Origin of the sequence: Sphingomonas sp. S2M10 (genome assembly GCF_012650175.1) — a bacterium.
GTDB lineage: Bacteria > Pseudomonadota > Alphaproteobacteria > Sphingomonadales > Sphingomonadaceae > Sphingomonas.
In genome coordinates, this window is record NZ_JAAILI010000008.1 from 54,883 (window position 1) to 509,348 (window position 454,466).

Annotated in this window: 401 protein-coding genes, 5 tRNA genes, 5 pseudogenes and 2 riboswitches (2 of these 413 only partly in view); of the genes and pseudogenes, 209 read left to right on the plus strand and 202 right to left on the minus strand. The window is 66.9% G+C overall.

The window, feature by feature from the left end; genetic code table 11:
- Nucleotides 1-254 carry the start of an AAA family ATPase gene (locus S2M10_RS01780; protein ID WP_168844583.1) on the minus strand. 460 nt of this gene lie to the left of the window's left edge, so 254 of the gene's 714 nt are visible here — the first part of the coding sequence; it begins with the start codon at nt 252-254; its stop codon lies beyond the left edge, outside the window.
- Nucleotides 255-392: 138 nt separating this feature from the next.
- Between S2M10_RS01780 and S2M10_RS01785 the strand changes: the two genes are divergently transcribed.
- Both S2M10_RS01785 and S2M10_RS01790 read left to right on the plus strand, forming a co-directional pair.
- A complete protein-coding gene (locus S2M10_RS01785) occupies nt 393-1,292 on the plus strand; it encodes an SPOR domain-containing protein (protein WP_168844584.1) in 900 nt (299 codons plus the stop codon).
- A gap of 12 nt (nt 1,293-1,304) precedes the next feature.
- Nucleotides 1,305-2,099 (plus strand): MipA/OmpV family protein, encoded by a 795-nt coding sequence (locus S2M10_RS01790; protein WP_168844585.1) that lies wholly within the window; start codon nt 1,305-1,307, stop codon nt 2,097-2,099.
- Between the two features lie 4 nt (nt 2,100-2,103).
- Here the strand turns inward: S2M10_RS01790 and serB are convergent, their stop codons facing one another.
- Nucleotides 2,104-2,982 carry a phosphoserine phosphatase SerB gene (gene serB, locus S2M10_RS01795; RefSeq protein ID WP_168844586.1) on the minus strand — a complete coding sequence of 293 codons (879 nt, stop codon included), beginning with the start codon at nt 2,980-2,982 and terminating at the stop codon, nt 2,104-2,106.
- On the opposite strand from serB, the gene miaA reads away from it, so the two are divergent.
- From miaA to S2M10_RS01825, 6 genes are all read left to right on the plus strand, one after another.
- Nucleotides 2,975-3,907, plus strand: coding sequence for a tRNA (adenosine(37)-N6)-dimethylallyltransferase MiaA (gene miaA, locus S2M10_RS01800; RefSeq protein WP_168844587.1), 933 nt, complete (start codon nt 2,975-2,977; stop codon nt 3,905-3,907). The two genes, serB and miaA, sit on opposite strands and share 8 nt — an antisense overlap.
- A 92-nt stretch (nt 3,908-3,999) precedes the next feature.
- The gene (locus S2M10_RS01805; RefSeq protein WP_168844588.1) at nt 4,000-5,745 is read left to right on the plus strand and encodes an acetolactate synthase 3 large subunit; all 1,746 of its coding nucleotides are present in this window, start codon (nt 4,000-4,002) and stop codon (nt 5,743-5,745) included.
- Nucleotides 5,746-5,965: 220 nt separating this feature from the next.
- The gene (gene ilvN, locus S2M10_RS01810; RefSeq protein ID WP_168844589.1) at nt 5,966-6,481 is read left to right on the plus strand and encodes an acetolactate synthase small subunit; all 516 of its coding nucleotides are present in this window, start codon (nt 5,966-5,968) and stop codon (nt 6,479-6,481) included.
- A gap of 176 nt (nt 6,482-6,657) precedes the next feature.
- A complete protein-coding gene (gene ilvC / locus S2M10_RS01815) occupies nt 6,658-7,677 on the plus strand; it encodes a ketol-acid reductoisomerase (RefSeq protein WP_168844590.1) in 1,020 nt (339 codons plus the stop codon).
- A 96-nt stretch (nt 7,678-7,773) separates the two neighbouring features.
- A complete protein-coding gene (locus tag S2M10_RS01820; RefSeq protein ID WP_168844591.1) occupies nt 7,774-8,373 on the plus strand; it encodes a YceI family protein in 600 nt (199 codons plus the stop codon).
- A gap of 64 nt (nt 8,374-8,437) precedes the next feature.
- Entirely contained in the window at nt 8,438-9,037 is a 600-nt protein-coding gene (locus tag S2M10_RS01825; RefSeq protein ID WP_168844592.1) for a TMEM175 family protein, read from the plus strand.
- A gap of 1 nt (nt 9,038) precedes the next feature.
- Here the strand turns inward: S2M10_RS01825 and S2M10_RS01830 are convergent, their stop codons facing one another.
- Nucleotides 9,039-11,684, minus strand: a complete 2,646-nt coding sequence (locus S2M10_RS01830) for a TonB-dependent receptor (protein WP_168844593.1) — start codon at nt 11,682-11,684, stop codon at nt 9,039-9,041.
- 220 nt (nt 11,685-11,904) lie between these two features.
- Here S2M10_RS01830 and folE point away from each other — a divergent pair, with 220 nt between their 5' ends.
- From folE to S2M10_RS22895, 4 genes are all read left to right on the plus strand, one after another.
- Nucleotides 11,905-12,525 (plus strand): GTP cyclohydrolase I FolE, encoded by a 621-nt coding sequence (folE, locus tag S2M10_RS01835; RefSeq protein WP_168845075.1) that lies wholly within the window; start codon nt 11,905-11,907, stop codon nt 12,523-12,525.
- Nucleotides 12,525-13,298, plus strand: a complete 774-nt coding sequence (locus tag S2M10_RS01840; protein WP_168844594.1) for an SDR family oxidoreductase — start codon at nt 12,525-12,527, stop codon at nt 13,296-13,298. Before folE ends, S2M10_RS01840 begins: the two co-directional genes overlap by 1 nt.
- A complete protein-coding gene (locus S2M10_RS01845; RefSeq protein ID WP_168844595.1) occupies nt 13,291-13,656 on the plus strand; it encodes a dihydroneopterin aldolase in 366 nt (121 codons plus the stop codon). Before S2M10_RS01840 ends, S2M10_RS01845 begins: the two co-directional genes overlap by 8 nt.
- 153 nt (nt 13,657-13,809) lie before the next feature.
- Entirely contained in the window at nt 13,810-15,534 is a 1,725-nt protein-coding gene (locus S2M10_RS22895; protein WP_282098007.1) for a methyl-accepting chemotaxis protein, read from the plus strand.
- 51 nt (nt 15,535-15,585) lie between these two features.
- Here S2M10_RS22895 and leuA read toward each other — a convergent pair whose 3' ends face one another.
- On the minus strand, nt 15,586-17,244 hold the full coding sequence (leuA, locus tag S2M10_RS01855) for a 2-isopropylmalate synthase (RefSeq protein ID WP_168844597.1): 1,659 nt from the start codon (nt 17,242-17,244) through the stop codon (nt 15,586-15,588).
- A gap of 282 nt (nt 17,245-17,526) precedes the next feature.
- Here leuA and S2M10_RS01860 point away from each other — a divergent pair, with 282 nt between their 5' ends.
- Both S2M10_RS01860 and S2M10_RS01865 read left to right on the plus strand, forming a co-directional pair.
- Nucleotides 17,527-17,922: a BLUF domain-containing protein gene (locus tag S2M10_RS01860; protein WP_168844598.1), complete on the plus strand. Its 396-nt coding sequence runs from the start codon at nt 17,527-17,529 to the stop codon at nt 17,920-17,922.
- A 261-nt stretch (nt 17,923-18,183) separates the two neighbouring features.
- The gene (locus S2M10_RS01865; RefSeq protein WP_066717263.1) at nt 18,184-18,441 is read left to right on the plus strand and encodes an SWIB/MDM2 domain-containing protein; all 258 of its coding nucleotides are present in this window, start codon (nt 18,184-18,186) and stop codon (nt 18,439-18,441) included.
- Nucleotides 18,442-18,553: 112 nt separating this feature from the next.
- Here S2M10_RS01865 and S2M10_RS01870 read toward each other — a convergent pair whose 3' ends face one another.
- Together S2M10_RS01870 and S2M10_RS01875 are read right to left on the minus strand one after the other, a co-directional pair.
- The gene (locus tag S2M10_RS01870; RefSeq protein ID WP_168844599.1) at nt 18,554-19,354 is read right to left on the minus strand and encodes a universal stress protein; all 801 of its coding nucleotides are present in this window, start codon (nt 19,352-19,354) and stop codon (nt 18,554-18,556) included.
- An 80-nt stretch (nt 19,355-19,434) separates the two neighbouring features.
- Nucleotides 19,435-20,163 (minus strand): Crp/Fnr family transcriptional regulator, encoded by a 729-nt coding sequence (locus tag S2M10_RS01875; RefSeq protein WP_168844600.1) that lies wholly within the window; start codon nt 20,161-20,163, stop codon nt 19,435-19,437.
- 176 nt (nt 20,164-20,339) lie between these two features.
- Here S2M10_RS01875 and S2M10_RS01880 point away from each other — a divergent pair, with 176 nt between their 5' ends.
- Nucleotides 20,340-21,014, plus strand: a complete 675-nt coding sequence (locus tag S2M10_RS01880) for an OmpW family outer membrane protein (protein WP_168844601.1) — start codon at nt 20,340-20,342, stop codon at nt 21,012-21,014.
- Nucleotides 21,015-21,125: 111 nt separating this feature from the next.
- Here S2M10_RS01880 and S2M10_RS01885 read toward each other — a convergent pair.
- From S2M10_RS01885 to S2M10_RS01905, 5 genes are all read right to left on the minus strand, one after another.
- Nucleotides 21,126-21,202, minus strand: a tRNA-Arg gene (locus S2M10_RS01885).
- Between the two features lie 34 nt (nt 21,203-21,236).
- Nucleotides 21,237-21,674 carry a DUF1178 family protein gene (locus tag S2M10_RS01890; RefSeq protein WP_168844602.1) on the minus strand — a complete coding sequence of 146 codons (438 nt, stop codon included), beginning with the start codon at nt 21,672-21,674 and terminating at the stop codon, nt 21,237-21,239.
- On the minus strand, nt 21,671-22,495 hold the full coding sequence (locus S2M10_RS01895) for a carbon-nitrogen hydrolase family protein (RefSeq protein ID WP_168844603.1): 825 nt from the start codon (nt 22,493-22,495) through the stop codon (nt 21,671-21,673). The genes S2M10_RS01890 and S2M10_RS01895 overlap by 4 nt, the downstream gene beginning before the upstream one ends.
- The gene (gene grxC / locus S2M10_RS01900) at nt 22,492-22,749 is read right to left on the minus strand and encodes a glutaredoxin 3 (RefSeq protein ID WP_168844604.1); all 258 of its coding nucleotides are present in this window, start codon (nt 22,747-22,749) and stop codon (nt 22,492-22,494) included. Before grxC ends, S2M10_RS01895 begins: the two co-directional genes overlap by 4 nt.
- Nucleotides 22,750-22,784: 35 nt before the next feature.
- A complete protein-coding gene (locus tag S2M10_RS01905) occupies nt 22,785-23,516 on the minus strand; it encodes a ComF family protein (protein ID WP_168844605.1) in 732 nt (243 codons plus the stop codon).
- 43 nt (nt 23,517-23,559) lie between these two features.
- Here S2M10_RS01905 and S2M10_RS01910 point away from each other — a divergent pair, with 43 nt between their 5' ends.
- Together S2M10_RS01910 and S2M10_RS01915 are read left to right on the plus strand one after the other, a co-directional pair.
- Nucleotides 23,560-24,387 carry a methyltransferase domain-containing protein gene (locus S2M10_RS01910; protein ID WP_348770512.1) on the plus strand — a complete coding sequence of 276 codons (828 nt, stop codon included), beginning with the start codon at nt 23,560-23,562 and terminating at the stop codon, nt 24,385-24,387.
- Nucleotides 24,388-24,391: 4 nt separating this feature from the next.
- Nucleotides 24,392-25,000, plus strand: a complete 609-nt coding sequence (locus S2M10_RS01915) for a class I SAM-dependent methyltransferase (RefSeq protein ID WP_348770513.1) — start codon at nt 24,392-24,394, stop codon at nt 24,998-25,000.
- Here S2M10_RS01915 and S2M10_RS01920 read toward each other — a convergent pair.
- Nucleotides 24,961-25,395 (minus strand): (deoxy)nucleoside triphosphate pyrophosphohydrolase, encoded by a 435-nt coding sequence (locus S2M10_RS01920; RefSeq protein ID WP_168845077.1) that lies wholly within the window; start codon nt 25,393-25,395, stop codon nt 24,961-24,963. The genes S2M10_RS01915 and S2M10_RS01920 overlap by 40 nt on opposite strands.
- A 76-nt stretch (nt 25,396-25,471) precedes the next feature.
- On the opposite strand from S2M10_RS01920, the gene S2M10_RS01925 reads away from it, so the two are divergent.
- Nucleotides 25,472-25,666, plus strand: coding sequence for a Flp family type IVb pilin (locus S2M10_RS01925; protein WP_168845078.1), 195 nt, complete (start codon nt 25,472-25,474; stop codon nt 25,664-25,666).
- Nucleotides 25,667-25,783: 117 nt separating this feature from the next.
- Nucleotides 25,784-25,951: a Flp family type IVb pilin gene (locus S2M10_RS01930; RefSeq protein ID WP_168844607.1), complete on the plus strand. Its 168-nt coding sequence runs from the start codon at nt 25,784-25,786 to the stop codon at nt 25,949-25,951.
- Between the two features lie 116 nt (nt 25,952-26,067).
- Here the strand turns inward: S2M10_RS01930 and S2M10_RS01935 are convergent, their stop codons facing one another.
- Genes S2M10_RS01935 through S2M10_RS01950 form a run of 4 tightly spaced genes read right to left on the minus strand, consistent with a single transcriptional unit; the run spans nt 26,068 to nt 29,860 of the window.
- Nucleotides 26,068-27,015 carry an acetyl-CoA carboxylase carboxyltransferase subunit alpha gene (locus S2M10_RS01935; protein ID WP_168844608.1) on the minus strand — a complete coding sequence of 316 codons (948 nt, stop codon included), beginning with the start codon at nt 27,013-27,015 and terminating at the stop codon, nt 26,068-26,070.
- Nucleotides 27,016-27,025: 10 nt separating this feature from the next.
- Nucleotides 27,026-27,937: a tyrosine-type recombinase/integrase gene (locus S2M10_RS01940; RefSeq protein ID WP_168844609.1), complete on the minus strand. Its 912-nt coding sequence runs from the start codon at nt 27,935-27,937 to the stop codon at nt 27,026-27,028.
- The gene (locus S2M10_RS01945) at nt 27,934-29,694 is read right to left on the minus strand and encodes a hypothetical protein (protein ID WP_247650558.1); all 1,761 of its coding nucleotides are present in this window, start codon (nt 29,692-29,694) and stop codon (nt 27,934-27,936) included. The genes S2M10_RS01940 and S2M10_RS01945 overlap by 4 nt, the downstream gene beginning before the upstream one ends.
- Before the next feature lie 28 nt (nt 29,695-29,722).
- Nucleotides 29,723-29,860: a hypothetical protein gene (locus S2M10_RS01950; protein ID WP_168844610.1), complete on the minus strand. Its 138-nt coding sequence runs from the start codon at nt 29,858-29,860 to the stop codon at nt 29,723-29,725.
- A gap of 74 nt (nt 29,861-29,934) precedes the next feature.
- Between S2M10_RS01950 and S2M10_RS01955 the strand changes: the two genes are divergently transcribed.
- A complete protein-coding gene (locus tag S2M10_RS01955; protein ID WP_168844611.1) occupies nt 29,935-30,474 on the plus strand; it encodes a shikimate kinase in 540 nt (179 codons plus the stop codon).
- The gene (aroB, locus tag S2M10_RS01960; protein WP_168844612.1) at nt 30,471-31,568 is read left to right on the plus strand and encodes a 3-dehydroquinate synthase; all 1,098 of its coding nucleotides are present in this window, start codon (nt 30,471-30,473) and stop codon (nt 31,566-31,568) included. The genes S2M10_RS01955 and aroB overlap by 4 nt, the downstream gene beginning before the upstream one ends.
- Nucleotides 31,569-31,685: 117 nt before the next feature.
- Here aroB and S2M10_RS01965 read toward each other — a convergent pair whose 3' ends face one another.
- A complete protein-coding gene (locus tag S2M10_RS01965) occupies nt 31,686-32,663 on the minus strand; it encodes a methyltransferase (protein ID WP_168844613.1) in 978 nt (325 codons plus the stop codon).
- A gap of 119 nt (nt 32,664-32,782) precedes the next feature.
- Between S2M10_RS01965 and S2M10_RS01970 the strand changes: the two genes are divergently transcribed.
- A complete protein-coding gene (locus S2M10_RS01970; RefSeq protein WP_168844614.1) occupies nt 32,783-34,660 on the plus strand; it encodes a M1 family metallopeptidase in 1,878 nt (625 codons plus the stop codon).
- Nucleotides 34,661-34,664: 4 nt separating this feature from the next.
- Nucleotides 34,665-34,808 carry a DUF2256 domain-containing protein gene (locus S2M10_RS01975; protein ID WP_168844615.1) on the plus strand — a complete coding sequence of 48 codons (144 nt, stop codon included), beginning with the start codon at nt 34,665-34,667 and terminating at the stop codon, nt 34,806-34,808.
- A gap of 49 nt (nt 34,809-34,857) precedes the next feature.
- Here S2M10_RS01975 and S2M10_RS01980 read toward each other — a convergent pair whose 3' ends face one another.
- The 5 genes from S2M10_RS01980 to S2M10_RS02000 form a co-directional block, all read right to left on the minus strand.
- Nucleotides 34,858-35,217 (minus strand): hypothetical protein, encoded by a 360-nt coding sequence (locus S2M10_RS01980; RefSeq protein WP_168844616.1) that lies wholly within the window; start codon nt 35,215-35,217, stop codon nt 34,858-34,860.
- Entirely contained in the window at nt 35,214-35,555 is a 342-nt protein-coding gene (locus S2M10_RS01985; RefSeq protein ID WP_168844617.1) for a DUF423 domain-containing protein, read from the minus strand. The genes S2M10_RS01980 and S2M10_RS01985 overlap by 4 nt, the downstream gene beginning before the upstream one ends.
- A 15-nt stretch (nt 35,556-35,570) precedes the next feature.
- Nucleotides 35,571-37,352, minus strand: a complete 1,782-nt coding sequence (locus S2M10_RS01990) for a cation:proton antiporter (protein WP_168844618.1) — start codon at nt 37,350-37,352, stop codon at nt 35,571-35,573.
- Nucleotides 37,352-37,786, minus strand: coding sequence for an iron-sulfur cluster assembly scaffold protein (locus tag S2M10_RS01995; RefSeq protein ID WP_168844619.1), 435 nt, complete (start codon nt 37,784-37,786; stop codon nt 37,352-37,354). Before S2M10_RS01995 ends, S2M10_RS01990 begins: the two co-directional genes overlap by 1 nt.
- A 95-nt stretch (nt 37,787-37,881) precedes the next feature.
- Complete coding sequence (locus tag S2M10_RS02000; RefSeq protein WP_168844620.1) at nt 37,882-38,460, minus strand: CvpA family protein; 579 nt, start codon at nt 38,458-38,460, stop codon at nt 37,882-37,884.
- A 103-nt stretch (nt 38,461-38,563) separates the two neighbouring features.
- On the opposite strand from S2M10_RS02000, the gene radA reads away from it, so the two are divergent.
- The 3 genes from radA to S2M10_RS02015 all read left to right on the plus strand — a co-directional run bounded on the left by radA (nt 38,564) and on the right by S2M10_RS02015 (nt 41,547).
- Complete coding sequence (radA, locus tag S2M10_RS02005; protein WP_168844621.1) at nt 38,564-39,943, plus strand: DNA repair protein RadA; 1,380 nt, start codon at nt 38,564-38,566, stop codon at nt 39,941-39,943.
- 288 nt (nt 39,944-40,231) lie between these two features.
- The gene (locus S2M10_RS22360; protein ID WP_211090814.1) at nt 40,232-40,924 is read left to right on the plus strand and encodes a PEP-CTERM sorting domain-containing protein; all 693 of its coding nucleotides are present in this window, start codon (nt 40,232-40,234) and stop codon (nt 40,922-40,924) included.
- Between the two features lie 53 nt (nt 40,925-40,977).
- Complete coding sequence (locus S2M10_RS02015; protein WP_247650559.1) at nt 40,978-41,547, plus strand: L,D-transpeptidase; 570 nt, start codon at nt 40,978-40,980, stop codon at nt 41,545-41,547.
- 76 nt (nt 41,548-41,623) lie between these two features.
- Here the strand turns inward: S2M10_RS02015 and S2M10_RS02020 are convergent, their stop codons facing one another.
- Nucleotides 41,624-42,307, minus strand: coding sequence for a CAP domain-containing protein (locus tag S2M10_RS02020; RefSeq protein WP_348770514.1), 684 nt, complete (start codon nt 42,305-42,307; stop codon nt 41,624-41,626).
- Nucleotides 42,308-42,541: 234 nt separating this feature from the next.
- On the opposite strand from S2M10_RS02020, the gene S2M10_RS02025 reads away from it, so the two are divergent.
- Together S2M10_RS02025 and S2M10_RS02030 are read left to right on the plus strand one after the other, a co-directional pair.
- Nucleotides 42,542-43,042, plus strand: coding sequence for a GNAT family N-acetyltransferase (locus S2M10_RS02025; protein WP_168844623.1), 501 nt, complete (start codon nt 42,542-42,544; stop codon nt 43,040-43,042).
- 27 nt (nt 43,043-43,069) lie between these two features.
- Nucleotides 43,070-44,608, plus strand: coding sequence for a peptidase S10 (locus S2M10_RS02030; protein ID WP_168844624.1), 1,539 nt, complete (start codon nt 43,070-43,072; stop codon nt 44,606-44,608).
- Nucleotides 44,609-44,662: 54 nt separating this feature from the next.
- On the opposite strand, the gene S2M10_RS02035 is transcribed toward S2M10_RS02030, so the two are convergent.
- Nucleotides 44,663-44,881, minus strand: coding sequence for a DUF2945 domain-containing protein (locus S2M10_RS02035; protein ID WP_168844625.1), 219 nt, complete (start codon nt 44,879-44,881; stop codon nt 44,663-44,665).
- Between the two features lie 97 nt (nt 44,882-44,978).
- On the opposite strand from S2M10_RS02035, the gene S2M10_RS02040 reads away from it, so the two are divergent.
- Together S2M10_RS02040 and S2M10_RS02045 are read left to right on the plus strand one after the other, a co-directional pair.
- A complete protein-coding gene (locus S2M10_RS02040) occupies nt 44,979-46,130 on the plus strand; it encodes a glycosyltransferase family 1 protein (protein ID WP_168844626.1) in 1,152 nt (383 codons plus the stop codon).
- Between the two features lie 149 nt (nt 46,131-46,279).
- Nucleotides 46,280-48,796, plus strand: a complete 2,517-nt coding sequence (locus tag S2M10_RS02045; RefSeq protein WP_168844627.1) for a TonB-dependent receptor — start codon at nt 46,280-46,282, stop codon at nt 48,794-48,796.
- A 57-nt stretch (nt 48,797-48,853) separates the two neighbouring features.
- Here the strand turns inward: S2M10_RS02045 and S2M10_RS02050 are convergent, their stop codons facing one another.
- The 3 genes from S2M10_RS02050 to ubiM form a co-directional block, all read right to left on the minus strand.
- The gene (locus S2M10_RS02050) at nt 48,854-49,177 is read right to left on the minus strand and encodes a DUF2218 domain-containing protein (RefSeq protein WP_168844628.1); all 324 of its coding nucleotides are present in this window, start codon (nt 49,175-49,177) and stop codon (nt 48,854-48,856) included.
- Between the two features lie 72 nt (nt 49,178-49,249).
- The gene (locus S2M10_RS02055) at nt 49,250-49,858 is read right to left on the minus strand and encodes a PadR family transcriptional regulator (RefSeq protein WP_168844629.1); all 609 of its coding nucleotides are present in this window, start codon (nt 49,856-49,858) and stop codon (nt 49,250-49,252) included.
- A 260-nt stretch (nt 49,859-50,118) separates the two neighbouring features.
- Nucleotides 50,119-51,291 carry a 5-demethoxyubiquinol-8 5-hydroxylase UbiM gene (gene ubiM / locus S2M10_RS02060; RefSeq protein ID WP_168844630.1) on the minus strand — a complete coding sequence of 391 codons (1,173 nt, stop codon included), beginning with the start codon at nt 51,289-51,291 and terminating at the stop codon, nt 50,119-50,121.
- A 126-nt stretch (nt 51,292-51,417) separates the two neighbouring features.
- On the opposite strand from ubiM, the gene S2M10_RS02065 reads away from it, so the two are divergent.
- The 8 genes from S2M10_RS02065 (at nt 51,418) to nagE (ending at nt 61,242) form a co-directional block, all read left to right on the plus strand.
- Nucleotides 51,418-52,737, plus strand: coding sequence for a replication-associated recombination protein A (locus S2M10_RS02065; RefSeq protein ID WP_168844631.1), 1,320 nt, complete (start codon nt 51,418-51,420; stop codon nt 52,735-52,737).
- The gene (locus S2M10_RS02070; protein WP_168844632.1) at nt 52,730-53,077 is read left to right on the plus strand and encodes a hypothetical protein; all 348 of its coding nucleotides are present in this window, start codon (nt 52,730-52,732) and stop codon (nt 53,075-53,077) included. Before S2M10_RS02065 ends, S2M10_RS02070 begins: the two co-directional genes overlap by 8 nt.
- Nucleotides 53,020-53,934: a hypothetical protein gene (locus S2M10_RS02075; RefSeq protein ID WP_348770515.1), complete on the plus strand. Its 915-nt coding sequence runs from the start codon at nt 53,020-53,022 to the stop codon at nt 53,932-53,934. Before S2M10_RS02070 ends, S2M10_RS02075 begins: the two co-directional genes overlap by 58 nt.
- 54 nt (nt 53,935-53,988) lie before the next feature.
- Complete coding sequence (locus S2M10_RS02080) at nt 53,989-54,720, plus strand: copper homeostasis protein CutC (RefSeq protein WP_247650560.1); 732 nt, start codon at nt 53,989-53,991, stop codon at nt 54,718-54,720.
- A gap of 60 nt (nt 54,721-54,780) precedes the next feature.
- The gene (locus S2M10_RS02085; RefSeq protein WP_168844634.1) at nt 54,781-55,830 is read left to right on the plus strand and encodes an SIS domain-containing protein; all 1,050 of its coding nucleotides are present in this window, start codon (nt 54,781-54,783) and stop codon (nt 55,828-55,830) included.
- Nucleotides 55,827-56,960 (plus strand): N-acetylglucosamine-6-phosphate deacetylase, encoded by a 1,134-nt coding sequence (nagA, locus tag S2M10_RS02090; RefSeq protein WP_168844635.1) that lies wholly within the window; start codon nt 55,827-55,829, stop codon nt 56,958-56,960. The genes S2M10_RS02085 and nagA overlap by 4 nt, the downstream gene beginning before the upstream one ends.
- 86 nt (nt 56,961-57,046) lie before the next feature.
- Complete coding sequence (gene ptsP, locus S2M10_RS02095; RefSeq protein ID WP_168845082.1) at nt 57,047-59,527, plus strand: phosphoenolpyruvate--protein phosphotransferase; 2,481 nt, start codon at nt 57,047-57,049, stop codon at nt 59,525-59,527.
- Entirely contained in the window at nt 59,524-61,242 is a 1,719-nt protein-coding gene (gene nagE, locus S2M10_RS02100) for an N-acetylglucosamine-specific PTS transporter subunit IIBC (RefSeq protein ID WP_168844636.1), read from the plus strand. The genes ptsP and nagE overlap by 4 nt, the downstream gene beginning before the upstream one ends.
- 27 nt (nt 61,243-61,269) lie before the next feature.
- Here nagE and S2M10_RS02105 read toward each other — a convergent pair whose 3' ends face one another.
- A complete protein-coding gene (locus S2M10_RS02105) occupies nt 61,270-61,779 on the minus strand; it encodes a VOC family protein (RefSeq protein WP_247650562.1) in 510 nt (169 codons plus the stop codon).
- On the opposite strand from S2M10_RS02105, the gene S2M10_RS02110 reads away from it, so the two are divergent.
- Nucleotides 61,778-62,755: a LysR family transcriptional regulator gene (locus S2M10_RS02110; protein ID WP_168844637.1), complete on the plus strand. Its 978-nt coding sequence runs from the start codon at nt 61,778-61,780 to the stop codon at nt 62,753-62,755. The genes S2M10_RS02105 and S2M10_RS02110 overlap by 2 nt on opposite strands.
- Before the next feature lie 51 nt (nt 62,756-62,806).
- Here S2M10_RS02110 and galA read toward each other — a convergent pair whose 3' ends face one another.
- Together galA and S2M10_RS02120 are read right to left on the minus strand one after the other, a co-directional pair.
- Complete coding sequence (gene galA, locus S2M10_RS02115) at nt 62,807-65,692, minus strand: beta-galactosidase GalA (protein WP_168844638.1); 2,886 nt, start codon at nt 65,690-65,692, stop codon at nt 62,807-62,809.
- A 38-nt stretch (nt 65,693-65,730) separates the two neighbouring features.
- On the minus strand, nt 65,731-66,468 hold the full coding sequence (locus S2M10_RS02120; RefSeq protein ID WP_168844639.1) for a GntR family transcriptional regulator: 738 nt from the start codon (nt 66,466-66,468) through the stop codon (nt 65,731-65,733).
- A gap of 253 nt (nt 66,469-66,721) precedes the next feature.
- Here S2M10_RS02120 and S2M10_RS02125 point away from each other — a divergent pair, with 253 nt between their 5' ends.
- From S2M10_RS02125 to S2M10_RS02185, 14 genes and pseudogenes are all read left to right on the plus strand, one after another.
- A complete protein-coding gene (locus S2M10_RS02125; protein ID WP_168844640.1) occupies nt 66,722-69,043 on the plus strand; it encodes a family 20 glycosylhydrolase in 2,322 nt (773 codons plus the stop codon).
- 113 nt (nt 69,044-69,156) lie between these two features.
- The gene (locus S2M10_RS02130; protein ID WP_168845084.1) at nt 69,157-71,751 is read left to right on the plus strand and encodes a glycoside hydrolase family 2 protein; all 2,595 of its coding nucleotides are present in this window, start codon (nt 69,157-69,159) and stop codon (nt 71,749-71,751) included.
- Entirely contained in the window at nt 71,751-74,312 is a 2,562-nt protein-coding gene (locus S2M10_RS02135; protein WP_168844641.1) for a glycoside hydrolase family 3 C-terminal domain-containing protein, read from the plus strand. Before S2M10_RS02130 ends, S2M10_RS02135 begins: the two co-directional genes overlap by 1 nt.
- Nucleotides 74,309-75,736, plus strand: coding sequence for a glycoside hydrolase family 125 protein (locus S2M10_RS02140; protein WP_168844642.1), 1,428 nt, complete (start codon nt 74,309-74,311; stop codon nt 75,734-75,736). Before S2M10_RS02135 ends, S2M10_RS02140 begins: the two co-directional genes overlap by 4 nt.
- Nucleotides 75,736-78,057, plus strand: coding sequence for a GH92 family glycosyl hydrolase (locus S2M10_RS02145; protein ID WP_168845085.1), 2,322 nt, complete (start codon nt 75,736-75,738; stop codon nt 78,055-78,057). Before S2M10_RS02140 ends, S2M10_RS02145 begins: the two co-directional genes overlap by 1 nt.
- Nucleotides 78,057-80,258 carry a hypothetical protein gene (locus tag S2M10_RS02150; protein WP_168844643.1) on the plus strand — a complete coding sequence of 734 codons (2,202 nt, stop codon included), beginning with the start codon at nt 78,057-78,059 and terminating at the stop codon, nt 80,256-80,258. Before S2M10_RS02145 ends, S2M10_RS02150 begins: the two co-directional genes overlap by 1 nt.
- On the plus strand, nt 80,255-82,174 hold the full coding sequence (locus tag S2M10_RS02155) for an alpha-L-fucosidase (RefSeq protein WP_168844644.1): 1,920 nt from the start codon (nt 80,255-80,257) through the stop codon (nt 82,172-82,174). Before S2M10_RS02150 ends, S2M10_RS02155 begins: the two co-directional genes overlap by 4 nt.
- 257 nt (nt 82,175-82,431) lie before the next feature.
- On the plus strand, nt 82,432-83,430 hold the full coding sequence (locus S2M10_RS02160) for a N(4)-(beta-N-acetylglucosaminyl)-L-asparaginase (protein WP_168844645.1): 999 nt from the start codon (nt 82,432-82,434) through the stop codon (nt 83,428-83,430).
- Nucleotides 83,431-83,448: 18 nt separating this feature from the next.
- Nucleotides 83,449-86,187, plus strand: coding sequence for a TonB-dependent receptor (locus S2M10_RS02165; protein ID WP_168844646.1), 2,739 nt, complete (start codon nt 83,449-83,451; stop codon nt 86,185-86,187).
- A gap of 93 nt (nt 86,188-86,280) precedes the next feature.
- The gene (locus S2M10_RS02170; RefSeq protein ID WP_247650564.1) at nt 86,281-89,295 is read left to right on the plus strand and encodes a TonB-dependent receptor; all 3,015 of its coding nucleotides are present in this window, start codon (nt 86,281-86,283) and stop codon (nt 89,293-89,295) included.
- A gap of 141 nt (nt 89,296-89,436) precedes the next feature.
- Nucleotides 89,437-89,512 (plus strand) — tRNA-Thr (locus tag S2M10_RS02175).
- Between the two features lie 161 nt (nt 89,513-89,673).
- Nucleotides 89,674-90,768: pseudogene (locus tag S2M10_RS02180) on the plus strand (integrase arm-type DNA-binding domain-containing protein); the annotation flags it as partial.
- Nucleotides 90,769-90,822: 54 nt separating this feature from the next.
- Nucleotides 90,823-91,284, plus strand: a pseudogene (locus S2M10_RS22365) (DDE-type integrase/transposase/recombinase); the annotation flags it as partial.
- A gap of 930 nt (nt 91,285-92,214) precedes the next feature.
- Nucleotides 92,215-95,457 carry an HD domain-containing protein gene (locus S2M10_RS02185; RefSeq protein ID WP_168844648.1) on the plus strand — a complete coding sequence of 1,081 codons (3,243 nt, stop codon included), beginning with the start codon at nt 92,215-92,217 and terminating at the stop codon, nt 95,455-95,457.
- Between the two features lie 251 nt (nt 95,458-95,708).
- Here S2M10_RS02185 and S2M10_RS02190 read toward each other — a convergent pair whose 3' ends face one another.
- Genes S2M10_RS02190 through S2M10_RS23050 form a run of 3 tightly spaced genes read right to left on the minus strand, consistent with a single transcriptional unit; the run spans nt 95,709 to nt 99,483 of the window.
- The gene (locus S2M10_RS02190; RefSeq protein WP_168844649.1) at nt 95,709-97,274 is read right to left on the minus strand and encodes a HAMP domain-containing sensor histidine kinase; all 1,566 of its coding nucleotides are present in this window, start codon (nt 97,272-97,274) and stop codon (nt 95,709-95,711) included.
- Nucleotides 97,271-97,972 carry a response regulator transcription factor gene (locus S2M10_RS02195; RefSeq protein WP_168844650.1) on the minus strand — a complete coding sequence of 234 codons (702 nt, stop codon included), beginning with the start codon at nt 97,970-97,972 and terminating at the stop codon, nt 97,271-97,273. Before S2M10_RS02195 ends, S2M10_RS02190 begins: the two co-directional genes overlap by 4 nt.
- Nucleotides 97,973-98,004: 32 nt before the next feature.
- The gene (locus tag S2M10_RS23050) at nt 98,005-99,483 is read right to left on the minus strand and encodes a DUF4173 domain-containing protein (RefSeq protein ID WP_168844651.1); all 1,479 of its coding nucleotides are present in this window, start codon (nt 99,481-99,483) and stop codon (nt 98,005-98,007) included.
- 832 nt (nt 99,484-100,315) lie between these two features.
- On the opposite strand from S2M10_RS23050, the gene S2M10_RS02205 reads away from it, so the two are divergent.
- The 3 genes from S2M10_RS02205 (at nt 100,316) to S2M10_RS02215 (ending at nt 103,450) form a co-directional block, all read left to right on the plus strand.
- Nucleotides 100,316-102,007 (plus strand): LysM domain-containing protein, encoded by a 1,692-nt coding sequence (locus tag S2M10_RS02205; RefSeq protein WP_168844652.1) that lies wholly within the window; start codon nt 100,316-100,318, stop codon nt 102,005-102,007.
- A 9-nt stretch (nt 102,008-102,016) separates the two neighbouring features.
- Nucleotides 102,017-102,631 (plus strand): hypothetical protein, encoded by a 615-nt coding sequence (locus S2M10_RS02210; RefSeq protein WP_168844653.1) that lies wholly within the window; start codon nt 102,017-102,019, stop codon nt 102,629-102,631.
- A gap of 156 nt (nt 102,632-102,787) precedes the next feature.
- Nucleotides 102,788-103,450 (plus strand): sigma-70 family RNA polymerase sigma factor, encoded by a 663-nt coding sequence (locus S2M10_RS02215; RefSeq protein WP_168844654.1) that lies wholly within the window; start codon nt 102,788-102,790, stop codon nt 103,448-103,450.
- A 21-nt stretch (nt 103,451-103,471) separates the two neighbouring features.
- On the opposite strand, the gene S2M10_RS02220 is transcribed toward S2M10_RS02215, so the two are convergent.
- Nucleotides 103,472-105,289, minus strand: a complete 1,818-nt coding sequence (locus tag S2M10_RS02220) for an FAD/NAD(P)-binding protein (protein ID WP_168844655.1) — start codon at nt 105,287-105,289, stop codon at nt 103,472-103,474.
- Between the two features lie 92 nt (nt 105,290-105,381).
- On the opposite strand from S2M10_RS02220, the gene S2M10_RS02225 reads away from it, so the two are divergent.
- The gene (locus S2M10_RS02225) at nt 105,382-105,894 is read left to right on the plus strand and encodes a hypothetical protein (RefSeq protein ID WP_168844656.1); all 513 of its coding nucleotides are present in this window, start codon (nt 105,382-105,384) and stop codon (nt 105,892-105,894) included.
- A 36-nt stretch (nt 105,895-105,930) separates the two neighbouring features.
- Here the strand turns inward: S2M10_RS02225 and S2M10_RS02230 are convergent, their stop codons facing one another.
- The 3 genes from S2M10_RS02230 to S2M10_RS02240 form a co-directional block, all read right to left on the minus strand.
- The gene (locus S2M10_RS02230) at nt 105,931-106,188 is read right to left on the minus strand and encodes a hypothetical protein (RefSeq protein WP_247650566.1); all 258 of its coding nucleotides are present in this window, start codon (nt 106,186-106,188) and stop codon (nt 105,931-105,933) included.
- Between the two features lie 210 nt (nt 106,189-106,398).
- Nucleotides 106,399-107,889, minus strand: coding sequence for an MFS transporter (locus tag S2M10_RS02235; protein ID WP_168844657.1), 1,491 nt, complete (start codon nt 107,887-107,889; stop codon nt 106,399-106,401).
- 2 nt (nt 107,890-107,891) lie between these two features.
- Entirely contained in the window at nt 107,892-108,920 is a 1,029-nt protein-coding gene (locus tag S2M10_RS02240) for a LacI family DNA-binding transcriptional regulator (protein ID WP_168844658.1), read from the minus strand.
- A 265-nt stretch (nt 108,921-109,185) separates the two neighbouring features.
- Here S2M10_RS02240 and S2M10_RS02245 point away from each other — a divergent pair, with 265 nt between their 5' ends.
- The 4 genes from S2M10_RS02245 to S2M10_RS02260 all read left to right on the plus strand — a co-directional run bounded on the left by S2M10_RS02245 (nt 109,186) and on the right by S2M10_RS02260 (nt 116,985).
- Nucleotides 109,186-112,005 carry a TonB-dependent receptor gene (locus S2M10_RS02245; protein ID WP_168844659.1) on the plus strand — a complete coding sequence of 940 codons (2,820 nt, stop codon included), beginning with the start codon at nt 109,186-109,188 and terminating at the stop codon, nt 112,003-112,005.
- A gap of 65 nt (nt 112,006-112,070) precedes the next feature.
- Nucleotides 112,071-113,582 (plus strand): tryptophan halogenase family protein, encoded by a 1,512-nt coding sequence (locus S2M10_RS02250; RefSeq protein ID WP_168844660.1) that lies wholly within the window; start codon nt 112,071-112,073, stop codon nt 113,580-113,582.
- The gene (locus S2M10_RS02255) at nt 113,579-115,372 is read left to right on the plus strand and encodes an alpha-amylase family glycosyl hydrolase (protein WP_168844661.1); all 1,794 of its coding nucleotides are present in this window, start codon (nt 113,579-113,581) and stop codon (nt 115,370-115,372) included. Before S2M10_RS02250 ends, S2M10_RS02255 begins: the two co-directional genes overlap by 4 nt.
- A 5-nt stretch (nt 115,373-115,377) precedes the next feature.
- Nucleotides 115,378-116,985: an alpha-glucosidase family protein gene (locus tag S2M10_RS02260; RefSeq protein WP_168845087.1), complete on the plus strand. Its 1,608-nt coding sequence runs from the start codon at nt 115,378-115,380 to the stop codon at nt 116,983-116,985.
- A gap of 57 nt (nt 116,986-117,042) precedes the next feature.
- On the opposite strand, the gene S2M10_RS02265 is transcribed toward S2M10_RS02260, so the two are convergent.
- From S2M10_RS02265 to S2M10_RS02325, 13 genes are all read right to left on the minus strand, one after another.
- Nucleotides 117,043-119,082, minus strand: a complete 2,040-nt coding sequence (locus S2M10_RS02265) for an amidohydrolase family protein (RefSeq protein WP_168844662.1) — start codon at nt 119,080-119,082, stop codon at nt 117,043-117,045.
- Between the two features lie 92 nt (nt 119,083-119,174).
- Complete coding sequence (locus S2M10_RS02270; RefSeq protein ID WP_168844663.1) at nt 119,175-120,101, minus strand: transferrin-binding protein-like solute binding protein; 927 nt, start codon at nt 120,099-120,101, stop codon at nt 119,175-119,177.
- A gap of 134 nt (nt 120,102-120,235) precedes the next feature.
- Nucleotides 120,236-121,570 (minus strand): pectate lyase, encoded by a 1,335-nt coding sequence (locus S2M10_RS02275; RefSeq protein WP_168844664.1) that lies wholly within the window; start codon nt 121,568-121,570, stop codon nt 120,236-120,238.
- Complete coding sequence (locus S2M10_RS02280) at nt 121,570-124,881, minus strand: TonB-dependent receptor (protein ID WP_168844665.1); 3,312 nt, start codon at nt 124,879-124,881, stop codon at nt 121,570-121,572. Before S2M10_RS02280 ends, S2M10_RS02275 begins: the two co-directional genes overlap by 1 nt.
- Nucleotides 124,882-125,177: 296 nt before the next feature.
- Nucleotides 125,178-126,209 carry a LacI family DNA-binding transcriptional regulator gene (locus S2M10_RS02285; RefSeq protein ID WP_168844666.1) on the minus strand — a complete coding sequence of 344 codons (1,032 nt, stop codon included), beginning with the start codon at nt 126,207-126,209 and terminating at the stop codon, nt 125,178-125,180.
- A gap of 64 nt (nt 126,210-126,273) precedes the next feature.
- Nucleotides 126,274-127,809 (minus strand): carboxylesterase family protein, encoded by a 1,536-nt coding sequence (locus S2M10_RS02290; protein ID WP_168844667.1) that lies wholly within the window; start codon nt 127,807-127,809, stop codon nt 126,274-126,276.
- Nucleotides 127,806-128,810 (minus strand): sugar kinase, encoded by a 1,005-nt coding sequence (locus S2M10_RS02295; RefSeq protein WP_168844668.1) that lies wholly within the window; start codon nt 128,808-128,810, stop codon nt 127,806-127,808. The genes S2M10_RS02290 and S2M10_RS02295 overlap by 4 nt, the downstream gene beginning before the upstream one ends.
- Nucleotides 128,807-129,577, minus strand: a complete 771-nt coding sequence (gene kduD / locus S2M10_RS02300) for a 2-dehydro-3-deoxy-D-gluconate 5-dehydrogenase KduD (protein WP_168844669.1) — start codon at nt 129,575-129,577, stop codon at nt 128,807-128,809. The genes S2M10_RS02295 and kduD overlap by 4 nt, the downstream gene beginning before the upstream one ends.
- A gap of 143 nt (nt 129,578-129,720) precedes the next feature.
- Entirely contained in the window at nt 129,721-130,356 is a 636-nt protein-coding gene (locus S2M10_RS02305; RefSeq protein WP_168844670.1) for an RpiB/LacA/LacB family sugar-phosphate isomerase, read from the minus strand.
- A gap of 114 nt (nt 130,357-130,470) precedes the next feature.
- Complete coding sequence (uxaC, locus tag S2M10_RS02310; RefSeq protein ID WP_168844671.1) at nt 130,471-131,895, minus strand: glucuronate isomerase; 1,425 nt, start codon at nt 131,893-131,895, stop codon at nt 130,471-130,473.
- 28 nt (nt 131,896-131,923) lie between these two features.
- On the minus strand, nt 131,924-133,213 hold the full coding sequence (locus S2M10_RS02315) for an MFS transporter (RefSeq protein ID WP_168844672.1): 1,290 nt from the start codon (nt 133,211-133,213) through the stop codon (nt 131,924-131,926).
- A 32-nt stretch (nt 133,214-133,245) separates the two neighbouring features.
- A complete protein-coding gene (locus S2M10_RS02320; protein ID WP_168844673.1) occupies nt 133,246-134,034 on the minus strand; it encodes a 2-keto-4-pentenoate hydratase in 789 nt (262 codons plus the stop codon).
- A gap of 184 nt (nt 134,035-134,218) precedes the next feature.
- Nucleotides 134,219-135,271, minus strand: coding sequence for a glycosyltransferase family 2 protein (locus S2M10_RS02325; RefSeq protein ID WP_348770516.1), 1,053 nt, complete (start codon nt 135,269-135,271; stop codon nt 134,219-134,221).
- A 245-nt stretch (nt 135,272-135,516) separates the two neighbouring features.
- Here S2M10_RS02325 and S2M10_RS02330 point away from each other — a divergent pair, with 245 nt between their 5' ends.
- A complete protein-coding gene (locus S2M10_RS02330) occupies nt 135,517-137,385 on the plus strand; it encodes a methyl-accepting chemotaxis protein (protein ID WP_168844675.1) in 1,869 nt (622 codons plus the stop codon).
- A 77-nt stretch (nt 137,386-137,462) separates the two neighbouring features.
- Here S2M10_RS02330 and S2M10_RS22540 read toward each other — a convergent pair whose 3' ends face one another.
- The 11 genes from S2M10_RS22540 to S2M10_RS02385 all read right to left on the minus strand — a co-directional run bounded on the left by S2M10_RS22540 (nt 137,463) and on the right by S2M10_RS02385 (nt 149,466).
- Nucleotides 137,463-138,098, minus strand: a complete 636-nt coding sequence (locus S2M10_RS22540; RefSeq protein WP_168844676.1) for a PEPxxWA-CTERM sorting domain-containing protein — start codon at nt 138,096-138,098, stop codon at nt 137,463-137,465.
- Between the two features lie 198 nt (nt 138,099-138,296).
- The gene (locus S2M10_RS02340) at nt 138,297-139,331 is read right to left on the minus strand and encodes a cupin-like domain-containing protein (protein ID WP_168844677.1); all 1,035 of its coding nucleotides are present in this window, start codon (nt 139,329-139,331) and stop codon (nt 138,297-138,299) included.
- The gene (locus S2M10_RS02345; RefSeq protein WP_168844678.1) at nt 139,328-140,047 is read right to left on the minus strand and encodes a SapC family protein; all 720 of its coding nucleotides are present in this window, start codon (nt 140,045-140,047) and stop codon (nt 139,328-139,330) included. Before S2M10_RS02345 ends, S2M10_RS02340 begins: the two co-directional genes overlap by 4 nt.
- Nucleotides 140,048-140,207: 160 nt before the next feature.
- Nucleotides 140,208-143,348, minus strand: coding sequence for a TonB-dependent receptor (locus tag S2M10_RS02350; protein WP_168844679.1), 3,141 nt, complete (start codon nt 143,346-143,348; stop codon nt 140,208-140,210).
- Nucleotides 143,349-143,620: 272 nt separating this feature from the next.
- Nucleotides 143,621-144,463 (minus strand): CoA ester lyase, encoded by an 843-nt coding sequence (locus S2M10_RS02355; protein WP_168844680.1) that lies wholly within the window; start codon nt 144,461-144,463, stop codon nt 143,621-143,623.
- 75 nt (nt 144,464-144,538) lie between these two features.
- A complete protein-coding gene (locus tag S2M10_RS02360; RefSeq protein ID WP_168844681.1) occupies nt 144,539-145,318 on the minus strand; it encodes an SDR family NAD(P)-dependent oxidoreductase in 780 nt (259 codons plus the stop codon).
- A gap of 12 nt (nt 145,319-145,330) precedes the next feature.
- Nucleotides 145,331-146,521 carry a zinc-dependent alcohol dehydrogenase gene (locus S2M10_RS02365; RefSeq protein ID WP_168844682.1) on the minus strand — a complete coding sequence of 397 codons (1,191 nt, stop codon included), beginning with the start codon at nt 146,519-146,521 and terminating at the stop codon, nt 145,331-145,333.
- Nucleotides 146,521-147,114 carry an SRPBCC family protein gene (locus S2M10_RS02370; RefSeq protein WP_247650568.1) on the minus strand — a complete coding sequence of 198 codons (594 nt, stop codon included), beginning with the start codon at nt 147,112-147,114 and terminating at the stop codon, nt 146,521-146,523. Before S2M10_RS02370 ends, S2M10_RS02365 begins: the two co-directional genes overlap by 1 nt.
- Nucleotides 147,115-147,132: 18 nt before the next feature.
- Nucleotides 147,133-147,282 (minus strand): hypothetical protein, encoded by a 150-nt coding sequence (locus tag S2M10_RS02375; protein WP_168844683.1) that lies wholly within the window; start codon nt 147,280-147,282, stop codon nt 147,133-147,135.
- A gap of 253 nt (nt 147,283-147,535) precedes the next feature.
- Nucleotides 147,536-148,498, minus strand: a complete 963-nt coding sequence (locus S2M10_RS02380) for a Gfo/Idh/MocA family oxidoreductase (RefSeq protein WP_348770517.1) — start codon at nt 148,496-148,498, stop codon at nt 147,536-147,538.
- Between the two features lie 8 nt (nt 148,499-148,506).
- Nucleotides 148,507-149,466 (minus strand): zinc-binding dehydrogenase, encoded by a 960-nt coding sequence (locus S2M10_RS02385; protein WP_168844685.1) that lies wholly within the window; start codon nt 149,464-149,466, stop codon nt 148,507-148,509.
- Between the two features lie 47 nt (nt 149,467-149,513).
- Between S2M10_RS02385 and S2M10_RS02390 the strand changes: the two genes are divergently transcribed.
- Nucleotides 149,514-150,038 (plus strand): DUF1003 domain-containing protein, encoded by a 525-nt coding sequence (locus S2M10_RS02390; RefSeq protein ID WP_168844686.1) that lies wholly within the window; start codon nt 149,514-149,516, stop codon nt 150,036-150,038.
- A gap of 41 nt (nt 150,039-150,079) precedes the next feature.
- Here the strand turns inward: S2M10_RS02390 and S2M10_RS02395 are convergent, their stop codons facing one another.
- The 4 genes from S2M10_RS02395 to S2M10_RS02410 are packed head-to-tail and all read right to left on the minus strand — an operon-like array spanning nt 150,080 to nt 153,589.
- Nucleotides 150,080-151,186, minus strand: coding sequence for an inositol-3-phosphate synthase (locus tag S2M10_RS02395; RefSeq protein ID WP_168844687.1), 1,107 nt, complete (start codon nt 151,184-151,186; stop codon nt 150,080-150,082).
- Nucleotides 151,186-152,187: a glycosyl hydrolase gene (locus tag S2M10_RS02400; protein ID WP_168844688.1), complete on the minus strand. Its 1,002-nt coding sequence runs from the start codon at nt 152,185-152,187 to the stop codon at nt 151,186-151,188. The genes S2M10_RS02395 and S2M10_RS02400 overlap by 1 nt, the downstream gene beginning before the upstream one ends.
- Entirely contained in the window at nt 152,184-152,993 is an 810-nt protein-coding gene (locus S2M10_RS02405) for a TIGR04290 family methyltransferase (protein WP_168844689.1), read from the minus strand. The genes S2M10_RS02400 and S2M10_RS02405 overlap by 4 nt, the downstream gene beginning before the upstream one ends.
- Nucleotides 152,990-153,589 carry a histidine phosphatase family protein gene (locus S2M10_RS02410; protein ID WP_168844690.1) on the minus strand — a complete coding sequence of 200 codons (600 nt, stop codon included), beginning with the start codon at nt 153,587-153,589 and terminating at the stop codon, nt 152,990-152,992. Before S2M10_RS02410 ends, S2M10_RS02405 begins: the two co-directional genes overlap by 4 nt.
- A 245-nt stretch (nt 153,590-153,834) precedes the next feature.
- Here S2M10_RS02410 and S2M10_RS02415 point away from each other — a divergent pair, with 245 nt between their 5' ends.
- The 9 genes from S2M10_RS02415 (at nt 153,835) to S2M10_RS02460 (ending at nt 166,170) form a co-directional block, all read left to right on the plus strand.
- Nucleotides 153,835-154,950, plus strand: a complete 1,116-nt coding sequence (locus S2M10_RS02415; protein ID WP_168844691.1) for an NAD-dependent epimerase/dehydratase family protein — start codon at nt 153,835-153,837, stop codon at nt 154,948-154,950.
- Entirely contained in the window at nt 154,947-156,029 is a 1,083-nt protein-coding gene (locus tag S2M10_RS02420; protein WP_168844692.1) for an SDR family NAD(P)-dependent oxidoreductase, read from the plus strand. The genes S2M10_RS02415 and S2M10_RS02420 overlap by 4 nt, the downstream gene beginning before the upstream one ends.
- 2 nt (nt 156,030-156,031) lie before the next feature.
- Nucleotides 156,032-157,147 (plus strand): glycosyltransferase family 4 protein, encoded by a 1,116-nt coding sequence (locus S2M10_RS02425; protein ID WP_168844693.1) that lies wholly within the window; start codon nt 156,032-156,034, stop codon nt 157,145-157,147.
- Entirely contained in the window at nt 157,144-158,394 is a 1,251-nt protein-coding gene (locus S2M10_RS02430) for a glycosyltransferase (protein ID WP_247650570.1), read from the plus strand. The genes S2M10_RS02425 and S2M10_RS02430 overlap by 4 nt, the downstream gene beginning before the upstream one ends.
- Nucleotides 158,391-159,479 (plus strand): glycosyltransferase, encoded by a 1,089-nt coding sequence (locus S2M10_RS02435; RefSeq protein WP_168844694.1) that lies wholly within the window; start codon nt 158,391-158,393, stop codon nt 159,477-159,479. Before S2M10_RS02430 ends, S2M10_RS02435 begins: the two co-directional genes overlap by 4 nt.
- Entirely contained in the window at nt 159,476-161,575 is a 2,100-nt protein-coding gene (locus S2M10_RS23055) for an NAD-dependent epimerase/dehydratase family protein (protein ID WP_348770518.1), read from the plus strand. Before S2M10_RS02435 ends, S2M10_RS23055 begins: the two co-directional genes overlap by 4 nt.
- Nucleotides 161,576-161,888: 313 nt before the next feature.
- Nucleotides 161,889-162,977 carry a PLP-dependent cysteine synthase family protein gene (locus S2M10_RS02450; protein WP_168844695.1) on the plus strand — a complete coding sequence of 363 codons (1,089 nt, stop codon included), beginning with the start codon at nt 161,889-161,891 and terminating at the stop codon, nt 162,975-162,977.
- A 77-nt stretch (nt 162,978-163,054) separates the two neighbouring features.
- On the plus strand, nt 163,055-165,121 hold the full coding sequence (locus S2M10_RS02455) for a phospholipase C, phosphocholine-specific (protein ID WP_168844696.1): 2,067 nt from the start codon (nt 163,055-163,057) through the stop codon (nt 165,119-165,121).
- Nucleotides 165,122-165,183: 62 nt separating this feature from the next.
- A complete protein-coding gene (locus tag S2M10_RS02460) occupies nt 165,184-166,170 on the plus strand; it encodes a substrate-binding domain-containing protein (protein ID WP_168845090.1) in 987 nt (328 codons plus the stop codon).
- Between the two features lie 6 nt (nt 166,171-166,176).
- Here S2M10_RS02460 and S2M10_RS02465 read toward each other — a convergent pair whose 3' ends face one another.
- From S2M10_RS02465 to S2M10_RS02495, 7 genes are all read right to left on the minus strand, one after another.
- Nucleotides 166,177-167,982 carry a response regulator gene (locus S2M10_RS02465; RefSeq protein ID WP_168844697.1) on the minus strand — a complete coding sequence of 602 codons (1,806 nt, stop codon included), beginning with the start codon at nt 167,980-167,982 and terminating at the stop codon, nt 166,177-166,179.
- The gene (locus tag S2M10_RS02470; protein WP_168844698.1) at nt 167,975-168,847 is read right to left on the minus strand and encodes a CheR family methyltransferase; all 873 of its coding nucleotides are present in this window, start codon (nt 168,845-168,847) and stop codon (nt 167,975-167,977) included. Before S2M10_RS02470 ends, S2M10_RS02465 begins: the two co-directional genes overlap by 8 nt.
- Nucleotides 168,832-171,945 carry a response regulator gene (locus S2M10_RS02475; RefSeq protein WP_168844699.1) on the minus strand — a complete coding sequence of 1,038 codons (3,114 nt, stop codon included), beginning with the start codon at nt 171,943-171,945 and terminating at the stop codon, nt 168,832-168,834. Before S2M10_RS02475 ends, S2M10_RS02470 begins: the two co-directional genes overlap by 16 nt.
- Nucleotides 171,946-172,048: 103 nt before the next feature.
- Nucleotides 172,049-173,434, minus strand: coding sequence for a TolC family protein (locus S2M10_RS02480; protein ID WP_168844700.1), 1,386 nt, complete (start codon nt 173,432-173,434; stop codon nt 172,049-172,051).
- Entirely contained in the window at nt 173,431-174,492 is a 1,062-nt protein-coding gene (locus S2M10_RS02485) for an HlyD family efflux transporter periplasmic adaptor subunit (protein ID WP_168844701.1), read from the minus strand. The genes S2M10_RS02480 and S2M10_RS02485 overlap by 4 nt, the downstream gene beginning before the upstream one ends.
- Nucleotides 174,476-176,167 carry an ABC transporter ATP-binding protein gene (locus S2M10_RS02490; RefSeq protein WP_168844702.1) on the minus strand — a complete coding sequence of 564 codons (1,692 nt, stop codon included), beginning with the start codon at nt 176,165-176,167 and terminating at the stop codon, nt 174,476-174,478. The genes S2M10_RS02485 and S2M10_RS02490 overlap by 17 nt, the downstream gene beginning before the upstream one ends.
- A gap of 73 nt (nt 176,168-176,240) precedes the next feature.
- Nucleotides 176,241-177,185 carry a hydrogen peroxide-inducible genes activator gene (locus S2M10_RS02495; protein ID WP_168844703.1) on the minus strand — a complete coding sequence of 315 codons (945 nt, stop codon included), beginning with the start codon at nt 177,183-177,185 and terminating at the stop codon, nt 176,241-176,243.
- Between the two features lie 164 nt (nt 177,186-177,349).
- On the opposite strand from S2M10_RS02495, the gene S2M10_RS02500 reads away from it, so the two are divergent.
- From S2M10_RS02500 to S2M10_RS02510, 3 genes are all read left to right on the plus strand, one after another.
- Nucleotides 177,350-178,099, plus strand: coding sequence for an EAL domain-containing protein (locus S2M10_RS02500; protein WP_211090848.1), 750 nt, complete (start codon nt 177,350-177,352; stop codon nt 178,097-178,099).
- A 74-nt stretch (nt 178,100-178,173) separates the two neighbouring features.
- Entirely contained in the window at nt 178,174-179,697 is a 1,524-nt protein-coding gene (locus tag S2M10_RS02505; RefSeq protein WP_168844704.1) for a fumarate hydratase, read from the plus strand.
- Between the two features lie 4 nt (nt 179,698-179,701).
- Entirely contained in the window at nt 179,702-180,091 is a 390-nt protein-coding gene (locus tag S2M10_RS02510; protein WP_168844705.1) for a DoxX family protein, read from the plus strand.
- 27 nt (nt 180,092-180,118) lie between these two features.
- Here S2M10_RS02510 and S2M10_RS02515 read toward each other — a convergent pair whose 3' ends face one another.
- Nucleotides 180,119-180,793, minus strand: coding sequence for an acyloxyacyl hydrolase (locus S2M10_RS02515; RefSeq protein ID WP_168844706.1), 675 nt, complete (start codon nt 180,791-180,793; stop codon nt 180,119-180,121).
- An 88-nt stretch (nt 180,794-180,881) separates the two neighbouring features.
- Here S2M10_RS02515 and S2M10_RS02520 point away from each other — a divergent pair, with 88 nt between their 5' ends.
- Nucleotides 180,882-181,508 (plus strand): hypothetical protein, encoded by a 627-nt coding sequence (locus S2M10_RS02520; RefSeq protein ID WP_247650572.1) that lies wholly within the window; start codon nt 180,882-180,884, stop codon nt 181,506-181,508.
- The gene (locus S2M10_RS02525) at nt 181,508-181,744 is read left to right on the plus strand and encodes a helix-turn-helix transcriptional regulator (RefSeq protein WP_168844708.1); all 237 of its coding nucleotides are present in this window, start codon (nt 181,508-181,510) and stop codon (nt 181,742-181,744) included. Before S2M10_RS02520 ends, S2M10_RS02525 begins: the two co-directional genes overlap by 1 nt.
- Nucleotides 181,745-181,751: 7 nt before the next feature.
- Here S2M10_RS02525 and S2M10_RS02530 read toward each other — a convergent pair whose 3' ends face one another.
- Nucleotides 181,752-182,252 carry a hypothetical protein gene (locus tag S2M10_RS02530; RefSeq protein ID WP_211090817.1) on the minus strand — a complete coding sequence of 167 codons (501 nt, stop codon included), beginning with the start codon at nt 182,250-182,252 and terminating at the stop codon, nt 181,752-181,754.
- A gap of 27 nt (nt 182,253-182,279) precedes the next feature.
- Complete coding sequence (locus S2M10_RS02535; protein WP_168844709.1) at nt 182,280-182,921, minus strand: TetR/AcrR family transcriptional regulator; 642 nt, start codon at nt 182,919-182,921, stop codon at nt 182,280-182,282.
- A gap of 117 nt (nt 182,922-183,038) precedes the next feature.
- On the opposite strand from S2M10_RS02535, the gene S2M10_RS02540 reads away from it, so the two are divergent.
- The 6 genes from S2M10_RS02540 to S2M10_RS02565 all read left to right on the plus strand — a co-directional run bounded on the left by S2M10_RS02540 (nt 183,039) and on the right by S2M10_RS02565 (nt 192,631).
- Nucleotides 183,039-184,481, plus strand: coding sequence for an efflux transporter outer membrane subunit (locus S2M10_RS02540; RefSeq protein WP_247650574.1), 1,443 nt, complete (start codon nt 183,039-183,041; stop codon nt 184,479-184,481).
- Complete coding sequence (locus tag S2M10_RS02545; protein WP_168844710.1) at nt 184,474-185,667, plus strand: HlyD family efflux transporter periplasmic adaptor subunit; 1,194 nt, start codon at nt 184,474-184,476, stop codon at nt 185,665-185,667. Before S2M10_RS02540 ends, S2M10_RS02545 begins: the two co-directional genes overlap by 8 nt.
- Nucleotides 185,668-185,679: 12 nt before the next feature.
- Nucleotides 185,680-187,209: a DHA2 family efflux MFS transporter permease subunit gene (locus tag S2M10_RS02550; protein ID WP_211090819.1), complete on the plus strand. Its 1,530-nt coding sequence runs from the start codon at nt 185,680-185,682 to the stop codon at nt 187,207-187,209.
- Nucleotides 187,210-187,956: 747 nt separating this feature from the next.
- Nucleotides 187,957-190,521, plus strand: a complete 2,565-nt coding sequence (locus S2M10_RS02555; RefSeq protein ID WP_247650576.1) for a TonB-dependent receptor — start codon at nt 187,957-187,959, stop codon at nt 190,519-190,521.
- A gap of 75 nt (nt 190,522-190,596) precedes the next feature.
- Nucleotides 190,597-191,427, plus strand: a complete 831-nt coding sequence (locus S2M10_RS02560) for a sulfite exporter TauE/SafE family protein (protein WP_168844712.1) — start codon at nt 190,597-190,599, stop codon at nt 191,425-191,427.
- A 34-nt stretch (nt 191,428-191,461) separates the two neighbouring features.
- Nucleotides 191,462-192,631 (plus strand): pyridoxal phosphate-dependent aminotransferase, encoded by a 1,170-nt coding sequence (locus S2M10_RS02565; protein WP_168844713.1) that lies wholly within the window; start codon nt 191,462-191,464, stop codon nt 192,629-192,631.
- A gap of 51 nt (nt 192,632-192,682) precedes the next feature.
- Here S2M10_RS02565 and S2M10_RS02570 read toward each other — a convergent pair whose 3' ends face one another.
- Together S2M10_RS02570 and S2M10_RS02575 are read right to left on the minus strand one after the other, a co-directional pair.
- A complete protein-coding gene (locus tag S2M10_RS02570) occupies nt 192,683-193,861 on the minus strand; it encodes a PAS domain-containing sensor histidine kinase (RefSeq protein ID WP_168844714.1) in 1,179 nt (392 codons plus the stop codon).
- Entirely contained in the window at nt 193,851-195,095 is a 1,245-nt protein-coding gene (locus tag S2M10_RS02575) for a response regulator (protein WP_168844715.1), read from the minus strand. The genes S2M10_RS02570 and S2M10_RS02575 overlap by 11 nt, the downstream gene beginning before the upstream one ends.
- A 175-nt stretch (nt 195,096-195,270) precedes the next feature.
- Between S2M10_RS02575 and S2M10_RS02580 the strand changes: the two genes are divergently transcribed.
- The 5 genes from S2M10_RS02580 (at nt 195,271) to S2M10_RS02600 (ending at nt 204,569) form a co-directional block, all read left to right on the plus strand.
- Nucleotides 195,271-196,518, plus strand: a complete 1,248-nt coding sequence (locus S2M10_RS02580) for an HlyD family efflux transporter periplasmic adaptor subunit (RefSeq protein ID WP_168844716.1) — start codon at nt 195,271-195,273, stop codon at nt 196,516-196,518.
- 9 nt (nt 196,519-196,527) lie between these two features.
- A complete protein-coding gene (locus S2M10_RS02585) occupies nt 196,528-197,208 on the plus strand; it encodes an ABC transporter ATP-binding protein (RefSeq protein ID WP_168844717.1) in 681 nt (226 codons plus the stop codon).
- A 94-nt stretch (nt 197,209-197,302) separates the two neighbouring features.
- Nucleotides 197,303-199,714: an ABC transporter permease gene (locus S2M10_RS02590; protein ID WP_168844718.1), complete on the plus strand. Its 2,412-nt coding sequence runs from the start codon at nt 197,303-197,305 to the stop codon at nt 199,712-199,714.
- 11 nt (nt 199,715-199,725) lie between these two features.
- Nucleotides 199,726-202,116 (plus strand): FtsX-like permease family protein, encoded by a 2,391-nt coding sequence (locus S2M10_RS02595; protein ID WP_168844719.1) that lies wholly within the window; start codon nt 199,726-199,728, stop codon nt 202,114-202,116.
- An 8-nt stretch (nt 202,117-202,124) separates the two neighbouring features.
- The gene (locus S2M10_RS02600) at nt 202,125-204,569 is read left to right on the plus strand and encodes an ABC transporter permease (RefSeq protein WP_168844720.1); all 2,445 of its coding nucleotides are present in this window, start codon (nt 202,125-202,127) and stop codon (nt 204,567-204,569) included.
- Nucleotides 204,570-204,573: 4 nt separating this feature from the next.
- Here the strand turns inward: S2M10_RS02600 and S2M10_RS02605 are convergent, their stop codons facing one another.
- The 4 genes from S2M10_RS02605 to S2M10_RS02620 form a co-directional block, all read right to left on the minus strand.
- Entirely contained in the window at nt 204,574-206,250 is a 1,677-nt protein-coding gene (locus S2M10_RS02605; protein WP_168844721.1) for an MFS transporter, read from the minus strand.
- Nucleotides 206,251-206,376: 126 nt separating this feature from the next.
- Nucleotides 206,377-207,735 (minus strand): HlyD family type I secretion periplasmic adaptor subunit, encoded by a 1,359-nt coding sequence (locus S2M10_RS02610; protein ID WP_168844722.1) that lies wholly within the window; start codon nt 207,733-207,735, stop codon nt 206,377-206,379.
- Nucleotides 207,732-209,477, minus strand: coding sequence for a type I secretion system permease/ATPase (locus tag S2M10_RS02615; RefSeq protein ID WP_247650624.1), 1,746 nt, complete (start codon nt 209,475-209,477; stop codon nt 207,732-207,734). The genes S2M10_RS02610 and S2M10_RS02615 overlap by 4 nt, the downstream gene beginning before the upstream one ends.
- A 69-nt stretch (nt 209,478-209,546) precedes the next feature.
- Entirely contained in the window at nt 209,547-212,354 is a 2,808-nt protein-coding gene (locus S2M10_RS02620) for an endonuclease/exonuclease/phosphatase family protein (protein ID WP_348770519.1), read from the minus strand.
- A 347-nt stretch (nt 212,355-212,701) separates the two neighbouring features.
- On the opposite strand from S2M10_RS02620, the gene S2M10_RS02625 reads away from it, so the two are divergent.
- Nucleotides 212,702-213,370, plus strand: a complete 669-nt coding sequence (locus S2M10_RS02625) for a PEPxxWA-CTERM sorting domain-containing protein (protein ID WP_168844723.1) — start codon at nt 212,702-212,704, stop codon at nt 213,368-213,370.
- A gap of 176 nt (nt 213,371-213,546) precedes the next feature.
- Here S2M10_RS02625 and S2M10_RS02630 read toward each other — a convergent pair whose 3' ends face one another.
- Complete coding sequence (locus tag S2M10_RS02630) at nt 213,547-214,161, minus strand: DUF4198 domain-containing protein (protein WP_247650578.1); 615 nt, start codon at nt 214,159-214,161, stop codon at nt 213,547-213,549.
- Nucleotides 214,162-214,582: 421 nt separating this feature from the next.
- Here S2M10_RS02630 and S2M10_RS02635 point away from each other — a divergent pair, with 421 nt between their 5' ends.
- Together S2M10_RS02635 and S2M10_RS02640 are read left to right on the plus strand one after the other, a co-directional pair.
- Nucleotides 214,583-217,075, plus strand: coding sequence for a PAS domain S-box protein (locus tag S2M10_RS02635; protein ID WP_168844724.1), 2,493 nt, complete (start codon nt 214,583-214,585; stop codon nt 217,073-217,075).
- A 194-nt stretch (nt 217,076-217,269) separates the two neighbouring features.
- Nucleotides 217,270-219,177: a BCCT family transporter gene (locus S2M10_RS02640; RefSeq protein ID WP_168844725.1), complete on the plus strand. Its 1,908-nt coding sequence runs from the start codon at nt 217,270-217,272 to the stop codon at nt 219,175-219,177.
- A gap of 144 nt (nt 219,178-219,321) precedes the next feature.
- Here the strand turns inward: S2M10_RS02640 and S2M10_RS02645 are convergent, their stop codons facing one another.
- Together S2M10_RS02645 and S2M10_RS02650 are read right to left on the minus strand one after the other, a co-directional pair.
- On the minus strand, nt 219,322-220,521 hold the full coding sequence (locus tag S2M10_RS02645) for a cation:proton antiporter (protein ID WP_168844726.1): 1,200 nt from the start codon (nt 220,519-220,521) through the stop codon (nt 219,322-219,324).
- Nucleotides 220,522-220,688: 167 nt separating this feature from the next.
- Complete coding sequence (locus S2M10_RS02650; RefSeq protein WP_247650579.1) at nt 220,689-221,795, minus strand: serine hydrolase; 1,107 nt, start codon at nt 221,793-221,795, stop codon at nt 220,689-220,691.
- 313 nt (nt 221,796-222,108) lie between these two features.
- Between S2M10_RS02650 and S2M10_RS02655 the strand changes: the two genes are divergently transcribed.
- On the plus strand, nt 222,109-223,053 hold the full coding sequence (locus S2M10_RS02655; protein ID WP_247650580.1) for a potassium channel family protein: 945 nt from the start codon (nt 222,109-222,111) through the stop codon (nt 223,051-223,053).
- Here S2M10_RS02655 and S2M10_RS02660 read toward each other — a convergent pair.
- Nucleotides 223,050-223,934 carry an MBL fold metallo-hydrolase gene (locus S2M10_RS02660; RefSeq protein WP_168844728.1) on the minus strand — a complete coding sequence of 295 codons (885 nt, stop codon included), beginning with the start codon at nt 223,932-223,934 and terminating at the stop codon, nt 223,050-223,052. The genes S2M10_RS02655 and S2M10_RS02660 overlap by 4 nt on opposite strands.
- A gap of 71 nt (nt 223,935-224,005) precedes the next feature.
- On the opposite strand from S2M10_RS02660, the gene S2M10_RS02665 reads away from it, so the two are divergent.
- From S2M10_RS02665 to S2M10_RS02675, 3 genes are read left to right on the plus strand one after another with little or no spacing between them, the layout of a single operon-like run.
- Entirely contained in the window at nt 224,006-224,320 is a 315-nt protein-coding gene (locus S2M10_RS02665; protein ID WP_168844729.1) for a metalloregulator ArsR/SmtB family transcription factor, read from the plus strand.
- 4 nt (nt 224,321-224,324) lie between these two features.
- Nucleotides 224,325-224,843, plus strand: coding sequence for a rhodanese-like domain-containing protein (locus S2M10_RS02670; RefSeq protein WP_168844730.1), 519 nt, complete (start codon nt 224,325-224,327; stop codon nt 224,841-224,843).
- A 7-nt stretch (nt 224,844-224,850) separates the two neighbouring features.
- Nucleotides 224,851-225,630, plus strand: coding sequence for a sulfite exporter TauE/SafE family protein (locus S2M10_RS02675; protein ID WP_168844731.1), 780 nt, complete (start codon nt 224,851-224,853; stop codon nt 225,628-225,630).
- Between the two features lie 264 nt (nt 225,631-225,894).
- Here S2M10_RS02675 and S2M10_RS02680 read toward each other — a convergent pair.
- A pseudogene (locus tag S2M10_RS02680) lies at nt 225,895-228,759 on the minus strand (TonB-dependent receptor).
- Between the two features lie 595 nt (nt 228,760-229,354).
- On the opposite strand from S2M10_RS02680, the gene S2M10_RS02685 reads away from it, so the two are divergent.
- Nucleotides 229,355-232,093: a TonB-dependent receptor gene (locus S2M10_RS02685; RefSeq protein ID WP_168844732.1), complete on the plus strand. Its 2,739-nt coding sequence runs from the start codon at nt 229,355-229,357 to the stop codon at nt 232,091-232,093.
- Nucleotides 232,093-233,190 (plus strand): arabinogalactan endo-1,4-beta-galactosidase, encoded by a 1,098-nt coding sequence (locus S2M10_RS02690; RefSeq protein WP_168844733.1) that lies wholly within the window; start codon nt 232,093-232,095, stop codon nt 233,188-233,190. Before S2M10_RS02685 ends, S2M10_RS02690 begins: the two co-directional genes overlap by 1 nt.
- Nucleotides 233,191-233,220: 30 nt before the next feature.
- Here the strand turns inward: S2M10_RS02690 and S2M10_RS02695 are convergent, their stop codons facing one another.
- Both S2M10_RS02695 and S2M10_RS02700 read right to left on the minus strand, forming a co-directional pair.
- Nucleotides 233,221-234,369, minus strand: coding sequence for an epoxide hydrolase family protein (locus S2M10_RS02695; protein WP_168844734.1), 1,149 nt, complete (start codon nt 234,367-234,369; stop codon nt 233,221-233,223).
- A gap of 29 nt (nt 234,370-234,398) precedes the next feature.
- On the minus strand, nt 234,399-235,295 hold the full coding sequence (locus S2M10_RS02700) for an NmrA family NAD(P)-binding protein (protein ID WP_168844735.1): 897 nt from the start codon (nt 235,293-235,295) through the stop codon (nt 234,399-234,401).
- A 103-nt stretch (nt 235,296-235,398) separates the two neighbouring features.
- Between S2M10_RS02700 and S2M10_RS02705 the strand changes: the two genes are divergently transcribed.
- Complete coding sequence (locus S2M10_RS02705; protein WP_282098008.1) at nt 235,399-236,316, plus strand: LysR family transcriptional regulator; 918 nt, start codon at nt 235,399-235,401, stop codon at nt 236,314-236,316.
- Between the two features lie 36 nt (nt 236,317-236,352).
- Here S2M10_RS02705 and S2M10_RS02710 read toward each other — a convergent pair.
- From S2M10_RS02710 to S2M10_RS02725, 4 genes are all read right to left on the minus strand, one after another.
- A tRNA-Leu gene (locus S2M10_RS02710) sits at nt 236,353-236,437 on the minus strand.
- A 50-nt stretch (nt 236,438-236,487) separates the two neighbouring features.
- Nucleotides 236,488-237,327 (minus strand): formate/nitrite transporter family protein, encoded by an 840-nt coding sequence (locus tag S2M10_RS02715; protein WP_348770520.1) that lies wholly within the window; start codon nt 237,325-237,327, stop codon nt 236,488-236,490.
- Between the two features lie 46 nt (nt 237,328-237,373).
- On the minus strand, nt 237,374-237,715 hold the full coding sequence (locus S2M10_RS02720) for an outer membrane protein assembly factor BamE (RefSeq protein ID WP_168844736.1): 342 nt from the start codon (nt 237,713-237,715) through the stop codon (nt 237,374-237,376).
- A 1-nt stretch (nt 237,716) separates the two neighbouring features.
- On the minus strand, nt 237,717-239,225 hold the full coding sequence (locus S2M10_RS02725; RefSeq protein ID WP_168844737.1) for a YifB family Mg chelatase-like AAA ATPase: 1,509 nt from the start codon (nt 239,223-239,225) through the stop codon (nt 237,717-237,719).
- 240 nt (nt 239,226-239,465) lie between these two features.
- On the opposite strand from S2M10_RS02725, the gene rpmH reads away from it, so the two are divergent.
- From rpmH to S2M10_RS02755, 6 genes are all read left to right on the plus strand, one after another.
- Nucleotides 239,466-239,600, plus strand: a complete 135-nt coding sequence (gene rpmH / locus S2M10_RS02730; RefSeq protein WP_010545931.1) for a 50S ribosomal protein L34 — start codon at nt 239,466-239,468, stop codon at nt 239,598-239,600.
- Between the two features lie 14 nt (nt 239,601-239,614).
- Nucleotides 239,615-239,962: a ribonuclease P protein component gene (gene rnpA / locus S2M10_RS02735; protein WP_168844738.1), complete on the plus strand. Its 348-nt coding sequence runs from the start codon at nt 239,615-239,617 to the stop codon at nt 239,960-239,962.
- Nucleotides 239,959-240,171 (plus strand): membrane protein insertion efficiency factor YidD, encoded by a 213-nt coding sequence (gene yidD, locus S2M10_RS02740; protein ID WP_066722546.1) that lies wholly within the window; start codon nt 239,959-239,961, stop codon nt 240,169-240,171. The genes rnpA and yidD overlap by 4 nt, the downstream gene beginning before the upstream one ends.
- Nucleotides 240,172-240,192: 21 nt before the next feature.
- Complete coding sequence (gene yidC, locus S2M10_RS02745) at nt 240,193-241,911, plus strand: membrane protein insertase YidC (RefSeq protein WP_168844739.1); 1,719 nt, start codon at nt 240,193-240,195, stop codon at nt 241,909-241,911.
- 190 nt (nt 241,912-242,101) lie between these two features.
- Nucleotides 242,102-242,737 (plus strand): ribosome biogenesis GTP-binding protein YihA/YsxC, encoded by a 636-nt coding sequence (gene yihA / locus S2M10_RS02750; RefSeq protein ID WP_168844740.1) that lies wholly within the window; start codon nt 242,102-242,104, stop codon nt 242,735-242,737.
- Between the two features lie 7 nt (nt 242,738-242,744).
- Nucleotides 242,745-243,071 (plus strand): gamma-glutamylcyclotransferase family protein, encoded by a 327-nt coding sequence (locus tag S2M10_RS02755; RefSeq protein ID WP_168844741.1) that lies wholly within the window; start codon nt 242,745-242,747, stop codon nt 243,069-243,071.
- Here S2M10_RS02755 and S2M10_RS02760 read toward each other — a convergent pair.
- Nucleotides 243,068-245,020, minus strand: coding sequence for a S9 family peptidase (locus S2M10_RS02760; RefSeq protein ID WP_168844742.1), 1,953 nt, complete (start codon nt 245,018-245,020; stop codon nt 243,068-243,070). The genes S2M10_RS02755 and S2M10_RS02760 overlap by 4 nt on opposite strands.
- A 134-nt stretch (nt 245,021-245,154) precedes the next feature.
- On the opposite strand from S2M10_RS02760, the gene S2M10_RS02765 reads away from it, so the two are divergent.
- Entirely contained in the window at nt 245,155-245,817 is a 663-nt protein-coding gene (locus tag S2M10_RS02765; RefSeq protein ID WP_168844743.1) for a glutathione S-transferase family protein, read from the plus strand.
- 122 nt (nt 245,818-245,939) lie between these two features.
- On the opposite strand, the gene S2M10_RS02770 is transcribed toward S2M10_RS02765, so the two are convergent.
- Nucleotides 245,940-246,401 (minus strand): cupin domain-containing protein, encoded by a 462-nt coding sequence (locus S2M10_RS02770; RefSeq protein ID WP_168844744.1) that lies wholly within the window; start codon nt 246,399-246,401, stop codon nt 245,940-245,942.
- Between S2M10_RS02770 and dapE the strand changes: the two genes are divergently transcribed.
- Entirely contained in the window at nt 246,401-247,543 is a 1,143-nt protein-coding gene (gene dapE, locus S2M10_RS02775) for a succinyl-diaminopimelate desuccinylase (RefSeq protein WP_168844745.1), read from the plus strand. The two genes, S2M10_RS02770 and dapE, sit on opposite strands and share 1 nt — an antisense overlap.
- Nucleotides 247,544-247,547: 4 nt before the next feature.
- Here dapE and S2M10_RS02780 read toward each other — a convergent pair whose 3' ends face one another.
- From S2M10_RS02780 to S2M10_RS02795, 4 genes are all read right to left on the minus strand, one after another.
- Nucleotides 247,548-249,185, minus strand: a complete 1,638-nt coding sequence (locus S2M10_RS02780) for an EAL domain-containing protein (protein WP_348770521.1) — start codon at nt 249,183-249,185, stop codon at nt 247,548-247,550.
- Nucleotides 249,186-249,312: 127 nt separating this feature from the next.
- A complete protein-coding gene (locus S2M10_RS02785; protein WP_168844747.1) occupies nt 249,313-249,924 on the minus strand; it encodes a Smr/MutS family protein in 612 nt (203 codons plus the stop codon).
- A complete protein-coding gene (locus S2M10_RS02790) occupies nt 249,921-251,258 on the minus strand; it encodes a murein transglycosylase A (RefSeq protein WP_168844748.1) in 1,338 nt (445 codons plus the stop codon). The genes S2M10_RS02785 and S2M10_RS02790 overlap by 4 nt, the downstream gene beginning before the upstream one ends.
- An 8-nt stretch (nt 251,259-251,266) precedes the next feature.
- The gene (locus S2M10_RS02795) at nt 251,267-251,911 is read right to left on the minus strand and encodes a Tim44/TimA family putative adaptor protein (protein WP_168844749.1); all 645 of its coding nucleotides are present in this window, start codon (nt 251,909-251,911) and stop codon (nt 251,267-251,269) included.
- Between the two features lie 161 nt (nt 251,912-252,072).
- Here S2M10_RS02795 and secB point away from each other — a divergent pair, with 161 nt between their 5' ends.
- The 3 genes from secB (at nt 252,073) to trpS (ending at nt 255,484) form a co-directional block, all read left to right on the plus strand.
- Nucleotides 252,073-252,576: a protein-export chaperone SecB gene (secB, locus tag S2M10_RS02800; RefSeq protein WP_168844750.1), complete on the plus strand. Its 504-nt coding sequence runs from the start codon at nt 252,073-252,075 to the stop codon at nt 252,574-252,576.
- A 211-nt stretch (nt 252,577-252,787) separates the two neighbouring features.
- Nucleotides 252,788-254,356 (plus strand): murein biosynthesis integral membrane protein MurJ, encoded by a 1,569-nt coding sequence (murJ, locus tag S2M10_RS02805; protein WP_168844751.1) that lies wholly within the window; start codon nt 252,788-252,790, stop codon nt 254,354-254,356.
- A gap of 138 nt (nt 254,357-254,494) precedes the next feature.
- The gene (gene trpS / locus S2M10_RS02810) at nt 254,495-255,484 is read left to right on the plus strand and encodes a tryptophan--tRNA ligase (RefSeq protein ID WP_168844752.1); all 990 of its coding nucleotides are present in this window, start codon (nt 254,495-254,497) and stop codon (nt 255,482-255,484) included.
- 40 nt (nt 255,485-255,524) lie between these two features.
- Here trpS and fliP read toward each other — a convergent pair whose 3' ends face one another.
- From fliP to S2M10_RS02825, 3 genes are read right to left on the minus strand one after another with little or no spacing between them, the layout of a single operon-like run.
- The gene (gene fliP / locus S2M10_RS02815; RefSeq protein ID WP_168844753.1) at nt 255,525-256,280 is read right to left on the minus strand and encodes a flagellar type III secretion system pore protein FliP; all 756 of its coding nucleotides are present in this window, start codon (nt 256,278-256,280) and stop codon (nt 255,525-255,527) included.
- Nucleotides 256,273-256,950: a flagellar biosynthetic protein FliO gene (locus S2M10_RS02820; RefSeq protein WP_168844754.1), complete on the minus strand. Its 678-nt coding sequence runs from the start codon at nt 256,948-256,950 to the stop codon at nt 256,273-256,275. The genes fliP and S2M10_RS02820 overlap by 8 nt, the downstream gene beginning before the upstream one ends.
- Nucleotides 256,950-257,186: a FliM/FliN family flagellar motor switch protein gene (locus S2M10_RS02825; RefSeq protein WP_066722509.1), complete on the minus strand. Its 237-nt coding sequence runs from the start codon at nt 257,184-257,186 to the stop codon at nt 256,950-256,952. Before S2M10_RS02825 ends, S2M10_RS02820 begins: the two co-directional genes overlap by 1 nt.
- Nucleotides 257,187-257,303: 117 nt before the next feature.
- Between S2M10_RS02825 and flgC the strand changes: the two genes are divergently transcribed.
- The 9 genes from flgC (at nt 257,304) to S2M10_RS02870 (ending at nt 264,460) form a co-directional block, all read left to right on the plus strand.
- Entirely contained in the window at nt 257,304-257,711 is a 408-nt protein-coding gene (gene flgC / locus S2M10_RS02830) for a flagellar basal body rod protein FlgC (RefSeq protein ID WP_066722507.1), read from the plus strand.
- A gap of 12 nt (nt 257,712-257,723) precedes the next feature.
- Nucleotides 257,724-258,047, plus strand: a complete 324-nt coding sequence (locus tag S2M10_RS02835; RefSeq protein ID WP_168844755.1) for a flagellar hook-basal body complex protein FliE — start codon at nt 257,724-257,726, stop codon at nt 258,045-258,047.
- Nucleotides 258,048-258,064: 17 nt separating this feature from the next.
- The gene (locus S2M10_RS02840; RefSeq protein ID WP_168844756.1) at nt 258,065-258,328 is read left to right on the plus strand and encodes a flagellar biosynthetic protein FliQ; all 264 of its coding nucleotides are present in this window, start codon (nt 258,065-258,067) and stop codon (nt 258,326-258,328) included.
- Nucleotides 258,325-259,083: a flagellar biosynthetic protein FliR gene (gene fliR, locus S2M10_RS02845; protein ID WP_168844757.1), complete on the plus strand. Its 759-nt coding sequence runs from the start codon at nt 258,325-258,327 to the stop codon at nt 259,081-259,083. The genes S2M10_RS02840 and fliR overlap by 4 nt, the downstream gene beginning before the upstream one ends.
- Nucleotides 259,083-260,156: a flagellar biosynthesis protein FlhB gene (gene flhB / locus S2M10_RS02850; protein ID WP_168844758.1), complete on the plus strand. Its 1,074-nt coding sequence runs from the start codon at nt 259,083-259,085 to the stop codon at nt 260,154-260,156. Before fliR ends, flhB begins: the two co-directional genes overlap by 1 nt.
- Before the next feature lie 101 nt (nt 260,157-260,257).
- A complete protein-coding gene (locus tag S2M10_RS02855; RefSeq protein WP_168844759.1) occupies nt 260,258-262,348 on the plus strand; it encodes a TonB-dependent siderophore receptor in 2,091 nt (696 codons plus the stop codon).
- Between the two features lie 8 nt (nt 262,349-262,356).
- Nucleotides 262,357-262,656, plus strand: coding sequence for a ketohydroxyglutarate aldolase (locus S2M10_RS02860; protein ID WP_168844760.1), 300 nt, complete (start codon nt 262,357-262,359; stop codon nt 262,654-262,656).
- Complete coding sequence (locus tag S2M10_RS02865; protein ID WP_348770522.1) at nt 262,653-264,146, plus strand: PepSY-associated TM helix domain-containing protein; 1,494 nt, start codon at nt 262,653-262,655, stop codon at nt 264,144-264,146. The genes S2M10_RS02860 and S2M10_RS02865 overlap by 4 nt, the downstream gene beginning before the upstream one ends.
- Nucleotides 264,143-264,460 carry a DUF3325 family protein gene (locus tag S2M10_RS02870; protein WP_168844761.1) on the plus strand — a complete coding sequence of 106 codons (318 nt, stop codon included), beginning with the start codon at nt 264,143-264,145 and terminating at the stop codon, nt 264,458-264,460. Before S2M10_RS02865 ends, S2M10_RS02870 begins: the two co-directional genes overlap by 4 nt.
- A gap of 6 nt (nt 264,461-264,466) precedes the next feature.
- On the opposite strand, the pseudogene S2M10_RS02875 reads toward S2M10_RS02870, so the two are convergent.
- A pseudogene (locus tag S2M10_RS02875) lies at nt 264,467-264,960 on the minus strand (nucleoside deaminase).
- A 188-nt stretch (nt 264,961-265,148) separates the two neighbouring features.
- On the opposite strand from S2M10_RS02875, the gene S2M10_RS02880 reads away from it, so the two are divergent.
- Nucleotides 265,149-266,018, plus strand: a complete 870-nt coding sequence (locus S2M10_RS02880) for a hypothetical protein (protein WP_168844762.1) — start codon at nt 265,149-265,151, stop codon at nt 266,016-266,018.
- Here S2M10_RS02880 and S2M10_RS02885 read toward each other — a convergent pair.
- From S2M10_RS02885 to mutM, 4 genes are all read right to left on the minus strand, one after another.
- A complete protein-coding gene (locus tag S2M10_RS02885; RefSeq protein WP_168844763.1) occupies nt 265,967-266,452 on the minus strand; it encodes an N-acetyltransferase in 486 nt (161 codons plus the stop codon). The genes S2M10_RS02880 and S2M10_RS02885 overlap by 52 nt on opposite strands.
- Complete coding sequence (gene dnaA, locus S2M10_RS02890; RefSeq protein WP_168844764.1) at nt 266,452-267,837, minus strand: chromosomal replication initiator protein DnaA; 1,386 nt, start codon at nt 267,835-267,837, stop codon at nt 266,452-266,454. The genes S2M10_RS02885 and dnaA overlap by 1 nt, the downstream gene beginning before the upstream one ends.
- 436 nt (nt 267,838-268,273) lie before the next feature.
- Nucleotides 268,274-268,537, minus strand: a complete 264-nt coding sequence (gene rpsT, locus S2M10_RS02895; protein ID WP_019368621.1) for a 30S ribosomal protein S20 — start codon at nt 268,535-268,537, stop codon at nt 268,274-268,276.
- 96 nt (nt 268,538-268,633) lie between these two features.
- Nucleotides 268,634-269,443 carry a bifunctional DNA-formamidopyrimidine glycosylase/DNA-(apurinic or apyrimidinic site) lyase gene (mutM, locus tag S2M10_RS02900; RefSeq protein WP_168844765.1) on the minus strand — a complete coding sequence of 270 codons (810 nt, stop codon included), beginning with the start codon at nt 269,441-269,443 and terminating at the stop codon, nt 268,634-268,636.
- Between the two features lie 89 nt (nt 269,444-269,532).
- Between mutM and S2M10_RS02905 the strand changes: the two genes are divergently transcribed.
- The 10 genes from S2M10_RS02905 (at nt 269,533) to S2M10_RS02950 (ending at nt 279,228) form a co-directional block, all read left to right on the plus strand.
- Nucleotides 269,533-270,264 (plus strand): class I SAM-dependent methyltransferase, encoded by a 732-nt coding sequence (locus S2M10_RS02905; protein WP_064310145.1) that lies wholly within the window; start codon nt 269,533-269,535, stop codon nt 270,262-270,264.
- Nucleotides 270,265-270,394: 130 nt separating this feature from the next.
- Nucleotides 270,395-271,924, plus strand: coding sequence for a 2-polyprenylphenol 6-hydroxylase (gene ubiB / locus S2M10_RS02910; protein WP_168844766.1), 1,530 nt, complete (start codon nt 270,395-270,397; stop codon nt 271,922-271,924).
- On the plus strand, nt 271,921-273,039 hold the full coding sequence (locus S2M10_RS02915) for a hypothetical protein (RefSeq protein ID WP_168844767.1): 1,119 nt from the start codon (nt 271,921-271,923) through the stop codon (nt 273,037-273,039). Before ubiB ends, S2M10_RS02915 begins: the two co-directional genes overlap by 4 nt.
- Nucleotides 273,036-274,208 carry a bifunctional phosphopantothenoylcysteine decarboxylase/phosphopantothenate--cysteine ligase CoaBC gene (gene coaBC, locus S2M10_RS02920; RefSeq protein WP_168844768.1) on the plus strand — a complete coding sequence of 391 codons (1,173 nt, stop codon included), beginning with the start codon at nt 273,036-273,038 and terminating at the stop codon, nt 274,206-274,208. The genes S2M10_RS02915 and coaBC overlap by 4 nt, the downstream gene beginning before the upstream one ends.
- A gap of 64 nt (nt 274,209-274,272) precedes the next feature.
- On the plus strand, nt 274,273-275,181 hold the full coding sequence (locus S2M10_RS02925) for a lysophospholipase (protein WP_247650582.1): 909 nt from the start codon (nt 274,273-274,275) through the stop codon (nt 275,179-275,181).
- Nucleotides 275,182-275,183: 2 nt separating this feature from the next.
- Nucleotides 275,184-275,630 carry a dUTP diphosphatase gene (gene dut / locus S2M10_RS02930; RefSeq protein WP_168844769.1) on the plus strand — a complete coding sequence of 149 codons (447 nt, stop codon included), beginning with the start codon at nt 275,184-275,186 and terminating at the stop codon, nt 275,628-275,630.
- On the plus strand, nt 275,627-276,004 hold the full coding sequence (locus S2M10_RS02935; protein ID WP_168844770.1) for a hypothetical protein: 378 nt from the start codon (nt 275,627-275,629) through the stop codon (nt 276,002-276,004). The genes dut and S2M10_RS02935 overlap by 4 nt, the downstream gene beginning before the upstream one ends.
- Entirely contained in the window at nt 276,001-276,765 is a 765-nt protein-coding gene (moeB, locus tag S2M10_RS02940) for a molybdopterin-synthase adenylyltransferase MoeB (protein ID WP_168844771.1), read from the plus strand. Before S2M10_RS02935 ends, moeB begins: the two co-directional genes overlap by 4 nt.
- Nucleotides 276,766-276,813: 48 nt before the next feature.
- Nucleotides 276,814-277,833, plus strand: a complete 1,020-nt coding sequence (locus S2M10_RS02945; protein ID WP_168844772.1) for an NAD-dependent epimerase/dehydratase family protein — start codon at nt 276,814-276,816, stop codon at nt 277,831-277,833.
- 48 nt (nt 277,834-277,881) lie between these two features.
- A complete protein-coding gene (locus tag S2M10_RS02950; RefSeq protein ID WP_168844773.1) occupies nt 277,882-279,228 on the plus strand; it encodes a nucleotide sugar dehydrogenase in 1,347 nt (448 codons plus the stop codon).
- Between the two features lie 39 nt (nt 279,229-279,267).
- Here the strand turns inward: S2M10_RS02950 and galU are convergent, their stop codons facing one another.
- Nucleotides 279,268-280,137 (minus strand): UTP--glucose-1-phosphate uridylyltransferase GalU, encoded by an 870-nt coding sequence (galU, locus tag S2M10_RS02955; RefSeq protein WP_168844774.1) that lies wholly within the window; start codon nt 280,135-280,137, stop codon nt 279,268-279,270.
- A gap of 111 nt (nt 280,138-280,248) precedes the next feature.
- Between galU and wecB the strand changes: the two genes are divergently transcribed.
- The 3 genes from wecB (at nt 280,249) to S2M10_RS02970 (ending at nt 283,509) form a co-directional block, all read left to right on the plus strand.
- Nucleotides 280,249-281,388 carry a UDP-N-acetylglucosamine 2-epimerase (non-hydrolyzing) gene (gene wecB, locus S2M10_RS02960; protein WP_168844775.1) on the plus strand — a complete coding sequence of 380 codons (1,140 nt, stop codon included), beginning with the start codon at nt 280,249-280,251 and terminating at the stop codon, nt 281,386-281,388.
- 67 nt (nt 281,389-281,455) lie between these two features.
- Nucleotides 281,456-282,754: a UDP-N-acetyl-D-mannosamine dehydrogenase gene (gene wecC / locus S2M10_RS02965; protein ID WP_168844776.1), complete on the plus strand. Its 1,299-nt coding sequence runs from the start codon at nt 281,456-281,458 to the stop codon at nt 282,752-282,754.
- 2 nt (nt 282,755-282,756) lie between these two features.
- Complete coding sequence (locus tag S2M10_RS02970; RefSeq protein WP_168844777.1) at nt 282,757-283,509, plus strand: metallophosphoesterase family protein; 753 nt, start codon at nt 282,757-282,759, stop codon at nt 283,507-283,509.
- A gap of 66 nt (nt 283,510-283,575) precedes the next feature.
- Here S2M10_RS02970 and S2M10_RS02975 read toward each other — a convergent pair whose 3' ends face one another.
- Complete coding sequence (locus S2M10_RS02975; RefSeq protein ID WP_168844778.1) at nt 283,576-284,163, minus strand: FKBP-type peptidyl-prolyl cis-trans isomerase; 588 nt, start codon at nt 284,161-284,163, stop codon at nt 283,576-283,578.
- An 86-nt stretch (nt 284,164-284,249) separates the two neighbouring features.
- Complete coding sequence (rpsU, locus tag S2M10_RS02980) at nt 284,250-284,456, minus strand: 30S ribosomal protein S21 (RefSeq protein WP_010545388.1); 207 nt, start codon at nt 284,454-284,456, stop codon at nt 284,250-284,252.
- A gap of 222 nt (nt 284,457-284,678) precedes the next feature.
- Between rpsU and S2M10_RS02985 the strand changes: the two genes are divergently transcribed.
- The 4 genes from S2M10_RS02985 to S2M10_RS03000 all read left to right on the plus strand — a co-directional run bounded on the left by S2M10_RS02985 (nt 284,679) and on the right by S2M10_RS03000 (nt 289,045).
- Nucleotides 284,679-285,416, plus strand: coding sequence for a response regulator transcription factor (locus tag S2M10_RS02985; RefSeq protein WP_168844779.1), 738 nt, complete (start codon nt 284,679-284,681; stop codon nt 285,414-285,416).
- Nucleotides 285,417-285,445: 29 nt separating this feature from the next.
- The gene (locus tag S2M10_RS02990) at nt 285,446-286,693 is read left to right on the plus strand and encodes an ATP-binding protein (RefSeq protein ID WP_168844780.1); all 1,248 of its coding nucleotides are present in this window, start codon (nt 285,446-285,448) and stop codon (nt 286,691-286,693) included.
- A 76-nt stretch (nt 286,694-286,769) separates the two neighbouring features.
- Complete coding sequence (locus S2M10_RS02995) at nt 286,770-287,669, plus strand: intradiol ring-cleavage dioxygenase (RefSeq protein WP_247650583.1); 900 nt, start codon at nt 286,770-286,772, stop codon at nt 287,667-287,669.
- Between the two features lie 89 nt (nt 287,670-287,758).
- Nucleotides 287,759-289,045, plus strand: a complete 1,287-nt coding sequence (locus S2M10_RS03000) for an MFS transporter (protein WP_168844782.1) — start codon at nt 287,759-287,761, stop codon at nt 289,043-289,045.
- Nucleotides 289,046-289,048: 3 nt separating this feature from the next.
- Here S2M10_RS03000 and S2M10_RS03005 read toward each other — a convergent pair whose 3' ends face one another.
- The 3 genes from S2M10_RS03005 to S2M10_RS03015 form a co-directional block, all read right to left on the minus strand.
- The gene (locus tag S2M10_RS03005; RefSeq protein ID WP_168844783.1) at nt 289,049-289,435 is read right to left on the minus strand and encodes a response regulator; all 387 of its coding nucleotides are present in this window, start codon (nt 289,433-289,435) and stop codon (nt 289,049-289,051) included.
- Nucleotides 289,436-289,504: 69 nt separating this feature from the next.
- Nucleotides 289,505-291,970: an ATP-binding protein gene (locus S2M10_RS23060; protein ID WP_168844784.1), complete on the minus strand. Its 2,466-nt coding sequence runs from the start codon at nt 291,968-291,970 to the stop codon at nt 289,505-289,507.
- Nucleotides 291,967-293,178: an EAL domain-containing protein gene (locus S2M10_RS03015; protein ID WP_348770531.1), complete on the minus strand. Its 1,212-nt coding sequence runs from the start codon at nt 293,176-293,178 to the stop codon at nt 291,967-291,969. The genes S2M10_RS23060 and S2M10_RS03015 overlap by 4 nt, the downstream gene beginning before the upstream one ends.
- A gap of 617 nt (nt 293,179-293,795) precedes the next feature.
- Here S2M10_RS03015 and S2M10_RS03025 point away from each other — a divergent pair.
- The 4 genes from S2M10_RS03025 (at nt 293,796) to S2M10_RS03040 (ending at nt 298,780) form a co-directional block, all read left to right on the plus strand.
- A complete protein-coding gene (locus S2M10_RS03025) occupies nt 293,796-295,112 on the plus strand; it encodes a UDP-glucose/GDP-mannose dehydrogenase family protein (RefSeq protein ID WP_168844786.1) in 1,317 nt (438 codons plus the stop codon).
- 100 nt (nt 295,113-295,212) lie between these two features.
- Entirely contained in the window at nt 295,213-296,151 is a 939-nt protein-coding gene (gene cysD, locus S2M10_RS03030) for a sulfate adenylyltransferase subunit CysD (protein WP_247650586.1), read from the plus strand.
- Entirely contained in the window at nt 296,151-298,064 is a 1,914-nt protein-coding gene (gene cysN / locus S2M10_RS03035; RefSeq protein ID WP_168844787.1) for a sulfate adenylyltransferase subunit CysN, read from the plus strand. Before cysD ends, cysN begins: the two co-directional genes overlap by 1 nt.
- The gene (locus S2M10_RS03040; RefSeq protein WP_168844788.1) at nt 298,046-298,780 is read left to right on the plus strand and encodes a 3'(2'),5'-bisphosphate nucleotidase CysQ; all 735 of its coding nucleotides are present in this window, start codon (nt 298,046-298,048) and stop codon (nt 298,778-298,780) included. Before cysN ends, S2M10_RS03040 begins: the two co-directional genes overlap by 19 nt.
- A 298-nt stretch (nt 298,781-299,078) precedes the next feature.
- Here S2M10_RS03040 and S2M10_RS03045 read toward each other — a convergent pair whose 3' ends face one another.
- Nucleotides 299,079-301,856, minus strand: coding sequence for a TonB-dependent receptor (locus tag S2M10_RS03045; protein ID WP_168844789.1), 2,778 nt, complete (start codon nt 301,854-301,856; stop codon nt 299,079-299,081).
- A gap of 231 nt (nt 301,857-302,087) precedes the next feature.
- Here S2M10_RS03045 and S2M10_RS03050 point away from each other — a divergent pair, with 231 nt between their 5' ends.
- Together S2M10_RS03050 and S2M10_RS03055 are read left to right on the plus strand one after the other, a co-directional pair.
- A complete protein-coding gene (locus S2M10_RS03050) occupies nt 302,088-303,302 on the plus strand; it encodes a histidine-type phosphatase (RefSeq protein WP_168844790.1) in 1,215 nt (404 codons plus the stop codon).
- A gap of 78 nt (nt 303,303-303,380) precedes the next feature.
- The gene (locus S2M10_RS03055; protein WP_168844791.1) at nt 303,381-304,010 is read left to right on the plus strand and encodes a twin-arginine translocation pathway signal protein; all 630 of its coding nucleotides are present in this window, start codon (nt 303,381-303,383) and stop codon (nt 304,008-304,010) included.
- Nucleotides 304,011-304,044: 34 nt separating this feature from the next.
- On the opposite strand, the gene S2M10_RS03060 is transcribed toward S2M10_RS03055, so the two are convergent.
- The 3 genes from S2M10_RS03060 to glmS form a co-directional block, all read right to left on the minus strand.
- Entirely contained in the window at nt 304,045-305,214 is a 1,170-nt protein-coding gene (locus tag S2M10_RS03060) for a glycosyltransferase (RefSeq protein WP_168844792.1), read from the minus strand.
- The gene (locus tag S2M10_RS03065; protein ID WP_168844793.1) at nt 305,214-305,990 is read right to left on the minus strand and encodes a DUF2334 domain-containing protein; all 777 of its coding nucleotides are present in this window, start codon (nt 305,988-305,990) and stop codon (nt 305,214-305,216) included. The genes S2M10_RS03060 and S2M10_RS03065 overlap by 1 nt, the downstream gene beginning before the upstream one ends.
- Before the next feature lie 207 nt (nt 305,991-306,197).
- On the minus strand, nt 306,198-308,021 hold the full coding sequence (glmS, locus tag S2M10_RS03070; protein WP_168844794.1) for a glutamine--fructose-6-phosphate transaminase (isomerizing): 1,824 nt from the start codon (nt 308,019-308,021) through the stop codon (nt 306,198-306,200).
- Nucleotides 308,022-308,182: 161 nt separating this feature from the next.
- Between glmS and S2M10_RS03075 the strand changes: the two genes are divergently transcribed.
- A complete protein-coding gene (locus S2M10_RS03075) occupies nt 308,183-308,938 on the plus strand; it encodes a hypothetical protein (protein WP_168844795.1) in 756 nt (251 codons plus the stop codon).
- A 20-nt stretch (nt 308,939-308,958) separates the two neighbouring features.
- Here S2M10_RS03075 and S2M10_RS03080 read toward each other — a convergent pair whose 3' ends face one another.
- Nucleotides 308,959-309,270 (minus strand): hypothetical protein, encoded by a 312-nt coding sequence (locus S2M10_RS03080; RefSeq protein WP_168844796.1) that lies wholly within the window; start codon nt 309,268-309,270, stop codon nt 308,959-308,961.
- The gene (gene glmU / locus S2M10_RS03085) at nt 309,267-310,619 is read right to left on the minus strand and encodes a bifunctional UDP-N-acetylglucosamine diphosphorylase/glucosamine-1-phosphate N-acetyltransferase GlmU (RefSeq protein ID WP_168844797.1); all 1,353 of its coding nucleotides are present in this window, start codon (nt 310,617-310,619) and stop codon (nt 309,267-309,269) included. The genes S2M10_RS03080 and glmU overlap by 4 nt, the downstream gene beginning before the upstream one ends.
- Before the next feature lie 85 nt (nt 310,620-310,704).
- Between glmU and S2M10_RS03090 the strand changes: the two genes are divergently transcribed.
- On the plus strand, nt 310,705-311,373 hold the full coding sequence (locus S2M10_RS03090; protein ID WP_168844798.1) for an HAD-IA family hydrolase: 669 nt from the start codon (nt 310,705-310,707) through the stop codon (nt 311,371-311,373).
- A gap of 28 nt (nt 311,374-311,401) precedes the next feature.
- A riboswitch (glycine riboswitch) is annotated at nt 311,402-311,491 on the plus strand.
- Between the two features lie 97 nt (nt 311,492-311,588).
- Nucleotides 311,589-312,974, plus strand: a complete 1,386-nt coding sequence (locus S2M10_RS03095) for an L-serine ammonia-lyase (RefSeq protein ID WP_168844799.1) — start codon at nt 311,589-311,591, stop codon at nt 312,972-312,974.
- A gap of 178 nt (nt 312,975-313,152) precedes the next feature.
- Here the strand turns inward: S2M10_RS03095 and S2M10_RS03100 are convergent, their stop codons facing one another.
- The 6 genes from S2M10_RS03100 to S2M10_RS03125 all read right to left on the minus strand — a co-directional run bounded on the left by S2M10_RS03100 (nt 313,153) and on the right by S2M10_RS03125 (nt 323,140).
- Nucleotides 313,153-314,466, minus strand: a complete 1,314-nt coding sequence (locus S2M10_RS03100; protein WP_168844800.1) for a dienelactone hydrolase — start codon at nt 314,464-314,466, stop codon at nt 313,153-313,155.
- Between the two features lie 236 nt (nt 314,467-314,702).
- Nucleotides 314,703-316,991: a TonB-dependent receptor gene (locus tag S2M10_RS03105; RefSeq protein WP_168844801.1), complete on the minus strand. Its 2,289-nt coding sequence runs from the start codon at nt 316,989-316,991 to the stop codon at nt 314,703-314,705.
- Nucleotides 316,992-317,110: 119 nt separating this feature from the next.
- Nucleotides 317,111-319,492 carry a glycoside hydrolase family 31 protein gene (locus tag S2M10_RS03110; protein ID WP_168844802.1) on the minus strand — a complete coding sequence of 794 codons (2,382 nt, stop codon included), beginning with the start codon at nt 319,490-319,492 and terminating at the stop codon, nt 317,111-317,113.
- The gene (locus S2M10_RS03115) at nt 319,489-320,745 is read right to left on the minus strand and encodes an MFS transporter (RefSeq protein ID WP_168844803.1); all 1,257 of its coding nucleotides are present in this window, start codon (nt 320,743-320,745) and stop codon (nt 319,489-319,491) included. Before S2M10_RS03115 ends, S2M10_RS03110 begins: the two co-directional genes overlap by 4 nt.
- Nucleotides 320,746-320,831: 86 nt before the next feature.
- Nucleotides 320,832-321,614 carry a DeoR/GlpR family DNA-binding transcription regulator gene (locus S2M10_RS03120; RefSeq protein ID WP_168844804.1) on the minus strand — a complete coding sequence of 261 codons (783 nt, stop codon included), beginning with the start codon at nt 321,612-321,614 and terminating at the stop codon, nt 320,832-320,834.
- Nucleotides 321,614-323,140 carry a glycerol-3-phosphate dehydrogenase gene (locus S2M10_RS03125; protein ID WP_211090823.1) on the minus strand — a complete coding sequence of 509 codons (1,527 nt, stop codon included), beginning with the start codon at nt 323,138-323,140 and terminating at the stop codon, nt 321,614-321,616. Before S2M10_RS03125 ends, S2M10_RS03120 begins: the two co-directional genes overlap by 1 nt.
- Before the next feature lie 112 nt (nt 323,141-323,252).
- Between S2M10_RS03125 and glpK the strand changes: the two genes are divergently transcribed.
- The 3 genes from glpK to S2M10_RS03140 all read left to right on the plus strand — a co-directional run bounded on the left by glpK (nt 323,253) and on the right by S2M10_RS03140 (nt 325,733).
- The gene (gene glpK / locus S2M10_RS03130; RefSeq protein ID WP_168844805.1) at nt 323,253-324,737 is read left to right on the plus strand and encodes a glycerol kinase GlpK; all 1,485 of its coding nucleotides are present in this window, start codon (nt 323,253-323,255) and stop codon (nt 324,735-324,737) included.
- Nucleotides 324,738-324,904: 167 nt separating this feature from the next.
- Nucleotides 324,905-325,267: a metalloregulator ArsR/SmtB family transcription factor gene (locus S2M10_RS03135; RefSeq protein WP_168844806.1), complete on the plus strand. Its 363-nt coding sequence runs from the start codon at nt 324,905-324,907 to the stop codon at nt 325,265-325,267.
- Complete coding sequence (locus S2M10_RS03140; RefSeq protein ID WP_211090825.1) at nt 325,248-325,733, plus strand: SRPBCC domain-containing protein; 486 nt, start codon at nt 325,248-325,250, stop codon at nt 325,731-325,733. The genes S2M10_RS03135 and S2M10_RS03140 overlap by 20 nt, the downstream gene beginning before the upstream one ends.
- Nucleotides 325,734-325,866: 133 nt before the next feature.
- Here the strand turns inward: S2M10_RS03140 and S2M10_RS03145 are convergent, their stop codons facing one another.
- The 5 genes from S2M10_RS03145 to S2M10_RS03165 all read right to left on the minus strand — a co-directional run bounded on the left by S2M10_RS03145 (nt 325,867) and on the right by S2M10_RS03165 (nt 332,207).
- Complete coding sequence (locus tag S2M10_RS03145; RefSeq protein ID WP_348770524.1) at nt 325,867-327,303, minus strand: carbohydrate porin; 1,437 nt, start codon at nt 327,301-327,303, stop codon at nt 325,867-325,869.
- Nucleotides 327,304-327,507: 204 nt separating this feature from the next.
- Nucleotides 327,508-327,855 carry an STAS domain-containing protein gene (locus tag S2M10_RS03150; protein WP_168844808.1) on the minus strand — a complete coding sequence of 116 codons (348 nt, stop codon included), beginning with the start codon at nt 327,853-327,855 and terminating at the stop codon, nt 327,508-327,510.
- Between the two features lie 20 nt (nt 327,856-327,875).
- On the minus strand, nt 327,876-330,347 hold the full coding sequence (locus tag S2M10_RS03155) for a SpoIIE family protein phosphatase (protein WP_168844809.1): 2,472 nt from the start codon (nt 330,345-330,347) through the stop codon (nt 327,876-327,878).
- Nucleotides 330,348-330,353: 6 nt separating this feature from the next.
- Nucleotides 330,354-330,782 (minus strand): substrate-binding domain-containing protein, encoded by a 429-nt coding sequence (locus tag S2M10_RS03160; protein WP_168844810.1) that lies wholly within the window; start codon nt 330,780-330,782, stop codon nt 330,354-330,356.
- 12 nt (nt 330,783-330,794) lie between these two features.
- The gene (locus S2M10_RS03165) at nt 330,795-332,207 is read right to left on the minus strand and encodes a hypothetical protein (RefSeq protein ID WP_168844811.1); all 1,413 of its coding nucleotides are present in this window, start codon (nt 332,205-332,207) and stop codon (nt 330,795-330,797) included.
- 375 nt (nt 332,208-332,582) lie between these two features.
- On the opposite strand from S2M10_RS03165, the gene S2M10_RS03170 reads away from it, so the two are divergent.
- On the plus strand, nt 332,583-334,238 hold the full coding sequence (locus tag S2M10_RS03170; RefSeq protein WP_168844812.1) for a Na/Pi symporter: 1,656 nt from the start codon (nt 332,583-332,585) through the stop codon (nt 334,236-334,238).
- Between the two features lie 6 nt (nt 334,239-334,244).
- Here S2M10_RS03170 and S2M10_RS03175 read toward each other — a convergent pair whose 3' ends face one another.
- From S2M10_RS03175 to S2M10_RS03185, 3 genes are all read right to left on the minus strand, one after another.
- Complete coding sequence (locus tag S2M10_RS03175; protein WP_168844813.1) at nt 334,245-335,315, minus strand: helix-turn-helix domain-containing protein; 1,071 nt, start codon at nt 335,313-335,315, stop codon at nt 334,245-334,247.
- Between the two features lie 90 nt (nt 335,316-335,405).
- Nucleotides 335,406-336,347 (minus strand): VOC family protein, encoded by a 942-nt coding sequence (locus S2M10_RS03180; RefSeq protein ID WP_168844814.1) that lies wholly within the window; start codon nt 336,345-336,347, stop codon nt 335,406-335,408.
- Nucleotides 336,348-336,414: 67 nt separating this feature from the next.
- The gene (locus S2M10_RS03185) at nt 336,415-337,422 is read right to left on the minus strand and encodes a LacI family DNA-binding transcriptional regulator (protein WP_168844815.1); all 1,008 of its coding nucleotides are present in this window, start codon (nt 337,420-337,422) and stop codon (nt 336,415-336,417) included.
- Between the two features lie 126 nt (nt 337,423-337,548).
- On the opposite strand from S2M10_RS03185, the gene S2M10_RS03190 reads away from it, so the two are divergent.
- The 9 genes from S2M10_RS03190 (at nt 337,549) to S2M10_RS03230 (ending at nt 346,394) form a co-directional block, all read left to right on the plus strand.
- Nucleotides 337,549-338,796, plus strand: coding sequence for an MFS transporter (locus S2M10_RS03190; protein ID WP_211090826.1), 1,248 nt, complete (start codon nt 337,549-337,551; stop codon nt 338,794-338,796).
- Entirely contained in the window at nt 338,793-339,857 is a 1,065-nt protein-coding gene (locus S2M10_RS03195; protein WP_168844816.1) for a sugar phosphate isomerase/epimerase, read from the plus strand. The genes S2M10_RS03190 and S2M10_RS03195 overlap by 4 nt, the downstream gene beginning before the upstream one ends.
- Complete coding sequence (locus S2M10_RS03200; protein WP_168844817.1) at nt 339,854-340,999, plus strand: Gfo/Idh/MocA family oxidoreductase; 1,146 nt, start codon at nt 339,854-339,856, stop codon at nt 340,997-340,999. The genes S2M10_RS03195 and S2M10_RS03200 overlap by 4 nt, the downstream gene beginning before the upstream one ends.
- A complete protein-coding gene (locus tag S2M10_RS03205; protein WP_168844818.1) occupies nt 340,996-341,361 on the plus strand; it encodes a c-type cytochrome in 366 nt (121 codons plus the stop codon). The genes S2M10_RS03200 and S2M10_RS03205 overlap by 4 nt, the downstream gene beginning before the upstream one ends.
- Nucleotides 341,358-342,263, plus strand: coding sequence for a TIM barrel protein (locus S2M10_RS03210; protein ID WP_168844819.1), 906 nt, complete (start codon nt 341,358-341,360; stop codon nt 342,261-342,263). The genes S2M10_RS03205 and S2M10_RS03210 overlap by 4 nt, the downstream gene beginning before the upstream one ends.
- Before the next feature lie 193 nt (nt 342,264-342,456).
- The gene (locus S2M10_RS03215; protein ID WP_168844820.1) at nt 342,457-343,287 is read left to right on the plus strand and encodes a DUF1080 domain-containing protein; all 831 of its coding nucleotides are present in this window, start codon (nt 342,457-342,459) and stop codon (nt 343,285-343,287) included.
- Nucleotides 343,284-343,847 carry a gluconate 2-dehydrogenase subunit 3 family protein gene (locus S2M10_RS03220; protein ID WP_211090827.1) on the plus strand — a complete coding sequence of 188 codons (564 nt, stop codon included), beginning with the start codon at nt 343,284-343,286 and terminating at the stop codon, nt 343,845-343,847. The genes S2M10_RS03215 and S2M10_RS03220 overlap by 4 nt, the downstream gene beginning before the upstream one ends.
- Entirely contained in the window at nt 343,844-344,689 is an 846-nt protein-coding gene (locus S2M10_RS03225; protein WP_168844821.1) for a sugar phosphate isomerase/epimerase, read from the plus strand. The genes S2M10_RS03220 and S2M10_RS03225 overlap by 4 nt, the downstream gene beginning before the upstream one ends.
- Nucleotides 344,690-344,720: 31 nt before the next feature.
- The gene (locus S2M10_RS03230) at nt 344,721-346,394 is read left to right on the plus strand and encodes a GMC family oxidoreductase (RefSeq protein WP_168844822.1); all 1,674 of its coding nucleotides are present in this window, start codon (nt 344,721-344,723) and stop codon (nt 346,392-346,394) included.
- A 56-nt stretch (nt 346,395-346,450) separates the two neighbouring features.
- Here the strand turns inward: S2M10_RS03230 and S2M10_RS03235 are convergent.
- Both S2M10_RS03235 and S2M10_RS03240 read right to left on the minus strand, forming a co-directional pair.
- A tRNA-Gln gene (locus S2M10_RS03235) sits at nt 346,451-346,525 on the minus strand.
- Between the two features lie 23 nt (nt 346,526-346,548).
- On the minus strand, nt 346,549-347,646 hold the full coding sequence (locus S2M10_RS03240) for a branched-chain amino acid aminotransferase (protein WP_168844823.1): 1,098 nt from the start codon (nt 347,644-347,646) through the stop codon (nt 346,549-346,551).
- 69 nt (nt 347,647-347,715) lie between these two features.
- On the opposite strand from S2M10_RS03240, the gene S2M10_RS03245 reads away from it, so the two are divergent.
- Nucleotides 347,716-348,201, plus strand: coding sequence for a helix-turn-helix domain-containing protein (locus S2M10_RS03245; RefSeq protein ID WP_168844824.1), 486 nt, complete (start codon nt 347,716-347,718; stop codon nt 348,199-348,201).
- 23 nt (nt 348,202-348,224) lie between these two features.
- Here the strand turns inward: S2M10_RS03245 and S2M10_RS03250 are convergent, their stop codons facing one another.
- From S2M10_RS03250 to S2M10_RS03270, 5 genes are all read right to left on the minus strand, one after another.
- Entirely contained in the window at nt 348,225-348,839 is a 615-nt protein-coding gene (locus S2M10_RS03250) for a hemerythrin domain-containing protein (protein WP_168844825.1), read from the minus strand.
- A gap of 72 nt (nt 348,840-348,911) precedes the next feature.
- Nucleotides 348,912-349,718 carry a pyrroline-5-carboxylate reductase gene (proC, locus tag S2M10_RS03255; RefSeq protein WP_168844826.1) on the minus strand — a complete coding sequence of 269 codons (807 nt, stop codon included), beginning with the start codon at nt 349,716-349,718 and terminating at the stop codon, nt 348,912-348,914.
- 1 nt (nt 349,719) lies between these two features.
- Nucleotides 349,720-350,229 (minus strand): YbjN domain-containing protein, encoded by a 510-nt coding sequence (locus tag S2M10_RS03260; RefSeq protein WP_010544228.1) that lies wholly within the window; start codon nt 350,227-350,229, stop codon nt 349,720-349,722.
- Nucleotides 350,230-350,341: 112 nt separating this feature from the next.
- Complete coding sequence (locus S2M10_RS03265) at nt 350,342-350,602, minus strand: accessory factor UbiK family protein (protein ID WP_168844827.1); 261 nt, start codon at nt 350,600-350,602, stop codon at nt 350,342-350,344.
- A gap of 15 nt (nt 350,603-350,617) precedes the next feature.
- Entirely contained in the window at nt 350,618-351,181 is a 564-nt protein-coding gene (locus tag S2M10_RS03270) for a TspO/MBR family protein (RefSeq protein WP_168844828.1), read from the minus strand.
- Between the two features lie 223 nt (nt 351,182-351,404).
- Here S2M10_RS03270 and S2M10_RS03275 point away from each other — a divergent pair, with 223 nt between their 5' ends.
- Nucleotides 351,405-352,550, plus strand: coding sequence for a TonB family protein (locus tag S2M10_RS03275; protein WP_168844829.1), 1,146 nt, complete (start codon nt 351,405-351,407; stop codon nt 352,548-352,550).
- Nucleotides 352,551-352,596: 46 nt separating this feature from the next.
- Here S2M10_RS03275 and S2M10_RS03280 read toward each other — a convergent pair whose 3' ends face one another.
- Nucleotides 352,597-353,340: a TlyA family RNA methyltransferase gene (locus S2M10_RS03280; RefSeq protein ID WP_168844830.1), complete on the minus strand. Its 744-nt coding sequence runs from the start codon at nt 353,338-353,340 to the stop codon at nt 352,597-352,599.
- 128 nt (nt 353,341-353,468) lie between these two features.
- On the opposite strand from S2M10_RS03280, the gene S2M10_RS03285 reads away from it, so the two are divergent.
- The 12 genes from S2M10_RS03285 to S2M10_RS03340 all read left to right on the plus strand — a co-directional run bounded on the left by S2M10_RS03285 (nt 353,469) and on the right by S2M10_RS03340 (nt 364,211).
- Nucleotides 353,469-354,191: an alpha/beta hydrolase gene (locus tag S2M10_RS03285; protein WP_168844831.1), complete on the plus strand. Its 723-nt coding sequence runs from the start codon at nt 353,469-353,471 to the stop codon at nt 354,189-354,191.
- A 323-nt stretch (nt 354,192-354,514) separates the two neighbouring features.
- Entirely contained in the window at nt 354,515-354,901 is a 387-nt protein-coding gene (locus S2M10_RS03290) for a MerC domain-containing protein (RefSeq protein ID WP_247650588.1), read from the plus strand.
- Nucleotides 354,902-354,954: 53 nt separating this feature from the next.
- Nucleotides 354,955-355,413: a Fur family transcriptional regulator gene (locus S2M10_RS03295; RefSeq protein ID WP_168845108.1), complete on the plus strand. Its 459-nt coding sequence runs from the start codon at nt 354,955-354,957 to the stop codon at nt 355,411-355,413.
- 51 nt (nt 355,414-355,464) lie between these two features.
- The gene (gene dxs / locus S2M10_RS03300; RefSeq protein ID WP_168844833.1) at nt 355,465-357,390 is read left to right on the plus strand and encodes a 1-deoxy-D-xylulose-5-phosphate synthase; all 1,926 of its coding nucleotides are present in this window, start codon (nt 355,465-355,467) and stop codon (nt 357,388-357,390) included.
- 195 nt (nt 357,391-357,585) lie between these two features.
- Nucleotides 357,586-357,957: a hypothetical protein gene (locus S2M10_RS03305; RefSeq protein WP_168844834.1), complete on the plus strand. Its 372-nt coding sequence runs from the start codon at nt 357,586-357,588 to the stop codon at nt 357,955-357,957.
- Nucleotides 357,954-358,178 (plus strand): hypothetical protein, encoded by a 225-nt coding sequence (locus S2M10_RS03310; protein WP_168844835.1) that lies wholly within the window; start codon nt 357,954-357,956, stop codon nt 358,176-358,178. The genes S2M10_RS03305 and S2M10_RS03310 overlap by 4 nt, the downstream gene beginning before the upstream one ends.
- A gap of 42 nt (nt 358,179-358,220) precedes the next feature.
- Complete coding sequence (locus S2M10_RS03315) at nt 358,221-359,249, plus strand: COX15/CtaA family protein (RefSeq protein ID WP_168844836.1); 1,029 nt, start codon at nt 358,221-358,223, stop codon at nt 359,247-359,249.
- Nucleotides 359,246-359,560 carry a divalent-cation tolerance protein CutA gene (gene cutA, locus S2M10_RS03320; RefSeq protein WP_168844837.1) on the plus strand — a complete coding sequence of 105 codons (315 nt, stop codon included), beginning with the start codon at nt 359,246-359,248 and terminating at the stop codon, nt 359,558-359,560. The genes S2M10_RS03315 and cutA overlap by 4 nt, the downstream gene beginning before the upstream one ends.
- A 136-nt stretch (nt 359,561-359,696) precedes the next feature.
- On the plus strand, nt 359,697-360,176 hold the full coding sequence (rplM, locus tag S2M10_RS03325; protein ID WP_019369452.1) for a 50S ribosomal protein L13: 480 nt from the start codon (nt 359,697-359,699) through the stop codon (nt 360,174-360,176).
- Nucleotides 360,176-360,742: a 30S ribosomal protein S9 gene (gene rpsI, locus S2M10_RS03330; RefSeq protein WP_168844838.1), complete on the plus strand. Its 567-nt coding sequence runs from the start codon at nt 360,176-360,178 to the stop codon at nt 360,740-360,742. Before rplM ends, rpsI begins: the two co-directional genes overlap by 1 nt.
- Before the next feature lie 406 nt (nt 360,743-361,148).
- Nucleotides 361,149-362,837, plus strand: a complete 1,689-nt coding sequence (locus tag S2M10_RS03335) for a DUF1800 domain-containing protein (protein WP_168844839.1) — start codon at nt 361,149-361,151, stop codon at nt 362,835-362,837.
- Nucleotides 362,838-362,849: 12 nt separating this feature from the next.
- Nucleotides 362,850-364,211 carry a DUF1501 domain-containing protein gene (locus S2M10_RS03340; protein WP_168844840.1) on the plus strand — a complete coding sequence of 454 codons (1,362 nt, stop codon included), beginning with the start codon at nt 362,850-362,852 and terminating at the stop codon, nt 364,209-364,211.
- On the opposite strand, the gene S2M10_RS03345 is transcribed toward S2M10_RS03340, so the two are convergent.
- From S2M10_RS03345 to S2M10_RS03360, 4 genes are all read right to left on the minus strand, one after another.
- The gene (locus S2M10_RS03345) at nt 364,208-364,954 is read right to left on the minus strand and encodes a metallophosphoesterase (RefSeq protein WP_168844841.1); all 747 of its coding nucleotides are present in this window, start codon (nt 364,952-364,954) and stop codon (nt 364,208-364,210) included. The two genes, S2M10_RS03340 and S2M10_RS03345, sit on opposite strands and share 4 nt — an antisense overlap.
- Nucleotides 364,951-365,793: a diacylglycerol kinase family protein gene (locus S2M10_RS03350; RefSeq protein ID WP_168844842.1), complete on the minus strand. Its 843-nt coding sequence runs from the start codon at nt 365,791-365,793 to the stop codon at nt 364,951-364,953. Before S2M10_RS03350 ends, S2M10_RS03345 begins: the two co-directional genes overlap by 4 nt.
- A gap of 104 nt (nt 365,794-365,897) precedes the next feature.
- On the minus strand, nt 365,898-366,671 hold the full coding sequence (locus S2M10_RS03355; protein WP_168844843.1) for an enoyl-CoA hydratase-related protein: 774 nt from the start codon (nt 366,669-366,671) through the stop codon (nt 365,898-365,900).
- 57 nt (nt 366,672-366,728) lie between these two features.
- Nucleotides 366,729-367,949, minus strand: a complete 1,221-nt coding sequence (locus S2M10_RS03360; protein WP_168844844.1) for an FAD-dependent oxidoreductase — start codon at nt 367,947-367,949, stop codon at nt 366,729-366,731.
- Nucleotides 367,950-368,321: 372 nt separating this feature from the next.
- Here S2M10_RS03360 and S2M10_RS03365 point away from each other — a divergent pair, with 372 nt between their 5' ends.
- Together S2M10_RS03365 and S2M10_RS03370 are read left to right on the plus strand one after the other, a co-directional pair.
- Nucleotides 368,322-371,078: a TonB-dependent receptor gene (locus tag S2M10_RS03365; RefSeq protein WP_168844845.1), complete on the plus strand. Its 2,757-nt coding sequence runs from the start codon at nt 368,322-368,324 to the stop codon at nt 371,076-371,078.
- Between the two features lie 492 nt (nt 371,079-371,570).
- Nucleotides 371,571-372,269, plus strand: a complete 699-nt coding sequence (locus S2M10_RS03370; RefSeq protein WP_211090829.1) for a DUF4145 domain-containing protein — start codon at nt 371,571-371,573, stop codon at nt 372,267-372,269.
- A 235-nt stretch (nt 372,270-372,504) separates the two neighbouring features.
- On the opposite strand, the gene S2M10_RS03375 is transcribed toward S2M10_RS03370, so the two are convergent.
- The 3 genes from S2M10_RS03375 to S2M10_RS03385 are packed head-to-tail and all read right to left on the minus strand — an operon-like array spanning nt 372,505 to nt 373,449.
- Entirely contained in the window at nt 372,505-372,831 is a 327-nt protein-coding gene (locus tag S2M10_RS03375; protein WP_168844846.1) for a hypothetical protein, read from the minus strand.
- A 37-nt stretch (nt 372,832-372,868) separates the two neighbouring features.
- The gene (locus S2M10_RS03380; protein ID WP_168844847.1) at nt 372,869-373,261 is read right to left on the minus strand and encodes a hypothetical protein; all 393 of its coding nucleotides are present in this window, start codon (nt 373,259-373,261) and stop codon (nt 372,869-372,871) included.
- A complete protein-coding gene (locus tag S2M10_RS03385) occupies nt 373,222-373,449 on the minus strand; it encodes a hypothetical protein (protein ID WP_168844848.1) in 228 nt (75 codons plus the stop codon). Before S2M10_RS03385 ends, S2M10_RS03380 begins: the two co-directional genes overlap by 40 nt.
- Nucleotides 373,450-373,748: 299 nt before the next feature.
- On the opposite strand from S2M10_RS03385, the gene S2M10_RS03390 reads away from it, so the two are divergent.
- Entirely contained in the window at nt 373,749-374,018 is a 270-nt protein-coding gene (locus tag S2M10_RS03390; protein WP_168844849.1) for a hypothetical protein, read from the plus strand.
- 41 nt (nt 374,019-374,059) lie between these two features.
- Here S2M10_RS03390 and S2M10_RS03395 read toward each other — a convergent pair whose 3' ends face one another.
- From S2M10_RS03395 to S2M10_RS03440, 10 genes are read right to left on the minus strand one after another with little or no spacing between them, the layout of a single operon-like run.
- Nucleotides 374,060-375,505: an SGNH/GDSL hydrolase family protein gene (locus tag S2M10_RS03395; RefSeq protein ID WP_168844850.1), complete on the minus strand. Its 1,446-nt coding sequence runs from the start codon at nt 375,503-375,505 to the stop codon at nt 374,060-374,062.
- A 33-nt stretch (nt 375,506-375,538) separates the two neighbouring features.
- Nucleotides 375,539-376,153, minus strand: coding sequence for a hypothetical protein (locus tag S2M10_RS03400; protein WP_168844851.1), 615 nt, complete (start codon nt 376,151-376,153; stop codon nt 375,539-375,541).
- A gap of 14 nt (nt 376,154-376,167) precedes the next feature.
- A complete protein-coding gene (locus S2M10_RS03405) occupies nt 376,168-376,863 on the minus strand; it encodes an N-acetylmuramidase family protein (protein ID WP_168844852.1) in 696 nt (231 codons plus the stop codon).
- 25 nt (nt 376,864-376,888) lie between these two features.
- The gene (locus S2M10_RS03410) at nt 376,889-377,341 is read right to left on the minus strand and encodes a hypothetical protein (protein ID WP_168844853.1); all 453 of its coding nucleotides are present in this window, start codon (nt 377,339-377,341) and stop codon (nt 376,889-376,891) included.
- Nucleotides 377,342-377,367: 26 nt separating this feature from the next.
- The gene (locus S2M10_RS03415; protein ID WP_168844854.1) at nt 377,368-377,901 is read right to left on the minus strand and encodes a hypothetical protein; all 534 of its coding nucleotides are present in this window, start codon (nt 377,899-377,901) and stop codon (nt 377,368-377,370) included.
- Nucleotides 377,901-381,143: a hypothetical protein gene (locus S2M10_RS03420; protein WP_168844855.1), complete on the minus strand. Its 3,243-nt coding sequence runs from the start codon at nt 381,141-381,143 to the stop codon at nt 377,901-377,903. Before S2M10_RS03420 ends, S2M10_RS03415 begins: the two co-directional genes overlap by 1 nt.
- On the minus strand, nt 381,143-381,946 hold the full coding sequence (locus tag S2M10_RS03425) for a hypothetical protein (RefSeq protein WP_168844856.1): 804 nt from the start codon (nt 381,944-381,946) through the stop codon (nt 381,143-381,145). The genes S2M10_RS03420 and S2M10_RS03425 overlap by 1 nt, the downstream gene beginning before the upstream one ends.
- On the minus strand, nt 381,946-382,308 hold the full coding sequence (locus S2M10_RS03430) for a hypothetical protein (protein WP_168844857.1): 363 nt from the start codon (nt 382,306-382,308) through the stop codon (nt 381,946-381,948). Before S2M10_RS03430 ends, S2M10_RS03425 begins: the two co-directional genes overlap by 1 nt.
- A 3-nt stretch (nt 382,309-382,311) precedes the next feature.
- On the minus strand, nt 382,312-386,151 hold the full coding sequence (locus S2M10_RS03435) for a hypothetical protein (protein ID WP_168844858.1): 3,840 nt from the start codon (nt 386,149-386,151) through the stop codon (nt 382,312-382,314).
- A 27-nt stretch (nt 386,152-386,178) separates the two neighbouring features.
- The gene (locus tag S2M10_RS03440) at nt 386,179-386,871 is read right to left on the minus strand and encodes a DUF6441 family protein (protein WP_168844859.1); all 693 of its coding nucleotides are present in this window, start codon (nt 386,869-386,871) and stop codon (nt 386,179-386,181) included.
- 37 nt (nt 386,872-386,908) lie between these two features.
- On the opposite strand from S2M10_RS03440, the gene S2M10_RS03445 reads away from it, so the two are divergent.
- The gene (locus S2M10_RS03445; RefSeq protein WP_168844860.1) at nt 386,909-387,400 is read left to right on the plus strand and encodes a hypothetical protein; all 492 of its coding nucleotides are present in this window, start codon (nt 386,909-386,911) and stop codon (nt 387,398-387,400) included.
- 177 nt (nt 387,401-387,577) lie between these two features.
- Here S2M10_RS03445 and S2M10_RS03450 read toward each other — a convergent pair whose 3' ends face one another.
- The 25 genes and pseudogenes from S2M10_RS03450 to S2M10_RS03570 form a co-directional block, all read right to left on the minus strand.
- Nucleotides 387,578-388,267 carry a hypothetical protein gene (locus tag S2M10_RS03450; protein WP_168844861.1) on the minus strand — a complete coding sequence of 230 codons (690 nt, stop codon included), beginning with the start codon at nt 388,265-388,267 and terminating at the stop codon, nt 387,578-387,580.
- An 11-nt stretch (nt 388,268-388,278) separates the two neighbouring features.
- The gene (locus S2M10_RS03455; protein ID WP_168844862.1) at nt 388,279-389,511 is read right to left on the minus strand and encodes a hypothetical protein; all 1,233 of its coding nucleotides are present in this window, start codon (nt 389,509-389,511) and stop codon (nt 388,279-388,281) included.
- Nucleotides 389,512-389,525: 14 nt separating this feature from the next.
- Nucleotides 389,526-389,960, minus strand: a complete 435-nt coding sequence (locus tag S2M10_RS03460) for a hypothetical protein (RefSeq protein ID WP_168844863.1) — start codon at nt 389,958-389,960, stop codon at nt 389,526-389,528.
- Nucleotides 389,957-390,268, minus strand: a complete 312-nt coding sequence (locus tag S2M10_RS03465) for a hypothetical protein (RefSeq protein ID WP_168844864.1) — start codon at nt 390,266-390,268, stop codon at nt 389,957-389,959. Before S2M10_RS03465 ends, S2M10_RS03460 begins: the two co-directional genes overlap by 4 nt.
- Nucleotides 390,261-390,446 carry a hypothetical protein gene (locus S2M10_RS03470; protein WP_168844865.1) on the minus strand — a complete coding sequence of 62 codons (186 nt, stop codon included), beginning with the start codon at nt 390,444-390,446 and terminating at the stop codon, nt 390,261-390,263. The genes S2M10_RS03465 and S2M10_RS03470 overlap by 8 nt, the downstream gene beginning before the upstream one ends.
- A gap of 71 nt (nt 390,447-390,517) precedes the next feature.
- The gene (locus S2M10_RS03475; RefSeq protein WP_168844866.1) at nt 390,518-390,844 is read right to left on the minus strand and encodes a DUF2190 family protein; all 327 of its coding nucleotides are present in this window, start codon (nt 390,842-390,844) and stop codon (nt 390,518-390,520) included.
- Between the two features lie 6 nt (nt 390,845-390,850).
- Nucleotides 390,851-391,153, minus strand: coding sequence for a hypothetical protein (locus S2M10_RS03480; protein ID WP_168844867.1), 303 nt, complete (start codon nt 391,151-391,153; stop codon nt 390,851-390,853).
- A gap of 26 nt (nt 391,154-391,179) precedes the next feature.
- Entirely contained in the window at nt 391,180-393,303 is a 2,124-nt protein-coding gene (locus S2M10_RS03485) for a prohead protease/major capsid protein fusion protein (protein WP_168844868.1), read from the minus strand.
- Between the two features lie 13 nt (nt 393,304-393,316).
- On the minus strand, nt 393,317-394,756 hold the full coding sequence (locus tag S2M10_RS03490) for a phage portal protein (RefSeq protein ID WP_168844869.1): 1,440 nt from the start codon (nt 394,754-394,756) through the stop codon (nt 393,317-393,319).
- Entirely contained in the window at nt 394,753-394,965 is a 213-nt protein-coding gene (locus S2M10_RS03495) for a hypothetical protein (protein WP_168844870.1), read from the minus strand. Before S2M10_RS03495 ends, S2M10_RS03490 begins: the two co-directional genes overlap by 4 nt.
- Nucleotides 394,965-397,100, minus strand: coding sequence for a terminase gpA endonuclease subunit (locus S2M10_RS03500; RefSeq protein WP_168844871.1), 2,136 nt, complete (start codon nt 397,098-397,100; stop codon nt 394,965-394,967). Before S2M10_RS03500 ends, S2M10_RS03495 begins: the two co-directional genes overlap by 1 nt.
- Nucleotides 397,057-397,650, minus strand: coding sequence for a hypothetical protein (locus S2M10_RS03505; protein ID WP_168844872.1), 594 nt, complete (start codon nt 397,648-397,650; stop codon nt 397,057-397,059). Before S2M10_RS03505 ends, S2M10_RS03500 begins: the two co-directional genes overlap by 44 nt.
- A gap of 387 nt (nt 397,651-398,037) precedes the next feature.
- Complete coding sequence (locus S2M10_RS03510; protein ID WP_168844873.1) at nt 398,038-398,523, minus strand: DUF6362 family protein; 486 nt, start codon at nt 398,521-398,523, stop codon at nt 398,038-398,040.
- A 293-nt stretch (nt 398,524-398,816) separates the two neighbouring features.
- Nucleotides 398,817-400,367 carry a phage/plasmid primase, P4 family gene (locus S2M10_RS03515; RefSeq protein ID WP_168844874.1) on the minus strand — a complete coding sequence of 517 codons (1,551 nt, stop codon included), beginning with the start codon at nt 400,365-400,367 and terminating at the stop codon, nt 398,817-398,819.
- Between the two features lie 496 nt (nt 400,368-400,863).
- Nucleotides 400,864-401,088, minus strand: a pseudogene (locus S2M10_RS22555) (DUF2312 domain-containing protein); the annotation flags it as partial.
- The gene (locus S2M10_RS03525) at nt 401,085-401,948 is read right to left on the minus strand and encodes a site-specific DNA-methyltransferase (protein ID WP_168844876.1); all 864 of its coding nucleotides are present in this window, start codon (nt 401,946-401,948) and stop codon (nt 401,085-401,087) included. The gene S2M10_RS03525 and the pseudogene S2M10_RS22555, both read right to left, overlap by 4 nt.
- Nucleotides 401,945-403,081, minus strand: a complete 1,137-nt coding sequence (locus S2M10_RS03530; protein WP_168844877.1) for a CHC2 zinc finger domain-containing protein — start codon at nt 403,079-403,081, stop codon at nt 401,945-401,947. Before S2M10_RS03530 ends, S2M10_RS03525 begins: the two co-directional genes overlap by 4 nt.
- Before the next feature lie 105 nt (nt 403,082-403,186).
- On the minus strand, nt 403,187-403,888 hold the full coding sequence (locus tag S2M10_RS03535; RefSeq protein WP_168844878.1) for a hypothetical protein: 702 nt from the start codon (nt 403,886-403,888) through the stop codon (nt 403,187-403,189).
- Nucleotides 403,888-405,099: a hypothetical protein gene (locus S2M10_RS03540; RefSeq protein ID WP_168844879.1), complete on the minus strand. Its 1,212-nt coding sequence runs from the start codon at nt 405,097-405,099 to the stop codon at nt 403,888-403,890. The genes S2M10_RS03535 and S2M10_RS03540 overlap by 1 nt, the downstream gene beginning before the upstream one ends.
- Complete coding sequence (locus tag S2M10_RS03545) at nt 405,096-405,299, minus strand: hypothetical protein (protein WP_211090830.1); 204 nt, start codon at nt 405,297-405,299, stop codon at nt 405,096-405,098. Before S2M10_RS03545 ends, S2M10_RS03540 begins: the two co-directional genes overlap by 4 nt.
- Nucleotides 405,296-405,727 (minus strand): hypothetical protein, encoded by a 432-nt coding sequence (locus S2M10_RS03550; RefSeq protein WP_168844881.1) that lies wholly within the window; start codon nt 405,725-405,727, stop codon nt 405,296-405,298. Before S2M10_RS03550 ends, S2M10_RS03545 begins: the two co-directional genes overlap by 4 nt.
- A 13-nt stretch (nt 405,728-405,740) precedes the next feature.
- A complete protein-coding gene (locus S2M10_RS03555; protein ID WP_168844882.1) occupies nt 405,741-405,938 on the minus strand; it encodes a conjugal transfer protein TraR in 198 nt (65 codons plus the stop codon).
- Complete coding sequence (locus tag S2M10_RS03560) at nt 405,938-406,414, minus strand: hypothetical protein (protein WP_168844883.1); 477 nt, start codon at nt 406,412-406,414, stop codon at nt 405,938-405,940. Before S2M10_RS03560 ends, S2M10_RS03555 begins: the two co-directional genes overlap by 1 nt.
- A gap of 141 nt (nt 406,415-406,555) precedes the next feature.
- Nucleotides 406,556-406,858, minus strand: coding sequence for a hypothetical protein (locus tag S2M10_RS03565; protein WP_168844884.1), 303 nt, complete (start codon nt 406,856-406,858; stop codon nt 406,556-406,558).
- Nucleotides 406,855-407,328, minus strand: coding sequence for a phage regulatory CII family protein (locus S2M10_RS03570; protein ID WP_168844885.1), 474 nt, complete (start codon nt 407,326-407,328; stop codon nt 406,855-406,857). Before S2M10_RS03570 ends, S2M10_RS03565 begins: the two co-directional genes overlap by 4 nt.
- Before the next feature lie 86 nt (nt 407,329-407,414).
- Here S2M10_RS03570 and S2M10_RS03575 point away from each other — a divergent pair, with 86 nt between their 5' ends.
- Nucleotides 407,415-407,621, plus strand: a complete 207-nt coding sequence (locus S2M10_RS03575; RefSeq protein WP_168844886.1) for a hypothetical protein — start codon at nt 407,415-407,417, stop codon at nt 407,619-407,621.
- A gap of 203 nt (nt 407,622-407,824) precedes the next feature.
- Here the strand turns inward: S2M10_RS03575 and S2M10_RS03580 are convergent, their stop codons facing one another.
- Nucleotides 407,825-408,130, minus strand: a complete 306-nt coding sequence (locus S2M10_RS03580) for a hypothetical protein (protein WP_168844537.1) — start codon at nt 408,128-408,130, stop codon at nt 407,825-407,827.
- On the opposite strand from S2M10_RS03580, the gene S2M10_RS03585 reads away from it, so the two are divergent.
- From S2M10_RS03585 to S2M10_RS03645, 13 genes are all read left to right on the plus strand, one after another.
- Nucleotides 408,129-408,956 carry a helix-turn-helix transcriptional regulator gene (locus S2M10_RS03585; protein WP_168844887.1) on the plus strand — a complete coding sequence of 276 codons (828 nt, stop codon included), beginning with the start codon at nt 408,129-408,131 and terminating at the stop codon, nt 408,954-408,956. The two genes, S2M10_RS03580 and S2M10_RS03585, sit on opposite strands and share 2 nt — an antisense overlap.
- 83 nt (nt 408,957-409,039) lie before the next feature.
- A complete protein-coding gene (locus S2M10_RS03590; protein WP_168844888.1) occupies nt 409,040-409,222 on the plus strand; it encodes a hypothetical protein in 183 nt (60 codons plus the stop codon).
- Entirely contained in the window at nt 409,222-409,359 is a 138-nt protein-coding gene (locus tag S2M10_RS03595) for a hypothetical protein (protein ID WP_168844889.1), read from the plus strand. The genes S2M10_RS03590 and S2M10_RS03595 overlap by 1 nt, the downstream gene beginning before the upstream one ends.
- Nucleotides 409,356-409,652: a hypothetical protein gene (locus tag S2M10_RS03600; protein WP_168844890.1), complete on the plus strand. Its 297-nt coding sequence runs from the start codon at nt 409,356-409,358 to the stop codon at nt 409,650-409,652. Before S2M10_RS03595 ends, S2M10_RS03600 begins: the two co-directional genes overlap by 4 nt.
- A complete protein-coding gene (locus S2M10_RS03605; RefSeq protein WP_168844891.1) occupies nt 409,649-409,915 on the plus strand; it encodes a hypothetical protein in 267 nt (88 codons plus the stop codon). Before S2M10_RS03600 ends, S2M10_RS03605 begins: the two co-directional genes overlap by 4 nt.
- Nucleotides 409,912-410,268: a hypothetical protein gene (locus S2M10_RS03610; protein WP_168844892.1), complete on the plus strand. Its 357-nt coding sequence runs from the start codon at nt 409,912-409,914 to the stop codon at nt 410,266-410,268. Before S2M10_RS03605 ends, S2M10_RS03610 begins: the two co-directional genes overlap by 4 nt.
- Nucleotides 410,268-410,729: a hypothetical protein gene (locus S2M10_RS03615; RefSeq protein WP_168844893.1), complete on the plus strand. Its 462-nt coding sequence runs from the start codon at nt 410,268-410,270 to the stop codon at nt 410,727-410,729. The genes S2M10_RS03610 and S2M10_RS03615 overlap by 1 nt, the downstream gene beginning before the upstream one ends.
- A complete protein-coding gene (locus tag S2M10_RS03620; protein ID WP_168844894.1) occupies nt 410,719-411,627 on the plus strand; it encodes a hypothetical protein in 909 nt (302 codons plus the stop codon). The genes S2M10_RS03615 and S2M10_RS03620 overlap by 11 nt, the downstream gene beginning before the upstream one ends.
- 56 nt (nt 411,628-411,683) lie before the next feature.
- A complete protein-coding gene (locus tag S2M10_RS03625) occupies nt 411,684-412,031 on the plus strand; it encodes a hypothetical protein (protein ID WP_168844895.1) in 348 nt (115 codons plus the stop codon).
- Complete coding sequence (locus tag S2M10_RS03630; RefSeq protein WP_168844896.1) at nt 412,028-412,240, plus strand: hypothetical protein; 213 nt, start codon at nt 412,028-412,030, stop codon at nt 412,238-412,240. The genes S2M10_RS03625 and S2M10_RS03630 overlap by 4 nt, the downstream gene beginning before the upstream one ends.
- Nucleotides 412,237-413,370, plus strand: coding sequence for a tyrosine-type recombinase/integrase (locus S2M10_RS03635; protein ID WP_168844897.1), 1,134 nt, complete (start codon nt 412,237-412,239; stop codon nt 413,368-413,370). Before S2M10_RS03630 ends, S2M10_RS03635 begins: the two co-directional genes overlap by 4 nt.
- Before the next feature lie 11 nt (nt 413,371-413,381).
- Nucleotides 413,382-413,696 carry an HNH endonuclease gene (locus S2M10_RS03640; protein WP_168844898.1) on the plus strand — a complete coding sequence of 105 codons (315 nt, stop codon included), beginning with the start codon at nt 413,382-413,384 and terminating at the stop codon, nt 413,694-413,696.
- 71 nt (nt 413,697-413,767) lie between these two features.
- Nucleotides 413,768-413,841, plus strand: a tRNA-Gly gene (locus S2M10_RS03645).
- Between the two features lie 317 nt (nt 413,842-414,158).
- Here the strand turns inward: S2M10_RS03645 and treF are convergent.
- From treF to S2M10_RS03695, 10 genes are all read right to left on the minus strand, one after another.
- On the minus strand, nt 414,159-415,730 hold the full coding sequence (treF, locus tag S2M10_RS03650; protein ID WP_168844899.1) for an alpha,alpha-trehalase TreF: 1,572 nt from the start codon (nt 415,728-415,730) through the stop codon (nt 414,159-414,161).
- Between the two features lie 73 nt (nt 415,731-415,803).
- Complete coding sequence (locus S2M10_RS03655) at nt 415,804-418,488, minus strand: TonB-dependent receptor (RefSeq protein WP_168844900.1); 2,685 nt, start codon at nt 418,486-418,488, stop codon at nt 415,804-415,806.
- A gap of 105 nt (nt 418,489-418,593) precedes the next feature.
- On the minus strand, nt 418,594-419,586 hold the full coding sequence (locus S2M10_RS23065) for a FecR domain-containing protein (protein WP_168844901.1): 993 nt from the start codon (nt 419,584-419,586) through the stop codon (nt 418,594-418,596).
- On the minus strand, nt 419,576-420,094 hold the full coding sequence (locus S2M10_RS03665; RefSeq protein WP_247650590.1) for an RNA polymerase sigma factor: 519 nt from the start codon (nt 420,092-420,094) through the stop codon (nt 419,576-419,578). The genes S2M10_RS23065 and S2M10_RS03665 overlap by 11 nt, the downstream gene beginning before the upstream one ends.
- A 262-nt stretch (nt 420,095-420,356) precedes the next feature.
- Nucleotides 420,357-420,869: a DUF4402 domain-containing protein gene (locus S2M10_RS03670; protein WP_168844903.1), complete on the minus strand. Its 513-nt coding sequence runs from the start codon at nt 420,867-420,869 to the stop codon at nt 420,357-420,359.
- A gap of 139 nt (nt 420,870-421,008) precedes the next feature.
- A complete protein-coding gene (locus S2M10_RS03675; protein WP_168844904.1) occupies nt 421,009-421,491 on the minus strand; it encodes a hypothetical protein in 483 nt (160 codons plus the stop codon).
- A gap of 50 nt (nt 421,492-421,541) precedes the next feature.
- Nucleotides 421,542-424,211: a hypothetical protein gene (locus tag S2M10_RS03680; RefSeq protein ID WP_168844905.1), complete on the minus strand. Its 2,670-nt coding sequence runs from the start codon at nt 424,209-424,211 to the stop codon at nt 421,542-421,544.
- Nucleotides 424,208-425,050, minus strand: coding sequence for a hypothetical protein (locus S2M10_RS03685; RefSeq protein WP_168844906.1), 843 nt, complete (start codon nt 425,048-425,050; stop codon nt 424,208-424,210). Before S2M10_RS03685 ends, S2M10_RS03680 begins: the two co-directional genes overlap by 4 nt.
- Before the next feature lies 1 nt (nt 425,051).
- On the minus strand, nt 425,052-425,459 hold the full coding sequence (locus tag S2M10_RS03690; RefSeq protein ID WP_168844907.1) for a DUF4402 domain-containing protein: 408 nt from the start codon (nt 425,457-425,459) through the stop codon (nt 425,052-425,054).
- A gap of 420 nt (nt 425,460-425,879) precedes the next feature.
- Nucleotides 425,880-426,272 (minus strand): JAB domain-containing protein, encoded by a 393-nt coding sequence (locus S2M10_RS03695; protein WP_168844908.1) that lies wholly within the window; start codon nt 426,270-426,272, stop codon nt 425,880-425,882.
- 117 nt (nt 426,273-426,389) lie between these two features.
- Here S2M10_RS03695 and S2M10_RS03700 point away from each other — a divergent pair, with 117 nt between their 5' ends.
- From S2M10_RS03700 to S2M10_RS03720, 5 genes are all read left to right on the plus strand, one after another.
- Entirely contained in the window at nt 426,390-427,184 is a 795-nt protein-coding gene (locus tag S2M10_RS03700; RefSeq protein WP_168844909.1) for a thymidylate synthase, read from the plus strand.
- The gene (locus tag S2M10_RS03705; RefSeq protein ID WP_168844910.1) at nt 427,181-427,657 is read left to right on the plus strand and encodes a dihydrofolate reductase; all 477 of its coding nucleotides are present in this window, start codon (nt 427,181-427,183) and stop codon (nt 427,655-427,657) included. Before S2M10_RS03700 ends, S2M10_RS03705 begins: the two co-directional genes overlap by 4 nt.
- Complete coding sequence (locus S2M10_RS03710) at nt 427,654-428,829, plus strand: dipeptidase (protein WP_168844911.1); 1,176 nt, start codon at nt 427,654-427,656, stop codon at nt 428,827-428,829. Before S2M10_RS03705 ends, S2M10_RS03710 begins: the two co-directional genes overlap by 4 nt.
- Before the next feature lie 180 nt (nt 428,830-429,009).
- A complete protein-coding gene (locus S2M10_RS03715) occupies nt 429,010-429,939 on the plus strand; it encodes a bifunctional riboflavin kinase/FAD synthetase (RefSeq protein ID WP_168844912.1) in 930 nt (309 codons plus the stop codon).
- 366 nt (nt 429,940-430,305) lie between these two features.
- On the plus strand, nt 430,306-433,221 hold the full coding sequence (locus S2M10_RS03720; RefSeq protein ID WP_247650592.1) for a TonB-dependent receptor: 2,916 nt from the start codon (nt 430,306-430,308) through the stop codon (nt 433,219-433,221).
- Nucleotides 433,222-433,329: 108 nt separating this feature from the next.
- On the opposite strand, the gene S2M10_RS03725 is transcribed toward S2M10_RS03720, so the two are convergent.
- Nucleotides 433,330-434,085 carry a molybdopterin-binding protein gene (locus S2M10_RS03725; protein ID WP_168844913.1) on the minus strand — a complete coding sequence of 252 codons (756 nt, stop codon included), beginning with the start codon at nt 434,083-434,085 and terminating at the stop codon, nt 433,330-433,332.
- Between the two features lie 53 nt (nt 434,086-434,138).
- Between S2M10_RS03725 and map the strand changes: the two genes are divergently transcribed.
- Nucleotides 434,139-434,963: a type I methionyl aminopeptidase gene (map, locus tag S2M10_RS03730; protein WP_168844914.1), complete on the plus strand. Its 825-nt coding sequence runs from the start codon at nt 434,139-434,141 to the stop codon at nt 434,961-434,963.
- 204 nt (nt 434,964-435,167) lie between these two features.
- Nucleotides 435,168-435,279, plus strand: a riboswitch (SAM-I-IV-variant riboswitch).
- 54 nt (nt 435,280-435,333) lie between these two features.
- A complete protein-coding gene (locus S2M10_RS03735) occupies nt 435,334-436,386 on the plus strand; it encodes a low specificity L-threonine aldolase (protein ID WP_168844915.1) in 1,053 nt (350 codons plus the stop codon).
- Nucleotides 436,387-436,565: 179 nt separating this feature from the next.
- Here the strand turns inward: S2M10_RS03735 and S2M10_RS03740 are convergent, their stop codons facing one another.
- Nucleotides 436,566-437,381, minus strand: coding sequence for a ferredoxin--NADP reductase (locus S2M10_RS03740; RefSeq protein WP_168844916.1), 816 nt, complete (start codon nt 437,379-437,381; stop codon nt 436,566-436,568).
- 125 nt (nt 437,382-437,506) lie between these two features.
- A complete protein-coding gene (locus S2M10_RS03745; RefSeq protein WP_168844917.1) occupies nt 437,507-437,761 on the minus strand; it encodes a hypothetical protein in 255 nt (84 codons plus the stop codon).
- A gap of 149 nt (nt 437,762-437,910) precedes the next feature.
- On the opposite strand from S2M10_RS03745, the gene S2M10_RS03750 reads away from it, so the two are divergent.
- From S2M10_RS03750 to S2M10_RS03770, 5 genes are all read left to right on the plus strand, one after another.
- Nucleotides 437,911-439,218 carry a methyl-accepting chemotaxis protein gene (locus S2M10_RS03750; RefSeq protein ID WP_168844918.1) on the plus strand — a complete coding sequence of 436 codons (1,308 nt, stop codon included), beginning with the start codon at nt 437,911-437,913 and terminating at the stop codon, nt 439,216-439,218.
- A gap of 166 nt (nt 439,219-439,384) precedes the next feature.
- Complete coding sequence (locus S2M10_RS03755) at nt 439,385-439,723, plus strand: P-II family nitrogen regulator (protein WP_010544265.1); 339 nt, start codon at nt 439,385-439,387, stop codon at nt 439,721-439,723.
- A gap of 92 nt (nt 439,724-439,815) precedes the next feature.
- Nucleotides 439,816-441,228, plus strand: coding sequence for a type I glutamate--ammonia ligase (gene glnA, locus S2M10_RS03760; protein ID WP_168844919.1), 1,413 nt, complete (start codon nt 439,816-439,818; stop codon nt 441,226-441,228).
- 309 nt (nt 441,229-441,537) lie between these two features.
- Nucleotides 441,538-442,743 carry an NF038132 family protein gene (locus S2M10_RS22560; protein ID WP_168844920.1) on the plus strand — a complete coding sequence of 402 codons (1,206 nt, stop codon included), beginning with the start codon at nt 441,538-441,540 and terminating at the stop codon, nt 442,741-442,743.
- A gap of 125 nt (nt 442,744-442,868) precedes the next feature.
- The gene (locus S2M10_RS03770) at nt 442,869-444,896 is read left to right on the plus strand and encodes a M13 family metallopeptidase (protein ID WP_168844921.1); all 2,028 of its coding nucleotides are present in this window, start codon (nt 442,869-442,871) and stop codon (nt 444,894-444,896) included.
- Between the two features lie 32 nt (nt 444,897-444,928).
- On the opposite strand, the gene S2M10_RS03775 is transcribed toward S2M10_RS03770, so the two are convergent.
- Nucleotides 444,929-445,549, minus strand: coding sequence for a 50S ribosomal protein L11 methyltransferase (locus S2M10_RS03775; protein ID WP_348770525.1), 621 nt, complete (start codon nt 445,547-445,549; stop codon nt 444,929-444,931).
- On the minus strand, nt 445,546-446,163 hold the full coding sequence (locus S2M10_RS03780; protein WP_168844922.1) for a S24 family peptidase: 618 nt from the start codon (nt 446,161-446,163) through the stop codon (nt 445,546-445,548). Before S2M10_RS03780 ends, S2M10_RS03775 begins: the two co-directional genes overlap by 4 nt.
- An 88-nt stretch (nt 446,164-446,251) precedes the next feature.
- On the opposite strand from S2M10_RS03780, the gene S2M10_RS03785 reads away from it, so the two are divergent.
- Both S2M10_RS03785 and S2M10_RS03790 read left to right on the plus strand, forming a co-directional pair.
- On the plus strand, nt 446,252-446,482 hold the full coding sequence (locus tag S2M10_RS03785; RefSeq protein ID WP_348770526.1) for a hypothetical protein: 231 nt from the start codon (nt 446,252-446,254) through the stop codon (nt 446,480-446,482).
- Nucleotides 446,425-446,751, plus strand: a complete 327-nt coding sequence (locus tag S2M10_RS03790; RefSeq protein ID WP_247650594.1) for a hypothetical protein — start codon at nt 446,425-446,427, stop codon at nt 446,749-446,751. The genes S2M10_RS03785 and S2M10_RS03790 overlap by 58 nt, the downstream gene beginning before the upstream one ends.
- A 7-nt stretch (nt 446,752-446,758) precedes the next feature.
- Here the strand turns inward: S2M10_RS03790 and S2M10_RS03795 are convergent, their stop codons facing one another.
- Together S2M10_RS03795 and S2M10_RS03800 are read right to left on the minus strand one after the other, a co-directional pair.
- The gene (locus S2M10_RS03795) at nt 446,759-447,481 is read right to left on the minus strand and encodes a hypothetical protein (RefSeq protein WP_168844924.1); all 723 of its coding nucleotides are present in this window, start codon (nt 447,479-447,481) and stop codon (nt 446,759-446,761) included.
- Nucleotides 447,482-447,515: 34 nt separating this feature from the next.
- Nucleotides 447,516-448,718: a TIGR04063 family PEP-CTERM/XrtA system glycosyltransferase gene (locus tag S2M10_RS03800; protein WP_168844925.1), complete on the minus strand. Its 1,203-nt coding sequence runs from the start codon at nt 448,716-448,718 to the stop codon at nt 447,516-447,518.
- Here S2M10_RS03800 and S2M10_RS03805 point away from each other — a divergent pair.
- From S2M10_RS03805 to S2M10_RS03815, 3 genes are read left to right on the plus strand one after another with little or no spacing between them, the layout of a single operon-like run.
- Nucleotides 448,692-448,949, plus strand: a complete 258-nt coding sequence (locus S2M10_RS03805) for a hypothetical protein (protein ID WP_168844538.1) — start codon at nt 448,692-448,694, stop codon at nt 448,947-448,949. The genes S2M10_RS03800 and S2M10_RS03805 overlap by 27 nt on opposite strands.
- The gene (locus S2M10_RS03810) at nt 448,942-450,300 is read left to right on the plus strand and encodes a putative O-glycosylation ligase, exosortase A system-associated (RefSeq protein ID WP_168844926.1); all 1,359 of its coding nucleotides are present in this window, start codon (nt 448,942-448,944) and stop codon (nt 450,298-450,300) included. Before S2M10_RS03805 ends, S2M10_RS03810 begins: the two co-directional genes overlap by 8 nt.
- Nucleotides 450,297-451,382: an acyltransferase gene (locus S2M10_RS03815; protein WP_168844927.1), complete on the plus strand. Its 1,086-nt coding sequence runs from the start codon at nt 450,297-450,299 to the stop codon at nt 451,380-451,382. The genes S2M10_RS03810 and S2M10_RS03815 overlap by 4 nt, the downstream gene beginning before the upstream one ends.
- On the opposite strand, the gene S2M10_RS03820 is transcribed toward S2M10_RS03815, so the two are convergent.
- A complete protein-coding gene (locus S2M10_RS03820; protein ID WP_168844928.1) occupies nt 451,333-451,884 on the minus strand; it encodes a type 1 glutamine amidotransferase domain-containing protein in 552 nt (183 codons plus the stop codon). The genes S2M10_RS03815 and S2M10_RS03820 overlap by 50 nt on opposite strands.
- A gap of 118 nt (nt 451,885-452,002) precedes the next feature.
- On the opposite strand from S2M10_RS03820, the gene S2M10_RS03825 reads away from it, so the two are divergent.
- Nucleotides 452,003-453,016 (plus strand): DNA topoisomerase IB, encoded by a 1,014-nt coding sequence (locus S2M10_RS03825; protein ID WP_168844929.1) that lies wholly within the window; start codon nt 452,003-452,005, stop codon nt 453,014-453,016.
- A gap of 13 nt (nt 453,017-453,029) precedes the next feature.
- On the plus strand, nt 453,030-454,217 hold the full coding sequence (locus S2M10_RS03830) for a mechanosensitive ion channel family protein (protein WP_168844930.1): 1,188 nt from the start codon (nt 453,030-453,032) through the stop codon (nt 454,215-454,217).
- A 142-nt stretch (nt 454,218-454,359) separates the two neighbouring features.
- Here S2M10_RS03830 and S2M10_RS03835 read toward each other — a convergent pair whose 3' ends face one another.
- A protein-coding gene (locus tag S2M10_RS03835; protein WP_168844931.1) for a YkvA family protein crosses the window boundary here: on the minus strand, nt 454,360-454,466 show its end. Its footprint extends 262 nt past the window's final position; only the last 107 of its 369 coding nucleotides appear in the window; its start codon lies beyond the right edge, outside the window; it ends in the stop codon at nt 454,360-454,362.

Below are 454,466 nucleotides of genomic sequence, written 5' to 3' on the forward strand. Positions count from 1 at the left end.
TCGATCACCACCAGCTTGAAGCCCTGCTGGCGCAGCAGCTCGATATCGGCGGTGAGCCGGGCGACGCTGGTCTGGGCGAGTGCCGGCAGTTCCGCCTCGCGCTCGTTCCACCAGTCGGTGAGCGAGCCCTGCGGATCGAGGTCGATCATCGCGACCGGGCCGGCACCGCTGCGCTGCGCCTGCACCGCCAGATGGCCGGACAAGGTCGTCTTGCCCGATCCACCTTTTTGCGAAGCCAGCGCCAGGACGCGCATCTACCCTCTCGAAATCGACCAAATATGCCGCGATGCTTGGCACGCGCGCGGATAAGATCGAGTTAACGGACACGGCCTAAGTCGCTAAGCCACGGGCGCCGCGCACCAAATCGCGGCCGAACAGGGGATTTTCACGCCATGCGCCTGCCTGCCGCACTGCTTCTTCTCGCCGCGTTGGGCTTCCCCGCCGCCGCCCCCGCGCAGGATGCTGCGGTGAAGGCGGGCGTGGAGGCCTATGAACGCGGGGACTATGCCGGCGCGATGCGGGCCTGGCGCCCCGCGGCGGAGAAGGGCGATGCAGACGCCCAATACAATATCGGCCAGATCTACAAGCTCGGTCGGGGGGTGCCCGTCGACATGGTGGAGGCGGAGAAATGGTACCGGCTCGCCGCACTGCAGGGCCATGACCTGGGCGAGGCGAACTACGGGATGATGTTGTTCGAGAACGGCAAGCGCGAAGACGCCGTGCCTTGGCTGGAGCGCGCGGTGTCGCAGGGCGAGCCGCGCGCGCAATATCTGCTGGGCGTGATGCTGTTCAACGGCGATGGCATCGCCAAGAACTGGGTGCGTGCCTATGCCCTGATGCTGCGCGCCTCCAGCGGCGGGCTGGATGCCGCCACCCGCACCCTTGGCCAGATGGACCAGTATATCCCCCTTGCCGATCGTCAGGCCGGCCGCACGCTCGCGCAACGCTACGCGAACGAGGTCCGCACGGCGGCGACGCCGGGTGCCGTCAGCACGCCTGCGCGCCATGGTCCCGCCGCTGCCACCCCCGCCGCGTCCAGGCCGTCCCCGCCCAAGGCGGTGCATGCGGCCCCGCGCGCGACCGGCAGCTGGCGCGTGCAACTCGGCGGCTTCGCCGTTCCGGGCAATGCCGAGCGTCTCTGGGCCCAGATGCGCAGCCGCTTTCCCGGTCGCCAGCCCTTCTTCCCCAAGTCCGGACAGATCACCCGCCTGCTGGTGGGGCCCTTCGCTTCGCAGGCCGAAGCGCAAAAAGCCTGTGGCGCGATCAAGCCCTGCATGGCAGTCCGACCCTGAGGGAGACAGATGATGCAGCGATCCATGGCATTGGCGGGCGTTCTGATGGCGATGGCGGCGCCGGCTCATGCGCAGCAGGCGGGCGGCGAAGAAGCGCCGCGGCGCTACCGTGTGGCCATCGGCGCGCAGGCGGTGCCGAGCTATCCCGGTGCCGACCACAACGCCGTGCGCCCGCTGTTCGATTTCGCCACCGCACGCGGCGATGCACTGTTTGAATATGAGGCGGCCGACGAAAGCCCGAACATCTCGCTCTATGATCGCAACGGGTTCGAGGCCGGCATCGCTGTCGGGCTGCAGAGCACGCGCACGCAGCGGCGGGTCGGTGCCGATCTCTCCAGGGTCGGTTTCTCGGTCGAGCCGGGGGTGTTCGCCCGCTATTATCTCGCGCCCCAGCTCCGCGCCTATGGCGAGCTCCGCAAGGGCGTGAGCGGGCACAAGGGCGGAGTCGCCATGCTGGCGCTCGATTATGTGCAGCGCGACGGGGATCGCTGGCTGCTCGCCATCGGCCCGCGCGTGAACCTGTCGGATGCGAAATATCGCCGCGCCTATTTCGGCGTCACGCCGCGCGATGCCGCCGCGGCGGGCATCCCTACCTATCAGGTCGGCAACAATGTGGTGCACAGCGTGGGCCTGGCCGCCAACGGCGTCCGGCAGCTGACGACCCGCTGGGGGCTTTACGGCTATCTCGGCTATGACCGGCTGACCGGCGATGCGGCCCGCTCGCCCATCACCCAGCGGCTGGGCTCCAAGAACCAGTTCTCCGGCGGCCTCGCGCTCAGCTACACCTTCGGCCGCGGGGTGCGCTAAGTCCTCAGGCGGTGACCCATTCGGCGCGGGCGATGCCTTGGGCATAGAGCAGCGCCGTCAGGTCGCCATGGTCGATCCGCGCGCCCGCCGCGGCGGCGACGATCGGCTTGGCGTGATAGGCGACGCCCAGTCCGGCCTTGCGGATCATCGCCAGATCATTGGCGCCGTCCCCCACTGCCATGGTCTGCTCGGGCACGAGGCCCAGCTCTGCCATCGCGCCGAGCAGCGTGGTTTCCTTGGTGCTGCTGTCGACAATCGGTTTGGTGACGGTGCCGGTAAGCTTGCCGGCATCGATCTCCAGCACATTGGCGATGCGGCGATCAAACCCGATCCTCGTGCCCACCGGCTCGGCAAAGCGGGTGAAGCCACCCGAGACGAGGATCGTGTGGGCACCGCGCGCGCGCATCGTCTTCACCAGCGTCTCGGCACCGGGCATCAGCCGCACGCGCTCTTCAAGGCACTGGTCGATCGCGGCCTCGGGCAGCCCCTTGAGCAGTGCCACGCGCGCGTCGAGCGCCGAAGCGAAGTCGAGCTCGCCGCGCATCGCCCGCTCGGTCACCTCGGCGATCTGCGGCTTGATGCCGGCATAGTCGGCAAGTTCGTCGATGCACTCGACGGTGATCATCGTCGAGTCCATGTCGGCGACAAGAAGCTTCTTTTCGCGGTGCGCCGCGGGCTGGATCACCACATCGATCCGGTCGAAGCGCGGCGCCAGAGCACCGGCCGCCCGGTCCGCATCTTCGTTGAAGTAGATGTCGGCCGCTCGGCCCTCGTCGAGCCACCCCCAGTCGGTAACCCCGCAAAGCGGGTGCAGCGTCTCGATCGCATCCAAAATATCGCGTTCGACGATCGATTCGGCTGCTATCAGCGTCGCAATGAACATGATTTCCCCTGGGCTACCGCGCGTGGCGCTCATTGCAGGGCCGACGGCCAGCGGCAAGTCCGCGCTCGCGCTGGCGCTCGCCGAAAAGCATCGCGGCACCGTGATCAACGCGGATTCGATGCAGGTCTATGCCGATCTCCGCATTCTCACGGCGCGTCCTTCGGAAGAGGAAGAGGCGCGCGCGCCGCACCGGCTGTTCGGCCATATCGACGGTGCCGAAGCCTGCTCCGCCGCCCGCTGGGCCGACGAAGCTCGGGCTGCGATCGGCGAAGCGCATGCCGAAGACCGGCTGCCGATCCTCGTCGGCGGCACCGGCCTGTACCTGCGCACGCTGATCGACGGCATCGCTCCGGTCCCGGAGATCGACCCCGCCATCCGCGCGGCGGTTCGTGCCCTGCCCGTGGCCGAAGCCCATGCCGCGCTTTCGCTTGCCGATCCTGCCGCAGCCGCGCGGCTGAACGCGACCGACACCACGCGCGTCGCTCGCGCGCTCGAGGTGATCCGCTCCACTGGGCGCACGCTCGCGGACTGGCAGGATCGCCGCGAGGGCGGGATCGGCGCTACCGTCCACCTCGCCCCGCTGATCCTGCTGCCCGATCGTGCATGGCTGGGCGAACGCATCGACCGTCGGTTCGGCACGATGTTGGCCACTGCGGAAGACGAGGTTCGCGCGCTGCTCGCCCGCGCCGACGTGCCGGCGGACGCCCCGGTTCTCCGCGCAATCGGGGTACACGAAATCGGCAAGGTCCTGACCAGCGAATGGAGCGAGGAAACTGCCCAGGCTGCGGGCGCGCTCGCCACCCGCCAATATGCGAAACGACAGTACACCTGGTTCCGCCGCCAGACTCCAGGGGGGGCGGAGCTGACGGCGGAGACAGATATGTACGAAAATCTCGCTCGGATTGAAAGGAAATTATTTCCTTAGGGGTTGACCTATCATATTCGTGCGGTTAGCAGCCCATCTCCGACGGATAGTTTCCGTACAGTAACTCATTTTGCGAAGGCGTGGAGGCAAAGGTGACCGAGAAGAGCGGCGCGGACATCCTGATCGAGGCATTGACCGACCTCGGGGTGGAAGTCGTGTTCGGCTATCCCGGCGGTGCCGTGCTTCCGATCTACGACGCCCTGTTCAAGCAGGGCCGGATCAAGCACATCCTGGTCCGCCACGAACAGGCGGCGACGCACGCCGCCGAGGGCTATGCGCGTTCGACCGGCAAGCCCGGCGTCGTCCTGGTCACCTCGGGCCCGGGCGCGACCAACGCGATCACCGGCATCACCGATGCGCTGCTCGATTCGATCCCGATGGTCGTCATCACCGGCCAGGTGCCGACGACGCTGATCGGCACCGATGCCTTCCAGGAAGCGGACACGGTCGGGATCACCCGCCACTGCACCAAGCACAATTATCTGGTGAAGCGGCCGGAGCTGCTGGGCGCGACCGTCCATGAGGCCTTCCATATCGCCACCTCGGGCCGCCCCGGCCCGGTCGTGATCGACATCCCCAAGGACGTCCAGGTCGCCACCGCACGCTACGAGGCGCCGGGCCCGATCCAGCACAAGACCTATCGCCCGACCACCGAGCCGGAAGCGGCAAAGATCCAGGAAGCGGTCGACATGCTCGCCGCGGCCGAGCGCCCGGTCTTCTACACCGGCGGCGGCGTGATCAACTCCGGTCCCGAAGCCACGCGCCTGCTGCGCGAGCTGGCGGCGCTGACCGGCGCGCCGGTCACCTCGACGCTGATGGGTCTGGGTGCCCTGCCCGCCTCGTCGGACCAGTGGCTGGGCATGCTGGGCATGCACGGCACCTATGAAGCAAACATGGCGATGAACCAGGCCGACCTGATCATCGCGGTGGGCTCGCGCTTCGACGATCGCGTCACCGGCCGTCTGGACGCCTTCGCGCCGAACAGCCGCAAGGTGCACATCGATATCGATCGTTCGAGCGTGAACAAGAACGTCCGCGTCGACCTGCCGATCATCGCCGATTGCGCCCGTGCGCTCGACGCGATGGTGGAGAGCTGGAAGTCGCGCGGCCATCCCAAGCCCGACCTCGCCGAATGGTGGAGCCGCATCCAGGGCTGGCGCGCGCGCCGCTGCCTCGACTTCCCCGAGGCGGGCGAGGCGATCATGCCGCAGCGTGCCGTTAGTGCGCTGTACGAGGCGACCAAGCACCGTGCCCCGATCATCACCACCGAGGTCGGGCAGCACCAGATGTGGGCGGCGCAGCATTTCGGCTTCGAGGCGCCGAACAAGTGGCTGACCAGCGGCGGGCTCGGCACGATGGGCTATGGCCTCCCCGCTGCGATCGGTGCGCAACTCGGCAATCCCGACGATCTTGTCATTGATATCGCGGGCGAAGCCTCGATCCAGATGAACATCCAGGAGCTTGCGACCGCTACGCAATATCGGCTGCCGGTGAAGATCTTCATCCTCAACAACGAATATATGGGCATGGTCCGCCAGTGGCAGGAGCTGACCTACCAATCGCGCTATTCGGAGAGCTATTCGGATGCGCTGCCCGATTTCGTGAAGCTGGCCGAAGCCTATGGCTGGAAAGGCATCCGCATCGAGAAGCGCGCGGAGCTGGAGGACGGCATCCATGCGATGCTCGACCATGACGGTCCGGTGCTGGTCGATTGCCGCGTCGCCAAGCTGGCCAATTGCTTCCCGATGATCCCGAGCGGCGCCGCGCATACCGAAATGCTGCTCCAGGCGAGCGAAGTCTCCGGCGAGATGGACGACGAGGCCAAGGCGCTGGTCTGATGGTACTGACAACAATCCTCCCCGGCACGGGGAGGGGGACCGCGGCCGCAGGCCGTGGTGGAGGGGGGCCTCCACAAGCGACTAGCCCGCGGAGAGCCCCCTCCACCGTCGCTTCGCGCCGGTCCCCAGCATCGGGTCGATTGCGCCCCCGGCGCAATCTTGAATGGCCGGGGGGCCATTCATCCCGATGCTCGTACCGGGGAGGATCAAAGAGGTAACGATGCACATCAAGGAAGAAGCCATCGAGCGCCACACGCTGGCGGTCATCGTCGACAACGAGCCCGGCATCCTCGCGCGGATCGCCGGCCTCTTCACGGCGCGCGGCTACAATATCTCGTCGCTCACCGTGTCGGAGATCAGCGACGACGATCTGATCAGCCGGATCACCATCGTCACCTTCGCCTCGGCACCGGTGATGGAGCAGATCATCGCCCAGCTCGAGCGGCTGGTGCCCGTCCACAAGGTGGTCGATCTCACCGCCAAGGGCGAGCATGTCGAGCGCGAACTGGCGCTGATCAAGGTCGCCGGCAGCGGCGATCACCGGATCGAGGCGCTGCGCCTCGCCGAGGTCTATCGCGCCAAGGTGGTCGACGCGACCATCTCCAGCTTCGTGTTCGAGATCACCGGCACGATCGACAAGATCGACCGCTTCGTCGAGCTGATGCGCGAAGTGGGGCTGGTCGAAGTCGCCCGCACCGGTATCGTCGCGATTTCGCGCGGCCGCGAGCCGGCCTGAAGTTCAACCCCTCTCCCCTTGGGAGAGGGAGGGGCCCATGCGCAGCATGGGAGGGTGAGGGTGAATACCCTCGAGCCCCGCCACCCTCACCAACTTCGACTAGCCAACCGGCTGACGCCGGCCGGCAAGTCTCCGTATCCTCTCCCAACGGGAGAGGAGCAGAAAGGGAAACTAGAATGCGTGTCTATTATGATCGCGACGCCGATCTGAACCTGATCACCGACAAGAAGATCGCCATCCTCGGCTATGGCAGCCAGGGCCATGCCCATGCGCAGAATCTGCGCGATTCGGGCGTCAAGGAAGTCGCGATCGCGCTGCGTCCGGGTTCGGCCTCGGCCGCCAAGGCCGAAGCGGCGGGCTTCAAGGTGCTGCCGAACAAGGAAGCCGCCGCCTGGGCCGACATCCTGATGATCCTCGCCCCCGACGAGCATCAGGCCGCGATCTACGAGAACGACCTCAAGGGCAACATGAAGCCGGGTTCGGCGCTCGCCTTCGCCCATGGCCTCAACGTGCATTTCGGCCTGATCGAGGCGCCGGCGGACATCGACGTGATCATGATCGCGCCCAAGGGCCCGGGCCACACCGTGCGCAGCGAATATGTCCGCGGCGGCGGCGTCCCCTGCCTGATCGCGATCCACCAGGATGCCTCGGGCAATGCGCATGACGTGGCGCTGGCCTATGCGTCGGGCGTCGGCGGCGGCCGCTCGGGCATCATCGAGACCAACTTCCGCGAAGAGTGCGAGACCGATCTGTTCGGCGAGCAGGCCGTGCTGTGCGGCGGCACCACCGCGCTGGTGCAGGCCGGGTTCGAGACGCTGGTCGAGGCGGGCTACGCCCCCGAAATGGCCTATTTCGAGTGCCTCCACGAACTCAAGCTGATCGTCGACCTGATGTATGAGGGCGGCATCGCCAACATGCGCTACTCGATCTCGAACACCGCCGAATATGGTGACATCAAGACCGGCCCGCGCATCATCACCGAAGAGACCAAGAAGGAAATGAAGCGCGTGCTCGCCGACATCCAGTCGGGCCGCTTCGTCAAGGACTTCGTGCTCGACAACCGCGCCGGCCAGCCCGAACTGAAGGCCAGCCGCATCGCCGCCAAGCGCCACCAGATCGAGCAGGTCGGCAGCGAGCTGCGCGCGATGATGCCGTGGATCGGTGCCAACAAGCTGGTCGATCAGTCGAAGAACTGATCCAACACGGAAACCATGGGTTGCCGGCTGCGCACTAGCTTTGCGCGGCCGGCGGCCGCATTACGGGAGCGACGCAACCACCCAAGGGGAACCATCATGCGCGCTCTCATTGCCCTCGCCCTTTTCGCGACCGCCCCGGTCGCCTTCGCCCAGGAACTGCCCGGCCAGGCCAACGCATCGCGCGTTCCCGCCGGCACCTATGCGGTCGACACCGGCCACACCCAGGTCGATTTCCAGGTCAATCACTTCGGCTTCAGCCAGTTCACCGGCCAGGCCGGCGGCGCCACCGGTTCGCTGACGATCGATCCGGCCAAGCCGAACGACGCCAAGCTCGACATCACCATCCCGACCAGCGGCATCGTCACCACCGTCGCGGCGCTGGACAAGCACCTCGCTTCGCCGGACTTCTTCGATGCGGCCAAGTATCCGACGATCCGCTTCGTCTCGACCAAGGTCGTCGTCAGCGGCACCAAGGCGCAGATCACCGGCGACCTGACGCTGCACGGCGTCACCAAGCCGGTCACGCTCGACACCATGCTGGTCGGCGCGGGCACCAATCCGATGTCCAAGAAGCTGAACTTCGGCTTCGAGGCGACCACCACGATCAGCCGCAGCGCGTTCGGCATGGACAAATATGTCCCCTTCGTCTCGGACGAGGTGAAGCTGCACATCAACGCGGCGTTTTCGGCCAAGTAAACCCTTGGTCTAATTGCCCAGCCTTCCTGCCTGCGCCACCACGGCCGCAGGCAGGAGGACGGATATGCAAGACCAGGAGGGCCGCGACGGCGCCAGGCGCGTCGAGGCGTTTTCGGATGGCGTGATCGCCATCATCATCACGATCATGGTGCTGGAACTGCACGCACCGGAGGTCGCGGGGCTCGGCGCGCTGCTCGGACAATGGCCGGTCTTCCTCGCCTATGGCCTGAGCTTCGCCTATGTGGCGATCTACTGGGTCAACCACCACCGCCTGTTCCAGTTCGCCACCCGGGCCGGCAACGCGCTGCTCTGGTCCAACATCGTGCTGCTGTTCACGCTCTCGCTGGTTCCGTTCGCCACCGCCTATCTGGGCGAACAGCATTTCAGCGGCGAGGCCAGCCTGCTCTACATGCTGGTGATGCTGCTCCCCTCCTTCGCCTATAACTGGTTGCAGCGGGTGATCCGACGGACCGGTGCGAACACCGCCGAGGCCCAGCGCTACCACCGCCGCACGCTGCGCAAGAGCATGCTCGCCTGCAGTCTGTACCTGGCGGGGCTCGCGGTAGCGCTAGTATCGCCGGCGGCGGGGCTGGCCTGCGCAGCGCTGGTCGCGCTGCTCTGGTGCCTCGCCGATGGTCCGCTCGACCGGTTGTTCGAGCATTGAGCTAGAAGCCGAACTTTGCCCGCACGCCGTAGAAGCGCGGCATGCCCGGATAGCCGGCATAATTGCCGTTCTGCTCGGGCACCCCGAAGCCGCTGATGAAATAGGTCTGGTTGGTGAGGTTCTCCACCCAGAATTCCAGGCTGCGGCGGCCATCGGGGCTCTGCACGCCGATCGCCGCCGACAGAAGCGGATAGCCCTGATTGTAGAGCGCGTTGCGTCCGTTCGCGTCGGGCGGGCTGGAGGGGATGTTGACCTCGCTGTTGTAGCGCATGTCGACATGGAGCAGGCCGTTGATCCCCCTGGCGATCGGCGGGGTCCAGGTGCCGGCGACCGTCACCGTGTGGCGTGGCTGATTGTCGAGCTGCTGGTTGCCCTTGCCCTGCAGGGGCGTGCCGGCGAAGTTCTTGCCGTCGTCATTGTAGCGCGCATCGATATAGCTGTAGCCGAGCTGGAAAATCAGGTCGCGTACCGGCTGAAGCGTTCCTTCCGCCTCGATGCCCTTGCTGGTCGTCTTGGGCACATTCTGCACCACGAAATTGGTGCCGCTGAACACCAGGCTCTGCAGATTGTAAAAGGTCGAGTAGAAGCCCGCGAGGTTGAGGGTGAACGTGCGACTGAACTGGGTCTTCAGCCCCAATTCGAAGGCATCCACCGTCTCCTTGGAAAAGCGCAGGTCGCCTGCCTGCGCGCCGTTGCCGCCGAGCAGCACCGAATCGAAGGTTGCCTGGTCGAGATTATAGCCACCGGACTTGTAGCCCCGGTCATAGCTCGCATAGCCGAGGACGCGCGGGCTGAACTTGTAGGCGAGCTTCAACGTGCCGGTCAGCTGGTCCTCGCTCCGCTTGTCGGCATAGGTGCCGTTGAACTCGCTGTTCACCGCCGGATTGCAGCTGAGCAGGAACAGATTGCTGAACAATCCCGGAACCTGGCGCAAAATATTGGCATAGGCGGCGGCCGCCGCGTTGCCCGTCCGCGCCTGGTTGAAGAAGGTGCAGGCGCCGGTGTTGCTGGCGATCGTCGCGCTCAGATCCTTGGTCTCGTGATTCCAGCGCGCGCCCAGCGTGAGCGAAAGCCGGTCGGTCACATGCACGATGTTGTGGGTGAACAGCGCGAAGGCGTTGGTCTTCACGCGGAAATCGTCGTCGTTGTTGCCCTGCCCCGGGATATTGGCCGGCAGGGGTTGCACCGCGAGCGCTGCAAGGCCGGGCACTACGGAGACGCCGGGGATCGGCGCCGTGCCGGCCTGCGCGCGGAACAGCCGGACCAGCGGCGCGAGCTGCCCATAGGCTGCGGGCGGCGCGGCCGGATTGAGCAGCACCTGTCCGAGCGTCGGCACCCCCGCTCCCTGCGATCCGAAGAACTGCACCGGGGTGCCGAACAACGGCCGCAGCTGCGCCGAGAACACCGAGTCCACATAGCGGTTGGAGTCATTGCCTACCCGGACGGTGTCGCGCAGCGTGTTGGTTTCGTTGAGGTAGAAGCCGCCGACCAGCCAGTCGAGCTTGTCGCCGAACGCCGACCCTTGCAATCGCACTTCCTGGGTGAAGTCGCTCAGGGCGTTGCGATAGCCGTCGCGATAGGCACGGTCGATGCCGGAAAAGTCGATGTCCTGCGAACGCAGCACCCGCCAGCGACGATAGGCGGTGATCGAGGTGAGCTTCGCCCCCCCCAGATCATAGTTGAGCTCGCCCGAGAAGCCATAGTCGCGCACCTTCTCGCCATAGGCGCGGTTGGGCGAGATCGCCTGGACGCGATCGTCGGTGGAGCCGGTATAGAGCCCCACCAACCCCTGCGCCGCCGCGATGCCCTGAATCACCGGCGCGAGCGGGCCGCGCACGGCGGACACGACGCCGCAGCATTGCTCGTCGGTCTCATAATAATCGGCGATGAGACGGACGCTGACCGGGCCTTTGTCGAACAGGGCTTGGCCGCGCACCAGCCAGCGGTTGATGTCATTGACCGCGCGGTCACTGTTGGCATCGTTCAGATAGCCGTCGCGTTTGCGATAGGCGCCGTCCAGCCGCAGCGCGACATGCTCGGCGACGGGTCCGGTGATCGCGCCCCGTGCCTCATAGGCGTTGTAGTTGCCGTAGCCGCCTTCGACATAGCCGCCGGTCTCGAACTTCGGCTGCGCGGTGAAGATGCTGAGCGCGCCCGCCGAGGTGTTGCGCCCGAACAGCGTGCCCTGCGGCCCGCGCAGGATCTCCACCCGCTCCAGCTCCGGCAGTTCGGAAATGGCCACGCCCGAACGCGAGCGGAACACGCCGTCGATGAACACGCCGACCGCCGGCTCGAACCCCGGATTGTCGCCGCCGGTGGTGATGCCGCGAATGTAGATGGTGGTGCCGGTCGCCGCGGACTGACCGGTCGAGGATTGCAGCGAGGGCGCCAGCTGCTCCAGATCGCGGACATTGTCTACCCCTGCGTTTTCCAGCAGCTGCGGACTGATCGCGGTGATCGCCACCGGCACGTCCTGCACCGTCTCGTTGCGCCGCGTGGCGGTGACGATGATCTCGTTGGCGGAGACATAGCCCTGGTCCTGCGCCGCCGGGGTCGGCGGAGCCTCGCGATCCTGCGCTACGGCGGGTGTCGCCGCCGCAAGCATCAGTGCCGTCGCGGCGAGCAGATCGCCCTTCATGGTCGTCATCGAACTCTCCCTGTTCGCCCCGATCTTGCGCCGGTCGCGACTTTGCTGTTTTTGCAACCACAAGCTAGCGCCGGGCTTTTCCGGAGGTCAACGGGTCAATCGTTGCCAGAGCCGCGGAAAACCTGGGTTTTCGGCGGACTTCGGCAAGCTGCCCCGGTCACGACCCGGCAAAGTGCGCTTGCCGTAACGGAAGGCGCGGCGGCGACCGAAAGGACGAATGATGCACGATCACCACCACGATCCCGTAAACGGCGATCTTGTTTCCGGATCTCCCAAGATCCCCGTGCCCGAGGAGGTGGCCGACGCCATTCGCACGCTGATCCGCTGGACGGGAGACGATCCCAGCCGCGAGGGCCTGCTGGACACGCCGCAGCGGGTGGCACGGGCGTGGAAGGAATATTGCGCCGGCTATGCGGAGGATCCCGCGCACCATCTGTCGCGCGTGTTCGAGGAAGTCGGCGGCTATGACGAGATCGTGCTGCTGAAGGACATTCCCTTCCAGTCACATTGCGAACACCATATGGCGCCGATTACCGGCAAGGCATCGATCGCCTATCTGCCCAGGAACCATGTCGTCGGCATCTCGAAACTCGCGCGCGTCCTCCATGCCTTCGCCCGCCGCCTGCAGGTGCAGGAACGGCTCACCGCGGAAGTGGCCGACTGCATCTGGAACCATCTCCACCCGGTCGGCGTCGCCGTGGTGATCGAGGCGCAGCATGGCTGCATGACGGGGCGCGGCGTCCGCACCCCGGGCGTCGGCATGGTCACCAGCCGCATGATGGGCGTATTTCGCGAGGACGAGCGCAGCCGGGCCGAAGTGCTCAAGCTGATGGGCTATTGATGCCCGGGCGGGTGCTGGTCACCGGCGGCGGCAAGCGGATCGGCGCGGCGATCAGCAGCGGCCTTGCGGCGCGCGGCTGGGCCGTGGCGATCCATCACCACCACTCGCCCGACGAGAGCGAAGCCTTTGCTGCCGCGTTGCGAGCGAACGGCGCGACCATCGCGGTCGTCTGCGGCGAGCTGGCCGATCCCGCCACGCCCGCCGCGCTGGTGAAGGCATGCCGCACCGCGTTCGACGGCCCGCTCGACGCGGTGGTCAACAACGCCTCGCTGTTCGCCTATGACGAGGCGCCGATCGCCGACCATGCGCTGCTCGACCGGCACATGCATGTGAACCTCGCCGCGCCGGTGGGTCTCGCCATGGCGCTGGCAGCGCAGCCGGATCTCGCGGAGGGCGCTGTCGTCAATCTGCTCGACCAGAAAGTGGGCAACCTCAATCCGGACTTCTTCAGCTACACTTGCTCCAAGCTCGCCCTGCACGGCGCGACTCGGATGCTGGCGCAGAAACTGGCGCCGCGCGTGCGGGTGAACGCGGTGTCGCCCGGACTCACCCTCCCCAGCCTCGACCAGACCGAGGCGGAATTCGCCCGCACCGGCACGCAGAACCTGCTACGCCGCCCCGTCGACCCCGCCGACATCGCCGCCACGGTCGCGCATCTGCTCGAATGCCGCAGCATCACCGGGCAGAATGTCTATGTCGATTGCGGACAGCATTTCCTCGCGCGCGACAGCGACGTGATGTTCGAAGGACGCGAGCACCGACCCGATGCCTGACTATGTGATCCATCTCGAAGCGCTGGAAGTCTCGATGAGGCTCGGCATCCATCCCGCGGAACGCGCCGCCCCCCAGCGCGTCCGCATCGACGTGGCGATGACCTGCCGCTACCCCGCCGTGCCCGAGGACCGGATCGACGCGGTCGTCGATTACGACTTTCTGCGCGCAGGCATCCATGCGCTTGTCCGCTCGCGGCATTTCGAGCTGCAGGAAGTGCTGTGCGAGGAGGTCGCCGCCTTGGCAATGCGCGATTCCCGCGTCGTGGAGGTCCGCGTTCGCTCGGCCAAGCAGGACGTCTATCCCGATGCGCGGGTGGGCTGCGAGGTCGTCCGTATTCTTACGAATATGCAGCAATAATCCCCGTTCCCGGGCATCCGCCCGGATCCTCTACCCTATAATCTACGAAAAGGCCTTCCCCGCGAAGGCTCGACCGGGGGGACGCGTGCGCCCGTCACCAGAGGAACGTGGATGTCTATTGCAAGTTTCGTTCGCAACAGCGCGTTAGCCATGATGGCGCTTCTGGTTGTCGGCGGCTCGCTGGCGGCCTGGCGTCTGGATCGCATTCGCATGGGCGGCGTGGTGCAGCAGCAGCAGCAGGCCAATGCCGACCTCATCGCGGATATCCTGCCTCCTCCTGAATATATCATCGAACCGTTCCTCGAAGCAACGCTGATTGCCCGCAGCCCGGAAAAGGTGAGAGCGCACGCCGATCGGCTCGACAGCCTTCACAAGCTCTATCTGGAGCGCAACCGCTATTGGCAGACGGCAGACATCGACGAGACGCTCCGCACCCAGCTGCTGCAGCAGGCGCATCCGGCCGCCCAGGCCTTTTGGAACGAGCTGGAAAAAGGCTTTCTGCCCGCCGCGCGCAATAGCGATCTGCGCGCGGTCGACGCCAGCTACGCCAAGCTGGCAGGCTTTTACGATCAGCATCGTGCCGCGGTGGACAAGCTGGTTGCCATGACGCTCACCGAACAGAAGCAGATCGCTGCCGACGGCGCCTTCGAATTCTATCTCGCGATCGGCATCGTGCTCGTGCTGGCCCTGGTCGTCGGCGCACAGGCCGCGCATTTCTACTTCACCATGTATCGCCGGGTGCTGGAACCGGTCGGCACGCTGTCCGCGCTTACCGACCGGCTTGCCCGCGGCGAGGTGGCGACCATCCCCTATCAAGATCGCACCGACGAAATAGGCCGCATCGCCTCCGGCCTCGAGCATTATCGCGCCGCCGCCGCTTCGCAGAGCGAAGACGACGCCCGCAAGCTCGCCGAGCAGCGCGAGGTGACCGAAATACTCGGCAGCGGCCTGCTCGCACTGCGCGAGGGCGACCTTTCCCGCACCATCGATCGGCGCTTCCCCGCCGAATATGAAGTGCTTCGCCAGAACATCAACGAGGCGATCGCCTCGCTGCGCGGGCGCGTCCAGCTGGTCAGCGAAAGCGCCGACAATATCCGCAACACCTCGTCCGAAGTCGCGCATGGTTCGGAAGATCTCGCGCACCGTACCGAGAAGAGCGCTGCCAATCTCGCCCAAGCCACCGAAGCGCTGAGCAAGATCGAGGAGCGGCTGCGCGCGACCATGATCGCGGCGGACAACACCGTGAAGCGCGCCGGCGAAGCGACCACCGCGCTACGCGAGGGACGCAGCACCACCGCCCGCGCTGTGCAGGCAATGGACCGGGCGCGCGGCAGCGCCAAGAATATCGATGGCGTGATCGAAGGCGTCGACAAGATCGCCTTCCAGACCCGCGTGCTTGCGATGAACGCCGCCGTGGAGGCGGGCCGTGCCGGCGAGGCGGGACGCGGGTTCATGGTCGTCGCCGATCTGGTCGCCGCCCTGGCTCTTCGCGCCGAGGATCAGGCCAAGCAGGCGCGCGACATGCTCAGCGAGACCCAAGCGGTCATCCTCCAGGCTGCGGGTGCGGTCCACGAAACCGATACCGCGCTCGACACCATCTCGGGTGACGTCGAAGCCGTGCATGATCTGATTGCAGCCATCGACCATGACAATCACGCCCAGTCGGCCGCAGTCAGCCAGGTTTCCACCGCGATGAAGGCGATGGACCTGGTGACGCAGCAGAATGCAGCGATGGTCGAACAGACCTCGGCGGCGATCCGCAACCTCTCCAGCGAAGTCAACGCCCTCGCCCAGCGCGCCGGCGCGTTCCGCTTCGATCGGACCGGCGGCAAGCCGGCCGATGCCAAGCCGGCGCGCGCCCTCGCCGCCGTCCATTAAGGCGGCGGCGCCGGGCGGCCGCCGGGGCAGCGGGCTGCGCCGGGGCCTGGTTCAGGCCCGGTTGGCAGCGCTCAGCACCGCCCGTACCGATGCCGTCGCGATGTCCGCATCCACGCCGACGCCGAACACGGTGCGGCCGTCCTCGGTCCGACATTCGACATAGGCCGCCGCCTGCGCATCCGCGCCGCCGCCGATGGCATGCTCGCTGTAGTCGACGACATCGAAACGCGGACCGGTCGACCCCGCCAGCGCATCGACCACGCCGGAAATCAGGCCGTTGCCGCGCCCCGAGATCGATTGCGCGCTGCCGTCGATGGAGATGCGGCCGACGAACACACGGCTGCCCGCGCTGCCGGTTTCCTCATAGTCGACCAGCGCGATGCGATCCTTGTCACCGGGCAGGTACACGCGTTCGAACAGACTCCAGATATCCGCTGCGTTGAGCTCGCGGCTGGTTTCGTCCGCCAGCGCCTGAACGTGCTTGGAGAACTCTGCCTGCATCCGCTTCGGCAGCTTGAGGCCCTTGTCCTGCTCGAGCACCCAGGCGACGCCGCCCTTGCCCGACTGCGAGTTGACGCGGATCACCGCCTCGTAATCGCGGCCGAGATCCTTTGGATCGATGGGCAGATAGGGCACGTCCCACAGCTGGTCGTTGCGCCCCGCCTGCGCGGCGAAGCCCTTCTTGATCGCGTCCTGGTGGCTGCCGGAAAAGGCGGTGAACACCAGATCCCCCGCATAGGGGTGGCGCGGGTGGACGGGGAGCTGGTTGCAATATTCGACCGTCTGGATCACCTCGTCGATGTTCGAGAAATCCAGGCCGGGGTTCAGCCCTTGCGTGTACATGTTGAGCGCGAGCGTGACGAGATCGACATTGCCGGTGCGCTCGCCATTGCCGAACAGGCAGCCTTCCACGCGGTCGGCACCCGCCAGCAGGCCCAGTTCGGACGCCGCGACGCCGGTGCCGCGATCATTGTGCGTGTGCAGGCTGATGACGACGCTGTCGCGGTTGCGGATGTTGCGGCAGAACCATTCGATCTGGTCGGCATAGACATTGGGCGTCGCCGCCTCCACCGTCGCCGGCAGGTTGAGGATAAGCGGCCTTTCGGGCGTGGGACGCAGGATGTCCATCACCGCCTCGCAGACCTCGACGGAGAAATCGAGCTCGGCGGTGGAGAAGGTCTCCGGGCTATATTCGAAATGCCATTCGGTATCCGGCTGCTTGGCCGCCTCGTCGCGCAGCACCTTGGCGCCCTCGATGGCGATCTGGCGCACTTCGTCGCGGCTCATGTTGAACACGATCCGGCGCCAGGCCGGCGACACCGCATTGTAGAGGTGGACGATCGCCTGCTTGGCGCCCTTCAGCGACTGGAAGCTGGTTTCGATCAGGTCGCGGCGCGACTGGGTGAGCACCTGGACGGTGACGTCGTCGGGCACCCTGCCCTCGCGCACCAGGCTGGAGATGAAGTCGAACTCGGTAGCCCCCGCGCTGGGGAAGCCGACTTCGATTTCCTTCAGGCCCACCTTTACCAGCAGCTCGAAGAAGCGGGTCTTCTTCTCGCCGTCCATCGGATCGATCAGCGCCTGGTTGCCGTCGCGCATGTCGGTGGAAAGCCAGCGCGGCGCCTTGGTGATGGTACGGCTGGGCCATTGGCGATCGGGCAGATCCACTTGGCGGAAGGGACGATATTTGACGCTGGGGTCGCGCAACATGTGCCGTGTCTCTCTTCAAGGTCTGGCCGCGCCTAGCGCAGCCGTGATGCGATAGGGAAGGTCCAGTTTGCCCTTAGGGGAGACGCGCGCGTGCGAAATCGACCCCTAAGGGCGGATAAGTCGCAGGGTAAGGCGCGGGGCGTCGATCACGCATCTGTAGTGCCGGATTTGCACGATCTTGTCCAGCTTGGTTGAGCACCTGCAAAACAAGGGAGCTTTCGCGCGATTGACCTGTTGTTAACCGTCACGCGCCGAAGAAGCGTGCTCGCAGGAGAGGAATCCATGCTGCAGCTCGTCTATATCAGTTCCGTCAACCCGGCCGCGCCCTGCCTGACGCGGGACATCCTGACCATCTCCCGCCGCAACAATGCGCGGGACCAGATCAGCGGTCTGCTCTACGCGGATCGCGGCCGCTTCCTCCAGGCGCTGGAAGGCCCGGAGGACTCGGTCGAGGCCGCCTATGAAAGGATCCGCCAAGATCCCCGCCATCGCGCCATCGTGCTGCTGTCCCGCCGCGACGTCGAGCGGCGCGAATTCGGCCATTGGGAAATGGCGCATCGCGCACCGGGTGCCGATGCCGCCACCTTCCTGGCGGACGTTCAGCGGCTGACCGCCGACGCCGCGCCCGACGTGCGCGGCACGTTCGACGGGCTGGTGCGTACCCGCGCGCTCGGCTGATTGCGCAACTTTACTGCGCCGCCGTGCTGAAGTGTTGCGCCGCTGCACCACCGCAGCGCCGCAAAATGACGGTTCGGCGTAGTTCGGTGCTGTCTGCGCTGGACAGAAGGCCTTTCCCGCGATCAAAGGCGTACAGGGGCGTGCATCACCGCACGAACCGCAGTACATCGTTGGTTGCGACAAGGGGGAGGAAGCCTCTCAATCCCGAGGCGCTGACGAAGGAATAGCCCCAACAAGGGGTACGAACAGGAGTTAGACACGATGGCCGAGACCAAAGCACGCGGTGGCATTGCCAAGCCGGTTACCCCTTCGCCCGAACTGGCGAAGATTGTGGGCACCGCCGATCTGCCGCGCAGCGAGATCGTCAGCAAGGTGTGGGAATACATCAAGAAGCACAACCTGCAGAACCCGGCGAACAAGCGCGAGATCCTGGCCGACGAGACGCTGAAGCCGATCTTCGGCGGCGACAAGGCCACCATGTTCGAAATGAACAAGCACCTCGCCAAGCACGTCAAGTAAGCGAGGTCGCCGCAGTCTTCTTGCCTGGGCGAACAAAAAAGGGGCGGGCATCGATGATGCCTGCCCCTTTTTTTTGCAGCCGCGCCTCTGTTGCGCGCAGGATTCGTCCGCCTCAGTGCGCCAACACCAGCGGGATCGGGCTTTCGGCCAGCATCCGGCGGGTGACGCCCCCGAACGCCGCCTCCAGAAAGCGGCTATGGCCAAAGCCTCCCATCACCAGATAGGCTGCCTTCAACGCCTCGACGACGCCGAGGATCGCGCCCGCCACCGTGTCGGTCTTCGGCACCATGCGGACTTCCGGCCGAATGCCGTGGCGCGACAGATATTCCGCCGCCTCGGCCGCCGGCAGCCGCAATTGCCCCTCGTCCACCACCAGCAGGGTTACCGTCCCGGCATGCTTGAGCAGCGACACCGCCGCTTGCAACGCCGCTTCGGCGGGGCGCGATCCGTCCCACGCGACCACGGCATGCCCATATAGATCGAAGCCCAGCATCGTCTCCGGCACCGCTACGATCGGCTTGCCGGTCTTGAGGATCGTGTCGCAGATCAGGTCGCGCATGTCTGGATAGTCGACCTTGTCGAGCTCGCGGTTGAGCACCACGAGATCGGCGAGCGCAGCCGCATCGCGCAGGCAATCGCGCGCAAGGCCGGTGGCGTCCACCCAGTCATAGAGCAGATCCTCGCCCTTCAGCCGCGCTTCCATCCGCACCCGGTTGGCGGCTTCGCGGGTCTGCTCGTCGGCGAGCAGCGCGGCACTGCCGCCAAACTCCAGATAGTCGCCCATATAGGGCGGCACCATCGCGACGTCGATGCACCGCAGATGCCCTTCAAGGCCGCGCGTCAAATCCACGGCCGCCTGAAACCGCGCTTCCTGCCCGGCATCGTCATGCATCAGAACGAGGATATTCTTCATGATCACCTCCATCGCATTCACGTCTATTGTGCGGATACGGACAGGCTAGACAGTCATCCTGCAGGACGACATGCGGTTAGTTACGGAGTATCGGCTGCAAGCATGGCAAGTGCAGCGGCATCGAGGATGACGAAGCTGCGCAGGTCCGGCAGCGCGATCACGCGCTCGCGCTTCATCGCGGTGAGCTTGCGGCTGACGGTTTCGATCGTAAGTCCCAGCAGTTCCGCCATCTGCTGGCGCGTGAGCGGCAGCGACACCGGCGCGCCCGGAGGGCAGGTGCCGCGCGCCGCGAACTGCCGCAAAAGGCTGGCCACGCGCTCCTCCGCGGACGTTCGACCGAGCAGCAGCATCCAGCGACGGAGCTGGTCCAGCTCGTCATAGGCGCGCATGAGCAGCGCGTGGCCGATTTCCGGATGCGCCTCAATCAGCGCTGGCAGCGCGCCGCGAGGAAAGATGCACAATTCGGTCTCAGTAAGCGCGGTGACGCCGTAGCTCGACGGTCGCTCGCCGATCCCGCCGACGAAATCCGCCGGGAAAGCCAGGCCCAGCATCTGCTCGCGGCCGTCCTCCAGCGCTGCCGAAAGCTTGACGAGGCCGTGGTGCAGGATGCCGACCTGCTCCGCCACGTCGCCCTGCCAGATCAGTGCCTCCCCCCGGCGCAGCACCCGCTTGCGGCCGATGCGGTTCAGCGCCTCCAGCGCGCGCGCCGGAATCCCGCCGCACAGCGATGCCATCCGCACCCCGCAGGCCGCGCAGCGCGCCGGCATCGTCCACGCCGCCGCGCCCAGATCCGGCTGATGTCGATCCATGTACATATCCGCCTCCGCGCACGGCATGCCCCCCGCGCGCGAACCCTGTCGTTACGTATAGGTCCGCAACCAGCCAGCTTGGGAACATTACCTACGCGCAACGTTGCGCCCGATCAAAACGGCGCGCCGCGCTTGGGCGTACCCGACGCCTCGTTGAACACGAGGAGAAATCAACCATGCGTACTTCGCTACTTATCGGCCTGGCCGCTGCCGGCCTGCTGGCCTCGGCCGCGAGTGCCCAGGCGCAGGACCAGGCGGGCATCGCGGCCGGTGACTGGCTGGTCCGCCTGCGCGGCATCGTCGTCGCGCCGAACGAGTCGTCCGACGGCATCACCCCCGGCATCCCCACCGGCAAGGTCGGCGTCGGCAATGCCGTGATGCCGGAAGTCGACTTCACCTATATGGCGACCGACCATATCGGCGCGGAGCTGATCGTCTCCAGCACCCGCCACGACATCCAGGGCCGCGCGGCGATCGCCTCGCTCGGCAAGGTCGGCCACAGCTGGGTGCTGCCGCCGACGCTGACGCTGCAATATCACTTCCTACCCAAGGCGGCGATCCGCCCCTATGTCGGCGCAGGCGTCAACTACACCATCTTCTATTCGGCGAAGACCAGCGATTCGCTGAACAAGGCGCTGGGCAAGACCAGCCTCTCGCTGAAGGACAGTTTCGGCTATGCGCTGCAGGCGGGCGTGGACATCGATCTGAACAAGAAGTTCTTCCTGAACCTCGACGTCAAGTATATCGACATGAGCACCACCGCGCGGCTCGATACCGGCGGCACGATCAACCAGACCAGGGTGGACATCAATCCGCTGGTGTTCGGCTTTGGCGTGGGCACTCGCTTCTGAACTGGCTGTCCCCCGCCCGTGATGGCCCCGCCCCGCCGGCGGGGGGAGCGACGGGGGAGCCGCGATCTAGGGCCGCGGCTTCCCTTCTTCGCAGGCCTGCTGCGGGAATGCTGGTGACCCGGAGAGGATTCGAACCTCCGACCTCTCGATTAGGAATCGCTTGCTCTATCCTGCTGAGCTACCGGGCCACGACGCCGCTCGTACCGATGCGCGGCGGCGAAATCAATTGCGCGCCTCGGGCGGGACGACAGGCACCAGCAGTGGCGCGACCGGCACGCCCTCCTCCACCAGCGCCTTGGCCTCCTGCAGCGTCGCCTGGCCGTGGATCGGCGCTTCCGGCGTCTCCCCTTGATGCATTGCCCGCGCCTTTTCGGCAAAGGCCGTGCCCACCCATTGCGAACGCTCGAGCTGCCTGGCCTGATGCTCCGCAAGCGCGGCGAGCGCGGCCTTGAACGCCTCCGCGCCAGCGGGTGCCCTCTCCGCCACCTGATTGCCCTTGGGGGCGACAGCCGGCGCCATCACTGCCTTGGTGACCGCCACGTCGCCGCAGAAGGGGCATGCGATCATCCCCTGGGCACGCTGCTCCTCATAGGCGCCGCTCGACTTGAACCACACCTCGAACACATGATCGCCGCCGCACTTCAGATCGAAGACGATCACGCCGCCGTTGCCTCCGGAATGGCGCGGCGGTGGCGCAGCACCGGCACACGGGCGCGGACATCGGCAACCCGTGCGGGATCGATCTCCACGAAACCGAGGCCCGCCGGCGCACCCATGTCGAGCAACACCTCGCCCCAGGGATCGATGGCAAGGCTGTGCCCATATGTCGCGCGACCGTCTTCATGGTCGCCGGTCTGTGCGGCGGCGAGCACGAAGGCGGCCGCCTCGATCGCCCGCGCGCGCAGCAGGACATGCCAGTGCGCCGCGCCGGTCGGGCGGGTGAAGGCGGCCGGCACGGCAAGGATCGTCGCACCGGCATCGCTGAGGGTACGAAAAAGGTCGGGAAAGCGGAGATCATAGCAGATCGCCAGACCGAGCCCGCCCAATGGGGTCTCCACCACCACCGGCCCCTCGCCCGCGGTGTAGCTGTTCGATTCGCGCCAGCTCTCGCCGGTCGGCAGATCGACGTCGAACAGGTGCATCTTGTCGTAGCGCGCCCGGATCGCGCCTCTGTCGTCGATCACGAAGGCGCGATTGGCGAGCTTGCCGTCGTCGCGCAGCACGGCCAGGCTGCCCAGATGCACCCAGATGCCGTGCTTCGCTGCGGCCTCACGCACCGCCTCCAGCACCCGATCCTCGTTTTCGGACCGGTAGTGCGGCCGCGCGCGATCCCGATCACCGTCCAGCAGCCCCGACATCTCCGGCGTGAACAGCATCGCCGCCCCGCCCGCGCGAGCCTGTGCAACGGCCTCTACCAGCGTCGCGGCGTTCGCGGCGGGATCGATCCCGCTGGTCATCTGGAGCAGCGCGGCGCGCGTCATGCCGCGAGCAGCGGGTCCAGTCCGCCCTTGCGATCCAGCGCGGCGAGATCGTCCGAGCCGCCGATATGCCGACCGTCGATGAAGACCTGGGGGACGGTGGTCCGGCCGGGCGCGCGCTCCAGCATCTCCGCGCGCTTGGGGCCGCCCATGGTGATGTCATACTCCTCGAAGTCCGCCCCCTTGGCGGTGAGGAGCTGCTTGGCGCGCGTGCAATAGGGACAGAACGCCTTGGTGTAGATTTCGACCTTTGCCATAATATCTCCAGAGGTGTGCGCCGGGCCCCGGCTTGTCAATCCAGCGCATTGTCCGCAAGAACGCGTGCCCAGCAAAGAAGGACAACGCGCGAAGCGCCGCCGCGTTTGAGCAGCCGGGCGCAGGCATCCCCCGTCGCGCCGCTGGTATGGACGTCGTCGACCAGCAGCACCGTCTTTCCCTCCAGCCGCGCCGGTGCATCCGGTGTCAGTGCGAAGGCGCCCGCGACCACCTTGGCACGCGCGCGACGGCCCAGCCCTTGCAGCTTGGGCGTCGCCCGCACCCGGCGCAGCAGATCGACCTCGACCGGCAGCCCGCTCTGCCGCGCCACGCCCCGCGCGATCAGCAGCGCCTGGTTGAAGCCGCGGGACCAGAGCCGCCAGCGATGGAGCGGCACCGGCACCAGCATATCCGCGCCTTCCGGCACCAGCCGCGCCATCGCGCGTGCCATCGTCCCCGCCGCGGCCAGCCTCCCGCCATATTTGAGCTTGAGCGCCAGCCGCCTGGCGACATCGCCATAGGCTACCGCGGCCCGGACGCCGTCATGCGGCGGGGAATGCGCGAGGCACTCCCCGCAGCGGGCACCTTCCCCGCGGTCATAGTCGAACGGCAGGTTGCAGCCGGCGCACCAGGGCGGCCCCAGGAACTGCAGGCTGTCCCAGCAGATTGCACAGAAACGATGGTCCGCCTCGACGATCGCGCCGCATCCCGGGCAGCGTGGCGGCAGCGCCAGGTCGATCAGCCGGAGGAAGGGTGCGCGCGGATCCACGCCCCTCTTGTTCCAAGCCCCGCGTCGCTGCACAAGCGCGGCTGTGTCCGACTCCGAAATCTTCGATCGCGCGCTGCGCCGCAAGCGCCGGGATCGCGCCGCCCGCAGCTATGAGAGCTTCCTGCGCGACCATATGCTCGACGGCCTGTACGAACGGCTGGAGGGCGTGAAGCGCGACTTCCGCAGCGTGCTCGATCTCGGCAGCGGCGACGGCAGCTTCGTCTGGCCCGGCGCGACGATCACCCGGCTGGAAGCCGGCACTGCCTTCGCCGCCGCCACCGGCGCGATCCATGCGGACGAGGACATGCATCCCTTCGCCGAAGGCAGCTTCGACCTGGTGATTTCCGCCGGCGTGCTCGACACGGTGAACGACGTGCCGGGGGCGCTGGCGCTTGCCCGCCGCGCGCTCAAGCCGGACGGACTGTTCCTCGGCGCCTTTCTCGGTGCCGGCAGCCTGGCGACGCTGCGCGCCTGCCTGCTTGCCGCCGAGGCCGACCGGCCGGTGGCGCGCTTCCACCCGCAGATCGATGTGCGCGCGGCGGGCGATCTGCTCTCGCGCGCCGGCTTCGCCTTGCCGGTGGCGGACGTGGAGACGCTGACGGTGCGCTATGGCGGGCTCGGCGGCCTGATTCGCGACCTGCGCGGCATGGCAGCGACCAACCTGCTGCCCAACACGCCGCCGCTTCGCCGCGAAACGCTGCTCGGCACCGCAGCAGCCTTTGCCGAGCGCGCCGACCCCGACGGCCGCACGCCCGAGAAATATGCGATCGTCTACCTGACCGGCTGGGCGCCCGATCCTTCCCAGCCCAAGGCCGCCCGCCCCGGCAGCGCCACCGCCTCGCTGATCGATGCGCTGAAGCCAAAGGACTAGGTCGGTGCCCGAACCAGCCGACGAGCAGGCAGACACCTCGGCAGGCTGGGACGCGGTCGCGGACCGTTTCATCGCGATGCGCTCCCCGATCGGCCTCGATCTGGTGGTGCAATGGTCCGAACGCGTGCCAAAAGGCGGCACGATCCTCGACATTGGCTGCGGCAGCGGCGTGCCGATCGCGGCGGCGCTGGCGGCGCGCGGTTTCGTCCTGTTCGGCGTCGACGCCTCGCCGCGCTTGCTCGACGCGTTCCGCCGCAACCTGCCCGGCGCGGCGACGGCATGCGAGCCTGCAGAGCGCAGCCGCTTCTTCGACCGGCGCTTCGATGCGGCGACGGCGATCGGCCTGTTGTTTCTTCTGCCCGAGGCGGCCCAGGCCCAGGTGATCACGCGCGTGGCGCACGCACTGGTTCCTGGCGGGAGCTTCCTGTTCAGCGCTCCGCGCCAGCGCTGCGCCTGGCGCGACACCCTCACGGGCCGCCACTCGCAATCGCTGGGCGAGGATCGTTATGCCGCACTGGTTGCCGATGCCGGCATGCGCCTCGCCGCCACCCGGCTCGACGAGGGCGGCAACCATTATTTCGAAGCCGTCGTCCCACCTTCCGACTCGGCCTGAGCGTCCCCGAGGATGCGATCGAGCAGATCGAGGAACGGCAGGTCCGCCGGCGGCATGGGCAATGTGCGCAGCATCACCGGATCGGCCCAGGCGAGCGCGCTGGCATGGCACGGCGCCGGCACGCCCTCCCATCGGTCCAGGCGGTAGAGCAACAGCAGCAGGTGCCGATCGGCCAGCGGTGCGCTGGCGAAGGTGAGCGGCGCCAGCGCCGCCGGATCCACCGTCACGCCCAGTTCTTCCGCAAGCTCGCGTACCAGCGCCGCCTCCGGGCTTTCGCCGGGTTCGATCTTGCCGCCGGGAAACTCCCATAATCCCGCGAGCGCGGTACCTTCAGGGCGTTGCTGCACCAGCACCCGGCCCCCGTCGATCATCGCCGCCGCTACCACCAGCAACATCGCACGCGCTTCGCTAATCACTTCGCAACCAAATCCTGAGAACATCCGCATCGCTTTTGTATGAGATTGGTTGACGATGCGAGCCCTGATCCACGCCCTGCGCGCGCTTCGCCGCGCCGATCACGGCGCCACGGCCGTGGAATACGGCCTGATCGTCGCGCTGATCGTGCTGGCCATGGTGGGCGCGCTCGGCGTGTTCGGCGAAACCACATCCTCGATGTGGAACAATGTCTCGCAACAGGTCCGCGAGACCGCGCCCGGAGCGCCGTAAAGCTTTCGCTAAGCACGGCATTTAGCCGGTTCTTAACCGGTCTTCTCTAAAGTCGCCATGCCGCGTCGGAGTGCCGACGGGCCGGTGTTTGAAGTTTCTGGGACGATGGAGACGGCTATGCTTAAGATTCGCAAGTTTATCAAGAATTCCAAGGCCGCCACGGCCATCGAGTACGGCCTGATCGCCGCGCTGATCGCCGTTGCCGCGATCGCCGCGATGCGCGGCCTGGGCACGAGCCTCAACAGCACCTTCAACAACGTCAGCTCGAACATGAACCCTTCCTAAGCGCTGGGTACGCGCTTGCAGGGACGGCGCTGCTGCCGGGCATCGCCGTCCTGACGCGGGTCATTTCTGCAGGTTGCCAAAAGGGGCTGCGCACCGCGTCAGCCCCTTTTCTTGTTTCAGATGCGGCCCATCGCCAGGAACTTGGCTCGTCGCGCCTGGCGCAGCGATTCGGGCGACATGGTCGACAGGCCGGCCAGTGCCTTTTCGATCGCGTCGCCCAGCGCCTGCACCGCCTGGCCCGGCGCGCGATGCGCCCCGCCCAGCGGCTCCGGCACGATGCCGTCGATCACCTTCAGCTCCTTCAGGTGCTGCGCGGTGACCTTCATCGCCTCGGCGGCGTCCGCGGCCTTGTCGGCGGTGCGCCACAGGATCGAGGCGCAGCCCTCCGGCGAGATTACCGAATAGACCGCGTGCTCCATCATCAGCACCTGGTTGCCCGCCGCCAGCGCCACCGCGCCGCCCGAGCCGCCCTCGCCGAGAATCGAGGCGACCAGCGGCACGCCGAGCGACAGGCACGCCTCGGTCGAGCGGGCGATGGCCTCCGCCTGGCCGCGCTCCTCGGCCTGCACGCCCGGGAACGCACCCGAGGTATCGACCAGCGTAATCACCGGAATGCCGAACCGGTCGGCCAGCTTCATCAGGCGGATCGCCTTGCGATAGCCTTCCGGCTTGCCCATGCCGAAATTATGCTTGAGCCGGCTGGCGGTATCGTCGCCCTTCTCATGGCCGAGCACCATCACCCGGCGGCCGCGGAACCGGCCGAGGCCGCCGATGATCGCGGCGTCGTCGGCGAAGGCGCGGTCGCCGCCCAGCGGCATGAAGTCTTCGATCAGGCCCGCGACGTAGTGCTTGAAGTGCGGGCGCTCGGGATGGCGGGCGACCTGCGTCTTCTGCCACGGCGTGAGCTTGGCATAGGTGTCGAGCAGCAGCTTGTCCGACTTGGCCTGGAGCGGGGCAATTTCGGCGGCGATGTCAACGTCGCCGCCCTGGGCGGCGCTGCGCAGCTCGTCGATCTTGCCCTGGAGCTCGGCGATCGGCTTCTCGAAGTCGAGGAATGTCGTCATGGGCGTGGCGCTACGCGGAGCCGCGCTTCGCGTCAACGAGGGCCTCGCCGAGCGGATGTCGCTCGTTGACGAGCGCGACCAGCCGGCGACTGTCGACATGGGTGTAGATCTCGGTCGTCGCGATGTCGGCATGGCCCAGCAGCGCCTGCAATGCGCGCAGGTCCGCCCCGCCTTCCAGCAGGTGCGTCGCGAAGGCATGGCGCAGGACGTGCGGGCTTACCCGCTCGGGCGGGATGCCGGCGATGCCCGCCAGCGCACGGACGATCTGGTAGAGACGGACGCGGGTGAGATGCTTCTTGCCCGATGGGAACAGCCACGGGCTGTCCGGCGGCACCTGCCCCCGCCACAGCGCCACCGCCGCGCGGGCCCGGTCGGAAATCGGCACCAGCCGCTCGCGCCCGCCCTTGCCCTTCAGGATCAGGAACGGGCGATCCGGATGGATTGCATTGCGCGGCAGCGACACCAGCTCGGTCGCGCGCAGGCCCGAGCCGTAGAGCAGTTCGATCAGCGCGGCGAGCCGCAGGTCCAGCGGATCGGGCGGCACCCTCGCCTGCCGCTCGGCAATCGCGGCGAACATCGCATCGACATCGCCCGTGCTGAGGATCTTCGGCAGGCGGCGCGCGGTCCCCGGGCGCGGCAGCGCGCTTCCGGGATCGTCGGCGCGGTGTCCCTCCTCCGCCAGAAAGGCGAAGAAGCGGCGCAGCGCCGCCGACTTTCGCGCCACCGTGGAGCGGGCAAGCTCGCTCCAGCCCCCGGCGAGCCGCTCGATCTCCTCGCGGCCCGCATGCGCCAGGTCACCGCCCAGTGCCTCGGAGGCGAGGCGCAAATCGGTACCATAGGCCGCGACGGTATTCGCCGCCGCACCCGCCTCGGCGCGGAGCATCTCGAGGAAACGCTCGATCAGGTCGCGATCGGCGCTCACGCCGCGCGCGTGACCGCCTCCACGGCGATCATCCGGGCATAGTTCGCCATCCCCGCTGCCCGCATCGCCGCAACGATGTGGTAGAGCGCCTCGGGTGTCACCTGATCCCAGCGCGGCGACTGCATGCCGACCCCGGCGAGCAAGGCGACCATAGCCGGCTGGTTGCGCGCGCCGGCGCGATCGATCGCCTCGGTCCAGGCGTTGACGCCAGCGATGCCCACCTTGGTCGCCTCGGCGCCGCGTTGCGCATCGGCGGAGGACAGCCGCCCGAGCCCGGCAAGGCCTGCAAGCAGCATCGCCGCTTTGCGCGGGCTTGCCGCCCCTGCATAGCGCTCGAAATCGCCATAGCCGATCAGTCCGGCAGGCTCGGCGAGCGCCAGCAGCGCCCAGCCCTCGCTGCCCGGCGCAACCACGCCGCGCCATTGCAGCGCGGCCGTATCATAGCCGGCGGAGAGCATCGAGGCGATCAGCCGATCAGGCTCGGCGGCATTCTTGTTCGCGGGGATCCAGGCGGCCGCCTTGGCGGTCAGCACCAGCCGGGCATAACGCAGGCGCGGGCTTTCGGCCGCGTCCCACAGGCTCTTCATCGCCTGCACCCGCTCCGCGGCGGAGCCGGTATAGGCACCGCGCAGGTCACGGGCGGTCTTCTGCAACGGATCGGGGACGTCGTTCGCCTGGTCCAGCTCCGCATAAAGGTCGAGCAGCGCGGCGTTGGACAGCACGCCCGCCGCCGCCGCCAGCTCCGCCGCGCCGGCACGGTTCACCGGAGCAACGGCGGGCGACAAGGCCTGCCAGTAGCGGAACTCCGGCCCGACGGTGGCGAAGAGGTTGTCCGGAATGTCCACTCCGGCCGCGGTCGCCATGCCGAACCGCCAGGCGGAGAGCGCCGGCACGCCGACCCAGTCGATCGTCACCGCGCGCCGCGAATCGACCCCCATGCCGACCACCTTGGTGGCGAGCAGCGTGTCGAGATCGTTGCGCGGCTTGCCCTTGGCTGCGGCGTCCAGCCGCTGACCGGCCTCGCTTGGCTTGCCCGCCAGCCCTGCGCAGATCGCCTGGGCCAGCGCCCAGCCGCGATCGGGGATGGCGGAAGCGGCTTCGTCGACGATCGGGCACACCGATGCCGGATCCCCGGTCGCGAGCGCGACCTGCATCGCGACCCGATCCAGCGCATTGGTATAGTCGTCAATGTCGACATAGCTGACCAGCCCTCGCGCGGCGGTCGCCTCGCCCATGCGAAGCAGCAGCCAGGCGCGCTCGGCGGCATAATCGGCACCGTTCAGACCGCGCGGCGTGTCAAGCGGCGACATCAGCGCACGACGCAGCGCGATCGACACCCAGCGCGAGGCGACCGGCGCATCGAGCCGCCGCATCAGCGTCACCTGGGTTGCGCCGGCCACGTCGCCGAAGGCATCGGCCGGGAACGGCGCATTGCCCGCCGCCAGGATGCCGATGCGGTTCAGCGGCCGGCGAACGCCCTTGGGCAGATCATATTGCGAGAGATCGATCGCCGGTGCCGGTGCGACGGCGCTGGCATTGCCTTCCTCGACGTCGAAAGCGTCGCCCCCCATGTCGTCGCCGACCGGCGCCACGTCACCGCTCGGCGACGGTACCGCCGCCGGCGCAGCGCTGGGGGTGGGGCTGGGACGCGCGGAGGGCTGCGGCCGCGGCGCCGGCTGATCGAAGCCGGGCGGCAACAGCGATTCGGGTGCTTTCTGCTGCTGGCTGAACGCCGGGACCCCGATCGCGGCGAGCAACCCCGCCGCAATCGCGAGCCGGGACGCCCTAGTTGGCGAGGTTTTCAAGCGCGACCGCCTTCTCCATGCGCACCGGCTCCTTGGCGGTGTTGCGGCCGGCCAGGGCGAACATGCCGCCCACCAGAACCACCAGAATCACGAGCAACACGACAAGCATACGCGGCATGAAAAACAGTCCATTCCTTGAGCGGTAAGGGCCTTTTGCCCGAGACGGTCCCTCGCTGTATAGCCCTTCGCACGATGTTACAAACGCATGCGCAACTTAACAGCTGGACCGGCAAGCCCATCGTGTTGGTGGGGCTGATGGGGGCCGGCAAAACCACGGTAGGGCGCCGTCTCGCCCAGCGTCTGCGGCTTCCCTTCGTCGATGCCGATGCGGAAATCGAATCGGCGGCGGGAATGTCGGTCTCCGACATCTTCGCCAAATTCGGCGAACCGCATTTCCGCGATGGCGAACGGCGGGTGATCGCCCGACTGGTCGACGGCACCCCCAAGGTGATCGCCACCGGCGGCGGCGCGTTCATCAATGACGAGACGCGGGCGCTGATCCTTGGCCAGGCCATCTCGATCTGGCTGGACGCCGAGCCGGCGATCCTTGCCGATCGCGTGCGGCGGCGGGATACGCGGCCGCTGCTGCGCGGCAAGGATCCGCTGGCGACGCTCAGCGAACTCGCCCGGGTGCGCAATCCCTATTACGCGCTTGCGGAGATCCGCGTCCCCAGCGTAGCCGCTCCCCACGAAACCACCGTCGAAGCGATCCTGAAGGCCCTGCGCACGTGACCACCATCCCCGTTGCCCTTGGCGCACGCAGCTATGACGTGCGCATCGAACCCGGCTTGCTCGCGCGCGCCGGCGAGCTCCTCGCACCGCTGTCGCGCGGGCGGCCGATGCCGATCGTGACCGACGCCAACCTCGCCGCGCATTGCGAGACGCTGGTCGCCAGCCTTGCCGCTGCGGGGGTGTCGGCGCCTGTCCTCACCTTGCCGGCGGGAGAGAGCACCAAGAGCTGGGCGCAACTCGAGGCGCTGACCGATTGGCTGCTCGAACAGGGCGTGGTGCGCAGCGATCACGTGATCGCGCTGGGCGGCGGCGTGATCGGCGATCTGGTCGGCTTCGCGACCAGCATCCTCAAGCGCGGCTGCAACTTCGTCCAAATCCCCACCACGCTCCTCGCCCAGGTCGACAGTTCGGTGGGCGGCAAGACCGCGATCAATTCCAGGGCGGGCAAGAACCTGATCGGCGCGTTCCATCAGCCTTCGGTCGTGCTGATCGACCCGCAGGTGCTGGACAGCCTGCCCCAGCGCGAGCTGCGCGCTGGCTATGCCGAAGTGGCGAAATACGGGCTGATCGACGATGCCGGCTTCTTCGCCTGGTGCGAGGCCAACGCGTCGGCCCTGTTCGCCGGTGATCCCGACGCGCGCGCCCGGGCGATCGGTCATTCGGTGGCCGCCAAGGCACGTATCGTAGCGGCCGACGAGCGCGAAACGATCGGCACGCGCGCGCTGCTCAACCTTGGCCACACCTTCGGCCATGCGCTGGAGGCCGAGACCGGGTTTTCCGACAAGCTGCTGCACGGAGAGGCGGTAGCGGCGGGCATGGCGCTGGCCTTCGCCTTCTCGGCGCAGCAGGGCCTGTGCCCCGCGGCGGATGCCGAGCGCGTGGCGGCACATCTGCGCGCGGTGGGGCTGCCGGACGGGCTTGCCGCGGCCGGCGTGACGGCGGACGGCGCAACGCTGGTCGGCCATATGCTCCACGACAAGAAGATGGAGGGCAGCACCCTCCCCTTCCTGCTCGCACGCGGCATCGGGCAGACGTACTTGGACAAGACGGTGGATCTGGAAAAGGTTGCGGCGTTTTTGGATTCACAGCGCTGACGCACATCTAAGCCCCTCCCCTTCAGGGGAGGGGTTGGGGTGGGGCAGTGTCTCACAGAGACCAACCTCCGTTCTGGAATCCCTCCACCCCCAACCCCTCCTCCAAGGAGGAGGGGCTTAATAAGTGTGCAGCCGCTCGATCACCGCGGTCACCAACGCGATGCGCTCGACATCCGCATATGCCGCGGTCTCCAGCTCCTCGCCGAACACGTCCGGATCGATCTCCTCATAGCGCAGCCGGCAGCCCTCCGCCGCGGCGAGTTGCACCAGCCGATCGTGCAGCGCATCCTTCCCGCCCACGATGGCGCTGCCGGTGTAGAGCAAAAACCGCCCGCCTGCCGCCAGGCGCGGCACCGCCTCGCAGGCCATGGCCAGCGCCACCCCGGCGCCGTACAGTTCGCCGCCATCACGATAGGCGCGGCCGGCGGGATCGATGATATAGGGCGGATTGGCCAGCACCAGGTCGAGCACGCCCGCGATCCCCGACAGATCCTCCCCCAGCACGAACCGCGCTTCGATGCCCGCCGCCTGCGCATTCACCCGCGCCAGCCGCAGCGCCGCGGGGTTGATGTCGGTCATCACGATGTCGACCTTGGGACAGCCATGCGCGGCGGCGATCGCCCCCGCACCGGCGCCGGTGCCGATATCGACCAGCGTCGACCCTTCCCGCTCCGGGCAGCGGCGGAGTTCGTCGGCGATGAAGCGCGCGAAGCGATAGCTGTCGGGGCCGAAGAACACCGCATGGGTATCGTCGGTCGGATAGGCGGAATGCACCAGCAGGTCGCGCCCGAGGGTCGAGACGCGGACCTTGCTCCGCAGCAGGTCGCCCGCCGCCGCCTCGATCAGGTCAGCGGTCTCCAGCGCCTCCAGCAACGCCGCATCGAGCAGATCGTGCGCGAAGGGCAGGCTCCAGCCGAAGACATCGCGCAGGTCGGTCGCGCGCTGCCGGTCCGCCCGGGCGAGCACGCGCGCATGGGTGGCTGGGGTAGGCGTAATGAAGCGGTAGTCCCGCTGCTTGAGAGTGGCGAGCAGGTCGCGCAGGGCCGCCGCCTCGCCCTCCGCCGTCACCGGCCGCTCCGCCACCAGGCTTTCCATGCACATCCCCCTTCGAACCTCCCGCATCAACGTTACGGGTCCGAAGAGGGTCCGGCGCCATCTGATTGATCCACGGCAATCGCCTTGCCCAGTGCCGCGGCAGCGCCTAGCTCCGTGGCATGCGCATTCTAGCCCTGGCTCTCGCCGCTTCGACCATGCTCGTCTCCCCCGCCCTCGCCCAGCAGCCCGCGCTCGCGCCGATCCTCACCACGCCCGAGGCGAAGGATGTGTGGACCCATGCGCGGCCGGAGATCGCCCGCGTCACCCATGTCGCACTCGACCTGCGCGCCGATTTCGCGAGCAAGACGCTCAGTGGCACCGCGACGCTCGACATCCGCGCCGCAGCAAACGCAACCGAGATCGTGCTCGACGATGACGGGCTGGTGATCGCCAAGGTGACCGACGCGGCCGGCAAGCCGCTGCCCTTCACGGTCGGCGCGGCCACACCCGATCTCGGCGCGCCGCTGATGGTACAGCTGAACGGCGCGCGCAGGATCGTGGTCCACTACGCGACCGCGCCCGGCGCCTCGGCGCTGCAATGGCTCGCCCCTGCGCTGACCGCCGGCAAGAAGAAGCCCTATCTGTTCAGCCAAGGCCAGCCGATCAACAACCGCAGCTGGATCCCCACCCAGGACAGCCCCGGCATCCGCCAGACCTGGTCCGCGACGCTCACCGTCCCGGCCGACCTCGTCGCGGTGGCGAGCGGCGCGCGGATCGACGGCGCCAAGGGCGTGCCCGCGGGCAAGGGCTGGCACAGCTTCCGCTTCCGCATGGACAAGCCGGTGCCGCCCTATCTGATCGCCTTCGCGGTGGGCGATCTCGCCTTCCAGCCCGTCGGTCCGCGTGCCGGTGTGTGGACCGAGCCGAGCATGCTCGCCGCGGCTGCCAAGGAAGTCGCCGATGTCGAGAAGATGATCGACTCCGCGCAGGCGCTGTACGGCCCCTATCGCTGGGGCCGCTACGACATGCTCGTGCTGCCGCCGAGCTTCCCCTATGGCGGCATGGAGAACCCCACCCTCACCTTCCTCACGCCCACCATCATCACCGGCGACCGGTCGAACGTCGACGTAGTGGCGCATGAGCTGGCGCATAGCTGGTCGGGCAACCTCGTCACCAACGCGACCTGGTCGGATTCTTGGCTGAACGAGGGGTTCACCACCTATTTCGAGAACCGCATCATGGAGGCGGTCTACGGCAAGGAGCGCGCCGCGACCGACGCCGATCTCGAATGGGACGGGCTCCAGCGCGACATCGCCGATGCCGGCGGCATGGAGGCCCCGACGACGCGGCTGCACGGCGATCCCGGCGCGACCTTCGGCCAGCTCGATTACTTCAAGGGCTCGACCTTCCTGCGCACGATCGAGCGCATCGTCGGCCGCGCGCGCTGGGACGCGTATCTGCGCGGCTATTTCGACCGCCATGCCTTCCAGCCGCAGACCACCGCCGGTTTCCTGGCGGACCTGCGCACGCATCTGGTGAAGGGCGATGCCGGGCTGGAGGCCAATCTCCAGCTCGACACATGGGCCTATGCCGCCGGGCTGCCGAACAATGCCGTCCACGTCCAGTCGGCGACGCTGAAGGCGGTCGACGCGCAGCTGGCGGCGGTGAATGCGGGCGGGCCGGTTGCGGCGGTGCAGCCGCAGGGCTGGGCGACCCAGCAATGGCTGCGCTTCCTCAACGGGCTCAACCGCCAGCAGACGCCGGCGCGGCTGAAGGAACTGGACGAGACGCTGGGGCTGTCGGCATCGAACAACGCCTATGTCCGCTCGGCCTGGGGCGAGCTCGCGATCGCCAACCGCTACGATCCGGCGGTGCCGAGCATCGAAAAGCTGGTCGGCAGCGTCGGCCGCGGACTGCTGATCTACCCGATCTACAAGGATCTGATGGCGCAGGGCGTGTGGGGCGCGCCGATCGCGCGGCGCTTCTATGCAGCCTCGAAGGCGAGCTACCACCCCACCGTTGCGGCGGGTGTGGCCAAGATCGTCGGCGCGGACTGATCCCATGCCGCGCGGCGTCGCCAAGCAGGACCTTCCCACCAAGACCTGCCCGGTCTGCCAGCGCCCGTTCGCGTGGCGAAAGAAGTGGGAGCGCGATTGGGAGAATGTGATCTATTGCTCGGATCGGTGCCGGCGCGCGGGGAAGTGATACTGCACGCAAGCCCCTCCCCTTCAGGGGAGGGGCTAAGCGTTGGTCCTCACTGATAGCGCAGCGTCTTCCCGAAGCCCGTATTCGTCTTCGCCATCTTGGCGAGCTTGCGCAGATAGGCCTTCACCTCGCGCTCGAAACGCTGATCGCTGCGCACCCCGGCGCGATAGAAATCGTCTTTCTTCAGCAGTGCCTTGAGCGCGTCGCCGAACCGCGCCTGATCCTCGACCGCATCGCTGTGCCGGAACTGCTCGCACACCCATTCCTCGGCGGCGGCCTTGTCATACTCGTCCTCGCGGTCGCGGCCATAGCGGTCGGCCACGTCCTGGTCCGCGCGCGCGGCCTTGATCCGGCGTTCGAGCCAGAGGCGGACCTGCGCCGGATCCCATGGCGCCTGTGCTTCGCTCATTTCGGGATCTTCAAGGCCAGCGCCCAGGCCAGCCACAACCAGCCGACGATCAGGGCCGCCCCGCCGAGCGGCGTCACCGCGCCGAGCCAGCGCGGCAGGCCGAGTGCCATCAGGTACAGCGTGCCGGCGAACACCAGGCCGCCGCCCACGAACAGCCAGGCCGGCCCGCGCGCGCCGAGCTGCAGCGCCACCAGCGCCGCCACCGCGTGCACCAGCTGATACTGGCCGCCGGTCTTGAGCCACTCGACCGCCTGCCCCTGCGCGCCATGCGCGCCGAACGCGCCCGCCGCCACCGCCATCGCGCCCGAAAGCGCCGCCAACACCGCAATCCAGTTCATGCGCTCGCTCCCGCCTCAGCCATCGCCCCGGTCCTGCACCGCGGCGGTCGCCCCCGCCGACTGGCTGAAGAGGCCGTCACGCCCGGCATAGAGGTCGCCGGTCTCCTTCTGCGCCTTCAGCCGCGCAATGTCGGTGCGGCGATATTCCGCCTCGGTCTTGTCGATCTCGGCGCCGTCCACCCCTACCGCGTCCATGGCCCGGCGTGCCATCACGATCGCGCTTTCCAGCACCTCGCGCACCACGCCGGCCAGCGGCGCGCCCTTCAGCTTGATCACGCTGCGGCGATCATAGGCGCGCACGAAGATGCTCGCCTTGGGGAAGGCAGCATGCACGCCCTCCACCACCTCGGTGTCCATCGCATCGCCGTCCTGGCAGAACAGGATCAGTTCGGCATCCGCCGCGCCCGCCTGGCGGAGCAGGTCGATGCGGGTGCCGTCGCCATAATAGACCTTCATGCCGAAGCTGCCGGCAGTCTCGATCATCTCCACGTCGCGATCGATGATGGTGACGGGAATGCCCTGCGCGATCAGCATCTGCGCCACCGTCTGCCCGAAGCGGCCATAGCCGACCACCAGCGCGTTGGCACCTTCCTGGCGCGGACCATCGGGCATGTCGCCGGCCTTGAGGGGCTCGGCACGCAGGCGCCGGGTGGCCATCATCAGGAAGGGCGTGGTCGCCATCGAGACGGTGACGATCGCGCTGAACACGCTGGCCGCCTGCGGCTCGATCAGCAGCGCCTTCTGCGCTTGGGCAAACAGCACGAAGCCGAACTCGCCGCCCTGGCTGAGCAGCACCCCCAGCGCGAACGCGCCGCGCGGCTTCATCCCGAACAACAGGCCCAGCCCCATGATCAGCACCGCCTTGGTGGCGATCAGCGCCAGCGCCATGCCGGCTACGAACAGGGGGCGCTCGGCAATGGCATGGAGGTCCAGCGTCATGCCGACGGCGACGAAGAACAGGCCCAGCAGAATCGAGCGGAACGGCTCCACATCGGCCTCCAGCTCGTGGCGAAAAGGCGAATCAGCGAGCATCACGCCCGCGATGAATGCCCCCAGCGCGGCGGAAAGGCCCAGCGCCTCCATCACCGCGGCGCTGGCGATCACCGTCAGCAGACCGGCGAAGACGAACATCTCGCGCTCGTCGAGATTGCCGATCAGGCGGAACAGCGGCCGCAACAGGAAGCGCCCGGCCAGCACCAGCCCGACGATCGCGCCGACGGTGTAGAGGCCCAGCAGCCATCCCGGCGGCCCGCCCTGGTCGGCAGGGTTGCGCGACATCGCCGCGACGATGGTGATCAGCGGGACGATCGACAGGTCCTGGAACAGCAGGATCGCAAAGGCCCGTTCGCCGAAGGGCGTGCGCAGGCGGCCGGCCGATTGCAGCAGCGGCAGCACCTGCGCGGTGGAGGAAAGCCCCATCGGCAGGCCCAGCGCCAGCGCCGCCGCAAGCGTGGAGCCGGTCACCAGCCAGACGATCGCCGCGATCGCGACGCCGCACAGCGCGACCTGCAGCAAGCCGAGCCCGAAAATGTCGCGCCGCATCCGCCACAGACGGGACGGGCTCAGCTCGAGGCCGACGAGGAACAGGAGGAGCGCGATGCCGAGCTCGGCAATGCCCATCTTGCCCTCGGCATCGCCCACCAGCCCCAGCACATGCGGCCCGACCAGCGCCCCCGCGATGAGAAACCCCAGTGTCGCACCCAGGCCGAGCCGCCGGAACAGCAGCACGAAGAACAAGGCGAAGCCGAGCATCGGCACCGCATCGGCGAGCAGCGAACCGTCGGCCGCATGTTCCATCAGACGCGCGCCTCGGCCGCGATCGTCGCCGCTTCCGCCGCGGCCTCGAACGCCAGCCGGATCGAGGCATGGCGGCCGCGATGCGGCAGGGCGGGCGCAAACAATGCCATGCCGGGCCAGTCCGGGGGCGTCTCGCGCTCGCCCGCGAGCCAGGCGGTCAGCGCGTCGCGCGCGGTAGCGATTTCCGCGGGGGTGCGGCCGAGCACCGCTTCCCCCAGCAGCGCGGCCGAGGCCTGGCCGAGCGCACAGGCGCGGACCAGCATGCCCAGCTCGGCGACGCGGCCCGAGTCATCGACGGAAATGTCCACGGTGACGCGGCTTCCGCATACCGGCGATCGCTTCTCGGCGGTGCCGCCGGGCGCCGCCAGCCGCTCGTGATGGGGGATGGCTGCGGCAAGGCGCAGGATTTCCATATTGTAGAGCGGGGCATTCATGCCCCCGATCTAGGGTAGCCGCCCGGCAGTTGCGAGCGCGAATTGCCCTTCCTTGGTATGGGTTGCGCGAAGTCGATGGTCCGGCACAGCGAGGATCAGTCCGCCCCGCGCCGGCGCGGGCGAGAGTCGTCCCGTGCCGCTGCATCCCCGCTTGCATCGTCCCCGCCGAACACCGGCTCGCCCCTGCGGCGGCGGTCGACAAAGTCGCCGATCGCCGCGCTCGTCGTATCGAGCAGCGGATAGGTGACCGATTTGGTGATCCATTTCGGCCGGTGCGCCCGCCCGCCTTCGAACGTGTCGAGCACCAGCATCAGCACCAGGAACCCCATGCTGACCAGGATCAGCCCCTTGGCGACGCCGAAGCCGACGCCCAGCGCGCGATCGATCGGCCCCAACGCCGAGTTGCGCATCTGCCCGCCCAGCGTGTTGGCGATCAGCCGCCCGCCGAAATAGCTCGTCCCGGCGAGCAGCGCGAAGGCGAGCACCGCCGCCCCGCCCTCGGTACCGATCAGCGGCGCGAGCAGCGCGGTGAAGCCGGCGTGAAAGAACTTCACTGCCACGACGACGAGGATCCAGGCGAGGAACGCCAGTACCTCGGTGGTGAAGCCGCGCAGGAAGCCGAGGATCGCCGCACCGGCGATGATGAGCAGCGTGATGATGTCGAGCCCGGTCATGCATGCTCCATAGCAGCGTGGCGCCGGCGGTGAAGAGGCACCGTGCCTTCGGCGCACCACGGGTGCCGTTCCCTTTTCGTTTCCACTCCGCTACAGGCAATTCATGGCAAAACTCCAGAAGCGCTATGTCTGCCAGGCCTGCGGGTCGGTCACGTCGAAATGGGCGGGGCAATGCGCCGATTGCGCGGAATGGAACACCCTGGTCGAGGAGGCCGGCGGCGCGCCCACGCCGTTCCAGGCTAAGCATCATCTGCAAACGGGCGGCCGGATGATCCAGCTCTCCGGGCTCGATACCGAGATTGCCCTGCCCGAGCGGATGCCGAGCAGCATCGCCGAATTCGATCGCGCGCTGGGCGGCGGCTTCGTCGAAGGCTCGGCGACGCTGATCGGCGGCGATCCCGGCATCGGCAAGTCGACGCTGTTGCTCCAGGCCGCCGCGCGAATCGCCACTCGCGGGCTTTCGGTGGCCTATGTCTCGGGCGAAGAGGCGGCCGATCAGGTGCGGCTGCGCGCACGCCGGCTGGGCGTGGGCCAGGCGCCGGTGCAGCTCGCCGCCGCCACCTCGGTGCGCGACATCCTCACCACGCTGAGCCTGGGCACGCCACCCGACCTGCTGATCATCGATTCGATCCAGACGATGCATTCCGACCTGATCGAGGGCGCTCCCGGCACCGTCAGCCAGGTTCGCGCCAGCGCACAGGAGCTGATCCGCTTCGCCAAGGAACGCGGCACCGCGCTGGTGATGGTGGGCCATGTCACCAAGGACGGGTCGATCGCGGGGCCGCGCGTGCTGGAGCACATGGTCGACACCGTGCTCGCCTTCGAAGGCGAGCGCAGCCACCTGTACCGCATCCTGCGCGCGGTAAAGAACCGTTTTGGCGGTACCGACGAGATTGGCGTGTTCGCGATGCAGACCGAGGGGCTCGCCGAAGTCGCCAACCCCTCCTCGCTGTTCCTCACCCAGCGCGACGAGAGCGTCACCGGCACCGTCGTCTTCCCGGCGCTGGAAGGCACGCGGCCGGTACTCGTGGAAGTACAGGCGCTTACCGTGCGTCTCGGCTCCGGCGCCACGCCGCGACGCTCGGTGGTCGGGTGGGATTCGGCGCGCCTGTCGATGGTGCTCGCGGTCCTGGAGGCGCGGTGCGGCCTCAGCTTCTCGGCCTGCGAAGTCTATCTCAACATCGCCGGCGGCTACCGCATCCAAGATCCCGCCGCCGATCTGGCGGTTGCCGCCGCGCTGGTCTCTGCCCTGTCGGAGCGACCAATCCCCGCCGATGCCGTCGTCTTCGGTGAAATCGCGCTGTCCGGCGAAGTCCGCCCTGTCGCCCATGCGGCGTTGCGGATGCGCGAATCCGCCAAGCTGGGCTTCGAACAGGCCCTCGCGCCCGCCTCCCCCCATGCCAAGGGCAGCGACCCGCTGCCCCTGCGTGTGGCCGATTACCGCACTCTCGGCGGGCTGGTGGAGCAGTTGCTCGGGAAATAGCTCCATATCTGCATTAATGCGTATTCATGCTGGTTAACGCGCGGTCGGTTTGGTACACCCGGCACGTCAGCGGAGAGGCCGAATGGCGGCAGCAACTGCCGCCGGGCTTTCTCCGGAACCAATGAGCGACTCTCGTAGTTGAGTCGTGCTAAGTGTTTACCACAGTTGCGAATAGTTAACACCTGCTGGCGTATGCGAGCAAAATGGGGCGGGAGCACTGACTTGAAAGCGAGAAAGGACCCACAGGGGCGGCACCGCGCACGCAAGTTGGGCGTCGCAGCAGCAGCTGTGACACTGCTTTCGGCTACCTCGGCCGGCGTCGCCGTGCCGACCGTCGCTGCAGCGGTGCAGGAGGTGTCCAAGGCGCTTTCCGTGCTGACGGCGCGATCGCCGGGGGTTCGGGAAGCCGGCGCACACAGCACCAAGGGCAAGCGCAAATATAGCCGGGTCGCCAAGAAGAACCCGCGCGGCGCGCTCACGCCCGACTCGCTCGCCAGAAACGGTGTTGCCTATCCCAAGGCCTTCGACCTTTCGGCGGATCAGGCCCCCATACCGGCGTCGCTGCCGTTGCCGGCGGACGCACCGCTCGAAGGGATGACGGCACTTGCGTCGAATTTCGGGTCGCTGTCCCCGTTTGCGGACATCGTGCCCGCACCTGGCCCGGCAAGCTTTGGCGGCAACTCCATCGTCCCGAGCGGCGGTGGCGGCGGCGGAGGCGGCGGCATAGCACCACCGCTCGGCATTGATACGCCGACGCCTACGCCGACCCCCACACCTACGCCGGAACCAACTCCCACGCCGCAACCGACGCCTACGCCGGAACCAACACCTACGCCGGAACCCCCGCCGCCGCCTCCGCCGCCGCCCACGCCGGTCCCGCCGGGCGTGCCGGAGCCTTCGCAGTGGCTGATGCTCGTCACCGCATTCGGGATCCTGGGCGGCGTGATGCGTCGGCGCAACCGGAGCGAAGCCTCGGCCTGATGCGGATGCGGCCCCAACTCGGCCTATGGATTTCCCTTGGCGCGGCCTCTTTGTTGCTGGTCGCGCTCGCGGCCAAGGCCTTCGTGCCCCGACCCGCGCGGCAGGCATCGACCGCGAGCCGGCCGATGCCCGAAACAACAGGCGGACGCATTCGCTTCTCGGACAGTGACCAGCAGCAACTGCGGCTTGGCGACGGCAGCACCCGCGTGGTGCGCAGCCTGCTGCACGTGCCGGACCGCATGGCGTTCGGCACCTTCGTCTGGGATGATGCCGGCATTCCCCCGGGCAGGATCTGGCTTCGCATAGACCTGTCGCGCCAGATCCTGTCCGTGTTCCGCGGCGAGGACGAGATTGCGACCAGCGTCGTTCTCTACGGCCAGGACGAAACCCCTACCCCGATCGGCAACTTCCCCATCCGGGGCATGGAGCGGAACCACCGGTCAAACGCCTATGACGCCATGATGCCGTACACGCTGTGGCTCACCAATGACGGGATCGCCATTCATGGCAGCAACGTCCGCCAAGGTCTCGCCACCCATGGCTGTATCGGCGTGCCGGAGGCGTTTGCAAAGCGTCTGTTCGGGGTCGTGAAGCGCGGCGATCTGGTCTCGGTGGTGCGCTAGATCGTCCGACACGGATCCGGGAAGCGCCGCCGTTGAAGCGGGCCCCACCCTCCAGCAACATGTCGCGGTTCGACGCTCAGCGTGCGCCCGGCACCATCGCCCTTTCCTCGTTGCGGGCGAGCGCGGCATAGACCGACATGCCGTTGCGCGTGCGGCTGACGTCGATCACGCACATATGCCCATAGGCGCTATGGCTGCCGCAACCGACGCCGGCATAGCGGAGGTCACGGTTGAACAGCAGCTCGCGGTGGCCGCGGTCGGGCACGCCGTCGTCGATCACCAACTGGCGGACGACCTCGTCGGCATCGGCATAGCCATAGGAAATGTCTTCCCCCACCAGCCGGCCGCCGCCGCGGCGCTGAACGCGATCTCCCGGCGAGGCACCATCCGGCGAAAAATGGCCCCGCGTGCCGAGCGCGCCCTGCACCACGACATGGTCGCGCGCGGCAAGGCCGAGCAATTCGGCGCGGGTCAGGGGCGGTAGCGGCTGCTGCAGTTCGAGAAAGGCAATAGCCTCCTCCACCGCATCGACGCCTTCACGGGTGATCTGCCCGCGCTCATAGCCGGGCAGGTACAAGATGTTCCCGCGGAAATGCGCGCGCAACCGGCGCAGCCGCTCGGCATAGGCGACCGGATCCTGGCGGACATGATTGACCCGCTCAAGGACCTGATCTTCCAGGCTCGGCACTTCATTCGCTGCGATCAGTAGAAATGCGCCACTCGCCAAGACGGCGCGCACGATCATCCGCACACCAGCCACCGGAAACTCCAAACATTACGGCCATGGAATGGCCGAATTGCCTGGGTTGATGTGACGCACTACGCGCAAATATCTGGTGCATGACTTTGGTTATTGACCAGGGATAACCGGTAATTAACTATGTGCTCGAGCCGGACGGCAGCGGATTAGCGGAGCACTACGCAATTTTCCGATGGCGACGACGACAAGATGCGATGCTGTCCACACCGCCGCGGCGCTGGCAAAAGGCGGCGCATGTCCGCACCCGTTCCCACGCCTTTCCTGCCGCGCCATCTTGCGCCGGCCCTTGTCCTTCAGTCGCAGGTCTATCCCGCGTTCCTGGTCGAGCCTGAAGACGCCTTTGCGAGCCGCCTGCGAGTGGCGGCACCTTTCAACCTGGTTATCGAACGGGAGGGGTGCCTGCTCGCCTATCTCTTTGCCCATGCCTGGCCGCGCCGATCGCCGCCCGCTGTCGGCACGGTGCTTGCCTCGGATCAAGACGGGGATACGCTGTACCTGCACGATCTGGCCGTCTCGCCCGCAGCGCGCGGAACCGGGATCGGGCAGCTTCTGGTGGCGCACGGCATGGCGCTGGCCGCCGCCGCCGGCCTGGAGCGCGCCGAACTGATCGCGGTGGAGGGCGCCGCCGACTATTGGCGACGGCTCGGCTTCCGCGCGGAAACGCCGCCATCGGCGCTGGCCGACAAGGTGGCAGCCTATGGCCCGGCGGCACGATGGATGTGGCGACCGCTCTAAGCGGCAGGTGATGGATTTGGCCGGCGCATGGCGCTAGGCTGGGTGCCCAACATTCCGGGGGATCCGTTCTTGCGCCACAGCATCCTGATCGCGGCCAGCGTCGCCGCCCTTTTTCTCGCACCGCAAGCGCCGGCACAGGACAAGAAAACCGATGCTGCGGCGGAAAAAGGCGAGGAAAAGGCCGACCTGCCGCCGCTGCCCGCCGACAAGACGATCGGCCAGACCGCGATGATCGGCGGCAAGCCCATCCGCTATCAGGCAACGGTCGGCAAGCTTCCGGTCTATGATGCGAAGGGCAAGAAGATCGGCGAGGTGGTCTACACCGCCTATGTCGTGCCCGGGGGCGGCCCGCAGCGGCCGGTGACCTTCGCGTTCAACGGCGGGCCGGGCGCTTCCTCCGTCTATCTCAATCTCGGCGCGATAGGCCCGAAGCGGGTGCAGTTCGGCGACAAGGGCGACGCGCCCTCGGACGCGCCGCTGCTGGTCGACAATCCCGCCAGCTGGCTGGACATGACCGATCTGGTGTTCATCGATCCGATCGGCACCGGCTTCAGCCGCAGCCTGGTCGACGAAGCGGCGACCAAGAAGGCGTTCTACGCCAACGAACCCGACATCAAATATCTCTCGCGCATCGTCTATGACTGGCTGGTCAAGAATGAGCGGCTGCGCTCGCCCAAATTCTTGATGGGCGAAAGCTATGGCGGCTATCGCGCGCCGCGCATCGCCTATGAGCTGCAGACCCAGCTCGGCGTCGGCGTGAACGGCATGGTGATGGTATCCCCCTATCTTGATCCGGCGGCGACCGCCGGATCGGATGCGCTGTCCCCGCTACCCTGGATGATCGCCCTGCCCTCGATGGCCGCCGGGCATCTGGAGCGCCAGGGCAAGCTCACGCCGCAGGCGATGGCGGGCGTCGAGGCCTATACCCGCGGCGCGTTCGCCACCGATCTTCTCGCGGGCCGATCGGATCCGCAGGCCACGGCCCGCCTGAGCGCGAAGGTCACCGAGCTCACCGGTCTTGATCCGCAGCTCGTCCGCCGGCTCGACGGCCGGATCGACGAAGGCACCTATCTGCGCGAAGTGCATCGCGACGACGGCAAGATCGGCAGCGTCTATGATTCGAACGTCGATGCCTTCGATCCCTTCCCCAACTCCGCCGAACGCAAGTCGGGCGATCCGATCCTGGAAGGAATTATCGCGCCGACCACCAGCGCGATGGTGGATTTCATCACCCGCGAAGTGGGCTGGAAGACGGGCGCGCAGTACAACGCGCTTTCCTATTCGGTGAACGCGGCATGGGACCGCGGCACGCCCGACGATGCGCCGGTCAGCGAGCTGCGCAAGGCGGTGGCGAACGATCCGAAGATGGGCGTGCTGATCGTGCACGGCTATAACGATCTGTCCTGCCCCTATTTCGGGTCCCGACTGATCATCGATCAGATGCCGCGGTTCGGCGTGGAGCAGCGCGTCAAGCTGGGCGTCTATCCCGGCGGCCACATGTTCTACGCCCGCCGCGCGAGTGCGGAAGCGTTCAAGGCCGATGCGCGGGCGCTGTACGTCCGGTAACCAGCCCCGCCCCAGCCTCTCCTCGTCAGGGGAGAGGCTGGGGCGTTGCCGCGGTCACTTCGCGTCCAGCTCGCTCTCCAGCTTCAGCGCGCGGCCGCCATTTTCCTGCTCGACGAGATAGGCCGGATTGTCCTTTGTTCCGTTGCGGACGATCTTCTCGCCCTTGATCGTCCGCTGCACGCGGCGATCGAAACGCTCGGCAACCTTGCCCTCGGCATGGCTGCTGCCCCAGTTCCAGCGCACCGCGGCGCCCTTCGCGAAATGCTTGCTCATGGATGGCAGAACCGGCAAGCTTGGCAGCCGTTCCGTGACGTGGACACATGACGTCCGCTTGCCCGCCCGCCCGTGCGCGACTATGCGGAGGGCGAACATGCAACCCTCCGATCTTCGCGTCGCGCTTTTCAGCGGCAATTACAACTATGTTCGCGACGGTGCGAACCAGGCGCTGAACAAGCTCGTCGGCTTCCTGCTCGACCAGGGCGTGACCGTTCGCGTCTATTCGCCGACGACCGATACCCCCGCCTTCCCGCCCACCGGCGATCTGGTGAGCGTGCCAGCCTGGCCGGTGCCCGGCGGCCGTGCCGAGTACAAGTTCGCCACCGGACTGCCGAAGAGTATCCGCGCGGATCTGGCGGCGTTCGCCCCGAACATGGTGCACGTCTCCGCCCCCGAATTTCTTTGTCACGGGGCGGTGAAATGGGCGCGGAGCAATGGCATCGCCACGCTGGCCTCGCTGCACACCCGGTTCGAAACCTATCCGGCCTATTACCATCTCGGCTTCGTGGAACCGTTGCTGATCAAGCTGTTGACGCGATTCTACAATCGTGTTGACCAGGTGGTGACCCCCGGCAACTCCACCGCAGAGCTGATCCGCGGCTGGGGAGTGACGACGCCGATCCGTATCTGGTCGCGCGGCGTGGACCATGACCGCTTCAACCCGGCCCGTCGCAGCCTCGAATGGCGCCGGTCGCTGGGCATCGGCGACCAGGAATTCGCCGTCGGCTTCCTCGGCCGCCTGGTGCTGGAGAAGGGGCTCGATATCTTCGCGCAGGTCTGCAACCGGCTGACCGAGCGCGGCGTACCCCACAAGGTACTGGTGATCGGCGAGGGCCCGGCACGGCAATGGTTCGCGGACCATGTACCGGGCGCGATCTTCACCGGCTTCCAGCGCGGCGACGATCTCGCACGTGCCGTCGCCTCGATGGACGTGCTGTTCAACCCGTCGGTCACGGAAACCTTCGGCAACGTCACCTCGGAAGCGATGGCGTGCGGCGTTCCCATCGTCGCAGCCCGTGCGACCGGCGCGATCGACCTGGTCGAGGAAGGCGTGAACGGGTTCCTGGTGCCTCCGCGCGACGTCGATGCCTATGCCGGCGCGATCGGTCGCTTGATTGCGGATCCGGTGCTGGCCGCATCGGCGGGCGCAGCAGGGCACGAAAAGGCCCAGGCCTATGTGTGGGACCGAGTCAACCGAGCCGTATTGGACAGCTATCTGGAAGTGCTCGACCGGAGCCGCGGCTGAGGCTGGCAAACACAGTTCGGGAGGTCGGCCCGCAAGGGACCGCCTCACTCGCCGGCTAACCGCCGTATTTCTACCTAAGCTGGTTATTTCAAAACCTTAACGCGCGCTGCACCACATCGCCCCCTACGTACAAGCCAATAGGGGTCTCCATGTCGCATCGCCTTCGCCTGACGCTCGCTGCGTCTTGCGCACTGTTCGTTGTTCCTGCCCATGCCCAGCAGGCCGCCAATACCGAGTCAGCGGCCACGTCCCGCGATGAGCCGGCGGCGACGCCTCAGGCACCCAAACAGGCCTTCACCACCGGCGTTGCCAAGGGACGCGACCTGCTCGATTCGGCGATTTCGGCAAGCGCGTTGGACGAGGACGAGATCCAGAAGATCGGCACGCGCTCGATCGCCGAAGTGCTGGGCAACATGCCCGGCATCCGCGCCGAAACCGCCGGCACCGACGGGCTGACCGCCGTCACCATTCGCGGCCTGCCGATGGCGGCGGACGGCTCCAAGTTCCTGCAGATCCAGGAAGACGGCCTGCCTGTCCTCGAATTCGGCGACATCCACTTCGCCTCGACCACGGCATTCCTGCGCACCGATCTCAGCCTCTCGCAGGTCCAGGCGATTCGCGGCGGCTCGGCGTCGACCTTCGCGTCGAACTCGCCGGGCGGGCTGGTCAACTTCATCTCGAAGACCGGCGACGAAGACGGCGGCACGCTGCAGCTTTCCTCGGGTATCGACCATGAACTGGGCCGCGCCGACTTCAATTATGGCGGCCATCTGAGCAAGACCGTGCGCTTCAACATTGGCGGCTTCTATCGTCAGGGCGAAGGACCGCGCGCGACGGGCTATGACGCGTTCAAGGGCGGCCAGATCAAGCTGAACGTGACCAAGACGTTCGGGAACGGGTATATTCGCCTCTACGGCAAGTATCTGAACGATCGCGAGCCGAATTACGCGATGGTGCCGGTATCGGTGCGGGGCACCAATGCGGACCCGGTCTACAGCACGATCCCCGGCCTGGATCCGCGGAAGGACACCCTCTACTCGCGCTACAAGTCGTCGATCCTCGCGCTCGACGGCAACAACAACGTGACCAATGTCGATCTGCGCCAAGGCAACCACAGCAAGGTCGCATCGATCGGGCTGGAGGCGCAGTTCGACATCGCCGGTTGGACGTTCAGCGATCGGATGCGCTACGCCGCGATCTCCGGCACGTACAACGAGAGCGGCTCGCTGGCGCTGCTGCCGGCCGCTGCACTCGCGCCCGCCTTTGCAGGCCCCGGCGCGACGCTGCGCTACGCCACCGGTCCGAACGCCGGCAAGGCGATCGCCAATCCGTCGGCGCTGAACGGCAATGGCCTGCTGATGTACGGCTTGGAGATGCATTCGGATCTCGAGAGCCTGGACAACTTCACCAACGATTTCCGCGGCAGCCGGGTCTGGGGCCTGGGCGAAGGCAAGCTGACGACGACCGCCGGCTTCTACGCCTCGTCGCAGGCAATGGTCCAAAACCTGCACCTTCTGACCGACGTGTTCGACATCGCTGGCGGCGGCAACTCGGCCTATGTCGACGTGCTGACTGCGGGCGGCCTACCGGTTACGCAGGGCGGCGTGCTCAATTACGGCATCCGCGGCACCGGCGCGTATCGCCGCCGCTATGATCTCCACTATCGCGTCTTCGCACCTTATGGCTCCGTCAATTACCAGATCGGCGCAGTGTCGATCGGCGGCAGCCTCCGCTATGACTTCGGCAAGGTTACCGGCACGCTGTACGGTGCCGATCTCGGCGGCGGACGTGTCGGCCTAGCGCCGATCGACATGAACCGCGACGGCACTATCGCGCTGCCGGAACGCAGCGTGGCGGTCCTGCCCCTTTCGCAGCCGGGTCTGGCGGACTATAGCTACAAATACGCCTCCTACTCGGTCGGCGCGAACTACCGCATCGCCGAGCCGCTATCGGTATTCGCCCGCTACAGCCGCGGCGCGCGTGCCAGCGCCGAGCGCCTCTACTTCTCGCCTGCGGTGAATCCGGCTTCGGGCGCGCTGACCGATCCGGCAATGGCCTATGGCCCGGTCAAGCAGGCCGAAGCGGGCGTCAAGTTCCGCAAGGACGGAGTGACCTTGTTCGCCACCGGCTTCTGGGCATCGACAACGGACAAGAATCTTCAGGTCGGCGCCGACGCCACCGGTGCTACCGTGGTGCTGCCGATCGACCGTGATTACAGTGCCAAGGGCGTCGAGGTCGAAGGGCTGTTCGAGCATGGCCCGCTGAGCCTGCGGATGGGGGCTACCTACACCAAGGCGAAGATCGACGCCGACAGGGCCGACAAGACGCTGGTCGGCAACACCCCCCGCCACCAGCCGGACCTGATCTTCCAGGCAACCCCGCAGTTCGAAGTGAAGCGCTTCACGATCGGTACGAACCTGATCGGCACCACCAGCAGCTTCGCGCAGGACGGCAACCTGCTGAAGCAGCCCGGCTACACCATCGTCAGCCCGTTCGTGCAGGTCCGCCCGGTGAACGGCCTGCAGATCGGCCTCAACGTCTACAACGTGTTCGACAAGCTGGCGTTCGTATCGGTCAATTCGGCGGCCGTCCCGGCCTCTGGCGTCGCGACCGCACAGACGCTGAACGGCCGCACGATCACGGGGTCGGTCCGCTTCAGCTTCTGATCCGTACAACCCAGGGCAAGGGGCGGGAACCGCGTGTTCCCGCCCCTTTTTCGTGGCTTACTGCCAGTCGAACTGCAACTCGCCCTCGCGAAAGGCGAAGCGATCGAGATGCCGGGCGACCGCGCCCTTCAGCGCGTCCAGCTGCTCTTCCGATGTCGCGTCGACGCGGATCTCCAGGCCGGTTTCGGCGACGTCGAACGTCACCACCGCGTCTCCAGGATAGTCCGCGCCGCGCGCGTCCTTGGGGAAGACCACCGTGCCGTTCTCGGGCGTGAATTCCACCTGCAGATTGTGCTGCCAATGCTTGCACAGCTGCTGGAGATAGCGGCTGGCATGGTCGGTCGGCACCAGCGCATGGCTGGCATAGCGGGCGATCGTCATTCTTCTCTCCTTGGCCGACGTGGGGACGAGCCCCAGCCGTCGGCGTAACACCTCGATCCGGGGCATCGTTGCCTAGAGCCGTTCGATCTTGCGCGCCGCTTCGTCGAGGATCTCGGCGATCGCGTGCAGGCGATCGGGGTCGACCTCCTCATCGAACACACTCGCCGCGAGCACGGCCTTGAGATTGTGCATCGCACGCCGGACCGGCCCGCCGCTGGTGCGGGCATGGCGCTCGCCGAGATCGGCCAGCCGCTGGAAGAGCGCGGCGACTTCCGCTGCGTTCTCCGCGAGATGCGCGGTGCCGGCTTCGGTGATCGCGAACTGCTTCTTGGCGCCCTCGCTCTTGTGCTCGGCGATCAGGTCCATGTCGTCGAGCATGGTGAGCGTGGGATACACGACACCCGGGCTCGGAGCGTAGGCGCCGTTGGAGCGCGCCTCGATCTCGCGGATCAGGTCATAGCCGTGGCGCGGCGCTTCCTCGATCAGCTTGAGCAGGAGAAGGCGAAGCTCATCGCCGCCGAACATGCGCCGGCCGCGCCCGCCCTGTCCGCGCTCGCCCATCGCGAAGGCCATGTCGAAGCCGCCAGGGAAGCTCCCGCCCCAGCCGCCGCGTCCGCGGGGACCGAAATGGCGGTCGTGATGATGGTGATGATGGCCGTGTCGGCCGAAGGGAGAAAACATGGTGCTGTGCATCCTGTGCGAGTCGTGATGCGCACAAGATATATCTTAAGATAGACTATGCAAGAGGGTTTGGGTTGTCTTAGCCCCTGCTCCTTGAAGGAGGGGTTGGGGGTGGAGGGACTCCAGACCAGAAGTTGGACTCGGTGAGACACTGCCCCACCCCAACCCAGCCTCAGGTCGGTCCGCCTCCCAGGCGGACCTGAACCGCACGGGGTGCGGTTCACCTGACGCTCCTGAAGGGGAGGGGCTTTATGCAGGCCTCAATGCGTCAGCATCGCCCGTACCGTGGGCCGCACGAAGGGCAGACCCGCCCCCAGCCGCAGCACCGCGTGCCGCATCGCGCGCGCGGGCAGCCGCTCGTCGGTGAACAGCCGCACCAGCAGGTTGGTGCCCGTATAGAGCGGCTTGCACGCGGCGCGGTGGCCGTTCTCGAAGCGCCGCAGCACCGCCGGCAGCGCCGGGTTCATCCCCCGCCGCACCGCGCCCAGCACCTCGGCCGCGAGCAGCGCCTGCCCGCTCAGCCCCAAGTTGAAGCCATGCGCCGTCACCGGATGCATCCCCACCGCCGCATCGCCGATCAGCGCCGCGCGACCGGTGACGAACTGATGTGCCCAGGTGGTGACCAGCGGATAGACGTTGCGATCGCTCACCACTTCCATCCGTCCCAGGCGCTGGCGGAAGCGGCGGGTGAGGTCGCGGGCGAGCGCGGCATCGTCGAACGCCGCCACCCGCCGCGCCGCCTCCTCTGGCAGGGTCAGCACCGCGCCGGCCATATTGCCGTTGAGCGGCAGCAGCGCCAGCGTCTGGCGATGGTCGAACCATTCGAGCGCGGTCGCACCGTGGGGCAGTTCGTGGCGCACGCGCACCACCAGCATCGATCGGCCCAGCGGATTGAGGTCGGTATCGATCCCCAGCGCCTCGCGGGTCTTGGACAGGCGCGAATCGGCCACCACCAGCAGCCGCGCCCGCACCACCTCGCCCGAGGAGAGCAGCACCTCCGCGCGCGGCCCGGTGGCGCCCGAGCGGGCATGGACGACCTCCGCCCCGGTCACCAGCTTGAGGGCGGGTTGATGCTTCACCGCATCATATAGCGCGGCTCGAAGGCGGTGGTTGGGCACCAGATAGCCGAGCTGATCGTCTTTCCCGCCCCCCGCAGTGAAGTCGAGCGCGAAGGGCGAATTGCCGTTGAGCACCTTGGCCGCGTGCATCGGCGCGATCTCCTCCGCCGGCAGCCGCCCCCAGGCGCCGAGCGCCTCGAGGATCCGCTGCGATCCGTGCGTCAGCGCAATCTCTCGCCCGTCGAACCGCGGGTTCGCCAGCGCGTCCAGCGGCGCGCGTTCGAGCAGCACGATGCTGAGCCCGCTGTCTTCCAGCGAGCGCGCGAAGGCGAGGCCCGCCGGCCCTCCCCCGACGATGACGACGTCGCAGTCCATCCCCGATCCTCCTTGATACCGGGCGAACGGTGCGGCGGGGCGCAGAGGGATGCCTTGCGCGGGATCAACCCGCACCGATGCCGAGGAAGGATGCAAATCGCCGCACTTACGCCTATCTTGGCCGCAATGGCCGACCTTTTTGCGACCCACGAACAACCCGCCGCCGACTCCACCCCCGCTGGCGGCCCGCTCGCCGACCGGCTGCGCCCGCAGCAGCTCGACGAAGTCGTCGGGCAGGAGCATCTCACCGGCCCGCAGGGCGCGATCGGGCGGATGGTCGCGGCGGGCAAGCTCAGCTCGATCATCTTCTGGGGACCGCCGGGTACCGGCAAGACCACCATGTCGCGGCTGCTCGCCGATGCAGTGGGCTTGCGCTTCGTCGCGATCTCGGCGGTGTTCTCGGGCGTCGCCGACCTCAAAAAAGTGTTCGCCGAGGCGCGCGACCATGCCCGGATCGGCAAGCGCACGCTGCTATTCGTGGACGAGATCCACCGCTTCAATCGCGCCCAGCAGGATGGCTTCCTGCCTTATGTCGAGGACGGCACCGTCACGCTGGTCGGCGCGACCACCGAAAACCCTTCCTTCGAGCTCAATGCCGCCTTGCTCAGCCGCGCGCAGGTGCTGATCCTGCACCGGCTCGATCACGACGCATTGTGTCAGCTGCTCGATCGCGCGGAGGCGCTGGAGGACCGCCCCCTGCCCCTCATCCCGGAGGCGCGCGACGCGCTGGTGGCCAGCGCGGACGGCGACGGCCGCTTCCTGCTCAACCAGGCCGAGACGCTGTTCTCGGTGCAGTTCGAGGCGCCGCTCGACCCCGCCGGGCTCTCCGCCTTTCTCCAGCGCCGGGTCGCGGTCTACGACAAGGATCGCGAGGGGCATTACAACCTGATCTCGGCGCTGCATAAGTCGGTCCGTGGGTCCGATCCGCAGGCTGCGCTCTATTATCTCGCCCGCATGCTCACCGCCGGCGAGGAGCCGCTGTACCTGCTCCGCCGCCTTGTCCGCATGGCGGTGGAGGATATTGGCATGGCCGACCCCAACGCGCTGGTGCAGTGCATGGCGGCCAAGGACACCTACGACTTTCTCGGCTCGCCCGAGGGCGAACTGGCGATCGTCCAGGCATGTCTCTACCTGGCGACAGCGCCCAAATCCAACGCCGCCTACAAGGCGCAGAAGGCGGCGTGGAAGGTGGCGAAGGAAACCGGCTCGCTGATGCCGCCGCAGAACATCCTGAACGCGCCGACCAAGCTGATGAAGCAGATCGGCTATGGCACCGGCTATACCTATGACCATGATGCCGAGGGCGGCTTCTCGGGCGACAATTACTGGCCGGCCGAGATGGAGCCGCAGACCTTCTACACCCCCACCGATCGCGGCCATGAGAAGCGGGTGGCGGAGCGGCTTGCCTGGTGGGCGGAGATGCGGGAACGGCGGCGCGATGGATGATTGGGACGATGCCTGCGCCTATGCGCTGACGCTGCCGGACGTGGCGATGGCACCCTGGTGGGGAACGCCCTGCCCCAAGATCAACGGCAAGGGGCTGATGTCCTACGCCAAGCATCCCGGCAGCTTCGGGCTGATGGTCGCGCTGGAGGAGAAGCCCTTGCTGCTCGAAACCGATCCGGAGACCTTTTGGCAGACCGACCATTATGCCGGGTATCCCATGCTGCTCGTGCGCTACGGCACGCCGGCGCGCGAGCGGATCGAGCTCTATATCCAGCGCGCCTGGTGGGATCGCGCCAGGAAGGCGCAGCGCATTGCCGCCGGCATGGGGGCGCGCCCCTGAACTTCACCGACTTTATCGCGATCGACTGGTCGGGCCAGGCCGTCGAGCGGCCCAAGGGACTTGCCGTCGCGCATGCCCAGGTCGGCGATGCCGCGCCGGTACTGATCGACCGGCCCTGGTCGCGCGGCGACATTCTCGCCTTTCTGGAGGGGCTCGCCCAGACGGACACGCGCGCGCTGGTGGGGCTCGATCTCTCCCCCGCCTTCCCCTTTATCGATGCCGGTGCCTATTTCCCCAGCTGGGAGCAGAGCCCCGCCGACGGGCCGGCGCTCTGGGCGCTGGTCGATCGTCTGTCAGAGGCCGACCCGCACTTGGCAGCGACCAGTTTCGTTCGGCATCCCGAGGCGCGGCGGCACTTCCGTCAGATGGGCGATTGCGGCGACTTGTTCCCCGGCGGACGTGGCCGCTTCCGGGTGTGCGAACTGGGACAGGAGGCAATGGCGCTTTCGCCCTATAGCTGCTTCAACCTGGTTGGCGCGAGTCAGGTGGGCAAATCCAGCCTGACCGGCATGCGGGTCCTGCATCGGCTGCGCGGCCGCTTCGCGCTGTGGCCTTTCGATCCGGTGCCGGCGCGCGGCCCGGTGCTGGTGGAAATCTACACGTCGCTGGCAGCGCGGCTGGCCGGGATGCGCAAGGGCATTTCCAAGATCCGCGACGCGGCAACGCTGGACACCCTGCTCGCCGCCTTCGGCTCGGCACCGCATGCCCCGCTTTCCCGCGCCGACGACCATGCCACGGATGCGATCCTCAGCGCCGCCTGGCTCCGGGTCGCCGCGACTCGCCACGACCTGTGGCAGCCCGCCGGCCTCACCCGTGATCTGGCACGCACCGAAGGCTGGACCTTCGGCGTGCCCTGAGGAATAGGACTTTTCTAGAACCTGCCAAATCGGATCCGATACCTTATGCGCCGCATGCTCGAAGTCTGTGTCGAAGACGTCGCCGGGATCGAAGCGGCCATCGCTGGCAGTGCGGATCGAATCGAATTGTGCGCAGCCCTTGCAGTGGGCGGACTGACCCCGCCCGCCTCGCTGATCGCCGCCGCAGCGCAGGCGCCCATCCCGGTGCACCTTCTTGCCCGGCCGCGCGACGGCAACTTCACCTACACCGCCGCCGAAGCAGCGCTGGTCGCCTCGGACATCCGCGCTGCAGCGGAGGCCGGGCTGGCCGGCGTCGTGATCGGGGCCAGCCGCGCCGATCATCGGCTGGACGCCGCGATGCTTGCCGGCTGGATAGCGGTTGCGCGGGACAGGGATCGGCCGCTGTCGCTCACGCTGCATCGCGCATTTGACCTGTGCCCTGACCCCATGACGGAACTGGAAATTGCGATCGAACTCGGCTTCGATCGCATCCTCACCTCGGGCGGAGCGCCCAAGGCGATGGACGGGCGCGAGACGCTGACGGCGCTGGTCCGCGCCGCGGGCGACCGGCTGACCATCCTCGCCGGCAGCGGAATCGACGAGACGACGCTGCCGCCGATCCTGGACACCGGCGTGCGCGAGGTCCATGCCTCTTGCCGCAGGCCGCAGGGCATGGCCGATGCGCAGGAAATCGCCTTTGGTTTCCAGACCGGCCCACGTTTGGCCACGGACCCCGCAGCCGTTTCCGCCTTGGCTAAATTGCTTCGAACGCAACCTAGTGCTTGAACAATACCAATATGTAACTTATTCCTAGCTCGGTCATAGCCAGTGGAGGCAATGGGGGACATGATCGCTGAAATCGAAAGGCCCGCGGGCGGTGCGACGCTGATGGCGTCCGAGGCTGCCGAAGCTGGCGCAGCGGTCCGCCGCCTGCTGGATGCCAATGGCGCTGCCATCGCCGCGCTCGCGCGTACGTTACGGGCAGATCCGCCGGCGCTGGTCGTCACCTGCGCGCGCGGCTCGTCGGATCATTCCGCCACCTATGGCAAATATCTGATCGAGACCATGATCGGCGTGCCCGTCGCCTCCGCCGCGCCGTCCGTCGCATCGGTGTTCGAAGCGTCCGTCTCGACTACCCGTGCGCTGTGCATCGCCGTTTCGCAGAGCGGCCGCAGCCCGGACCTGCTCGCCACGGTGAAGGCATATCAGCAGGCCGGCGCGCGCGTGGTCGCCTTCGTCAACGACGAGGAGTCGCCGCTCGCCGCGATGGCCGACACCACCATCGGCCTGAAGGCCGGGCCGGAGCGCTCGGTCGCGGCGACAAAGTCCTACATCACCGCGCTTGCCGCCTTCGCCGCCCTGGTCGCCGAATGGGCCCAGGACGAAGCTTTGGGTCAGGCCCTGACAGCGCTGCCCGAACAGCTGGAGCAGGCGCGCGACTTCGACTGGAGCCCGGTCGTCGAGACGCTGCGCAATGCCACCAACCTGTTCGTGATCGGGCGCGGCTACAGCTTTGCCATCGCGCAGGAGGCGGCGCTGAAATTCAAGGAAACCTGCAGCCTGCACGCCGAGGCGTTCAGCGCCGCCGAAGTCCGCCACGGTCCGATGGCGATCGTCGGCAAGGGCTTCCCGGTTCTCGCCTTCGCAACGTCCGATAGCGCGGGCGACAGCGTCCGCGAGGCTTCCGCCGAGTTCGCGGAGCGCGGCGCCCGCATAAGCCTGGCGGATGCCAAGGCCGGTGACGCCTCGCCGCTGCCGGTGCTGGCCGGCCACCCCGCGGTAGAGCCGATCCTGATGGTTCAGAGCTTCTATCCGATGGTCAACGCGCTCTCGCTGGCGCGCGGCAACGATCCCGATGCGCCGCTGTATCTCCGCAAGGTGACCGAAACTCGATGAGCAGTTTCCGTTTCGTCAACGGCCATGTCGTCACCGCCGCCGGCACGTTTCGGCAAGCGGTGATCACGGTCGATCAGGGCCGGATCGTCTCGATTGCCCCGGAAGGCAGCGGCACTGAGACCGTCGATCTGAACGGCGGCTGGATCGTTCCCGGCTTCATCGACGTCCAGGTCAATGGCGGCGGCGGCGTGCTGTTCAACGATGCGACCACCGTCGAGGGTATCGCGGCGATTGGCGCGGCGCATGCCAAGTTCGGCACCACCGGCTTCCTGCCGACGCTGATCAGCGACGCGCCAGAAGTGATCGCCCGCGCGCTCGACGCCACCGATGCCGCGATCGAAGCCGGCGTGCCCGGCGTCCTCGGTGTGCATATCGAGGGTCCGATCCTCAACAAGGCGCGCAAGGGCATTCACGACGCCGAGAAGTTCCGCGGTCTCGACGCTGCGATGGTAGAACTGCTCGGCCGCCCGCGTAGGGGCAAGGTGCTGGTGACGCTGGCGCCGGAGATGGTCGACCTCGCCGATGTTCGCCGACTGGCAGATGCCGGCGTGTTGCTCGCAATCGGCCATAGCGACGCGACCTATGAAACCGCCCGCGCAGCCTTTGGCGCGGGCATGACCGGCGTGACGCACCTCTACAATGCGATGTCGCCACTGCTCCACCGGGCACCCGGCGTGGTCGGCGCGGCGCTCGAGAATAAGACGGCCTATTGCGGCATCATCCCGGACGGCTTCCACGTCCATGACGCGGCGCTGCGCATCGCGCTCGCCGCCCGCCCGCAGGATCGCTTCCTGCTGGTCACCGATGCCATGCCGAACGTCGGATCGGATATGACCGCGTTCGATCTGCACGGCCAGCATATCCGCGTCGATGGCGGCCGGCTGCTCGGCGTCGACGGGACATTGGCCGGATCGGCGCTCGATATGACGGGTGCGTTCCGCCACATGGTCACCCGTATCGGCACCTCGCCCGAGGATGCCGCGATGATGGCCGCCGCCAGCCCCGCCGCGTTCCTCGGCCTGTCGCACGAGCGCGGCACGCTTGCCCCCGGGCTGCGCGCCGACTGGGTGCAGATGACCCGCGACTTCCAGCCCGCCGGGTGCTGGATCGGCGCAATCCGCTTCCCCTGAACCCTGGGAGACCCGCCCTGAGCACGATCGCGCCGCCCTTTTCTCATGACGACGCCACTGCCGGGGCCCTCGCCATCGGCGCGCCGCTGGCCGGATGGCTGATGCCGCTGGAGGAAGTTCCCGATCCCGTCTTCGCCCAGCGGATGTTGGGCGACGGCGTGGCGATCGATCCAACCGAAGGTTGTCTCTATGCGCCGTGCGATGGCGAGGTGACGGTGCTGCAACCGAGCGGCCATGCGATCACCCTGCGCGCCAGCGACGGTGTCGAGCTGCTGATGCACATCGGCATCGATACGGTGCAGCTGGCCGGTGCCGGCTTCGATCCGCAGGTTAAGGTGGGCGATCGAGTTCGCGCGGGCGAGGTTCTGGTTCGCTTCGATCTCGACGCGGTGGTGTGCGGCGCGCCCTCGATCGTGACGCCAGTGCTGCTGATCGCTCAGGACGGCGTGACGGTCACGCGCAAGCATGGCGGCGGCATGGTCGCTCCGGGCGAGCCGATCTTTACCGTTCACCGCGAGAGCGCGACCGCCGAGGCGACCGATGTCGTCGCAGGCGAAACCGCGTTTCGCGACGTCGTCGTGCCGCTGGCACATGGCATCCATGCCCGCCCTGCCGCGCGGCTGCGCGAGGTTCTGGTGCCTTTCGCCGCCAAGGTGACGATCACCAAGGGCACGCAGCGCGCCGACGCGCGCAGCCCGGTGCGGCTGATGACGCTGGGTATCAAGCTCGGCGACACGATCCGCATCCTCGCCGAGGGCGGCCGCGCCGAGGAGGCGGCGGCTACGCTCGCGGCGTTGATCGAAAGCGGCATGGGGGAGAAGGCCGATCCTGCCGCCGCTGCGCCCGTCGCTTCCCCGCCGCAGCCGGCCCCTGCCCCCGTTCCGGCCGAACCCGGCCTGCTCGCCGGCGTTCCCGCCGCACCAGGGCTGGCGATCGGCACGGCCCGGTTCTTCCGTCTGCCCGAACTGACGATCGATCCGATCGGCAAGGGCGCGAGCCTGGAACGTGCGCGTCTGGAAGATGGCCTGGGACGCGTCGCCCAGGTGATCGATGCCGATCTCACCCACGCTGCCGGGCCGATGCGCTCGATCCTCGCTGCCCATCGCGCGATGCTCGACGATCCTGAACTGCTGGAGGCCGCTCGCCAGGCGATCCTCGACGGCGCGAGCGCCGGCCAGGCGTGGCGCCAGGCCCTGCGTCCACAGGCGGCGCTGCTGCGCGAGAGCGGCGACGCCCATCTCGCGGAACGTGCCGACGACATGGTCGATCTGGAGCGCCGGGTCGTTTCCGCGATCGAAGGCGTGCAGGATACGCCGCTGCTCTTTCCCGAAGATACCATCCTGCTGGCAGACGACCTGCTGCCGTCGCAGGTGACTGCGCTCGATCCGGCACAGGTGCGCGGCTTCTGCACGGCGCGCGGAGGGCCGACCTCGCATGTCGCCATTCTCGCTGCGAGCCTCGGCATCCCGGCGCTGGTCGCCATGGGCGCGGCGCTGCGTACCGTCGAAGAAGGCGAGACGCTGATCCTGGATGCGGGCGCCGGCACCCTTCGCGTCGCTCCGGGCGATGCGCAGCGCAGCGACGCCGAAGCGCGCGTCGCTGCACGCGCCGCGACCCTCGCGGCCGCCCGGGCGGCCGCCGGCGCGGAGGCTCGGCTTGCCGACGGCACCCGAATCGAAGTGTTCGCCAATCTGGGCTCTGTCGGCGATGCGGAGCGCGCGATCGCAGCCGGCGCGGAGGGCAGCGGCCTGCTGCGCACCGAATTCCTGTTCCTGGATCGCGACATGCCGCCCAGCGTGGCGGAACAGACAGCTGAATATCAGGCGATCGCCGAGGCGCTGCAAGGCCGCCCCCTGATCATTCGCCTGCTCGACATCGGCGGCGACAAGCCCGCGCCCTATCTGCCGATCGCGGCGGAGGAGAACCCGGCGCTCGGCCTGCGCGGCATTCGTGTAGGCCTCGCCCATCCCCAGGTGCTGGAGGACCAGCTCCGCGCGATCCTCGGCGTCCGCCCGATCGGCGTTGCCAAGATCATGCTGCCCATGATCGCCAGCGTCGGCGAGCTGCGCGCGGTACGTGCGGTGCTCGATCGGCTGCGCGGCGAGCTCGGCATCGGCGAAAAGGTGGAACTCGGCATCATGGTCGAGACGCCTGCCGCCGCCGTGACCGCGGACCTGCTGGCGGCCGAAGCCGACTTCCTGTCGATCGGCACCAACGACCTGACGCAATACACGCTCGCCATGGATCGCGGGAATCCGGCGGTGGCGAGCGGCATCGACGGGCTCCACCCGGCCGTGCTGCGTCTGATTGCCGATACCTGCCGGGGCGCTGCCAGCAAGGACCGCTGGGTCGGCGTATGCGGCGGCCTTGCCTCGGATCCGCTGGCGGTCCCCATCCTGGTCGGCCTGGGCGTAACCGAACTTTCGGCCACCGTGTCGATGGTGCCGGAAGTGAAGGCGCTGCTCGCCACCCTCACGCTCGAGCGCGCCCGCGCCCATGCCGCGGCCGCGCTGACCTGCGCCACCGCCGCCGATGTCCGCCGCCTTGCCCGGGAATTCACCGCATGAAGCAGATCCTCGAAACGCTCCAGCCGCTGGGCCGCGCGCTGATGCTGCCGATCGCCGTGCTGCCGGTGGCGGGCCTGCTACTGCGGCTCGGCCAGCCGGACCTGCTCAACATCGCCTTTGTCAGCGCCGCCGGCGATGCGCTGTTCTCGCATCTCGGCCTGCTGTTCGCGATCGGCGTGGCGACCGGCTATGCCAGAGACGGCAACGGCGCGGCGGCCCTTGCCGGCATCGTCTGCTTCCTCGTCTCGACCGAGGCGGGCAAGAGCCTGCTTGCGGTGCCCGACACGATCGGCGCGGGCCTCGACAAGGACCAGGCCGCGCTCGCCGTGGCGGCATGGAAGGCCAAGGCGGTCGCCCGGCTCGACGTGCCGATCGGCATCGCCTCGGGGCTGATCGGCGGCGGCTTCTACAACCGCTTCTCGGCCATCAAGCTGCCGGCCTATCTCGCCTTTTTTGGCGGCCGTCGCTTCGTGCCGATCGTCAGCGGACTGGCGGGCCTGTTCATCGCGGTGATCGTCGGCGTGGGCTTCCCGCACATCAGCGCGGGCGTCGACGGGCTCAGCCGCGGCATCTCGGGGGCGGGCAGCTTCGGGCTATTCGCCTTCGGGTTCCTCAACCGCGTGCTGCTGGTCACCGGCCTCCACCATATCCTCAACAACGTGTTCTGGTTCGTGCAGGGCGACTATAACGGCGCGACGGGGGACCTGCGTCGGTTCTTCGCCGGCGATCCCAGCGCGGGCGCGTTCATGGCAGGCTTCTTCCCGGTGATGATGTTCGGCCTGCCCGCCGCCTGCCTCGCCATGTATCGCGCCGCGCTGCCGGAGCGTCGCAAGGCGGTCGGCGGCCTGCTGTTCAGTCTCGCGCTCACCTCGCTGCTGACGGGCGTAACGGAGCCGATCGAATACAGCTTCATGTTCCTGGCGCCGATCCTCTACGTCATCCACGCGGTGCTGACGGGCGCGGCGATGGTGGTGATGAATTTGCTGGGCGTGAAGCTCGGTTTCGGCTTCTCGGCGGGCCTGTTCGATTACGTCCTGAACTTCGGCAAGGCGACCAAGCCGCTGCTGCTGATCCCCGTCGGGCTGGTCTATTTCGCGCTCTATTACGGCATCTTCGCGTGGGCGATCCGCCGCTTCGACCTGAAGACCCCCGGCCGCGAAGCCGAGGCACCCGTGGCCGCCGAGGCCGCTGCCGGTACCGCGCCCTCGAGCCGCGGCGAGGCCTTCGCCCGCGCGCTCGGCGGCTCGGCCAATCTGGTCGAGATCGGCGCCTGCACCACCCGCCTGCGCCTGATCGTCGCCGACCAGAGCGTGGTCGACGATGCCGCGCTCAAGGCGCTCGGCGCGCACGGCATCCTGCGTCCGTCGGAGCGTGCGCTGCAGGTGGTGCTGGGCCCGATCGCCGATGTGGTGGCGGTCGAGATCCGCGATGCGACCGCGCTCGGCGGCGTGGCGGCCCCCGCTGCACCGGCCGCAGCCCCGGTCAGCGCGCCGACGGTAGCCCTCCAGCCGGCGGCGCTGGCGGCGTTGGGCGGCGCCGCGAACATCCGCGCGGTGAGCGCTCACAACAACCGACTGCGCGTCGAGCTCGGCAACCTCGCCGAGGTGGATGGCGATGCGCTGCTGGCGCTCGGCCTGCGCGGGCTGGCCCGCCCCTCGGCCACGGTACTGCACCTGCTCGGCGACGACGCGGTCCTCGCCAGGCTGCGCGGTTGAACCCGGGCGCGGCCGGATGCCGCGCCCCTAGCCTGCCCGCTGATACAGTTCGATCAGCATCCCCTCGCCGTCGCGGATAAAGGCATAAAGCTCCCCGCCGCTGCCGGGCACCTCGACCGGTGGGGACACGATCTCCACGCCCTTCGCCTCCAGATCGGCGATCATCGCCGCCATGTTCGCGACGCCGATCGCGAGGTGATTGATCCCGCCCAGCCGCAAATTCGTCCTTCGGTCGAACCGCTCCGGCGCGGGAGGGGCCGCCCCTTCCACCTGCAGCAGCTCCAGCCGCAGCCCCTCTCGCCCGACGAACGCCGCCACCGCACCCGGGAAAGCAAATGGGTGCAGCACCCGGAAGCCGAGTTTCTCAGCATACCAGTCCACACTCGCCGCCAGGTCCTGCACGACCACGCCGACGTGATCGATGCCTTGAATCCGCTGTGTCGTCATCGCGTCCAATCTCCTGTTCGAGTTGCTGCGGATCTGCGCTGTTTGCTGAACTTTGATAATCGGTTCAGAAGCGCATAGGCTGATCGCCATGGCGAACAATCTTGACCGGTTGCGGCTGGACGACCTCACGATCTTCCTCGCGGTGCTCGAAGGCGGCGGCTTTCGCGCGGCCGCCAAGCGGCTCGGCCTGTCCCCGGCGAGCGTGAGCGAGAAGATCGCGCAGCTGGAGGCCCAGATCGGTGCGCCGCTGCTGATCCGCACCACCCGCAGCGTGACCGCTACCGATGCGGGCGCAGCACTCGCCGCCCGCCTGTCCCCACTGCTGGCGGAGACCCGCGCCGCGCTGCAGGACGTCGCCGCCATCAGCAACGAGGTGCGCGGACAGCTGCGGCTCAACGTCACCGGCGCGGTGATGGTCGACATGCTGCCGCCGCTGCTCGATCGGTTCCTCCAGCTGCATCCCCAGGTGCGGGTGGAGATCGTCGTCGAGGATCGGCTGGTCGATATCGTCGCGGCGGGTTGCGACGCGGGCATCCGCTATGGCGAGCATCTCGCGCAGGACATGATCGCGGTGCCGATCGGCCTGCCCTTCCAGCGCATCGCCTATGCTGCCGCACCGGCCTATCTCGCCGAGCGGGCAATCCCCGCCCATCCGCGCGACCTGCTAGGGCACGCCGCGATCCGGCTGCGCTTCTCCAGCGGCGCGATGGTGCCGTGGGAGTTCGAGCGCGGCGAGGAGGCGGTAAAGCTCGATCCGCCGGGCAGGCTCACCATCGGCGTCGATGCGGCGCCCGCCGCCATCGCACTGGCGGGCAACGGCTGCGGCGTGATCGCGACCTTCGAGAACTGGCTCGCGCCGCATTTCCGCGCGGGCGCGCTGGCGCCGGTGCTGCCCGATTGGTGGCCGCGCTTCGACGGGCCGCGGCTCTATTTCTCCCGCCGCCTGATGACCGCGCCGCTCCGCGCATTTGTCGACCTCGTCGCGGCGGAGCGCGCGCGGCAGCGCGGTCAGGGAGCGGCAGCCGTGGCGGACCTTCCCCAATCCGGCACAAACAGCCATGGTTGACGGCGTGGTGGGGCTATCGGGATCCTGCCCGATTGCCCCACCCCGATCCGTTCAGCGCGGCGTGAGGGTCACCTTACCGAGCAGCCCCGATTCCTGCCCCGCCGGCGCCTGGACGATCAACTCGACGGTACGCTCGCCGGACCCCGCCGGGAAGGTGACCTCCAGCGGCGCCGGCGCCGCATCGGTCTTGTCGGCCACCTTCTTGCCGTCGACCCACAGTTCCGCACGCCCGCCGATGCTGGCGAAGCGCAGCGTCCCACCGCCCGCGGCGATGCGCTTCCACGGCGTCAGGCGGTTGTTGTAGATCCGCCAGCCCGGCTGCGGCTCGGCCGGGGTCGGCATCGCGCTGCGCAGGAACGCCCAGCTGTTGTTGTCCGGCACCAGGCCCGGCTTAGGCTTGTCGGCCATCGGCCCCGAGCGCCGCCAGTCGCCCAGCACCATCAGCGGCAGCGTGGCGCCGATCTGCGGTCGCGGCGCGATGTCGGCGCGGTCGATGGTGAGCAGCGCGGGCTTCAGCCCCTCGGCCGTCGCGCGCACGGTGATCTTGCCGCGGCCGGTGCCTGCCTGCACCAGGATCTGCGCGAGACCGTTGAACAGCGAACGGGCATTGCCCTTTTCCGGCTCATGGCTGTTCGGATCGCCATTGCCGATGCCGATGATCACCGCGCCGTCGACGGTGAAGTTGGTCATCAGATTGGCGGTCGGCACGTGCCGCCCCTGTGCGTCGACCGCGTCGATGGTGATCGGTTGCACATCCTCGTCGTCGCCCGCCATCACCGTGCGCGCCGGGGTGAGCCGCAGCGCCACCGGCTTGCCGACGGTCTCGTGCACCATGCGCGCCACGACCTTGCCGCCGCGCATCGCCTGCGCCTCCAATCGGCCCGGCGCATAGGGCACCTGCCATTCATTTCCCTGCAGGCGGTCCACTTTCTGCGTGCCGATCGTCTTGCCGTTCAGCAGCAGCGTCACGCTTTCCGCATTCGAGGCGACGAACACCTTGATAGGCTGGCCTTCCTTGCCGGGCCACGTCCAGTGCGGCGCCAGCCACACGACGGGCGCATCGTCTATCCAGGCAGCGCTGTGGATGCCGAACGCCGTCTTGGGAAAGCCGCACAGGTCCAGGATGCCGAAGAAGCTGGAAATGGTCGGCCAGGCATAGGGTGTCGGCTCACCATGATAGTCGAAGCCGGTCCAGACGAATCCGCCCGCGATGAATTCGCGCGCGGCGATCAGCTGCCACGCCTTGCGATGGGTGTTGCCCCAGGGCGCCGCCTCGTCGTCATAGGAGGTGATGACATGGGCGCCGGGGTCGCTCGCGAACGCGCCGCGCGTTTCATAGGCGCTGGTATCCTCGGAACTGGTGCTCGGCCGTTTCGGGTTCAGCGCGTGCCACTTGTCATACTCGCCCTGATAATAGTTGAACCCCATCACATCGACGACCGAGGATACGTTCTGCGGATTGTAGAAGGATCCGTTCATCGCCGAAGTGACCGGCCGGCTGTCGTCGAGCTTTCGGACCGCCGCTTCCATGCGGCGGACCATCTCGATCCCCGCCTCGGTGCCCTGCATCGGCTCTTCGTTGAACACCGACCAGAGGATCACGCTGGGGTGGTTGCGGTCGCGCCGCACCATCCAGCTGAGCTGGGCGAGATAGTCCGGCGCGGGATTGAAATGGCGGTTCTCGTCCATGACGAGGAAGCCCATCCGGTCGCACCAGTCGAGCAGCTCGGCGGTCGGCGCGTTGTGCGACATGCGAATGGCGTTGCAGCCCATCGCCTTCAGCCGCTCGAGCCGCCAGCCGAGCAGCGCGTCATATTGCGCGACCCCCACGCCGGCATGGTCCTGGTGGATGCACACGCCCTTGAGCTTCACCGGCTGATCGTTGACGAACAATCCCTTGTCGGCATCGAACCGAACGGTGCGGAAGCCGATCGCGGTGCGCCGCTCATCGATCTGCTTGCCGTCGCGCAGCAGCCGCACATGGACGGTATAGAGCGTCGGCGTCTCTACCGACCAGGGCTGCGGGTTCGCGGCGGTCAGCGTCAGCGCGAGCTCGGCCTGGTCGAGCACCGGGACGCTACCGGCAGTGGTGCCGAACGCGATGCGCTTGCCGCTGGGATCGAGCAGTTCGGCCTCGACCGTCACCGCCACCGGCGCGCGCTCGATATTCCCTGCGGTGACCGTTACCGGAACGCTCCAGCCGGCCTCCGTCCTGCGCGGATCGCAATGTACCCCGTCGGTGACGATCGAGACGGGCGCGCGGCGGACCAGCCAGGCATGGCGGTAAAGGCCTGCGCCTTCGTACCACCAGCCCTCCATCGCCTCGGCATCGACGCGAATGGCGATGACATTGTCTTCCTCGCCGAAGCGCGCGAAGGGCGTCATGTCGATCAGGATGCTGGCATAGCCCGACCAGCTGTGCGCGACGACGCTGCCGTTCACCCACACCGTCGCGTTGGTCGCAACCCCGTCGAGGTGCAGCTCGATCGTCTTGCCGTGATCGGCCGGGTCGAGCGTGAGGCGGCGGCGATACCAGCCGATGCCCCGCTTGCGATAGCCTTGCGAGACATTTGCTGTCTTTTCAAATGGCTGGAACGAGGCCCAGTCATGCGGCAGGCGCACTTCAGCCCAGTCGCTGTCGTCATAGTCGCGCGCGGCGGCCCCGCGCGCATTGCCGGCCTTCACGCTGCCATAGGTATCGTCATGGTCCTTCAGCGGCGCGGGCAGCACATCGCCTTCATGGAATCGCCAGCCGCGCTCGATGCGGGTGCGGTTGGGATCGCCGTCGGGCAGGCGCGGCATCAGCCCAGTCTTGGGCTGGGGCATGGGAAAGCCGTCCGCCTCCACTGCCCGCGCGGCAGCCCGGGCTTCGGGCAAACCCAGCGAGACAAGCGTCCCCAACCCGGCGCTGCCGAGCAGCAACTGGCGACGATCCATGCAGCAATCTCCAAAATCAAGACGAGGCGCGGGCAGGTTCAGACGTCGCTGAGTTCTGCCACGAAATCATAGGCATCGCCCCGATAATAGGAGCGCGTCACTTCGGCGGGGCGGCCATCGCGCAGGAAGGCGCGCCGCTCGATCAGCAGGCCGGCATGGCCGGGATCGACGCCCAGCATCTTGGCGTGCTCGCCGAGGAACGGCACCGCGCGCAGCCGCTGGAGCGCGCGCACCGGGCGGTTCCCGGCGGCTTCCAGCGCCGTGTAGAGCGAGTCCCCCACCGCATCGACCGAGGGCAGGCAATAGCCCGCGATGGTCGAGAATTCGAGCGCCATGGGCTCGCCATCGGCGAAGCGAATCCGCGAAAAGCGCAACACGCCCGCCCCCGGCGACAGCCCCAGCGCCATCGCCTCTTCGGGGGTCACCTGCCCCGCCGAACGTGCGATCCAGCTGCTGCTGGCGGCGCGGCCGCGCGCGGCCATGTCTTCGGTGAAGGAGGAGAGCTTGGAGAAGCTCTTCTCGACGCGTTCGGCAACGAAGGTGCCCGCGCCGCGGCGCCGCGTGAGCAGCCCTTCCTCGACGAGACCACCGATCGCCTTGCGCACGGTGATGCGCGACACGTCATATTCCACGGCAAGGTCGCGCTCCGGGGGAATCGCATCGCCTTGACTCAGAACCTTGCCGCTGATCGCCTCGCGGATCAGTTGCTGCAGCTGCAGATACAACGGCGACGGGTTGCCCTCCCGAAACCGGCCGATCTGATCCGAAAACGTCATCCGTCCTCCCCCTTGCCCGGCGCCGGTGCCCGATCGAAGCAACCGCGCCTAGCGCAAGTTTCCCGCAGCGCAAACGTTCGCCCACGGACCTACATTGGTACGATGATACCAACAGTCTCAAGCGACTTGGTCAAGGGGCTAAATGCAAAGAACTATGTCGCCGCGCGCAAGCCTGTTGCCCGATAGGATCTAAATTGGTTACACCCTTGCTTCGGCCACGTTCGGCGGCCGCCTTAAAAGAGGGGAGTTTCCGATGCGCGCGATCCTGAAAACGGCAAGGCATTCCGGCTGGGCGGCATTGCTGCTATCCTCGACCGCTTTCGCCCAGACCGTGCCGCCGCTCACCCCCCTCCCCGCAAGCGTGACGCTGGGCAAGGGCAGCTTCACCGTGGCGAACGGCACCGCGATCGCCGTGCCCGCCGGCGACACCGCCGCTGCCAATGCCGCCAAGCTGCTCGCTGCGCATGTCAAGGTGGAGCGCGGGCTGACGCTGGGCGCAACAGGCGCCAGCGGCGCGATCCGTCTCGAGCGCGATGCGAGCATCAAGGGCGACGAAGCCTATCGCATGACCGTCGACGCCAAGGGCGTGCGCATCGCCGCCTCGGGCGATCGCGGGCTGCTCTACGGCGCGATGACGCTGGCCCAGTTGCTCAGCCCGGATCACGGCTTCGGCAAGCCGGTGAAGCTGCCGGCGCTGAACGTCGAGGACGCCCCCCGCTTCGGCTGGCGCGGGCTGATGCTCGACATCACCCGCCATTTCCAGCCGATCGAGTTCGTCTATGGCGTGATCGACCAGATGGCCTCGGTGAAGCTCAACACGCTCCACCTCCACCTCACCGACGATCAGGGATGGCGGTTCGAGGTGAAGCGTTATCCCAAGCTCACCGAAATCGGCGGCTGGCGCACCCCGCCGAGCACCGGCGGCGCCCCCGGCCCCAAGGTCGGCGGTTTCTACACCCAGGAGCAGCTGAAGGCGCTGGTCGCCTATGCGGCCGAGCGCGGGGTGACCATCGTCCCCGAGATCGACCTGCCCGGCCACGCCCAGGCATTGGTCGCCGCCTATCCCGAACTCGGCATCTTCGGCGATCATACCGAAGTGTCGCACGACTGGGGCGTGAACCCGTACCTCTTCAACCCCGGCCCCAAGGGCATCGCCTTCGTCAAGGAAGTGCTCGACGAACTGATGGCGGTATTCCCCGGAACCTACATCCATCTCGGCGGCGACGAGGCCGTGAAGGACCAGTGGGAGCGCTCGCCCGAGGTGCAGGCGCAGATCAAGGCGCTCGGCCTGAAGGACGAAAACGGGCTGCAGAGCTGGATGATCGACCAGTTCGGCGCCTATCTGGAGCAGCATGGCCGCCGCCTGATCGGCTGGGACGAGATCCTGGAGGGCGGGTTGCCGCCGTCGGCCTCGGTGATGTCGTGGCGCGGCGAGAAGGGCGCGGTGGAAGCGGCCAATGCGGGGCATGACGTGGTGCTTTCGCCTGCCCCCACCCTCTATCTCGACAGCCTGCAGAGCGACCGCAGCGACGAGCCGCCGGGCCGCCTGTCGATCCAGACGCTGGCCGATGTGTACAAGTACGAGCCGATGCCCTCCGGCATCGACGCCGACAAGGCGAGCCACATCCTCGGCGCGCAGGGCAATGCGTGGAGCGAGTATTTGATCACGCCCTACCAGGTGCAGCATGTGCTGTTCCCGCGCGCGGCGGCCATCGCCGAGATCACCTGGTCGGGCAAGGACAAGCGGGATTTCACCGGTTTCGTGCAGCGCCTCCAGCCGCAGATGGCGCGCTGGCGTCGATCGGGCATGGAAGTCGCCGACAGTGCCTTTGCGGTCGACTACAAGCTGCAGGGCACCCGCGGCGATGCGCTGCGCGCGAACCAGGCCAAGGTGGCGCTGGCTACCCAGACCGGTTTCGGCACGATCCGCTACACGCTCGACGGCAAGCAGCCAACGGCAAAGTCGCCGGTCTACAAGGCGCCGCTGACGCTAAAGCCCGGCACGACGATCACCGCCGCCGCCTTCGACGCCGCCGGCGTGGCGACCGCCACGCCGCGCGCCTTCGACACCAGCCGCGCGGCGCTACTCACCCGCACCAGCTCGGACATGATCGCCTGCCCGCGCGGCGCGCTGGGTCTCCGCGTGCCGCTCAACGCCGAGGCGCAGGAAAATGCGCCGGTGTTCAACGTCAACCTGTTCGACACCTGCACCGCCTATCCGGCCGCGCCGCTCGACGTGGCGACCGGCTTCACGGTCAACGTCGCGCGCACGCCCCGCAACTACGGCCTGGCGCACGACTTCAACAAGGTGCGCGCGCATTACAACGTCAGCACCCATGGCGAGCTGATCGTCACCGCCCGGTGTATTGCCGCCGCCAAGGACAAGACGATCAAGCCGATCGTCGTCGGCACCTTCCCGCTGCCCGATCCGGCCAAGGCACCGCAACAATTCCGCTTTTCCGGCACGCTACCCAAGCTGAGCGGCGACGAAGACCTGTGCTTCCAGTTCACGTCCCCGCTCAGTGACCCGTTCTATACGGTCGAGAAGGTGGTGCTGACGGAGGGCGACAAGTGACCAGCGCCCCCACCTCTCCCTTCGTCATTCCCGCGAAGGCGGGAATCCATCAGCCTGTGTGCTCGCAGCAGGAGCCGCAGCGTTCCCACCAATGGATCCCCGCCTTCGCGGGGATGACGGCTAAGGCGTTGGGACTGGCGTTCGTCTCGATCGCAGCCCTCGCCACCCCCGCCTGGGCCGATCCCCGCCAGTCGCTGTCGCTCGACGGCGCCTGGGAAGTTCGCATCGACCCCAGCGACGCCGAGGCCGCCAAGGCGCACCCGAAGGAAGCCGCCTGGTTCCCCGCCAAGGTGCCCGGCAGCGTCCAGCAGGACCTGATCGCGGCGAAGCGCGTGCCCGATCCGTACAAGGGCATCAACGAGGCGCCGATCCAATGGGCCGGCCGCACCCGCTGGCAGTTCCGCCGCACGCTCAACCTCACCCCGGCAATGCTGGCGCGCGACCATCTCGACCTGGTGTTCGACGGGCTCGACACCTTCGCCACGGTGACGCTCAACGGCCGCACACTGATCGAGACCGACAATGCCCATCGCCGCTGGCGGATCGACGCCAAGCAGGCGCTGAAGGCCGGATCCAACGAGTTGGTCGTCACCATCGCCTCGCCGATCAGGACGCTGCAGCCGATGGTGCTGGCGGAGAAATTCCCGCTTCCCGGCGAATATGATTCCGCATTCGGCGACGAGCCCAAGGGCAAGCAGACCTCGCCCTATATCCGCAAGCCCAAATATGATTACAGCTGGGATTGGGCGCCGCGCCTCGTCAAGATCGGCCTGTGGCGGCCGGTGCGGCTGGAGGCGTGGGACGACGCCCGTATCGACGGCTTCCGTATCGACCAGGAAGCGCTGATCCCCGCCGAGGCGCGGCTGGTCGCGCGGTGGAAGATCCTCACCGACATCGAGAAGTTGGTCACCGTCCGCACCCGCGTTACCGGCCCCGACGGCAAGACGGTCGAGGCCAGCCGCACCCTGGCGATCGGCATGGGACGGAACGACGTCAGCGTCCCGCTCACCGTGCCCAAGCCCCAGCTCTGGTGGCCCGCCGGCTATGGCGCGCAGCCGCTCTACAAGGTCGAGGCGGTGCTCGAGGAGGACGGCGCCGTCACCGACCGCGTTTCCCAGCGCATCGGCCTGCGCACCGTCGAGCTGCTGACCCAGGGCGGCGGCTTCGGCTTCCGCGTCAACGGGCTGCGCATCTTCGCCAAGGGCGCGAACCTGATCCCGTTCGACATGTTCCCGAACAATGTCAGCGAAGCCCGGATGCGCCGCATTCTCGCCGACGCGCGCGACACCAACATGAACATGATCCGCGTCTGGGGCGGCGGCTATTATCTCGACGACGCCTTCTACGCCGCCGCCGACGAGCTCGGGCTGATGGTGTGGCAGGACTTCATGTTCGGCGGCTCGATCACGCCGCCCGACGCGGCGTTCCGCGAGAATGTCCGGATCGAGGCCGAACAGCAGGTCGCCCGGCTCCAGCCGCATCCGTCCGTCATCGGCTGGAACGGCGGCAACGAAGTGCTGTCCGGCTGGGAAAACTGGTCCGATCGCAAGGCGTTCAAGAAGAATGTCGGCGCGGACGCGCAGGAACGGATCGGCGCCGGCATGGCGGTGCTGTTCGATCGCACGCTGCGCATGGCGGTGGAGAAGGAAGCGCCCGGCACCACCTATTGGCCGGGCTCGCCCTCGAACGACTATACCGGCCCGGTCGATACCGATGCCACCGGCGACCGCCATTTCTGGGATGTCTGGTCGGGCTCCAAGCCGGTCGAGAAGTATCTGAACGGCTGCGCGCGGTTCATGTCCGAGTACGGCTTCCAGGCGATGCCGAACCTGTCGACGATCCGCGGCTTCGCCGGCACCCGTCCGCTGGCGATCGACAGCCCGGTGCTCAAGGCGCACCAGAAGTTCCTGGCCGGCGAAGGAAACAGCCGCCTCCAGCTCTATCTCGACCAGCGGCTGCGCAAGCCCGCCGACTTCGCCGATCTCGTCTATCTCACCCAGGTGAACCAGATGCAGGCGATCGGCATGGCGGCGCGCCACCACCGCGCCTGCGCGCCGATCACCATGGGGTCGCTCTACTGGCAGCTCAACGATGCCTGGCCGGCGATCAGTTGGTCGAGCATCGACTATGACGGCCAGTGGAAGCTGCTCCAATATGAGGCGCGCCGGATGTTCGCGCCCCAGGCGATCATCGCCGAGCACAAGGACGGCGCGACCCGCCTCGCTGCCGTGTCCGACGCGACCGACCTGCTCGCCGCCGAATGGCGCGTCCGCGGCTTCACCATGGACGGCAAGCCGCTGGGCGCGAAGGCGGAGACGTTCGACCTGTCGAACGGGTCGCTCGAACTCGCCACGATCGCCGATGCCGACCTGTTCGGCGCCGCTGCACCCGCCAACAGCTATGCCGTCGCCGAGCTGTGGATCGGCGGCAAGCCGGTCTCGCGTGCAATCGTCGAGCGGGTGCTGCCCAAGGACATGGCCTATCCCGCCCCCCGCCTGTCGGTGCGCTGGCAGGGCAAGCAGGTGACGATCACCGCCGGCGCGCTCGCCCGTGCGGTGATGCTCGATTTCGGCACCACCGTGGCGCAGCCGAGCGATAATGGCTTCGACCTGCTGCCGGGCGAGAGCCGCACCCTCACCGTCACGTCCGAGGCGAATGCTGCTACGCTCGCCCGCACCCTCACCCTCCGCACGCTGGGACCCCGTTGATGCCCCTCCTCCCCCTGCTCCTCCTCGCCGGCGACCCTGACCCGGTTACCGACGCCATCGCCAAGATGACGATCGAGCAAAAGGCCGCCCAGCTCCAGAGCACCGCGCCCGCCGATCCGGAGATCGGCCTGCCCGCCTATGACTGGTGGAACGAAGGCCTGCACGGCCTCGCCCGTGACGGCTATGCCACCGTTTTCCCCCAGGCCATCGGCCTCGCCGCGACGTGGGACGTGCCGTTGCTCCACAAGGTGGGCGACACCGTCGCCACCGAGGCGCGCGCCAAGTTCAACGCCAAGCCGGTGACCGCCAATCGCAAGATCTACGAGGGGCTGACGATCTGGTCGCCCAACATCAACATCTTCCGCGATCCGCGCTGGGGCCGGGGGCAGGAAACCTATGGCGAGGATCCCTTCCTCAGCGGCCATCTCGCGATCGGTTTCATCCAGGGGCTGCAAGGGCCGGACCCGGCGCACCCCAAGGTAATCGCCACGCCGAAGCATTTCGCGGTGCATAGCGGACCCGAGGCGGGGCGCGACGGCTTCGACGTCGATCCCAGCCCGCAGGACATGGAGTCCACCTACACCCCCGCCTTCCGCCTCGCGATCACCGAAGGCAAGGCGCAGTCGGTGATGTGTGCGTACAACTCGATCCACGGGACGCCGGCCTGCGCCTCGGGCGGGCTGCTCAACGATCGGCTGCGCAAGGAGTGGGGCTTTACCGGCCTTACCGTCTCGGACTGCGATGCGGTGGCGAACATCCATCTGTTTCATCATTATCGCCTGGACGCCGCGGAAGCTTCCGCCGCCGCGATCAAGGGCGGCATGGACCTGAACTGCGGCACCACCTATGCTGCGCTGCCGGAAGCGGTGAAGCGCGGGCTGGTCAGCGAAGCCGAAGTCGATGTGGCACTGAAGCGCGCGCTGGACGCCCGCCGCGCGCTGGGCATCGCCTTCGGCGGCGCCAATCCGTGGAGCAAGATCAAGCCCGGCGAGCGCGGCACCCCCGCCCGCCGCGCGCTGGCGCTGGAAGCCGCGCGCAAGGCAATCGTGCTGCTCAAGAATGACGGCGACCGCCTGCCGCTGACCTCGGGCGGCCGCATCGCAGTGATCGGTGCCAATGCCGATGATCTCGGCGTGCTGGAAGGCAATTATCACGGCACGGCGAAGGATCCGGTCACCCCGCTCGACGGCATCCGCCGGCAGTTCGGCGCGGACCGCGTCCTGTACGCGCAAGGCGCGCAGCTGGCCGAGGGCGGCGCGGTGATCATGCCGGAAACCGCCTTTCGCGCGGACGGCAAGACCGGGCTCAAGGCGGAATATTTCGCCTCGCCGACGGTGACCGGTACGCCGGTCGCCACCCGGCAGGACCGCCGGATCGACTTCAACTATACTCGCGCCGCACCGCTGCCGGGGCTCGACCCCACCGGCTTCGCGGTGCGCTGGAGCGGCGAGTTCACGCCCCCGGGCGCCGGCGACTATGCGCTCGCGATCGACATTCCCGCCTGCTGGAAGGATTGCACCACCCACGACGCGGTGCGGCTGTGGGTGGACGGCAAGCTGCTGCACGACGGCCCGCTCGGCAAGGCGCGCGTGGCGGTCAAGGTCGCCAGCGACGGTCGCCCCGTGCCCTTCCGCATGGAAATCGATCATCGCGGCGAGGATTTCGGCGTCCGCCTGATGTGGCAGCCCCCCGCCGAGCCGATGCTCGCCCAGGCGATCGAGGTCGCCAAGAACGCCGACACGATCGTCGCCGTGCTCGGCCTGTCGCCCGATCTCGAGGGCGAGGCGCTCAGCGTCTCGATCCCCGGCTTTGTCGGCGGCGACCGGACCGACATTGCCCTGCCCCGCCCGCAGCTTGAGCTGCTCAAGGCGCTGCGCAAGACCGGCAAGCCGCTGGTCCTGGTCCTCACCAGCGGCAGCGCGGTGGCGGTAGATCCGAGCCTTGCCGACGCGATCCTCGAAGCCTGGTACCCGGGCGAGGAAGGCGGCACCGCGATCGCCGAGACGCTGGCCGGCAAGAACAACCCCTCGGGCCGCCTGCCGCTGACCTTCTACGCCTCGACCGACGACCTGCCGGCGTTCGTCGATTACGGCATGAAGGAGCGCACCTATCGCTTCTTCACCGGCAAGCCGCTCTGGGGTTTCGGCCATGGGCTGAGCTATACCAAGTTCGCCTATGGCGACGTGGCGGTGAAGGCCGCGGGCATTGGCCAGCCGGTGCAGGTCAGCGCCAGGCTTACCAATGCGGGGAACCGTAGCGGTGAGGAAGTGACACAGGTCTATGTGATCACGCCCGATGCCGGCAAACCAGGCGGGTTCACTACGCCCGTTCTCCAGCGCCAACTCGCCGGCTTCCAGCGCGCCGCGCTCGCGCCGGGCAAATCGGCCAGCCTGTCGTTCACGCTCGATCCGCGCAGCATCAGCAGCGTCGCGCGCGACGGCACCCGCCGGGTGTTGCCGGGCACCTATCGCGTGTGGATCGGCGGCGGCCAGCCTGGCGACGGCGCCGGTGGGTGGGCCGAATTCACGCTGAACGGTGACGCGCAGGTGCTGCCGAAATGATGGACCGCCGCACCCTGCTCGGCTCAGGCCTCGCGCTCGCCGCCACGCCTGCCTTCGCCGCGGACACGCCCGGCTTCGTCAGCAAGCGCCCCGCGCCGGCCGACCGCCGCTTCGTCAGCAAGGCGGTCGAGCGCGAAATCGCGCGCGTTTCCAGCAAGATCGCCGATCCCAAGCTGCGCTGGATGTTCGGCAACTGCTATCCCAACACGCTCGACACCACGGTGAAGATGGGCACGGTGGACGGCAAACCCGACGCCTTCGTCATCACCGGCGACATCAACGCGCTGTGGCTGCGCGACAGTTCGGCCCAAGTCCGGCCCTATCTGCACCTTGCGAAGGAAGACGCCGATCTCCGCCGGCTCTACCATGGGCTCATTGCCCGCCAGGCGCGCTGTGTCCTGCTCGATCCTTACGCCAACGCCTTTCTCGAAGACACCAATGCGCGCACCGAGTTGAGCTGGGCGCTGCACGACAAGACCGAGATGAAGCCGGGCGTGGCCGAACGGAAATGGGAGATCGACAGCCTCTGCTATCCCATCCGTCTTGCGCACGACTATTGGAAGGCCACCGGTGACACCACGCCCTTCGACGCGACCTGGGCGGCGGCGGCACGCACGACGATCCGCACCTTCCGCGAACAGCAGCGCAAGGACGGACCAGGCCCCTATCGCTTCCTGCGTAGCAGCGACCGGCCAACCGAAACGCTGATGCTCGACGGCTATGGCCCGCCCAGCCGACCGGTGGGACTGATCCATTCGGGCTTTCGTCCCTCCGACGATGCCTGCGTCTACCCCTTCTTGATACCCTCCAATCACTTTGCGGTGACGACGCTGCGTGAACTGGCCGTGCTGGCCATGGCGGCACGTCAGGATGCAGCGCTGGCCAGCGACGCCACGGCGCTTGCCGACGAGGTTGCCGCAGCACTTCGCGACTATGGCACGATGCGGCTGCGGGACGGGCGCGAAGTGATCGCTTTTGAGGTGGACGGTTTCGGCAACGCCATCTTCATGGACGACGCCAATGTGCCGTCGCTTTCCAGCCTTGCCTATCTGCGCTGCGTCGATCGCGGCAACCCGCTTTGGCAGCGTACTGCCGCCGCCGCATGGAGCGACGCCAATCCCTATTGGTCGCGCGGCGAAGCGGTAGAGGGTATCGGTGGACCGCATGTCGGGCTCGGCCAAATTTGGCCCATGTCACTGATAATTCGCGGTTTTAGCTATGACAACGATATGCAAACGCTTCGCAATATCCTGCGAATGCTTAGCAATAGCGATGCAGGCACCGGCTTCATCCACGAGGCCGTGGATCAGAACGACCCGGCCAAATTCACTCGCGACTGGTTCGCCTGGGCCAATGGCCTGTTCGGCGAACTGCTGGTTCATCTGGCTGCGGCGCAGCCCAAGCTCCTTCAGGAAATGCTGTGATCCTCTCTCGTCGCCGCCTGCTCGCCACCAGCGCAATAGGCCTTATCGCCGCTGCCGATACGCGAACCGCAATGGCAAAATCTAGCGGCGAAGCTGCACCAAATCTGTTCACCGGCACGGGCGGTACCGGCCATACCTACCCCGGCGCTACCCTGCCCTTCGGCATGGTGCAGTTGAGCCCGGACACCGGCGTTGAGCGGTGGGAAACCTGTTCGGGCTATTATCACAGCGACGGCTCGATCCTCGGCTTCTCGCATACCCATCTCTCCGGGACCGGTATCGGCGACATGCTCGATCTGCTGGTGGCTCCCGGTCGCGGTCCGGTGATGCTGCAGCCGGGTACGCGGGAAAAGCCCGAAACCGGCTATCGCCAGCGCTACCGGGACGAGCATGCCGAGCCCGGCTATTACCACGTCGCGCTCGACAACGGGGTGCGCGCGGAGCTGACCGTTACCGAACGAACCGGCTGGCATCGCTACACCTTCCCGGCGGGCGCCGGCCACATCCTGCTCGATCTGTCGCATTTGGTGCTCGACGGCTCGGACAGCCCGCCGCTGATCGCCGACGCGCTTATGGAAATGGCGCCGGACGGCACGATCACCGGCCAGCGACAAGTTTTTCGATGGGCCAAGGGGCGCAAGATCTTCTTCGCGCTCCAGCTCTCGCGCCAGCCCGATCGCATCACCCTCTACGGTGACGGCGACGCCGAGCAACCCGCCGGCAGCCGCAAGGTCACCGGACGGCGACTGAAGGCGGTGCTGCACTATGCGGATGCCGGAAAGGCCCCGATCCTCGTACGTTGCGGCATTTCCGGCGTAGATGCAGCCGGGTCGCGGGCCAATCTTGTCACCGAAGCGCGACATTGGGACTTCGACCGTACGCGCCGCAATGCCACCAGGCGGTGGCAACTCGCGCTCGACACAATCAAGGTCGAAGGGGGAACCGCGGACCAGCGGACGATCCTGAGCACATCGCTCTACCATGCCCATCTCGCGCCGACGCTGTTTTCCGACGCCGATGGCCGCTATCCCGGCATGGACGGCCAGATCCACAGCGTGCCCAAGGGCGGCGCGGCCTACAGCACCTATTCGCTCTGGGACACCTATCGCGCACTCCACCCGTTGCTTACCCTGATCGCGCCGGATCGTACCAAGTCGCTGATCGATGACATGATCCGCCAGACCGCCCAATCGCCCTATGGCCCGCTGGTCTGGCCGCTGCAGGGCAAGGAAACGGGCACGATGATCGGCTGGCACGGCGTCGTGCCGCTCGCCGAGGCGCAGGCCAAGGGGATCGCGGCCGATTACGCCGCCGCCTGGCCTGCGATCCGCCGGCGCAGCTTCGATTTCACCGCGCCGGACAAGGACAATAGCAAGGGGCGTGATCTCTATGACCGCCTGGGTTTTGTGCCTGCGGACAAGTGGTTCGAGAGCGTCAGCCGCACCCAGGAATATGCTTATGACGACTGGGCGTCCGCGCGTCTCGCCGCTGCGATCGGCGAAACGCGCGATGCCGAGCGGCTCGCCAAGCGGTCGGGCAACTGGCGCAACGTCATCGACGGCAGCATCGGCTTCGCGCGCCCGCGCTTCGCCGACGGCAGCTGGTGGACGCCCTATGACCCCATCCAGCTCGGCCACATGCCCAAGCCGTGGTGGCGCGACTATACCGAGGCGAATGGCTGGCAGGCGACGTTCCTCAACCAGCATGACGCCTATGGCCTGATCGCGCACATGGGCGGCGACGCCAAGTTCGAGGCGAAGCTGGATGCGCTGTTCAGCGCGCCGTCCACCCTGCCAGACAATGCGCCGCCGGACATCTCTGGGCTCGTCGGCCAATATGCGCACGGTAACGAGCCGGACCAGCACGCCGCCTATCTCTATGCCTATGCCGGTGCGCCGTGGAAGACGCAGGCAATGGTGCGGCGGCTCTGCACCGAAATGTACAAGAACGATCCAGACGGGATCATCGGCAATGACGATTGCGGGCAGATGAGCGCCTGGTTCGTCTTCTCGGCGCTCGGCTTCTATCCGGTAGACCCGGTCGAAGCCGTCTATGTCTTCGGCTCGCCGTTGTTCGAGCGGGCCGAGGTGACAGTCGGCAAGGGCCGGAAGCTGATGATCGAGGCGCCAGGCAATCGCGCCGACACGCCCTACATCGCGGCGGTGGCCTGGAACGGCAAGCCGTGGCGCAAGAGCTGGATCGCGCACGCCGATTTGGTGCAGGGCGGTACGCTCCGCTTCACCATGTCGGACAAGCCGAACACCGCGTTCGGGCGCAGGCTTGCCGATCGGCCACCATCCAACGGCCGCACGCCCGCCTGATGCTGATCGCCGCCGCGCTCCTGACAGCGGCGCCCTGCGTCGCCGCCGGTGCCGGCGGCGACATGGCGGCGGACCTCCTCGCCAAGCGGCTGGAAGAGCGGCACGCGCCGTGCGCGAAGGTGCTTTTGGCACCGCAGGGAGCGGTGGAAGCCGCCCTCCCATCCTCAAGCCGGTCCGCATGGCGAAAGGTCGCGCCGAAGAACTTGCCCCGGGAAGGCTTTGCCGTGCGCAGGATCGGCCGAACGCTGGTGATCACCGCCCGCGGCGCGCGTGGGCTGGTCTATGGCGCAGGCTGGTATCTGCGCACCGGTTCCCGCCCGCTACGGTATGACAGCGCTCCGGCGCGGCCGGTTCGCCTCACCCAGATCGGCTATCGCGCCAAGAACAACAGCTACGATGCCTGGACGCTGGCGATGTTCCGCCGCCGGATCGAGGATTTCGCGCTATGGGGCGCGAGCGGCGTTCAGGTGATCGCACCCGTTTCCGACGATGACGCCACCAGCCCGCTATTCCCCGCTCCGCCGCTGGAGACGCTGCGCGGGATCGGCGACATCGTCCATCGCCTCGGCATCGATTTCGCGCTCTACTACCCCAACCTGCACGACTATGACGCGCAGGAGGAGCGCGACGCGGAACTCGGCCGCTTCCGCACGTTGCTTGGCGCACTGCCGCGGGTGGATGCGCTCTACGTGCCCGGCGGCGATCCTGGCCATGCCGCGCCGGATCGGCTGTTCCCGCTGGTCGCCGCTGAGGCCGCCGCCCTGCGCGCGCGCAACCCGGCCGCCAGCGTGTGGATCTCCACGCAGGGCTTCGACGCGGCCGGCCTTGATGCCTTCTACGCCCAACTCGCCCGCCGACCGCGCTGGCTGACCGGCATCTTTGCCGGCCCCCAGACCCGCGACCCGGTCTCCACGCAGCGACAATACCTCCCGCGCGGCTATCAGCTGCTGCTCTACCCCGACATCGCCCACACGATGCACGCCCAGGTCCCGGTCGACCGCTGGAGCCCGGCCTTCGCGCTCACCGAGGGCCGCGAGCCGATCAATCCGCGTCCGCGCGCGATGACCGCGTTGTTCCACCATCTGGCTCCCGGCAGCAGCGGCTTCGTGACGTATTCCGAGGGCGTGAACGACGATGCGAACCAATTTCTATGGTTCCGCCTCGGCTGGAACCCCCACATCACCCCGGAAGCCTTCGCACACGACTATGCCGCGAGCTTCGTCGGCGACCCCGCAGCGGCCAAGGCGTTGTTCGCACTGGAAGAGAACTGGACCGGCGATCCCGCCGCGAACAGCAGCATCGATGCGACGCTCGTGCTGGTCGACGGCCTCAAGCCCGCCGGCTGGGCCGATTGGCGGGTCGACGCGCTCCGCTACCGCGCGGTGTACGATGCGATCGTCCGCCACCGCCTGATCGCCGCCCGTGCCCGCGAGACCGCCGCCCTCGCCGCACCCGATGCCGCGACGGCGCGCGCAACGCTGGCCAAAGCCGATCCTGCGCCCGTACCGGCGCTCCGCACCCGCCTGTTCGCGCTCGCCGAGCGGCTGTGGCAAGGCGCGCGGCTGCAGCTCAGCGTCAAGCTGTACGGCGCTTCCAATGTCGAGCGCGGTGCCAATCTCGACCGTGTCGATGTCGACCTCAACGACCGCGTCTGGATCGAACGCCAGCTCGCCACGCGCACCCCGGCGCAGCTCGCCGACCATGCGCGCGCCAACAACGGCGCGCTCTACGACGATCTCGGCGATCCGTGGAACGCGCCCCACCTCGTGCGCGGCAGCAGCGTCCTCGCCGATCCTCTGCGCTTCCATGGCGCAGTGGAGGGCATTGCCGACCGCACTCCGAACCAGGGCTGGCGGATGTCGTGGATCAGCTATGCCGAGAGCCTCTACGACGCGCCGCTGCGGCTCCATTATACCGGGCTCGATCCCGAGCGCCGCTATCGCCTTGTCGCCACCTATGCCGGCGAGGACTATTGGCTGCCGATGCGGCTGGTCGCGAATGGCAGCATCGAACTTCACCCGCCGCTCGACCGCAGGACCAACCCGATGACGGTCGCCATCCCGATCCCCGCTGCCGCCACGCGCGGCGGCACGCTCGATCTCGCCTGGACGCGGCCCGCCGGCATGGGCGGAAGCGGCCGTGGCCATCAGGTCGCCGAGACCTGGCTCATCCCCGAACCCCTCTCCGGAGAACGCAAATGACGATCCTCTCCCGACGCGCTCTTGTCGCTGCCGGCATTGCCACCCCGGCGCTCGCCCGTGCCACCACGGGCGCCGCGCGGACGCCGGCGCCCAAGCCGTTCGGCGCCACACCCACGGCCCGCCAGTGGAAATGGCACCAGCGCGAGCAATATGCCTTCATCCACTTCTCGATGAACACCTTCACCGACAAGGAATGGGGCTATGGCGACGAGGATCCTAAGACTTTCAACCCCAGCGATTTCAACGCTGACCAGATCGTGGGCGCGGCCAAGGCGGGCGGGCTCAAGGGCCTGATCCTGGTCTGCAAGCATCATGACGGCTTCTGCCTGTGGCCGACCAGGCTCACCGAGCATTGCATCCGCAACAGCCCCTACAAGAACGGCCAGGGCGACATCGTCCGCGAGATGTCCGACGCGTGCAAGCGCGCCGGGCTACCCTTCGGCGTCTATCTCTCGCCCTGGGACCGCAACCATCCCGACTATGGCCGCCCGGGCTACATCGCCTATTACCGCGCCCAGCTGACCGAGCTCTGCACCCAGTACGGCACGCTGTTCGAGGTTTGGTTCGACGGCGCCAATGGCGGCGACGGCTATTATGGCGGCGCGCGCGAGACCCGGAAGATCGATGCGCCGGCCTATTACAACTGGCCCTCCATCGTGGCGCTGGTCCACCAGCTCCAGCCCGATGCCTGCACCTTCGATCCACTCGGCGCGGACATTCGCTGGGTGGGCAATGAGGACGGCGTGGCGGGCGATCCCTGCTGGCCGACCATGCCCAATCATCCCTATGTCCAGAGCGAGGGCAATTCGGGTGTGCGTGGCGGCGCGCTGTGGTGGCCGGCAGAGACCGACGTGTCGATCCGCCCGGGCTGGTTCTATCATGCCGACGAGGATTCGCGGGTGAAGAGCCCCGATCGGCTCGTCCAGCTCTATGACGAGTCGGTCGGGCGTGGAACCAATCTCAACCTCAACCTGCCGCCCGATCGCCGCGGCCGCATCGCCGATCAGGACGTGAAGATCCTCAAGAGCTTCGGGGACGCGATCCGCGCCACCTTCGCGACGGATCTGGCGAGAGGCGCGGTGGCCCATGCCAGCGCGACGCGCGGCCGGGGCTTCGAGGCGGCCCGCGTGCTCGACGGCAATCGCGAGACCTACTGGACGACCCCCGACGGCACCACCACGCCGGTGCTGACCCTCGACCTCAAGCCGGGCACCCGCTTCGACGTGATCCGCCTGCGCGAATATCTGCCGCTCGGCGTCCGCGTCACGCGCTTTGCGGTGGATGCCCAGATCGATGGTACCTGGCAGCAACTGGCGGAGAAGGAATGCATCTCCGCCCAGCGGATCCTCCGCCTGCCTCGGCCGATCGCACCGCGACGCGTGCGGTTGCGCATCCTGGAGGCCCCTGCCTGCCCGGCGATTAGCGAGGTCGCGCTGTTCCGTTCGGTCGCACCGGTGCCGGTAGCGCCGATCGTGTCGTCCGATCCGACCGTCATCGACACGCGCGGCTGGAAGGTCGTATCCGCCAGCGCGCCCGGCGCCGAAAAGCTGCTCGATCGCGATCCGGGCACGATCTGGACGGTCGCTGCTCCCCGCCCCGGCACGCCGGCGGAGGTCACGATCGACCTCGGCACTGCAACCGACCTTGCCGGCTTCAGCCTCACGCCGTCCCGCCATGTCATGATCGGCGCCGCGCCGCCAAAGGGCTATGTCGCGGACACCAGCATGGACGGGACGCGGTGGACACCCGCGGCAGCAGGCGAATTCAGCAACATCGCCTATGCGCTGTCGACGCAGCGAATTGCGTTCGGCGAGGCGCGTGCCGCCCGATATCTGCGGTTGCGCTTCGCGGAAGCTGCCCTTCCGCAGCCTAAATTGGCGATCGCCGAGATCGGCGGCTTCACCACAGCCCGCTGATCCTGCCGAAGGCAGTGCCGTCGCCCGCACCGGCGCCGCGATCCAAGCGTGCGCCGGCGCGTGGCGTTTGAGCAACAAACTGTCGGAAAAGCGTTCCAAGGCGAACCATCTGCTAGCATATATGAAACCAGTTTCTCTATTTGGTATTGTATACCGATAGAACCTATGACAGCATCCCTTCTGTGCCGTGACAGACATATGACGCGCTGCACAATTCATGGAGAGCGGCGCACCGGCGCCTTGCGGGGGATGCATCGATGGGACTGGATCGACGCGAAGCATTGAAATTGGGACTTGCAGGCGCGGCGGCGCTGCCCAGCGCGGCTGCACGGGCACAAGCCGAAGCGCCGCGTGCGCTGATTGTCTCCACCTGGGATTTCGGCGCAGCGGCCAACGCCGCCGCCTATGCCCAGTGGAAAAAGACCGGATCGCTGATCGACGCGGTGGAAGCCGGCGGCTGGGTGCCGGAAGCCGACGCCGAAAATCATTCGGTCGGCTTGGGCGGCTATCCGGACCGAGACGGCCATGTCACGCTGGACGCGATCATCATGGACGACCGCGGCAATGTCGGCGCCGTGGCGGCGCTGGAGGACATCCTGCATCCGATTTCGGTCGCGCGGCGGGTCATGGAGAAGACGCCCCACACCTTCCTCGTCGGCGAAGGCGCCCGTCAATTCGCGCTCGAACAGGGGTTTCCCAAGGCTCGTCTGCTCACGCCCGAGGCGGAAGCCGCCTGGCGCGACTGGTTGAAGACGGCGAAATACAAGCCGATTGCCAATATCGAGAACCAGCGGGGTTCGTCGCTGGATCACGACACGATTGGTATTGTCGCCTGTGATGCCAATGGCCGTCTGGCCGGCGCCTGCACCACGTCCGGCATGGCGTTCAAGCTGCGCGGCCGGGTGGGCGATTCGCCGCAAGCCGGTTGCGGGCTGATGGTGGAGCCCGATGTCGGCGCCGCAACGTCCACCGGTGTGGGCGAGGAAGTGACGCGGATCGCTGGTTCCGCCCGGGTCGTGTCGTCAATGCGCGCCGGCATGGACCCGATGGAGGCCTGCCGCGAGGCCGTGCTGCACATCGCCAAGCTGCGCGGCGATGCCGTGAAGGACGCGCAGGTCGCGTTCCTCGCCATCGACCGTCACGGCCGCGTCGGCGCCTACGCGCTGCAGCCGGGCTTTACCTATGCGGTTACCGATCTTGCCGGGGCGACCAAGGTTCTGCCGGCGCAGAGCTTGCGCGCGGCAATCCGCAGCTGATTTCTGGGAGGGAAGACTATGACGTTCAAGGTACCACTGCTGCATTCCGCCGCGGTCGCGGCAATCGCTGTCACCGGCCTGTACGCGGCCCCCGCGCTTGCTCAGACGGACGACGGCCCGGCCGAAATCGTCGTGACCGGCATCCGCAAGAGCATCGCGGACTCGATCGAGACCAAGCGCAAGGCCAGCTCGATCGTCGAAGTGCTAAGCGCCGAAGACGTCGGCAAGATGCCCGACAAGAACGTCGCGGAGTCGCTGTCGCGCCTGCCCGGCATCACGGTCGACCACCAGTTCGGTGAAGGCGAACAGCTGTCGATCGCCGGCGTCGAGCCTGCGCTGAATCGCTTGACGATCGACGGTCACTCGGTCGCTTCGGCCGATTGGGGCGGCAATCCGTCCGACCGTTCGAGCCGCACCTTCAACTATTCGCTCCTGTCGCCGTCGATCATCAGCCAGGCAGTCGTTTACAAGACGCCGGAAGCCCGGCTGCAGGAAGGCGCGATCGGCGCCAGCATCGACGTCGTTACGCGCAAGCCGCTGGATCTGAAGCCGAACACTATCGCCGCGACGGGCGGTTACGAATATAATGGTCGCGTCGAAAAGGGCAGCGTGCGCGGTTCGGCGCTGTACAGCTGGCACAATGATGCCGGCACCTTCGGCATCCTGCTCGGCGGCAACTACGACAAGCAGCAGCTCGCCCGCGCAGGCGTCGCCAGCTATTGGTATCGTACCGGCGATGCGCTGCTCGCGGATGCCCCCCCGACGGCCACCATCAACGGCAAGGCGATCAGTTCGCTCACGGATGCCGAGAAGACCGCCTTCGGCAACGCCCGCTACGCATCCTTTCTGGCCCGCGAATATTTCCGCCAGGAGCGCGAGCGCATCGGCTTCAACGGCGCTGTTCAGATCAAGCCCACTGACAACCTGACGCTGACCGGGACCGCGATGGTGATCCGCGGCAATTACGACAACGTCTCCAATTCGATGTACACCTATGGCTTCGAAGGCTCGCGGATGACCGCTGCGACCTACAAGCCCGGTGTCGACGGCAGCCCGGGCGTCGTCACGTCGGCGACCTTCGCCGGCATCACCAGCGGAACGGGAGCGACCGGCCAGCTCGACACCAATTATCGCCGGACCCGCGTCAAGAACGACAGCTATGCACTGCTGCTCGACTGGAAGCCGGGTGGCTGGGAAGTCACCGGGAACGCGGGCTACACCAAGGCTTCGGGCGGCAAGAACCCGGAATATCTGCTCGACTTCCGCACGCAGCAGGGCTTCACCGCCGGCGCGGACGGACAGAACACCGTCGTCAACTGGCAGAGCCCCGCCAGCGACGGCAGCAAGTGGCTGAGCAATTACACCGCAAATGGTGGCGAGACCATCACCGCGCCGGATGGCCGCACGTTCTTCGGTCGACAGATCGGCGGCATCCCCACCCAATCGGGCTTCACTGCCGACAAGGAATGGTTCGGCGAACTCAACGTGAAGCGCGACGTGAACTGGGGTCCGGTCACGACGCTGTTGTTCGGCGGTCGCTACACCAATCACACCAACAGCAATACAAGCTATACCAACGCGATCTACACGGACCAGAACTTCACCGTCGCGGACCTGAACCCAACGATCCGCCCGGCCAGCCTGTATGACGGGTTGGGCACGAGCGGCAACGGTGTTCCCTTTGTGGGCCTGGATCAGGATGCGATCATCGCTGCGTTGAAGAAGTACGGCAATTTCGCGATCGATCGCGGCCTGTCGCAGGGTGATTACTGGCTGGTGCGGGAGAAAACCGCTGCGGCCTATGTCCAGGCGAACTTCGAGTTCGGCAAGTTCCGCGGCAACATCGGCGGCCGCTTCGTACATACTGGCGACCAATCGAACTACTATGTCTCAAGCCAGAATACCGCCGGCGCCACGGTCTACACCCTGACTCGGACGGACACCGACGACAACCGCTTCCTGCCGGCCGCCAACCTTATCTACCAGGCGGGAGACCAGGTGGTACTGCGCGGCTCGATCGCAAAGGTCATCGCACGCGTTCGGTACAGCGACCTTGCAGGCTCGCTGTCGCTCGACGACAGCACGCTGAGCGGCAGCGGCGGCAACCCGAACCTGAAGCCCTATGCGGCAACCAATTTCGGTTTTTCGACCGAATGGTATTTCGCACCCGGCAGCTTCCTGGCGGGCGAAATCTTCTACCGCGACATCTCCAACTATGTCGGCAACGAAGTGGATGATGGCCCGGATGGAAATGGTGTCCCCATCCTCAACACCGCTACGGGCAGGACGCTGAACTATTCGATCAGCCGCCCGGTGAACGGCGGCAAGGCCTCGGTCACCGGGTTCTCGGTGTCCGGCAACGCCAACCTGCTTTGGGGCTTCGGCATCCAGGCGAACTATACGTTCGCTGACGCCGAGACGCCGAACTCGGCGAACGGCCTGCCGTTCCTGTCGCGCAACACGGTGACGATCGCCCCTTATTTCGAAAAGGGCCCGTTCCAGGCGCGCGTCAGCTACAATCGCCGGTCCAAATATTTCTACCGCATCGGCCGCCTGCAGTCGCAGGACTACACCGCCGCCTATCGTCAGCTCGACGCCCAGATCTCGTACAATCTGAACAAGGCGATCTCGTTCACAGCCTCCGCCTCGAACCTGCTGGACGAGACCTACTACCAGTACAGCTCCACGCCGGACGCACCGACCTCGATCTACAAGAACGGCCGCGTCTTCTCGCTGAGCGCAACGCTCCGGATGTAACCGGGCACAAAGGGCGTGTCGGCAAGGCCGGCACGCCCCTTCTTTCGCGCGTCGCACGCACGCGCCAGTCACCAGTGAAGTAAAGGGGATTTCATGCGTATCATTCAAAAGCTGCTGGTGACCACCAGTTGCTTCGCCGCGCTGATCACAGCACCCGCGATGGCACAGGATAGCGCGCCGTCGGACGACGCCGCCGCGTCGGCAGGCGACGCGATCGTCGTGACCGGATCGCGCATCATCCGCCCCAACACCGCCGCAGCGGCACCGGTCACCTCGATCACCGCAGAGACCATCAAGCTCCAGGCCGCCGTCAACATCGAGGACGTGCTGAATCGCCTGCCGCAGGTCGCGCCGGACGCCCAGCAGAACTATCAGGATTCGGATGGTCGCCAGCGCATCAAGCTGCGCAACCTCGGTTTCGAGCGCACGCTGGTGCTCGTCGACGGCAAGCGCCTCGGCACGATGAACGGTCTCGACCTCGGCATGATCCCCACGGCACTGGTCAAGCGCACCGACGTGCTCACCGGCGGCGCCTCGGCGGTCTATGGCTCGGATGCGGTTGCGGGCGTCGTCAACTTCGTGATGGACCGCGACTTCACCGGCATTCGCCTCGACGGCAACTACAACTTCTACGTCCACCAGAACACACCCGGCCTGATCTCGCAGGTGGCACAGAACTACAACTTCGCCCAGCCGGCCCGCGGTCTCGCGGTCGACGGTGGCCGTGCGGACATCGCGCTCACGGTCGGCAAGAAGCTGCTGGACGATCGCCTGCACCTGCAGGCCTATGTGAACTATCGCCAGGGCGATCTCGTCCCCTATGCGGCGCGCGAGACCTCCGGCTGCCAGCTGATCCAGTCGGTGAAGGACGGCCCGCTGAGCTGCACCACCTCCACCTACACCAGGACCGGCTATGTCTCGCCGCTTTCGGGACCGAACAGCGGCAGCGCCTATGTCAACAACCCGGACGGCAGCCGCAGCTTCGTGCCCTATTCGGACGCGCTGGCCGCCAACCCCTATGACGGCTATTCCTTCCAGCGCAATTCGCACCGCTGGAACGCCGGGGGCTTCGCCCAGTTCGAAATCTCGGAAGCCGCGACGCTCTACACCGATGCGATGTGGTTCCGCGACAAGTCGGTCAACCTGTTCCCGGCGCGCGTCTACAGCTACACCGCGATCGGCGACACGCCCTATATCGTGAAGTGCAACAACCCGTTCATGTCCGCGGCCCAGTCGCAGACGATCTGCGGAACCGCCGCGGGTAGCAGCACCGCGGTGCCGATCGAGCTACGCTATCGCTTCTCCGGCGTGCCCGATGCGGAGGACACCTATATCAACCAGGGCCTGCGGATCAGCAGCGGCATCCGCGGCGCCTTCGCCGATGGGTGGAGCTACGATGTCGGCGGCGTCTACGCGCGCAACAAGCAGAACTTCACCACCGCCGCGCTTGACTATAGCCGCCTCAATCGATCGCTCGACACCACGCTCGTCAACGGCGTTGCGACCTGCGCCTCGGGCACGGCGGACGGCTGCCTGCCCTTCGATCCGTTCAGTGCCAATGCCGCGACCAACAATGCCGCCCTGTTCAACTATCTGACTCAGGGTACCTACGGCACAACGACCACGGTCAACACCCTCTACCAGGGCGTGGCGACCGTGCAGGGCGACCTCGGCAAGATGGGCATCACCAGCCCCTTCGCCGAACAGGGCGTCGCCATCGCGTTCAGCGCCGAGTATCGCGAAGACAAGCTGGAGAGCTATGCGGATCCGGTCTACCGGAGCTTCAACGGCGGCAGCAACGCCAATCTTGGCCAGCATGTCTGGGAAGGCATGACCGAGCTTCAGGCCCCGATCATCGAGCACAAGCCGTTCGCCGAGACGCTGCAGTTCAACGGCGCGTTCCGCCTGTCCAAATACAACACCAACCCGAAGACCTTCTCGACCTGGAAGACCGAACTTGTCTGGGCCCCGGTGCGGGATATCACCTTCCGAGGCTCGGTAAACCGGGCGCAGCGCGCGCCGACGGTGGTGGAGGCGAACCAGGGCGCCAATATCAGCTATGGCCGTATCACCACCGCCTATAGCGATCCGTGCGCACCGACGATCGTCAGCACCACCATCGATCCCAACACCGGCCAGCAGGTCCCCGTCTACGGTGCCCCGCAAGCCTCGCGCGAGGCGTGCCGGGCGACCGGTCTTGCCGACAATCTTTACGGCAGCGCTACCCTGCTCTGCCCCACCGACGTCGGTTGCACCTATCGCAGCGGCGGCTTCACGGTGGATCCGGAGACGGCCTACACCAAGACCTTCGGTGTCGTGCTGCGTCCTCGCTTCCTCCCGGGCCTGACGCTGTCGGCGGATCGGTACCTGATCGATCTCAACAATTCGATCGGCTACAATGACTATTCCTATTTCTCCGCCGGCTGCGCGCAAACCGCGAGCGACTTCTTCTGCAAGGCGTTTGTGCGCAATGCGGACGGCACGCTGTTCAGCAACCCCAGCACCAACCCGACCACCGGCTTCATCCGTCAGGGCACGACCAACTACTACAAGTCGAAGGCGCATGGGTGGGACTTCCAGGCGCAGTACACGCTCGGCCTCGGCGATCGTCTCGGCAAGCTGGACTTCGACTTCAATGGGTCGCTGGCGACGCTGCTCGGCGGCCAGGATTCGCCGATCCTGCCGGTGAAGGACTGTTCGGAGGGCTATTTCGGCGACAATTGCGGTCAGTTCATTCCGAAATGGTCGCACACGCTGCGCACCACCTACACCACCGCGGATCAGAAGTTCCAGCTTTCGCTCAACTGGCGCTATCTGGGCCCGCTGACCAACACCACCAATTCGGCGGATCCCGCGCTGGGCGGCACGGCCGCAAATGCCCGGACGACCTTCTATCGCATTTCGCCGTACAATTACTTCGATCTGGCGGTGAACTTCCGCGTGAACGAGATTTACTCGTTCCGCATCTCGGCGAACAACCTGCTCGACAAGGATCCGCCGATCCTCGCCAATTCCTACAACTACGGCCTGTCGCGCAACAACACGCTGTCGGCACGCTATGACTCGCTGGGCCGTCAGGTCGCAGTGGGCGCTACCGTCAAGTTCTGATCTTTCTCCGTTCCCAAGCCCTCGTGCTCGCCCACTCCCGTGGGCGAGCACTTTTTTTTTGCCATGCGCCGGGCAAGCCGCGCCCGCGCTTCCGGCTTGACCCGGAACGCCAAAGCCCGCAGATGCACGGCCAGCACCAGCGCCGGTTTAGCTCAGCTGGTAGAGCAGCGGTTTTGTAAACCGAAGGTCGCGGGTTCGATTCCTGCAACCGGCACCATCCACCTTTCCACAGACATTCAAGGGCATCCAAAACTGGCGGATTTGCGTGGGTTTTGGCGGTATCTGATCCACCCAAATCCGGATCGATCCATTGGAACCCGGGGCCCTTGGCGGTATATTTGACGGTATCAGCACTGCACCAGCGGAGGAGATACCGTCATGCTCACCGATGCAGCCGTCCGTCGAATCAAACCACGGGACAAAGCGTTCAAAACCCAGGACATGCACGGCATGTACCTCCTCGTTCAGCCTGGCGGCGGTCGGTACTGGCGATGGGACTATCGTCACGACGGCAAGCGCGGCACGGTGGCGCTGGGCGTATATCCTAACGTCTCCCTAAAGGAAGCGCGCGAGCGCCGAGAGAACGCCCGGAAGCTGCTCGAGAAGGGCATCAACCCCTCCTCCTATGGCAAGCTGACCCGAGGAGTCGGCAGCATTTCGGCCGGAGATACGTTCGCGACCGTCGCCGACGAATGGCTGAAGAAGAACGAGGCGGAGGGGCGAGCGGCGAAGACCCTCGAGAAGCTGCGGTGGCTGATCGGTTTTGCCAATCCGCTGATCGGGGCTCGACCAATCGGGGATATCAGCGCGCCCGAATTGCTCACCGTATTGAGGACCGTGGAGGTTCGGGGCCGCTATGAGACGGCACGACGTCTCCGCAGCACCTGTAGCAGCGTCATTCGCTACGCGATCGCCACCGGACGGGCGCAGAGAGATGTGACCGCCGATCTTCAGGGCGCCCTGATCACGCCGAAGGTCAAGCATCATGCCGCAATCATCGAGCCCGACAAGGTCGGCGCGCTCTTGCGCGCCATAGACGGGTACGAGGGCCAGCCATCGGTTGCCTTGGCGCTTAGGATCGCCCCACACGTTTTTGTGCGTCCGGGCGAACTACGCGCCGCTGAATGGGCAGAGTTCGACCTTTCAGCGAAGGTCTGGACCATTCCCGGCGAGAAGATGAAGATGGGCCGCCCACATCGCGTTCCCCTCTCCAAGCAGGTGCTTGCGCTTCTGGCGGAGCTTCGAGAAATGAGCGGCAGGTCGAAACTCCTGTTCCCAAGCGTCCGGTCAGACGCTCGCCCCATCTCCGACAACACCATCAATGCCGCCCTACGCCGGCTGGGGTACGACAAGACGCAGATGACTGGCCACGGCTTCCGCGCAATGGCCAGCAGTCTCCTTAACGAGAGCAGGAAGTGGCACCCGGATGCGATCGAGCGGCAGCTCGCGCATGTCGAGAACAATGACGTCCGCCGCGCCTATCTCCGCGGCGAGCATTGGGACGAGCGGGTTCGGATGCGCGTGCCATACGTCGCCTTCGTCATCGACACCTATGCTCGGCGGATCGTCGGCTGGCGGGCCAGCAGAACGGCGCATGCCGGCTTCGTCCTCGATGCCTTGGAACAAGCGCTTCACGATCGCCGGCCGACCCATCGGGGCGGCCTCATCCATCATAGCGATCGTGGCTCGCAATATCTGTCTATCAAGTACACCGAACGCCTCGCCGAAGCCGGGATCGAGCCATCCGTGGGCAGTGTCGGCGATAGCTACGACAACGCTTTAGCCGAGACGATCAACGGCCTCTACAAAGCCGAGGTGATCCACCGGCGAGGGCCGTGGCGCAGCTTCGAAGCCGTCGAATATGCCACGCTCGAATGGGTCGACTGGTTCAACCATCGTCGGCTGCTCGAGCCCATCGGCAACATCCCGCCTGCCGAAGCCGAAGATCAATATTATGCTGCCGCAAGCAACCTCGATATGGCAGCGTGACTCACAAACCAATGCCTCCGGCAGACCCGGCGCGGTTCACAATGACGTTCACCGCCCCCGATGACGGGAGGGCAAGCTACGGCGTCGATACGCGATGGACCGGCTGATCGCCTGTCTCCTTTCCGGCATTGGCGCCGGCACCTCGACGAGATGTAGGTCAAACTGAACGGCGAGATGATCTACCTGTGGCAAGCCGCGGACCACGAGGGCGAGACCCGTCAGCAGGGCATATGACAAAGAGGCTTCGCTGGCCTTCTTGAAGAAGGGATTGAAGCGCCATGGTTTTCCCGAGGCGATCGCGACAGAGGGCCTGCGCTCCTAGCGCGTGGCGATGAACGATCTTGGCAATGCCGAGAAGTATGAGGTTGGTTGCTGGGCCGACAACCGGGTGGAGACGGGTTCGCATTAGACTGACAGCAGCGCTGGGATGCTTGAAGGTCTTGAGTGTCCCCTACCGACGGAAGCTGACCTTCGACGCCGGGTCTGCGAACGATCGCTTTGTCCCAGGATGAGCCGGCATCTCCCTACCAGAATGCGAAATTCGGCATCGACGGCTGGCGACCAGAGCCGGTCGCTCGGCGATTGGGCTTTGAGTGGCAGCCTTTACTAGAAGCTGTCCGTCGGCGTCGCGTGAGACTGTCAGGCGGCAACGCGCCTTAGTCTCAGTGGTTGAATGCCGGCGCTGCGGGGCCGACAACCCACTTCGGCGGTGCTGGAATTTCCGCCGTCAAGGATATTTTGCTATCAACCTCACGACCTCACTTGCTGATTTGATCATGGTTAACTAGCTTCAGCAAATCTTATCTGCGGTTCTTGCTCGGTCTGGTCGGACATCGCGTCTAAACCTAAAATACGTCGGAGTGCGGACTGACCAGAATAAGCTGATGACGGCTTCTAAATACGCATGTGATTCCTTAAGGGGGGGGGCAAGTGACGCAGGCGAAGTTTGATTTTGCGGTCGTTGTTGCGCTCAGCGAAGAAGCTCAATACTTTAGAGACTTTGCCGCGTGTGGCGATCCCTTTCAGGTGGGAGGCTATACCGCTTGGCCGATCGTTGAAGAATCATGGGACGCTTACGGTAAAGGCGTGCTCGTCATGTCGGGCGACATGGGCGTCGACCGCGCCCGAACTTCTACCGCTGCCGTCGTCGCCGAGTTGAAGGTCCGGCTGGTTGCCAACGTCGGGATTGCCGGCCGGATTGCCGACTGGCTCTCGATCGGGGACATAGTCGTCACTCGCGAAGTGCTGGACTTCTGCACGGGTGGTAAAATTGCGGGGAATCTCGCTCGCCCCCTCTACGAGCATCGTCCTAAGTCCAAGCCTGTCACCAGCTCACTAGTCAACCTAGCAGAGACCCATCTTCAAAAAGACTCCCGGCTCATGGCCTCGATAAATCTGGACCTCAAAAAGCGCTTTCCAAATCCTGTCCTGTGGCCGAACGGCCTGATCAAGCTCGCCGTGGCGCCGTTGGCTTGCACGCCGTTCGTGGTTGCCAACGAAGAATTCCGTAGGTCGTTCGCTGACGCACATCGTAATGCCGCCGCCCTCGAGATGGAATCGGCGGGTGTCATGACGGCACTGGAAGGCACGGACGTCGAGTTTGTGAGCGTTCGCGGCATTTCTGACGGTGCAGATTTTCATAAGGCCGAGCTGGAACTCAGTTTCAGTGACGAGAACAGGCGATTTGCGCTTGTATCAGCATGCTCTGTGCTCGAAGCGATGCTTACGCTGCGCGTAGATCAAAAAGAGGCTCAATCGCCTGGCGCGGGCATTTATGTCTATCCGCCTGATCAACCTCTGCCAGCTTCCATTCTCGACGAGATGGGTAGCTACGAGTCCCTTTTCTCCAAACTTGTCCAAGGACCGGCTCGCGAGTTCGTCCCCAACCCGATCGCGGCAATAAGTCGCCACCTGCGGTCTTCGGAATATCGAGAGGCGGTCGTCCTACTTGGCGGAAAGGGTGCCGGAAAGACGACGCTGCTTGGGATGATCCAGGCTGAGGCATCGCGATCCACCCAAGATGACGAGGCGATTCCGGGATGCCTCTCGATCCTCATCAAGATTGGTGATCTCGAAGCCTGGAGTAATGGCGTACTCGACGAGAAGCGAACACGAAGCCGCGTCATTAGTGCTTGCCAGCGACTTCGAAATATCATGTCTACCGCACACGATCCCGTGATTGTTCTGGTCGATGGCCTCAGTCAGGCAGCGTCGCAACGGACATCTCATGTCGCAGAACTGATCAGAGAAGCTTCGCGCAGCAAATATACGAGATTGCTGATAGCTACTGAAAGCGAGATCGAATTCCGTAGCTTGTACAGCCGGATCCCTCTTCAAAGCGAGACGGCTTACAGCATAGTTCCACTCGAGATCGATCATAAAGACGCCGCGACACTCATCGAAGATTTTGCCAAAATTAAGGGCGATAAATCTTCCGTCCAAATTTTAGAGGATATGAAGCGGAAGGATGTCCGCGCGATCGACATGTTCGTCCTTTCGTTGTTCTTCGGCCCGTTCGGTAAATTTGCTTACAGTGGCCTGACTTCGCTCGCTCAGTGCTATGATCTCTATTGCAAGAGCGCGTTGGCTGGCGACGGAGATCGGGAAATAGCGGCCGAGGTGAGCCTGAACGATGCCGCGCAAATTGCCTATGGCATAATGATTACCCGCAATGTCGAGCTTGCTCATCTCAATGAGCGAAATATAGCGAAGCTCGTTGCCAGCCATTCGTCGATCACGAGCTATCTTGTCGCCCGTCATATCATAAACGTATTGCGGGGCGCGAAGAAGTTAGACACGCGCGCCCGCGGAAAACCGCAAGACGTCGGCCGGCAGGTCAACCAGGAACTGGGAAGACAGCTCAACTATGTTTTTCCGGCCGATGTGAACAGCTTTACGAAGCAGATCATGCAGGCCGATCGAGATGCCGAGCGCGAAGTTATCGAAGTCATCAAGCAGCGATACCGGTCGATGCCGACGCTGGCGAAGTCCCATTTTGCCTATCTTGCCGGCCGTGTCCGCGAAGACCGCGCTGCCGAGATGCTCCAGCTTTTGGACAAGATTGAGACAGAAGCTGCCCGACCGATGGCTCCCCTGACGATCCATGCTCGGATGCTAAGGCGCAGCATCTTCATCAGCCGTTCCATGCTCAGCAAGACCATGGAGCCGGCGATCCAATATGCCAACATACTCCTGTCGGATGTCGAGGAGTCCGAATTCAATCGGGGGTTTCACCTCGAATATTATGGCGACAAGGAATACGAGCCGAACAGCTTCATGACGAGCCAGGACAATGGCGCGTCGTCCTGCAGCAAGACTGTTGCTAAACTTCTGGAGCGGATCACCGCCAAGTCGCGCGACCTCCCGCCGTTGATTGAATTGCTAACGCTCCTATCGCTCGTACAGGTGCGCAATCTGAATGGAACTCTGCGGAATTCCCACCGCACCGCGGTCAAAGCGTTGCTCGGTGGACCGCAGCTTCGCGAGATCCACCTCTTGCCCCCCAATATCCGCGGCTTCATCGAACGCGTCGAAGAGGATCTCGGGATGGACAGCTTCCGGCTGTCTACCGTGCGCGAAGAATGGTCGGCTTTGTCAAAGATCGAACGGACTGGCTGGTTACGCCGTCGTCGGGATGCCCTCGGCGATCATGCGTTGTTCTGGCAGGACGTGCGCGTCGAGAGTGTTGCAGAGCATCTGGTCGGCGTGCTCGGCCTTGCCGAGATTTTCCTCGTTACCAACCCACCCGACGGCCCCGAGAAATACGACAAGCGGCGCGTGATCGAGATGATCCTCGTCCATGACCTCGCCGAGTCCCGTCTCGGTGACCAACTCCCGAAATATAACGATGCCAAGCAAGAGGAAGTCGCGCTCTGGAAGTACGGAGCGTTCGCGACCTATCGGGGAATCGGCGACCTCTGGCGCGTTCCGATCCTTCTCCAGGAGTTCAACAAGGGCGAAACTGATTCCGCGAAGGTGGCGAGAGACCTCGATCGTCTACAGTTCATTCTACAGGCTCGCACTTACGCAGCGGGCATGTCGGACGACGAACTCGCAGCCTGTGAGAATGCCAGCCAAAACATTTTGACGAGCACGGTTCGCGCGATCGAGAGAATCGTGGCCGGACCCCTGCCACCCGCTCGATTTCAGACGCCGCCTGGTAAGCTAGACTAGCGGCCAGCTAAGATGACTGCCCATCCGTTTACGCGCAACCGAAGAATATTCCTACGATGGGTCGCGTCTTCTGTCGCGCCATAAAATACAATGTTAGCCGCCAACGCCTTTTCGGGTGCTGTCAGATTGACGCGAATGTGAATCCGCTCAGGCAAGCGCTGAACGCCTGCTTTTGAAAAGAGCTGACGTTCAGGCTGTGTCGTGCGAACGACGGGTTTGTCCCAATGTCAGTCGCTGGCAGGTCGAAGCCCTCACAATCCAACCGGGAGCGAAATCATAAAAGAGGCGCCCTCTGCGGATGACGAATACAAATCGATCTCCCCCCGGTTGGCGTCGAGCAACGAGCGCAGGATCGGCAGGCCAAGCCCAGTACCACCATCCGAGCGGCGTGTGGTGAAGAACGGCTCGAAGATGCGGTGGCGGTCCCCCAAGGGTACCCCTGGACCATCGTCCGTTACGATCACCGTGACACCTGCGGGCTCTGATCGGGCTGCGACCGTCACCTGCGTGGCGCCTGCCTCCTTGCTGTTTTCGACCAGCCCCACCAGCACCGCTTCCAGCACGTTGGAGGGCATCGCGACCAGCGGCACAGAGCTCTCCGAAACGTGCACAGCGAGCCCAGCGCCCTCATGCCCGTAGGCGTCAGCGATGCAGCGCATCACATGGAGTACATCGGTCCGCGCTCCCTCCTCTGCCGTCGCCATGTCTGCGCGCGCCAAATCGAGCAGCCGACTGACGAGCAGATTCAGCCGGGCCGCATCGTCGGCGATGTTGGCGAGGAAGCGCTCGCGATCCGCGACAGCCATGTCGCTATGGTCCTGCAGCAGCTCGACGGCACCTCGAATGCCCGCCAAGGGTGTCTTGAATTCGTGGCTTACGGCATGGGCGAAGTCGCGCAGATAGCGCGAGCGCCGCTCGATCGCCTCGGCCATGCTGCCGAAGTCACGGTACAACGCCTGGATCTCGATCGCGGCGGTGGTGGGCGCCTCCGGCACCGCCCCGCCCCCCTTGGCGACCGCCCGCGTCGCCTCGCCGAGCGCTTCCACCGGCCGGACGATGCCGCGCGACAACAGGCCGCTCAGCACCACCAGCGTGGTGAATATCACGACGATGCCGAACAGGATCTTGCCGCGATCCTCATAGATGCCGACGAACAGCGCGCGCGGCGAGCGAGCCAGCAGCAGCACCCCGACCACCCGGCCATCGACAACGATCGGCCGCGCATGGTGGAGGCGCAGGTCGGAGGCGCGGCTCAGCCACTCGAGCGCGTAGTGCGGACGGTAGGCAGCGTTGCGGCGCAGGGTAGTCTCCGCGCGACCGGCCAGCGCGCCCTGCAGTTCCGGCATCGTGCCATAGGCCAGGCGGGTATCGCCGCCTGCAAGGATGCGCCCCTGCGGGTCGAGTAACTGGATCGACGCGAGCGTCGTGTTTGCCGTCGCACGCAGGACCGGGGCCAAGCGCGTTGCCCAAGCACGCGTCTCCGGATCGTCCGCGCCCCTGCCAGCGATCGGCGCGGGGCGTTCGGGAAGGACCGACGTGAGGCGCAAATCAAGCGTGGACGCACTGGGCAGAGTGCCCATGCTCGCCGGCATCCCGTGCGCACCCGGCCACTCGGCAGCGCCCGCCGCTGCCAATGCCGCGCTCTGCGCGATCAGCGCGGCCTCGGTCTGGCGCAGCAAGCTGTTCTCATAGACCCGCAGGAACAGCGCGCCGAAACCCGGCAAAGCCGCCACGAACACGAAGGTCAGCAGCAGGATCGTGCGGAGCCGCAGGCGCGGCCAATGGCGCCGCACGACCGCCTTGAACCGCTCGATCATCCCGCCCCGCAGGTGCCGAGCCGATAGCCGATCCCGGCGCGGGTCTCGATCACGTCCTCCGCGCCGATCCGCGCAAACTTGCCCCGCAGGTTGCGGATATGGCTGTCTATCGTGCGATCGGTGATGGCAAAGCCCGGCCCGTGGAGCCGATCGATGATCGCGTCGCGGCTGAACACCTTGGACGGCATCGCCGCCAGCGTCCGCAGGATGCCGAACTCGGTGACGGTCAGCGGCACCGCCTCCCCTGCCCAGCTCGCCTGCCAGCCATCGGGATCGAGCGTCAGGCGTCCGTGCTGGAGCGGGCCCGCCGCCGCGGCAACGTCCGGTGGGCGGCTGCCCACCCGCCGCAGGATCGCCATCACCCGCGCCACCACCTCACGCGGCGAGAAGGGCTTCACGACATAATCGTCCGCGCCGAGCTCGATGCCGAGGACGCGATCGATCTCGTCGTCCCGGCTCGACAGGAACAGGATCGGCAGATCGCCACCGGCGCGCAGCCGCCGGCAGACCTCGATCCCGTCCATGCGCGGCATGTTGATGTCGAGCACGATCAGGTCCGGCGCATGCGACGCGACGGCGGCCAGCGCCGCCTCGCCATCCTCGGCCTCGATCGCATCAAGCCCGACCTTGGCCAGTGCGAACACCAGCAGCTGGCGGATGTGCGGATCATCGTCCGCGACCAGGATCGTACGGGGCATGGGGCACTGGATCATGGCGCGCGCCTCCCCCGTCAAGATTGGATTGGCGACGGGATGATGCTGCCGTTGCACCAGTGCCGGCTGTAATTGGCAGGCAGCGGCCGCGGCGCCCCCGGTCCGACGATCCCCCGAGCCGCCGCCAGGCGGCGCGCGCCATGCCATGTCCAGTACCGCCCATCCGCCTGCCGCGTCGCGAGATCGCGGAGGAGATCGGCCCGCACATAGCGCACGCGGTCCAGCGTCTCGGCGTCCATCGGCCGGTGTTCCAGCGCGATCAGCGGCAGCAGGGCGCTGTCCCCGCCCCTGTGCAGGTAGCAGAGGTCGATCGTCGCCGGGTCGGCGGCCTGCACGTTCCAGCGGGCCGCAATCGCTTCGATGTCGACGAAGCAGCAGGCGGTCAGCACGACACCGGCAGCCAGCGCGTTGCAGTTGATCAGCCACCGCGCACTGCGCCCGCGGAGGATGCGCCAGCAGATCAGCACCAGGCCGAGCGCGACCAGCGCCATCCACAGCAGCGCGGCGATCCGCCACGAGGTGAGCATCGATTCCTGGATATACTGCACCGTCCGCAGGGCGCTGGAGGCAACGAGCACCAGGTTCTGCGCCACCCACAGGGCTACCAGCCGTCGCGCCCAGGGATCGCGCTCGCTCGCACTGCCCGGCCGCAGCATAGCCAGCGCCATCGCGCCGGCGATCAGGGCCGTGACGATCAGCGGATAGGCGCCGCGATGCACATATTCCGTGCGGGTCATGCCATCCGGCAGCGCGCCTCCGCCCCACAGAAAGGCGATGTCGAGGGCGTTCTGCACCGCGAAGATCAGGTTGAAGAGCGCCAGGGCGATCAGCACCGACGGCAACGACGTGCCGGGAAGGATCGGCTCCAGATCCGGCACGCGTCGTGCGACGCGCAGCGCGAGCGTGCCGGGACGCAGCATCGGCCAGACGCAGCAGGCAACGAAGGTCCAGAGCGCGAGCTGCCACAGGCTGGGCAGCTGGATGGAGGCGAAGGCATGCGCGATCAGCGGGTTCGCTGTCGCGAAGAGGATCAGGAAGACGATGCCGCCGAGCAGAGGCAGGGCCAGCGTGGTCGCGAGCAGGCGCGGAGAAGCGCCTACACCGCGTCGCTGCCCGGCGACGCGGTGCAGGTCGGTGAACGGCCGCAGGGCGCCGGTAGTGCCGTGGAGGAACAGGCGAACACCCCAATGCCAGGCATCGTCGAAACGTCCGACCCTGGGCGCCAGCGCGGCGAAGGCGATCGCGCACCAGAACATCGACCAGGCCAGCACCCCTGGCTCGTCGAACAGCGATGCCGCGAAAAGCGCCGTCAGCGCGAGCCCAGGCCAGGCGGATCGCGCCCTGCCGATATCCGGTCGGGTGGCGATGATGGCGAGCAGCCAGGCGCCGGCGAACACGCCGACTCCTGCCCCTCTGAAGCTGTCGACGAAAAGCCTGTCGAACAGGATGATCAGGGCCAAGGCGGCACCGGCCTTGCGGACGAAACTGAAGCGCACGTGTTGCTCCCTCTTGCTCAGGAGCAGCGTGGATATGCGACGCTAATCCATCGCTTGCGCTGGCGCTGAGGAAATTCATGGGAGTGCCTGTGCAGGAGCGGTGCAGATTGCTGCCTTCGCTACCGTCGCGGCTGAGACCGTTTAGCGCAAAGCGATTAGATTGTTGGCCGCATATCACTGGCCGGGCCCAGTAAAACATTTCTCCTTTTTGCTTGAATTTGCATCGCTGCTGACAGATTCACCATCTCTCGGAGCGCTATTGGCCCAACGCGAACCTGAAATCGTCGGCTAGCTGGGAATCGAACCCGGCAAGACTTTCCCGATGACGGTACTTCGCACGGTACCGACACTGACGGCATCAGCTTAGATGCTTGAATTATCCGTCGTTTCTCGGCGCAATTCGATCCCTGCAACCGGCACCATTTCCCGGTCCCAGGAAATCCCATGCGCCAAACGGGCCCCGAGCGCTTCAACTGGCGAATTTCCGCAACCGTGGCGCCATCGCCGGGCACCTGTTTCGCCCGCTGCCGCTTCGAGCCATAGAGCGGAAGCTGGCTGACCCCGTCGCCAGCTATTCTCAAGATCAGGATACACGCCATTCAGACGTCTAGGGACGGCTCGCTCGACGAACCGTCGGCCCCCGAGCAGGTCTAATCGATTCGTTGATGGGGCACCCGCCCGACGCATTGTATCGGTCAAGCTTCCGAAGACTGGAAGAGTAGGTCCGAGTATGTTGCAAGCAACGGCAGCCACGCGCCCCGGCAACGAAGGGTCTCACAGCGCGCCGGCGCCTTCGACGGCCGATGCAGATACCCATCGCCTCGATCGTCTGATGGCGAGTGGCTCGCCGCTCGACCGGCTGGTGCCGCCGCCCAGCTACACAGTCCAGCAGGGCGACACGCTGTCCGGCATTGCCGAGCGGTTCGGTACCGACTGGCAGACGCTGGCACGGATCAACGGGATCAGCCACCCGGATCGCATCGTCACCGGCCAGACGCTGCGCGTGGCGGGAAGCGTCGCCACCGCAGGTACCCACAGCGTCCGGAAGGGCGAAACGCTGTCGGGCATCGCGGCGCGCAACGGCACCGCTGTGGCGACACTCGTGCGGATCAACAGGATCGACAATCCGGACCGCCTCCAGCCCGGGCAAATGCTGCGCCTCGCCGGAGGCGCGGCGGCACCGCTCGCACAACCCCGGGCATCGGACCAGGTCACGCACCGCGCCGACGCCCAGGCCGGCGCAGGCGCACCGGTACCCCTCGGCAGCGTGTCCGAACGCTATGAAAGCGGCGGCCGCGGCCCGGGTACCGTTTCCAACGGGGCCGGCGATCCGGGCGGCGTTTCCTATGGCGTCTACCAGCTGTCCTCCAAGGCCGGAACGCTCCAGTCCTTCCTGCGCCACGAAGGGGCGCGCTGGTCGGCGGAGCTGGGCTCGAACATCGGTACCGAAAGCTTCAACAAGCAATGGCGCGCGATCGCCGCGCGCGACCCGCAGGGCTTCCGTGCCGCGCAGCACGCGTTCATCGAGCGCACCCACTATGACCCCGCCGTCAGCAAGGTCCGCGAAGCGACGGGGTTCGACCTGAGCACCCGCCACGTCGCCGTGCAGCAGGCAACCTGGTCGAGTTCGGTCCAGCACGCCCGCGCGCCCCAGCTACTCGAGGCGGCGATCCGCCGCACCGACCGCGAAGTCGGGCGCGCCTCGCCCGACTATGACCGCGCGCTGGTCTCCAACATCTATGCCGAGCGCACCACCTATCTGCAGGGGCTCGCCGCCAGCGGACGCTACACGCCCGCCGAGGCGAGCCAGCTCCGCTCGATCACGCTGGAGCGCTATCCCAACGAGCGGCGTGAGGCGCTCGCCCTGTTCGAACGCCCGGCGCCCGCCAACGCTGGCGCAACAACGCGCGCCGAGGGCAAGGCGGCGGGCGCGCCGCGCAGCGGGGCAGACTTCGCGACCGTCATCGAGCGCTCGGGCGATGCCCAGGCACGCGCCGATCTTGCGGCGGGCCGCAAGGTCCTCGTCGCGGTGCGGCATGACTCGCCGCTGCAGGCCGGCGGCGGTCGCGGCGAGTATGACGACACGATCGCGCTGGTCTCGCGCCAGGGAGACGGCAGTTACCGCGCGCAGGTCTTCCAGGGCAACACCGAGCCGGCGGGCGTCTATGCGGCACGCGGCTATGGTGCCGACGTCGATGGCGACGGCCGCAGAGAACTGGGCCGGCTCGTCGAGGGCAATTATCGCTACGAACTGCAATCGGGCACCTTCGCCGGCAATCGCTTTTTCCGCGCGACCCAAACCCAGACCGCGCTGCGCGACAGCAACCATGACGGTCGCTTCACCGGCGCCGACACGGTCGACCGTCGCGGCGCCGGCCGCTCGATGCTGATCCACCAGGGCGGCAACGGCGGGACCGGTTCTGCCGGCTGCCAGACGTTGCGGCCGAGCGACTTCAACGCGCTGCTGGCCGGCCTTGGCCGGCAGTCGTCGTTTAGCTATGTGCTGGTGAACGCCAGCCAGTAAGGATCCCGCATGCGTTTCGTCTTCGCTCCCCTGCTGTTGCTATCGGCATGCGGCGCGGCGAACGGCGACGGTGCCGGAGAGCGCCAGCCGTCCGCCGCCGCAGCCGCCAACGCAGCCCAGCCGGCGGCAGCAGCGTCGACCTCCACCCTGCCGGCCGCCGCGGACTGCGGTCCGGGCGCGCCCGAAAGCCCGTGCCAGATCGTCGGCAGATGGCGAGTGGTCAACGTGTACAACCCCGGCAATCAGGACCCAGTTGAGGACGAAATGGGGATGGTGGGGTCGAGCTTCACCGTCACCGACAATGGGGACGCGTCGGGCGCGATCCGCTGGGATGGGCCGGACAATGGCCAGTTCGACCATAGCGACGTCTGCACCGGCCCCTATCTGAGCCCCGTCGCCACCCCGCGGCCCGCTGCCGCGCGGGCAACCCTGGCGGCGGCGCTGAAGGCCTGGGGTGTCGCCGGGGACGCCGGCAAGGCCCGGCATCTCGGCTGCGACGAGGGGCATTGGGCGGTGCCGAGCGATCCCAGCGGCAAATGGTTCGGCCTGGTGCTGCCGATGGGACCCCAGATGGCGTTCGAATGGTTCGACAAGCGGATGGTGCTGGCCACGCGCATCGACTGACGCGGGAGAACGACACGTGCCGGCAGACCGCCGGCCTCCCGAAGCGGCCGCAGCCGGTCATATCCTATTCGTCCCCAATCGCTACCAACCGTCCCGGCGAAATGGAACGGTTTCCCTCCCGAAACGTTTTTCGGGGACAGGATAAAGGGGACAACCATGCAAAACGCTGATGCGCGCGGTTCCGGCACGACCGCGCTTACCGATGAAGCATTCAAGGATCAGCTGCAGAAGGTCATCCCCCACCTCCGCGCCTTTGGACGGGGCCTCAGCGGCAATCGCGATACCACGGACGATCTCGTCCAGGAAACGATGCTAAAGGCTTGGACCGCGCGAAGCCGGTTTCAGGCCGGCACGAACTTCAAGGCTTGGACCTTCACCATCCTGCGGAACATCTATTTCAGCCAGACGCGCCGGAAGCGCTTCGTAGGAGAGTGGAACGACGTCGTTGCGGATCGCGTCCTCGCCGCGCCGGCCAGCCAGGACAAGACGGTAGAGCTTCGCGACCTGATGCGGGCGCTCGAGCAGCTCTCCCTCGATCAGCGAGAGGCGATCATATTGGTCGCTGCGGCGGGCATGTCCTATGAAGAAGTGGCCGAGGTTACCGGCGTCATGCTGGGCACAGTAAAAAGCCGTGTGTCGCGCGCGCGCGCTGCGCTGGAGACTCTGATGCGCGAAGGCGTTCTCAAGACCAAGCGGCATGACTTTGACAGCAGCGAGGGGGCGGTGATCAGCCTTCTCGCGTCGCTGAATGCCGTTCAGGCGCGCTATGCTCCCGAGGCGCGCGCAGCAGAGGTTGTGCAGCTTCCGATCGCGGCCTGACGGAAGGAGCCCCCTCGGTCTTCACGTTTCGAAGCGGCCAGGCTGGGATAGCGGCTTCGTCAACGGCGCGGATCGCGCTGTTCGCCCCTGCTTTGATCCGGCCAGGGGCAACACCGCTCCGTCCGGTAGAATCACGCTAGGCCTTTCCAGGATATCCAGTAAGTCCGCAGCGGATATCTGGTCCGCATCTGACGAGTTCCGCGCGTCCTGGATCGCGCGACTGATCGCGTCAGCCATCCCGGCGCACTCCACAAGTCCTTGCACAAAAGGACGATTGCCCAGCAGAAAAGGTAACGCGCATAGATGCACGTGTTCGAACAACGGGTCCTGCTCGCGCATCGTCAGGTCGCATGTCGGATTGAGGCCGCTGCTCCACGCTTGATCGGCCTCGATGGCGCTGGCGCAGAGCTGAAGGCGAAGAGTAGGAAACGGAAAATGGTTCAGCGCGGCCGTTCGGTGTCCGCGGGCGTCGAGCAGTTCGTCGAACGGTCCGGTCCAATTCGGAGAACGCACCAGGCACGTGCCATCCTCCTGCGGTGAGAGGTCATAGGTGTCGCCCAGCGCGCGCGCATCGAGGTGGCCGGCGTCATGCAACGCGAGTAGCCGTTCGATGGAAAGGTGCGGAACGGCTGCATAATTGTCGGTGAACACGCGCTTCAAACCCCGGTGAAAGCGGGCGAGCTCTTCCTTCGACAGCGACGGGATCACCGTCGCGAAGACCTCATGCGCCTTGAGAATCGCGATGCGCCAGAAGGGCGTATCGTGATCCTTTTGCCAGCGCCGGACGTCGGCCAGATTTTGGCGGGCATGGTCCCAGGCGGTGCTTGCATGCCGTGCGGCGAAGTAGCGGGCCGCGAAGTCGTCCGCCGTGGCGTTGCCCAGATCGAGACGCGCGGCCCAATCGGGCGCGCCCTTCCTGAGCACCGCGACGAACTGCTCGAAAAGCCTGTCCAGGTCTCCGTCGCCCCCGCGTAACGTCGCGGCCGCGGTCTCCTGCGTGAACGCCTCCAGTTCGGGAAGGGGATGGGGGAACCAATAGTCCGCTTCCGGCAACACGCCGTGCCGGCTGAGCAAGGTCGCCTGCCACGGCATTTCGGCCACATAGGCCAATGTGCCACCGCGCAGGACGAATTTGCCCCGTGCCGTAGCAATTGCGGTAACCACGTCGATCGCCGACAGGGACGAGCCCAACACACCGAAGCGCTGGGTCTGCTGGGTACTTCCCAATGCCGCGGCGGTCTTCCCGGTTCGCGTGGCCGCCGCCGCCCCCTCCGTCGCGATCGGGCCATAGCCCGTCGCCAGGATCAGCCGGTCGAACTGGTCCTGCACGATGGTACTCTCAGGACCACGCCAGTCTACCCGGCAGCCCTTTGGCATCGCTACGACATCCACGACTTCCGCCTGCCGCTGCACCGATACCGGCACCGGGCTGCGCGCTACGGTCATGGCGAACTGATCGGCCAGCCAGGCACCGATGACAACCCGCGGGAAAAAGGCGCGATCGTCACCCGCGCATGCGTGGATACCCCAGGTCTCAAGCTTGTCCTGCGGCTGCCGCATTGCCCACGCGTTCAGGCTTTCGATCACTGGTGGGATTTCGATCCCTGCGATGTTCGACAGCGCATGCGGCGCGTTGAGATGCTCGGCATAGGCAAGGCCGGGGCCCGGAGCATCGCTGTTCTCGAACACCACGATCTCGCGCGCGACCCCGCTGCGGAGCAGGGCGGCAAGCACATAGGTGCCGGTGGCGCCGGCACCGACGATCGCGATGCGCTCGCCAAGGTCATGACGATCCTGGATGTGAATACGAAACGCCTCTATTCGCGCAGCGCGCTTCAAAGGAGTGCTGGAACGCTGCCCACCAGTGGGAGGTTCCTGCAACGGCGCGGGCGTTGCGTGCGCAATCGGAACGCAGGCATGAAGGGTACATAATGAAGCTCTACCTCGTGGAAATTGGAGGCATGCGCGACGGGAATCTGTTCGAGTGTCACGAGGTTCATGCGCTGGTCGCGTCTTGCGAAGAGCAACTCCTTCTCGAGTGCCAGACCCGATTTGCAGGCGTGATGCGTGCTGCCCATCTCGACGGATGGACGGAACTGGAGCTCGAGAGCCTGACCGACGAGGGGCCGCGAGACGGACCATCCTTCTTCGTTGCCGAGCTTGGACGCAATTCGGCGCGCGCGATGCGCGAAGAGCATGACTATCGTTTTTTCTGTGCCGGAAACATGAAGGAAGCGGTGCAGGTTGCGCGCCAGGGTGCACCTGGCTGGCACGTCGATGCATGTGTCAACCTCGATGATCTTGCCCGGAAATCGGGCTATGCATTGCGCCGCGATCTGTTGGGCGAGGTGCCTGAGCCTCGTTCGCAGGCACGTTACGTACGTTTGCTGGCACCGCGGCCGCCTGATCGCTGTCTGCCAATGCCTCCTGCCAGCATCGTCTAAACCAGCCGGAAGCCCTCAGTCCGCCTGCAGCATGTGTCACGGTTGCGCGCCGCTGCGGGCTATCCTCAGAGGCCTGAGACCAAGCAGCGCCAGTGCGGCGACGAGCGACCCGATCGCCGTTGCCATCGCGGCGACCAGCAGGCTCCGAAGTGGCAGGCGCCAACTCAATACGCTGAGCAGCACGGCGCCCGCCAAACCGCCGACATTGGCCCAGACCAACACCCCAGCCGCCTGCAATGCCGCGGAGCCCATGTCCACGACGATCTTCGGCAACCACTTCAGAATGAAATACAAGTCATGATATGGCAGAAATAGGCGATGGTCAGAAGCACCGTAGTCCGCGCGAGCGGGCCCGCGAACAGCTCCGTCAAAAAACGTTAAAGTGTGAAATGTTTCCTCGCAAGGAATCAACAAAAGCCGTAGCAGGTGATGCGCCTTTTTGCCGCACCGGGGCAATTGATTGCTCTACTAGCCTGGGCAGCAGTCTCTTAACCCTGTGCCCCTCTAGTCCCGCGATAGCGCCGCCACCCGCAGCATCGCCGCCGCGGCAAGCAGCAACGTTCCGCTGGCGAAGGCCATCGTCCAGATCGGCTCGCCGGGGAAGAAGCGGTTCATGATCGACCCCATCACCGTGGCGACCAGCAGCTGCGGCACCACCACGAACACGTTGAACAATCCCATATAGATGCCCAATTTCGCCTGCGGCAGGCTGGAGGCGAGGATCGCATAGGGCATGGCAAGGATCGACGCCCACGCGATGCCGATGCCGACCTCGCTGGCGATCAACCATGCCGGATCCTGCACCAGGAAGAAGCTGGCATAGCCCGCCGCGCCGCACAGCAGCCCGAAGATGTGCGTTCGTGCCTTGCCGAACCGCGTGGAGAGCAACGGCAACAGCGTCAGCGCCGCGATCGCCGCGACGCCGTTATAGGTGGCGAACAGCACGTCTACCCAATTGGCGCCTTCCTGATATCCGGCGCTCTTCGGATCGGGCGCGCCGTAGAACGCGCCGGCGACGATCGGGGTAGTGTTGATCCACATGATGAACAGCGCCGACCAGCTGAAGAACTGCGCCACCGCCAGCCGCTTCATCAGCGAAGGCATGCCGGCAAAGTCGCCGACAATATGGCCGAGCATGCTGGTGCGGCCCGCCCGCGCCCGCAGGATCGCGAGCCCTTGGGCCAGCCCATAGGCGATCAGCAGACCGCCCAGCAGATACACTTCCTTCTCGAGCCGCAGTTGCACGACCGCCAGCACCACCAGCGCGCCCGCAATGATCCACGGCAGTCCGGCCGTCGGGTGCCGCACAGCGAGCAGGCGCACCGCTGCTCCGTCATCCGCCGCCGCAGGCCCGTCGAACGTCGCCATCTCGGCCGGGCTGTATTCGCGCGTGGTCAGCACGGTCCACAGCACCGAGCAGAACAGCGCCGCCCCGCCGAACCAGAAGGCGTATTTCACCGTATCCGGCACGCCGTGCGCTACCGCTGCGTTGGACACGCCGAGATGCTCGAGCGCCCAGGGAAAGATCGATCCCAATACCGCGCCCATGCCGATGAAGGCCGTCTGCACTGCATAGCCGGCGCTGTGCTGGTCCTTGCGCAGCATGTCGCCGACAAAGGCGCGGAACGGCTCCATCGAGATGTTGAGCGAGGCGTCGAGCACCCAAAGCAGCCCCGCGGCGAACCACAGCGCCGGACTCTCCGGCATCAGCAGCAATGCCAGCGCGGCGAGAATCGCGCCGCCCAGGAAATAGGGTCGCCGCCGCCCGAGCCTGCCCAGCCAGGTCCGGTCGCTGAGGTGCCCGATGATCGGCTGGACCAACAGCCCGGTGAGCGGCGCCGCCACCCACAGCGCCGGCAAATCGTCCAGCCGCGTGCCGAGCGACTGGAAGATCCGGCTCATGTTCGCGTTCTGCAGCGCGAAGCCGATCTGGATGCCGAAGAAACCGAAGCTGATGTTCCACAGGCCGGCGAAGGACTGGCGGGGTTTTTCCACGGTCACGCCCCGCAAGACTTGCGCACGATCAGCCTGGTGGGGAGCAGCGCCGGGCCCACAGGCCGCTCCCGGATCCGCCCGATCAGCGTTTCCACCAGCGTACGGCCCGCGAGCCGTGCGTCCTGCATCACGGTGGTGAGCGGCGGGCTGGCCGAACTGGCCGCGGGAATATCGTCGAAACCGATCACCGAAACATCCTCTGGAATGCGCTTGCCCGCGGCCTGGAGCACCCGCATCGCGCCGATCGCGATCAGGTCGCTCGCCGCGAGGATCGCGTCGAAGTCCGCGCCGCTGTCGAGCAGCGCCTGTGCCGCTGCCGCCCCGGATTCCTCCGTGGTGATCGCGTCGATCTGCAGCGCGGGGTCCTCGGCGATCCCCGCCCCGGCCAGCGCCTGGGCGTGGCCGCGATAGCGTTCGTGGAACTCGGGATAGTGGCTCGACGCCGTACCCAAGAATGCAATTCGCCTGCGCCCGAGCCCGAGCAGATGCCGCGTGGCCTCCCCGCCGCCGCCGCGATTGTCGCAGCCGATGGTGAGCCCGGCGCCTTCGGACAGCACCGACCCCCAGCGGACGAAGTGCGTACCCGTATCCTGCAGCGCCTTCAGCCGCGCGCGGTACAGCTCGAAATCGCCATAGCCGAGCAGGATAAGGCCGTCGGCCTTGCGGGCATCCTCGTAATCGGTGTGCCAGTCGCTGGAGAGCTGCTGAAAGCTGATCAACAGATCATGGTTGTGCTCGGCACAGGCCCGGATGATCGATCCGAGCATCGAGTGAAAAAAGGGGTTGATCAGCGAATCGTCCGACGTGGGATCTTCGAAGAAGAGGAGCGCGAGCGTCTGCGAATGCCGCGTGCGGAGATTGGAGGCTGCCTTGTCGACACGATAGTTCAATTGCTTGGCGATCGATTCGATACGCAACCGAGTCGTCGGATTGACACCCGCCTCGCCCCGCAGGGCGCGGGACACGGTCGGCTGCGAAACGCCCGCAAGCTGGGCGATGTCGAACGATGTAGGCTTGCGCTGCATGCCCATCCTGCTTCCTCCCCGCGTGCGCGCATCGTCGTCGCATCGCATATTATGCATGGGCGCGGACGGGGGGCCGCGTCAATCGAGCCGGGGTACGTAAAAACCACAGAGGGTCCGAAACGGGCCTGAATACGTATGTGAGCGGCTGGCCTCCATACCCCCTTTTGCAAGATTGAATGCCGCACAGCGCAAGTTCAGCGCATTCCCGCATGGGGCGGGCATCATCCGGCCACCCAAGAGCCGGCAATCAGAGACGAGATTGGGGAGAGACATGGTATTCAGCACGTTCCGCGGCCGTCGTGCCGCCCGCATCGCCCTAGGCGCCAGCGCCGCCGCGATCGCGTTCAGCTTCACCACCGCCGCCTTCGCGCAGGACAGCGGCACGCCTGCAGCAGACGCGCAGGATAGCGCACCGGGCGAGGCGATCGTCGTCACCGGATTTCGCGCGGCGCTCGCCAGCTCGGCGAACATCAAGCGCAACAACACGATGATTGTGGACTCGGTTTCGTCCGAGGACATCGGCAAGCTGCCCGACGTATCGATCGCGGACTCGCTGGCCCGCATTCCGGGTGTCACCGCCCAGCGCCTCGAAGGCCGTGACCAGCGCCTGTCGATCCGCGGCCTCGGCCCCGATTTCTCCACCACGCTGCTCAACGGCCGCGAGCAGGTGACGGTCGGTGACAATCGCGGCGTCGAGTTCGATCAATATCCGTCGGAATTCTTCAAGAACGTCAACGTCTACAAGTCGGCGGACGCTTCGCTGATCGCCGCAGGCATCGCCGGCACGGTCGACATGCGCATGCTGCGCCCGCTCGACCAGTCCAAGCGTACCTTCGTCGTCGCGGCGCGCGGCCAGATGAACGAGCAGAAGGCGCTCAACCCGGACGGTACCCGCTACGGCTATCGCGCTTCGGCCACCTATGTCGACAAGTTCGCGAATGACACGCTGGGCATCGCCATCGGCGTTTCGGCGCAGAACACGCCGACCCAGATCGAGCGCTACGCCGCCTGGGGCTTCCCCAATGAGACCGCTGCGGGCGGAAACCTGTTCCTCGGCGGCGCCAAGCCCTATGTCCAGTCGAACCTGCTGAAGCGCTATGGCGGCGTCGCCACCGTCGAATGGCAGCCGAGCGAGAATTTCCACTCGACCTTCGACGGCCTCTATTCGCATTTCGAGGAAACCCAGCGCCTGCGCGGCATCGAATTCCCGATCGCGCCACAATGGGGCTCGAACGCCGTCATCCAGCCCGGCTACACCGTGCAGAACGGCCTGGTGACCAGCGCCACGTTGACCAACGTGGTGGCGGTGCAGCGCAATGACTATAACCAGCGCAAGGCCGAGAACATCTCGCTGGGCTGGAACAACGATTTCAAGCTGAGCGACAGCATCCACTTCGTGGTCGACGCCAGCTGGAGCCACGCCACCCGCACCGACTTCCTGCTCGAAACCTATTCGGGCACGGGCTACAACTCGTCGGGCGCGAAGGACACGATCCGGATCAACCAGAATGCGAACGGCACCTTCAGCATCGTGCCGACGCTGGACTATACCAACACCAACGTCATCCGGCTGACCGATCCGCGCGGCTGGGGCTATAACGGCACCCAGTCAGTGGTACAGGCAGGCTTCCTCAATCGCCCGGACTTCGAGGACGACCTCAAGTCGCTGCGCGCCAGCTTCAACGGCGAATTCAGCGGCAGCATCGTCCGCACCTGGGAGGTCGGCGGCAATTTCAGCCGGCGCGAGAAGCAGAGCCGCTACACCTCCTATTTCCTGTGCCCGCCGGGCGCCGGCACCAACTGCACCATCGCCAGCGGTACGCCGACCAGCTTCGCGGTGCCCGCCGACGCGCTGCTCTCCGAACAGGTCGCGCTTGCCTATCTCGGCGTGCCGAAAATGCTGACCTATGACCCGCTGAAGGTCTACCCCCAGCTCCGCTCGGTGTTCGACAACCGCCCCGGCTCGCTGGTGCGCGACAACACGGTGACCGAGAAGGTCTATACCGGCTATGCCAAGCTGACGATCGACGGCACCGTCGGCGGCAAGGCGCTGAAGGGCACGCTGGGCCTGCAGGTGGTCCACACCGACCAGGGCTCGTCCGGCGCGATCGCGGCGCTGCAGGGCGGCGTGGTTACTGTGGCACCGGTTGCCGACAACACGAAATACACCAACTTCCTGCCCTCGGCGACGTTCAGCCTCGAGCTGATGCCTGCCTTCTACGTGAAGATGGGTGCCGCGCAGACCATGGTGCGCCCGCGCCTCGACCAGGAGCGGATTACGCAGGCCGTGAATGTCGATCTGTCTAAGGTCGGCCTCGGCAACCTGCCGCAGAACAGTCCGTTCAGCTCGGACGGCGGCAATTTCCGCCTGCGTCCGTATCAGTCGACCAACATCGACATCTCGGTGGAAAAATATCTGCGCGGCGGCGGCTATCTGGCGCTGACCGGCTTCTACAAGCACCTCACCGATTTCGTCGATCCGAACAACAGCACGTTGTACGATTTCTCGGCGCTGCTCTCGGCACTGCCGCCGGCAGCAGCTGCGATCGTGCGGGCGCAGAACGCGCAGTTCGGCCTGGTGAAGACGCCGGACAATACCGGCCGCGGCGATATCCTGGGCGTGGAAGCCACCGCCTCGCTGCCGTTCAGCACGTTCAGCAGCGCGCTTGACGGCTTTGGCGTGTTCGCCAGCGGCTCCTATGTCGACAGCCGCGTCGTCTATGGCAGCAACCCGAACACGCCGGTCACCCTTCCCGGCCAGTCCAAGTGGATCGCCACCGGCACCGCCTATTTCGAGAAGAACGGCTTCCAGGCGCGTGCCACCTATCGCTGGCGCGACAGCTTCCTGGCGGAGCTGGCCGGTCTTTCGGCCAATCCGGAGTTCCGCACCGGCAAGTCCGAAGGCGTGCTGGATGCGCAGATCGGCTATGAATTCCAGTCGGGTCCGCTGAAGGGTCTCGCGATCCTGGCGCAGGCCAAGAACCTCACCGATGCGCCGTTCATCACCACCGAGGCGGGTGATCCCCGCCTGGTGCGCGAATATCAGCGCTACGGCCGCGATTATTATCTCGGCATCACGTACAAGTTCTGACGTTCGGCGACCCGGTTCCCCCAGCGGGAACCGGGTCGTACCGCCGGCACCGGAGGGGGTAGGCCATGGCAACCGCAGCACCATATCGCATCGTCGTCGCGGGCGGCGGCACGGCCGGTTGGATGGCCGCGGCGGCGCTGATCCGCTTCCTCGGTCCCGGCTTCACCGTGACGGTCATCGAATCCGAGGCGATCGGCACGGTGGGCGTCGGCGAAGCGACCATCCCGCAGATCCGGATGTTCAACGCCAGCCTCGGCATCGACGAGGACGCCTTCGTCGCCGCCACCCAGGCCAGCTACAAGCTCGCCATCGAGTTCGTCGGCTGGACCAAGGGCGGCCGCTACATGCACGCCTTTGGCGATGTCGGCCGCGACAACGGCCTGCTCGCCTTCCGCCACACCTGGCTGCGCGGGCTGACGGAAGGAGTCGCCGAGCCGCTCGCCGCCTATTCGCTCAACAATGTCGCCGCGCTGGCCAACCGGATGCAGCGCGGACCGGCCCGCACCGCCCGCGTGCTGCCGGAAATGCCCTATGCCTTCCATTTCGACGCCGGCCTCTATGCCCGCTTCCTGCGCGACTATGCCGAGGCGCGCGGCGTGGTGCGCCACGAGGGGCGGATTGAAGCCGTCGCCCGCAACGGCGAGCATGGCGAGCTGGTTGCGCTGCACCTCGACGGCGACCGCCGGATCGAAGGCGACCTGTTCCTCGATTGCACCGGCTTCCATGCGCGGCTGATCGGCGCGGCTATGGGGGTCGGTTATCAGGACTGGACGTACTGGCTGCCCTGTGACCGTGCGCTGGCGGTCCCGAGCGCCCGCGCCCGCGACTTCACGCCCTACACCCGCGCCACCGCGCACGATGCCGGCTGGCAGTGGCGGATCCCCCTCCAGCACCGCACCGGCAACGGCATCGTTTATTCGAGCCGCCACCTTTCGGACGACGAGGCGGCTGCGCGGCTGCTGGCGGGGCTGGACGAGCCGGCGCTCGCCGACCCACGCCCGCTGCGCTTCCTGGCAGGGCGCCGAGAGGTCTGCTGGGCGGGCAATGTCATCGCGCTTGGCCTGTCCAGTGGCTTTCTCGAGCCGCTGGAATCGACCAGCATCCACCTGATCCAGTCGGCGGTGGAGCGCGTGCTCAAGCTGCTGCCCGGCCGCCGGGCCCTCGCGCCGCTACGCGACAGCTACAACCGGCAGGCCGCGCTCGAGATGGAGCGCATCCGCGACTTCCTGATCCTGCATTACTGCGCGAACGACCGCGACGAGCCTTTCTGGCGCGAGCGCCGTGAGAGTCCCCTGCCCAACGGCCTGGCCGAGAAGATCGCGCTGTGGCGCGCGAGCGGCGAGATCGTCCGCGAGGAAGGCGACCTGTTCAGCGACGTGGCCTGGCTGCAGGTGCTCGCCGGTCAGGGCATCGCGGCGGAGGGACATCACCCCCTCGCCGACCAGCCGCCGGTCGCGCAGATCGCCGAATATCTCGACCTTCTCGCCAAGCTGAACGCGCGCGAAGTCGCGCAGATGTCCCCTCATAGCGACTTCGTCCGCGCGCATGGTGCCCCGGACGCGGAGATTGCCGCATGATCCGTTCGACCGCCCTTGCCCTGCTCGCTGCCGCGCTCGCCGCGACGCCGACCGTGGCCCAGACCTATCGCGACCGCTTGCCCGAGGATGAAGTGCTCTACTTCCTCCTCCCGGATCGCTTCGAGAATGGCGATACCACCAACGATCGTGGCGGGCTGAGCGGCGATCGACTGGTCACCGGCTTCGATCCCGCGTCCAAGGCCTTCTATCACGGCGGCGACCTCAAGGGCGTGCTGAACCGGCTCGACTATATCCAGGCGCTGGGTGCCACCGCGATCTGGGTCGGGCCGATCTTCAAGAACAAGCCCGTCCAGGGGCCGGAGGGACAGGAATCGGCCGGCTATCACGGCTATTGGATCACCGATTTCACTCAAGTCGATCCGCATGTCGGCACCAATGCCGAGTTCAAGGCGCTGGTGGACGCGGCGCACAGGCGCGGCATCAAGGTCTATATGGACATCGTCGTGAACCACACGGCGGACGTCATCCAGTTCCGGGAATGCGGCGACTGCAGCTATCGCAGCCGGGCCGACTTTCCGTACCAGCGCAAAGGGGGCGTCGCCGGCGCGGCCATCAACCCCGGCTTCACCGGCGACGACAACCACAGCGCGGCCAACTTCGCCAAGCTCACCCGACCGGACTACGCCTATACGCCGATCGTGCCCGAGGCGGAGAAGCGGGTGAAGGTACCTGCCTGGCTCAACGATCCTATCTATTACCACAATCGCGGCAATTCGACCTTCGCGGGCGAAAGTTCGACGATGGGCGACTTCGTCGGCCTTGACGATCTGATGACCGAGCATCCGCGTGTGGTCGCGGGCATGATCGACATTTTCGGCGGCTGGATCGATCGGTTCGGCATCGACGGCTTCCGCGTCGATACCGCGCGCCACGTGAACCCCGAATTCTGGCAGGCCTTCGTCCCCGCCATGCGGGCCCGCGCCAGGGCCAGAGGCATTCCGAACTTCCACATCTTCGGCGAGGTCGCCGATCCCGAAGTAGCGGCGCTGGCCCGGCACACCCGCGTGGACAAGTTCCCGGCGGTGCTCGACTTCGCCTTCAACCAGGCAGTGATCGACGTCGCCGGTGGCAAGGGCACCGATCGCCTCGCCAAGATGTTCGCGGCCGACGTGCTGTACGAAGGCGGCGAGACGACCGCGCACCGACTTCCCACCTTCGTCAGCAACCATGATGCCGGCCGCCTCGCCACCTTCATCCGGCAGGCGCTCCCCAGGATCGGCCAGGAAGAACTGCTCCGGCGCGTCCAGCTTGGCCAGGCGATGCTGCTGCTGCTGCGCGGCGTGCCGACCATCTATTCGGGCGACGAGCAGGGCTTCGTCAGCGACGGCAACGACCAGGATGCGCGCGAGGACATGTTCGGGAGCAAGGTCGCGAGCTACAACGACAATAGGCTGCTCGGCACTGCTGCCACCACCGCCGCTCCCAGCTTCAACCCCGCGCACCCGCTGTTCCGCGAGATTGCGATGCTCGCCCGGCTGCGAACCGGCCATGCCGCGCTTACCCGCGGCCGACAGGTCACCCGTTTCGCCAGCGACAAGCCCGGCCTGTTCGCCGTCTCTCGCTTCGATCCAAAGACCGGCGCCGAGACCGTGATCGCCTTCAACACCAGCCCCGACCCCTGGAGCGGCAACGTCCAGGTGGAGACCGGCTCCACCGCCTTCCGTACCCTGGCGGGCAATTGCCCCGCCAACGCTGTCGCCCCCGGCAGCATCGCCCTTTCCCTTCCCGCGTTCGGCTACACCGTCTGCGCGGCCGGAGCTCCGAAGTGAACCTGATGTCGATGCGCGAGCTTTCCACCGAAACCCGGCCCTGGTGGCGCGGCGCGGTGATCTACCAGATCTATCCGCGCAGCTTCGCGGACTCGAACGGCGACGGCGTCGGCGACCTGCCCGGCATCACCGCGCGGCTCGATCATGTCGCCGCGCTGGGGGTGGATGCGGTGTGGATCTCGCCTTTCTTCACGTCACCGATGCGCGACTTCGGCTATGACATCGCCGATTTCTGCGGCGTCGACCCCGTGTTCGGCACGCTCGCAGACTTCGACGCGCTGGTCGCCCGGGCACATGCGCTGGGTCTCAAGGTGCTGATCGATCAGGTCTATTCGCACAGCTCGGACCAGCATCCGTGGTTTCAGGAAAGCCGCACCAGCCGCACCAACGCACGCGCCGACTGGTATGTCTGGGCCGATGCCAAGCCCGACGGCAGCCCGCCCAACAACTGGCAGTCTGTGTTCGGCGGCCCGGCCTGGACCTGGGACGCGCGGCGCGGCCAATATTATCTCCACAACTTCCTCCGCGAGCAGCCGGACCTGAACTTCCACAACCCGGAGGTGCAGGCGGCCACCCTGGCGACGGCGAAATTCTGGTTGGATCGCGGTGTCGACGGCTTCCGGCTCGATGCGATCAACTTCACGATGCACGACCCCGACCTGCGGGATAATCCGCCCGCGCCGGACACGGGCGCGCCGCGCACCCGTCCGTTCGATTTCCAGCAGCATGTCTACAACCAGAGCCATGCGGATATCCCGCTGCTGCTCGAGAAGCTGCGCGCGCTGGCGGATTGTTACCCCGGGCGCTTCACCGTTGCCGAAGTCGGCGGGCCCTCTCCGGAGGCCGAAATGCACCTGTTCACCGCTGGGAGCACGCGGCTGAACAGTGCCTATGGCTTCAACTTTCTCTACGCCGATCGCCTGACGCCGATGCTCGTCCGCGACGCCGTCGCCGAATGGCCAGACGCACCGGGCGTGGGCTGGCCAAGCTGGGCGTTCGAGAATCACGACGCGCCGCGCGCCATCTCGCGCTGGGTCGCGCCCGAGCATCGCGGCACCTTTGCCGCGCTGAAGATGCTGCTGCTGCTCTCCTTACGCGGCAACGCGATCCTGTATTATGGCGAGGAACTGGGCCTGACCCAGGTCGAGATCGACTATGCGGACCTGCAGGATCCCGAGGCGATCGCCAACTGGCCGCTCACCCTCAGCCGCGATGGCGCGCGCACGCCGATGCCTTGGGTGGCGGAAGCACCCCATGCCGGCTTCTCTGCCGCCCGCCCCTGGCTGCCGCTCGGCCCCGATCACATGGCGCTCGCGGCCGATCGGCAAGAAGCCGATCCCGCCTCGCCGCTACGGCTCACCCGGCGGTTGATTGCGCTTCGCCGGGCGCACCCGGCGCTGATGGAAGGCAGGATGGAGGTGCTGCACGCCGATGCCGCGCTGCTCGTCTTCACCCGCACGCTGGACGATGCGCGGATCCTGTGCGCGTTCAATCTCTCCGATACTGCGATCGCGATCCCGTCCGGGCTTCTCGAGGGTGCGACGCCGATCGAGGCGCTGAACGGCGCGACCACGACCGCCTTGCCCCCTTTCGCCGCGCTGCTCGCGCGCTGAGTCCCCTCCCCCAACCGGGAGATCCTGAGGGGCCGGCCCCGCGCCGGCCCCTTTTTTTTACCGCGGCATGCCGTTGAGCCCGCTGGCCTTGCGCAGCGCGTCGCCGTCGAGGCGATAGCCGTCGAGGAACACGGTATGGACATGGCGCAGGTTGCCGATATCCTTCTGCACATCGCCTTCGACGAGGAGAATGTCCGCGGTCTTGCCCGGTGCGATCGCGCCCACCCTGTCGTCCATGCCCACCATTCGCGCAGGTACGATCGTCGCGGTCTGCAGCGCCTCGACATTGGTGAGGCCGGCCTCCTGGTAAAGCTCCAGTTCGCGCACAAGCTCCAGGCCATAGCCGTCGGTGCCGGCGATGATCGGCACCCCCGCCTTGTGCAGCCGCCCGACCACTTCCACCATCTTGCCGAAGCTCTTGCGGAAATCGGCGCGGGTCAGGCCGGCGAACAGCGGATAGCCGCCGATCTTCCAGCCGCGCGCGACCGCGGGCGGCGCAATGTCCGTATAGGCGGCATATTCCGGCGGCACGGCGCTCCCGTCCGAGGTCAGCAGCGGCTCCCACACGGTCAGCGTGGGGTCGATGATCGTCTTGCGCTTGGCGAGCTCTGCATAGAAGGCGCGCAGCTCGGGCGAGTCCAGATTCAAGTCCTTGCCATATTGCGCCGGCCCTTCGAGCCGCGCGGCGGTATTGGCCTTGTCCACTACGTCCTGCGGCATCGCCTGCATCAGGATGAAATTGATGTGGGTGACCTCGTCATAGCCCGCGCGCACCGCATCGAGCGGCCGCATCCGCGCCGGCACATGGCCATGGACGTGCAGCCCCAGCTTGTGCGCCTCGGCCGCCGCAGGAGCGATCCAGGCCGGATCCATCGAGGTGTAGAACTTCACCCCCCACATGCCTGCGGCCTTGATCTTGTCGACCGCCGCCACGGCCTCCGCCGCCGACGAGACGGTCAGCGCGCCCTGCGCCGCCAGCGGATCCTTCTTGTCGATGATCACCGAAACCTTGCCGTCGGGCGCCAGCAGGTCGCCCGCGGCGCGGCGCTTGAAGATGCTCTGCGCATCCTCGATCGACGAGCCGGGGCTGCGATAGTTGGTCATGCCGGTGGCGACGTTCTGGAGCAGGTTCCAGTCATCGCCGACATGCTGATGCGAGTCCCACAGGCCGGGCAGCAGCGTGCGGCCTCGCCCGTCGATCACCGTCATTGCCTTGGTCGCGGCGATGCTGCCGGCGGGGCCGACCTTCGCCACCTTGCCGTCGGCGATCAGCACGGCCTGGTCTGGCAGATAGCGGCCGGCAACGGAATCGAACAGCAGCACATGGTCGACCAGCGTCGGCGTGCGATTGGCCGGGGTGAGGAAGCGATGCGCAACGTCGCGCACCATCGCCGCGGCCTCCTTGTCCTGGATTTCCTTCAGCTTCGGCCCGGCCGCCTCATAGCCTTCGGGCAGCAGCGACATGCCGCCGGCAGAGCCGAAGAAATGGTCCTGCGCGTCGAGCCAGACCGGCGAGGGCGAGAAGCCGATGCCGGTGACATAGGCCAGCTTCACCGTTTTCTTTCCGGCCGGTCCGTCGATCTCCACCGGCTTGCCGATGGTGATGCTGGCATGGCCGCTCGGCAGCAGGTCGATCCCCGCCGATCCGGCCGCAACCAGCGCGTTGATATCGTTCTCAAGCGCCAGCCAAGGGCCGCCATAGCTGTTGTAGCGCGCCTTGTCGAACGGCTTCTCGCCCGCATCCACCGCCGTCTTCCAGCGCGCGATACCGGCGGGATCGACGGTGAAGGTCTCCGTCGCGTCGCCGCTGTCGGTGAAGCCGCGCACCGCGATGTCGACCGGCCGCAGGTCCGGCCCCAGCTTCACCACTTCGTCGGTCTCGGTGATCCAGCCGCGCAGCGACATCGACATGCGATAGGCGATGCGTCCGTCGGGCATGGTCCAGGACCAAATGTCGCCATGCTTGCCGGCGGTGGAAGAGATTGTGAAATGCCGCGCCTCCGGAGGCGGCGCCATCAGATCGGCCTTCTGCGTTTGCGCCGCCGCCGGCAGCACGGCAGCGGTGGCGAGCAGAACCCCCAGACGAAGTGCGCGCATGTTACCCCCAACTGGATCGAAACGAATGGACCGCGCCTGTCTGGCACGGGGTCCGCATCCGCGCAATTGCAGGCCCCGTGCGATCGTTCCGATCAGTTCTTGCGCCCGACCATCGCGCCAACCCCGCGCCCGTCGGCATTGATGATGCCGAAGTTCGCGCCGATCTCCGCCGCGCCGGGCCCGTAGAACGCGCCCTGCATGTTCACCGTCGCCCCGTTGGCGCCGCCCGCGGCCGAGAAGAACACGCCGGTCTGTTCTGAGCGGATAGCCCCCGTCAGCGCATGGGTTCCGAAATCACGCAGGCCGTTCGTCACTACATTCTGCCCGCGCAGCTGCAGCGTCGCCTGCACCGTCGCCGCAGCGAAGTCCGCCGAAAAACTGCCTTGCCCGCCCATCGCGTAGACACCGTTTGCGCCGGCGAACTGCCCATCGACGACCGTGGTGTAACTCGCCGTCCCGGTCTTCGGCATGTCCGATGGCGCCGTGCGGACGCCATAGGCGAAGAAAATCGTGTCGACACCGATAGGGCTGCCCTGCGTGATCGCCTGATAGGCGCCATAGCTGGCATAAGTGAGCACGAGCTGCGGATTGCCCGCGCCGGGATTGAACAGCGACAGATTTTCCTGCCGATTGCCCGAACGCTTCTCGTAATTGCTCAGCGTGTTCGTGCTCGACGTGCGGTCGGATGGACCGAACGCTGGCGAGGTGAAAGGCGCCATTGAGATCGTGTAGCTCTGCGCGGCCGCATCATACCGCACCGAAAAATTGTTGGAGGAGACAGGCACGGTGCCGTCGAAGTCGCTCGCTGCTCCGGTGCCCGATATCGAATAGCGCATGCGCCCCGCGGCCCCGCCGAACCCTTCGGCGAAGCGAAGGTCGGTAAGCGTCGCGTTTCGCTGGTCGGTCGGCGCGGCGGGCACGGGGATGAAGCCCGGTCCGCTGACGCCTCCTCCACCGCCGCCACTGCACCCGCCCAGCACAACGGCCAGCGCGACCAACGCGCCTCCATTCAGTTTCATGCGATTCCCCTTTCGAATCCCCCGCGCATTGACTGCCTTGCCCCGGCGCTATTGCACGCATTCATAGGCTAACCGATGGCCCTCGGCACCGCAATGCGCGGGATGCCCCCAAACCGCCCGGTGGGGGTGCGAGTTCAGGATCGCGGCACGGTGCAGTCGGCCAGCCACTCCTCCAGATTGGTCCAGCCGTCCCGATTACGATCGGCGTTCCCGTCGCGCGGGTCTCGAGGGTCGAGGGCATGCGCGATTTCCCATGCGTCGGGCATGCCGTCGTCATCGCTATCCCGAGGCGCGGGCGCGCTCCGGAGTTCCGGCCAGCCTCCCACCTCGCGCTGGCTGTCGATCTGACGGCCAGTACGATCGCGGACCCCGGCGACCACCCGGGCATCGACGCTGTCGCGCACCCTGGAAGCGCCCGCGCTCGCCAAGACGCGCGCGAACGCAGTCGCTGCCGCATCGCGCGTCACCGGCGGCATCGGGATCGGCGCGTGGAGCCGGTAGCCCTCGGGCGAAATGCCGTCGACGAGGCTCCATGGATCGGCCGGGATTGCGCCGTTCATGCTGTTGCCGGCGAACCACGCCCTCGCCAGCGTGTTGCTCTCGTGAAAGGCGATCGGCTTTTCCGATTGCGGACCCATCACATAGGCATTGTCGACGAAATTGTAGCGGGCAAGCGTCGCCTTGTCGGCATTGTAGCCGGACCAGCCCTTGCCCCAATTGTAGAAGATGTTGGATCGAAAGTCGAAAAACGCGCCCTCGGGGTCGATCTCCGGCCCGCTATAGTTGCCGGGCCGTGGCATGCGGGCCTCGTGATTGGCCCAAAGATTGTGGTGAAAGCTGATCCTGGCCCCCCGCCCGCCGCGGATCAGGCTGCCATAGCCATGCTCGCCCTTGGCGTGGAGCGAATGGGTGAGCGACTCCGCGATGATCGACCATTGCACGGTCAAGTCCCAGAAGCCTTCTCCCGGCTTGGCATAATTGGTGGAAGCGGACAGTGTTTCATCCACCGACCAGCTCGCGGAGACATGATCTAGGATGATGCGGCGGCCGCCGAGGATCCAGATCGCATCGGATTCGGTGCGGCTCTCGTCCCCCAGCCGCACGCGGATATAGCGGATCACCACATCGTCGGCGGCAACTTCCAGCGGGTGGTCGCGCAGGGTAATGCCGTCACCCGGTGCCGACTGACCGGCGATGGTCACCCGCCCCTCGCGGATCCGCAGCGGCTTTTCCAGCCGGACCGTGCCGGAGACTCGGAACAGGATCGTCCGGGGGCCAGGCGTTTCCACCGCCGCGCGCAGGCTGCCGGGTCCGCGATCGTCCAGCGTGGTGACGAACAGCACCTTGCCGCCACGCCCGCCCAGCGCCTGGGCACCCGCCCCTTCCGCGCCAGGAAACGCCGGGATCGACCGCTCCTGCGCAAGTACAGGCGCGGTCAGGAGCAGGGCGAGCATCGCTGCGGTGCGCATCAGAAGTTCAGCCGAACGCCGGCGGTGATGATCCGCCCGGTGCTGCCATAGATCTGCGACACCGGGTTCGCGGCATACATCGTACGATATTGCGGCTGGTTGGTCAGATTGCGCGCCTCCAGCGAGAAGCGGGCGAACTTGGTCACGTTGATGGCGAACGCCGCATCGAGATTGAACTGGTTCTCGTTGTAGCCGAAGTCGGCGAACACCGGCGAGTTGCAGGCCGCACCGGCATTGGTGGTTGTGCCGACCGAGCAGGTGCCGGTCGCCAGCGGGAAGCGGTTGACGTAGCGCGTGCGATAGGCGCCCGAAAAGCGCAGCGACCAGCGTTCGTTCTCGTAATAGAGCGTGGCGTTGAACGCATCCGGCGAAGTGTTCAGGAACGGTGCCGTGGCATAGCTGTTCTGCGCGGTCGCCGTCCCGCCCGCTTGGGTCGTCGCCAGCACCGTACCCGTCAGATAGCTGAGCGAAGAGTCGATATGGGTGTAGTTGGCGGTGACGCCCATCTTGTCGAACGGTGCAGGCAGGAACCAGAAATCGGTCTGCAGATTGACCTCGAGACCCTTGATCGTGCCGCCCGGGGCGTCCTTGAACTGGCGCGCCCCCCAGGTGCCGCCGTTCTGCGTATAGGCCCGCAATAGCGGATCGGTCATCGAGGCGAGGATCTGGTTGTAGATCGCCGGCTCGAACACGGTAGACAGCGGCGCCTCGCCGGCCAGTTGCTGCGGGAAGCTGTCGAGGTTCTTCTTGAACAGCGCCACGGCGATCAGGCCGTTGTTCCGGAAGTATTTCTCGATGCTGAGATCGAGATTGGTCGCGCGAAACGGACTGAGATAGGGGTTGCCGACGGTCAGCGACGGAGCCGAGCCGTTGGTAGCCAGGGTACTGGAAAAGGACGTGGTCCCAGGCGTAAGACTGGAGAGCTGCGGCCGCGACATCACTTTGGCGGCGGCAAAACGTATCAGCAGGCCCGGCTTAGCCTCCCAGTTGATATTGGTGGAGGGCAGCCAGTCCCAATATTCGTTGTTGGCAACCACTGCGATGCCCGGGATGCCGTCCGCACCGCCGACATTCCCGCGGCCGTTGACGCGGGTGTTGGCAATGCGGAGCCCGGCATTGCCGCGCAGCGGACCGCCGAGCAGCGTCAGGTCATAATCGACCTGGAAGAAGCCCGAAATGTCCCGCTCGTCGACCCCGCCGCCCTGGCGTCCGTCCGGCACGACGCGGAAATCGCCCCATTTGTTGATGCAGTTGCAGTCGATCCCGAAGGCGTTGACGAACTTGCCGATCTCCGGCGCGAAGAAGCTGGTCGGTGTACCCGCAGGCACGTCGAGGCCTTGGCCGAAGCCATAGACGCCGCCCAGATCGGTGACGTTAAGCCCCGCCTCCACCAACGTCGGGTTCAGCGCCTCGATCGATTGGGCCCGGCGCTGCTGATCGGCGAAATAGCTGAACTTCTTGTAGGTGCCGCCGAACCGGAGGGTCATCTCCGGCACCGCCTCGAACGCGAAGTTCAACCGGCCGACGCGATATTCGTTGGTTACTTGGTTCTTGAACACGCGGATCGTCGAAAGGCCCTTCACCAGCGTCCACGCATTGGGATCGGCGACGTTGAAGCCAGGGTTGAACACCGGCATCTTGCCGCCGTCGCGCTCGTCGAACACATAGCCGTTCTGGTCGATGGCGTTGACCTCGGCGAGATAGCCGGTCGCATCGAATACCGATTTCGACCAGCCGAGCGTGCCTTCCATCGTCAGCCGCTCACCGAAATCCTGACGGAGGTTCAGCGTCGCCTGCCTGAACTCGGTCGAGCCGCTCTGCGTATCGATGGAGCTGCGCCAGTCGACGCGGTCGAGCTGGAGGTAATCGGCCTGCCCCGCGGCATTGACATTGGCGGCGCGCACTACCGTGTTGGGGCGCCCGAGCAGCTGGGTGTAATAGCCTGTCTGGTTGCTCGTCGCGACATAGCCCGGCGAGCGGGGGTTGTTGTAATAGTCGAACGCGCTCAGATTATCGGGATTATAGCTGTTGAAATAGCCGGGCAGCACGCTGCTGCCGTTGAGTTGCTGGCCGCAATCGACGATCGCACTTCGCACGCAGTTGGGATAGAGCGCGACGCGGTCCGCATTGCCGTTGGTGGTGCCCACGGCGCGCAGCGTGTTCTGGGTCACGCGCGTGTTGGTGCCGTTGCGGTTCAGGCCGATCGGGGTGATGCCGGCCAGCTCGCTGTCCTGGTCGTATTTGGAATAGACGCCGTCGAGAATGATCTCGGTGCGCTCGCTCGGCTGCCACTGCGCCGTGGCGGTGATGCCCAGCCGCTCATAGTTGAGCTTCTGCCGGTTGATCGAGGGAAGGCCTGGGATGATCGTTGTCGGCGTCAGCAGCCCGTAGGCGGCGGGGTCGGATCCGAAGGTCGCCCCCGTGCCGCCCGGCCGCGCGAAGCCATAGACCGGCGGCGTCACCCCGTTGATCTGGGAGTTGCGGTACACGTAATCGAAGACGCCGATGCCGCGGCGGTAGGAATCGATCTGCTGCTCCTGCTTCTGATAGGCGCCGGAGACCAGCACGCCGAAATTTTCGGTCAGCTTGACCGAGGCCAGCCCGGTGAAGCGCGGGTTCCACGTCTTGCCATTCTCGCGATATTCAGCCTCGCCGCCCAGCGCGAAGCGATTGCCCTTATAGGCCAGCGGGCGGCCGGTCGTGAGATCGATGATCGCGCCGAGCGAGCCCTCGTCATTCTCGGCTGCCGTCGACTTGGTGATCTTGACGCCGCCGAAAAGTTCGGAGGCGAACGTATTGAAATCGAAGCCGCGGCTGCGATTGGCGCCGGCATCGGACTGGTTGCCGCCGGCGACATTCTGTGCATCGGCACCGTTCAGCCGCACCGACTGGAAATCGCCGCCCAGGCCGCGCACGGTGATCGAACGGCCCTCACCATTGTCGCGGTCAATCGACACACCGGGCAGGCGCTGGATCGACTCCGCGAGGTTGGCATCGGGGAAGTCTGCGATATCTTCGGCGGTGATCGCATCGACGATCTGGTTGGAGCGGCGCTTTAGGTTCAGCGCGTTCTGCAGCGATGCACGGAAACCGGTGACAACGATTTCGTCGCCGGTTTGCGGGTCGATCGGCGACGGCTCTTCCTGCACGCTTGCGTCCCGCGCTGCATCTACCCGTGCCACGTCGTTGCCCTGCTGCACCTGCGCCTGCGCCGTTCCGGCAAGCAGGAGCGCCATTCCGAGCGTGCCCATCGACGCGCCGAGCCGTAGGCCGCTGCGCGCAGGAACCACAATATCGCTGAAATCCGCCATTCGAACCTCCCCTGTCCTCATGCCTGAGCATGCGCGCGACTGCGCCGGACGGCGGGCAAGTGGATACACGACCAGGTTTCGAAGGCCGGTGATTACCGGCGTTCGATTCCAGGACCAGGTCGCGCCAATCCTCTCCCACGCCATCGCCGAATCTTGCGTTCGACTTGGCGCAAGCGCTGCATCACGCTTGATTGACCTGCATTGTTGCAGGCGCTGGCACCATGTCAACCGGTGTCATAAGCCGTTATACGACATTTTTGCCCGGCGCGGCCACGGCGCCACACTTGGCTAGCGCGTTAGTTAGGGCGCGGGGGCGCCACCGAGGCCCGGTGAATGAGCGTCGATGGGAACAGCGACGGCTCCTCCACCGCCTGATCGTCGCCGAAGAAATCGACCAGCAGCTTCAGTGCCGCCGATCGGCCCATCGAGATAATCGGCCAGTGCACCGTCGTCATCGGCGGCCAGATGTGCGAGGCGATCGCGGTATCGTCGAAGCCGATGATCGACAGATCCTCGGGCACGCTCATGCCGCGGCGCCGCGCCGCGTGCAGCGTCGCCGCCGCCATCTCGTCATTAGAAGCGAAGATCGCCGTCGGCCGCGGCGACAGGTCCAGTAGCCGGTCGGCCGCCGCAAGGCCGCTCTCGAAGGTATAATTGCCGTCTGCGATCAGGCTTCGCGGCAGCTTGATCCCCGCATCGGCCAGCGCCTGCTCAAAGCCCCTCCGCCGCTCGCGCGCCGAACGGAAACCGTGCGGGCCCGCGATCAGCCCGATCCGATGATGGCCAAGCGCGACGAGATGACGCACCGCCTCTACCACAACCTCACTGTCGTTCGAGGCAACCATGTGCTCGGGCGTGTCGAGCGGCGCGGAGCCCATGCGGACGTAGCGGGTGCCGAGGCTGCGGCAAAGATCGGCCAGCATGTCGTTCTCCGATACCGGCGGGAGGATCAGCACGCCGTACAGCCGCTGCCGCTCCAGGAAGGCGCGCACGTCCGCCAGCATCGTCGAGGAACCGCGGTCGATCGGACGGACGATCAGCTCGAATTCGGTGTCGCGGATCGCTTCCAGGATGCCCGCCTGCACGTTCATCACCATCTGCGCGTTCGGGTTGTCGTGGATCAGGCCGAGCAGGAAATTGTGCCGCAACGCCAGCGCGCGCGCCTGGACATTGGGGACATAGCCGAGATCCGCGATCACCGCCTCCACCCGAGCGCGCGTATCCTCGTTGAGCAGCGGGGAACGATTGATGACGCGGCTGACGGTCTTCTTCGAAACCCCGGCGAGCCGGGCGACGTCGTTGATGGTGGGCTTTCCCGTCTTTTCCATGGCGCGATGCTATACGGGGGCGCGAACGATTGCGATAGCCGAGCGCGGTCGGTCGGCGCCGCGCTCAGCTGCCCGGCTGGATATAGGGGATGCGCGCGAACAGCTCGCGTTCCCAGCGGCGCGGATCGTTCGCGAGCCGGCTTTCCACATCGAAGAGCATCGTCGCGCGATCGGGCAGCGTGTAGGGAGACCAGGTCGGCAGGCCCGGCGCCATCGGCGCCCCGCGGCGCGCCAGCGACGCAAAGGCACCCATTACCTGCCGGCTGAGCCGCTGCGCCGCAGGGCCGGTGCCGGTGAAGGCGCCCGGTGCCGAAAGCGTCCCGAAGGCGAGCGCGATATCCATCGTGTGCGGCGCGCCGCGCTCGGGCCGGGTCGGCGATGCGAAATCGACCTGATAGACCCAGGTCCCCCGCGCCCCGGCGGCCGCCCGCGCATCCGCCTCGATCACCTGACCGCGCCAGCTGCGACCGGCGGTGGTGGCGCGGTAGAACAGGTCCTGCGGCGTATCGCCGGGAAAGCGCGTGCGATATTGCGCCACCACCCATTCGGGCAGCACGTCGATCTTCAGCTCCGGCGCCATGCGAGCGGCGAGATTGTCCCAGTCCAGCGTACGGATGCGCTCGGATCCGGGATCGATGAAGGCCCGCGTTTCGTCATGCGTGTTGCCGAGGATCATCGGGATCGCCAGCGACTGCGGGTTCGCGTCCGGCCAGAACGGGTGCCGCACCAGCCAGCGCATGTCGAGCACCGGTCCGAAATAGACACCGCCGCCCAGGATGGGATCGCGGGCGTCCTGCGCCTCGACCAGCGTGTCCGCCGGAAGCGTGATGGCCGCCTCCAGCCCGCCCAACCGCTCCAGAAAGGCCTGCGCCCGTGCCGTGGCGTTCATCGGTCCCGAGGCGGTGACCTGCTGCCCGCTCATCGTCGCAGCGCTTTGGAACAGGCCCCTGGCCGCTTCCATGCCCATCAGCGTCGCGATCTTGGCACCCCCGCCGGATTGTCCGAACAGGAATATCCGCGCGGGATCGCCGCCGAACGCCGCGATATTGTCGCGGACCCAGCGCAGGGCGAGGATCAGGTCCAGCTGGCCGGCATTGCCGCTATCGGGGAAGCGAGGATCGAGCCGGGCGAGATAGAGATAACCGAAGGCATTGAGGCGATGGTTCACCGTCACCACCACCACGTCCTCGGTCCGGGCCAGCGCCGCGCCATCGTTGAGCGGATCGGTGACGCTGCCGTTGGAGTAGGCGCCGCCGTGGAAATAGACCATCACCGGGCGCCGCGCGGCGCGCTCCGTGCCGGGCGTCCAGACGTTGAGGAACAGGCAGTCTTCGGACTGGGGCTCCGCCTTCAGCCCGCGCTGGGGGCAGATCGGGCCAAAGGCCTGCGCCCTGCCCCGCGCCACCCGCGGTTCGGCAACGGGAGCACGAAACCGTGCCGCCCGGCCGTACCGGATGCCGAGGAAACGGGCTAGACCGCCTTCCCGCGTGCCCATGAAGCGCCCTGCGGGTGCGTCCGTGACCGGATCGCCGGCAGCCCGGGCACGCGGTGGCAGGGTGAGCGCAAGGCCGCCCGCCAGCACCGCGCGGCGACTGGTCACCGCCGCACGTCCAGGCCGCCCTCGGCAAAGGCGGCAAGGTCCGCGCGGGTGAACAGGCTAGCATCGCCGGGCAGCGAGTGTTTGAGCGCCGTGAGCGCCAGCCCCGCCTCGGCCATGGCTCGCGCGTCGCCGCCCTCCAGCAGGCCGTGGAGCACGCCGGCCGCGAAAGCGTCGCCCCCGCCGATCCGGTCGACGATGCCGCTCACGCGCAGTTCCTCGGTCTGGTAATGGCCGTCGCGGGTATCGACGCGTGCCGCAATGCGGTGGCTGTCGACATCGTCGACGTGTCGCGCGGTGGAGGCGATCAGCTGGAGCTTGGGGAACGCCGCGAAGGCAGCCTCCGCCGCCTCTCGGCGCCGCTCCGGGCCGTCGCCGGGGAAATGCTCGCCGAGCAGCAGCGAGATGTCGCGATGGTTGCCGAACAGGATCTCGGCATGGCCGATCAAGCGGCTGAGCACGCCGCGCGGATCGCTGTCCCAGGCTTCCCACAGCTTGGCGCGGTAATTGCCGTCGAACGACACGGAGATACCCCGTGCGCCGGCCGCCTCGGCGGCGGCGATGGCGGCGGCGGCGGTATTCGGCCCCAGCGCGGGGGTGATGCCGGAAAGGTGCAGCCGGGTGACACCGTCCAGCAGCGCATCCCAATTCCACGCTTCTGCCGGGCGATCGGCGAACACCGAATGCGCCCGGTCATACACGATCTCGGATGCGCGGAGCCCCGCGCCCGGCGTCAGGAAATACAGGCCCATGCGACCGGCTTCGGACATGACATGGCGGGTATCCACCCCGCGCCGCCGAAGTTCGCCGATCGCGGCAGACCCCAGCGGGTTGGCCGCGACGGCGCTGATCATCGCCACATCATGCCCCAGGCAGGCCAGCCCGGTCGCGACATTGGCCTCGGCGCCGGCGATCGCCACGTCGAGCTTGGGCGTCTGCAACAGCAGCTCGCGGCCCGGCGGCGACAGCCGCAACATCATTTCCCCGAAGAAAGCGAACGTCATCGTGCCAGCCAGCCTCCGTCGACGGCGAGAACATGGCCCTGCACATAATCCGAAGCGCGCGAGGCAAGGAAGACCGCAGCGCCCCCCAGATCCTCCGGATCGCCCCAGCGCGCTGCCGGGATGCGCTCGAGAATCTGGCGATTGCGGGTTTCGTCGGCCTGCAGCGCCGCGGTGTTGTTGGTGGCGATGTAGCCCGGCGCGATCGCGTTCACGTTGACGCCTTTCGCCGCCCATTCATTGGCCAGCAGCTTGGTGAGGCCGCCGATGCCGGATTTGGACGCCGTATAGCTGGGCACGCGGATGCCGCCCTGAAAAGTGAGCATCGAGGCGATGTTGATGATCCGCCCGCGCTCACCGGTCTCGCCGAAGCGGCGAACCATGACCTTGCCCGCCGCCTGGCAGAGGAAGAACACCGATTTCAGGTTGGTATCGACCACCGCATCCCAATCCTCCTCGGTGAAATCGAGGCTGTCGGCGCGACGGATGATCCCGGCATTGTTCACCAGGATGTCGATTTTCCCCAGCTTATCCACAGCCTCGTCCACAACCCTTTGCACAGGCTCGATCGTGGAGAGGTCGGCGGAGACGATCTCGGCGCGGCGGCCGAGGTCGCGCACCTTGCGCACCGTTTCCTCGGCGGGGGTGCGGCCGACGGCGGCGATGTCCGCGCCGGCTGCTGCGAGCGCCAGCGCGATGCCCTGGCCGATGCCGGTGTTCGCGCCGGTGATGACGGCCACCTGGCCGGTGAGGTCAAACGGATTGGTCATGGCATCCCCTCTCCCCCTCCCGCGTGCGGGAGGGGGTCGGGGGGTGGGCCCCCGCTATCCGATAGTAGATCCCGCGTGGGGGCCGGGGGCCCACCCCCCGGCCCCCTCCCGCACGCGGGAGGGGGAGTGAAGGCCCAGCTGGCTTACGAAAGGCTGCGCAGATAGTCGCTGATCGCCGCGTCCTGCGCATTGGCATAGAAATATTCGGCGAACTTCTCGCCGGCGATCGCCGCGCGCAGCAGATCCTGGTCGACGGTCTTCAGCACGGTGAGCATGTCGTTGCAGGTCACGCGCTTCAGGTCGGCGAGGATGCCGCGGTTCTTGCGCATGATCTCGGCGCGCTCCTTGGGATAGCCAAGGCCGCGCTCGCCCTCGAACAGCTTGCGGTACACGTCTTCCAGATTGAGCTCCGCCGCCCAGCCAAAGCCCTTGGCATAGGGCATCGAGATGGCGTTACCGTCGTTGATCTGGCCGAACAGGAAAGCATCGGTCGGGTCGATCACCAGACCGCAGAACACGCCCGGCATCGCGTTGCAGGCGAGCATCGAGCCCATGCCGGTGCCGCAGCCGGTCACCACGAAATCCACCGCCTTCGCATTGAGCAAAATGCCGGTGAGCAGGCCGTTCATCACATAGGTGAGCGAGGCGGAGTCCTCGGCCGAGTACATGCCGTAGTTGAACACCTGGTGGCCCAGCGGCTCGGCGACATTGGTGAGCGCCTGGTGGATGATGCCGTTCTTGGCGGCCTGGCTATTCTCGGTGATCAGCGCAATCTTCATCGTCCTCGTCCCTTCTGCTTGCAGCGACACCGGTTACCATAGCGGACCGGAAAGCGCTCACGATTTTGCGGGTGCGGCCTCAATCTCGAGCGCCGCACCCTGATTTTCAACCACTTATGCAGCTGTGCCGAGCTTGTACGCCTTGCGAACCAACCCGTTGGTCAGCTCAAATGCGAGTTCCGCCGCCTCCCAATCGAGCAGCCGCCCCTCGGCGACCAGCTGCGCGAGAAAGCCGCAATCGATCCGCCGCGCGACATCGTGGCGCGCCGGGATCGAGAGGAAGGCGCGGGTATCGTCGTTGAAGCCCACCGTGTTGTAGAATCCTGCCGTTTCGGTCACCTGCTCGCGGAACCGGCGCATGCCCTCGGGGCTGTCGTGGAACCACCATGCCGGGCCGAGCTTCAGGCACGGATAATGACCGGCCAGCGGCGCCAGCTCGCGCGCATAGACCGTTTCGTCCAGCGTGAAGAGAATGATCGACAGCGCGGTCGAGGTACCGAAGCGATCGAGCAGCGGCTTGAGGCCGTGGACATAGTCGGTCGCCATCGGAATGTCCGCGCCCTTGTCGCGGCCATGGCTGGCGAACAGCCCGCCATTATGGTTGCGGAAGCTGCCCGGGTGGATCTGCATCACCATCCCGTCCTCGACGCTCATCGCCGCCATTTCGGTGAGCATCTGCGCGCGGAACAGTTCGGCATCGGCCGGGGTCCAGTCGCTGCCGAGAATCCTGGCGAACAGCGCCGCCGCTTCCGCCTTGCTCAGATTGGCGGTGCGCGCGGTCGGGTGACCATGGTCGGTCGCGGTGGCGCCGGCGGCGCGGAAGTCGGCGCGGCGCTTGGCATGCGCGGCGAGATAGCCCTCCCAGCTGTACACGTCCTCGCCGGTCTTCTCGGCGAAGATCTTGAGTGCGCCGTGAAACTGCTCATGCTCGACGTCGATCACCGCATCCGGGCGATAGGTGGTGACGACGCGGCCGCCCCAGCCGGACTCCCGTATCGCGTGGTGCGGCGATAGGTCGTCCTGCGGCCCCTCGGTGGTGGCGAGGAACTCGATGTTGAAGCGATCGAACAGCGCACGCGGTCGAAAGTCGTCGCTCGCCAGCCTGGCATTGATCGTGTCGTAGTAGAAATCGGCGGTTTCGCCGTCGAGCGCAACCTCGAAGCCGAACACCTCGTCGAACACATGGCTGAGCCACATGGCGGACGGCGTGCCGCGGAACAGGTAGAGATGCTCGGCGAAGGTGCGCCACGCCGCGCGCGGATCGGTGGCCGGCATCCCCGCCCTGCTCGGCACGCACAGCGCGTCGAGCGACACACCCTGCGAGTAGAGCATGCGGTAGATGTAATGATCGGGCGACAGCAACAGCTCGGTCGCGTTCGACCAGTTGGCGTTGGTCGAGAACCAGGTCGGATCGGTATGGCCATGCGGGCTGATGATCGGCAGGCCGGCGACCTGCGCGTACAGTTCGCGCGCGATCGCACGGGTACGGTCCTCCGCCGGCAGCAACCGGTCGGGATCGAGCTTCAGCGGCTTGGCCATCGGGAACTCCGGTAACGGTGATGTTGGATCAGCGGCTCATGTCGACGCGGGCGAGCCGCGGCGACAGGAAATGCACGCAGGCGAGTGCCACGAAATAGGCGCTGCCCGCCACCGCGAAGAGCGGCCAGTAGCTGCCGATCCGCGCGAGCACCTCGCCGGCATAGAACGACATCAGGATGCCGCCTATGGCGCCGACGGTGCCGCCGATGCCGATGACCGAACCGACGGCGCCGCGCGGGAACATGTCCGCCGGCAGGGCATAGAGATTGGCCGAGAAGGCCTGGTGCGCCGCGGTCGCGATGCCGATCACGGCCACCGCCATCCATACGCTGCTCAGCGATTCGGCAAACAGCACCGGCAACACCGCGAAGGCACAGACGAGCATCGTCACCTTGCGCGCTACATTGGCGCTGTACCCCGCGCGCATCAGCCGCGAGGAGAGCCACCCGCCGGCGACGCTGCCCATGTCGGACACGAGATAGATGGCGGCGAGCGGAATGCCGAAGGTCTTGAGGTCCAGCTGGTAGCGCTCGAACAGATAGCCCGGCAGCCAGAACAGGAAGAACCACCAGATCGGATCGATGAAGAACTTGCCGAGCGCATAGGCCCAGGTCTCGCGCTTGGCGAGCACCGCGCCATAGCCGAGCTTGACCACCGGGTCGGCCGGATCCTGCTCGATCCAGGCGAGCTCGCCTTCGCTCACCTTGGGATGCTCGCGCGGGCTGCGGTAGAGCGTCCACCAGGCGATCAGCCAGACGAAGCTGACCACGCCGGTGATGACGAAAGCCGAGCGCCAGCCCCAGGCCAGCACCATATAGGGAATGACCAGCGGCGTCAGCACCGCGCCGATATTGGCGCCGGCATTGAACACGCCGATCGCGAAGGCACGCTCCTTGGCGGGGAACCACTCGGTCACTGCCTTGATGCCCGCGGGGAAGTTGCCGGACTCGCCGATGCCCAGCGCGAAGCGGGCCAGCGCGAAGTGCATCAGGCTGTGCGCGGCACCGTGGAAGATATGCGCGACCTGCCAGATGACGAAGGCGATGGTGTAGCCGACCCGCGCGCCGACCTGATCGACCACCTTGCCGAAGATGATGTAGCCCACGGCATAGGCGAACTGGAACCAGATGATGACGCCGGCAAAGTCCTGTTCGGTCCAGTGCAGATCCGCCATCAGCGTCGGCTTGAGCACCCCGATCATCTGCCGATCGACGTAATTGATGATCGTGGCTGCGAACAACAGCCCGCAGATCACCCAGCGATACCGCCCTGCCCGTGCCACGGCGCCGCTTACTGCGGCTTCGCCCTTGCTCGCCATCAACTCTCCAATCCCACTTCGTGCCCCCGGGATCAGGCGATCCCGATCGAGCACCGTACGCCGAGCGTTTCGCCGAAGCGCGCTTCGACCAGCGCACCGGGTTGCACCTGGTGTACGCCGGTGACCGCGCCTGTCGAGATCCACTGGCCTGGCGCCAGCGGGAGCCCCTTGGCCGCCCGTTCGAACAGGAAGCGTACCGCCCCGATCGGTCCATCGAGCATCGCGCCCGCGGTGCCGGTTCCAGCAACTTCCCCGTCAATCGTTAGCGACACCGGCCATTGAAGGAAATCCTCTTCAGAAGATATACGGTATCCAATCAGGAGACCATTGTTGTTGCCGAAGTCCGAAATGGTCACGGCGGGGCCATGTTCGTTGATGCCGGCAAAGGGCGAGCTGGCAATCTCGATGCCGACACGAATTTCGCTGATATAGGGCAGCACCTCGTCATTCGACCAAGCCCGATCGAACCGTGGCGGCAGCGGGCCCAGCCGAACCAGATATTCCGCCTCGGCCGCGCCAAAGCCGTTGCGGAAGATCGGCATGGTCGGCTCTTCCCCGGCCTCCGCGTGCACCACATTGTCGACGAAGATCGGACCCGCGAGGCGATTGGCGCCATAGCGCTCGACCAGCGCATCCGGCACGCGTCCGACTTTCCAGCCTGCGATCGGCCTGTCGAACAGCGCGATGGCGCGCGTCTGGATGGCGTAGGCGTCGTCCAGCGTCTCGGGCATCGTGCCCGGATAGTCGGCGAATCCCTCGCGCGCCTGCCGTGCCGCCACAAAGGCCCGCGCGATGCGCTCCGCCGTCGCTTGCTCCGCCAATGCTTCGTCCCTCTCCCTGTGCGGGAGCCCGCCGGTCTTGCCGGGGGCACATGCCGCCTCGGATCCGCTGCAACGCGCTGCGGCCTCCGGTTTTGATACCGGTGTCAACTTACCGCGTCAACGGCGTATGCGGGGTTCTACCGAGGCTTGATGCTGCCGCAAGCCGCCGGAAGCGGCAAGCGCATTACGCACCGCGCAGTGCACGTTCCATCGCGGCGAAGCGTTGCGCCTCGTCCTCGATGCCCAGGCGCTCGTAGAACATGGCAAGGTTTCCGGCCGCCAGATAGCTGCCGCAGCCGACCACCGAGCCGTCGAGCAGCGGCTGCTCGCCGATCTCCAGACAGCGCAGCCACGCGCCCTCTACGACCGGCAGCAATTCGTCCAGCGCGAGCGCGGGCTCGCGGCTGGCCCATTCCAGATACAGGTCGGCGACCGCGAAATAGAAATCGGGCGATTGCGGCCAGGCCGCCTGTTCGGCATCGACCAGCGCCAGCGCCTCCGGCAGATGCCCTGCCTCCTTCAGCGCGCGGATCGTGGAGAGGATCACGGCGTGCCGATAGGCGGCCTGCGGCGCGGTCAGCGCGCAGGCGGTGCGCAGCGGCGCCACCGCCTCGTCCGCCGCGCCGCGGACCAGATGCTCGCGCCCGAGCTGGTACCAGAGATAGCCGTCCTCCGGCGCGTCGGCGAGTGCGGCCTGCAGCAGCGCCAGGTTGCGGCCGTGCTTGGCCGCGAGTTGCGCCTCGGCATAGCCGTCATGCCCGATCTGCAAGGCGCAGGGCACCAGCGGCAGCGCGGAAACCGGCTGCTCATGGATGCGCCCGGCATAGCGTACCCCGCGCGGCAGGATACGCGGAAGGAATCGGCGCGTGACATTGGCCGCCACGCCCTCGTTCCGCAGCTGGGCGCAACCGATGAAGCCGGCCCGCGCCCCTCCCGGAGGCAGCGCGTGCGTCCGCAACGCCTCGAACCCGCCATCGAGCCACTCGTCGGCGTCGAGCACCAGATTCCAGTCCGCGTCCGAATGGTGCAGCGCGGCGTTGCGGGCAGCGGCGAAGTCGTCGCACCAGTCGAACCGGAAAACGCGCGCGCCGCAATTCTCCGCGATTGCCACCGTCGCATCGTTGGAGCCGGTATCCAGCACGATCATCCGGTCGACATGCGGCCGTGCGCTATCCAGCGCCCGGGCAATCGCGCGCGCTTCGTTTCGAGCGATCATCACCAGTGCCAGCCGTGTCACGCGCACCTTTCCCCCGGCACCGCTGCGGCGCCACCTCCGCATTATAGGGGATGCGTACCGGCGATGCTGCTTCCGACGGCAGTTCACGGCATCCGTCGAGCGGCGAGGTTGACGCGCATCTTGTCCGCACAAGCCCTTGATGCACCAGTTTTACGCACCCGCACGGCCCACCCATGCACGACGGACTCTATAATGAAGGTCTTGCGGCCGGCCTCGTTCGGGTCGGTGCATCGGGGATCCACGGAATGAAACAGTTACTCGCACGTGTGCGCGTGCCCGTCAAAATCCTGACGGTGATCGCCATGATCAGCCTCGTCACGCTCATCATCACCGCCATCAGCGCCAGCAGCCTCTCTCGCACCAACCGGGAATATTCCGAACTCACGCTCGGCACGCTGCCCAGCACGGCGCATACGGCGCGGCTGAACCGCCTGATCGAGGGCATGGCCTATGCCGGCTATCGTGCGGTCGCCTATGACGGCAACAGCCCGATGGCGCGCCAGTCCCAGACCGAGGAACTGCAGAACTACACCCAGGCCAAGGCGCTGATGGACGAGATCGAACGCGAGGACGGTTCGGCCAAGCCGATCCTCGACGAAGTCCGCGGAACGATCGAGACGCTGCAGGACAAGACCGCGGCGGCGATCCGGCACGGCCTGCGCAACGACGATGCGCCCGCGTTGGCGCTGCTGCGCGAGGTCGATCCGGCCGTTCAGACGATTTCGCAGCGATTGTCGACGTTCAACAATCAGCGGACCAAGGACGCTGCCGACATCTCGCACGCGCTGCAGGCTGCCGGACAAGCAACCATGTGGACGCTGGTAACGATCAGCGTGATCGCGATCCTGTTCGCCATGGCGCTCGGCTATTTCGTCTCGCGCTTCGGCATCAGCGAGCCGCTCGACACGCTCCGCAATGCGATGCAGGCCGTTGCAGGCGGCGATCTCCGCACGGCCGTGCCCGGTACCGACCGCGGCGACGAACTCGGCGTGATGGCGCGTACCGTGGCGGTGTTCCGCGAGAACGCCATGGCGCAGGAAACGGATCGACGCGCCAAGGAAGCGTCCGACGCCGCCCAGAGCAGCCTGCTCGGTGCCCTGGATACGCGCCTGGACGCCCTCTCGCGCGGCGACCTGACCGCCTCGATCGACGCCGATGTCGCGCCGCAATTCGAGCCGGTGAAGAACAACTTCAACCGTGCCGTCACCAATCTGCGCCAGCTGATCGCGCAGGTGCTAGAGAGCGCCACCACGATCCGCACCGGCTCCGGCGAGATTGCCGCCGCGTCGGAGGATCTGGCCAAGCGCACCGAGGCCAATGCCGCCAGCCTCGAGCAGACTGCGGCTGCGGTCACGCAGATGGACCAGCGCCTGAAGGCGACGGCCCGTGCCGCCGATACCACCGTCCAGCGCACCAACGGCGCGATCGAAACGGTCCGCGATGGTCGCGTCATCACCGATACCGCCGTGCAGGCGATGACGCGCGTTTCGGAAGGTGCGAAGGGCATCGACAGCGTGATCGAAGGTCTCGACAAGATCGCCTTCCAGACGCGCGTGCTGGCGATGAACGCCGCCGTTGAGGCTGGCCGCGCCGGCGAGGCAGGCCGCGGCTTCGCGGTGGTCGCCGATCTCGTGTCGCAGCTGGCGATGCGCTCGGAAGAGGAGGCCAGCCGCGCGCGCGACCAGCTGAGCGCGACGCAGAAGGACATCGTCGAGGCGGTGCAGACCGTGCACCAGGTGGAAGGCGCGCTGGACAGCATCTCCACCGCGACCGCCGAAGTCCACCAGCTGGTCAGCGCGATGGCAACCGACAACCAGGCCCAGGCCTCGGCCATCTCGCAGATCGCCGCCGCGGTGCAGACGATGGACCACAGCACCCAGCAGAATGCCGCGATGGTGGAGCAGACCTCCGCCGCAGCGCGCAATCTGAACGCGGAAGTGTCCAGCCTCAGCGATTCCGCGCACAAGTTCGAGGTGGGCGGCCAACGGGCCGCGCGTGCCGCGCGCCCGACGCCGGCCAAGCCGCGGGCGAGCAGCGGCTATGTCTCGCCGGTGAAGCCGTTGCCGGTCGCCGCGATGGCCGATAGCGATGCGGGGGAATGGGCCAGCTTCTGACCCCTGCCCTGACGACCAGAACAGAAAACGGCCGGGAGAGCGATCTCCCGGCCGTTTCCTTATGCGAACAAGGGCATTCAGGCGGCGGCGAGACGCGCCGCCTTGCTGGCACGACGGCGCAGCGACGCGCCGACGAAGCCGACGCCCGCGATCATCAGGCCCCAGCTGGCCGGCTCCGGCACGCCGCTCGGGCCGAACACCGCGACCGGGTTGGCGGTACCGATGGTCGCGCCGGCAAGGCCGGGCGTACCGAGCGTGGTGTTGAACGCAGCGGCCGCTTCGTTGGTCAGCGTCAGCACCGAACCGGCGCCGAGGTTGAAGAGCGAGATGTTGCTGCCAAGCGTGAAGCCGTTGGCCGCGGCGCTGCCGCGGACCAGGCCGGCGGCGGTATCGATTTCGAAATCGCCGATGCTGAGCGTGTTGCCGCCCAGCGAGAAGTTCAGGCCCGAACCGGCGTGGTTGATGACCATCGCGCCGGTCGAGTCATTGCGGGTGCCGCCGGTGATGAGGAAGGCCGCGATGATGTCGCCGCCGACGAGGAAGGAGCTGGCCGTGCCATAGGTGGAGACATTGTAGCCGAGCGACTGGAACGTGCTGGTAGCGGTGAGATCGACGGCGGTGGCACCGCCGATGATCGGAGCGGCCGAAGCCGAGACGGGGGTAAGCGACAGACCCGCAACCAGGGCCGCCGCGCTCAGAGCGCCTTTAAACATCCGCAAATCCTCCTGAACAGGTACAACGCGCCAGGAACGGCCGCATGGTTCATGCCCGCATCATGGCAGCCCTCGAACCTTGCGGCGGCGCAGCAAGTTCCGCTCGCGCTCGCCCCCAAGTCCTCGGTTTACCTCAAAAATTAACCATGTTGCGCCAGGCCGGGCTTATCCGTCGACCGTCTGCGCAACTTTGCCGAACTACCGGTTCAGCCGGTGCAGCAACTGCGCGCGGAGCCGCCGTGCGGCCGTGGCGTCGATCGGTGCGAGCGGCCCGCGTGCCGCTTCGGGGAGGTGCGCTGCGGCACGATCCGGATCGCCGAACACATAATAGTCGAACAGCGCCTTCCAGGCCGCCTTTTCCGGCGCTGGACGGTCCCGCAGGCTGAGCAGGCCGTGCAGTAGCGTAAGCTGCGGCGTGTCCAGCCAAGCGGGGCTGGTGTTCCACCAATAGTTCACCAGCACGTTGAACGGTGCCAGCGCCTCGACATGATGCCACCACATCGCCGGATAGAAGAGCAGGTCGCCCGCCTCCATCTCCGCCACCTGCGCTGCCGCCATGGCGTCCCGGAAGCCGGGGTGCCGGTCGAAATCGGGTGCCGCGAAGTCGACCATGCTGACCACCTGCCCGCCCGGCGTCGGCTCGAGCGGACCGGGATAGAGGTTGGCGACCTGATCGGGCGGGAACAGCGTGAAGCGGCGGCGCCCGACCGCGCAGACGGCCAGGTTGTGCGACATGTCGTAATGGCAGCTGGCCGTGGTGCGGTTGCCGATCCAGATGCTGGCCAGATAGCGCTCAAACATCGGGTGGTCGAGCCGCAGATCATTCTCGGCGCGGAAGCCCGGCAGATACGCGTCGAGATCGGTCGAGCCGACATAGAAGCTCGGCGCCGCCGCCTCCCCGATCCGCGGGCGCATCGTGTCGAGCAGCGCGGTCAGCGGCTCGCGGCGGCCCGTGAAGTTCAGCCCGGTGACGCTGTCGTCATAGAAGAAGCGCCCCTCGATCTCGGGCGCGCCGGTGAAGGTCACCACCGGGCGACCGCCGTCGAACCGCTGCAGCAGGTCCATCGCCGCGTCCGCCGACGCCAGCCCGGCCCGCACCAGCGGCCAATCGGCGGCACCCCCCTTCAGGATCACCGGCTGCTGGTCCGCCATCAGCCGGTCGAAGGGGATGGCGTCCGGCGCCACGTCCTCGATCGTCCGCACGGCGGGCGCGGCCCCGGCCAATATGTTCATAGCGCGGCGACCGCGTTCTTGCGCTCGATGAGCGCGCTGATGTTGCCCAAAGACGACGCCGCCAGATAGGCGAGCCCCAGCAGATTGGCGCGGTGCAATTGCTCCAGCCCGCCGCCGTCCAGCGCCTCCAGCCGCTCGTGCGACAGCATCTGGAACCCGTCGATGCGGTAGCGCTGCGCATCGTGCAGGGTGACCTCGATCACATTGGCCTCCAGCAACCCCAGTTCGTGGAACAGGGCGTAGACCGGCGCCGCAGCGCCGATCCCGGCGTGGATACGTCCCAGCACGCGCGAGACATGATCGAGATAGCGGCTGGCGCCGCCCTGCGGCAGGAACAGCAATTCGCCGGCCTCCGTGCCGACGCGCGGATCGTCGAGATCGACGTGCACCGTCGGCCCTTCCTCGGGATCGGCGCCGTCGCCGGGGATCCCGATCGAGAAGGGCCCGCGCTGCTGGAGCGCGGGAACATAGCGGCTGGTCCAGCGCGCGCCGTCGAAAAAGAGGTTCTCGTCGAGGTCGAAGCCGGTGAGCGCCACCGCCTGCAGCCCCTCGCCCTCGGCTTCGCGGAACAGGATCGGGAATTCGCGCTGCGCGGCTTCGAACTCGGTGGGGAAGATAAGGATCTGGTTGGCGGCATCGCCGAATTCCGCACCGTGGCGAAAGGCGACGCGGAGGTCCTGGTGGAGCACATTGTCCAGCGCGACCGGGTTCGTCATTCGAAGTACATCCATCTTTCCAGGCAGCGCGCCCGGTTCGGTGGGACCATGGCGCAAAGCCTCGCCCCCCTCAACCGTCTGCGTCCCGCCAAGACACGGGAAAGGGCCGCTGCCCGAGGACAGCGACCCTCCCTCTCCACTCGCGCAGATGCGCGGCAGCTCAGAACTTGAAGCGCGCGCCGAGCAGGAAGCGGCGATCGAGCTCCTGGGCGAACCACAGCTGCTTCTCGTCCCGCGCATAGGTGCGCACGCTCTCCTCCGTCAGGTTGATCCCTTCGAAGGTGATCGCGATCTGCGGCGTGATCTCGTAGCTGATGTTCATGTCCAGCTGGCCGAACGGCGCCGTATATTCCGGATTGCGCGAACCCTGGCGGTTCACACCGGACAGCGACTTGCCGCGCCAGTTATAGGCGATGCGTGCCGAGATGCCGCTCTTGTCGTAGATCAGCGTGCCGCTGGCGGTATCGCTGAGGCCGACCAGCGCGAACTGGTCCTGCGACGGATCGGCGCCGATGTTGAAGCCGACATTGCCGCGCACCAGCGTGTACTGCGCCGCCACGCCGAAACCGGTGGAGCCAAGGAAATACTGGCCCGCCAGCTCGACGCCATACAGCTCGGCGTCCCTGTTGTTGATCGGCTGCGTCACCTGGAACTGCCACAGCGCGTCGGCACCATCGGCCTGGATCCGCGGACCGTTGTTGATCGACTGGATGAAGGCTTCGTCCAGTGCGCGCGTGGTGGTGTTGTAGTTCGCGTTGAACTGCGACACCGCGGCGGTCGTCGATCCGGTGGACTGGATCAGCGAGGTCATCACGTAGAGATTGACGTCGCTGGTGTCCGCCCCGATGCCCTGCAGTGCCTCGCGGGCCCTGCCCGAACGGCTGCCGGCCACGGCCGATGTCGGATCGCGCAGACCGAACAAGGTCGAGTTGTACTGGCCGTTGCCGATGAAGTTGCGCACCCGCTTGTCGAAGAACGACACCGAGAAGTAGCTGTCCGGCTTGAAGTACCATTCCAGCGACGCATCGAAATTGTCCGAGATCAGCGGACGCAGACGGGCGTTGCCGGTGCTGCCGGTCGGGATGCCGCCGTTGATGCTGGGACGCGGCGGACCGCCCACCGTGACCGAGGTGTACAGGTTGTTGTAGTTCGGCCGGGCGATCGTCTTGCTGTAGGAAATGCGCGCCAGCAGGTTCCGCTGCAGCTCGACCTGGAAGTCGACCTGCGGAAGAATGTTGTCGTAGCTGCCGCCATCGCTGAGATACTGGCCCTGGTTGGACAGCACCACGGTGAAGTCGTTGTCCGAATCCCATTCGATGCCCGCCGGGACGGCGGTCAGCGAGGTCGTGTTCGACTTGGTGTGCTCGTAGCGCAGGCCACCCACGAGGCGCGCCGGCGCGTTGCCGATCTCGCCCTTCCAGGTCAGCTGGCCATAGGCCGCCCAGATTTCCTCGTCGACGCGATTGTCGTTGCGGCTGTTGACCGCCACGGCATTCCCGCGGCTCGCATAGAAGGGCGACAGGATCGAGTAGATCGCCGCGCCGTTGCCCCGGAAGGCGAGCTGCGAATCGGGGTCCGATCCGGGATTATAGTGTTCGAACTTGCAGACGAGGCAGAAGGCCTGCAGCGCGCCCGGCGCCTGCCGCTGCACGTCGCCCGGATTGGCGAGGCCCCAGTCGCCCAGCGTCTGCTGCGTCTCCGTGTAGTTCTGCGTGGTTTTCACCTTGCGGTAATTGCCGCCGAAGTCGAACCGGCTGCCCTCGCCCAGATCCCAGCCGAAGTCCGCGCGCACTTCCTTGACCTTCTGGTCCTGGAGCGAGCGACGGGTACGGCCAATCGACGAGCCGACATCGTTGATGTCGAGCGGGGCGCTGGCGCCGAGCGTGATGTCCTGCTGCGGGATGCCGCCGAGATAGGTGACCGAATGCGCCGCCACGACGTTCGCGCCCATGCCCATCAGCGTCGAGCTGACTCCGTTGGGATTGTCCGGGCGGCTGGAGGCCGAGCTGATATGCCCGTCGACGTTGAGCGAGAAGTTGGGCGTGATCTCCCACTTCGCATTCAGGCCGTAATCCTCGATCTTGCTCTTCTGCGCGCGCGACTGGGCCTCGAAGCCCTCGTCCTTCTGACCGCCCAGCGTTTCGTGCAGATAGGTCGCCGTGGCGACGGTGGTGTTGCTGTCGAACGTCACCTCGTCGAACGGACGGCTGAACCAGTTGGACACGTCCGAACGCTCTTCGCGCTGCTTGTTCTGCGCATAGAGCGCGTCGGCGGTCAGCGTCAGCGTGTCGGTCGGCTTGAACTGCACCGTGGCCTGGCCGTTGATGCGCTCGCGGCTACCCTCGGCATAGTGGTAGCGGCTGTCATTCGGGATCGCGACGAGCTGGTTCGGATTGCTCGGTGCGTTCTTGACGACGGTGCAGGTGGGCGTCGCGGCGCCCGTGCAGGCGCCGCCGCTGCGCGCGAAGCCACCGGTCAGGAAGGTGCTGTAGGGGATGATGTTCCAATCGTTCGACGTGGCCGAGATCGACGTGAAATTGCGCTTCTGGTAGCTGCCGAACAGGTTGAAGCCGAGCCGCTGCTCGGTGTCGCTCCAGCTGAGCACGCCGGAAAATTCCGGCGTCACCTTGGAACCGCAATCGAGGCAGCCGTCGACGCTGGTATCGTACACCGCCTTGGCGCCGACGCTGCCGCTCAGGCCGGCCGTGCCATTGTCGAGCGGACGACGCGTGACGACGTTGATCGTCGCGCCGATGCCGCCGGACGGGACCGCCGCGCGGCCGGTCTTGTAGACCTCGAGCGTGCGAACGCCCTCGGTCGCGAGGTTCGAGAAATCGAACGAACGCGTCGTGCCCTGGGCGCCGTCCGAATTCTGGTCACCGCCGACGACCGCGACGTTCGCAGCCGCGAGCTGGCGCCCGTTCAGCGTCACCAGGTTGAAATTGGGGCCGAAGCCGCGGACCGTGACCAGCGAGCCTTCGCCGTTGGTGCGGTTGATCGACACGCCCGGAATACGCTGCAGCGACTCCGCCAGGTTGGTATCCGGGAACTTGCCGATATCTTCGGCCGAAATCGCATCGACGATGCCGGGCGCCTCGCGCTTGATCGCGATGGATCGCTCCAGCGATGCGCGAATGCCGGTGACGACGATTTCTTCGCCCTGGGTGCCTTCTTGTGGCGCCGCATTGTTGGCAACGTTGTCGGTCTGCGCCTGTGCAATCGTTGGCAGTACCATGCAGGCAGCAACTGCCATCATGGAAGCCGAGCGCGACCATAGGATCGAACGCGATACGCTCTTCATGTCCCCTCCTCTGCCGACATTTCTTGTCGGAAACCGTTATTGTTGCGAATACCCCGATGCATTCGCGACTACGGTATCGCTACCATCGGTCGCGACATTGTCAATGTTGGAAACATAAAGCTGTTAGACAGGTTTGATTTTGTCGGCAGGTGTGTTTTCGATGTTACAGCCTGAAATACGCTTTCATTAGTGCAACAAACTTGCGCGGGCTGGTGTAATGCCGCAACCTGTCGGACCGAAACGGCCTGGTTTGCGGGATTTTGGCGCCGGCCTCACTCCGCGCGCGCCAGCAAGCGGCGCGCCTGTTCGAGGTGGGGGCGGTCGATCATCTTTCCATGCAGTCGCAGGGCACCCGCGGTCGGGTTGTCGTCGAACGCGCTGACGATCTCCCGCGCCGAGGCAACCTCCTCGGGGCTGGGGGTAAAGCCGCGATGGATCGCCTCGATCTGCGCCGGATGGATGGCGAGCATGCCGGTGAACCCGTCGCGACGCCCGCGCGCGACATAGGCGACAAGCCCGTCGATATCGGCGATGTCGGGATAGACGGTCTCGATCGCCGGCACGCCAGCGGCATGTGCGGCGAACAGGGCAAGCGAGCGTACCATTGCGAAGGGCGCGGTGTACGCGCCGTCGCTTTCCCGGGCGCTCACCGCACCGATCGCAGCGGGCAGATCCTCCGCGCCCCAGGTCAGCCCCGCGAGATGCGCCGCGACGTCGCCATAGCTACCGAGCTGGAACAAGGCAGAAGGCGTCTCGGTGGCAATGGGCAAAATCGGCGGACACACCGCTCCGCTCTGCGCGACCAGCGCCACCAGCGCACGGATCGCACCGGCGCCGTCCGCCTTGGGCAGCACCAGCCCGGCGGGGCGGCACGCGGCGAGCGCAGCGAGATCGGCATGGATGGCGGCAGTGCCCAGCGGGTTCACCCGCACGAAACAGGGAGTATCCGGCATGTCCGCGAGCCAGGCGCCGATCGCTTCGCGGGCGACGTCTTTCCGCTCCGCCACCACCGAGTCCTCAAGGTCGAGGATCAGCGCATCCGCGCCGCTGGCGGCCGCCTTGGCGAAACGCTCCGGCCGATCGCCCGGCACGAACAGCAGCGACCTAAGACGCATGGCACCCCTCTCCCTTGTTGAGAGGGGTGCCATGGCATCATCGGGGGCGGGCTGGCAACTGCCAGCCCTTATCGGTCACTCCCCGCTGCCGGGCTCGGCGATCTTGCGGTGCTGCTCGGCGGTGACCGATTGCGGCAGCACGCCGGCGCCGGCGACCTGCAACTTGTTGGACAGGCCGGAGACGATGTTGTCCGTGCCCTTCATCAGCGCCGTCCAGCCATCCTTGGCGACGTCCGCCGGATCGGACTTGCTCTCGCTCTGGCCGACCTTGGTGTCCATCATGCCGGCGCGCTCGAAGAACTCGGTCTCGACCGGGCCGGGCAGCAAGGTGGTGATGGTGATGCCCTCCACCTCCTTCAGCTCGTTGCGGATCGCCGCGGCGAAATTGTCCACGAACGCCTTGGTGCCGTTATACACCGCCTGGAAGCTGCCCGGGATCCAGCCCGCGACCGAGCCGGTGATCAGCACCTTGCCCTCGCCCGCATCGCGCATCTGCCGCAGCACCTTCTGCAGCAGATAGACGGTGCCGGTGACGTTGGTGTCGATCACATGGCGCCACGCGGCGACGTCCTGGTCGAGAAAGCCGCCGCCCAGCCCGTGGCCGGCATTGGCGCAGAGCAGGTCGATCCGCCGCCCGCCGGCCGCCGCGAGCAGCCGGTCGACACCTTCCAGGGTCGAGAGGTCGGTTTCGACCGACTGCACCTCGACGCCCTCGCCCTGCAGCGCGGCGGCGGCATCGACCAGCGGGGTATCCGCCACCACCAGCAGGTCATAGCCGTCGCGCGCCGCGAGCCGCGCCAGTTCGAGGCCGATGCCGGTCGAGGCGCCGGTCACGATCGCAAACTTGTTCGCCATGGGAGTCTCTCCTTATTCGGCCGCCAGCGCCATGCCGGGCTTCAGCACGACCTTGGTCACTTCGTTCTGGTTGTCGTGGAACATCTTGTAGCCCTGCGGCGCCTGCTCCAGCGGCAGGGTGTGGCTGATCAGGAAGGTCGTATCGATCTTCTCTTCCAGGATCGCGTTGAGCAGCGCGGGCATATAGTGCTGGACATGGGTCTGGCCGGTCTTGAGCGTCAGCCCCTTCTCCATCAGCGCGCCGAGCGGGAACTTGTCGACGAAGCCGCCATAGACGGCCGGCATCGAGACGCGTCCGCCCTTGCGGCAGGCGAGGATCGCCTGGCGGATCGAGTGGATGCGATCGGTGCCGAGAAAGGTCGATTTCTTGATCTGGTCCAGCACGTTATCCGCGAAGAAGCCGTGCGCCTCCAGTCCGACGCTGTCGATCACCGCATCGGGGCCGATGCCGCCGGTCATCTCGAACAGCGCGGCCGCCGTGTCGGTCTCCTCGAAGTTGATCGTCTCAGCGCCGAAGCGGCGGGCGAGTTCGAGGCGGCGCGGGAAATGGTCGATCGCGATCACGCGCTCGGCCCCCATCAGGAAGGCGGACTGCACCGCGAACAGGCCCACGGGGCCGCAGCCCCAGACCGCGACGGTATCGCCCGGCTCGATCTCGGCATTCTCCGCCGCCATCCAGCCGGTGGGCAGAATGTCGGAAAGGAACAGCACCTTGTCGTCCTCGATGCCGTCCGGGATCACGATCGGGCCGACATCGCTGAACGGCACGCGGACATATTCGGCCTGGCCGCCGGCATAACCGCCGGTGAGATGGCTGTAGCCGAACAGCCCGGCCATGGGCTGGCCGTAGAGTTCCTGGCCGATGTCCTGATTGTCGGCGGGGAGCCCGTTCTCGCAGCCCGAATATTGGTGCTTGCCGCAATGATAGCAGGAACCGCAGGCGATGGTGAACGGCACCACCACGCGCTGGCCCTTCTTCAGCGTCGACTTCGCGCCGATCTCGACCACCTCGCCCATGAACTCATGGCCAAGGATGTCGCCGGCCATCATCGTCGGGATATAGCCGTCATAGAGATGGAGGTCGGAGCCGCAGATCGCGGTAGAGGTGATCTTGATGATCGCGTCGCGCGGGTTGAGGATCTCGGGATCGTCGACCGTGTCGACGCGGACGTCGTGCTTGCCGTGCCAGGTGAGTGCGCGCATCAGCTCCGCTCCTCTTCGAGTTGCTTGCGGGTCCGGGCGGAGGTGGCCACCTCGCCCGTCTCCATCAGTTGCTTGAAGCGGCGCAGGTCGCGCTGCGCCTGCATCTTCGGCTCGCGCTGGAAGATGCGCGAAATCACGCGGCCCAACGTGCCGAACGGCTGATCATAGTTGATCGTCGCGACCACCACGGTGCCGCGCGCGCCGGCGTCGCGAAACTCGATGCGACCGCTATTGGGGATGTCGGCGCCCTCCTCGGAGGCCCAGGCGATCAGTTCGCCCTCGCGATCCTCGGTGATCCGCGAGTCCCACTCGACGATGCCGCCGCCGGGCGATTTCACCACCCAGTGGCTCCGCTCGCTATTCAGCACCTCGATGCGGACGACATTGTCGAGAACCGACGGCAGGTTGTTGAAATCGCGCCAGAAGGCGTAGAGTTCGGCGCGCGGTCGATTGATCGTCACCGCGCGCGCGACCAGCTTGTCGCCGCGCTGGACGATCAGCCCGTCGGTGGCTTCATCGATCGCCTGGCGCTCGTTGTTGGCAGTACTCAGCGGCGCGTCGTCCTGTGACGCGCGGTTCATCGTCTCGGCCATAATGCCTCCGTTGGCGGTTCAGCCCTGCGGCGAACCCGGCTGCTTGGGGGGAAGATCGTCATCGCCCTCGGCGGGTGCCGGGGTCGAGGTGGCGGCGGGGTTGGTCTCGGTCGAGCCGGGGTCGCGCTGTTCGTCGCGCACCTCGGGATCGTTCGGCGGTGTGGCCATGATCCAGTCTCCTGCACTTGGGGGAGGTGCAAAGGGTAACCACCGGGGCGGGCGCGGGTTGCAAAATTTTGTTGAAGGTAACGTGGGTTAGGCTCGGCTGGGCGAGGAACGGACCTGCACTCCCCTTCCGCCCGCGGGCGGGGCTGGGGGAGGGTCTGCTGCGCCGGTGAAGAAAGAACCGACACGTCGCACCCTCCCCTATCCCCTCCCGCAAGCGGGAGGGGGAATTAAGAAGGAGCGGGAGGGTGCCGAGTCAGCGCCCGTAGATCCGATCCAGCACCTCGGCCGAGCGCGCGAAATGCTCGGCCTCCGCATCGAAGCGCGGCGAGTGCGCCAGTTGCTCCGCCCAGGCCGCGGCAGCGCGACCGCCCCAGGCGTCCGGCGGGCTCGCCAGCAGCGTCTTTGCGGTACCGGTGAACCGCTCCGCGACGAAATCATAGAAGCTCCCGCCGACGTTGCGCAGCGCCGCGCCGCCCTCCGTGCCGTAGAAGACCGCGGAAATCTCCGCGTCGGTGCCGGCATGCACCCGCCACGAACAGGCGAGCCGCACATCGGCATCCCCCGCCCGGAACGCGGCGGTGGCATAATCCTCCACCTGCGCCGCGCCGAGCGGCTCGCCCTGCGCCCGCAACGATGCCGTAACCCCGTCCACCGCCGGAAAGCCCAGCGTCCACAGCGCCAGATCGACCAGATGCACGCCCAAGTCGATCACGCAGCCCCCGCCCGACTGCGCCGGATCGTAGAACCACGGCTTGTCCGGCCCATAGGCGTTGTGGAACACAAGATCGACCGCGAAGACATGGCCGAGCGCGCCCTCCTGCACCAGCGCCGCGATCGCGCGCATCCCCTCGGTATGGCGATAGGAGAGATCGACCCCGAGCAGCCGGTCGGCCGTACGCGCGGCGGCGATCACCGCCTCCACCTCTGCAGCCGTCCGCCCGAGCGGCTTCTGGCAGAACACCGCGACGCCCGCTTCCAGCGCGCGGATGCTCTGCTCGGCATGGAGTGCACTGGGCGTGGCGATGACGATGCCGTCGAGACCCAGCGCCAGCATCGCCTCCAGCCCGTCGACCGCCTGCGCTTCCGGCGCTAGCGCCCGCGCCTGCTCGGCCCCTTCGGGAGAGGGATCGGCAAAGGCGGCTGCCTCGATCGCGCCGGTGGCGAGCATCGCTTCCATCCGGTGGCGACCGATCCAGCCGGTGCCGAGAAACCCCACGCGCCGCCTCATCGCAGCATCACCAGCGCCTTGACGAAATGCTCGGGCTTGTCGCGCGTCGCCGCCAGCGCCTCGCCGAGTTCCTCCAGCGCATAGCGATGGGTGTAGAGCGGCGACGGGTCCAAGCGGCCGCTCGCCACCGCGTCCACTGCCTCGCGCAGCCCCTGCATCTGCACCGCGGGATCACGCTCATGCGCGTTGATCACGTCAATACCCTTCCAGTTCCAGCCCTGCATGTTGACCTGGCGCGGTCCGTCCTGGTGATAGCCGGCAACGACCAACCTGCCGCCGAACCCGATCAGTTCGCCGGCAAGATCGAGCGGCCATTGCTTGCCCACCGCCTCGATCACGCGTTCGCACATCGCTTCCTCGGTCAGCGCCTTCACCGCCTCGATGATGGCGTAGTGATCGTGCATCGGGATCGTCTCGGCCGCGCCATAGTGGCGGGCGAGATCGAGCGATTCCTGCCGCCGCGAGATCGCGATCACCCGCGCACCGGCGTCGGTGGCCAGCTTGGTGAGCACCGCGCCGAGAAAGCCGATGCCGATGATCGCCACCGTCTGACCTTCGCGAATGTCGCTGCGGCGGAAGATGTTGAACGCGCAGCCGAGCGGCTCGCCCGGAAAGGGCTGACCGGAGAGGCTGTCGGGCAGCTTCACGACCATGTCGGCCTTCGCCACGTCATAGTCGGCGAAGCTGCGGAAGGAGAGCGCGGCAACCCGATCGCCCGGCATCAAGCCCTCGACGCCCTCGCCGACCACGTCGATCTCGCCCCAGCCCTCATGGCCGAGCCCGCCGGGGTCCCCCGGGAACTGGCTCCAGGGCTGGCCCTGCCACGGCTCTACGTTGGAGGCGCAGACGCCGCAGCCCTCCAGCCGGATGCGCACTTCGCCCCGTCCCGGTGCGGGGAGCGTCGCGGCGTCGATGCGGATATGCTCCGGACCTTCGAGGATCGCCGCGCGCATCATGCGTCTTCCTCCTGCAACCAATTGAGTTTGCGTGATGTTGTCGGGCGATGATCGAACCACTCCAGGGCATGGGCGCCACGCTCCGCCAGAACATCGAAGACCTCACGGCGCGGCAGCGTCAGGACGCCGAGCGCGCACCGCTCAGTGACAAGGTGGCGGATCGGATCACCCGCTTCACGGGATCGATGACGTTCGTGGTGCTGCATCTTATCCTCTTCGGGGTCTGGATTTCAGTGAATTTGGGTGTGCTGCCGGTGCTGCCGCGCTTCGATCCCACCTTCGTCGCGCTGGCGATGGTCGCATCGGTGGAGGCGATCTTCCTCTCGACCTTCGTGCTGATCAGCCAGAACCGGATGGCAGTCGCCGCCGACCGGCGGGCGGACCTGGACCTGCACGTGAGCCTGCTGGCAGAGCACGAGCTGACCAAGCTTGCCGTGCTGGTCGAGCGGATTGGGGACAAGCTCGGGGTGCCGACCGACGATCCCGAGCTGAAGGAGATCCAGACCGACGTGGAGCCGGTGCAGGTGCTCGATGCGCTGGACGAGAGCCGCAAGGAAAAGGGGATCGAGTGAAGATCCTGCCCGGCACGGGGAGGATCCGAGCGTCGCCACCCTCACTTCCCCGCGATGAACGCTTCCACCGCCTCGTAGGCATCGTCGTCCGGCATCTGCTCGGGCGGGTGCTTGCAGAACCAGGCGGCCGCCGGGAGGATCGCCCCGCCCAGCCCGCGGTCCTGCGCCAGCTTGGCGCAACGGATCATGTCGATCGCCACGCCGGCGCTGTTCGGGCTGTCCTCCACCGACAGGCGCAGTTCGAGGTGCATCGGCACGCCGCCGAACATCTGGCCCTCCATCCGCAGGAAGCAGATCTTGTTGTCGTTCTGCCACGCGACATAGTCGCTGGGGCCGACATGGATGTTCTCGTCCTCCAGCCGCACCTCGGCGACCGACTGCACCGCCTCGGTCTTCGATTCCTTCTTCGAGGCCAGCCGCGACCGGTTGAGCATGTTGAGGAAGTCGGTGTTGCCGCCGGTGTTCAGCTGGTAGGTCCGCTCCAGCTTGACGCCGCGCTTGCGGAACAGGTCCGTCAGCACGCGGTGGACGATGGTCGCGCCCAGCTGCGCCTTGATGTCGTCGCCGATGATCGGCACCCCCGCCGCCGCGAACCGCGCCGCCCATTCGGGATTGCTGGCGATGAACACGGGGATGTTGTTGACGAACGCCACCCCGGCCTCGAGCGCGCATTCGGCATAGAATTCGGTCGCCGCCTGCGAACCGACCGGCAGATAGTTCATCAGCACATGCGTGTTCGTCTCGCGCAGCGCCTGGACGATCTCGTCCTTGCTCGGCTCGCTGCCATCGGCCAGCAGAAAGGTACGCTCCGGCGCATAGTCGGCCATGTGGTCGGCGACCCCGTCCAGCACCCTGCCCATCCGCACCTTGGCGCCGGTGTGCCGCACCTCGTCGCAGAACACCGCGGTGCAGTTCGGCTTGGCGAAGATCGCCTCGGCGACGTCCTGCCCCACCTTGCGGCTGTCCACATCCCAGGCGGCGACGACCCGGATGTCGCTGGGCGCATAGCCGCCCAGCTCCGGGTGCATCAGCCCGACCATGTCGTTGGCACCGGCGCGGTAATGCTCGATACCCTGGACCAGCGAACTGGCGCAGTTGCCGACACCCACGAGCGCGACATTGATGGCATGGCGATCTGGGGACAGCATCAGGCGGACCTCCTCTCGGCGGCGAGACGCTCGTCGCGGTTGAACAGCAAAGGGTTGAGCTCGGGCTGGCTGGCCGCCAGCGCCACGGGGGTGACCGGCGCCGCCACGGTGGCGGTGCCGGCATAGCGGTCGATCATCCAGGCGCAGAAATCAGCAAAGGCCTGCGGATCGCGCGCCGGGCTGGTGTGGTGCGGCGCGATCCCAAGATGCTCGGGGGTGAAGCAGAAGGTGACGGTGACGTCGAAGTCCGCCAGCGCCTCCATCTGCCGGTCGAACCAATCGACCGCATTCTCGCGGAAGCTGTCCGCCCAGCTCAGCCCGGTGCGGATCCGGCGGGTGCCGAGCCGCTTCATCCACGCCACCGCCTCGTCGAGCCGGGGATCGTGGAAGTGGAACCACTGCATCAGGCCGATCTCGGCGGCATGCTCGGCATAGATGTCGAGCGCGGGCTTGGGCGTGCCGTCCTCACGGATCAGGCCCAGGTAGAAATGGCGATAGTAGGAGGAGCCTTCCGCCTCGCGGTGGCGGGTCTCGGCGCCCCAGCTCGTCGGCAGGTCGAACAGCGAATACCAGAAGACGCGCTCGGCACGCCCGCGCAGCAACTCGACCGTGCGGCGCAGGCCGAATGCCTGCACTTCCTCGGCGCCGAACGAGCTGACGCCGACCTCGGTGACCCAGACCGGCTTGTCGGTGACCGCCTGGATCTCGGCGATCTTGTCCGGCCAGGCGGCGAGCGGCCAGAGGTTCCAGTCGAGCGGAAAGCCGTGGACGGCGACAACGTCGACCGAATCGAGCGCGCCATGCGCTTCCATCCGCTTCAGCCAGTGCGGGTCGATCGGCGACATGCCGCCGAGCACGCGCGGCAGCGTGGGGTGCACCGCGCGGATGGCGTTGCCCGCCGCGATCACGTGCTTCGCGAACATCGACCAGTCGGGGTCGATCGCGGGGTCCCAGTGCGACTTGTTGTTGGGCTCGTTCCAGAGCATCGCCGCTTCGATCATGCGGCGTCCCCCTTGGCCGGATACACTGCGGCGGGGCCATGTTCGGCATAGGGCACGTCGGCGACGCGGCACCAATAGACTTCGGACTCGGGGTTCGCCTCGATGGTGAAGCCCGCCGCGCGCAGCATCGCCTGGCTGGCGGCGGCGTTGGGCGCCCACCAATTGGTCCAGTCGTGCGCGAACCGGCGCTCGATGAAGTGCAGCTTGGGATAGCCGGGATCGTCGAAATAGGCCGGCGGATCGAAGGTGCCGGGCAGGTGGAAGGGATGGTCCTCCGGCACCGCGGCGACGCTGTCCGATCCCTGCTGCATCGTCTGGAACAGCATGAACTCGCCGGCGACGTGCTCGCGGATCAGGTCCAGCGCCAGCAGCGGGTGGCGCAGATGGTAGAGCACGCCCATGAAGATGACGATGTCGAAGCGCCGGCCGAGCGCGGCCACGTCGTAGACCGAACGGTTCTCGAAGCGCACATCATCGAAGCCCAGCGTCTCCGCCGCGAACCGCGCCTGCGCCAGATAGCGTTCGTCGCTGTCGATGCCGAGCACCTCGCCCGCCCCGCGCCGCTTCATCTCGAAAGAATAGAAGCCCGCATTGCAGCCGATATCGAGCACCGAGCGCCCCTCAAGATCGGCCGGCAGCGCATCGGCGAAGCGGGCGAACTTGAAGGCGGGATAGTCGCCGAGGAAATGGTCCGGCGCCGTCTCCACGCCCTGGATGCGGATGTTCTGGAACCACGGCCCCAGCGCATCGATGCGCGTGCGCAGATCGTCCGCCGGCGCGGGCCGCGCGGCTGCGAGATTTCTCATTCCTGTCCCCCGTTGAGCTTGAGCAGACGCGATCCCCAATTGCCGATCAGCAGTGTGCTGACCGAACCGGGATCGACGTCGAAGGCGAGCAGGCGATCGAGGCCCAGCCCTAGATAATGGGCGATCACGCCCCGAATGATGTCGCAGTGGCTGACGCAGAGCAGCGTCCCGCTCCACCCGCGCTGCACCAGCGCATCGAGATGACCGACGGCGCGCCCCGTCGCCTCCGCCATCGCCTCGCCATTGGGCGGGCGCGCCACCGATCGCTGCCGGTTCCAGGCGCGCCATTCGGGATCGCGCTCCAGCTCGTCGAAACTGCGCCCGGTCCAGGCGCCGAAATCGACCTCGTCCAGCGCCTCCACCACCTGTGCGCGCACGCCGATGCGATCGCCGATGATCTCGGCCGTGGCGCGGGTGCGTTCGCGCGGGCTGCAATGGATCGCCGCAACGGGGATCTCGCGCGCGAAATGGGCGGCAAGCCACTGCGCCTGGGCATGCCCCGCCGCGGTCAACGGTGACTGCGCGCTACGTCCGCTCAGCACCCGGCCGACATCGTCATGCGCGCCGTGCCGGATCAAATGTACTTTTGCAGTCATCAGAAGGTTTGCAGCCTGTCAGCATCAACTTAGATGCATGCGTAACAACCGCATCGCCGCAATAGTTCCAATTAACTTAGATCATCTTCCTATATTCAACAAGTTAAATATGATCGTTACGTCACGATCATCGGGAACAAAGATGAAGAAGAAGCTGTTTGGATTCTCGGCTGATGGTTTCTCTAGCGAGTCATCATTTTGTCACGACTTACCTAGGTTAGTTTTCAAGGCAGGAAAGCATCGACATGGCGGAAAAGGTGCTCGTAACGGGCGGCGCGGGGTTCATCGGGTGCCAGGTTTCGGCGGAGTTGCTGCGCAGGGGGCACCAGGTCCGCGTACTCGATTCGATGCTGGAGCAGGTCCATGGCGACCGCGAGCGCCCCGAAGCACTGGACGGCGAGGTCGAGCTGATCCGCGCCGATGTGCGCGACGGGGATGCGGTCGCCCGGGCGCTGCAGGGCGTCGACAGCGTGATCCACCTCGCCGCCGAGGTCGGTGTCGGCCAGTCGATGTACGAGGTCGAGCGCTACACCTCCGCCAACGATGTCGGCACCGCCGTGCTGTTCGAGCGGCTGATCGACAATCCCGTTCGCCGCGTCGTCACCGCCTCGTCGATGAGCATCTATGGCGAGGGCCTGTACCGCGACGCCGACGGCAATCTCGTCGAACATGCCGAGCGCGGCGTGGTTCGCGACGGCCAGCAGCAGTGGAATCCGCTCGACGCGCAGGGCCGCCCGCTCGAACCGGTCGCCACGCCCGAATGGAAGCGGCCGAGCCTCGCCTCGATCTACGCGCTCAACAAATATGTGCAGGAGCGCACCACCCACATCATGGGCGCACCCTATGGCATCGAGACGACGTGCCTGCGGCTGTTCAACGTCTATGGCCCCGGCCAGGCGCTGTCGAACCCCTATACCGGCGTGCTCGCGATCTTCGCCTCGCGGCTGCTCAACGGCCAGCGCCCGATGATCTTCGAGGATGGCGCGCAGCGCCGCGACTTCGTCCATGTCAGCGACGTCGCCCGTGCCTTTGCCGAAGCGCTCACCCTGCCCCAGGCCGCCGGGCAGACCTTCAACATCGGCTCGGGCGACGATCGCTCGGTGACCGAAGTGGCAGAGGCGCTGGCCCGCGCGATGGGCCGCAACGATGCCGCGCCGGAAATCGTCGGCAAGGCGCGTGTGGGCGATATCCGGCATTGCTTCTGCGACACCAGCCTCGCCAGGGAGAAGCTCGGCTTCGAGGCGCGCCAGGATTTCGAGGCCGGTCTCGCCGAACTCGCCGACTGGGTGCAGCAGCAGACCGCCGAAGACCGGGTCGCGCAGGCGCGCGCCGAGCTCGAGAAGCGGGGCCTGGTCGCATGAACGGCGACGAGCGGCCGATCCTGATCACCGGCGGCGCAGGCTTCATCGGCTCCAACCTCGCCGACCGGCTGGCCCGCCAGGGCGAGACGGTGATACTCTACGACGCGCTGCGCCGCCCCGGCGTGGAGCGCAACCTCGCCTGGCTGCAGGCGCGGCACGGCGATCGCATCCGGCCGCTGATCGCCGACATTCGTGAAACCAGGAAGCTGGCGGAAGCGGTGCAAGCGGCGCGCGCGGTGTTTCACTTCGCCGCGCAGGTGGCGGTGACCACCAGCCTCACCGATCCGACCGGCGATTTCGAGGTCAACATCGCCTCGACCTTCGCGCTGCTGGAGGCGGCGCGCACCGCCGCCACCCCGCCGCCGGTGATCTTCGCCTCGACCAACAAGGTCTATGGCGACCTTGCCGATCTGGATTTCGCGCTGGGCGACAACGGCTATCAGCCGGTCGACCGCGCGGTGCACGCGCGCGGCATCGGCGAGGCACGGCCGCTCGATTTCCACACGCCCTATGGCTGTTCCAAGGGCGCGGCCGACCAATATGTGCTCGACTATGCCCGCAGCTACGGCCTGCCGACCGGGGTGTTGCGGATGAGCTGCATCTATGGCCAGCGCCAGATGGGCACCGAGGATCAGGGCTGGGTCGCGCATTTCCTGATCCGCGCGCTCGAAGGCGCGCCGATCACTCTTTATGGCGACGGGCACCAGGTGCGCGACATTCTCGACGTGTCGGATGCGGTGGACGCCTATATCGCCGCCTGGCGACAGATCGACCGGGTATCGGGCCAGGCCTTCAACCTCGGCGGTGGACCCGCCAATGCGGTGAGCCTGCGCACGCTGCTCGCCCATGTCGAGACGATCACCGGTCGCCCGCTCGACCTGCAGTTCGACGACTGGCGCGCCGGCGACCAGCGCTATTTCGTCGCGGACACCAGCAAGGCGCGTGCGGCGCTGGGGCTCGGCACGCCGACCGGATGGCGGGACGGCGTCACGGCGCTTGCCCATTGGCTCGGCGAGGAACGCGGCCTGCCGGTCGATCGCCCGGCAGCACGCGAGCGCATGGCGGCAGCCGCGCTGTGACCATGGCCGCGCCGCTGCGACTGCTGCTCACCACCGACGCGGTCGGCGGCGTGTGGCAGTACAGCATCGATCTTGCCGGCGCGCTGGCGCATCAGGGCGTGGAAACGGTGCTGGTGCAGCTGGGACCACCGCCCAGTGACATGCAGCGAGCCGAGGCGCTGGCGCTGGCGCGTGTCACCCTTGTCGAAACCGGCCTGCCGCTCGACTGGCTGAGCGACGGCCCCGCCCCGATACGCGCCGCAGGCGCGGAAATCAGCGATTTGGCGCGACGTCACCGCGTCGATCTGGTGCAGGTCAACATGCCGACCCTTGCCGCGACGATGGACCCCGGCGTGCCGGTGCTGGCAGTCACGCATGGCTGTGTCTCCACCTGGTGGCATCATGCCCGGCCGAGCGTGCCGCTGGACCCGAGCTTCGCCTGGCATCACGCTCTCACCAGTCAGGGACTTCGCGTCGCCGATAGCGTGGTGGCGCCCTCGGCGGGCTATGCCGAGATGGTCCGCGCGCATTATGGGCTGCCGACGCGGCCCCTCGTGGTCCATAACGGCCGCGCACCGCTCGCACCCGCCGGAAGCGCGCCCGTTCGGGATGACGTGCTCACCGTCGGGCGGCTGTGGGATCGAGTGAAGGGCGCCGAACTGCTCGATCAGGTGGCGGCAAGGCTTTCTGTGCCGTTCCATGCCGCCGGTGCCGCGACCGGTCCGCACGGTGAGACGGTGCGGCTCGACCATCTCCATCTGCTTGGCCAGCTGGACAGCGCGGCGCTCGCGCAGCGGCTGGCCGCGCGCCCCATCTTCGTCTCCGCCGCCTGCTTCGAGCCGTTCGGGCTTGCGGTGCTGGAAGCCGCCGCCGCCGGCTGCGCGCTGGTGCTGGCCGATATCCCCGTGTTTCGCGAGCTGTGGGACGGCGCCGCGCTGTTCGTGCCACCCCGCGCACCCGACGCCTATCATGCCGCGATCGAGCAGCTGATCGGTGATCTCGCGCTGCGCTGCAGCTTGGGCGCCGCCGCCGCCGAGCGCGCTCGCCGCTACACCCCTGCGCGCATGGCCGATGCCATGCTGGCCCTCTACCGCCAGCGCCTCGCCGCGCGCGCGCCCGCCGGAAAGGTCGCGGCATGAAGATCGTCTATTTCACCCATTCGCTCGCCTCGTGCTGGAACCATGGCAACGCGCATTTCCTGCGCGGCGTGCTCAGCGAGCTGATCGCCCGCGGCCATGACGTGAAAGTCTGGGAGCCGGAGGACGCCTGGAGCCTGGCAAATCTGCTGCGCGACCATGGCGAGGAGGGTCTGGCGCCGTATCGCGACGCCTATCCGGAGCTGCGATCCTGCACCTACACGCCGATGTGCACGCCCGCCCAGATGATCGGAGACGCCGATCTGGTGATCGTTCATGAGTGGAATGATCCCAAACTGGTTTCCCGCATCGGCCACGCCCGGGCGATGGGCGGCCGCTTCACGCTGTTGTTCCACGACACCCATCACCGCGCGGTCAGCGAGCCGGCGGCGATGCAGGCCTATGATCTCGACGACTATGACGGCGTGCTCGCCTTTGGCGAGACGCTGGCCGAGGTGTATCGCGGCTGGGGCTGGGGCAATCGCGTCTGGACGTGGCACGAGGCCGCCGATCTGCGCCGCTTTCAGCCGCCCGCAGCGGAAGGCGATCGCGAAGGCCTGGTCTGGATCGGCAATTGGGGCGACGGCGAACGCACCGAGGAGCTGGAGCGCTTCCTGTTCCGGCCCGCGGCCGAGGCGCGCCTGCCGCTCGACATCTACGGCGTCCGCTATCCGGACGACGCCAGGGCGATGCTCGCCCGCCACGGCGCGCGCTATCATGGCTGGGCGCCCAATGCCCGTGCGCCGGCGATCTTCGCCCGGCACCTTGCCACCGTCCATGTGCCGCGCCGCTACTACGCGACGATCCTGCCGGGCATCCCGACGATCCGGGTGTTCGAAGCGCTGGCCTGCGGCATCCCGCTCGTCTCCGCGCCCTGGGACGATGCCGAGCAACTGTTCCGGCCCGGCACCGACTATCTGGTTGGCCGCGACGGCGATGAGATGGCCCGCCATCTCACGGCGCTTCGGGACGATCCCGATCTGCGCGCCGCGCTGGTCGCTCATGGCCTCGAAACGATCCGCACCCGCCACAGCTGCGCCCACCGTGTCGACGAGCTGCTCACCATCGTCGCGGGTTTGAAATCTCCCCTCCCGCTTGCGGGAGGGGTCGGGGGGGGGACGGACGTGGAGGCTCTCGCCCGTGCGTTGGCGCACACCCAACCGCTCTCCCCTCCCCCAACCCCTCCCGCAAGCGGGAGGGGAGCGCAGACGATTAGCGCCGGACACCTCAGCACCAAGGACGCCGCATGAAGATCGCATTCTATGGATCCAGCCTGCTCTCCTCCTACTGGAACGGCGCCGCGACCTATTATCGCGGGATCCTCAAGGCGCTGGCCGCGCGCGGCTACGACATCACCTTCTACGAACCCGATGCGTTCGAGCGCCAGCAGCACCGCGACATCGATCCGCCGTCCTGGGCGAAGGTGGTGGTCTATCCCGCGACCGACGACGGACTGCGCCGCGTGCTGGCCGAGGCGCACCACGCGGATGTGGTGGTGAAGGCGAGCGGCGTCGGCGTGTTCGACCGCGAGCTGATCGAGGCGCTGCGCACGGCGCCGCGTGCCGATGCGCTGCGCATCTTCTGGGACGTCGACGCCGCCGCGACGCTGGACGAGATGCGCGCCGATCCCGCCCATCCGGTCCGCGCCACGCTCCCCGAGATCGACCTGGTGCTCACCTATGGCGGTGGTCCGCCGGTGATCGATGCCTATACCGCAATGGGCGCGCGCGAGTGCATCCCCGTCTACAACGCGCTCGATCCCGAGACGCACCACCCCGCCCCCGCCGATCCGCGCTTTACCGCCGATCTCGCGCTGCTCGCCAACCGGCTGCCCGATCGCGAGGCGCGGATCGAGGAATTCTTCCTCCGCGCCGCGTCGCTGGCGCCCGATCGCCGCTTCCTGCTCGGCGGCAATGGCTGGCACGACAAGGCGATGCCGTCGAATATCCGTGCGATCGGCCATGTCGGCACGGCGGATCACAATGCCTTCAACTGCACGCCCCAGGCGGTACTCAACGTCGCGCGCGATTCGATGGCGGCGATCGGCTTCTCCCCCGCCACCCGTGTGTTCGAGGCCGCCGGCGCCGCCGCGTGCCTGATCACCGACGCCTGGGAAGGAATCGAATTGTTCCTCAAGCCCGACAGCGAGGTTCTCGTCGCGCGCGACGGTCAGGACGTGGCCGAGCATCTCGCGGCGCTCACCCCCGACCGCGCCCGCGCGATCGGCGCGGCCGCCAAGGCGCGGGTGCTGGCCGAACACAGCTACGACCTCCGCGGCGCGCAGGTCGATGCGATCCTCAAATCGCGCCAGCCCCGCGAAAGGAAAGCCGCATGAAGCTGATCGTCCTCGGCCTCAGCCTCGGCTCCTCCTGGGGCAATGGCCATGCCACCACGTTCCGCGCGCTGCTCCGCGCTTTCGCCGCACGGGGACATGAGGTGCTGTTCCTCGAGCGGGAGGTGCCCTGGTATGCCGGCGCGCACCGCGATCTGGTGGATCCCGATTTCTGCCGGCTGGAATATTATCAGACCCTCGCCGATCTCGACGCCTGGCGCGAGGCCATCGCCGAGGCCGATGCGGTCGTCGTTGGCTCCTATGTGCCGGACGGGGTAGAGATCGGGCAGTTCGTCCAGGGTACGGCAAAAGGCGTAAAGGCCTTTTACGACATCGATACGCCGGTCACCCTTGCCAAGCTGGCGCGCGGCGAGTTCGACTATCTCACCCCGGCGCTGATCCCGGGCTATGACGTCTATCTCAGCTTCACCGGCGGGCCGACACTTACCCGGATCGAGCGCGAGCTTGGCAGCCCCGCCGCGCGGGCGCTCTACTGCTCGGTCGACACCGACGCCTATCGCCCGCTCGATGTCTCCAAGCGGTGGGATCTGACCTATCTCGGCACCTACAGCCCCGATCGCCAGCCCACGCTGGAGAAACTGCTGCTGGAACCGGCACGTCACTGCCCGGAGAAACGCTTCGCGGTCGCAGGTCCGCAATATCCGGACGACATCGACTGGCCGGCCAATGTCGAGCGGATCGAGCATCTGCCGCCGGCCGAGCATCCCGGCTTCTATTCCGCCTCGCGGATGACGCTGAACGTCACCCGCGCGGACATGATCGCCGCCGGCTGGTCGCCTTCGGTGCGGCTGTTCGAGGCGGCGGCGTGCGGCACGCCCATCCTGTCCGATCGCTGGGACGGGATCGAGAGCCTGTTCGTCCCCGGCGACGAGATCCTGCTCGCCGACACGACCGAGCACGCGATTACCGCGCTCCACCGCGATAGCCAGGCAATCGGCACCGCGGCACGGCGGCGTCTGTTCGAGGGGCATGATGCCGCCCACCGCGCGGCCGAACTGGAAGCGCATCTCGAAGAAGCCAGAGCGCGCTCACCCCGCACGCGCCACGATAGGAATGCCCCGATGATGAATTCTGACGCGAAGTCGCTGATCCTGGTCGCCGGGGGTGCCGGTTTCATCGGCTCGCATCTTTGTGCAGCGTTGCTCGATCGCGGCGAGCAGGTTGTCTGCCTCGACAATCTGCAAACGTCCAATCTCGACAATTTGCGTGATCTGGAGGGGCGAGCCGGTTTCGAGTTCGTGCGCGGCGACATCGTCGATCAATTGCCCGCAACCATCCTCGACCGCACCCATCGCTTCAAGCAGATCTACAATTGCGCCTGCGCCGCCTCGCCGCCGCAATATCAGGTCGATCCCGAACACACCATGCTAACCAACGTGGTTGGAACGGACCGCCTGCTGCGGCTCGCTGCCGAGGCTGGGGCCCGCTTCCTGCTGACGTCGACGTCCGAAGTCTATGGCGATCCGGAAATGCATCCCCAGCGCGAGGAATATCGCGGCTGGGTAAGCTGTACGGGTCCCCGCGCCTGCTACGACGAGGGCAAGCGTGCGGCCGAGGCGCTTACCTATGATTTCTGCCGCACCGGCAGGGCGGAGGTGCGGGTGGCGCGCATCTTCAACACCTATGGTCCCCATATGCAGTTCGATGATGGGCGGGTCGTATCGAACCTCATCGTTCAGGCGCTCGCCGGCAAGCCGCTGACCCTGTATGGCGACGGCAGTCAGACACGCAGCTTCTGCTACGTCTCCGATCTCGTGCGGGGCCTAATGCTGCTAATGAATAGCGATATCACCGGCATGGAACCGATAAACCTCGGTAATCCCCATGAAATCACCGTTGGCGAACTGGCGACCCAGGTGGCGGGTTTCGTCGATGAAGCCGTTGCTATTGAATATCATCCGCTTCCCGTGGACGACCCGCGCCGACGCAAACCCGATATCTCGCGCGCACACGCGCTGTTGGGCTGGGAGCCGCGCGTGTCGCTGGCGGAAGGGCTGGCGCGTACGTGCGCCTGGTTCGCGCAGGCGATGGACACAAGGCTCACGCAACCGCGTCCGCTGGAGGCGGCAGCTGAATAAATGGTCGATTCGGCCTTGATGGCCAGGGAGGAGAACGCCGCGCTCTGCCCGCTCGGGACGCGGCGTTGCGCCCCATCGGTGCCAGATGTCAGACCATGCGCCCGCACCTACACGACGAACCGATTTGGATGATTACACCCAAGCCATAGCGGATGCTCATGCCGATCCGGGGTACACCGCGTAGCCGTTGCCGGAAGCGCGCAGCAACGTTCATCAAACAGCGCGGCGCGCGCCCGGCGGACGCGTACCTCGCCGACGCGCCCGCACTTGCGGAGTCGACGCGTCAGCGGTCGAGCCGCTAAGGCCTGCCGCCATGAGCGATGCGCCCCTGCCCCATCCCACCCGCTGCGACCGCGCTTGGGTGGACGACGCCGTCCGCACGATCGATGCCGAATTCAATCGCTCCGCCGATACGCACCTGGTGCGGGTGGAGCTGCCGGGCGCGCCGGGCATCACATTGTATCTGAAGGATGAATCCAGTCATCCGACCGGCAGCCTGAAGCATCGCCTGGGGCGCTCGCTGTTCCTGTATGCGCTGTGCAACGGCTGGATTGGCCCCAACACGACGATCGTCGAAGCATCGAGCGGGTCCACGGCGGTATCGGAAGCCTATTTCGCCAAGATGATCGGCCTGCCTTTCGTGGCGGTACTGCCGCGCGGGACCTCGCCCGAAAAGATCGAGGCGATCGAATTCCACGGCGGTCGCTGCCATGAGGTGGCCGACCCCCGCTCGGTGCGCGCCGAGGCACAGCGCCTGGCCGGCGAACTGGGCGGCCATTTCATGGACCAGTTCACCTATGCCGAGCGCGCGACCGACTGGCGCGGCAACAACAACATCGCCCAGTCCATCTTCGAGCAGATGGCGCAGGAAGCGCACCCGATCCCCACTCACATCGTCTGCGGCGCGGGCACCGGCGGTACCTCGGCCACGATCGGCCGCTATCTGCGCTATCGCCGGATGGAGACGCGCCTGTGCGTCGCCGATCCCGAAGCCTCGGTGTTCCACCGCCACTATGCTGATCGCAGCGTCACCACGGTCGACGGTGCGCCCTCCTGCGTGGAGGGCATTGGCCGCCTTCAGCTCGAACCCTCGTTCCTGCCCGAGGTGATCGACCGGATGATCACCGTACCCGATGCCGCCAGCCTTGCCGCCGCGCTTCGCATCAGTCGCGTGCTCGGCCGGGCCTGCGGGGTCTCGACGGGAACCAACATCTGGGCGTGCGCAACGCTGATCCGCGAGATGCGCGCTGCCGGCCAGGCCGGGTCCATTGTCACGCTGCTGTGCGACGATGGCCGCCGCTACGCCTCTACCTGCTTCGATTCCACATGGCGCGCGGCGCATGGCTTCGAAACCGGCACGCACGAGAGGGCACTTGACGATCTTTTCGGATCGCGGAGCTGAAAACCGTCATCAACCCGTCATCCCGTTGCTGCACCCCGCCGCAGATATCGGCTTTACACGACGGAGTTGAGACGGGAATGCGGGATATCGGGACGACGCGGCGACGGTTTCTGGCGGCAGGCGCGCAGGCGGCGGCGGCTTCCGCGCTGCCCGCGTCGATCGCGCGCGCCGCGGCGATCCCGGCCGATGTGCGGACCGGGACCCTGGCGGACGTCGCCCATGTCGTGATCCTGATGCAGGAGAACCGCAGCTTCGATCACTATTTCGGCACGCTGAAAGGCGTGCGCGGCTTCGGTGATCCGCTGACGGTGCCGCTGCCGGCCGACCGCAGCGTGTTTGCACAGGAAGCGGCGGACGGGCGCCTGGTCGGGCCGTTCCATCTCGCGACCAAGGAGCATTTCGAGCTGATGCGCGTGGCGAGCACGCCGCACAGCTGGCCCGATGCGCAGGCGGCCTGGGATCAGGGCCGCATGCAGCGCTGGGCCGCCGCCAAGACCGATCGCGCGATGGGCCACTACACCCGCGACGACCTGGAATTCCAGTTTGCGCTCGCCGAAAATTTCACGATCTGCGACGCCTATCATTGCGCGGTGCATACCGGCACCAACACCAACCGCCTGTTCCTGTGGACGGGGACCAACGATCCCAGCGGGATGATGGGCGGCCCCGCGATCGGCAACTCGCACGACGAGCTGGCGGTCAAGGGGGGGCATCCCGATTCCTACCGCTGGACCACCTATCCCGAGCGGCTGCAAGCGGCCGGGATCGACTGGCGCATCTATCAGGACATGGCGGACAATTTTACCGACAATCCCCTGGTCGGCTTCGCCGCCTATCGCGAGGCGCAGCCGGGTTCGCCGTTGCACGAGCGCGCGCTGACCACACACGGCCTGGACCGGCTGCGCGCCGACGTGCTGGCGGGCAAGCTGCCACAGGTTTCCTGGATCATCGCCGACGCCAAGGGCAGCGAGCACCCCGCGCCGTCCAGCCCGGCGCAGGGCGCGGCCTATACCGCCGCGGTGATTGACGCGCTCACCGCCAATCCGGACGTGTGGGCCCGCACGGTGCTGATCGTCAATTTCGACGAGAATGACGGTTTTTTCGACCATGTGCCCCCGCCCTGCCCGCCGTCGCGTGATCCTGCGGTGCCGGGCGCCTTTGCTGGGATCTCGCAGGTCGACACCGCCAATGATTATCACCAGATCCCCAGCGTCGCCGACGAGAAGTCCGAGCGCGCCGAACTGATCGGCCGCCCCTACGGCCTCGGCCCGCGAGTCCCCTGCTATGTCGTCTCGCCCTGGAGCCGTGGCGGCTGGGTCAATTCGCAGGTGTTCGACCATACCTCGGTCATCCGCTTGCTCGAGAAGCGCTTCGGCGTGGAGGAGCCCAATATCTCCGCCTGGCGACGTGCGATCTGCGGTGACCTCACCAGCGCCTTCGACTTCCGCACGCCCAATCGCCGCGTAACGCCGGCACTGCCGGATCCGCGTCCGCTCGCGGCACGTGCCGCCGCCGTACCGAAGCAGCCGGAGCCGAGTGCACCCGTCGCTGCGGATCAGGCCCCGGCGCAGGAACCCGGGATCCGGCGCGCGCGGGCGCTGCCCTACGCGCTCGAAGTCAACGAAGCGGGCATCGACTCCCGGAACATCGGGCTGCGGCTCGAGTGCCCCGGTGCGCCGGCGGTGGTGCATGTCTATGATCGGCTGCGGCTCGATACGCTGCCCCGCCGCTACACGCTCAAGCAGGGTGGCACGATCGACGCCGAATGGCCGCTCGATTCACAGGGGCGCTACGACCTGTGGCTGCTGGGTCCGAACGGCTTTCATCGCCAATTCGTCGGCCAGGGGAGCGCCCATGCCGGCGCCGTGCGCTGGCAGCAGCAGCGCCGCGCCGGCGCCCCGCAGTTGATCGTGCAGGCGCCCGCCGCGCTGACCTCCGAATGGCCGCGCCACCCCGCCCTGCGGGCGCTTGTGGGCGGCGAAACGCGCGTGTCGCTCGCTGGAACCGGCGGCTGGTACGATCTGGTGCTCCGCGATCCCGATGCGCCCGGTTACCGCCGCCGCGCTGCCGGGAGGATTGAAAATGGCAGCGACGGTTGGTCGGAGCCGCCGTTGACCAATGTTAAGGTTTCCCAAATCGATTAGACACGATACTGTCAGCGCTGACAGAATAAAATCGCATCTGGGGGGCTGGACAATTGAAGTCAGTGGGCTTGGTCGAGCTGGCGAAGATCGCGGGCGTGTCGGTTTCGACTGCCTCCCGCGCCTTGTCCAATCATCCGCGTGTGGCGCGCAGCACACGCGAACGTATTGTCGCGCTCGCCCAAGAACATGGCTTTCGCTTGAACCAGACCGCCAGCGCGCTGCGCAAGCAGCGTACCGGCGCGATCGGCGTGGTGGTGCCGCTGGGCCATGAAGTCGATCAGGCGCTGTCCGATCCCTTCTTCATGGGCCTGCTCGGCGGCCTGGCCGATGCGCTCACCAGGCGTGGCTATGATCTCTTCCTGTCGCGCGTCGTGCCGCAGGGGCCGCGCTGGCTGGACGATATCATCGCCTCGGGCCGGGTCGACGGCATCATCCTGATCGGCCAGTCGGACCAGCTGGACGCGATCGAACGGGTCGCGGGTAGCTATGATCGCATGGTGGTGTGGGGGGCGGCCCGGCTGGGATCGGACCAGATCACCGTCGGCACCGACAACGTCACCGGCGGAGAACTCGCCGCGCGCCATCTGATCGCGCGCGGTTGCCGCCGGCTCGCCTTTCTCGGCAATCCCGAGGCGCCGGAATTCTCCGATCGCTATCGGGGTTTCCACGCTGCGATCAGCGAGTCCGACGACGTCGCGCAAACGGTGGTTCCCATTCATCTGACGATGGAAGACGCCTATCGCGAAATGGTCGCCTATCTCGCCGCCAATCCTGCGCCGGACGGGCTCCTCGCCGCATCGGACGTCATCGCGATGAGCGCGATGCGCGCGCTGGCGGAACGCGGGCTGCGCGTGCCGGAGGATGTCGCGGTGATCGGCTATGACGACATCCTGCTCGCCGGCTACACGTCCCCGGCGCTCACCACGATCCGGCAGGACGTCGTGTACGGCGCCAACCTGCTCGTCGATTTGCTGCTGGCGCGCATTGCCGGGCAGAATGTCGGATCGGTCGCGATGCTGCCGGAATTGATCATACGCGATTCGGCGTGAGGCGGCTCAGGCGCCGGCCGTCACCAGAACTTGGTGCAGCGCCGCGGCGATCGTCCGCGCGTCGAACGGTTTTTCGATGACGACGACCGAATCGAGGCCGATCGGCAGATGGTCGCGCCCATAGCCGCTCACGAAGAGGAAAGGGATGTTCCGCGCGACCAGCGCGACGGCCACCTCGTCCACCAACGCACCCTGCAGATTGCCGTCGAGCAGCACGGCGTCAGCCTCGGTATCCGCGATCGCCGCCAGCGCCTCTTCGGCCGTGGAGGCCATGCCGGCACCCGTCATGCCGAGGTCCGCGAGGATCGTGGCCAGTTCCATCGCGACCAGCGGCTCGTCCTCCACGATCAACACGCGCTTGCCGAGCAAGGCCGCATTGCCGCCGGGGGGCAGCATCGGCATCGTCTTGTGGCCGCCGCGCGCTTCGCCCCGCAGGCGGACTGCACTGGCATAGGGGATGGTGAGCTTCCACGCGACGCCCGCATCGCCATAGCGCGGGACTGCGCTGCCCCCCTCTGCCTTGAGGCTGCGTTCGATCAGCGCGGTGCCGAAACCGCGCCGGGTCGGCGGGGCCACGGCCGGTCCCCCGCTTTCCTGCCAGTCCACCTCCAGCATGCCGCCGCGCACGCCCCAGTGCAGTGCCACACGACCGTCCGGCACCGAAAGCGCGCCATATTTGTGCGCGTTCGTCGCCAGCTCGTGCAGCACCAGGGCGAGATGCAGCGCCGGCTCGGGCGCGAGATCGACGGCCGGCCCTCCGGTATCGATGCGGGCCGGGTCGATGGTGCCCGTCTGGAGCTGCCCCTCGACCAGTTCCTGCAGGCTGGCGCCCTGCCAGGTCGTGCTGCTGAGCAGCGAATGGGCGCGTGCGAGCGCATGGATGCGGCCGATGAAGGTCGGCGCGAAGTCCGACGGGCCGGAGGAATGGCGCAGCGTCTGCGTGGCGATCGCCTGCACCGAGGCAAGCGTGTTCTTCACCCGGTGGTTGAGCTCGCCGATCAGCAAGCGCTGGGTTTCCTCCGCACGTACCCGATCGGTGACGTCGAGGATCTGGGTGTTGACCGAGAGCAGCGAGCCGTCCGCCCCGAGCAGCGCCGAGCCATATACCTCGCAGTCGAGGGTCACGCCCACCGCGGTCCGCATGCGCAGCGGCCGCATGTCGCGGACATGCTCGCCGGCGATCATCCCGCGGATCATCGTGTCGAACCGCGCGGCATGTTCGGCATCCAGCCATTCGAGCTCGGAGGGGCGCAGGCCGGACACTTCCACCGCGCGCCAGCCGAACATCCGCTCCGCCCCGGCGGACCAGGCAATGATCCGCTGCTCGGCATCGAATTCGACGATCGCGAGCGGCGAATTGTCGCGATGCGCCTTCAACCGGGCGAGCGCTGCGGCATGGCGGTCGCGCTGGCGGGCGATCTCCTGCCGCTGCGCCGCCAGCTCGACGAAAATCTCCACCTTGTTGCGGACGATCTGCGGATCGACCGGCTTGAGCAGATAATCGACCGCGCCGGTCTCATAGCCCCGGAAGCGGCGGCGCTCGTCGGTGGCGACGGCGGTGAGGAAGATGATCGGCACGCGCCGGGTGCGCTCGGTGCCGCGCATCAGCTCGGCGAGCTCGAAGCCGTCCATGCCCGGCATCTGCACGTCGAGCAGCGCAAGTGCCACGTCATGCACCAGCAGCAGTTCCAGCGCCTCCATGCCCGAGGCGGCGGTCAGCAGCTCCAGCCCCTCCTGCGCGAGCAGGGCCTGCAGCGCGATCAGGTTTTCGGGCACATCGTCGACGGCGAGGACCTTCACGGGGTCACGCATCAGTCGTCACCTGCACTTGGGCGGTGTTGCGCCGATAGATGCGCTCGCCTGCGTCGAAATCGGCAAAGGCATCGGCATGGCGCGAGAAACGCAGCGTCTCGCGAGCGCCGAGCCCCAGAAAACCGCCGCGCACCAGCGACTCGCCGAACAGCCCGAGCGCACGATCCTGCAGGTCACGATCGAAATAGATCAGCACATTGCGGCTGGAGACCAGCTGCGCCTCGGCAAACACCTGATCGGTGGCGAGGCTATGTTCCGCGAAGACGGCGCGGGCACGGAGGCTCTTGTCAAACACCGCGCCACCATAGGCCGCCGTGTAGTAATCGGAAAGCGAACTATGCCCGCCGGAAAGGCGATGATTCTCGGTAAACTGCGGAATCCGTGCCAAATCGAAAATGCCCGCCTCCGCCTTGGCGAGCGCCGCCGGGCTGATATCGGTGCAATAGAAGATCGTCCGGTCCTCCAGCCCTTCCTCGCGGAAGAGGATCGCCAGCGAGTAGAATTCCTCGCCGTTGGCGCAGCCGGCGATCCATACCTTGAGCGAGGGCCAGGTGCGCAGGTGCGGCACCACCTTTTCGCGCAGCGCACGGAAATAGGCGGGATCGCGGAACATCTCGCTCACCTGGATGGTGAGGAAGCCCATGAGTTCGGCGAATACCGCCGGTTCGCGCAGCAGCCGGTGCTGGAGCTGCGAAAGCCCCGCGCAGCCGAAACGCTGGCAGGCCCGCTCCATTCGCCGGTGCAGCGAGCCCCGCGAATAGCCGCGAAAGTCGTACTGATAGTGCCGCCAGATCGCTTCGAGCAGCAGGTCGAGCTCGATCTCCTCGTGCGGCAGAATCGCTTCATCGATCACCGCGGCATCCACACCCGCACCAGGCTGAGCAGCTTGTCGATGTCGAGCGGCTTGGCGAGATAATCGTTCGCGCCGGCATCCAGGCATTCCTGCTGGTCGCGCGCCATAGCCTTGGCGGTGAGCATCAGGATCGGCAGCGTCTTGCCCCAGGGCTGCTTGCGGATCTCGCGCGTGGCGGTCAGGCCGTCCATCTCGGGCATCATCACGTCCATCAGCACGAGATCGACCGGATCGGCGAGATGGCGCGCCGATTCGTCAAGCGCGTGCAGCGCCTCGCGGCCGTTGCGGGCGATGCGAACCTTGACCCCATGGGGCTCAAAAATGCTCGTCAGCGCATAAACGTTCCGGATGTCGTCCTCGACCACCAGGATCGAACGGCCTTCCAGCGCGGCGTCGCGGCCCAGCGCCTTGGCGAGCAGCGCCTGCTGGGGCTCGGGCAGCTCGGAGACGACCTGGTGGAGGAAGAGCGTCACCTCGTCGAGCAGCCGCTCGGGCGACTTGGCGCCCTTGACGATGATCGACTTGGAATATTTGCGCAGCCGCAGCTCCTCGTCCTGGCTGAGGTCGCGGCCGGTATAGACGATCACCGGCGGGAAACCGACGCTGTCGTCCTCGCTCAGCCGGTCGAGCAGGTCGAGGCCCGAGGCGTCGGGCAGGTTGAGATCGAGCACCATGCAGTCGAACGTCTCCTGGCCGAGCCGTTCGAAGGTCTGCGCGGCGGAGTGGGCCTGCACCGTCTCCACCTCGCGCGAGGCGAGCAGTTGCTTCACGCTTTCCGCCTGCTGCGCGTCGTCCTCCACCACCAGCACGCGGCGCATCCGCTGCGACATGCGGGCTTCCAGCCCCTCCAGCATGTCGACCAGCTGCTCGCGCCTCACCGGCTTGAACAGATAGCCGACCGCGCCGCTCGACAGCGCGGCCTGGCTGTCGTCGTCGACCGAGACGACGTGCACCGGGATGTGCCGGGTGCGCACGTCGCGCTTGATCCGGTCGAGCACCGACAGGCCGGTATGGTCCGGCAGGTTCATGTCGAGGATCACCGCGTTGGGCACATATTGCCGGGCGAGCAGCGCGCCCTCGTCCGCAGTGCCGGCGATCAGGCACTGGAAGCCCAGATCATGCGCGATGTCGCACAGGATCCGCGCGAACACCGGATCGTCCTCGACGATCAGGATCACGCGGGAATCGCCCGACAGCTTCTCGCGATCGTCCTCGGTCGGCTCGGCGCTGCGACGGCGGCCGGGCTTGGGATTGGAGGGCTGCGGCTTGACCGGTGCCGGGCTGGGGCTCGGCAGCGGCGCCGCCGCCTGCACCAGCGCGGGGTCATAGGCTTCGGGCAGCACGAGCGAGAAGGCGCTTCCCGCCCCCGCCTCGCTCTCGACCAGCACTTCGCCGCCGAGCAGCCGCGCCAGCTCGCGCGAAATCGACAGGCCCAGGCCCGTGCCGCCGTATTTGCGGCTGACCGTCCCGTCCGCCTGCCGGAACGCCTCGAAAATCACCTGCTGCTGCTCGGCCGGGATGCCCACGCCGGTGTCGCGCACGGTGAAGGCGATCCGACCGTCCGGCCGCCGCGTCACGCCCAGCGACACCTCGCCCTTGGCGGTGAACTTGATCGCATTGGACAGGAAATTCTTGAGAACCTGCTCCAGCCGCTGCGGATCGGTCTCGATCTCGCCGGGCGCACCCGCCGCCTGTTCGATCCGGAACTCCAGCCCCTTGGCGCTGGCCGAGGCCCCGAACACCGCCTTCAGCTTGTCGAGCAGCGGCGCGATGCGGACGCGGCGCGGCTGGAGTTCGAGCTTGCCGGCCTCGATCTTCGAGATGTCGAGAATGTCGTTGATCAGCGTGAGCAGGTCGTTGCCCGAGGTCTCGATCGTCTCGGCGTGACGGACCTGCTCGGCGCTGAGATTGCCCGCACGGTTTTCCGCCAGCAGCCGTGCCATGATCAGCAGCGAGTTGAGCGGCGTGCGCAGCTCATGGCTCATATTGGCGAGGAATTCGGACTTGTAGCGGCTGGCCTGTTCGAGGTCGGCCGCCTGCTGCTCCAGCGAGCCCTGCGCGCGGGCGAGTTCGTCGCGCTGCAGCTCCAGCGCGCGGGTCTGCGCCTCCAGCTCGGCATTGCTCTGCTCAAGCGCGGATTGCTGCGCCTCCAGCCGGGCGGCGGTGTCCTGCAACTCGCGGCTCTGCGCCTCCAGCTCGTCATTGTTGACGCGCAGTTCCTCGCTCTGGACCTGCAGCTCCTCCGCCTGCTTCTGCGTCTGCTCCAGCAGGTCGCGGAGCCGGGCGCGGTACTTGCCCGATCGGATCGAGACGCCGAGCTGGCCGCTGATCCGGTCCAGCAGCGCCCGGACCTGCGCATCGACCGCGCCGGAGAAGCCCAGCTCGATCACCCCGTTGATCTCGCCGTCCGCTTCGGTGACCCCAATCAGCAGCGTCCGCGGCTGCGCCTGGCCCAGGCCGGAGCCATAATAGAGATAGCCTTCCGGCACCTGCTCCAGCACGAACTGCCGCCGATCGGCGATCGCCTGGCCGAGCAGGCCCTCGCCGGGCTTTACCCATTCGGGCAGCGGCGCCTCGCCCGGCACGGCGTAGGTGCCGCGGCGGCGGAAGCCCGCCCCGCTGGGATCGCGCACAAAAATGGCGCCCGCCTGTGCACCGCTATAATCGGCGAGGAAGCGCAGCGCGGCGGTGGCAAGCTCGTTGAGCGGCAGTTCGCCGGCGACCGCCTTGGCGAGCCCGACCTGCCCCGATTGCAGCCATTCCTCGCGGCGGATCGCCAGGCGGTTGCGGATGAAGGCGAAGCCGATGCCCGCGAGGATCCAGATGATCGCGGTGCCGAGGACGCGGTTGATCAGCACCACCTGCGGATCGACGCCCGGCGGGGCCAAGGTGAAACCGGCGAAATTGAGCAGGGTCGCCAACGCCGCCACGATGAGCGGCACCACCGGTCGCCGCGCCACATAGGCGATCACCGTCGGCAGCAGATAGCCCGCCCAGGTCGCGGTGCCGAGCGGCAGCACCGTGTCGGCACCGAACGGCAGCACCAGCAGCGCGGCGAGGCCTGCATAGAGGGGGACGGAGGACGTGCGGCTGCGCGGAATGAGCGACATATGGAAACTCAAGGGGATAGGCTGGGGCCGTAGCTACCCGCCTTTCGCCTTCCGTCGCAACCCCGACTGCCTGGCGGCCCGGCGGCGCACGGCCGCCGCATCGTCAAAGGCCCAACACGGCCCGGTCCGCGGTCGCCGCCGCGAGATCGGCACGCGCGACCAGCGCCTGGTAGCGCGCATCGAGCGCGCGCAGTCGCGCATCGGTCGCGCTTTCCTCGCGCTGGTTGATGAGGAAGAAGTCGCTCGCGCCCATGTCGAAGCGGCGCTGCTCCGCTGCCGCCATTCTGCCCGCCAGCTCGGCCTCCTGCCCGGCGAGATCGGCGACCCTGTCGGCGCCCTCGATGCCGATCGCGATGCCCTTCACTTCGATGGCGATCTGTTCTTCCAGCATCCGGTGGCGCGTGCGCAGGCCGTCAATCTCCGCCCGTGCCTCGGCGATGCGGCCCCTGGCGGAGCGACGCTCCAGCGGCACCGAGAATTTGACGCCGACGATCGCCTCGGCCGGCGTGCGCGACGGACCACCCAGCCCGATCGCGCCGACATCCTTGCCCAGCTCGGCCCGGGCATCGAGCCGCGGCTTGAGGTCATTTTCTGCCAGGTTGAGGCGTGCCAGCGACTGGTCCATCCGCACCAGCACGGTCTTCAGGTCGGGCCGCAGGATCGGGCCCGCCTTGCGCGGCGCGATCGCCAGCTCCGGCAGCGCATCGGGCAGTTGCTCGAGCGCCGGCACCAGCGGCGCCCCATTGGCGTCGCGCCAGAAGAAGGACAGCGCATTGGCCGTTTCGGCAAGCTTCTGCTCCGCCTGCGCGACCAGCGAGCGCCTGCGGGCAAGGTTCTGGTCATTCTCGGTGATCAGGATCTGCGGGCGGGCGCCCAGTTGCACCTGCCGCGCCAGCTGCGCGCGCCGCTTCTCGGAGAGCGCGAGCAGATCGCGATAGGCCTTGAGCCGCAGTCCGGCGATCGCCCAGGCCTGATAGGCGCCCATCGCGCGGCGCTGCACGCCGATCGCCACCATCTCGCGCTCCAGCCGGGCGACGTCGACATCCTGATCGGCCAGACGCAGCTTGGTGCGGCGCTCATCCGTGACGCGATCCCGCAGCAGCGAGAAGACCGCGCCGACTTTGAACTCGCCGAGCTGGTTGGTGTAGGCCTTGTCCTCATAGACCGGGAACCGCCCGCGCGAGACGCGATAGCCGGCGTAGAGCCCGCCGCCATTATTGTCCAAGGCGCGGCTGGCCTTCGCCTCCGCCACCGTGCCGTCGTAATAGCCGAAGGGCCGGGTCTGGGCGTCGACGTCGAACACCACGTCGAATGCCCCCTCGGCGCTCAGCGCCTTGCCCTCGGCCTGGCGCTGCCTGGCCAGCGCCTCGATGATCTGCGGCGCGTTCTGCGCCGAGGAACGCAGCACCTGATCCAGGGTAAGCGGCCCCTGCGCCGCGGCGGGCACCGCGAACGCCAGGGCGCAAAGGGCAAGCAGCAGCCGGATCATTTCTTTTTCTTCTTGTAGACGTCCATGCTCTTCTCCTCGCCCTTGTCGGCCGCGGTGCCGAATTCGAGCGGGAAGTCGTTGAGCTGGCGCCAGAGTTCATAGCCGACCGGCACCGTTTCGCCCTGCACCCAGCCGCGCACCTTGGCGCCCAGGCGGACGAAGCGGTCCCCCGGCCAGGCGAGCGTGCCCGGCATCGGCTCGATCAGCACGCGGAACAGCCCGTCGGGCATCGCCGAGGGGTCGACCGAGCGCACCCGCCCGTCGAACAGCCCCCAGGCCATGGACGGCCAGCCGCTCAGCTGGATCGCGGGCCAGCCCTCGAACTCCAGCCGCACGCGGCGGCCGGGGCGCACCAGCGCGATGTCGCGCCCGTCGACCATCAGCTCGACGACGCGCTCGGTGCCGCCCTCGGGCGCCAGCGTCGCCAGCTCGGTGCCGGCGCTGACCAGCGTCGCGCCGGCGGCGGCGTTGAGCGTCTGGATGCGGCCGTCACGCGGCGCGCGAACGATCTGCACCGCTTGGCGATTGAGCGACACCTCGATCCGGTTGAGCTTGGCCCGCGATTCGGCGAGCTTCGCGCCCTGATCGGCGACGCGGATCTGCGCCTGTTCATAGTCGCGCCGCGCCGCCAGCCCTTCGTTGAACAATGTCCGCGCGCGGTTCACGTCGATCGATGCCGTCGCTCGTGCGCTTTCCACCGACGCGATCTCGGCGAGCACCTGGTCGCGCTCGGCGGCGAGGCGGGCGAGCAGCTCGGGATCGTTGTCCGAGATCTTGGCGATCGGATCGCCCTTCTTCACCGCCTGGCCATCGGTGACGAACCAGCGATCGACCCGGCCCGGCACCAGCGCGGTGACCGACTGGACACGGTCGTGCGGATCGAGCGCGACCACCTGCCCCCGCCCCGCCGCGGTCTGCACCCAGGGGACGTAGACCATGGTCACCCCGAGCAGCGCGATGGCGATCACGATCATCCAGGCGATGACGCAGGCGATGCGCGGCGGGCGCATGCCGGCCAGCGTGGGGAAATGGCCGATATGGTCAGGCCGGAAAGGCATTGCGTGCCTCCTGCTCGCTGAGGGTGGCACGGAGCGCGTCGAGCGTCTCGAAGCGCGCCTGGGTGGTCTTGCCCAGCCACAGATAGCCGTCGCGGTGGATCGCCTCGGGACGGCCCGTGAAGAGGAGCACGGTGGTGCCCGCCTCGCGCAGCGCATCGAGCGCGGCGGCCAGGCGCTGCGGCGGGATCAGGTCGTACAGCGGGCCGAGCAACAGCACCTTGGGCCGCGCCAGCAGCGCATTGGCGAGCTTGAGCGCCATCAGCTCGCCGATCGACAGCGGATAGCCCGAGGCGGCGAGCGGAGTCTCCATCCCCTCGGGCAGCTGGCCGATGCGGACATCGAGCCCGACCAGCGCCAGCGCGTCGAGCACCCTGCCCGCCGGGATGCCGGCACCGGCCAGACCCAGATAGTCGCGGATGCTGATCTCGACGATCGTCGGGCGATCGAGCACGATCACATCCGAGCGCAGGCGATAGACGTCGAGCGCTTCCAGATCGACGCCGCCCACCATCACCAGCCCGCGATCGGGCTGGAGGTTGCGCTTGAGCAGCATCGCCAGGCGGGCGTCCATCGTCGGCGCCGCCGCCACGACCAGCTGCGCGCCGGCGGAAATGGTCAGGTCGATACGGGCGTCGCCGGCCTCCACCTCGCGCAGCCGCACCTCGCCATTGCCGGGCGCTTCGCTGCTGCGCGTGGGGGCCTCGTGCGGGATGGCGTAGAGCAGCGAGACTTCCTCGGCCGCTGCGACCATGTCGTAAAAGGCGTCGAGATAGGTGCCGAGCTGGCCGAGACCGTAGAACACGCCCGACAGGATCAGCTCGGCCGCGACCAGCTGGCCGATCGACAGCTGCCCCTGCAGGATCAGCCAGCCGCCCATCGCCAGCAGCGCCGCGCTGGCGGTGGCGTAGAGCAGCAGATAGGCGCAGGTCTGGGTGAAGCTGAAGCGGAAATGGCGGCGATGCGCGGCGACATAGGCGGCGGTCATCGTCTCCGAGCCGTCCATCGCGAAATCGAGATGGCGGCTCGACTTGTAGAAGCCGTTCGAGGTGCCCAGTCCTTCCAGCCAGCGCGCCGCATCATGCTTGGCATGGCTGAGCGCCACCGCCGAGCGGATCGCGCCGGGCGACCAGAGCTGCCAGATCAGCCATACAAGCGCGATCAGGATCACGTTGAAGGCGAGGAAGAAGGGGTGGTAGAAGCTCGTCACCACCAGCCCCACCACCGATTGGAGCAGGATGGTGAAGCCGCCGATGACGAGGCTCGGCACGCTCTTCTGCACCGTCATCAGGTCGAAATAGCGGTTGAACAGGTCGACCCGGCGGGCATCGGCGAAGAAGGGGTTGCGGGCATGCACCGCGCGGATGGTGATCTCCGCCATGGTCCGCGCGAACAGCCGCCGCTCGAACAGCGCCATGATGTGGACGCGCAGGGCCGCAAGGATCACCACGATCAGCAGCAGCGTGAACAGCAACAGCGACAGCGTGATCAGCGGCGCCGGCAGCGCGATCTTGGCCACGCTGTTGATCAGCAGCTGGACCGAGATCGGCGTCGCCAGCGAGAGCAGGCTGATGGCGATGCCATAGACCATCGCCAGGCGCAGATAGCCGCCATCGGGCCCGATCACCTCGTTCAGCCAGCCGCGCACCTGCGCCCAGCCGATCCTCTGTTTCGCCATCGCTCCACCATCTCCCTTCACGATCGATGACGTGCGTGCGGGAAGCCATAAGAACAATGGCTACTCAGCTATATCACCGATAGGAAATACCTATATCCTCGACACAGGCAACCAGCTCCTCCGCCAGTCTCTTATAGGCCGGTGCCCGACCGACCCCGCTGCGCCACAGCAAGCCGAGTTCGCGATAGTGTCGCCCGCTTCGAAAGGGCCGTGAGACCACGTCGTCCCCCGGCCGGATCTCCTGACGCACATATAGCTCGGGGAGTACCGCCAACCCCATGCCCATGCCTGCCATCTGCCGGATCGCATCGAGGCTGGTGCCCTCATATTCCGCGCGCACCCGGGCGCCCGCTTCCTCGGCGATGGCAATGGTCTGCTCGGCCAGGCGATAGCCGCGCTGAAGCGTGAGCAGATCCTGCCCGGCCAGATCCTCGGTGCCGATCGCCGTGCGCGCCGCCAGCGGATGGTCTGCCGCCATGGCGAGATGGAGCGGTTCGCGGAACAGCCGTTCGGCGTGCGTGCCGGGCGCCTGCAACGGCAACTGCGCCAGGATCACGTCGTGCGTGCCTGCCGCCAATCCCTCCACCAGCTGGGCCGGCGGAGTCTCGCGCACATGAACGCGCAGGTCATGAAACTGCTGGTGCAGCCGCGCGACGAGGCGCGGGAGCAGATAAGCGCCGATCGTCGGCGTTACGCCAAGGCGGATGGTGCCGAGCAGAGCGGTATCGCCCCCGCCGGCCAGCTCGCCGAGATCGCGGACCTCCAGCAGGATACGCTGCGCACGCACTGCGACTTCGCGCCCCAGCGGCGTGAGGAAGGCGCGCGCGCCGCGCTCGACCAGCGGCGCGCCAATGGCGTCTTCCAGCTGGCGGATCGCCTGGGAAAGCGATGGCTGGCTGATGCCGCAGCGGGCCGCAGCGCGGGTGAAGCTGCCTTCTCCGCCCAGCGTCACCAAATAGCGCAGCTGGCGCAGCGTGACCTGCTTCTCGAAGTCCAGGGGCGGCGGAGTCGCGATCATCGGCTCGCCTGATGGCGAAGATCCACCGCCGCTGTCACTATGCTGTTTACCGGAATTGCCACAAACCTGCACTCGCACGCAATAATATGTTGGGAATCAAGTAGGTATTTCAACGCATATTTGGTTTGTGTTAGCGATATCGGTCTATGGACGGTCGTATGGAAATGCGGAAGATCTGCCAGGGGTGCCGTGACGGCACCGATTTCGACATCCCGTTCGCGATGGCGTTCCAGCCGATCGTCGATACCGAGACCGGCACGCCCTTCGCCTATGAGGCGCTGGTTCGCGGCGTAGACGGATCGGGTGCGTTCGGCGTGCTGTCGCAGGTTACCGACGAGAACCGCTATGCCTTCGACCAGGCCTGTCGGGTCAAGGCGATCGAAACGGCGATGGCCGCCGGCCTGATGGACAGCGGCGCCTGCCTGTCGATCAACTTCCTGCCCAACGCGGTCTATTCGCCGGTCGCCTGCATCCAGCTGACGCTGCAGACCGCCCGCGCCGTGGCGATGCCGCTCGACCGCCTCATCTTCGAATTCACCGAGAACCAGCTGATCGCGGATCCCGATCATGTCGCCAACATCATCGATTCCTACAAGCAGATCGGCTTCAAGGTCGCGGTCGACGATTTCGGCGCGGGGCATTCGGGGCTCGACCTGTTCGCCCGCTTTGCGCCCGACGAAGTGAAGCTCGACATGGCCTTGGTCCGCGGCATCGACCGCGAGCCGCGCCGCCAGGCGATCGTCCGCGCGATGGTCGGCATGTGCAGGGAACTCGACACGCTGCTCATCGCCGAAGGAATCGAGACTGCCGAGGAAGCAGCCGTGCTGCGCGACCTCGGCGTGCGCTACCACCAGGGCTATTGGTATGCCCGGCCGGCACTCGGCGTGCTGCCCGCGATCACCCCGGGGGCCTAGTCCTGCCGCGACTTGGCCTATAGAGGAACGGTGAAGCCCGATGCCGGGCGCCCATTTCTCTGCAGGCAGGATCCATGACCGTCCTCATCAAGGAAGCCGATCTGATCGAGAGCGTCGCCGACGCGCTCCAGTACATCTCCTACTACCACCCGATGGATTATATCCGCGCGCTGGGCGACGCGTATGCGGCCGAGCAGGGCCCCGCCGCGAAGGACGCCATCGCCCAGATCCTGACCAACAGCCGGATGTGCGCCGAGGGGCATCGCCCGATCTGCCAGGACACCGGCATCGTGACGGTCTTCATCCAGTGGGGCCAGAAGTGCGTGCTGGACAGCGAGCGCTCGCTGCAGGACGTGGTCGATGAAGGCGTCCGCCGCGCGTACCTGCACCCCGAGAACCGCCTGCGCGCCTCGATCCTGCGCGATCCGGCGTTCAGCCGCGTCAATACCAAGGACAATACCCCTTGCGTGCTCAACGTCGAGATGGTCCCGGGCGACCATGTCCATGTCGAGCTCGCGGCCAAGGGCGGCGGCTCGGAGAACAAGTCGAAGTTCGCGATGCTCAACCCGAGCGATTCGATCGTCGACTGGGTGCTGGAGATGGTCCCGAAGATGGGCGCCGGCTGGTGCCCCCCGGGCATGCTCGGCATCGGCATCGGAGGCACCGCCGAGAAGGCGGTGACGCTCGCCAAGAAGTCGCTGATGGGCGACATCGACATGGCCCAGCTCAAGCAGCGCGGGCCCCAGAACGATATCGAACGACTCCGCATCGAGATCTTCGACAAGGTCAACGCGCTCGGCATCGGCGCGCAGGGCCTGGGCGGACTGGCGACGATCCTCGACGTGAAGATCCTCGACTATCCGACCCACGCCGCCTCCAAGCCGATCGCGATGATTCCCAATTGCGCCGCCACCCGCCATGCGCATTTCAGCCTCGACGGCAGCGGCCCGGTCTATCTCGACCCGCCCAGCCTCGACGAATGGCCGAAGGTGGAATGGACGCCGTCGAAGGAATCGATCCGCGTCGATCTCGACACGCTGACCCCCGAGGTGGTGGCGAGCTGGAAGCCGGGCGACCGGCTGCTGCTCAACGGCAAGATGCTCACCGGTCGCGACGCCGCGCACAAGCGCATCCAGGACATGCTGTCGCGCGGCGAGGAGCTGCCGGTCGATTTCAAGGGCCGGGTGATCTATTATGTGGGCCCGGTCGATCCGGTACGCGACGAGGTGGTCGGCCCCGCCGGCCCTACCACCGCGACCCGCATGGACAAGTTCACCGAGATGATGCTGGCGCAGTCCGGGCTGATCGCGATGGTCGGCAAGGCCGAGCGCGGTCCGGTGGCGATCGAGGCGATCCGCAACCACAAGGCCGCCTATCTGATGGCGGTGGGCGGGGCGGCCTATCTCGTCGCCCGCGCGATCAAGGGCGCGCGCGTCGTCGGCTTCGAGGATCTCGGCATGGAAGCGATCTACGAGTTCGACGTGAAGGACATGCCGGTCACCGTCGCCGTCGATGCGACCGGTGAGAGCGTCCACCACACCGGCCCGCTGGTGTGGCGCGAGAAGATCGCCCGCGAGAAGCTGCTCCAGTCGGCCTGATGCCATGGGCACGCCCGCCGAGACGCCGTGGCGCCGCCGCGCGCGCATCGTGCTGGCGTGCCTGTATCTCCTGGCGGGCGTGCTGCACCTCCTGTTGCCGCGCCCGTTCCTGCACATCACGCCCGCCTGGGTGCCCTACCCCGGGCTGGTGATCGCAGGCACCGGGCTGTGCGAGATCGCCGGCGCCCTCGCGCTGTTGAGCGTGCGCCTGCGCAGGCTTGCCGGCGTTATGCTCGCGCTTTACGCGCTCTGCGTGTTCCCGGCGAACCTCCAGCATGCGGTGCAGGACCTCTCGACCGGCACCGGGCTCGGCTGGGCCTATCATGCCCCGCGGCTGTTCGTGCAGCCGCTGCTCTGCTGGTGGGCGCTATGGGCCGGCGGCATGCGGCGTTAGCCCGCCTGCCGACGATCCTCGACCGGCTCAGCGCCCGAAGCGGTGGACCAGCCGGATCCCGAGATTGTCGATACCCGGGTTCTGCTCGGAGAAGAGCTGGCGGTGGCTGTAATGCTCCCATGCCAATTCCACCGCCCATTTGCGATCCAGCCGAATGCCGATCGACGCATTCGGGTTGAACAATATCGTCGATCCGAAGGAGGTGCGCCGGATATAGATCGCATAGCGTCGCTGGGCCTCGCCCGGCGACAGGCCCGGCTGGAACGGATCCGGCGTGAACCGGTAGCCGTCGATCACGGTCACCCCGATGCCGCCCTGCACATAGATCCGGTTCCGCAGGAAATGCTGGCGCCACTCCGCGCCCAGGCTGGCGAAGCTGGTGCGCCCATCGGTATTGACCTGCAGCTTCCCCGTCAGCCGGGGTTTGAGCAGGACCCGCAGCGGCCGGCTGCGATAGACGATCTGCACATCGGTGGTGCCATCTTCTTCCATTCCATCATAGACATACCCCGGCGGCAGTTCCGGCAAATCGAAGCTCAGCCGGCTGCCGAGCGGATGAAAGTTCGCGCCGTGCCGGAACACGCCGACCGCAATCTCGGCGCGCTGCACGGGTGACGTGTTGTCGCCCGCCACCTGCGCCGTCGCCGTGCCCGAGACGAGCGCCAACCCTGCGCCAAAAGCGCAACCTCTCCAGCCGATCATATGGGTTCTCCCAAGGACGCGCGACTATCCCCCAGCCGCTGATATCGTGTAAGATAGCAAAATCTTTTCGTCAAACAGAAAGATCATGATGCAAAACAGTGATTGGCTGCCGCATCGCAAGGCCAGGCTCTGCCGTGCGGTCGGCGCGATCTTCGTGCTAGCGGCGATGGTGATGGCCATCGTCATCGCCGTGGCGGGCCTGTCCCCCGGCGCGTCGCCGGTCTGTGACATCGAGGCGGGCTGCGTCTGGCGCAACCAGCCTTCCATCCTGCTGGATCAGGACGTACGCGGCATCGTTCTCGCCAGCCCGGCGGGGCTGAAGACCTTCGAAGCCTATGTCGCCCGTCCGGATGTGCGGCTGGGGCTCGCCGCGGTGGAGATGATCAACCTGGGGCCGTTCGCCTTCGTGATGCTGGGCGTGGGGCTCGCCTTGCGGCGCCTTGGCGGGCGCGGATCGGTCGCGCTCCCCAAGGCACTGCGCTGGCTGCGTCTTTCCTCGATCGCCGCGATCTTGTGGGCACTGATGAGCCCGCTCTACGATTGCCTGCTGGCAACCCTGCTCTCGCCGGGTACGCCGAACGGCGCGACCGTGGAGTGGTTCATCTATCTCGACAAGATCGGCGCCGGCCTGCTGCTGGCACTCGCCGCCTATACCGCGATCTGGGCGGTGGAGGCCGGCCTGGAGGCACGCCGCGACCTGGACGGCTTCATCTGATGCCGATCATCGTCAACCTAGACGTCATGCTCGCCCGCCGTAAGGTCCGCTCGAAGGAACTGGCCGAGGCGATCGGCATCACCGAAAGCAACCTGTCGTTGCTCAAGTCAGGGCGCGTGAAGGGCGTGCGCTTCGCGACGCTCGCGGCGATCTGCCGCTATCTCGACTGCACGCCGGGCGATCTGCTCGCCTATGAATTCTCGGACGACGATCTGCAGGCCGAATCCGGCGCGTGACCCCGGTCTATTCGGGCAGGATCCGCACCCGGCGCTTGCCCCAATAGCTGAGGTCGATCGAGAAATGGACCGGCGCATCCTTGCGGATGAGGATCATCTGATCGCCGCGCCCACCCTCGCCCGTGTAGCGGAAGGACCAACCCTGTCGCTTCAGCGCGTCGCCCACCTTCAGCACGGCCGACTGGTCTCGATCGTGCCACAAGGTGATCTGGCGAAAGCCGCCGCTGCCGTCGCCGCCCAGCAGGTCCAGCGCTGCTTCATAGGGTCCTTCGCCCAGCAGCATTACGCCGGAGCGGCGGCAGCGCAGATGCCCGCCGTCCATCTGCAGGCAATTCTCGAAGCCCGAGCGCCGCGCATCGGCCAGACTGCCGCTCACCGGGAGCCCGGCATAGGCGATGGACGGCGGCGGCGGCGTGGGAGGATCCGAGCGGCAGCCCGTCCCCAGCAGCGCGATCGCAAGCGCAGCCGCGGGCCAAACGCCCCGATGCCAATGTTCCGACTTAGCCAAGCTCCGCCCCCCCCCCTTTTGCAGAGCTTATGCGCGGGATTGCTCCGGCGCAAACGCGCGCAGAAACAGATCGACGATGTAATCCGTCTCCTCGTCGATCTCGTCATCGCCGAACTGATGCCCCAGCATCGCCCGCTGCTGCGACCCCATGCACAGGCTGGTCAGGGCGAAGGCGGCCTTCAACGGATCGGAGGTGCGCAGCTGCCCCTTGTGCATCGCATCCTGCAAATGCGCCGCCAGCAGCTCGCGCGTCCGCTGGGGACCGCGGCGAAAGAAGATCTCGCCCATTTCCGGCGAGCGCTCCACCTCGGCATGGATCACGCGGTGCAGCTGAATCGCTTCGCGGGAGGTGACCTTGCGCAACAGGCTGCGGATGAACGCGCATAGCGTCGCCTGGAGATTGTCCGACGGCACCAGCAGCTGCATCACCTGCTCGCGGTACTCGCGTGTCGCCTCATCGACACAGGCGTCGAACAGCTCTTCCTTGGAGGCGAAATAGCTCCACAACGTGCCCTTGGAGCCGCCAAGTTCCGCTGCGATCGCCGACATGGAAACGCCAGCATAGCCCTGGTCCATGAAGTGACGCTTGGCGATGGCGAGAATGGCGGCGCGCCGATCCTGCTTCCGCGCCTCGCGCTTGCCCAGGCATTTGGGAGTTACAATTTCCATAACCGTACTATAGGGTACGATTTTCTATTGACAAGAGCGGAACCGCTCTCCATTTGGAACGCGTACCCAATAGTACGGTTTTTCCTGTCCATGATGAGTCGTTTCCCAACAAGGCCCTTGTTGCTTTCTGCGGCTGCCGCCTCCGTGCTCGCGGCCTGCGCGCCGGTGCCGGACCTCGGCGCCCGTCCGGAAGTGCGCGCAGCCGGTGCCTTTGCCGCCGACCAGTCGTTCGCCGGCACTGCCCAGGCGCGATGGCCCGTCTCCAACTGGTGGACCGCCTATAACGATCCGCAGCTCGACGCGCTGATGGACGAGGCCTTCCGCGGCGCGCCCAACTTGGCCGCCGCCGCCGCTCGGCTGCGTGCGGCCCAGGCCTATGCCGTGCAGGTCGGCGCCGCCCGGCTGCCGCGCGTCGATGCCAGCGCCTCGGCAGCGGCCAACCAGATCAACATCGGCGACAGCCTGCCGATCGAGATCGGCTCGGATGTCCAGACGATCGGCTATGGCACGCTCAACCTGGCGTTCGACCTCGACCTCTGGGGCAAGAACCGCGCTCAGCTCGCCGCCGCCACCTCCGAGGCGGAAGCCGCGCGGCTGGAGCTGGAACAGGCGCGCCTCGCGCTCTCGACCAACATCGCCGCCGCCTATGCCGATCTCGCTCGCCTCGCGGCCGATCGACGGGTGCAGGAACGCGCGCTGGAGGTCCGCCTCGCGACGCAGAAGCTGGTTACGGATCGCGTGACCAACGGCCTCGAGACGCGCGCGGAAGAAAAGCAGGCGGCCTCGGCCGTGCCCGCCGCCCGCGCGCAGCTCGCCGCGATTGATGAGGATATCGGCCTTACCCGCAACCGCATCGCGGCACTGCTCGGCCAGGGCCCGGATCGCGGCCTGAGCATCGCCCTGCCCGCCGCGCCGACCGAAGCGCGCGGCATCCCGGCCGATGTGACGACCGACCTGATCGGCCGCCGCCCGGACGTTGCCGCCGCCCGTGCGCGGGTCGAAGCTGCCGCCAGCCGGATCAAGGCCGCGCGCGCCGACTTCTACCCCTCGATCCGCCTGAGCGCGCTCGCGGGCTATGGCGCGCTTGGCCTTGACAACCTTGTCAAAGGCAATGGTGCCTCGGTGTTCCAGGCCGGTCCTGCGATCAGCCTGCCGATCTTCCATGGCGGCGAGCTGCGCGGACAATATGCCCGCGCCCGCGCCACCTATGACGAGGCGGTCGCCAATTACGACAACAGCGTCACCACCGCCTATCATGATGTGGCGGACGCGGTGACCAGCCAGAAGGCGCTGGCCACGCGCCTGGCCCAGAGCCGCCAGGCGCTGGAAGATTCCGAGCAGGCCTATTCGATCGCCCAGCAACGCTATCAAGGCGGGCTGTCGCGGTTTCTCGATGTTCTGACCGCCGAGGAGAGGGTGTTGCAGAACCGCCAGATCGTCGCCGGGCTGGAGGCGCGCGCGTTTGCGCTCGACGTCCAGCTCGTCCGCGCATTGGGCGGAGGCTTTTCCACCAACAACGCGGCCGCTGCCGCCGCTTCCGAGGTCAAGACCCATGGCTGATGCAGAACCCGCCATCCATTCCGCCCGCGGCGACGCCGCCGATCGCAGCGAGCCGTCGCAGGCGCCTGCCCATACCGACATGAACGACCGCAAGCGCAAGAACCTGCGCAAGCGGCTGATGCTTGGCATCGGCGGCCTCGTGCTCGTTGCCGGTCTCGGCTATGGCGGCTATTACATGGCCGTCGGCAGCCATTATGTGAGCACCGACAACGCCTATGTCGGCGCAGACAGCGCCAGCATCACCCCGATGACCGGCGGTCAGGTGCTGCGCGTCGCGGTGGCCGACACCCAGGCGGTGAAGAAGGGCGACGTGCTCGTCCAGATCGACGACAGCGACGCCCGCATCGCGCTTGCGCAGGCCGAGGCCGATCTGGCCCGCGCCACCCGCCAGTTCGGCCAGACCTCGGCGACCAGCGAGGCGCTTGCCGCGCAGGTGCAGGCGCGCGAGGCGGACATCGCCCGCGCGCGGGCGCAGGTGACCGCGGCGCAGGCCGATTTCGAAAAGGCCCGCATCGATCTGTCCCGCCGCCAGAAGCTCGCGCCCAACGGCGCGGTCTCGGGCGAGGAGCTCACGTCGGCGACCAACGCCTTCGCCGCGGCGCGCGCCAACCTCGAACTCGCCAAGGCGGGTCTCGCCCAGGCGACCTCCACTCGCGTGGCGGCAAGCGGCCAGCTGGCGGCAAATGATGCGCTGGTGCGGGGCACCAATGCCAACACCGCCCCGGAAGTGCTCGCCGCCCGCGCCAAGGTGGAGCAGGCCAAGCTCGACCTCGCCCGCACGGTGATCCGCGCGCCGTTCGACGGCGTGGTCACGCGCCGCGCCGTCCAGGTCGGCCAGCGGGTTGCTCCCGGCGCCCAGCTGATGCTGATCGTGCCGCTCAACCAGCTGTACGTCGATGCCAACTTCAAGGAAGGCCAGCTGACCAAGGTGAAGGTCGGCCAGCCGGTGGAACTCACGTCCGACCTGTACGGCGGAGACGTGAAGTATCACGGCCGCGTCGTCGGCTTCTCCGGCGGCACCGGCTCGTCCTTCGCGCTGATCCCCGCGCAGAACGCGACCGGCAACTGGATCAAGGTGGTCCAGCGTCTGCCGGTGCGCGTCGCGCTGGATCCGAAGGAGCTGCAGGCGCACCCGCTGCGCGTCGGCCTGTCGATGGATGCCGAGATCGATACCTCGGCCAAGTAAGGATTGCCTGCCATGAGCGGCCAGATGCAGCGCGGGGGCTTCCTGGAGGGGCCCTCGCTGATCCTCGCCGGCGTGGTGCTGGCGTTGACCAACTTCATGGTGGTGCTCGATACCACCATCGCCAATGTCTCGGTGCCGCACATCGCGGGCAGTCTGGGCATTTCGGCGAGCCAGGGAACCTGGATCATCACCTCCTACGCGGTTGCCGAGGCGATCTGCGTGCCGCTCACCGGCTGGCTCGCGGGCCGCTTCGGGGTGGTGCGGGTGTTCATCCTCGGCGTGATCGGTTTCGGCATCTTCTCGGTGCTGTGCGGCCTGTCGACCTCGCTCGGCATGCTGGTCGCGTGCCGCATCGGACAGGGGCTGTGCGGCGGCCCGCTGATGCCGCTCACCCAGACCTTGCTGCTGCGCATCTTCAAGCCCGAACAGCACGCCCAGGCGATGGGCCTGTGGGCGATGACCACGGTTGTCGCGCCGATCCTCGGCCCGATCGCGGGCGGCACGATCAGCGACAACTGGTCGTGGCACTGGATCTTCTTCATCAACATCCCCGTCGCGGCGATCTGCGCCTTCGGGGCGATGCGCCTGCTGCGCCGCGCCGAGACGCCGACCCAGAAGCTCAGCGTCGACAAGGGCGGCCTGGCGCTGCTGGTGCTGTGGATCGGCGCGCTGCAGATCATGCTCGATCTCGGCCGCGAGCATGACTGGTTCAACGATGCCTCGATCGTGTGGCTGGGCGTGGTCGCCGCGATCGGCTTCCTGGTCTTCCTCGCCTGGGAGATCACCGCGAAGGACCCGATCGTCGATCTGCGGGTGTTCCGGCACCGGGGCTTCACCGTGGCGGTGACGTCGCTGTCCTTCGCCTTCGCCACTTTCTTCGCATCGGCGGTGATCATCCCGCAATGGCTCCAGTCCAGCCAGGGCTACACGGCGACCTATGCCGGCTATGCCACCGCCTTTTCCGGCGTGGCCGCGGTGTTCATGTCGCCGGTGGTCGCCAAACTGTCGAACAAGGTCGACCCCAGGCTGCTCGTGTCCTTCGGCATTCTCTGGCTCGGCCTGTCTGCGCTGCTCCGCGTCTACTGGAACAGCCAGGCCGGGTTCTGGACCTTCGCCTTCCCGCAGTTCCTGCAAGGCTTCGGCATGCCCTTCTTCTTCATCCCGCTCACCACGCTCGCGCTGGGTTCGGTGCTGCCGGAGGAGACCGCCTCGGCGGCGGGCGTGATGAGCTTCCTGCGAACCATGGCGGGCGCGATCGGCACCTCGATCTCGACGAGCATCTGGGACGACAGCTCGCGGGTCGCCCGTAGCGAGATCGTCTCGCGGCTCAACACCGATTCGACGATGAACGCCCTGACCGCGCAGGGCTTTTCGATCGGCCAGGTGCGTGCCGCCGTGGAACGCCTGGTCAGCCAGGAAAGCCTGACGCTGGCAACCACGCACGTGTTCCTGCTGTCAGCGATCATCTTCGTGTTCGCGGCCGGGATCATCTGGTTCACCCCCCGCCCGCGCGGCAAGGTGGATACCAGCGCAGCACATTGATCTGCGCCTCCGCATCCTACTCATGTTGGTGCCGATGGCCCGTTCCAGCAATGGAGCGGGCCATATGACATAAGCGCGACACAAAGGTTACGATATACGTCATTCGCGCATTGACTTCCCCTGCCCGACCGATAGCATTCTCATAACAAGACAGAAAAATTCAGGGGTCGGATGCCCGAATCGGTGCTTTGGTCAATAACGAGGTGATCAAATGACCGACCAGGATTTGCCGGGCGCTAGTGCGCAACCTTCACGCTCGGAACCTAGCGCACATCGCTATTCCGTACGATTATCGACATCGATCGACTGCACCATTTTATCATGAGAAAGCCGCGCTCTCTTTAAATGAAGGAGGGCGGGCATCGGCACCAACTATGCTGGTTATTGCGATAGCAGCAGCCTTGTCTGCAGGACGCTGCCCTATCGCTTTCGGCTCCGATCGAGAGCCCAGTGCGACCGTTGATCTGACATAGTAGCGCGCACCCGGTTCGGGCGCGACAGGATGACGTGCGGCCCTGACATGGGAATGGCCGCCGAAGCGTACCCCATTGTCGGCATCGATCCACTCCCGGCTGCGCCACGGCGCTTTCGGGAACGGGCACACCTGCCCGGCAGATACCTGGCAACGAGAACAACAAGAACACGCGACCGCACGCAGGAGCGAACGAACGACAACCATCAGCCTTCGGGGGGCACCATCGAATGCAATTTCGAGAAACGGCATCGTTTTTGGTTCTGGCCATCGCCTTGGCGCTCACCGCCACACCGGCCTGTGCGCAGGACAGCACGCCTCCGACGCCACAAGGCGACGACATCATCGTCACCGGCACCCGCGTCACCGGGCTGCGCGCTGCGGACAGCCCCGCGCCGATTCAGTTGCTGAGCGCGGCGGAGCTTTCCCGCACCGGCCAGCCGGACCTGATCCAGGCGCTCGCCCAGAATCTCCCCAGCGTGCAGGCCCAGGCCTTCGGCAGCGACCTCCAGGCGCACAACCTGCAGATGAAGCTGCGCGGCCTCAGCCCCAACCACACGCTGATCCTGCTCAACGGCAAGCGCCGCCACGGCACCGCCAATGTCTCGATCGCGGGCGGCCCCTATGGCGGCAGCGCCGCGCCCGACATCAGCTTCATCCTGCCGTTGTCGATCGACCATATCGAAGTGCTGCAGGATGGCGCCGCCGCGCAATATGGCACCGATGCGATCGCGGGCGTGATCAACATCATCCAGAAAAAGGCCGATCATGGCGGCATGATCACCGCCACCGGCGGCCGCTATTACGACGAAGGCGGCAAGACCTATGCGATCGCGGGCAACATCGGCTTCGCGCCGATCGACAATGCCTTCGTCAATCTCACGGTCGAAAAGAAGAAGAAGGGGTTCAGCTTCCGCGGCGACATCAATCCGCAGGTCTATGGCGACAATGCCGTCGCTCAGCGCTACCTGACGCTCTATCCGGCGATCCGCTCGCTGCCCAACTACCCCTACACCAACCGCATCTTGGGCGACCCCTCGGTCGACCAGACCTCCGTCATGGCCAATGCAGGTTATGATTTCGGCGGCATCGAACTCTATGCTTTTGGCAGCTACGGCCACAAATATGCCCGCGCCTATGAGAATGTCCGCACCCCCGATGTGATCGTCAGCGCCGCGGGCGTGCCCTTCTACCCCGCCGGCTTCCAGCCGCTCGAAGCCATTCGAGAAACCGACTATGCCGTCACCGGCGGCGTCCGGGGCGCACTGGGCGCGGGCACCTTCGACATTGCCTCCACCTATGGCGACGATTTCGTCGCCGTCCATGTCCAGGATTCGGGCAACGCCCAGCTCTACCGCGCCACCGGGTTCACGCCCACCGAGTTCCACAATGGCGATTTCAAGGCCAGCCAGTGGACCAACACGCTGGACCTGACCTACCCGATCGAACTCGGCCTCGCCGAACCCGCCACGCTCGCCGGCGGCCTGGAATGGCGGCGCGACACCTATGCCATCGTCTCGGGCGATCCGGCCTCCTATTATGGCGGCGGCGCCCAGTCCTTCTTCGGCTACAGCCCGAACGATGCGGGCAACCACAGCCGCACCAACTTCTCGCAATATCTCGATCTCAGCATCAAGCCGGTCGCCGCCTGGCTGATCGACGGCGCCGTCCGCCACGAACATTACAGTGATTTCGGCGACACCACCGTGTTCAAGCTGACCAGCCGCTACGATATCTCGGACGCCTTCGCGATTCGCGGCACCGTTTCCACCGGCTTCCGCGCGCCGACGCTGGCGGAGGGCTTCTATTCGGGTATCAACGTCGCCCCCAGCGGCATCTCCGGCGTGCTGCCGGCCAACTCCGCCGCCGGCGCTGCGCTCGGCTTCGGAGGTCTCAAGCCCGAAAAGTCGACGAACTTCAGCGCCGGCTTCGTCTTCCATCCCACCCGGCGCCTGAGCGTTACGATCGACGGCTACTGGATCGACATCCGCGACCGGATCCTGATCTCCAGTTCCTTCTACGGGTTCCGCGGCCAGTTCTGCCCGCAAGGCTATACCGGCTCCAATGCCAGCCGCTGCGTCGCCTACAATGCCGACAATTACCTCACCTACAACCAGCAATCGGTCTACAACGCCGTCGCCACCGCGCTCGGCGGCGAGATACCCAGCTATGTCCTTCTCGACGTCAACGGCGAGCGGAACATCGACGGATCGGTTTCGGTGCAGACCTTCGTCAACGGCGCCAAGGTGCGCACGCGCGGCATCGACTTCACCGCCAATTATGCGTCGCATTTCGGTGCGTTCGGCACCGTCGACTGGTCGCTGACCGCCAATTACAACGAGAACCAGGTGCGCAGCATCGCGGGGCTGCCCGCGCCGCTCTACGTCAACCGCGCCGATCCCAGCCGCTCGGCGCTGATCGATCGCTACAGCATCGTCCAGCTGGAAAACAGCACGCCCAAATTCCGGGCGACGTTCGGCGCGTTCTGGTCGCGGGGGATCTTCAGCCTCAACCTGCGCGAAAGCTATTATTCCAAGGTCTATGCCCTCGAATCCACGCCGGGCAACGGCCCGTTGCGCGGGGCCGACACCATCGTCCCGGTCAACGCCGCGTTCATCACCGATGCCGAACTGAGCGCCCGCGTGCTGCCGCCGGTGACGCTCGCGATCGGCGCCAACAATCTGTTCAACCACTATCCGACCGAACGTTCCTTCGAACAGATCCGCAACCCGCAACTGCTCGCCGGTTCGCGTACCTATTCGAGCAATCTCTACCCCACCATCTCGCCCTACGGGATCAACGGCGGCTATTATTACGGCCGGATCAGCCTGAAATTCTGAAGCTTTGCCGGGCGGGCGCACAGGCGCCCGACCGGTCCTGTCGCGTGCAAGAACATAATTCGGGAGTGATGTGCTTTGCTAGTTTCTTCCATCGACTGGCTGATCCCCTTGCTGGGCCTGCTGGTTGCCGGGCTCGCTGCCGGTTTTGCCGGCGGCGTGTTCGGCATCGGCGGCGGTTTCGTCGTCGTCCCTGCCCTGCTGCTGATGCTGCCCCTGCTCGGCGGAGAGCAAAATCAATATGCCCATGTCGCCATCGGCACCTCGGCGGCGACGATCATCATCACCTCGATCCGATCGGTGCTGAGCCACCACAAGCGCGGCTCGGTCGATTTCGAGATCCTGAAGACCTGGGCGCCCTGGGTGGTGCTGGGCGACGGCATCGGCGTGCTGCTCGCCAGCCATGTCGACGGGCGGGTGCTGACTCTCGTCTTCGCCAGCGGCGTACTGCTGATGTCGATCAACTTCCTCGTGCCGAGGCTCGGCAACCGCGTGATCTCCGACCAGATGCCGATGGGGGTCGCGCGCGTCGCGATCGCCGGGGGCCTTGGCACCTTCTCGTCGCTGCTCGGCATCGGTGGCGGCACGATCGCGATCATGGTGATGACCTTGTGCGGCCGCTCGATCCACCGCGCGGTGGGGACCGCCAGCGGGATCGGCACGCTGATCGCCATCCCCAGCGCGATCGGCTTTGCACTGATCGGCTTGCACGAGCCGGGGCTGCCCTGGGGTTCGCTGGGCTTCGTCAACCTGCCGGCGACGCTCGCCATCGCCTCCATGTCGATGCTCACCGCCCCGCTCGGGGTCGCAGCTGCCCATGCTTTACAACCAGCGATGCTGAAGCGGGTATTCGGCATTTACCTCATCGTCATCGCACTGGTGATGTTCCACAACGCGCTGGAGTTCTGACGCGCGTCTCGAATAGAACAGGGAGACCCACGACATGACCATCCTCGAAACGCTGAAGCAGCCCGAAGTCGCCGATGACCTGCGCGGCCGCGGCTATTCGCGCCGCGACATGGGGCGGATCGCCGCGTTGCTCGGCGGCACCGTCGCGCTGGGCCGCGCGGCGCCCGCCTTCGCGCAGCAATCGGCGCGCGCGGTGATCGGCGCGGTGCGGATCGGCTCCAACGAATGCTGGACCGGGCCGCTGCCCGCCGGTGCGCAGGCGGCGATGAAGATCGTGACCGAAGGCAACCGCTACGAGCCCAACGGCGAGCATGAAAAGCTCTTTGCCGCCGTGTCGGCGGTGGAGGGGCTGCCCGCCACCCACATCAAGGCTTGGCCCGGCTCCAGCGATCCGCTCAACCGCGCGGCGGTCACCTTCGCCTCGCCGACGCGCGGGATCGTCACTGCCGACCCCACCTATGAGCAGATCTGGCGCACCGGCGCCTGGATCGGCGCCAAGGTGACCAAGGCGCCGCTAGGGCCGCAATATCAGCACGACGTCAAGGCGATGCTGGCGGCGGATCCCAATGCCGGGCTCTATTATGTCTGCTCGCCCAACAACCCGACCGGCACGCTCACCCCGATTGCCGACATCGTTTGGCTGGCGGAGAACAAGCCCAAGGACGCGGTGCTGATCGTCGACGAGGCCTATATCCACTTCGCCGACGTGCCCAATGCCGCGAAGCTGGTGGCCGCCCGCGACGACGTGCTGGTGATGCGCACCTTCTCCAAGCTGTTCGGCATGGCGGGCATGCGGCTGGGCCTCACCTTCGCGGCACCGGCGCTGCACGACAAGATGATGCGCTATGACGGCATGCAGGTGACCAACATGCTGCCGATGACCGCGGTCGCCTGCGGCACCGCCTCGATCCCGCTGGCGTCCGAGATCAAGGCCCGGCGCGACGAGATGATTGCGGTGCGCGAGAAGACCATCGCGCATCTCCAGAGCCGTGGCCTCAAGGTACTGCCGGGCAGCCATGCCAACATGTTCATGACCGAGTGGAAGGGGAAGGCACCGAAGGAGATGATGGCGGCACTACTCGCCCAGAATGTCCAGATCGGCCGTTCCTGGACCGCCTACCCGACGATGTCGCGCGTTACCGTCGGCTCGGCAGCGGACATGGAGAAGTTCCGCATCGCCGTCGACAAGGTGCTCCTGGCCTGACGATTGCGGTGCCTGGCCCGCGTCGACTCCCTGGGCGGCGCGGGTCCGTTTTCATCCCTGCGGCACGATCGGCAGCGTCGCCTCGAAGCAGGCACCGCTGACGCTCTCGACCAGCACTAGGTCGCCGCCATGGCCGAGCAGTATCTGTCGCGCCAGCGCAAGCCCCACGCCGCTGCCCTGCAGCTTGGTGGTGAAGAAGGGGCGGAACACGGCGCCGCGCTCCCCGGGCGCGATGCCGGGGCCATTGTCCCACACCCGCCACCACGCCGCCCGCGCGTCCCGCCCCAGCGACAGCCCGACGCGCCCCTCGCCTGCCCCGCCCACCGCCTCGGCCGCGTTCTGCAGCAGGGCCCAGAGCGCCGCGCTCAGCTGGTCGGCATCGCCGTGCAGGCGCACCGGTGCTTCGCCGTCGAAGGTAAGCGGCAGGCTCGGCCATCGGGTGGCGAACAACCGCGCCAGGTCGGTCGCCACCTCGCGCAGGTCGATCGGCGCAAGACGCGGCGCCGGCAGCCGCGCCAGCGAGCGATAGGCCTCGCCGAAGCGCTGCAATCCTTCCGCCCGGCGCGCGACGGTGCCTACCGCGTCGCGCAGCGCGGGAAGCGCCGGCACGGCTTCGTCCAGCATGTCCGCCGCCGTGCGGCTCAGCGAGGCAATGGGGGTCAGCGCGTTGACGATCTCATGGCTGAGCACCTGCACCAGATCGCGCAGCGTCGCCGCCTCGGCCACCTTGAGTTCGGCATCGATGTCGATCAGCGCCGCCAGTCGGCTCTGCGTCCCGGCGAGCGCGAAGTCGCTGGTCGTCAGCGCAAAGCTGCGCCCACCGATCGCCACCGTCGCCGCCCGGCCGGAGGGGTCGCCGATCGCCTCGACCAGCAGCGCCGGCGGATCGGCGATGAGGTCGGATGCGCCGAACAGGCGTCGCGCCGCCCGGTTGATCGCGGTCAGCCGCCCCTCGCCGTCCAGCGTCACGATCGGCGCGGGCGAGAGATCTAGCAGCGCGGTCAGCCGCCGCTCGCGATGCGCGGGGTCGGGCGCAGGGCTCGGTGCGGCGACCGGCACCAGCTGCGGCTTGCGCGCCGCGACGATCCCCGTCGCGATGCCCCACAGGCCGGCAAGCGCCGCGACCAGCGCGCTCGCATAGAGCCCCGAACTCCAGGCCATGGCGAAGGCGGCCCCCGCGCCCAGCAGCAGCATGCCGCGCAGCAGCGCGGCCCATCCCCTAGAGCCCATATTTCGCCATCCGCCGATACAGCGCCGCGCGAGTCAGCCCCAGTTCCGCCGCCGCGCGGCTGACGTTGAAGGCGTGGCGCTTGAGTGCCGCCGCGACCAGCGCCGCCTCGCTGCGGCCGATGTTCAGATCCGCCCGGATCGCGCGGGGCTCCACTATGTCCTCGGACAGCGCAAGGCCCAGCGTGGCCACGTCGATCGCGTCACCGCCGCCGAGCAGCACCGCCCGCTCGATCGTTTGGCGCAGCCCATGCACGCCATCGGGCCACGGATCGGCGGCGATGGCGCGCGCGGCCTCGTCGGTGAGCGGGCGCAGCGGCTGGCCATAGCGCCCGGCGAACAACGCGCAGAAGTGGCGCGCCAGCAGCAGCGCGTCGTCGCCGCGACCGGCGAGCGGCGGCAGGTCGATTTCCACAGTGTTCAGCCGGAAGCGCAGGTCGTCGCTCAGCGCCGCGCGAGTGGCTGCCCGATCCCGCCGGCTGGTCGATACCAGGCGCAGGCCGCCCAGCCGCCGTACGAGTTCGGGCTGCAGCGCGGGCGCGAGCAGGTCTACGCCTTCGATCAGCAGCGTGCCGCCCTCGGCCGCTGCCGTGCGCGTTTCGATCGTCGCCAGATCCGCTACCGCCGCATCCAGTGTCACCAGCGGTCGCTCGGCGCGCGGCGAGGCGCGGTGGAGCAGCTGCGCCACCAGCGTCTTGCCGCTGCCAGCCGGGCCGGTGAGCAGCACTGCGGCATCGGTAGAGGCCACCCGGGCGACGAGCGCACGAGCGGCTTCGATCGCAGGCGCCTCGCCGAGCAGCAGCAGCGCCTCCTCCCCCGATGGCGCAGGTGCGGCCGCCAGTTTTGCCCGGCGCAGCGCCACGGCGCGCTCGACGGTGGCGAGCAGCCGCTCGTTGCTCCACGGCTTGATCACGAAGTCGCTCGCCCCGCCGCGCATCGCCTGCACCGCTACCGCGATGCCGCTATGCCCGGTGACCACGACCACCACCGCGTTGCGATCGGCGGCAATCAGCCGGTCGAGCATGCGAAATCCCTCCTCGCCGCTCGTACGCCCGCGCGCGAAGTTGAGGTCGAGCAGGATTGCGTCGACAGGCCCCTCGGCCAGCCGCACCCAGGCCGCGTCCGGATCCTCCGCGCCGAGCACGCGCATGCCGTTCCGCTCCAGCAGCAGGGTCGCGGCGCGGACGATGTCGGGGTCGTCGTCGATTACCAGGATGGCGGGCGATTCGGCTGGCACTGGCTTGACGGCTCCTGATGAGTGTTCGAAATCGGACACTAGCTTGAACACTGTTCGGCGGAAGCGCCAGCACCTTGTTCATTTTGCAACCATCTCAGTGCCTTAGGGGCATCCGACCAGGTACCTTACACTGGCGGACATGGACGTTACGCCTCTCCACACTAACGGCGCCGCGATGGACCGTCGGATCGAGCGCCCCCATGCGCGCCGCCGCAAGCTGATCCTCCGCGTCGGCCTCGGCATTGCCGTGGTCGTGGCCACCACAGGTTTCTGGTGGTTCCTGCCGAGCTCGGGCAGCCTTGCGGTAGAGGCCGCGACGATCCGCATCGCTCCGGTCACCCGCGCTCCCTTTGCCGATTATGTGCCGCTGCGCGCGCAGGTCGCCCCGCTCCAGACGGTCTATGTCACGGCGATCAGCGGCGGCCAGGTCGAGGCGCTGATCGCCAGCGACGGCCAGTCGGTGGCCGCCGGAGCCCCGCTCGCCCGCCTCGCCAACCCCACCCTCGCGCTCGACGTCGCCAGCCGCTCCGCCAATATCGCCGGCCAGCTGAGCGCGATCAGCGGCCAGCGCCTGTCGATTCAGCAGAGCCGCGAGCAGACCGAGCGCGACATCGCCTCGGCGCGCAACGAACTCGCCAAGGCCGAGGCACTGCTCCGCCAGAAGCAGATCCTGTTCGACAAGCAGATCGTCACCGCCGCCGCCGTCACCCCGCTGCGCGAGGAAGTGGCGTATCAGCGCGCGCGCCTGTCCGCGCTTACCCGCAGCGCCGCAGAGGCGGGGCGGATGCTCGCCGACCAGTCCAGCGGCGTCGACGCCACCGCCGGCGAACTGCGCGAGAGCTTGGCGATGACCCGCGCCGGCCTCGCGGCTTTGATGGTACGCGCGCCGGTAGCGGGGCGGCTCACCGCGTTCACCCTGCAGCCCGGGCAGATGATCAAGCCGGGCGACGCGGTGGGCCAGGTCGATTCCGAGCGCGCCTGGAAACTGACCGCGGATGTCGACCAATTCTATCTCGGCCGCGTCCGCACCGGCCTCACCGCCGTCGCCGATCTCGACGGCCGCAGCCTGCCGCTCACCGTCATCAAGGTGCTGCCACAAGTCACCGAAGGGAGATTTCGTGTCGAGCTCGGCTTCGCCGGTGCGGCGCCGGGCGGGCTGAACCGCGGCCAGACGCTGGACGTGCGCCTCGTCCTCGGCGCGGATCGCCCGGCCGTTGTCGCGCCTTCGGGCGGCTGGCTCGACGCGGGCGGCACCACCGCCTTCGTGCTGACCAGCGACCGCCGGGCGGTGCGCCGGGCGATCACCACCGGCCGCCGCAACCCCGATCAGGTGGAAGTGACCAGCGGCCTCGCACCCGGCGAGCGCATCGTCACCACCCCGCTCGCCACCTACGCCCCCTACCAGACCCTGCTCATTCGATAGGAGCCCGCCATGATCGAACTAAACGCTATCCACCGCGCCTACCGCTCCGACGAGGTGGAGACGACCGCGCTCGCCGATATCGACCTGACCGTGCAGGCGGGGGAATTCCTCGCGATCATGGGGCCCTCGGGCTGCGGCAAGTCGACGCTGCTCAACATCCTCGGGACGATCGACCGCCCGACCAGCGGCGCCTATCGCTTCGAGGGCGAGGATATCGCCAAGGTGCCCGAGGCGCGGCTGGCGAAGCTCCGCCGCGACCGGCTCGGTTTCGTGTTCCAGAGCTTCAACCTGATCGACGAGCTGACCATCGCCGAGAATGTCGCGCTCGCGCTCGCCTATCGTTCGATGCCGGCGCGCGAGAAGCGCGAGCGCGTCGACGCGGCGATGGACCGCGTCGGCATCGCCCACCGCCGCAACCACCATCCGCACCAGCTCTCCGGCGGCCAGCAGCAGCGCGCGGCGATCGCCCGCGCCATTGTCGGCGAGCCCAAGCTGATCCTGGCGGACGAACCGACCGGCAATCTCGATACCGAGAACGGCGCGCAGGTGATGGACATCCTCACCCGCCTCAACGCCGACGGCGCGACGATCGTGATGGTCACCCACTCCCCCGCCCATGCCGATATCGCCAAGCGGACGGTGCACATGCTCGACGGGCGGATCCTCTCCGCGGTGCGGCGGGCGGCGTGAAGCTCGATCGCGCGCTGACGGTGCTGGTGATGCTGCTGCTCGCCGTCGCCCTGCTCCGCTATTTGTCCGCCACCCGCGAACCGGGAGTGACGCCATGACGTCCGCCCTCACCAGCTTCTATCGTTCGCTGACGCGCCACAAGCTGTTTGCCGCGCTCAACATCGGCGGGCTGGCGCTCGGCATTGCGGTGTTCCTGGTACTGACCCTCTTCGTGCGGTTCGAAACCGGGTTCGACCGGTGGATCCCGGGCGCGGATCAGCTCTACATCGTCCAGGAACACTATCACATGCCCGGCTATCCGGAGACGCCGAACCCCAACACGATGGGCAACGAGCTGCTCCAGCTGCGCGCAGACTATCCACAGCTGCAGGGTACCCGGATCGCGCAGATGGATGCGATCGTGCGTCAGGGCGCCTCCAATACGCGCGAGACCATGGCGGCGGTCGATCCCAATTTCTTCACGCTGATGCGCTTCCCCGTCGTTGCCGGAGACGCGACCCGCACGCTGGCGGACCCGGACGGGCTTGTGCTCACCCAGCGCGCGGCGACAAGCTATTTCGGCCCGAAATCGCCGATCGGCCGGCCGCTGACCGTCATCGCCAACGGCACGACCTATACCTATCGCGTCGGCGCGGTGATCGCCGACATGCGCAAGGACCAGAGCTATACCGCCGAACTGTTCGTGCCGCTGGTCGCATCCCGCTTCGCCACCGAGTGGTTCGATCACTGGGGCAGCACCTCGCTGGTGACGCTCTTGCAATTCCCAGATCGCGCCGCCGCCACCCGCTTCGAAGGCGAGCTGGCGCGCTTCGCCGACCGCCGGGTGTTCGGCGAGAACATCAAGAAGGGTGAGTGGGAACAGTCGCTGCGCCCGCTGGTCGACAATCATCTGTACGCGGCATCCGATCGCGCGGTCGTCACCACGCTGGGTGCGGTGGGCGTGCTCACGCTGCTGATCGCCATCGTGAACTACATCAACCTCGCCACCGCGCGGGCCGGCCTGCGAGCACGGGAGGTCGCCGTGCGCAAGGTGCTGGGCGGCACGCGGCGCACGCTGATCCGCCAGTTCATGATCGAAGCGATGGCGACCGTTGCCCTGTCGGCACTGATCGGCCTCGCACTGACCGAGGTAGCGCTGCCGCTGGTCAACGCCGCCGGAGGCATGTCGCTGCACCTGGACTATCTGGGCACCGGCAGCGTCCTGCTCCTGCTCGTACCGCTGGTGCTGCTGGTCGGCACGATTGCCGGCCTCTATCCTGCCGCGGTGCTGGCGGGCTTCCGACCCGCCGCCGTACTGGCAGCCGCCCGGGCACCCGGAGGCGGGCGGGCGGGCGCGAGGGTTCGCGCCGCGCTGGTGATCGTACAGTTCGCCGTCGCCATCGCCTTCGCGATCGGCACCACGGTGATGCTTGCGCAGGCGAACCATGTCCGCAATGCCGATCTCGGCTTTCGTCGCGACGGCCTCTACGTCGTGCGATCGCTGAACAGCGGCTCGGTGCTGCCCGAGCAGAAGACCGCGCTGATGCGTGCCTTCGCCGCACTGCCCGGCGTCAGCCACGTCACCATGGCGCAGAACGCGCCCGGCGACCAGAACGTCACCAATTTCTCGATGATGTACCAGCCCGGCATGCAAGGCATCCGCGCGCCTTCGCTGATGGACGTGCGCGTCGGCGATCAGTATTTCGATACCTTCGGCGCCCGGCTGCTCGCGGGACGCCTGTTCGACCGCTCCCGTCCGGCGGACGATCGCGCGCTCCGCGTCACCGGCAGCACCGCGCCCTTCAACGTGGTGGTCAATCGCACGGCGGTCCGCCTGCTCGGCTTCGCCAGCCCGCAGGCGGCGATCGGCAAGCCGATCGAAGGCGATGCCTCGATGACGATCATCGGCGTGGTCGACGATCTCCGCTTCCGCGGCCCGCGGCAGACGATCAGCGGGACCTTCTATCGCCTCGATACCCGGCCGTTGAACGACGCGTTCATCACGATGCGGTACCGCGGCGATCCGCAGACGATGACCGACGCCGTCGAGGCAACGTGGAAGCGCATCGTGCCGACCGAGCCGTTTCAGGGCCGCACGATCGAGGAGAATCTGTACAAGGCCTATTATGAGGAGGACACGCGGCGCGGCCGCCTGTTCACGATGGGTGCGGTGCTGGCGATCGGTATCGGCTGCATCGGCCTCTATGGCCTGGCCGCCTTTGATACGACACGGCGGATCAAGGAGATCGGCATCCGCAAGGCGCTGGGCGCCTCCACCCGCGACGTGCTCCAGCTGCTGGTGACGACGTTCCTGCGGCCCGTGCTGATCGCCAATCTGATCGCCTGGCCGCTCGCCTGGGTGGCGATGCAGCGGTGGCTGTCTACCTTCGACGACCGGATCAGCCTGTCGATCCGCTATTTCCTGCTCGCCTCCGCCGTCGCGCTGGTCATCGCGATCGCGACGGTGATCGGCCAGTCGTGGCGCGTCGCCCGCGCCGAGCCCGCCCGCGCGCTGCGCTACGAATAAGGATCGCTCGGATGCACCGCCTCGCCTGGCTCGCCCTCTACCGCTCGCTCACGCGGCACAAGCTGTTCACGCTCGTCAATATCTGCGGGCTGGCGCTGGGAATCGCGGTGTTCCTGGTCCTCTTGCTCTTCGTTCGGTACGAAATGACGTTCGACCACGCGGTACCCGGCTGGGAGCGGACGTGGATCGTCCAGCGCACGCTGCAATTTCCCGGCGCGAACGAAGTGAACATCCCGTCCCGGCGGGAGATGCTGGAGCAGCTCAAGGCCGATCGCCCGGGGCTGACCGGGACGCGGCTGCTGCTTAGCGACGCCGCGCTGCAGACCGGCGGAGGTAGCACCGGCGTACAGATCGGCGAGGCGGACGCCAATTTCTTCCGGGTCTTCCCCTTCCCGGTCGTGGCCGGCGATCCGATCGCCGCGCTGGGGCGGCCGGACGGTGCCGTCATCACCGAACGCATGGCGCGGACGCACCTGCCGGGCGGCACGCCGATCGGCCGGATGCTGAAGCTGACCATCGGCGACAAGCCGCGGCTGGTGCGGGTCGGCGCGGTTGTGCGCCTGCCGCGCGCGATCAGCCTCACCGGGGACCTGTTCCTTCGCCTCTCCCCAGACGCGGCGCTGTTCGGCAAGGGCAGCCAGGGCCTGCAGACCATCTTCCAGATGGCACCGTCCGAGGGGCCTGCCATGAAGGCCCTGGTGGCCGGATATGACAGGCGCCACCCCGATCCCAGCCTTTCCGGCACGCCGGGCGGCATCCGCGTGACCACCGGCCTGACGCCGCTCGGCGCGCTGCATCTCCACGCCGCGCGCGACCGTATCGTCGTTGCAACGCTCGGGCTGGTCGGCGCGCTGGCGCTGCTGGTGGCGATCGGCAACTATGTGAACCTTGCCACCGCCCGCGCGGGCCTTCGCGCGCGCGAGGTGGCGATGCGCAAGACGCTGGGCGCAACGCGCGGCGCGCTCATCGGCCAGTTTCTCGCGGAGTCGCTCGCCACCACCGCGATCGCCGCCCTGCTCGGGCTTGCGCTGGTCGAGATCGCGCTCCCTTGGGTCAACTCGATCGGCGGCACGGATCTCCACCTGCGTTATGGGGGAAGCGAGACGATCCTGCCTGCCTTGGCCGGGCTGATCCTGGCCGTAGGCTTGATCGCCGGCGCACACCCCGCTTTCGTCCTATCCCGCTTCCGGCCCGCCGCCGTCCTGGCCGCCGCGAGCGCGACCGGGGGCGGCCGCAGCGGCAGATTGTTGCGCGGGACCCTGGTGGTGCTGCAGTTCGCCATCGCGATCCTGCTGATGATCGGCACCGGCGTGCTGCTCGCGCAGGTGCGCCACACCCAGACGGCGGATCTCGGCTTCCAGCGTCAGGGCTTGGCGATGATCCCGTCCTTCGGCGATTCCGGTCTGGATGCCGCCCAGCGCCGCGACGTGGCGGCGGCGATCGGCGCGCTGCCCGGGGTGACCGGCATCGCCCAATCGGCGATCGCGCCCGGCGGCGGCAGCTTCGGCATCATGGAGATGCACCGCGAGGACCGGGGCGGCGACAAGGTTTCGGTGATCCAGGCGACGGTGGGGCCCGGCTTCTTCCGACTATACGGGACACGGTTGCTCGCCGGCCGCTGGTTCGACCCGGGCCGTTTCGCGAGCGACGACGCGGCCGATGGCAAGGTTCACACCGTCCTTCTGAACCGCACCGCAGCCGCCCGTCTCGGCTTTGCCAGCCCCGCCGCCGCGGTGGGCAAGGTGCTGGTTGGCAGCGGGGCCGTGCAAACCGTGATCGGCGTTGTTGAGGATCTGCGCCTGATGGGGCCGATCAATCCGGTGGAGGCGCAGGCCTATGCGCTGCAGACCTCCGGACTCGCCTCCCCGGTGCTGAGCGTGCGCTACATAGGCGACGACAGCCGCGCCCTGCTGGACCGCATCGAGGGCGCGTGGCGGCGCATTGCCCCGGCCGTCCCGCTAAAGGCGCAGACGGTCGACCAGATGCTCTACGACATCTATGTCCGCGCCGATCTCCAGCGCGCCCGCCTGTTCACCGCGGGCGCGGCGCTGGCGGTGGTGATCGGCTGCATCGGCCTCTATGGCCTCGCCGCCTTCGATACCGAGCGACGGATCCGCGAGATCGGCATCCGCAAGGCGCTCGGCGCATCGACCTGGGACGTGCTGCGGCTGCTGGTCGCGAGGTTCCTGCGCCCGGTATTGCTCGCCAACCTGATTGCCTGGCCGCTCGCCTGGCTGGCGATGCAGCGCTGGCTTTCGACCTTCGACGATCGGATCGCGCTCACACCCTGGTATTTCCTGCTCGCCTCCACGCTGGCGCTGGTCATCGCGGTGGTCACCGTGATCGGCCAGTCCTGGCGCGTCGCGCGCGCCGAGCCCGCCCGCGCCCTGCGCTACGAATAGGAGCCGCCATGCCCCGCCTCGCCTTCACCGCGCTGTATCGTGCGCTCACCCGCGACAAGCTCTATGCTGCGCTCACCATCGGTGGGCTGGCGGTGGGGATCGCCACCTTCCTGGTGCTCGCGCTCTACGTCCGCTTCGAGACCAGTTTCGAGCGCTGGTTGCCGCACCATGAGCGGATTTACCGCGTCGACACCGCGGTGCAGTTCCCCGGCAGCCCGTTCAACGGCGCCTATCCGGCGACCATGGCGGGCTTGCTCGAACAGATGCGCGAGGATTTCCCCGGCCTGATCGGCACCCGCATCCGCGGCGGGGCCGCCACCCCGGACGGCCCCAGGAGCGGCGCAGTGCTGCGCGGCGGGATCGCGACGGCAGAGCATGTCGCCCAGGTCGACCCCGGCTTCTTCGATGTGTTCGCGTTGCCCATGGTGCAAGGCGACGGTGCCCGCGCGCTGGCCGATCCCAGCGCGGTGCTGCTCAGCAGCTCGGCCGCGCGGCGCTATTTCGGCAGCGCGGATCCGATCGGCCAGACACTGACGATCAGCATGGATGCCCCCGCCAATTACCGCGTGGCCGGGGTGTTCGAGGATCTGCCCGCGAACAGCGACCTGCACTTCGCCATGCTGATCCCGATCCCCAGAACGCCGCCGCCCGCCGAATGGGCCTGGTACAAATGGGGCACCGCCTCCGTCGCCACCTTCCTGCGGTTTGAAACGCCGGAAGCCGCCCGCGCCTTCGCCGCGAAGCTGCCCCCCTTCATCGATCGCCGCGCGCTGAGCAGTTCGGGCCCCAACGTATCGCGCTGGCTGTCGCTGCCGCTGGTGCCGATCGGCGACGCGCACCTCAAGCCGGCGGGGCCGCAAAGCGCCAGCCGTCAGCTGATGGTGGCCACGCTTGGCAGCATCGGCCTGCTCACGCTGCTGATCGGCATCGTCAACTATGTGAACCTCGCCACCGCGCGCGCCGGGCTGCGCGCCCGCGAAGTGGCGATGCGCAAGGTGCTGGGCGCCAGCCGCGCCGCGCTGATCGGCCAGTTCCTCGGCGAGGCAATCGCCACCGTCGCCGTCGCCGCGCTGCTCGGGCTGATGCTGGCGGAAGTGGGGCTGCCGCTGGTCAATGCGGCCGGCGGCACGTCGCTGACCATGGCCTATGGCTGGGCGTTGCCGCTGCTCGCCGGAATCACCCTGGTCGTAGGACTGGCGGCCGGCTTCTACCCTGCCCTCGTCCTCTCGCGCTTTCCGGCGGCGGCCGTCCTCGCCTCGGCACGTGCGCCCGGCGGGGGCAAGGCGGGCGCGCGGCTGCGTGAGGCCCTTGTCGTGCTGCAGTTCGGTCTCGCCATCGCGTTTCTCGTCGGCACCGTGGTGATGATGCTGCAGATTCGTCACCTGCGCGATGCCGATCTCGGCTTTCGCCGCGAAGGATTGATCACCATCGAATCGCTCGCCGATCCGAAGATCGGACCCGAGCAGGCACGCGCCTTTCTCGCGGCGCTGCGTGCGCTGCCCGGCGTGCAGCGGATCGGCACCGCCAATGCCGCGCCCGGCGGCGAGGGCTCCAGCAACATCGACATGATCGAGCAGCCCGGCCCGCCGGGCACCGGGCCGCTGCTCCGCCTGATCAGCGCCGGGCCGGGTTTCTTCGACACCTATCGCCCCCGCCTGCTCGCGGGCCGCCTGCTCGACGATGCCCATGCCGCCGACGATGCCAGCGACTGGAAGCGCTGGAATGTCGGCCGCAACATCATGCTCAATCGCCGCGCGGTGACCGCGCTGGGCTTCCGTACCCCGGCCGAGGCGATCGGCAAGACCGTCGGCAATCCGCGTCCCCGCACGATCGTGGGGGTGATCGACGAGCTGCGCTTCTTCTCGCCGCGCACCGCCGATGAAGCCGCCTATTACATCTACACGCCCAACGCGATGTACCTGCATATCGGCGCGGTGCGCTTCACCGGCGATCCGCGCGCGATGCTTGACAGGGTGCAGGCGCTTTGGCGGCGGGCGATCCCGCAGGTGCCCTTCCGCGCCGACACCGCCGACCACCGGCTGGCCGGCCTGTATGGCGAGGACGAGCGTGCGATGCGGCTGGTGGGGATCGGCACCGGACTTGCCGTGCTGATCGGCTGTATCGGCCTGTGGGGCCTGGCCGCCTTCAGCACCGCGCGCCGGGTACGGGAGATCGGCATTCGCAAGACGCTGGGCGCCTCGGCGGGCGACGTCGCGCGGCTGCTGGTCGGCCAGTTCCTGCGGCCGGTGCTGCTCGCCAACCTGCTCGCCTGGCCGCTGGCCTGGGCGGCATCAAGAATGTGGCTTGCGGGGTTCGGGGATCGCATTCCCCTTTCCCCGCTCTATTTCCTCGCCGCCAGCCTGATCGCCACCGTGATCGCGGTGCTGACCGTGCTCGGCCAGTCGCTCCGCGCCAGCCGCGCCTCGCCCGCCTGGGCGCTGCGCAGCGCGTGAAGCGTCAGCCGTCCACGTCGCGGCGGAAGGTCTCGGGCAGCAGCAGCAGCCCGAGCACCAAGGTCGCCGCTGCGACGACGACCGGATACCACAGCCCGAAATAGATGTTGCCATTGGCCGCAACCATCGCGAACCCGATCGCCGGCAACAGCCCGCCCAGCCAGCCATTGCCGATGTGATAGGGCAGCGACATCGAGGTGTAGCGGATGCGGCTGGGGAACAGTTCCACCAGCATCGCCGCGATCGGGCCGTAGACCATCGTCACCAGCAGAACGAGGTAGAAGAGCAGCGCCACCACCAGCGGCTTGTTGATCGCCGCCGGGTCGGCCGTGGCCGGATAGCCCAGCTTGGCGAGTTCGCCGGTCAGCCGCCCGGCAAAGACCTGCACCGCCTGCTTGCGCGCCTCGCCGGTCACCTGGCGGGGATCGGGCGCGGTGAAGCGCTCGCCGCCGATCGTCACCGTCGCCACCGTGCCGGACGCTGCCGCGACATTCTCATAGTTCACCGCCGCCTTGGCGAGCGCGTTCTTGACGATGTCGCAACTCGTCGTGTCGAACTTGTTCTGGCCGACGGGATCGAACTGCGACGAGCATTCCGCCGGATCGGCGGTCACGGTCACCGGCGCCGACGCCAGCGCGCGGGCAAGCGCCGGGTTGGCCGCGCCGGTCAGCGCATGGAACACCGGGAACAGCGTCACCGTCGCCAGCGCGCAGCCGGTGAGGATGATCGGCTTGCGCCCGATCCTGTCCGACAACCAGCCGAAGAACAGGAAGAACGGCGTCGCCAGCATCAGCGCGGTGATTGCCAGCATGTTCGCGGTCAGCCCGTCGACCTTCAGCATCTTCTCGAGGAAGAACAGCGCATAAAGCTGGCCGGTGTACCAGATCACCGCCTGCCCCGCGATCGCGCCGAAAAAGGCGATCAGCACGATCCGCAGATTGGCCCACTGGCCGAACGCCTCGCTCAGCGGCGCCTTGGAGGCCGTGCCTTCGGCCTTCATCTTCTGGAACACCGGCGATTCGTGCAGCTTGAGGCGCAGCCACAGCCCGACCGCGAGGAACAGGCCGGAGAGCAGATAGGGGATCCGCCAGCCCCATGCCTTGAACGCCTCTTCGCCCAGGCCCGTCACCGGCGAGCGCACGGTGATGACGATCAGCAGCGCCATGGCGAGGCCGGCCGTCGCGGTGATCTGGATCCAGCTAGTATAGAATCCGCGCTTCCCCTCGGGTGCATGCTCGGCGACATAGGTTGCCGCGCCGCCATATTCGCCGCCTAGCGCCAGCCCCTGGAACATGCGCAGCACCACCAGCAGGATCGGCGCGGCGACGCCGGCGGTCTGGTAGGTCGGCAGGCAGCCGACCAGGAAGGTGGAAAGCCCCATCACCAGCAGTGTCAGGATGAAGGTATAGCGCCGCCCGACCATGTCGCCGATGCGGCCGAACACCAGCGCCCCGAACGGCCGCACGATGAAGCCGGCGGCGAACACCAGCAGCGCCATGATGAACGAGGTGGTCGGATTGAGCCCGGTGAGAAACTGCGCCGCGATGATCGTCGTCAGCAGCCCGTAGAGATAGAAGTCATACCATTCGAATACCGTGCCCAGCGAGCTGGCGGTGATCACCAGCTTCTCGCTCCGCGTCGCCACATGGTGCTGCGGCGCGGCACCCCCCTCGATCGCCATCGCATTCTCTCCCTGCCCGGCGGCCGTCGCTCGACATGTCCGCGCCCGTTGCACGGGAGATAGTGGCAAGCGAGAAGCCGCTTGCATAGGCATGTCGGACAAAGGCGCAGCCGCGCCGCGCCCCGCTCAATGTTCGCGCAACGCCGTCCAGAAGCTGCCGACCAGCGGTTCCAGCGCATAGTCGAGCGCGGTGCGCTTGCGCAGCGGCACCAGCACCTGCGCCGGCATGCCGGCCCGCAAGTCGAAATCACGGCCGCGCACCTTGCGCAGCAGGTCGATCTGTTCGGGCGGCACCAGCACCTCGCCGGTGAAATAGCTCGACCCGCTCTTCTCGTCGACCAGCGAGTCCGCCGAAAGACGGGTCAGCGTGCCCTTCAGGCTGGGCAGGTCGCGCTCGTGCAGGCTGGGGAACTTGACCAATGTCGACTGGCCGACGCGGAGATCATCGGCATCGTCCACCGCGATCCGCACCTGGATGCGCAGCGGCGCACGCTCGGGCACGATGTCCATCAGCTTCTGCCCCGGCGCGATCACGCCGCCCGGCGTGAACACCGAAAGACCCAGTACCGCGCCCGTCGCCGGGGCGCGGATTTCGGTCTTGGCGAGCTGGTCGCGCGCTGCCGTCCATTTGGGCAGTACCTCGCCCAGCCGGATATCGACGTCGCGCAAATCCGCAGCAGTGCGCTCATGGAAGCTTTGCTCCGCCTGCAGCGCGGTCAGTTCGCTCTCGCGCGACGCCTCGCGTGTCTGGGCGACGCTGGCCGTATATTGTCCGCGCTGGCCGATCAGCTCGGCGCGCACCCGCTCCAGTTCGCGCATCCGGGTCCGCGAGACGAAGCCGCGCTCGACCAGCGGGCGCATCGCGGTCAGCTGCTCATCGACGAGGCGCAACTGCTCCTCGGCGGAAACGACCTGCGTGCCATAGCCACGGCCCTGCGCAGCCGACTGCGCCGCGCGCTGCCCGAGCGCACCGCGCTGCGCGGTCAGCGTCGCCCGCCGCGCGTCCAGTTCGCTCTGCTGCAGGCGCAGCGCGAGCGCCGCGGCCTCGCGATCCCTCCCCTGCAGCCCGGCGTATTCGCTCGGCGCCGCCACCCGGTTCTGCCCCAGCTGCTCCGCCTGCAGCCGGGCACGCTGGGCGAGCAGGCCGATCGCCTGGCCCGACAGCGCGCGCTCCTGCGCCAGCACATCGGCGGCAGCGAGGCGCAGCAGCAACTGGCCCCGCTCCACCCGCTGCCCCTCGCGGACCAGAATCTCGCCGACCACGCCGCCGTCACGGTGCTGGACGCTCTGTCGCTGGCCGGAGACTTCGAGCACCCCCGGCGCCGTCGCCGCCGCGTCCAGCCGCGCGAACGCCGCCCAGCCGAGGAACAGCACGAAGAACAGCCCGGCGATCAGCAGCCCCATGCGAATGTCGCCGCGCGGGTCGCCGACCTGCTGCGCCACCGGCAGCGGCGTGTCCGCCGCAAGGATCACCGCGCCGCTCATGCCGCCGTTCCCCCTTGCGCCGCCGGCACCATCCGCCGGACATTGGGCGGCGCGATCTTGGCCAGCACCTCGTCGCGCGGGCCGAACAGCTCCACCCGGCCGTCGCGCAGCACCAGCATCTTGTCCACCACCGGCAGCACGCCCAGCTTGTGCGAGACCACCAGGATCGTCTTCCCCGCCGCCTTCAACCGCGTGATCGCGGCGTTGAGCGCGGCATCGCCCTCGGCGTCGAGATGCGCATTGGGCTCGTCGAGCACATAGAGCGCCGGGTCGCCATAGACCGCCCGCGCCAGCGCGATCCGCTGGGCCTGCCCGGCCGAGACGCCGCGCCCGCCCAGCGCGAGGCGATGATCGAAGCCGTCGGGCAGCCGCAGGATCAGGTCGCGCGCGCCGACCAGTTCGGCGGCCGCCACCGCCGCCGCGTCGATCGCCTCCAACCCGGCATCCAGCTCGCCCTCGAACCGGGCGATGTTTTCCTTGACCGTGCCTTCGAACAGCACCGAATCCTGCGGCAGATAGCCGATATGGCGCGCCAGCCGCTCCGGATCCCAGTCCCCCAGCTCGGCCGCGTCGATCCGCACAGCGCCGCGGTCCGCCGGCATCGCGCCGACGATCGCGCGCATCAGCGTCGACTTGCCCGAGCCCGACGGGCCGACGATCGCGACGACTTCCCCGGGTGCGACCGCGAAGGATACGCCGTTGAGCACCATGGCGTCGCGCGCGGCATTGAGGACGGTGACGCCCTCCACCATCAGTGCGCCGCGCGGCGCGGGCAGCCGGGTGGGCTCCGGCCGGTCGATCGCGGTGGCGAGCAGCCGATCGAGGTCACGATAGCCGCCGCGCGCCTGTGCCAGCGTCTTCCAGCTGCCGATCAGCAGCTCGATCGGCGCCAGCGCGCGCGCGATCAGGAAGGACGAGGCGAAGATCGCCCCGCCCGAAATCATGTTGTGCACCGCCAGCCAGGCACCGAGCCCCAGCGCCAGCGATTGCAGCGCCAGCCGCACGAACTTGGTCGCGGTGAAATAGCTGCCGGCGTGGAAGCCGCTTTCGGTCTGGCGCGCGAGCATCGCCTCGCGCTTGCGCAGCTGCCGGGCGACCAGCGCGCGGCGCATCCCCAGCGCGCGCACGCTGTCCGCCGCGGCCAGCACCGCGTCCTGCGCGGCATAGGTCTGGCCGGCGACTTCCTGCGCATGGTCCATGCCGGTGCGCGTCGCCCGCTCGTTGCGCCACGCGATGCCCGCGAGCAGCAGGCCGCCCACCAGCGCCATCAGGCCGATCAGCGGATGAACCAGGAAGCACACGCCGACATAGATCGGCATCCAGGGCGCATCGAACAGCGCGAGCATCGCCGGGCCGCCCAGCACCGCCCGCAGCGCGTCCAGCTCGCGCACCGCCGACCGCGCCACCGGCAGGTCGGGGCGCCCGATCGTCGCATCGAGCACCGCCGGCGCCAGGGCGGCGTTGAGCACCACCCCCGCGCGGGTGAGCAGCCGGCTCCGGATCCGGTCGAGCAGCGACAGGCAGGCGAGCGCGAAGACGAGCACCAGCGTGAGGAATGCCAGCGTCTGGACGCCCTGGGTGGGCACCACCCGGTCATAGACCTGCAGCATGTACAGCGTGGGTACGATGTACAGGATGTTGACCAGCGCACTGAACCCGGCGGCGGCGAGCAGATGCCGGCGGCACAGCGCCACCGCGTCGCGCATCGGTGCGAAGGGGCGCTGCGGCCCCGTCGCGGTCATCTTCGTCATCGCCATTCTTTTCGTCTTGCCCGGGCCGCCGCCCGGAACGATTCCGGGCGGCGACGGTGCTTAGGCGTACAGCAGATGGTTGGGCATCAACAATGCGTGGGTCTGGTGGTGCACATCCAGAACCCCGGCGTCCGATCCGCTCCATGCCATGGTCTGCGCATCGGTGCTCGCCCAGCTCTGCTCGTTCGCGGCGACCATCGAGCTGGCCTGGGCCTGGGCCTGGCCGAAGTCGAACAGCGCCAGCTGCGGTTCGTGATCGGTAGGGCGATTGCCGCCGAACTGCGAGTTGATGTGGACCGCATCATATTGCGCGTCGCTGAGCAGCCCGCCGGTGACGAGGATGTGATCGAGCTGCTGGGCGTTGCCGTCGAACAGATAGCTGTAGCGCTCCTCGCTCGGCAGCAGCGCGGTCGCCAGATCGGTCAGCATGCCGCCCTTGCCCGGATCGGTCAGCTGGGTCTGCGCGTCTTCCCAGGCAAAGCCGTTCCAGTCGCCGAGCACCGCGATGTTCATGGCCGGATCGTCCGCCAGATGCTCGTTGATATAGGCCTTGACGCCCGCCGCCTGCGCGGTGCGCGACGCATCGCCGGCATCGGCCGGCGGCTGGGTAGCGCCCCACAGCGGATCGCTGCCGCCGCGCGAGGTGAAGTGGACGTTGATCGCCGTGATCGTCTCGCCGTTAAACTCGAACTGCGCGACCAGCGGCTTGCGGCTGTTATTGTATGCCGCCCCGGTGATCAGCTCTGCGCTGCCGTCGACATAGGAAACGCGATCGGTGTTGTAGAGATAACCGTTGCGGATGTTGCCGTTGGGCTCGCCGCCGGTCGAGTTGGCGGTATCCGGCGCGACCTCGACATAGGCATAATTGGCGCCGCTGATCTTGTTGATCGCGTCGATCAGCCCCTGCGCGGTCTTAACACCGGAGAGGTCCTTGCCGTTGCCGGCGCCGTCGGCATCCTGGATTTCCTGCAGCGCGATGATGTCCGGCGCGCGCAGATTGTAGACGATGTTGCTGGCCAGCACGTCGTACTTGTTGTCCGACGCGTCGAGATTCTCGACATTGTACGTCGCCAGCGACAGATGCGTGGCGTCGCCGCCAAGCGCGGTCACTTCCTTGGCCAGGGTCACGTCCTTGGTGACGGTCACCGCTTCGGTGACGACCACTTCATATTTGGCGGCGGCATAGTTGACGACGCCGGTGACGCTGCTCAGCTGGTCCCCGACCGAGTAATTGGCCTTGAAGCCGTCATAGATCGTGCTGTCGCCCTGCAGCTGGATCTTCTCGGGGTTGAAGTCGCCCTGCGAGATGGTGATGCCGCCGCGATCGTTGACCCCGGTCGCCCCCTGGCCGAGCGAAGCGACGACGTCGGTCTCGGCATAGCTGTCGGCGGTGGTGTTGGAGACGACCAGCGGATTGTCGATCGTCACCCGCATGCCTTCCAGCGACTCCCAGAAGTCGATGCCGTCGGTGGTGGGATCGTAGCTGTTCAGGCCGTCATCGTCGATCGTCGTGGTCGGCGGCGTCAGGCCGCCATCGCCGATCAGCATCGCCTCGGGAAGGTCATAGCCATAGCCGAGCAGTTCGATCGACGGTGCGGTCAGTTCGGTGATGGTCAGCCCGCCGGTGCCCGCGCGATATTCGCTCACCGTCGCCTGTACCGCTACCGCATCGCCGACGAACACGTCGGGCGCGGTGCTGGTGAAGACGAACACGGCGTCGCTGGTGCGCGCATTGCCGTCGCCAAGATCCTGCAGATAGAAGCCGTTGCTGTCGACCGCGGTGACGATGCCGCTGGTCACCACCTTCTGCCCCTCAAAGGCCGAGCGATGCCCCTCGCCCTGGATCTGGCCGATGGACAGCGGCAGGATCTCGTCGTTGAGGATCGTGCCGATCGCGGTCGCGCGATCGATCGTGGCGCCGCCCGTGGGATCGGACAGGGTGATGCTGAACGTCTCGTTCGGCTCGGGCTGGCGATCGCCCAGCACCGGCAGCGAGATCGTCGCGGTGCTCTGGCCGCTGGCGAAATGGACCTGGCCGGTGAGCGTGAAGGCACCGAAATCGCCGGCGTCGGCACCGCCATAGCCGCCCGGCAGCGTCACGGTGTAGGTCGCGTTGACCTCGCCATCGGCCCCGCCGACGCGCGCGACGGTGAAGTCGATCATGTGCGTGCCGCTGTCGCCCTCGGTGGTCGAGGCGTCGGCGATGCTCAGCGTGCCGGGTGCCTTCACGGCGCCGGCGCTGCTCACGCGGATGTCGTCGATGCCCACCCACTCGTCATTGCCGACGGCGTTGGTGGTCAGGATGCGCACCTGCAGCGTCGCGGCATTGTTCGCGTCGGCCGGCAGCGTGACGCTCACCGGCGTCTCGAGCAGCGGATTGGCGCTGCCCGGTCCGGCGGTCGCATCGGCGACATAGCCGCCGGGCACGTTGGTCCACGGGCTGGAATCGTCGAGGCGATACTGCACCGCGACCTGCTGCACCGCATCGTCCGTGCCGCTCTCCAGGTCGCGCAGCAGGAACGACAGCGTGACGTTGCTGCGCCCGGTCGCGTCGAGATAGAGCGCCAGATAGGGCGCGTCCGCAGTGCCCGAGCCGGTCAGCGCGACCACCGGGTTGCTGAGCTGGAATTCGGTAACGCCGCCGGTGTTGAAGGTCAGCGGGTTGGTCTGATTGACGTTGACATCGACCACGGTGCTGCTCGTGGTGATCGTGCGCGGATCGGCGCCGGTGGCGGGGGTCAGCGAGTCACCCCGGAAACCGACGATGCTCGGCACGTTGTCCCAGCTGTCGTTGGTGCCGAGCAGGCTGGTGTTCGACCAGTCCTGAACAAGGTCGCCGCCGCTCAGATTCCAATAAGTCGCGCCCACGCAATTCCCCCTGTCGATTCGTTGCAGATGCAGCCGGGGACGAGCGCGAACGGCGCCGCCCTCCGGCCATCGTTAGCATTTCGCTAACCATCGGTTGTGACATGTGGATGAAATCTCGGTGAAAAGATTGCGGGGCTGCGGCACCATGGCTTCGCGCCCACCCAGCGGCATGCATGCCCGTAATCAGCCGCGTTCAGGACGAAAACGTCGCAACGGCGCGCAGCCATACGTGGCCGTTACACCTGCCGATTCGCGCAACTTCCCCGAATTGCTCGCGAATCGTCGCGATTCTGCAACATGGCCGTGTCACTCGGGACCAACATTTTAAAATAGGGGAACATGTGTTGATGAATCGTTACCTGGCCCTGCCGCTCCTGCTGGCGACCGTTTGCGTATCTCAGGCGCAGGCTGCCACGATCGTGACCGCGAATCCGGTCACCACCACCGTCAACGCGAACGCAAGCACCACGGTGACGCTCTCGTCGGTGCTCCAGCCGGACACGATCGGCCAGGTCTTCCGGCCGACCCAGGCCTATCTGACCGGGCTCGGCTTCCGCTTCGGTTCGTCGACGCGCACGACGACAGGCACGGTCACGCTGTCGCTCTATGCAGGCGCGATCGCCCCGAACGGCGCGCTGCCCACCACCGCACTGTTCACCCAGCAATATTCGCTGTCGAACCTGATCTTCCGCGGCGTCGGCAGCTTCACCGATCTGGCGATCGGCACGCTGGGCGTGACCGCCAACACCGACTATACGGCGGTGCTGAGCGGCAGCAACAACGTCACCCTGGCGTTCGGCAATGGCGAAGGCTATGCGCCGGGCTATCTCCTGCAGACCAAGGTCAACGACCTGACCTGCCGCAACACGCCGTCGGCGTGCGACGCCAGCTTCCGCTTCACCACCGCCAGCCCGGTGCCGGAGCCGGCGAACTGGGCGCTGCTGGTCGGCGGCTTCGCGATGATCGGCGGCGCCGTGCGCTATCGCCGTCGGGCCGCAACGGTGTCCTTCGGCTGAAATCGACGGCGGGGGCGTCCCGGAACGGGTGCCCCCGCCGCGATCACGCGGCGGTCGGCTTCACGCCCCGCCCCTGCCCGAGCCATTCGCTGGCAGCGCCGGGCACATCGGGACGGGCCGATCAAGAGCGGCACGCCCCTCCACACACCAAAACGGGTCGCCTGAAGACCGCGCGATCATGGCGCCACGAACGTCGTGGTCGTGATATGGTGGACGGTGCGCACGGCGCTGCCCTGGAGTTGGGCCGGACCATCCTCCTTCACCGCCGCCGAAAGCAAGTAGCGGCCATGCGCATCGGTGGGTACATCGATGATGCCCTGTGCATCCGTCATGAGTTCCTTGGATACCTTGGCCGGCGTGATCACCGTCACTTTGCTGGCGGCCACGGGCTTGCCGTGCCGAACGAGCCGAAAACGGTTTGCATTCGTGGCAACCGGGGCGATCTCGAAGGGAAGTTGCGTGGAGGCATCGGTCCGGCCCGCCCGGGCATAATAGATCACGCCCTCCCTGGCCCCCTCGTCGCCCCAGGGCTTGAAGACATTGTCGTCCCATACGCGGACATCGCCGGCCGGGGCCATCGCTTCGATATAACCTGCCTTGCGCGTGAGCGTCGGACGGTCCAGCGCCAGAATCCTGGGCGCCTTCAGGTTCGCGAACTCGGGATCGCCGCCTGCCGGTAGCGCTTCCGCCGGTTCGCCGAGATAGATCCGCACCGGGCCGGCGCCATCGCGCTCCACCCAGACCTCATGGGCCTGCGCGGCGCCCGCCATCGCGGCGAGCAGCGCCGTCATCAAAACCTTCTTCATCGTCGTCACTCCCTTGCGCATGGGATTTTACGCCCTTGATCGCGTCTGCCGGAGGATAGTCGCTCCGCTCTTGCGAGTCACTCGCAAATCTCTGTGCAACATTTCTTCACGATCCGGGCGACGCTCGGTCACAATGATCGGAAGGGTGCCGCCGCCGAGGGGCGCAGCAAAGGGCTGGCGGGCACCCGATGCCGCAGCTTCGACCTTCCTCTCCCGGCACGGGCCCGCCCGGTAGACGAGCAATCTGCGGGCAAGGCGTCGCAGGGCGGCACGCCTTGATCGTCCGATGACGTGAAGAGTGAGTATGCGGATGTGGAGCACTGCGCTACGGAGGGCGCGACAACCCGCTCGAAGCTCCTCCTACCGATGGACCGGGTGTGCTCGCAAGGTTCCGCCTATGCCCACCATGACCGCCATCGCCAGCACAACCCCTTCCGCACGGCCGCCATGGCTGCGCGGCGGCGGCGACTGCGCACAGCGCATCGCGGAGCGTGATTGGTCGCCCACGCCCCTGGGTCCGTTTTCGCGCTGGCCGAACGGCCTTACCGGCGCGCTCTCGATCGCCCTGCGCTCGCAGGTGCCGATCGTCATTCTGTGGGGCCCGGAGGGCGTCATGCTCTACAACGACGCCTATGCGACCCTGGTGGGAAGCCGGGATGCGACGTCCCTGGGATCGAACGTCCGCGAGAGCTGGCCGGAGTTCGCGAATTTGAACGACCACGCGATCCGGGAAGGTCTTGCCGGGCGCACGGTGCACTACAGCGATCGGGAGGTGACGCTTGTCCGGGAAGGTGCCGCGGAAACACTGTGGATAGACCTCGATTACACGCCGGTACCGGATGATACCGGGGTACCGGCCGGCGTGATGTGCTTCCTTGCCAATGTGACCGAGCGGGTCGCGGCAGAGCGGCGCGCGGAATTTCTCCTGGCGCTGTCCGACGAGCTCCGCCCCCTGAAAACCCCCGCCGACATCATGGATCGAACAGCGGCCAGGCTGGGTGCGTTGCTGGACGCCAGCAGGGTTTTCTACGCCGAGATCACCGACGCCGGCATGATGACCGTCGAACGCGATTTCGCACGCGGGGTCGGTTCGATCGTCGGCGTCCATTCGCTGACGTCGTTCGGCCCCGACCTGCTCGCGGCCTATCGTGCGGGCGCGCCGGTGGTGGTCCGCGACGTGGGCGGCGATACGCGACTGAGCGCACCAGCACGCGAAGGTCTCACCGCGCGCGAGGTCGGCGCGTTCATCGATGTCGTTCTGTTCAACGAAGCCCGATGGGTGGGTCTTCTCGCGGTCCAGAATGCGAGCGCGCGTCTTTGGACGATCGCGGAGGAAAGGCTGGTCCAGCAGGTCGGCGAACGCGTGAAGCTGGCGATCGAGCGCGCTCGCGCAGAACGTGACAGGCTCTGGGATCTTTCCCAGGACATGCTGGCCCGAGCGGACTTCGCCGGGATGATGTCGGCGGTCAATCCGGCCTGGACGAAGGTTCTGGGCTGGAGCGAGGGCGAGCTGCTCACCCGGGGCTATTCGACTCTCATGCATCCCGACGACATTGCATCCTCCACCAGCGCAATCGCCTCGATGGCCGCAACACGGGAGCCGACCCGCTTTCAGAACAGGATCGCGACGAGGGCGGGCGACTGGCGGCATATCGAGTGGACCGCCGCCCCCGAACCGGACGGCGTCGATTTCGTCGCGATCGGCCGCGATCTCACCGAATCCAAGGCACGGAAAGCCGAGCTAGACGGAGCCCATGAGGCGCTTCGCCAGAGCCAGAAAATGGAAGCCGTGGGACAACTCACCGGCGGCATCGCGCACGACTTCAACAACATGCTCACCGGCGTCATCGGCAGCCTGGATCTGATCCGACGCGATATCGGCGCGGGAAGACTGGATCGGGCCGAACGCTATATCGATGTGGCCAGCGCCTCCGCGCAGCGAGCAGCCGCCCTGACATCGCGTCTCCTCGCCTTCGGTCGGCGGCAATCGCTCGATCTGCGGGTTCACGACATCAATGCCCTGGTCTGCGGCATCAGCGACCTGCTGAGCCGCACGCTCGGCGAGCAGACCGTGCTCGAAACCCATCTTTGCCCGGATCTGTGGTCGGCCAAGACCGATGCGAACCAGCTCGAAAGTGCCCTTCTGAACCTGTGCATCAACGCCCGAGACGCGATGCCGGACGGCGGCAAACTCACCGTGGAAACGGAGAATATCAGCCTGGACGAGCATGGCACGCGCGATCAACCCGGCCTGACGCCCGGCAATTATGTCGTACTCAGCGTCAGCGATACCGGGACCGGCATGTCGCGCGCGACTCTCGAAAAAGTGTTCGAGCCGTTCTTCACGACCAAGCCGATCGGCCAGGGCACCGGCCTCGGCCTGTCGATGATCTACGGTTTTGCGAACCAGTCGGGCGGGCATGTCCGCATCTACAGCGAACTGGGGATGGGCACGACGGTGAAGCTGTTCATCCCGCAATCGACAGGGGAAATCGCGAGCCTGGAGGTCGTCAAGGATGCGATCGTCAACGGCCGCGGCGAAACCGTTCTCGTGGTCGAAGACGATCCGGCGGTGCGCCAGATCGTTCGGGAGGTTCTTTGCGAGATCGGCTACGGTGTCATCGAGGCGACCGATGCCGACACCGCGCTCCCGGTCCTCCGGTCGAACCGGGAAATAGACTTGCTGATCACCGATGTCGGCCTGCCCGGCGTCAACGGACGCCAGCTCGCGGAAATGGCGCGCGCCAGCAGGCCGGATATGAAGGTGCTTTTCGTCACCGGCTATGCGCAGAATGCCACCGTCCGGTCCGGGTTCCTCGACCAGGGCATGGAAATGCTGACCAAGCCTTTCGCCCTCGACACGCTGGCGACGAAGATACGCGAGATCATCGACGGATAGAGCCTCGGACCGGACGATCCAGCCGGAAGCGTTGGCGGGCGGACGCGCTTCATCGCACCAGCCGCCGGTCCGTTGCGGCCGCGCCTGCCTCGGCGTTCGACGCACCCTGGCCCTACGCCGTCCGGATGGCGATCCGCGCTGCCCGCTTGCTCGGCTTGTCACCATTTCCGGCGATGTGCGTTCGGCATGCACATATGCTGAAAAGTGAACTGAACCCCCGTGTATTCTGGGGCGCCTCGGCGCTCATCCTGGCGTTGCTGGGTGTTACCATCGCCCTGCCCGGCAGCGCCGATCTCGCCTTCAAGGCGGCGCAGGCATGGACGATTGATCGCTTCGGCTGGTTCTACATCGCCGCCGTCGCCATTCTTCTCGCCACCGCGCTCACGCTCGGCTTCGGCCCGGCGGGCAAGCTGAAGCTGGGACCGGACGATGCCCAGCCCGACTTTCCCTATCTTTCCTGGCTGGCCATGCTGTTCGCCGCCGGCATGGGCATCGGACTCATGTATTTCGCGGTGGCCGAGCCCATCCAGCATTATATCGCGCCGCCAGAGGCGAAGAGCGGCACCCTCGAGGCGGCGCGCGAAGCAATGGCGATCACCTTCCACCATTACGGCGTTCACGCCTGGGCGATCTACGCGCTGGTCGGGCTTAGCCTCGCCTATTTCACCTACCGCAAGAATTTGCCGCTCACGCTGCGATCCGGGCTGGCGCCGATCCTGGGCAAGCGCATTCACGGGCCGCTCGGCGACGCGATCGACATCTTCGCGGTGTGCGGGACCGTCTTCGGGGTCGCCACGTCGCTGGGGTTCGGCGTGTCGCAGATGACCGCGGGCCTGGCCTATATCTACGGCCTTCCCGACACGCTCGCCATGAAGATCATCGTGATCGTGATGGTCATGGGCGCTGCGACGCTGTCGGTACTGAGCGGCGCGGATCGCGGCGTTCGGCGGCTGTCCGAACTGAACCTGGCGCTTGCCGTGCTCCTGATGCTGTTCGTGATGGTGCTTGGTCCGACGCTGTTCCTGCTGCGCGCGCTCGTCCAGAATTTCGGCCTGTATCTCGATCATTTCGTGATGCGCACCTTCACGCTCTACGCCTATGAGCCCCGTGCCTGGATGGCGGACTGGACGCTGTTCTACTGGGCGTGGTGGATCGCCTGGTCGCCCTTTGTCGGCATGTTCATCGCGCGGATCTCGCGCGGGCGCACGATCCGCGAGTTCGTTATCGGCGTGTTGTTCGTGCCCACCGCCTTTACCTTCCTGTGGATGACGGTGTTCGGCAATACGGCGATCTGGCTCGATCTGGGCACGGCCTCCGGCGGCATTGCGCAGGCGGTGCAGGCCAATCTGTCGACCGCGCTGTTCAAGTTTCTCGAATATCTCCCGGCGGCGAGCGTCACCTCCACCGTCGCGATCCTGCTGGTGGCGGTGTTCTTCGTCACCTCCGCTGATTCCGGTGCGCTGGTGATCGATACGCTGGCGTCCGGCGGCAAGGACGAGACGCCGCGCTGGCAGCGCATGTACTGGTGCCTCCTGCTGGGCGTGACCGCCGCGCTGCTGCTGGTTGCGGGCGGCCTGGGAGCGCTGCAGGCGGCGACCCTGCTGGCGGCGCTGCCCTTCTGCTTCATCCTGCTGCTGCTGGCCTTCGGCCTGGTGCGGCAGACCAACGCCGACCTGGCCGGCGTGGCACTGCCGGAAGACGCGGCAGCGATCAGCGAACGGCTGAAGCGCCTGGTTTCCCCCGCTCGCCGAACCGACATCCTGCAGCAGATGACCCGCCATGGCGAACCCGCCCTCCGCAGTGTCTATACCGCGATGCAGGAGGAAGGCTGGACCGATCTGCAGCTCGAGCTGGAGGAAGGTGAGATCACGCTCACCGTAGGCAGCCAGGGCGATCAACCGTTCACCTATCGCCTGCTGCCCCGCGCCCGGCCGCTCCCCGCCTATACCGCGCTGGAAGCATCGGAAGCACGCCGAAGCGTCGGATGGACCCTCAGCGTGGATACCCGGCCCAACGGGCGTCAGCGCGATCTCACGGGTTTCTCGACCAAACAGATCACCGGGGATCTGCTGAGCGAACTCGAACGCTGGCGAGCCCGTTAGGACGGTTTACGGGGCAAGGACCAAACGATCGACTGGCGAGGCGCGCCGCGATGCCGATGACGGGTACGTCCGCTCGCGCCGGCCCAGGCTCAGCAAAGCATGCTGCAGCGGATCCCGAAGCGATCCGATCTGCGCGCCCTGCGTTTAATGTGCGGCATCCGTCGCGCCGGTGAGCTTCCAGCGGCGCAGCAGCGGCGGCATGGTAAGCCCCTGGGCGAATATCGAGAAGGCGACCACGCCGAAGGTGACGACGACGATCGCGCCGCGCTCGGCCACGTTCGCCGGCACCGCCAGCGCCAGCGCCAGGCCCACCGCGCCGCGCAGCCCGCCCCAGACCAGTACATGCTGATAGGTTGCAGGCAGCCGCAGCCCGGTGCCCGAAAACAGCGCCGCAAGCGGATAGACCGCCGCCGCCCGACCGAGCAGCGTCAGCAGTATCCCCGCGGCCAGCGCACCGCTCACCAGCGCGATCGGCTGATGCGCCTCGTGGCTGCCGATCAGCAGGAACAGGCAGGAATTGGCGAGGAAGGCGGCATAGGCCCAAAAATCCTGGACATGCTGCCGTCCGGCGACCGAGATCGATCCGCGCGTGCCGATCGCGCCGACGATGATCCCGGCCGCAAGCGCGGCGAACACGCCCGAGGCATGGAAATGCTCTGCGAGCAGGAAGCTGGCCCAGGCGATCACCGTCGTCAGCGTCACCTCGACGAGATGGTCCTCGGTTCGGCCCGCCACCGTCAGTACCGCAAAGGCGATCGCGCCGCCGATCGCCACGCCTCCCGCCACGGTCCACAGCAGCGAGGTCGCGACGCCGCTTGCCGTCAGTCCGCCGCCTTCGGCAACGGTCAGGAGGATCGCGAAACCCACCGCGGCAACGCCGTCGTTGAGCAGGCTTTCCGATTCCACCACCATGCTCAGCCGCGGCTCGGCCTTCATCTCCTTGAAGGCGGCGATTACCGAGACCGGGTCGGTCGCGGCGATCAGCACGCCGAAGAACGCCGCGCCCAGCCAGCTCCAGCCGAGCAGCCAGTGCATGCCCGCGGTGACCACCAGCGCGGAAACGGCAACACCCAGAAAGGCGAGCACCACGGTGAGCGGGAGCTCCTCGCGGAACCGCGACCAGCGCAGTTGCAGCGCCGCCTCGAAGATCAGCGGCGGCAGGAAGATGTTGAAGATCAATTCGCGCGACAAAGGCAGGTCGGCACCCACTGGCAGAAAGGCGAGCGCGATGCCGGCCAGTACCAGCCCCGCCGTATAGGGGAGCCCGATCCGCCGGGAAATCATCGCGACCAGCGAGGCGACGATCAGCAGCGTGCCGAGTTCGGGAAGACCGATGGTCTCCATGGGCGCAATCCTTCTACCTGCGGCGGAAGGTTCCTGCCGCTGCCGGGGCCGGCGAACCTTCTAGGAGAGAAGCAGCGCGGCGACGAGCGCAAAGCGCCACCCGGCAGCCTTCACGACGCCCGCGTGCTGCAAGACATGCCCTGCCCGCCCCGGCGCGGGGCCGCTGTTCAGTCCGTCGTGCGGATCACCGCACGGGTCACGTCGCCCATCAGCCGCATGCGCACCGGGATCGGCTGGCGCGTGCTCGCGATCATCACCGCCACGGCATAGCGATGCCCGTCGGGCCCGGTGAGCAGACCGACATCGTTGTAGCCGGTGGCGAGACTGCCCAGTTCCTGGCCGGTGCCGGTCTTGTGCGCCATCTTCCAGCCAGCACGCAGGCCGGACTTGAGCCGCAGCGGTCCGGTCTTGCTTGCCAGCATGATCCGGAACAGTCGATCGGTGGATCCCTGGCTGAGCAGCTTGCCTTCTGCGAGGCGCGAAAGGCCCAGCGTGATGCCGTTCGCGGTCGCGCCGTCATAGGGCGCCGCGAGATAGCGATCGAGCGCCTTGCGCCGGGCAGCCGAATTCATTGCCGCGCGCGCTTGGAGGAAGCCCCAGCCGCCGGCCCATTCCTTGCGCCAGACAAGCCCAGCGGTGCGCGCCTGCAATTCCCGCTCGCCGGGACCGAAGCCGACGCCGTCCACCCCCTTGTCGGCGAGCATGCGGCGGATCGCCGCCGGCCCGCCCACCTTCCACAGCAGCACGTCGTTGCAGGTATTGTCGCTGCGGGTCAGCGCACATTCGAGCAACGCGCCGACCGTGGTGCGATAGCCGTTCGGGCCGACCAGCGGCCGGATCGGCTGGTGGAAGACGGTCAGGTCGGCGCGGGTCACGGTCACCGGCGTGGTGAGCGACAAGCGCTGGTGATCGATCGCATCAAACACCGCGATGGCGACCCACAGCTTGCTTACGCTCTGCTGGGGATGCGGACGCTCGCCGTTCCACGCGACCATCCAGCCGCGCTCGACGTCGCGAACCGAGATCGCCACCTGCCCATCGAACGACGCACCCAGCGCCTGGACGGCATTGAGCAGCGCGGCGGGCGGTTCGTCGGATCGCCGCGGCCGGGCGACTGCGGCGGATGCGCGTATCGGCGGCGCGACCAGCGCCGCTCGGGGTGCGGGACGCGGCGGCGGCGCCGCTGCGGTCGGCGGAACGGGCACACAGGCGGCGAGCAACGCGCCCGGCGCGATCAGCGCGCCGAAGCGGACGGCAATATCGATAAGCGGCAACAAACCCCTCCTTTGCCCATCCACGTACAGGTCGGGATGCCGAAATGCAGTCGTAAAGCGGCACGGCTCGTCGCTGGCAAGTCGCCGTTCGTCGTCTGCGCGGCATGCGCGCACCGGATACACGCCCGTTCGGCCGGCCATGTTGCACGCGGCCGATGCTCCCTGCCGAGCCGTTGCGCGCGGTTGCCTGGGCCGGCAATACCGCGCTAGGTCACACGCCATGGCGCGACGCACTCCTCGTGGACCTCTGGGAGACCCGCCGATCCTGCGCCACCGGGGGCGGACGCCTGCCTGGATCTCGCTCGGATGGCGAATGGCGCTGGCGCTGGCGCTGATCGGTATCGCGCTTGCCGGCCACTGGGTGGATCGCGACGGGCTGCGCGACAACACCGATGGCCGGGTCAGCTTTGTCGACGTGGTGTATTTCACCATGATCACCGTGACGACGGTCGGCTATGGCGACATCGTGCCGGTGACGGACCGTGCGCGCATGTTCGACACCTTCGTCGTGACGCCGGTGCGGCTGTTCGTCTGGCTGATTTTCCTCGGCACGGCCTATGACTTCGTGCTGCGGCGCGTGTGGGAGAAGTGGCGAATGCGAAGCCTGCAACAGAATCTCGACGGGCACGTCATCGTCGCCGGCCACGGGACGAGCGGCACCGAGGCGGTGGTCGAACTCCTGCGTCGCGGCAAGTCGCACGACGCGATCGTGGTGATCGATCCCCATGCCGATGCGGTAGCGCGCGCCGAAGCCGAAGGGGTGATGGTGGTGGAAGGCGATGCCAGCCGCAACGCCACGCTGGAGGCCGTGAAGGTAGCCAAGGCAAGCGCGATGATCGTGGCCGCGGGTCGCGACGATACGTCGATCCTGATCGTGCTGACCGCCCGGCGCCTGGCGCCCGCGCTTCCGATCAGCGTCGTCATACGATCGGAAGACAATGAGGCCCTCGCCGTTCAGGCCGGCGCCACCACGGTGATCAATCCCGCAAGCTTTGCCGGCCTGTTGCTGGCAGGATCAACGACCGGGCCGCACCTTGCGGAATATATGATGGACCTGGCCGGGCTCCACGGCGCGGTGTCGCTGCGCGAGCGCGACATTGCCCCCGGCGAGGTCGGCAGTCCGCTATCCGCCATCACGACCGGTGTAGGGCTGCGCCTCTACCGGGGCGGGCTGCGCTACGGCTTCTGGCAGCCCGAGGCGCAATCGCTTCAGCCCGGCGACAAGATCATCGAAGTGGTGCCCTCGGACGGAGGCTAGCCCGCCACCCCGCTTTGCCTCACCATCTTCACCGGGATCCGCAGATAGGTCACGCCGTTCGCCTCGGCCTCGGGGAAATGCCCGGCGCGGATGTTGACCTGGATCGAGGGCAGCAGCAGCTTCGGCACCGACAAGCCGGCGTCGCGCTGCTCGCGCATCGCCACGAACGCGTCTTCGGGCACGCCGTCATGGACATGCACGCTTGATCGGCGCTGCTCGCCCACCGTCGTTTCCCAGCGATAGTCCTCGCGCCCCGGCGCCTTGTAATCGTGGCACAAGAACAGCCGCGTCGCCTCGGGCAGTGCCAGAAGGCGACGGATCGAGCGATACAGTGTGCGTGCGTCGCCACCGGGAAAGTCGGCGCGCGCGGTGCCGTAGTCGGGCATGAACAGCGTGTCGCCGACGAACGCAGCATCGCCGATCCGATAGGCGACATCGGCCGGCGTGTGCCCGGGGACATGGAGCACCTCCACCGCAAGCGTGCCGATCGCGAAGCGGTCGCCATCCTCGAACAGCCGGTCGAAATCCGATCCGTCGGTTTTCAGATCGTCCATCGCGAACACCGGCCGGAAGATCTTCTGCACGTCGCGAATATGGGCACCGATGCCGACCCAGGCTCCGGTGCACGCCTTGACGAACGGCGCGGCCGACAGGTGATCGGCATGGGCATGCGTTTCCAGCACCATCTCGATCCGCCAGCCGTGATCGCGCGCGAACGCGAGAATCGCCTCCGCCGATCGCGTGTCGGCGACGCCGCTCGCCAGATCGAAGTCCAGCACCGGATCGATCACCGCGGCGGTGCGCGTCGCCGGGTCCCCGACGAGATAGCTGATCGTGTTGGTGGGCGCATCGAAGAACGCCTCGATCAGGGGCTGGGCCATGTCTTTCTCCATTCTCCCTTGTTAATATATTAGATGTTGCTATATAAGCAAGCTCTAATGGAGCAGGGAAGATGCTGAAGCCGCCGATGGATCTGGCGACGTTCGAGACAAAGGCCGGCCAGGTCGCCGATACGCTGAAGGCGATCGGCAATGCCCGGCGTCTGATGCTGCTGTGCAAGCTGGTCGAGCATGGCGCGCTGACGGTCGGCGATCTCGCCCGCGAGGTCGGGCTCTCCCAATCCGCCTGTTCGCAGCACCTCGCCAAGATGCGCGACGAAGGCCTGGTCACCTATCGCCGCGAGCGCCAGACGCTTTGGTATGCCATCGCCGACGCGCGCATCGAAACGCTGCTCGCCACCCTCTACCAGCTCTACTGCAAGGATTGACGCGATGACGCTTGTTGCCCTTTCCCCGGATGATACGCGCGCCGCGCTCGACGCCGGCGCGCGGCTGGTCGACATTCGCGGGGCCGACGAACATGCCCGCGCATGCATTCCCGGCGCGCTGCACCTGCCGATCGAACGGATCGGCGAACTCACGCGCGACGGGCGTCCGGTGATCTTTCACTGCCGCACCGGCATGCGCACCGCCGCCCATGCGGCCCGGCTCCGCGCGGCGGCGGGAGAAGCCCCCGCTTATGTTCTGGCCGGCGGCATCGATGCTTGGCGGACGGCAGGGCATCCCGTCCTGGCCGATCGATCGCAGCCGCTCGAAATCATGCGGCAAGTACAGATCACCGCCGGAACGCTGGTGCTGATCGGGGTGTTGCTCGGCCTGTTCGTGGCTCCCGGCTTTTTCGGCCTGTCGGCGTTCGTCGGCGCAGGACTGATGGTTGCCGGGGCGACGGGATGGTGCGGCATGGCCAACCTGCTGCGGATCATGCCGTGGAACCGGCGCGCCGGCGCTTGAGGCGGGCATGGAGGCCGCCGCGCTCGTCGCCACGCTCGCCTCGGGCGCGGTCATCGGTATGGTCCTCGGTCTCGTCGGCGGGGGCGGGTCCATCTTGGCGGTGCCGCTGCTGATCTATGTCGTCGGCATCGGATCGCCGCATGCAGCGATCGGCACCGCGGCAGTCGCCGTGACGGTCAACGCGCTTGCGAGCCTTGCCGGCCATGCGCGGGCCGGGCGGGTGAAGTGGCGATGTGCAAGCGTCTTCGCGGTGGCGGGCATGACCGGGGCGGCGCTCGGCGCGGAACTCGGCAAGGCGTTCGACGGCAAGCGACTGCTTGTCCTGTTCGGGTTGCTGATGATCGCCGTCGGCCTGTCGATGCTGCGGAAGCGGCGCGTGGTTGAAGCACCCGACGTGCGCCTGACCCGCAGCAGCGCCGCTGCGCTGCTGCCGCGGCTGGTGCCGGTAGGGTTCGGCGTCGGTCTGGCCGCCGGTTTTTTCGGCATCGGTGGCGGATTCCTGATCGTGCCCGGGCTGATCCTGGCGACGGCGATGCCGCTCCCCGTCGCCATCGGCACCTCGCTGGTCGTCGTGACTGCGCTGGGCCTCACAACGGCAACGTCCTATGCCATGTCCGGGCTCGTCGATTGGGGCGTAACGGCACTGCTGGTCCTCGGCGGGATCGGCGGAGCGCTGGCCGGCATCGCGCTGGGCAAGCGGCTCGGTGGCCGCAAGGGTCTGCTCGAACGCAGCTTCGCCGTTCTGGTGATCGCCGTGGGCGGCTATGTCGTCGCGTCGGCAGCATGATCGGGCACCGGCCCTGGGCGTGCAGAAAGCAGCATGCGTGCGCGGCTCGGCCGCACGCGATGGTGACCAGCGCACATCCTTCGCGGACCGCCCCGGATCGGCAGTTCTTGTTGCTGTCGGCAGGCCTGTGACGCCGCCGCCGCGCGATGCCCATCGCGTGCATCGGGGCCGGTGCGCAGCGCCACTGGCCCCTCGGCAGCGTCCCAGCTTCGTGCGCCCGTCGTCGCTTGAGCGGACGGGCCGATCGATCGGCCCGCCCGGGTGTCAGCGGAAGCTGTAGCGCGCGCCGATGGCGAAGGTTCTGGGGATCAGCACCGTGCCCAGGTTGAAGCGGTCCTGGTCGCCCACCGCACCGAAGCGATAATATTCCTGCTGCTTGGTACGCGTCAGGTTCACCGCGTCGAACGTGACTCCCAGCCGATCGGTGATGCGCGCGGTCAGCTGCAAATCAAGGCTTGCCTCCGCCCGGCGCCATACCCCCAGCGGATTGGCGAACAGCCGCGCCTCGTTACGCACCTGCCATGCGTTGCGATACACATAGGAGAGGCGTGCGCCGATCGGGCCTTTGTCATATGCCAGCGTTGCGTTGTACGAGAGGTCGGACACACCGAAGAAGCCCGACTGCTGCTCTCCCGTTTGCACACCGGAATTGTTCTAGATCGGCACGTTCTGGCTCGAGTCCAGGACGGTGAGGCTGCCCTGGAAGCCCAGGCCGTCCAGCACCGACGGGAGGTAGCTCGGGAAGTAGGTCAGCCCCACCTCGACCCCCTTCAGAACGCCGTCCGAAGCGTTTGCGGGCCGGCTGATGACGAAATTGTTGGTCGCACCGGCAACGATCCCGTTGTTCGGAATGATTTCCAGCTGGCTGACCGGCACGACCAGCCCTTCGATGTCGCGGCGGAAGCCGGTGACGGTGATCGCGCTGTTGCGACCAAAATACCATTCCAGCGCGACGTCATAATTTCTGGACGTAGTCGGCTGGAGCGTGGCGGTGCCGGCCGATCCGCTGCCATAGCCCACATTGGTAAGGTCACCGGTCAGCGAAAAATTGGGGTTGATGTCGCCAAAGGCGGGTCGGCGCAGCGTCTCGCCATAATTGAAGCGGGCGCGCAGATTGGGCGTGATTTCGTATCGCGCGGTGAAGCTCGGCAGGAAGCGGTCCGAACCTGGGGACGCCCTCGAGACGGCGCCGTTGTTGAAGCGGTCGACAAAGACTGCCTCGGTGTCCACCGCAACATAGCGCACGCCGGCCTGGAGATTGAGCGCCCGCCCGAAGATTGTCAGCTGCCCATCCGCCTGCACATATGCGGCCGTCGTCTTCTCGTCGATGTCGAACACGCGTGTCAGCGTAAGCTGGTCCGACGTCCTGAGGCCGTAGAGCGCGCGAATCTCGTCGGCATGCTCATAGTTGTAATAGCCATTGGCATTCACCCAGGTGCTCGGCACGTCGCCGCGCCCTTCGAAAAAGCCGGAATTGGTGAAGGTGGCGCCCGCCGGCAGACTGGACAGCGGGCGCCCCAGGGGGGCGGCATCGCCAGTCCGCACGTCGCTCGACGCACGTCGGGTGTCGAAGCGGAAACCTGCCTTTATCCGCCGCAGGAAGCCGGTCTCCCAACCATAATGGCCGTCGAGCATCGCTGTGAAGGCACTGCCCCTGTCGCGATTCTCATTGTCGTACAGCTGGCCGACATTCCACACGGCCGGATCGGTGAGCAGCGCGTCGTTGCTGAAATGGTAGGCGGGAATGCCACCGCCAGCATTGAAGTCCATGGTGATCTGGTCGGCGACACGATCGGTGCGCATCGCGAAGAAGGCCGTCTTGTATCTGCTCGTCTGGTAGGCGGCATCGGCGACGATCCCGCCGCTGCCGCCAAGATCCCATTTGCCGTTCAGAGCATAGACGAAGCTGTCGGTCTGACTGCGGGTATAGTCGCCGCTGTTGAAGCCATAGACGCTGTTCGCGACGCGCGACTTCACGATGTTGGTGCCGTCGTACAGGGTCGGCGCCTGGGGATTTGCCCAGAAATCGACGAAGCTGAACTGCAGGCTGTTATAGGTTTCGCCGCGGAACCCGGAATAGAAGATTTCGGCGGTGTAGACCGAACTGCTGTTGGGCGCCCATTGGAAGGACGCGTTCGCGGAAGGCCGCTCGCGCTTGCCGTAGAGATCCGAGCTGAATACCGCGTCGCGCGACAGCCAATAGGGGGTGGCGACCCCGTTGACGTCGATCGTCGCCCCGGGCGCGGTCGAGAGGCCGGTCTCCGTGCCCACCTGCCAGTTGCCCAATGCGGGCGTATTGATGAACCGCCCCGTGATAGGGTCGGTCGGCGCCGGGAAGATTCGCTGGAAACCCGTCAGTCCCGAACCCGCGGGCGGATTGAGCGTCGCGAATGGAACGAAGGCACCTGCCGTTGTCGACATCGTCCGGAATTTCGAGCGCGTGTAGCTGCCGTTCACGAGCAGGCCCATCTCGCCGATGCCGGTCTGCCACCGATCGCTGATCAGCAGCGCGACGTTGGGATTGATCGTGTCTGCTTCCTGATCATAGATCCCGCGGGCCAGCCCCGAAAGCGCGAGGCCCTCGAAGTCGAACGGGCGGCGCGTGACGACGTCCACCTGCCCGGCCAGTCCGGTCTCGATCTGGTCGGCGGCGCGCGTCTTGTAGACATCGACCCGCTTGATCAGGTTCGCCGACACATCCTGCAGCGAAAAGGTCTGTCCGGCCGCCGTGAAAATGTTGCGCCCGTTAAGTGTCGTCAGAGCATCCGGCAGGCCGCGGATCTGGATACCGGCGGCCTCCCCCTGCCCCCGGTCGGTGACTTGGATACCGGTCACGCGCTGCAATGCCTCGACTACGTTATTGTCAGGCAACTTGCCGACGTCCTCGGCAACGACGGAGTCGATGATCTGGACCGACTCACGCCGACGATTGATCGCGCCGACAATCGAAGCGCGAACCCCCGTGACGACGATTTCGTCGTTCGTCTGATCCTGCGCTGCGTCGTCCACACCGCCAGTGTGCTGCGCTGCGCGTGCGGATGCGGTGAAATCCGACTGCGCCTGCGCATCGACGCCAGCCACCAGCGACGCCACGGAGGCGGAAACGAGGAAAAGAAATTTCGATACCATCGGTATCCTCCCCATCGACAGAAAATGCGTTCGAGATGCTCTAGCGACATCTATTACTCAGACTTATCGGAGTTGGTGCGCTCTGCAAGCCGCTTGTGGGCGGTGGGATAGCCGGGAGGTGGATTCTCCGGCCAGTGTGGCGTCGGGAACACAAATTTCCACATTCTGGGTGAAAGCGCGTTTTTATGGGAAAAATCACTCCCGGCTGTCGCGTTTTCGATCTTACTAATCTGAGTAAAGCTATCCGGATTTTGCGGGATGTCCGGCAGAAACCGTAACCTTGCGCAAGGACGCTGCCCGGCTGGTCGGCTGGTCGAGGCAAACGCGTATTTCCGATTGTAGGAGTGAATCGCTACTTCAAGAGCAGGATCGGGATCGCCAACGAGGACGGGCGAGTAGGATGAAAAGGATTGGCATCGCGGTTGGCGAGTAGGCACATCAACATGTCGAGCCACGCTGCCGACCGCCCGTAGCGATCGTGGCAAAATTAGCACGCTCCGAAAAATTGGCCGTGCGCCCGGCCTCGTGCCTCTTCCCGAAAGCTTATTTATACGATTATTAGGGCCGATAACACCGGGTAAGAGAGAGGACCCCCATGAAGATCAACGGCGAGGGCAAGGCCATGGCGAGCCTGCTTGCGATGGTTATCGCAATGCCGGCGCTTGCGCAGACGAATGCCCAACCGCAGGCCGCCGCCGCGCCGCAGACGTCTGCCACCGACGAGGAGGACACGGCCGAGATCGTCGTCCAGGGCTATCGGGCCTCGCTGCGCACCGCGCTGCAATCGAAGCGGGACGCCGATCGCGTTCAGGAGACGCTCTCCGCGCAGGACCTGGGCAAATTGCCAGAGGCTTCGATCGCCGAGTCGCTGGCGCGCCTGCCCGGCCTCGCCACCAACCGCGACCGCGGCAACGGCACCCAGATCTCGATCCGCGGCATGGGCCCGAACCTCGTCAACACGCTGCTCAACGGCCGCGAGGTCGTGTCGGCCGAAGCCAACCGCAACATCCGCTACGACGATTACCCGACCGAGCTGCTGAACGGCGCCTTCGTCTATAAGTCGCCGACCGCCTCGCAGGTCGAAGGCGCGATCGCCGGCCAGGTGAACCTGCAGACCGTACGGCCGCTGGATTTCGGCACGCGCAAGATCGCGATCAATCTGCGCGCGAGCTATAACGATCTCGCGCCGGACATCGCCGATGCCAAGCCGTGGGGGTATATCGGCAGCATCTCGTACGTCGATCAGTTCTTCGACAATACGCTAGGCGTCGCGCTCGGCTATTCGGGCCGCCGCCAGGCAAATGCCACTGCGCGTACCAACGTCTTCCGCTACACCAACAGCTTCGTCGACCTGAACGGCGACGGCAGGGGCGCGGCCGGCAACAGCGGCGCCCAGGACAACATCCCCTATGGCTATGAGGCGCTGGTACGCGGCGGCGACGACATTCGCCACGGCGCGCTCGCGGCGGTGCAGTGGAACCCCGGCCACGGCCTGTTCGAGCTGAACGGCGACTTCTTCTACAGCCATGTGAAATTCACCGAGACGCAGCGCGGCCTGCGGGCCGAGGGCCTCCCCTTCGGCAACAGCTTCTCGCAGCCGACCGTGGTCGACGGCAACGTCACCGGCATCACGGCAACCAATACCGGCGTCGATTTCGGCCTCGACGTGCGCAACGTGAACGAGAGCTTCTTCTTCACCGACGACCTTTATGCCGGCGGCCTCAATGGCAAATGGTCGAAGGACGGCTGGACGGGCATTCTCGACGCCGGCTACTCCACCACGCACCGCAGCCAGCAGTTCCTTACCCTGCGCACCGAATTTTCGGCGACGGCGAACGGCTTCACCTTCCAGGATCGCTTCGGCTCGAGCGGCACCTTCCTCACCACCCCCGGCCAGGCGGCGAGCTTCAGCTTCAACCATTCGCTGACCGATCCGAACGTCAACCGCATCTCCGAATTCCAGATCCCGACCAATGGCGGCGGCGCGCCGCTGATCAACGACCATCTCTGGACGCTGAAGGGCGAGTTGCAGCGCGAGTTTGACGGCGGGTTCGTCAAGCGCCTCACCGGCGGCGGCCGCTTTACCGATCGCGCGAAGGATTACACCCAGCGCACCCAGTTCGGCTTCATCGATGCAGCCAATCGCGTCGCTATCCCGTCGGACCTGATCAACGGCACGGTTACCTTCCCCAGCGGCTTCGGCGGCGTGCCGCAAACGCTGTCGATCAATATTCCGGCAGCGATCGACCGCTATTTCGGCGCCCTCGATCCGCAGCAGAGCTTCTTCGACCAGTCGTCGAGCTGGGAGGTCCGCGAATCCACCGTTGCCGCCTATGCCCAGGCCGATCTGGACGGCACGCTGTTCGGCATTCCGGTGACCGGCAATGCCGGCGTGCGCATGGTGCACACCGACACCAGCTCGCGCAGCACGCAGATCGACGGCCAGGGCGCGGTTGCCGTCGCCACGCCGGTGCGGTTCGACAACGCCTTCACCGACTGGCTGCCCAACCTGAACCTGAACTTCAAGCTGACCGAGAAGCTGCAGATGCGCTTCGGCGCCAGCAAGGCGATCGCGCGCGCGCCGCTCGACGATCTGAACGCGGGCGTGGGCGTGTTCACCAGCGGGGGCGCCCCCTCGGCCACCGGCGGCAACCCGCTGCTCGAACCGTTCCGCGCCAAGCAGCTCGATCTTACCTTCGAATGGTATTTCGATCGCGACAGCGCGCTGACGATCTCGGGCTTCTACAAGGACCTCGACACCTTCATCGCCACCCAGACGACCACCCGCAACTTCACCGATACGGGCGGCAACATCGTCCAGGGCACCTTCACCCAGCCGGTCAACGGCCGGGGCGGCACGATCAAGGGCGTGGAAGTAGCCTTCCAGAAGGCGTTCACCTTCCTGCCGGCGCCGTTCGACGGCTTCGGCACGTACCTGAACTATTCCTATACCGACAGCGACATCAGCGTGCAGGAGCGCGACAACGCGATCGGGGCGACCGCGCTGCCGGGCTTGTCGAAGCATGTCGGCAATGCGGCGCTCTATTTCAGCAAGCGCGGCTTCGAGGCGCGGATCGCGTACCGCTACCGCAGCGACTATGCGACCGAGCTGGGCGATACCGATCGCATCCTCTACACCCGCAACGAAGGCGTGCTGGACTTCCAGACCTCGTACAAGTTCCAGAGCGGCTCGCTCAAGAATGTCGAACTGCTGTTCCAGGCCAACAACCTGACCGACGAGCCGTTCGAGACCTATTATGGCGATACCCGCCTGCAGGGCCGCTTTGAGCGGTTCGGCCGTCGCTTCCTCGCCGGCGTGAGCTACAGCTTCTGATGCTGGGCCAGCTTCTCGCCGCCGCAGCCCTCGCCGCCGGTTCGCCGGCCGCGAGGGACGACACGCTCTATCTGGGCGCGGACCTCAGCTATGTGAACGAGATGGAGGATTGCGGCGCGGTCTATCGCGATCGCGGCAAGCCGGTCGATCCGTTCGCACTGCTCAAGGCAAAGGGCGGCAACATCGTTCGCGTCCGCCTGTGGAACAACCCCGACTGGACTCGCTACAGCAACTATGACGATGTGCTGAAGACGATCCGCCGCGCGCATGCGGCGGGCCTCAAGGTGCTGCTGGACTTCCATTATTCGGATGACTGGGCGGACGGCGAAAAGCAGCGTCCGCCCGCCGCCTGGGCCAAGCTGGATACCGATGCGCAGGCAAAGGCGGTGTACGACTATACAAGCGAGATCCTCGGCAAGCTCGCTGCGGAAGGTCTGATGCCGGACATGGTGCAGGTCGGCAACGAGACCAATCCTGAGCTGATGGGCGGCGTGATCGGCGAGCCGATCCATTGGGAGCGCAACGCCAAGCTGTTCAACGCCGGCATCAAGGCGGTGCGCGACGCGGGCAAGGCCAGCGGCACCCGCCCGAAGGTGATGCTGCATATTGCCCAGCCCGAAAATGTGATGCCCTGGTTCGACCAGGCGACGGTGGCCGGCGTCCTGGATTATGACGTGATCGGGATCAGCTATTATCGCAAATGGTCCAAGCTCGGCATCGACGGGCTCGGCACCGTGATCGCGGCGGCCAAGGAGCGCTACAAGGCGGACGTGATCGTGGTGGAAACCGCCTACCCCTTCACCAATGACGGCGCCGATGCCGCACCCAACCTGCTCGGCCCCGATACGCTGATCCCAGGCTATCCTGCCACCCCGGACGGCCAGCGCCGCTACCTGATCGACCTGACGCAACAGGTGGTGACCAGCGGCGGGATCGGCGTGGTCTATTGGGAGCCGGCCTGGGTTTCCACCCAGTGCACGACCCGCTGGGGCACGGGCTCCAACTGGGAGAACGCCGCCTGGTTCGATCTTCACCGTCATGAGGCGCTGCCCGCTTTCGACTTTTTGCGACACGCCTACCGGCGGGCGCGAAAGTAAGGCGTGTCCCCGCGTGGCTTTCGCGGTTCATCAGCGGGTTGCGAATGTCGCCCGCACCGCGTCCACCAAAGCCGCGGGGTTCTCCATCGCAGCGAAATGGCCGCCCCGCTCCGGCTGACTAAAGTGGCGCAGATCGGCGAAGCGCTGTTCCGCCCAGCGGCGCGAAAGCCGGACTGCCTCGCCGGGGAAGACGCTGACTCCTGCCGGCAGCGCGATCGGCGCCGCCGACATGCCGCGGCCTGCCTGCGCGTTCTCCCAATAGAAGCGCGCCGAGCTGGCCCCGGCATTGGGAAGCCAGTACAACATGATGTGATCGAGCAGATCGTCCTGCTGCAGCACCCGCTCCGGCGCCCCGCCGCTGTCGGTCATGTCCTGGAACAGCGCATAGAGCCATGCCGCCAGCCCCACCGGCGAGTCCGCGAGCGCAAAGGCGACCGATTGGGGCCGGGTGTTCTGCAGCTTCATGTAGGCCGATTGCTCCCGGTCATACCGTTGCATGCCGGCAAGCATGTCTCGCTCTTCCGGCGTTGCATTCCTGATCTCCTCCTCCGTCGGCTGGAATAGCACCATGTTGAGGTGGATCCCGGCCAGCCCCGGCGCACGCATTTGCGCCAGCGTCGTCACCACCGCGGCACCCCAGTCCCCGCCCTGTGCGAACCAGCGGTCGTGATAGCCCAGCCGCCGCATCAGTTCCGTATAGGCCTGGGCGACACGACCGACGTGCCAACCCTGCTCCCCGGGCTTGTCGGAAAAGCCGAACCCCGGCATCGACGGTATGACGAGGTGAAATGCAGGATGGCGCGCCTCGCCATGCGCCGCAGGATCGGTCAGCGGCCCGATCATTTCGCGAAACTCGAGGATCGATCCCGGCCAGCCATGGGCGAGGAGGAGCGGCACCGCGTCCGGCTCTGGCGAGCGAACATGCAGGAAATGAATACCCAAACCGTCGATGACGGTGCGGCTGGATCCCCACCCGTTGATGCATGCCTCGGTCGCCCGCCAGTCATAGCCGTTCTGCCAGCGCGCGACCAGACGACGCAGGGCGTGCAGCGCGGGGCCTTGCCGCCCGTCGTCGACCGGGCCGGCGTCGGGCCAGCGGGTGCGGGCGAGGCGCTCCGCCAGATGAGCGAGATCCGCTTCTGGGACGCGGATCGGAAACGGGGCAACGGCATCGGTCATCGCAGCGCCTTCTCTCGATAGCACCGGGGTCATCGCAGCGTCCGGGCGAGCACCTCGGCTACGCTGGTCCAGTCGGTCTTGCCGTATCGGGCATTGTCCAGGCCGTGCAGCTTGCCTCGTCCGGTCGACATGTCGCGCAGATATTGCATGCCCTGCCATGCGGGAAACGGCGCGTCGGTCTCCGGCGTAAGCGTGCGTGCGAGGGCGATTAGCGTGCTCAGGCGGGCAACGCTCCCGGCGCGGAAGAGGCGCCAGCGCCGCCCCTCCATTCCGGTCAACATCTCCGCGATCCCGCGCGGACTGATCTGGTCGCCCGCGATCCGCAGATAGCGTGGCGCCTCCGGGTCGAGCGCGGCGTCGGCGGTAAAGGCGGCAACGTCGTCCTTTGTGGTGAAATCGAACAGCTGATCGGCTTCACCCCAGAAGAGAACCCTGCGGAACCGGTGCAGCACGATCGGCGCCTGACCCTCCAGCAGATCCGCGAAGGGGCCGTTCAGGATCGACGTCGCCCGGATCGGCGCGGCATCGAGCCGGGCGGAAAAGGTGCGGCGCAGGTCCATGTTCCGATTGTCCCCGGGCCGGGTGGCCCGATAATCCAGGCAGAAGTCGGACGGAATGAAGTGCGGCACGCGTGCCGCTACCGCCGCATCGAGCAATCTGCCCTGCGCGTCTAGGATGACGGGTGCAGTGCCGTTCAACGCGGACACCACGCACGCGCCGCCTGCGACGGCACGGGTCAGCGCCGCCAGGTCCGCAAAGTCCACCGTCACCGGTTCGACATGTTGCGATACCGGCACATCCCCTGGCCGACGGACCAGCGCACGCACCCTCGCCCCCTTGAAGGTCAACGCCCTAACCAGACGGGCACCGAGATCTCCCGAGGCTCCGGCCACTACCACCAGCGGCTGCGTAAGCGTCCCTTGCATCGTTTCTTCCTGTTTATCCGTGCGTCCGCCGCAAATAGTCGTTCCAATTCCCTGCGATTAGAGGGGGCGACTGCGATAGGGTGTTGCTGATAGTGGAACGATCATGGAGCTATCCGATCTTCGCGCCTTCGCCCGCATCGCAGACCTGATGAGCGTGTCCGCCGCGGCACGCGCGCTCGGGCTCCCCAAATCGGGCGTGAGCCGCGCGCTCGCGCGGCTCGAGCGTGACGTCGGCACCCTGCTGGTGGACCGCTCGACCCGGCACCTGCGCCTGACCGACGCGGGCCGCCTGTTTCGTCCGCATGCATTGCGGATCCTCGCCGACGTGGACGAGGCGGTGGCTGCAATGGAGGGACTGGGCGGCACGCCAGCCGGCACGCTGCGCGTCAGCCTGCCGTACACCGTTGCGACCGCGCTGGTGGCCCCGATGCTGCCCGGCTTCGTGGCTGCCTTTCCGCAAGTGCGCGTGGTGCTCGCGGTAGAAAACCGCTTCATCGACATGCCGGTGGAGGCCGCGGACCTGCTGATCCGCGTGGGTCCGCTGGTCAACAACGACCTGATCGCCCGACGGCTGTTGGAATCGGAAGCGTGGGTGTGTGCCAGCCCTGGCTATCTGGCCACGCACGGCATACCCTTTCGAGCCGCAGACCTCCGCCATCACCTGTTGATCGGCTATGCGGACCGACCCATGGCGTATCAGGATGATGTCGGCGGCGACGGCGGCCGCATCGAATTGCCGTCGACCGTCGCGATTTCCGATTCCGCCGCGCTGCTGCCGGTGGTGCTGGCCGATGGCGGCATCGCTACGCTTCCGGACTTTCTGGCCGCCCCATATGTCACAGACGGTCGCTTGGTTCGGTTATGGCCCGCCGCGCGCGGCGACCGCACCGTGATCCACGCGGTATATCCCAGCCACCGCAGCCTGTCGGCCAAGGTTCGGGTGTTCATCGACGCACTGGTCTCGAGCATTGCGGCGATCTCGGCAACGGGCGAAGCTGCCCGCGCTGCGCGCGACGCGTAGCTGGGCAGACCTTGCACCAATCTACCCATGATCCATTGGTGCCCCTGGCCGGACTCGAACCAGCATGCCTTTCGGCGTTCGATTTTGAGTCGAATGCGTCTACCAATTTCGCCACAGGGGCAGCGAAGGATGCGCACGGCTAGACGAAGCTTCGCCGCGCCGCAACCCGCTTCACGTCTCTTCGCGCACCTGGGCGTGCGCCAGCAGCGCGAACAGCACCGATCCGCCCAGGATGTTGCCGAGCAGCGCCGGCGCCAGGAAGCCGCCCAGCACCCAGCCGAGGCTGGCCTCGCCTGCCAGCCACAGCATCCACGCCTCCACCGCGCCCGCCACGACATGCGCGAACTCGCCCAGCGAGATGAAATAGGTGCAGAACACCAGCACGAAGAACTCCTGCCGCCGCGCACCCGGCAGCGACCAGGCGATCCCCGCCATCAGGAACCCCGCCGGCACCGCCGCCCGCACCGCGTCCCAGCCGGACAGTTCGAGCAGGCTGCGCGAGGTATCCAGCATCGCCTTGGTGCTTGCCTCCGTGCCCACCCAGCCTTCCGTCGCCAGCCACGCGATCAGGAACGTGCCGACGAGATTGGCCGCGAGCACCAGCCCCCAGAGCCGACCCAGCCGCCCGAAATTGCGCAAGGTCGGGCTCGCCGCGACGGGGATCACGGCCGAAAGCGTGCTCTCGGTGAACAGCTGCAGCCGCCCCAGCACCACGATCACGAAGCCCAGGCAATAGCCGATGCTCGCCACGGGCAGCCGCCATTCGGTATCCGGCAGGTGACTTTCGATCAGCCCGCGCCCGAGCACCGAGGCCGCCATTGCCACGCCCGCGACCACGCCGGAGAAGAATAGCGAGCTTGCCGGCCGGTCGAGTTCCTCGTCGCCTTGTCGACGGATGACCTCATGAATGACGCGCGAGGACGCGGCCTCGCGCTCCTGCACCTCCTCCTCTTCCTCGGGGGGCAGATCGGGCTCTTCGCCTTCGGGCGCTTCGTTTCGGGGCTGTTGCACCGGGGCTGAACGCCGATCCGGGCGGGAGGTTGCCGAGCACGCGCGATCAGTCGGCGACCTGCCGATAGCGGGCCACCCGGCCGTTGGGATCGAGGAAGATCAGCAGCCATTCGCTGTCGATCGCAAACATCGACCCGTCATTCCCGAGGACATACACCATGTCTGCGCCTCGCCATTTCTCTGTCGTCGTGGGCGGGCCGAGTTCGGCCTCAACCTGCTGACGGGTCAATCCGATCAGCCGATGACGCCGAAGGAAGTCCGGCATCATCTCGGCGCGTGTGCGGCCGCTAAGGTCCGCATCGCGCCAACGCGCTTTGTCGAAGGGCGCGCCAGCGGAGCAGCCGCTCGCCAGCAACAAAACCGTCAGGAGGACGTGGCGGGCCCGCATCTCAACTCCGCGGCGCTTGGCGGCGGTAGCTGAGCGCCTCCGCGACATGGATGCGCCCCACGCCTTCGGCGCCTGCCAGATCGGCGATCGTCCGCGCCACCCGCAGCACCCGGGTGTAGCCGCGTGCCGAGAGCCGCATCGCCTCGGCCGCCTGGGCGAGCAGCTTGCGGCCCGCATCGTCGGGCGTGGCGACCGCCATCAGCGGCTCGCCGTCGGCCTCGGCATTGGTTCGCACAGGCGTGCCCGCATAGCGCGCCGTTTGGAGCGCCCGTGCCGCCGCCACCCGCGCCGCGACCTCGGCCGATCCTTCTGCCGGCGGCGGCAGGACGAGATCGGCAGCGGTGACCGGCTGGACCTCGACATGCAGGTCGATGCGATCGAGCAAAGGCCCGGAGACCTTGGCCTGATAGTCCGCAGCACAACGCGGCGCCCGCGCACAGGCGAGCGCCGGGTCGCCGAGATGTCCGCAGCGGCACGGGTTCATCGCCGCGATCAGCTGCACCCGCGCCGGGAAGGTCACATGGGCATTGGCCCGGGCGACGCTGACCACCCCCGCCTCCAAGGGCTGGCGCAGCGAATCGAGCACGGCGCGCTGGAACTCGGGCAGCTCGTCGAGGAACAGCACGCCCAAATGCGCGAGGCTCACCTCGCCCGGCTTCACCTTGAGCCCGCCGCCGGTCAGCGCCGCCATCGAGGCGCTGTGATGCGGCGCGCGGAACGGCCGGGTTCGGGTCAGCCGCCCGCCCTGCAGCGTGCCCGCGACCGAGGCGACCATCGAAACCTCCAGCGCCTCGGCAGCCTCGAGCGGCGGCAGGATGCCCGGCAGGCACGCCGCCATCAGCGACTTGCCTGCCCCCGGCGGCCCGACGAACAACAAATTATGCCCGCCGGCCGCCGCAATCTCCAACGCGCGTTTGGCGGTCTCCTGCCCCTTCACCTGGGCGAGATCCGGCCCCGCCCCCGCCGGATCGACCTCGCCCGGGACCGGACCGGGCAACAGCTGGTTGCCCTTGAAGTGGTTGAGCAGCGCGATCAGGTCGGGCGCGGCGAGCACTTCCACCTGCCCCGCCCAGCTCGCCTCGGGGCCCTGCACGGCGGGGCAGACCAGCCCCTTGCCCGCCTCGGCCGCATGCATCGCCGCGAGCAGCACGCCCGGCGAGGGCGCGATCCGCCCGTCGAGCGCCAGTTCGCCGACCACGACATAGCCCGCGATCGTCTCGGCATCGACCACCCCCATCGCCGCGAGCAGCGCCAGCGCAATGGGCAAGTCGAAATGCGATCCTTCCTTGGGCAGGTCCGCGGGCGAGAGGTTGAGCACGATATGCTTGGGCGGCAGCGCCAGCCCGATCGCCGCCATCGCGGCGCGCACCCGCTCGCGGCTTTCCGCCACCGCCTTGTCGGGCAGGCCGACGACGACGAACTTGGGCAGCCCGGCGACGAGGTTGCACTGCACCTCCACCGCGCGCGCCTCCAACCCCAGATAGGCAACCGTCGAAACACTGGCGACCAAGAGAAGCCCCCCTCCCCGGAATGGGAACATAGCGGCTTTTGCTCGCTACGGAAGCGGTACAATTGGAAGCTGGCGTCTTGCGTCTACAACACACCTAACCCATCTGGGGGGCGATGTGCTCCGAACCCGGCCAATCCCCGCATCCTGCGTTGACTCGGGCGCCACTTGGCCGTAATGGCGCTCGACACGCGGCCGCCCCTGTGGCGGCCCTTTTACGTTCTAGATACTCGAGGATGAGCGATGAAGCGGACCTTTCAGCCGAGCAACCTGGTGCGTGCGCGCCGGCACGGCTTCCGTGCACGGATGGCGACCCCGGGCGGTCGCAATGTGATCCGCGCCCGCCGCGCCCGCGGCCGCAAGAAGCTGTCGGCGTAAGCACCGACACGCCCTTGCCGAGCCTAGACCGGCTCACGCAGCGCAAACACTATCTCGCCGCCAATGGGGGAAAGCGGGCACCGATGCCCGGTTTCGTCCTGCTGGTGCGCGAACGGAATGATGCCGATCCGTCGATGCGGATCGGCATTACCGTATCCAAGAAAGTTGGCAACGCCGTCATCCGCAACCGGATGAAGCGGCGCTTTCGCATGCTCGCGCGCGAAATCCTGCCCGAGGCTGGGATCGCCGGCGCGGATCATGTGCTGATCGGCCGCAACGGCGGGATCGAACGCCCCTATGCCGATCTGAAGGCGGAACTCGCCAAGGCGCTGCGGCGCGTGCGCCCGAAGGAAGGGCAATGATCGCCCGCGCGTTGATGCTGCTCGCGCGCGCCTGGCAGCTGGGCCCTTCGCTGATCCTGCCGCCTACCTGCCGATACCAGCCTTCCTGTTCGGCCTATGCAATCGAGGCGCTTCGCCGCTATGGGGCGGTGAAAGGCGGCTGGCTTGCACTCCGGCGCATCGCGCGCTGCCATCCATGGGGCGGGCACGGCCCGGATCCCGTTCCTTGAGGTTCCTACCGGGGATTATCGGTGAAAGAAGAACAGAAGAATTTCATCCTCTTCGCGGCGTTCGCGGCGCTGGTGCTGCTCGGCTGGCCGATGATCAGCCGCTGGATCTTCCCCCAGCAGCCCACCGTCCCGGGGAAGATGGTGGACGGGAAGCTCCAGCCGCTGCCGAATTCCGGTGTCGATCCCGCGACCAACGCGCCGAAGACGATTCGCGCGCGGGAAGCGGTGCTGGCGGATAGCCCGCGCGTCGCGATCGACACGCCTGCGCTCAAGGGTTCGATCAACCTCAAGGGCCTGCGCATCGACGATCTCGTCCTGCGCCAGTATGACCAGACCGTCGCCAAGAACTCGCCGCCGATCCGGCTGCTCTCGCCCAGCGGCGCGGAAGGGTCGTATTTCGCGCAGTTCGGCTGGCAGGGCGGCGGCGCTCCCGACGGCAATACCGTGTGGAAGGCCGATGGCCAGACGCTCACTCCGGCGACCCCGGTGAAGCTCACCACCACCAACAGCGCCGGCCAGACTTTTACCGTCGAGCTGGGCGTGGATTCGAACTTCATGTTCACGGTGCGCCAGACCGTCGCCAATCGCGGCGCGGCGCCCGTGGCGGTTACCCCTTACACGCTGATCTCGCGCGGCCAGCGCTCGACCGATACCAGCCAATGGGCCGCGCATGTCGGCCCGGTCGCCGCGACCAACGATGCGGCGCACTATATCAACTGGTCGGACATCGAGAGCACGCCCGAGCAATTCACCACCACCGGCGGCTGGGTCGGTTTCAGCGATCATTACTGGTTGACCGCGGCGATCCCGGACCAGCGCGGCGGCGTGAACATCCAGCAGCGCGGCACCGCGGCGCAGCGGTACCAGGCAGATGTGTCGCTCGCCCAGCCGATCAACATCCGTCCGGGCAAGGAGGCGACCTATACCAGCCATTTCTTCGCCGGCGCGAAGGAGGTGAAGCTGCTCGACGCCTATCAGAAGCAATATGACATCGCGAAGTTCGAGCGCGCCATCGACTGGGGCTGGTTCGAGATCATCGAGCGCCCGATTTTCACCTATCTCAGCTGGCTGTTCAAGCTGGTCGGTAATTTCGGCGTGGCGATCATCCTGCTGACGATCACCATTCGCGGCCTGCTCTTCCCGATCGCGCAGAAGCAGTTCGCCTCGATGGCGCGCATGCGCCAGGTGCAGCCGAAGATGAAGGCGATCCAGGAGCGCTACAAGGACGACAAGCAGCGCCAGCAGCAGGAGATCATGAAGCTCTACAAGGACGAGAAGGTGAACCCGCTCGCCGGGTGTGCGCCGATGCTCCTGCAGATCCCGATCATGTTCGCGCTGTACAAGGTGCTGCTGCTGACCATCGAGATGCGCCACCAGCCGTTCGTGGCATGGATCAAGGACCTGTCCGCGCCGGACCCGGCGATGATTCTCAACCTGTTCGGCTATCTGCCCTACACCCCGCCCAGCTTCCTGGCGATCGGCGTGGTGCCGGTGCTGCTCGGCGTCTCGATGTTCTTCCAGATGCGGATGAACCCGGCACCGATGGACGAGATGCAGAAGCAGATGTTCGCGATCATGCCGTGGATGCTGATGTTCCTGATGGCGCCGTTCGCGGTCGGCCTGCAGCTCTACTGGATCACCTCGAACGTGCTGACCGTGCTCCAGCAGCAATGGCTCTATGCGCGGCACCCGGAGATGAAGGTGCCGGTGGAACAGCCGAAAGCGGCCAAGGCGAAGTAATGGCGGGGCGCCCCTCCACGATCCTCCCCTGCAAGGGGAGGTGGCAGGCCGCAGGCCTGACGGAGGGGTGTTCCCGTTCGCGTCGGAGGACAGCCCTTGCACCGTCGACACCCCTCCGTCGCTTCGCGACACCTCCCCTTCCAGGGGAGGATTTGAAAGGGCCTCAGTATCTGAGGCAGCTGATTTCCTGATGTCTTTCGACCCCGACCAGATCGAAGCAGCGCGCAAGCTGTTCGCCGGCCCCATCGCCTTCCTCAAGTCCGCGCCCGCGCTCGAACATCTGCCCGCGCCGACCGTGCCGGAGGTGGCCTTTGCCGGGCGCTCGAACGTCGGCAAGTCGTCGCTGATCAACGCCCTGACCAACCGCAACAGCCTCGCCCGCACCTCGGTCACCCCGGGCCGCACCCAGGAGCTCAACTTCTTCGATGTCGGCGAGCCGCTGCGCTTCCGCCTCGTCGACATGCCCGGCTATGGCTTCGCCAAGGCGCCCAAGGACATGGTCCGCAAGTGGCGCTATCTGGTGAACGACTATCTGCGCGGGCGGCAGGAGCTGAAGCGCGCGCTGGTGCTGATCGATTCGCGCCACGGCATCAAGGATGTCGATCGCGAGATCCTCGAGATGCTCGACGACGCGGCCGTCAGCTATCGGCTGGTGCTCACCAAGACCGACAAGATCAAGGCGAGCGAACTGGCCGAGGTCACCGCCCGCACGGTGGACGAGGCCCGCAAGCGCGCTGCCGCCCACCCGGAGATCCTCGCGACGTCGAGCGACAAGGGCATGGGCCTGCCCGAACTCCGCGCCGCGGTGCTCGAAGCGATCGGCTGAGGCATCTATGGAGCGGCTCTTTTCCTACGGCACGCTCCAGCTGGAAGCGGTACAGCGCAGCCAGTTCGGCCGCCTGCTCCACGGCACCGACGACGTGCTGCACGGCTATGTCGTCACCGAGATCCAGATCCGCGACCCCGCCGTGCTCGATGCAAGCGGCATCGAGACGCACCGCGCCCTTGTGCCCGGCGACGGCCCGCCGATCCCCGGCAAGGTCTTTCAGCTGACCTCGGAGGAGTTGGACGCTGCGGATGTCTATGAAAGTGAGAATTACGTCCGGGTGCGGGTGCCCCTCGCCTCGGGCACCCGCGCCTGGGTGTATGTGAAGGCCTAGGCCGGGTTGTACTTGGTCAGAAAGGCTTCCAGCGCCTTGAGAAAGCTCAGCCGGTCTTCCTGCCGCGTGAAGAAATGGTCGCCCTCGGGCTGCTCGATGAACTGGAACGTCTTGCCCGCCGCCGCCAGGCGATCGGCCATCAGCTTGCTCTGCTTGAAGGGCACGCGACGGTCCTTCTTGCCGTGGACGATCAGCACCGGGATCGAGAAATCCTCGGGGTGGAACAGCGGCGAAATCGCCTTGAAGTCCGGCGCCTGCGCCTTGAGCCAGTCGGCGGAGGCCTCGTGCCCCAGCGCGTTGGAATCGAAGGCAAGCAGCCGCTGAAGGTCGGACACGCCGGCGAACGACACAGCGCAGCGGAACAGCGCGCCGTCGCGCTGGGCTGCCCGCAGCGCCGCATAACCGCCATAGGAACCGCCCACCACGCACACCCGCTTCGGATCGGCGATGCCCTGCTCGACCAGCGCCTTCACCCCGTCGTTGAGATCATCCTGCATCGCCAGCCCCCACTGCCCTTCGCCCTTGCGAGTGAAGGGGGTGCCATAGCCGGTGGAGCCGCGATAATTGGGCTGGATCACCGCATAGCCGCGATCGGCCAGGAACTGCGACCACCAGTCCCACGCCTCCTCGTCGCGCGCGGCAGGGCCGCCATGCGGCATCAGGATCAGCGGCAGGTTCTTCCCCGCATTGCCGCGCGGCAGGGTAAGGACGGCGGCGATCTCCAGCCCGTCGCGCGCCTTGTAGCGGATCGTCTTCACCGGGTGGAGACGACGCAGCTTCAGCGTCTGGTTGTTCATCGCCAGCGGCTGCAGCGATTGATCGGCGGCGCGATAGATGAAATAGGCCCCGGGCGCACTCGCCTCGCCCACCTTGACGATCACCACGGAGCGATCGGCGGTGAAGCTGGAGATCTCCACCTGCGCGCCCTGGACCATCGCGGCCAGTTTCTTCTGCAGCGCTGCCATCGTCGGATCGGTCCAGTGGGTGGTGGCGCGATTCTCGGTCACCTCCACTCCGAGCAGCGTCGAGGTGACGGGATCGACCACCGGACCGCTGATGTCATAGCCGGGCGACGCGAAGACCTGCTTGCCCGTCTGCATCGTCGCGAGGTCAAACTCCCACAGCGCCGAAAGCCCCATGTCGTCGTCCTGCACCACCAGCGCCTTGCCGGGATCGGGCAGGAACAGCGACGGTACCAGCAGCCCGTCGTGCAGCCCCTTGGCGCGATCGACGGTACGGAAATCGGCGCGCGCGCTCGGCCGGTACAGCAGACGGCGCTGGCGGCCGTCCATGCTTCTGCCGATGCCCATCCGGATGACGCCGGCGCCGTCCGCATACCAGCGCATCACGCCTTCGCGGCCGGTCAGCACCGTTTTGTGCTTGCCCGTCGAAACGTCCACCTGATCGACTTGCGGCCAGAAGCCGGGGTCGTTGGTGTAGATGGAGGTCTGGGCGGCCAGCAGCACGCGCGGCGTGCCGTCCTTGGCGATCCACAACAGCGTGCCGCCGTCCTGCCCGGTCTCGTCGCTGTTGAGCGCCACCATCTTGCCGCTGGTGGCATTTACCCCGAAGGCGCGCTTGATATACCATTCGTCGCCAGCGACCGGGGTGGTCTTGCCGACGCCGATCACCAGCCAGTCGTCGTTGACCCAGTGCCACTCGTTGATGTCGGTATCGCCGGTGCCGATCAGGACCGGCTTTGAAGCGCCGTCCAGCGGCACCAGCGCGAAATACTGCTTTCCCTGTACCGCCAATTGCGCCGCGACGCGCTTGCCGTCGGGCGAGATCCGCGGATCCGTCAGCACCGGCAGTTCCGCGAAAACCGCCGTGTCTATCCTGGTCGGCGCGGGCTGGGCGGCGCTGGCCGCCTGCTCCTGCGCATTCGCTCCGCCACACACCCCACCCATGGCTGCGATCGTCGCCGCCAACAGGCCCCACCTCTTCCGCATATCGTTCCGTCCCCGATTCGCGGCCCCCTGCCGCCGGCTCAGCGTGAAAACATTCCGAAGTCGGCGCAATGGCCTTTGGCGCGGGGCCGCGTGAGCGGTTGCCGCCGCCCGCAGGCCCCGCTATCCCGACGGCCATGAAGCTCATCATCGGCAACAAGGCCTATTCCTCCTGGTCGCTGCGCGGCTGGCTCGCCTGCAAGCTATCGGGCCTCCCTTTCGAGGAAACCGTGGTGCCGATGTATGACCAGGATTGGGACAGGCGTCGTCAGGGTGCGGAGTTTGCGCCCTCCTCCGGCAAGGTCCCCATCCTGTGGGACGGCGACGCCGTGGTGTGGGATAGCCTGGCGATCGTCGAGTATCTCAACGACCGGACCGGAAACACGCTGTTCTGGCCCGAGGATCCCGCTGCCCGCGCGATGGCGCGATCGATGGCGGCAGAGATGCACTCCAGCTTCACTGCGCTGCGCAGCAAGCACAGCATGAACGTGCGCCAGGTGCATCCGGCAGCGCCCGTAGATGCCGATGTACAGGCCGATCTTGCCCGGATCATGGAACTGTGGGTCCAGGCCCGCGCCCGCTACGGCAGCGAGGAGCCGTTCCTGTTCGGCGCGTTCGGCGCGGTCGACATCATGTTCGCGCCGGTGGTCACCCGGATCGTCACCTATTCGCTGCCGGTGCCGCGCTTTGCCCAGAGCTACATGCTCGCCGTGCTCCAGCACCCCTTTATGCAGGACTGGATTGCCGGCGCGCAGGAAGAGGAATGGGTGATCGAAAAATACGAACTGCCGGTGGAGTAACTTGCACCAACCCCTCCCTGCACGGGAGGGGTTGGGGTGGGGCTGTGTCTCGCAGAGACCGACAGAGGTTCTGGAATCCCTTCACCCCAACCCTCCTCCGAGGAGGAGCGGCTAGATAGAGGTCATCGCACCCGCTCGGTCTCGTACCGCGTCCCGTCCTTGCGAAAATATCCTTCCGGCGTGAACACCATGTCGATGTCGGGATATTCCCCGCTCCCGCGCGGACCCGCGCCGATCGCAAGGAATATTGCATCCGCCTCGGACCGGTTCTGCAGATGATGCCCGTCCGCCACCCCGGCCGGGAACGCCGCGCAGTCGCCGGCGCGCAGCAGCGTCTCGCCGCCCTGCTCCACCAGCACCGCCTCGCCGGCCAGCATCACGACGAACTCATCCTCCTGGTCGTGCCAGTGACGCTGCGACGACCATGCGCCGGGCTTCAGCACGACATGGCTCACCCCCATCGCGGTCAGCCCGCCCGGCGGCGCCAGTCTGCGGTACCATCGTCCCGCCACCGGTGCGTCATAGGGCGCAGGATAGCCGGTGGCGTTGGTCTGCGGGATTGTATCCAGGTCCAGCTTGGGCAATGTCGCCTCCCTTGTATGCGGGAGGTAGTGTGCCGGACGTCGTCGAACTCACCAAGGCCCTGATCGGCGCGGAAAGCGTCACGCCGGCACGCGGCAGCGTGTTCGACGTGCTCGAGGCCGCAGTCACCCCGCTCGGCTTCCATGTCGAGCGCTTCGTCGAAGGCGAGGCCCCCGACGGGCCGGTCGAGAACCTGCTCGCGGTGCGCGGCGATGGCGGCCCGCACCTCGCCTTTGCCGGCCATCTCGATGTCGTACCTCCGGGCGAAGGCTGGACCAGCGGTGCCTTCACCCCCGCGATTCGCGGCGACCTGCTTTATGGCCGCGGCGCGGTGGACATGAAGGGCGCGATCGCCGCCTTCGTCGCCGCCGCCGCGCAGGTGCCCGCGCGCGGCACCACCAGCCTGATCATCACCGGCGACGAGGAAGGTCCCGCCACCTACGGCACGCCCAAGCTGATCGAGCGGATGGCCGAGCGCGGCCTCGTCCCCGATTGCTGCGTCGTCGGCGAGCCCACCTCGGCGCACCGGCTCGGCGATACGATCAAGATCGGCCGGCGCGGCTCGACCGTGATCGACATCGCGGTGATCGGCCGGCAAGGGCATGTCGCTTATCCCCACCTCGCCGACAATCCGGTCCCCCGCCTCGTCCGCGCGCTGGCCGAGATCGACGCGATCGACCTCGATCAGGGCAATGCCTGGTTCCAGCCGTCGAACATCGAGGTCATCGATCTGGCGGTCGGCAACAAGGCGACCAACGTCATCCCCGGTCGCGCCGCCGCCCGGATCAGCATCCGCTTCAACGACCAGCAGCGCGGCCCCGACCTGATCGAACGCATCCGCGAGATCGTGGCCCGGCATGCCCCGCATGCCGAGGTGAACGGGCGCGTCTATGGCGAGGCCTTCCTCACCGAGCCCGGCCCGCTTTCGGAATTGGTCAGCGGCGCAATCCGTGACGTGCTGGGCGTGGACGCGGAGCTGTCGACCACCGGCGGCACCTCGGATGCCCGGTTTCTCTCGCGCGTCTGCCCGGTGGTGGAATTCGGCCTGCTCAACGCGACGATGCACCAGCTGGACGAAGCGGTGGCCCTGCCCGACCTGCGTGCGCTGACGGACGTCTATGCGGAGATTCTGCGACGGGTGTGACCCGTCAGGCGGTCGCCCGGCGCGGGGCCATGTCGCGCACCCAGGCGAGGAAATCCGCCTCGCCCATCGGCGCTCCGATCGCATAGCCCTGCAGCACGTCGCAACCGATCACGCGCAGCACGGCGGCCTGCGCCTCGCTTTCGATTCCCTCGGCCACGGCTTCGCAGCCGATGCCGTGGACGAGGCCGATCACCGCCTGGGCGACGGCGCGCGCTTCCGGATTGGTCGCGACATGCTCGATCAGGCTGCGGTCGAGCTTTACCCGGTCGATCGGCAGCCGCCGCAGTCGGGCGAGGTTGGAATAGCCGGTGCCGAAGTCGTCGACCGCGATCGTCGCGCCAGCCGCGCGCAGCGTCGCGATCGCGCGCAGCACATCCTCGGAACAATGCATCGCGAGGGTCTCGCTGATTTCCAGCTCCAGCAGGCCCGCGGGCGCCTTCGCTGCCAGCATTGCCGCGCGAAGATGGCGGAAGAAGCTGGCATGATCGATCTGGCGCTGGCTGACATTGACCGCCAGCCGCTGCTCGAGCCCGAGCCGCCCCCAACGGGCGATGGTGTTCGCCACCGTTGCAACCACCCAGTCGCCGATCTCGACGATCAGCCCCGTCTCCTCAGCGCGCTGGAGGAACGATGCCGGCAGCTTGGTCCCGTCGGGGTGCTGCCATCGAAGCAGCGCCTCCGCGCCGACGATCGTGCCGTTGCCGGCGCATACCTGGGGCTGGAACACCAGCGCGAATTCATCATGTTCGATGGCGGCACGCAGTTCGGTTTCCAGCCGCGCGCGCGCAATCATCTGCGCCGCCAGCCCGTCGCTGAACGTTTCCACCCGGCCGCGGCCCTGGGTCTTGGCCTGGTACATGGCCGCGTCGGCCGCACCCATCAAATCATGCAGCGTCACGCCGTGCTCGGGATGCAGCGCAAGCCCGATCGACGCACCGATCGACACATGCTGCCCGGCCAGATCAAAGGGTTCGGACAGCGCCTCCAGCACCTTCTGCCCCACCCGCTCGCGCGCCTGTGGATCGGGCAGATCGGCGAAGAACAGGGTGAACTCGTCGCCGGCCAGACGGCCGATCAGCGGGGTCTCGCCATGGTTGAACGCGGCGCACTGGTCGCCCACCGCACGCAGGCGGTTCGCCACCATGCCCAGCAGCACGTCACCCACCGCATGACCCAGCGTGTCGTTGACCGCCTTGAAGCGATCCAGATCGATGAAGAACAGCACCGCCCGTGCGTCCTCATGCGCATCTTCCAGCAGCCGCTCCGCGCTGCGGCGGAAATGCGGGCGATTGGCGAGCCCGGTCACCGTGTCGAACATGGCGAGCCGGTGGACGCTTTCCAGATTGCCGCGCAGCTTCAGGAACAGCTCATCGATCGATGCGGCGAGTTGCGGCGTACCGCGGAACAGCGCCGTCGGCAGCGGGCTTTCCAGATCCCCGAGCGCGGCGGCATGGAGCCGATCGACCGCTGCCGCCAGCGCCGCGTTGCGCCGGGGTTGCAGCATCGCCAGGATCGCCACGACGGCAAGCACCACGAGCGGCAGCGCCAGCAGCAGCGCGACCTGCAGGACCTGCAGCGCAAGGCCGGCGGCAATCGCGCAGCCGATGAGCACACAGGCCGCAAGCGCAGCGGCGCTCGCCACGCCTGTTCCCAACCCTCGCTCCCCCCAGCGCATTGCCGTTCGACGCTCCAACTAGTCCCCGTGCGGCGCCCACTGTATTTGGCGCAGCGATACACTTCGCATGCATTAGTTAAGAAATTCAGGTGTTCTACGAAGCACGGGGTCGCCGCAACACGATGTACAAGGCGCCCGCACCACCATGGCGGGGATGCGCCTGGCGTACCGCCGCGATGCGATCCGCGTGGCGCGAGGCCGCCAGCCAGTCCCCCACGGCGGCGCGAATCGCCCCGCGCGCGTGCGGCCGTTCGGATTCGGGTCGCGGCGGTTTGCCGGTGATGAGCAGCAATACGCGGTCGCCGCGCGCGATGGCGTGGCCCAGCCCCGCATCCAGCCGATCATAGGCGGCATGGAGATTATGCCCGTGCAGGTCGATCGCACTTTCCGGTGCGACCAGCCCGCGGGACAGGCGCCGATCCCACCCGGCATCCAGCGTGCGGCGCTCATGCGTCTCCGGCATCGGCGTGGACAGCGTGATCGCCGGGCGTGCCGGCCGCATCGGAACCAGCTTGCCGGTCGGCACCTCCAGCCGCGGCGTGGCCGGCTTCGGCGGCACCCTGGGTGCTGACGATGGCGAGGTAGCGGGCTCCGGTGGCAATTTCCTGGGCGCCGCGCGGACGTGCAGCGGCGTCACGCTCTGGATCACCTTCTGCCACAGCGCCGCTTCCTCGGGCGCCAGATCGCGGCGCCCGCGCCCGCTCATGGCTGTGGGATCACCGGCTGCGTGGCGGGCGGCCGCGATGCGTTCAGCCGGGCAACCGTGCCCTTGGGCAGCAGCAGCCAGGCCGTGCCCCGCGCCGACATGCCGCCCGCGATCGCGCGCGCATCCTCGCCCGCGCCCCAGAACGTATCGACTCGGTTGGCGCCCTTGATCGCGCCGCCGGTATCCTGCGCCACCCACAGCCCGGTCGCGTCGGTACGATCCATCGACAGGAACAGCGGCGCGCCGAGCGGAATGAACTTCGGGTCCGCCGCCACGCTGGTCCACCCGGCGACGGGATACCCCATCGCGCCCAGCGGGCCCGCGCCGGTCAGCTCCTTGAAGAAAACGAAGCTCTTGTTCTCGCGCATGATCGCGCGACCTTCTTCCGGGTGCTCGCGCAGCCAGGCGACGATGCCCTGCATCGACGTCTGGCCGGGGCCGAGCAGCCCGCGATCCTTCATCAGCTTGCCGATGCCGGTATAGTCGCGCCCGTTCTGCCCGGCATAGCCGATGCGCAGCACCTGCCCGTCCGGCCCCTTCAGCCGGCCCGATCCCTGCACCTGCAGGAAGAACATCTCGATCGGATCCGCAGCCCAGGCGACGACGGGCGCATGGCCTTCCAGCGCGCCCTGCTCGATCTGGGTGCGGTCGTAATAGGGGACGAACTGCCGGCCATCGACGCGGCCGCGAATGCGCTTGCCCCTCAACGCGTCGGAGAAGAGCCCGAGATCTACCTCGATCAGATTGTCCGGCACACCATAAACCGGCACGTCATAGCCCGAGCGCCGCTCGCGCACGCCGGCGATCTCGGGCTCGTAATAGCCTGTGGCAAAGGCCGCGCCGTTACCGACCTGCACCGTCTCGAACCACTGCGCGAAAAAGGGCGCGGCATCGCCCGACCAGCTCGCCGCGGCAGCGCAGGCATTGGTCCAGTCGGTCCCACTCGTGAGACCCGAGGCGTCGGTACGCCGCAGCAACCCGGGGCAGCTCAGCTTGAACGCGGCGAGCGCGCGCTTGGCGTTGTCGGGCGTGATCGGCAGGGTTTCGATCGCCGGACCGGCGACAAGCCCCGCCATGGCCGCGGTGGTCGCGCCGGTGGCGACGGGCGCGGCCGGGAGTGCGGGCAGCGGCGTTGCGGCGGTCGGCTGACGCGCGGGAAGATTGGCGGGAGTCTCGGGCAACGCGCCGCCGGGCGCAGGACGCTCCGGAACAGGTGCCGGTCGCGTCGGGGCCGGGCGGGTCGGCACGGGCCGCGTGCCCGCTTCCGGGGGGACGATACCGCTCGAACATGCGCCGAGCAGCCCCGCGAGCGCCAATCCCCCGAATATCCGCATGCTGCCCCTCAGGCTTCGTCGGTCTCGACCAGCTTCCAGTTCGGATCGTCGCTGCGCAGCTTGCGGGCGAATGTCCACACATCGTGGGTGGTCACCGCATCGCTCAGCGAGCCGGCGATGACATTGCCCTCGCCATCGCGGGTTACCGCAACGATATCCGCATCGAAGCGCACCGTGACGCGGGCGACCTTGCCCTCCACACCGGCCTCGGTAATCGTGGCGCGCTCGATCGTGATCAGGCGGTTGTCGAGCACCTCGCCCGTCTCCTTGCGGCCGGCGATCGCCTGCTCGAAAGCGCCCCGAACCTCGTCGTCCACCAGAAATCGCAGCGTCTCTTCGTCACCCTTCCAGAACGCTTCGAGGATCATGCGATAGGCGGACTTCGCACCTTCCAGGAACTTGGCGACATCGAAGCTGGAATCGGCCGACACCACGGCGCGCAGGCCGGTCTCGGCACCCGAGTCGATCGTGCGATTTGCCGAGTCGCGGGCCTCCGGCAGCGCCTCGATCGTCCGCGTCACGGGCGGCATGGCGACGCGCTCCTCGGCGGGTTTCGGCAGCGGCTGCTCATGCCCGGTACGCTTGCCGAGTACCGCATACAGCCGAAGCGCCAGGAAACCGGCCACCATTGCGAACAGAATGACGTAGAACACTGGCCCTCCAAAGCCTCCGTATCTAGTACATAGGCCTTCGTGCCGCGGGATTCAAACCGTACGATGGGCCGTGCGATTGCACCACCGGCACACGCCTGCTAGTCGCTTGCCCCGTAACGCGCCGAGGGCGCGAAATTCTCCTGCATAAAGAGGAAAGTTGGATGGCCGAGAACGACACCTACGCCGGCATGGGCGTTGAAGGCGGCGCGGAAGATGCGCCCCAGGCAGGCGTGCTGTCGCAATATGTGAAGGACCTGTCGTTCGAGAATCCGAACGCACCGGCCATCTATCAGCAGCAGACTCCGCCCGCGATCGACGTGCAGTTCAACATCGGCTCGAACAAGGTCGGCGAGGACGTGTACGAAGTCGCGCTGAAGATCGAAGTCCGCGCCCAGGCCGGCGAGCAGGTCGCGTTCATCGTCGACCTCACCTATGCGGGTCTGTTCGCGCTTCGCAACATCCCCCAGGAAGCGCTCGATCCGTTCCTGCTCGGCGAAGCGCCGCGCATCCTGTTCCCCTTCGCGCGCCGCGTGCTGGCCGACCAGGTCCGCGACGGCGGCTTCCCGCCGCTGATGCTGGAGCCGATCGACTTCGCCGGCATCTACATGCAGCAGCGCGCCCAGCAGGAAGGCGCAATCGGCTTCGAAGAAGCCGGCCACGCCTGATCCGGTTTAGGGGAGCGCCCGCCTTGCGCGCTGCGGTGCTCCCCGCCGCCTCCCGCCAGACCATCGTCATTCCCGCGAAGGCGGGAATCCTTTGGTGGGAACGTTGCGGCGCCTGCCGTGAACGCACAGGCGAATGGATCCCCGCCGTCGCGGGGATGACGAGCGCCGGGGGCATGCCCCGCGCCTTTCCTTTCACAGCGGCGAAATCTCGATGAAGCTTGTGCGCAGTCTGGGTTCGGTGGGCGGTCTGACGCTCGCCAGTCGCGTCCTCGCACTGGTCCGCGACTCGCTTCAGGCGCGCTATGTCGGCGCGAACTTCGCGTCGGACGCCTTTCTGGTCGCCTTCCGCCTGCCCAACATGTTTCGCGCGTTCTTCGCCGAGGGCGCCTTCGCATCGGCGTTCATCCCGATGTTCAACCAGAAGCTGGGCGTGAACGGCGAGCGCGGTCCAGCGTACGACTTTGCCGAGCGCACTCTCTCCGTCCTGTTCGTGGTGCTGCTCGCGCTGACGCTGGTGGCGCTCGCCGCAGCCTGGCCGCTCACCGCCATCCTCTCCGGCGGCTTCGACAAGCAGCAGCCGACGACAGAGCAATTCGCTTTCGCCGTGCAACTATCGCGGATCACCATCCCTTATCTGATGCTGATCTGCCTAGCATCGCTGCTGGGCGGCATTCTCAATTCGCTCGACAAATTCTGGGTCAACGCCGCAGCACCCATCCTGCTCAACATCGCGATGGTGACCGGGCTGTTCTTCTTCCACGGCACGCCCGAGGAGACCGCGCGCGTCCAGGCGATCGCGGTACCGCTGGGCGGACTGCTGCAACTCGGTTGGCTGGCGCTTGCCTGCCGCGCCTCGGGCGTGTCGCTGCGCCCCCGCCTGCCGCGGATCGACGACGATGTGCGCCGGCTGATGAAGCTGATCCTGCCCGCCGCGGTGGGCGCCGGCGCGGTGCAGCTGAACCTCGTCATCTCGACGGCGCTCTCGGGCTATCTGCTCGACGAAGGCTCGATCTCGTACATCTATTATGCCGATCGGCTGAACCAGCTGCCGCTGGGGATGATCGGCATCGGCCTCGGCACCATCCTGCTCCCCACCATCTCGCGGCTGCTCGGGGCGGGCAAGGAAGAAGAGGCGATGGAAACGCAGAACCGCGGCATGGAGCTGGCGCTGTTCCTCACCCTGCCCGCGATGGTGGCGCTGATCGTATCGGCCGAGCCGATCGTGCGCGGACTGTTTCAGTACGGCCACTTCACGCCGGAGGACACGGTGAAGTGCGCTTGGGCGCTGGCCGGTTTCTCCATCGGGCTTCCCTCCTACATCCTCGTCAAGGTGCTCACCCCCGGCTTCTACGCCCGGCAGGACACCAGAACGCCGGTGCGGTTCGCAATGCTCTCGGTGGGCGTCAACATCGCCGCCAATCTCGCGCTGATCCCGCTGATTGCGCATCTGGGACCGCCGCTCGCCACCGCGCTGTCCTCCACCGTCAACGTGACGATGCTGTATCTCGCGCTGCGCAAGCGCGGGCACTTTATCGTGGATGCACAGCTCGCCCGCCGCGTGCCCCGTCTCGCGCTCGCCGCGATTCTGATGGGGGTGGCGCTGTGGGCCGGTGCCGGGCTGCTCGATCCGTGGCTCAACGGGCGGCTGTGGGAGCGCTACGCAGGCCTGGTGATCCTGGTCGGCGCCGGCTGCGCGATCTATGTCGCCGCCTGCTTCGCCACCCGCGCCTTCCTGCTGTCGGACCTCAAGGCGCTGGTCCGCCGCCGCGCGGCGCGCTGAGCCCGGTTCCCAGGACGCGCAAGCTGCTCTAGAGCGCCCGCGTCCTGGCAATTCGCGCGGCCGAAAGCACCCCCGCCGCCATGGACCCGCGGCCGGTCCAACGGCCGAACGGTCAACCGGGTGCGGAGTGACTATCCCATGCGCGTCGTCTCGGGCATCCAGACCACCGGCAATCTTCACCTCGGCAATTATCTGGGCGCCATCAAGCAGTGGGTCGCGATGCAGGATCAGGGGGAATGCCTGTTCTTCCTCGCCGATCTGCACGCCCTTACCGGCACGGTGACCCCGCAGGAGCTCGCCAACTCGACGATCGAGATGGCCGCCACGCTGTTCGCCGCCGGGATCGACGACCGCTCGATCCTGTTCAACCAGGCGCGCGTCCCCGCCCATGCCGAGCTGTGCTGGATCCTTCAGGGTACCGCGCGGATGGGCTGGCTCAATCGCATGACCCAGTGGAAGGACAAGGCCGGCAAGAACCGCGACGGCGCCAGCGTCGGGCTGTTCACCTATCCGGTGCTCCAGGCCGCCGACATCCTGGTCTATCAGGCGACGCACGTCCCCGTCGGCGAGGACCAGAAGCAGCATCTCGAGCTGACCCGCGACATCGCGACCAAGTTCAACCAGGATTTCGGCGTCGAGCTGTTCCCGCTGCCCGAGCCGCTGATCAGCAAGGCCGCGCCGCGGATCATGAGCTTGCGCGACGGCAATGCGAAGATGTCCAAGTCCGATCCGTCGGACCTCAGCCGCATCAACCTGATCGACGACAACGACACGATCGCCGCCAAGTGCCGCAAGGCCAAGACCGATCCCGAGCCGCTGCCGGACAGCTTCGACGCGCTCGCCGAACGGCCCGAGGCGCGCAACCTGGTGACGATCTTCGCCGCGCTTTCGGACCGCGATCCGCAATCGGTGGTGGAGGAATATGCGGGGCAAGGCTTCGGCGCGTTCAAGCCGGCGCTGGCGGATCTGACCATCTCGGTGCTCGGGCCGATCCGCGAGCGGCTGACCGCGTTGCTGGGCGACCGGGGCGAGGTGGGTGCCAAGCTCGCCCAGGGTGCGGCGCGGGCGAGCGCGCTGGCGGCGCCGACGCTCAAGGCGGCGCAGCAGGCGGTGGGGCTGCAGGTCTGACTCTCTAAATCCCCCTCTCGCTTGCGAGAGGGGGAAGCACTCAGTGCGTGAAGCTCTTCACCAGCGAGCCGGCGACCAGCGCCCAGCCATCGACCAGCACGAAGAAGATGATCTTCATCGGCAGCGCGATCGTCGGTGGCGGCAGCATCATCATGCCCATCGCCATCAGCACCGCGGACACCGCCAGGTCGATCACCAGGAACGGCAGCAGCAGCAGGAAACCGATCTCGAACGCGCGGCGCAGTTCGGAGATCATGAAGGCCGGCGCCAACGTGGTCAGCGGCGTTTCTGCGCGCGTCGCGATCTTCTTGTTGGCGAGGTCGGCGAACAGCTTGAGATCGCTGTCGCGCACCTGGCCGAGCATGAACTGTCGGAACGGCTCGGTCGTCTTCTCGAACGCCGCCACCTCGGTCAGCTTGCCCTTGGTATAGGGGTCGACGCCTTCGTTCCACGCCTTCTCGAAGGTCGGCGCCATCACGAAGAAGCTGAGGAACAGCGCCAGACTGATGATCACCGGGTTCGGCGGCACGCCCGGCGTGCCGATGCCGGTGCGCAGCAGGGAGAGCGCCACTACCATGCGGGTGAAGCTGGTCACCGTCATCAACAGGCCCGGGGCCAGGCTGAGCACGGTCAGCATCAGCACCAGCTGGATGGCCTTGGCCGAGAGCGGCCCCTCGCCGCCGATGCTGATGGTCGCGCCTTGCGCCGCCGCCTGCGCGGCGGGCGCAACGGCTTGCGCGTGCGCCGCGACCGGCAGCACGATCAGCAGTGCGGCCGCGGCAAGCAGTTTACCCATTAAGAGCCTCGCGCACGGCGCGCTTGTTCCAGCGCGTGGTATCGCGCGGGATGCGGGTGCGCGCCTGCGCCCGGGCCCGCGGGCGCGCAGCTGGTTCCGCCTTGGCGGGCGCGGGATCGGCCTCGGTTTCGGCCTGCAGCACGGCGGTCGCGTCCGGTTCGGCGTCGTTCGCGGCCAGCGGCAGGATCGGCGCCGGTTCGGCGGCGGCGACCACGGGCGTCTCCAGCGTTGCGTCCGGCACGATCTCCGCCGGCGGGAAGGCATCCGGGCGCGCCCGTTCCACCATCGCCTTGAAATCGAGCTTGCCGGCCAGCTTTGCGACGCCCGCCTTGAGCACCGCCAGATCATCCTCGATCTTCGCAGCCCCCTCGGCAGCCGCGCTCGGCTCCGCCACCGGCTGCGGCGGCGCGACGATCCCGGTCTCGATGGTGGCATGGCCTTCCGGCCCGATGAAGATCAGGTGCTCGCACCCGTCCCTGCGAATCAGTGCGACCGAGCGCTTGGCGTCCACCGCCAGCCGCTCGACCAGTTCCACCCGCTTGCGTCCCCCGCCGGCCATGCGGCCCGGCAACTTCAGATCATAGCGGCGCACCACCCACAGCGCCGTCGCCAGCATCCCCAAAACCAGGCCCAACGCGCCCAGCGTACGCAACATCGACAAGAGATCCATCAGTGGCGCTGCTTCTTCACGAGTTCGGAGATTTCGAGCGACATGACCTCGCCGTCGACGAGGATGCGTCCCAGCGCGACCAGCTCGCCATTGACATAGACCATGCTCGGATCGTCCTGGCCGCAGTCCAGGGGGATCATCGCGCCACGGCTCATCTGCAGGATCTGCCGGACCGGCACTTCGGTCGAACCGAGCACCACCGACATTTCGATCATGATTCCATCGAGTACCGACATGCGTCTCCCTTTCCCACTGACTTATAGGAACCTTTTTTCCGCCCCCGGCGCCCGGCCCGGCAAAATTTGCCTACAATGAGGGCGTGAGCCGCTTTCAGGGCTCGTGGAGGATCAACAATGGATTTGGATGCTTCGCTGGGCGTTTCCGCCTCGGGCCTGCGCGCGCAATCGCTGCGGATGCGCACGATCGCGGAAAATCTCGCGAACCAGGATTCGGTCGCGGACACGCCGGGCGGCAATCCGTATCGCCGCAAGGTGATCAGCTTCCAGGCGGCGGTAGACCGCGCCAGCGGCGCCACCGGCGTCAAGGTGAAGTCGATCCAGAACGACCAGTCGGATTTCGTGAAGGTCTATCAGCCGGGCCATCCTGCGGCGGACGCGCAGGGCTATGTCATGCGTCCCAACGTCAACGGCCTGATCGAAAGCGCCGACATGAAGGCGGCGCAGCGCAGCTACGAAGCCAATCTCAACGCCATCGAAGCGGCCAAGAGCCTGACGATGCGCACCATCGATCTGCTCAAGTAAGGAACCAGCGCCATGTCTATCGGAGCATTGGACGCCACCAAGGCCTATGGAAAGGTCGCCTCGCTCGGCAACACGCTCAGCAAGGCTGCGGGCGGCGGTGAAATCGGCAGCGATCAGCCCTCGGGCTTCGGCGCGATGGTCGAGAATCTGGTCGGCGGCACCGCCGACAAGCTGCGCACCGCAGAGGCCGCCTCGGCCAAGCAGGTCGCCGGCAAGGGCGACCTGATCGACGTCGTCACCGCGATCGGCGCTGCCGAGACCGCGCTCGACACCATGGTCGCCGTGCGCGACCGCGTCGTCGGCGCCTATACCGACATCATGCGCATGCAGATCTGACGAGGGCACGCCGCGACATGACGCCCGCACAGCTGATCAGCCTCACCGAATCCGCGCTGCTGCTGATCCTTACCGTTGTCGGGCCGCTGCTGCTGACGTCGCTGATTGTCGGCGTGTTCGTCGGCCTGCTCCAGGCCCTTACCCAGATTCAGGAAACCACCCTCACCTTCGTGCCCAAGCTGGTCGCGATGGGGCTGGTGTTCCTGCTCATGCTGCCCACCATCGGGCAGGCGCTTGGCCAGTTCATGGCCAAGATCAGCGACATGATCATCCACGGATGATCGTTCCCCCCGATCTCGCGCTGCAGGCTTCGGCCTTCTTCATCGTCTTCGCGCGGGTCGGGGCGGTGCTGATGCTGCTCCCCGTATTCGGGGAAGACGCAATCCCCGGCCGCATCCGCCTGTTCATCGCCTTCGCCATGTCCTTCGCCTTGTACGGCCTGATCGGCGAGCCGGCCCGCGCGGCCGTGCAGGCCGGCGCCGTGCTTCCCGCGATCCTGGTGACCGAACTGATCACCGGGCTGGCCATGGGAATGATCGTCAAGATTCTTTTCTTCGCGATCTCGATGGCAGGTTCGTTGATGAGTCTCCAGATCGGCCTGTCCTCGGCGGTGATCTTCGATCCCTCGCAGTCGGGCCAGGCGCCGATCCTGTCGAAACTGGTCGGCCTTGTCGCCGCGCTGGTCTGCATGGGAATGCAGGTTCACCATCTATGGCTCGGCGCGATCGTCCACAGCTACCAGACTTTCCCGATCGGCGGCATGCCGCCGATGCACGACTTCGCCGAGCTGGCGATCGAGGCGATCGGCCGATCGATGACGCTGGGCATCAGCCTCGCGGCGCCGTTCCTCGTCTACGGCATCGTCTTCAACGTGGCGCTCGGCCTCGCCGCGCGCGTCGCGCCGGCGATCCAGGTCTTCTTCATCGCCCAGCCGCTCAACCTGCTGCTCGGCATCGCACTGATGATCACCACGCTGGGTACCATGCTCACCTTCTTCACCCAGACCATGGGTGACGTGCTGCAAAAGGGCTGGTGATGGCTGGCGGCGGCGACGATTCGGACGACAAGACCCAGGAACCTACCGACAAGAAGCTCGAAGACGCGCGAAAACGCGGCGACGTGCCAATGGCGCCGGAAATGCGCCATGCCGCGATGTTCGTCGCGGCACTGGTGGTAATGGGCGGCCTCGGCACCTACACGATCCAGCAGTTCGGCAACCTGTTCGTCCGCCTGTGGGGCGGCGCCGACGATTTCCGGATGGAGCCGGACGGCGCGCAGAGTTTCGCCACCGGGCTGTTCGGCGCGGTCGGAACCGCGCTGGCGCCGATCCTCGCGGCGTTGTTCGGCTTCGCGATCCTCGGCGGCGTGCTGCAGGGGCGGCCGATGATCAGCTGGTCGCGGGTCAAGCCGAAGTGGAACAAGCTCAACCCGATGACCGGGGCCAAGCGGATGTTCGGCAAGCAGGCAATGGTGGAGTTCCTCAAGACCTTCGCCAAGCTTTGCCTGGTCGGCGGCATCGCCGCCGCCATCGCCTGGCCGCATGCCGCGACGATCGACCGGCTGGTCGGCGCCGACCTGGTCGATACCGGCGCTGCCGCAAGCGACATCGTCCACGCCATGCTCCGCCCGATCGCGACGCTGGTCGGCGCACTCGCGCTGTTCGACTTCGTCTGGCAGCGCCGCTCCTTCATGAAGCGCATGCGGATGAGCCTTCAGGAAGTGAAGGACGAATACAAGCAGAGCGAAGGCGACCCCAAGATCAAGGCCAAGATCCGCAGCATGCAGATGCAGCGCTCGCGCAGCCGGATGATGGCCAATGTTCCCAAGGCCAGCGTGGTCATCACCAACCCCACGCACTACGCCATCGCGCTGCAGTATGATCATGGCAGCATGGGCGCGCCGGTGGTGGTGGCCAAGGGCGTCGACACGATCGCGCTCAAGATCCGCGAGATCGCCACCGAGCACAAGATCCCGCTCGTCGAAAACCGGCCCCTCGCCCGTGCCCTGTATGCCAGCGCCGAGCTCGACCAGCCGATCCCGGTCGAACATTATGCCGCCGTGGCGGAGGTGATCAGCTACGTGCTGCGCATCGCCCGCGGGCTACGCTGAGACAGCTTCCGCAGCACAATGTGATAATGCGATTGACTCGCAACATCTATCATCCCTAAAGGCTCGCCCATACAACGAGACCCAAAGGGAAAAGCTGGATCATGCCTCTGTCGCTGCGTACCGCCCTGCTCACCTCCGCGCTGCTGGCGCTACCCGGCACCGCCTTTGCCGGACCTGACGGTACCGCCGATGGCAATGATCAGCAGAGCCAGATCGTCGTGACGGGGGTCGCCACCCAGCCTTCGCGCAGCGCCACCGGGCTGACCCTCACGCCGCGCGAGACGCCGCAGTCGATCACGATCATCGATCAGGCGCGGATCCAGGATTTCCAGCTCACCAACGTCAACGACCTGCTCGACCAGACCGTCGGCATCAATGTCGAGCGCGTGGAAAGCGACCGGACCTATTACAACTCGCGCGGCTTCGACATCACCAACTTCCAGGTCGACGGCATCGGCCTGCCCATGCCTTACGGCATTCAATATGGCGATCTCGACACCGCGCTGTTCGAGCGCGTGGAGGCGATCCGCGGCGCCAATGCGCTCATGACCGGCGTCGGTAATCCCTCTGCCACGATCAACTATGTCCGCAAGCGCCCGACCGACACGCTGCAGGCCCGCGCCAGCGTGCAGGCCGGCTCGTGGAACCGCTGGCGCGGCGAGGCCGATGTCTCGGTGCCGCTCACCGATAGCGTGGCCGTGCGCGGGATCTATGCGCATGAGGAGCGCGACAGCTACCTCGATTACAACCATGTCAACCGCAACGTGTATGGCCTGATCGCCGACTGGAAGGTGACGCCGCAGCTGACCGCCACGATCGGCTACAGCCGCCAGGAAAACGATGCGGACGGCGTGCTGTGGGGGGCGCTCCCGCTGACCTACAAGGACGGCAGCCGCATCCCCTATGCGCGCTCGGCGACCACCTCGGCGCCCTGGACCTTCTGGGATACCACCGACCAGCGCGCGTTCGGCGAACTCGCCTATGATCTGGGCCAGGGCTGGCAGGCCAAGGGCGTGTTCACCTACATCAACAACAAGCAGCAGGCGCGGCTGCTCTACGCTTTCGGCGCGCCGGACAAGGCGACGGGCCTCGGCATCTCCGGTCAGGTGGGCGCCTATCCCTCCGAGACCGACCAGTATCTCGGCGATGTCACCGCCTCCGGTCCGCTCAGCCTGTTCGGCCGTCAGCACCAGCTGGCGTTCGGCATCTCGACCGGCCGGCTCGACAACCGCCAATGGGCGGGCAGTGGCAACAGCTATGTCGCCTATCCGGCGGTGCCGAACCTCTCAAGCGCGATCGTCGCCGATCCGGGCACCGGCCCCATTACGCTCCAGGCCGACAGCCGCACCGACGTTACCCGCGCCTATGGCGCCGCGCACCTCAACGTCACCGATCGGCTGAAGGCGGTGGTCGGCGGCAGCGCGACCTGGCTTAAGGCAAGCGGCATCTCCTATGGCGCGGACCAATATCGCAAGAACAGCCGGTTCAGCCCCTATGCCGGGCTGACCTATGACCTGACCAAGAACATCTCGTTCTATGCAAGCTATACCGATATCTTCAATCCGCAGATCGAAGTGGACCGAACCGGCCGCCGGCTCGATCCGGTGACCGGCACCAGCATCGAGGGCGGCCTGAAAACCGAATGGTTCGGCGGCCGGCTCTATGCCACCGCGTCGCTGTTCCGCGCCAAGCAGAAGAACCTCGCGACGGCTGCAGGCGTTTTCGGCCCCGGGGAGCCGGGCCAGGAGAACACCAGCTATTATAGCGGCCTCGACACCACCTCGCGCGGCTTCGAGATCGAACTGGCCGGCAAGGTGACCGAGAACTGGACGATCAGCGGCGGCTATACGGGCCTCGAGATCGAGGACGATGCCGGCAGGGCCGCGCGCGTGTTCATCCCGACCAAGAGCCTCAAGCTCGCCACGACCTACACCGTGCCCGAGCTGCGCGACCTCAAGATAGGCGCCCAGCTGCGCTGGCAGAACACCATCCGCAGCCCCGATCTCACCGTCACCCAGAAAGACTATGCCGTGCTGGACCTGATGGCGAGCATCCGCCTGGTCGACCATGTCCGCGCCGCAATCAACGTGCGCAACGTCACCGACAGCAGCTATCTGGGCAGCATCATGTGGGGCCAGGCTTATTATGCCCCGCCGCGCAGCGTGCTGGGCAGCATCAGCTTCAGCTATTGAGGCAGGAAGTGCGCGCGCATCTCCGCCGCGGCTGGCGCTACCGGGCGAACATCGCGGTGCGCGCGGTGGCCGGCAGCCTCGGCGCCTATCTGGTCGCGGCGTGCTTCGCCGCGGCGGCGGCGCGCACCCTGCCCTTGCCCCGGCTCGATGCCGTCGTCGCGGCGACAATGCTCGCCTTCGTCGTGGCTCCCGTGGCAGCGATATGGGCGTTTCTCGCGTCCGGCCCGCTGCGGGCGCTGGGCGGCATCCTCGCCGCTGCCGCCCTGCTTGCGGCCGTGGCCTGGGCCGCCGGGATGCCGACCTCGTGAGCACCGTGCGCGACGGCGCCCGCCAGGTAATGGCGTGGCTGCACGGCTGGACCGGGCTGCTGCTCGGCTGGGTGCTGTTCGTGATGTGCCTGGGCGGTACGCTCAGCGTGTTCAAGCCCGAGATCGGCCGCTGGATGCGCCCCGAGACCGTCGCCACCACCGATCGGGCCGCCGCGCTGACGGCGGCGGGCGCATGGCTTTCGAGGAATGCGCCCAACTCGTTCGGCTGGTACCTGACGCTGCCCAACGACCGGATGAACACGGTCGAGGCGACCTATGATCCCGGCACCGGCTTCGTCTATCGCGCGCTGGATCCGGTCTCCGGTGCGCCCGCTCCGCGCGAGACGCTTGGCGGCGAATTCTTCTACCGCCTCCATTTCGAGCTGCAATTGCCCTATCCCTGGGGACGGCTGCTCGCCTCGCTCGGAGCAATGGTGCTGCTGCTCGGGCTGATCACCGGCATCATCGCCCATCGCCGCATCTTCAAGGATTTCTTCACCTTCCGCCCTGCCAAGGGCCAGCGCTCCTGGCTGGACGGGCACAATGCGCTGGGCGTGCTCGCCCTTCCCTTCCACCTCATGATCAGCTTCACCGGGCTGGTGACGCTGGCCTCGCTCAACATGCCCTGGGCGATCAACGCCAATTACGGAAACGACATGGCGGCGATGTTTCAGGCGATGCAGCCGGGCCAGATCGACCGGCCCGTCGCCGGCAGGCCCGCCGTCCTTGCCCCGCTCGCCCCGATGCTGCGCGAAGCCGAGCGGCGCTTTGGCGGACGGCCGGTCGGCCGCGTGACGATCGCGCATCCGGGCGATGCCGCCGCCGTGGTGACGATGTTCCGCGACGATGCCAGCCAGATCGCCTATGCGGCGGGCGCGGTCAGCTTCGACGGCACCAGCGGCCGCGTGCTCGCCGACGCCACCGAGAAGCGTCCGGCGCTACAGACCTATGGGGTAGCGTACGGCCTCCACCTCGCCCGCTTTGCGCCACTGGCAACGCGCTGGCTCTATTTCCTGTGCGGCGCGATGCTGACCCTGGCGGTGGCAAGCGGGATGGTGCTGTGGGTGGTCAAGCGCCGCGAGCGCGCGCCGCTCGGCCTGGGCAACCGCGTCGTCGAGCGGCTCAATGCCGGCGTGCTGGCGGGCGTACCGATCGGTTGCGTCGCGTTCCTGCTTGCCAACCGGCTGCTGCCATTGGGCCTGGCGGGCCGCGCCGAGACAGAGGTTTCCGTCGCCTTGTGGAGCGCCGGTGCTGCGGTCCTGCTGGCGGCGACGCTCGCGCCGAAGCGAAGCTGGCCGCTGCTGCTGACACTGCTTGCGCTGGGTTGCGCAGCTGCCGCGCTCCCCGGCGGCGCGTACGGCGATGCGGTTCAGACGGGGATGAGCCTCACCCTGCTTGCCGCCGCCCTGGGCACCGGCCGGCTTGCCTGGCGGCAATGGTGTCGCCCGGCCTTTGCCCCGCGGTCGCGCGTGCGGACGCAACCGGCATGATCGCCGCCGGCCTCACCCTGCTCGGCTTCTTCGCGCTTGCGTCCGCGATGCCGCGGCATGCGCCGGCGCTGCTGGGCAGCTGGCAAACCCGCTTCCCGCCACGACGATTGCAAGCGGCGGGCTGGGCCCTGCTCCTCGGCGCTTTCGCGGCTACGCTTGCCGCACCGGACTGGCCGCGCGGGCTGGTCACCTGGTTCGGCCTGTTGCCGCTGGCCGCAGCGCTCGTGCTGCTGGGGCTCAGCTATGATCCGCGAATCGCGCGCGGTGCGGCAGCGGCGGGACTGGTGGCGCTGGCCCTGGGGCTGCTCGGCTAATCGCGACTACAGGTTCGCCTGTTCCTCCACGGGCAGATCGGCATCCGGCGGATAATAGAGCGTTGCGCATTCGGCGGCCAGGCAACCGCCTTCGATGACGATGTCGTCGCGATAGGCATCGCCGATGAAGCCGAGCGTATCGACATGCTTCGCCTCGAAATACATCGCATGCACGTCATCGCGACCGGCGCCGTAGACGACGCGGCCAACCTTGGACCAGATCGAGGCCATGGTGCACATTCCGCACGGCTGCAGCGTCGAGTAGAGCGTCGCCCGCGCAGCTCCAGTTCGCCGGTGCCTTCGCAGGCGCGGCGGATTGCCATCATTTCGGCATGCGCGGTCGCATCGGGCAATTCGTGCGTCTGGTTGCGCTCGGCGGCGAGCACCTCGCCGTCGAGCACGATGACGCAGCCCAGCGGCGAAGTGGACGGATCCGATCCCTTCGACCGCGCGACCTCGATCGCCATTCGCATCCAGTGTTCGTCGTCTTCGCGCGTCATCCACAATCTCCCAAGCGCAGGCACAACGCGCCAGCGCCGGAACCGCCGCCATGGCCCAAGGGGAAGGCACCCGTTGCGGCATGAAGCCCGTCTCATGACAGCGCCGGCACTAGCTGATACCTCCTGATTGTCGCGTGCGGCGGGTCTTGTTTCGTACAGTGCCAGAACCGAGGCCGGGAGCAGCTGCCATGAAACCGCAAGACCTTTTCCTGGGAGTCCGCGACTTCCTCTCGCTCCTCGTGCCCGGAATCGTGTTCCTCATCCTGTTCCCGGCATCGGTGCTTTCGTTGCTGTCCGAGCCGATCCGCATCAATGGCGGCGATCCCGATCCCACGCTGCTGGTACTCGTCTTTCTGGCGGCCGCGTTAACGGCAGGTTCGGTACTCGCCGGTCTGGCGGGCATGCTCGACCGCCATGTCGACCATTTCATCCGGCGGCGACTGGCGAAGACGCACACCATCTGGTGCCCCAGAGAACTGGCCGAGCAGATCGACAAGCTGGGCGAGATCGAGCGCCTGGCCTCCGCGCTGGCCTGCCGGATCAATCCGCTCGCCGGCGCTTCCGGGCACCAGCTACCCTGGACCCCGCGCGCCTTCTGGTGGAACTTCATGCGGCTGAACTGCCCGGTAGCCACGGCCGAACTGGATCGGATCGAAGGCTTGCAGAAGCAGTTTCGCTCGCTGGTGGTGGTGTCCGCCGCCGCCGCGCTGTTCTCGATCGGCGCATCGGTTCGCTGGGAGGCGCTGGGCCGATCGTTCGCCAATCCGGCACGGCTGGGCGAAGCCTTCGCACCGCTTCAAGCAATAGCGCCCTGGTTTCTTGCGCTGCTGGCGCTGGTGACCGGCATGTTATGCTTCGCCGCCTATGTCGGCTACCGGGTGCGCTTCGCCCGAAGGCTGTTCGAACTCGCGATCATCCACGCGCTGCCGGAGGAAACGATCGCTGCGGGAACCAGCGCCTTCTTCGCCGATCCGCCCTTTCCCGAAGGGACGACACCGGAGGCGGCTCAGAGCCCCCGGTACAGGATCAACGCATCGACCGGGCCCAGCGCGGGATGATCAAACGCCTCGGGCACCCGCCCCACCGTCTCGAACCCTAGCGCGTGCCAAAGCTGCACGGCGGGCGCGTTGCTGCTCACCACGAAATTGAACTGCATCGCGCGAAAGCCGCGCGCCTTCGCCTCGGCAAAGCTGTGTTCCGCCATTGCCCGCGCGATGCCCCGGCCGCGAGCTTCCGGATGCGTCGCAAAGCCGCAATTGGCGACATGCGCGCCGCCGCCGGCCTGGTTTGCGCGAAGATAATAGGTGCCGAGCACCGCCCCACCCGCCTCGGCAACGAAGCTCGCGCGGTCCGGTCCCATCCAATAGGCGAGCGCCGCAGCACGCGGCAAGTCGCGGTCGAGCGCATAGGTTTCACCCGCGCGGATCACCGGCTCCAGAATCGCCCAGATCGCCGCGCCATCGTCCGGCGCGGCGGGGCGAACCAGCGGCATCACCCCTCCAGCGTGCGCATCAGCGCGCGGACGGCGCCGTCGATTTCGACGTCCTTGCTGCGCAGATCCTCGATGCGCTTGACCGCATGGATCACCGTCGAATGGTCGCGATTGCCGAACTTGCGACCAATCTCCGGCAACGACCGCGTTGTCAGGCGCTTCGCCAGATACATCGCGATCTGGCGCGGGCGCGCGATCGCCACCGCGCGGCGGGCCGAGATCAGGTCGAGCTGCTTGACTTCGAAATGCGTCGAGACGGCGCGCTGAATCTCGTCGATCGTGATGCGCCGCTGGCTGGTGCGCAGCACCTCGCCGAGCACGCTCGTCGCGAAGTCGATGGTGATCGCTTCGTTCGACAGGCTCGCATAGGCGACCAGGCGGTTCAGCGCGCCTTCCAGTTCGCGGACATTGGTGGTGATTCGTGCCGCGAGCAGATCCGCCACCTCGGCGGGCATATCCACCGCCGGCATGTCCTTCAGCTTCCGCGCGACGATTGCACGCCGCAGATCGAGCTCGGCCGGCTTGATGTCCGCCACCAACCCGGCGCCGAGACGGCCGACGAGGCGCGGTTCGAAGCCTTCCAGCGCCTGGGGCGCACGGTCGGCGGCGATCACCAGCCGCTTGCCGGCACTCATGAACTCGTTGACCGTATGGAAGAATTCTTCCTGGGTCGCGTCCTTGCCGCCGATGAACTGAAGATCGTCGATCATCAGCAGATCGACCGAGCGCAACCGCGTCTTGAACGCCAGCGTATCCTTGTTGCGCAGCGCCTGGACGAACTCGAACATGAAGCGCTCGCCGGTCGAGTAGATCGCCGTCGCGCCCGGATTTGCCTCCAGGAAGGCGTGGCCGATCGCGTGCATCAGGTGCGTCTTGCCCTGGCCGGTGCCGGCATGGAGATAGAGCGGGCTGAACATCGGCACGCCCGGCTGCGCAACGGTGCGCGCGGCGTTGAAGGCGACGCGATTCGTCGTGCTCACCACGAAGCGATCGAAAGTGAAGCGCGGGTCGAAGGAGGGGCGCTCCGCCGGCGCCGCCAGCGCTTCCTTGCGCGGCGCGGCTGCGGCGGCAGGCTCGGCGCGCAGCACGCGCTGTTCGGCATCCTGCAGCGTCTCCAGCGTGACGCTGCGCACGTTCGGCAGCACCGCGCGGAATTCGAGCAGCAGGCGCTCGGCATAGTGATTCTTCACCCATTGGGTGAGGAACGGGGACGGCAGGCCCAGGCGGACGGCATGCGAATCACTACCGTCGATCAGCACTACGGGCTTCAGCCACTGGTCGAACAGCCGCTGGCCGGCCGAGCGGCGCAGGTTGGTGCGCACATGCGCCCAAGCCTTGGCGACGTCGCGGCCTTCCTCACGTTCCAGCGGTTGAACCTGAGTCACTGTGACGCACCCTTCCTTCGCGGGAATCGACGATTCCCGCGCTCCAAAACCAATATCGATCATGAGGCCCATCGCAGCCGGTCATGCCCCCGGAGACGCGCGATGAACTCGTTGCCCCGACCAGCAACGTGGCCGGGAGGTCCGTTGTAGGAAGCTCGAACTGAGTCGAGCAAGGGCCTGCCATGTAAACTTTCTGAAATAGTTTTGTTGACAGGCCGAACCCCTAGGAAATCCGTGGGGCACTTCCGAATGTCGCGTTATTTCAGCTATTTAACAAGGTAAAGACCGATGCGGGCCCAGTCGAATCGACACGACTCGTGGATTTGCGCGATTCGCTTCGGAGAGGGGTTTGTTAACCATTTGTTGCAGCGCACATGCGCAAAAAGCCCCGCCGGACGAGTCCGGCAGGGCTTTTGATTACCGTTCAGTGACAGTATTAGGCGAGTGCCTGCAGGCGCTTGTTGAGGCGCGAGAACTTGCGGGCAGCCGTATTCTTGTGGAGCACGCCCTTGGCGACGCCACGGGCGATTTCCGGCTGCGCAGCGGCGAGCGCCTCGGCGGCAGCGGCCTTGTCGCCGGCGGTCAGGGCAGCTTCCACCTTCTTCACGAAGGTGCGGATGCGGCCGACACGGGCACCGTTGATTTCAGCCCGACGCTCGTTACGACGGATGCGCTTCTTCGCTTGCGGCGTATTCGCCATTCGGTCTTGTTCCTGCTCGAAATGGGTGAGGCGCGGAAGCGAGCCCACGCCGGAAGACGCGGCCCTTACCGGCTACAGCGATTCGGGTCAATCCTTTCAGCGCTGGCATTTGCCACAATAAAAGGTGGAACGCCCCGAATCCACGCGGCGCTGTACAGGGCGGCCGCAACTGCACGGCTCCCCTTCCCGCCCATAGACCCGCCACTCCTTCGCGAAATAGCCAAGCTTGCCATCGGGCCGTGCATAATCGCGCAAGGTGGAGCCGCCGGCGCGGATTGCCGCCTCCAACACTTCGCGCACCGCCGCGACCAGCTTTTCCAGCTTGGCCCGCCCGATGGAACCCGCAGGCTTGGTCGGGGCGATGCCGGAAAGGAACAGCGCCTCGCACACATAGATATTGCCGAGGCCCGCCACGATTCGCTGGTCCAGCAGCAGCGCCTTCACGGGTGCGATTCGGTCGCGGAACGCCTCCACCAGATGCATCGTCGTGAAATCCGGCCCAAGCGGTTCCGGGCCCAGCGCCTTGAACGCGGGCCAGTTCGCCAGATCGGCAGTGGGCACGAGATCCATCGAACCGAATCGCCGGGGGTCGTTGAGCGCCAGCCGATGCCGTTCGGTCTCGATCACGACATGATCATGTTTGCCCAGCTCTGCCGGATCGATCCGCCAGCGACCCGACATGCCGAGGTGGAAGACCAGTGTATCGTCGCGGTCCGTATCGATCAGGCCGTATTTTGCGCGGCGGGAAAGCCCCGTCACCGTCGCGCCGGTCAGCCGCTGGCCGAGATCCGCCGGGAACGGGCGGCGCAGGTCCGCGCGATTCAGCAGCACACGCTCGATCCGCTGCCCCTCCAGCACGGGGGCCAGACCGCGAACGGTGGTTTCTACTTCGGGAAGCTCGGGCATCTGGCGTTACAGCTAGGAAGTGCAGGGCGGAATGTCACCTGCCCCTCAGCCCTCTTGGTTTGGCCGTCCCGTGCGGCTAAGGCACCCCCATGCCCGATACCGTCTCCTTCGGTTACGAAGACGTCGCCCCCGAGGACAAGACCCGCCGCGTCGGCGAGGTGTTCTCGAATGTCGCCAGCAAATACGACCTGATGAACGACGCCATGTCGGGCGGCATGCACCGGCTGTGGAAGGACCGCTTCGTCCGCCGGGTCAAGCCGCGCGCCGGCGAGCATATCCTCGACATGGCCGGCGGCACCGGCGACATCGCCTTCCGCATGGCGGAGAGCGGCGCGGCGATCACGGTGGCCGACATCAACCCGGAAATGTTGAGCGTCGGCGTCGAGCGCGCCGCCCAGCGCGGCATCGACGGGCTGGTATGGACCGAGGCCAATGCCGAGACGCTGCAATTCCCCGATCGCTTCTTCGATGCCTATACGATCGCGTTCGGCATCCGCAACGTGACCGACATCCCCAAGGCGCTTCGCGAGGCGCACCGCGTGCTCAAGCGCGGCGGCCGTTTCTTCGTGCTCGAATTCTCGACCACCCAGTGGCCGGGCTTCGCCGAGATCTACGACGCCTATTCGCACAAGCTGGTGCCCAAGCTCGGCAAGCTGCTCGCGCAGGACGAGGACAGCTATCGCTACCTGATCGAATCGATCCGCCGCTTCCCCGACATGCCGAGCTTCGAACGGATGATCGCCGAGGCCGGCTTCCGGCAGACCAAGGTGGAGCCGCTGCTCGGCGGGCTCGTCGCGATCCACAGCGGCTGGAAGATTTGATGGTGCGCGCACGGAAGCCCCTCCCCTTCAGGGGAGGGGTTTGGGGTGGGGCAGTGTCTCACCGAGACCAACAGACGTTCTGGAATCCCTCCACCCCCATCCCCTCCTCCAAGGAGGAGGGGCTAGAGCTATGACCGCGCCTGCCGTCCATCTCTGGCGCCTGCTCAAATGGGGCCGCATCCTCGCGCGCCACGGCGCCTTGCGCGGCATCGAGCGCGACGCCAACACCCCGCGCCCGGTCCGCCGCCTCGCCCGCATCGCCCGGCTCGGCGCGCGCGTGCCCGCCGTGCCCGCCTATGCCGATGCCTTCCAGGCGATCGGCCCCGCCGCGATCAAGCTCGGCCAGACGCTGGCCACCCGCCCCGATCTCGTCGGCGAGGAAGCCGCGCACGATCTGCTGCGCCTCCAGGACGCGCTGCCGCCGGTCCCCTTCGACATCATCCGCCAGCGGATCGAGACCAGCCATGGCCGCCCGCTCTCGGCCCTGTTCGCCGAGATCGAGGAAACCCCGATCGGCGCCGCCTCGATCGCGCAGGTGCACCGGGCGGTGACCACCGACGGCCGCCGCGTCGCGGTGAAGGTGCTGCGCCCGGGCATCGAGAGCGACTTCGCCCGCGCGATCGACACCTATGAATGGGCCGCCGCCCAGCTCGAGGCCTATGGCGGCGAGGCGCGCCGCCTGCGCCCGCGGCTGGTGATCGAAAGCTTCAAGCGCTGGACCGCGCGCGAGCTCGATTTCCGCCGCGAGGCCGCCTCGGCCTCCGAACTCGCCGAGGGCATGACCGCCGAGCCGGACTTCATGGTCCCCCAGATCGACTGGCAGCGCACCACCGGCAAGGTGCTGACGCTGGAGTGGATCGACGGCATCAAGCTCAGCGACCGGGATGCGCTGGTCCGCGCCGGGCACGACATGCCGGCGCTGGCGGGCAAGCTGATCAAGGCCTTCCTGCGCCAGGCGATCGCCGAGGGCTTCTTCCATGCGGACATGCACCAGGGCAATCTGTTCGCGCTGCCCGATGGCCGCATCGCCGCGATCGACTTCGGCATCATGGGCCGGATCGATCGCCGGGCGCGCGTTTGGCTCGCCGAGATCCTCTACGGCCTGATCACCGGCGACTATAAGCGCGTGGCGGAAATCCATTTCGAGGCGGGCTATGTCCCCGCGCACCACAATGTCGCCGAGTTCGCCACCGCGCTTCGTGCGGTGGGCGAGCCGATGCGCGGCCTGCCGGTGAAGGAAATGTCGATCGGCGGCATGCTCGACGGCCTGTTCTCTATCACCCGCGACTTCGACATGATGACGCAGCCGCACCTGCTGCTGCTCCAGAAGACGATGGTGATGGTGGAGGGCGTCGCGCGCGGGCTCGATCCCGACATCAACCTGTGGGACGTCTCGGCGCCGTTCGTCCGCGAATGGATCCGCACCGAGCTGGGCCCCGAGGCCAAGGTCGCCGATCGGCTGATCGAGGATCTGCGCACCCTCGCCCGCCTGCCCCAGCTGGTCCGCAACATCGAACTGCGCTTCCCCGCGCCCGGCGGTGCCCCGCCCGAGCCGCCCCTCCGCGAGATCCAGGTCGTCCGCGTCGGCGGCTGGCGCTATGCGGTAGTCGCGCTGCTGGCCGCGGCCGTCGGCGTGCTCGGAACGCTGCTGCTGGCATGATCGGGCGCACGCGCCGCGTCTGGACCCTCCGGCCGAGCCGCTTCGCCGCCCTGTCGAGGGGCCGCGCGCGGCTGGCCTGGGTGGCGGTGCTCGTGCTGCTGCTCGCCTCGCTCACCGCACTGGCGGTGCCTCCGCTCACCGCCAATGGCGACGCGGCGGGCCGCGCGGCGGAGCGGATGACCGACATCGGCCTCTACGAGCGCGTGGTCGCGGGCATGAGGGGCGGCGATCCCTATTATGTCGCGGCGAGCGACGCGATGCGCGCCGGGGCGTACCCGCTCCATCCCTTCCTGACGATGCGGCTGCCTGCGCTCGCGGCGCTGCAGGCGGCGATCCCCGGCTGGGCGAGCATCGCGCTGCTTCTCGCGCTGGCGACATTGACTGCCTTCACCTGGGCATCGCGCATAGGCCTCTCGCTTGCCGGCCTGCTGCCGCGCGCGATCCTGATGATGCTGCTCGCGACCTCCATGCTGGCCTTCTTCCAGCCGGGACTGGTGCTGTTCCACGAGATCTGGGCCGGGTTGCTTGTCGCGCTGTCGCTGGCAATCCGCCGGCCCGGACGTGCGCTGGAGGCGATCGCGCTGGGCGTCGCTGCAATGCTGATCCGGGAGACGGCCGCGCTCTACCTGCTGGTCATGCTCGCTTTCGCCTTGCGCGAGGGTCGGCGGCGCGAGGCACTGGGCTGGGCCCTCGCGCTGCTGCTGTTCGGCGGGGTGCTGGCACTGCATGCCCAGGCGGTGGCGAGCGTCACCGGCCCGCTGGACCCGACATCGCCGGGCTGGGCGGCGTTCAATGGTCCGGGCTTCTTCGTGCGCGCGCTCGTGGCATCGACGGGGCTTCACGCGCTGCCGCTGGTGCTGGGAGCGGTGCTGGTGACGCTGGCGCTGCTGGGCTGGGCGAGTTGGGACGACGCGCTGGGTCTGCGCATGTTCGCGCTGCTCATCGCCTATGGCACGACGATGTCGCTCTTTGCCCGTCTCGACAATTTCTACTGGGCGCTGATGATCGCCCCCGCCGCGCTCGTCGGGCTGGTGTTCGTGCCCGATGCGCTGGCCGACCTGTGGCACCGCGCGCTCGACAGGCGGCGGATCACGGTTACAACGGTGACTTCATGAAGCGCATCCTGCTCATCGTCGGCGGCGGCATCGCCGCCTACAAGGCGTGCGAACTCGTCCGCCTGTGCCGCAAGGCCGGGATTGGTGTCACCTGCGTGCTCACCGAAGGCGGCCAGCATTTCGTAACACCGATGACGCTGGCTGCGCTGTCCGAGAACCAGGTCTACACCACCTTGTGGGACCTGAAGGACGAGGCGGAGATGGGCCATATCCAGCTCAGCCGCCAGGCCGATCTGGTCGTCGTCGCGCCCGCCACCGCCGATCTGCTCGCGCGGATGGCCGGCGGCATCGCCAGCGACCTGGCGACCACGCTGCTGCTCGCCACCGACAAGCCGGTGCTCGCCGCACCCGCGATGAACGTGCGGATGTGGACCCATGCCGCCACCCGCCGCAACGTGGCGCAGCTCCGCGCCGACGGCGTGACCGTGCTGGAGCCGGACGAAGGCGCGATGGCGTGCGGCGAATATGGCCCGGGACGCCTGCCCGAGCCCGAGGCGATTTTCGGCGCGATCCAGCAGGCGCTCGCGCCCGCCGAGCAGCGGCTGGCCGGCAAGCACATCCTCGTCACCGCCGGCCCGACCCACGAGCCGATCGATCCGGTGCGCTACATCGCCAACCGCTCCTCGGGGAAGCAGGGTTTCGCGATCGCCGGCGCGCTCGCGGCACTCGGCGCGCGGGTCACGCTCGTCGCGGGGCCCGTGACGCTGCCCACGCCGCCGGGAGTCGACCGCATCGACGTAGAGACCGCCCGCGAGATGGCCGCCGCCGTCGATGCCGCCCTGCCCGCCGATGCCGCGGTGATGGTCGCCGCCGTTGCCGACTGGCATGTCGCGGCCGCCGCCCAGAAGCTGAAGAAGGGCGATGCGACGCCGGACCTGCATCTCGTGCCAAATCCTGATATTCTCGCCGGCGTCGCGCAGGGAGCGCGCCGGCCGCGGCTCGTGGTGGGCTTCGCGGCGGAAACCGAACGAGTGATCGAACATGCCGTCGCGAAACGCACGCGCAAGAACGCGGACTGGATTGTCGCCAACGATGTTTCCGGCGATGTGATGGGGGGTGAAGCCAATGCCGTCCATCTCGTCACCGCAGCGGGCGTCGATTCCTGGGAGCGTGCGTCCAAGGCCGATGTCGCTCGCCGCCTCGCCGATCGGATCGCCGATGCGCTGTGAAACCTCGCACAATCCTCCCCTGCACGGGGAGGTGGCAGGCCGCAGGCCTGACGGAGGGGTGTCCATGCTGGGGACGCGCACCCTCGTCACCGGCCGGGGCACCCCTCCACCGCCCGTCGCGCGGTCCCCCTCCCCTTCCGGGGGAGGATCGAAGACACGGGCTGCCAGGTTCGTCCTGCCGGTCCTTGCCCTGCTCGCCGGCTGCACCGCGCCCGTCGCCACACCGCACCCCGCCGCCAAGGTGGAGTCGGCGCTCAACCTGCACGCACGCAACTTCGGCGCCGCTGCCCCGGACGCGGTGCGCACGCTGATCGTCGTCCTCCACGGCGACGGCGGTCCGGAGTCGCGCAGCGACCATTACCGCTTCGCCGAGAGCGTCACCCAAGCCATCCCGAACAGCGCCGCCGTCGCGCTGCTGCGCCCTGGCTATGACGACATGGCGGGCAACCGCTCGCCGGGTCAGGCGGGGTTGGGATTCGGCGACGATTACACCCAGCAGCATATCGACGCGGTGGCCGAATCGATCGGCATCCTGCGCCGCCGCTTCGCCACCGCGCGGCTGATCCTGGTCGGTGATTCAGGGGGCGCGGCGATCGCGGCAGACATCGCGGGCATCCGCCCCGAACTGGTCGATGCGATGGTGCTGGTCGGTTGCCCCTGCGCCCTGCCCGAATGGCGCAAGGGCATGCAGAAGCAGCGCCGCGGCACTGCCTGGGCGACACCGGTCGCCAGCCTCGATCCGCTCAAGACCGCCGGCGGGGTGATGCCCGGCCTGCGCGCGGCGGTGCTGGTAGGCCTCGACGACAAGATCACGCCCCCGGCGCTCTCGCGCGCCTATGCCGAAGCCCTTGCACTTCGCGGCATCGCTACCGATCTGCGTATCGTGCCCGGACGGGGGCATGATTTGCTCAACGATTCCGAAGTGTTGGCGGCCACCACCCGGTTGGCGGCGGCGCTTCCCACGAAAGGCTGACCTTGCTGCCGCCGATCCGCATCGCGATCCAGCGCCTGCCCCATGGCGAGAACCTGCCGCTTCCCCGCTACGCCACCGAGGGCGCTGCGGGCATGGACGTGGTCGCCGCGGAGGACCTGACCCTCGCGCCGGGCGCACGCCATGCCGTCGCCACCGGTTTCGCGATGGCGATTCCGGCAGGCTATGAAGTGCAGGTCCGTCCGCGCTCAGGTCTGGCGCTGAAACACGGCATCACCTGCCTCAACACGCCGGGCACGATCGACTGCGATTATCGCGGGGAAATCAAGGTGATCCTTGCAAATCTCGGCAGCGAGGACTTCCCCATCGCGCGCGGCGACCGCATCGCCCAGTTGGTTCCCGCTCCGGTCCAGCATGCCGGCCTGGATGAGGTTGCCAGTCTCGACGATACGGCGCGTGGAGCCGGCGGCTTCGGCTCGACCGGCCGATGATCGCCACCATCGCCCTTGCGGTCGCCGTGCAGGCGACGCCGCCGCGCATCGACTGGCCTTCGCTCGCCCCGCTGCCCTATCGCGCCGAACCGCAGATAACGCCGGACATGCTGGCCTTTGTGGCCAGTGAAGTCACCACGCGCAGATGCCCGCTCGCCATCGGACCGGGGCTTGCCCTCACCGTCGATGTCGCCGTGCTGGTGGATGCGCAGGACAATATCCGAACGACCGTGCCGCGCGCGATCCAGTGCCCCACCGTGGAGCAATATGCCGCTGCGATGGTCGCGGGTGCGGCGCGGGGCAATTTGCTGCCGCGTCGGGCCAGTGCCGACCAATGGTACCGCACGACGGTCACCTTCACCTGGCCGAAATGACGCTCTCCGACGAGGAGCTGGAACGCTACGCCCGCCACATCATCCTGCGGGAGGTCGGCGGCGCTGGACAGGCCAGGCTGAAGGCGGCGCGCGTACTGGTGATCGGCGCCGGCGGGATCGGGGCCCCGGCAATCCAGTATCTCGCCGCCGCCGGCGTGGGCGCGCTGACCATCGTCGATGACGATCGCGTCGACCGCTCCAACCTCCAGCGCCAGGTGTTGTTTACGACCGGTGACATCGGTACCGCCAAGGCGCAGGCTGCTGCCGCACGCGTCGCGGCGATCAATCCCAATGTCGCGGTGCGGATCGAGGCGCGCCGCCTCTCCGCCGACGATGCGCCTGCGCTGATCGCCGGGCATGACGTGGTGCTTGACGGCACCGACAATTTCGCAACCCGCCTGATCGTTGCAGACACCGCGCTCGCGGCGCGGGTGCCGCTGGTCTCCTCCGCCGTCGCCGAGTTCGAGGGCCAGCTCGCCACCTACCGCGGCTGGGAGGCGGACAAACCGTGTTACCGCTGCTTCGTCGGCCAGGATCCCGAGCGTGAAGGCGTCAGCTGCTCCGAACAGGGCGTGCTGGGCGCGCTCACCGGCGTGTTGGGCAGCCTTGCCGCGCTGGAAGTCATCCGCGCCATCACGCCCTTCGGCGAGGATATGGCGGGCAAGCTGCTGCTGGTCGATGCGCTTGCGCTGCGCTTCCGCACGCTGCACCTGCCCAAGGATCCCGGCTGCCCGGCTTGCGGCACGGGAACGCTCCGGTAAGGAGATGCGGCCTAGGAGCGGCAGCGACACCGAAGCACAGGAGCCATGATGACCGACCCGACCGCCAAGCCCCCGCGCGTGCTCGTCACCGGATCGGCCGGCTTCATCGGCTTCCACACCGCAAGTCGCCTGCTCCAGGCGGGTGCGACGGTGCTCGGCATCGACAATTTCTCGGATTACTATGACGTCGCGCTCAAGGAAGCGCGCAACGACATGCTCTCCAACCATCCGAACTTCCGGGTGGCGCGCCTGTCGATCGAGGATCAGCCCGCGCTGGCCGCTGCCTGGGCCGAGTTCCAGCCCGACGTGGTGATCCACCTGGCGGCACAGGCCGGCGTGCGCTTCAGCATCGAGCAGCCGGCCAGCTATATCGGCGCGAACATCGTCGGCACGTTCAACCTGCTGGAGCTGGCGCGCCACCATCCGGTGCGCCACTTCCTCGCCGCCTCGACCAGTTCGGTCTACGGCGCCAATACCGACATGCCGTTCGGGGAAACCCAGCGCACCGCCACCCCGATGAGCCTCTACGCCGCCACCAAGGGCGCGACCGAGCTGATGGGCCACAGCTATTCCCACCTGTTCCGCACGCCGATGACCTTCTTCCGCTTCTTCACGGTCTATGGTCCCTGGGGCCGGCCGGACATGGCGCTGTTCAAGTTCACCCGCGCCATCCTCGCCGGCGAGCCGATCGACGTGTACAACAATGGCGAGATGGTGCGGGACTTCACCTTCATCGACGATCTCGCCGAATCGATCGTGCGCCTCGTCGATGCGGTGCCGGGCGAGGTGCCGGTGGAGGGCGACAGCCTTTCCCCCGCCGCACCCTTTCGCATCGTCAATATCGGTGCGGGCCGCCCGACCCCGCTGATGGACTATATCGGCGCGGCGGAGAAGGCGCTGGGCCGCACCGCATCCAAGAACTTCCTGCCGATGCAGGCCGGGGACGTGCCCGCCACCGAGGCCTCGTCGGACCTGCTCCGCCGGCTTACCGGTTACGCGCCGTCCACCACCCCGGAAGAGGGCGTGGCCGCCTTCGTACGCTGGTATCTGGAACATTATCAAAGCTGAAACTGGCGCTGGTGCATGAGGGCCGCTCCCGAATGGAGCGGATTTCCAATGACCTTCGAATGGCCGGCGCACGGACTCAAGCTGCAGACCCGCATCGAAACGCGCGCGGCGACGATCGGCGTGATCGGCATGGGCTATGTCGGCCTGCCGCTCGCGGTGGCATTCGGCGAGGCGGGCTGCTCGGTGCTCGGCTTCGACCTCGACCCCGAAAAGGTCGTCGCGCTCAATCGGGGCGAGAGCTACATCAGGCACATCGCCGGCGACCGCATCGCCCCGCTGGTGGAAGACAGGCGTCTCGCCGCTACCGCCGATCTCGATCGGCTGGGCGACGTGGACGTGCTGCTGATCTGCGTGCCGACGCCGCTAACCCGCCACCTCGAGCCCGATCTCAAATATGTCGAGCACACCACCCGTGCGATCGCGCACAGCCTGCGCAAGGGCCAGCTGGTCATCCTCGAATCGACCACCTATCCCGGCACCACCCGCGAGGTGATGCAGCCGATCCTCGAGGAGAACGGGCTGGTCGCCGGCAAGGACTTCTTCCTCGCTTACTCCCCAGAGCGCGAGGATCCGGGCAACCCGACCTTCTCGACCACCAAGATCCCCAAGGTGGTCGGCGCCGATGATCCGGTCTCGGCCGGGCTGGCGATGGCGCTCTACCGCCATATCGTGCCCCAGGCGATCCAGGTCTCCTCGGCGGCCACCGCCGAAGCGGTGAAGATCACCGAGAATGTGTTCCGCGCGGTCAACATCGCGCTGGTCAACGAGCTCAAGCTGATCTTCACCGCGATGGACATCGATGTGTGGGAAGTGATCGAGGCGGCCAAGTCCAAGCCCTTCGGCTTCATGCCCTTCTACCCCGGCCCCGGCCTGGGCGGGCACTGCATCCCGATCGACCCCTTCTACCTCACCTGGAAGGCCCGCGAGTACAACCAGCACACCCGCTTCATCGAGCTTGCCGGCCAGATCAACGCCGACATGCCGCAGCACGTCATCCGGGTGCTGGCCGACACGCTGGACGCGCGCTTCGGCCGCGGCCTGCGGGGTGCACGCATTCTGGTACTGGGCGTGGCCTACAAGAAGAATGTCGACGACATTCGCGAGAGCCCGTCGCTCCGCCTGATGGAGCTGATCGAGGCGCGCGGCGCGACGGCGGATTTTCACGATCCGCATGTCGCCCAGATCAACGGCACCCGCGAGCATCCGACGCTCAATTATCGGCACGGGATCGAGTGGGACGTGGCGGCCATCGCCGGGTATGATGCAGTGCTGATCGCCACCGATCATGACGCGGTGAACTATGCCGCGCTGGCCGCCTCGGCGAAGCTGGTGATCGACACGCGCAACGCCTGCGGCAAGGCCGGGGTCACGGGCGAGAACATCGCCCGCGCATAAGGCGGCGCACCGGATCGCCCGGCGCACCGCCCGATAGGCTCAGCCCAGTGCCTTCACGGCAAAGGCGCGGACCGCCGGCTCGAGGTCCGGACGCGACAGCGCGACCGCGAGGTTCGCCTGGATGAAGCCCGCCTTGTCGCCGCAATCGTACCGGGTGCCCTGGAAGGTCACGCCGTGGAAGGCCTGGTCACCGATCATCTTCTGCATCGCGTCGGTCAGCTGGATCTCGCCGCCGGCGCCCTTGCCCTGGTTCTCCAGGATGCGCATCACCTCGGGCTGCAGGATGTAGCGGCCGATCACCGAGAGGTTCGACGGCGCGGTGCCGGGCGCCGGCTTCTCCACCAGGCCCTTCACTTCCGTCAGCACGCCATCCTGGCTGCCCGGCGTGATGATGCCGTAGCGATGGGTCTGGTCGTCCGGCACTTCCTCGGCGCAGATCAGGTTGCCGCCGACCTTGTTATAGGCGTCGACCATCTGCTTGAGGCAGCCCGGCTGGCCGAACATGAAATCGTCGGGCAGCAGCACCGCGAAGGGCTCGTCGCCGACGATGTCGCGGGCGCACCACACGGCATGGCCCAGGCCCATCGGCTCCTGCTGGCGGACATAGGCGATGTTGCCGGGCTTGAGGCGGGTGCCGTCGAGCACCTCCAGCGACTTGCCGCGGGCTGCCATCGTCGCTTCCAGCTCATAGGCGATGTCGAAATGGTCCTCGAGCGCGGACTTGCCGCGGCCGGTGACGAAGATCATCTGCTCGATGCCGGCTTCCACCGCCTCGTCGACGGCGTACTGGATCAGCGGGCGGTCGACGACCGGCAGCATCTCCTTCGGCATCGCCTTGGTGGCGGGCAGGAACCGGGTGCCGAGACCCGCAACCGGGAACACGGCCTTACGCAGCGGCTTGATCGTCATAACCCCCCTCGTGGAAACTTGGTTGCAGTGCGGCATAACGATACACCGCGCGGCTGGCAAACGCACGGGTTCCGTAATGGTTCGGTGAGGCAATTACGCTATTCAGTGCGAATGGCACAGGTCCGCAACAAGCTTTTCGTCGTCTTCGGCACACGCCCCGAAGCCATCAAGCTGTTCCCGGTTATACGGGCGCTGCAGGCGATGCCGGAACTTGCGGTCGTTACTTGCGTGACCGCGCAACATCGCGGCCTGCTGGACCAGGTGCTCGCGATTGCGGGCATTGCACCGGACATCGACCTCGATCTGATGACCCCCGGCCAGTCGCTGGACGCGCTGACCGCCCGGCTGCTCACGGGCATCGGCGGCGCCCTGGATGCGGCTCGGCCCGATCGCGTCATCGTGCAGGGTGACACCGCCACCGCGATGGTGGGGGCGCTGGCGGCCTATTACCGCAAGATCCCGGTAAGCCATGTCGAAGCCGGGCTGCGCTCGGGCGACATCTACCAGCCCTGGCCGGAGGAGGTGAACCGCCGAATCGTCGCGCCGATCGCGGACCAGCATTTCGCCCCGACCGAGACGGCGGCGAACGCACTTCGCGAGGAAAATGTCGCGCCCGCCAGCATCCATGTCACCGGCAATACGGTGATCGACGCGCTCCTCGCCACGCAGGCGCGAATCGCTGCCGAGCCGGCGCTGGCCGCCGGCCTGGACCCGATCGCGGCGCGCTTCGCGGGCAAGCGCATCTTGCTGGTCACCACCCACCGGCGGGAGAATTTCGGCGGCGGCATGGCGGCCATCGCGGACGCCCTCCGGCGCATCGCCGCCCGTCCGGATGTCGCGATCCTGTTCCCTGTACATCCGAATCCCAACGTGGTCGCGGTGATGGACGAGGCGCTGGGCGACCAGCCCAATATCGCGCGGATCGATCCGCTCGATTACCCGCACTTCATCCGCGCGCTGGCGATGGCAGACCTGGTGCTCAGCGATTCGGGCGGCGTGCAGGAGGAAGCCCCTGCGCTCGGCAAGCCTGTCCTGGTCATGCGCGAGACGACCGAGCGCCCCGAGGGGGTGGCGGCAGGAACAGCCCGGCTGGTCGGCACCGATACCGACCGCATTATCGCCGAGGTCAGCCGCCTGCTCGACGATCCACAGGCGCACGCGGCCATGGCACGCGCGCACAACCCCTTCGGCGACGGCCACGCCGCCACGCGGATCGCCGCGATCGTTCGCGCAGGCTTCGGGCTTGGCTGAGCCGTCTTCCGATATTTTAACGCCTCTCTGCCATGGTGGCGGCTCCTGATTTCGCCCGGAGTTTGCGATGCTTGCCACCACAGAGCCGAAGGTCGCGGTACTCGGCCTCGGCTATATCGGGCTTCCCACCGCGGCCGTGATCGCGCGGACGGGCGCCCAGGTGCTGGGCATCGATGTCGATGCGCGCGTCGTGGAAACGGTGAACTCCGGCCGGGTCCATATCGAGGAGATCGACCTTGATGGCCTCGTCTCCGGCGTGGTCGCGCGGGGCAATCTCCGCGCGGCGCTGACGATCGAGCCGTCCGACGTCTTCGTCATCGCCGTGCCGACACCGTTCGGCGCCAACCATGCGCCCGACATCGGCTATGTCCTGCAGGCGGCGACCACCATCGCCACGGTGCTGAAGGCCGGCGATGTCGTCATCCTCGAGTCCACCTCGCCCGTGGGCACCACCGAAAAGGTCGCCGAACTGCTCGCCCGGCTGCGGCCCGACCTGAAGGTGCCCGGCCAAGCGAACGGCAGCGCCGACATCGCCATCGCCTATTGCCCCGAACGCGTGCTGCCCGGCCGCATCCTTGTCGAGTTAATCGACAACGACCGGGTGATCGGCGGCATCACCCCGCGCTGCGCCCGCAAGGCGCTGCACTTCTATCGCCGCTTCGTGCGGGGTGCCTGCGTCACCACCACCGCGCGCGCGGCGGAGATGACCAAGCTGACCGAAAACGCGTTCCGCGACGTCAACATCGCCTTCGCCAACGAACTGTCGATCCTGGCGGAGGGCATGGGAGTCGATGTGTGGGAAGTGATCCGCCTGGCCAACCGCCATCCGCGCGTCAACATCCTCTCGCCGGGCCCGGGCGTGGGCGGGCACTGCATCGCGGTCGACCCGTGGTTCCTGGTCCACTCGAACCCCGCGCACAGCCCGCTGATCCGCACCGCCCGCGAGGTGAACGACGGCAAGGTGGCGCACAGCATCGCCCGCGCCGAAGCGCTGATCGCGCGGCTGCCGGGCGCGCCGATCGCCTGCCTGGGCCTCGCGTTCAAAGCGAATATCGATGATTTCCGCGAAAGCCCCGCGCTGAAGGTAGCCCAGGCGATCGCGGAGAAGCACGGTGCCCGCGTCCGCATCGTCGAGCCCTATGCGCAGGCCCTGCCCCCCGGCCTCGCCGCCACGGGTGCGACGCTGAGCGACATCGACAGCGCAATCGAAAGCTGCCCCATCTTCATCGTGCTGGTCGATCACGATCTGTTCAAGTCCGTGCCCCTCGACGAGCGCGCGGCCAAGCTGGTCTATGACACGCGCGGCATCTGGCCCGATCAGCCGGCGCCCGATAGCGTCGCCGTCGGTCTGCGCCTCGCCGGTTGAGGATGTTCGGCGCGCTGTTCCGGCGGTCCGGCCCCCCGGCCTATGCGCTGGCCGCGGGCACCCGTGCCTATGCGATCGGCGACGTGCATGGCCGGCGCGACCTGCTGGAAGCGCTGCTTGCCCGCATCGACGCCGAACGCGCCGCCGATCCCCGCCCGCGCGAGCATCTGGTGCTGCTGGGCGACCTGATCGATCGGGGCCCGGAGTCGCGGGGCGTGCTCGATCTGCTGCGCGCCCGGCAGGCGGTGGACGCGAGCCTGACCATCCTGGGCGGCAACCATGAAGCGATGCTCGTCGCCCTGCTCGACGGCGGCGTAAAGGATCTCGCCTCCTGGCTGCACTTCGGTGGCGAGGAATGCGCCGCCAGCTATGGTCTCGATCCGCTCGCGCTGCTCGCCGACCCCGGCGCCGCGGCTGCGATGCTCCGCGCGGCGATCCCCGCTGCGCACCAGCATCTGCTGCGTAGCCTTCCCGACTCGCTGCGGGTGGACGACGTGCTCTTCGTGCATGCCGGCATCCGCCCCGGCGTGCCGATCGATGTGCAGGCATCGCAAGACCTTCGCTGGATCCGCACCCCATTCCTGCGCAGCACCGCCGATCACGGCGTGCTGGTCGTCCACGGACACACGATTGTCGGCGAACCCGAGATCCACGCCAACCGCATCGCCATCGACACCGGCGCGAGCGCCACGGGCCGCCTCACCGCGCTATGCCTGGACGGCGCCGAGCGCCGCTTCCTCGCCACGGGCTTTTGAGACAGGCACGAAAAAGCCCGCGAGGGTCGCTCGCGGGCGTTTCGAAACCTGGTAGTCGGACGCCGCTTATTGTGCGGGCGCTTCGCCTGCCCCCTGCGGCATGCCGCCCTGCTGTTGCTGCTGCATCATCATCTGGCGAATAACGGCGGCCGGCACCAGCTCCTGCATGGTGACGTCGAAGATCAGCACCTGGTCGGACAGCTCGTTCTGCTGGCCGCCCTCGGCGCCATAGCCCAGCTTCGGCGGGAGCCAGAAGCGATAGCGGGCACCCTTCTTCATCAGCTTCACGCCCTCGGTGAACCCGGGGATCATCGGCTGGCCGATCTGGAAGCGCATCGGCGTCTTGGGCTGGAATTCCTTGCCGCTGCGCAGCGTGCCGAGGATCTCCACCACGACACCATCCTGCTCGGCAGGATTGGCGCCGCTACCGGCCTCGATCACCTGATACTGAAGCCCCGACGGCGTGGTCTGGATGCCCGGCTGGGTCTTGTGCCACGCCATGAAGCCCTCGGCGTCAAGATGCGACGCGACGGGCGTGCGGGTGCCGCCCCAGGCGAGCGCGAAGGCGATGGCGGCCGCCGCCAGCACCCCCAGCCAGATCCAGAGCTTGTAGCTGCCCTTGACGGGCTGGAGCGGAACGGCGGTCACCGACATGATCGGACTCCGGCAGGGACGTTCGCCCCTGTTATGATGAGAACAGAGAAGTCGGCGCGCGCTATATCACGCGCGCCGGGCAGGCCTCAACGGGCGCTGTCACGCTCCATGCGCTTGCGCTCCAGCTTGCGGGCGCGGCGCACGGCAGCGGCACGCTCGCGTGCACGCTTCTCGCTCGGCTTCTCGTAGTGACGGCGCAGCTTCATCTCGCGATAGACGCCTTCACGCTGCAGCTTCTTCTTGAGCGCCCGCAGCGCCTGGTCGACGTTGTTGTCGCGAACGATGATTTGCATAAAGTCGTACAGCTCCGATCAAACTCAATAGCAAGGGGCCGCCGAAACCATAGTTGCGGCGTCGAACGGGCCTCCTATCAGCGCCGTTGCGATTCTTCAAGCAAAAGCGTGCGCCCTTTGCCGCATCCGAACCCTCCCTGCGGGACCGGATGCGACAAATGCATTGCAGCAGATTGCAGCACTGCAACCCGGTCGATAGATTTGGGTCGCAATACCCGCTTCATGATGCAGTCAGTCTCCTCCGTGGATCTAGAAACCCGCCTGTTGATTGTCGACGACGACCCGGGGATCCGCGAGCTTACCGCCGCCTTCCTGGCGCAGCACGGCTATGTCGTCGATACGGCGGAGGATGCCGCAACGATGCGCGCCGCCGTCGCGGCGAGAAGCTATGCACTCGTCGTGCTGGACCTGATGATGCCGGGCGAGGACGGATTGTCGATCCTGCGCACCATGGATCGCCAGGCGGGCCCGGCCGTCATCCTCCATTCGGTACTGAGCGAGGATATCGATCGCATCGTCGGCCTGGAGATGGGCGCAGACGATTACATCGCCAAACCCGCCAACCCCCGCGAGCTCCTCGCCCGGATCCGCTCGGTACTGCGCCGCGCCGTGGCTGCGCCTGCGATCAGCGGCGCGCTGGAGCGCCATTATCTGCGCTTTGCCGGTTGGCGGCTCGATCCGGTCGGTCGGCAGCTCTATGATCCCGAAAACGTGCTGATCAACCTGTCGGACGGCGAGTTCCGACTGCTGCTGGCGCTGGTCGAACGGCCGCGCCGGGTACTGACCCGCGACGCGCTGCTCGATTATTCGCGCGGCGCCCATGCCGAGCATTTCGATCGCGCCATCGACGTGCAGATGAGTCGCCTGCGCAAGAAGCTCGCCCGCTCGGACGCCGACGAGCTGATCCGCACGATCCGCAACGAAGGATATATGTTCGTCGCAGAAGTCACCACGAAGTGATCCGTCGACCGGCATCCATCGTCGTCCCGATGATGCTGTTCGCCATCACCTCGGCGGCGGTCGTGATGCTGGTCCAGTTCGCGGTGGTGTTCCACGGCCCCCCGCCCGGCTCGGGGCCGATGCCGATCGCCCGCGTGGCGGACGCGCTTCGCACCGGGCGCACCCCGCCCGGCCGCCAGGGCCAGAAGATCAGCCTGTACGTCGCCGACAACGAACATTTCGGACGCAGCGATGAGCGCGCCTCGCCAGAGCGTGATCGCTCCATCGCGCTGCTCCTGCCCGTCCCTGCCGGCCAGATCCGCGGCTATTATGAGTGGCCGGCCAACGATCCCGATCAGGACATCCATGGCAGCTTCACGGTCGGCCGCCGCACCGACAAGGGCTGGCTGGTGGCATCGGTTGGCCGCGGCCCGGCACTGGGCCGCTGGCGGATCGCGATCCTGCAATGGATGCTGCTCACATTGATCATCCTCTCGCTGCTCGCCTGGGCAGCGGCGCGGCGCATCTCGCGACCGATCCGGCGGCTGGCGGAAGCGGCCACGCGCGCGCGACTGGGTGCGCCGGAGGCGATCCCGCTGGACGGGCCCCGCGAAATCCGCGAGCTGGGCCGCGCAATGGAGGCGATGCAGGCGCGCATCCTCCAGCAGGCGGAGAACCGCACGGTCATGCTGGCGGCCATGGCGCACGATCTGGGCACGCCGCTCTCGCGCCTCGCCTTCTGGATCGAGCAGCTTCCCGATGCCGCCCGCGAGCGCGCCGTGGCCGACATCGGCGAGATGCGGGCGATGCTCTCCGTCACGCTGCAATTCACGCGCGACATCCGCGGGCACGGCGAGATGGTCCGGCTGGACCTCGGCAGCCTGATCGAAAGCCTGGCGGACGACCTGTCGACGGCAGGCAAGCCCGTCACCGTGGAAGGCGGCCCCCGCATGGTGCTGATCGGCGAACCGCAGGCGCTGCGGCGGCTGTTCGGCAATCTGGTGGAGAACGCGATCCGTTACGGCCATCGCGCGGAAATCCAGTGGCGCATCCGCGACGGGCATGGCGAGATATGGGTCGACGACGATGGCCCCGGCTTCGACCCCCTCCAGGCGGAGAAGCTGTTCGCCCCGTTCGTGCGCGGCGAAAGCTCGCGCAACCGGGCGACCGGCGGCACAGGCCTGGGGCTCGCCATCGTGCGGTCGATCGTCGAACTGCACGGCGGCACCGTCACGTTGGAGAATCGCCCCGGCGGTGCGGGCGGTCGGGTAATGGTACGATTGCCGCTTGCAACATGAAGCAACAATGAAACGGACATGAAATCGGCATGCGATGCCGACCCTCCACCTGACCCTTGACGATAGGAGGGCAGGTTTGAACGACATCGACCACCATGATCACGGCCTTGCGCACGATCTTCGTGCCATGAACGCCCTGGCCAGCAGGCGCCGCGCGCTGCGCTGGTTCACGGGCGCGGCAACCGCCACCGTGCTGGCCGGCTGCGACGGAGGCGACGGCGGAAGCAGCGCAACGGCAGCCAGCGCCACGCCGACTCCAACGCCGACGCCAACGCCCACACCGACCCCGACTCCAACGCCGACCGCGACGAGCGGCAGCTGCGTCGTCGATCCCACGGAGACGAACGGGCCCTACCCCGCCGACGGCACCAACACGTCCTCAGGCCTGACGTCGAACGCACTGACCGCGAGCAACGTCGTCCGCAGCGACATCCGGCCGAGCTTCATCGGCAGTTCGACAAGCGTCGCCGCCGGCGTGCAGCTTACCCTCACCCTCACCGTGGTGGACGTGAATACCGGATGCGCGCCGCTGGCCGGCTATGCGGTGTATCTCTGGCACTGCGACCGCGACGGGAAATATTCGCTCTACGATCTGCCGAGCGAAAGCTATCTGCGCGGCGTGGGCGTGACCGACGCCAACGGCCAGGTGACCTTCACCACCATTTTCCCCGGCTGCTATGCCGGGCGCTGGCCGCATATCCATTTCGAGGTCTTCTCCAGCCTCGCCACCGCGACCAGCGGCCGCTACGCCACGCTGGTCTCGCAGCTGGCGATGCCGGCCGCGACATGCAGCGCCGTCTACGCCTCGGCGAGCGGATACGCGTCCAGCCTCAGCAATTTGTCCGGCGTGTCGATCGCCCGGGACAATGTGTTCGGCGACAACAGCGCCGCACAGATCGCGCAGCAGACGCCCGCGATCAGCGGCAGCATCGATACGGGCTACACCGCTACCGCGGTGATCGGCATCGCGCGCTAGTCCCTGCGCGCGATCTGTGCCGCCTGCCGAGGGGTCGTCCCCCCTGCACGCGCCTTTCCGGCGGGCGGCGCTTTGCTATAGACGGGGGTATGGCCCATGCTCCCGATACGCCGCTCGATCGCGGTACGCGCCTTCGCTCGATCCTCGGCGGATCGGCCGGCAACCTCGTCGAATGGTATGACTGGTACGCCTATGCCGCACTCGCCAGCTACCTCGCGCCGCATTTCTTCGCGCCAGGCACCGCGCAGGACCTGAACGCCTGGATCGTCTTCGCGATCGGCTTCTTCATGCGGCCGATCGGCGGCTGGCTGATGGGCGTCTATGGCGACCGGCATGGCCGCAAGGCGGGGCTCAGCCTGTCGGTGACGCTGATGTGCGCAGGCTCGCTGCTGATCGCGGCGACGCCCAGCTATGCCGCGATCGGCTGGCCGGCGACCGCATCGCTGGTGCTGGCGCGCCTGCTCCAGGGCCTGTCCCTCGGCGGCGAATATGGCGCGAGCGCCACCTATCTGTCGGAGATGGCGGGGCGGCGGCACCGCGGTTTCTTCTCCAGCTTCCAATATGTCACGCTCATTTCGGGGCAGCTGACAGCGCTGGTGGCGCTGATCGGCCTGCAGGCGGTGCTGCCCGAAGCCAGCCTGCGCGAATGGGGCTGGCGCTTGCCCTTCGCCCTTGGCGGCGCACTGGCGCTGCTCGTCTACTGGCTGCGCCGCCGCCTCGCCGAGACCGAAAGCTTCGCCAAGCGCGACCGGCAGGCCGAATCGGGCGCCTTCGCGCTGTTCCGCCAGCACCCGCGCGAGGCGATGCTGGTGCTGCTGCTCACCGCCGGCGGCACGCTCGCCTTTTATGCCTATACGATCTACCCGATCACCTTCCTCAAGAAGACCGCCGGCTTTTCCGATGCCGCCGCCACGCAGGTCAATGCGGCGGCGCTGTTCGTGTTCATGCTGGTCCAGCCACTGGCAGGTGCGCTGTCGGATCGGATCGGCCGCAAACCGCTGATGATCGGCTTCGGGGTGCTGGGCGTCTGCTGCACCTATCCGATCTTCGTCGCGCTGGAGGGCGTCCGCGACGGCATGAGCGCCTTCTGGCTGATGACCGCCGCGCTGCTGATCGTCACCGGCTATACCGCGATCAACGCGGTCGTGAAGGCGGAGCTGTTTCCGTCGCATATCCGCACCCTGGGGGTAGCGCTGCCCTATGCGCTGGCGAACGCGATCTTCGGCGGCACCGCGCCGTCCGTCGCGCTGTGGTTCAAGCAGGAGGGCTGGGAGCGCGGCTTCTACTGGTATGTGACGGGAATGATCGGGATTTCGCTGATTACCTATGCGACGATGCGCGACACGGCGCGCAACAGCCGGATCGCCGAAGACTGAGGCTCAGGCGAGGATCGCCCCACCGCGCTTCGCCAGCACCCGTCCGATTGCATCGAACAGCGCATCCATCGCCACCGGCTTGAACAGCACGTCGTCGGCGCCCGTCGCCAGGCAGCGTTCGCGCAGGTCCAGCGCGGTATCGGCGGTGACGACGATGATCGGCAGCCCGGCCTTGGCATCGGGGCGCGCGCGGATCTGGCGGATCGTCTCGAACCCGTCGGTGCCCGGCATGCGCAGATCGACCAGAATGATGTCGAACGATTCATCGTCGATCCGGGCGAGGCCCTCCTCCGCCCACGCAGCCTCGGCCATTGTCGCACCGGCGACGTCCAGCATATCCTTCACAACGCGCCGATTCATCGGATCGTCCTCGATGAACAGGATGTTCATCGACGCTCGCCCTTCTGGGTAGACACCAGCGTTCTGGCCACGGTTTGCATGTCGAGGTGTGTTATCGCCCTAAGCCGCTTGCGAAACAAGCGGGTCGTTCCCCAGAATCTTCTTTTTCCGCGCGAACGCGGGCACAGCCGCCATCACCAATTCCGCTCCAGCGACCGGCTTTTCTATCACCTGTGTTATGCCGGCGTCCAGAAATTGCGCATGGCGTTCGGCGTCGCCACCGCTCCACAACAGCGTGGCGGAGAGATTGGGCTGAGCCCGGCAGAGGGTTGCGATGTCTTCCAATGGGTTGTTCGTTGCGGTGGCGAGCGTCGCCTCGTCAATGACGAGTGCTGCGAACTGCTCCAATTCGAGTAGCTGCAGCGCCTCATCACCATCCTTGGCGAAGCGAACCCGGTCCACCACGGCCTCGAACAGCGTCCGCAGCATCGCCCGGGTGATCGGGTTGCGCTCGAGGATCAACACTCCCCAGCCCGCTTCTTCCGCGATGGGCGACGCTGCGGGTGCCGCTGCATGGATCAGCGGCAGGTCGATCGTGAAGGTCGATCCCGCGCCGGGGGCACTGCGCACGAGGATCTCGCCCCCCAGCGCCTGGGCCAGGTTTCGGCAGATCGTCAGGCCCAGCCCGGTGCCGCCGAACTGGCGGGTCGTGCTGGAATCCGCCTGCCGGAAACTTTCGAAAATCTCCTCCAGCTTGTCCGCCGGGATGCCGATCCCGGTGTCCGACACCGCGATGCGCAGCCGATCATCCCCGCCTCCGCTGCCGGGCGCCGTCGCCACGTGGAGGCCGATCTTGCCCTGCGGGGTGAACTTGAGCGCGTTGGAGAGGAGGTTGAACAGCAATTGCCGCAGCCGGCTCGGATCGCTGACGATCCAGCCCGGCGCATCCTCCAGACGCACGTCGAACGTCAGTCCTTTCGCCTGTGCGGGATCGGTCCACAGCCGCGCGACTTCCTCGGCAAGCGCGCGGAAGTCCATCGGCACCGGATCCACGCTCAGATTGCCGCTCTCGATCTTTGCGACGTCCAGAATGTCGTCCACCAACGCGCGCATTGTCAGCCCCGCCCCCTGCACGACCTCCAGCCGCTCGCGGAGCCCTTCGGCAAGGGACTGGTCGGTGAGCATTACCTGGGTCATGCCCAGGATGCCGTTCAGGGGCGTCCGGATCTCGTGGCTGGTCGTCGCGAGGAATTCGGTCTTCGCCCGCAGCGCCTTTTCGAGCGCCGCGTTGGTCGCGGCAAGCACCGTGTTGGCCGCCCGCACCTGATTGCGGCTGCGCCGGATGGTGAACAGCCCGAAGCTGAGCAGCAGAATGACGACCAGGGTGGCGAGGCCGAGCGAGATGAACAGCACGCGCTGGAAATGCGCGGCCTTGCGCAGCTGCTCGGTCTTGAGCCGCTGGATGGTGAGTTCCTGGTTGGCATAGTCGAACCGGGCAGCCATCAGCGCGGCGCTGTTGGTCGTTGCAACCTTGGCCGCTTCGTCGCTCAGCCGCTTCAACGCCTCCAGGTGTCTGAGCGCTCGCCGGTCGTCGCCGAGACGGCGGTAGATGATGTATGCGATCTGATGGGGCGTGCGGTAGTCTTGTGTGGTCGTCGTAAGATCCACTCCCCTGAACGTCTCTCCTATCAACACCGCAGCATGCTGCGGATTGCCCTCATCGTTCGCAAGCTTCGCTGCTGTTGCGTTCAGCAGGCGCGTCAGCCCGCCAGCATCCCCGTCCTTTGCTAGCCCGAAGGCGCGATCAAGAGTGGCATGCGCACCTTTCAGGTTCCGTGCCTCGATCTGGTTGCGTGCCATGTTATCGAGTATGCGCGCTTCGAGCATCGGCTTACTTAGCTTTCGAGCCAAGCGTACGGCCTGCGCATATTCCGCATCCGCCTCCCTGTAGCGCTCGAGAACCAGCAGAACGTTTCCGCGGCTGTTGTGCAGGGTCAGGGAGAGGAGATCGTCAGCCCCGTATAGGAGCGACGCTTGGCGAAAATAGCGCTCGGCGCGATGATCGTCATGCGCGATGACATAGAGCGAGCCAATCGATTGGAGTGCTAGCGCCTGGCTGCGTACTTCGTGCAACTTCTCGAAGATGCGGTACGCCCGCTGAAACGCGGACAGCGCCTCGGCCGCCTGGTCGCGCATCATGTACAGATTGCCCATAGAGAGCAGCAAATCTCCCTTCAACCGTACTGGCGACGCGATCGGGGCGACCGCGCGCTGCGCCGCTTCCAGCGATACGCGTGCGGCATCCATCTCATCCGAGCGCAGCTGCAGTTCCGCGCGGAGCCACAGCGCCGTGCCGCGGATAAGCGCGCGCTCGCCCGGATCGCCGCGCTGCGTGGCAGCAAGGTCTATCCGGTCGATCAAAGGCTTGGGATCGGCAGACTGGTCGACGATGCGGTCCCGCGCCTGCCCCACAAGCGCCGCAACGTCACGCGGCAGCTGCTGCGCGTGCACGGCTGAAGGCAATGCGACAACAAGGATGGTAAGACCAAAGACGCGGGCAATTCGATGCCCGGTACGGCGTGTCACGCGCGGGTCCACGAACTTCCCGACCGGAGAAACACGGGACGGTTCGCCATCGTCTCGACCAGCTGGTCCTGCCCATCGAGATAGCTGCACAGCGCCGCGAACGGCACCGGACGCGAGATCAGATAGCCCTGCACAAGGTCGCATCCCATCACGCTGAGCAGCGCCAGCGCCGCGGGGGTTTCCACGCCCTCGGCCGTCACTTCCATCTCCAGCGCATGCGCCAGATCGATGGTCGAGCGCACGATCAGCGGGTCGCGATGGCTCGACGTCAGCTGGGTGATGAACATCTTGTCGATTTTCAGCTCCTTGGCGGGGAGCTGCTTCAGATAGGCAAGCGAGGACAGGCCGGCGCCATAATCGTCGATCGCGAGCACGACGCCATGATCGGCGAACTGCTGCAGATGCCGGATCGCGCTTTCCGGATCCCGGATCACTGCGGTCTCGGTAATCTCGAACCCGAGCTTCGCGGCCGGATTGGCGGTGATGATCTCGCACACTTCATCGACGAAGCCCGCATTGGCGAGGAGCATGCCCGAAATGTTCAGGAAAAGCGGTATGTCGTGCCCGCGCGCGGCCATGCGGCGCTGATCGACGATCACCTGGCGCAGCGTCCACAGCGTCAGCGGTCCGATCTGGCCCGACTCCTCCGCCGCTGCGATGAAATCGCCCGGCATGATCAGCCCGCGCTCCGGATGCTGCCAACGGATCAGCGCCTCGGCGCTCGACACGCGCTGCTGGCGCACGTTGATCTTGGGCTGATAGTGCAGGAACATCTCGCCTGCCGCGATCGCGCGCGGAAGATCCGCGATCAGGGTCAGCCGATCGACGCACCGATCGGCCAGGGAAAGATCGATGATATTCAGACCGCCCTCGTCGCCGGCGCGCGCCAGTGCGACCTCGGCCGCTTCCAGAAGGCGCAGCAGATCGGTTTCGTCATGGGGTGCGCAGGCGGCACCGATCGCGAAATCGAGACGCGTTTCAGCGGGCAGGTCCGCTTGTTGCTCGACAAGCGACGCCTGCAGCGACTGAAGCGCTGCGCCGACGGCGTCAGCGCTTTCGGCGTGCAGCAGGAACTCGATCAGGTCGCGTCCGACACCGACCAGTTCGACTTCCTCCGCGCGCGCCGCGATTCGGGCCGCCATCGTCCGGATGGCCCGATCCAAGTCATTTTTTCCGAGAGCACGGCGCGCTGTCTCGAAATTGGTCACGCGGCACAATGCCGATACCCTCAAGCCTTGGCTCACCGAATGCCCTCCCGCCGCCTGCCGGCCTCATACCGAATAGTGGACCGATACGCGAAAAACTACCGTCCGATGCAGAAACCCACTCAAAAACCGACATTTGCCGCGGTTCCACGGCCACAGCGGCCTGCTCCTTTCGTCCCCAGCACTCCCCCGAGACGCCGGGCTTTAGAGGCGTACGGAAAGTCACTGAAGGAAAGGTAAACAGCCACCTTCATATTTGCGAAGGCGCATGCCTCCGCAGAATCCCCGATTGCGGAGAAGTAAATTTTTCATTAACGAAATGACTTGCGCGGAACAGCGCAGAAATGGGAGCCAAAAAAATGACCTTCTTCACCCTCTTCTTCCGTGATGGCATCGGCGGCACCGAGATCCGTCCGCTCTGAACCCACATCGAACCCAGCCGGCGGCCACATGCCGCCGGCTGACAATAAACAAGAAAAGGCCTGCCCCCGCAGGCCTTTTTTATTTTGGGCCAACGTGCTGACGCAATTGCTGCACTGCGGTGGGTTGCGGTCGCGGCAAGTTCGGTTAAGAGCCTCGGTTGACCGCTGGCAACAGCACTCTCGGCACAGGGGAAAATCGTGCGCATTGCGATGATCGGCACTGGCTATGTGGGCCTGGTATCTGGAGCCTGCTTCTCGGACTTCGGCCATGAAGTCATCTGCGTGGACAAGGACGCGCGGAAGATCGAGCTGCTCCATCAGAATGTGATGCCCATTTATGAGCCGGGCCTCGACGCGCTGGTTGCCAGCAACGTCAAGGCAGGCCGCCTCTCCTTCACCACCGATCTCGCCGAAGGCGTGAAGGATGCGGACGCCGTGTTCATCGCCGTCGGCACGCCCAGCCGCCGCGGCGACGGCCATGCCGATCTCTCCTACGTCTTCGCCGCCGCGCGCGAGATCGCCGAGAATCTGACCAAGCCCAGCGTGATCGTCACCAAGTCGACCGTGCCCGTCGGCACGGGCGACGAGGTCGAGCGGATCATCGCCGAGGTTGCACCCAACAGCGGGGCCAAGGTCGTCTCCAATCCCGAATTCCTGCGCGAAGGCGCGGCGATCGAGGACTTCAAGCGCCCCGACCGCGTCGTCGTCGGCACCGATGATGAATTCGCCCGCCAGGTGATGCGCGAGATCTATCGCCCGCTTTCGCTCAACCAGTCGGCCCCGGTGCTGTTCACCGGCCGCCGCACCAGCGAGCTGATCAAGTACGCGGCGAACGCCTTCCTCGCGGTGAAGATCACCTTCATCAACGAGATCGCGGACCTGTGCGAGCAGGTGGGCGCGGACGTGCAGGAAGTGTCGCGCGGCATCGGCATGGACAACCGCATCGGCGGCAAGTTCCTCCACGCCGGCCCCGGCTATGGCGGCTCGTGCTTCCCCAAGGATACGCTGGCGCTGATGAAGACCGCCGCCGACAACGAGACGCCGCTGCGCATCGTCGAGGCGACCGTGCAGGTGAACGATGCCCGCAAGCGCGCGATGGGCCGCAAGGTCATCAAGGCGATGGGCGGGGACGTGCGCGGCAAGACCGTCGGCATTCTCGGCCTCACCTTCAAGCCCAATACCGACGACATGCGCGATGCGCCGAGCATCTCGATCATCGCCGCGCTGCAGGATGCGGGCGCGACGGTGAAGGCCTTCGACCCCGAGGGCGTCGAACAGGCTGCCAAGATGCTGACCGACGTCGAATTCGTCGCAAATCCCTATGCGGCGGCCGAGGGTTCGGACGCGCTGGTGATCGTCACCGAGTGGGATGCGTTCCGCGCGCTCGACCTCAGCCGCATCAAGAACAGCCTGAACAGCCCGGTGCTCGTCGACCTGCGCAACATCTATCCGCCGGCCGAACTCGAACGCGCCGGCCTGCAGTACACCGGCGTCGGCAAGCCGAGCCGCGACTGATCGCCTGCCCGCCCCTGCCGACCCATCGGCGGGGGCGGGTATGCCCCGCTAAACAATAACTAGATCGCACGGTGCCGCCGGGCTTTTTACATGCCCTCCCATGCTGCAAACGAGCACCATGGATATCGCCACCGCATCCCCGCCCGCGCTGACCCATCTTCAGCGGCTCGAGGCCGAGAGCATCCACATCCTGCGCGAAGTCGTTGCCGAGGCCGAGCGCCCGGTGATGCTCTATTCGATCGGCAAGGACAGCGCGGTGATGCTCCATCTCGCACGCAAGGCCTTTTATCCGGCCCCACCGCCCTTCCCGCTGCTCCATGTCGACACGACGTGGAAGTTCAAGGCGATGTACGAACTGCGCGAGCGCTCGGCGGCGGCGGCGGGCATGGAACTGCTCGTCCACCAGAACCCGGAGGCGATCGCGCGCGGGATCAACCCGTTCGACCATGGCGGGCTCCACACCGATCTTTGGAAGACCGAGGGCCTCAAACAGGCGCTCGACAAATATGGCTTCGACGCAGCGTTCGGCGGTGCCCGGCGCGACGAGGAGAAGAGCCGCGCCAAGGAGCGCATCTTCAGCTTCCGCACGGCTTCGCATCGCTGGGATCCCAAGAACCAGCGCCCCGAGCTGTGGCGGCTCTACAACGCCCGCAAGGCGAAGGGGGAGAGCATCCGCGTCTTCCCGCTGTCCAACTGGACCGAGCTCGACATCTGGCAGTATATCCTCGCCGAAGGCATCGAGATTGTGCCGCTCTATTTCGCCGCCCCGCGCCCAACGGTGGAGCGCGACGGCATGCTGCTGATGGTGGATGACGACCGCTTCCGCCTTAATCCCGGCGAAGTGCCGGTCGAACGCTCGATCCGCTTCCGCACGCTCGGCTGCTACCCGCTCACCGGCGCGGTGGAGAGCACGGCGGACACGCTGGAGAGCGTGATCCAGGAGATGCTGCTCACCACCACCAGCGAACGCCAGGGCCGCGCGATCGATCATGACCAGGCCGCCAGCATGGAGAAGAAGAAGCAGGAGGGGTATTTCTGATGACCGCCTATCGCCCCGACGCGCTGATCGCTTCCGACATCTCGGCCTATCTCGAACTGCACCAGCACAAGTCGATGCTGCGCTTCCTCACCTGCGGCTCGGTGGACGACGGCAAGTCGACGCTGATCGGCCGGCTGCTCTACGATTCGAAGCAGATCTTCGAGGACCAGCTTTCGGCGCTGGAGAATGACTCCAAGCGCGTCGGCACCCAGGGCCAGGCGATCGACTTCGCGCTGCTGGTGGACGGCCTCGCCGCCGAGCGCGAGCAGGGCATCACCATCGACGTCGCCTACCGCTTCTTTGCCACCGAGAAGCGCAAGTTCATCGTCGCCGACACCCCTGGCCACGAGCAGTATACCCGCAACATGGTGACCGGCGCCTCGACCGCCGATCTCGCCGTGATCCTGATCGACGCGCGCAAAGGCGTGCTGACCCAGACCAGGCGGCACAGCTTCCTCGCCCATCTGCTCGGCATCCGCCATCTGGTGGTGGCGGTGAACAAGATGGATCTGGTCGACTATGACCAGGCGGTGTTCGACCGGATCGTCGAGGCCTATGCCGACTTCGCCCAGTCGATCGGCATCCAGAATTTCACGGCGATCCCGATCTCGGGCTTCCAGGGCGACAATGTGACGACGCGCAGCGAGGCGATGCCGTGGTTCGGCGGGCCGGTGCTGCTCGACCATCTCGAAACGGTCGAAGTCGACGCGGAAATCGATCGCATCAAGCCGTTCCGCATGCCCGTGCAATGGGTGAACCGCCCGAATCTCGACTTTCGCGGCTTTGCCGGGCTGATCGCGGGCGGCACGGTCCGCCCCGGCGATCCCGTGCGCATCCTGCCCTCCGGCCGCACCAGCACCGTTGCGCGGATCGTGACCATGCACGGCGACAGGGATGTGGCGGTGGCGGGCGAATCGGTGACGCTGACGCTGACCGACGAAGTCGACTGCTCGCGCGGCGACGTGATCGCCACCGCCGATGCCCCGCCCCAGGCCGCCGATCAGTTCAAGGCGACATTGGTCTGGATGGATCCGGCCGAGTTGTTGCCCGGCCGCGCCTACTGGCTCAAGCTCGGCACCCAGACGGTCAGCGCGGTGATCCGCGCGCCCGAATATGCGATTGACGTCAACACCATGGCGCGCACCCCGGCCAAGACGCTGGCGCTCAACGACATCGGCGTCGCCGAGATCGCCACGGATCGCGCCATCGTGTTCGAACCCTATGCCGAGAGCCACGATCTCGGCGGCTTCATCCTGATCGACAAGCTGACCAATGCCACGGTCGGCGCAGGCATGCTCGATTTCGCGCTGCGCCGTGCCCAGAACGTCCACTGGCAGGCGGTGGAGATCACCCGCGAGGCGCATGCCCAGCAAAAGGGCCAGCAGCCGCGCCTGCTGTGGTTCACCGGCCTCTCCGGCTCGGGCAAGTCGACCATCGCCAATCTGGTCGAGAAGAAGCTGCACGCGCTGGGCAAGCACAGCTTCCTGCTCGACGGCGACAACATCCGCCACGGCCTCAACCGCGATCTCGGCTTCAGCGACCAAGACCGGGTGGAAAACATCCGCCGCATCGGCGAGGTTGCCAAGCTGATGACTGATGCCGGCCTGATCGTGCTGACCGCCTTCATCTCGCCCTTCCGCGCCGAACGGGCGATGGTGCGGTCGCTGCTGCCCGACGGCGAGTTTTTCGAAATCTTCGTCGACACCCCGATCGAGGAGGCCGAGCGCCGCGACGTGAAGGGGCTCTACAAAAAGGCGCGCGCCGGCGAGATCGCCAATTTCACCGGCATCTCCAGCCCCTATGAGGCCCCGCTCGCACCGGAGATCCGCATTGACACCACCCGCACCACGCCCGAGGAAGCAGCCGAGCAGATCGTCGAGGCGATCATGGGCGTATGGAGTCCGATGCTGTGAACGACGCCCAGCTCGCCCATGCCATCGCCGAGGAAGCCGGTGCGCTGCTGCTGCGCATTCAGGGCGAGTGCGCTGGCGGCGCGCGCGGGGACCAGGAAGCCAATGCGCTGATCCTGGACCGGCTGCGCGCTGCCCGGCCTGACGACGCGATCCTCTCCGAAGAGTCCGCCGACGATCCGGTTCGGCTCGGCCGCAGCCGCGTGTGGATCATCGACCCGCTCGACGGCACCCGCGAATTCGCCGAGCGCCGCGAGGACTGGGCAGTGCACATCGCGCTCGCCATCGACGGCAAACCGGCGGTGGGCGCAGTTGCCCTTCCCCGTCTGGGGATGACGCTCGCCAGCGACACGCCGCCGGCGCTCGCCCCCGCGCAGACGCCGCCGCGCATGCTGGTCAGCCGCACGCGCGCCAGCCAGCTCTGCGCCGATGTCGGAGCGGCGATCGGCGCGGTACATGTCGGCATGGGCTCGGCGGGTGCCAAGGCGATGGCGGTCGTGCGCGGCGAGGCGGAGATCTACCTCCATTCGGGCGGGCAACATCAATGGGACAATTGCGCGCCGGTCGCGGTTGCGCTGGCGGCGGGGCTGCATGCCTCCCGCATTGACGGATCTGCGATCCTCTACAATCAGGCCGGAACCAGCGTGCCGGACCTGCTGATATGCCGCCGCGAATGGGCGGCGCCGGTGTTGGCGGCAGTCGGGGACTGCAATCGTTAGCATCGTTGAGAAAGCGTTACGGGCAAACCCGGATGGGGGTCGCCCCGAATGTTCGCCGCGCCGCGGCATGGCTATTTGAAGGGCACGCGATCGGCAGCGCTTCCCCCCGCTCCCTTCGCCGGTAACAGCGTATCGGCCGGTTCTGAACTGACGCAGAACCTAGCCATTCTGGAACAAGTCGGCGCCTCCACGAACCGATCCCCCCAGTGGGCCGCCGACTTGTTTTCCGAGTGTGAGAGAACTGCTTGCGCATGATGGGCCGGTCCGTTTCCCTCCCTTGGCGGACCGGCCTTTTTGTTCAGAACGCGTAGGACAGGTTGAACATATAGGTGCGGCCCACCTCAACATAGCCGCCCTTGCGATCCACCGAGAGCAGCGCCTTGCCGACCCCCGCCGTTGTCCAGTAACTGTGCGAATTGAGCAGGTTCTGTACCGACACGCCGGCGGTCAGGTGCTGGTTCAGCGTGTAGCTGAAGATCGCGTTCATCGTCGAAACCGGCTGGACATAGGTGTCCGGCTGCGACGAGCGAAGATCATACAGCTTGTTGCCGGTATAGGCGTAGTTCAGCGCGGCGTTGAAGCCGCCATGCACCCAGAACAATTCGGTGTTGAACATCACCTGCGGTGCCTGCGGCATGCGCTGGCGACGATAGCCGTTTGACACATAGACCGTCGCATCCGCCCGCTGCAGCGTGACGTTGCCCTGGAAGCCCAGGCCGTCCAGCATGCCCGGCAGCCCCTTCAGGCTATAGCGCGCGAACAATTCCACGCCGTACACGCTGCCCTTGCCGCTGGTATCCAGCGTCTCGATCTCGACGCCGTCGGGCGAAAGCTGCTTGTCCGGCCCCGTCCACACGTTGAGGTCGCCGCTCGCGTTGGTCGAGCCGGTCGAGAACATCACATGGTTCAGGCGCTTGTAGTAGAGCGCCGCGGAGAACAGATCGGTACCGGCCCCCTTATGCTCGATCGAGGTATCGACGTTCCACGCCTCCACCGCGTCGAGATTGGGATTCGGCACGAAGATCGAGGTGATCCGCCCGGTATCGTCGCGCGAGATGCTGGTCGGCCCGAGCAGCAGGTCGAATGCCGGGCGCGAATAGCTCTTGCGCACCGAGAAGCGATACACGGTGTTCGCACCGGGCCGATAGGAGGCGATCAGGCTCGGCAGCCACTGGTCGTAGCTGCGCTCGCTGGTGACGAAGCCAGCGCTGTTGCTGGTCGTCTGCCAGTACCGGCCCTGGAACCAGTTGTGCTCGAAGCGGAGGCCCGGCGTGAGGGTAAGGCCACCGAACGCAAGATTGGCGAGCACATAGCCACTGGCGCGGTGCTCCTTGCCGTCCAGCCGGTTCTCGTTGAGCTTCACCGGATCGATGCCTGGCAGCTTGGACAGCGACAGCCTGGCGTTCTGCGCCTCCACCCAATTGCGGTCGGGAATGAAGAACGGCACCTGTACGTTCTTCATGAAGCCGTTCAGCCGCTCGCCGGGTACCCCGCTCAGCCTGGTGAGGTTGGGATCGTTGGCGGTGAAATTATACTGCAGCGCGCCGTCGTCGCCGAGGCTGTTCGAATAGCGCTTGGAGGCCTCGTACTTGCCGCCCGCCTGTACTGACGTCAGGCCGTGGTCGCCGAAGCGCCAGGTGCCGTCCAGCCGCCCTTCCAGCTTGGACTCCCACGCATCCTCGAACTGCGCCGTGGTATAGGCCTGGGCGAACGTGTCGAAATTGGTGATGGCGGCGCCCGCGGCGTCGCTCAGCACCACCTGCGGGTTGGTGCGATCCGCCAGGCCGGTGATCAGCTTGTAGGTCGCCGGACCCGTGGCGTTGGCGCCGATATAGGTGGGGCTGCGCCAGCTCGCCTGGATCCGCAGCGGGTAGCTGGTCGCGCCCCGCGAATAGGCGCCGTTATAATCGAGCGTCAGGTCGCCCAGCCGGGTTTCGCCGCCCACTTTGGTGGTGAACAGCCGCTGATTGCTGTGCTCGGTGCGGAAATAGTTGCTGCCCCCCAGCCCGTAGAGCGCCAGATAGCCCGCGGCATCGTAATTGGCGCCGAGCGTGCTGCCGGCATTGGGGTTTGTCTGGCCGGCCGTGAGGTTCGAGCTGCGCGCCGCGGTCTGGTCCATCCAGCTCTTCAGGCGATATTCGCCATAGGTGGTGCGCGCGTACAGATCGGTGCTGTCGCCCTTCCATTCCAGATTGACCGTGCCGCCGAAGCGTTCGATCCGGTTCTGGAACACGTTCCAGAGCACGCCCACCGGCATGACGTTGTTCAGATTGTCGCGAACCGCGCCGGGCTGGTTGCCGTCAACCTTCACATAGTCGCGATGGATAGCCACCGCCTCGGCGAAGTTGTTCTTCCGCCCATAATAGGCCGACGCGAAAATGCCCAGATCGCCGAAGCGCTGCGCCGTCTCGGCCTGGATCGTGCCCCCCCAGGGATCCTGATCGCGCGCGGCGGCACGGCCGGCGATCAGGCCCTGCGCTTGGATCTGGAAGTGGTGTGCGCCAAAATCGAACGGCGAAGCGGTACGCAGGTCGATCACGCCGGCGATGGCGTCGCCGTCCTGCGCCGCGGTTGGCGCCTTGTCGACGCGAACCTCGGCCAGCGCGAAGGGCGACAGCAGGTTCATCGAGATCGCACGGGTGCGCGCGTCGGTCTGCGCCAGCCGGACGCCGTCGAGCTCATAGGCATTGTACGCGGTGTCTAGGCCGCGGATCGAGAGATATTGCGCCTCGCCGGTCGCGGCGGCGTTGCGCGACTGATCGACCGAGGAGTTGAGGCCAGGCAGACGGGTGAGCAGGTCTGCCAGGTTCTGCTGCGGCTGCGCGCGCAGTTCCTCGCCGGAGACGATGGTGACGAGCGACGGGCTCTTCACCTGTTCCTCCTGCACGCTCTTGATCGCGGCGCGCTGGCCGGTGACGACGATGGTCTCGTTTTCGCGCACCTGATCGTCATTGTCCGGCGCTGCGCTCGCCGCGACATCATCGCGCACGGTTGCCGCCAGCGCAGGACCCTGCGCGAGAAATGCAGCCGTGCCCCCGCCCAGGAGCAGCGCGATGCGCTTGTTCCAGTGTCCCATTGGTTATGTCCCTCATTGAATTTGGTGCCAGCCTGTGTCGACTGGTCACTGTCGCCGCTAACCCTATGGGACTGCACTTCCACGTCCTGCTCGTGGCGAATCCCGTACCTTGCGATGACAAAATTGCTGCACTGCAACGTAAAATGCGGAAATCGTTGAACAATACCAATTTTATAATTGGTATTCTTTTTAGTCACACAGCTTTCACGCGGCGCGGCTAGGCATGAGCCGATGCTCGCGTCCCCCACCCTGCGCCTCACCGCCGCCGCGCTCGCCCTGTTGCCCGCCGTCGCGCAGGCAGCCCCGCCCAAGACACAGCGTATCGAGCGACTGGTGCTGCTGATGCGCCACGGCGTCCGCGCGCCGCTCGGCGGGGAGGTGCCGCCCGGCACGCGTACCGGCGAGCCATGGCCGCGCTGGAGCGCTCCGGCCGAGCAGGTAACGCCGCATGGTGCCGCGGCGCTGAGCGCGCTCGCGCGGGCCGACCGGCGCTGGTTTGCCGCCGCGGGACTGCTCCCGGCGCGCGGATGCCCCGATCCGGCAACGGTTCGCCTCTGGACCAACAGCTCCCCGCGCACCATCGCCAGCGGCGCAGCCTATGCGGTGGGCTTCGCCCCCAGCTGCGCGCTACCCGTCGGCCACAAGCCGGAGGGCGAGAACGACCCGATCTTCGAGCCGCTCGGCGCCCATCCCGCAGCGTTCGATGCCCAGCGCGCGGTGGAATCGATCCGGCGCTACAGCGGCGGCGCGGATGCGCTGACGCAACGCCATGCAGCCGGACTGAAATTGCTGGAACAGATACTCGCCTGCTCCGCCGCACCGTGCAGCCCGGTCGAACCCTCGGCGGTACGGCCTGGCGCGGACGGCCATGGTGTGGACCTCAAGGGCCCGATCCGCGCCGCCTCGGGCACCGCCCAGGTACTGATGCTACAATATCTGGAGGGCATGCCGATGGCGCAGGTCGGCTGGGGCCGGGCGACACCGGCGCGGCTGGAAGCGCTGGGCGCGGTGCACGGCGCACTGTTCGACGTGTACAGCCGCCCGCCCTATATGGCAGCGTTCCAGATGGCACCGACGGTGGACCGGATCACCCGCGATCTGACCGACGCCGCTGCGCCGAAGATCGACGTGCTGATCGGCCACGACACCAATGTCGCGGCGCTGGCCGCAGTGCTGGGCGTACCGGTCAAGGCGCCGGGTTTCGCAACCAACGACCCCTCGCCGGGTGGCGGCATCGCCATCGCGCTGGTCCGGGCGCCGAACGGGCGGCAGGCGGTCCGCCTCTGGTATCGCAGCCAGAGCGCCGCCGACATGCGCGCCGCCCGCGAGCGCGCGGTATGGACACCGCTGCGGCTGAGGGGCTGCGACGAGGGGTCCCAGCATCGCTGCCCGCTGCCGCGCTTCCTGAAGCGGCTGGAAGCGGCGACGGCCGCCGCGCGCAGCTAGGCGGCCGGAGCGATGGGGTAAACGCCCCATGGTTGCCGGCATCCGAACGCGCGATCCACCGCGCGGGAGGCCGACTGCATGAAGACGATGGTTCGTAGCCTGATCCTGGCCGCCACGGCCATTGGTCCGGTGACGCCGGCATGGGCACAGCAGCCGGCCATGCCGGCGGCGCGCCCCGAGGCCGAGCGCGCATCACCGTTCATCCCGGCGAACGTCAACCCGCCCACGCTGGTGGAAGCGAAAACCTTCAAGCTGGTCCCGCTCGGGCCGGCGTTGGTGAAGATCGATTACGACGCCTATATGTCGTCGATCGAGCATCTGCAGCGGACCTTCACCCGCGGCACCGACTGGCCGCACGCCGGGATCACCGATGCCGATGCGATGCGCGACATGGCGGCCGAGCAGGCCCGGTTCCGAAACCGCCACTCCTTCGCCTATGCGGTGCTCACCCCCAACGGCCGGCGAGAACGGGGATCGGTGTATGTCTCGCCCAGCCCGGTACCCGGCCATGATGCGGTCGTGCGGTTGTGGGTGACCAAGGCGGAATATGACGCCGGGTTCGATGCGGCGCTGTACGCGTGGGTGACCGACTGGATTCGGCGGGACTGGCCATTTACCCGGGTCGCCTATCCAGGCCGTTCCATCGACTGGGACCGCTGGGACGCCATGGTTGCGGCGGCATCGAACGCGAAGTCGGCGGGCAATTGACCGGCGACGGCCCCCTGCCGCTGCTCACGGCGCCTCAGGCGGCGCGCGAATAGGCCATGGCGTGGTAGCTGGCGAACAGCTCCTCGAAATGCTGGTCCATCGTCCGCGTGCCCGGCGCATCGGCAGCGGCGCGCATGCGGTGGAACATCGGCGTCGTCTCGACGAACTGGGTCAGCGAATCGCGGAGCGATACCGGATCGGCGGCGCGGTACAGCATGCCCTGCCCCTCGACGAACTGATCGGCGGCGCCGCCCTCGTCCGGCACAATCAGCGGCAGGCCGCTCGCCCGCGCTTCGGCGGCGACCATGCAGAAGGTCTCGGCCTCGCAGCCATGGACCAGCGCGTCGGAGCTCGCCAGCACGCGGGCAAGCTGCTCGCGGTTGCTGGTCGGCTCGAACAGCTGCGCGTGCGGGTTGCGGCCGATCGCGGTGATGACCTTGGAGCGCGCGGTGCCGGTGCCGATCAGGATCAGCCCCATGGGACTTCGCCCGGCCGCCGCCTCCGCCGCCTCGATCACCATCGGCCAGCGCTTCTCCGCCGCCAACCGGCCGACGCCGATCAGCAGCGTCGCCTCCGGCCCCAGGCCGCAGCTCGCGAGCAACTCGGCGCGCAGCGCTTCGTCCCGCAATGCGGGACTGAAATAGCCGGGCTCGACACCCATCGGGATCGTCACCACCTTGGTGAGGCCGCCCTCGCGCAACCTTCGGGCAAGCCCTTGGCCCGCCGTCACCACCTGATCGAACCCGTCGTCGAGCCGGCGGAGATGCTGCCAGAAGGAGCTGAAGCCCTTGTCGATCGTCTCGCGGTTGGCGATCGTGCCGAACCAGCGATAGGCATAGGCGGCCAGCGGATCGGCGTGCATCACCAGCGCGCGCGCCGCCGACCCCTGCCAGCGCGCGACCATCGAGGCGCTGCGCCACGGCGACGACGCTTCGACAAAATCGGGCCGCCAGCGCTTGAGCGCGGCGTGCAGCGCCGGCTCGTCGTCGAAATAGCGATAGCGGCGGTCGAGCGGCAGCAGCGGCGCCGGGATCGTCGCCAAGATGGCGCCGTCGCGCTCCTCCAATATCTCCTCGCGCTCACCGGGGGCGAGGATGATGATCTCGTGGCCGAGCTTGGCACCAAGTTCCATCTTGCGACGGACATAGGTTTTCACGCCGCCGCCATAGGGGCTGTAGAAGGCGCAGACGTCGAGGATGCGCATCAATGCGTCTCCAGCAGTTCGCGATATTGGCCGAAGCGGCCGCCTCTGGTCAGCGCAGCCAGCGTCTTGTCGATGCTCTGCAGCAGCGCGGGTACGGTGACATCCCCCGGATGCACGCCGAGCCGCATTGCCGGGCGGCGGGGCAGCAGCGCGCGGGCGAGCGCGGCCACCGCCAGCGACGAGGCGATCCGGCTCTTGCTGCGGCTGGCCCAGGTGATCACCGGGCCCTTCGCCAGCACGCGATCCTGCTGCTGCGGCGCCCAGACGCGGAAATGGTCCTCGGCCAGCGCGAAGTCGAGGTCGCGCAGCGCCTCGCGGGCGCCGTCACCATAGAGCCAGGCGGGTGCGATGAAGCCGGTGACCGGGCGGCCGATAATGTCCTCCACCAGCGCCCGGCCTCGCACCATCCGGTCGCGTGCGGTGGCATAGTCGAGGCCGAGAAACTCCCCCTCGCCCGCCGTCATGTGCTTGGCCTTGAACCGAGCGCCGGCAGAGGCATGCTCGGAGACATCCTTGTGGAACCAGCCGTGCAGGAACATCTCGATACCGGCATCGGCCCAGCCGCGCAGCCGGGTGGCGAACGGACTGCCCGGGACCAGCGGTGCCGATCCCCAATGGTCCGGCACCACCAGCATCGCATAGCGCGGCGCACCGATATGCTGCAGGAACAGCTCGGAAAGCTGGTCCACCGCGCCCTCGGATCGGGGCCCGACATCGTGGATCGATGCAAGCAGGCTGGGGCCTTGGGGCCCTTGAGGGCGGGTAGTTGCGGTCATCCGATCGTTCTTTGCTGCAGGTGCGAGCGATATAGACCGCCCGAACGGGGCGGCAAGCGGGCCGAATTTCGTCTTTTTTGAACGCTTGAAACTTAAAGCGTTAGACGACGCGACTTGCATCGACCCGCACCGGCGCCGTCACAACTCGGCGCTACGGGCTGGCCTGCATGCATTCCCCCCCCCTCCGGGTGGAGCGTTAGCCGCCTATCACTCCACCGTCACCGATTTGGCGAGGTTGCGCGGCTGATCGACATCGGTGCCCTTGGCGACCGCGACATGATAGGCGAGCAGCTGCACCGGCACCGCATAGACCAGCGGCGCGATCAGCGGGTGGACCTTGGGCATGGTGATCGTCGCGATGCAGCCGTCGCCGGCCGCCTGGATGCCGTCATAGTCCGAGATCAGCACCACCTTGCCGCCGCGCGCCTGCACTTCCTGCATGTTGCTGACGGTCTTGTCGAACAACGGGCCCGAAGGCGCGATCACGATCACCGGGACGGCATCGTCGATCAGCGCGATCGGCCCGTGCTTCATCTCGCCGGCGGCATAGCCCTCGGCATGGATATAGCTGATTTCCTTGAGCTTCAGCGCGCCTTCCAGCGCCAGCGGATAGTCCGTCCCGCGCCCGAGATACAGCACGTCGCGCGCCGCCGCGATCACGCCCGCCATCGCCTGGATCGATTCGTCATAGGCGAGCGCGGCGTTGAGCGAGGCCGGCGCCTCGGCCAGATGGCGGACGATGCGGCGTTCCTCGGCCGCGTCGAGCTTGCCCTTGGCCTTGGCGAGATTGGCCGCCAGGGCTGCCAGCACCGCCAGCTGGCAGCTGAACGCCTTGGTCGAGGCAACGCCGATCTCCGGACCGGCATGGGTGGGCAGCAGCAGATCCGCCTCACGGGCCATGGTGCTGGTCGGCACGTTGACCACGGCGGCGATCGTCTGTCCCTCGCTGCGCGCATGGCGGAGCGCGGCAAGCGTGTCCGCGGTCTCGCCCGACTGGCTGATCACGATCATCAGCCCGCCCTCTTCCATCACCGGTGCGCGATAGCGGAACTCGGAGGCGACATCGATGTCGACCGGCACGCGGGCGAACTGTTCGAACCAGTATTTCGCCACCATGCCGGCATAATAGCTGGTGCCGCAGGCGACGATCGTGACACGCTTGATCGCCGAGAGGTCGAAGTCCGGAATCGGCAGCGTGACCTGCTCCTCCATGCGCTGGAGATAGGCGCGCAGCGTCTGCGCCACGACGATCGGCTGCTCGTAGATCTCCTTCAGCATATAGTGCCGATGGTTGCCCTTGGAGATCAGCTCGCCGGTGACGCCCGAGATGGTGATCGGCCGCTCGACGGGATTGTTGTCCTTGTCGAAGATATCGGCGCCGTCCTTGGTGATGACGACCCAGTCGCCCTCTTCCAGATAGGCGATGCGCTGGGTGAGCGGCGCCAGCGCCAGCGCGTCCGAGCCGAGATAGGTCTCGCCTTCGCCATAGCCGACGACCAGCGGCGAGCCGAGCCGCGCGCCGACCAGCAGATCGGGATGCTGGCGGAACAGGATGGCGAGGGCGAAGGCACCGTGGAGGCGCGGCAGCACCTCGCGCACTGCATCGGCCGGGGCCATGCCGGCCTCGACCTTTTCGCTGACCAGATGGGCGACGACCTCGGTGTCGGTCTCGCTGGTGAAGCTGCGGCCGCGCGCGGTCAGTTCCTCGCGCAGCGCCTTGAAATTCTCGATGATGCCGTTGTGGACAAGGGCCACCTCGCCGGTGGCGTGGGGGTGGGCGTTGTTGGTGGTCGGGCCGCCATGCGTCGCCCAGCGGGTATGCGCGATGCCGGTGGTGCCGGGCAGCGGGTTGGCGGCGAGTTCCTTGCCGAGATTGACGAGCTTGCCCGAGGCGCGGCGGCGCTCGATCCTGCCGTCTACGTCCGTCGCGATGCCGGCCGAATCATAGCCGCGATATTCCAGGCGCTTGAGACCCTCGAACAGACGCTCGGCGACGTCTTCCCTGCCCACGATTCCTACGATTCCGCACATCGCATCCGTCCTCCTGCCCCCGCCCTAGCGCGGGCGGGCGGTCGCGCCTAGACGAGGCATCGTTTCGACAAGCTGAACGGTCGCATGATCCCGAACGTCCGCGTGCGACGTTGAGCCTGGTCCGACATCACCGGCCGCCGATCGAAGGAAGAGTCACTCGCATGGTCCGTCGCAACATCGCGCTGTTCGTCCTTTGGCTACCGCTCGCCGGTTGCGGCGGCTCCGACCGCGCCGACACACCGGTGAACGAGGCGCGGCCAAGCCGCCAGGCGACCGCGACCCCGCCCGCGACGCCATCGGCGCCCGTGCCGCGCCCCTCGGCAACCGCTACGGAGGCGGCGATGGCGCCCCGCAGCTGCGCTGCAGAGATCGGCGCGGCGGCAGCGGAAAAGCGGGTGAAGATCTGCATCAACGTGTCCCCCGCGACGCACCCGCCCTGCAACGCCGCCAACAGCTGCGCGATGATCGAGGATGAGATCGCGCGGAGCTGCGCGCTGTTCGACGGCGACGGGGAGCCGGTGCCGGGCTGCGTCGTCGATCCCAAGGGCCCGCAGGCGGCCGCCGACGTGGTGCGCCGCTATTATGCCGCGATCGACGCCCGCGACTTTGCCACCGCCTGGACGCAATGGGGGGACGAAGGCAAGCCGGGCCAGACGCTGCAGGCGTTCGAGCAGGGCTTTGCCCATACCCGTTCGACAGGCGTCACGATCGGCAGGCTTGGGCCGAGCGAAGGTGCGGCGGGTTCCCTGTACCAGACGGTCCCCGTGACGGTGGAGGCGAGGTTGGACGACGGCACCGCCCAGCGCTTCACCGGCACCTACACCGTGCGCCGGATCAACGATGTCGACGGCGCGTCCGCGTCCCAGCGGCGCTGGCACCTCGATGCCGCGCAGTTGCGCCCGGCTGCCGCACGGTAGCGCCCGCCCCGCCGATCGTCTCAGTGCGGGAAGTTGGTGTCGATGAAGATCCGGGTGAACTCGCCCGGATCGGGCTCATGGCCCTGGGCTTCGACGAACTTCTGCCGTCCGTTCTGCCAGACCTCGAGGATGGCGCCCTGCATGCCGTCCTGGAACCCCAGCTTGTCCTCGACGATGTCGCGCCACGGACCCTCGGCTTCGAACGCCTCGTGGAGCTTGGGTTCCATCGCGGTCAGGTCGGCATCGGTCTTGGGATCGAGATGGCCGATCGCATCGAGCACATAGCAGTCGAGCAGCTTGAGGAAGGGCTTGTTGGTGTAGCGATCGGTCATTTGGCGGCCTTTCGTGCCTGCATGGTTGCACGGAAGGTCGTGGCCCAGCCCTGCTTCTTCAATGTTTCGGGCCGCGTAACGGCCAGCGCATCGGCTTCGACGTCGCGGGTGATCACCGATCCGGCGCCGATGATCGCCCCGTCGCCGATCGCCACCGGCGCCACCAGCGCGCTGTTCGATCCGATGAACGCGCCCGCGCCGATCACCGTCTGCTGCTTGAGGAAGCCGTTGTAATTGCAGGTGATCGTGCCCGCGCCGATGTTCGCGCCGGCGCCGATGCGGGCGTCGCCGAGATAGCTGAGATGGTTGGCCTTGGCGCCCTTGCCGAGCACCGCGTTTTTCAGCTCGACGAAATTGCCGACATGGGAGTCCGCCTCCAGCACCGCGCCGGGCCGCAGCCGGGCAAAGGGGCCCACGGTGGCGCCGCTGGCGATGGTCGCGCCCTCGATATGGCTGAACGCGCGCAGCACCACCCCGTCCGCCACGGTGACGCCGGGGCCGAACACGACGTTGGGTTCGATCGTCACGTCGCGGCCGATCTGCGTGTCGTACGCGAACCACACCGTCTCGGGCGCGATCAGCGTCGCGCCCTCGGCCATGGCGCGGGCACGGCGAGCCTGCTGCCACGCCGCCTCCACCGCCGCCAGTTCGCCCCGACTGTTGACGCCGGTGACTTCGGCGACGTCGGTCTCGATCACCGCCGCGACCCGCCCGTCGCCATTGGCGATCTCGACGATGTCGGTCAGATAATATTCGCCGGCCGCATTCTCGTTGCTCAGCCGGTCGAGCAGCGCGAACAGATCGGGCCCGCGCACCGCCATCAGCCCGGAGTTGCACAGGGTGACTGCGCGCTCCTCGGCGCTCGCATCCTTATACTCGACGATCTTCGCCAGCCGGTCGCCCCCCGCGACGATCAGCCGGCCATAGGCGCCCGGATCGGCCGGGCGGAAGCCGAGCACCACCACGGCAGGCGCGTCGTCGCCATGCAGCCGCTCGACCATCCGCCGCATCGTCGCGGTGGTGACCAAAGGCACGTCGCCATAGAGGATCAGCACGTCGCCCGCGAAGCCCGCCAGCGCCTCCCTGGCCTGGAGCACGGCATGGCCGGTGCCGAGCTGCTCGGCCTGGTGCGCCGTCTCCGCCCCCAGCGGCGTGACCGCGGCCTCGACCTGCTCGCGCCCCGCGCCGACCACCACCACTTCGCGCGCGGCGCCCAGCGCCTTCACGCTGTCGATCAGGTGGAGCAGCATCGGCCGCCCGGCGATCGGGTGGAGCACCTTGTGCGTGTCGGATTGCATCCGCGTGCCCTTGCCGGCGGCGAGGATGATCGCGGCGATGGGTGCAGTCACGTGGCCAGTCTCCGGTCGAAATGGGGTGCAACCCCTGCCACGCCGGACATGGCTTTTCCAGCGCGATGCTGCCATGCGGCGGCCCATGCCCCTTCCCTTCAAGACCATCGGCTTCGATCTCGACGGCACGCTGCTCGATACCAGCGGCGACCTCGCCGCGACGCTAAACCGCGTGCTGGCCGAGGAGGGCCGGCCGGCGCTGCCGCTGGATCGCATCCTCTCGATGGTCGGCCGCGGCGTGCATGCGCTGCTGGAACAGGCGGTCGCGGCGACCGGCGGCGGCGATGCGGCGGTGGTGGCGCGGCTCTACCCGCGCTTTATCGACACCTATGCCGCGCACAATGCCGAGCATAGCCGCCCCTATCCGGGCGTGGTCGACGCGCTCGAGGCGCTGGCCGCGCAGGGCATCGCGCTCGCGGTGGTGACCAACAAGCTCGAGGCGCTGACCCTGCCGCTGCTGGAGGCGACCGGCATGCGCCCGCGCTTCGCCACCGTGATCGGCGGGGACACGCTCGGCCCCGGCACCGCCAAGCCTTCGCCCGCGCCGATCCTGGAGATGGTCCGGCGCTGCGGCGGGCCGGCGGCGTTCGTCGGCGATTCGACCTATGACGTGCAGGCGGCGCAGGCGGCGGGCGTGCCCGTGATCGCCTGCAGCTTCGGCTTCTCGCAGGTGCCGGTGACCACGCTGGGCGCCGACGCGGTGATCGATTCCTACGCCGAACTGATCCCAAAACTAGCCCGAATCAGCGTTTGACACCATCCCCGGCACGGGCGAAACAGCGCGGCGTCGGAACGGGAGAGAATCCGCTCGCCGGATCGCCGAAGGAGCAACCGCCCCGGAAACTCTCAGGCAAAAGGACCTTCCGACCACCACATTCTGGAGAGTGGCGCCGCGCGCGCCCGCCGACGGGATAGCGATCTCAGGCAAACGGACAGAAGGGGCCCGCGAAGTTTCAGGAGACGGGTTCCGTGGCGATCAAGGGCGTTGGGCCGAATGCAGGGCCGATCAGCATCACCGACGTGTTCACCATCGGTATCGGGCCGTCGAGCTCGCATACGGTGGGGCCGATGCGCGCGGCGCGGGACTTCGCCGCCTGGGTGGTCGCCGATGGGCGTAGCGTCACCAAATTGTGCGGCGAGCTGTTCGGCTCGCTGGCGCTGACCGGCAAGGGCCACGCGACCGACCGCGCGGTGATCCTGGGGCTGGCGGGCGAGCGGCCCGAGGGAGTCGATCCCGATGCGGTCGAGCCGATGCTGGCCACGATCGCGGCGGAGCGCCGCATTGTTCTGGGCGGCAGCGCCTCGGTTTCCTTCGATCCTGACACCGACCTCAAGTTCCGCAAGCGCCAGTTCCTCCCCGGCCACCCGAACGGCATGAAACTGCGGGCGACCCTGGTCGACGGCACGGTGCTTGAGCGGACCTATTTTTCGGTGGGCGGCGGCGCGATCCGGCGCGAGGGCGAGGAAGACGTCTCCGGTCTGAGCGCCGGCACCAACCATCCCTTCGCCAGCGCGCGCGAGATGCTGCAGCGCTGCGACGAACTCGGGCTCGACATCGCCGGGCTGATGCTCGCCAACGAGCGCGGCTGGCGCGACGATGCCGCGACGCTCGCCTTTGTCGACGGCATTCATGCGGCGATGAACGCGTGCATGGACCGCGGCATGGCACAGGACGGCATCCTGCCGGGCGGGCTGGAAGTCCCCCGCCGCGCGCGCAAGCTGCACCAGAAGCTGATGGCCCGCGGCCCCCGCGTCGAGCCCGCTTCGGTGCTCGAATGGGTCAGCCTCTGGGCGCTGGCGGTGAACGAGGAGAATGCCGCCGGCGGCCGCGTCGTCACCGCCCCCACCAATGGCGCGGCGGGGGTGATCCCGGCAGTGCTGCGCTATTATGAATGCTTCGTCGGCAACGCGACGCAGGACGGCAGCCGCCGCCTGCTGCTCACCGCCGCGGCGATCGGCATCCTCTACAAGCGCCAGGCCTCGATCTCGGCGGCGGAGATGGGCTGCCAGGGCGAAGTGGGCGTCGCCTGCTCGATGGCGGCGGCGGGGCTCGCCGCGGCACTGGGCGGCAGCAACGCCCAGATCGAGAACGCCGCCGAGATCGGCATGGAGCATAATCTCGGCCTCACCTGCGATCCGATCGGCGGGCTGGTGCAGATCCCCTGCATCGAGCGCAACACGATGGGCGCGGTGAAGGCGATCAACGCCGCGATGCTCGCGCTCCACGGCGACGGCACGCACAAGGTTTCGCTCGACGCGGTGATCGAGACGATGCGCCAGACCGGCCTCGACATGCGCTCCAAATACAAGGAGACGAGCCTCGGCGGCCTGGCGGTCAACGTCGTCGAGTGCTGAGCCAAGGGCGTGGGCCGAGTTTCAGCGCCCTCCACAATACACGTCATCCCCGCGAAGGCGGGGATCCATTGCCCTGTGGGCTGGGGGAAGGAACCTCGGCATCAGCGCCAATGGATCCCCGCCTTCGCGGGGATGACGGTTGAAGCGAGGGATACCGTCGGATCCTACCCCAAACACCTCAAGGCTGGGCGGGCTTGAACTCGAAGTTCATCCCCGACACGCGGCTCGGCTGGAAGCCCTTCCAGATCGTCGATGCCGGTGCGCCGGGGCTGAACCCCGCATAGCGGCCGCCCGGCGCGCCTGGCCACTTCCCGTCGTTCGAGTTAGGCACCAGCCCGTCGATATAGGCGGCCTTGGCCTCCTCGCCCTTCACATAGCGGTCGAGGAAGGCGGTGATGAAATGCGCCTGCACCGCCATCAGCCGGTCCTTGCGCCACACCGCGTCCTCGAACCAGTCCAGGTCCCAGAAGCTGTCGCGCATCGCCGGCGGCGCGCCGATCAGCGCGATGCTGTGCGCCGCCTCGCGGAAGGTGAGCAGATAGCGCGGCGCATGGATTTCCTGCTCGAACAGCGGTCGCACGCCCTTTTCATAGCCGACGACATGGTCCTGGCTGCCGACGATGAACAGCGTCGGCGCGCGGATCGCCGCCACGCCCGGCGCAGCCCAGAGCGGGGTGCCGTAGAGGTTGCTGGCGGGCGAGATCGCCACCACCGCCTTCAGATCGCCCACCTTGAGGCTGTCCGCCTTCTCGGCTCCCGCGACATAGGGCGTGAGGGCGCCGCGCGTGGCGCCGGCCACTGCCGGATCGAGCGGCGCGCCCGCTGCGGTGAGCACGCCATAGCCGCCCATCGAATAGCCGATCAGCGCGGTGCGCGCGGCATCGGCGGCGGCGAACGCGCCCTGCCCGGCCCGTGCCCGCCGCTGCGCCTCGGCCGCGACGAAGGCGATGTCGAGCGGACGGCTGGTCAGCGGGCCGGCCCGCGCGGCAGGGGTGCGGATCGTGATCGGCGGATCGCGAAAGGCGGGTGCGACCACCACATAGCCCTTGCTCGCCAGATTCTCGCCGAGCCAGGAAAGCACCTCGGGCGTGTTGCTATAGCCATGGGCGAGGATCACCAGCGGGAAGCGCCCCTTGGCCGCCGCCGCGCCGGGCGTGGCGAGCCCCGGCACCTCGAAGGGCACGTCGCTGCCCTTCTCGCCCGGCAGCGCGGTGCGATAGCGCGTGCCCGAACCTCTGGCCGTTGCAGGATACCAGAGCTTGATCGGGATGTGCCGGTCGACGATGGCCGGCTTGTGCCTCCCTTGGAGCGGATCGGCCCGGCCCGGTTGCACCAATTCCATATCGGTGACGCCGATGCCGTAGCTGCCGAGCGCGGCCAGTTCCGGCGCATCGACACTTGGCCTGGCCGGCGCCTGCTGCGCGCGCCCCGCACCAATCGCAAACATCGCGGCTGCGCAAGCGCCCGCCGCGATCCCGATCCTGCCGATCATCCGGTCTCCTCCCCTGATCGAGGGGCGGGCGCATCGCGCTGCCCCCTCTTGTCCCTCCGCCATACTCTACACCGAAGCGCGCGCTTGCAAAGCGTCTCAACCCGCGCCGCAGCATCGAAGGGTCGGCGATCCGCTTGCCAAAATGGCCGCCGGACACGCCCCCGTAGGCGACATGCAAAGGGGGCGGAAGCATCGCCTCCGCCCCCCCCTTGCAGTATCCGATCGCGCGATGTCGATCAGTAATTCAGCCCGAACCGCACCCCGGCATAGCGCCGGAAATCGCGCGGCAGCACCGCCTGGGTGGCGAGCTTGTTGCCGAAATTGCCGTTGGTGTTGAGCAGCGAGGGATAATATTGCTTGTCGAACAGGTTGTTGACGAACAGCACGCCTTCCCAGCGACGCTTGTGATCGCGGACGCCGATGTTCAGGTTGAAGATGCTGAACGCGGGCTGGAAGGTCTGCGGGTCGCGCGAGACGTAATAGACGCTGGAGGTATATTGCCAGCTCGCCTGAACCACGCCGTTGAGCTTGTCCGTGAGCGCCGGCGTGAAGTCGATATTGGCCGACCCCTTCCATTCGGGTGCCTGAACCGCCCGCGTCCCGGTCAGGTTCTGGAAGTTCGGCGGGCCCTGAATACACCCTTGCGCCACGGTCTGGGTCGGGAAGCAGGGCGCCGCCGGGAACGACGTGTAGGTCGCGTCCAGATAGGTGACGGCGCCGCTGAGGGTTAGGTCACGGGTCACGCGGGCGGCGGTTTCGACTTCGACGCCGTTCGTGTTGAGCCCGCCCACATTGGTCAGACGGAAGTTGGAGACGCCGTCGATCGTCTCGATCGTCTGCGCCTGCAGATCCTGATAATCGGTGTCAAAATAGGTGACGTTGAACGTCATGCGCCGATCGAAGAACTGCGTGCGGATGCCGAATTCCTTGTCCTTCGACGTCTCGGGGCGGATCGGGCCGGCATTCGCGCGCGCGGTGTTGAAGCCGGTCGTCAGGTCATAGGTCTGGCCTTTGTAGCCGGTCGCGTAATTGCCGAAGACCATGATGTCCCGCGTCGCCTGGTAGCTGAGGCCCAGACGATAGGTGGTGGCGTTGTCGCTCGCATGGCCGCTCCATCGGCCATTGGCGATGTTGTCCTGGAAGCTGTACTCCACCCGCTCGTTCTGCGCGCGACCGCCAACCGTCGCGGTCAGGTTCTTGATGAATTCCCAGTCGATCTGGCCGAACGCCGCAATCTGGCGCGAGCCGGCGGTGGCATACCAGTTCGCAGGCGCGAACGCGGGCCCGCGCAGGAACGGCCGCTGGAACGCCACGTCCGCGAAATACAGGCCCAGGGCATAGCGGAACGCTTCATTGTCGGGGGACAGCAGGCGCATCTCGTGCGTGAACAGCCGCGACTTGAATGCGCCGACCTGGATGTTGTTGCCCACCGGCACCGTCGCCGACGTGTCGTCATGGTCGAGATAGTCGTCGAGGCGGAACTTGTCGTACGAGGTCAGCCCGAGCACGCTCAGCTTGCCGAGGTTGATGTCCGTGCGCAGCATCGATCCCCAACCCCAATATTTGGTGCGTGCGGGATAGTTGTTGCTGACCTGCTGATTGACCGGCCCCGGAGTCACGCCCGGCATGGTCACGTCGCGCGTCTGGCCGGCGACGTTGCGCAGCAGGGCGCCGTCCGCCAGCGCGATGAACGGCCGGCCGACGGTGGTGTTGCCGTTCATGTAGTTTGCGGTGAGGCGGAACTTCAGGTCCGGCGTCGCCGCCCAGTTGAGCTTTCCGCGGGCATTCAGGGTCTCGCGACCGTTCACGTCCTTGCCGTTGAACACGTTGCGGACATTGCCGCCCCAGTTCGAATAGCTGGCCGAGACGACATAGCCGAGATCCTCGTTGATCGGGCCCGTGGCGCTGAAGTTCGCGCCATATTCGTCGTCCGTCGTGACGGTGGTATTCGCCTTGATGTGGAAGTCCTTGGTCGGCTGGACCGTCATGATCTTGATGAGGCCCGCGGAAGCGGCCTTGCCGTACAAGGTGCTCTGCGGGCCGCGCAGCACTTCGATCATGGCCACGTCGGGCAGATCGGTGAACGCGCGCGCCTGGAAGGCGAGCGGAACGCCGTCCACCGTCACCGCCACGCTGGGCTCCACGCCGATCCCGAACGCGAAGGTGCCCACGCCGCGCAGCGAGACATTGGCGTTAACCGGGTGCTCGGCCGGACGGATGACGAGCGACGGTGCCACCTTCGTCAGTTCCTGGAAGTGCCGCACGCCCTGCGCCTCGAGCTGATCCGCGGTCAGCACCTGCACCGGCAGCGGCACATTCTGGATGTTTTCGAAGCGCTTCTGCGCCGTGGTGGTGACGATGATCTCGCCGTCGTCCTGCGCAGGCTTGCCGGCGGACTGCGCCGCTGCCGCACCCGCGGCGGCGGCAGTGACTGCGACGGTGTCGACAGTCTGCGCCTGCGCGACACCAGAAATGCTCGCGGCCGCCAAAGCAGCATGCGCCACGGAAACGTGATAACTTTTCATTTACTCTCCCCTTGCCCGGCAGGGTTCTACCCGCATTTCTTTTTTAGATGGCGCGACGATACGTTCCCCGACTGTGGGCGAAATATCGGGGAAACACGGTGTTCAATCGATTTTTGCAGCTAATCCCACGGATTCTGTTGCTTGGGCGCAACACTTGCCGCGGTGTGCCCCTCGATCATCATCTCACGATGGTCGTTTCTTGGTCGCAACAAGGTTATGTCCAAGTCGTCGGCCTGCCCGCCCGCCACGGTGAGTCGCACGCGAACAAGATCGTGCTGCGCCTCGCCCTGGATCTTCCAGCAACGGGGGGCACCGCGGCCATCGCCGGCATCCTCGAAGGCATCGCAGGCGAAACTGCCCGTGCGCGGCGGAAACAGGCAAAGCCCGCGTCGCGGCGGACCAGGGCGCCAGCCGCCTTCCGCCAATTCGACCAGCATCGCCGATCCCACGCGCGCGAACAGCGGCGGCGGCCCGTCCAGCGGTGCGGCGACGGTTACCCAGTCGCCGCCGGTAAAGACGTCGCCGGTCCAGACATGGGTCCAGTCGGCACCGGCCGGCAGATACTGGCGCCGCGCCGTCGCGCCCGCCTCCATCACCGGCGCGGCGAGCAGGTTGGGGCCCAGCAGATGCTCGTCGCTTTCCGCCCAGCAGTGCGGATCGTGCGGAAACACCGCCCAGGTCGGCAGCACCATCGGCGCATAATCGGCATGGTAGCGCAGCAGCAAATCGTAGAAGAACGGCACCAGTCGCTGGCGCAGCCGCAGCATCGCCTGGATCGCGGGCAGCACCTCGGGATACATCCAGGGCTCGTTGACCGTACGATCGTCGTTCCAGCTGTGGATGCTGAAGCGCGGCATCAGCACGCCCGCCTGCACCCAGCGCACCAGCAGCTCGGCATCGGGCGCCGGCCCGGCAAACCCGCCCACGTCGTGGCCGCTGTTCGACACGCCGGAGAGCGCCAGCCCCAGCGCCATGCGGGCGTTGTAGCGCAGCGTCTTCCATTCGGTGCGGTTGTCGCCGGTCCAGGTCTGGGCATAGCGCTGCAGCCCGGCCATGCCCGATCGGGTCACCACATAGGGACGCTCGTCGGGCCGCGCCTCGATCTGCGCGCGGCGCGAGGCGCGCATCATCAGCAGCGGCTGCACCGGCCGCATCGCGGCAGCCGGCACCGACGTGCCGAAACCGGCAAACCGGGCACGCGCGTCCCACACCTCATATTCGTTGTTGTCGTTCCAGGTCGAACGGATGCCCTGATCGAGCAGCGCCGACGTGACCTGCGCGCGCCACCAGGCGGCGGCGTCCGGATTGGTGAAGTCGATATAGCTGCCGACCTCGTCCCAGAATTGCGCTTCCACCGGCTGGCCATCGGCATCGCGGACGAAATAACCCGCCGCCGCCACTTCTTCGTAGCGCGGGTGGCTGCGCAGCAGCGCCGGCTTGATGTTCGGCACCAGCTCCACGCCCGCGTCGGCATAGCGCTTCACGAACGCCTGCGGATCGGGGAACTTGTCGCGGTTCCAGTGGAACACGTAGCGCTTGTCGCCGATCGAGGTGTAGCCGGACGAGAGGTGGAAGGAGGTGCAGCCGATGTCATGCTCGGCCAGCTTCTCCAGGAATCCGCCCATCTGCGCTGCGGCATCGGGCGCATCGGTATAGGTCATGGTCGAGCCCGAATAGCCGAGCGACCAGCGCGGCATCAGCGCCGGGCGGCCGGTCAGCCAGGTGAAGCGCCGGGTGACCGCCAGCGGATCGGGCCCGGCGATCATCCACAGGTCGACATCGCCGTGATCGGCAACCATGTGCCGGTAGAAGCCGTGGTAATTGTCGAGCTCGCGGCCGAAATCGAAGGCGACGTCGGCCACCGTGTCGTAGAAGGCGCCGTGGCAGCGCCCGGCCTCGTCCGCCACCAGCACATAGGGGATCGACTTGTACTGCGGATCGCTGGTCTCCGCATCATAGCCCATCGGATCGAGATTGGTCAGGCGGAAGCTGCGCCCGGCGCGGTTGGCGTCGCCGGTGCGGTCGCCCAGCCCGTAGAAGCGCTCGCCCGGGCGGCGCGCGACATAATGATGCGCCTTGCCGTCCCACCAGCCGAAATCATAGGCGTGGGTCGGGCGATCCTCGGCCATCGGTACCCAGGCGTCGCCGTCGCGCTGCTCCCAGCCGCAGTGCAGCCCGTGCAGACGCGCGGTGAGGCGGATGCGATCGGTCTCCAGCACCAGCTGCTCGGCATCGTGGTGCAGCCGATAGGCCGGGCAGGTGAAGCCGGAGACGTCCATCCGGTCGCGGCCGGGCTCGGCGATGTCTTCCTGCCCCGGTGCGATCGCCCAGCTCGGCGGGCTGGTGACGGTGCCGGTGGCGAGCAGCAGCAGCCGCACCATGTCCTGCTCGAGCACGAACAGGTGCGCGACGGCGCCGGTATCCGATTCCAGCGTGATCCGCCCCTGCCCTTCGCCGGCCACCGTGAAGCGCGGGGGATTGGAAAGCGTGGCGCGTCTCATTTCACGGGCTCCGGAAGGCGAAGATGGCGCAGGCCGGCGATCAGCACGACCGCGCCGAGGATGTCGAAGACGGAAAGCATGCCGAACAGCGGCGCATAGCCGACGGTATCGGCCAGCTGCCCGATCAGCAGCGAGAAGAGCAGCCCGCCGATCCAGCCCGCCTGGCCGATAAAGCCGTTGGCGGCGCCGACTTCCTCGGCGGTGAATACGTCGGCGGACAGGGTGTTGATCAGCACCGAGATCATCTGGTGCGCGAAGCCGCCGATGCAGAACAGCGCGATCGCGGTATAGGGGCTGGCGGCGAGACCGATACAGCCCGGCGCGATCATCAGCACCGCCGCCAGCGCCACGCCCGTCACGCGCGAGGCGATCAAGGGCAGCCGGAAGCGCTTGACCAGGAAGGGCGAGAGATAGCCGCCCAGCACGCCGCCCAGATCGGCGGCGAGGAAGGGCAGCCAGGCGAACAGCGCGATCTGCTTCAGGTCCATGCCGCGCTCGGTGGCGAGGTACAGCGGGATCCAGAAGCTGAAGGTCTGCCAGGCCGGCTCGGCCAGGAAGCGCGGCACCGCGATGATCCAGAAGCGCGCGGTGCCGAGGATTTCGCGCGCGGAGGCGCGGCGGGCAAGCGGCTTGGGCCGGCCTTCGGCGATCAGCGCGCGCTCCCGGTCGGTGATCGCCGGATGCGCGCCCGGGCTGCGATAAAAGGCCCACCAGGCGACCGACCAGATCAGTCCCACCGCGCCGGTCACCACAAAGGCCATCCGCCAGTCCGTGTAGATCATCACGATCGCTACAACCGGGGGCGCCAGCAGCGCGCCGAGCGAGGTGCCGGCATTGAACCAGCCGACCGCCACCGAGCGCTCGCGCGCGGGAAACCATTCCGCGATCGCCTTGATGCCGGAGGGGATGGCGGCGGCCTCGAACATGCCGAGCAGGCCGCGGAAGAACATCAGCCCCAGCCACCCCGCCGCCAGCGCGTGCAGCATGTTGGCGACCGACCAGGCCGCACCGAACAGCGCGAAGCCGGCACGCAGGCCGATGCGGTCGACGATCATCCCGGCGATCGGCTGCATCACCGTATAGGCCAGCTGGAAGCCGCCGACGACATAGCTGTACTGCTCGGTCGTCATGTGCATCACGGTCTTCAGCTCGGGCGCGAGCACGCCCAGCGAATTACGCGCGAGATAATTGGCAATGGTGCCGGCGCAGATCAGCCCGACGATCCACCAGCGAAGATGGGCAATACGCCGCATTCCGTTTCCTGCCCCTAAATGGAACGGCTTCGCGGCCGTTCTCGTGGTTGGATGCCTGGCCATCCTGCGATAATTGGCCTGACCAATCAAGCGTCTGTTTCGGTCACCCGCACTTGCCCTGCCGCGCAGGCCGCAGCGATGCCGGAATGTAGGAGCCGATCGGTGACCAAATGATCAATGACCGCCATCTCGGCGATCCGTACCGGCGCCGGGCGGCCGAACTTGGTCTGGTCCGTCGCCAGGATGACGGTGCGTGCCTGTTCGATGATCGTCTGCGAGACGCGCACCTCGTCCATGTCGAAGTCGAGCAGCGTGCCGTCACCGTCGATCGCCGAGGCGCCGATCAGCGCGTAATCGAGCTTGAAGCCGCGCAGGAAATCCATCGCGAGGGCGCCCACCACCGCGCGGTCGCTCGCCCGCACCCGCCCGCCGGCAACCACCACCTCGATGGTCGGCACCCCGCCCAGGATGTCCGCGACGTTCAGGTTGTTGGTCACCACCAGCAGATGGCGGTGCCGCACCAGCGCGCGGGCGATCGCCTCGGTGGTGGTGCCGATGTTGATGAACAGGCTGGCACCGTCCGGCACCAGCGCCGCCGCCGCGGTGCCGATCGCCGCCTTGGCGCCGGCCGCCACCTGGCGCCGCGCCTCGCGATCGAGATTGTCGACGCCCGAGGTCACTACCGCGCCGCCATGGACGCGCGACAGCATCGCCTGCTTGGCAAGCTGGTTGAGGTCGCGGCGGATCGTCTGGGGCGTCACGTCCAGCGCCGTCGCCAGCGCCTCGACGCTGACGCTGCCGGTCTGCCGCGCGAGCTCGAGGATACGCGCGTGGCGCCCCGCGACCAGATCGGGCAGATCCTCGGCCATCAGGCGGAACGCGCCAGCCGCGGATGATCGCCCGCCAGATAGGCCGTCAGCCGCGCTTCCGTCTCCGGCGGCACGTGCAGGCCCAGCTTGCTGCGCCGGTAGAGAATGTCCTCGGCGGTGATCGCCCATTCCCGCGTGCGCAGATACTCGATCTCGCGCACCGTCAGCCCGCCGCCCAGATCGATGCCGAGATCGGACGGCGTCATCGCGTCGCCGAGCAGCACGTGCACGCGCGTGCCATAGGCGCGGGCCAGCCGCCGCAGCAGATCGGCCGGCATGTCGGGGCGCGCGTGTTGCAGCCCGGCGACAAAGCGATCGAAGTCGCCGTCCGGCATATCGCCGCCCGGCAGCGTCGCCCCTGCCGTCCAGGCGCCGCGCGCATCGGGGAAAAAGCGCGACAGCTCGGCCATCGCGTGCTCGGCCAGCTTGCGATAGGTGGTGATCTTGCCGCCGAAAATGCTCAGCATCGGCGCGCGATCCTCGTCCCCGTCGAGGTCGAGCACGTAATCGCGCGTCACGGCCGAGGCATTGCCGGCCTTGTCGTCATAGAGCGGGCGGATGCCGGCATAGCTCCACGCGACGTCCTTCTCGGACGGCGGGTTGGCGAAATAGCGCGCCGCGGTGTCCAACAGGTAGCGTGTTTCCTCGTCGCTGATCTGCGCCTTGCCCGGCGCGCCTTGCCACACCTCGTCGGTCGTGCCGATCAGCGTGTACTTGCCCTCATAGGGCACGGTGAACACGATCCGGCGATCGGGGTTCTGCAGCATGAAGGCATGGTCGCCCGGATAGAGCCTGGGCACCACCAGATGGCTGCCCTTCACCAGCCGCAGCCCGCGATCGGCGACCACGTCGGGCACGCGGCCCAGCACGTCCGCCACCCAGGGGCCTGCGGCGTTGACCAGTGCCCGGGCGCGCACGCTGCGCTCGCCGGTGTCATCGGCGATGGTCGCGATCCACTCCGCCCCGTCGCGGCGCGCACCGCGCAGCGCGGTGCGGGTGCGGATGTCGGCACCCTTCTCCGCCGCATCCATCGCGTTGAGCACCACCAGCCGGCTGTCTTCCACCCAGCAATCCGAATAGACGAAGGCCTTGCCCCTGGCGGTCTTCAGGCCCCGCCCGAACGGCGTGCGCGCTAGGTTGATCGTGTCGGTCCCCGGCAGCTTCTTGCGCCCGCCGAGATGGTCGTAGAGGAACAGCCCCAGCCGCACCATCCAGGCCGGGCGCGGCGATTGGGTCTGCGGCAGCACGAAGCGCAGCGGCCAGATGATGTGCGGCGCCATGGCCCATAGCCGCTCGCGCTCGATCAGCGCCTCGCGCACCAGCCGGAACTCGCCATATTCGAGATAGCGCAGCCCGCCATGGATCAGCTTTGTCGAGGCCGAGGAGGTGTGGCTGGCCAGATCCTCCTTCTCGACGAGCAGCACCGAAAGGCCCCGGCCCGCCGCGTCGCGGGCGATGCCGGCGCCGTTGATGCCGCCGCCCACCACCAGCAGATCGAAACGCTCTTCGGAGTGTGCGGCCGCCATGCTTCGCCTCATGTTCGCTATTTTTCGTTTATAGCAGTAAGTGGACAGAAACGAAAGCGTTGACGCGCGAACGAAAATCTACGAGCGTCCGAACGAACATAGGAGGGGCTTGGTGGACCGGAACCACATTCTCGCGATCGATCAGGGCACCACTTCGACGCGCAGCGTGATCTTCGATTCGGCCGGGCGCCGTGTCGCCACCGCGCAGACAGAGTTCGAGCAGCATTATCCCGGCCAGGGTTGGGTGGAGCATGATCCCGAGACAATCTGGCGCGACGCGCTGACCACCGCGCGCGAGGCGCTGCTCAAGAGCGGCGTCGGCGTGGGCAGCATCGCCGCGATCGGCATCACCAACCAGCGCGAGACGACACTCGTGTGGGACCGCGCCACCGGCGAACCGATCCACCGCGCGATCGTCTGGCAGGACCGCCGCACCGCCGAGCGCTGCGCCGAGTTCAAGGCCGAGGGCGTCGAGGCCGAGGTGCGGGCGCGCACCGGGCTGCTGGTCGATCCCTATTTCTCGGCGACCAAGCTCGGCTGGATCCTCGATCATGTGCCGGGCGCGCGGGCGCGGGCCGAGCGCGGCGAACTCGCCTTCGGTACGATCGACAGCTTCCTGCTCTGGCGGCTGACCAAGGGCGCGGTGCACGCGACCGACGTGACCAATGCGGCGCGCACCTCGCTGTTCAACATCCATAGCGGCGAATGGGACGCCGAGCTGTGCCGGCTGTTCGGCATTCCCATGGCGCTGCTACCGGCGGTGCACGACAACGCGCATGTCTATGGGATGACCGATCCCGAATATTTCGGCCTGCCGATCCCGATCGCGGGCATGGCGGGGGACCAGCAGGCGGCGCTGTTCGGCCAATGCTGCTTCGCGCCGGGCACCGCCAAGTCGACCTATGGCACCGGCTGCTTCCTGCTGCTCAACACGGGCGACAAGGCCGTCGCCTCCGAGCATCGGATGCTCACCACCCCCGCCTACCGGATCGACGGCCGGACATCCTATGCGCTGGAAGGCTCGATCTTCGTCGCCGGCGCTGCGATCAAATGGCTGCGCGACGGCATCGGCGTGATCACCCATGCCCGCCAGACCAACGACATGGCGACGCGCGTGTCCGACAGCCACGGCGTCTACATGGTCCCGGCGTTCGTCGGCCTCGGCGCGCCGCACTGGGACCCCGAGGCGCGCGGCGCGATCTTCGGGCTGACGCTCAGCGCCACCCAGGCGCATCTCGCCCGCGCTGCGCTGGAGGCGGTGGCGTACCAAACCTACGACCTCGTCGCGGCGATGGTGCAGGATGGCGGCGTGCGGCCGGCGATGCTACGCGTCGACGGCGGCATGGCAGCCAATGACTGGCTGTGCCGCTTCCTCGCCGACATCCTCGACGTCGCGGTGGAGCGGCCGGACGATCTGGAGACCACCGCACGGGGCGCGGCCTTCCATGCCGGGCTTGCGGTGGGGCTGTGGTCCGATCTGGACGCCCTCTCGGCGATCTGGTCGCGCCAGGCCTGTTTCGAGCCGTCGATGGAAGCGGGGCATCGGACCACGCTGCTGGCCGGCTGGCACGATGCGCTGCGGCGGACGCTGGGATGACCACAACTTAGCCCCTTCCCTTCAGGGGAGGGGTTGGGGTGGGGCAGTGTCTCACCGAGACCAATGTACGTTCTGGAATCCCTCCACCTCAACCCCTCCTCCAAGGAGGAGGGGCTATTGTCGTCTTCCCTTGCCTTTCCCCTCGACTCGCTGCTACACTGAACCACATGGTTCAGTGTAGCAGCGCCGCGTTAGACACCGCGTTTGCCGCGCTCTCCGATGCCACCCGGCGTGGCATACTCGAGCGGCTCGGGCGGCAGGAAAGCTCGGTCTCATCGCTCGCCGACGCGTTCGACATGACCCTCACCGGCATGAAGAAGCATATCGGCGTGCTGGAACAGGCAGGCCTCGTCACCACCGAGAAGGTCGGGCGGGTGCGGACCTGCCGGCTGGGCGGCCAGGGCCTGCGCGCCGAGGCCGCCTGGATCGACGGCATACAGCAACTTTGGGACGCGCGCTTCGACGCGCTGGACGGAATCGTAGGGGAACTCAAACGCAAGGAGCAGTCGGATGGGCCTGAGCATGCATGACACCGCAACGTCGCGGACCAAGGTGGAGCGTATCTCGGACGTGGACATGGTGGTCCAGCGGACCTTCGACGCCCCCGCCCGGCTCGTCTTCCAGGCGTGGAGCGACGCCGCGCTGTTCCGCCGCTGGTGGGTCCCCGCCTCGGCCCCCGTCCGCCTGCGGACCTGCGAGATGGATGTGCGCACCGGCGGCAGCTACCGCCTAGAATTCGGCGCGGACGAGGGGCCGGTCCATGCCTTTTTCGGCCGCTATGTCGAAGTGGTGCCGGACGCGAAGATCGTCTGGACCAACGAGGAAAGCGACGACGGCGCGCTGACCACCGTCACTTTTGCGGAAACCGACGGCAAGACGCTGGTGACCTATCACGATCGGCACGGCTCGAAGGAGTCGCTCGACGAGGCGTTCGAGGGGATGGAGGGCGGGATCGCCGAACAGTTCGAGCAGCTGGCGGCGGTGCTGGCGGAGTGACGCGCTTCTTCTAAGCCCCTCCCCTTCAGGGGAGGGGTTGGGGTCGGGGCTGAACTGGAAGCGAATCCGCCGCTCGCACGTCATGCCCCACCCCAAACCCCTCCCCTGAAGGGGAGAGGCTTATACGCGTCACCTATAACGTCAGCGCAAACTTCAGCCCGAGGACGCCGACATCCTTGGCGTTCTTCACCCCGCCAGGCTGGTGGATCCACTGCACGTTCGGCTGCACCACCAGCCATTCGGTCGGCGAAACGCTGTAGTAGAGCTCGGCCGCATATTCCGCATCGCGCGCCGGCTTGCCCGCTAGTCGGTCCGCCATGTCCACCCGCCCGTTCACATTCGTTCGCGCTACCGCGAGCCCGATCACATCGCCCGGCAGGCTCGGCGCAAGGCCCTTGTAGAACAGGCCAACCGACACCTGGTTGTCCGTCAGCGTCGTCGCCCGGTCCGCGAAAGTAACGTTGGCGAACATGCTGAAGCCGGTCAGCGACCGCCCATCCTTCGAGGTGCCGGTAAGCTGCTGCTGAACGCTGGCGAACACGCCATAGCGGCTTGAACGCTGGAGCGGCGCGAGGCCCGTTACCGCACGCGGCTGGCGGTTCACGTCGAGCACCAGGTCGTCGCCATCGGCGGTCGAGACCCAGCCGCCGAGCTTGTACGAACCGACACGGCCCTCATCCCCACCGCGCGTCCAGCCGATCTCGGCGGGGACCAGCACGCCGGTCGCGCCCTTGAAATGACCGATGAAGAAGCTGGTTTCCAGGTTGCGGGGGTTCACCTCATAGGCGCCGCCCTGGACATAGACGCCGCGCCCCACGTCGACATGGACGTTCGCGCCCCATTGGCTGACCGGCCAGTTGTACCAATAATCGCCCGCCAGATTGCCCGGCTGCGCGCCGCAGAAGCTCAGATTCTGGAAGTGGCAGGAGAAGACGGCGAAATCCTCGCCCGGATTGGTGCGGCCCAGCTTCACCTCTACCTTGTCGCTCAGCTTCTGCTGCAGCCAGAGCTGCGTCACACGCACTGTCTGGCCGCGGCCATAGACCTCCTGCACTTGCTGAAGCGTATCGAGCCCTGCGGTGGTCGTCAGGTCGATGCCGCGGCGCCAGGTGACGGTTGTCTGCAGCGCCGCCCCGCCCCAACCGACCAGCTTGTCGAGATCGAGCAGCGCGCCGAAATCGAACTGGCCGGTCTCCGCGACGAGATCGCGGTCACCGCCGGTGAAGTTGTAGGCCGTCTCCGAGGCATAGCGCGCCGACAGGCCGATGCCGCGCTCGCCCAGGCGGGTGCGGATCTGCTGCCAGTCGCCGATCAGCCCCGGCGGCGGCGAACTTTGCGTGTCACCGGCCAGTGAGGATGGTGAGGGATCACGCAGGCGCAGGGCATTGCTTCGCGCGCGGCGCTGCGTATCGGCACGTGGGCCCGAGCCCGCATCCTGCTGCGTGGCGTCTGGCTTCGGCTTGTCGATCTCGTCCGCCGGCGGCGGTGGAGCGCCGACATCGACCTGCTGCGCGAGCGAGGGTAGCGCCGTGCCCATCGCCATCATCGCGAGCAGAGCCCCCTGCCCCACGCGCCAACTCCCACGCTTCATCCCGGATCCCTTTTCTGGTTGCGGCGCATCAAAGGGTCGAGCGGCCATTTGGTTGCGCAGAATCGCAAGCACCGGCAACCCGACCGGCAGCGACGCCGGAAGATGAACGCCGCCTAGCGAAGATCCGCGGCTCGGAAGAGCTATACGATGGTGGGATCCCCGCCGGCGCGGCAGGCCACCACGCTACGCTGCGATCAGCCTGCTTGCCTCGGCTCGGTCCGCGCAGACTTCGAGGATCTTCAGGAAACCGCTGATCTCGAACAGCTCGCGCACCGCCGGGGACAGGCCGCACAGCAGCAGCCTACCGCCCGACTGCTTGGCGCGCTTGGCCGCCATCAGCACCACGCGCAGTCCGGCGCTGGAGATATAGGCGAGCTGCTCCAGATCCATCACCAGCACCACCGCCACGGCGCCTTCGAACAGCGGCTGGATCGTCTGTTCGAGCGTACCCGAGGTCGCGCTGTCCAGCCGCCCTTGCAGGGCGAGCCAGTGAATGCCGTCCTCGGCGATCAGTTCGGAGTGAAAAGCCATGGCTGCTCCTACCATCTCCGCTACGCTTGAGAAGAGGTCGACGCCTGCAGCGTCTTCAACAGAATGATCAGGTTGCCGTTGCCGTCGCTATAGGCGTGGGCGATGTCCATCATCGTTTTGACGAGATGCACGCCCAGCCCGCCGATCGGGCGATCGTCCAGCTTCAGATCGAGGTCCGGCGTCGGCGCCTCGGCAAAGGGATCGAACTTGGGCGCGTCGTCCTTGACGATGATTTCCAGCCACGCCTCGGAGCGATTGACGAAAACCTCGATTTCATGATCCGGCGCGCCGCCAAGCCCGTGGACAATCGTGTTGGTAATCAGCTCTTCCAGGCAGACATTGGCGGTGAACGCCAGGTCCGGCCGATCGGGCAGCGCGGCTTCGACTGCCTCCGCCAGGCCCGCAAGTTCCTCGACGCGCGAGGGAAGCCGGTGGTGGAGCAATTCCACCTTGTCGCCTAGGATCACCGGCGGACGTGCTTCCGCACCAGAGGGGGGCGTATCTTCCATGCAGACTCCCGACTTTCGACACACGACTAGGCACGTCAAGTCGTCCGAGGCTTCCTCGCCGTCGACGAAGGCAGCGACGCTGGCGACCAGCGCCTCAACCAGATCGGCCGCCCCGGCATCGCGCGGGGTCGCCTCGAACCAGGCGTGGAGCCGCGGATCGCCATAGGCTACACCGTTCCGGTCGAACGCCTCAGTCACGCCATCGGTATAGAGCAGCAGGCATTCGCTGGTCTCGAGCCGCGCGTCGATGCCGCTATAGTCCATCGCCGGCAGCACGCCGAGCGCGATATCGCGCGCGCAGGGCAGCACCTCGGCGGGGCCGGCGGCGCGGCGTACCAGCGGCGCATGGTGCCCGGCATTGGCATAGCGCAGGCTGCCGTCGGCCGGATCGAACACCGCGTAACAGGCAGTGGCGAACAGCTCCATCGGGTTGCGCTCGCACAGCAGATCGTTGGCGCGGGCGAGTACCTGTTCCGGCGGCAGGCCGCACAGCGCCAGATCAAGGATCACCGTGCGCGATACCGCCATGAAGAAGGCGGCACCCACCCCCTTGCCGGAAACGTCCGCGACCAGCATGCCGTAGCGCCCATCGGGCAGCGCGAAGAAATCGTAGAAGTCGCCGCCCAGTTCGCGTGCCGGGTGCATCGCCGCGCTTACCGACCAGCTCGGCTCGTCGGGGAAGGTCTGCGGCAGGATCGCCTGCTGCATGTTACGGGCGAGGTCGAGCTCCTCGGCCACCCGCTGCGCGGCGCGGCGCAGCTCGCTGTTGCGATCGGCCAGTTCGGCGGTGCGCAGCCGCACCTGCGATTCCAGTTCGGCCTCGCGAGTTTCGTTCTGGCGCTTGATCACGCCCAGCAGCCGCCCGAACTCGGTAGCCATCGTGTTGAAGTTGCGCGCGACCAGGACGAGTTCGTCGTGCGTCTCCAGCGTGATGCGCGCGTCGAACTGGCCCGCGCAGAAGCGCTCGGTGCCGTCCGACAGGCTCTTCAGCGAGCGCAAGGTCGAGATGTAGATGCCCGCGAACAGATAGCCGATCGCCCCCAGCGCGCCCGCGATCAGCAGCCCGATCACCCATTGGAAGCGTTGCAGCCTGGCGGAGCGCCGCGCCAGCCGCGTGTCGACCTCGGCCTGCACGCGCTGGAGCAGTTCCTGCGCCGAGGCGACATTGGCCCGCGCGATCTGCGCCAGCTCACCCAGCGCCGAGGGCATGCCCAGGCTGCGATCGGCGGCGTCCTGCTGGCGGGCGATGCCCGCGAGCAGCCGGTCGAGCCGTCCGGAAAGCGAGCCGCCGCTGCCGCTAAGCTGCGCGATTCCCGCGCGCATCGCGGGTGCGCTCTCGGTCAGCACCACCTGCGCGCCCAGCGCATAGGAGGCGATATCGGTACCGCCGATCGCCAGCGCATCATGCTGCTTGCCCAGCGTGTCGATCACCACCGGCAGGCGATCGCTCAGCATGTCGAGCGCCGCATCCAGCTCTGGATCGACGTTGAGACGATAGACGCGTGCCTCGTCGCGGATCAACGCGAGCACGGCGTTGATCACGGCGGTCGAGGCGGCGAAGCGCACCTGCGGAGTGTCCCCTGCGCCCCCCGCGGTACGCCACGCCTGCTCCAGACGGTCGGCCCCCGCCGACAGCCCGTCGCCACGCGCCATCTTCGCCTGCGCGGACACCGATCGGTCCAGCGCAGACAGCGCCGGCGCGGCGCTGCCCCCGAGCAGCGCGCTTCGCCAGCGGATCAGATCGCCCAGCAACTGCGTCTGGGCGGCGATGCGATCGAGGCCCTTGCGCTCGGTCGCAGTGCTGTGGACGTCCTTTCGTAACTGATCGAGCAGCGGCGCGCTCAGCGTGCCCAGCGCCGCCAGCACCAGCAGCCCGATCAGCAGATATTTGCGCGGAAAGCTCAGCCGCCCGGAGATCCATACCGTCGGTCCGAAAAACCGGGCATAGGCCTGGTGCCAGGAGGAAGGCGCCGCGCCTGCCATGATGCGCTAGCGGCTCACGTCCAGCACGACCTTCACCGCCGGCGTCGCCGCCTTGCGGCTGACATAGCCGATCGCCCCCGGCGTGGTCTGCACCACCCGTGCGACGTCCGCCGCCGTTGCCGCCTGGCGGGGCCGGAAGCCCATGCCGGTGAATTCCTGCCGCGCCCAATAGGCGCGAATCTGGCCAACGCTGCGCCCGGTCACGCGCGCATAGAATTCGGCGCGCAGTGGCGATCCCTCGGCGACGTCGACCGGGGTGATCGGCTTGCCGTCGGACCAGGTCTGGATCTGCTTGAGGAAAATCTGCGTCGTCTTCTGGCTGTCGAGCCGCTCGACCGGCGCCGATCGGTTGGCGATCACCACCAGTTCGTAGCCGCCGCGTCCCGCGCCCGACTGGACCGCGAACACAGCCATGATGGGAAGGAAGAGGTTCATGGCTGGCGGCTCCTAGAAGACCAGGTTCAAGGCGAGCGTCGCCAGGTTGGCGGTGCGGTCGATCGGCAGTCTGGGCGCGGCGAACATGCCGGGCACGCTGGGAGACGGGGTGGTCAGCCGGTCAACTTGCAGCTTCACCGCCATGTTCGCGCGCAAATCCCAGCGCGCGCCGACGCTCAGCGAACGCATCGACAGGTCGGCGAAGCCGCGGGCGATCGCGAAGGCGCCCTGCAACTGCCCCAGCGCCGCGTCCAGCGCCGTATCAAACCCGGTCGCGCTCAGCGCGTTGGTATCCAGCGGCCCGTCGGTTCGGCGGTTCTTGGCATAGGTGACATAGGGCGTCACCGTGCCGATGCTGTAGCCTAGCGTGCCCTGAAAGCCTTCATATTTGCCGATCATCGGGGACTGCGAATCCAGCGCGGTCCACTCGCCGAGTACACGCAGCTTGCGGTAGGCGGCGTCGAAACCGATACTCGTATAGATCGGCTTGTTGTCGAACGGATTGGTCAGCGCCGAGACGCCGGCCGCCTTGGCGCTCAGTGCCGTCGCATAGGGCGCCGGCAGGAACGGGTTCGCCGCCGCCATCGACAGGCCGCCCGCAAGCTGGGCAAGCCCGGCATTGAGTTGATCGATGTTTGCCCCGCGCATCGTGTAGCGACGCGTCCAGGTGCGCGAGGCACGGATGGTGATCGAGGGCAGGATCAGGCTCACCGACGCGCCGTGGATGCCGATGATGCGGGCGCGGGCGGCGCTTTCCTGATTGTAGAACTGGTGGTCGTAGCGGGTGTCGCCGACATAGCCCTGCACCATGACCGCCGCGTTCCCCCAGCCGTGCCGCAGTTGCACGTCCCCGCCATCGAGCGATCCGACGCTGTTGACGATGCTGTAGAGCGGGATCGGCGGCCGCGCGGTCAGATAGGCATAGCCCACCTCCGCCACGTCGGAATCGAAATAAAGCGGGCTGCGGATGCGGCCCACGCGCACCGCGACGTTGCGGCCCAGTTCCTGGCGGACATAGGCCATCCGCAGATCGACGCGCACGCTGTCGCCGTCGGGCCTGGCGACGCCCTGCGCCGTCAGCGACGTGCCCGGCAGCGGGCGCCAAACCGCCTGCAGCCCCAGCACGGAATCAAGATCCGCGGAAATGCCGCGCCGGGACGGATGCGCGTCCGAATAGGCGGTGAGCACGCCCACGTCGCGATTGTCGTTGTAGACAAGCCCCGCGGTGGCGAAGCCGGAGACATGGAAGTTGCTCGCCGCCTTGTCCGGCGCCGGGGCGTCGGACGGGTCGGTCGGCACTTCCTGCGCGCATACCGGTGCGGACACCAGCGCGATCCACGCAACACTGCCGACGAGCCCGGCCACGAACTGCGCCGACCGGGAATTCACCCTGGCGCCCCGACCGGCGCCCGCGATGCTGTTCATCCGTTGTACTCGCCCCCCACGGGCCGGCGGCGTGCCGGCCTTTCTACGCTGCGGCGGCACCATCCACGTCCCATTGGAGCCGCCGCCTCTGTACGCGCCGGCGCACCACACCCCTAAACGCCGCGAAGCCGCACGGCAGCGCGCCATATACCCCGTGATGAACCGGCGCCGCCGTGTAGGTGCCATTTTATTACAGCACGGTTACAACAACCATAGTGAGAGGATTTGCAACGCTTTTGAGACGCCACGCCACAATCGTTACTTCTCCGATCCAAGCTGGTACTTGTTGTCGTCATATGGACGGCGCAGGAGAGAGCGCCGGACGCGGCCTAAAGCAATCGTCCGCGCCATTGCATTTTGGGATACACGCGCAGCATGGATTTCGTCGCCAGCCTATTTGCCGGCCTGGGGCTGTTCTTCATCGGCATCCGCTTGATCGGGGCCAATCTGAAGCAGATGGCGGGCCGCAAGCTGCGCCGGCTGATCACCCGCGCGGTGAGCGGCACCGGCTCCACCGCCGCCTTCGGCCTGCTCGCGGGCGCGATCATGCAGAGCGTCAACGCCGTCACCTTCGTGCTCGTCGCGCTGGTCAGCGCGGGGGCGATCGACAAGCGCCGCGCGATGCCGGTGATCAGCTGGGCAAATCTCGGCACCTCGCTGCTGGTGCTGGTCGCGGCGCTGAACATGCACGATTTCATCCTGGTGCTGATCGGCGCGACGGGGCTCGCCTTCTACTTCAACCTCGATCAGGCGAGCCGCTATCGCTATCTCGTCAGCGCGCTGCTGGGCGTCGGCCTGCTGTTCCTGGGCGTCGACCTGATCAAGACCGCCGCCCACGCACTGCGGGACTCAGAGATGCTGCGCACGGCGATGGCGATGTCGGCGCGGTTCTGGCCGGTCAGCTTCGCGATCGGGCTGGCGGTGGCGTTGGTCATCCAGTCCTCCACCACCGTCACCGTGGTGGCGATGGCGATGGCCGGCGCGGGCCTGCTGCCTTTCGCCGCGGGCGCGATGATCGTGATCGGCGCGGGTCTGGGGTCCGGCCTTTCCGGCCTCACCCTCGCCGGACGCCTTACCGGCAGCGCGCGTCAGCTGGTGCTGTACCAGATCGCCCTCAAGGCCGTGGGCGTCGCCGCGCTGATGCTGGTGTTCCTCGCCGACTGGATCGCCGCGGGCCGGCTGGTGATGCCGCTGCTCGACCATCTCGGCCTTTCCAGATCGGCCGAGCTGGCGGCGGTGTATCTGACACTGCAGGCCGCCTCGACGCTCTGCATCGCGCTCCTCGATGCGCCGATCAGCCGGCTGATCGAGGCCCAGGCACCGCCCTCGATCGAGGAAGTGCTCGGCAAGCCGCAATATCTCTCCGAGGCAGCAATGGGCGATGCCGATACCGCGATCCTCGTCGCCAACCGCGAGCAGGCGCGGCTTCTCGCCAGCCTGCCCCGCTATCTCGACGCGCTGCGCGAGGACGGCGACGCCGACGATCTGAGCGTCCAGGCACGCTGCGAGGTGGATCGCACGATCACCCGCGAGTGCAACATGTTCCTGGCGGAGCTGGCCGAACGCTACACCAGCCGCGACGTGCTGGACCAGACGCTGCGGCTGCGCGATCGCAACGAACTGATCGTGGCGCTCCAGACCTCGCTGGTCGAACTGGCCGAAAGCGCCGGCGGCGCCGCGTACGACAATGTCCGCGCACTGCTCCACAGCCTGGTCGAAAGCCTCCACCTCATGCTCGAGAGCCTGGCCGACGTTGCCGCGATGCCGGACGAGGAAGACCTGAGGATGCTCCGCATGCTGACGCATGACCGGTCCGAGTTGATGGATTCGATCCGCCGCCGGATGCAGGCCGAGGCGATGCCGCACGATGCCCAGCAGCGCGCCTTCGCGGCGACGACGATCTTCGAGCGGTGCGTCTGGTTGCTGCGCCGCTACGTCCTGCTGCTCGATCCTGCGGGGGAGGAAGAAAGCAATGCGCGCCCGTTCGAGGAGCCGAGCCGCGCAGGCCAGACGCTGGCGCGGGCAATGTAGGCGTGTTCAGCCGTGCAGCCGCAGAGCATCCATGGTGCGGATCCATTGCGGCAGCAGCACGTCGCCCGCCACCGCCTTCTCCGCACCCAACATCACACCGGCGCCCGAGCGCGCCTCGCTGGGGGTGATGCCGAACGCTGCCTTGAAGGCGCGCGAGAAGGTCGACCAGTCGGCGAACCCCCAGCCATAGGCGATCTCGGCGATCGACTTGCCGCGTTGCGCCGGGTCGGCCAGGTCGCTCAGCGCGCGTTCCAGCCGCTGGCGCCGGATGAAGTCGCCCACGCTGCCGAGCGGCGCAAAGGCGCGGTACAGCGTGGCGCGCGACATGCCCATGGCTCGCGCTACCATATCCGGGCCCAGTTCCGGATGCGCGAGATTGGCGCGGATGAACCGCTTGATGCGGAACAGGGCCGCCACCGCCACCGATGCACGCTGACCGCCATCGCGGATATGGGGTGCAAGGAGCCCGCCCATCATCAGTCCGGTTGCCCGCGCCACCGCCAGCGCGTCGTTCGCGCCAGCCTGGGGCAGTCGCTCCACGAGCATCCTGGCATGTTCGCCCAGCAACTGCGCGGCCAGAGTCTCGCGTCGGAGCAGGTTGCCGTGAAGGCGATTCAGCCGCGCTTCGTCCAGCCCCAGCGCGCCATGGTGCACGACCATGCTGATATTGTCGCATCCGTCGGTACGGGTGGCGAAGGGTCGCGTCATGTCTGCAATGCAGATGTCGCCGGGCCGCGTGACAATAGCCTCCCCGTCGTGCAGCCTCACATCGCCGCCGCGCGTGATGATCTGCACCAGCACCGCCTCGACGCCGGTCTGCGCCACCTTGCGGACGTCCCGATCATAGTGGAACGTCGCCCCCCACATGCGGGAGCGCCCGATCAGCACCGGGCCGGCGTTGAACCCGTCCAGGCCGACGCTGAAATCGCCCGCCACCGATTCGCGTCGCGTGTCGAAGATCGGATCAACCGATTCGGCATAGGCATCGAAACGCAGCTCGGGCGGCGCGTTGGAGACGTTGAAATAGGGTATGCCGGGCGTCTCCGCCCGGACCTCCACGTTACGCTGTTCGTGCACTGCCCCCATGTACGGGATTTTCGTAACGCAGGCGTAGTGTTTTGAACAGATCGGTCGCCACCGCCTGTCCCAATCCCAGACAGGGCTCGCTCAGGGCACCGGGTCCTTCGCCGTGAAGGGGGAACAGCATGGCTTCATCACCGCGCTATATTCCATCAGTTCCACCCGCGTGCCGTCCGGATCGTAGAAATTGGCCTGCCACTTGCCGTCCAGCCCCATCTGCGGGCCGTCGTGGCGCGGGCTCAGTCGATTCTCGCGATACAGCGTCGTCACCGCGGTCTGCATGTTGACCACGCCGAGCGACAGATGGTTCAGGACGCCGAGCTGCCGCGCATCGACCTTGTCGAGCGACACGTCCGATCCCTCGCCCACCATCATATATTCCAGCCAGTCGCGCCCGTCGGGCAGCTGCTGCGACACCCAGTCCACCTTGTCTTCGTGGAACGCGCCGAACCAATAGGGGCGGAAGCCGAGCAGCGTGCGATAGAATCCGTCCTGCTTCGCACGATCGTGCACTGCATGGCCGACATGAATGATTCGGCCGCTGATCGCGCCCTTTTCCGCCGTCGTCACGCTGCTGCCCGGCTGCACGAATTGGACCCTGTTGCCTTCCGGATCGCGCCCGCCGAACCACTGGTCGCCGCCCGGCCCGCGCTGCACCGGGGTGAGATCGCGAACCTCGTGGGCGACAAGCCAGGTCCGAAGCCCGGCGGCATCGGCGGTGGTATAGCCGACATGGGCAAGCATGCTGGGGCCATGATCCTTGGGCGCTGGGAGCACTTCGACGAACTGGCGCGGGTTGAAATAGTAGCGAATGCCGGCCGGGTCTTCGGGATCCGGCCCTTTCCGCGCACCGAGCACCACCCGATAGAAATGATCGCTGGCGGCCATGTCGGTTGCGTAGACGGCGAGGTGCGAGATGCCGGTGATCGCGGGGCGACCTGTCCCAGCCGGCATCGCGCCGATCATGGTGGCCGCAATCAGCGCGAGTGCGGCACAACGGCGCAGCGGCAGCGTGCGGAAGCTGGGCATGGTGTCTCTCCTGGTATCGAACGCTTTCGAGCGTCTTCCCAGAAGCATATCATGCCAGCCCGGCGTGTCACCGGGGGTTGGGCGCCGGGCCGGTGCTGGCACGGCGGATCAGCGCGTGATCCAGCGTCAGCTGCCGATCGATCGGCTCGCTCCCGCGCAGGATGCCGACCAGCAGTTCCACCGCGCGTTGCCCGATCATCGCCTTGGGCTGCGCGATCGTGGTGAGGGCCGGGTGGAAGAATTGCGCCAGCGGCAGATCGTCGAAGCCGATCACCGAAACGTCGCCGGGACAGGTCAGTCCCGCCGCTCCTACAGCGCTGATCGCGCCCAGCGCCATCTCGTCGCTGAAGCAGAACAGCGCGGTGACGCCTTCCGCCAGCAGCGCGCGCGCCGCGCGATGGGCCGAATCGGCCCCGTAATCCCCTTCCCGCAGGCGCAGCCGCTCCTTGAGGCCGTGCCGGTCTGCGGCCCGCAACGCCCCGGCGAGACGATCGCGGCTGATCGGGCTGATCGGCGGGCCGGTGACGACGCCGATGTCTCGGTGGCCGAGCGCGACCAGATGCTCGATCGCGTCGGCGCTCCCGGCGGCATTGTCGATATGCACGCTCGGCACGCCGATCTCGGGACTATATTCGCAGCCATTGACGATCGGCGCCGACGCGCCGAGCCGGGCGACCAGCGCTTCTAGGCTGGCGGGCAGACGGTGGCCGAGGAAGACGAGCCCGTCCACCTCGCGGCGCGACAGCATCTCGGCATATTGATCCTCGACCTCGGGATCGTGCCGCGTGTCGCCCAGCACCACCGCATAGCCGGCATCGCGCGCCGCTTCCTCGGCACCGCGGATGACGCTGGCGAAGAAGGGGTTGGAGATGTCCGGCACGGTCAGCAGGATCTTGGCGGCGCGCAGCGTGCGCAGCGTGCGCGCCGCGACGTTCGGCCGATAATCCAGCGCCTCGACCACTTCCATCACCTTGGCGCGCGTCGCTTCCGCCACCCGCGCCGGTTGGCTGAGCACGCGCGAAACCGTGGCGGTGGAAACGCCCGCGGCCGCGGCGACTTCGATAATCGTGGCCATGCAGATATCTTTGTCGCCTGCGGCGAGCCGTGTCGAGCCCCGGCAATGTAATCCTTTACATCATTACTCCGTCTGCATAGGCTGCGATTCGAACAGCGGCAAAGCCGCGCGGGGGAGAGGAAGCGCATGGCCGCTGCTGAAGGGATCGCCATGAACGGCACACAGCCCGTATCGGGCCTGCTCACAGGGCGCCTCAGCGCGCTGATGTTCATGCAGTTCTTCGTCTGGGGGGCGTGGAACGTCACGCTCGGCCTGGTGATGCAGACCGTCGGCCTTGGCAGCCTGATCGCCAATGCCTTCTCGGTCGGCCCGATCGCCTCGATCGTCGGCTCCTTCCTGCTCGGCATGGCGGCGGCGCGGTTCCTCAGCCCCAAGATGCTGATGGTGGTGCTCCATCTCGTCGGCGGCGTGCTGCTCTTCCTCCTGCCGACGCTGCTCACCCCCGAGCATGGCGCCAGCTTTGTCTGGCTGCTGCTCGGCTACATGATCCTCTACATGCCGACGGTGGGCCTCGCGAACACCATCGCGCTGAAGAGCTTCGGCGAGCGGGTCGACCGCTTCCCCTTCGTCCGCGCCTTCGGCACGCTCGGCTGGATCGTCGCGGGGCTGATCATCGGCTGGGCGGGGCTCTCCGCCAGCCCGCAGATCTTCCAGGTGGCGGGCGTCGTCTCGCTCGCGCTCGGCCTCTACAGCATCACGCTGCCCAATGTGCAGCCCGATGCGCCGCAGGGCAAGAGCCTGGTCGCCGAGGTGTTCTGCACCGAAGCCTTCGGGCTGATGCGCAACCGCTCGTTCCTGATCTTCATCCTCTGCGCCACGCTGATCTCGATCCCGCTGGCGATGTATTACGCCTATGCCTCGCCCTATGTGGGCGCGGTGGGGATCGAGAATGTCGGCGGCACGCTGGCGATCGGGCAGATGTCCGAGCTGGTCTTCATGTTCTCGATGCCGTTTCTCTATCGCCGCTTCGGGGTGAAGCCGCTGCTGCTCGTCGGCATGATCGCCTGGGCGCTGCGCTATGCCCTCTTTGCGATCGGCGACGGCGGCGCGGGCATCTGGGCGATCTATCTCGGCGTCGCGCTGCACGGCGTCTGCTATGACTTCTTCTTCGTCGCCGGCGCGATCTACACCGGCACCATCGCCACGCCGAAGGGCGTCAACGCGCAGGCGCAGGGCATGCTGACGCTGTTCACCTATGGCGTGGGCATGCTGCTCGGCTCGCAGATCGGCGGGCTGCTCTATGCGCAGCTGCCGGAGGGCGCGACCGTGGCCGACTGGCACCAGCTCTGGTGGTATCCGGCGATCGCCGCGGCGGTGATCGCTTTGCTCTTCCAGCTGACCTTCAAGAATCCTCGTCAGGAGACGCACGCATGACCGCGATGCAGGGCCCCGGCATCTTCCTCGCCCAGTTCATGGGGGACACGGCGCCGTTCGACACGCTGGACCATATGGCCGAATGGGCTGCCGGCCTCGGCTATGTCGGGGTGCAGATCCCGTGCGATCCACGCCTGATCGATCTGAAACAGGCCGCCGAAAGCCAGGCCTATTGCGACGATCTCCGCGCCCGGCTCGACAAGTTCGGCATCCAGCCGACCGAGCTTTCGACGCACCTCCAGGGCCAGCTGGTCGCGGTGCACCCCGCATATGACACGCTGTTCGACGGCTTCGCGCCGGCCGAGCTGCACGGCAAGCCCGCCGAGCGCCAGGCCTGGGCGGTCGAGCAGGTCAAGTTCGCCGCGCGCGCCAGCGCCCGGCTGGGGCTGAAGGCGCACGCCACCTTCTCGGGCGCGCTCGCCTGGCCCTATGTCTATCCCTGGCCGCAGCGCCCTGCCGGGCTGGTTGAAGAGGCGTTCGCCGAACTAGCCCGCCGCTGGCTGCCCATTCTCGACGTGTTCGAGGAGGCCGGCGTCGATTGCGCGTTCGAGATCCACCCCGGCGAGGACATCCACGACGGCGCCAGCTGGGAGCGCTTCCTGGAAGCAGTGAACCATCATCCTCGCGCGCGCATCCTGTTCGATCCGTCGCACTATGTGCTCCAGCAGCTCGACTATCTCGACTTCATCGATCGCTATCACGACCGGATTTCCTGCTTCCATGTGAAGGATGCCGAGTTCAACCCGACCGGGCGCAGCGGCGTCTATGGCGGCTATGAAAGCTGGGTGAACCGCGCCGGCCGCTTCCGCTCGACCGGCGACGGCCAGGTCGATTTCGTCGGCATCTTCAGCAAGCTGGCCCAGTACGGCTATCGCGGCTGGGCGGTGATCGAGTGGGAATGCGCGCTGAAGAACAGCGAGGACGGCGCCCGCGAAGGCGCACCGTTCATCCGCGACCATATCATCCGCGTCACCGAACGCGCGTTCGACGACTTCGCCTCGAGCGGAGTCGACAAGGGCGCAATCCGCAATTTGCTCGGTCTGGAGCGCGGCGACGCATGATCCGGCATCCGCTGAAACTCGGCATGGTCGGCGGCGGCGAAGGCGCGTTCATCGGCGCCGTCCACCGCATGGCGGCGGCGCTCGACGGCGACTGGCGGCTGGCTGCCGGCGCGTTCAGCACCGATGCCGGCAGGAATGCGCGGACCGGCGACCTGCTCGGGCTCGATCCCGCTCGGGTCTATACGACCTATGACGCGCTGCTGGCAGGCGAAGCGGCGCTGCCGGAGAGCGAGCGCATCGATGCGGTGGCGATCGTCACCCCGAACCATCTCCATGCCCCCGTCGCGATCGCGGCGCTGAACGCCGGCTTCCACGTCTTCTGCGAAAAGCCGATGGCGATGAACGGCGACGAGGCGCGCGCCATCGCCGCCGCCGCGCACGCCAGCGGCAAGCAGTTCGGCCTCGCCTTCACCTATAGCGGCTATCCGCTGGTCGAGGAGGCGCGCGCGCGCGTCGCCCGGGGCGACTTCGGCGCGATCCGGCTGGTGCAGGTGGAATATATCCAGGGCTGGCTGAGCGCGCCCCTCGATACGGCGGGCAACAAGCAGGCCGAGTGGCGCACCGATCCGGCGCGCGCGGGGCTCGGCGGCTGCCTGGGCGATATCGGCACGCACGCCTTCCACCTTGCCGAGCTGGTTTCCGGTCTGCGCGTGGCGACGCTTTCCGCAGAGCTTGCGACCCATGTCCCCGGCCGGAGACTGGACGATGACGTCAGCGCGATGCTCCGCTTCGAGGGCGGCGCGCGCGGCACGCTGAAGGCGACGCAGGTGGCCGCCGGCGAGGAAAACGGCCTGCGCCTGCGCATCCATGGCGAGCGCGGCGGGCTGGAATGGGCGCAGATGGAGCCGAACACGCTCACCCTGCGCTGGCTGGATCGCCCGGCGGAGACGCTGCGGGCCGGGGGCCCCGGCCTGGGGCCGAGCACCGCCCCGCTGCTTCGTACACCGGCGGGACATCCGGAAGGCTATATCGAAGCCTTTGCAAATCTTTATCGTGGCTTCGCGGCCATTGTTCGCGGCGATTCGGCGCAGGTGCCGGGCGTTGCGGACGGGCTGCGGACGATGGCCTTTGTCGAGGCGATGATCGCCAACGCGCAGGCCGACACCAAATGGACCGAGATCGTAACCGGAGAGCGTAGATGAAGTTCTGGATGGCACTTGCCGCAACTGCGGCGCTGACGGCGAGCGCGCCGGCCTGGGCGCAGACCGCCGCCCCGCCCGCCTTCGCCGCGTGCAAGGCGTGCCACACGGTGGAGAAGGGCGGCCGGAACGGCATCGGCCCCAATCTGAACGGCGTCGTCGGCCGTCCGGCGGCCTCGCTGCCCGGGTTCAACTATTCCACCGCACTCAAGAACGCGAAGCTGACCTGGGATCCGGCGACGCTCGACCAGTTCATCGCGGCGCCCATGAAGAAGGTACCGGGCACGCGCATGCCGATCGGGATGGCGGATCCGGCGAAACGGGCGCAGATCATCGCCTATCTGAAAGCGAACAGCGGCAAATGAGCGTGTCGCGCCGCACCGTTCTGGCCGGCGCCGCCGCGGCGCCGCTGGTGGCCTCCTCCGCCGCACGCGGCCAGTCGAACGCGGCGCGCTTCTCGCTCCATTACGCACCCCATGAGGGCAGCTTCGCCAGCCGCGGCAACCGGCTGGAGCAGATCGCCTTCGCCGCCGACCAGGGCTTCACCGCCTGGGAGGATAACGAGGCCGCCGGCCGCCCGGTCGACGAGCAGGTAGCGATGGCGAAGGCGCTCTCCAGCCGCGGCATGAAGATGGGGGTATTCGTCGCCTCCATGCCGAAATGGGCGCAGTCGCGGCCGATCCTGGGCGCCAATGACGGCGCCGAGCGCGAGGCGTTCCTGGCCGACATCCGCGCCTCGATCGACGTCGCCAAGCGGCTGAACGCGACACGGATGACGGTGGTGACCGGATTCCTCGATCCCAAGGTGCCGCTCGACATCCAGACCGCGCGGGTGATCGACGTGATGCGCCGCGCCGGCGACATCGTTGCGCCCCACAATATCGCGATGGTGATGGAGCCGCTCAACACCCGGACCAACCATCCGGGCGTGTACATGCAGAGCATCGCACAAGGCTATGCAGTGGCGCGCGGGGCGAACAGTCCGGGGGTGAAGGTCCTCGCCGACCTCTATCACGAGCAGATCCAGTCCGGGAATCTGATCCCGGTACTGGACATGTGCTGGAGCGAGATCGGCTATATCCAGTTCGGCGACAATCCCGGCCGCAACGAGCCGGGCAGCGGCGAAATCAACTATGCGACGATCGTCCGCTGGCTGCGCGGGCGGGGCTATGCCGGGGTGATCGGCATGGAACACGGCAATTCGATCAAGGGGCGCGCGGGCGAGGAGCGGCTGATCGCCGCCTATCGCACGATCGACGCCGTCTGAGGGGATAAGGATGGGCTTTCGAGACGACGCCCCACCAACCAACCACCGTCCTTCCCGCGAAAGCGGGAATCCATTGGCCCGTGGGCCGGTGGAAAGAACGGAGGCACCTGCGCCAATGGATCCCCGCCGTCGCGGGGATGACGATCGGGGTGGTGGTGCCGGGCGATCAAAAAAATACTGGGGAGAGAGAAGCATGTCGAGACGCACCTATGTGCTGCTCGCGGGTCTGGCGGTGCTTGCCGCGACGCCTGTAGCGGCACAGGAGAAGCCGGGGTTCAAGGACACTCCCATCCTGCCGGGGGACGGCAACTGGCACGTCCATGATTCGGACCGGCCCTATCCGATCGTCGTCACCCCCGCCGCGCAGCCCGGCGGCGCGCCCTCGGACGCGATCGTCCTGTTCGACGGCCGCTCGCTCGATGCCTGGACCGCGCAGCGCAAGCTGTGGCCGGTGGCGAACGGCGTGCTCACCGTGCCGACCCGCGCGAGCAGCGGCGGCGAGAATGCGCTGATCACCAAGCAGAGCTTCGGCGACGTTCAGCTCCACCTCGAGTTCCGCTCGCCCAATCCGCCGACCAAGAGCTCGCAGGATCGCGGCAACAGCGGCATCTGGTTCATGCAGCGCTACGAGATCCAGATCCTCGACGGCTATCAGAACCCCACCTATGCCGATGGCACGGTGGGCGGCGTCTATGGCTGGAAGCCGCCGCTGGTGAATCCGTCGCGCAAGCCCGGCGAGTGGCAGAGCTACGACGTGGTGTTCGAGCGCCCCCGCTTCGCCGCCGACGGCAAGCTGCTGCGCCCGGCCTATATCACCGCCTTCCTCAACGGCGTGCTGGTGCAGAACCATCAGGCGATGCTGGGCACCACCAACTGGCGCCACATCGCCGAATATACCGCGCATGCCGATGCCCTGCCGATCCAGCTGCAGGACCATGACTCGCCGGTATCGTTCCGCAACATCTGGGTGCGCCCGCTGCCCGAAGCAGCGATCGCGCACGACCTTCCCGGAGACCGCAAATGATCGTCGACCGTCGCGCCGCGCTTACCGGCGTGCTCGCCCTGTTCGGGGCCAGCGTGTTCGCTCCCATCGCCCGCGCCGCGCAGATGACCGCGACGCAGCTGATCCCCGAGGGGCCGCCGAGCGTCGCCGTGTTCAATCCCGCCCAGCGCGCGCTGATGACCGCGCTCAGCGAGCGGGTGATTCCTACCACCGATACGCCGGGCGCGATCGCCGCGGGCGTACCCGACTTCATCGAGAAGCTGCTCGCCGACTGGGCGATGCCGGGCGACCGTGTGCCGATCGTCGCCGGGCTCGACGCGATCGAGGCGCGTGCCCAGCAGGACTATAAGGTCTCCGCCGCCAAGGCGACGCCGGAACAGCAGGACGCGCTGCTCACGCTCGCGATGAACGACCAGATCCCGGGCGGCAAGACCTTCTTCGAGGCGTTCCGCCAGCTGGTGATCACCGGGTACTACACCTCGGAGATCGGCATCACCCAGGAGCGCGAATATCTGCCGGTGCCGGGCGAATATAACGGTGCCTTCCCCTATTCCCAGGTCAACAAGGTGTACAGCGCATGAGGATCACCCGTCGCACTCTGCTCGCCGGCGCCGGCGGCGTCACCGCCCTTGCGCTGGTGGACCGCCTGATCCCGCAAGCCTTCGCCGCACAGGTCCCCGCCGTCGGCATCCAGCTCTACACCGTGCGCGACATCTTCCAGAAGGATCCCGCCGGCACGCTCGAGGCGATCGCCAGGATCGGCTATCGCGAGGTCGAGTTCGGCGGCGGCGGCTATGACAGCATGGACCCGGCGATGCTCCGCGCCACGATGGACAAGGCCGGCCTGCGCTGCCCCTCGCTCCACATCGGCTATGACGCGCTGCTCGGCCAGTTCGACAAGTCCGTGACGATGGCGCGCACGCTCGGCGCCAAGACCGTCATCCTGCCCTACATGACCGACCAGCACCGCACCGAAGCCGGCTGGAACGCCGCGCTGCCGAACTTCAGGAGGTTCGCGACGCAGCTCAAGCAGGCGGGTTTCGACTTCGCCTATCACAACCATGATTTCGAGTTCACCAACAAGCCCGGCGGCGTGAGCCTGTACGACCGGCTGCTCAAGGAAACCGATCCCGCACTGGTGAAGATCGAGCTCGACCTCTATTGGGCAAAGCGCGCCGGCCAGGATCTGCCGATGCTGATCGACCGGCTGAACAAGCGCCTTTATTCCTACCATGTGAAGGACATGCGCGCCGACGGCAGCATGTCCGCGGTAGGCACCGGCACGATTGACTTCGCCGCGCTGTTCAAGCGCCCGTCGAGCGCGCATGTCCGCCACTTCTATGTCGAGAATGACGAGGCGCCCGCGCCCTATCTTCCGGACATCACCACCAGCTTCAAGACGCTGCAGACGCTGCGCTTCTGAATCATAACACGCCCTGGGAGAGGGAAACGAAATGGCTGCAACCAACAGGTTCGACGCGATCGTCATCGGCTCGGGCGTCAGCGGCGGCTTCGCCGCGAAGGAACTCACCGAGAAGGGACTTCGCGTGCTGATGCTCGACCGCGGCCGTATGGTCGAGCATGGCGAAGGCTATCCGTACGACGGCAAGCCCGCATATGACGTACCGGCGCGCAACATCATGCCCAAGCCGCTGCAGGAGAAGGATTATTTCATTGCCAAGCGCGGCTATGTGCAGCCGAGCAGCATGGGCTTCTACAACAACGACCGGCTGAATCCCTATGCCTTTGACGAGGGCAGCAAATTCTACTGGATCCGCCCCGGCGCCGTAGGGGGGAAGTCGCTGATCTGGGGCCGCTGGAGTTTCCGCTGGAGCCCGGAGGATTTCGAGGCGAACAAGCGCGAGGGCGTGGATGGCGCCTGGCCCATCGGCTATGACGACCTCGCGCCCTGGTATGCCAAGGTCGAGGATTATATCGGCGTCTCGGGCTCGCGCGAGAACCTCCCCTATCTGCCGGACAGCAACTTCCAGCCCCCCATCCCGATGAATGTCGCGGAGAAGTGGTTGAAGGAGCGGCTGGAAGCGAAGTTCCCCGGGCGCAAGCTGATCAACACCCGCCTGTCCAACATGACCGAGGACAAGCCCGACCAGGGCCGCACCAAGTGCCAGTTCCGCAACCAGTGCGGCAATGGCTGTTCGTTCGGTGCCTATTTCTCGACCCAGGCGGTCACCCTCCCCGCCGCCCGCGCGACGGGCCGCCTGACGCTCCAGTCGGACGCGGTGGTCACCAACCTCGAATATGACGCCGCGAAGAAGCGGGTCACCGGCGTACGCTATGTCGATGCCAAGACCGGCCAGGCCCAGGTGGTGAATGCGGAGCTGGTGTTCCTCTGCGCATCGGCGATGGGCTCGAACCAGATCCTGCTCAATTCACGACCGGCGGGCAGCGAGCGCAGCCATTTCGACAGCAGCGGCACGCTGGGCCGCTATGTGATGGATCACATCTTCCGCGTCGGCATCGACGGGGAAATTCCCGGCATGACCGACCTGATCGAATATGGTCGGCGCCCCGGTGGGGTCTACATTCCCCGCTTCCGCAACATCGGCGGCGAGGAGGGCGTCGGCTTCAAGCGCGGCTATGGCTATCAGGGCAGCGCCTGGCGCGTGCCTTCCGCGCCGGTCGGCTTCGGCGCCTCGATGAAACACGCGATGCGCCGCTATGGCCCCTGGCGGTTCAGCATGGGCGCGTTCGGCGAATGCCTGCCCTACAAGGACAATCGCGTCTCGCTCCACCCGAGCAAGGTCGACCGCTTCGGGGTGCCGCTGATGCGATTCGACGTCACCTTCCGCGAGAACGAATTGAAGCTGATTGCCGATGCCAAGGTACAGGGCGAGGCGATGCTGCGTGCGGCGGGACTGCAGAATGTGACGAGCAACGAAGGCGAACATGTGCCGGGCGACGCCATCCACGAAATGGGCGGCGCGCGCATGGGCGCCGATCCGCGCGCTTCGGTGCTGAACGGGTTCAGCCAGGCGCACGACGCATCGAACCTGTACGTCACCGATGGCGCGCAGATGGCGTCGGTTTCGTGCGTCAATCCGTCGCTGACCTTCATGGCACTGACGATGCGCGCCGCCGACCACGCAGTGAAGCAGCTGCGGGGCTGAACCGAAGGAGCGCGCCGACGACGGCGCGCTCCTTCGGTCGGCGATTCAAGGAAAGCTGGCTGGGGCGGGAGGATTCGAACCTCCGAATGACGGTACCAAAAACCGTTGCCTTACCACTTGGCGACGCCCCAACGGGAAGCGGGCTTATAGAGCCTCAGAACAGACGTTCAAGCCATCCGTGCGGGTCCGCCACCGTTCCGCGCTGAATTCCCACCAACTGCTCGCGCAGCCGCTCGGTCAGCAGGCCGGGGCCACCATTGCCGATCTGGAAGTCGAAGCCTTGCCCACGCACCGCGCCGATCGGCGTCACCACCGCGGCGGTGCCGCAGGCAAAGGCCTCGCGCAGGCGGCCGCTCTTGGCGTCCTCGCGCCACTGGTCGATCGAATAGCGCTCCTCGCGGACCTCGACGCCCGCGTCGCGCGCCAGCGTGATCAGCGATTCGCGGGTGATGCCCGGAAGGATCGTGCCCGAGAGGGGCGGGGTGGCGATCGAGCCGTCGTCGAAGACGAAGAACACGTTCATGCCGCCCAGCTCCTCGACATAGCGGTTCTCGACCGCGTCGAGGAACACCACCTGGTCGCAGCCCTGGCGGATCGCCTCGGCCTGGGCGACCAGGCTGCCGGCATAGTTGCCGCCGCACTTGGCGGCCCCCGTGCCGCCCGGCGCGGCGCGGGTATAGTGATCGGACACCCACAGCGTCACCGACGGCGCGCCGCCCTTGAAATAGGCGCCCGCCGGCGAGGCGATCACCAGATACAGATATTCGCTCGCCGGCTTGACGCCGAGGAAGGTCTCGCTCGCGAACATGAAGGGGCGGAGGTACAGCGAGGCGCCCTCGCCTTCCGGGATCCAGTCGCGATCGGCCTCGACCAGCGCGCGGATCGACGAAAGGAACAGCGCCTCCGGCAACGGCGTCATCGCCATCCGCTCGGCCGATTCGCGGAAGCGGCGGGCATTCTCGGCCGGGCGGAACAGCCCCGCACCGCCATCGGGCAGGCGGTAGGCCTTGAGGCCCTCGAAAATCTCCTGCGCATAATGGAGCACGGCGCAGGCGGGGTCGATCTGGAGCGGCGCATAGGGCTGGATGCGCGCGTCGTGCCAGCCCTTGTCGGCCGAATAGCGGATCACCGCCATGTGATCGGTAAATACCTTGCCGAAGCCGGGGTTGGCGAGGATCGTCGCGCGCTCGTCACGCTCGCGCGGATTGGTATGGGCTTCGAATTCGAAATCCAGGATCGTCGCGTCTTCCATCACTCGGTCTTTCTCGTCCCCAGAGCCTCGGGTTGCGCAGGACTAGGCGCGGTGGCAGAAACGGTCAACATGGCTGCCCCAATTCCTGCCTCTCCCCTCTTCCTGCGCGAACCCGAAATCCGGCGCGGCATCGAGCTGCTCTATTTCGGCTATTCGCATCTCACCCGCTCGATCGACGACGGGCTGGCGCGCCAGGGGCTGGGCCGGGCGCACCACCGCGCGCTCTATTTCATCGCCCGCAAGCCCGATTTGACGGTGAGCGAGCTGCTCTCGCTGCTGGCGATCACCAAACAGTCGCTGGGGCGGGTGCTGGGTGAACTGGCCGAGCGCGGGCTTGTCGAGACGCGTGCGGGAACACGCGACCGGCGGCAGCGGCTGTTGCGGCTCACGCCGGCGGGGGCGACGCTGGAAGCGGAGTTGTTCGAGGCGCTGCGCGAAAAAATGGCCGGCGCCTATTCAAGCGCCGGCCAGGGAGCCGTCGGGGGATTCTGGGCCGTGCTCGAGGGGCTGATGCCCGAGGACGAGCGCGGCCGCGCAGCGACGCTGGGGCGCTGACGCGCCCAGCATCGCCGCGGGGTTCAGGCGACCTTGAAGCCTTCCTTGTTCATCGAAAGCGTGAGGGCCTTGTTCTTTTCCTCGCTCAGCTGGGCGCGGAGCTCGGGAAACAGCTGGTCCTCTTCCTCGCGGATGTGCTTTTCCAGCGCGGCGCGGAATTCCTTCACCTTCTCCAGCCACTTGGGCGAGGTGCTCGGCATGTTCTCGAGTTCGTAGAGGAACTGCTTCACATAGCCGTGCTCGGCGTTGAGCTCATCCGCCTGCTCGGTCTTCCCCGCTTCGCGGAGCGCCGGATAGATGACATTCTCTTCCTCAATCGCATGCTTCATCAGCGCGTGCTTGATGTGCGCAAGCAGCATGTTGCGGCGGATCGTCGCCTTGTCGTCGGTCGCTTCGAGCGTGTCGAACACCTTGAGCACCGCCTTGTGCTCGGCCTTCAGCGCGTCGTCCCAGTTGCCGGCGAGCGCGCTCGGCGCCTGCACCGCAGCCTTGCGGCCCAGCATCGCGAGCAGGCCCAGCGCCGCGCCGCCCGCCGCCGCGCCGGCGATCACGCCCAGATTGGCGCCGTTGCTGCTCGTCTTGGCCGTGTTGTTCGCGGCGGTCTTGGTGTTCCGCTTCGGTTCGGTCGTGGTAGCCATGAAAGCCTCCGTCGATACGTGGGATCGGAGGCTTAACCGTTGGGAATACTAGGCGTTCCGTAGACGAACGCGCTATTTGCGCGCTTCGGCGGCCATTTCGGCGTTGCGACGCGCGGACGCCGCGATCGTCTCGCGCAGCAAGGTGGTCAACGCGTTGTCGCGATCGAGCACGTTCAGGCCCTCGCGGGTAGAGCCGCCGGGGCTCGCGACGCGATCTGCCAGCACGGCCGGGCTCTCGCTCGCAGCCGCCGCCATCAACCCCGAACCTTCGACGGTGGCGAGCGCCAGCCGCTGCGCCTGATCGGCGGGGAGGCCGAGCGCGGCACCCGCCTGGGCCAGCGCATCGACGAAGCGGAAGACGAAGCCCGGGCCGCAGCCGGCGAGCGCTGTCAGCGCATCGAGCATCGGCTCGCTCGGCACCCATTCGACCAGCCCGAGCGGCTGCATCAGCGTCTCGGCCGCCGCGCGCGCCCCGGCATCGTCGCTGGGCGTGGTGAGGCCGACGACGCCCTTGCCGATCGCGACCGGCAGGTTGGGCATCGCGCGCACAACGGTCTGCGCCCCCAGCACCTCCGCCAGCGTCGCGACCTCCACCCCCGCCAGGATCGACACCAGCAGCGGCACGCCCGCCACGAACGGCGCGAGTACCGGCGCGACCTTGTGGAGTTGCTGCGGCTTCACCGCGAGCACCAGCGCGGTCGGCCGCTCGCCCTCGGGCGGCGCGGTCACATGCCGCACGCCCTCGGGGATGGAAGGGCTGCCCGGATCAATGACGGTGATCGCGGCAGGATCGATTCCCGCCCCGGCCCAACGGCGGAGCATCGCCCCGCCCATATTGCCGGCACCGACCAGCCAGATCCGTTCGAGCAGCGCAGTCATCTCAGGCCTCGCCCTGGGTCTCGATCAGCGCCGCGGCGATCGCCTCGCTGGGCGTTTTGCCGCCCCAAAGGACGAACTGAAACACGGGGTAGAAGCGCTCGCACTCGTCGATCGCGCTTTCCACCAGCAGCTCGGCCTGGGCGAGCGTCAGCGACGCGCCCTCGTCGCCGTCGATCAGCGCGGCGTGGCGGAACAGCAGGATGCCGGTCGAGGACCAGAGCTCGAAATGGCCGATCCACAATTGCTCGTTGACCAGCCCGATCGTCTCGTAGACCAGCCCGCGCCGCTCCTCGGGGACGCGCACGTCGGGGAAGCCCATGAACTGGAGCACGCCGTCGTCCTCGCGCCAGATCGCGCGGAGTTCATACTGGGTCCAGCTGCCCTTCACCTTGGCGACGATCTCGTCGTCCTCGCGCTCATGGGTCCAACCATGCGCGGCGAAATAGGTTTCGAGCATGTCGATGGGCGCGGCGGCGTCGCGGTCGAATTCCGCTTCGTCTAGCATGCCCATTCAGCCCTCGGTCGTGTAGCCATGCCCGCTAGTGCCAAGCACGCGGACGGGGCACAAGCTTGCGCCCGCGCCCCGCCGTTTAAAGCTGTGGACAAGGAAAGATAGGCCAGCGTCACGCATTCCCTTGCGGGGTCAGCTTCGCCTCCAGCGCATCAAGGCGCGCCTTCAGCGCATCGGCCTCGTCGCGCGCGGCGGCGGCCATTGCCTTGACCGCCTCGAACTCGTCACGGCTGACGAAATCGAGCCCGCCGATCCATTCACGGGCGCGTTCGCGCGCACCGGCCTCGGCTTCGCGGGCCACCCCGGCGAAAGTGCCGGCGGCGCCATTCACCATCTTCACCAGATCGTCGAACAGGCGGTTGTCGGTCTGCATGTCAAAAAACCCCACTCAAAGCGTTTCGAGGTGGATGTGGGCGTTCGAGGCCGCCGACGCAATCTTTTCCGCATCCGGATTGAGGTCGCGGACCTGCGAGAACAGCACGCTCGCGAAGCACACCCAAGCCAGATAGGGCAGCAGCATCAGCCCGGCGAGCGTGCGGACGCGCCAGAAGGCAACCATGGTCACCGCGACGAGCACCGCCAGCGCGACGATCACGATCAGCGCGAGATCGAGCAGGTGGAAGCGGAAGAAGATCGGCGACCAGGCGAGGTTCACCGCTAACTGCACCACGAACAGCACCACGGCCGCCGCCCGGCCCCGGGCGCCGCGCGCACTCAGCACCAGCGCGAGCGCCAGCCCCATCAGCACGTAGAGGATGGTCCAGACGACCGGGAAGGCAATGTTGGGCGGCTGGATTGCGGGCTTGGCGAGCGCGGTGAACCAGGGGTTCTGGTCGCCCGCGGGCGCGACCATCGCCGATCCGAAGCCGAGCAGCACCACGATCGGCACCGTCACCAGCGCGCGCCGCCAGAAGCCCCGACGTAGTTGCGCCTTCGATGCCAGTGCGTTCACGCGATCTCCCCTGTCGTCATTGTCAGACCCGCGCCATGGCCTAGGCGATCGCGACACCGCTGCAAAGACGTCATGCATCGCGCAGCGACCGCGGCGTCGCGACCTTCGCCGCGGCAGCAACGCCAAGATGAACCAAAGATGACATCGATAGTACCTGGCGATTACAACGCGTCATGCAAAGTTTGTTCTTGAAACAACAGTGAAATCAGAGCAATTTCACGACATGCCTTTTCCCGCGCTGTTCCTTTCGCTCGCCGTTCCCGCCGCGCACGCGCAGGAACTGCCCCCGCCACCGCCGCCCTATCCGGGTTCGGGAAAGCCGATCGCCGCACCCAACCTGCTCCTCATCGTGCCCACCGCCGGCGAAGCGCGCTGCGAAGGTGTACCGGTAGCGCTGACGCACCGCGAAGCACCCTTCCCGACCGCTGTTTACAGCAACGGGAAAGCGCCGCTGCCGATCACCCTCAGCTTCCAGATCGATGCGCGGGGACGACCCTTGGACATCAAGCGGACGAACGCCGGCGAATGGAGCCCCGACCGCCTGTACTTCGCGGATACCGACGTGGTTCCGGCCTTTGCCGCATCGCGCTTCGCGCCCGGCGCACGCACGAACTGCACGATCCGTTTCGAACCGCAGCCGGTTGCCGCCATCGATGCGCCGCCGACAATGGCGATGCGGTATGTCGTTGCGCCCCATACGCGGCAGTCGGGCGAACCGGCGTTGTTCCGCCGGTTTCATCCGGCCGACACCAATTGCATCGGCGCCAATGCGCCGAATGTGCGTCTCCGTGCCTTTCCCGCCTTCGAGGAAATTGCCGTCGCCCCCGGCAGTTGGACCTATGCGATGACCGCGTTCGACATCGACGCAAAGGGACGGCCGGTGAACGTGCGGATCATCGGATCGGACGGGAACGCAGCACTCGATCGCGCCTCCGTGCAGGCAGTGCAGCAGTCGCGCTTCGCACCCGAGGCACGGCACGGCTGCACCTATCCCTATTATCGCCGTAGCGACGAGACGCTTGCCGCGCCGCCCCCGCCCGACAAGGCCAGTTTCCGGCCCGCGGACGCGCCGTGCCCGGACGGAGACACGGGCTGGAAGAGCATGCCGACGCTGCAATTCCCGCCCGGCTTCGCAGGGCGGCGGATCGAAGGCTGGGCGATCATCGGCTATGACGTGGCGCCCTGGGGGCAGACCGGCAATGTCCGCGTCCTCGCCGCCGAGCCGGCCGCGGCCTTTGGCGAAAAGGGGCGCGAAATCGTGATGCAGGCCCGCCAGGCACCTTCCACGAGCGGGCGCGTCGGTTGCGTCGACCTGGTGCGCTTCGTCATGCCACAAAAGGGCAAGGAGCCGCCGGACGACGATAGCTGATCGACAACGCACCGCGGCCGACACGGGGCGAACGCTTAGACCGGGTTCAGGCCGAGCCGCCCCGTACCGCGCCGATCAGGAACTCCACATTGCCCTCCGGCCCGGTGATCGGGCTGCGCGTTACGCCCAGCACCTGCCAGCCCTTGCCTTCCAGCCAGTCCGCGACCTCGGTGCAGACCCGCTCGTGCACCGCAGGATCGCGCACCACCCCGCCCTTGCCGACTTCCTCGCGCCCTGCCTCGAACTGCGGCTTGATCAGCGCCGCCAACCGCGCGCCCGGGCGAGTAAAGCCCAGCGGCACGTCGAGCACCTTGGCCAGCCCGATGAAGCTGGCGTCGCACACCACCAGGTCGATCGGCTCGGGGATGTGCGCCGCCGTTAGTATCCGCGCGCTGGTCTGTTCATGGACCGTCACGCGCGGATCCTGGCGCAGCTTCCAGGCGAGCTGATTGGTGCCGCTGTCCACCGCATAGACGCGTGCCGCGCCGTTGGTCAGCAGCACGTCGGTAAAGCCGCCGGTCGAGGAGCCGACGTCGATCGCCACGTCGCCGCCCACGTCCCAGCCGAAATGCTCGAGCGCATGGGCAAGCTTGATGCCGCCGCGGGACACCCAGGGATGGTCGCGCCCGCGCACCTCCACCGCCGCATCCTCGGCGAGCATCTGCCCCGCCTTTTCGATCTTGCGCTCGCCGGTGAACGCGAGCCCGGCCATGATGAGCGCTTGCGCCCGCGTGCGGCTCTCGGCGAGCCCGCGGTCGACGAGCAGTTGATCGGCGCGAAGCTTTGCCATGCCGACCCTTAGGCGCGAGTAACGCTCTGGCGCAACCGCTCCTCCGTTCGGCGCATGGCTTATTGTCCACTATTCGAATGGGAATTAAAAAAGGGGTCCGGCCATTCCCTCCCGAGGAGAGGAACCCAATGACGATCTTTTCGCCGATCGATGATCGCTCGCCGATCATCCTCACCGTCCCCGGCCTGGGCGGCTCCGGGCCGTCGCACTGGCAGACGCTGTGGGAACAGTCCCGCCCCGACACCCATCGAGTCGAACTCGGCATGTGGGACACACCGCATCGCAACGCCTGGGTGACCAAGCTCGACCAGGCGATCCGCAGCGCGCAGGCGCCAGTGGTGCTCGCCGCGCACAGCGTGGGCTGCCTCGCCGTCGCCTGGTGGGCGACGCTGGCGGGGCAGACCTTCGGCACGCCGGTCGCCGGTGCGCTGCTGGTCGCACCCGCCGATGTCGATCGCGACTCGGCGCCCGCCGAGCTGCACGCCTTCCGTCCGACTCCGGCGAGCCCGCTCCCCTTCCCCAGCGTCCTGGTGGCGAGCAGCGACGATCCCTGGATCAATATCGAACGTGCCGAGGATCTCGCCCGCGGCTGGGGCAGCCTGTTCGTCGATGCCGGACCGCAAGGGCATCTGAACGCGGCAAGCGGCATCGGCTGGTGGGAGGAGGGCCAGTCCCTGTTCGACCGGCTGCTCGACACGGCCGCTGCCAGCAGCGGTGGCGTCCGCACCACGGCGGAGGCGCGTTCGCTGCTGGCGGTCCATGCCACCGACGCAGCCCAGACCCATTACCTCGGCACCGCTGCGACGACAGGCATACAAAAGACGATCAATTCGGCGCAGGCGGACTGGTAAAATGAGGGAGAACAACCTATAGTAATCACCATGGGCATGGTCGGGTGACGTACCCTAGAGCGTCATCCGGCCTACCCTTTCGGCATGGCCTGAACTTCGCCCAAGTCGGAATACGATTTGGTGACCCGCAGTTGCAATTATTGCACTGCTAGCGCGCATCGTCATCAAATCGTCGTACATCGGCATGGCGAGGTCTCTCTGATGCATGGCCAAAGAGCGTGCTGCCTCGTCCGGCCAGGAAGGCGATTTGCCTGTATGCACATTAACCGCTAAATCGCGCATGATATATTGTACCTCCCGCTGCCGAGGCCTATATGGCGGCAATGTCGCTGAGTACCCCGATAGCCCGATGGTGGGCGGGCCTGGATGGCAGCTTTGATCGCATCGCGATCGGGATCAGCGGATTGTGCCTCATCCACTGCATCGCGACGACCGTGCTTCTTACCCTGCTCTCCACCGCGGGCGGGCTGCTGGACCCGCACATTCATGAATACGGGCTGGCGCTGGCGATCGGCTTCGGCATCTATGCGCTCGGTCGTGGCATATTGCATCACGGCTATATGGCGCCCGCCGCCGTTGGCGCGTTCGGGCTGGGCATCATGAGCGGCGCGCTGACGCTGCCGCATGGCGGGTTCGAGACCTTCTGGACGCTGGTCGGCGTGTCGCTGGTCGCGCTCGGCCATGACCTCAACCGCCGCGCGACCTATTGAGCACCCACTGGCGGCTGCTTGCCGGAATCGGCGGCAGCGCCTACATCGCCACCATGGCCGCGCATCATCATCACGAGCACCACGGAGCCGATCTCACCAAGGCGGCTCGCACCCGGCTGGAAGAGGCCGGCGAACAGTGGACCGCGATGCGCGAGCGCGTGTTCGAGGCGCTGGCCGGGTTCGACAAGCCTGCGAGCGCCTATGACATCGCCGAGGCGGTGTCGAAGGCGGAGGGGCGCCGGGTCGCCGCCAACAGCGTCTATCGGATCCTAGACCTGTTCGTCGGCTCCAATCTGGCGCGCCGCGTGGAAAGCGCCAACGCCTATGTCGCCAACGCCCATCCCGAATGTCTGCACGACTGCATCTTCCTGGTGTGCGACAGCTGCGGCCAGACCACGCATATCGATGATGATTCGATCACCAAGAACGTGCGTTCCGCCGCGCAACACGCCGGATTCTCGCCGGTCCGTCCGGTGATCGAGGTACGCGGCAAGTGCGGCAAGTGCGACTGACCCTCTGATTTGACCGTTCGACTTGCGCGAAACGATACGGTAACAACGCACATGGCTGACTTACCCAAGACGCCGCTGCTCGACACTGTCGACACGCCGCAGGAGCTCCGGAAGCTCGCCCCCGCCCAGCTGCGCCAGCTGGCAGACGAGCTTCGCGCCGAAACCATCAGTGCGGTGGGCACCACCGGCGGACATCTCGGCTCCGGCCTCGGCGTCGTCGAGTTGACGGTGGCGATCCACTATGTGTTCAACACCCCCGACGACCGGCTGATCTGGGACGTCGGGCACCAATGCTATCCGCACAAGATCCTCACCGGCCGGCGCGACCGGATCCGCACGATCCGCCAGGGCGGCGGGCTGTCCGGCTTCACCAAGCGTAGCGAGAGCGCGTACGATCCCTTCGGCGCCGCGCACTCGTCCACCTCGATCTCGGCCGCGCTCGGCTTCGCGATCGCCAACAAGCTGAACGAAGCGCCGGGCAAGGCGATCGCGGTGATCGGCGACGGCGCGATGAGCGCCGGCATGGCCTATGAGGCGATGAACAACGCCGAGGCCGCCGGCAACCGGCTGGTGGTGATCCTCAACGACAACGACATGTCGATCGCGCCGCCGGTGGGCGGACTTTCGGCCTATCTGGCGCGGCTGATCTCGTCGTCCGAATATCTCGGCCTGCGCGAACTGGCCAAGCGCTTCACCCGCAAGCTCTCGCGCCGCCTCACCGCGGCCGCCGGCAAGGCGGAGGAATTCGCCCGCGGCATGGCGACCGGCGGCACGCTGTTCGAGGAACTCGGCTTCTATTATGTCGGCCCGATCGACGGCCATAATCTCGAGCACCTGATCCCGGTGCTGGAGAATGTCCGCGACAGCGAGCAAGGCCCGATCCTGATCCATGTCGTGACCAAGAAGGGCAAGGGCTATGCCCCGGCCGAAGCCGCGGCGGATAAATATCACGGCGTCCAGAAGTTTGACGTCATCACCGGTGCGCAGGACAAGGCACCGCCGGGGCCGCCGGCCTATACCAAGGTCTTCGCCGACGCGCTGCTCGCCGAGGCGGAGCGCGACCCCGCCGTCTGCGCGATCACCGCGGCGATGCCCTCGGGCACCGGTCTGGACAAGTTCCAGGCGACCTTCCCGGCGCGCACCTTCGACGTCGGCATCGCCGAGCAGCATGCCGTCACCTTCGCCGCGGGCCTCGCCGCGCAGGGCATGCGGCCGTTCTGCGCGATCTACTCCACCTTCCTGCAGCGTGCGTACGACCAGGTCGTCCACGACGTCGCGATCCAGAACCTGCCGGTCCGCTTCGCAATCGACCGCGCAGGCCTGGTCGGCGCCGATGGCGCGACGCATGCGGGCAGCTTCGACGTGACCTATCTCGCCAGCCTGCCCAATTTCGTGGTGATGGCAGCGGCGGACGAGGTCGAGCTCGTCCACATGACGCACACCGCCGCGATGCACGACAGCGGCCCGATCGCGCTGCGCTATCCGCGCGGCAATGGCGTAGGCCTGGAACTGCCAAAGGTTCCGGAGCGGCTGGAAATCGGCAAGGGCCGCGTGGTCCGCGAGGGCAAGAAGGTGGCGATCCTGTCGCTCGGCACCCGCCTCGCCGAGGCGCTCAAGGCCGCAGATACGCTGGAGGCCAAGGGGCTTTCGACGACCGTCGCCGACCTGCGCTTCGCCAAGCCGCTTGACGAGGATCTGATCCGTCGCCTGCTCACCACGCACGAAGTGGCGGTGACGATCGAGGAAGGCGCGATCGGCGGCCTCGGCGCGCATGTGCTGACGCTGGCCAGCGACACCGGCCTGATCGACGCAGGCCTCAAGCTGCGCACCATGCGCCTGCCGGACGTGTTCCAGGATCAGGACAAGCCCGAGAAGCAGTATGACGAAGCCGGCCTCAACGCCGCGCATATCGTCGATACGGTGCTGAAGGCGCTGCGCTACAACGAGGCGGAGCTGGCCGACGGCGTGCGGGCGTGATTTCGATCCTCCCCGGAACGGGGAGGGGGACCAAGACGCGCAGCGGCTTGGTGGAGGGGGAGCGCAGCGGGCGAGTCCCTTGTGGAGCCCCCCTCCACCACCGCCTTCGGCGGCGGCCCCCCTCCCCGTTCCGGGGAGGATCCAAGCCCTACTCCAACCTTGAATCTCCAACATGCACATGCCATGTACATGTACATGGCAACACAGCTTTCAGAGACTCGCTCCAGCCGTGTCGTCGTGCTGGTATCGCCTGAGGAAAAGCGGCGCATTTCCGCCAATGCGGAAGCGGCGGACATGACGGTCAGCGACTTCATGCGCACCGCGGCCGAACGCTATACCGAGCCGACGCCCGCCGAGATGGCGCTGATGCGCGACCTGCTCGCCCAGCTTGAAGCGGCCAATGCCCGCACGGACGAAGCGTTCGCCCAGCTTGAGCACGCCCGCACCGCCGCCGTCGCGTTCGACGAGGATGCCTATCGCGCCCAGGTGCGCGAGCAGTTGCTGGCCGATTCCTCGATCGACTGGGATGCGCTCTCCACCGCCCTGTCCGGCTGGGCCCGCCAGTGAGCTTCTGGACCGACGCGCTGCGCGCCCTCCAGCAGGTCGCCCTCCTCCAGCACAAGGTCGAACAGGCGCTGAACACGGCCGAGGAGGCCCGCCGCCACTCGATCGAGACGCGCGAACGGGTGATCCGCCTGGAGACGCTGATCGACATCGCGATGAAGCGCCAGCCCGTTGCTCCGCCCGCACCGCCCGCGCTTCCCGAAAGTCCATCGGCGGGCAGCTAGCGCCCGCTTCCCCGAGCGCGTACATCGCGGTACGTGCTGAAAATGACCATTCTCCCCCTAACCGCCCGCCCCCGCGCGCTCGCGCACTGGCTGTTCGTCGTCGCCGCGATGATCGTCGCGATGGTCGTGGTCGGGGGCATTACCCGGCTCACTGAATCGGGCCTCTCGATTACCGAGTGGAAGCCGATCTCGGGCATCGTGCCCCCGCTCGATGACGCGCAGTGGCAGGCGGAGTTCGATCACTACAAGCAGATCGGCCAGTATCAGCAGCTCAATCAGGGCATGACGCTCGCCGGCTTCAAGGGCATCTTCTTCTGGGAGTACATCCACCGCCTGCTCGGCCGGCTGATCGGCATGGTGTTCGCGCTGCCGCTGCTGTGGTTCGCCATCCGCAAGCAGATCCCGCAAGGCTATGGCTGGCGGCTCCTCGCGCTGCTGGCACTAGGCGGATTGCAGGGCGCGTTCGGCTGGTGGATGGTGAAGTCGGGTCTCAGCCACACCCGCACCTCGGTCAGCCATTTCTGGCTGGCGACCCACCTGATGACCGCGCTGTTCACGCTGGGCGGCATCGTCTGGACGATGCTCGACCTGCGCGCGCTCGCCGCCAACCATGCCGAGCGCCCTGCCCGGCTGACCGGACTCGGCGCGGGCGTGCTGGTGCTGCTGGCGATCCAGCTCTTCTACGGCGCGCTCGTCGCGGGGCTCGACGCGGGACTGGTCACCAACCAGTGGCCGCTGATGAACGACCGCTTCTTCCCCGGCGTCAGCCAGATCGGCGAGGGCCCGCTCCATGCCGCGCTCTACGATCCGGCGATCGTCCACTTCATCCACCGCTGGTGGGCCTGGGTTGTGGTCGCGGGGCTGATCGTGCTCGCCCGCAAGGCCAAGGCCGCAGGCGACCGCCGCGCCTCGATCGCGATCCACTCGGCGTTCGGCATCCAGATCCTGCTGGGTATCGCGACGGTGATGACCGGCGTCAGCATCCATGTCGCCGCTACGCACCAGCTGGTCGGCGCGCTGCTCGTGTGCGCGACCGTGTGGGGCGTTCACGCCGTCGGCCGCACGCGGTGAGCGACACCGCGCTGCTCTACGTCACCTTCGCCAGCCGCGCCGATGCCGAGCGGGTGGCGGAGACGGTGCTGGCGGACCGGCTGGCAGCCTGCGTCAACATCCTCGCCCCCTGCACCTCGATCTATCGCTGGCAGGGCGGCATCGAGCGCGGCGAGGAAGTGCCGGCGCTGTTCAAGACCCGCCCTGCCCTGGCGCTGCGCCTGCGCGAGCGGATCGCGGCGATCCATGGCTATGACCTGCCGGTGATCGAGCAATGGCCCGTCGAAGCCGGCGCCGCCGTCACCCGCTGGATCGCCGAAGAGACACGCTGAACCGACAGGTATTATTTTACCCGTCAGCAAACCCACGCATTTCTTGACTTTCAGCCGCCAAATCGTCAGAGGGGCATCAATCGCGCTGCCGGCAACGGTGGCGCGTCTGCATTTCCTACGCGAAAGGTCACAGGCCATGAAGGCGCTGATGAAGACCACCAAGTCGGCCAAGCCGGCCGAGGTGGAGAAGAAGTGGCACATCGTCGACGCCGAAGGGCTCGTCGTCGGTCGTGCAGCGGTGGTGATCGCTAACGTCCTGCGCGGCAAGCACAAGACCAGCTTCACCCCGCACGTCGATTGCGGTGACAATGTCATCGTAATCAACGCGGACAAGATCCGTTTCACCGGCAAGAAGCTCGGCCAGAAGGTGTACTACAAGCACACCGGCTATGCGGGCGGCATCAAGGGCATCACCGCCGCCAAGGTTCTCGAAGGCCGCTTCCCGGAGCGCGTTCTGGAGAAGGCCGTGGAGCGCATGATCCCGCGCGGCCCGCTCGGCCGCCAGCAGATGCGCAACCTGCGCATCTTCGCCGGTTCGGAGCATCCGCATGAAGCTCAGAACCCCGAGGTTCTCGACATCGCCGGCATGAGCCGCAAGAACAAGGTGGGTGCATAATGTCTGACAACCGCCAGTCGCTTTCCGACCTGGGCGCCGCGCTGGGCCAGCAGCCCGCCGCGCCGACCGAAGGCCAGGCCGCCGCTCCGGCTGCCGCCGCTGCCGACGCCTATCTCGCCGGCCAGATCGACGAGCCGGCCGCCCCGACCACGCCGCTGCGTGCGCAGGAGCTGGACCAGTATGGCCGCGCCTATGCCACCGGCCGTCGTAAGGACGCCGTGGCCCGCGTGTGGCTGAAGCCGGGCACCGGCAAGATCACGATCAACGGTCGTGACCAGGAAATCTATTTCGCGCGTCCGACGCTGCGTCTCGTCATCAACCAGCCGTTCGGTGTCGCCGAGCGCGAGGGCCAGTATGACGTGATCTGCACCGTCAAGGGCGGCGGTCTCTCGGGCCAGGCCGGTGCCGTGAAGCATGGCATCTCGCAGGCGCTGACCAAGTATGAGCCGGTGCTGCGCGCGCCCGTGAAGAAGGCCGGCTTCCTGACCCGCGACAGCCGCGCCGTCGAGCGTAAGAAGTACGGCAAGGCGAAGGCCCGCCGCAGCTTCCAGTTCTCGAAGCGCTAAGCGTCTCGGCTTCGGCCAAGGAACAAGGGGCGGTCCGGCAACGGGCCGCCCTTTTTCGTTGCGGCCATCCCTTGTGCGCGGAAGATGCCGCTCCCGCCGCATGGCCGATACCATCGCTACCCATAATGGTGCGATGCACCCGCAAGATGACCTTCCGTCCACCCGCCCTGCCGCCCCATCACGGCCCCATACGCCCTCTGGATGCATCGGTTCCCAGAAAACCGCCGCAATGCGGCAACGGTCGACCGCAAGCCAAATCGGTTCGCCTGCGTATTATTCCTTTGAAAACCGATCGTTTGCATGATCTCGAAGGTTATCCCGCTCTGGGACAGCCCTTCCTAAAAATCGTCTATCCCCGTAAAGCTTGGGTGCAACGCGGCAAAATCTGCGGGCGGGGAATTCAGACATGCGACGGATATGGACGGCGGCTGCGCTTGGCGCGGCGGGCTTGCTGTCGGCTTGCGATGGCGGCAGCAGTAACATCAACCTGGCGGACAGCCGGATGACCAGCGGGCTGGTCGATCTGTCCGCTGCCAATGCCGGGCTTTCGCCGGCGCAATCTCAAGTCACGGACGGCATTCGGCTGGCGCGGCAGACGACCTTCGGCCCGACGCCGGAGGTGCTCGAAAAGATCTCCAAGCTGGGAACCGAAGGCTGGCTGGACGAGCAATTCGCCGCCCGGGGCAGCACCTATGCGGACCTCGCCGTGGCACGCCGCATCAACACCTGCAACGATCTGCCGTGCTCGCGGCGCTACTATAGCCGCACCCCGGTGGCGATGCGCTTCTATGCCAATGCCGTTTCCGCGCCCGATCAGTTGCGCCAGCGCGTCGCGTTCGCGCTTTCGCAGATGATCGTGGCCTCGGAGGTGGAACTGCGCCTGACCGGCGGCATCGCGGCGTTCAACCAGCTGTTCCTGGACAATGCCTTCGGCAATTATCGCACGCTGCTGAAGTCGGTGACGCTGAACCCGTATATGGGGCAGTATCTGAACATGGCGGGGAGCAGCAAGGCCGCCCCCTCCGAGAACTATGCCCGCGAGTTGCTCCAGCTGTTCTCAATGGGGCCCAACCAGCTGAACCTGAATGGCACGCTCCGACGCGACGCCTCCGGCGCCTCGGTGCCGAATTATGGCCCCGACGACATTCGTGGCATCTCCCGGGCCCTGACGGGCTGGGATCGCGCCCGGATCGGCAACGCCGCCATCACCGATGCCACCGCCGGCGACGATGTGAAGCCGATGATCCCCGTGCCGGAGCGCTATGATGCCGGCGAGAAGCAGTTCCTCGGCACGCGCGTGCCGGCAGGAGCAAGCCAGCAGGCGAGCGTGGACGCGGTGGTGGACGCGGCGTTCAACAATCCATCGACGGCGCCGTTCGTCTCGCGCCACCTGATTGTGCATCTCGTCACGGCCAATCCCAGTCCCGCCTATGTCGGGAGGGTCGCGGCCGTGTTCGCGAACAACGGCCAGGGCGTACGCGGCGACATGAAGGCGGTGGTGCGTGCCATCCTTACCGATCCCGAGGCGCGCGCCGCGCCGCGTGGCGATCGCGGCAAGCTGAAGGAGCCGGTACTCGCGATGCTGGGCCTCGCCCGCGCGATCGGACTTACCACCGATGGCGTTGCCTTCGTCATGCGGGATACCACGCTGGGCCAGCCGGTGATGCGCGCGCCCTCCGTCTTCAATTTCTATCCGATCGATTATCCGCTGCAGGGCAGCACGACGCTGTACAGCCCCGCATCGAAACTGCTCAACAGCAGCACGGTGATGCGGCTGCACAACTTCATGTACCAATGGACCGTGCAGACCGAGACTTCGACCGTCGAGTTCCAGCCATATACCGGGATCGTGCCCGCTTCCGGGACCAGGTTCGCATGGGCCACCTGGGAGGCTTTTGGCGACAATGTAGACGCGATGATCGCGGCAGTGGACGTACTAATGCTAGGCAATAGCATCACGCCGACGCAGCGCGTTGCCCTGCGGAATGCTGCGTTGGCGATAAAGGACAAGAATGCACGGACGCGCGCCCGCAAGCGCGCCAAGCTGCTGCTCTATCTCGCGGGTACCAGCCCGCAATTCCTGGTCGACCGGTAAGGAACCGATCCGATGACGCTTTCCCGACGCGATTTCGTGCGGCTCTCCGCCGGCACCGGCGCCCTTGCCGCCATGGCCCAGCTCGGCCGCACCGCCGCTATTGCCGCCCCCAGCGGCGCCTATCGGGCGATGGTGGGTATCTTTCTCTTCGGTGGCAATGACGGCTGGAACATGGTCGTTCCCACCGATGCCAGGCATGCTGCCTACCAGGCCGCACGCGGCGCCATCGCCCTGCCGCGCAGCAGCCTCACGCCGCTGACCAACAGCAGTTACGCCCTTCACCCGGCGATGGCGGCGCTGCGCCCGATCTGGGACGAGGGCGCGCTGTCGCTCGTGCTCAATACCGGGACGCTGTTCGCACCGCTGACCAAGGCAACCTACGGCTCCCGTCCGGACCTGCGGCCGAGCAACCTGATGAGCCACGCCGACGAGCAGGCGCACTGGCAGGGCCTTCGTGCCCGCGATGCTGCCAAGGACGGCTTCCTCGGGCGCATGGCCGATCGGATGCCGCAAGGCCGGCTGTCGCCGCTGATCTCGCTCAGCGGGTCGACGCTTGCTGTGATCGGGCAGCGCACCGTACCGCTGGTCATCCCTGCCTCGGGACTGCCGACGCGCGCGGGCTATAATGCCGCCGACACCGCCAGGAATCTGGCCAGCGCGGCGCTGGCGGCCAGCGATGGCGGCCCGATCATGGCCGGAGCCGAGAAGACGCTGCGCGAGAGCTATGACCAGGCCGAGCTTGCCGCCACCCTGCTCTCGGGCACGAGCAGCATCGCGCGCTACTTCGTCGATGCAAAGGGCAACATGCTGACCAGCGACATCGCCGCCCAGCTGCTCGCCACCGCGCGCATGATCGAGGCACGGGGTACCCTGGGCCATAGCCGCCAGACGTTCCTGGTGAGCATGGCAAGCTTCGATCATCACGCCAACCAGATCCAGCCCGGTAACCCCGCGGCCGGCACGCACGCTGCACAGCTGGGTGAACTGGCCGAAGCGATGGCCGCCTTTCACCGGGCGATGAAGGCGATGGGCGTAGGCGCGAACGTCACGAGCTTCACGATGAGCGATTTCGGCCGAACCTATGCCAGCAATGCGCAGAACGGCACCGATCACGCCTGGGGAAACAACCACCTCGTGATGGGTGGCGACGTCGCCAAGGGCGGAATCTTCGGCACCTATCCCGATCCGGTACTGGGCGGCGCAGACGATATCACCCGGGAGGGGCGCTTCGTCCCGGGCGTGTCGCAGGAGGAATATCTCGGCGCGATCGCCCGCTGGCACGGGGTTAGCGATGCCGACATGCCCTATGTCTTTCCCAACTGGACGACCTGGTCGACCGCCGGACGGGGGCCGCTGCCGCTGTTCCGGCGCTAGAGCGCGACGCTCGGTTCGCCGAGGAAGCGGGCACGGGTGGAGAAGCTCGCGCCGTCGACGGTGATCTCGTTGAACGAGGGCGGCTGGTCGCGGGTGCGTTCCGACAGGGTGCCGGCCCCGATCAGCCGCACCGCCCGCTCGCCGACGCGGTGCTCGATATCGAACGGATCATGGACATGGCCGCTCAGCACGGCATGCGCGCCGGCCTGTGCCAGCGCCTCCAGCGCCCGCTGACCGCCGCGCGTGCGCGACGTGGCGCGCGTGCCGGCATCGATCAGCGGGTGATGGGCCGCGACGAACACCAGGTCGCCCGCCGGCACCGCCTCCGCGAGCGCAAGCGACTTCTGCAACGCCCGCTTGCTCACATGCCCCTTCGACCAATTGGTGCGAAACTGGAAACGCGCGGTGGTCTTGAGCGGCACGATCGACACGCCGCGCACGTCGAGCGGCCGTTCGATCATCCGCTCCAGCGCCCGGTAGCGCCGATAGGGCATGGCCAGCCGGGCGAACGGGTTGAAATAGGGCAGGTCGTGATTGCCCACCTCCACCGTCACCGGCACGCCCAGCCCTTCGAGCCATTCGGCAGCGGCGGCGAACTCCTTCGCCCGCGCGCGCATCGTCAGGTCGCCGGTCATGATCACCGCCGCCGGCCGTTCCTCGCGGACGCGAGCGTCGAACCAGTCGACCGCTTCACGATCCTCCCGGCCGAAATGAACGTCGCTGACATGGAAAAAGCGGGTCATGCGGCCGGCGACTCCTGGCGGGTAGCAATGAAGGTCTCCAGGCTGCGCCCCGCGCGGATGGTGGTGCCTGGTTCCAGCGTCTCGGGCTCGCCGTCGAACAGCGCGAGGACCGGCTGGCGCTCGCCCAGGCGCAGCTGTTCGGTGCGGCTCTCGGTCACAGCCCGCGCGGCGACCCAGTCTCCCGTTACCCATTCCCAGCCGAGTTGCGCGATCGATCCCCAGTCGCGAGCGTCCACTGCCGCCACGTCCAGGCCCTGCGGCGTCGGCGTGACGAACACCGCCTGATAGCGATCGCCAAGCTCGCGCGCGCCGTAAACGCGCACCCCGCGCCGGTGGAAGGTGGAGCGCCATGCGCCGCGTACCGCGGCCACCAGCCTGCCGAAGCGCCCCTTGCGCACCACTTCGCGCGCGCGGAACCAACTGGCCGCAGGCCCGAGGATCAGGCCGACAAAGGCGCGATGTTCCCCGGCGATCACATAGGGCAGCGCTACCCGCCGGTCGCACCCATAAGCCGCATGAATGATCTTGTGGGGGTCGGTCTCGTCATGCAGCGCCTTGGCGAGCAGGTTCATCGTGCCCCCCGGCAGGATCAGGAAGGCGCCTTCCCAGTCCGCCAAGGCGCACAGGGCGGCGTTGATCGTCCCGTCACCGGCAAACAGCACCACCGTGTCCACGCCCGCGGCATCGAGTGCGGCCCCCTCGGGCAGCGGATCGGCGGGGAAGCGCGTACGCCCGGCAAGGGTCAGGCCGCGCTCCTCGAACACGGCTTCCATCGCGTCGCACTTCGCCTGGGACGTGGTGCCGGAATTCGGATTGGTGATGAACCACAGCGTCTGCATGGCCCTCGTAACGCCCGAGAAGCGATTTCGTGGCGTGGCCCGGCACAGCGCCGATTGCCCCGAACGACACAGCCCGACCACCACGGCCAAGCGCCACCCCGCCTCTATCGGCCCCGGAACTGCGGCTCGCGCTTCGCCAGGAACGCGGCGATCGCCTCGCGGCAATCCTCGGTCTTCGACGCGATGCTCTGGTGATCCGCCTCGATCTCCATGCTCTCCGCCAGCGTGCCGGACAGCGCCGCCGCCACCTGCTTGCGGATCAGCCCCAGCGCAACGGTAGGCATCGCCGCCAGCTTGGCGGCCAGGCCCTGGGCGACATGCGCCAGCGCACCATCCTCCACCACCCGCGTCACCAGCCCGGCCGCCAGCGCTTCCTCGGCCGGCATCCGCTCGCCGAGCAGTGCCATCTCCAGCAGCCGTGCCCGCCCCGCGGCCTTGCCGATCAGCCAGGTCGCGCCGGCATCCGGGACAAGGCCGATATTGGCGAAGGCGAGCAACAGATAGGCTGATTGGGCCATCACCACGATGTCGGCGGCGAGCGCGATCGACGCACCCGCCCCCGCCGCCGCGCCGTTGACGGCGCTGACGATCGGGATTGGCAGCTCGGCCATGGTCGCGATCACCGGATTATAATGCTGCCGCAGCGCCTCGCCCGAATCGCGCATGCCGACGCTGGCGGTGAGGTCCGCGCCCGCGCAGAACGCCCGCCCCTCGCCGGTGAGCAGCACCGCCCGCGCGCCGTCGTCGGCTGCCTGCCGTAGCGTCGCGCCAAGCAGATCGAGCATGTCGGGGGTCAGCGCGTTGAGCCGGTCGGGGCGGTTCAGGCGCACCACCGCGACATCGCCTTCCATCGCAAGCAGCACCGGCGCGTCGGACATCCTCATTTCTCCTTCTGGTTGGGAGCAGGGATGCCCGGACGGCGCGGCGCGTGCAACTCAAAGCTCCTTCAGCACCACCGCCGGGTCGGCGAGCGTCGCGGGATCGACGATCATCCGCTCCGCCACCAGCCGCTTGCCCTGCACATAGTCCCGCATGGCGTTGACGCAGTCGAGCGCGATCACCCGTCCCTGCTTGAGATAGATCACCGAGAAGGACCGCGTAGCCGGATCACCGCGCAGCACCGTCGCGTCGTGCCCGATCGACAGGCCCACCGTCTGCAGCTTGAGGTCATATTGGTTCGACCAGAACCAGGGCACCGCGTCATAATGCGCGTCCTGCCCGGTCAGCAGCTTCGCGACGACATTGGCCTGGTCGTTGGCGTTCTGCACCGATTCGAGCCGGATCTCGGCATGGTCCGCGTAGGCGTTGGCGTGCAGCGCGCAGTCGCCGATCGCGTAGACGTCCGGCAGGCTGGTGCGGCACTGCGCATCCACCGCCACGCCGTTGCCGCCCGCGGCGCCCGCTTCCAGCAGCGGCGCCACCTCCGGCACGATGCCGATGCCGACGATCACCATGTCCGCCGGCAGCACCGCACCATCTGCCAGCCGGACGCCGCAGACGCGGCCGTCCTGCTCCTCCAGACAGTCGACCAGCGCGCCGGTGCGGATCTCAACGCCGTGCGCGCGATGCTCGGCCTCGTAGAAGCGCGACAGCGGTGCGCCGGCGACGCGGGCGAGCACCCGGTCCATCGCCTCCAGCACCACCACCTGCTTGTCCGCCTTGATCAGCGCGGCGGCCGCCTCGAGCCCGATATAGCCGCCGCCGATCACGACGATCCGCCGGGTGGCGGGCAGTTCGGCTAGCAGCTGGTCGACGTCGCGGCGGGTGCGGATCGCATGGACGCCGGCGAGATCATGTCCGCTGCACGCCAGCCGCCGCGCGCTGCCGCCCGCAGACCACACGAGCGCGCCATAGCCGATCTGTGCGCCGGCCGCATCGGTGACGGTCTTCGCCGCCGGATCGACCGCGACGACGCGCCGCCCGGCGAGCATCGTCACCGCCCGCTCTTCCCAGAAGCCGGGCGCGCGGATCAGGATGCGCTCGAAGCTCTTCTCGCCCTTGAGATAGTCCTTGGAGAGCGGCGGCCGTTCATAGGGGAGCTCGGGATCTTCGCCGATCATCGCCAGCGTCCCCGCGAACCCCGCCTGCCGCAACGCCACCGCGCACTGCGCCCCGCCATGGCCGGTGCCGACGATCAGAATATCGAACCTGTCCAACCTGCTCTCCCCGCTCGACGCGCACGGCGTCCTGTCCGTTGCACCCACGGTGCTACCCGCGGAGCTGTAGCGCGCCCGTCCCGTCCCGCCAAATGCCGCGCAAGCGGCCGCTGCGTCGCACAAATTTTTCCGATTCGTAATGTTCGCGTCACAACTTTTCCGCACCTGCGGCCCTGCAGGAGGAATGGGAATTGGGCTCAGCGACATCACGCGGTTCGGCGGTCCGTCCGCAGGGCTGAGACCGCAGGCACGCGGCGGCACCGCCGCACGCCGCCATTCCATCGGCACATTGCATCCATGGGCGCTGGCCGGCGCGATCGCGGGGATCGCGCGGGGCCTGCGCAACCGCAATTACGATCAAAGGGGGAATATATGTACCAGAACGTCACCATGTGGCGCCGGCATGCCGGCCTGCTTGCCGGTGCCGCGGTCGCCGCGCTGATCGCGCAGCCCGCCGGCGCGCAGACGAGCCCGGGCACCGACACCGCGCAGGCCGAATCGGGCGAGGAAATCGTCGTCTCGGGCTATCGCCGCAGCCTGCAGGAGGCGATCGAGCTGAAGCGCGAGAATGTCGGCTTCTCGGATTCGATCATCGCCACCGACATCGCCGACTTCCCCGACCAGAACCTGTCCGAGGCGCTGCAGCGCGTGCCGGGCGTGACGATCGAGCGCAACAAGGGGCTCGGCACCCGCGTCAACGTGCGCGGCCTGCCCAGCGAATTCACCTTCGTCTCGATCAACAAGCTGGCCACCGCCTCGGGCTCGGGCGGCCGCGACGTCGAGTTCGACATCTTCGCCTCGGAACTGATTCAGTCGGTCACCGTGCAGAAGTCGCCGCGCGCCTCGGACGAAGAGGGCGGCATCGCCGGCTCGGTCGCGATCCGCACCGCGCGCCCGTTCGACACGCCGGGCTTCCGCCTCGTCGGCAGCGCCGAGGGTGCGTACAACTCGATCTCCGAGAAGATCGACCCCAATTTCTCGGTGCTCGCCAGCAACACCTTCGGTGATTTCGGCGTGCTGGTATCGGTCGCGCGGCAGAAGCGCAGCAACCGGACGGACAGCAATTCGGGCATCAACTTCCGCCCGATCTCCCGCTGGACCGACCGCGCCGGCACCAACCGCAACCAGGCGATCGCGGTGCTCGCACGCGATGCTGGCGTGACTTTCTCGGACGCAGACAAGAACAAGATCGTGTTCCTCGACAAGGTCGGCGACCGCGTCTATTTCAACGATCAGGACCGCCTCGGCGTCTCGGGCGCGGTGCAGTACAAGCCGAGCGACAAATTCTCGCTGAGCTTCGACGCGTTCGTCGGCTCCTACGACACGGTCGAGGACGAATATGACGCCGCCGGCTATTCGGCCTCGAGCAACTCGACGCTCGAGCGGATCTACGACGCCGACAAGACCACGCTGTCGCAGTCGGGCATCGTCGTGCTGCGCGACGTCGCCTATACCAACACCCAGCACGAATTCCTCAGCAAGGAATATCGCAACGACACCGATTATCGCCAGTTCGGCGGCGAACTGAACTGGGAAACCGGCCAGTGGCAGATCAACGTGCTCGGCGGCTATTCGGGCGCCAAGAAGACGCGCGACTATGCCAATCTGAAGCACGTCGCCTATGCGCCCTCGCGCACCCGCTACACCGAAACCGGCGGCGAGACGATCAAGAGCGACAACCCCAAGTCGATCGACATGTACAACGCGCCGTCCGCCTATCTGTTCGAGGCGTATGAGACGACGCTGGAGCGGATCAAGGACGACAAGTACGCGGCGCAGGCCGACGTCACCTATCTCGCCGATTTCGCCGGGTTCGAGGCGCTGAAGCGCGTCAATCTCGGCGCGCGCTATACCAACAAGAGCAATGAGCGCGAATATGGCGAGGAGAAGATCCAGGGGCCGACGCGCGGCAGCACCGCCTATGTCAACAAGCGCACGCTGGCCGACAGCCCGCTGCAGAACGTGATCGATATCGCCGGCGGCAAGGCCTATCAGGCGCGCGACCTCAGCTGGTCGCAGATCTCGAACGACTATGCGCGCAGCTTCTTCCGCCCGCAGGGTTTCGTCACCCCGTTCGATCCGGGCCAGTACTACAAGGTGCGCGAGACGACCTGGGCCGGCTATGGCATGGTCGATTTCGAGTTCGACGTCGCGGTGCCGGTGTTCGTCAATCTCGGCGCGCGCTACGTCCGCACGACGGTCAAGTCGGAAGGCTTCCACCAGGTGCAGAAGCCCAACGGCCAGACCGGCCTCACCGATGCGCCGGTGTCGAGCGAGGGCCGCTACAGCAAGCTGCTGCCGGCGTTCAACGCCCGCGCCGAGCTGACCAACAGCCTGTATCTGCGCGGCGCCGCCTCGCAGACGCTGATCCGCCCGGCGCTGACCAACCTCGCCTATAAGCGCACCGCCAGCTTCAACGACTTCCGCTATTCGGACGGCAACCCGAACCTCAAGCCGACCTATGCCGATCAGTGGGAAGTCGGCGTCGAGAAATATGTCGGCGACGGCGGCATCCTGGCTGCGTCCTATTTCTGGAAGAAGATCAAGGGCGTGGTGGTGAACAAGCTGACCGGCACGGTGCCGGACGTCACCAAGTACAACGCCAACGGCACGATCGACGGCGTGTACGACTTCGACGTCTACCAGCCGGTCAACGCCGAGGGTTCGTACGATGTGAGCGGCGTCGAGCTGAACGCGGTGGTGCCGTTCGGCATGCTGGTGCGCTGGCTGGACGGCTTCGGCGTCAACGCCAACTATACCTTCCTCGACAGCTCGCTGACCGGACAGTCGGACCTCAAGATCCCGACCGCGCCGATCGGCCTGTCCGACAACACCTACAATGCCACGCTGTTCTACGACAAGGGCCCGCTCTCGGTGCGCGTGTCGTACAACTGGAAGGGCGCCTATGTGGAGCGGATCGAGCGCAACTTCTATCCGGTCTATCGCTCGGCCTATGGCCAGTTCGACCTCGCCGCGAGCTATCAGGTGATGAAGAACTTCCGCGTGGAACTGCAGGGCATCAACATCGGCAACGCCAAGACCAAGGGCTATACGATGGATCCCTCGTTCCCGGCGATGTACGAACTGTCCGGCAGCCGCATCAGCCTGGGCGCGCGCGTTCAGTTCTGATCCCGTTCCTGCCCCTTCGCCGCGGCGAGGGGGCAGGTTCGCCCTCCCCGAGCAGCGCCGCAGCGATGTGCATGATCCTCGTTGACGAGCATGCACCGATTGTGGCACTCGCCGCTCAATAGCGCGATACGTCGCCGTTTCGCGGGTGTAGCTCAATGGTAGAGCAGAAGCTTCCCAAGCTGGCACGATCCGCGAAAAACCGTCGATTTCGTTGCAAAACATGCTTCGAAATATCGCAACTCGCTCAGTCAGTTACGAAGGCGCAGCAAAACAACATGCGCGGTTTCTGAGAGTAGCTTGCGGCAAAACGATGCGAAGCTCGCTGTCCGCTTTCCTTGCTTCGTGCATAGGCGCAACCGCCATCATTCTCGCAGGCGGTTTCGAGATCTGCTGGGATGGTGGCAAGTACCGCTCGACGCTTCGCACGTCCAATTGACAACCACACCTCTCGCGCCGAGGCTTGTGTCCAATCGGAGGCCTCAGGAGGCTTGCATGCCAGAGATTATGAGTAATTGCCCACGCTGCCAGACAAAACAGGTGTCGCTTGAGATTAAGGGTGACGTCTTAGTGGAAACGGGCTTTCAATATTCGGATCATGAAGTTTTAGCCAAGTGCCGGATTTGCGGTCGTACGTCGATTTTCTCGATGCGTCATAACCATTCCCGGGGTACAGTTCTGTACAATCACGACGGCGCAATCACGGCATATAAGGGCGGCGCGGATCAATTATATATTCGAAGCGTGGTAACGATTTTCGATGCGAGCCCACCACTACCACCGCCTAATGTGCCCCGCGAAATTGAAGTCATTTTCAACGAAGGCGCGTTGGCGTTCGTCTACGGCTGCTTCAATGCGGCTGGGGCAATGTTTCGCCTAGTTCTGGACCTCACTAGCAAGACCTTGCTGCCTGATGTGAATTCCAACGAAGATCAGCCGAACGCCAAACAGCGGAATAATCTGTTCGACCGCCTAGGATGGCTATTCGATTCTGGCAAACTTCCTAAGGATCTCCGCGCCATCGCCGATTGCGTCCGTCAAGATGGGAACGACGCTGCACACGATGGGTCACTAGCGAAAATCGATGCAGAGGACCTACTTGATTTCACCGCGGCCATGCTTAGCAGAGTATTCACCGAACCGGCGAGGATCGCAGCCGCCGAAGCGCGTCGGAAGGCTCGGCGAGAGAGCTGATTGTGGGCTCGGCAGGAAAACGGCAATTAGCCAGCTTCAAGCACTTAGCTTGCCCACCCGTTCGGAAATCACGCGCGAACGCCTGAGGGCGGTTGGAAATTTGCCTAACCTTTTCGGCCAAACGGCAGCGAATCGTGAACCCCTAACCGCCCCCGGCGAGATTTCGGCAGAAACGCTGCTGAACCTCCCGCCATATTGCGTGTGGCGGCCAAGAGCCGGCATTGCCTCTATCGTTCTAATCCGCACCCCGACGCGCCGCGCGCAGCGCATCGAGAAACGCCGACGATCGCTCGACGCCGACTTGGCGCGTGATGGCGTTGACGGCGGCGGTCATCTCCTGGCTGCGGCCGAATGCCGTCGCCCCCTGCCCCGTCTCCGATCGTCCGACGGCAGATCTCCAGAATTGATCGATCCAGTTACGCTCCGCGCCGCACAGGTGCAGGAACGCGAGCGCCAGGCGGAGCGCGGCCGAGGCAGGCACCGCGCCCTCCCGGGCGCGCTCCTGCGCTTCATCCACCACGCACAACGCGTGGAAGATCGCTCGATCTCTGGCGACTCGCATTGGCGGAACATGACGAGAACATATGTCGGCGTCCAGATCAGGAATCGGCCTGAGCCGGCTCCAGCCGGTACACGCCGTACTGCGCCCGAGACAGCCGCCAGACGCCGCCGGTGGCGTCCGCCACCAGCTTCCGCACCCGGTAGGCGAGCGGTCGCGCGACATTCGACGACGTGTCCGGCCGAGCGGCCGCCATCGCTTCAATCTGCTCGATCGGCGCCGAGCCCGACTGCCGGATCAGCAAGGCAAGCAGGGCGGCCGCGCGCCGCGTTACCGACAGCTGGCCGCCCTCGTAGAAGATCGCCGGGTTGCGGCTATGGGCATGCCGCGCGCGCCACGGCCCCCAGGTGACGGTCGGAGGCAGGTCGCACCGGCAGCGCTCGCAGACTGCCATCAGCCGGCGGTCGCCTCGAGGAGCTTCTCGATGCTCCATGCTACCCGCGTCGATGGCGTACCCGGCTCGGCAACGATGAACCTATCGCGCCGCTGCCAGACCATGTGGCCGGTCTTCATGGCGAAGCATACGAGGCCGGGGTGGGAATCGAACGTCATCGTTACCAGGATCGACTGCAGGAAAGGCAGCATCCAAGCGGCGACAGCGTCACCTTGGTCTACGTTCATCAGTTTCTCCTAAGTCGTCGCGACATTGAGCCTGAAGGCGGCTGAAGCCCAGGCGTAATGCGAACGGCACGTTTGCCCGCGCGTTCAAGTTCATGAGATCGAGCAGAGGTCGGACGCAGCACCAGGACTGCGCTGGCCGTTAAATCGACCTCGCCTCGCATGTCCGCAGCTTGGCGGACATGCCGTGTCCGGTTTGGAGACGCTCCGGGAATCTACTTTGTTGCGGACCGTTTCCGAAACGATTATCTCTCATTCTGGGCAAGGCACAGAGCTTCGGCTCTAACTTTCTGGGGGATTGCGTGGGTCACGCATCGCTTTTCGATGTCATCACTGTCGGGCTGATCATAGCGTTCCTGCTCGGCATGATTGTCTACAACATCAGGAACATCCGCTACGGCGAGTGCAAAGACTGCGGCGCGCAGGTCGGTGACGCCGAGAGTGAGTGCGCAGACTGCTACGCCGAACGCTGCGGCTACCCCCGCACTGGCAATGGCCGCTTCGGCATGCAATCGAACGATGCGACGTCTACGCATAGCGTTAAAGCGGTCGAGCCTATCGCTGACAATTGACAGATGACGTGCGGCGATGCGCCTGCCGGCGGGAGGAGCAATTATGCTCCCACCAAGTAGGTCACGTTTGAATCCGCCTTTTTGCCGTATCCAGGCCGGGCCAGATGGATCGTGTCGAAACGGTCGGCGGTGACGAACGATAGCGTGGTGTAGTCCAACACCGGGGAAAGGCTCAGCGACGACGCGACAGTGTCGACGGCCGTCAGGAAATCAGATGTCAGGGTGTAGTTGCTGCCTGGGGCTCCCGTGTTCGTCTTGACCGGTACGATGTTGGCCGACGGCGTGATCGCCTTGATGCGGTTCATGATGTTGGTCAGCGCCGTCTGATAATCGGCTGCCGCAACGCCCAGGTTCTTGTCGTTTGCGCCAAGCTCCACGAACCACGCATCCGCATCGATCGCACCGATCGCATAGAAGGCCGCCCACGCATTCGCTGCGCTAGGCGTGGTGTAGGGGGACCAGTTGCCGGCGGTGTCATAGGCCTTGGAGCCAGGCCAGCCGATATTGATGATCTCCAGGCGCGGGCTGGTCGTGTCGTACGGGACAATCAGCGCAATATAGATATCCCCGCCCGCAGAGGTGATGCTGATCGGGTCGAGAGAGGGCCCGCCCGATCGGGTGAAGCTGGTACGGCGCATACCCGAGTTGCCGTTGAGGGTGACATTTGATCCGGTGACCGCCCGACAATCCACGGGGCTGGGGGAAAGCGGGCCGTTCGCGTCGCTCACCGTCATCGCGGAGGCAAGGCTGCCGAACGTGGCATAGATGATGTCGAACCTGTCTGCCGGATATTGCGGCGTGTAGCCGAAGCTGCCGAACGTCGAGCCGGTGAACCACACCATGAAGCCACCGAACGACAGGTTCTTGAGCGTCCACCCTGTGCCCATCGTGATGTTCGGGTTGGAAGCAGACAGATCCGCAACGACGTTGTTGATCATCGAAGAGCAGAAGGCATCTGCCCGCGCCGGGATGCCTCGGGCGTTCAGCTTATCTGCTACTTGCTGCGGATATGCATTGGCGCGAAGGAAGTTACCGCCTGATCCCGCACCAGTGCCGGAGGAAGTGCCTAACAACGCACCACTGCCCCATCCGGCCGTAAGGCTGTCGCCCAGGTAGACAGCGATCTGCCGCTGGTTCGCCTCTTTCTTGGCCTGGAGCGCAGGCAGCGTGAATGTCGGCGAAGGTGTCGGCGCCGGGATGATGGCTGAACCAGTGCTGGCGCCAACGCCGAGCGAGACCGCGATCGCCGCCACGCTAGCCGGCACCACGATACGACGCATCCGCTTGGTGGTGCTGTCTTCCAGTGCGATCTCCGTCGGCTGTCCGCGATCGAGGGCTCCACCGACGTTCAGGGCAGCAAAGTCCGCCGCGTTTGCAGGTGCCGCCAAACCAGCGCGCACCGCCGCCGAGGCGAAAGCGTCAGCCACCGACATGCGATAGGGATTACGGTCCGGGTACCGCAGGTCCCAGAGCAGGATGTCTTTCATCGGAGTATGATCCTTGCGGTTGGAGGCGTGCGCTCAGCGCAGATCGGTCGCAGAAGCGGCCTGGTCGTCCGCGGCGTGGTTCGCGGCTATTCCGGCCCAGAATGCCTGCCAGCCGAGGGCGATGGCGGTGTTGCGCTCGGCTTCCGCGAGGAGGGTAAGAACTTCGTCACACGGAGCGGCGAAGTGAGCGCGGCAGGTGGCGTCGGGATCCTCGGCGCCTGCCGGCGCTCCGCCACCACCCTGATCGGCTCGGGCCGCGGCGAGCTCGCGCATGCGCTGAGCAGCGAGAGCGCGAGAAGCAGCAAGCTCAGCCTGCACGCGATCGAATTTGGCGAGAACATCGGATGATACCTCCTGGTTGGTGCGCGCGTCGGCGCGCTCGACGTTGATGACGTGGGCTTGGTCCTTGGCCTTCGCGTCCGCGCTGGCCTGCCGCGCGTCGTCGATGGCGGCGCCGAGAATGCGGATCTGGGCGAGCGCATCCTTGGTGGAGAGGGTGAGCGGGTTGCCGCCCTTGTCGCGGGCGCGCACCGCGACCGAGGTCGTCGAGCGAAAGGCATCGACCTTGTGGGAGAGGTCGCCGATCACGGCGAGCGCGACGGCGAGCGCCAGGGCGAGCCCCAGCGACACATATTTCAGCGCATTCATGGCAGACTCCCGTTTCAGGCCGCGCGGGGGGCGCGGCGCTTGGCGAAGGCAGCGGCGAGCCGCTCATCGTACCGGTTCTCGCGATACGCGGTGCCGTTGTACCCTCGGGCAAAGGCTGCCCAGTCCTGGCGCCGCAGCGCGGCCGCGAGGCCCTTCGCCTCGACAAAGCGAAGGAAGGCGGCGAGCTGGTCCGCTTCAGTCTGCGCCTGCTGGCGCGCGAACGCCCAGGGCGAGATCGCGCCGCAGACGGCATAGTTCTCGCCGAGGATCTGGAACCCGCCATAGCTGGCCGAGGCGAAGCCGGCGTCAACATCCAGCGACACCGCCTCGAGCAGCTGCTGCCAGCGGCCCGCCTGTTTGCCTGGGTAGAGGGCTCGGTTCCAGGTGCGCGACGAGATCTTCGGATGGCTGGCATCGAAGCGGTGCGCGGTCGCGCGGCTGAAGCGATGCGGCTCGAACAGGATGGTCGGCCGGCCGTCGATGAACGGCGCCGCGCTGCCTTCGACATCCCAAACCGCCCAGATCGCCGCCTCTTCAACCTTGAGCTGGTCGGCGGCGTCCTCGATGTCGTGGTCGCTGAGGATGTAGTCGGGCCCGTCGGTGAGCGCCGAAAGGATCGCCTCGCGATCGGCAGCGCCGAAAGGCGCGCCCGCGGCGCCCGGCTGATAGCCAAGCGCCATCAGCCGCCGCCGCAGCGTCGTCATGTCCATTGGTCTTCTCCGGGTTAGGAAGGGGTCAGCCGTCCAGCTTGGGGGCTTGAGGGTGCGGCTTCAGCGCCTTGTATTCCGGATGCAGGCGACCTTCGCGCGCCGCCTCCTGGATCGCCGCGGCGGCAAGTTCGGATTGGGTGGTGTTGCGGGCAGTGCCGACGATGTTGTTCGCGATTGCGGCCGCCTCGCTGTCGACCCGCTGGAGAAAGCGATCGGTGAGCAGCTTGACCAGACGGTCGGCGCCGACGGTGGAGAAGGCGGAGAACAGCGCTGCCGCCTCCGCCTCCACCCCCGCGCGCGTTGCCATCCAGTAGGCGATCAGCGCCACCAGCGGCAGCAGCAGGAGATCGGCGAAGACAAGCCGGGCCTTCACCTGCACGCCGCGCTTCAGCAGCATCGCATATTTTGCTGCGAACCCGAACGTGATCCCGATCAGGATCCAGCCGTATTTCGCCAGCACCGTTTCAACCGGCGTCATCGGCATAACCCCTTTCATGGTGTTGTTCATGCGCCGGCCCCCGGCCAGCCGGAATCGATGTCGATCGCATCCAGCTCGGCGCGCGTCGTCGCCTCTTCGATCTCGACCAGCAGGCCACGGCGGCGCGCCTCGATCGCGGAACCCGCCGCCACCCAGGCGTCGGCCTCGGCGATCACCAGCGCCGCGAGATCGTCGATCGCCATACCCGTCGCCGCTGCCTCGGCCGCAAGGAATGGCACTGCCGAAGGGTCTCCCCCGCTCGACCAGGCCCGCGCCTCACCTTCCTTGCGGGTGTAGGTGATCGCCATGCCCGATCCAGGCGTCAGATAGAGGTTCCTGACCGCTTCTGCCTTTTCGCAGACGCTCGTCCGCAGGCCGGCCTTCAGATCGGTGAGATCATCGACGATGGTGAGGCTGTCCCAATCGACCGCCCTTCCCGTCCAGGACCAGCCCTCCGGCACCGAGATCACCGTCGCGGCGGCAATGTCATAGCCTTCCGTGTTGCCGTCCGGTCGATGCAGCTTCTCGCCCGTAGCGGGCCACAGAATTACGCAACCCATCAACCTCTCCATGTCGCGTGAAGGCTACCGCCGAAGGAGCCGAAATCGTTCGTGTTCGTCTTCCGCATCTGAACCCGAAGCATCACGGTCTGTTTGCTGCTGAGACCGATCTCGGTGCCGATCAGCGTACCGGTCACCGCCCAGTCGCCGCCATCGCCGTTGCCGGGCACCGAAGCATTGCCGACGAACGAGCTGGCATTCGTCCACGTCGAGCCGTTCAGGCTGTAGTCGACGGACCCCGCGACATTGATCGTGCCGGCGCCGTTGGATGTATCGAACCCGCCCGAGGTATCGAACTCGATCGTGCCGGAAGGCCCCATCAGCAGCGAGAGCGTTGCAACCGTGGCGAGGCTGGTCGAGGCCGGCGCACCGACATTGACGCTGCCGTCCACATACGCCGCCCCATCCAGCGCCTTGTTGTAGACCAGCCGCACCACCTGACTGGCGCCATCCTTGGTCACCGCGATGTCGGCAAAGCCGGTAAGCGCCGATGTGCCGCCCGCGATGCCGGTCACGGACACGACACCGTCGCCACTCACCGACACGCCGGAGAGATTGGAGACGTCACCCACCGCGTAGCCGGCGGACCCGGTCACGTCGGCGGCTCCCTTGAACACCCGGAGCTGTGCCCCGGGCAGCGCCGCCTTCGGCGTGCCGCCGGCGGTGCATGGCACCGGAACCGCGGAAGGCGCGATCGACACGCTCAGCGCATCGATGCCGTTGGAACCATCCTGCGCCATGATCTGCGGCGCGCTCCATTCGCCAGGCGCGATCGTGTCCGATCCGGTCGTGCTGACGGCAGTGGCATTGATCTGCCATCGATACGGTCCGCCGGTCGCCGGCAGACTCTGCGTCCAGCCATTGTTGATGCCCGAGGCGATCGCCGTTCCGAAATCGTAGCTGACGTTTGAACTGGGCACCGCCGGCGCGCTGGGCGAGCTGGTCCGGTTGTACAGTAGCACCGGTGCGGAGCTTGCCGCGTTCGCGCCGTTCGTAGCGATCTGGACGGCGCCTGCCCATTCGGTCGCCGCGATCGTATCGGTGCCGCTCTGGCTCGCAGCGGTTGCCGCAGACTGCCAAAGCGGCGCACTTCCCGCCGGGATGGTGGTCGACCAGCCGTTGTTCAGGCCGGTCAGGGTCTTGGCCGCGAAATCGTAGGTCGTGGTAGCGCTCGGCAGCGCCGGCGCGCTCGCGCCCCGCTGGAAGATGTTGATCGTCGCCGTGTTGAAGCCATCCGCCCCCGCCGCGCCCGAGGCACCGAATTTCAGGTCGGAAAGGCGCGAGTTCGGCACGTTCAAGCTGCTGTCGAGGAACAGGCGCAGTCCGCCCGCCGCGCTTGCGGTGCGGAGCAGCTCGCCGTCCCGGTAATATTTCACGCTCCTATTGTCATAGACGATCGTCAGCTTGTGCCCGACCGTCCAGTTGCCCAGCAGCGTCAACGCCCCGCTTTCGGCGGCGTACAATCGCTGCAGGGCGCCGAACTCGACGTAGAACCCGAAGTCGATCGATTCCCAGCCGGCGGAAGACGTGGGATCGGTATTAAGGCCCAGGATGGTCCCGGGCGTGCTGCTCGTCACGGTCTGCGACAGAAATGCTCCGCCGACAAAACCCTCGGACGAGTATGCACTGCCGTCCCACGCCGTGTTCGTGCCGACCTTGACGATATAGTCCTGCCCCACGACGCAGTCATTGTAGGGCACCAGCCCGAACGCAGCCGGCCCCCGGTAGATCGACCACTGGTAGTCGCTTGGGTTGGCGCTCTCGATCGCCCCTGTCTTGTTGATTGCCCGGCCCTGATAGCCTCGCCCATCCGGCAGGCCGGTCGTGAAATTGACGGTCCCGTTGGCGCTGTCGGAATAGGCGATCCACTCGTAGAGCGTCTGTCCATCCGCGCCGGGGCTGCCCGGCGCCCCTGGATCGCCCTGTGGCCCCTGTTGTGCGAGCACGGTCCACCAGGTGTTGCTTGCCGTCGGCGGCGTGGGCGGCGGATTGCCGCTGCCCGGTGCGGCATCGCTCTTGTAGCGCCAGGTCGCGCCGGCCCACTGCACGATGTTACCCGGCCGATAGTAGGAGCCGTTGTTATACACCCCCATGTCGACCAGCGGATCGGCAAAGGCGATGTCGGCCAGCGCATGCACCGTCCACGCCCGCTCGGCCGCGACCGCGATCTTGGAGAAGGGTGCCGCGACCTCCAGCTGCTCGACGCTGCGCACCGGCGGCAGCGCGGAGCCGTCCGCCGCCAGCGTCATCGTCGCCGCGGCCAGCCCCACCGGCACCACGAACAGTTTGCCGGTCCAGCTGACGCCGGCAACCGCGTTGACGCTTGCTGCAACGCTCTGGATCACCTGGCGCGCAGTGGTCTGCTGGTCGAGGTAGATCGACAGGTTGTAGGGCCGCGCTGCGTCCAGGGCGTTAAGCGAAGCATCGTGGATCTTGCCTGCGCCACCTGAGAGCAGCGCGAGGCGGCGGATCTGCTGGCCGGGCTTCCGCGCCCAGCCATCCGGTCCGGCAACGTCGCCCTGCACAAGGAACGAAATCTGCCCATTCGTCGGCGCGCCGAATCGCGCGAGGCCCTGCGCGTTGCACGTTGCCCAGGCCCCTGCCGGGATCGCCGCAGCCACAAGCGCGGCGTATGTCGGGTAATTCGCTACCGGCGCGCCGAACCGCGCCAGCCTCTCCAGCGCCGCCTCGAAGCCCTGCACCGCGCCATAGGCGGAGACCTGAAACACGTTGTTCACGCTGTCGATCAGCTTGCCGGCCACATACCGCGGCGCACCCAGCGCCAGCGGCTTGGGCTGGCCTTTCAGCCCGGCCGGCCCCTCGACGCCGGTTGTGCCCGCATAGGGGGTGAGCAGCGGCTTATCGAGCCAGCTATCGTCAACCTTGATGCTGATCTCGGCCTGTCCGCTCCCGATCTTGGGCTGGGCGGTGGCTCGGCCGTCGAAGATCGGCTCCGCAGCGATGTCGGTCCACACGCGCACCCGGGCGTCGGCGATCGCGTAGCGCGCGAAGTTCGGCCACGCCTCGATCTGCACCGCGAAGTCCGTCGTGGGCGCGGTGATCTCGCCGCCGAACGAGCCGTCGAACAGATCGTACCGCAGCACCGGCGCCTTGGCGATCACCGGCCACCAGGGGCCGCCTGCGGCCATGCATGTCGCGGGATCGTCCATGTTCGCCGCGCGGAGCGTGATCGCGGCGCCGGCACCGGGATCATAGGCGTCGATCTGGATCCAAACCGGCATCACAGGATCCCCAGCAGATTGACGGGAACCTTATGGCCCGCCGCGGTCGCCCAGGTGCGTCCCAGATCCCCCACCAGCGGACCGAAATAGCATCGGCTCTGTCGTTCCGCGTCGGCGGCTGGGTCCGTGCAGAGCGCGATGCACTCGGTATTCCCGACCTGCTCGAGCATCTTCTGCGCAACCCCCTCCGCCTCCTGCCGGGTGAGCGCGGGGAAGTTGATCGAGACCGTTCGCAGCTTTTTGCCGCGGTGGCGCAGCAGCACGCCCCGAGCGTTCACATCCAGCGAGCCCAGATCGCGCACACCGAACTGCGCGCCATATTCGAAGTTGATCGCCGGCTGAAATCTGGCCCCCACCACCACGCGGGCGATGCGGATGCTCTGACCGGACGATGGGGCCAGCCAACGAAGCCGAACATAGCGCGCCGTGTTCGGCGAGCTTTTGTACAGCATGGACACTCCCAAGCCGGAAGTCGGCAGGATCGCGCCGGCGTACGCGCTGCCCAGCTCGTTGGTGTAGGTCGAAGTGAAAGGCCCCTCCGCGGCGGTGGCCATCTGCACCCAGAACTGTCCACCCGATTGGGGAAAGCCCGAGACGCCGAAAACCATCACCGTGTCGATCGGCGTGTCGGCACCGAGATCGAAGATCAGGAGAGCCGCATTGTCGAGGCCGTCACAGGCCAGCGTCACGGTCACGCCCGCATAGTCGTTGAACGCGTGCGCGGGCTGGCCCGCCGCGACCGTCGTCGTTGCGTAGGGCGTTCCCACCGGTGCCAGTGGCTTCAGGAGGAAAGCTTTCGCCATCAGCCGAACACCTCCAGGCTGGTGCGATCCTGATCGAGATCCACCTCGACGCGCGCGGCAAGCATCGTGGCGTTCAGCGCCTGCTCGATATCGATCACGCGCGCCTGCGGCACGCCGTTGGTCGGATCGATCGCCAGCGCCTCCTCAACCACCACGGCGAAGCGGCGGCGCTCCGTACCGATCAGCGCACCGCGCGCATTCGCCATCGCCTGCGCGTCGGTGAGGCTGTCGAAGTAGCCGGCCGCCGGGTCGAGCGAGCCGTCGCGGGCCGACGGGTAGCGCGCCGCGATGGTCGCGCTCGACCAGGTCGCCGTCACCACGTCGCGCGACGCGGCGGCGATGTCGCTGTCAGTTGCAGGCACGGGTCACCTCGTTGCGAAATTTCGGGCGTCGGAAATGAAGCTGTTGGCGCCCGCGCTGCCGCCGGCGATCTGGGCGAGCGTGTCCGCGATGCGGGCCAGCAGCGCGTTCGTGTCGTCGGTCTGCTCGGTCAGGGTCGCCGTGTTCTTGGCAGTGCTGGCGGTGCTGCTCGCCGTCGCGCTGGCGAAGGGACTGTCGACGGCGGCCGAGACCGGCGCGGCGTTGTCGATCGAGCTGATCGCCTTGTTCGTCGCCCCCTGGATTAGATCCAGGAAGTCGAAGAACTGCTTGGTGCTGCCATAGATCTGCCGCTCGATGTCGATCGCCGTGTTCGCGGCCGACTGGTAGGCGCTCTGGTCGATGCTCTTGCCCAGCGCGATCTGATCCAGGAAGGGCTGCAGCTTGGCGAGGGCCTCCCGTTCCTGATCGCGCAGCGAATAGGGCGAGTTGCTGCCCAGCTTCAGGCTCGACTGGAAATCCTTAAGGGTCTGGCTCGCGCTCGCCGTTGAAGCCTTCACCTGCTCCAGCTGGAGATTGTAGAGCTGCTGGGCCTGCGCCATCTGCTCGGCCGATGCCCCGCCCTCCTTCAGCGCGTCGACGGTCTTCTTGAAGTCTCGGTTCAGATCGTCGATCGCGGCACCCACCGGATCGAGCAGCTTTTTCAGGTTCCGCGGCACCGCCTCGATCAGCACCGCCTTGTTGATCGCCGATTCCAGATCCTTGCCGCTGGCCAGAATGCGCTGGGATGCATCGCTGATGCCCTTGATGGCGCCGTCGGCCAGCGCGTTGGCGATCGCCGCGCGCACGGCGCCCTCGGGATCGTTGTCGAACTTCAGCACGCCGTCGTTCGTGCCGTATTTGCCGCCCACGCTGGTGCCGCCGTTCGGATCGACGCGGTAGCTGTCCTTGTACTTGTTGATGCTGACCGCGAACCGGCCCACGTCCGCGCCGAGCGCGTCGGCAATCTGCCGGATGCCGGTCTGCACATTCGTGGCAAGGCCGCCCAGGTCGGACTGGACCGCAGAGTAATTGCCGTTCACCACCGCAGCCTGGTCGACGCCGGTGATCTGCGCCGAACCCCGCTCGGTTTTCTGGAACAGCCCTCCGACGACGTTGCCCAATATTCCGCCGGCGATCGCGCCGAGCGGCCCCGCAATCCCGCCGAGCGTCTTGCCGAGCGAGCCGCCGATCTCCTTCGTGATCGTCTTGCCCAACTCCTTGCCGCCATACTCGCCGAGGATGCCGCCGATGCCGCTGGCCGTCTTGTCGGCCTTGCCACCGCCCAGCGCCGAGAAGACCGAGCCGCCGATGCCGCCGAAGGCCGCGCCTTCCAGGAGGGTTCCCAGATTCCCCTTCAGGCCCTTGGTGATCGTCTCCGGCACCGTAATGCCGAGCTTCTCCATCCGCTTGGCCCAGCCGTCGATCGCGATCTCGAGCACCTTGCTGGAGCGGACCAGGCCCAGCGCTTCACCCGCGCCCACCTTGCCGGTCACGACGATATCATTGTCGTTGGCGCTGTAGCCGCCACCGCCGAAGAACTGCGATACCGCCGGCGCCGCCAAAGCCGTCGCCGTCCGCACGGAGGCCGGATCATAGCCCCGGATGCGGACCGTCGCATCGGCGAGTGCATCGACAAAGTCGTTGACCGTGTCGCGCAGCACGACGGCCGCGCCCTTCGCCTGATCCTGCAGGATCTCCGCGGGCGTCTGCTTGCCCGTCATCTTGCGGATATAGTCCTCGATCTCGCGATCGATGCCGCCGAACAGCGCATTGCTCAGCAGATCCCGCTGCAGCTTCTGCGCTACGCCGGTGATGCCGCCGGCATTGCCCTGGATCTTGGCGAACACGCCGTCGACCTGGTCGAGAACCCCGCCCCAGGCATTTTCGTAGATACCGACGATCCGGCGCTGATCCTCCAGCAGCCGGTTGATGGCCTGGTGCTGCTGCGCGAGGCGATAGGCGGTCTGCACCTGCGCCTCGTTCAGCGGCCCCATTTGCTGCTGAAGGCGCAGGATGTTCTGCATCGCCTCGGCATCGGCATCCCTGCCGGCCAGCACCAGGCGGCCCACTTCCAGGCTTTCCTGCTGCGCTTCCACGAACTCGCGGAAGGGGCGATCTATGCCGTCCTTGATCGATTCGCGGGCCTGGTCGATCAGGCCAAGCAGCTTCTGCACCTCGGGCGTCAGCTCCCGCTTGCCCAGCTGCTCGGTCAGGTTGTCCAGCTTCAGCGTGGCGAGGCGGGCCTTGTCGATCAGGCGCGGCTGATCGTCCCACTCGGCGTTAATGGCTGCTATCGCCTGCTCGGCCGCATCGTCGGAGCGCGAATAGTCTTTCGGCTTGGGCTCCCGCTTCGTTCGACCCGGCTTGTCGATGCGCAGGCCGTCGGACAGCTTGCCCGTCTTGATCGCTTCCAGAACTTCGCTGTTCGCCTGCCGGTCGTTGATCGTGGTGCCGAGCGCGAGGATGGCCGCCTTGGTGTCGATCAGATCGCGGCTCGCCAGCTTCCCCGATTTGCCCGACTTGCTCAGTTTGTCGAGGCGCTCCAGCGCGGCATCCAGACCAGCCGTCAGTTGCTCGGGCTTGGCACGCGGATCGTTGACCAGGTTCACATAGTCGCCGAGCACCGCCTTCAGCGGGCCCAGGCTGGCTGTAAGCTTTTGCGCCTGATCCTGCGCGGCCGATCCATTCGCCGAAAAAGGAGTGCCGGCGCCGGTAACACTGAGGCGTTCCAGAAAGCTGGGCGACGCAAGCCCCTTCAGCGTCTTGGCCGCCTCTTTCTGCTTCTTTTCAGCAGCGAGAATGTTGGACTGGGCCTGCAGCTTGATTTGCTGGATCAACACCTCGTTCTGGGTCTTCATCTTACCAGTCGTCAGATCCATGATCTGGCCTAGCAGGGACTGGGCAGCACCATAGGAATCTGCCGCCGAGGTTGCCTTCATGAGCTTTTCGGCTTGCTGATCAGCAGCCTCAGCCCCTTCCAACAACTTGCTCACCAAGGGCACCGCGACCACGGTGGCGACCGTCAGCGCGGCGCCCCAGGGGCCGGCAAGAAAGGCGGCGAAGCGGCCGAAACGGCTTCCGGTGTTCTCTACCTTCTCGGCGATGCCTGTGACCTTCTCGCCCATCCCTTCGATATTAGCGCCCGCGTCCTCGGTCGCGGCGCCGGTAGCGGAGACGGCAGCACCTGCCGCCTTCCCGCTGTCCGCAAAAAGCGTCAGCGCACCGACCGCCTGCGGAAACTGCTGGGCGAACGCGGTCAGGGCACTTTGACCGGAGACCACCTGCACCGCGAAGTCGGACGCCTGCTGCCCGATCTGCTGCATGCCCGCCCGCGCCGCATTGCTGGTTTCCACCAACTGTCGCTCTTCCTGCGATAGGGTGCGGGTGCCGCTAGCGGTTTTGGACAACTCTGCCTGGAGCTCTTCATAGGCCCGGATCTTCGAGCGAATTGCGGTCGCCTCTTCGATCGATGCCCGTTCCGCGACCATAGCCGCATCTGCAGTAAGGCGCTGAGCGGCAGCTGATTCCCCGCCACGAGCGGCAACCGCCGTCGCCGCAGCCGCCAGCTCGCGCTGCGCCTGCGCGCTGTTCTGCGCTGCGGCTTCCTGCGCCTTCAGCTGGGCAATCTCCTGCGACAGATCGAGCCCGCCGCCGGTGGTGCGCGGCAGCTGCAGCGCGGTCTGGGCGGTGCGCTGCACCTCCGCGAAGGTGCCAAGGAACTCGCGGCGCACATCCGCAGCGGCCGAGCGCGACAGGTCCTTCAGGCGCGTCATCGCCGCGCCGGTTTCGGACGTAAACTGCTCAGCCTTCAGCTGCAGCCGGGCGATGATGTCCGTCTGTGCCACAAGGCTACCTTTCCAACAGGGTTCAGATCAGCGCGGCGCGATGCCGCGGATTGCGTCGAAGAATTCCCGCGCCAGCTCGCCGTCTGCGGCGTTGACGATCGGTTCGATTGCGAAGGCGTTGCGGAAGCGCACCACCGGGATCAGGACGAAGATCGGCACCACCGAGCTTTGCAGCGGATTCGGCCCGCCCCGCCCAGCTCGCTGGCGCCCGCTGGTGAGTGGGCGAAAAGCGCCCGAGCGGGCATTCGTCGTGCCCCCGGTCGCCACCAGCAGCGAATAGTTGCCGGCGCGGTAGATGAACCGGAGCCGCTGGCCGGTCCGCCGCTCCCACTCGCCGGGGGTGAGATCCCGCCCACGCCCGCGCGCGCCCGCCGACGGGAGCGGCACGGCGAGATATTGACCTCGCTTGCCACGGATCTCGCCGGGCTGCGTCCAGAAGCTGACGGCACCACCGGTTCGGCCATCGGCGCGGCCTTTAAGCCAGACGGTCGCGGTGGGGTTCCGCGCTGGCCCCGATCGCGGAAACGCGCTCGACTGCCACGCCCGCCAGAGCTTCCCCGGCACCGCCGCCTGCGTTGCCGATTCGAGCCGCCTCTCCAGGTTGCGCGCGGCGCCCGACACCGCCTTGGTTCCAGCCGACAGGAAGTCGCGAACCAGGCGGTCGGAGGTCGCGCCCAAAGCCTTCTCATCGATGACCAGATCTGCGGAGTTTGACGCCATCGGTGGTTCCCCCGATCATAAGGGTGGAGGACGAATCATGAAGCTAGTTGTTGTTGCCACCGCCCTGCTCACGATGCAGGCCAACTATTCCCGCACGTTCCACCGCGATCCTAATTCCTTCTGGATATGGTGGTCTCAGAAAGACGCGATCACCGATAAAACAAATGCCGAGATCAGGCTGCCATCTACAGATCAGTCGATGACAATTGCAGTATCCTGTTCAAACAGGCGAGACAGGCCGTCGCTCAGCGTATCGATCGAAAGCCGGGCAAGAGTATTATCTTCAACCGAGGTGACATTCCGCTTTGACGACGCTCCACCAGAGACTTCCATGTGGGATACGAATGGCACCGACGTGTACAGCTTTGATGCCCAGAAGCTTGTCTCTAAGATGTTGAAGTCCACGCGGTTCATCGTACGGGTAGATGATGGCCGGGTGCCATCCAACGATGGGCGCTTCCTGCCAGGTAACGGGGAGGCGCTTGCCGAGATGGTATTCAGCGCCTGTGGTAAGTCGCTGAAGATTTAGGCCGTCATCCACCCTTCTGCTCTTCCATTCCCTCCAAAAGCAGAAACGCATCCATCAGAGCAGCCGGCTGTTCCCCAACGCTGCCGGGGCAAGGCAGCACCCGACCCGTCAGCGGCGAAGCAAAGCGGCGGCACTGGAAGTAGAGATCGACGACGGCCCAGATCCAGCCGGGCAGAACTATGCGGGGGTTTTCCTTCCACCGCGTGCCTTCGATCTCCCAGCCTTCGCCCGCGGTGAGGCCGCCTTCGAAGTCTTCTGGCCGCCTTCGGACGAAGACGGCCGCTCGAAGTTTTTTTCCTCTCCCCCGCCGAACTGCAGGTTGAAGGCGCGCGAGCCGGCGAGCTGCAGATCCAGTTCCTGGAGCCGCCGGAGCGCGCGATCGGCGACATGGCCGTTCTTGTCCGTCTCGAACGGGATCTCCGCACCCTTATCGTCGCGGACGTTCTCCCAGCCTGTGCAATAGCGGGGGAGCGCCACGATCGGCACCAGCGTGCGGCGACGCTCCATCTGGGCAACGAGGTCGGCATAGGCCGGCCAGTGCTTTACCAGCAGCGGATCAACGGCCTCGGCAAGCTTCTTGTCGTCGTCGCTCAGCTGCTCGGCTTCCTCGCCTTCGGCTGAGAAGATCGCGACCAGCCGGTCATAGTCGGGATCTTCGGCGAACAGCGCGTCGATGCCCTTCAGCTGGGCCTCGCGCAGCTGGTGGCTCCAGACCTTGGCCGCCTGCAGCGGGCCATCCAGAAGCGCGGTCATCTGCCCGCGTTCGATCGTGGAGCCGGCGCGCAGGTGGAACACCGGCGCGCCGGGCGTGCCCTGCACCCAAGGGTGGGTGTAGGGCACGGTTTCGGTGGTGGTGGTGACGATCATGGGTGCCCCGATCAGTAGAAGCAGAGAATGCTGTCGGTGTCGCGGCCATAGGCATCCTTGCCCTGACTGATCGCCTGCGCGGTGATCTGCTCGCCGACCAGGTTTTCGCGCTGCGTGTCGCCCTCGCCCGCCGCCTGCGCGATGGGGGTGGTGAGCGCCCAGCGGTTGCCGGCCTGCGTGCCGTAGCGGAACGATGCCGGCACCAGCGCGCCGGACGCGATCTGTGCCAGCACGTCGCGATTCGCGACCAGCGTCGCGAGCGGATCCACCGTCAGCACCGGCGTGCGCTGGCCGATCTCGCCCGCGCCGAAACCGACGGTGGTGTTCGGATCCTCGCTCGAGGTGACGCTGGCGCCATCGTTGAGCGACCAGGTGGAAATCGCCAGCGGCTTGCGGTTGAACAGCACGACGTTCGAGGAATCGGTGCCGCGCGCGAGGTTCGGCGGGGCGTGCTGTTTCAGCGCGGCCAGGCTGGGCATCGCCGCATCGCTCTTGCCAGCGAAGATGCCGGAGAAGTTGAAGCCCCCGATCCCCGGACGGGCCGAGCGCCCTTCCAAGTTCAGCACGCCGCGGCAATGCGTGTATTTGAACAGCACGCCGTCGCGGTAGAAGGCGATCACCGCCATGGGCTGGTCCGTTGCCTTGGCGGCGGCGTCTGCCGGCGACGTGCCGGCATAGGTCCAGTTGGCCGGGATCGCCGCCTGCTCGGTGGTGAGCGCGGTATCGAAGTTTTCGGAGAGCGTCGCGACGCGACCCGCCGTGTAGCCGGTGATCAGCGGGATTCGACCGCTGTTCGCGCCCGAGCTGAACAGCAGCGGCATGCCCACCAGCGCGCCGGCGGTCGCCGGGAAGCTGGTGGCGAGCGTGGCGCTGGTGGCGCTGCCCGCCGTGATGGCAGCGGCGGCGACTGCTGCCTGGAACTGCGCGCGTTTGCCGCAGGCGGACAGCGCGGCGTGCAGCGGCGGCTTGACCGTGGAGGTATAGGTGACCCCGGGGCCGGCGCCGCGGAGGCGCGCGCGGAAGGCGAAGGTTGCAGCCTGGCCGATCACCTGCGCCGCGCCGGAGACCAGCGAGCCGGTCGCCTCGTTCGACTGTTCGGTGGTGAAGGGCGAGCCGCGAGTGATGCCGTCCAGCTCGATGACGATGAAGTCGGTCGCCGGATCGGGAAGCGCGGTGTCATTGTCATCGGCCATGAGTCGGATGCCCACGGCGATGAACGCCGAGCGCTGCGTAGGATCGGACATGTTGGGTGCCTCCTTTAGGCGGGCTGGCTTGGATCGCCGCGACGGGCGGCGAAGGTGATGGGCAGGTCGAGCGCGAAATACATGCGCGGGGCCGAAGCCAGCGGCGCGACGCCGATGGCCATACGGCCTTCGTCGATCGTTTCGACCAGGCCGTCGAGCTGATCGTCCTCGCCCATCACGGCGAAGACAGCGGCGGCATAGAAGGCATTCAGCTGCGCATAGGTCTCCGCGCCGCCGTCGCTCTCGAAATAGGCCTCCAATCGCGGCGTCAGGCCGATCATGGTGGCGGACGCCTGCGCCTCGATCGGATCGTGGCCGTCATCGAACAGGTGGAAGGCCGGGAAGGCCATGGGATCAGTGGAGGGCATTACCTCCACCTCGGCGATGCCCGGCACCAGGCGCAGCCGGCGCTCGATCTCCGCGACAATGGCGGCGCGGCGAGCGGTCATGCGACCTTCTCCAGCACGGTCTGCCAGGCGTCGACATTGTCGTCGTAGGTTGCCTGCTTTGGCTGCCAGGTGATGCCGTCGCGCTCCAGTCGGTCGGAGCGGGCGGGCCTTTCGGGGAGATCGGCGCAGGCTATTTCAGCCGTTACCGTGCGGGTAGTGCTGCCGGGCCCTTGAAACGGGTCACCGGGGGCATCGGTCCAGATGACGCGAATTTCGATCGGCTGTGTGAGCCCGCCCCCGGTGTACATCACGGTATCCGGCGAGGCAGCGCGGATATCTGCCGCCGCCTGCTGCCAGGGATCAGGCATCGGAGCTGGTCGGCGCCGGTGCGCCCGCGCCGCGCTTGGCGGTGTGGGCCTTAACCAGCTCGCTCGCGCGATCGGCGGCGATCTGCTTCGGCTTGTCGCCGATCGTCACGTCGGTGCCCGCGTCGATGAACGATCCATCGTTGGCCGTTGCCGGGCCATGAAGGTGAATGACGGACATATTGGTCTCCAAAAAGGCGCGGGCGGCGCGCCGAAGCATCGCCGCCCGCCCAGGTCGGGAGGATCATGGGTTCAGATGACGGGAACGAGCCGCACGTCGATCGAGGCGGCGCCGGAAGTGGCGGCGCCCATGAAAATGCCGATCTTGATGTTGTTCGTGGCCACGTTGGTGACGACACGGTTGGTGTTGTCCCAATAAGCCACCGTCTTGCGGGTGATCGCCACGGCCGCCTTGGGCAGCGTGAACACGCCGCGCACCACGCCCACCACCGGGGCGCCGGAGGCTGCGTCGGCCGAGGCGACGGCGAATTCTGCGCCGTCCAGATAGCCCTGGCCGCTCGCGACGGCATAGGGCGCGACACCGGTGATGTTGTCACCGTTCTGCACGAAGTTCTTCATCGGGGATTACTCCTGCGGGCGATCGGCGCGCGCGATGCGCGCCTCGCGGATCTTGGTGAGGATCTCGTCCTTCCTGGTCGCGTCGCCGAGGTCGATTTCCTCGGCCGCCGCGATCTGCTTCAGGTCGGCGACTTTCATGCCGTCGAGATCCTCGGCATCGGCATCGGCTTCGATCTCGGCGGGTTCGGCCTTGCCTTCGGCGATAAGGCGATCGGCGTAATCGTCGTCGGCGACCGAGATCGGACCTTCGACGGGATAACGGGAGGCGCCGGCGATTACTGCCGGCGCGAGCAACAGGATAAGCTTCATGGGGGGCACTCCTTAGCGCGCCGGGATCAGAGGCCCGGGTTCTTGTACATGCCGCGATAGTCGACGATGGCAGCGCCGACATCGAGGCGAGCTTTGGTCTTGACGCCGTCCACGTCGAAGCCCGGCTGCGTTTCGATGAACACGTCTTCCTGGCCTTCGAGGTGCGACAGCTCGATCGTGTCGATCGCGGCCTTGTCGGCGAACAGGTACCAGCTCTTGTCGGTGATCCTCGGCTCGACGATCAGCGTCAGCGTGCCGACGAACGGATTGACGTTCGACGTTTGCGCGGCAGCGACGGCGGTCAGGAACTGCTGCGCCTTCGTCTCCATCTGCGGGCCGACCACCAGGTAGGCGGGGCGGACGATGATGAAGCCACCCTCGACGCTCTTCTGCTGACCCATCGCGGTACGGGCGAGCGTCACCGAATCGATGGTGATGTCGGCGGCGGCGCCGAGGTTGCCGTGCTGCGCGGAGAACAGCGCGAACCCGTCGCCCATCGTCGGGTTGCTCAGCACCAGCCCCCAGACGAGATCGCTTTCGAGATCGCGGGCCTTGTAGCCGAACTTGTCCGGCACGCGCGCGAACAGGCGCTTGTCGTCGTTGATGATGGCCTGCCGGGTGATCGCGATGATGCGGCCATAGGTCTGCAGACGGTAGGACATGCCGGTGTCGGCCATCGCGCCATAGGTGAACTCGGCGTTTTCCTGCACCAGCAGCAACTGCGGTGCATCGCCCAGGCCGATGATATTGGTCGGCTTGAAGTCCGGGAGGGTGCCCTGCATCACCAGCGGGCCGAAGGTCTGCGGCGCGGCGAGATAGGCCTGCCGCACGCGCTTGCCGGTAGCGCTGGAAAGCGCGTTGGCGAAGTCGCTGGTGGTATGGGCGCCATAGCGCAAGCCGAGCGCGGCGCCGGCGATGTCGAGGCGGCCCATGCCGGCGGTGGAGATGCCGGTGCGCTGCAGATAATCGCGCGACATCTCCATCAGGGTGAGGCCGCGCAGTTCACGGGCCCGCTCGACGTCGGCCGCGTCGAAACGCGCGCTGGGATCTGCGCGCAGGGTGACCGCAACCTCGACGGCGCGGCGATAATCCTCGCTCTCGGTGCCAGCAGCGCCGACGCGCACGTCGATTCGCGGCTGCTGACGCTGATCGAGCAGGCGATCGCTGATCGCGCGCTCGAATTCGGCCTCACCCAGCGGCGTGGTCTCGTTCCGCTCGATCAGCTCGAGTGCGAAGTCGCTGCCCAGGTCGGTCGAGCGCGCGCAGCGTTCGCGGATCTGGCGGGCGGTGATTCGAACGGGCGCATGGGGCTCGGTGCGAGTGCCGCCGTCCTGATCGACGACGGTCGTGGTTGCCGCCGGTGCGGCGGGAGCGGCAGCGGAAGGTGCGGCCGCAGCCGCGCCGCCGGGGAGGTTGCGTCGCATATCTTCATCCTCTTGGGTGGTGCCGTGTTGCGGAGTTCCGGTTGCAGACCGAACCACGGCGTTCGGATCGGCGGGAACGGGCACGAGGCTGGCTTCCAGCAGTTCCCAGGCGACTGCGCGCCAGGTCTCGTGGTCATTTTCATCGGTGGCGGTGATCTGCCACTTGGTGACGCGATATCCGATCGAGATCGCGCGCAGCTCGCCCGCGGCGACACGCGCCTCAATCGCGCGGCCCCCGTCGGTATCGGAAAAATGGAGTGTGCCGATCAGCTGGCCGCCTTCAATCCGCACATTGGAGATGCGGCCGATGACGGCGTTCAGCTCGCCCTGATTGTGGGTGTCCAGCAGCGGGCAGATGCCCGCGGCTACGCGGCCGAGGTCGATCGCCGCTTCGCTGATCTCCAGCTCTTCGGTGAAATAGTAGCGGCGTACCGCGGTCCCGGCGGAGAGGATGGCTTCGACCGTGCGCGCGGTGGCGTCGTAACTCTCCGGGGTGACCGAGAGATCGCGAGTACCACGGCCGTTCGCCTGCGGCTGGCGGCGTTCCTGCGGGTCGCCTTGCTCAGGTGCGTTTCGCGTCAGAAGGCCCGCGATCGCCGCAGCGGCCGCGCCAACCAGCAGCGCCTTCTTGCCGCGCTTTGCCGGTGGCAGCGGCGTGGTTACAACGCGACCTTCCGGGCGCGCCTCTTCGGCGGCGCCCTGCGGCGCCGGTTCGGACTTGCTCATGATGGTCTCCTTGCTAGGCGGCCGTGGAACCGGCATCCGCGCTGGCCGCGGCGTTCTGGGCTGGGCTGAAGGGATCGCCCTTGTAGTAGAGTCCCTTGCCCTGTTGATTTTTCAGGTCGGTGGCGGTTTCGTCCATGAACACGTCATGATCGAGGCCGCGGGAGGCGAGCAGGCTCCGCCGGTTTTCCAGACCAGCCTGCATTTCGAGAATGTCGGCCTCGGCATCGCCCTTGCGATCGATGGACTTGCGCGGCGGCGGCGCCCAGCGGATCGGATAGGAGCGCTTGCCGGTGCGGCCGAACTCATAGGCGGCCTGGCAGAACCAATCCCACACGCGGTTGAGCGCTACCGGGATCAGCGTGTTCCACTGGAAGCGCGACATGAATGTATCGAACTCCAGCGCACCGGCCCGATAGGACGAGAAGTTCACGTTGGACAGGTCACCCGTCATTTGTTCGTAGGTCACCGACATGCCAGCTGCGGCGGCGAGCAGGTTTATCTTCACCGCATCGCCTACGCCGCCCACCGGCTTCGGATCGCTGAACTTGATGTCCTCACCCTGCTCGAGTGTGAACACCATGCCGGGTTCGATATTGTCGATCGGCGGCAGGCCGCCCTCCCGTTCCTCCCTTTCGCCGAGGGGACGCTCCTCCGCGTCCGCACTCAGCGTGCGGAAGCCGGCAAAGCAGGCATCGATCTTGCGGCGCACCAGATCCGCGTCGAGCGTTTCGTCGATGTCGTCGAGCCGCTTCACCACCGGCTCGAACACCGAAATGCCGCGCTTCTGGCCGATCTCCTCTTCGACGAAGAGGTGGATCACGTCCTCGGCCGCGAAGAACACAGGCGGCCTGAAGCCGCGATATCGCGCCCGCGCCGGGTGGAACCAGTAGCCGGCGACATTGCCGTCTTCGTCGTACTGGATGCCGCCCTCGATGTTGTCGCCAAACTTCTCCGTGGCGAGCATGCCGCCATCCACCAGCTGGATGCGGAACGGCAGCACCGCCGCATCCCGCACCCACCGGCGGAGGATGAACACTTCGCCCTGACGGAACATCGTTCGCACGCCCAGTTCCTGCTGGCCGTAGAAGTTCAGCCGGCCGCGGAAGTCGCTGACTTCGACCCAATCGAGCCAGAGCTGGGCTAGCGCCTTCGGCCCCTTGGGCGTGCCGGTGATGCCCCAGCCCACGGCGTTGTTCACCAGCGCGTTCAGCGCCTTCTTGCCGTAGGGGTTCTGCGATGCCAGGCGGATGACAGTTGCCCGATCGAGCGTGCGGCGCGGCCTCGCGTCGTTTGGATCGCCAGTGTTGATGTCGAAATTGGCCGCGCTGGCGCGTGTGCGGCGGCCCTGATGGCGCTCTACGGCCGCGAGCTCTTGGACGCGCACGCGCGCCATGGCGCGGCGGGCGGCCATCCCCGGCGCGACGGCGGCGATCGAGCGTTCGAACCAGTTCATCGGCGACAGGTCCGAAGCACCACCGATCGGGTGCGGCGGCTTCCGCGCGCGGCGGCTTGCTCCAGCTCGGCCTTGATGGTGTTGCGCACGCTCAGCAGCGCGTCCGAATTCTGGTACTCGGTCGAACGGCCGTCGGCGAACGTCACCTTGCGCACGTTGCTCTTGAGCGCGGCATCGACCGCGTCGAGATCCTCTTGCGTCCAGGCCATCAGCGTTTTCCGATCCAGTTCCCGCTACGCTTCGTGAAGCGATTGACGGGGTTGCGTTTCGAGGCGGGCACCTGCGGTGCCTTGGGTTTCGTCGGCACCGGCGGCGGCGAAGGCTTCGTGACAGCGGCCTTCGGCAGCGCTGGCGCTGCTGGAGCCGGATCGGCACCAAGCGGCAGCACAGCCTGGTCCGGCACCCGATAATCCCTCGGCACCCACCGCATATGCGTACGGGCTTGTGCGAACGGCGGCCGCAGAAGAGAGGCGTAGCCGTAGACCAGAAGATCCCAGGTCTCGTTGCGAGGCCGGACCTTCTCCCACTTCCCCTTCTTCAGCTCTTCGGCCGTGATCTCCTCGACGTGGTGGTCGAGCAGGCGGCCCGTCGCGCCCTCGTCCTGCCCAGCCTTCAGCGGGCCACCCCCGGTCTTGCCGCCGGGAAGGTGAATATAGCCCGGACCGGGTTCGGCGCGGCGAAGGCGGGCATCGATGACGCCCTTGATCCGATGTACGTTCGGCAACCACAGCTCGGCCGAGGTGCGCTTGGCGCCGCCGCGCCGCTTCTGCTCTGCGAACTTGGCGCGCGGCATCAGCTCGCCCGTCATGCTATTGCCACCCTTGGTCAGGGTGATGCGGTTCTTCTGGATGCCCGCCGCTCGCGCCATTTCCCATAGCGCCTTGGCGAACTCCGCCGCGCCCTCTCCCTTCACGCCGCCGCCGCCAACGTCCAGCTGTACGGTGAGCGGCGGCGGCGACATGCCCGAGCCGTCCGCCAGGGGATAGCGCCGGTCCCACAGCGGCAGCATCACACGGGCGTGTTCGGGGTGGCTGAACGGCGCCAGCGAGGTGATCCCGTCTTCCAGAACATCGGTCGACCAGCGATCGACGATCCAGCTTTCGAGGCCCTCACCGAAGGCGAGTGACATATGCTCCAGGCGGTTGGCCTGCGTGTCGGTCAGGATCACCCAGACCTTCGCACCGCGCGGCATCACGCCGAGGTGCAGCCCCTGCTCACGCCGAAGCTTCAGCGTGTCGGTTTCGACCGGCTTCTCGCCCGAGTGCTTCGATCGATAATTCTTGCCGCCCTGCGTGTTGATCACGGTGCGCAGTGCGCTTTCATCCTGCCGCACCTCCCATGCGATCTGGGCGTCGCGCCACTTGCGCGCCAGCGTCGGCCAGCTGGGCAGCGCCATCAGGCCATCCACCCGGAAGGTGCGACGCCGCTTCGAGACACCATGATTCGCCTGCACGAACCCATGGTTCGGCAGTCGACTGCAACTCTCGTGCAGCTTGCGGCGATCGCTAGGCTCCAGAATGCAGCCGTTCGTCGGGCAGACGACGTGCGCAGTGGCCTCGGCCTGGTCGGCGGTACCGTCGGTGTCAAAGCGGAGATCGCGCAGGAAGTCGATTTCCCAGCGCTCGCCGCAATGCGGGCACTCCGGCCAGATGCGTTCATCGGTGCCGTCAGCGACAAACGCTTCGATGCCGCTCTTCTCGTCCTTCGCGGGCGAGCTGCTGATGTACTTCTTCTCGCGGCCTTCGTGGCTGATGAAGCGGCCATCGAGCAGCGCAATGCCGCTGCCCTGCCCGCCTTCGCCGCCAGTCTCGCCGATATTGTCGTCGTACTGGTCGTAGTCGTCGAGCCAGCCGAACCGGATCGACAGCTGCGTGAACTGCGAGGCTACCGGCCACACCGTCGTCAGCATCATGCCGTGGAAGAGCTTGATCCACTGGTTGTTCGCATTGTCGGCGGGCCGAAGCTTCGTCTGCACCGCAGACGTGCCGGCGATCATGGGATCGAGGCGGCCCTTGACGAACTTCTCTGCCATCAGCCGATCAGGCTGGCAGACCAACGTATCCGACGGGTCGCTCTCGACGATCCAGCCCAGCCAGTCGACGCCGATCGTCGTGGCGCCGCACTGCGCCGGCTTGATGATGCCGATTTCGGACGTGACCGGGTCCGACAGTGCTAGGCGAAGCTCGTTCTGCCAGGGCAGCGTATCCGGATCATAGCCGCGATGGCGGATCGACCATTGAAGCAGGTTGAGCTTGTCCCGCGGGCGGTAGCTGGGCGCCGCGCGTCGCAGGATGTCGCCCCTAGTCGGAAAGGGCGGGATCACCCAGCGCGGCGGCGGGATCATGGGCGCCGTCGCCAAATTCGTTGCTCCAGTTTTCCATCATCGTGGCCAGCTGCTGCTGATCGTCGTGCATCAGCCGTTCGATCGCAGTCAGTTGGTCGCGGGTGAGATCGATCTTCTTCGCCAAGCGGGCGGTGAACGTGGCCTGTCGCTGCTGGAAGCGGCTGAGAATGTCGCCGATCGCGCCGACCACTTCCACGAAGGGCACCAGCTCCCGGCGCTTCTCCGCCAGCTTCGTGGCGATCACCTCTTCTTCGAGCAGCTGCTTCCGCTCGGCGATCGAGAACCCGGCCATGGGCTGGGCAGTCACACCAACGCCGAGATCCAGGCCGAGCTGGCGCAGATCCTCGGCACGCTTCCGCGCTTCCTCGGTCTTTCGGGCTTCCTCGGCATTCCATGCGAGGATCGCGCCCTTGATGTCGATTTCGTAGGCGTCGCCGTTCGAGCCGCGCTTGATGATCCACGGCTGATCCGGCTGCGCGGCGATCCACTTCCGGATCGTCGGTTCGGACGCCAACCCCGTCGCCGCGAGATCAGCCAGGTTACCGAGCATCAGACGGACCCAAACCGAAAGAACAAGAGGAAGCCGGCAGAAAATACACGACACTCGCACGCGCCGCGCCTTTGGCCCCCGCATAGCGAGGATGCCGGGGAAGGACCCAAGCCACCCCCACCCCTCGCGCCTGATCGGCGGCATCCGCGCAACGATGTTGCGCCGCCTCGCCGCTTTCGAGCTGCGCGCTGAAATAATATTGCGCCTCCGGGAGAAATCCGGTCGAGGATGCGCTCCCCTGCAGGTCTGCCGCCGCCTTTCGGTCGAGGCGGCACCGCCCCTGCCCCGCATGCGACTGCCCCAAGGCTATCTGCTGGATAGCCCAAAACTGCGCCGAGGCGGACAACTGATATTTGCTCGACATCACATTCTACCCCTTGCGTGCCTCTACCCTCGATTTTCTGCGGCGTTCAGCGCCTGACAGATGCGGGTCACCGCGCGGCCGTACCGCTTGCGATAGGCGTCGGGCTCGGCCACGTTGCCGAACCGACGGGCGATCCAAGCCCACTCAGGCCGCGCGGCGCGCTGCAGCTGGGCCAGTACCAAGCCGACCAGCTTGCGATCGCGCTCAGGCACATGCTGGAGCCAGCCCAGTGCTTCCTCCATCTGGCCCACCTCGACCGACGACAGGCCGGGGAGCCGAGGGCGAGCGTCCACATCCATGTCGCCGTAGTCACCGAACGCATGGTGGCGCCGCACGTCCGGCCAGGTGGCCTGCACCCGAAGCCACCCCGCCTCGCGATCCGGCAAGCGGGCGAGGAAGGCCCACGCCTCCACCAACCGCTCTTGCACCGCGTCGAACGTCCAACCGAGATCGCCACCAAACTCGCCGTTCCGCGCCTTCGATGCGTTGGAGAAAGTAGAAGAAAGCATTTTACCCTCTTTGATTTTTAGGAACGGACAGACAGACGGATGAAGGGATATCGCGCATGCATGAGCGCACATATGGAGAGCTTAGGACCGAAACAGTCTGTACTGTCCGTACCGTCCGTAACTCAAGCTTTTCTGCTGGTTCTAGCCACGGACAGTTAACGGACAGACGGACGGTTTCAACAATGCTTGCATCAACTTGACCTTCTTAGCACACTCGGCCCACGTTCCAATCCGCGCCACGCCCCTGAAAATCACGGACAGTATGGGCAAACTGTCCGTGAACTGTCCGTTCCTCACAGCGGTTCGCCGTCATCGTCGGCGCCCGAAGCCGGCTCGGCAGCGCCCGCCGGAAGGTCGCCCGTGCGGCGCAGGCGCGCGCCACGGCGGAGCTTCAGCCCCTTGCTGTCCTTGCCGCACATGATGATCTGCAGGTCGCCCAACGCGCGCCCGAAGCGGGTGGAATTCATCACCTCGCCGTCGCTCAACCCCTCGGCCTCGCACCATTCCTTGTACGATTTGTACAGGTCCGACGACAGCTCACGCGCCAGCGGGTCGCTCATGTCGAGCTTCGCGTGGGCCCACTCGGAAAAAGGGTTGGCGGAACGCCGATACTCCTCGATCGCGTCCACCACCTCGGGCGGCTGTTCCAAGCCATCGTTCAGATAGCCGATCACGCCCGCGATGATCCAGTTCAGCACGCCCGAGGCGCCGCCGGGATCGTCCTTCAGGATGCGTTCGTGCATCCCCTTCACGATCGCGCCGCCCTTGAACTGGTGCCGCCACAGCATGATGATGATGCGCCGCCAGATGCCGTCGTCGTCGCCGCTGATGCGGGGCCGCTTGTTCGCCTCCATCACCACCTTGCCGCGGGGCTCGAACTCGCTCTCCGCGCCGTAAAGCGGTCGATAGGGCACCGGAGAGCCGCCGGTGAACTGCTTCACCCGCTCCTCGGCCATCGCCTTGCCCCGCTTGGGCTCCTGGATGGAGATCAGCCGCGTATCGCCCACGAAGCGCACCAGCTCGGGCGTCGCCCCGCCGGCATCGGTATCGGGTCCGTCGAGGAAGGTCTGCACCTTGCCGGAGACGCCATAGCTGCCCAGCACGATGCGGATCGCGTTCATCGCGGTCGATTTGCCGTCGCCGCCCTTGCCCTGCAGGATGACGAAGATCTGCTCGACGTTGAGGCCGGTGGCGCAATAGCCGATCAGCTTCTGGAAGAACCACCGCACGTCCTTGTCCGGCAGCACCGTCTCCATGTGCTTCAGCCACATTTCGTTCTTCACGTCGGGCCGCCACTCGGCCGCGCACTGCCTGGTCAGCAGGTCCGCCGGATCGTGCGGCGCATCCCGCACCTCCCAGCCATCGGCACCCTGCCGGAATCGCAGCGTGCAGTTGCGCGCGTTCAGCGCCAGCGGATCCGCATCGAATTCCTCCTCCCGGCGGTTCAGCACGTCCAGGTTCGCCGCCTGCTCCAGCATCGCCTTGGTGCGGGAGCTGTCGCCGGATTTCGTCGCGTGCTTCGATAGCGCCTCGATCCGCGCCTCCAGAAAGTCCTCGCTCATGCCGTCCGGCAGCGGCCGGCGCTGCAGCCGCGCCTCCAGTTCCTCCATCTCGGCGCGAATGCCCCGCGCCACGTCCATGGCCTTCAGCCGGGCAAGCCGCTCGCCATCGTCGCGCGACCAGTGCCCGTCCTCATAGGCGAGCCAGCCCCAGCTGCGCACATAGATCAGCAGCCCCTGCGCATGCGCGACAAGCCGATCGGCATTGCCCTGGTCGTTCAGTTCCTTCCACGCCAGCGCCCACGGATCCACCACTTCCACGTCAAACCCCGTCCTAGCCGCCATGGCGCTTTCCCTTCCCGTCGATGTTCACGGCGCGCGCCAGCATCAGCGCGGAGCTGACGCGCTTGCGGCGGGCCGATTGTTTCTGTTGCTGCCGGTCTTCCCCGGCGAATTTCTCGAACAGCGCACGGTCCCGCTCGGTCGCCATGCCGGCCTTCACCTGGTGGGCCTCCACCGTGCCGCGATACAGGCCGAACGTCGCTTCCCCGGCGCGCATCGCCTCCTCGCCATGCTTGGCCACCTTCTCGAACCAGCGAACCACAAGGGCGAGTTGCTTGGCGTCGAAACCCTCCTCTTTGGCGAGCTTCCGCCGCGCCGATTCCTGCGCCCGCAACAGCGCGATCTCGGCGCGCAGATCCAGCAGGAACAGCACATGCTCCACCAGCATCGTCGCCTGGTTGCCGTCCTCCAGCGCCACGATCTCCGCCGTCAGCAGATCCAGCGCGATCGCCGCCGCATCGGGCCGCAACGCGGTGATCGCCGCGCGCGCCTCGGCATCCTCCATGCCCAGCGCTGCCTCGTATGTCGCCAGCAGCGCCTCCGCCTCGGCGCGGTGATGCGGCTCCATCGCCCGCCGCGCGATCAGCTGGCGGATCGTCTTGACGTCATAGCCTTCGGCCTTCGCCTCGGCATACACATCGCGAATGTCGCCGGTGATCCCGGCACGCTCCTCGAGCAGCCGCTCGATCCGCTCGACATACAGGCGCAGTCGATCCCCGCTCACGCTGCGGCACCTTCGAACAGGCTATATTGACGATTGGCTTCCTCGATACGCCGACAAGCGATGTCGAAATAGGTCGGGTTCAACTCGATCCCGATAGCCGTCCGACCCATAGCAATCGCCGTTGCTGCGGTCGTGCCGCTTCCCGAAAAGGGGTCGAGAACGGTATCACCCTCGTTAGTCGAGCAAGCAATACAACGTCGTGCTATTTCATCAGTCATGGGTGCCGGGTGGCTACCGCTTTCCGGCCCGATGGTGGGATGAACATGCCAGACTGAGCTTGCGAACCAGCGCTCGCCAGGGTTGCGCACGCGGCTGCTCTCGCAAGGGGTAAGCAGAAAAACGTAGCTGTGCGAGACCGAAGGGCGGTCAATTCTAGGCGGCTCGGTAGCAACCATCTTATCCCAGATGATTACCTTGCGCAGATACCAACCATCAGCCCGCAGCCGATCAGCAACGTGAAAGGGCGTGAGGGAAAGATCCTTATCCTTGTACCCAGGCGGCGCAGCGCGCCAACCGGTTCGCTGCTGAATCGATACCAACTTCCGTCGCTTGGCGGCTCGCGATCCACCACCCCCATTCCCGCCAGATGCATAGGTATCGCCAAGTTCCAGCCAAACCGACCCGTCGTCGGTTAGCGCTGGCCGCAGATCGCGCATAATATTAACGAGGCTATTCGCAAACTCTGCCGGCGTGCGCTCAAGTCCCAACTGTCCCGTTTGATCATAGTCGCGCTGACGCCAGAATGGGGGCGACATGATAATAGCGGCTACAGATTTGGCAGCGAGAAATTTACCGCCGACTGCAGCATCCCCCAGATACAGCGTCGCCCGCCCGATTACTTCCTTGCGCTGATACGTCATTGCGCAGCCCTCACCATGTCGTTGAAATCCATCCCCATCGGCGGGCGCTCGGCGCGCACCAGTCCGGCGCCGGCATGTCGCCAGTGCTGCACCGCCGCCGTCGCGCAGATCCGCGCGCGCTCGGCCTGGTCGATCGTGCCGCGCTCCCAGCGCATCGCGCGCCGCAGCTGCAGCTTCTGGTCTGTCAGCGGCTTCATGTCGGCGTCGACCAGCACCACCACTTCCTCGGCGCGCTCCACCAGGAACGGCGGCCGGTCGAGATCGGCGCGGATGTTCCACAGCGGCCACACCCCGTCCTTGCGCACGATGCCGCCCTGCAGATTGTCCAGGCTCAGCGCCGCCGCCGCAGAACCGTCCCAATCGTTGCGCTGCACCCAGCTCCACACGGTCTCGATGCCCTCGCCCACCGCGATCCGCGTGCCCACGGCATCGCCTGGGCAACCGTGGAGCCACACCGCGCCGCGCTGCAGCGCGCCCCACATCTTGCGCTCGATCTTGTCGCTGCCGTCCTGCCGCAGATAGGTGGCATGCACGCCGATCGGCAGGCCGTCGCGATCGACGATCAGGCCCAGCATCGCGGGCGCCCGCCGCCGCACGTCGCCCGCCATCGCCCCTACCCGCCACGGCGACACGGCGGCCCGAGGATGGAAGCGCAGCGACAGCAGCATCCGCGCCTGCCGGATCCCGCCCAACTGCAGCCCGCGCGACAGCAGATAGCGCTCGACGATCGAGCCCAGCGCCGGCTGCGACGTCCGCCACAGCCACCGCGCCACCTCGGCCGAGGGCACGAACGACGCATCCTCCCGCCGGCGGCTGTCGCGCTGCGCGATCGGCGCGGCGGCGGCGATCGGCTCACCTTCGCTCAGCCGCGCGATCGCCTCGCGGAAATCGACATTCTCGGTTTCCATCACCCAGCGGAACAGGTCGCCATGCGCGCCGCAGCCATAGCAATGATAGGTGCCCTGCCCGTCGCGCACCTCGAAGCTGGGCGTCTTCTCCTGGTGAAACGGGCACAGGCCCTTGAAGCCGCGCGCCGTCTTCTGCAGCTTCACGCGCTTGCCGATCAGGCCCGAAAGCGAGTGCCGGCGGCGGATCGCTTCCAGGTCTACCTTGCTGGTGGGTGACGGTGACACGGTTTCCCCCCGAAATGGGCTTGTTGTTCTGGTTGGGGTGCCGGGTAATGGGAGACGCCACCCGGCGAAGCGCTAGGGCACGGGGTGTCCGCCCCGCTCTCCCGATCAGGTCGGCACGGGCTCCGCGCCATAATACGGATAGTCGCCGTCCCGCTCCAGCCGGGCACGGCAGGGCTTGATCCAGCGCAGCCTTGTATCCCCGGGCCAGAAGCCATCGGCGCCGCGCAGCCACACGATCCAGCAATAGCTGGTGGCCGTGCTGGCCTTGCGGCCCTCCACCTCGGCGAACGGATCAACGGCGTTGGCGCGGATCAGCCGACCCTTCAGCATCACCACGCGCTCGGCGAACTGCAGCACATAGCTGGGCGGGTTCGCGGTAAAGAGCCCCGTGACGCGCCCCTCCGATTCGAGGAACGCCGTCCGCACCAACATCGCCACCCCGCGCCGCGCCGCATCGAACGCCGTGGCGATGAACGCTTCGGCCAGGAAAAACGGCGGATTGGTGATCACCCAATCGGCCTTAGGATAGGCCCAGCCAAACGATGGGAAGTCGATCAGGTCATGCGCGCCATAGGCCTGCACGTCGCTGGCGATCACCTCGGCAAAGCGCTCGCGCAGCGGTCGCACCATGTGCATTTCGCCGCACGCCGGCTCCCATGCCGTCTGCAGCTCCATCTTCTCGCCCAACTCGGCGTCCAGCCACTCGGTAAGCGCCCGCGTCGCCCAGGGCGGCGTCGGGAAGTAGCCGAGCGTATCGCCCGCGCGCTTGGCGCCCAGCGAGGAGGTGGGGAGCGTGCCGACCGCCATCAGACACGCACCGGCATCAACACCATACCGAAGTCGGCATCTACATCATCGGCCAGCGATACGGGATCGCCGCTGCCGCTCAGGCCCATCGTCAGCCGCTCGCCGCGACATGCATCAAGGCAGTCGAGCAGGTACCGTCCGTTGAGCCCAATCTGATACTTGTCCGTTACCGCCGATCCATCGAGCAACGGCACGCGCATCTGCAGCGCGTTGACCTCTTCACCCCACTGCGCATTGATCGAACACAGCAGCGATTTGCCGTCGACGACGAAGCGGATATTCGGCGCCTTCCACCCGCTCCCGACCGTCAATGCCTGCATAGCGCGCCGCATGGCGACAACGTCGACGATCACACGATGGTCGTGCCGCACAGGAATCACCCGCTGATAATCCGGATAGGTCCCGTCGATGGTTTTGCCGCGGAAGGTCACCGCCAAACTGCCCAAAACCGCGCCGAAAGCCGATCGAGGCACAACGTTGGGCGCCGGCGCCGTACCTTCCGCGCTCGAAGGAGAGTTCGCTACGGCCGGCGATCCGATCACAAGCGCAACCTCGTCGCACCGCCGAAAACGCGCCAGCACGCGCTGGATCAGCCCGCGATAGAGGATCACCGGCCGGAAGCTGTCGCGATGGATCTTCGCACCCGGCACCTTCAGGTTCGCCCAGAAAAGGCGGTGACCATCGGTCGCGACGGCGCGCAGCGTCCAGTCGTCCACTAGGTGGAGGTAGATCCCGTTCAAGTAGTAGCGGGTCTCTTCGGTCGAAATGCCGCGCGCCACACGCGCAAGGGCCGCAATCTCACCCGCACCCAGCACGCAACTCAGCATCTCATGCGCAAAGCCCTGCACATCATGCTCGGGGAAGTCGCTCGCCGAGGTTCGCGTGCCTGCATCCAGGCTCAGATCGCCAGCCGTTACTTTCAGCGCCTCATAATCTCCGCGCACCGGCTCCAGCCGCACCGTGCCGGCACCGGCGTGGCCCACCGCCTTGCGAATATAGCCCGGTTCCGGGAGCATGAAGGGCGGCTGCGGCTCGCCCGAATAGGGCAGCTTCACTTCGCATGCTACGTCCAAGTCAGTGCCCGCGACGGCCAGAGAACCATTGGCATGCAACCGCAGCTGCCGCAGGACCTGGATAGGCGAACCGCGCCGAAGCACGGATCCTGCGATGTCCATCGCCTGCACGAAATTGCGCGTCTCGATCTCGATCATTGCACGGACTCCGAAGCCAGCACCCACTGGCCGCAGGTCGTGCAGCGGCAGCTATGCGGCGGTTGGGGGTAGAGGGCGTCGAACTTGGCCTTGTTGCGCACGCGCCAGGCGCGGGCATAGGCGAGCCCCTCGGCGCGCTGGGCACGCGTGGCGGCATGGGCGGCGCGGATGCGCTCGGCGGTCTGCGCGGCGTCCATCACTCCACCTCCAGCATCTGGGCCGATGCCTTGAAGGTGAACATGGGCGGCTGGCCGTTCTCGGGCCGGATCGCTTCGACGTTGCTGACCGTGAAGGGATCGAACTCAAGCGAGAACAAGCCCTCCGCCGCCGCGCGATTGATGGTCAGCGTATAGACCTCGTTCCGCCGCCCCTTGCGCGCGAGGAACGTCCCGTTCTGCTGGTCGAGCGAGACAGCAATCTTGCCCGCGTCAGGCCCGGTGCCAAACAACAGCCGGATCTTGTATTCGTCGGCATGAAACCGCGCTCTCTTTGCGAGCACCCCTCCAACCTTTACTTCGATGAAGCGGATGTCGTTCATCGCCCGCCGCGTCTTCACCAGTACGCCGTCTGCCGGCACCGCCGACTTGGAATAGACCGGCTTCACATTCTCGATCGCTTCCCAACCCATGGCTTTCCTCCGCTCAATATCGACGCGGCAGGGGCGGCCAGGGCTCGCGGCAGGGGGCGCACTTGCCCTCCACCAGCCTTGGCGTCTCGTCGCCGCACTCTTCGCATTTGCCGGACACCCAAGCTTCGAAGGGCTCCCGGCGCACCTCGGCCAGCGCACGGTCGATGTGCGCTTGCTCGATTTCGCTCGCATCATCGACCTGGTCCGCCATCAGAGCGGCGCCCGCACCGTGCGCTTGTCGGCGCTCACCAGCACCGCCACGCGTCGTTCGAACGGACCATGGTCGACCAGCTCGATCTTCCCGTTGCGCACCAGCTTCCGGAGCCGGTAGCTGGCCGCGATCGCGCCACTCAGCCCCGCGCCCTCAGCGAATTCGGCATTCGTCGGGCACGGCTGGCCGAGGCGGATCGCGTCTCGGATCATCCGCAGGATCGCGCTCTCGGCGCTGGAGCGCGGATGCACCCGGCGCACCTGGCGGCCGGCGCGGAACGTCGCCGATCGGCGCTGGATCAGGAACTGCCAGCAACCGCCGTCGCGGCGGCGCGTCAGATCCACCAAGCCTTGTTCTTGGAAGCGGCGCGCCAACTCGGCCACCGGCCGTGATATGGTCTCGCCCCGCGCATATACGGCCATGTCGCCCGCCTTTGCATTGCGCACCCATTCGGTGATGCCGGCAGCATCAAGCATGGGCGTCTCGTTGATCGGTTGAGGCGAGCCGAACCGCCGAGGGCGGGGGGAAACGGCTCGGCTCGCCAAGGCGCGCGTCTTCAGTGCGACCCGAGGGCCGCGCGCCGGTAACTGGAATGATGTTGTTCCCCCCCGCCATGATCAGGCCGCCGCGGGAACCCGAGGATTGAACCACCCGGTCGGGCGATCACCCCACCATCCGCGCGCCGGCCGGCGCCAGTCCTGCCGCTGGATGGTGCCCATGCTCCACAGCTGGATCTCGGCCGCCATCACCGCGCACGGCACCACCTCACCGGATAGCACCCGATCGAACATCGCCACACCGCCCACGGCTTGCCCAAAGCGCTCGATATCGTCGGCCGGGTGCGCGGACGTGCCCACGATCCAGGCGAGCTTGTGGGCGCCAAGGCTGGGCACGGTCGCCTGCAGGTGCATGATGGTCATTTTCCCTCCGCGATGATGGCGCGCATCTGCTCGTCCAGGGCGGCGAGCAGGGCCTGCGCTTCTGCAATTTGGGTCCGAACCCCGTGGGCCTCGCGGGCATCGATCTGCCCATCGTCGGCCAGCGCCTCGCAGATGCCCTGCGTCACATCGCCGGCCTCGCGGCCCAGCGCGCCGGCACTGCGCAGAAAATCGCCGCGATCTGCCGGGGCGCTGGGAAGCATCACGAAGGTGCCGCCCAGCTCACGGCACAACGCGCGCGTGACGTGCGGCCACCCCTCGCGCTCGCGCGCCAGCGGCTCCAGGTCCGCGATCACGTCCAGCGTGGGCCATCGATCGGGACAGTTGATGTTCTGCGCATCGCCCAGCGCCGTCTTGCCGACACGGCAGAACGTTGCCGCCGCCTCCAGGCCGCCCACGCCCTTGATCGTCTCACCGAAGGCGCGCTTCAGCGCCAGGCGCTCGGGCTTCATGCCTCAGGCCCTCCGGGGAGGGCGCTTGCCGCTCCCTCCCCTTCGGCTACAGTCGGAACGGACTCACAACCGACTGGAGACTGAACATGGCCGAAATCGTCGTTACCCCCCAGGGCCGCGAGGCCATCAACGTCGGAACATTGATCGACGATGATGGAGCGAAGTTCGTCTGCCTTGCCTTCGAGCGCCCCAACGATAGCCGAGCAATCATCACTTTCACGCCTGACCTCTTCCACGATCTGGTCACCCACATGGCAGATGTCTCGCGAAGACTTCGGGAAGAGGGTTTCTAACCCTCGGTCTGCGCCGAGTGCAGGCGCCTTGTTCGACTGAACGGCGATCCGGCACAGCGGCAACATCTCGATGCGGCCTTTCGGCTGACGGTTGCTGGCAGTGGGCATGCGAAATGCCGGATGCAGGCCGCGAAGTGCGCTCACGCTCATGCCTCCGGCCCTCCGGGGAGGGCGCTTCGGATCAGGCTGCATCGGACGCACCATCACGCCACCTCCCGTTCATCGCTGTCGGAAATTATCGTTTCGCTTCCGCATGACGCATGCTGCACCTGCGAGTTATCAGCCTCAGCATGATCACCCGCTTCCGCCGCCAACTCGGCATCTTTGGCGTCCATGAACGCCTTGACCCGGTGCAGCAGCGCCAGCCTCGGCGAGCGACCTTTTTTGATGCTCGCGATAAGCTGCGGCTCACCCGTGGCCAGCGCGCCGAAACGCGTCGGTGCCATGCTATGCCGATCCAGAAAGCTCTGGAACGTGGATAGCAGCTCTTCGTTCGTCGGCAGTTCCATGGCGACGCTGCATAATTCAGCATTCGCTTACATTGCAAGCGATTTGTGTAAGCGTTCACTGAAATCGACCGCCAGCGCTGATTTAGTTATTGCTGAAGCCATGGCAGCAGACCCAATATCGTTGTTCGACCGCCTGATGGCAGTGAAGCCGGAAAGCCTATCGGCGAACGCCTGGACCGAGCGGGCAGGCGTCAGCCGGCAGGCACTTTCCGACATCAAGCGCCGTGGCAATGCAAACCACAGCACGATCGAGAAGCTGCTCGACGCGATCGGCATCACCTTCACCGAGTTTGAAGCAGGCCTCCGCCAGACCTTGAAGGAACCGCCGGCACCAGCTGCTCGCGCCCCTCGCATGGCGTTTCAGGGCAATGATCGCCCGCGGGACATTCCCGTCCTCGGCACGGCCGAATGCGCAGACATCGACTTTACAGAAGATAGCCATATCCACCACATAGAGGCCATGTCTCTCGATTTGGACGAAGTGATTGACCATGCTCGCCGACCGGCCAGCCTCGACAATCGCCGTGACGTGTACGCCATCTACTTCCGGGGCCACTCGATGGCGCCGCGCTACGAGAGCGGCGAGATCGCATATGTTGACCCCCACCGCCCGCCCAAGGTTCGCGACTACGTGATCGTCCAGATGCGCCGCCCGGACGGCGATGAAGAGCGCGTGTTTGTCGTGCTGGCCAAGCGCCTGGTGAGGATCAGCGCCAGCTATTTTGAGCTGGAGCAGTTCAACCCCGCAACCACCTTCCGCGTGCCGCGCGCGGACGTGAAGCACATTCACCGCATCATCCCATGGGACGAAATCGTCGGCTTCTGACGTTGTAAGCGAAAGCTGAATAAGCATTGACTTTAAGCGAACGCTGAATGTAAGCAACGCCTCCATCACGCATGGAGGCGACGATGCACGATTCCCCACGATGGACACGCGTCCACCTAGAAGCTGATCAGCGCGAACCCTTCGCGCCGTCGTTGCCGCGACGCGCCAGCGAGCTGGCAGACGCCCACCCTGTTTCGCTGCCGCTTCTCGCTGGCGTGATCGTCGGCATGATCGTGATGCTCGGCATCGCGGGGACGCCGTTCTGATGCGCCGCGACGATCACGATCTCGCGCCCGAGGCCTGCGGCGGCAGCCGCGCGCTGGGCTGGACCATGCTGTGGATGCTGGCGCTCACCGTCTGCGGTGCGATCGCCCTTGCCATCGCCTGGAGCCCGGCGCTGTGACCGCCCGCCGCTACATCTGCAAGCGCCGGGGCTGCTCCGGCCAGCGCGAGCTGCGCCACCTGCTGTGCGCGGACTGCTGGGCGCTCGTCCCCCAGATCCTGCGCAGGGGCTATCTCGGCGCCCGCCGCCGACGCCTCACCCGCATGGCGAAGATCGCCGGCGAACACATCCTGAAGGCGCTCGGCCCCCGCCGTGCGGAGGAGCCGAACGGCCCCGCCGCCCGCGCTGCCCGCGCCTACGCCCGCACCGCCGCCCAGCTGGGCGAACGCATCGATCTGGAGGCTGCAGAGTGACCGACGTGGCCGACACCCCCGACTTTCGCCGCCTTGTGCTGGCCGCTGCATCGCAGGCCGCAACCGCGCTGGCGGATATCATGATGGCGGCAACCGAAGGCCCGCTGAACGTCCACACGCCGTACGATCAGGAAGCGATCGAGAAGCTGGCTGATGCGACGAAGCTGGCGATCGAGGCGAGCGTCGCCAGCGGCGAGTTTCTCGACGATGGTCGCGGGCAGCTGCTCGGTGCCCTCACTCGATATCTGGAGGGCTGGGCATGAGCAGTCCTAAGCCAACGTTGGGCTTCCCCACCCGCACGGCAGCGATCGAGCATCTGCGCACCGAAGGAATTACGGCAGCCCAGATCGCGCGGAAGATCGGCATCGACGTGAAGTCGGTCTCGGCGCTGGAAGCAAGCGCAGCCCGGAAACGTGGCACCGAGCGCCCCATACGCCAGGCCGCACCATCTACGTCGAAGCAACACACCGTCTGCATCGACAACGACGTGCTGCGCACCCTCCGCCCGCATGCGGCGAAGCGGGGCCTCTCCGTCAATGCGCTGGCTCGGCTGTTGCTGGCCACTGTTGCAGACGACAATCTGGTCGATGCGTTGCTCGACGATGGTGACGCGTGATGAACCGCACCGACGAAGTCGCCCGCGACTGGCGCGGCCTCGCGCAGGAAGCCGCCCGCCTCCGCGCGGCGCGGGAGCGCCACGCCGATCAGCTGGCGAAGGCCGGAAAGGCCGAGCAGGCCGCAGCCGCGGCCGATCGCGCCCGCGTGATCGGCGCCCTCGCCGCCATGTGGCACGCGATCGTCAGCCACCAGCCCGAGCCCGAGCTGCAGGCCAGCCATGCGGAGATCCGCCAGGATCTCGCCGGCATCCGCGAGACGCTGGCCCAGCGAATCGCCCGCGCGCCGGACGAGGCGAACGCCGAGCAGCTCGCCCGCATCGATGCGCTGATCTGCCACCACCAACCGTGGTGGCCCGGCGCCGAGCGCCCGCACATCCTGTTCCTGCACTCCGTCAATCAACAGGCGCGCCGCCGCTGGTCGCGCCCGAGCGTTCAGAGGGAGCATATTCATGCCGACTGAAGCGTTCGTCGCCCGCGCGTTCCAGCGGGGAAGTCTCGCTATCATCGACCAAGCCATTGCGATTATCGATGAATACGCCGAGCAGGGCTTCACGTTGACCCTGCGGCAGCTATACTATCAGTTCGTTGCGCGCGATTTGATTGCGAACAAGCAAAGCGAATACAAGCGCCTCGGCTCCATTATCAACGATGCTCGCTTGGCGGGCCTAATCGATTGGAGTTCGATCGAGGATCGCACGCGTAACGTGCGGACTGTCGCAGCGTGGGATAGCCCTCAGTCAATCATTCATGCAGTAGCGGAACAGTACCGCGAAGACCTCTGGTCTGGTCAGCCGCAGCGAGTGGAAGTCTGGATCGAAAAGGATGCCTTGATCGGCGTCGTGGAACCGGTGTGCGAGCGCTGGCGCGTGCCATTCTTCGCGTGCCGCGGCTACACTTCTCAGTCCGAGCAATACGCCGCAGGCAAGCGCTTCAGCGCACTGCTCGACCGCGGCATTGAACCCATCGTCCTGCACCTCGGCGATCACGACCCTAGCGGCATCGACATGACTCGCGACAATCGCGACCGGCTGTCCATGTTCGCTTGGGCGCCTGTAGAAGTCAGGCGCCTAGCCCTCAATTTCGACCAAGTGCAGCGCTATCGGCCTCCGCCCAACCCTGCCAAGGAAACGGATAGCCGGGCTGGCTCATATATCGAGCGCTTCGGTGCGAAGAGCTGGGAGCTTGATGCTCTCGACCCGCGTACGATCGACCAGCTGATATCGGACGAGATCAGCGGAATCGTCGACCGCTCATTGTGGAACGCGGCTGCTGCTCATGAAGCTCAGAATAGGTCGATCCTTTCGGCTGTTCATCAGCAGTGGGGCGTCGTGGCTAGCACCTTCGGTGACGGACGGTGAATAAGCGTGTGGCTCCACCCTTGTTACAAGCGTGCTCTCCGCGCGTCAGCAACCGCATGCCGGGGCAACAAGTGGGTGGCTGGCCACCGCGAGAGTGCCCCGAGTGCCGCAAGCTGTTCGAGCCCAACCGCGCCAACCAGCTCTTCTGCACCAGCCAGCACAATGCCGACTGGAACAACCGAGCCACGGCGCGCGGCCGGGTGCTGACGCCCTTTTCGATCGTCGCCCGCACGACGCGCAACGGAACGCGCGGCACGCCCGAGGCCCGCGACATCGGCAAGAAGGCCACCAGCCGGCACAATGCCCTGATCCAGCAATATCGCGACGAAGATCGCGCTGCCGGCCGCATGGAATGGGCCGAATACATGATCCACCGCGTCCGCCTGGGACTGGAAACCCGATGAACGCGCAGAGCAGCAATCGCCGCGCCAGATGGGCACGCCGCGAGAAGATCGCCGAAGCGGTCGAGATCGCGCGCGAGCTGGGCCTTGACGTTGCCGGCTTCCAGATCTCTCCTGACGGTTCGGTCAGCGTGTTCGAATCGCGAGCTACGCCCACCCCGGTGCCCGGCGTCGCCAGCAGCGACTTCGATCGTTTCGAGGCCCAGCTATGAGTGTTCAGTTCATCAAATCGGCCCGCCCCGGCAAGCCCGTCACCTGGTACATCTACGCCTATCGCGGCGGCCCACTGATCCGGAAGGTGCAGAGCCCGCGCAAGCCGGCGCTGACGCGCGCGGATCATGCCGCGATCGCCGCCGCCCTGGTCGACGAGACCAGCGTCGCGCCCAACCTGTTCCGATGGGTGATCCGCCAGTGGTGCCCGTCCAATCCACAGGACGACGACAACCCTGCCAAGGCGAGCCCCGAATGGCGCGCGCTCGCCCCCTCCACCCGCCGGGTATGGCGCGGCCATGTCGACCTGATCGAGGAACGCTGGGGCAAGTTCCCCACCGCGATCTTCGCCGATCCGCGCATGACGGCCAAGGTGGTGAAGTGGCGCGACGATCGCGCCGGCACGCCGCGCTCGGCCGATATCGGCATCACCGTGCTGTCGGCCCTCCTGGAGTTCGCCCGCCTTCGCGGCCATGTGCCGCTGAACGTCGCGCGCGATATCCCCCAGCTCTACAAGGGCAGCGACCGCGCCGAGATCATCTGGACGCAGGACGATATGGCCGCGTTCGAATGGCACGCCTGGGAGGAAGGCCGCCCCTATCTGATCGACGGCCTGCAACTGGCGGCGGTCACCGGCATGCGCCGGCAGGATCTCGTCTCCCTCACCTGGGATCAGGTGGGCGAATTCGCCATCGTGAAGCGGGCGCTCAAGCGGAGCCGCGGCAAGCGCCGCCGCGCCGTGATCCCGCAGACGCCGCAGCTGGAAAAGGTGCTGGACGAGCTGCGCACCCGCTACCGCGCGCCAGGCGTGAACAACGTGCTGGTGAACAGCCGGGGCGAGCCATGGTCGGGCGACGGCTTCGGCGGCAGCTTCAACAGGATCCGCGACGCCGCCAACATCGCCCACGTCGATGAAGACGGCAACGCTCGGCCGAAGCACCTGCACGACGTGCGCGGCACCTTCTGCACGATGCTGCTGACGGAATGGGAACTGACAGACCAGGAAGCAGCGGACATCATGGGCTGGTCGCCAGATCGCGTGGCGCACATCCGCAAGGTCTATGTCGATCATACCCGCGTCGTGGTCGCCCTCGGGCAGCGCATCGCCGCCCGCACGGCGCGCGATAGATGAACGGAGTCCAGGTGCAGCTGGTCGGTCGCACCGCGGGCGCTGTGGCTTGGGTAGATGAAGCCGACCTGGACTTGATCGCGCGCCACCGCTGGCGCCTCCTCAAGCCAAGCCGCAGTCTCACGGCCTATGCCGTCACGAGTATCGAAGGCCGCACCGTTCTGATGCATCGGCTGATTATGGGTGACGCGAATGGAACCGTCATCGATCACATTGACGGCAATGGTCTGAACAATCGGCGGCAGAATCTACGCCACGTCACCCAAGGCGAGAATGTGCGCGCGGGCGTTGCGCGCCGTGCATTTGATCGCTATCAGGACCTCCTCTGAACCGGCCTCTGCAAAAAATCTGCAAAACAGATTTGGCTAGATCAGAAAAAAGCGCATTAATTCAGCGCGTTGCGGGTGTAGCTCAATGGTAGAGCAGAAGCTTCCCAAGCTTACGACGAGGGTTCGATTCCCTTCACCCGCTCCAATTTCCGATTTCACTAGATCCCATACCGCTTTGTAAACCGCTGAAATCTGCGGGGTGCGTATGTACGATCCGGCGTTTTGGTCGCTCGGTCGTGCGATCCAGGCGGAGGGGCGGTCTGCTCGCCACTCGTGCGCCCGTTCGAGCGCAGCCCTGCCGATCGCGGCGCTCGGGTCGAACGGCTCGAGACATGGCTGCGCGGTGGCTGGCAACGCGCTGGATCGAGGCGCGCCAGAGCCCGGGTTGCAGGACGCCTTATGCCTGATGCTGATCGCGCCGCTGCCTGCCCTCAGCGCCCCGACATGGGGAGCAGCAGGCCCTCAGCGTCCCGTCGCCAGATCCGGATAGCGTTCGAGCAGCGCGCTGGTCACCCCGTTGGTCCAGCCGAAGCCGTCCTGCAGCGGATACTCCCCGCCGCCGCCGGGAACCTGCTCCTCGACGTCATATTTCTCGAGCATCTTGCCCGTCGCGCGATAGGCGCGGTCGACCGTCCCAAGCCAGCGCCCGGCAATGTCCTTGGCGAGGTCGCGCTGGCCATAGCCGGCGAGCCCGTCGATCGCGACCCATTGCAGCGGCGCCCAGCCATTGGGCGTATCCCATTGCTGGCCCGTCCGATTGCCGGTAGTGCGCAGGCCGCCGGGGGCGACCAGCCTGGCGCGCACGGTGGCGGCGACGGCGCTCGCCTGTTCGCTGCCCGCCGCGCCGACGAAGAGCGGGAACAGCGTCGCGGCCGAGAGCACCGGGGTCGCGCGCCGTTGGCGCCAGTCATAATCGGCGTAGCGCTGCTCGGGCGCCAGCCAGAGATAGGTGTCGATCGCCTTCCGCCGCTGGGCGGCGCGGCGGGTGAAGTCGGCCGCGCAGTCCGCATCGGCCAGCGTCGCGCAGCGCTGCGCGATACCGCGCTCCATCGCCCAGAGCAGGCTGTTGAGATCGACCGGCACGATGTCCGTCGTGTGCACCGTCGCCAGCGTCTTGCCGTCGGCGAGCCAGCGCGAGCTATAGTCCCAGCCGCTTTCCGCCCCTGCCCGCAGGTCGCGATAGACCGCGGTCAGCGGACGTCCTGCCGCCGCCTTGGCGGTGTTGACGTCCTCGCGGTAGCTCTCGTCACGCGGCGTCTCGCGCGCGTCCCAATAGCGGTTGAGCAGGCTGCCGTCGGCCATCCGCACGACATGCTCGCAGGCGGGCTGCGCCGTGGTGAGGCAGCCCGCCCCGCGCATCCAATAGCCATATTCGCTGCGCAGCGCCGCCAGCCGCGTGCGCAGCACCGCCGGATCGCGTGCATCCGAGAGGTCGAGCATCAGCGCGAAGAAGGGCGGCTGCGATCGGCTGAGATAATAGCTGCGGGTGCCGTTGGGGATATGACCGTAGCGATGGATAAGGCTGACGAAATCGTCGAGCATGTGCTCGACCATCGCCTGCTGCCCGTCGACCTTGAGGCCCAGCATGGTGAAATAGCTGTCCCAGTAATAGATCTCGCGGAAGCGCCCGCCCGGCACCACATAGGGCGCCGGCAGCGGCAGCGCCGAGCTGCCCGGCTCGGGGGCCAGCGCCGGGCGCGACAGCACGGGCCACAGCGCCTGCACATGCCCACGCAGGCCCAGCTTCTCCTGGGGTGCGGGCGCGCCATTGCCCTCCGCCGGCAGCGTGAAATGCGCCTCGACAAAGGCCTTCAGCGCCTCCCGCGTCCTGGGCCTGGCCTTGCGATAGGCCGCGAGGATCGCCGCAGGCTCCTCCCTGGGCACCGCATCGACGAAGGTCTTCGCGTCGGGGAACACCTGCGCCATCTGCACCGCATCGAACAGCGGGCCGAACAGCTGGGCCGGGCTTTGCGGCGCGGGATCGGTCGCGGCGACGCAGAGCAGGGCGGCGAGCGGGAGCAGGCGGCGGATCATCGGGTCATCCTCATCGGGCGCAAAACGCACGAGGCCGGCCGAGCGCTGCGCCCGGCCGGCCCCTCGGGGGTGTTCAGAAGCGGTAGGATGCGCTGAACAGCGCCGACCGCCCGAGGATCGGCCGCGCGAGGATCACCCCGCTGCCCTGCGATCCGATCGTGCGCGGATTGCCCTCGGTCAGCCCGATCGTGTTGGTGATGTTGTCCACCGTGGCCTGGAGCGTGATCCGCTTGGTGACGTCCACGGTCAGCCCGGCGTCCCATTTGTAATAGTTGGGCAGCAGCTGGGCGTTCTGCACGTCGGAGAAGCGATCGCCGATATAGGTGACCGAGGTGAACAGCGTCGCCTTGCTCTCGGACCCGAAGTCCACCGAATAGGCGGGCGAGACGCGCCACTGCCATTTCGGCTGGCGCTGCACCCGGTTGCCGGTGAGATCCGTCGCCCCGTTGTCGGTGAAGAAGTCGCGATACTTGCTGTCGAGATAGGTGCCGGAGAAGCCGATGGTGAGGTTGCGCACCGGGCGCAGCTCGCCTTCCAGCTCCACGCCGGTGGCGCGCGCGCCGCCGATCGAGGCGATCGGCGCGCCGCTGGTGATCACCGTGGTGGCGAGACCATCGAAGTTGTTGTGGAACACGGTGAAATAGGCGCTCGCCAGATCGGTGGAGACCTTCAGCCCGCCCTCATAGGTATCGACGCGCGGCGCCACGGTGATGCCGTCGCGCAGATTGTCGAAGAAGGGGAAGCTGTTGCCGCGGCTGTAGCGCAGGAACAGCCCGATCGCGCGGGTGAAGTCGTAATTGGCGCCCGCCGTCCACGACCATTTCTCCCCGCGATAGCGGATCGTCGAGAAGGTGCCGTTCAGCACCGCGTCGCCATTGTCGTAGAGCGTGTTGGGATTGCGATCGAGCCCGCCCGCCGGGGCGGTGCCGTTATTCTCCAGCGTGCCGTCGATAGAATGGTGCTGGTAGCGCAGGCCCGCGTCGAGACGCAGCTGGTCGTTCACCTGCAGCTCGTCGACGGCATAGACGGCCGCGTCCTTGCCGTCATAATCGGCATTGACGTTGAAGGTGGAGCCGCTGCTGAAGCCGTTCCGCGTGACGATGCGGCCATCGGCGAGCGTCAGGTTCAGGCGCCGCGCGTTGGGCTCGGCGGTGAGCAGCTGGCTGTTGCCGAGGTTCCACAGGTCGCGCGACGAATAGGCCGCATAATAGACGCCCGCGGTGAAGCTGTTGCCGCCCTTCTTCCATTCGAGCGCGAGATCGTTGGAGAAATTCTCGATGCTTTTCTGCACGCGCCACAGCCCTGCCTCGACCACCTGGGTCGTGCCGGGCACCGCCTGGCCGCCGTTGACGAAGCTGAGGCTGCCGATCGTGCCACCCTTGCTCGCGGCATAGGCCGAGGCGCTCTGCGGCGGAGTGCCGCCGGGGACGAGCCCGGTGGTATCGGCATCGCCCTTCAGCCAGCTCAGGCGATCGCGCAGCTTGACGCCGTCGCCGAGCCGATATTCGAAATTGCCGCCGAGATTGACGACATCCGCCCCGCGCCCGTCGGCCAGGTCCACCCGGGTGCCGTCGTTGAGTACGCCCAGCCGCGTCTCGCCGCCCGCCAGCGTGCCGCTGCCGGCATCGAAATTGCCGTACTGGCTGATCTTCTTGCCGTTCTGCACCACCGGGATCGGCAGCAGCCACTGGCCGCGATCGTTGAGGTAGCGGCCGAACACCAGCACCGAGCCATTGTCGAAATCATGCCGGACATTGGCGGTGATCTGCCCGCCCTTCTCGGCGGTGAAGCGCGGGTTGCGCACGCCGTTGCCCGCCGAATAATAGCCGCCGACCATATAGGTCGTGCTCGCCCCGATCGGCCCGGAGAGATAACCGTCGGCGCGCACGTCGCCATAGCTGGCGACGCCGAGCTTGAGCAGGTTTTCCGGCGTCGCGCCGCCCTCGCGCTGGACGAAGTTGATCGTCAGGCCCGGCTGGCCCGAGGAAAACAGCGCGCCGGTGCCGCCGCGCACCGCTTCTACGCGCTTCAGCGTGGAGTCGATGCGGATCAGCTGCGAGTTTTCGAGAAAGGAAAGCGTCGGCGGCGAGAAGATCGGCACGCCTTCGGACTGGATCGTCACATATTCGGCGTCGCCGCCCGAGGGGTAGCCGCGCACGAAGATATTGGCGCCGTTCTTGCCGCCCGAACTCTCCACGCTGATGCCGGGCACGACGCGCAACACTTCGGCAGTGCTCGCCGGTGCGAGCCGCTCGATCGCGGCATCGTTGATCGTGGTGACGGCGAACGACGCATCCTGGCGGCGCGTGCCCGCGCCGGCGGTGCCGGTCACGACGATCTCGGGGTCGTTGGCTGCGGGTTCCTCCTGCGGGGCCGCCGCGGCGACCTGTGCTTGCCTGGCCCGCACGGCGGGTGCAGCCGCCGCTCCCTCGGTGCCGCCTTCGACGACGAAGGTGCCGCTGGCAGTGGTGCGGTAGCGCAGGCCGCTGCCCGCAAGCAGTATCGCCAAGGCGCGGTCGACGCCGTAGCGGCCGCGCAGCTCGGGCGCGCGCTTGCCGCGGACGAGGTCGGGGGCGAACAGGATCTGGCGGCCGCTCTGGCGCGCGAATTCGGTAAGCGCGGCGCCGAGATCGCGGCTGCCGATGGCGAGGCTGACGGTGGGTTCGGGCGCGGGCGCGGCGAGCGCGGGCGTGAGGGCGCAGGCGGCGACGCCGGCGAGCGCCAGGCTGCCTACGAGCGTGGAAAAGGTGCGGGGCATCAGGATCCTCCCAAATCGGTTCACGAGGCGCCGTCTGGTGCAGCGCTTCTACCCGCCATGACGCAGCCCGTCCGAAAACCCGAACCTGCCCCGCGCAAAAAAATCTCAACGGTGGCTGGAAAGCTCGATTGTGCCGTCGCTGCGCGTCACTGACTGGACGGGAAAGCTTGTTTCCAGTGCCTCGGCGAAGGCGGCACTTTCGCCGGTACGGAAGGCGCCGCTGATGCGCACCGCTCCCGCCCGGGCATCCTTCACCACCAGCGCGTGCGGCGCATAGCGGTTGAGCTCGGCCACGGCCTCGGCAAGCGGCGTGTCGGCAAACACCACCAACCCCTCGCGCCACGCCTCGATCTGGCGGGCGTCGCCGTCGTGCCGCAGGGTCAGCCGATCGCCGCGCGCGACCAGCAGGTCGTTCGGCACCATCGCTACCTTGCCGACGGTCACCTTGCCCTCCACCAGCAGCACGGTAGTCCGGTCGGCATCCAGCCGCACGTCGAAGGCAGTGCCGTGCGCGATCACGTCGTGCGCACCGGCGGTGACGCGAAACGGCCGCGGCTGGCCCTTGGCGACCTCGAACCAGGCCTGGCCGCGCTCCAGGATCAGGTGGCGCTCGGTCGGCGTATAGGCGACCCGCACCGACGTCGCGGTGTTGAGCGTGAGCCGCGAACCGTCATCGAGCATCATCGACAGTCGCTGGCCGACGCCGGTGCTGAACAATTTTGTCTCGCTGCTTGCCACGGCGGGCGCAGACGCGCGATGCTCGGCGGCATACCAGCCGGCCAAGGGCAGGGTTACCAGCGCCAATGCCGCGAGCGCTGCCCCGGCCCGCTGCTTGCGCGCCGCCGATCGTGCGCGATGCACCGCTACACGTGTCGCGGTCGCCTGCCGCAACGCCAGCAACTCGGGATGCGCGGCGAGCGCACGGGCGCTTGCATGCGCAGCGTCGATCTGCGCGAACGCCTCGGCATGGGCAGGGTCCGCCGCCCGCCAGCGCTCGAAGGCTGCGGGTGGCGCGGCTTCGGGGTTGCGCGCCAGCCGCTCGTGCCAGAGCGCCGCTTCGGTCGCGATCGGTGTCGCGGCGGTAGAGTCAGTCGTCACGCCACGCCTCCAATGCCGCGGTCACATGCGCCATCGCACGCGCCACATGTTTCTCCGTCGCCCGGGTCGAGATACCGACCAGCCGGGCGATGTCGCCGATCTTCAGCCCCTCCAGCACCCGCAGCACGAAAATGTCGCGGGTGCGCTCGGGCAGTTCGAGCAGGGCGTCGCGCAGCCGAAGCACCGCCTCCCTGCCTTCCAAGACGCGCTGGGCCGAGAAATCCGAACCCGGATGTGCCTCGTCGTCCCAGCTTTCGTGTACCGCACCGCCCCGCGCCGCCTCGCGCCGGGCGCGATCGCGCAGTGCGTTGGCGGCGGTCACGAACAGGAAGCGGTCGGGCTGGTCGATCACGCTCGGATCCCGCATCCGGCTGAGCTTGAGAAAGACGTCCTGCACCAGATCGGGCACGTCGTCGCGCACCGTCACACGGCGTTCGAAGAAGCGCGCCAGCGGCCGCGCATAGCGGCGCGCGAGCTGATCCAGCAACGCGCCGCGATCACCCTGCAATCCCCTCGTCCTGTCCGGCCGCATCGTTCTCGTGCTCCCTGACCGGCGCTTTTGCGCGTGCGCGGCGGGCTAGGCAAGGGTGGCGATCAAGGCCGGCATGCGTCGCGGGCCTCGAACACAATATGGGCGGAGCGTCGACGCGCGCGCAGCGGCGCACGAAAGCTGCGGGCCCTCTCGGGCAGACGTGCGGCGGTTGCGCAGGGGGGTTGGCCTCCGGTCGGACCGATTCGGGCGGTCGCGGGACCCGTGCAGCAAATCCCGTTCAGTTGTACGCCGCTGACACGGTGAGAACGCCCGTGTAGTTCCCGGGCTGGGTCGTGCTCGCAAGCGCCACGCTGCCGCCTACGCGAACCTCGAGCGATCCTGCGGTTTTGGGCGAGCCGCTGAGCACCTGGGCCGCCAATGCGCCGGTGAGATTGCTCGTCGTGGTAACCAGCAATGCATGCGTGCCGCTGCTGAGGGTAATTACCGGCGGGATCTGGATCGACAGCGCGCGGCCACCCGCACCCGCGACCGTGAACCGGGCAGCCTGCGGCGTATCACCGGCGCTCAGCGCCTGAACCCCGTCCGTGACGCTGCGCGCGCCGGTCGTGGATATGGCGACCGACCCGGTGGTCCACGGCTTCACGATGCTGCCGAACCGAAGGTCCGCGTCCTTCGTGATGGTGAGCGGCTGGACGATCGTCAGCGATCCGGTCGCTGTCTCTGCGACCTGCGCCAGCGCGGCATGGGGCAGAAGAAGCGCGAGCGCCGGGCATAACCTACGGAGGAGCATCCATCATTCTCGTTTGTATGGCAGCCGATTTCCGGTCCGCCTGCGACCACGAGAAACGCGGTAGACGCGCGTCGGTTACAAATGTCTGGTTGAAAATGGTTATTCGGGTAACCTGCCCGAAAGGACAGCCCCTTACGCATCAGACGAAATCCGCGGTCACGCTGTAGCGTGTCACGGTCGCACCCCGCTGCCCCGGCGCAACCGTGATGTCCATCCCGAACTGGATGACGACGACGTTGCCCAGCCCCATCGGATTCAGCTGAAAGTTCATCGTGCTTGCCGCCGCCGGCGGCCCACCGCTGAACGTGGTCCCCGAAACTGCCCCGACGCGGAACATCGTCACCGCGGCGAGCGTGCCGCTCACCTGAGGTGCCATGGTGATGCGGATATTGCGGACGAGGCACAGGCTGGCCAGGTTGAGCAATCCGCATGTCAGCCGCATCGTGGGCGGGGTTACCGGTGCATTGCTGAGGCGCACGGCGTCGCCGGAGATTCGCGTCACCGAGCCGTCCACACCGATGCGGAACACCGTGGGCAGGGTCCCCGCCACGATCTCGCCGAGCGCAGGCGTGGTCGGCGCCGGCAGGGTCACGGTCACCTCGGCGGCGGCGGGAGGGGCCACGAGGCATGACAGCGAAGCGGCGATGCCGCCCAACCTCCTCGAACAGCGCATCATCCGGCGTCAACCCAGCGCGCCAGAATGGGTTTCATGCGCAGAAATCCTCCCTCCGGCGGCACTTCGATCACGCCCGGCGCATCCAGAGTCAGATGCAACTGCGCCGCCTGGGCCGGGAGCAGCCGCGCGTGATAGCGGCCGGGCGGAATGCCGCCGAACATCGCCGTCCCCAGATTGTCGGTCCGCGCGGGGAAGGATCTGCCGTCCTGCTCGGCGACCAGTTCGATCGTTACCGCGGTGAGCGGCTGGGCGCCGTCCGCGGTCGCGAACAGCAGCTTCGCCTCGACCTCGCCGGCGGCGCGCAGGGGAATTTCCAGCGGGGTCGTGCGGCCACGGCGTGGCACGAGCCGGATCGCGCCCGGCATCTCGGCAAGGTACAGTTCGCTGCTCTGCGATGCGTCGACCCGGATCTGCGCCGGCAGCGTATCGCCGAGGTCCTCGGCGACGACCTGCCCGTGCGCATCGGTGGTCGCGGCACCCGCGGGCGTGTAGACCTGGACGCCGGCCACCGCCTTCTCGCCGGGCTGCCAGTGGCCATCCCCATTGGCGTCCAGAAAGGTGCGGATCGCCGCGCGGCCGCTGATCGCCGCGCTCGACGGCGCGAGCCCGTAGCCCCGGTGCGCGGTAGATGCGAAGACGAAGGTGAGTTGCAGCGCCGCACGCCAGCTCCGCGTCCGAAGATCATATCCCGCCGCCGTCGTCAGATCGAACCGCGACAGGCGATGGCGATACGACGCATCCAGCCGGAGGCGCGACGGCGTGCCGCCCTGCCGCGATACGATGAGCTGCATGTCGCCCCGCGGCGTCGCGATCTGGGTCGACACATAGGCGCTCTCGATACCGGGACGACCGGTGATCCGATAGGACAGCCCCGTGCGCAGTTGGAGAGCGGGGGCAAGCGGCGTCGACGTCTCGACGGCGGCGACGTGCTGGGCACCCGCCACCGCACCGGTCCATCCCTGGCGGCTGACCATCACGTTGACATAGGTGGTGGCGAGCATGGCCGAAGCCCGCGCATTGAGTTCGATGCGGCGCGCGCCGTCCCGCTGCTCGACGCGGCGAATGTCGAAGGCGAACGGAATACGCTGCCCGCCGGGCAGCGGCGCCGTCAGATCGATCTGCGCCTCGCTCGCGCGCCGCAACGCCACGCCGCCGGACATCGGATCGCGCGTTTCGTCAACGAACCCGCCGGCATATTCGGCGTGCAGCATGCGCACGGAGACGCCCCGGATGCGCGAGCCAAGCAGCAGGCTGGCGGCGCGCCCGCCCCGGCTGTCCAGGCCGACGACTCCGTCCAGGGCAGCACCCGCCAGCATCGCCTTGATCCCGGCGGTGCCGGCAAGCCGCTCCTGCCCATACCAGGGGCGGAACCGGGTGAGACCCGCATGCGCGGTGAACCTGCGGCTCAGGCCGCGATCGACCAGGGCCACGATCCGCAGGGCATTGCCCGTGCGAGGCCAGGGCCCGTCCTCCATCCGCAACAGCGGCTGCTCCGGCTGGACCATGCTGAACCGCACCGCGGTCTGTCCCGGCTGGAGCAGCCCGGAACCCAGCTGAAACGACCGGACATCCTCGCGCACCTGTCCCTGCGGGCCGTAGAACAGGATGCGGACCTGATGGTCGCCGATCCCGAGCGCGAGATTGTCGAACCGGTAGCGGCCGCCCGCCGCCGCGGCGCGCGCCGCGCGGAGCGTGCCGTCGACATAGACTTCGATCTGCTCGCCATCGGCCACATCGCCTTCGAGAACGAGAGGATGCGAAAAGTCGAACGCCTGCAGCGGCGCCGACGAATAGTAGATGCCGCGCCCCGCCACGCTGCGCGCGCCGAGCTGGGTATCGGGGGTCGCCACGTCGCCGATGGCGAACCGGCTGCCGCCGAGCGGACCAAGCGCGCGATTGTCCGCGCTGGTGCGCTCCAGGGTGAGCTGGACATTGGTCGCCCCCGCCGAGTCCAGGCCGACAAAGCCGCGAAACCCAGCGAAAGCGAGGTCGCCGGCAGCACGAACCCCCAGCCAGCGCGATTGCAGGGCATCGCCGCTGCCGAAGCGCTGGCCGGCATTCACCTCCACCGCAGGAATGCTGAACAGGCGATAGGGATCGTCGACCAGCATCGCAGTCTCGGCAGGCGCCAGCTGCGACAGGGCGGCGCGACGCTCCGCGACCTGCCGGTTGCGCACCAACGGCAGCATGCCCGTCGGCGTCACCTGCAACAGCTGCGCGTCAGCAGCGACGCGCAGGCGCACCGGCAGCAGCTTCTCCATCGTCTGAGCGGCAAGGTAGATGTCGCCCTTCCGCACGCACGCGCCGGGGCCGAGGGCAACCGTGGCGGCGCCCACCTGTGCCGTACCGGCGTCGAGATCGACGGTGACGCGAGTCCGCGGATCGATCGCGCCGCTGGCATGTCGGCCATCGGCAGCGACGACGATCCCGAGGTCGAGGATGCGCGCGAACTGGCCGAGCGGCAACAGCGTGCCGCCCGCGCCCGCATAGGCATCCATCGTCTCGGCAAGCAGATCGGTGTCGGTGCGCACCTCCAGCCAGAGGAGCATGTCCTCGGAGGGGCAAGCGATCACGCCTGCCTGGCCATTTGCCGATGCGCTGGCCATTGCCGGCGCGCTGATCGTGGTGAGGAGCAGCCCGCATCCGGCCGCCCGGGCGGCTTTCACGGGATCGTGAGGCTCGCCGAAGCGACCTCGATCGACCCCGGCGCTTCCCGGTTGCTGAACACCAGTCGGGCGACTTGGCCGGGCGTTACCGAGGGCGCGGCCAGCTGAACCGTGCGGTGGTCCGTCTCGGGGTAGAGCGCGATGCCGCGCATGCTGCCGAGCACGCGCTGGTCCCGGCCGCGGCCGGACACCAGCTCGACATCGCCATAGACCGATCCCGGACCGTCGCGGACCAGGTCGAAGCGCAGCACGGCGCCCGCGGACATGCCGCTGCGCGCCACCTCCAGCTTCTCGATATGCGCGGCGGCCGCCTTGGCATTGGTGCGTACGACGATCGGGATGCTGACACTGAATAGGGTGGAGATCTGCACCGCAACGCCGTTCGCCACGCCATTGTCGATCGGCGCGATCGTCGGCGCGGCGTCGGCTCCGGGCAAGGCAGTGATCGCGAGATGGCTGCGCAGCTCGCCCGAAGCCTCCGGTGGCCGTACCCGGATCCGCACGGCCTGGCTCTGCTGCGGCCCGAGCAGGACCCGACGCGGCGTGAACTCCAGCACGTCGCGCGCCGAATGCTCGGGCATGGGCGCGTCGGCAGCCACCGGGCGGATCACGCCGTCGCTGGACATCGTCATGTCGATCAGGTCGATCCGGAACGCGGCGGGCACGTTGCCGCGGTTGAACAGGTAGATGGTGGCGGTCCGCGACGTGCCGTCGAAGACGACGCGGTGGTGCGACAGGCCGAGATTGCCGGCCTGCGCCGCCGCCGGCGCTGCCGCGAGCAGCATCGCGGTTCCGACCGCGACGCCGCTCAGCTGCAAAGCCCGGGAGACCACCGGCATCTTAGTTGTACGCCGTCGAAACGGTGAAGGAGCCGGTGTAGAGGCCCGCCGGCGTGGTCGTCGCCAGTGCGACCGTGCCGCCGACGCGCACGTCCAGCGTTCCCGCGCCGCCCGCGGTCCCGCTGAGCGTCTGTGCGCTGAGCGCCCCGATAAGATTGTTGGTGGTGGTGACGACCAGCGACTGCGCGCCGTTGGCCAGGGTGAACGATGCCGGGATCGTGACCGACAGGGCGTGGCCGCCCTCCCCCGAGATCGTGAAGCGTGCGGCCTGCGGCGTATCGCCCGAGGCCAGCGCCTGGATGTCGCCGGTGACCGTGCGGGCACCCGTCACCGCCACCGCAACCGACCCGGCGGCCGAGACCGGGCGAACGACGCTGCCGAACTGCAGATCCGCGTTCTTGGCGATCATCAGCGGCTGGATAACGGTCAAAGAACCCGTACCGGAAGCAGAAGTCTGCGCCATTACCGCCGAAGGCAGCAACATTGCCGACATACATACAAACAGTCGTGCAAACATTTTGATGAGCCCCACTAAAGTCTGTGGCGGAGGCATTGGCGGCCTGCACCCACAAAGACTTATAGCGGGCAATTGGTAAATATACGGCGCTAGGTATTTCTACGATTTTTGTTGCACTTGGGCATCGATGTTGCGAAACTCGAGGTGCGCCTACAGGCAAGATGCCCTGCCCGCATTACTTGACGGTTTGCAGCGGGATCATCGCAGGAGACGGCGCGGCGAAGCCCCCGCCGATCGTTGTAGCTGCTTGCCACGGCCGGACGCGACATCGACCGCATCGCCTCGCTCTTGATCCTTCGGTTCCTGCTTGCGCTACAGCCAGCCCAACGCCCGGAAACTCGCCGTGCAGCCGCCGGCCAGCACCAGATGATCGACCAACCGCACGTCTACCGGTCCGAGCGCGAGCAGCAGCCTGCGCGTGGCGTCCCGGTCGGCGGGGCTGGGCCAGGGGTCGCCGCTGGGATGATTGTGCGCCATCAGGACCGCCGCCGCGTCGAAGGCGAGCGCATCGGCGACCACCCGGCGGACAGGCACGTCGACCGCGTCCACCTCCACCCCGTGCATGTGCCGCATGCCGAGCAGCCGACCGTCGCGCGCCAGATAGGCGAATGCGGCCACCTCCATCGGCGCGCTCGCCAAGGGGCCGAACAACGCCTGCGCGGACGGCGCATCCACGATGTAGGGGGCCTGGATCACATCCGCCATTTCCCTGCCCTGCCACCACCACCCGGCGGCCCCTAAGCCAATCCGATCCGATGCGGAGCAACGCCGGGGCGCGCGAAGGCGGATGACTCGCGCGTCGGCGGCCGCTAGGCTCGCCGCATGCGTCAATATCTCGATCTGATGGCCCGCGCGCTCGCCGACGGCGTGGAGGTGATGGACCGCACCGGCACCGGCACGCGCAGCGTGTTCGGCGCGCAGATGCGCTTCGACCTGCGCGAAGGCTTCCCGCTGCTGACCACCAAGAAGCTCCATATCCGTTCGATCTTGATCGAACTGCTCTGGTTCCTGCGCGGCGACACCAATGTCCGCTGGCTGCAGGATCGCAAGGTGAGCATCTGGGACGAATGGGCGGACGAAAACGGCGATCTCGGCCCCGTCTACGGCAAGCAGTGGCGCGACTGGGAGACGCCGGACGGCCGCCATATCGACCAGATCGCCGAGCTGATCGAAACGCTCAAGACCAACCCCGCCTCGCGCCGGATGGTCGTCTCCGCCTGGAACCCGGGCGAGCTGGGCGCGATGGCGCTGGCGCCGTGCCACTGCCTGTTCCAGTGCCATGTCGCGGGTGGCCGGCTCAGCCTGCAGCTCTACCAGCGCTCGGCCGACATCTTCCTCGGCGTGCCATTCAACATCGCCAGCTACGCGCTGCTCACCCATCTGCTCGCGCAGCAGGCAGGGCTGGAAGTGGGCGACTTCATCTGGACCGGCGGCGACTGCCACCTATACCTCAACCATCTCGACCAGGCGCGGGAGCAGCTGTCCCGCACGCCGGGCCCGCTGCCGCGGCTGGAGATCCTCCGCAAGGCTCCGTCGATCGACGCCTATGCCTATGAGGATTTCGCGATCCACGATTATGTCGCGCAGCCGCACATCAAGGCGCCGGTGGCGGTATGATCAGCTTCCACCTTGCCCGCGCCGACAATGGCGTGATCGGCCGCGACGGCCAGCTGCCCTGGCGGCTCCCCGCCGACCTCAAGCGATTCAAGGCGCAGACCGTCGGGCGGCCGATGATCATGGGCCGCAAGACCTTCGAATCCTTTCCCGCCCCCCTGCCGGGCCGTCGCCATATCGTGCTCACCCGCGACAGCGGCTGGCAGGCGGACGGCGCCGAGGTGGCGCATGACGTCGACCATGCCTTGGCGCTGGCGGGGGAGGACGTGGCGGTGATCGGGGGCGCGGAGGTCTTTGCCCTTTTCCTCGATCGTGCCGATCGCATCGAACTCACCGAAGTGCATCTCGACGTCGAGGGTGATGCGCACGTCCCCGCCTTCGATCCGGCAATCTGGGCGGAAATCGCTCGGGAAACGCATCCGGCTGAAGGCGATCGCCCCGCCCATGACTTTGTGACGCTGGCGCGGCGCGGATGAAGCGTCCGATCCTGATCGGCCTTGGCGCGGTGCTGGCCATCGCCGCCTTCGGCTTTTTCGGGATCGCGCCCGCGGTGGTGGAAGCAGGGATGAACCGGGTCGTCCCCGCCCCCCTGCCGCGCGTCACCGCGCAGACGCGGGCGCTGCACGCGGGCCTCGCCATCGCCGACCTGCACGCGGATACCCTGCTATGGCGGCGCAGCCTGCTCGATCGCGCGAACCGGGGCCAGGTCGACCTCCCCCGGCTGCAGGCGGGCAATGTCGCGCTGCAGGTCTTCTCCTCGGTCACCAAGACACCGCGTCACCAGAATTACGACGCCAACGCCGCGGACAGCGACAACATCACTCTTCTCGCGATCGCGCAGCTCCAGCCGCCGCGCAGCTGGGGTTCGCTGCTCGAACGTTCCTTGTGGCATGCGGCGAAGCTGGCGCGCGCCGCTGACTCGTCCAGCGGCCAGCTCCGGCTGATCCGCAGCCCGGCCGAACTCGACCGGCTGCTCGCCGATCGCGTCGCCGGGCGGAGGGTGACGGGCGGCCTCCTCTCGATCGAGGGGCTGCACGATCTGGAGGGGGATCCGGCCAATCTCGACCGGCTCTACGCGGCCGGATTCCGCATGGCCGGATTCGCACATTTCTTCGACAATGAAGCGGCCGGGTCGATGCATGGCGAGGCCAAGGGCGGCCTCACGCCGATGGGTCGGCAGGTGCTGCGCCGGATGGAAGCGCTGGGCATGATCGTCGACGTCGCGCATGCCAGCCACGCGGCGGTGGCGGACATCCTGGCCATGGCGCGCCGGCCAGTCGTCTCCAGCCATGGCGGCGTACAGGCGACATGCAAGGTCAACCGCAACCTCACCGATGACGAGATTCGCGGCATCGCCCGTACCGGCGGCGTGATCGGCATCGGTTATTGGGAAGCGGCAATCTGCTCGACCAGCCCCAAGGCGGTGGCCGAGGCGATCGCCCATGTCCGCGACCTGGTGGGGATCGACCATGTCGGGCTCGGCTCGGACTTCGATGGCGCCGTGACGACCGGCTTCGATGCGTCGCAGCTGGTGGTGGTGACCCAGGCGCTGGTCGATCGCGGCTTCTCCGAGCAGGAGATTGCCAAGGTGGTGGGCGGCAATGTCCTGCGCGTGCTGCGGACGGGAATGCGGCGACAACTACAGTAAGCCCTACCCTTCCGACACGCACGGTGCATGTGATGCGGGATCGGGGTGCGTCCATGTCTCGACGAGACCGCTTATCGGTATGGGAGCCCGCTAACCCGAGCCCTCAGTCCAGAAGCAGGGGTGCAACTGTTATCCCCCAGCCCATTGGCATCCCCCCGCCCAATCCCTATAGCCACCGCCATGCAGCGGCTGGATGGCGGCTCGGCGGTTCCACCTCCTCTCCGGGGCGCAATCGTCGCGCTGGGGAATTTCGATGGCTTCCATTTTGGGCACCAGGCGGTGGTCGGCCGCGCGCTGGAGCGTGCCCGTGCCGAGGGGAGGCCGGCGATCGTCGCAACCTTCGATCCGCATCCCCGCCGCTTCTTCCAGCCCGACGCCCCGCCCTTTCGCCTGACCACGCTCGACCAGCGCGAGCGCCTGTTCGCGACGGCGGGCGCGGCCGGCATGCTGGTCTTCCATTTCGACGCCACCCTCGCCCGCCTGACCGCGCGGCAGTTCGCCGAGCAGCTCGTCGACACGGTGGGCGCCGCCGGGGTGGTAACCGGCGAGGACTTCACCTTCGGCAAGGGCCGCGAAGGCGATGTCGCGATGCTGGCGGCACTCGGCGCCGAACTGGGCTTCGCTGCCGAGACGGTGGCGCCGGTGACGCTGGACGACACGACCGTCTCGTCGAGCAGGATCCGCGCGCTTCTCCAGGCCGGCGATCCGCGCGGCGCGGCGCGGCTGCTGACCCGCCCCTTCGCGATCGCGGCGGAGGTCGAGGGCGGCGCCAGGCTGGGCCGCCAGCTCGGCTATCCCACCGCCAACATGCGGCTCGGCAACTATCTCCGCCCCCGCTACGGCATCTATGCGGTGCGCGGGCGGCTCGCCGACGGGCGCCTGCTGAACGGCGTTGCGAATCTCGGCATCCGCCCGAGCTTCGATCCTCCGACCGAGTTGCTGGAGAGCTTCTTCTTCGACTTCAGCGGCGACCTTTACGGCCAGACCGTGGAAGTGGCGCTGATCGAATATTTGCGGCCCGAGGCCAAGTTCGACAGCCTCGCGGCGCTGACCGCGCAGATGGATCAGGACGCCGCGCGGGCACGGGCGCTGCTGGCCGAACCCGCCTGACCACGGGACGCCATCCAGTCTCTTCGCACGGGAAGCGACATCGAGACACGGGATCGGTCTGCGCCGCGCCGACCGGGGCGAGGCAACAAGGCCGCACGATCGAAACATTTGGCAACATGCAGCGACAAATCGCCGAACGCGTAACAATGCGTTTCCCGGCGACGACAGCGACCGATTGAACCGTGTTGCATGCGCCACATGGCGCGAGAAAGCCGCACGCGGCGGCAGGCTGCGACTTTACACTTCGGTTACACCGGCCCATTCGAGCCGCCTGTGTCGTGGTTAAGCATTGCTTTCGACACGATTTAGGGAGCGCGGGCGCCGTTGGCCCAGGCCGGGCGCGCGCAATAAAGGATGAAGCTAAGTATGTCTCGTTTTGCGTACGCCCTCCGGGCCGGCACCGCGCTGGCAGGATTCGGCGCCATGGCGATGTTCGCCGCGCCTGCAATGGCACAAGATCAGGACGATACCGCACAGCAGGGCGGCGCCACCGAAATCGTCGTAACCGGCTCGCGCATCGCGCGCCCCGATCTCCAGGCTTCCACCCCGGTCGCGGTCGTGACCGCGGAGCGCATCCAGCAGACCGGCGCGTCCAACATCCAGGACGTGCTCGCCACGCTCCCGGCGGTCGGCCAGAATGTCAGCCGCACCAGCTCGAACTTTTCGAACACCGGCAACGGCACCGCGACGGTGAACCTGCGCAACCTCGGCTCGTCGCGCACCCTGGTGCTGATCGACGGCCGTCGTACGCTGGGCATCGCCGGCACTTCGGCGGTCGACGTCAACAACATCCCGACCGACCTGGTCGAGCGCATCGACGTCGTCACCGGCGGCGCCTCGGCGGTCTATGGTTCGGAAGCCATTGCCGGCGTGGTCAATTTCGTCCTCAAGAACGACTTCCAGGGCCTGCGCGTCCGCGCGCAGAACACCGTGTCGGACAAGGGCGATGCGCCGCGCCAGTACGTCTCGATCACCGGCGGCCAGAATTTCGGCGGCGGTCGCGGCAACATCACCGCCAATTTCAGCTATGACAATGATCACGGCCTGCCCTCGCGCAACCGCAGCTTCTCGGCGACCGACGTTCCCAACCGCAGCTCCTATGCGGCGCAGGGCCTGTTCGACGTCAGCAACCCCAATCAAGCAGGCTTCTCCCCGACCAGCGGCCGCACCTTCACCTTCGACGGCGCGAACAACCTGAAGGGCTATCAGAGCGCGAACATCGACGGCTACAACCGCAACGGCGATCGCCTGCTGTCGGTGCCGGTCGAGCGCTACCAGGGCGCAGTGCTCGCGCATTACGACTTCTCGGACGCGTTCAAGCTCTATGCGCAGGGCCAGTATTCGCGCACGAACTCGAACGCATCGCTCGAGCCGTCGGCAATCGACAATGTCAGCGCGGGCGCAGCGCTGAACTTCGACGGGTCCGCCTATGCGGGCATTCCGATCAGCAGCCCCTATGTGCCGGCCGCGATCCGCGCAGCGGCGCTGGCCAACGGCGTCGACGTCATCCAGTTCCGTCGTCGTTCGAACGACATCTTCAGCCGCAGCAACAAGAACGAGCGTGATTTCTATCGCGGCGTGATTGGCGCGCGGGGTCAGTTCACCGCCGGCACCAACTGGTCGTACGACATCTACTACGAGCACTCGGAAAGCCGCGATCACACCACCGCGCAGTCGATCTACACGCCTAACTATGGTGCGGCGCTGAGCAACGAGATCGGCCCCGATGGCCAGGTGCGCTGTTCCGACGCGGCGGCGCGTGCGGCAGGCTGCGTGCCGATCAACATCTTCGGCTTCAACACCGTCACGACGGCGGCTTCGCAGTTCCTGCAGAAATATACCGGCCCGACGCGCACCGTGACGCTGGTCGACGGCAACACCGTCCAGCTCGTCAACGGCACCAACGTCGCCTACGATTACTTGGCGAAGGTCAACCAGGACGTCGTCTCCGGCAGCATCAACGGTGACCTGTTCTCGCTGTGGGGCGGTCCGATCGCCATCTCGTTCGGCGGCGAGTATCGCCACGAGAAGAGCAGCGAGGTCTTCGATCCGTTCACCCAGGCAGGCCTGAGCGCGGGCAACCAGATCACCAACACGCAGGGCAGCTTCAACGTCAAGGAAGGCTTTGTCGAACTGGTCGCACCGATCGTCGAGGACCGTCCGGGCCTGAAGTATCTCGGCCTCGAGGGCGCGGCCCGCTACGCCGACTATTCGACCGTCGGCGGCGTGTGGAGCTTCAAGGGCGGCGCCACCTATGCACCGACCTCGGACATCCGCTTCCGCGGCGTCTATTCGCGTGCGACCCGTGCGCCCAACATCGGCGAGCTCTACTCGTCGCTGAGCCAGACCTTCCCGGCGATCAAGGATCCGTGCGATCGCGGCGGCGGCAACGGCGACGGCGCCGCAGTCGGTGCACCGAACCCCGCCTGCAGCAACATCCCGGGCACAAGCGCCAATTCGTTCGTCTACTCTACGTCGCAGATCCAGACGATCGACGGCCTGCTGGGCGGCAACCCGAACCTGCGCGAAGAAACGGCCGACACGCTCACCGCTGGTGCCGTGATCACGCCTACCTTCTTCAAGAACTTCAGCATGACGGTGGATTATTACACCATCAAGGTGAAGAACGCGATCGGCATCGTCGGTCAGCAGGTCTCGGTGGATCAGTGCGTCAACACGGGCAACCCGGTATTCTGCAATAACGTCATCCGCAACAGCAACGGATTCATCACCCGCGTCAATGCGCTCAACCTGAACACCGGCTCGTTCCTGGTTTCGGGCATCGACGTCGACGCGCGCTATGCGATCCCCGTCGGTGCCTCGCGCTTCGACTTCGCCGTCCAGTACAACCACCGCCTGAAGCAGCAGCAGACCCCCTTCCCGGGTGGTCCGGTGCAGAACGAACTGGGCCAGGCCGATTGCTATAGCTGCGGTCGCCTCGGTTCGGGTTTCAAGGACAAGGCCGTGGCGAACCTGACGTTCAGTGCCCCGAAGTTCCAGCTGAACTACCGCATGGACTATTTGGGCCCGCTGACCGACAATCTCGGCGATCCGGATGCGCAGCGCATCTCGGCCTATTTCTACCACAACCTGCAGGGCAAGGTGATCGTGGGCGGCAAGCAGCAGATGGAGCTGTATGCCGGCGTCAACAACCTGCTCGACACCAAGCCGCCGGTGTTCGGCGACACCAACCAGGTGACCTTCCCGGGTACCCAGACGGTGGCGAACACCTACGACCTGTACGGCCGCATGCTGTACATGGGCGCGACCTTCAAGTTCTGATCCCGCCCGCAAGGGAGGATCGAACGGGGGCGGCACTCTTCGGAGTGTCGCCCTTTTTCTTGTGATTTGCAGCCAAGCGACGCGCGGGCGCGGCAGCGCGGCCGGCGGTCAGATCCCGCCGTCGACCGCCTCGTAACCGCGGGCTTCCAGCCCCTCGGCAAGAATCGCGATACACCGATCCACCACGACGGCATCGGTCGCACGCACGACGAAGTTCGCGCCGACGCGCCCCTCGCGAAAAAACGGATAACTGCCGATCGACACGCCTTCCTGCGCCCGCTCGGTCTCGCCCAGCAGGTCGGCGATCTCGCTTTCGGCGACCCAGCAGCCGATCGTGCGCGACACGACGGGCAGCCCGCCCTCCAGCGTGCCGGTCAGCGCATCGAGCATGCCGGCGGCGATATGCGGCACGCCCGCCAGGATGAAGATGTTGCCCCAGCGAATCCCCGGTGCGCCCGACATCCGGTTGACGATCAGTTCGGCGCCTTCGGGCACCCGCGCCATCCGCAGCCGCGCCTCGGTAAGCCCGCCCTTGCTGGCATAATAGGCCTCCAGCGCGGCGCGGGCGCCCGGGTGGATCACGACCGGCACGCCCAGTGCCGCGGCAATCGCGTCGACGGTGATGTCGTCATGCGTCGGGCCGATGCCGCCGGTGGTGAAGCAATAGTCGTTGCGCGCCCGCAGCGCGTTGACCGCCTCGACGATCGCGTCCTGCCGGTCCGGCACGACCCGTACCTCGGCCAGGCGGATGCCCTGCGCGTTCGCCCAAGTGGCGAGCTGCGCGATGTTCCTGTCCTGGGTACGGCCCGACAGGATTTCGTCGCCGATCACCACCAGGGCCGCTGTCCAGATCCGCTCGTGCATGCGCCTAGCGCTACGCTCTCGCAAAGGCGGGTGCAAATGCCTATATGGCCGTCATGACCGAATATGTGAACGTCACCGCGGATATGCCGCAGGCGCGCAGCCATGCCATCAAGCTCCATGGTCCCGAAGGTTTTGACGGCATGCGCAAGGCGGGCCGCCTTGCCGCCGAGATCCTCGACGCGCTGGTGCCGCACGTCGTACCGGGCGTGACCACGCAGGAACTGGACGACATCGTCCGCACGATGACCGTCGCGGCCGGCGGCGTGCCCGCGACGCTCGGCTATCGCGGCTATACCCACAGCTGCTGCATCTCGATCAACCATGTCGTCTGCCACGGCATCCCGGGAGACCGCGTCCTCAAGGACGGCGACATCGTCAACATCGACGTCACCCCGCTGCTCGGCGGCTGGCACGGCGATACCAGCCGCATGTACCTGGTCGGTGACGTGCCGATCAAGGCGCGCCGGCTGGTCGACGTGACCTATGAGTGCCTGATGCTCGGCATCGAGCAGGCCAGGCCGGGTAACCATCTGGGCGACATCAGCCACGCGATCCAGCGCCATGCCGAAAAGCATCGCTACGGCGTGGTCCGCGATTTCTGCGGGCATGGGCTCGGCCAGGTGTTCCACGACGCGCCCGAGGTGGTTCATGTCGGCCGCCCCGGCACCGGGCCGGAGCTGCGGCCGGGCATGTTCTTCACGATCGAGCCGATGATCAATATCGGCCGACCGGACGTGAAGCTGCTCGACGACGGCTGGACGGCGGTGACGCGCGACCGCTCGCTCTCGGCGCAGTTCGAGCATTCGATCGGCATCACCGAGACCGGCTGCGAGATCTTCACCACCAGCCCCAAGGGCCTGCACCAGCCGCCGTACTGAGGCGTCGGGCCGACACCGAACCCTCGTCATTCCCGCGAAGGCGGGAATCCATTCGCCTGTGCGCTGGGGGCAAGAACCCTCGATTCAGCGCCAATGGATCCCCGCCTTCGCGGGGATGACAATGAAGGGGTGACGCGGGCGCCACCAACTACAGGCAGCGCTCCGCAACAATCTTGCGCCCTCCCGCAACTTCCGCTATCCGCCCCCCAGCATCAAGAGTCGGGCCGACGCCCGGCACCAACCTGCCCCGTGCAAGGTGGTGCCTCCATGACCAAGTGGAGGGATGTGGCCGAACCCGGCAACACGGTGTCCACGCCACATTTCCTGTCGTCGCCCGCCTCCTGTCTCACAGGAAGAAGGCCAGTAGCGCGTGACGACCGAAGCACAGCAATTCGCCAGCGACAATTATGCCGGTATCTGCCCCGAGGCATGGGCAGCGATGGAAGCCGCCAATACCGGCCACGCACCCGCCTATGGCGATGATCGCTGGACCCACACCGCCGCCGACGCCTTTCGCACGCTGTTCGATACCGATTGCGAGGTGTTCTTCGCCTTCAACGGCACTGCGGCCAATTCGCTGGCGCTGGCGGCGCTCTGCCAATCCTATCACAGCGTGATCTGCTCGGCGGCCGCGCATGTCGAGACCGACGAATGCGGTGCGCCCGAATTCTTCTCCAACGGCTCGAAGCTGCTCGTCGCGCTGAGCGAGGATGGCAAGCTGACCCCGGCGGCGGTGCGCGCGGTGGCGACCAGCCGCTCCGACATCCATTTCCCCAAGCCGCGCGTGGTGACGATCACCCAGCCGACCGAGACAGGGCAGGTCTATACGGTGGAGGAAGTGAAGGCGCTCTCCGCCGTCTGCCGCGAGCTGGGCCTGAAGCTGCACATGGACGGCGCGCGCTTCGCGCATGCCGTGGCGACGCTGGGCTGCGACCCCGCCGACATCACCTGGCGCGCGGGCGTCGACGTGCTCTGCTTCGGCGGTACCAAGAACGGCATGGCGGTGGGCGAAGCGGTGTTGTTCTTCGATCGTGCGCTGGCGCAGGACTTCGACTATCGCTGCAAGCAGGCCGGGCAGCTCGCCTCCAAGATGCGCTTCCTGGCGGCGCCCTGGGTGGGCATGCTGGAGAACGGCGCCTGGCTGCGCAACGCGCGCCACGCCAATGGCTGCGCGCAGCGGCTGGCGGCGCAGATCGCCGGGCTGCCGGGTATCGAGCTGATGTTCCCGGTGGAAGCCAACGGCGTCTTCGTCCGCGCGCCCGAGCCGGTGCTGGAGGGGCTCCGTGCGCGGGGCTGGCGCTTCTACACCTTCATCGGCGGCGGCGCGCGATTCATGTTCGCCTGGGACGCCGATCCCGCGCGAGTGGACGAGTTGGCCGCTGACATTCGCGCGGTGAGCGGCACGACGGCGCTCGCCGCCTGAGTATCAAGTGTTTCCTCCCTCGGAGCGCAGCTCCGGGGAGGGGGACCATTTGCGCAGCAAATGGTGGAGGGGGCCATCCCGGCGGCGGAGGGATTCCCCCTCCACCACCGCCTTCGGCGGCGGTCCCCCCCCCCCGCTTCGCGGGAGAGGAAACGCCGGGTGGGAAACGCCCTCAGCCCTCAGCCGACGAATGCCCGCTCGATCACGAAGTCGCCCGGCGCGTTGTTCGAGCCTTCCTTGAAGCCCTTGCCTTCGAGCAGCGTGGCGAAATCGCGGATCATGTCCATCGATCCGCACAGCATCACGCGGTCGGTCTCCGGGTGGAGCATCGCATCGCCCGGCACGCCGTCGAACAGCTTGCCGTTCTCGAGCAGCGTGCCGATCCGCTCGCTGGTGTGGAACGGCTCGCGCGTGACGGTCGGCACATAGTGGAACTGCGCCGCGGCCTGCTCGCCGATCAGCGGATCGTCGGCCAGCTTGGCGGCGAGTTCGTCGTGATAGGCGAGGTCGCTCACCCGGCGCACGCTGTGCACCGCGATCACCTGCTCGAAGCGCTCGTAGATCTCGGGATCGCGCGCGACGCTGAGGAACGGCGCCAGGCCGGTGCCGGTCGACAGCAGGAACAGCCGGCGGCCCGGCAGCAGCGCGTCGGCGACCAGCGTGCCGGTCGACTTCTTGCCGAGATAGATGTCGTCGCCCGGCACGATCTTCTGGAGCTTGGAGGTCAGCGGACCGTCCTGCACCTTGATCGAGAGGAATTCGAGCTCCTCGGCCCAGGACGGGCTGGCGACCGAATAGGCGCGCATCAGCGGCTTGCCGCCCTCGCCTTCCAGCCCGATCATCACGAACTCGCCCGAACGGAAGCGGAAGCTGGCCGGCCGCGCGATCGCGAAGCTGAACAGATGCTCGTTCCAATGGCGGACCCACAGCACCTTGGCGGTGGCGAAGGCGGGGTGTTCGGGAAGCAGCGCGGGCGCGCGCGTGTCGACGGTCATGAAGGTCGGTCCTCGTAACGCTCTTATTGCCCGGACGGCCGCGATGCGGGCCGGGAGGGAAAAATATGAAGGCGGCCCTGTGCCACCGGAAGCGATCCGCGTCCAGAAAGTAGCGCTTCGGGCCGCTAAACGCCGCGTCCCACCGGGGCACCGGTTGTCCAGTGGTGGAGCAGGGCGCTGGCATCATCCGCATCCAGCGTGCCGCCCGCAGCCTCGATCCAGCAATCGCTGCGCTGCGCGGGCTCGACCGCGCATAGGCCGTGCACCATCAGCACCAGCGAGCCGCGCGCGATCGTGACGATGCGCACATTCGCCGGTGCAACGGCATCGACAATCCGTCGCCGCAACTCGGCTGGCGCATGCATCGGCGGCAACCGCATCTGAAACCCCCTGCCGGGCATGAGACTACAACCCCTCCCCGCCCGAGGAGTTTCAGCCGCAAATGTTCGAAGATTTGATGGGCAGGTGTCGTAAACCTGTCATCAAACACTAATCGCTCGTTTACCCACATCCCCTACCGGGGGCGTCGATGCTCGATACGCCCGCCCATCTCCGCTTCCTCTTCGAATGGCTCACCGCCGCCGAGCGCGCGCCGCCTTGGCTGACGCTGGAGACGCCGCTCGGCGAGGCCGTGCGTTGCTTCCAGGACGATCCGTCGCTGCGCCTGCTGCCGGTGCTCGACTCGGCGCGCCGCCCGCTGGGGGCTCTGTTCGAGAAGGACGTGCGTCGGCTGCTGCTCAACCCCTATGGCCATGCACTGTTGCGCAACCCCGCCTATGGCCGGCGGCTGGAATCGATGGTGCGCCCCTGCCCCACCGCCGATTACGCCCAGCCGCTGCGCGCGCTCGTCGACGCCTATGCCGCTGCCGAAGGGCAGGAAGGCATGATCCTCACCCGCGGCGGCCAGCTGTTCGCCGCGATCAGCAACCGCAGGATCATCCAGCTCGCCGCCGAGGATCGCGTGCGCGAAGCTGCGGCGCAGACCGAACGCGCCCGCCGCATCGAGCGGGCGAGCGAGCGGATCGAGGCCGAGGTGGGGGCGATGGCGGGGCACCTGCGCGATCTGGCGAGCACATTGCGGTCCAGCGCCGGCGCGACGGCGGAACGCGCGACGGCCAACAGCGCCTCGGCGACCGCACTCGCCGCCGCCGTTGCACAGAGCAGCGACAATCTGGCCGCGATCGCGCGCGATTCGGACGCATTGGCGGCGACGCTGGAGGCCATCGCCCGCGACACGGTGACGGCGCGCGCCTCGGCCGCCGAAGCGGTAGCACTGGTCGAGGACAGCCGCCTCGGCACCGCCGAGCTCGACGCTTTCGCGCAGACGGTGGGTGCGGTCACCTCGACGATCGGCGAGATCGCCGGACAGGTGAATCTTCTTGCGCTAAACGCGGCGATCGAGGCCGCGCGGGCGGGTGACGCCGGACGCGGCTTCACCGTCGTGGCCAACGAGATCAAGGCACTCTCGGGTCAGGTTCGCAACGCGGCGCACAGCATCGGCACCAAGGTCGCCGATGTGCGCGCGGTGGTGGACCGCGTCGCCATCAATCATGGCCGGGTGGAGCAGGCGATCACCGGGATCGCGGGGCTCTCCGCCAGCGTCGAGCACGCCGTGCGCGCGCAGCATCATGGCACCCACAGCATCGCCCGCAACGTCAACGACAGCGTTGCCGCGACGCACGGCGTGCAGGACGACATCGAGCGCGTTCGCGCCTCCGCACAGGCCGCGTCGGGCAGCGCCCACACCATCGCCGATCTTTCCACCGCCCTGCTCACCGGTGCCGAAGCCCTGTCGGCGGGGATCGACCGCTTCCTGGTCGAGGTTCGCGCCGCCTGATCTGCCGCGCGATTGGGCAGGCACTGCCTGATAATCAGGCAGATTCCTGCGCCGAAATCCGTTCGGCGCGTGGGGCCACGCTGGCTATTCCCGTTCTGGCATGCAGGTTGCTAAACACCCAGGAATCAGACCTGTCGCGGCCCGAAACCGCTGCCTGGGGGAAAACGTGAAAAAGATCGAAGCCATCATCAAGCCGTTCAAGCTGGATGAAGTGAAGGAGGCGCTGCACGAAGTGGGCGTCTCGGGGATCACCGTCACCGAAGCCAAAGGGTTCGGCCGCCAGAAAGGCCATACCGAGCTCTATCGCGGCGCCGAATATGTCGTGGACTTCCTGCCAAAGGTGAAGCTGGAAGTGGTGGTGGAAGACACGCTGGCCGAGCGCGTCGTGGAAGCGATCGCCGCCGCCGCGCAGACCGGCCGTATCGGCGACGGCAAGATCTTCGTGATCCCGGTCGAGACAGCGCTGCGCATCCGCACCGGGGAGCGGAACGAAAACGCCGTTTGACGGGGACGTACGCGGCGGCGATGAGGCCGGCGCACGAGAAATTTTATTGCCCGATTCGTCGGGCAGACGAAAGAGAGCGAAAGGGCATTACCATGGCGAATTCGGCCAGTGACATCCTGAAGATGGTGAAGGATCAGGAGATCGAGTGGATCGACCTGCGCTTCACCGACCCCAAGGGCAAGTGGCAGCACCTGACCATGGTCGCGTCGGTCCTCGGCGAGGACGAGCTGACCGACGGCCTGATGTTCGACGGTTCGTCGATCGAGGGCTGGAAGGCCATCAACGAGTCCGACATGATCCTGAAGCCGGATCTGGACGCGGTGTGGATCGATCCGTTCTCGGCCACCCCGATGCTGATCCTGGTGTGCGACATCGTCGAGCCCTCGACCGGCGAACTCTATGCCCGCGACCCGCGCTCGACCGCGAAGCGCGCCGAGGCGTATCTGAAGACCACCGGCATCGGCGACACCATCTATGTCGGCCCCGAAGCCGAGTTCTTCATGTTCGACGACGTGCGGTTCGAGAACAGCTACTCGACCAGCTACTACAAGATCGACGACATCGAGCTGCCGGGCAATTCGGGCCGCGAATATGAAGCCGGCAATCTCGGCCACCGTCCGCGCGCCAAGGGCGGCTATTTCCCCGTTGCGCCGGTCGACTCGGCCGTCGACATCCGCGGCGAGATGGTCTCGACCATGCTCGAGATGGGCCTGCCCTGCGACAAGCACCACCACGAAGTCGCCGCCGCGCAGCACGAGCTCGGCCTGACCTTCGGCACGCTGGTGCAGACCGCGGACCGCATGCAGATCTACAAGTATGTCGTGCACCAGGTCGCGCAGGCCTATGGCAAGACCGCGACCTTCATGCCGAAGCCGATCAAGGAAGATAACGGCTCGGGCATGCACACCCACATGTCGATCTGGGAAAAGGGCAACCCGCTGTTCGCCGGCAACGGCTATGCGGGCCTCAGCGAGACCTGCCTCTATTTCATCGGCGGCGTGATCAAGCACGCCAAGGCGCTCAACGCCTTCACCAACCCGACCACCAACAGCTACAAGCGCCTGGTGCCGGGCTATGAAGCGCCGGTGCTGCTCGCCTATTCGAGCCGCAACCGCTCGGCTTCGTGCCGCATCCCGTACGGCGCGGGCAGCAAGGCGAAGCGCGTCGAGTTCCGCTTCCCGGACGCGCTGGCCAACCCGTATCTCGCCTATGCGGCGCTGCTGATGGCCGGCCTGGACGGCATCCAGAACAAGATCCATCCGGGCGACCCGATGGACAAGAACCTGTACGATCTGCCCCCGGCCGAACTGGCCGAGGTGCCGACCGTGTGCGGTTCGCTCCGCGAGGCGCTGGACAGCCTGGAAGCCGATTTCGACTTCCTGCTGAAGGGCGACGTGTTCTCGAAGGATCAGATCGAGGCCTATATCGAGATTAAGCGCGGCGAAGTCGCGCGCTGGGAAATGACCCCCAGCCCGGTCGAGTACGACATGTATTATTCGAGCTGATCCCAGAAGGATCCGCTGAAGAAGGGGCGCCCGGAGCGATCCGGGCGCCCCTTTTTTGCGTCTGCCGGATCAGGTGCAACGAGCGCTTCGCAAGCCCGATGTCGGAGATCGCCGATAGGCCCGAAACGGTGGATTTCCGAAAAAAGCGACATTCCACAATTCAGTGCCTTAGCGGCGCAAGTGCCGGAATAATATCCGGTCCGAACCTAGCAGCGTCTATCTCTGCCAGAATAGGTAGCAACCCCCTTGCAACTCGCATATCTTCACGCGGGGGCAATTGAACAACATAGCTATATCTGGAGAGACCTGATGCGGCATTGGAAATGCGCATGGATCGCACCTGCGCTCGTGATGGTGTCCACCCCGTTCGCCGCGCGAGCGGACACCTGCATCGGCAATTGCGGCACCGCCAGCACGGCGGACGGCGCCGTCACCGCCCCGCCGGGGGGCGCGACCAGCTGGAACTGGATCTCCACCTATCTCGGGCAGCAGGGCGCGGCGAAGATCACCGGCTACAGCAGCGATGCCACCAACGGTTCCGAACTACGCTCCTCGGCCTTCGCCGCGCGGGTCGGCGACAAGGTGTCCTTCTACTTCAACTATGTCACCTCGGACGGAGGAGGCTTCGCCGACTATGCCTTCGCGCAACTGCTGACCGCGGGTGCCGCCGACGACAGTCAGGCGATCAACCTGTTCACCGCCCGCACCAAGCCCAGCGGCACGATCGTGCCCGGGCAGAGCATGCCGGCGGTGAATGCGGTGCTCACGCCTTCGGTGGTGCCGATCATCAGCGGCGGGCCGGTCTGGGCCCCGCTCGGTCCCAGCAGCGGCGACTGCTATGACGTCGGCTGCGGCTATACCGGCTGGATCAAGTCCGAATACACCATCACTGCTGCCGGCAACTACCAGCTGCGTTTCGGCGCCGCGAACTGGGGCGACGATTCGTTCGACAGCGGCATGGCGTTCACCGGCGTGTTCGTGAACGGCACGCAGACCGGCAGTTCGCCATCGAATCCATTCCAGCCGAGTGCGCCGCAGAACCCGGTGACCAAGGCCTTCACCTTCGATTTCGTCGCAACTCCCGCCACGCCGATCTTCATCGATCCGGACTATGCGACCGGCTATATCTACAATGTTCTCTCCGGGCCGAACATCACCAGCGCGCTGTTTCCCACCGTTCCAGGCGATGTGGACGGCTATGACGTCTACGGGCTGGACGACGTGCTGCTGGCGCACGGCGTGTACAGCTTCGATTTCACGAGCCTGTTCGCGGGCGGCGTCACGGGGTTCAAGCTGAAGGACATCGACCTGACCGCAGCGCTCGACCCCACCGACAGCGGCGCCTTCGTCACCGGCCTCACCTTCATCGCCGGGGGCGCCGTTACGATGACGCAGACACCGATCGTCACCACCACCGGCGTACCCGAACCCGCAGCCTGGGCGACGATGATTCTGGGCCTCGGGCTGGCCGGCCATGGCTTGCGGCGGCGGCGCCCGCGACCCGCGACGGCGTGATCGCGGCGCATCGATCGGGGCAGGTGCCCCTGTCCCGATCGGGCAGCCCGCGCGGGTGCCGGAAGAATTGAGTCGTACCCTTCAGCGTGGTAGCGGGATAGATCACTTCGAGGACATTCCGATCCATGCGTCTCCCGCGTATCGCAGCGCTGCTGCTCGGCACTTCCCTGCTCGCTTCCCCCGCTCTCGCCCAAACCGCCGCCACGGCCAAATACGGCAATTGGGGCGTCGACCTCACCACCATGGATCGCAGCGTGAAGCCGGGCGACGACTTCTACGTCTTCGCACTCGGCAGCTGGCTGCGCGATGCGCCGATCGCGCCGGACAAGGCCCGGATCGGCTATAATTACGACCTGCCGGACGAGACTGAGATCGAGGTGCGCAAGCTGATCGAGGATGCCGGCACCGCGCCGAGCGACCCGGTGCTTCGTCAGGTCGCCACCTACTATCATGCCTTCCTGGACGAGGCCGGAATCGAGGCGCGCGGCACCGCCCCGCTCAAGCCCTATCTCGCACGGATCGATGCGGTACAGGACCGCCACGCACTCGCGCTGCTGATGGCCGATCACGGCTATGCCAGCCCGATCGGCATCGGCATCTCCGCCGATGAGAAGGACCCGACCCGCTACACGGTGATGGCGGGTCAGGCGGGCCTCGGCCTGCCGAGCCGCGACTATTACCTGTTGCCGGGCGAGAAATACGAGACGATCCGCAAGGCCTATCGCGCCTATATCGTCAAGATTCAGCAGCTGGCCGGCATTTCCGATGCCGAGGCCAAGGCGGATGCGATCCTGGCGCTGGAAACCAGCCTCGCCAAAGACCAGTGGACGCCCGAGGCGCGCCGCGATCCGCAGAAGACCTACAACCCCATGGATCGCGCCCAGCTCGCCAAGCTGGCGCCCGAGTTCGACTGGAACGCAGTGCTCGCGCATCAGGGGCTGGGCAAGATGCCGACCGTGGTGGTGCGCGAAACCACCGCCGTCTCCGCCGCCGCCAAGCGGCTGGGCGACGTGCCGCTCGCAACCTGGAAGGATTGGCTGCGCTTCCGCTTCATCAGCGACCATGCGTCCTTCCTGCCCAAGGCGTTCGACGCCGCGCAGTTCGATTTCTACAGCCGCACGCTCCGCGACGTCCAGGCGCAGTCGGAGCGCTGGAAGCGCGGCGTGCGGCTGGTGAACGGCGCGCTGGGCGAGGCGATCGGGAAAATTTACGCCGAGCGCCATTGGGGCCCGGCTGCCGAGGCGCTGTCGAAGGAACTCGTCGAGGATCTCCGCGCCGCCTATGCCGACAAGATCCGGGCCGCGACGTGGATGGACGCGCCGACCCGCAAGGAAGCACTGGCCAAGCTGGCCGCGTTCGACCCGCGCATCGGCCATCCAGACAAATATATCGACTATGCGGCGATGCCGGTGAGTGCGACCGATCCGCTCGCCAACGATCTCGCCTCGGACAGGTTCGAGTGGAATCTGGAGTTGTCCCGCCTCGGCAAGCCGGTAGATCGCACCTTGTGGGCGATGACTCCGCAGACGGTAAACGCCTATTACGACCCGGTGATGAACCAGGTGACCTTCCCGGCCGCCCAGCTCCAGCCACCCTTCTTCGATCCCGCCGCTGATCCGGCGGTTAACTACGGTGAGACGGGTGCTACGATCGGCCACGAAATGGGTCATGGCTTCGACGATGAGGGCCGCCAGTTCGATGCCAGCGGCAAGCTGCGCGACTGGTGGACGCCGCAGGCGGCCGAACGCTACACCGCGCACGCCCAGGCGCTGGTCAAGCAGTTCGACGCCTATGAGCCGATCCCCGGCGTCCACATCAAGGGCCAGCTGACGCTGGGCGAGAACCTCGCCGATCTCGGCGGGCTGGAAGTCGCCTATGCCGCCTATCGCCGCTATGTCGCCCGCCATGGCGAGCCCAAGGTGCTGGACGGCCTGACCGGCGACCAGCGATTCTTCCTTGCCTATGCCGCCAGCTGGCAGGGCAAGGCGCGCGAGGGCGCGGTGCGGGCACAGCTGCTCTCCGATCCGCACAGCCCCGACAAGTATCGGGTGAACGGCATCGTCCGGAACATGGACGAATGGTACCAGGCGTTCGGCGTGAAGCCGGGCGACGCGCTGTACCTGGCGCCCGAAGCGCGGGTCCACGTCTGGTAAAGGGGTAGCCGGGGGCGCCCTGCCCCCGGGCCTCACCCGGTGCGATAGGCGAACACGCCTGCCGGCTTGGCCGTGCCGGTTTCGGCGACGGCATCGCGCGCCAGGAGCGTCAGCCGCTCGACCGGCAGCGGCGCCCGCCACGGATCGCCGACCAGCACCTGCAGCCCTGACGCCACGCAGCGATCAAGGAAGAGGGTGACCCGCGCCGCCACCTCGGGCGCATAGAAGACGTCGCCGACGAGCAGCAGATCGGCGTCCGGACCCGGCCCGTTCGTCATGTCGCCCAGGATGTCGGCGATCGGCACCGCGTTCAGCGCGGCATTGCACGCGATCGCGATCCGGGCATGGGTATCGATCTCGGAGGCGACGACCCGGGCCGCGCCCGCTCGCGCGGCGGCGATGCCGACCAGGCCAGAACCCGCGCCGAGATCGATCACCCGACGCCCCGCCACCCATGCCGGATGGTCCAGCACGTACCGGGCCAGTGCCAGCCCGCCCGCCCACCAATACGCCCAATAGGGCGCCGCATTGCCCAGCCGACCGACGCCGCTCGCCGGCCCCGCCTTGTGCATCCGCAGTTCCGGCACGCCGGGCACAGGGGTGACCGGCAGGTTCGCCCGGATGAATGCTGCAATCTCGCTATCGTCGCTCACAGGGCGCGCCCAAGCCAGGCAACGCGGCCGATCAGCTGGAAGTGCCCCGCGCGGGCCAGCCGCACCGGGTAGGCCGGATTGTCGCTCAGCAATTCGACGCCGCCGACTGCCGGGCGCAGCCGCTTGACGAGCAGCTCGCCCTCCACCCGCAGCACGAAAATGCCCCGCGCATCGATCCGGCAGCGATCGCGATCGACAAGGATCTCGTCCCCGTCATCCAGCGTCGGCGCCATCGAATCGCCCGTGACACGCACCATCGACGCCGCCTCGGGCCGCACGCCGAGCTGGCGAAGCAGCGGCGGCGGAAAGGCGAACGGCGCCTGCATCGTCTCCTCTTCCGCCCAGCCGCCCGGCCCTGCCGACGCGCGCAGATCAATGCGCGGAACGGTGACCAGCGCCGCCGGCGGGCGGCCGCCGAGCAACATCTCGTCCACCCCCAGATACTCCGCCAGCCGTGCCCGATCGCGCTCGGGCAATTCGCGGGGCGACCCGCGCATCAGATATTGCTGAAGATAAGCCGGATTGCGCCCAAGCACCCGCGACAAGGCGGCGAGCCGCAGCCCGCGCGCTGCCACCAGCTTCGCGAAATTCGCCCGTTGTACATCGGCTTCCATACCCTCTTTCCTACACTTAGGATTTTTCCTACGCAAGGCTCAGATGAGAACATATCGTGATCATCCGAGTCGAAGGAGGAGCACATGGGTGTCCTTGCATGGAGAAATCGAGGCGTTTCTGGAGCGGACGCAAATGCCGGCGACGCGGTTCGGGCGGCTGGCGGCGAGAGACCCGCGCTTGGTCGGGGATTTGCGGCTGGGGCGCGTACCGGGGCCGGCATTGGCGGCACGGCTGCGCGCCTTCCTTGCCGCCCCGCCGGAATGGCAGCCAGGACGGCGCGGCGGCGCGATGTCGGTGCGCGGCTCGAACGCGCGCTGATCGCCGCGGCGGCGGCGGAAGCTTGTGTGCTGCTTATCGTCGAAGCGCGTTGGGTGCCTTGGGCGAGCGTCACCTTCAACGGTGCCCGGCACCGGCTTACGGTGCAACTGGACGAAAGCCTTGTCGCCAAGGCCTGGCTCGTCGCGCTTCCCGAACTGGAGCTGGGGATCAGCGGCCATCTTGTCGCCGACCTGCACGTCGCGACCTTCGCGGCGACGGACGGCGTGCTGTGCGCCACGATCGAGGCGCTCACCGTCGAGGAATGCTGATCGGCGCTCAGGCCTGGCGCGCCAGGCTCCGCAGCGCCGCCAGTGCATCGTCCAGGCCGCGATCGGCACGCACCCGACCGCGTGCCTGCACCACCTGGTTTCGGCGAACCACGCCCCGCTCTAGCCGCTCGAGCAGAGCATGGACGGTGGCATCGGTTTCAGGGCGGACGAGCCGATCGGCGGGGTCGCGGCCCGACGGCGTACGCAAGGCGGCGCTCGCCGCGCGGTCGCGGCGCGGCGGCACGGGGGGCGGCAGCGGCACGGTGGGGATCGCCATCGGATCGAAGGCGGCGAGCGGCTGATTCAGGTCCGCGGGCAGGTCGCGCTCGGCGGCGGTCGGCATCTCGACGGGAACGATGGCCCAGGCGGGGATGTCGAGTTCGTGCGCCGGGCGCAACGGCGGTCGCGGCCGCGCATCGGGATGCGCATCGGCCCGTCGGATTCGCGGCGTCGGCAATATCTCAAGGCCGGACAGCGTGGCCGGGGCGCGCGTCGATCGCCGCAACCGGTGGGCGATGCCCGCCCCCGCACCCGCACCGATGGCACCGGTAGCAATTGCGGAAACGAAACGAGGGACTCCGCCCAGCAACGCCACGGCCGTAGCGACCCAGCCCATGCCGTCGTCTGCGGAAACGATAGCCGTCAGCCCCGTCGCCGGAAGGGCGAACGTTGCCAGAGCCGAGACACCGCCGAGGAGTACGGCGGCCAAGGGTACGAGCGGCATCTTCATGCATTCACCCGGTACGTGTGCGACCACGTGGTTCTCATGCCATCTTTATGGCAAGGTTTTCATACAAACCGTCATAGACTGCAACATTTACACGCCAGTTACGCTCTGCCTCCACATAGGCACGCGCACGCATTTTTCTTGTATTCCATTGATTTTGAACGCGAAAAAGTTTTTCGAGCGCGCTCGCCAGGGCCTGGGGATCGTCCGCCCGGAACAGGGTGCCGGTGATTCCATCGGCAATCAGCTCGCGGTGCCCGCCTACATCCGACGCGGCGACCAGGCGATTCTGCGCCATCGCCTCCAGCGGCTTGAGCGGCGTGACCAGGTCGGTCAGGCGCATCTTCTTGCGCGGATAGACCAGTACGTCGATCAGGCTGTAGTAGCGTTCCACCGCCTCATGGGGCACGCGCCCGAGGAACTGGATGCGATCACCGACCGGTGAGGCCGCGGCCTGCGCCCGCAGCGCGGGCTCCGCGGGACCGTCGCCGACGAGCAGCAGGCGCATCGTCGGCCGTGCCGCTACCAGCGCGGGCATCGCGGCGATCAGCACGTCCAGCCCTTCATAGTCGTAGAAGCTGCCGATGAAGCCGATGACGTCTGCCCCGCGCAGCCCCAGCGTTTCGGCAAGCGCGCCGTCCCGCGGCACGGGCGCGCCGAACATTCCCATGTCGACGCCGTTAGGTGATACCGCGATCTTTCCCGGATCGATTCCGCGGGCGATGAGATCGTCGCGCAGGCCCTGGCAGATCACTGCCAATGCATCGGCCTTGCGCACCGCATGGGTCTCGAGAGCGCGCGTGACACGATAGCGCAGACTGCCTTCCCGACCGGTGCCGTTGCCGACCGCCGCATCCTCCCAGAAGGCGCGAATCTCGTAGAGCAACGGAATGCCCGTCCAGCGGCGGGCGCGCAGACCCGCCAGTGCGCACAATACCGGCGAATGCGCGTGCAGCACGTCGGGACGGAATTTTCTCACCACCTGCTGAACGCGCCGGGCGAAGGCATCGATCTCGCGCCATTCGCCCACCCCAGGCAAGGCGGAGGCGATGGGCCGGGTGCGGAAGAACCGCAGGCCGTCGATCGTCTCCTCGCCCGCGAGCGCCAGACCCTGACGCGGCCCGGTCACCGCCGCCACGTCCCAGCCGCGGTCCAGCTCCGCCTTCAGGATCGCGCGGGTACGAAACGCATAGCCGCTATGGAGCGGCAAGCCGTGATCCAGAAGGTGCAGGACTCGCATGGCCGCCTGCATGCCACGCCGCGCTTAACGGCACGTCAACCGCGCCTCGGCTATCAGGTTTCCGGAAGGAACTCCCGCTCGATGATCGACAATCTATCGCTTGCGCTCACCCATGGGCTGATGCTGCTGGCCGCCTTCCTGCAGCTCCGCCGCCCCGATCTGGATCGCGAGCAGGCCGCACCGCCCCCCGACAGGAAGAGGCGCGCGCCCTGGGGCAAGCGCGGTGCGTGACTGGGTCTTCGTCCTGTTCCTGGCGGCCTTCTTCGGGACCGGCTTTCGCAAGCCGTTCCTGTTCGTGCTGGTCTATGCCTATATCGACATCGTAGCGCCCCAGCGGCTGACCTATCTGCTGCTCAATTCGCTGCCGATCTCAGCGATGGCGGCAGCGCTGGCGCTCGGCGGCTTCCTGCTGTTCGACGACAAGCGCGACGTGCGCGTGGCACCCCGCCAACTGCTGATCGTGGCACTGATCGGCTATTGCTGGTTCACGACGCAGAACGCCGATTTTCCAGCCGAGGCCAGGGACAAATGGGACTGGGTGTGGAAGGCGCTCGCCTTTGCCGCCTTCCTGCCGCTCACCCTGCGCACCCGGTTGCGGATCGAGGCGCTGCTGTTGTTCATGGTGCTGTCGGCGAGCTCGATCATCATCGTCGGCGCGATCAAGACGATCCTGTCGGGCGGCGGCTATGGCGAGCTGAACCTGATGGTCTCGAACAATTCGGGGCTGTACGAGGGCAGCACCATTTCCACGGTGGCGATCGCGATCCTGCCGCTGATCCTGTGGTTCACCCGGTACGGCACGCTCTTCGCGCCGGACTGGCGAACGAAGACCTTTGCCTATGCGCTTTGCTTCGCCTGCCTGTTGATCCCGATCGGCACCTCCACGCGCACCGGGCTGCTGTGTATCGGGCTGGTCGCGGTGCTGATGCTGCGCGATTCGCAGAAAAAGCTCCTCTATCTCGGCAGCGTGGCGGCGATGGCGCTGCTTGCCCTGCCCTTCCTGCCCGCCGCCTTCACCGAGCGGATGGGGACGATCAAGACCTATCAGGGCGATGCCTCCGCCTCCACGCGTCTGGCCGTATGGCAATGGACGATGGACTATGCGCGCGAACATCCGCTCGGCGGCGGATTCGAGGCCTATCGCCAGAACCAGATCCGCTATGAGAAGATTGCCGTCGAGGACCAGGGCGGCGTCGCCGTTGTCGATCGCTCGCTGGAGGTGGACAAGGCGCGCGCCTATCACAGCGCCTATTTCGAGATGCTGGGCGAGCAGGGCTATCCGGGGTTGGCGCTGTGGCTGGCGATCAATCTGGGCGGGCTGTTCCGCATGGAGGTGCTCCGCCGCCGCTATGCGCGTGCCGGAGGCGAGCAGGCCTGGATCGCCCCGCTCGCCGCCGCGCTGCAGAACGGGCACCTCGTCTACCTGCTCGGTGCCGCGTTCGTGGCGATCGCTTTCCAGCCCTTTGTCTACATGCTGATCGGCGCACAGATCGGGCTCGACACCTATTGCGCCCGCAAGCGCGCGGCGGCCGACTGGCGGCCGCTGCACACGCGGCGCACGCGCTCCGCCGCCACGGCGTGAGCAGCAAGGCGGAACTGCGCGCGCTTACCGCCGCACGCGGCATCGCGGCGTGGTGGGTGGTGCTGTACCATATACGCGGTTCGTTTGCCGGGCTGTCCGGCACTGCCGAGGCGGTGCTCGCGAAAGGTTATCTCGCGGTCGACTTTTTCTTTCTGCTCTCTGGCTTTGTCCTTGCGCTCCGCCACGGCGAAGGGCTGCGCACCGGCGGCCGAGCGGCCTTCATGCCCTTTCTTCGCCGGCGGGTGGCGCGAATCTGGCCGCTCCACGCGGCAATGCTCGGCTTCGCGCTGTTGCTGGTCCTACTGCTGCGGGCAAGCGGCCGCACGACGCAGGACTTCCCGATAGCCGCGCTGCCTGCACACCTGCTGCTCGTGCAGGCCTGGGGATTCGCCGACCCGCTGTCCTGGAACGATCCCGCCTGGTCCATATCCTGCGAGATGGCCGCCTATCTGCTGTTCCCGCTCTGGGCGCTGGCGATCGACTGGCGCCGCCGCCCGTTCCTCGCCCCGCTGGCGACGTTGGTGGCCCTGCTGGCGCTGCTCCATGCCGCCTTCGCGCTGCGCGGCGCGGCCGATCTCGGCCAGGATATTGCCCATCTGGGGTGGGTGCGCTGCCTCCTCGAATTTGCGGCAGGAACCCTGCTGTACGCCCTCTGGGAACGTCAACCCCGAGCAACCCTGTTGCCGCTCCTGCTGGCGGTAACCCTCCCGGCGATCGGCTGGGTGGCGGGACTGCCCGAAACGGCGGTGGCGCCCGCCGCCATGGCGGCGCTGCTGCTGGTGCTGGCGACAGGCGCGGGGCGGCCGGGTAATCCGCTGGAACGCCCGGCGCTCCGTCGGCTCGGCACGGTCAGCTATGCCACCTATCTCAGCCACTTTCTGCTGTGGTTCGCGTTCAAGCTTGCCTTGGTCCGCACCGAGGAAATCGGCTGGCCGCTCGCGGCGCTGTATCTGCTGCTGGTACTCGCCGCGTCGACGGCGCTCCACCGCTGGGTGGAGCGCCCCGCGCAGCGCTGGATCAACGCCCTCGGGTTCAGGCCGGGGCGGTCACGTCTTCCAGCGCGGCGATCACCGCGCGGTTGAAGGCGGGGATATCATCCGGCTTGCGGCTGGTGATCAGGTTGCCGTCGGTCACCACTTCCTGATCGACCACATCGGCGCCGGCATTGGCCAGATCGGTGCGGATCGAGGGCCAGCTGGTCAGCCGTCGGCCGGCGACGACATCGGCTTCGGCGAGCAGCCAGGGCGCATGACAGATCGCCGCAACCAGGCGCCCCGAGTCCATGAAGGCGCGGACGATCTCGACCGCCTTGGGCTCCATCCGCAGCTTGTCGGGATTGCCGACGCCGCCCGGCAGCACCAGCGCATCAAACTGATCGAGCTCGATCTGGTCGAGCGTCGTGTCTGGCGTGACGCTCTTGCCCTTCTCGCCGCCGGTCTCACCGGTGATCGGATCGGTCTTGATCGAGGCGAGCGTCACCTGCGCGCCGGCATCGAGCAGCGCCTGGCGCGGTTCGAACAGCTCCGATTCCTCGAAACCGTCGGTGGCGAGCATCAGCACGCGCGCATTCTGCAGATTGGCCATGGGGGCATCCTTTCCCGTCGTTCGGAATATGCCGGGCCAACCCGGAGCCCCCTTTCCTTGTTCCGGAACGAATTGTTGCTGCGGCGCATTTGCCCAAGCTCTGCCCCAAGGAACCGCGATGGACAGCGCCGACATCGTCTATGTCGAAGACCAGGCCCCCGGCATCACCCGGCGCAAGATGCGCCACGGCTGGGGCTATTTCGACGCGGACGGCACCCGCATTACCGACCGCGACGAAATCGATCGGCTGAATGCCATCGGCCTGCCCCCGGCCTATGAGAATGCCTGGTTCTGCCCCGACCCCAACGGCCATATCCAGGCGACCGGCTATGACGTGAAGGGCCGCAAGCAATATCGCTACCATATCGGCTTCCGCGAGGCGCAGGAGGCGGCGAAGTACGATCGCTGCGGCATGTTCGGCGAGCGCCTGCCCCGCCTGCGCCGCAAGGTGGAGGCCGACCTGCGGCTGCGCGGCCTGTGCAAGGACAAGGCGGTCGCCGCCGTCGTCCGCCTGCTCGACCTCGGCTCGATCCGCGTCGGCAACGAGGCCTATGCGCAGGAGAATAAGAGCTTCGGCGCCACGACGCTGCGCAAGCGGCACGTGAAGGTGGCCGGCGGCACGCTCAAGCTCCAGTTCCGCGCGAAGTCGGGCAAGCTGCGGGTGATGACCGTTTCGGACAAGTCGCTCAGCCGCTTCGTCAAGCGCTGCCAGGATCTGCCCGGGCAGCATCTGTTCCGCTGGATCGACGATGCCGGCGAGGCACATCCGGTCACCTCCAGTGACGTCAACGCCTATATCCGCGAGGCGATGGACGCGCCGTTCAGCGCCAAGCATTTCCGCACCTGGGGGGCGAGCGTGATCGCCTATCGCACGCTGGCGCAGGCGGCCGAGCCGATCGGCCTCAAGACGCTGCTGGAGCCGGTGACCGAGGCGCTGGGCAACACCCCCGCCATCGCCCGCAAATCCTATGTCCATCCGCGGCTGATCGAGCTGGCCCGCGACAAGGCCGCCCAGGCGCTGTTCCGCGCAGGGTTGCGCCTGCCCCGTACGACGCAATATCTCGACCGCTACGAACGCGGCCTGATCGTCTTCCTGGAAACCGATGCGGCGCCGGCCGCGAAAGCCGCCTGATCGAAGGAACTGCATGCCAAGCCCCAGCCCCACGCCGTCCCCCGTTCACACGCTGTCCCAGGCACAGATCCAGCAGAATGCCCAGCTGTTCGTCAGCCAGAGCCGCATCTGGCTGGAGGCGCATTGGCTGCAGGTGCTGATCGCCTTCGGCATCGGCGCGGCGATCGTGGCGCTGCTGCACTGGGTGCGCCGCTGGGGAATCAAGCTGTGCGCCCGCAAGCCCGGCATCACCGGCTGGGGTTCGATCATCGGCCGCGCCGTCGCCCGCACCGGCAATTTCTTCATCGTGATGACCTCGGCCAAGCTGGTCTCGGGCTATGCCTATGCGCCGGAGGTGATCGAGAATACGGTGCGCTTCCTGTTCACGATCGCCGCCGCGTTCCAGGCCGCGATCTGGGCGCGCGAGCTGATCCTCGGCGCCATCGAATATCGCACCCAGTCCGAAGGCTATCAGGGCGAATCGCTGCTCAACGCGCTGGGGCTGATCCGCGTGCTGATCTCGTTCGCGCTGTTCGCGATCGCGCTGGTGGTGGTGCTCAGCAACGTCGGCGTGAACGTCACCGGCCTGGTCGCCGGTCTCGGCGTTGGCGGCATCGCGATCGGTTTGGCCGCACAGGGCATCTTCGCCGATCTGTTCGCCGCGCTGTCGATCATCTTCGACCGGCCGTTCCGCCGCGGCGACAAGGTGCAATATGACAGCACCATCGGCGTGATCGAGACGATCGGGTTGAAGTCCACCCGCATCCGGGCGTTCACCGGCGAGCAGCGGATCATCTCCAACCGCAATCTGCTCGACAAGGAAATCCAGAACATCTCGAACCGCGACCATGTCCGCATCCAGCTGGACATCGGCGTCGCCTATGAAACCCCGCCCGAGAAGCTGGAGGCATTGCCGGAAATGCTGAGCGCGATCGTCGCCGAAACCGGCATGACTGTGGCGCGTGCCAGCTTCGAAGGGTTTGGCGGCAGCTCGGTGGATTTCAAGCTGTGGTTCGACGTGCCCGGTGACGACTGGCCAAGTGCGCACAAGGCCCGCGACAAGGTGATCATCGGCATCCTCCGCCGCTTCGCAGAGGAAGGCCTGTCGATCCCGTTCCCCACCCAGACCACCTACACGGCCGGGCCGGACGGTACGCTGATCATGCCCTATCCCGAGGTGCAGCCGGTGCGGCGAGTGGACAAGGACGAGGGGGAGCGCTGATCCCTCCGTTAAGTCCGCCGCCCCTCCCGAGAAGGCAGGAATCTATTTGCCAGGACGTTGCGGGCTGGCGCCGACGATCCAGCGCTGATGGATGCCCGCCTTCGCGGCAATGACGGTTTGAGAGCGAGGACCCCCTCACCCCTCAATTATATTTCGTCACCAGCCAGCTCCACACGCCCCAGGCGAGCAGCGCCCAAATCCCCAGCACGATCGCGATGCCGCCCCAGCTCACCGGGCGGTCGTGTGCCG

What these genes read in the sequence shown, in the direction of transcription:
- S2M10_RS01785 (WP_168844584.1), top strand. Translation starts at nt 393, where the DNA reads ATGCGCCTGCCTGCCGCACTGCTTCTTCTCGCCGCGTTGGGCTTCCCC.
- S2M10_RS01790 (WP_168844585.1), top strand. Translation starts at nt 1,305, where the DNA reads ATGCAGCGATCCATGGCATTGGCGGGCGTTCTGATGGCGATGGCGGCG.
- miaA (WP_168844587.1), top strand. Translation starts at nt 2,975, where the DNA reads ATGAACATGATTTCCCCTGGGCTACCGCGCGTGGCGCTCATTGCAGGG.
- serB (WP_168844586.1), bottom strand. Translation starts at nt 2,982, where the DNA reads ATGTTCATTGCGACGCTGATAGCAGCCGAATCGATCGTCGAACGCGAT.
- ilvN (WP_168844589.1), top strand. Translation starts at nt 5,966, where the DNA reads ATGCACATCAAGGAAGAAGCCATCGAGCGCCACACGCTGGCGGTCATC.
- ilvC (WP_168844590.1), top strand. Translation starts at nt 6,658, where the DNA reads ATGCGTGTCTATTATGATCGCGACGCCGATCTGAACCTGATCACCGAC.
- S2M10_RS01820 (WP_168844591.1), top strand. Translation starts at nt 7,774, where the DNA reads ATGCGCGCTCTCATTGCCCTCGCCCTTTTCGCGACCGCCCCGGTCGCC.
- S2M10_RS01825 (WP_168844592.1), top strand. Translation starts at nt 8,438, where the DNA reads ATGCAAGACCAGGAGGGCCGCGACGGCGCCAGGCGCGTCGAGGCGTTT.
- S2M10_RS01830 (WP_168844593.1), bottom strand. Translation starts at nt 11,684, where the DNA reads ATGACGACCATGAAGGGCGATCTGCTCGCCGCGACGGCACTGATGCTT.
- folE (WP_168845075.1), top strand. Translation starts at nt 11,905, where the DNA reads ATGCACGATCACCACCACGATCCCGTAAACGGCGATCTTGTTTCCGGA.
- S2M10_RS01840 (WP_168844594.1), top strand. Translation starts at nt 12,525, where the DNA reads ATGCCCGGGCGGGTGCTGGTCACCGGCGGCGGCAAGCGGATCGGCGCG.
- S2M10_RS01845 (WP_168844595.1), top strand. Translation starts at nt 13,291, where the DNA reads ATGCCTGACTATGTGATCCATCTCGAAGCGCTGGAAGTCTCGATGAGG.
- S2M10_RS22895 (WP_282098007.1), top strand. Translation starts at nt 13,810, where the DNA reads ATGGCGCTTCTGGTTGTCGGCGGCTCGCTGGCGGCCTGGCGTCTGGAT.
- leuA (WP_168844597.1), bottom strand. Translation starts at nt 17,244, where the DNA reads ATGTTGCGCGACCCCAGCGTCAAATATCGTCCCTTCCGCCAAGTGGAT.
- S2M10_RS01860 (WP_168844598.1), top strand. Translation starts at nt 17,527, where the DNA reads ATGCTGCAGCTCGTCTATATCAGTTCCGTCAACCCGGCCGCGCCCTGC.
- S2M10_RS01865 (WP_066717263.1), top strand. Translation starts at nt 18,184, where the DNA reads ATGGCCGAGACCAAAGCACGCGGTGGCATTGCCAAGCCGGTTACCCCT.
- S2M10_RS01870 (WP_168844599.1), bottom strand. Translation starts at nt 19,354, where the DNA reads ATGAAGAATATCCTCGTTCTGATGCATGACGATGCCGGGCAGGAAGCG.
- S2M10_RS01875 (WP_168844600.1), bottom strand. Translation starts at nt 20,163, where the DNA reads ATGGATCGACATCAGCCGGATCTGGGCGCGGCGGCGTGGACGATGCCG.
- S2M10_RS01880 (WP_168844601.1), top strand. Translation starts at nt 20,340, where the DNA reads ATGCGTACTTCGCTACTTATCGGCCTGGCCGCTGCCGGCCTGCTGGCC.
- S2M10_RS01895 (WP_168844603.1), bottom strand. Translation starts at nt 22,495, where the DNA reads ATGACGCGCGCCGCGCTGCTCCAGATGACCAGCGGGATCGATCCCGCC.
- grxC (WP_168844604.1), bottom strand. Translation starts at nt 22,749, where the DNA reads ATGGCAAAGGTCGAAATCTACACCAAGGCGTTCTGTCCCTATTGCACG.
- S2M10_RS01920 (WP_168845077.1), bottom strand. Translation starts at nt 25,395, where the DNA reads ATGTTGCTGGTGGTAGCGGCGGCGATGATCGACGGGGGCCGGGTGCTG.
- S2M10_RS01925 (WP_168845078.1), top strand. Translation starts at nt 25,472, where the DNA reads ATGCGAGCCCTGATCCACGCCCTGCGCGCGCTTCGCCGCGCCGATCAC.
- S2M10_RS01930 (WP_168844607.1), top strand. Translation starts at nt 25,784, where the DNA reads ATGCTTAAGATTCGCAAGTTTATCAAGAATTCCAAGGCCGCCACGGCC.
- S2M10_RS01935 (WP_168844608.1), bottom strand. Translation starts at nt 27,015, where the DNA reads ATGACGACATTCCTCGACTTCGAGAAGCCGATCGCCGAGCTCCAGGGC.
- S2M10_RS01950 (WP_168844610.1), bottom strand. Translation starts at nt 29,860, where the DNA reads ATGCCGCGTATGCTTGTCGTGTTGCTCGTGATTCTGGTGGTTCTGGTG.
- S2M10_RS01955 (WP_168844611.1), top strand. Translation starts at nt 29,935, where the DNA reads ATGTTACAAACGCATGCGCAACTTAACAGCTGGACCGGCAAGCCCATC.
- S2M10_RS01965 (WP_168844613.1), bottom strand. Translation starts at nt 32,663, where the DNA reads ATGGAAAGCCTGGTGGCGGAGCGGCCGGTGACGGCGGAGGGCGAGGCG.
- S2M10_RS01970 (WP_168844614.1), top strand. Translation starts at nt 32,783, where the DNA reads ATGCGCATTCTAGCCCTGGCTCTCGCCGCTTCGACCATGCTCGTCTCC.
- S2M10_RS01975 (WP_168844615.1), top strand. Translation starts at nt 34,665, where the DNA reads ATGCCGCGCGGCGTCGCCAAGCAGGACCTTCCCACCAAGACCTGCCCG.
- S2M10_RS01980 (WP_168844616.1), bottom strand. Translation starts at nt 35,217, where the DNA reads ATGAGCGAAGCACAGGCGCCATGGGATCCGGCGCAGGTCCGCCTCTGG.
- S2M10_RS01985 (WP_168844617.1), bottom strand. Translation starts at nt 35,555, where the DNA reads ATGAACTGGATTGCGGTGTTGGCGGCGCTTTCGGGCGCGATGGCGGTG.
- S2M10_RS01990 (WP_168844618.1), bottom strand. Translation starts at nt 37,352, where the DNA reads ATGGAACATGCGGCCGACGGTTCGCTGCTCGCCGATGCGGTGCCGATG.
- S2M10_RS01995 (WP_168844619.1), bottom strand. Translation starts at nt 37,786, where the DNA reads ATGAATGCCCCGCTCTACAATATGGAAATCCTGCGCCTTGCCGCAGCC.
- S2M10_RS02000 (WP_168844620.1), bottom strand. Translation starts at nt 38,460, where the DNA reads ATGACCGGGCTCGACATCATCACGCTGCTCATCATCGCCGGTGCGGCG.
- radA (WP_168844621.1), top strand. Translation starts at nt 38,564, where the DNA reads ATGGCAAAACTCCAGAAGCGCTATGTCTGCCAGGCCTGCGGGTCGGTC.
- S2M10_RS02025 (WP_168844623.1), top strand. Translation starts at nt 42,542, where the DNA reads ATGTCCGCACCCGTTCCCACGCCTTTCCTGCCGCGCCATCTTGCGCCG.
- S2M10_RS02030 (WP_168844624.1), top strand. Translation starts at nt 43,070, where the DNA reads ATGGCGCTAGGCTGGGTGCCCAACATTCCGGGGGATCCGTTCTTGCGC.
- S2M10_RS02035 (WP_168844625.1), bottom strand. Translation starts at nt 44,881, where the DNA reads ATGAGCAAGCATTTCGCGAAGGGCGCCGCGGTGCGCTGGAACTGGGGC.
- S2M10_RS02040 (WP_168844626.1), top strand. Translation starts at nt 44,979, where the DNA reads ATGCAACCCTCCGATCTTCGCGTCGCGCTTTTCAGCGGCAATTACAAC.
- S2M10_RS02045 (WP_168844627.1), top strand. Translation starts at nt 46,280, where the DNA reads ATGTCGCATCGCCTTCGCCTGACGCTCGCTGCGTCTTGCGCACTGTTC.
- S2M10_RS02050 (WP_168844628.1), bottom strand. Translation starts at nt 49,177, where the DNA reads ATGACGATCGCCCGCTATGCCAGCCATGCGCTGGTGCCGACCGACCAT.
- S2M10_RS02055 (WP_168844629.1), bottom strand. Translation starts at nt 49,858, where the DNA reads ATGTTTTCTCCCTTCGGCCGACACGGCCATCATCACCATCATCACGAC.
- ubiM (WP_168844630.1), bottom strand. Translation starts at nt 51,291, where the DNA reads ATGGACTGCGACGTCGTCATCGTCGGGGGAGGGCCGGCGGGCCTCGCC.
- S2M10_RS02065 (WP_168844631.1), top strand. Translation starts at nt 51,418, where the DNA reads ATGGCCGACCTTTTTGCGACCCACGAACAACCCGCCGCCGACTCCACC.
- S2M10_RS02070 (WP_168844632.1), top strand. Translation starts at nt 52,730, where the DNA reads ATGGATGATTGGGACGATGCCTGCGCCTATGCGCTGACGCTGCCGGAC.
- S2M10_RS02080 (WP_247650560.1), top strand. Translation starts at nt 53,989, where the DNA reads ATGCTCGAAGTCTGTGTCGAAGACGTCGCCGGGATCGAAGCGGCCATC.
- S2M10_RS02085 (WP_168844634.1), top strand. Translation starts at nt 54,781, where the DNA reads ATGATCGCTGAAATCGAAAGGCCCGCGGGCGGTGCGACGCTGATGGCG.
- nagA (WP_168844635.1), top strand. Translation starts at nt 55,827, where the DNA reads ATGAGCAGTTTCCGTTTCGTCAACGGCCATGTCGTCACCGCCGCCGGC.
- nagE (WP_168844636.1), top strand. Translation starts at nt 59,524, where the DNA reads ATGAAGCAGATCCTCGAAACGCTCCAGCCGCTGGGCCGCGCGCTGATG.
- S2M10_RS02110 (WP_168844637.1), top strand. Translation starts at nt 61,778, where the DNA reads ATGGCGAACAATCTTGACCGGTTGCGGCTGGACGACCTCACGATCTTC.
- S2M10_RS02105 (WP_247650562.1), bottom strand. Translation starts at nt 61,779, where the DNA reads ATGGCGATCAGCCTATGCGCTTCTGAACCGATTATCAAAGTTCAGCAA.
- galA (WP_168844638.1), bottom strand. Translation starts at nt 65,692, where the DNA reads ATGGATCGTCGCCAGTTGCTGCTCGGCAGCGCCGGGTTGGGGACGCTT.
- S2M10_RS02120 (WP_168844639.1), bottom strand. Translation starts at nt 66,468, where the DNA reads ATGACGTTTTCGGATCAGATCGGCCGGTTTCGGGAGGGCAACCCGTCG.
- S2M10_RS02125 (WP_168844640.1), top strand. Translation starts at nt 66,722, where the DNA reads ATGCGCGCGATCCTGAAAACGGCAAGGCATTCCGGCTGGGCGGCATTG.
- S2M10_RS02130 (WP_168845084.1), top strand. Translation starts at nt 69,157, where the DNA reads ATGACGGCTAAGGCGTTGGGACTGGCGTTCGTCTCGATCGCAGCCCTC.
- S2M10_RS02135 (WP_168844641.1), top strand. Translation starts at nt 71,751, where the DNA reads ATGCCCCTCCTCCCCCTGCTCCTCCTCGCCGGCGACCCTGACCCGGTT.
- S2M10_RS02140 (WP_168844642.1), top strand. Translation starts at nt 74,309, where the DNA reads ATGATGGACCGCCGCACCCTGCTCGGCTCAGGCCTCGCGCTCGCCGCC.
- S2M10_RS02150 (WP_168844643.1), top strand. Translation starts at nt 78,057, where the DNA reads ATGCTGATCGCCGCCGCGCTCCTGACAGCGGCGCCCTGCGTCGCCGCC.
- S2M10_RS02155 (WP_168844644.1), top strand. Translation starts at nt 80,255, where the DNA reads ATGACGATCCTCTCCCGACGCGCTCTTGTCGCTGCCGGCATTGCCACC.
- S2M10_RS02160 (WP_168844645.1), top strand. Translation starts at nt 82,432, where the DNA reads ATGGGACTGGATCGACGCGAAGCATTGAAATTGGGACTTGCAGGCGCG.
- S2M10_RS02165 (WP_168844646.1), top strand. Translation starts at nt 83,449, where the DNA reads ATGACGTTCAAGGTACCACTGCTGCATTCCGCCGCGGTCGCGGCAATC.
- S2M10_RS02170 (WP_247650564.1), top strand. Translation starts at nt 86,281, where the DNA reads ATGCGTATCATTCAAAAGCTGCTGGTGACCACCAGTTGCTTCGCCGCG.
- S2M10_RS02190 (WP_168844649.1), bottom strand. Translation starts at nt 97,274, where the DNA reads ATGATCGAGCGGTTCAAGGCGGTCGTGCGGCGCCATTGGCCGCGCCTG.
- S2M10_RS02195 (WP_168844650.1), bottom strand. Translation starts at nt 97,972, where the DNA reads ATGCCCCGTACGATCCTGGTCGCGGACGATGATCCGCACATCCGCCAG.
- S2M10_RS02205 (WP_168844652.1), top strand. Translation starts at nt 100,316, where the DNA reads ATGGCGAGTGGCTCGCCGCTCGACCGGCTGGTGCCGCCGCCCAGCTAC.
- S2M10_RS02210 (WP_168844653.1), top strand. Translation starts at nt 102,017, where the DNA reads ATGCGTTTCGTCTTCGCTCCCCTGCTGTTGCTATCGGCATGCGGCGCG.
- S2M10_RS02215 (WP_168844654.1), top strand. Translation starts at nt 102,788, where the DNA reads ATGCAAAACGCTGATGCGCGCGGTTCCGGCACGACCGCGCTTACCGAT.
- S2M10_RS02225 (WP_168844656.1), top strand. Translation starts at nt 105,382, where the DNA reads ATGAAGCTCTACCTCGTGGAAATTGGAGGCATGCGCGACGGGAATCTG.
- S2M10_RS02240 (WP_168844658.1), bottom strand. Translation starts at nt 108,920, where the DNA reads ATGGGCATGCAGCGCAAGCCTACATCGTTCGACATCGCCCAGCTTGCG.
- S2M10_RS02245 (WP_168844659.1), top strand. Translation starts at nt 109,186, where the DNA reads ATGGTATTCAGCACGTTCCGCGGCCGTCGTGCCGCCCGCATCGCCCTA.
- S2M10_RS02250 (WP_168844660.1), top strand. Translation starts at nt 112,071, where the DNA reads ATGGCAACCGCAGCACCATATCGCATCGTCGTCGCGGGCGGCGGCACG.
- S2M10_RS02255 (WP_168844661.1), top strand. Translation starts at nt 113,579, where the DNA reads ATGATCCGTTCGACCGCCCTTGCCCTGCTCGCTGCCGCGCTCGCCGCG.
- S2M10_RS02260 (WP_168845087.1), top strand. Translation starts at nt 115,378, where the DNA reads ATGTCGATGCGCGAGCTTTCCACCGAAACCCGGCCCTGGTGGCGCGGC.
- S2M10_RS02265 (WP_168844662.1), bottom strand. Translation starts at nt 119,082, where the DNA reads ATGCGCGCACTTCGTCTGGGGGTTCTGCTCGCCACCGCTGCCGTGCTG.
- S2M10_RS02270 (WP_168844663.1), bottom strand. Translation starts at nt 120,101, where the DNA reads ATGAAACTGAATGGAGGCGCGTTGGTCGCGCTGGCCGTTGTGCTGGGC.
- S2M10_RS02275 (WP_168844664.1), bottom strand. Translation starts at nt 121,570, where the DNA reads ATGCGCACCGCAGCGATGCTCGCCCTGCTCCTGACCGCGCCTGTACTT.
- S2M10_RS02280 (WP_168844665.1), bottom strand. Translation starts at nt 124,881, where the DNA reads ATGGCGGATTTCAGCGATATTGTGGTTCCTGCGCGCAGCGGCCTACGG.
- S2M10_RS02285 (WP_168844666.1), bottom strand. Translation starts at nt 126,209, where the DNA reads ATGGAAAAGACGGGAAAGCCCACCATCAACGACGTCGCCCGGCTCGCC.
- S2M10_RS02295 (WP_168844668.1), bottom strand. Translation starts at nt 128,810, where the DNA reads ATGACGTTCGCTTTCTTCGGGGAAATGATGTTGCGGCTGTCGCCGCCG.
- kduD (WP_168844669.1), bottom strand. Translation starts at nt 129,577, where the DNA reads ATGACCAATCCGTTTGACCTCACCGGCCAGGTGGCCGTCATCACCGGC.
- S2M10_RS02305 (WP_168844670.1), bottom strand. Translation starts at nt 130,356, where the DNA reads ATGAAGATTGCGCTGATCACCGAGAATAGCCAGGCCGCCAAGAACGGC.
- uxaC (WP_168844671.1), bottom strand. Translation starts at nt 131,895, where the DNA reads ATGGCCAAGCCGCTGAAGCTCGATCCCGACCGGTTGCTGCCGGCGGAG.
- S2M10_RS02315 (WP_168844672.1), bottom strand. Translation starts at nt 133,213, where the DNA reads ATGGCGAGCAAGGGCGAAGCCGCAGTAAGCGGCGCCGTGGCACGGGCA.
- S2M10_RS02330 (WP_168844675.1), top strand. Translation starts at nt 135,517, where the DNA reads ATGAAACAGTTACTCGCACGTGTGCGCGTGCCCGTCAAAATCCTGACG.
- S2M10_RS22540 (WP_168844676.1), bottom strand. Translation starts at nt 138,098, where the DNA reads ATGTTTAAAGGCGCTCTGAGCGCGGCGGCCCTGGTTGCGGGTCTGTCG.
- S2M10_RS02340 (WP_168844677.1), bottom strand. Translation starts at nt 139,331, where the DNA reads ATGAACATATTGGCCGGGGCCGCGCCCGCCGTGCGGACGATCGAGGAC.
- S2M10_RS02345 (WP_168844678.1), bottom strand. Translation starts at nt 140,047, where the DNA reads ATGACGAACCCGGTCGCGCTGGACAATGTGCTCCACCAGGACCTCCGC.
- S2M10_RS02350 (WP_168844679.1), bottom strand. Translation starts at nt 143,348, where the DNA reads ATGAAGAGCGTATCGCGTTCGATCCTATGGTCGCGCTCGGCTTCCATG.
- S2M10_RS02355 (WP_168844680.1), bottom strand. Translation starts at nt 144,463, where the DNA reads ATGCGTCTTAGGTCGCTGCTGTTCGTGCCGGGCGATCGGCCGGAGCGT.
- S2M10_RS02360 (WP_168844681.1), bottom strand. Translation starts at nt 145,318, where the DNA reads ATGGCGAACAAGTTTGCGATCGTGACCGGCGCCTCGACCGGCATCGGC.
- S2M10_RS02365 (WP_168844682.1), bottom strand. Translation starts at nt 146,521, where the DNA reads ATGCGCGCACTCACCTGGCACGGCAAGCACGACGTCCGCGTCGACACG.
- S2M10_RS02370 (WP_247650568.1), bottom strand. Translation starts at nt 147,114, where the DNA reads ATGGCCGAGACGATGAACCGCGCGTCACAGGACGACGCGCCGCTGAGT.
- S2M10_RS02375 (WP_168844683.1), bottom strand. Translation starts at nt 147,282, where the DNA reads ATGGCCACACCGCCGAACGATCCCGAGGTGCGCGACGAACAGCGCGAC.
- S2M10_RS02385 (WP_168844685.1), bottom strand. Translation starts at nt 149,466, where the DNA reads ATGATGCGCGCGGCGATCCTCGAAGGTCCGGAGCATATCCGCATCGAC.
- S2M10_RS02390 (WP_168844686.1), top strand. Translation starts at nt 149,514, where the DNA reads ATGATCGAACCACTCCAGGGCATGGGCGCCACGCTCCGCCAGAACATC.
- S2M10_RS02395 (WP_168844687.1), bottom strand. Translation starts at nt 151,186, where the DNA reads ATGCTGTCCCCAGATCGCCATGCCATCAATGTCGCGCTCGTGGGTGTC.
- S2M10_RS02400 (WP_168844688.1), bottom strand. Translation starts at nt 152,187, where the DNA reads ATGATCGAAGCGGCGATGCTCTGGAACGAGCCCAACAACAAGTCGCAC.
- S2M10_RS02405 (WP_168844689.1), bottom strand. Translation starts at nt 152,993, where the DNA reads ATGAGAAATCTCGCAGCCGCGCGGCCCGCGCCGGCGGACGATCTGCGC.
- S2M10_RS02410 (WP_168844690.1), bottom strand. Translation starts at nt 153,589, where the DNA reads ATGACTGCAAAAGTACATTTGATCCGGCACGGCGCGCATGACGATGTC.
- S2M10_RS02415 (WP_168844691.1), top strand. Translation starts at nt 153,835, where the DNA reads ATGGCGGAAAAGGTGCTCGTAACGGGCGGCGCGGGGTTCATCGGGTGC.
- S2M10_RS02420 (WP_168844692.1), top strand. Translation starts at nt 154,947, where the DNA reads ATGAACGGCGACGAGCGGCCGATCCTGATCACCGGCGGCGCAGGCTTC.
- S2M10_RS02425 (WP_168844693.1), top strand. Translation starts at nt 156,032, where the DNA reads ATGGCCGCGCCGCTGCGACTGCTGCTCACCACCGACGCGGTCGGCGGC.
- S2M10_RS02430 (WP_247650570.1), top strand. Translation starts at nt 157,144, where the DNA reads ATGAAGATCGTCTATTTCACCCATTCGCTCGCCTCGTGCTGGAACCAT.
- S2M10_RS02435 (WP_168844694.1), top strand. Translation starts at nt 158,391, where the DNA reads ATGAAGATCGCATTCTATGGATCCAGCCTGCTCTCCTCCTACTGGAAC.
- S2M10_RS23055 (WP_348770518.1), top strand. Translation starts at nt 159,476, where the DNA reads ATGAAGCTGATCGTCCTCGGCCTCAGCCTCGGCTCCTCCTGGGGCAAT.
- S2M10_RS02450 (WP_168844695.1), top strand. Translation starts at nt 161,889, where the DNA reads ATGAGCGATGCGCCCCTGCCCCATCCCACCCGCTGCGACCGCGCTTGG.
- S2M10_RS02455 (WP_168844696.1), top strand. Translation starts at nt 163,055, where the DNA reads ATGCGGGATATCGGGACGACGCGGCGACGGTTTCTGGCGGCAGGCGCG.
- S2M10_RS02465 (WP_168844697.1), bottom strand. Translation starts at nt 167,982, where the DNA reads ATGCGTGACCCCGTGAAGGTCCTCGCCGTCGACGATGTGCCCGAAAAC.
- S2M10_RS02475 (WP_168844699.1), bottom strand. Translation starts at nt 171,945, where the DNA reads ATGTCGCTCATTCCGCGCAGCCGCACGTCCTCCGTCCCCCTCTATGCA.
- S2M10_RS02480 (WP_168844700.1), bottom strand. Translation starts at nt 173,434, where the DNA reads ATGATCCGGCTGCTGCTTGCCCTTTGCGCCCTGGCGTTCGCGGTGCCC.
- S2M10_RS02485 (WP_168844701.1), bottom strand. Translation starts at nt 174,492, where the DNA reads ATGCCTTTCCGGCCTGACCATATCGGCCATTTCCCCACGCTGGCCGGC.
- S2M10_RS02490 (WP_168844702.1), bottom strand. Translation starts at nt 176,167, where the DNA reads ATGGCGAAACAGAGGATCGGCTGGGCGCAGGTGCGCGGCTGGCTGAAC.
- S2M10_RS02495 (WP_168844703.1), bottom strand. Translation starts at nt 177,185, where the DNA reads ATGATCGCGACTCCGCCGCCCCTGGACTTCGAGAAGCAGGTCACGCTG.
- S2M10_RS02500 (WP_211090848.1), top strand. Translation starts at nt 177,350, where the DNA reads ATGCGGAAGATCTGCCAGGGGTGCCGTGACGGCACCGATTTCGACATC.
- S2M10_RS02505 (WP_168844704.1), top strand. Translation starts at nt 178,174, where the DNA reads ATGACCGTCCTCATCAAGGAAGCCGATCTGATCGAGAGCGTCGCCGAC.
- S2M10_RS02510 (WP_168844705.1), top strand. Translation starts at nt 179,702, where the DNA reads ATGGGCACGCCCGCCGAGACGCCGTGGCGCCGCCGCGCGCGCATCGTG.
- S2M10_RS02515 (WP_168844706.1), bottom strand. Translation starts at nt 180,793, where the DNA reads ATGATCGGCTGGAGAGGTTGCGCTTTTGGCGCAGGGTTGGCGCTCGTC.
- S2M10_RS02520 (WP_247650572.1), top strand. Translation starts at nt 180,882, where the DNA reads ATGCAAAACAGTGATTGGCTGCCGCATCGCAAGGCCAGGCTCTGCCGT.
- S2M10_RS02525 (WP_168844708.1), top strand. Translation starts at nt 181,508, where the DNA reads ATGCCGATCATCGTCAACCTAGACGTCATGCTCGCCCGCCGTAAGGTC.
- S2M10_RS02535 (WP_168844709.1), bottom strand. Translation starts at nt 182,921, where the DNA reads ATGGAAATTGTAACTCCCAAATGCCTGGGCAAGCGCGAGGCGCGGAAG.
- S2M10_RS02545 (WP_168844710.1), top strand. Translation starts at nt 184,474, where the DNA reads ATGGCTGATGCAGAACCCGCCATCCATTCCGCCCGCGGCGACGCCGCC.
- S2M10_RS02550 (WP_211090819.1), top strand. Translation starts at nt 185,680, where the DNA reads ATGAGCGGCCAGATGCAGCGCGGGGGCTTCCTGGAGGGGCCCTCGCTG.
- S2M10_RS02565 (WP_168844713.1), top strand. Translation starts at nt 191,462, where the DNA reads ATGACCATCCTCGAAACGCTGAAGCAGCCCGAAGTCGCCGATGACCTG.
- S2M10_RS02570 (WP_168844714.1), bottom strand. Translation starts at nt 193,861, where the DNA reads ATGGGCTCTAGGGGATGGGCCGCGCTGCTGCGCGGCATGCTGCTGCTG.
- S2M10_RS02580 (WP_168844716.1), top strand. Translation starts at nt 195,271, where the DNA reads ATGGACCGTCGGATCGAGCGCCCCCATGCGCGCCGCCGCAAGCTGATC.
- S2M10_RS02585 (WP_168844717.1), top strand. Translation starts at nt 196,528, where the DNA reads ATGATCGAACTAAACGCTATCCACCGCGCCTACCGCTCCGACGAGGTG.
- S2M10_RS02590 (WP_168844718.1), top strand. Translation starts at nt 197,303, where the DNA reads ATGACGTCCGCCCTCACCAGCTTCTATCGTTCGCTGACGCGCCACAAG.
- S2M10_RS02595 (WP_168844719.1), top strand. Translation starts at nt 199,726, where the DNA reads ATGCACCGCCTCGCCTGGCTCGCCCTCTACCGCTCGCTCACGCGGCAC.
- S2M10_RS02600 (WP_168844720.1), top strand. Translation starts at nt 202,125, where the DNA reads ATGCCCCGCCTCGCCTTCACCGCGCTGTATCGTGCGCTCACCCGCGAC.
- S2M10_RS02605 (WP_168844721.1), bottom strand. Translation starts at nt 206,250, where the DNA reads ATGGCGATCGAGGGGGGTGCCGCGCCGCAGCACCATGTGGCGACGCGG.
- S2M10_RS02610 (WP_168844722.1), bottom strand. Translation starts at nt 207,735, where the DNA reads ATGAGCGGCGCGGTGATCCTTGCGGCGGACACGCCGCTGCCGGTGGCG.
- S2M10_RS02615 (WP_247650624.1), bottom strand. Translation starts at nt 209,477, where the DNA reads ATGACCGCGACGGGGCCGCAGCGCCCCTTCGCACCGATGCGCGACGCG.
- S2M10_RS02625 (WP_168844723.1), top strand. Translation starts at nt 212,702, where the DNA reads ATGAATCGTTACCTGGCCCTGCCGCTCCTGCTGGCGACCGTTTGCGTA.
- S2M10_RS02630 (WP_247650578.1), bottom strand. Translation starts at nt 214,161, where the DNA reads ATGACGGCGCTGCTCGCCGCGATGGCGGGCGCCGCGCAGGCCCATGAG.
- S2M10_RS02635 (WP_168844724.1), top strand. Translation starts at nt 214,583, where the DNA reads ATGACCGCCATCGCCAGCACAACCCCTTCCGCACGGCCGCCATGGCTG.
- S2M10_RS02640 (WP_168844725.1), top strand. Translation starts at nt 217,270, where the DNA reads ATGCTGAAAAGTGAACTGAACCCCCGTGTATTCTGGGGCGCCTCGGCG.
- S2M10_RS02645 (WP_168844726.1), bottom strand. Translation starts at nt 220,521, where the DNA reads ATGGAGACCATCGGTCTTCCCGAACTCGGCACGCTGCTGATCGTCGCC.
- S2M10_RS02655 (WP_247650580.1), top strand. Translation starts at nt 222,109, where the DNA reads ATGGCGCTGGCGCTGGCGCTGATCGGTATCGCGCTTGCCGGCCACTGG.
- S2M10_RS02660 (WP_168844728.1), bottom strand. Translation starts at nt 223,934, where the DNA reads ATGGCCCAGCCCCTGATCGAGGCGTTCTTCGATGCGCCCACCAACACG.
- S2M10_RS02665 (WP_168844729.1), top strand. Translation starts at nt 224,006, where the DNA reads ATGCTGAAGCCGCCGATGGATCTGGCGACGTTCGAGACAAAGGCCGGC.
- S2M10_RS02670 (WP_168844730.1), top strand. Translation starts at nt 224,325, where the DNA reads ATGACGCTTGTTGCCCTTTCCCCGGATGATACGCGCGCCGCGCTCGAC.
- S2M10_RS02675 (WP_168844731.1), top strand. Translation starts at nt 224,851, where the DNA reads ATGGAGGCCGCCGCGCTCGTCGCCACGCTCGCCTCGGGCGCGGTCATC.
- S2M10_RS02685 (WP_168844732.1), top strand. Translation starts at nt 229,355, where the DNA reads ATGAAGATCAACGGCGAGGGCAAGGCCATGGCGAGCCTGCTTGCGATG.
- S2M10_RS02690 (WP_168844733.1), top strand. Translation starts at nt 232,093, where the DNA reads ATGCTGGGCCAGCTTCTCGCCGCCGCAGCCCTCGCCGCCGGTTCGCCG.
- S2M10_RS02695 (WP_168844734.1), bottom strand. Translation starts at nt 234,369, where the DNA reads ATGACCGATGCCGTTGCCCCGTTTCCGATCCGCGTCCCAGAAGCGGAT.
- S2M10_RS02700 (WP_168844735.1), bottom strand. Translation starts at nt 235,295, where the DNA reads ATGCAAGGGACGCTTACGCAGCCGCTGGTGGTAGTGGCCGGAGCCTCG.
- S2M10_RS02705 (WP_282098008.1), top strand. Translation starts at nt 235,399, where the DNA reads ATGGAGCTATCCGATCTTCGCGCCTTCGCCCGCATCGCAGACCTGATG.
- S2M10_RS02720 (WP_168844736.1), bottom strand. Translation starts at nt 237,715, where the DNA reads ATGCGGGCCCGCCACGTCCTCCTGACGGTTTTGTTGCTGGCGAGCGGC.
- rpmH (WP_010545931.1), top strand. Translation starts at nt 239,466, where the DNA reads ATGAAGCGGACCTTTCAGCCGAGCAACCTGGTGCGTGCGCGCCGGCAC.
- yidD (WP_066722546.1), top strand. Translation starts at nt 239,959, where the DNA reads ATGATCGCCCGCGCGTTGATGCTGCTCGCGCGCGCCTGGCAGCTGGGC.
- yihA (WP_168844740.1), top strand. Translation starts at nt 242,102, where the DNA reads ATGTCTTTCGACCCCGACCAGATCGAAGCAGCGCGCAAGCTGTTCGCC.
- S2M10_RS02755 (WP_168844741.1), top strand. Translation starts at nt 242,745, where the DNA reads ATGGAGCGGCTCTTTTCCTACGGCACGCTCCAGCTGGAAGCGGTACAG.
- S2M10_RS02760 (WP_168844742.1), bottom strand. Translation starts at nt 245,020, where the DNA reads ATGCGGAAGAGGTGGGGCCTGTTGGCGGCGACGATCGCAGCCATGGGT.
- S2M10_RS02765 (WP_168844743.1), top strand. Translation starts at nt 245,155, where the DNA reads ATGAAGCTCATCATCGGCAACAAGGCCTATTCCTCCTGGTCGCTGCGC.
- dapE (WP_168844745.1), top strand. Translation starts at nt 246,401, where the DNA reads ATGTCGCCTCCCTTGTATGCGGGAGGTAGTGTGCCGGACGTCGTCGAA.
- S2M10_RS02785 (WP_168844747.1), bottom strand. Translation starts at nt 249,924, where the DNA reads ATGAGCGGGCGCGGGCGCCGCGATCTGGCGCCCGAGGAAGCGGCGCTG.
- S2M10_RS02790 (WP_168844748.1), bottom strand. Translation starts at nt 251,258, where the DNA reads ATGCGGATATTCGGGGGATTGGCGCTCGCGGGGCTGCTCGGCGCATGT.
- secB (WP_168844750.1), top strand. Translation starts at nt 252,073, where the DNA reads ATGGCCGAGAACGACACCTACGCCGGCATGGGCGTTGAAGGCGGCGCG.
- murJ (WP_168844751.1), top strand. Translation starts at nt 252,788, where the DNA reads ATGAAGCTTGTGCGCAGTCTGGGTTCGGTGGGCGGTCTGACGCTCGCC.
- trpS (WP_168844752.1), top strand. Translation starts at nt 254,495, where the DNA reads ATGCGCGTCGTCTCGGGCATCCAGACCACCGGCAATCTTCACCTCGGC.
- fliP (WP_168844753.1), bottom strand. Translation starts at nt 256,280, where the DNA reads ATGGGTAAACTGCTTGCCGCGGCCGCACTGCTGATCGTGCTGCCGGTC.
- S2M10_RS02820 (WP_168844754.1), bottom strand. Translation starts at nt 256,950, where the DNA reads ATGGATCTCTTGTCGATGTTGCGTACGCTGGGCGCGTTGGGCCTGGTT.
- S2M10_RS02825 (WP_066722509.1), bottom strand. Translation starts at nt 257,186, where the DNA reads ATGTCGGTACTCGATGGAATCATGATCGAAATGTCGGTGGTGCTCGGT.
- flgC (WP_066722507.1), top strand. Translation starts at nt 257,304, where the DNA reads ATGGATTTGGATGCTTCGCTGGGCGTTTCCGCCTCGGGCCTGCGCGCG.
- S2M10_RS02835 (WP_168844755.1), top strand. Translation starts at nt 257,724, where the DNA reads ATGTCTATCGGAGCATTGGACGCCACCAAGGCCTATGGAAAGGTCGCC.
- S2M10_RS02840 (WP_168844756.1), top strand. Translation starts at nt 258,065, where the DNA reads ATGACGCCCGCACAGCTGATCAGCCTCACCGAATCCGCGCTGCTGCTG.
- fliR (WP_168844757.1), top strand. Translation starts at nt 258,325, where the DNA reads ATGATCGTTCCCCCCGATCTCGCGCTGCAGGCTTCGGCCTTCTTCATC.
- flhB (WP_168844758.1), top strand. Translation starts at nt 259,083, where the DNA reads ATGGCTGGCGGCGGCGACGATTCGGACGACAAGACCCAGGAACCTACC.
- S2M10_RS02855 (WP_168844759.1), top strand. Translation starts at nt 260,258, where the DNA reads ATGCCTCTGTCGCTGCGTACCGCCCTGCTCACCTCCGCGCTGCTGGCG.
- S2M10_RS02870 (WP_168844761.1), top strand. Translation starts at nt 264,143, where the DNA reads ATGATCGCCGCCGGCCTCACCCTGCTCGGCTTCTTCGCGCTTGCGTCC.
- S2M10_RS02880 (WP_168844762.1), top strand. Translation starts at nt 265,149, where the DNA reads ATGAAACCGCAAGACCTTTTCCTGGGAGTCCGCGACTTCCTCTCGCTC.
- S2M10_RS02885 (WP_168844763.1), bottom strand. Translation starts at nt 266,452, where the DNA reads ATGCCGCTGGTTCGCCCCGCCGCGCCGGACGATGGCGCGGCGATCTGG.
- rpsT (WP_019368621.1), bottom strand. Translation starts at nt 268,537, where the DNA reads ATGGCGAATACGCCGCAAGCGAAGAAGCGCATCCGTCGTAACGAGCGT.
- mutM (WP_168844765.1), bottom strand. Translation starts at nt 269,443, where the DNA reads ATGCCCGAGCTTCCCGAAGTAGAAACCACCGTTCGCGGTCTGGCCCCC.
- S2M10_RS02905 (WP_064310145.1), top strand. Translation starts at nt 269,533, where the DNA reads ATGCCCGATACCGTCTCCTTCGGTTACGAAGACGTCGCCCCCGAGGAC.
- ubiB (WP_168844766.1), top strand. Translation starts at nt 270,395, where the DNA reads ATGACCGCGCCTGCCGTCCATCTCTGGCGCCTGCTCAAATGGGGCCGC.
- S2M10_RS02915 (WP_168844767.1), top strand. Translation starts at nt 271,921, where the DNA reads ATGATCGGGCGCACGCGCCGCGTCTGGACCCTCCGGCCGAGCCGCTTC.
- coaBC (WP_168844768.1), top strand. Translation starts at nt 273,036, where the DNA reads ATGAAGCGCATCCTGCTCATCGTCGGCGGCGGCATCGCCGCCTACAAG.
- S2M10_RS02925 (WP_247650582.1), top strand. Translation starts at nt 274,273, where the DNA reads ATGCTGGGGACGCGCACCCTCGTCACCGGCCGGGGCACCCCTCCACCG.
- S2M10_RS02935 (WP_168844770.1), top strand. Translation starts at nt 275,627, where the DNA reads ATGATCGCCACCATCGCCCTTGCGGTCGCCGTGCAGGCGACGCCGCCG.
- moeB (WP_168844771.1), top strand. Translation starts at nt 276,001, where the DNA reads ATGACGCTCTCCGACGAGGAGCTGGAACGCTACGCCCGCCACATCATC.
- S2M10_RS02945 (WP_168844772.1), top strand. Translation starts at nt 276,814, where the DNA reads ATGACCGACCCGACCGCCAAGCCCCCGCGCGTGCTCGTCACCGGATCG.
- S2M10_RS02950 (WP_168844773.1), top strand. Translation starts at nt 277,882, where the DNA reads ATGACCTTCGAATGGCCGGCGCACGGACTCAAGCTGCAGACCCGCATC.
- galU (WP_168844774.1), bottom strand. Translation starts at nt 280,137, where the DNA reads ATGACGATCAAGCCGCTGCGTAAGGCCGTGTTCCCGGTTGCGGGTCTC.
- wecB (WP_168844775.1), top strand. Translation starts at nt 280,249, where the DNA reads ATGGCACAGGTCCGCAACAAGCTTTTCGTCGTCTTCGGCACACGCCCC.
- wecC (WP_168844776.1), top strand. Translation starts at nt 281,456, where the DNA reads ATGCTTGCCACCACAGAGCCGAAGGTCGCGGTACTCGGCCTCGGCTAT.
- S2M10_RS02970 (WP_168844777.1), top strand. Translation starts at nt 282,757, where the DNA reads ATGTTCGGCGCGCTGTTCCGGCGGTCCGGCCCCCCGGCCTATGCGCTG.
- S2M10_RS02975 (WP_168844778.1), bottom strand. Translation starts at nt 284,163, where the DNA reads ATGTCGGTGACCGCCGTTCCGCTCCAGCCCGTCAAGGGCAGCTACAAG.
- rpsU (WP_010545388.1), bottom strand. Translation starts at nt 284,456, where the DNA reads ATGCAAATCATCGTTCGCGACAACAACGTCGACCAGGCGCTGCGGGCG.
- S2M10_RS02985 (WP_168844779.1), top strand. Translation starts at nt 284,679, where the DNA reads ATGATGCAGTCAGTCTCCTCCGTGGATCTAGAAACCCGCCTGTTGATT.
- S2M10_RS02990 (WP_168844780.1), top strand. Translation starts at nt 285,446, where the DNA reads ATGATGCTGTTCGCCATCACCTCGGCGGCGGTCGTGATGCTGGTCCAG.
- S2M10_RS03000 (WP_168844782.1), top strand. Translation starts at nt 287,759, where the DNA reads ATGGCCCATGCTCCCGATACGCCGCTCGATCGCGGTACGCGCCTTCGC.
- S2M10_RS03005 (WP_168844783.1), bottom strand. Translation starts at nt 289,435, where the DNA reads ATGAACATCCTGTTCATCGAGGACGATCCGATGAATCGGCGCGTTGTG.
- cysD (WP_247650586.1), top strand. Translation starts at nt 295,213, where the DNA reads ATGCTGCAAACGAGCACCATGGATATCGCCACCGCATCCCCGCCCGCG.
- cysN (WP_168844787.1), top strand. Translation starts at nt 296,151, where the DNA reads ATGACCGCCTATCGCCCCGACGCGCTGATCGCTTCCGACATCTCGGCC.
- S2M10_RS03040 (WP_168844788.1), top strand. Translation starts at nt 298,046, where the DNA reads ATGGAGTCCGATGCTGTGAACGACGCCCAGCTCGCCCATGCCATCGCC.
- S2M10_RS03045 (WP_168844789.1), bottom strand. Translation starts at nt 301,856, where the DNA reads ATGGGACACTGGAACAAGCGCATCGCGCTGCTCCTGGGCGGGGGCACG.
- S2M10_RS03050 (WP_168844790.1), top strand. Translation starts at nt 302,088, where the DNA reads ATGCTCGCGTCCCCCACCCTGCGCCTCACCGCCGCCGCGCTCGCCCTG.
- S2M10_RS03055 (WP_168844791.1), top strand. Translation starts at nt 303,381, where the DNA reads ATGAAGACGATGGTTCGTAGCCTGATCCTGGCCGCCACGGCCATTGGT.
- S2M10_RS03060 (WP_168844792.1), bottom strand. Translation starts at nt 305,214, where the DNA reads ATGCGCATCCTCGACGTCTGCGCCTTCTACAGCCCCTATGGCGGCGGC.
- S2M10_RS03065 (WP_168844793.1), bottom strand. Translation starts at nt 305,990, where the DNA reads ATGACCGCAACTACCCGCCCTCAAGGGCCCCAAGGCCCCAGCCTGCTT.
- glmS (WP_168844794.1), bottom strand. Translation starts at nt 308,021, where the DNA reads ATGTGCGGAATCGTAGGAATCGTGGGCAGGGAAGACGTCGCCGAGCGT.
- S2M10_RS03075 (WP_168844795.1), top strand. Translation starts at nt 308,183, where the DNA reads ATGGTCCGTCGCAACATCGCGCTGTTCGTCCTTTGGCTACCGCTCGCC.
- S2M10_RS03080 (WP_168844796.1), bottom strand. Translation starts at nt 309,270, where the DNA reads ATGACCGATCGCTACACCAACAAGCCCTTCCTCAAGCTGCTCGACTGC.
- S2M10_RS03090 (WP_168844798.1), top strand. Translation starts at nt 310,705, where the DNA reads ATGCCCCTTCCCTTCAAGACCATCGGCTTCGATCTCGACGGCACGCTG.
- S2M10_RS03100 (WP_168844800.1), bottom strand. Translation starts at nt 314,466, where the DNA reads ATGATCGGCAGGATCGGGATCGCGGCGGGCGCTTGCGCAGCCGCGATG.
- S2M10_RS03105 (WP_168844801.1), bottom strand. Translation starts at nt 316,991, where the DNA reads ATGAAAAGTTATCACGTTTCCGTGGCGCATGCTGCTTTGGCGGCCGCG.
- S2M10_RS03110 (WP_168844802.1), bottom strand. Translation starts at nt 319,492, where the DNA reads ATGAGACGCGCCACGCTTTCCAATCCCCCGCGCTTCACGGTGGCCGGC.
- S2M10_RS03115 (WP_168844803.1), bottom strand. Translation starts at nt 320,745, where the DNA reads ATGCGGCGTATTGCCCATCTTCGCTGGTGGATCGTCGGGCTGATCTGC.
- S2M10_RS03120 (WP_168844804.1), bottom strand. Translation starts at nt 321,614, where the DNA reads ATGGCCGAGGATCTGCCCGATCTGGTCGCGGGGCGCCACGCGCGTATC.
- S2M10_RS03125 (WP_211090823.1), bottom strand. Translation starts at nt 323,140, where the DNA reads ATGGCGGCCGCACACTCCGAAGAGCGTTTCGATCTGCTGGTGGTGGGC.
- S2M10_RS03135 (WP_168844806.1), top strand. Translation starts at nt 324,905, where the DNA reads ATGGTTCAGTGTAGCAGCGCCGCGTTAGACACCGCGTTTGCCGCGCTC.
- S2M10_RS03140 (WP_211090825.1), top strand. Translation starts at nt 325,248, where the DNA reads ATGGGCCTGAGCATGCATGACACCGCAACGTCGCGGACCAAGGTGGAG.
- S2M10_RS03150 (WP_168844808.1), bottom strand. Translation starts at nt 327,855, where the DNA reads ATGGCTTTTCACTCCGAACTGATCGCCGAGGACGGCATTCACTGGCTC.
- S2M10_RS03155 (WP_168844809.1), bottom strand. Translation starts at nt 330,347, where the DNA reads ATGGCAGGCGCGGCGCCTTCCTCCTGGCACCAGGCCTATGCCCGGTTT.
- S2M10_RS03160 (WP_168844810.1), bottom strand. Translation starts at nt 330,782, where the DNA reads ATGAACCTCTTCCTTCCCATCATGGCTGTGTTCGCGGTCCAGTCGGGC.
- S2M10_RS03165 (WP_168844811.1), bottom strand. Translation starts at nt 332,207, where the DNA reads ATGAACAGCATCGCGGGCGCCGGTCGGGGCGCCAGGGTGAATTCCCGG.
- S2M10_RS03170 (WP_168844812.1), top strand. Translation starts at nt 332,583, where the DNA reads ATGGATTTCGTCGCCAGCCTATTTGCCGGCCTGGGGCTGTTCTTCATC.
- S2M10_RS03180 (WP_168844814.1), bottom strand. Translation starts at nt 336,347, where the DNA reads ATGCCCAGCTTCCGCACGCTGCCGCTGCGCCGTTGTGCCGCACTCGCG.
- S2M10_RS03185 (WP_168844815.1), bottom strand. Translation starts at nt 337,422, where the DNA reads ATGGCCACGATTATCGAAGTCGCCGCGGCCGCGGGCGTTTCCACCGCC.
- S2M10_RS03190 (WP_211090826.1), top strand. Translation starts at nt 337,549, where the DNA reads ATGGCCGCTGCTGAAGGGATCGCCATGAACGGCACACAGCCCGTATCG.
- S2M10_RS03195 (WP_168844816.1), top strand. Translation starts at nt 338,793, where the DNA reads ATGACCGCGATGCAGGGCCCCGGCATCTTCCTCGCCCAGTTCATGGGG.
- S2M10_RS03200 (WP_168844817.1), top strand. Translation starts at nt 339,854, where the DNA reads ATGATCCGGCATCCGCTGAAACTCGGCATGGTCGGCGGCGGCGAAGGC.
- S2M10_RS03205 (WP_168844818.1), top strand. Translation starts at nt 340,996, where the DNA reads ATGAAGTTCTGGATGGCACTTGCCGCAACTGCGGCGCTGACGGCGAGC.
- S2M10_RS03210 (WP_168844819.1), top strand. Translation starts at nt 341,358, where the DNA reads ATGAGCGTGTCGCGCCGCACCGTTCTGGCCGGCGCCGCCGCGGCGCCG.
- S2M10_RS03215 (WP_168844820.1), top strand. Translation starts at nt 342,457, where the DNA reads ATGTCGAGACGCACCTATGTGCTGCTCGCGGGTCTGGCGGTGCTTGCC.
- S2M10_RS03220 (WP_211090827.1), top strand. Translation starts at nt 343,284, where the DNA reads ATGATCGTCGACCGTCGCGCCGCGCTTACCGGCGTGCTCGCCCTGTTC.
- S2M10_RS03225 (WP_168844821.1), top strand. Translation starts at nt 343,844, where the DNA reads ATGAGGATCACCCGTCGCACTCTGCTCGCCGGCGCCGGCGGCGTCACC.
- S2M10_RS03230 (WP_168844822.1), top strand. Translation starts at nt 344,721, where the DNA reads ATGGCTGCAACCAACAGGTTCGACGCGATCGTCATCGGCTCGGGCGTC.
- S2M10_RS03240 (WP_168844823.1), bottom strand. Translation starts at nt 347,646, where the DNA reads ATGGAAGACGCGACGATCCTGGATTTCGAATTCGAAGCCCATACCAAT.
- S2M10_RS03245 (WP_168844824.1), top strand. Translation starts at nt 347,716, where the DNA reads ATGGCTGCCCCAATTCCTGCCTCTCCCCTCTTCCTGCGCGAACCCGAA.
- S2M10_RS03250 (WP_168844825.1), bottom strand. Translation starts at nt 348,839, where the DNA reads ATGGCTACCACGACCGAACCGAAGCGGAACACCAAGACCGCCGCGAAC.
- proC (WP_168844826.1), bottom strand. Translation starts at nt 349,718, where the DNA reads ATGACTGCGCTGCTCGAACGGATCTGGCTGGTCGGTGCCGGCAATATG.
- S2M10_RS03260 (WP_010544228.1), bottom strand. Translation starts at nt 350,229, where the DNA reads ATGGGCATGCTAGACGAAGCGGAATTCGACCGCGACGCCGCCGCGCCC.
- S2M10_RS03265 (WP_168844827.1), bottom strand. Translation starts at nt 350,602, where the DNA reads ATGCAGACCGACAACCGCCTGTTCGACGATCTGGTGAAGATGGTGAAT.
- S2M10_RS03275 (WP_168844829.1), top strand. Translation starts at nt 351,405, where the DNA reads ATGCCTTTTCCCGCGCTGTTCCTTTCGCTCGCCGTTCCCGCCGCGCAC.
- S2M10_RS03280 (WP_168844830.1), bottom strand. Translation starts at nt 353,340, where the DNA reads ATGGCAAAGCTTCGCGCCGATCAACTGCTCGTCGACCGCGGGCTCGCC.
- S2M10_RS03285 (WP_168844831.1), top strand. Translation starts at nt 353,469, where the DNA reads ATGACGATCTTTTCGCCGATCGATGATCGCTCGCCGATCATCCTCACC.
- S2M10_RS03290 (WP_247650588.1), top strand. Translation starts at nt 354,515, where the DNA reads ATGTCGCTGAGTACCCCGATAGCCCGATGGTGGGCGGGCCTGGATGGC.
- S2M10_RS03295 (WP_168845108.1), top strand. Translation starts at nt 354,955, where the DNA reads ATGGCCGCGCATCATCATCACGAGCACCACGGAGCCGATCTCACCAAG.
- dxs (WP_168844833.1), top strand. Translation starts at nt 355,465, where the DNA reads ATGGCTGACTTACCCAAGACGCCGCTGCTCGACACTGTCGACACGCCG.
- S2M10_RS03305 (WP_168844834.1), top strand. Translation starts at nt 357,586, where the DNA reads ATGGCAACACAGCTTTCAGAGACTCGCTCCAGCCGTGTCGTCGTGCTG.
- S2M10_RS03315 (WP_168844836.1), top strand. Translation starts at nt 358,221, where the DNA reads ATGACCATTCTCCCCCTAACCGCCCGCCCCCGCGCGCTCGCGCACTGG.
- rplM (WP_019369452.1), top strand. Translation starts at nt 359,697, where the DNA reads ATGAAGGCGCTGATGAAGACCACCAAGTCGGCCAAGCCGGCCGAGGTG.
- rpsI (WP_168844838.1), top strand. Translation starts at nt 360,176, where the DNA reads ATGTCTGACAACCGCCAGTCGCTTTCCGACCTGGGCGCCGCGCTGGGC.
- S2M10_RS03335 (WP_168844839.1), top strand. Translation starts at nt 361,149, where the DNA reads ATGCGACGGATATGGACGGCGGCTGCGCTTGGCGCGGCGGGCTTGCTG.
- S2M10_RS03340 (WP_168844840.1), top strand. Translation starts at nt 362,850, where the DNA reads ATGACGCTTTCCCGACGCGATTTCGTGCGGCTCTCCGCCGGCACCGGC.
- S2M10_RS03345 (WP_168844841.1), bottom strand. Translation starts at nt 364,954, where the DNA reads ATGACCCGCTTTTTCCATGTCAGCGACGTTCATTTCGGCCGGGAGGAT.
- S2M10_RS03350 (WP_168844842.1), bottom strand. Translation starts at nt 365,793, where the DNA reads ATGCAGACGCTGTGGTTCATCACCAATCCGAATTCCGGCACCACGTCC.
- S2M10_RS03355 (WP_168844843.1), bottom strand. Translation starts at nt 366,671, where the DNA reads ATGTCCGACGCGCCGGTGCTGCTTGCGATGGAAGGCGATGTCGCGGTG.
- S2M10_RS03365 (WP_168844845.1), top strand. Translation starts at nt 368,322, where the DNA reads ATGTACCAGAACGTCACCATGTGGCGCCGGCATGCCGGCCTGCTTGCC.
- S2M10_RS03370 (WP_211090829.1), top strand. Translation starts at nt 371,571, where the DNA reads ATGCCAGAGATTATGAGTAATTGCCCACGCTGCCAGACAAAACAGGTG.
- S2M10_RS03375 (WP_168844846.1), bottom strand. Translation starts at nt 372,831, where the DNA reads ATGCGAGTCGCCAGAGATCGAGCGATCTTCCACGCGTTGTGCGTGGTG.
- S2M10_RS03380 (WP_168844847.1), bottom strand. Translation starts at nt 373,261, where the DNA reads ATGGAGCATCGAGAAGCTCCTCGAGGCGACCGCCGGCTGATGGCAGTC.
- S2M10_RS03385 (WP_168844848.1), bottom strand. Translation starts at nt 373,449, where the DNA reads ATGAACGTAGACCAAGGTGACGCTGTCGCCGCTTGGATGCTGCCTTTC.
- S2M10_RS03395 (WP_168844850.1), bottom strand. Translation starts at nt 375,505, where the DNA reads ATGAAAGACATCCTGCTCTGGGACCTGCGGTACCCGGACCGTAATCCC.
- S2M10_RS03400 (WP_168844851.1), bottom strand. Translation starts at nt 376,153, where the DNA reads ATGAATGCGCTGAAATATGTGTCGCTGGGGCTCGCCCTGGCGCTCGCC.
- S2M10_RS03405 (WP_168844852.1), bottom strand. Translation starts at nt 376,863, where the DNA reads ATGGACATGACGACGCTGCGGCGGCGGCTGATGGCGCTTGGCTATCAG.
- S2M10_RS03410 (WP_168844853.1), bottom strand. Translation starts at nt 377,341, where the DNA reads ATGACGCCGGTTGAAACGGTGCTGGCGAAATACGGCTGGATCCTGATC.
- S2M10_RS03415 (WP_168844854.1), bottom strand. Translation starts at nt 377,901, where the DNA reads ATGGGTTGCGTAATTCTGTGGCCCGCTACGGGCGAGAAGCTGCATCGA.
- S2M10_RS03420 (WP_168844855.1), bottom strand. Translation starts at nt 381,143, where the DNA reads ATGCCGGTTTGGATCCAGATCGACGCCTATGATCCCGGTGCCGGCGCC.
- S2M10_RS03425 (WP_168844856.1), bottom strand. Translation starts at nt 381,946, where the DNA reads ATGGCGAAAGCTTTCCTCCTGAAGCCACTGGCACCGGTGGGAACGCCC.
- S2M10_RS03440 (WP_168844859.1), bottom strand. Translation starts at nt 386,871, where the DNA reads ATGGCGTCAAACTCCGCAGATCTGGTCATCGATGAGAAGGCTTTGGGC.
- S2M10_RS03445 (WP_168844860.1), top strand. Translation starts at nt 386,909, where the DNA reads ATGAAGCTAGTTGTTGTTGCCACCGCCCTGCTCACGATGCAGGCCAAC.
- S2M10_RS03450 (WP_168844861.1), bottom strand. Translation starts at nt 388,267, where the DNA reads ATGATCGTCACCACCACCACCGAAACCGTGCCCTACACCCACCCTTGG.
- S2M10_RS03455 (WP_168844862.1), bottom strand. Translation starts at nt 389,511, where the DNA reads ATGTCCGATCCTACGCAGCGCTCGGCGTTCATCGCCGTGGGCATCCGA.
- S2M10_RS03460 (WP_168844863.1), bottom strand. Translation starts at nt 389,960, where the DNA reads ATGACCGCTCGCCGCGCCGCCATTGTCGCGGAGATCGAGCGCCGGCTG.
- S2M10_RS03465 (WP_168844864.1), bottom strand. Translation starts at nt 390,268, where the DNA reads ATGCCTGATCCCTGGCAGCAGGCGGCGGCAGATATCCGCGCTGCCTCG.
- S2M10_RS03470 (WP_168844865.1), bottom strand. Translation starts at nt 390,446, where the DNA reads ATGTCCGTCATTCACCTTCATGGCCCGGCAACGGCCAACGATGGATCG.
- S2M10_RS03475 (WP_168844866.1), bottom strand. Translation starts at nt 390,844, where the DNA reads ATGAAGAACTTCGTGCAGAACGGTGACAACATCACCGGTGTCGCGCCC.
- S2M10_RS03480 (WP_168844867.1), bottom strand. Translation starts at nt 391,153, where the DNA reads ATGAAGCTTATCCTGTTGCTCGCGCCGGCAGTAATCGCCGGCGCCTCC.
- S2M10_RS03485 (WP_168844868.1), bottom strand. Translation starts at nt 393,303, where the DNA reads ATGAGCAAGTCCGAACCGGCGCCGCAGGGCGCCGCCGAAGAGGCGCGC.
- S2M10_RS03490 (WP_168844869.1), bottom strand. Translation starts at nt 394,756, where the DNA reads ATGAACTGGTTCGAACGCTCGATCGCCGCCGTCGCGCCGGGGATGGCC.
- S2M10_RS03495 (WP_168844870.1), bottom strand. Translation starts at nt 394,965, where the DNA reads ATGGCCTGGACGCAAGAGGATCTCGACGCGGTCGATGCCGCGCTCAAG.
- S2M10_RS03500 (WP_168844871.1), bottom strand. Translation starts at nt 397,100, where the DNA reads ATGATCCCGCCGCCGCGCTGGGTGATCCCGCCCTTTCCGACTAGGGGC.
- S2M10_RS03505 (WP_168844872.1), bottom strand. Translation starts at nt 397,650, where the DNA reads ATGCTCGGTAACCTGGCTGATCTCGCGGCGACGGGGTTGGCGTCCGAA.
- S2M10_RS03510 (WP_168844873.1), bottom strand. Translation starts at nt 398,523, where the DNA reads ATGCTTTCTTCTACTTTCTCCAACGCATCGAAGGCGCGGAACGGCGAG.
- S2M10_RS03515 (WP_168844874.1), bottom strand. Translation starts at nt 400,367, where the DNA reads ATGGCGGCTAGGACGGGGTTTGACGTGGAAGTGGTGGATCCGTGGGCG.
- S2M10_RS03525 (WP_168844876.1), bottom strand. Translation starts at nt 401,948, where the DNA reads ATGACGTATCAGCGCAAGGAAGTAATCGGGCGGGCGACGCTGTATCTG.
- S2M10_RS03535 (WP_168844878.1), bottom strand. Translation starts at nt 403,888, where the DNA reads ATGGCGGTCGGCACGCTCCCCACCTCCTCGCTGGGCGCCAAGCGCGCG.
- S2M10_RS03540 (WP_168844879.1), bottom strand. Translation starts at nt 405,099, where the DNA reads ATGATCGAGATCGAGACGCGCAATTTCGTGCAGGCGATGGACATCGCA.
- S2M10_RS03550 (WP_168844881.1), bottom strand. Translation starts at nt 405,727, where the DNA reads ATGGGTTGGGAAGCGATCGAGAATGTGAAGCCGGTCTATTCCAAGTCG.
- S2M10_RS03555 (WP_168844882.1), bottom strand. Translation starts at nt 405,938, where the DNA reads ATGGCGGACCAGGTCGATGATGCGAGCGAAATCGAGCAAGCGCACATC.
- S2M10_RS03560 (WP_168844883.1), bottom strand. Translation starts at nt 406,414, where the DNA reads ATGCTTGATGCTGCCGGCATCACCGAATGGGTGCGCAATGCAAAGGCG.
- S2M10_RS03565 (WP_168844884.1), bottom strand. Translation starts at nt 406,858, where the DNA reads ATGACCATCATGCACCTGCAGGCGACCGTGCCCAGCCTTGGCGCCCAC.
- S2M10_RS03570 (WP_168844885.1), bottom strand. Translation starts at nt 407,328, where the DNA reads ATGAAGCCCGAGCGCCTGGCGCTGAAGCGCGCCTTCGGTGAGACGATC.
- S2M10_RS03575 (WP_168844886.1), top strand. Translation starts at nt 407,415, where the DNA reads ATGGCCGAAATCGTCGTTACCCCCCAGGGCCGCGAGGCCATCAACGTC.
- S2M10_RS03585 (WP_168844887.1), top strand. Translation starts at nt 408,129, where the DNA reads ATGGCGACGCTGCATAATTCAGCATTCGCTTACATTGCAAGCGATTTG.
- S2M10_RS03580 (WP_168844537.1), bottom strand. Translation starts at nt 408,130, where the DNA reads ATGGAACTGCCGACGAACGAAGAGCTGCTATCCACGTTCCAGAGCTTT.
- S2M10_RS03590 (WP_168844888.1), top strand. Translation starts at nt 409,040, where the DNA reads ATGCACGATTCCCCACGATGGACACGCGTCCACCTAGAAGCTGATCAG.
- S2M10_RS03595 (WP_168844889.1), top strand. Translation starts at nt 409,222, where the DNA reads ATGCGCCGCGACGATCACGATCTCGCGCCCGAGGCCTGCGGCGGCAGC.
- S2M10_RS03610 (WP_168844892.1), top strand. Translation starts at nt 409,912, where the DNA reads ATGAGCAGTCCTAAGCCAACGTTGGGCTTCCCCACCCGCACGGCAGCG.
- S2M10_RS03615 (WP_168844893.1), top strand. Translation starts at nt 410,268, where the DNA reads ATGAACCGCACCGACGAAGTCGCCCGCGACTGGCGCGGCCTCGCGCAG.
- S2M10_RS03620 (WP_168844894.1), top strand. Translation starts at nt 410,719, where the DNA reads ATGCCGACTGAAGCGTTCGTCGCCCGCGCGTTCCAGCGGGGAAGTCTC.
- S2M10_RS03625 (WP_168844895.1), top strand. Translation starts at nt 411,684, where the DNA reads ATGCCGGGGCAACAAGTGGGTGGCTGGCCACCGCGAGAGTGCCCCGAG.
- S2M10_RS03630 (WP_168844896.1), top strand. Translation starts at nt 412,028, where the DNA reads ATGAACGCGCAGAGCAGCAATCGCCGCGCCAGATGGGCACGCCGCGAG.
- S2M10_RS03635 (WP_168844897.1), top strand. Translation starts at nt 412,237, where the DNA reads ATGAGTGTTCAGTTCATCAAATCGGCCCGCCCCGGCAAGCCCGTCACC.
- treF (WP_168844899.1), bottom strand. Translation starts at nt 415,730, where the DNA reads ATGATCCGCCGCCTGCTCCCGCTCGCCGCCCTGCTCTGCGTCGCCGCG.
- S2M10_RS03655 (WP_168844900.1), bottom strand. Translation starts at nt 418,488, where the DNA reads ATGCCCCGCACCTTTTCCACGCTCGTAGGCAGCCTGGCGCTCGCCGGC.
- S2M10_RS03670 (WP_168844903.1), bottom strand. Translation starts at nt 420,869, where the DNA reads ATGCTCCTCCGTAGGTTATGCCCGGCGCTCGCGCTTCTTCTGCCCCAT.
- S2M10_RS03685 (WP_168844906.1), bottom strand. Translation starts at nt 425,050, where the DNA reads ATGCCGGTGGTCTCCCGGGCTTTGCAGCTGAGCGGCGTCGCGGTCGGA.
- S2M10_RS03690 (WP_168844907.1), bottom strand. Translation starts at nt 425,459, where the DNA reads ATGATCGCCAAGAACGCGGATCTGCAGTTCGGCAGCGTCGTTCGCCCG.
- S2M10_RS03695 (WP_168844908.1), bottom strand. Translation starts at nt 426,272, where the DNA reads ATGGCGGATGTGATCCAGGCCCCCTACATCGTGGATGCGCCGTCCGCG.
- S2M10_RS03700 (WP_168844909.1), top strand. Translation starts at nt 426,390, where the DNA reads ATGCGTCAATATCTCGATCTGATGGCCCGCGCGCTCGCCGACGGCGTG.
- S2M10_RS03705 (WP_168844910.1), top strand. Translation starts at nt 427,181, where the DNA reads ATGATCAGCTTCCACCTTGCCCGCGCCGACAATGGCGTGATCGGCCGC.
- S2M10_RS03710 (WP_168844911.1), top strand. Translation starts at nt 427,654, where the DNA reads ATGAAGCGTCCGATCCTGATCGGCCTTGGCGCGGTGCTGGCCATCGCC.
- S2M10_RS03715 (WP_168844912.1), top strand. Translation starts at nt 429,010, where the DNA reads ATGCAGCGGCTGGATGGCGGCTCGGCGGTTCCACCTCCTCTCCGGGGC.
- S2M10_RS03720 (WP_247650592.1), top strand. Translation starts at nt 430,306, where the DNA reads ATGTCTCGTTTTGCGTACGCCCTCCGGGCCGGCACCGCGCTGGCAGGA.
- S2M10_RS03725 (WP_168844913.1), bottom strand. Translation starts at nt 434,085, where the DNA reads ATGCACGAGCGGATCTGGACAGCGGCCCTGGTGGTGATCGGCGACGAA.
- map (WP_168844914.1), top strand. Translation starts at nt 434,139, where the DNA reads ATGACCGAATATGTGAACGTCACCGCGGATATGCCGCAGGCGCGCAGC.
- S2M10_RS03740 (WP_168844916.1), bottom strand. Translation starts at nt 437,381, where the DNA reads ATGACCGTCGACACGCGCGCGCCCGCGCTGCTTCCCGAACACCCCGCC.
- S2M10_RS03745 (WP_168844917.1), bottom strand. Translation starts at nt 437,761, where the DNA reads ATGCGGTTGCCGCCGATGCATGCGCCAGCCGAGTTGCGGCGACGGATT.
- S2M10_RS03750 (WP_168844918.1), top strand. Translation starts at nt 437,911, where the DNA reads ATGCTCGATACGCCCGCCCATCTCCGCTTCCTCTTCGAATGGCTCACC.
- glnA (WP_168844919.1), top strand. Translation starts at nt 439,816, where the DNA reads ATGGCGAATTCGGCCAGTGACATCCTGAAGATGGTGAAGGATCAGGAG.
- S2M10_RS22560 (WP_168844920.1), top strand. Translation starts at nt 441,538, where the DNA reads ATGCGGCATTGGAAATGCGCATGGATCGCACCTGCGCTCGTGATGGTG.
- S2M10_RS03770 (WP_168844921.1), top strand. Translation starts at nt 442,869, where the DNA reads ATGCGTCTCCCGCGTATCGCAGCGCTGCTGCTCGGCACTTCCCTGCTC.
- S2M10_RS03780 (WP_168844922.1), bottom strand. Translation starts at nt 446,163, where the DNA reads ATGGAAGCCGATGTACAACGGGCGAATTTCGCGAAGCTGGTGGCAGCG.
- S2M10_RS03790 (WP_247650594.1), top strand. Translation starts at nt 446,425, where the DNA reads ATGGCAGCCAGGACGGCGCGGCGGCGCGATGTCGGTGCGCGGCTCGAA.
- S2M10_RS03795 (WP_168844924.1), bottom strand. Translation starts at nt 447,481, where the DNA reads ATGAAGATGCCGCTCGTACCCTTGGCCGCCGTACTCCTCGGCGGTGTC.
- S2M10_RS03800 (WP_168844925.1), bottom strand. Translation starts at nt 448,718, where the DNA reads ATGCGAGTCCTGCACCTTCTGGATCACGGCTTGCCGCTCCATAGCGGC.
- S2M10_RS03820 (WP_168844928.1), bottom strand. Translation starts at nt 451,884, where the DNA reads ATGGCCAATCTGCAGAATGCGCGCGTGCTGATGCTCGCCACCGACGGT.
- S2M10_RS03825 (WP_168844929.1), top strand. Translation starts at nt 452,003, where the DNA reads ATGGACAGCGCCGACATCGTCTATGTCGAAGACCAGGCCCCCGGCATC.
- S2M10_RS03830 (WP_168844930.1), top strand. Translation starts at nt 453,030, where the DNA reads ATGCCAAGCCCCAGCCCCACGCCGTCCCCCGTTCACACGCTGTCCCAG.